A 455358-nucleotide genomic window follows, 5' to 3' on the forward strand; every position below is an offset into this window, starting at 1 on the left:
AACAGAACCCCGCGTTCGGACTCGGCACCTACACCGAACTGCCGTCCTCCAACCCCGCCGTGCTCGCCTACCTCCGCGAGGCACCCTCCATCGAGGGCGACGGGGACGACCTCGTGCTGTGCGTGAACAACTTCTCCCGCTTCGCACAGCCCACCGAACTCGACCTGCGCGCCTACCAAGGACGCCACCCCGTCGAACTCATCGGCGGAGTCCGCTTCCCGGCCATCGGTGAACTGCCCTACCTCCTCACCCTCGCGGGCCACGGCTTCTACTGGTTCCGCCTGCGGAAGGACACCGTGTAAGCCCGGCCCGAACCCCGGGCGGGCCGGTTTCTCCCGGCCCGCCCGGGGCACGCAGACAGGAACACCCCGCCCCCGGGGAAAGGACGCGAGGCCATGTCGGAAGCCGCCACGCACCCCACCGCGCCAAGTCCCGCTCCACCGCCCGCCACGGAGCCCTCCCCCGGGCTGCTCCTCTCCCTGGAGCCATTGCTGCGGGAGTGGCTGCCACGGCAGCGCTGGTTCGCGGGGAAGGGCCGGCCGGTCGCCGGGTTCAGTCTGGTGGCGGCCACCGAGCTGCTGCCCACGGGCACCGCCAAGGCCGGGCTGCTCCACCTGCTCGTCCGCGCCCACCAGCCGCTGGTGCCGTCCCAGGGAGCCCCGGCCCACCCCGGCGACTGCTACCAGTTGCTGCTCGGCGTTCGCGAGACGCTGCCGCCACGGCTGGCGCCCGCGCTGATCGGGCACGTGGCCGAGGGGCCGCTGGCCGGACGCACGATCTACGAGGCGCTGCACGACCCGCGGCTCGCCGGGGTCCTTCTGGAGGCGATGCGGACCGAGGCCCACATCGGCGAGCTGCGCTGCGGACGGGACACCCGGCACGACATCCCCGAGGGCCTGGTGCCCCGCCTGATCACCTCGGAGCAGTCCAACTCCTCCCTCGTCTACGGCGATACGTTCATCCTGAAGCTGTTCCGCCGGATCGTGCCCGGCGACAACCCCGACCTCGAACTGCCGAGGGAGCTGTCCCGCGTCGGCTGCCCCCGGGTGCCGGCGCCGGTGGCCTGGATGGTGGCGGAGCTGGACCGGACCGCCGCCGGCGGCGACGGCCACCACGTCCTGGGCGTCCTCCAGCCGTTCCTGCACGGCGCGGCGGACGGCTGGGAGCTGGCGCTGAGCGTGCTGGCCAAGGGCGAGGACTTCACCGCCGAGGCGCGGGCACTGGGCCGGACGACCGCCGAGGTGCACATGGCGCTGGCGCGGGCCCTGCCCACGGTCACCCTCGGGCGGCCGCAACTGGAGGCGCTCGTCGACGGGATGACCGGGCGCCTGGAGGCCGCCGCCCAGGCCGTCCCCGCGCTACGGCCGTACGTCCCCGGTCTGCGCACGGCCTTCGCGGCGCTCGCCGACCTGGCCGCCGAGGGGCGCACCTGGACCGCCCAGCGCATACACGGCGACCTCCACCTCGGGCAAAGCCTGCGCTCGCCCTCCGGGGAGTGGTCCCTCATAGATTTCGAGGGCGAGCCGTCGAAGCCGCTGGCCGAGCGGCGGTTGCCGCAGCCCGTCGCCCGTGACGTCGCCGGCATGCTCCGCTCCTTCGACTACGCCGCGCACTCCCTCCGGCCCCCGGCCGCCGACTGGGCGACCGTCTGCCGGGCCGCGTACTGCTCCGGGTACGCGGACGTCGCCGGGGCCGACCCGCGTACGGATCCCGTGCTGCTGCGCGCGTACGAGACCGACAAGGCCGTGTACGAGGTCCTCTACGAGGCCCGCCACCGCCCCGACTGGCTACCGGTGCCCCTGGCCGCCGTGCACCGGCTGGCCACGGACCCCAACGCCGACACCCCCTGACACCGCCCCAGCCCAGCCCCTGCCGAGGAGGCAGTACCTGTGACTCCCCGCCCGCCGTCCGACGACAGCACCCAGCCCGCCGGTCCCCCCGTCGAGGGGGCCGCCCCGGTGAAGAAGACGGCCACGAACAACCCGGCCGCGAAGAAAGCCGTGGCGAAGAAGGCGACCGCGAAGAAGACGGCGACGAAGAAGGCGGCGGCAAAGCGAGCGACGAACACGCCGGCCGGCACCACGCGGGCCGCGGCCGCCGAGGAGACACCTCGGGCGGTGAGGACGGCAGGGACGACGCGGAAACCCCGGAAGGCGGCGGGCGTCGAGGCGGCGGAGGTCGAGGCCGCGGCCGAGAAGGCCGGCGAGGGGACACCGGCGGCGAAGCAGTCGATCGAGGTCGATGCGGCCGCCGGGAAGCCCGCGTCGGGGCGTGCTGCCGAGAGCGGGGACGCGACCGTGAAGGCCCCGGCCAAGAAGGCGGCAGCGACGAAAGCCGTGGCGAAGAAGGCGGCGACGAAGAAGGCCGTGGCGAAGAAGGCCGTGGCGAAAAAGGCCGTGGCGAAGAAGACGGCGACGAAGAAGGCCGTGGCGAAGAAGGCCGTGGCGAAAAAGGCCGTGGCGAAGAAGGCTGTCACCGCCAAGGCTGCGACCGCTCGGACCACTGACCCGAAAGCCGCTGTCGCCAAGACCGCCGTGACGAAACCCGCCGCGTCGACGAAGACTGTCGCGAAGTCGGCCGCCTCGAAGAAGGCGGCAGCGGCCAAGGCCGTAGCGGAGAAGGCCGTAGCGGAGAAGGCCGTGACGAAAAAGACGGTGACCGCCGAGGACGCGGCTGCTCGGACCTCGGACGGCGACATCGCTGCCGCTCGGACCACTGACGCCAAGGCCGCTGACGCGGAGACCTCCGTGGCGCAGACCGCACCGGCGAAGTCCGCCGTGTCCGCGAAGCAGGTCACGAAGACCGCCGGCTCGAAGAAGGCCGCCGCCAAGAAACCGGTCGCCAAGCGGGCCGTCGCCAAGACCACCGCGGTGAAGAAGACCGCCGCCGTGAAGAAGACCGCCGCCGCTGTGAAGAAGACCGCCGCCGCCGTGGAGAAGGCCACCGCCAAGAAGGCGGGGGTCAAGAAGCAGGCAGGGGTCAAGAAGCAGGCGGCGACCAAGAAGGCCGCGCCGCCCGAGGACGTCGTCACGACCGAGGCCGCGGCCCGGCGTGCCGTCGCCAGGAAGGCCGTGAAGTCGCCGCGGCAGGCGGAGAGCGCGGTGCTGGTCCCGGCCGGCCCGCCGGACGGAGGGACACCTCCCTCCGCTCCGGTGTCGACCGGATCACCGGCCCCGGAGCCCCTGCTGCCCCAGCAGGCAACCTCCGGTTCACCCGCCCCCGAGCCGGTCGTCCCCCAGCAGGCCGCCGCCGAACCGGTGCTGCCGCAGCCGTCGGTCCCCCGGCAGGAGACCCCCGAGCCGGCCGACGACCCCCACGACGAACCCGCCCTCGCCCACCCCGTCACCTCCCCCGCGATGGACGGCGCCGATCGTGAACGGCTGCTGGCCGGGACCCATCACGCGCCGCACTCCGTGCTGGGCGCGCACCCCGTGCCCGGGGGTGTGGTGTTCCGGGTGTTCAGGCCCTACGCGCTCGGCGTGAGCGTGGTGGTGGACACGCTGCGGGCCGAGCTGCACGACGACGGGGGCGGCTTCTACTCGGCGCTGCTGCCGCTGCGGGAGGTGCCGGCGGCGTACCGGCTGCTGGTGTCGTACGAGGGCGCCGTGCAGGAGACGGAGGACGCGTACCGTTTCCTGCCCGCGATCGGTGAGCTGGACCTGTATCTGATCGGCGAGGGGCGCCACGAGGAGCTGTGGCGGGCGCTCGGCGCCGAGCCGATGACCCACCAGGGCGTGACCGGCACCCGGTTCACCGTGTGGGCACCGAACGCGCGCGGCGTGCGCCTGGCCGGCACCTTCAACTTCTGGGACGCCACGGGGTACCCCATGCGTGCGCTGGGCTCCTCGGGCGTGTGGGAACTGTTCGTGCCGGGGATCGGCGAGGGCGAGCTGTACAAGTTCGAGATCACCCGGCCGGACGGCTCCAAGACGCTGCGGGCCGACCCGATGGCCCGCCGTACGGAGGTCCCGCCGAACACCTCGTCCGTCATCCACGCCTCGCGGTACGAGTGGGGCGACGAGGAGTGGCTCGCCCGGCGCACACAGACCCCCGCGCACGAGGCGCCGTTCTCGGTCTACGAGGTCCATCTTCCGTCCTGGCGGCCGGGCCTGACGTACCGGCAGCTGGCGGAGCAGCTCCCGGCGTACGTCTCCGACCTCGGATTCACCCATGTCGAACTGCTGCCGATCGCCGAGCACCCCTTCGGCGGCTCCTGGGGCTACCAGGTCACCGGCTTCTACGCCCCGACCGCGCGCCTCGGCACCCCCGACGACTTCAAGTACCTGGTCGACGCCCTGCACCGGGCCGGCATCGGTGTGCTGATGGACTGGGTGCCGGCCCACTTCCCGCGTGACGACTGGGCGTTGGCCGAGTTCGACGGACGTCCGCTGTACGAGCACGCGGACCCGAAGCGGGCGGCGCACCCCGACTGGGGCACGCTGGAGTTCGACTACGGCCGCCGCGAGGTGCGCAACTTCCTGGTGGCGAACGCCGTCTACTGGTGCGAGGAGTACCACATCGACGGGCTGCGGGTGGATGCCGTCGCGTCGATGCTGTACCTCGACTACTCGCGCGAGCCGGGCCAGTGGACGCCGAACGAGCACGGCGGCCGGGAGAACCTGGACGCGGTCGCCTTCCTCCAGGAGATGAACGCGACGGTGTACCGGCGGGTGCCGGGCGTCGTGACGATCGCGGAGGAGTCCACGGCCTGGGACGGTGTCACCCGCGCCACCCACCACACCGGCCCCGGCGGCTTCGGCGGTCTCGGTTTCGGCCTGAAGTGGAACATGGGCTGGATGCACGACTCGCTGGACTACATGGCCAAGGACCCCGTCCACCGCAAGCACCACCATCACGAGATGACCTTCTCGATGGTGTACGCGTACAGCGAGAACTACGTCCTGCCGATCTCCCACGACGAGGTCGTGCACGGCAAGGGTTCCCTGGTGTCGAAGATGCCGGGCGACTGGTGGCAGCGGCGGGCGAACCACCGGGCGTACCTGGGCTTCATGTGGGCGCACCCCGGCAAGCAACTCCTTTTCATGGGGCAGGAGTTCGCACAGGGTGCCGAGTGGTCGGAGGCGCACGGGCCCGACTGGTGGCTGCTCGATCCCGCGTACGGTGCCGAGGCCGACCACCGGGGGGTGCGCGACCTCGTCCGCGACCTCAACGCGGAGTACCGCCGGACACCGGCGCTCTGGCAGCAGGACACCCGGCCCGCCGGCTTCTCCTGGATCACGGGTGACTCCGCGGACGACAACGTCCTGGCGTTCCTGCGGTTCGCCGAGGACGGTACGCCCCTGCTGGCCGTCTCCAACTTCAGCCCGGTGGTCCGGGAGGAGTACCGGCTCGGTGTCCCGGAGGACGTCCCGGCCTGGCGCGAGATCCTCAACACGGACGCGGCGGCCTACGGCGGGACGGACGCCACGGCGCCGGCGCCCGTGAAACCCGACCCGCAGCCCTGGCACGCCCGCCCGGCCAGCATCCGCGTCACCCTGCCGCCCCTCTCCACGGTCTGGCTCCGCCCGGCCTGAGTCCGTGCGCGGGTGGTCCTGAGAAGCAGGGGGTGAAGCCTCTGCTTCTCAGGGGCGCGGGGATCCGCGGGGCCGGCCCCCACCGGCCCCGCGGACGAGAGTGAACCCGGGGGCGGTCACCCACCCCTCCGCCCCCGGGACATCATCCGCCGCAACGCCCCCAGCAACCCACTCCCCGCCCGTTCACCCACCCGCTCCGCCGCCGGCTCCACGGACGGCACCACCGCCTCCCCCGACGGCCCCCTCGAAGGGGTCACCGGCGACACCCCGGACGACCCACCCCCGTCCCGCCGCCTCACCGCCCCCCGAGCCGCACTGTGCCCGGCGAGCTCGTACCGCACCGGCAACAACCGCAGCCCCCGCACCACCGGCCCCGACCGCCAGGGCAGCTGGTCCGGCGGCAGGGTCAGCTCCGCCCGAGCGAAGTGATCGAAGACCCGCCCGACCGCGGTGGTCACGATCGTCCCCGCCAACTCCCGTGCGGCGCTGGGACACTGGTGCGGCCCGGCGCCCCACGCCAGATGCGCCCGCGTACTGATCGCGGAGTCGACGAGGTGGGAGGAGCCCACCGCGAGCAGATCCCGGTGCGCGGCCGCCACCGACGGCGACACGATGTCACCCGCCCGGATCCAGTAGTTCCCCAGCCGCACATCACGCGCCGCGAACCGGAAGCACAGGTTGGCCGTCGGCGGATTCACCAGCGCCGCCCGGTTCACCGTCTCCCCGAGCTGCCCGTCGGACAGGCTCCGCCGGACCGTCGCGTTGCCCCGCAGCACCTCCAGCAGCGTGTTGCAGACCATGTTGCCGGTGATGTCGTTCAGGTAGACCGCGTTCATGAACAGCTCACGGCCCAGCTGTTCGTCGCTCAGCGTGGGGTCGGACAGCAGCATGTAGGAGGTCAGGTCCTCCCCGGGCCGTGACCGCCGGTGGGCCGCCAGCCGGGTCATCGCGCCCAGCGCCCGCCCGGTGGCCGGCCCCGCGTCCGGCCCGCCGTCCAGCATCCGCCACAGGTCCATGACCATCTCGTCGCCGAGTTCGACGGGGCAGCCGAACAGCTTGGTCGTGACCATGAGGAGCAGCGGCCGGGTGTACTGGGCCGCGAGATCGGCGAACCCGCTCGTCCCGGACTCGGCCGCGAGCATGGCGATCAGCTCGTCGGCGTACCGTGCGACGGCCGCCCTCAGCTCCCAGCCCTCGGGCGAGTGGCCGTCCTGGAAGGGCCGCATGGCCGAGTGGTGGCTCAGCCGGGCCCGCCGGTGTTCCTCGTCGTCGAAGAACATGGTCTGCCGGACCTCGTACCCGGCCAGGAGCGGCCAGTCCTTCGGCAGCCGCCCCTCCGCCCGCGCCCGCCAGTGCCGGACGTCACGCCGCCAGACGCTTTCGTTGCGCAGGACCTCCAGCACCTCGCGATAGTCGAGAACCAGCCACGCCGGTACCCCCATCAGCCCTACGGGCGCCACGGGACCGTAGGTGCTCCGCAGCCGCTCGTAGACACTGCCCGGGTCCGCGTCGAACTCCGCGGTCAACAGCGGCTCCACGCGCAGCGATTCCAGGCCCGGGCCGCCGGCCGGGGCGGCCGCGAACGGATGTGTTTCCATGACCGACACGCATACCGCATGAACCGTGCACGAGCAGTGACGATGACCATAAATGTTACGGGTTGGTGATCCCTGATGCACTTGTGGTGACGGTGGCGGGAACGCTGTCTGGCGGGTAGCCGCCAGACAGCCCCCACCCGTCGACTTCACGCCACCGTCAGTTCCTCCGCCAGCGCCGCGGGCAGGTCCTCCGCGTGGACGACGCCGAGCGACTGCGTCGCCCGTGTCAGCGCGACGTACAGGTCGCTCGTGCCGAGGCGCGCCGGCTCGACGACGAGGACGGAGTCGAACTCCAGCCCCTTGGCCTGCCGGGGGTCGAGGAGGACGACGGTCCTGGTCAGGTCGGGTTCCGCGCCTGCCGTCACCCCGTCCAGCCGGGCGGCGAGCGCCCGGTGCAGCTCGCGTGGCGCGATCACGGCGAGCCGCCCCTCCGCCGGGGTCAGCTCGGCGGCCGCCTTGGCGACCTCGGCGGGCAGTTCCCCGGCCGCCGCGCGCCGCGCCCAGGGGCGTACGCCCGTGGACCGTACGGAGCTGGGCGGCTCGAAGTCCGGCCGCTCGGCGCGGACGACGCCGGCCGCGACCGCCATGATCTCGGCGGGGGTGCGGTAGTTGACCGCGAGCCGGGTGTGCTCCCAGCGGTCCTGGACGTACGGGGCGAGGATGTCGGCCCAGGAGCCGACGCCCGCGGCCTCCGCGGTCTGGGCCGGGTCGCCGACGAGGGTCATCGAGCGGGTCGGCGAGCGCCGCATCAGCAGCCGCCAGGCCATCGGCGACAGCTCCTGCGCCTCGTCGACGATGATGTGCCCGAACGCCCAGGTCCGGTCGGCCGCCGCCCGCTCGGCGGCGCTGCGGTGGTCGTCCTCCTCGTGCCGCTCCGCGAACCGCTCGGCGTCGATGATGTCGTGCGCGGACAGCACCTCGGAGCCGTCGGGGTCGCTGTCCTCCTTGTCCTCGAACTCGTAGGTCCGCGAGGCGTACGACACCTCCAGCACGCCCTGCGCGAAGGCGATCTGCGTCTCCCGCTCGCGCTCGGCGCGCGCCCGCGCCGACCGGTCGTCCTCACCGAGCAGTTCGGCGGCCTCGTCGAGGAGGGGCACGTCGGCGACGGTCCACGTCCGGGTGACCGGACGGCGTACGGCGTCGGCGTCCTCCGCGGACAGGTACGCGTCGGGCTCGGCGAGGAAGTCGGCGATCAGGCGGCGGGGGGTGATCCGGGGCCACAGCCGGCCGATGGCCGACCAGACCTCGGGGTTCTCGGCGAGTTCGTCACGGATCTGGGTGATGTCGCTCGCGTCGAGGAGGTTGGTGCCGTCGTACGGATCGGTGCCGATGCGTTCGGCGACCATGTCCGTGAGGGTGTTGAGGATGTGGCCCTCGAAGTGCTCGCGGGCCGCGTTGTGCGGGAGTTTCGCCTCGCGGGTGCGCTCGCGGGCGACCCGAACGAGGTCGTCGTCGAGCATGAGGATCTCCCGGTCGTGCTCGATGGCGATCACCGGGTCGGGCAGGGTCTGCCGGTCCCGTACGACGGCCGCGAGCACGTCGGCCATGGAGGCGTCCCCCTTCACGCGGGCCGCCTCGGGGGTGTCGGCCGCGGTCGCCCGTACGCCGGGGAACAATTCGCCGACGGTGGACAGCAGGACGCCCGTCTCGCCCAGCGAGGGGAGCACCTCGCCGATGTAGCCGAGGAAGGCGGGGTTGGGGCCGACGACGAGGACGGCGCGCTTGGCGAGCAGTTCGCGCTGCTCGTAGAGGAGGAAGGCGGCCCGGTGCAGGGCGACGGCGGTCTTGCCCGTACCGGGGCCGCCCTCGACGACCATCACCCCCTGGTGCGGGGCACGGATGACGCGGTCCTGCTCGGCCTGGATGGTCTGCACGATGTCGCCCATGCGGCCGGTGCGGGCGGAGTCGAGGGCGGCGAGCAGGACGGCGTCGCCGGTGGGGTCCTCGTAGCCGGTGCGGGTGGCGTCGCCGAGGTCGAGGATCTCGTCGTGCAGGGCGGTGACCCGGCGGCCCTCGGTGGTGATGTGCCGGCGGCGGCGCAGGCCCATCGGGGTGTGGCCGGTGGCGAGATAGAAGGGGCGCGCGACATCGGCCCGCCAGTCGATCAGGATCGGGGTGCGCTCGGTGTCGTCCTCCCGCAGCCCGATCCGGCCGATGTGGTGGACGTCCCCGTCGGCGAGGTCGAGCCGGCCGAAACAGAGGGAACCGTCCACGGCGTTCAGCGCGGCCAGCAGCCCCGAGCGTTCGGCGACGAGGATGTCCCGCTCCAGCCGGGCCTGCCGGGGGGTGTGACCCTGGGCGAGCGCGTCCGTGACGGACGTCTCGGTCTCACCGCGCAGGGCGTCCACGCGGGCGTACACCCCGTCGATGAATTCCTGCTCGCGCCGCAATTCATCGTGTGAATCATGCGAAAAGCCGGTGTTTGACAATTCCACTCCCGCCCGGATATACTCTGCTCATTGAGCTTCTCTGCGACTCGATTTCATCGAAGTCGCGAACCGTCAAATATACGCAAGGAAATCCCCCGAGCGCAATGCACTCGGGGGATTTCCTGTGTTCGGAGAAAGTTCGGAGCGGGTCCGCCGGAGGCTTCACAGCACGTCGGCGAGTTCCTCCAGCAGCCGCCGCTTCGGCCGCGCGCCGACCATGGCCTTCAGCGGCTCCCCGCCCCGGAACACCATGAACGTCGGCATCGACAGCACCCGGTAGGCGTTGGTGGTCTCCGGATTGGTGTCCACGTCCAGCTGCACCACTTTCAGCCGGCCGCCCTCCTCCTCGGCGAGGGCGGTGAGCACCGGCCCCATCTGCCGGCAGGGCGGACACCAGTCGGCCGTGAACTCCACCAGCACCGGCAGCTCCGCCCCGATCACCTCCGCCTCGAAGTCCGCGTCCGTCACTTCCGCCACACCGGCCGCCCTGATCACAGCTCCCCGCCTCCCAGTTCACATGCCGGCTCCGGACCCCCCGGAGCCTCCGCCTCGGCCGCCAGCCGCTCCCGCGCCCGCTCGGCCCGCGCCAACTGCTCGCCGACCGACGCCCGCACGGCCGCCAGCTCACCGATCAGCGCGTCGAGTTCGTCCAGCTTCCGCCGATACACCGCCAGCGACGCCGGGCACGAGTCGCCCTCCGGGTGCCCGGCCCGCAGACACTCCACGAAGGGCCGCGTCTCCTCCAGGCCGAACCCGAAGTCCTGCAGGACGCGGATCTGCCGCAGCAGCTTCAGGTCGTCCTCGTCGTACGTCCGGTACCCGTTGCCGGCCCGCCGCGCGGGCAGCAGCCCCCGCGCCTCGTAGTACCGCAACGCCCGTGTCGTCGTCCCGGCCCGTTCCGCCAGCTCCCCGATGCGCATGAGAGGACCGTATTCCTTGACCCCGACGTCAAGGAAAGCCCGGGGAAGGCGGGAGGGGACTCAGGAAGGGAGGAAGGAAGGAAGGAACGCCGAAAGCCGAGCGGCCAGGTCTATAGGGGGAGGACCTGGCCGTTCGGTGTTCCGGGGTGCTTGTTCAGTTGTCCTTCGTGGAACCGTACGGCCGGGTCTACGGGGGGAGGACCCGGCCGTACGGGGTTCGCGGGGGCCTTCCCGGAAGGGCCGGCCTCAGCACTGCCGGGGGCGGAGCCTCACGCCTTGGCGAGTTCCTTCTCACCGTCGGGCTCGGCGGCGGCCTCCGGCGCGGGGCCGTGCCCGTCGTCCAGCAGCGTCTTCTCGTCGAAGGGCAGCTGCCCGGCGAGCACCTCGCCCACGCGCTCCTTGTCGATCTCCTTGGTCCAGGTACCGATGAGGACCGTGGCGACCGCGTTGCCGGCGAAGTTGGTGAGGGCGCGGGCCTCGCTCATGAAGCGGTCGATGCCGACGATGAGGCCGATACCGTCCACCAGGGCCGGCTTGTGGGACTGCAGACCGCCCGCGAGGGTCGCCAGACCCGCGCCGGTGACACCGGCCGCGCCCTTGGAGGCCACCAGCAGGAAGAGCAGCAGCGGGATCTGCTCCCCGACCGACATCGGCGTACCCATGGCGTCGGCGATGAACAGGGACGCCATGGTCATGTAGATCATGGTGCCGTCGAGGTTGAAGGAGTAGCCGGTCGGGACGGTGATGCCGACGACGGGCTTGCTGACACCCAGGTGCTCCATCTTCGCGATGAGGCGCGGCAGCGCCGACTCGGAGGAGGAGGTGGACAGGATCAGCAGGAACTCACGGCCCAGGTACTTGAAGAGCGTGAAGATGTTCATGCCCGCGACGACCCGCAGCAGCGCGCCGAGGACGATGAAGACGAAGAGGAAGCAGGTGATGTAGAAGCCCAGCATCAGCACGGCGAGGCTCTTGAGGGCGTCGAGGCCCGCGGAACCGGTCACGGCCGCGATCGCGCCGAAGGCACCGATCGGGGCGGCCCACATCACCATCGCGAGGATGCGGAAGACGAGGCGCTGGATGTGCTCGACACCGCGCAGGATCGGCTGACCGGAGTCACCCATGGCCTGGAGCGCGAAACCGGCGAACAGGGCGACGAGCAGCGTCTGGAGGACCTCGCCGCCGGTGAAGGCGGAGACGATGGTCGTCGGGATGATGCCCAGCAGGAACTCGGTGGTGTCCTTGGCCTCCGCCGACACCTGCGCCTGACCGGTCTCCTTGATCGCGTCGGTGACCGCGAGGCCGGTGCCCGGCTCGACGATGTTGCCGACGACCAGGCCGATGCCGAGGGCGACCAGCGACATCACCGTGAAGTAGGCGAGGGCGATACCGCCGACGGCGCCGACCTTCGCGGCCTTCCGTACGGACCCGATGCCCAGCACGATCGTGCAGAAGATGATCGGCGAGATCATCATCTTGATCAGGTTCACGAAGCCGGTGCCGATGGGCTTCAGCTCGACGGCGAAGTCGGGGGCGATGAGCCCCACGGCGATGCCGAGGGCCACGGCCACGATCACGGCGATGTACAGGTAGTGGGTGCGGTCCCGCTTGGCGGGAGCGGTAGGTGCCGTATGGGTGCTGCTGGCCACGGCTGCCCTCCTCGTCGACGACGTCGTCGGCTCGCTGTTCCGGCGTGCGGCTCACGACCGGGGGAATTCGGGAGACGATCTCCCAGGGTGGGAACCGGCGGGTTCCCGGGTGGGAGACCGGCTCCCGGGTCGGGAGCCGGCGGGCTCCCGGAGCCGGCAGCTGGGGGACTTCCGGCGGCGGTGGGAGCGAGGCTCCCGGGGGGTGTGGGAGCCGGGGCTCCCGGCGGTGGAAGCCGGCGGGCTTCCGGACCGGAAACCGCGAGGTTTCCGGCGGTGGGAGCTGGGGGGGCTCCCTGGGGTGGGAGACGGGCTCCCGGCGGCTCGGGGTTGGAGGTCCCGGTGCGGGAGTCGTACTCCCTGTCGGTGTCCATGTGCTGGACGAGTCGATGCGCCGACTATCCCCCGCCCTGTGAGGGCGGTCACCCTTCCGTTCATTTAGTTCACGCCAACCCGTGCGTGCAGACTGTTGCCATGCGCGTCCCGCACCGCCTCCGCCCCCGCAGCCTGGCCGGCCAGCTCTTCGCCGTGCAGGCGGTGCTCATCGCCGCCCTCCTGGCCGGATACGCGCTGTTCACCTACGTCAGCGACCGCTCGCAGGCGGAGGAGGCGGGGACCCGTCAGGCCCTGGCCGTGGCCGCCACCGTCGCGGACGCCCCGTCGGTCCGGGCGGCGATCCACACGTCCGATCCCACCGAGCGGCTCCAGCCGTACGCCACCGAGGTGCAGCGGCACGCCGGCGTCGACTTCGTGACGATCATGACCCCCGACGGCATCCGCTGGACGCACCCGGACCCCGACCGGATCGGTGAGCACTTCCTCGGCCACATCGAGAAGGCACGGCAGGGCGGTTCGATCACCGAGACCTACACGGGCACCCTCGGCCCGTCGGTCCGCGCGGTCACCCCGATCATGGAGAACGGCAAGGTCATCGGCCTGGTCAGCGCCGGTATCCGGGTCCAGGCGATCAGCGACCGGGTCCAGGAACAGCTCACCGCCCTCGTCGGCGTCGCCTCCGGTGCCCTGGCCCTCGGCGGCATGGGCACCTACGTCGTCAACGCCCGCCTGCGCCGCCACACGCACAACATGAACGCCGCCGAGCTGAGCAACATGCACGACTACCACCAGGCCGCCCTGCACGCCGTGCGCGAGGGCCTGCTGATGCTCGACGGGCAGTACCGGGTGGCGCTCATCAACGACGGCGCCCGGGAGCTGCTGGGGGTGACGGACGACGTGGTGGGCCGCTCGGTGGCGGAGCTGGGCCTGCCGGCCCCGCTGACGGGCGCCCTGCTCTCCTCCGAGCCGCGGGTGGACGAGGTGCTCCTCACCGCCGAACGGGTGCTCGTGGTGAACACCTCCCTGGTGTCGGGCGGTCAGCGCCGGGGCACGGTGGTCACGCTGCGGGACGTGACGGAACTCCAGTCCCTCACGGGCGAACTGAACTCCGAGCGCGGCTTCACGCAGGCGCTGCGCTCCCAGGCGCACGAGGCCGCGAACCGTCTCCACACGGTCGTCTCGCTCATCGAACTGGGCCGCTCCGACGAGGCGATCGACTTCGCGACGGCGGAACTGGAACTGGCGCAGGCCCTCACGGACCAGGTCGTCGCGGCGGTGAGTGAACCGGTCCTCGCCGCCCTGCTGCTGGGCAAGGCGGCCCAGGCGAACGAGCGGGGCGTCGAGCTGGTGGTGTCCGAGGACAGCCGCATCGACGACGGCCTGCTCCCGGAGTCGCTGCCCGCGCGCGACCTGGTGACGGTCCTGGGCAACCTGATCGACAACGCGGTGGACGCGGCGCAGGGTTCGGTGGGGGCGAGGGTGACGGTGACGGCGTACACGGACGAGGCGGACCGGCCGGTGGGCGCGGACGGACCGGCGGACGACCCCGTGCTGGTGCTGAGGGTGTCGGACACGGGCAGCGGCATAAACCCGGCCCACGCGGAGGCCGTGTTCGAGCGCGGCTTCTCCACGAAGCCGGCGGGCCCCGGCGGCCGGGGGCTGGGTCTGGCCCTCGTACGGCAGACCGCGCGCCGCCACGGTGGCACGCTGACCGTGGCGGAGGCGGCCGGGGGCGGGGCCCAGTTCGAGGTGCGGCTGCCGCTGGGCACGGGCGGCGGCGAGCGGCCGGTCCCGGCCATGCGGGACAAGGCTGTCCAGGCCCCTCGGGCCACAGTGGCTGGAGGCGACGACGTATGACCGGTGCCGATCCCATCAGAGTCCTGGTCGTCGAGGACGACCCCGTGGCCGCCGACGCGCACATGATGTACGTCGGCCGTGTCCCCGGCTTCGCGGCGGTCGGCAAGGCCCACACGGGCGCGGAGGCGCGGCGCGCCCTGGAACGCATGCCGGTGGACCTGCTGCTGCTGGACCTCCATCTGCCGGACGTGCACGGTCTGCAGCTGGCGCGCTCCCTGCGCGCGGCGGGGCATCACGCGGACGTGATAGCGGTGACGTCGGCCCGGGACCTGACGGTGGTGCGGGAAGGGGTGTCGCTGGGTGTGGTCCAGTACGTCCTGAAACCGTTCACCTTCGCAACCCTCCGCGACCGTCTCGTCCGCTACGCCGAGTTCCACGCGGCGGCCGGCGAGGCGAGCGGCCAGGACGAGGTGGACCGTGCCCTGGCGACCCTGCGGGCCCCGGGTCCGGCGGCCCTGCCCAAGGGGCTGAGCGCGCCGACCCTGGAGCGGGTGACGGTGGCACTGCGCGACGCGGGCGAGGGCCTGACGGCGGCCCGGGTGGCGGAGGCGGTGGGCATCTCCCGGATCACGGCCCGGCGGTATCTGGAGCACCTGGTGGACGCCGGGCGGGCGGCCCGCAGTCCGCAGTACGGGCAGGTGGGGCGGCCTGAACTGCAGTACCGGTGGGTGAAGGGGTAGCGGCCGCGCGGCGGATCCCGGTGGTCGGTGCACACGCATTGACCTGACTAGACCATTCCTCGTACGGTCACCGGGCACCCACCCAGGCCACAACGACGTAGCCAGCAGGAGGTCGTGCCCGTGCGCCCCACCGCACCCCGCCCCCACCGGTCCCCCCTCCGTCTCCTCCTCACCGCGGCCCTGGCGATCACCGCGCCCGGCGTCCTCACGGCCTGCGGCAGCGGTTCCGGCAGCGACCCGGACACCGTGGAGGTCTCCTACAAACAGTCCACGGACAACCAGGTCCGGGTGATGGACACCTTCCTCGCCGACGTCAGGAAACAGTTCGAGAAGGCGAATCCGGGCAAGAAGGTGAAGCTCGTCCCGATCAAGGCCCCGGACTCGGAGTACTACACCAAGGTCCAGCAGATGCTGCGCTCGCCGAAGACGGCACCGGACCTGGTCTACGAGGACACGTTCCTCATCAACTCGGACATCACCAGCGGTTATCTGAAACCGCTCGACGACTATCTGGCGGACTGGCCGGACTGGGACCAGTTCATCGACACGGCCAGGACCGCGGCGAAGGCCGAGGACGGCAAGACGTACGGCATTCCGGACGGCACGGACACCCGTGGCCTGTGGTTCGACAAGACGATCTTCAAAAAGGCGGGCCTGCCCGCCGACTGGCAGCCGAGGAACTGGGCCGAGATCCTCACAGCGGCCCGCACGATCAAGGACAAGGTCCCCGGCGTCGTCCCCCTGAACGTCTACACGGGCAAACCCGCCGGTGAAGCCGCCACCATGCAGGGCTTCGAGATGCTCCTCTACGGCACGGACGGCGCCACGACCGGTGGCGCGGACCCGCTGTACGACGGGAAGTCGAAGAAGTGGAAGGCCGGCACACGGGGCTTCCGGGACGCCCTCGCCTTCGTGGAGACGGTCTACCGGGAGAAGCTCGGCCCGGAGGTCTCCGACGCCCTCGACCCCAACATCGCGACCCGCGTCCGCGGCGAACTCCTCCCCGAGGGCAGGCTCGGCATCAACCTCGACGGCTCCTGGCTCCCCCAGGACTGGCTGCCCGGCAGCGGCCACGCCTGGCCCCAGTGGTCGCAAAAGCTCGGCCTCGCCCACATGCCCACGCAGAACGGCCGGGCCCCCGGCAAGGTGAGCATGTCCGGCGGCTGGACCTGGGCGATCCCCGCCAAGGCCGGGAACCCCGACCTCGCCTTCGAGTTCGTCAAGACGATGCAGTCGAAGGCGAACGCCCGGAAGTGGTACATCGCCAACTCGGGGATCGCGGTCCGCAAGGACGTCGCCGAGGACCCGGCGTACGCGAAGGCCCAGCCCGGCATCGAGTTCTTCACCGACCTGGTGTCGAGCACGCACTACCGCCCGGCCTACCCGGCGTATCCCAAGGTCTCCGCGGCCATCCAGGAGGCGATGGAGTCCGTGACGACGGGCGACGCGACCGTGTCCGAGGCGGCCGAGAACTACGACGAGGAACTGCGCAGGGCCACGGACGACCAGGTGATCGAGGAATGAGCCCCCGCGCATGAAGGGGCAGGCCGTGGAGGGAGCGCCCCGTCCCGCGGTCCGGGCGCTCTCCCGAGCCCTCCCCCTCGCCCCCGCGACCGTCCTCCTCGTCCTCTTCCTCGCCGGCCCCATCGCCTACTGCGCCTACATCGCCTTCACCGACCTCCAGCTCACCGGCCAGGCCGAGGACTCCTTCGTCGGCTTCGAGAACTTCCGGACGGCGTTCGGCGACGAGGCGTTCCTGAACGCGGTCCGGCTCACCCTGGTCTTCACGGTGGTCTCGGCCCTGCTCGGCCAGAACACCCTCGGCCTGGCCCTGGCCGCCCTGATGCGGCGCGCCTCGAAACCCGTCCGCACCCTGGTCGGCGGCATCGTCGTCACGGCCTGGGTGCTCCCGGAGGTGGTGGCCGGCTTCCTGCTCTACGCCTTCTTCCGCCGCGAGGGGACGCTGAACGCCCTGCTGGACCGGCTCCACCTCCCGCCCCAGAACTGGCTCTACACCCTCCCGATCCTGGCGGTGTCCTTCGCGAACGTGTGGCGGGGCACGGCCTTCTCCATGCTCGTCTACTCGGCGGCCCTGAACGAGATCCCGAAGGAGATCACCGAGGCGGCGGAGGTGGACGGCGCCGGCGGCTGGCGCCGGATGTGGCACATCACGCTCCCGATGATCCGCCGCTCGATCGCCACGAACCTGATGCTCATCACGCTGCAGACGTTGTCGGTCTTCGGCCTGATCTGGGTGATGACGAGAGGCGGCCCGGGGGGAAAGAGCCAGACGCTCCCTCTCTTCATGTACGAGGAGGCGTTCCAGAAGAGCATGATCGGCTACGGCACGGCCGTGGCGCTCCTGCTGCTGGTGGTGGGTTCGCTGTTCTCGGTGATCTATCTGCGGCTGCTGCGGACGGAGGTGTGAGGGTGGTGGCCCCGATGCACCGGACTCCCGTCTCCCGCCGTGCCCTTCGCCACCGCCTGGCCGCCGACGCCGGCCTCCTCGCCGTCGCCGCGGCCTTCGTGCTCCCGCTGGCCTGGGTGATCCTCTCGTCCGTGGATCCGCGGGCGGACCTGACGGTGAGGATCCCGGACGGAGTGACTCTCGACAACTTCGACGCCGTCCTGACCCCGGAGATCACCTTCACACCGCTGCTCAACAGTCTGCTGCTGTGCGGCGGCGGCACGGCGCTGACGGTGGTGTGCGCGGCGCTGGCGGCCTACCCGCTCTCCCGCTTCCGCTCCCGCCTGAACCGTCCCTTCCTCCTGACGATCCTGTTCGCGACGAGCCTGCCGATCACGGCGATCATGGTCCCGGTGTACGCGCTGTTCGTCCAGGTGAACCTGATCGACACCATGCAGGGCACGATCTTCTTCTTCGCGGCGTCCCAACTGCCGTTCGCCATCTGGCTGATGAAGAACTTCATGGACGGCGTGCCGAAGGAGCTGGAGGAGGCGGCGTGGACGGACGGCGCGTCGTCGTTCCAGTCCCTGCTGCGGGTGGTGCTCCCGCTGATGGGGCCGGGCGTCGCCGTGGTGACCGTCTTCTCGTTCGTGATGATGTGGGGGAACTTCTTCGTCCCGTTCATGCTGCTGCTCACCCCGGAACAGATGCCGGCGGCCGTCGGCATCAACGAGTTCTTCGGGAATCGGGGGACGGTGGTCTACGGGCAGTTGGCGGCGTTCTCGGTGATCTACTCGACGCCGGTGATCCTGCTGTACGTGGGCGTGGCCGGGCGGCTGGGCGGCGGGTTCGCGCTGGGCGGGGCGGTCAAGGGGTGAGGGGCCGAGGCGCGTGGGCGAGGCGGTGGGGCCCGGCCGGCTTCCACGGCCGGCCGGCCCGCTTCCTCGTCCCTCACCCCTGCGGCAGCACCCCCGCACGGAACGGCTCCACGCCCACCACCCGCCGCACCCGCACCGGCTCGATCAGGATCATCAGGCGCCGTTCTCCGGGCAGCAGCCACGGATACCGCTCCTCCCCGAGGTACTTCTGGGTGAGCCGGTCCATGGCGCGCAGCGCTTCGTCGCCCTCCACGAACCGCGCCACCCGACCCCGGATCTCGGCCCGGTCGTAGGGGTTCCCGGTGTCGATGTGGGACAGGGAGACACGTGGGTCGCGGCGCAGGTTCTCCTCCTTCACCCGCCCCACGGAGGTGTTGACCATGACGTATTCGGCGTCGCCCACGGCCTCGATGTCCACCCACATGGGTGATGTCTGAGGAGCCCCGTCCGGCCCGACCGTCGCCAAGTGCCAGAAGTTCGGCGCCAGTAGACGCTCGCGTATGTGTCCGTCCAGCTGTGTCATGCGGCCATCCCTACCCCCGTCGCCCTCGCCGAGGCCCCGGAAAGCGGGAGTCACGGACGCCGCACCCGCCGTAGGTTCCCACGATCCGTGATTGTGGCCGAACAGCCCGTAGTCACCACCCTCTCGCGGTCCTACGTTGTGGGCGTGCACCGACGCTCAGCCCATGAACCCGAACGGCCGCTTTCACAGCCGCACCCGGACCTCCGGACGACCGAAGCCCCCACCCCGCCCTTCAATGCCCCCGCCGCCCGCAGCCTCCGTATCGCCCTCGGCATGGGGCCCGAGCACGTCGCGTACGGCATGCGCTCCTCGTACGGGCTCCCCTATGTCACCCCCGACCTGGTCGCCGCCTGGGAACGCGGCGGCGTCCCGCCCACCGGCCCCGAACTCACCGCGCTCGCGGGTGTGTTGTGGTGTTCGACGGCCGAACTCATCGGCACGCCCCGGACCCTGCGCGAGCACCGGACGGCCCGGGGTCTCGCCGCCGAGGACATCGCCCGCGCGGCCGGGCTCGAACTCTCCGCGTATCTGCGGATGGAGGAGAGCGAGGAGTGGCGCGGCACGGACCGCCAGGCGGCCGCCCTCGGGGTCGCGCTCGACCTCACGATCCCCGAACTCGTCATCGCCACGGGGCGCGAGGCCCGCCTCAGGGAACTCCTCCACGCCGCGGTGACCACCCGCTGGCAGGCGCACGTGCGGCCGGCCGTCAAGCTGCTGTCCCTCGACCGGCACCTCGACCGGCACCTCCTGGAGGACGTCCTGCGGGAGATGCACACCGACTACCAGAACCTGATGACCGCCACCCTCACCTGGGCCAACGGCACCGCCGCCACCGACGCGGGCGACGCGGGCCGCGACTACCTGGACGGAATCATCGGCCATTTCTGGGCACTGGTCCGCAGAACCGCGGCCCACTGACCCGGCCGGGACGGTCGGCCGGTCGGCCGGTCTAGAACACCGACTCCGCCTCGTCCATCCGGTCCTTCGGCACCCTCTTCAGCTCGGTCACCGCCTCCGCCAGCGGCACCATGACCACGTCGGTGCCGCGCAGCGCGGTCATCCGGCCGTAGTCGGCGCGGTGCGCGGCCTCGACCGCGTGCCAGCCGAAGCGCGTGGCGAGCACCCTGTCGTACGCGGTCGGGGTGCCGCCCCGCTGGATGTGGCCGAGGATGACGGGCTTGGCCTCCTTGCCGAGGCGCCGCTCCAGCTCGTACGCCAGCGCGGCGCCGATGCCCTGGAAGCGCTCGTGGCCGAACTGGTCGATCGCGCCGTGGCCGTAGTCCATCGAGCCCTCGGCGGGGTGGGCGCCCTCGGCGACACAGATGACCGCGAACTTCTTGCCGCGCGCGAAGCGCTCCTCGACCATCTTCACCAGGTCGGCCGGGTCGAATGCGCGCTCGGGCAGGCAGATGCCGTGCGCACCCGCCGCCATCCCCGACTCCAGCGCGATCCAGCCCGCGTGCCGGCCCATGACCTCGACCACCATCACACGCTGGTGGGACTCGGCGGTCGTCTTCAGGCGGTCCATCGCCTCCGTGGCGACCCCGACCGCCGTGTCGAAGCCGAAGGTGCGGTCCGTCGAGGAGATGTCGTTGTCGATGGTCTTCGGGACGCCGACCACCGGCAGGCCCGCGTCCGACAGCATCCGCGCGGCCGTCAGCGTGCCCTCGCCGCCGATCGGAATCAGTACGTCGATACCGAACCGGTGGGCCATGTCCTGCGCGTTCTCGCAGGCCTCGCGGAGGCGGTCGCGCTGGAGGCGGGAGGAGCCGAGGATGGTGCCGCCGCGGGCGAGGATGCCGCTGACGGACTCCAGGTCGAGGCTGCGGTACCGGCCGTCGAGCAGACCGGCGTAGCCGTCCTCGAAGCCGATGACCTCGTCGCCGTACTGGGCGACCGCTCGGTGCACGACCGACCGGATCACTGCGTTCAGGCCCGGACAGTCGCCGCCTGCGGTGAGAACTCCGATACGCATCGTGCTGGGTCTCCTGATCGTCCTGATCGTCCTGCTCGGTACTGGTACTGATGAGCCAGTCCGATTGTTTCACGGCAACCAGGGGGGCGCCGCGCCCGTCCGCCCCCGCCCGGCACCCTCGTGGGGGCCCCTCCGGGCTGATGGGCGCCTTATCCATGGTCAGGGGTATTGTCAAGAGGGTTTCCGTCCGCCACGGCGGTGATTTTCACCCCTGCCGACCGAACCCCCGCCAACCGCACCACACGTCCTACACGTCCCACATGAAACGGAGAGCACACGTGACGCGCAGCGTGTACGTGACCGGGATCGACCGCGGCGACGGCCGCCAGGTCGTGGAGCTGGGGGTGATGGAGCTTCTGACCCGCCAGGTCGACCGGGTGGGGGTGTTCCGGCCGCTGCTGCACCACGGGCCGGACCGTCTCTTCGATCTGCTGCGCGCACGGTACCGGCTCACCCAGGACCCGGCGACCGTGTACGGCATGGACTACCACGAGGCGTCCACGCTCCAGGCCCAGCACGGCACGGACGAGCTGGTGTCGGCGCTCGTCGACCGGTTCCACGCCGTCGCGCGCGACTTCGACGTCGTCCTCGTCCTCGGTACCGACTTCGCCGACACCCAGTTCCCGGACGAGCTCTCCCTCAACGCCCGGCTCGCCAACGAGTTCGGCGCCTCCGTCATCCCCGTCGTCGGCGGCCGCAAGCAGACGGCCGAGTCCGTGGCCGCCGAGACCCACAACGCGTTCCGCGCGTACGACGGCCTCGGCTGCGACGTGCTCGCCATGGTCGTCAACCGGGTCGCACCCGCCGACCGCGACGACATAGCCGAGCGGCTCGGGGACTCCCGGCTGCCGCTCCCGGCGCCCTGTTACGTCCTGCCCGACGAGCCGGCGCTCTCCGCGCCCACCGTCGCCCAGATCACCCACGCCCTCGGCGGCAAGGTGCTCCTCGGCGACGACGCGGGCCTCGCCCGCGACGCGCTGAACTTCGTCTTCGGCGGGGCCATGCTGCCCAACTTCCTCAACGCCCTGACCCCGGGCTGTCTGGTCGTCACCCCAGGTGACCGCGCGGACCTGGTCGTCGGCGCGCTCGCCGCCCACAGTGCCGGCACCCCGCCGATCGCCGGAGTGCTGCTCACCCTGAACGAGCGGCCCAGCGAAGAGGTCCTGACCCTCGCCGCACGTCTCGCGCCCGGCACCCCCGTGGTCGCCGTCGAGACGGGTTCCTTCCTCACCGCCTCCGAACTCTTCTCCATGGAGGGCAAGTTGAGCGCGGCGACCCCGCGCAAGGCGGAGACCGCGCTCGGCCTGTTCGAGCGGTACGTCGACACCGCCCAGCTGCGGGGCAGGGTCTCCGCGCCGAGCAGTGACCGTGTCACGCCGATGATGTTCGAGCACACCCTCCTCGAACAGGCCCGCTCCTACAAGCGCCGTGTCGTGCTGCCCGAGGGCACCGAGGAGCGCGTGCTGCACGCCGCCGAGGTGCTGCTGCGGCGCGGTGTCTGCGACCTCACCCTGCTCGGCCCCGTCGAGCAGATCCGCAAGAAGGCCGCCGACCTGGGCATCGACCTGGGCGACAGCCAGCTGGTGGACCCGGCGACCTCCACGTGGCGGGACATGTTCGCCGAGAAGTACGCCCAGTTCCGCGCCCACAAGAACATCAGCGTCGAGCTGGCGTACGACGTGGTGTCCGATGTGAACTACTTCGGCACGCTCATGGTCCAGGAGGGGCTCGCCGACGGCATGGTGTCGGGGTCCGTGCACTCCACCGCCGCCACCATCAGGCCCGCCTTCGAGATCATCAAGACCCGGCCGGACGCGGACATCGTCTCGTCCGTCTTCTTCATGTGCCTCGCCGACAAGGTGCTGGTCTACGGGGACTGCGCGGTCAACCCGGACCCGGACGCCGAGCAGCTCGCCGACATCGCCGTCCAGTCGGCCGCCACCGCACGGCAGTTCGGGGTCGACCCGCGGATCGCGATGCTGTCGTACTCCACGGGGACCTCCGGCTCGGGCGCCGACGTCGACAAGGTGCGCCGGGCCACCGAGCTGGTGCGCGCGCGGCGGCCCGATCTGCTGATCGAGGGGCCGATCCAGTACGACGCCGCCGTGGAGCCGAGTGTCGCGGCGACGAAGCTGCCGGACTCCGAGGTCGCGGGCCAGGCGACGGTGCTGGTCTTCCCGGACCTCAACACCGGCAACAACACCTACAAGGCCGTACAGCGGTCGGCGGGCGCGCTCGCGGTGGGGCCGGTGCTGCAGGGGCTGCGCAAGCCGGTCAACGACCTGTCCCGGGGAGCGCTCGTCCAGGACATCGTCACCACGGTCGCCATCACGGCGATCCAGGCCCAGACCTCCGCCGCCCTCGGCGACCCCGGCAAGTGAACCCCGTCAGGAAGCAGACCGTGACCGCCACCCGCGTACTCGTCCTCAACTCCGGCTCCTCGTCGGTGAAGTACCAGCTGCTCGACATGCGCGACCGTGCCCGGCTGGCCGTCGGGCTGGTCGAGCGGATCGGTGAGGAGAACTCCCGGCTGAAGCACACCCCGTTCACCGCCGGCGGCACCTCCCGCGAGCGCACCGGCCCGATCGCCGACCACGAGGCCGCTCTGAAGGCCGTCGCCGAGGAACTGGCGGCGGACGGGCTCGGCCTCGACTCCCCCGAACTGGCCGCCATAGGTCACCGTGTCGTGCACGGCGGGCAGAGCTTCACGCAGCCGACCGTCGTCGACGACACCGTGCTCGCCGAGATCGAGCGCCTGATCCCGGTGGCACCGCTGCACAACCCGGCCAACCTCACCGGCATCCGCACCGCGCGGGCACTGCGCCCCGACCTCCCGCAGGTCGCCGTCTTCGACACCGCGTTCCACACGACGATGCCGGAGTCCGCCGCCCGCTACGCGATCGACGTGGAGACCGCCGACGCGCACCGCATCCGGCGCTACGGCTTCCACGGCACCTCGCACGCCTACGTCTCCCGGGCGACGGCCCAACTGCTGGGCAGGGCACCCGAGGACGTCAACGTGATCGTCCTGCATCTCGGCAACGGGGCGTCCGCCTCGGCGGTCCGGGGCGGGCGGTGCGTGGACACCTCCATGGGGCTCACCCCCTTGGAGGGACTCGTGATGGGTACACGGTCCGGAGACCTGGACCCGGCCGTCATCTTTCATTTGATGCGCGTTGGCGAAATGTCCACGGACGAGATCGACACTCTCCTCAACAAGAAGAGCGGTCTGATCGGACTGTGCGGCGACAACGACATGCGGGAAATACGCCGCCGCGTCGACGAGGGCGACGAGCGGGCGAAGCTGGCCTTCGACATCTACATTCACCGGCTGAAGAAGTACATCGGGGCCTACTGCGCGGTGCTCGGCCGGGTGGACGCGGTCGTCTTCACCGCGGGTGTCGGCGAGAACGCGGCGCCCGTGCGGGAGGCCGCCGTGGCGGGCCTGGAGGGGCTGGGCCTCGCGGTCGACGGCGAACTGAACGCCGTACGCAGCGGTGAGCCCCGGCTGATCTCGCCGGCCGGTGCGCGGGTCGCGGTCGCGGTGGTGCCGACGGACGAGGAACTGGAGATCGCGGCACAAACGTATGCCCTGGTCGCCAAACGAGCGAAGAGGACGCGAGTGAGCGAAGAACAGCCGAGTAATACACGCCGGTAACACGCCTGAGCGCATAGCCGCACATTTGCTATTCCATCAGACGGAATATTCCGCAGCGAAACAAACCGATAGGATCGTCCCATGCGCCGTTCGAAAATCGTCTGTACTCTCGGCCCCGCGGTCGACTCCCACGAGCAACTGGTCGCCCTCATCGAGGCCGGCATGAACGTGGCCCGTTTCAATTTCAGCCACGGCAGTCACGCCGAGCACCAGGGCCGCTACGACCGGGTCCGGGCCGCCTCCGCCGAGACCGGTGTGGCCATCGGTGTCCTCGCCGACCTCCAGGGCCCGAAGATCCGTCTGGAGACCTTCGCCGAGGGCCCGGTGGAGCTGGTGCGCGGTGACGAGTTCACCATCACCGCCGAGGACGTGCCGGGCGACAAGCAGATCTGCGGTACGACGTACAAGGGCCTGCCCGGTGACGTCGCCCCCGGCGACCAGATCCTCATCAACGACGGCAACGTCGAGCTGAAGGTCATCGAGGTCGACGGCCCCCGGGTGCGGACCGAGGTCATCGAGGGCGGTGTCATCTCCGACCACAAGGGCATCAACCTGCCCGGCGCGGCCGTCAACGTGCCCGCGCTGTCCGAGAAGGACGTCGAGGACCTGCGGTTCGCGCTGCGGATGGGCTGCGACCTGGTGGCGCTGTCCTTCGTGCGGGACGCGAGCGACGTGCGGGACGTCCACAAGGTGATGGACGAGGTGGGCCGCCGGGTCCCCGTCATCGCCAAGGTGGAGAAGCCGCAGGCCGTCGAGAACATGGAGGACGTCGTGATGGCGTTCGACGGCGTGATGGTCGCCCGTGGCGACCTGGCCGTCGAGTACCCGCTCGAGAAGGTCCCCATGGTGCAGAAGCGGCTCATCGAGCTGTGCCGCCGCAACGCCAAGCCGGTGATCGTGGCGACCCAGATGATGGAGTCGATGATCACCAACTCCCGCCCCACGCGCGCCGAGGCGTCCGACGTCGCCAACGCGATCCTGGACGGCGCGGACGCGGTCATGCTGTCGGCGGAGTCCAGTGTGGGCGCGTACCCGCTGGAGACGGTCCGCACGATGTCGAAGATCGTGACGGCCGCCGAGCAGGAGCTGCTCTCCAAGGGCCTGCAGCCGCTGGTGCCGGGCAAGAAGCCGCGTACGCAGGGTGGTTCGATCGCCCGTGCCGCCTGCGAGATCGCCGACTTCCTCGGCGGCCGGGCCCTGGTGGCCTTCACGCAGTCCGGTGACACCGCCCGCCGGCTCTCGCGCTACCGCGCCTCCCAGCCGATCGTCGCGTTCACCACCGACGAGTCCACCCGCAACCAGCTGGCGCTCAGCTGGGGTGTCGAGTCGCACGTCGTGCCGTTCGTGAACAGCACCGACGAGATGGTCGACCTGGTGGACCAGGAGATGGTCAAGCTCAAGCGCTTCCAGGAGGGCGACATCGCGGTCATCACCGCCGGCTCGCCCCCCGGCGTCCCGGGCACCACGAACATGGTCCGGGTGCACCACCTGGGCGGCGGCGCCCGCGACTGACGCGGCCGACGGTCGTCCCGAACGCGCCGAGGGCGCCCCCTGGGAACAGGGGGCGCCCTCGGTCTGTGCGGCTCCCGGAAGGGTCCTGTGCGGCGCTCAGCGGGCCGCGGGAGGGGCGGAGTTCACTTGGTGGTGAACTGGTGCAGCCCCGGCACGGTGAGCGTCCCGCCGAACTGGCCCGCCTGGACGACCTTCACCTTGGTGAAGTAGATCAGCGGGATGTTCAGCGGCGGCGGGTGCTTCGGGTCGAAGGTCACCGGGATCAGACCGAGCAGGTTGCCGGAGATGCTCTCGGTGTACATGACCGTCTTGCCGTCGCGGATCGTGGACGTCGTGCCCTTGCCGGCCTGCACGTGGTAGGTCACGCCGGCCTGCTTGTCGTCGACGGTCTGGTGGAGGTCGCCGATGTCGGTGCCGCCGGAGACGACGTACTTCAGCACCTCCTTGACCTTGCCGTCGGCCGTCCTCACCTTGACGATGCCCTGGTAGTCGGCGCCCTTCAGCGTCAGCGAGCTGGCGTTCAGGTACCAGGGCTCGGAGGGCAGCGCGGGGATGCCCTGCTCCACGCCGCTCTCGTCGTCCGTGGCGACGAAGCAGTCGTCGAGGTCCGTGCTCTCGCTCGGGGACGGGCTCGGCGTCGCCTCGGCGTCGTCGGCGGTGTCCTTCGCCGTGTCCTCGGCGTCGGTGGCCTTGTCGTCGGTCTTGTCGTCGGCGGTACCGGTGACGTCCTTGGCGGAGTCCTCGACCTTGTCGGTGACGTCGACGGAACCCTTGCCGTCCTTGCCTGAGTCCGAGCCGGAGTCCTCGTCCTCGTCCGTGCCGCTCTCCACCGCCGAGGGCGACGGGGACGGGCTGGTGGACGTGGACGGGGTGTCGCTCCCCTGCTCCTTGTCGTCCGGCGTGAACAGGTCCTCGAGCGCGCTGCCGAGGTCCTCCAGCACGTTGCCGCCGCTGTCGCTCTCCGAGGCGGTGTCCGACGACGTGTCCGCGGTCGCCTTGTCGGAGGCCGCCTTGTCGGAGGTGTCGGTCGACGCGGAGCCGCCCGTCGTGTCCTTGTCGTCGGAACCTGAATCCGGCGAAGAGGAGTTGTCCGAGGACGTGTCGTCGGAGGCGGAGCCGTCCGAGGCGTCGTCGCCCGCGGGCTTGTCCTCGCCCTTCGGCTCGTCCTTCGTCTCGTCGTCCTTGGCGTCGTCCGAGGAGTCGGCGCTCTCCGTGGCGGAGGCGGACGGAGTCGGGGAGGCGGAGGTGTCCTCGCCTTCCTCGGCGGCCTCCAGGGCCGTCACGCAGTCCTTGTACTCGTCGGCCGTCAGGCTCTTGGACGCGGGGTCCTCGGCGAGGGCCAGCGTGGGTGTGAAGCCCATGCCCATGAGGACCGCCGTAGGCATGGCCGCCAGGGCTATCGCCTTGCCCGCCGGCATGTTCAGCCGGGTGAGAAGGGGCTTCTTGGGTGCCGCGTGCCGCGGTCCGGTTCTCGCACGGGACTCTCCCACCGAAGTCCCGTGGGTCACCTCGTCAGCCGGCACTGTGCCTCCCGTTCGTCCCGTTCGTGGGGGTGGTACCTGACAGGTCGTCGCCCTCGCCGTTCGACGCCCCGCTCATGGAACCCGCGGTCGCGGGCTCCGGGGCGTCGCCCTTGTGCAGGGGGACCGCACCTTGCTGTGCCGTGTTCCCGGCCGCCGTGTCCTGGGGAGCCGCGGCCTGTGCCGGGGTCCGGTAGGTGGACGGCACCGGCGCCTCGTCGTGACCGGGCGCCCAGGCGATGGCCAGCGCACCGCCGATCAGGGCGAGCAGGAAGCCGAAGCCGAAGCCTCCGAGGTTGGAGACGGGGATGGACACGAGCGCCAGGAGGATCGCCGCCGTACCGGCGAAGGTGCGGACGTGCCGCTGGAACCAGAGGCTGACCCCGAGCACCACCAGCAGCACGCCGATGATGAGGGAGCCCGAGCCGCCGGTCGTCGCCATGGCGAGCGTGAGGTGGCCGAGCTGCAGGTTCGCGTACGGGAAGTACATGATCGGGAAGCCGCTGAGCAGTACCAACAGGCCCGCCCAGAAGGGACGACTGCCCCTCCAGTCGCGGAAGCGCCGCCGGAGGACGCGGAGATAGTCTTCGTTCTGCCCCGTTGACTCGGCGCTCATGGACAACAGCTCCCTGGAACAGTGTTGCTGTGACAAGTTCACGTACGCCGAAGCGCGCGTACGGAATTCACGTACGGAATGCGCGTGCGCGGCGGAGCGCACGGCGGGAGGGACGGGCGGGCGAAGAAGCGAGAGGCCCCCTCACCCGCCCAGGGAGTGCCTAGTAGCACTCCACCGTGCCCTTGTGGAGCGACATCTTCAGGTTGCTCAGCTTGAAGGTTCCGGCAGTGGTGGCCCACGCCGTCTGCTTCACGTCGGTCAGCGTGGCCGAGTCGGCCTGCTGGGCGAACCCGTAGGGGTTGGCCTGCTCCGAGCCACCCTTCATGCCAGGACCCTTTTTGGCGTCCTTGGCCGCCACACCGATGTCGATGCCGCGGAAGACGGCATCCGCCGAGAGGTCCTCGACGTCGATGTAGAGGTTCTCGGCCTCGACCTTCTTGCCGCCCGTACCGGCGGTCAGCTTGAGGCTGACGCTACCGAGCAACGGGACGCCCGGGGTGACGACCGACTGGCACATGTTGGTGATCGACGCGGACTTGAACGCCGAAACGGCGACGGGGTGAACCGTCTTCTCGCCCTTGAGGGTGTAGCCCTCGTCGAGCGCTCCGTACTGCGAGAAGCCCGTACCGTCGAGCTGGTCAGCCGTCACCTTGAACGACTGGCCCGACACACTGAACGACGCTGCAAGAGCACCCTGCGCGAGGGCGACACCTATCGCTGCCGTGGCGGCGACGCTGGGCACCATGACCACAGCGAACCGCTTCCATCTGGTCCCGCCACGCACCTGGGACTCCATATTTCCTCCTTCTCGGACGTACATCTCCTGACACCGGCTCGCCCCCATGGGTGGCGGCTCAGCCAGGCAGGGATGGGAGAAGTGCTACGTCCTCGGGAAGGAGAGCGCCTGCGCTCGGCGGCGCGAAAAGCGCCCGAACTCACCGGCGATCACCCCCGAGCGACAACCACTGGTCGCGCCTGACACGCATCACGCACAACCTGCTGGACAGGCTCCACCGTCGGGCGGAGACCCCCCTGTCCAAGAGCAGGCGCCACTGTCGCCCGCTCTACTCGGTGGGGACCCAGAAAACCCGTTGACCCGACTGGTTGGCGGGGTACGGGGAAGGACCGAGCGTCGCCGATCGTGGTGCATTCTCGCCGCCCCCGCAAGGGGGGTCGTTACTGGCTAGTAACGGACGGATAACCGAACAACGACCCATCGGCATCGACCAGCGACCCTGGGTGGCGCCGAGTGAGGCGACACAATGGTTGACAGATGGACAGAGCCCGACAGATCGACGAGATTCTCTTACTGCCAGTAACAGCGGCCGCGTTTACCAAGATTTGGTAAAACGCGGCCGCGGTGTCGCCGTATCGCCAAATCGCGCACTCGCGCACCACCCGTCCCGGCATTCCGGGACCGAGCGGCTCCGGCCCCCCGCCCGGCACGGCCGGCGCCCGGCCGGGGCGGGGGTTCAACAGTGGGTCAGAACAGCGCCCGCGCCAGCGCGCGCCGCGCCGCGGCCACCCGCGGGTCGTCGCCGCCGACCACCTCGAAGAGTTCCAGCAGCCGCGTCCGTACGGCGTCCCGCTCGTCCCCCGCCGTGACCCGCACGGTGTCGATGAGCCGGCCGAACGCGTCCTCCACGTGCCCGCCGACGAGGTCGAGGTCCGCCGCGGCGATCTGCGCCTGCGCGTCGCCCGGGTTCTCGGCGGCCGCCTTGCGCACGTCCTGCGGATCGGCCCCCTGCACGCGCCGCAGCAACTCGGCCTGCGCGAGGCCCAGTTTGGCCTCCGTGTTGCCCGGGTCGTCGCTCAGCACGTTCTTGTACGCCTGCACCGCGCCGCCGAAGTCGCCCGCGTCCAGGGCCTGTACGGCGGCTTCGAGCAGGTGGTCGTAGGGGCCGGCCGGGACCTGCGGGGCCGACTCGACGGGGGCGTCGACCTCGGCGTCGGGGTCCACCACGAGGCCGGTGAGCCCGAAGCGCTGCTCGGCGACCTGCACGAGCTGGTCGAGGGTCTCGCGGATCTGCTGCTCGGGGGCGGCCCCCTGGAAGAGGGGCAGCGCCTGCCCGGCGACTACGGCGAACACGGCCGGGATCCCCTGGATCCCGAACTGCTGCATCAACATCTGGTTGGCGTCGACGTCGATCTTGGCGAGGACGAACTTGCCGGCGTACTCGACGGCCAGCCGCTCCAGCACCGGGCTGAGCTGCTTGCAGGGCTGGCACCACTCGGCCCAGAAGTCGATGACGACGGGCACTTGGGTGGACCGCTGCAGGACCTCGCTCTCGAACCCGGCCTCATCGACGTCGATGACCAGGTCCGCGGGGGAGACCGCTCCTCCCCCGCCCTGCCGTGCCGCTTCGGCGCGCGCCTGCTCCGCCTTCGCCTTGGCCTCCTGGGCCGCCTTCACCGCGGCGAGGTCGACGACTCCGCTCATGGACATGTTCCGTGGCTGCATGAGTACATCCTCCCCCTTCCGAGCACGCGGGTGAAAAGCGTCCCGAGAGCCGGGTGTCCATCACCGGCTTACGCTACGACTCGTAGCGTAACTGCCCCCGACCTCTCCCTGAACCCCTCACTACCCACTCCGCAGTGATCTGCCTCACGCTGCCGCCCAGTATTTCGACAACGGCCGGATATGGTCGGCGGATGCAGAGCCGCACCCCCGCCTCCCGCGCCACGGGCGGCCGCCCGCGCAGCGCCGCCGCGGACGCCGCGATCCTGGCGGCGACCCGGGAGGCACTGGTCGACCTGGGCTGGTCGAAGCTGACGCTGGGCGACGTGGCCACCCGGGCCGGCGTCGCGAAGACAACGCTCTACCGCCGCTGGGCCGGGAAGAACGAACTCGTGGTGGACGCGGTCGCGGAACTCTTCGACGAACTCCGCCTCCCCGACCGGGGCAGCCTGGCGGCCGACATCGAGGGCGTCGTGCTCCAGTTCGCGGCGATCCTGGCCCGGCCGGAGGCCAGGAGCGGCCTGATGGCGGTGATCGCCGAGTCGACCCGCGACGAGGCCCTGCGCGAACGCATCCGCGCGTCCATCGTCGACCGCCAGAAGCGCCTCGTCCTGGAGGGCCGGGCCCGCGCCCAGACCCGCGGCGAACTCCCTCCCGAACCCGATCCCGCCGCCGCCTCCCGCACCGTCGACCTCATCTTCGACGTCGTGGCCGGTGCGGTGGTCCACCGCACCCTGATCAGCTCGGGCTCGGTGGACGAGCCATGGGTACGGGACTTCACCGCCCTGCTGCTGCGGGGGCTCGGCGGGAGCGCGTCGGGCGGAGCGGGCGAAGCCCCTGCTTCCGGGGGCGCGGGGAGCCGCGCGACCGACCCCCACGCACCCGCACCCGGCGCGCACCCCGAGGCGACGGCCCCCTAGAACCCGGCCGGCTCCGTGTACACCCCCCACTCCTCCCGCAGCACCCCGCAGATCTCCCCCAGCGTCGCCTCGGCCCGCACCGCCTCCAGCATCGGCCCGATCATGTCCCCGCCCTCCCGAGCGGCGGCGCCCACCGCACCGAGCCCCGTCCGCACGGCGGCGTCGTCCCGCTCCGCCCTCCGCTCACCCAGCGCCCGGACCTGGTCCCGCTCCACCTCGTGACCGACCCGCAGGATCTCCAGGTCCCCGGTCACGGAGCCGTGGTGGACGTTGACCCCGACGACCCGCTTCTCCCCCTTCTCCAGCGCCTGCTGGTACCGGAAGGCGGACTCCGCGATCTCCCCGGTGAACCATCCGTCCTCGATCCCCCGCAGGATCCCGGACGTCATCGGCCCGATCGGATGCACCCCGTCGGGATGGGCCCGCAGCCCCCGTTCCTCGATCTGACGGAAGATCTTCTCGGCATCGGCCTCGATGCGGTCCGTCAGCTGTTCGACGTACCACGAACCACCCAGCGGATCGGCCACGGCGGCGACGCCGGTCTCCTCCATGAGCACCTGCTGGGTCCTGAGCGCGATCTCCGCGGCCTGCTCGCTCGGGAGCGCCAGCGTCTCGTCGAGGGCGTTGGTGTGCAGGGAGTTGGTGCCGCCGAGCACGGCGGACAGCGCCTCCACCGCCGTACGCACCACGTTGTTGTACGGCTGCTGCGCGGTCAGCGAGACTCCGGCGGTCTGGGTGTGGAACCGCAGCCACTGCGCCTTGTCGGTCCGCGCCCCGTACACGTCGCGCATCCACCGCGCCCAGATCCTCCTGGCCGCACGGAACTTGGCGATCTCCTCGAAGAAGTCGAGGTGGGCGTCGAAGAAGAAGGACAGCCCCGGCGCGAACACGTCCACGTCCAGCCCGCGGCCGAGCCCCAGTTCCACGTACCCGAACCCGTCCGCGAGCGTGTACGCCAGCTCCTGCGCGGCCGTGGCCCCGGCCTCACGGATGTGGTACCCGGAGACGGACAGCGGTTTGTAGGCGGGCATCCCGGCCGCGCAGTACTCCAGGAGGTCGCCGATGAGGCGCAGATGGGGCTCGGCCGGGAAGAGCCACTCCTTCTGCGCGATGTACTCCTTGAAGATGTCGGTCTGGAGCGTGCCGTTGAGGACGGCGGGATCGACGCCCTGCCGCTCGGCGGCGACGAGGTACATGCAGAAGACCGGGACGGCGGGCCCGCTGATCGTCATCGACGTGGTGACGTCCCCGAGCGGGATCCCCCGGAACAGTTCCTCCATGTCCGCGGCGGAGTCGATCGCCACCCCGCAGTGCCCGACCTCACCGAGCGACCGCGGATCGTCCGAGTCCCGCCCCATGAGCGTCGGCATGTCGAACGCGACGGACAGCCCTCCGCCCCCGTTGGCGAGGATCGTCCGGTACCGCTCGTTCGTCCGCTCCGCGTTCCCGAACCCCGCGAACTGGCGGATCGTCCAGGTCCGCCCCCGGTACCCCGTCGGATACAGCCCCCGCGTGAACGGATACTCCCCCGGCCACCCGATCCGCTCGAACCCCTCGTACACATCGCGGCCGCGAGGGCCGTACACAGGCTCCACCGCGTCCCCGGACAGCGTCGTGAAGTCCCCCTCCCGCTTCCGGGCGGAGTCATAACGGGCCTGCCAGCGTCGGCGTCCCTCTGCGATGGCGTCAGCGTCCATGTCCCCAATTTACTAGGACGTCCTAGTATGCGACAGCGACGCAGGACGGGACGCGCGCGCGAGGCGCCGAAAAGCACCCGTTACGCTCGACGCCATGAAGAAGAGCGTCTTGACCCGCTACCGGGTGATGGCCTACGTCACCGCCGTACTGCTGATCCTTCTGACGGCGGGCGTGATCGGGAAGCGTCTGCTGGACCTCGACGGCTTCGACAGCTTCGTCACGGTGGTCGGCTTCGCGCACGGCTGGCTGTACGTGCTGTACCTGGTCTTCGCCTTCGACCTCGGCAGCAAGGCGAAGATGCCGCTCGGACGCCTCGCCTGGGTGCTGCTCGCGGGCACCGTGCCCACGGCCGCCTTCTTCGTCGAACGCCAGGTGAGCCGCGAGGTCGAGCCGCTGATCATCAAGGAAGCGACCCCGGACCCCGCCGCGGCCTGAACCGGCACGGGCCCGAGGGCCGCGGCCGGCGCCGTTCACCTCGTGATGCGGTGGCACTGGCTCGCGCCGGTCCCGCCGCCCCCGGAGTCATCGCCGCGGCGAACACCACCGCGCTCCCGGCAACGACCACACTGCGAGCACACGTACGTACGCCTGGCATGAATGACAAGGAACCGGCCCCGCTGTCGGCAGCGCCGGACTTCGGTCATCCGGATGTCGGTCGAGCGACAGGATGGCAGCGATCACCGCTGGACCAGCCGTCCACACGGCACTTCGGCGGGGAAGCCACCGGCACGCGTCAGGCGGCCGGCGGCCCGGCGACGGACGCCCTCAGTTCTCCTCGAAGTCCCCCGCCGCCACCCGCAGCGGTCGGAGCATCGCGAAGATCTCCGCGCATTCCTCGGCGTCGTAGGTGCCCAGACCGAAGTCCATGGACATCAGGTCGCGGGTGGCGGCGTCGCAGACCTCGCGGCCCTTGTCGGTGATGGAGGCGAGGGTGCCGCGGCCGTCGTTGGGGTTGGGGCGTTTGTCGACGAGGCCGGACCTCACCAGGCGGTCGACGGTGTTGGTCACCGACGTGGGGTGCACCATCAGCCGCTCGCCGATCTTGGACATCGGCAGCTCGCCCTTCTGGGAGAAGGTGAGCAGCACGAGGGCCTCGTAGCGCGCGAACGTCAGCCCGTACGGCTTGACCACGGCGTCGACCTCCGCCAGCAGGATCTGCTGGGCGCGCATGATCGAGGTGATGGCGGCCATGGACGGGACGTTTCCCCAGCGCTGCTTCCAGTGCTCGTCGGCGCGCGAGATGGGGTCGAAGGAGAGGCTGAGCGGCTTCGGCACGGCATCGACCTTACCGGCCGGTCACATGCTGGTCAGCCCCGTCTCGCTTTTCGGTACGCCGGGCCCGCTCACCACCGGCGCCGATCCGCCTCGCCCCGCCGCCGCCCCCGTCGTCACCTCCGCCGCGCGCCCCTCCCGGCCCGCCCGCGTCACTGCGCCGCGGTCCTCCGGAGGTGGTGGCGTACCGCCCGCTGGGCCACGGGCCCGAGGCCGTCGAGCGCGGCCGCGAGCACCGCGAGCTGTTCCAGCGCGCCGAGCGCCGCCTCCGCCCCCTGCGGATCGACCCCCTCGTACAGCTCCAGCCCCACGAACGACGCCGCCACGGCACGCGCCAGCCCGCCCGCGTCCGCGAACTCCCCGAACGGTGAGCCCGCAAGGACCCGCCGCAGCACCCCCTCCACCTCCGTGATCCACAGCTCCAGCCCCGCCGCCGTGGCCGGCGCCAGCCGCGGCTGGGTCTGCGCGCCCGCGAGGAGCTGCCCCAGGACGGCCACATGCCCCTGCGCACGCTCCTCCGCGTGCAGCTCCCGCCCGAAGGCCAGCAGTTCGGCGAGCGAGCCGATCGAAGCCAACCGTTCCCGGTGGCGGGCGACCCGCTGCTCCGCCCCGTACCGGCAGGCCGCCGCGAGGAGTTCGTCCACGGACCCGAAGTGGTAGAAGACGAGCGCCTGGTTCACCCCGGCGGTCGCGGCGATGGTGCGGGCGGACGTCTTGGCGATCCCCTGCTCGACGAGGGTCCGCAGCGCGCCCTCCAGCAGCTTCGCCCGGGTCGCCTCGCTCACGCCCGCGCCTCCTCACGGACCGGCCGCAGCCCCGCCCGGACCCCGCACGCCCGGACGTCCTCGTACGTCGCCGCGAACGAGCCCTCGTAGCCGAAGAGCGGCCCGAAGTGCCGGTTCACCACCCGCACCCGGATCCGGAATCGCCCTGTCCGCTCGTCGAACCGCTCCCGCACCTCCGCCTCGCCGCCGATGAGTTCCGGGACGCGCATGTCGACCGGCCCCTCCCGGAAGCGGTGTTCACCGGAGCGGATCAGCAGCGACCCGTCGGGCTCGGCGCCGAAGTACAGATCACTGGCGAGGTGCTGGTGGGTGCCGAGATAGTCGAGGACACGGTCGCCCTCGGGGCTCAGCACCATCTGGGCGTCGAACCGGCGGGGCCGGCCGGGCAGGTCGAAGGTACGCACGAAGGTCACCGTCTCACGGCCGAAGCGGTCGGCGTACGGCACGTTCTCGATGGTGAAGGGGACGTCCCGCCCCTCGCGCGGGACGAGGATGTTGCGGGTGCCGCCGAGCGCGAGGAACGGCTTCACCAGACGTCGTCCGTGCCAGATCCGGTCCATCACGCCCCGGCCGGTGCACGCCTCCCCGCTCGCCAGCCCCACCGAGAACCGCCGGCGCAGCTCGGGGTGCAGCCGGTCGAAGTCCGCGCCCATGACCGTCCGGAAGATCGAGGACGGAGGAACAGTTCCGTACATGGCGGCTATCCCTTCAGGGTCGCGAGCAGACGCGGCGCACGCGCGCGTGGGGGCGGGGTCCGCAGACAGCGGCGGGCCGACGGGGTCCCGGGCAGGGGCGGCACGAGCAGGGCGGCCAGCACCGCCGACACGGCCAGCACCGGTGTCGCGAACAGCGCCAGGGGGGCGAGGGGGCCGGCCGGGTCCACCAGCGCCCCGTACGCCAGCCCGGCGCAGGCGGCCACGACCGTCAGCGCCCGTACGGCCGCCTCGGCGAGCCAGCGGCGCAGGGCCCGCTCGGGGGTGATGCCCCGCTCCAGCCACAGGCGCAGGCGGTCGAAGGACCAGGCGGTGGCCCAGCCCATGAGCGGGCGGAACAGCAGCCGGTCGGCGAGGGCGCCGGCGCGGCCCCAGCGGGGGCGGTAGTCGTAGCCGGTGAGGAAGCGGACCCCCTCGCCCTCGGGCACGTAACGCCAGTAGCCGCTGCCCTCGGCGATCAGGGAGAGGGGGTGCGGGGAGGAGAACCGCAGCGCCGAGGTCCTGGTGCCGTCCGGCCGCTCCCGCTCACCGGCCGAGACCCCGGTCCCGGCGACCGTCAGACCGGGCAGGACACGGGTGGCGTACCGGAAGTGCTGGGGCTCGCCCTCCGTGCGCGGGAGGTGGCGGATCTCGGTGAAGCGCAGGTCCCAGCGCTGGTGGAGGGCCGGGTCCTGGCTGTGTGCCCACAGCTCGTCCAGATCGGCCCGGACACGTGCCTCTACGTAGAGCCCCATTCGCGTACCCCCAGGTCGGCGACATTTTTGAGCGAGTGCTCAATCCGATGAACAGGACCGTACAGCGTTTTGAGCGATCGCTCAAACAGCAGGCACGCGAAAACCCCGGTCCTTGAATGACCGGGGTTCGACGGCATCGGGCCGGCGCGCGGCAGCGGCAGCGGCAGCGGCAGCGGCAGCGGCAGCGGCAGCGGCAGCGGCAGCGGCAGCGGCAGCGGCTAACGCTCGGCGGACAGGTGGCGCTCCACCCTCTCCACCTTCGACGTGAGGCCGTCGGTCACGCCGGGGCGGATGTCGGCCTTGAGGACGAGCGAGACACGGGGCGCGCGCTTCTCGACGGCGGCCACGGCACGCCGTACGACGTCCATCACCTCGTCCCATTCGCCTTCGACGGAGGTGAACATGGCGTCGGTCCGGTTCGGCAGTCCGGATTCACGGACGACACGGACGGCGTCGGCGACGTACTCGCCCACGTCCTCGCCGACACCCAGCGGGGTCACGGAGAAGGCGACGATCACGCTTTCACGGCTCCCTCGTCCTCGCCGTGCGCGCGGGACGCGAACGCCGCGCCGACCGCGCTCTCGGCCTCCCGGCGGAGCTTGCGGTCGGCGAAGAAGCCGCCGGTGGGCAGGACGGAGAGGGCGAAGTAGAGCGCGGCGGTCCGCAGCGGCCACTTGGTGCGGTTCCAGGCGTCGGCCCAGAAGAGCAGGTACAGCAGGAAGAGGATGGCGTGGACCCAGCCCATCACCGGCACCGCGTTGAACTCGGTGGTGCGCTTGAGCACCGAGCAGACGAGCAGCAGCAGGAAGGAGACCGCCTCGGGGGCGGAGACGAGGCGCAGGCGGCGGAGGGCGGAGGCGGTCTTCATGTCCACGGGTCACCTTCGGTGAGGTCGGCGGGGCGAGTCGTCGCGGTGCCCGGCTGCCCTTGTGAAAGGAAGCACAAGCGACGTCCATTCTGGCATCCGTCAACCTCCCGCTGCCCCCAGGGTCCCTTCGGGGTCGAGATCCTCCTCAAGGGCCTGTCCTGTCCGGGCATCTGCCGGTTACCGTCCTCCCGTGGCAATGTTCCGACTTCAAGGCAGCAAAGTGCTGGCCGTCGACATGACCGGGGACGCCGTGAAGGCGAAGAACGGCTCGATGGTCGCCTACGACGGTCAGATGTCGTTCAAGAAGCTGAGCGGCGGCGGTGAGGGGCTGCGCGGGATGGTGACGCGCCGCCTCACGGGTGAACAGATGACGTTGATGGAGGTGACCGGGCAGGGGACCTGTTGGTTCGCGGACCGGGCTTCCGAGATCAACCTGGTGAATCTTCAGGGGGACAAGCTGTACGTGGAGTCGAGCAATCTGCTCGCGACGGACTCCGGGCTGCGTACGGGCACGAGCTTCACGGGGCTGCGCGGCGCCTCGCAGGGCAACGGCCTGTTCACCACGACCATCGAGGGCCACGGCCAGGCGGCGATCATGTCCGACGGCCCGGCGGTGGTGCTGCGGGTCAGTCACCAGTACCCGCTGACGGTCGACCCGGGGGCGTACATCGCGCACCAGGGCAACCTCCAGCAGTCCTTCCAGTCCGGTGTGACGTTCCGCACGCTCATGGGCGAGGGCGGCGGCGAGGCCTTCCAGATCCGCTTCGAGGGCGACGGACTCGTCTACGTCCAGCCCAGCGAGCGCAACACGGTGGCGGGGGACGTCTGACATGGCCTTCCGTGAGATCAACTCGAAGATGATCGAGGCGACCGTGATGCCGGGCCAGCGGCTGTTCAGCCAGCGCGGCGCGATGCTCGCCTACAAGGGCGAGGTGTCCTTCACCCCCAACGTGCAGGGCGGTCAGGGCGGTATCGCCTCGATGATCGGCCGCCGGGTGGCGGGTGAGGCGACCCCGCTGATGACCGTCGAGGGCAGCGGCACGGTGCTGTTCGGGCACGGCGGCCACCACATCCAGGTGATCAGCCTGACGGGCGAGACCCTGTACGTGGAGGCCGACCGCCTGCTGGCCTTCGACGGCACCCTCCAGCAGGGCACGATGTTCATGGGCTCGCAGGGTGGTGTCATGGGCATGGTGCGGGGCCAGGTGACGGGCCAGGGCCTGTTCACCACCACCCTCAAGGGGCACGGCGCGGTCGCGGTCATGGCGCACGGCGGGGTCATCGAGGTCCCGATCACCCCCCAGCGCCCGGTCCACGTGGACCCGCAGGCGTACGTGGCGCACCACGGTGACGTACGCAACAAGCTCTCCACCGCGCTCGGCTGGCGCGACATGGTGGGCCGGGGCTCCGGCGAGGCGTTCCAGCTGGAGCTGAGCGGCAGTGGTGCGGTGTACGTCCAGGCCTCGGAGGAGAAGCTGTGAGCATGTACGGGGCCCCGGTCGCCGGACCGACCGTCTTCGACCCGATGACGCTGCCGTCCGACGACAACGTCAACAACTACACCTTCTGCGTGGAGCTCAAGGGGAGCCAGTGGTTCCTGCAGAAGGGCAAGATGATCGCCTACTACGGCCAGATGGAGTTCAACGGCATCGGGCACGGCCGTTTCGGCGGTCTCGTCCGTACGTCGTTCCATTCGCCTCTGCACGCGAGCGACTGGGTCGTGGCGGAGGGTTCGGGCAAGATGCTCCTCGCCGACCGGGCCTTCGACGTCAATTCGTATGACTTGGAGGACGGCAACCTGACCATTCGCTCGGGCAACCTCCTTGCTTTTCAGCCAAGTCTCGCGCTGAAGCAGTCGATCGTTCCGGGCTTCCTGACCCTCATCGGAACGGGCAAGTTCGTGGCGGCCTCCAACGGCCCGGTGGTGTTCATGGAACCCCCCATCCGGGTGGACCCGCAGGCCCTGGTCGGGTGGGCCGACTGCCCCTCGCCGTGCCACCACTACGACCACGGCTACATGGCGGGCCTGATGGGCGGCCTACGTGCGATGACGGGCCTCGGCGGCGCCTCCGGCGAGGAGCACCAGTTCGAGTTCGTCGGGGCGGGCACGGTGCTGCTCCAGTCCTCCGAGACCCTCATGGCCGAGCAGGCCACGGGCGTGGTCCCGCACGAGCCGGGCGTACCCGGTGGCGGTGGGGCACCCGGTGCCCACGGACAGCCGATGGGAGCACCGCGCCTTCCCGGACAGCTGGGGGACCTCCAGCGTCGCTTCGGGCTGTGAGCGGTAGTCTGCGGAGTGTGACATCGAACGTGTGCGCGTTGTCATGCTCCACCCCCGTACGACCCGACCTGTCCGTACGACCGGAACCATCCCACCCTCACTAGTTCGCCTTTCAACATTTTAGGTAGACTTCATTCATGGAGACCGAAACGGCCACGCGCTGGCTGACCGATGCCGAGCAGTGCGCCTGGCGCACCCATCTGGACGTCAACAGGCTGCTGACCCACCAGCTCGAAAGGGACCTGCAGCCGTTCGGCCTGACGATGAACGACTACGAGATCCTGGTGAACCTCTCCGAGTCGGAGGGCCGCCGGATGCGGATGAGCGACCTCGCCGCCGCCACCCTCCAGTCCAAGAGCCGCCTCTCGCACCAGATCACCCGCATGGAGAACGCGGACCTGGTGCGCCGGGAGAACTGCGAGTCCGACCGGCGCGGGCTGTTCGCCGTGCTGACGGAGCACGGCCTGGAGACGATGCGGCGGGTGGCGCCGCATCATGTCGCCTCCGTGCGGCGGCACTTCATCGACCTGCTGCCCCAGGAATCGCTGGACGACCTGCACAGGTCGCTGGAGCCGATCGCGGATCACCTGCGGAGCCATCGCGGCAGGCCGTGACCCCGCCGCCCCGGGGGCGGGCCGGGGGACCGGGGATCAGCCGCGACCGCGGGTCCGGCGCGGCTGGTGACGCCACCGCGGCGGAGCCGCGGGTGGCACAGCCCCCCGCCCCGGGATCTCCAGGGGCAGCCGCAGTTCGAACAGGGCTCCCCCGCCGGGCGCGTCCCCGACCGTCAGGGTGCCCGAGTGGCGTACGGCGATGTCCCGGGCGATGGCCAGGCCGAGGCCCGCGCCGCCGTCGTCCCTCGCCCGGGAGTCGTCCAGCCGGACGAAACGCTCGAAGACGCGCTCGCGGTCGGCCTCGGGAACTCCCGCTCCGTCGTCCGTGACCTGGAGGACCGCCCAGCCCGGGACGGTGCTCAGGGTGACGGCGACCCGGTCGCGGGCGTGGCGGCGGGCGTTGTCCAGCAGGTTGCCGAGCACGCGGCGGATCTGGCTGCGCGAGCCGCGCAGTTCCACCGGGCCGCCGTCGCCGTCCAGGGACACGCCCTCCCGGGATGCCACCTCGTCCCGTACGGCGGCCGCCAGGTCGAACCGCGCGTCCGGCGGCGGCCGCTCCCCCGCGTCCAGCCGGGCCAGCAGCAGCAGGTCGGTGGCGAGGGTCTGCAGTCGTACGGTGTCCTCGACCGCCCCCTCCAGGTCCAGCAGCTCCGGGTGGGCCGCGCCCACTTCGAGCTGGGTGCGCAGCGAGGCGATCGGGCTGCGCAGCTCGTGCGAGGCGTCCGCGACGAACGCCCGCTGCCGCTCCACCGAGGTCTCCAGCGCGGCCAGCGTCTCGTTCGTCGTGCGTGCCAGCCGGGCGATCTCGTCGTGCGTGTCCGGCTCGGGGACGCGCCGGGAGAGATCCTCGGAGGCGGTGATGGCGGCCATCTCCGACCGGATGTCCTCGACGGGGCGCAGCGCCCGGCGGGTGACGACGTACGTCACCGCCCCGACCGTCAGCAGCAGCAGCGGCAGCCCGATGAGCATCGTCGTCAGCGCGGTGCCGACGGCGTCCTCCTCGGTGGCGAGCGGGGCGCCCGCGTAGACGGTGAGCGGGGCGCCGGCGGCTGTGACCACGTCGACGGCGGCGAACCGGTAGTCCGCCGTCACCCCCTCGACGGTCGCGGTGCCCTCGCCGTACCACGTCTCGTCGGCGACCTCGCCGGGGCCGAGCGTGCCGTCGTCCTCGGCGTCCTTGTCGCCCTCCGCACGGTCGTCGGCGTCGTCGTTGGTCTCGGAGTTCAGCCGGTCCGAGGCGACGGCCGTCACGTTCATGGCTTCGACGTCCTCGCCGACCGCGACGGGCTTCTCCGCGCGGTCCAGGACCTCGACGGGGTTCTCGTCGCCGTCCGGCAGCCTCAGCTCGTCGTAGGCGAACCCGTTCGCCAGCGCCGAGGCGGCGTTGCGGGCCACGGAGTCGGCCTCCGTGTCCGCCTTGTCCACGAGGGAGAAACGCAGCGAGAGCAGGACGGCTGCGCCCGCCGCGACCACGGCGACAGCGACGACGACGGTCGCGGCGAGGGTGGCGCGGGCCCGCACCGAGCCCAGGCGGCGCTTCACGGGCGGGCCTCCAGTCTGTATCCGGCCCCGCGCACGGTCTTGATGAGCGTGGGGCCGAGCTTGCGGCGCAGGGTGCTGATGTAGACCTCGACTATGTTCGGGTCGCCCTCGTAGGCGAAGTCCCAGACGTGCTCCAGGATGTCGGCCTTGGAGACGACCTCACCAGCTCTCAGCACCAGCTGCTCCAGGACGGAGAACTCCTTGGTGGTCAGGGAGACCTCGTCCTCGGTGAGGAACACGCGGCGGGCGGCGGTGTCGAGTCTCAGCTCGCCGACCTCGTGCACGGGCGAGGCGCCGCCCGAGGCGTTGCGCCGCCGCAGCAGCGCCTTCACCCGGGCCACGAGGACGACGTAGGAGAACGGCTTGGTCAGATAGTCGTCGGCGCCCGTGTCGAGGCCCTCCGCCTCGTCGTACTCGCCGTCCTTCGCCGTGAGCATGAGGATCGGTACGTCGTGGCCGGCGGCGCGCAGGGCGGCGCACACGCGGTAGCCGTTCATGCCGGGCAGCATGATGTCGAGGATCACGAGGTCGTACGCCCCCTCGCTCGCGCGGTGCAGGCCCTCGACGCCGTCGTGGACGACGTCCACGGCGTATCCCTCGGCCGTCAGCCCCTTGGCCAGCGACACCGCGAGCCGCTTCTCATCTTCCACGATCAACAGGCGCATGCGTTCAGCTTGGCAAACCGAACCTGAAGCGGTCTTCAGGGGGCTTCAGGTTCGCTTCAGCGTCGGTCGGCCAGATTGGTTCACGTCGAAAGCAGACGAGGCCGACGAGCCGGACAAGCCCCGCTGCAACCGGCGACATCATCCGTTACTGGTTGCAGCCAGTCGCATCCTGGAGGAAATCCCATGAAGCGCAACATCGTCATCGCCACCGTCACGGCCGTCGCCCTGATCGGCGGCGGCACCGCGACCGCCATCGCGGTCGCGGGTGACGACGAGGCGCCGGCCAAGAAGACCGTGTCGGTGTCGAACGACGACCGCGACGACGACCGCGACGACGCCGACGACACCGCCCAGGACCGGGCCGAGGACAAGGCCGAGGACAAGGCCGCCCGCGACACGGACCAGGACGCCGAGGACAAGGCCGAGAACGCCGCCGAGGCGAAGGCCGGCCAGGTCACGGCCGCCGACGCGATCACGACGGCCCTGAAGCAGAAGGCCGGTACGGCGGTCTCCGCCGACCTCGACGACGAGGGCACGAACCTGGTGTGGGACGTCGACGTCCTGACCGACGGCGGCAAGTGGTTCAGCGTCCAGGTCGACCCCCGCACCGGCAAGGTGCTCGGCTCGCACGCCGACCGGGACGACGACGGGGACGACGCCGCCGAGACCCGGCAGACCCAGGCCGCGCTGAAGGGCAGCTCGGTGACCGCCGCCGAGGCCGCCGAGGCCGCCGCCGCCAAGGGCACGGTGACCTCCGTCGGCCTCGACGAGGAGAGCACGGACAAGGCCTGGGAGGTCGACACCACCGCCGCCGACGGCACCGGCAGCGACTGGAGGGTCGCCCTCGACTCCGGCAAGGTCACCGCCGACCGCACCGAGGACTGACCTTCCGCCCGGGAACACGAGGCTTCACTCTCCCCCCACAGGCAGAGGCATCCGGCGCATGGCACCGGGTGCCTCTGCCGCGTCTCAGGCCGCGGTGCCCGCCCTGGAGAGCCCGAGGCCGACGGCGGTCGCCGCCAGCAGGGCGGCGCAGCCCGCGAGGGCGAAGCCGAGGGCCGGGGAGAAGTGGGCCACCAGGAGGCCCGAGGCGGCCGCGCCCGCCGAGATACCGGCGTTCACGGCCGTGTTGACCCAGGCGCCGGCCTGGGTGCGCGCGGTGGACGGGGCGGAGGCGTCGGCGACGAGGTACGCGGTGGTCAGGGCCGGGGCGACGAAGAGACCGGCGCAGACGACGGCGCCGGTGAGCACGGCCAGGTCCGGGGCGAGCCCGGCACCGGCGAGCGCGAGGCCGAGGCCCGCCGTCAGCAGCGAGAGTCGTACGCGGGCACCGGAGCGCCAGTCGACGGCGCCGTACACCAGGCCGCCCACCGCGCTCCCGGCGGACAGCGCGGCGAAGATCCAGGCCACGACGGTGTCCCCGCGCCCCTGGTGCTCGGCGAAGGCCAGCACCAGCAGGTCGAGCGCGCCGAGCGACAGCCCCACCCCGGCGGCCGCGACGACGGGCGGCACGATGCCGGTCACCGTCCGGGGCCGCCGTTCCCGGGCCCCCTCCTTCGGCGCCGGCGCACGCCCCGGCATACGGGCCACGGCCGGAGAGGTCACGAACCCGGACGTCCCCGCCACGACCAGCAGCGCCCCCACGGCCAGGGCGGCGGCCGGGGCGGCGAACTGCACGATCCCGCCCACCACCAGCGGCCCCGACACGAACAGCAGTTCCTCCGCGACCCCGTCGAGGCTGTACGCGCGCCGCAGCAGCCCCCCGTCCGAGGCGGCGAGTTCGCTCCACACCGTCCGCATCGTCGGCCCGAGCGGCGGCGTACAGGCCCCCGCCGCCACCGCGAGGGTCCCCAGCAGCACCCCTGAGGCTCCCGGCCGCCAACTCGCCCCGGCCAGCGCACCGAGCAGCAGGGCGTACAGCGAGGCCATGGGCAGCAGCGCGCGGCGGGGGCCGTACCGGTCGACGAGCGCCGCCCGCACGGGCGACAGCAGGACACTGGTGGCCCCGAACAGGGCCATCACCGTGCCGGCGACGGCGTACGAGCCCGTCGTCCGGGTCACGGCGAGCAGCACGGCGACGGACACCATGCCGTAGGAGAGCCGGCCGACGAGTACGGCGGCGAAGGTGCGGCGGGCGTACGGGATGCGGAGCACCGAGGCGTACGACGGCCGCGGAATGGTCGCGGACATGCGAAAGGTTCCTCACTCGGAGGCGAAAAGGGGGACACCGATGTCCCGCGCGGCGACGACACGTCGTCCGCGGGAGGGTCCGCCTCTACGCACGGTGGAGGAACATGCGGGCAACCTAGCAGCAGCCCTCTACAGGGCTCCAGGGGATTTCGGGCCGGTGGGGGGCGAGCGGCGGCCGGGGTCAGCCCTGCGTCAGGCCCGTCACCAGTTCGTCCGCCGCCCGGTAGGGGTCCAGCTCACCCGCCACGATCCGCTCGGCGAGAGCCGACAGGCGGCGGTCGCCGTGCAGGTCGCCGATCCGCTCCCGCAGCGCGGTCACCGCGATGGTCTCCACCTCGCGTGCCGCCCGGGCCCGCCGGCGGTCCGCGAGCACCCCTCGCTCGTCCATCCAGGCCCGGTGCTTCTCCAGCGCCTCGACGACCTCGTCGATGCCCTCCGCCCGCGAGGCGACCGTCTTGACGATCGGCGGCCGCCAGTCCCCCGGGGCACGGGACTCGCCGAGGCCCAGCATGTGGTTCAGCTCGCGCGCGGTCGCGTCGGCGCCGTCCCGGTCCGCCTTGTTGACGACGTAGACGTCGCCGATCTCCAGGATTCCGGCCTTGGCCGCCTGGATGCCGTCCCCCATGCCGGGCGCCAGCAGCACCACGGACGTGTCCGCCTGCGAGGCGATCTCCACCTCGGACTGGCCCACGCCGACCGTCTCGACCAGGATCACCTCGCACCCGGCCGCGTCCAGCACCCGGACGGCCTGCGGGGCCGACCAGGCCAGACCACCCAGATGGCCGCGCGTCGCCATCGAACGGATGTACACGCCGGGGTCGGAGGCGTGCTCCGACATCCGGACGCGGTCGCCGAGGAGGGCGCCGCCCGAGAAGGGCGACGAGGGGTCGACGGCGAGCACGCCCACCCTCTTGCCGGCCCGCCGGTACGCGGTCACCAGCGCCGAGGTGGACGTGGACTTGCCGACGCCGGGCGAGCCGGTGAGGCCGACGACGTACGCCCCGCCCGTGAGCGGGGCCAGCTCCGCCATGACCTCACGGAGCTGCGGGGACGCCCCCTCCACCAGGGAGATCAGCCGGGCCACGGCCCGCGGCCGGCCTTCCCTGGCCTGGGCCACCAGGGTGGAGACGTCCTGCATCACAGCTCCGTTCACGAAGAAGGCCCGCCGGGGGACTCAGCCCTTGGGTACCCGCACGACCAGCGCGTCACCCTGCCCGCCGCCGCCGCACAGCGCGGCCGCGCCGACACCGCCGCCGCGCCGCTTCAGCTCCAGGGCCAGATGCAGGACGAGACGGGCGCCGGACATGCCGATGGGGTGCCCGAGGGCGATCGCGCCACCGTTGACGTTCACCTTTTCCGGGGACACGCCGAGGTCCTTCATTGACTGCACGGCGACCGCGGCGAAGGCCTCGTTGATCTCGATCAGGTCGAGATCGGCGACGTCCAGGCCGTCCTTCTTCAGGGCGTGCAGGATCGCGTTCGAGGGCTGCGACTGCAGGGAGTTGTCCGGGCCCGCGACGTTGCCGTGGGCGCCGATCTCGGCCAGCCAGGTGAGGCCCAGCTCCTGTGCCTTCTCCTTGCTCATCACGACCACGGCCGCGGCACCGTCGGAGATCTGCGAGGCGGACCCGGCCGTGATCGTGCCGTCCTTGGCGAAGGCCGGCCGCAGCTTGCCGAGGGACTCGGCGGTCGTCTCGCCGCGGATGCCCTCGTCCTGGCTGAAAATGACCGGCTCGCCCTTGCGCTGCGGGATCTCGACCGGCGTGATCTCCGCCTCGAAGAGGCCGTTCTTCTGGGCGGCGGCGGCCCGCTGGTGGGACTGGGCGGCGATCTCGTCCTGCTCGGGGCGCAGGATGCCGAGGCGCGTGTTGTGCTTCTCGGTGGACTCGCCCATGGCGATGTTCTCGAAGGAGTCCGTGAGCCCGTCGTACGCCATCGCGTCGAGCATCTGGATCGCCCCGTACTTGTAGCCCTCACGGGACTTCGGGAGCAGGTGGGGGGCGTTCGTCATGGACTCCTGGCCGCCGGCCACGATCACGTCGAACTCGCCGGCGCGGATCAGCTGGTCGGCCAGGGCGATGGCGTCGAGGCCCGAGAGACAGACCTTGTTGATCGTCAGCGCGGGCACGTTCATCGGGACGCCCGCCTTGACGGCGGCCTGGCGTGCCGGGATCTGCCCCGCCCCGGCCTGGAGCACCTGGCCCATGATCACGTACTGCACCTGGTCGCCGCCGATGCCCGCGCGCTCCAGGGCGGCCTTGATCGCGAATCCGCCGAGATCGGCTCCGGAGAAGGACTTCAGCGAGCCGAGCAGCCGTCCCATGGGCGTACGGGCGCCCGCGACGATGACCGAGGTCCTGCCGTTCGTTCCAGTCATGAGGTGCGATCCCCTTCCAGCCTGCACGGCCGAGAAGTGAGTGAACGAGGGTTTACTTCGAATGTACTGAGTGGCACTCCGTGCCGTCACCGGGCTGTCGGTGTGATCGCGCGCACGTTGCGTAACCGGCGCCGGGGCGCTGCACTGACATCATGCTGACGCGAATCGACCACATCGGGATCGCCTGTTTCGACCTGGACAGGACCGTCGAGTTCTACCGGGCCACCTACGGCTTCGAGGTGTACCACTCCGAGGTCAACGAGGAGCAGGGCGTGCGCGAGGCCATGCTCAGGATCAACAGCACGGACGACGGCGGTGCCTCCTACCTGCAGCTCCTGGAGCCCACCCGCGAGGACTCCACCGTCGCGAAGTGGCTGGCCAAGAACGGCGAGGGCGTCCACCACATCGCCTTCGGCACGGCGGACGTCGACGGCGAGGCAGCCGCGATCAAGGACAAGGGCGTACGCGTCCTGTACGAGGAGCCGCGAGTCGGCTCCATGGGGTCACGGATCACGTTTCTGCACCCCAAGGATTGCCATGGTGTACTGACAGAACTGGTCACTTCGGCGCCAGTTGAGTCACCTGAGCACTGACCCCCGTACATATGGGCCGGTAGGGTTGGGGTCGGCCGTCGCCTTCGAGGGGGACGGCCCGGGTTCCGCCGCCTTCCGACGAGCGGGATCCAAGGGCACCGCGGCGATCCACCAGCGGCTGTCCGAGGGCCGGGGTCCAGGTTTCGGGGGACGAGGGTGAGGGCGGCAGCCCGTGCTCCGCCGTTGATCTGACACCATTCCCCGGGGGCCCCGTTCGGCGGTTGGACGGAGCTCGTTTGCCAGAGGTTGCGACCAGGGGACGGATGGGACCGCGCAGTGCGGGGCTACGAACGCCAGGAGCGAGAGCCGGCGGCTGACGTCGACCACCTCTCTCGGTTCGAGGCCGAGATGGAGCGGCTGAAGACCGAGCGGGAAAAGGCGATCCAGCACGCCGAGGACCTCGGCTACCAGGTCGAGGTGCTGCGCGCCAAGCTGCACGAGGCGCGCCGCACCCTCATGTCCCGGCCCGCCTACGACACCGGGGGCGACCTCGGGTACCAGGCCGAGCAGATGCTCCGCCAGGCCCAGATGCAGGCCGACCAGCTGCGCACGGACGCCGAGCGCGAGCTGAGCCAGGCCCGGGCGCAGACCCAGCGCATCCTCCAGGAGCACGCCGAGCAGGCCGCGCGCCTCCAGGCGGAGCTGCACCAGGAGGCGGTCACCCGTCGTCAGCAGCTCGACCAGGAACTGTCCGAGCGCCGCCAGACGGTCGAGTCGCACGTCAACGAGAACGTGGCGTGGGCCGAACAGCTGCGCGCCCGCAGCGAGGCCCAGGCCCGCCGGCTCGTCGACGAGTCCCGCGCGGAGGCCGAGCAGGCGCTGGCCGCCGCCCGCGCCGAGGCCGAGCGGCTCGCCACCGAGGCCCGCCAGCGGCTCCAGAGCGACGCCGAGGCCGCCCGCGGCGAGGCCGACCAGATCCTGCGCCGGGCCCGCGCCGAGGCGGAGCGGCTGCTGAACGCGGCCTCCACCCAGGCGCAGGAGGCCACCGAGCACGCCGAGCAGTTGCGCACCTCCACCGCCACCGAGTCGGACTCCGCCCGCCGCCAGGCCTCCGAGCTGAGCCGGACCGCCGAGCAGCGCATGGCGGAGGCCGAGGCGGCCCTGCGCGAGGCCCGCGCCGAGGCCGAGAAGCTGGTGGCGGAGGCGAAGGAGAGCGCGGCCAAGGCCGTCGCCGGCGCCGAGTCGACCAACGAGCAGCGCACCCGGACGGCCAAGGAGCAGGTCGCCCGGCTGGTCGCGGAGGCCACGAAGGAGGCCGAGGCCACCAAGGCGGCCGCCGAGGAGGCCGTCGCCGACGCCAAGGCCCAGGCCGAGAAGATCGTCGCCGAGGCATCCGAGAAGGCCCGCTCGATCACCGCCGAGGAGTCCGCCTCCCAGCTCGCCAAGACGGCCAAGACCGCCGAGGACGTGCTGAACAAGGCGTCCGAGGAGGCCAGGAGCACCACCAAGGCCGCCGTCGAGGAGGCCGAGCGCATCCGCGCGGAGGCCGAGGCCGAGGCGGACCGGCTGCGCGCCGAGGCGCACGACCTCGCCGAACAGCTCAAGGGCACGGCGAAGGACGACACCGAGGAGTACCGCGCCAAGACGGTCGAGCTGCAGGAGGAGGCGCGCCGGCTGCGCGGCGAGGCCGAGCAGCTGCGCTCCGACGCGGTCGCCGAGGGCGAGCGGATCCGCTCCGAGGCCCGGCGCGAGGCCGTCCAGCAGATCGAGGAGGCGGCCAAGACCGCCGAGGAGCTGCTCGCCAAGGCCCGTACGGACGCCGACGAGCTGCGGCAGACGGCCACCGCGGACAGCGAGAAGGTCCGCACCGAGGCCATCGAACGCGCGTCCGCACTGCGCCGCCAGGCCGAGGAGACCCTGGAGCGCACCCGCAAGGAGGCCGAGCGCTATCGCGCCGAGGCCGCCGAGCAGACGGAGGAGCTGAAGGCCGAGGCCGAGCGCGCCGCCGCCGAGCTGCGCGAGGAGACCGAGCGGGCCGTCGAGGCCCGTAAGGCCGAGGCGGCCGAGGAGCTGACCCGGCTGCACACCGAGGCCGAGGGCCGGCTGGCCTCCGCCGAGGAGGCGCTCTCCGACGCCCGCGCCGACGCCGAGCGGATCCGCCGCGAGGCCGGCGAGGAGAGCGACCGGCTGCGTTCCGAGGCCGCCGAGCGCATCCGTACGCTCCAGGCGCAGGCCGAGGCCGAGGCCGAGCGGCTGCGCGACGAGGCCGCGGCCGACGCGTCCGCGTCCCGCGCCGAGGGCGAGTCCGTCGCCGTACGGCTGCGGTCGGAGGCCGCGGCCGAGGCGGAGCGGCTGAAGTCCGAGGCGAAGGACACCGCCGACCGGGTGCGGGCGGAGGCGCAGGCCGCGGCCGAGCGGCTCGCCACGGAGGCCTCGGAGACGCTGGCCGCCGCGCAGGAGGAGGCCGCCCGGCGCCGCCGCGAGGCCGAGGAGCTCCTCGGCGCGGCCCGGCAGGAGGCCGACCAGGAGCGCCGTCGGGCCCGCGAGCAGAGCGAGGAGCTGCTGGCCTCGGCGCGCACCCGCGTGGAGGAGGCCCAGACCGAGGCCGTACGGCTGGTCGAGGAGGCCGAGCGGCGCGCCGGCGAGATGGTGTCGGCGGCCGAGACGCACGCCCAGCAGGTCCGGGAGTCCGTCGCCGGGCTGCACGAGCAGGCCCAGGAGGAGATCGCCGGGCTGCGCAACACGGCCGAGCACGTCGTGGACCGGATGCGCAGGGAGGCGGAGGAGGAGTCGGACCGGGTCCGCGCCGACGCCTACGCCGAGCGGGAGCGGGCCGCCGAGGACGCGAGCCGGGTCCGCCGTGAGGCGCGGGACGAGACGGACGCGGCCAAGGCACTCGCCGAGCGCACGGTCGCGGAGGCCATCGGCGAGGCGGAGCGCATCCGTTCGGAGGCGTCCGAGCACGCCCAGCGGGTCCGTACGGAGGCGTCGGACGCCATCGCGCGGGCCGACCAGGACGCCTCGCGCACCCGCGCGGAGGCCCGCGAAGACGCCAACCGCATGCGGTCGGACGCGGCCACCCAGGCCGACACCCTCATCACCGAGGTGACGGCCGAGGCGGAGCGGCTGACGCGGGAGACCAACGAGGAGGCCGAGCGCGTACGGGCCGAGTCCGTCGCCAAGGCCGACCGGCTGATCGGCGAGGCCACCGACGAGGCCGAGCGGCTGCGGGCCGAGGCCGCCGAGACGGTGGGTTCCGCGCAGCAGCACGCCGAGCGGGTGCGGGCCGACGCCGAGCGCGCGCGGGCCGAGGCCGAGGCGGAGGCCGACCGGCTCATGGCGCACGCCCGCGAGGAGGCCGACAACACGCTCGACGCCGCCCGCAAGGACGCCAACAAGCGGCGCTCCGAGGCCGCCGAGCAGGTCGACACGCTCATCACGGAGACGGCGGCCGAGGCCGACAAGCTGCTCGCCGAGGCGCAGTCGCAGGCCCTGAAGACCACCGCGGACGCCGAGGGGCAGGCCGACTCCATGGTCGGGGCGGCCCGCAAGGAGGCCGACCGGCTGGTCGCCCAGGCGACCGTCGAGGGCAACTCCACGGTGGAGAAGGCCCGTACGGACGCCGACGAGCTGCTGGTCGGGGCGCGCCGGGACGCGACCGCCATAAGGGAGCGGGCCGAGGAGCTGCGGGACCGCATCACCGCCGAGATCGAGGCGCTGCACACGCGGGCCCGCCGTGAGGCCGCCGAGACGATGAAATCGACCGGTGACCGTTGTGACGCGTTGATCAAAGCCGCCGAGGAGCAGTTGGAGAAGGCGACGTCGAAGGCCAAGGAGATCGTTTCCGAGGCCAACTCCGAAGCGGGCAAGGTCCGTATCGCCGCGGTGAAGAAGGCCGAGGGTCTCCTGAAGGAGGCCGAGCAGAAGAAGTCCACGCTCGTCCGTGAGGCCGAGGAGCTGAAGGCCGAGGCGATCCGCGAGGCGCGCCGTACGGTCGAGGAGGGCAAGCGCGAGCTGGAGGTGCTGGTCCGGCGCCGCGAGGACATCAATGCGGAGATCTCCCGTGTCCAGGACGTCCTGGTGGCGTTGGAGTCTTTTGAGGCCCCGTCGGGCGGCAAGGACGGTGGAGTCAAGACGGGTGCCACGGCGGGTGCGACTCGTTCGGGTGGCAAGTCGTCAGACGGCTAGCGGTGCGAGGGCGTTGCGGGTATCTTCCCGCTCCGCCTCTAGCCCTACAGACACCATTTTGTGCTCGTTCTGTGCTTGCCATCTGTGCCGTCTGTGCTTTCAGGGCCTTTACGCAAAGTTTCTGGCAAGTATTCCGATGGTCGGCCACCCAAAAGGGGTGTCATTCTCCAGATCAAACGTGCATCTGCTCGATGACACGCCGCTTCGCCCCCTAGGATTCCACCTATCACCTCACCGGTCTCATTCGACAGGAACCCCATGAGCGACACTTCCCCCTACGGCTTCGAGCTTGTGCGGCGTGGATACGACCGCGCTCAGGTGGACGAACGCATCTCCAAGCTCGTCTCCGACCGTGACTCCGCTCTCGCCCGCATCACCGCTCTGGAGAAGCGCATCGAGGAGCTCCACCTCGAGACGCAGAACGCCCAGGCCGCGGTGACCGACGCCGAGCCGTCCTACGCCGGTCTCGGCGCGCGCGTCGAGAAGATCCTCCGCCTCGCCGAGGAGGAGGCGAAGGACCTGCGCGAGGAGGCCCGTCGCGCCGCCGAGCAGCACCGCGAGCTGGCCGAGTCGGCGGCCCAGCAGGTGCGCAACGACGCGGAGTCCTTCTCCGCGGAGCGCAAGGCCAAGGCCGAGGACGAGGGCGTCCGGATCGTCGAGAAGGCCAAGAGCGACGCGTCGCAGCTGCGCGCCGAGGCGCAGAAGGACGCGCAGTCCAAGCGCGAGGAGGCGGACGCCCTCTTCGAGGAGACCCGCGCCAAGGCCGCGCAGGCCGCCGCCGACTTCGAGACGAACCTCGCCAAGCGCCGCGAGCAGTCCGAGCGGGACCTGGCGTCGCGTCAGCAGAAGGCGGAGAAGCGTCTCGCCGAGATCGAGCACCGCGCGGAGCAGCTCCGCCTGGAGGCCGAGAAGCTGCGCACCGACGCCGAGCGCCGCGCCCGCCAGACGGTGGAGACCGCGCAGCGTCAGGCCGAGGACATCGTCGCGGACGCGAACGCCAAGGCCGACCGGATCCGTTCGGAATCCGAGCGCGAGCTGGCGGCACTCACCAACCGCCGCGACTCGATCAACGCCCAGCTGACGAACGTGCGCGAGATGCTGGCGACCCTCACGGGTGCGGCCGTCGCCGCGGCCGGCACGCCGGTCACCGACGACGAGCCGATCTCCCGCGGGGTCCCGGCACAGCAGTCCCGGTAACCGCGTCTCCTGCCGTCCCACCGGCCGAGGCACCACGGGCCCGCGTCTCCCTTCCGGGGGGGGGCGCGGGCCTTCGGCGTCCCCGTGGCGGAGGCCCTGGCCTTCGCGCCCCTGGAGGGCTTCGCCCCTCCGGTGGCAGGGCCCCCGACCCCGTTCTAGCGTGGCCGCATGATCGAGCTGGACGGGCTGACCAAGCGGTACGGCGAGAAAGTGGCGGTGAACAATCTGACCTTCGCCGTGCGGCCCGGGATGGTGACCGGCTTTCTGGGGCCGAACGGGGCCGGGAAGTCGACGACCATGCGCATGATCCTGGGGCTGGACCGGCCCACCGCGGGGGACGTCCGGATCGACGGCACGCACTACGCCGGCCTGCGGGACCCGCTCACGTACATCGGCGCGCTGCTGGACGCCAAGGCCGTGCACGGCGGCCGCAGTGCCTTCAACCACCTGCTCTGCCTGGCCCAGAGCAACGGGATCCCCCGGGCACGGGTGCACGAGGTGCTGGACACGGTCGGGCTCACCACGGTCGCCGGGAAGAAGGCCAAGGGGTTCTCGCTGGGCATGGGGCAGCGGCTCGGGATCGCCGGTGCGCTCCTCGGCGACCCCCGGATCCTGATGTTCGACGAGCCCGTCAACGGCCTCGATCCCGAGGGCATCCACTGGATCCGGAATCTGATGAAGTCCCTCGCGGCACAGGGACGGACCGTCTTCGTGTCGTCGCATCTGAATGAGCGAGATGGCGCTGACCGCCGACCACCTCGTCGTCATCGGGCAGGGGCGGCTGCTCGCCGACACCTCCATGGCGGAGTTCATCCGGCAGAACTCACGCTCGTACGTACGCATTCGCACACCGCAGCGGGAGCGGCTGCTCGACGTGCTGCACACGGTCGGTGTGAGGGTCGTGGAGAGCGGCGACGGGGCGCTGGAGGTGGACGGCGGGAAACCGGAGGAGATCGGTGAGCTGGCCGCCCAGCACCAGGTCGTGCTGTACGAGCTGAGCCCCCGACAGGCTTCGCTGGAGGAGGCGTTCATGCAGCTGACGGCCGAGTCGGTGGAGTACCACGCGCACGACGGCACCCCGGTGGCGCATCCGGCCCCCGCCCCCGGCTGGGGCGGCTCCGGGAAGCGGGAGGGCTGACGATGGCCGCCACCCAGGTGGTCCGCTCGGAGTGGACCAAGATCCGGTCGGTGGCGTCCACGGTGTGGACGCTGTCGCTGGCCGGGGTCGTCACGATCGCCCTCGGCGTGCTGATCTCGCTGCTGTCGAGGAACGAGTTCGACAACCTGAGCCGCCAGGACCGGTTGTCGTTCGACCCGACGTTCATCAGCTTCGCGGGGATGACCCTCGGACAGCTGGCGATGATCGTGTTCGGGGTGCTGGTGGTGTCGAACGAGTACAGCACCGGCATGATCCGGACCTCGCTGGCCGCCGTGCCGCAGCGCGGCACCTTCCTCTTCGGCAAGATCGCGGTGGCCACCGCCCTCGCCTTCGCGGTGGGGCTCGTGACCAGCTTCGTGACGTTCTTCCTGGGACAGGCGATGCTCGGTCCGTACCGCGCCGAGATCGGTGATCCGGGCGTCCTGCGCGCGGTCCTCGGCGGCGGTCTCTACATGACCCTCATCGCCGTGTTCTCCATGGGGGTGGCGGCGATGCTGCGCAGCCCGATGCTGTCGCTCGGCATCCTGATGCCGTTCTTCTTCCTGATCTCCAACATCCTGGGCAACGTCGACGCCACCGAGAAGGCCGGCCGGTACCTTCCCGACCAGGCCGGCAGCAAGATCATGCAGGTGGTGACCCCCGTGGACGACGACACGCCGTACGGGCCCTGGGGCGGACTCGCCATCATGGCGCTGTGGGTGGCCGCGGCCCTGCTCGGCGGCCTTCTGATGCTGAAGCGGCGCGACGCGTGAGCAGGAGCGTGACCAGCGGTTACGTACATGCCAAGACAACGGGCTCGTGACCTGCGAGGTTTTACCTCCTCTTGGGTGGAACCGTCAGCGCCCCGATAAGCTCCTAATCCTTACGGGGGCGTGCGCCCCGACGTCCTCGGACGTCCTGATCTGTTCGATGGGTGCGGAGAATGATCGAGGCAGTCGGCCTGACGAAGCGCTACGGCGCCAAGACGGCCGTGTACAACCTTTCCTTCCAGGTGCGGCCGGGGGCCGTCACCGGCTTCCTGGGGCCCAACGGCTCCGGGAAGTCGACGACGATGCGCATGATCCTCGGCCTGGACAATCCCACGTCCGGGCAGGTGACGATCGGCGGCTATCCGTACCGCAAGCTACCGAACGCCGCCCGTCAGGTCGGTGCCCTCCTCGACGCCAAGGCGGTGCACGGCGGCCGGCACGCCCGCAACCACCTGCTGTCCCTGGCCCAGCTGTCCGGTATCCCGGCCCGCCGGGTGGACGAGGTGCTGGGCGTCGTCGGCCTCCAGGACGTGGCCAAGAAGCGCTCCAAGGGCTTCTCGCTCGGCATGGGCCAGCGGCTCGGCATCGCCGCCGCGCTGCTGGGCGACCCTCAGGTGCTCCTCTTCGACGAGCCGGTCAACGGCCTCGACCCCGAGGGCATCCTCTGGGTCCGCAACCTGATGAAGGCGCTCGCCGCCGAGGGCCGTACGGTCTTCGTCTCCTCGCACCTCATGAGCGAGATGGCGCTGACCGCCGACCACCTCATCGTGATCGGGCGCGGGCAGCTGCTCTCCGACATGAGCATCAAGGACTTCATCTCGGCGAACTCCGCCGACTTCGCGCGTGTACGGACACCGGACGCCGAGCCGCAGCAGCGCGAGAAGCTGACGGCCGCGCTGACCGAGGCGGGCGGCCAGGTGCTGCCCGAGCAGGACGGGGCACTGCGTGTCATGGGGCTGCCGCTCCCCCGCATCAGCGACCTCGCGCACGGCGCCGACGTACGCCTGTGGGAGCTGTCGCCGCACCAGGCGTCGCTGGAGGAGGCGTACATGCGGATGACGCAGGGCGCCGTCGACTACCGCTCGACGACCGACCAGAAGGCAGGTCTCCAGCAGCCCCTGCCGCCCGGCGCGCAGCCGCCGATGCCGGTGGCCGGACAGGGCCAGCCGGGCTGGTACGCCCCGCCGGCCCCGCAGGCCGGTCAGCCGTACGCGCCGCAGGGTCAGCCCGTGCCGCCCGGGCAGCAGGGTCAGCCGCCGGCCGGTCCCTACGGGGCTCCGGCGCCCGTCGCCCCGGCTCCGGCCCCCGGGCAGCCCCAGCCGAACCCCTACGCCCAGGCCGCGCCGCAGGCCCCCGCGCAGCCCGCCGCCGCGCCGGCCCCGGCCGCCTCCGCCGCGCCCGCCGCCGACCTGACGAAGTCCGAGGACGCCCGATGAGCACCCCCCAGCCACCCCTCGCGCAGCAGCCGCCCGCCCCCCAGTGGCAGGGCGCGCCGGGCACGTCGTACACCTCGCCGATCCCGGTGGTGCGCACGCACCTCGGGCACGCGATCTCCTCCGAGTGGACGAAGATCAAGTCGGTCCGCTCCACGATGTGGACGCTCGGGGTCTTCATCGTCCTGGTGATCGGCCTGGGTCTGCTCTTCGCCCTGATCGCCGCCTCCGCGGACATGAACCTGGAGGGCGAGTCCCCGCTGGGGCTCGGTCTGTTCGGACTGATGATCGGCAGCGTCTGCATCCTCACGCTCGGGGTCCTGACCACCGCCTCCGAGTACGGCACGGGGATGATCCGGACCACGATGACGGCGTGCCCGAGCCGCGGCCGGGTCCTCGCCGCGAAGGCGATCGTGTTCTTCGCCCTCGCCTTCACGGTCACCCTGGTGACCACCGCGTTCGTCGGCTTCGCCCAGGTGGCGATCCTGGAGGACAACGGGGTCACGAGCCCCGACGGTGACGAGTGGTTCAAGGCCACGGTCGGCGTGAGTCTGTTCCTCGCCCTGTTCGGGCTGCTGGCGCTGCTGATGGGCTCGCTGATCCGGCACTCCGCCGGCGCGATCACCCTGATGCTCGGCGTCTTCCTCGCCCCGCTGGTCATCGCGATCTTCATGTTCTCGGAGTCGCTGAAGGACGTTCAGGAGTTCCTGCTGGAGTACTCGATCCCGAGCCAGCTCAGCGTCTTCTACGGCGCGGAGCTCAGCCAGTCCGGCCCGTCCGGATGGGAGCCTCTGTGGATCATGCTCGCGCTGACGGGGGCGGCGTTCGTGGGCGCGTACGCCCTGCTGGAGAAGCGGGACGTCTGACCTTCCGGCCGAGGGAGTGTCAGAACCTCGGCGCGTTACGGGACCGCTGCACCCGCGAGGTGCGGCGGTCCTTCGCGTTCCAGCACGCCTTGTGCCAGTGCCGGCGCTCGTCGACGCCCGAGTGCTCGGGCCAGGCGACGACATGCGGGACCCCCGAGGCGATCATCTGGTCGCAGCCCGGGCAGCGGTAGGTCTTGCCCGCCGCGCTCGCGCCCGCCACATGGCGCACGCTCCACTCCTCGCCCCGCCAGGGCTCGCTGGTCTGCCAGCCGCCGTAACGGTCGGACCGGTCCTCCTCCGCGCTGCGGCCTGACGGACCCGACAGACCCGACGAAGCCTGGTCCTTGGGGCGATTGCGACGCGGGGACACGGGACACCTCACGGGTCTATACAGGGGGCAGGATCGGTGTCCAGCCTACGCGGGCCCGGTGGGGGTATGCGTACGTCACCAAACCCCCCAGATCGCCCTCCGCTCGGCTCATTCTGCAGACAATCCGCAAATCTCGCCGCCAGGCCGTGACTTCGTCACGTGTCACACGGTTATGCCGGTGGGGGAGCTCCCGAGTCGGAGCCGAGGAAGCAGGAAGAGCGATGCACGTAGGAACATTTGTACTGGGCGCCCAGTTCCCCGGCCAGGGCCAGGGGGAGGCGCTCCACCGGGCGGTACGGACCGCGGAAGTGGCCGAGGAGGCCGGGCTGGACGCGGTCTGGCTGGCCGAGCACCATTTCGTGCCGTACGGCACCTGTCCGTCGGCGATCACCCTCGCCGCACTGCTGCTGGGCCGCACCAAGCGGATCCGGGTCGGTACGGCGGTCAGTGTGCTGCCCACCGTCCATCCCGTGGCCCTGGGCGAACAGGCCGCCCTGCTGCACGTGACGTCCGGCGGGCGCTTCTCGCTGGGGGTCGGACGCGGTGGCCCGTGGGTCGACCTGGAGGTGTTCGGCGCCGGACTGGAGGCGTACGAGAAGGGCTTCCCGGAATCACTCGATCTGCTCATGCGCTGGCTGCGCGAGCCCTCGGTGTCGGCGTCGGGGGAACGATTCAGCTTCCGCGAGGTCCCGGTCGTCCCGAGGCCCGCCGAGGACCTGGACGAGACCCCCGGCCCGGAGGTCGTCGTCGCCTGCACGTCGCCGACCAGCGTACGGCTGGCCGCCGAGCGCGGGCTGTCGATGCTGCTCGGCATGCACGTCGGGGACGAGGAGAAGGCCGAGATGGTCGCCCTGTGGCGCAAGCACGCCCGGGCCGCGGGCCGTTCGCCGGAGGAGATCTCCGGCGCGGCCCACGTCTCGGCCGGCGTCTGCCAGATCGCCGACCGGCGCACCGACGCCGTGGAGGCGCTCACCAAGGCGATGCCGGGCTGGCTGAAGCAGGGCCTCGACGCCCATGTGACCGTCGACGGCCGGGCCCGCGCCATGCGGGACCCGTTGGCGTACACCGAACTGCTCTGCGGGCTGCACCCGGTGGGCACCCCCCGGCTGTGCGCCGACCGCCTCGCGGCCACCAGCGAGCGGACGGGCATCTCCCGCTTCGCCCTGCTGGTCGAGGGCTCCGGCGACCTGGCGGCGACGGAGGAGAACGTACGGCGACTCGGTGCCGAGGTGCTGCCTCACCTCGGCTGAGCCACTACGGGGAGCTTGCCGCCCCGGTTACTGATGCACCTCCCGCGGTTGGAGCGGCAAGCCGTGCTGCGTCACGACCTCAGCAGTCCCTGAGTTCCGGAGACTGGTTGAGGAGTTGGCCGCGGATCGAGGTGAAGCGGGCCAGCCTGTCGTCCACGGACGGGTCCAGAGGGAACACCGCCACGCGGTGGCAGTTCTGGAAGGCCAGCCGTACACCGAAATGCCGCTGCAGAGCGCCGCGAATCGCGTCGCTGGCGAGCGCGCGCAGCAGTTGTCCGCGTGCCTGCTCGTCCGGCGGGGGCGTCTGGTTGTCGGCGAACTCTCCGCCGTCGACCTTCAGCTGGGCCACCAGAGAGCTGATCATCTCCCACGCGTAGGGCAGGGAGGTCCGGACGCAGTCGACGAAGGCGGCTTCGTCGACCTCGCCTCGCTCGGCCTGTTCGAGTAGGGCCGGTGAGACGTCGAGCGACATGGGTTCTCCTCTCGCACCCCCACAACAACAGGGGTTGACGGACAGGGTCGGAGAGCGCATGCCGAACACGCAGAGTGCACGGTCCGCGACCTCCAGTTTCTACGGTAAGGAACCGAACGGGGCCGCACCAGGAGATTGCGCGCACCGACACGGCCCGAGACGCACACAATCAGCCAATGCCGAACAGGAGTTGACAGCGGCACATGCCGGAGGACGGCGGAGGCCCACGTGAGGGGCCGAAGGAGGGTGACGCAGGGCGACAGCGACCGAGCGGGACCGGCCTCGAGTCGAACGGCCCCCGGCCCGAGGCACCGGCCGCGCGGTGACCTCCGGGCGGGGCACTCACGGCGGTCGAATCGCGCGCACCCGTCGGCGTCGGATAGCGTTGCCGACCATGCGTCTCGTCATTGCCCGCTGCTCCGTCGACTACGCGGGCCGGCTCACCGCCCATCTCCCCTCGGCTCCCCGCCTGATCCTGGTGAAGGCGGACGGCAGCGTCTCGATCCACGCCGACGACCGGGCCTACAAGCCCCTCAACTGGATGTCGCCGCCCTGCACGCTGAAGGAGGGTTCCGGAGACTCCGAGGGCGTGGCGGGCGTCTGGACCGTCATCAACAAGGCGGGCGAGAAGCTCATCATCACGATGGAGGAGGTCCTCCACGACTCCTCGCACGAACTGGGCGTCGACCCCGGCCTGATCAAGGACGGCGTCGAGGCGCACCTCCAGGAACTCCTCGCCGACCGCATCGAGACCCTCGGCGAGGGCTACACGCTCATCCGCCGCGAGTACATGACGGCCATCGGCCCCGTCGACATCCTGTGCCGGGACGCCGACGGCGCGACCGTCGCGGTCGAGATCAAGCGGCGCGGCGAGATCGACGGGGTGGAGCAACTCACGCGCTACCTGGAGCTGTTGAACCGCGACCCGCATCTCGCGCCGGTCCGCGGCATCTTCGCCGCCCAGGAGATCAAGCCCCAGGCCCGCGTCCTCGCCACCGACCGCGGCATCGGCTGCGCGGTCCTCGACTACGACGCCCTGCGCGGCATCGAGGACGACAAGCTGCGGCTGTTCTGAGCCTGTTCAGCGTCTGACGCATGACCCCGGGAGGGCCGGGTCCGAGGAACGGACCCGGCCCTCCCGCGTCGAACGACGCGTCGAACGGACGGAACGGCGGCTCAGGCCGGTGTCCCGCCCGGTGAGTCGGCGTCGGTCACCGGGGCGGCGGCGCCGGTCGACTCCACAGCCCGGCCGGAGGTGGGCGCACTGGCGCTGTTGGTGTCGTCCGGCGGCGGCGGGTTCTCGCTCCCGCCGCTCGGCGTCGGGGTGGGCGTGGGAGTCGGCGTCGGCGTGGGAGTCGGCGTCGGGGTGGGCGAGCCGGACTCGTCCTCGGACTCCGACGGCGTCGGCTTGGGGGACGACTTCGTCGGGGACGGCGTCGGCCTGCCCGTCGGCCCGTCCGTACCGCTCGGGTCGTCCGACGGCCCCGCGCTGTCCGTGGGCGTCGGGTCGTCCGACGTGCCGTACGTGCCGTCCGGGCCCGGGTCGGTCGGCTCGGGCACGGCACCCGGGGCGTCGCCGTCCCCGCCCGTCTTGGGACGGTCCGCGATGAGCCCGCCGTCGTCGACGCCCGCGCTGGCGGAGGGGTTGACGCCGACCCTCTCCGCCGGGGTGTCGTCCTTGCGGTCGGAGGTCGCGCCGAGGGTCACCACGGTCCCCAGGACAGCGACGAGCAGCGCTCCCGCGCCCGTGGCGAGCAGATTGCGCCGGGCACCGCCGGCGAGGCTCCTGAGGCCGGCGAACCGGTGTGCGGGGGTGGCGCCGCCGGGCCCCTGCGTGACGAGCACGCTGTCGTGGTCCGGCGGGTACGGTGCGGAGCCACCGCCGCCGAGGGCCGCCGCGCCCGTCGCCCCCGGACCGGCCGTGCCGAAGCCCACCGGTGTGTAGGCGGACGGCACGCCCCCGGACAGGGGGGCCGGCTCCTCGTGCCGGACCTCCGGCACCTCCTCCCCCACCGCCGTACGCCCGCCCGGCGGGGTCGCCCCGGAGCGGTCGGCGACCAGGGCGAGGGCCCGGCGGCCGGCGACGGTGCCGCGCTTGTCCGCGAGGACGTTGCGCAGCCCGATGGAGGACTCCAGCTCGGCCCTGGCCCGCTCCAGCTGTCCGGAGCAGAGGGCGAGGACGCCCAGCTCGTGGTGGAAGTAGGCCTGTTCGGCGGTCTCGTCGGCGAGACCGGCGGCCTCGGCACCGGCCCGCAGCGCCCGCTCCCAGGCGCTCCAGCGCTGCCCCGCCGCGAACGCGGGCGCGGCCTGCCGGGCCAGCACCACGGCGGCGCTCTCCTCGCCCTCGCCGGGCGGGGTCGTGGCCGGCGCGAGCGCGACGAGGGCGGCCAGTACGGCGTCCGCCTCGGCCGAGACCCGCTCGGGGGTGACCGAGGGGTGCCCGGCCCACCAGGCGTAGTGCTGGGCGGCGGCCTCGGCGCGGGTCCCGGCGTCATCGGCGTACCCGGCGGCCTCCAGCTGGGTGCGCACCCCGGCGGCGAGCCGGTAGCGGGCACCGACAGGTGTCACCAGGGCGCAGCCGACCAGCTCGCCCAGGGCCGCGTCGGCGTGGGTGTCGCCCACGAGGGCGGGCAGGTGCGCCTGGTGGGGGATCTCGCCGCCGAGCGCGACCGCGAACCGGAGGGTCTCGCGGGCCGAGGAGCCCAGCCGGGACGCGAGCAGCGCGGCGGGGGCCGCTCCCTCGGCGAGGGACGGCAGGGGGATGTCGTGCTCGTCCGCGGCGTCGTAGGGGGCGTCGACGGGCGGCGCCTCCTGGAAGACCCCGAACTCGTCGACGGCGTCCTCGCCGGCCCGCTGCCGGTCCCGCTGCCTGAGCAGCGCCCCGGCCTGGGTGAAGCGCAGCGGCAGCCCCTCAGACTCGAACCAGAGGTCGCCGGCCCAGTTCGACTCGTCCTCGGTGAGCGGCCGCCCGACGACACGCTCCAGGAGCTGCTCGCTGCCGGTCCGGTCGAGACCTCCGAGGACGATCTCCTCCAGGGGCGCGTCGGCGGACGGCAGGGGGATGTCGGGGGTGGCGCCGATCAGGAAGGCGCACTCGGGGGTGGCGTCGAGGAGTTCGTCGAGCGCGATGCCGCCGAACTCCAGGTCGTCCAGGACGACGACCGCGCCGATGTCCCGCACGACGTCGGCGATCTGCGGCCGGGCGGGCCGGAACCCGGATGTGCTGTACACGGCTGCGAACAGTTCGTACAGCAGGTCGTCGACCGTGCGCCGGAAACCGCTCAGCCGGACGACGCCGTCGGGGGCCAGGTCCACGCAGTCCTCGGCGACCGCGTCGAGGAGGGTGGTGCGGCCCGAGCCGGGCGCGCCGGTGAGGCGGACGGAGCGGCCGCGGGCGAGGAGCCGTACGAGCCGCTCCCTCTCCTCGTCGCGCTGGATCAGGGGGAGCCGGGGCAGCGAGGGGCCCGGGGGCACCGGCGGACGGGTGGCGCGGTCGAGGGCGGCGCGCTCGTCGGGCCCGTGTTTGGCGGGCCGACCAGGCAGTTCGCCCGGCGGGCAGTTCTCGATCTCGCTGCCGTCGACGGGGTTGACGGTGAGGAGGAAGTCGCCCGAGACGAGCTGGACGGTGCGGGCGAGTGCCGGAGCGTGCCGGTCGAAGTCCTGCGTCAGGGCGTCACGCGGTGGACGCCTGCTCTGCGCCTGTGCGTCGTCGTGGCCGTACTCTTCGGATCCCCGGCTGTTCGGGTCCATCGGTTCAAGCCCCCCAAAAGCGTCTCGTGTGCTGGAGCCCCTCCCGGCCTGGTCGCACACCGCGCTGTCGCTTCTGGTCCGGAACCCGCTCGAGGGTAGCTGGCAGCGGGCAGCCGAACCCTAAACCTTTGCACAGTATCTACGACAGTCCGGGGTCCCACGCTGTCCGAGACATCACAGTCTCGTGAGGATTGCGCGTGCACCGGCCGAGTGTCCCGCACACACCGAGGCATACGCAGAGATCCGCACACGCGTTCAGACTCTGGGCAACGACTCCAGACCGATACCGCCCTCGATGGCGAGGATGCGGTGCAGCCGGGTGGCCACGAGGAGCCGCTGCATCTGCGGCGGCACGGCGCGCAGCACCAGCCGCCGTCCGCACCGTCCCGCCCGCCGGTGGGCTCCCATGATCACCCCGAGTCCGGTGGCGTCCCAGGAGTCCAGCTCTGACAGGTCGAGCACCAGGTCGCCGGCTCCGTCGTCGACGGCCGAGTGCAGGACCGTACGGGCGTCCGCCGCGCTGCGTACGTCGAGGCGGCCCCCGACGACCAGCTCGGCGTGGTCGCCCCTGATGTACATAAGCGCTCCCCGTGAGTGCGTCTCGTACTCCGTGATGTGGGTGATGCAACGTCTGACGGTGTTTGACACCGCCAGGTTGCCGTCTGTGAGCGAACCGATACCGAATTCACCTCAAGGGGTGAGTCCGGAGAGGCTCATGCGTTCACATGCGTGGGAAGTGCCGCCCGTGACGCGTGGTTCGGCGTCAGTAGGTGTAGAAGCCCTGCCCGCTCTTGCGTCCGATGTCACCGGCGTCCACCATCCGGCGCATCAGCTCCGGAGGAGCGAACTTCTCGTCCTGGGACTCGGTGTAGATGTTGCCCGTGGCGTGCAGCAGGATGTCGACGCCCGTCAGGTCGGCGGTGGCCAGCGGTCCCATCGCGTGGCCGAAGCCCAGCTTGCAGGCGAGGTCGATGTCCTCGGCGGTGGCGACGCCCGACTCGTACAGCTTCGCGGCCTCGACGACGAGGGCGGAGATGAGACGGGTGGTCACGAAGCCGGCGACGTCACGGTTGACGACGATGCAGGTCTTGCCGACCGACTCGGCGAACTCCCGCGCGGTGGCGAGCGTCTCGTCGCTCGTCTTGTAACCGCGCACCAGTTCGCACAGCTGCATCATCGGCACCGGCGAGAAGAAGTGGACGCCGACGACGCGTTCGGGCCGCTCGGTGGCCGCCGCGATCTTCGTGATCGGGATGGCCGAGGTGTTCGAGGCGAGCACGGCGTCCTCGCGGACGACCTTGTCGAGCGCCCGGAAGATCTCGTGCTTGACTTCGAGCTTCTCGAAGACGGCCTCGACGACGATGTCCGCGTCGGCCGCCGCGTCGAGGTCGGTGGTGGCGGTGATCCGCCCCAGCGCCGCCTCGGCGTCCTCGGCGGCCAGCTTGCCCTTGCTCACGAACTTGTCGTACGACGCCGTGATGCTGCCGATGCCACGGTTCAGCGCCTCGTCGGTGACGTCGCGCAGGACGACGTCCCAGCCCGCCTGCGCGGACACCTGGGCGATACCGGACCCCATGAGTCCGGCTCCGATGACGGCGAGCTTCCGTGCCACTGTGCGACTCCCCTGGTACGCGCTGTCGATGGGTTACCTCTCCGGCGGACACTAGCGCTCGTGAGGGGCCGTGTGACCGCTTAGTAACGCGAGTCACGTCTCAAGGGGCGGACATCACACCGGCAGCGCTCACTCCGAGGGTCGTACGGCGTAGTTGAGCGCCTTCTCGCTCAACAGGCCCTCCGTCCCGTCCAGGAGAAGAAGTACCTCTCGGTACACTTCGCCCGGATTGCACCCGTCGAGCATCTCACGCCCGAAGACGGCCGTCACCGTCCGGTGGACCCGGTCGATCTGACCCGCGATCAGGGTGGGCGACGAGTCGTCGGGGGCCTCGCCGGTCTCCTCCCGCAGGGCCGCCTCCAGGTCGTCCGGGACCTCCTGCCGGATGCTCCACGGCCGGGACCGCAGGGCGGGCGCCTCGTGCATGGCCCGCACGAAGCGGTCGTAGCCCTCCGTCAGGCTGTACGGCGTCCTGGTGGCCGTCGGGCTCGCGGGACTCGCCGTGACGGTGGGCACACGAGGCTTCCGGACGGCCGGGGCGTAACTACGCTGGTCGCATGGTCAATCTGACGCGCATCTACACCAGGACCGGCGACAAGGGCACCACCAACCTCGGCGACATGAGCCGGGTGCCCAAGACCGATCCGCGGATCTCGGCGTACGCGGACGCCAACGAGGCCAACGCGGCGATCGGGACGGCGATCGCGCTGGGCGGGCTGGAGGAGGAGATCGTCAAGGTCCTCACCCGTGTCCAGAACGACCTGTTCGACGTGGGCGCCGACCTCTCCACGCCCGTCGTCGAGAACCCCGAGTTCCCGCCGCTGCGCGTCGAGCAGTTCTACGTCGACAGGCTGGAGGCGGACTGCGACCACTTCAACGAGCTGCTGGAGAAGCTCCGCTCCTTCATCCTGCCCGGCGGCACCCCCGGCGCGGCCCTGCTCCACCAGGCGTGCACGGTGGTCCGGCGGGCCGAGCGCTCGACGTGGGCGGCCCTGGAGGCCCACGGCGAGGACATGAACGCCCTCACCGCCACCTACCTCAACCGCCTCTCCGACCTCCTGTTCATCCTGGCGAGGACGGCGAACAAGGAGGCCGGTGACGTGCTGTGGGTGCCGGGCGGGGAGCGGTAGCGGAGCCTAAGGTCTCCCTGTCCCGCGAGAACGCTGGTACACGCCCGTCGCGACGAGGACTGCGCCCACGCACATCATCACCACGCCGACCTTGGTCAGGGTGACGACCGGCACCTCCACGCCGTCCGTGAAGAGCCACAGCACCAGGCCGATCACGAAGGTGCCGGCCCCCTCCCTCAGGTTGCCGCTCGCCCCGGCCGCCGCCCCGCTCATCGTCCGGCCCTCTCCTTCGCCGCGGTGCCCCGGTCCCCGGCCTCCGCCGCGGCCGGGTCCTTCTTCGGCCAGATCGTGTAGGCGAGGGCGACCAGGCCGTGGATGCCCGCGCCCCGCAGGGCGAGCCACTGGAACGACCTCAGCGAATCGACGTTCCCGTCGTCGCCGACGTACCAGACGGCCAGCTGGAGCAGGACCAGCGCCACCCCGGCCGCCACCACCGTCCGCGCCCACAGCTTCCCCTCGTGGCGGGCACGGGCGAGGCCGTACTTCGGGGGCCCCACCGGCTCGGGGCCGCCACCCAGGCGATGCGCCGCCCAGGCGTCCAGCCGGCTGATCATGTAGTGGCCGTAGCCCACGGTGAAGCCGATGTAGAGGGCCGCGACGCCGTGCTCCCAGCTGGGCTCGGCGCCGTTCTTCAGGTCGATCGCGGTCACGACGAACAGCACCAGCTCCAGCACGGGCTCGCAGAGCAGCAGCACGACACTGGTCCGGCGCTTCCTCAGCAGATAGCGGACGGCCAGGGCCAGCGCCAGCAGCACCCAGAAGCCGACCTCACAGGCGATGATCAACGCGACGATCACGACTCGCTCCTCTCGGTCACCCTTCCAGGCTCCCGGCGGGCGGCCGCCGATTCGTCGTCTGCGGTGACGAAGTCGCCGTACATCGAAAGATGCAGTCCAGGACCGTTCGCGGGGATCAGGCACCGGGCACCCGTCCCGTGTTGGATGGGGTCATGGCCGTTCGACCGCCCCGCCCGCACCGCATGGACCTGTCCATCGCCGCCGCCGGACTCCTCGGCGGTCTGCTGCTGTGGAGCCTGGGCCTGACCACGCGGACCGCCCAGGACGGGCTCGTGGTGTTCGAGGACGCCTGGTGGGTACTGCCGCCCCTGGTCGTGACCGCCGGCTGCGAGGCCGTGCGCAGCACGATGCCGCGCACGGCCCTGGTGGTCGGATGGGCCGCCCTGACCGTGGAGACCATGACGCGGGGCAGCCTGCTCACGGTGCTGATGTTCACCGACCTGGTGTACGCGGCCGTGCTGTACGGTCCGCCCGCCACCGCCCGCCGGATCCCCTGGATCGCGGGACTGGTCACCGTGGCCTTCACGGTGGTGCCCCTCGCGGCGTTCCGGAAACCGGACGCCCTGCTGATCGGTCTGGTCGTCGGACTGGTCTCCGTCATGCCCGCCGGCACCGGCTGGATCGTCCGCAACCACCGCGACGCCGCCGAGGCCGCCCGGCTGCGCGCCGAACAGACCGCCCTGCTGGCGGAGATGGACCGCACCCAGGCGGTGGTGTCCGAACGGGCGCGCATGGCACGGGAGTTGCACGACATGGTCGCCAACCACCTCTCGGCGATCGCCATCCACTCCACGGCCGCGCTCTCCCTCGACGACCCGGACACCTCCCGGGAGGCCCTCGGGGTCATCCGACAGAACAGCGTCGAAGGGCTGGCCGAGATGCGCAGGCTGATCGGCATCCTGCGGGACACCGGCGACGACACCGAGCCGTCCGCCGCGCCCACGCTCGACGGGCTCGGCTCCCTCGTCGACGGCGCCCGCACCAACGGGCTCGACGTCACCCTCGACGCCGACCACGGCGACGCCCTCCCCGCCCCCGTCGAACTGGCCGCCTACCGCATCGTCCAGGAATCGCTGACCAACGCCCTCAAGCACGCCTGCCCCGGCCGGGTCGCGGTGGTGCTGCGCCGGGCGGACGGTTCCCTCGGTATCGCCGTGACCAGCCCGTACGGCGACCGCGACCGGCCGGGCGCCCCCGGTTCCGGCGCCGGACTGGTCGGGATGCGGGAGCGGGTCGCCCTGCTGGGCGGCACCTTCGAGGCGGGCCCCGAGGGCACGGCCCACGGCAAGATCTGGAGCGTCCGCGCCACCCTCCCCGTCACCGAAGGAGAACCCGCATGATCCGTGTGCTCGTCGCCGAGGACCAGTCCGCCGTACGGGCCGGGCTGGTCCTCATCCTGCGCAGCGCGCCGGACATCGAGGTGGTCGGTGAGGCGGCGGACGGGGAGCGGGCGGTGGCGCTCGCACGCGAACTGCGGCCGGACCTGGTGCTGATGGACGTGCAGATGCCCCGTCTGGACGGGGTGTCGGCGACCCGCCAGGTCGTCGCCGAGGGCCTGGCCGATGTGCTGGTGCTCACCACGTTCGACCTCGACGAGTACGTCTTCGGGGCGCTGCGGGCCGGCGCCGCCGGGTTCCTGCTGAAGAACACCGAGGCGAGGGACCTCATCGAGGCGGTCCGGGCGGTGGGGCGCGGCGAGGGTCTGATCGCCCCGGCCGTCACCCGGCGGCTGATCGCCGAGTTCGCCGCCAGGCCCGTACGCGAACCCGCGGTCGATCCGGCCGTCCTGGACTCGCTCACCCGGCGTGAGCGGGAGGTGCTGGGCTGCCTGGGCGCGGGGTTGTCGAACGCGGAGATCGCCGGGCGGCTGGACATGGCCGAGGCGACGGTGAAGACGCACGTCAGCCGCCTGCTGGGGAAGCTCGATCTGCGCAGCCGGGTGCAGGCCGCGGTGCTGGCGCAGGAGTTGGGGGTCTGACCTCCCCGGGGTGTCCCGCATGAGCGCACTGGTCCAGACCCATTGACCTATGGTCCAGACCTTTCTATTCTCGCCCCACTGCGCCACGTCATGCTCATGCTCAAGACACCCCACAAGGAGGCGCACATGCGCTTCAGGCACAGAGCCACAGCGGGCCTCGCCGCCCTGCTCCTCCCCCTCGCCGGACTGGCCGGCCTCGCCACGCCCGCGCAGGCGGCCGCCGCGGCGGCATCGGCCACCGCCACCTACGCCAAGCCCCAGGACTGGGGCTCCGGCTTCGAAGGCAAGTGGACCGTCAAGAACACCGGGACGACCACGATCAGCTCCTGGACCGTCGAGTGGGACTTCCCCTCCGGCACGTCCGTCACCTCCGCCTGGGACGCGGACGTCACCTCCTCCGGCACCCACTGGACCGCCAAGAACAAGTCCTGGAACGGCAGCCTCGCCCCGGGCGCCTCCGTCTCCTTCGGTTTCAACGGGAGCGGCTCAGGCTCCCCGGCCAACTGCAAGCTCAACGGCGGGAGTTGCGACGGAGGCCCCTCCGTCCCCGGTGACGCGGCCCCCTCCGCCCCCGGCACCCCGGCCGCCTCGGACGTCACCAACACCTCGGTGAAGCTGAGCTGGAGCGCCGCCACCGACGACAAGGGCGTCAAGAACTACGACGTCCTGCGGGGCGGCACCAAGGTCGCCACCGTCACCGGCACCACCTACACCGACACCGGCCTGAGCGCCGGCACCGACTACTCGTACACCGTCCAGGCCCGCGACACCGCCGACCAGACCGGACCGCTGAGCGGCGCGGCCGCCGTACGGACCACGGGCGGCACGAACCCGAACCCCGGCTCCAAGATCAACCTCGGCTACTTCACCGAGTGGGGCGTCTACGGCCGCAACTACCACGTCAAGAACCTGGTGACCTCGGGCTCGGCATCCAAGATCACTCACATCAACTACGCCTTCGGCAACGTCAAGAACGGCCAGTGCACGGTCGACGACACCTTCGCCGCCTACGACAAGGCGTACACCGCCGACCAGTCCGTCAGCGGCACCGCCGACACCTGGGACCAGCCGCTGCGCGGCAACTTCAACCAGCTCCGCCAGCTGAAGGCCAAGTACCCGCACATCAAGGTGCTGTACTCGTTCGGCGGCTGGACCTACTCCGGCGGATTCGGCCAGGCCGCGCAGAACCCGGCCGCCTTCGCCAAGTCCTGCAAGGCGGTCGTGGAGGATCCGCGCTGGGCCGACGTCTTCGACGGCATCGACATCGACTGGGAGTACCCGAACGCCTGCGGTCTGACGTGTGACACCAGCGGACCGGCGGCCTTCAAGAACCTGATGTCCGCCCTGCGCACCGAGTTCGGTTCGAACTACCTGGTCACCGCCGCGATCACCGCCGACGGCTCCTCCGGCGGCAAGATCGACGCGGCCGACTACGGCGGCGCCGCCACCCATCTGAACTGGTACAACGTGATGACCTACGACTACTTCGGCGCCTTCGACGCGGACGGCCCGACCGCCCCGCACTCGCCGCTCACCTCCTACCCCGGCATCCCGGCGGCGGGCTTCAACTCCGCCGACGCGATCGCCAAGCTGAAGTCGAAGGGCGTCCCCGGCTCGAAGCTGCTGCTCGGCATAGGCTTCTACGGGCGCGGCTGGACCGGTGTCACCCAGTCCGCCCCCGGCGGCACGGCGACCGGCGCGGCACCCGGCACGTACGAGGCCGGTATCGAGGACTACAAGATCCTCAAGAACTCCTGCCCCGCGAACGGCACCGTCGGCGGCACGGCGTACGCGCACTGCGGCAACCAGTGGTGGTCCTACGACACCCCGGCCACGATCGGCTCCAAGATGACCTGGGTCAAGAACCAGGGCCTGGGCGGAGCGTTCTTCTGGGAGTTCAGCGGCGACACCGGCAACGGAGAGCTGGTGGGCGCGATCAGCAACGGGCTCAAGTAGCCGCTACGAACGGCTGGGCCACATTGACGCTCCCCCGGACTTCGTCCGGAGGACCCCGCTCGGCGAGTGAGTGCGGCTACGCCACGTTCACTCGCTGTCCGGGCGGGGCTGCCTCCAGCCACGCGAGGAACCCGGTCAGCGCGTCCTCGCTCATCGCCAGCTCGAGCCGGGTCCCGCGGTGCAGACACGCGAGGATCACGGCGTCGGAGAGGAGCGCCAGCTCCTCCTCGCCCTCGGGGGTGCGGCGCCCGGCCACCTCGATCGCCGAACGCTCCAGGACGCGGCGGGGGCGGATGGAGTACGAGAAGACGCGGTACCACTCGATGCGGTCGCCGTTGTAGCGGGCGACTCCGTAGCCCCAGCCCTTGCCGTTCTCGTCCCCGGGTTTCTCGGGCGCGTTCCAGCGCAGGCTGCAGTCGAAGGTGCCGCCGGAGCGCTGGATGAGGCGCCGGCGCAGTCCGAAGACGAAGAGCCCCACCACCACGAGCGCGATCACCGACCCGCACACAGCCAGAGCGAGGACCATCGACACCGACCTCCTCGTCTCCTAGGTAATGCCACTGCTAGGTAATGGAACGTAAAAAACACCCACATTCGCCTCAGCCGCGGCCGGATCAGGATGAAGTCATCCAGATCCGGCCGCGGCTGAGGTACAGCATCACACGACGTGCGGGCTCAGCGCGCCGCCGCCGTACGCAGTCGTACATCCGCGCGGCGCTCGGCGGCGGCGTCGCCGGCCGCCTTCGCCCGCTCCAGCTCCCGCTCCGCGCTCTGGACGTCGATCTCGTCGGCCAGCTCGGCGACCTCGGCCAGCAGGGACAGCTTGTTGTCCGCGAACGAGATGAAACCGCCGTGCACGGCGACGACGACGGTGCCGCCCTCACTCGTACGGATGGTCACCGGGCCCGACTCCAGCACACCGAGCAGCGGCTGGTGACCGGGCATGACGCCGATGTCGCCGGACGTGGTACGGGCGACGACCAGGGTGGCCTGGCCCGACCAGACCTCTCGGTCGGCCGCGACCAGCGCGACGTGCAGCTCAGCAGCCAAGATGGCTCCTCGGGTCACCACCCGGCGGTTCCGCCGGGTGTTGGGTCAATTCTAGTGGGAGTACAGAGAAGGGCGGGACAGCACCCCAAGAGGTACGGTCTCGCCCCCTCTGCCACGAGTGCCTGACGTCAGCTGACGCCGAGCTCCTTCGCGTTCTTCTTGAGGTCCTCGATACCACCGCAGAGGAAGAACGCCTGCTCCGGGAAGTGGTCGTACTCACCGTCGATGATCGCGTTGAACGCGGTGATCGACTCGTCCAGCGGCACGTCCGACCCGTCGACGCCGGTGAACTGCTTGGCGACGTGGGTGTTCTGGGACAGGAAGCGCTCCACGCGACGGGCGCGGTGGACGGTGAGCTTGTCCTCCTCGCCGAGCTCGTCGATACCGAGGATCGCGATGATGTCCTGGAGGTCCTTGTACTTCTGCAGGACCGTCTTGACGCGCATCGCCGTGTTGTAGTGGTCCGCCGCGATGTAGCGGGGGTCCAGGATGCGGGACGTGGAGTCCAGCGGGTCCACGGCCGGGTAGATGCCCTTCTCGGAGATCGGACGGGAGAGAACCGTCGTCGCGTCGAGGTGGGCGAAGGTGGTGGCCGGGGCCGGGTCGGTCAGGTCGTCCGCGGGGACGTAGATCGCCTGCATCGAGGTGATCGAGTGACCACGGGTCGAGGTGATGCGCTCCTGGAGGAGACCCATCTCGTCGGCCAGGTTCGGCTGGTAACCCACCGCGGAGGGCATACGGCCGAGCAGGGTCGACACCTCGGAACCGGCCTGGGTGAAGCGGAAGATGTTGTCGATGAAGAACAGCACGTCCTGCTTCTGCACATCGCGGAAGTACTCCGCCATGGTCAGACCGGCCAGGGCCACGCGCAGACGGGTGCCCGGGGGCTCGTCCATCTGGCCGAAGACCAGGGCGGTCTTGTCGATGACGCCCGACTCCGCCATCTCCTCGATGAGGTCGTTGCCCTCACGGGTGCGCTCACCGACACCGGCGAACACGGAGACACCGTCGTGGTTGTTGGCAACGCGGTAGATCATCTCCTGGATGAGCACCGTCTTGCCGACGCCGGCACCGCCGAACAGGCCGATCTTTCCACCCTTGACGTACGGGGTGAGAAGGTCGATGACCTTGACGCCGGTCTCGAACATCTCGGTCTTCGACTCGAGCTCGTCGAAGTTCGGGGCCTTGCGGTGGATGGACCAGCGCTCGCCGTCGTACTGCTCGTCGGTGTTCAGCACCTCACCGAGGGTGTTGAACACCTTGCCCTTGGTGAAGTCACCGACCGGGACGGAGATGCCCGTGCCGGTGTCGGTGACCGCGGCCTGGCGGACCAGACCGTCGGTGGGCTGCATCGAGATCGTGCGGACCAGGCCGTCGCCCAGGTGCTGGGCGACCTCCAGGGTCAGCGTCTTCTTCGCGCCGTCCTGGGCCGGGTCGGCCACCTCGACGTGAAGGGCGTTGTAGATCTCCGGCATGGCGTCGACGGGGAATTCCACGTCGACGACCGGGCCGATGACCCGGGCGACGCGGCCCGTGGCAGCGGCCGTCTCAACTGTCGTCGTCATTACCTGTCACTCCCCGCGGTCGCGTCGGCCAGGGCTGCGGAGCCACCGACGATCTCGCTGATTTCCTGGGTGATTTCGGCCTGGCGGGCCGCGTTGGCAAGGCGGGAGAGCGTGTTGATCAAGTCTCCCGCGTTGTCGGTCGCCGACTTCATCGCGCGGCGCGTGGCGGCGTGCTTGGAGGCAGCCGACTGGAGCAGCGCGTTGTAGATACGGCTCTCGACGTAGCGCGGCAGCAGGGCGTCGAGGACGTCCTCCGCCGACGGCTCGAAGTCGTACAGCGGAAGGATCTCGCCCTTCGGCGCCGCCTCCTTCGCCACCTCGTCGAGGCTGAGCGGCAGCAGACGGGCGTCGAGCGCCGTCTGCGTCATCATCGAGACGAACTCGGTGAAGACGATGTGGAGTTCGTCCACGCCGCCGTCAGCCGTGTCCTTCTCGATGGCCTCGATGAGCGGACCCGCGACCTTCTTCGCGTCCGCGTAGGTGGGCTCGTCGGTGAAGCCCGACCACGACTCCACGACCTTGCGCTCGCGGAAGTTGTAGTGGGCCAGACCGCGGCGGCCGACGATGTACGTGTCGACCTCCTTGCCCCCCGCCTGCAGGCGCGCCGTCAGCTGCTCGGCGACCTTGATGGCGTTGGAGTTGAAGGCGCCGGCCAGTCCGCGGTCGCTCGTGAGGAGCAGCACCGCGGAACGGGTCGCCGTCTCCGCCTCCGTGGTCAGCGGGTGCTTGGTGTTCGAACCGGTACCGACCGCCGTGACCGCGCGGGTGAGCTCGGCCGCGTACGGCGCGGAGGCCGCCACCTTGCGCTGCGCCTTGACGACGCGCGAGGCGGCGATCATCTCCATCGCCTTGGTGATCTTCTTGGTCGCGGTGACGGATCGGATGCGACGCTTGTAGACCCGGAGCTGGGCTCCCATGAGTCAGGTCCCTTCCTTACGTCACTTGGAGACGTTGACGGCCGGGGCGTCCTCGCCGAGCAGCTTGCCGTCCGAGGTCTCGAACTGCTTCTTGAACTCGGCGATCGCGTCGGCGACAGCGGTGAGGGTGTCGTCCGACATCTTGCCGCCCTCCTTGATGGAGGTCATGAGGCCCTGCTCCTTGCGGTGCAGGTACTCCAGCAGCTCCTTCTCGAAGCGGCGGACGTCGGCGACGGGGACGTCGTCCATCTTGCCGGTGGTACCGGCCCAGACGGAGACGACCTGGTCCTCGGTCGGCATCGGCTGGTACTGCGGCTGCTTGAGCAGCTCGACCAGACGCTGACCGCGCTCCAGCTGCGACTTCGACGCGGCGTCCAGGTCGGAACCGAAGGCGGCGAACGCCTCCAGCTCACGGTACTGGGCGAGGTCGAGGCGCAGACGGCCGGAGACCTGCTTCATCGCCTTGTGCTGCGCGGAACCACCGACTCGGGAGACGGAGATACCGACGTTCAGCGCGGGGCGCTGACCGGCGTTGAAGAGGTCCGACTCCAGGAAGCACTGGCCGTCGGTGATGGAGATGACGTTGGTCGGGATGAACGCCGAGACGTCGTTGGCCTTCGTCTCGACGATCGGCAGACCGGTCATCGAGCCGGCACCCAGCTCGTCGGAGAGCTTCGCGCAGCGCTCCAGCAGACGGGAGTGCAGGTAGAAGACGTCACCCGGGTAGGCCTCACGGCCCGGCGGGCGGCGCAGCAGCAGCGACACGGCGCGGTAGGCGTCGGCCTGCTTCGAGAGGTCGTCGAAGATGATGAGGACGTGCTTGCCCTCGTACATCCACTGCTGACCGATGGCCGAACCGGTGTACGGCGCCAGGTACTTGAAGCCGGCCGGGTCGGACGCCGGGGCGGCGACGATGGTCGTGTACTCCAGCGCGCCGGCCTCTTCGAGGGCGCCACGCACGGAGGCGATGGTCGAGCCCTTCTGGCCGATGGCGACGTAGACGCAGCGGACCTGCTTGTTCACGTCACCGGAACGCCAGTTGTCGCGCTGGTTGATGATCGTGTCGACGGCCAGGGCGGTCTTGCCCGTCTGGCGGTCGCCGATGATCAGCTGACGCTGGCCGCGGCCGACCGGGGTCATGGCGTCGACGGCCTTGTAGCCGGTCTCCATCGGCTCGTGCACCGACTTACGGGCCATGACACCGGGAGCCTGCAGCTCCAGGGCACGGCGACCGGACGTCTCGATCTCGCCGAGGCCGTCGATCGGGTTGCCGAGCGGGTCGACCACGCGGCCGAGGTAGCCCTCGCCCACGGCGACCGACAGGACCTCACCGGTACGGCTGACCGGCTGGCCCTCCTCGATGCCGCTGAACTCACCGAGGACGATGGCGCCGATCTCGCGCTCTTCCAGGTTGAGCGCGAGGCCGAGGGTGCCGTCCTCGAACTTCAGCAGTTCGTTGGCCATGGCCGAGGGAAGACCCTCGACCTTCGCGATGCCGTCGCCGGCAAGGGTGACCGTACCGACCTCCTCGCGCGAGGCCGCGTCCGGCTGGTACGACTGGACGAAGTTCTCCAGCGCGTCCCGGATCTCCTCCGGCCGGATCGTGAGCTCCGCCATCTGGGTTCCCTGCTCTCCTTGTTGGGCCCGAAGTTTCACTTTGGGGGGATGGGGACTCCCCCCTGAAAGAGGTGAATCCTCTGCACGGCCCAACCGGGCCGCAGACATACGTACGTACTGCTATGAAGTTTGGTGCTAGCTCGCCAGGCGGCGGCCGGCGTCCTCGAGTCGGTCCGCGATCGAGCCGTTGATGAGCTCGTCGCCGACCTGGACCCTGATCCCGCCGAGGACCTCGGGGTCCACGTCCAGGTTGAGGTGCATGGCACGGCCGTAGAGCTTCGCGAGAGCGGCGCCGAGGCGTCGCTTCTGCGCGTCGCTCAGCGGGACCGCCGAGGTGACGACGGCGACCGCGCGGTTGCGGCGCTCCGCGGCGAGCTTGGACAGGGAGTCGAGTCCCGCTTCCAGGCTACGTCCACGCGGCGCTGCCACGAGTCGCGTCACCAGACGCTCGGTGGTGGCCCTGGCGCGGCCGCCGAGCAGGCTGCTCAGCAGCTCGCCCTTGGCCGAGGCGCCCGCGGCGCGGTCGGTCAGCGCGGCCCGCAGCTCGGTGTTCGAGGCGACGATCCGGCCGAACCGGAACAGCTCGTCCTCGACGTCGTCGAGCGCACCCGACTGCTGCGCGGCGGTGAGGTCGGCGACGGCGGCCAGCTGCTCCAGCGCGTCCACCAGGTCGCGGGGCTGCGACCAGCGGGAACGCACCAGACCGGACACCAGGTCGGCCGTGGTCGCGCCGACCTGGCCGCCGAGGATGCGGCCGGCCAGCTCGGCCTTGGCCTCGCCCGCCTGCGCCGGGTCGGTGAGGACCCGACGCAGCGACACCTCACGGTCGAGCAGCGCGGTGACGGCGGCCAGCTCGTCGGCGAGCCGCGCCGCGTCCACGGACGTGGAGTCCGTCAGCGCGTCGAGACGCGTCCGTGCGGCTGCCAGGGCCTCGCGGCTCGCTCCGTTCATCGCGCGGCCTCGGCCTTCTCCTCGAGATCATCGAGGAAACGGTCGATGACACGGCTCTGCCGGGCGTGGTCCTCCAGGGACTCGCCGACGAGCTTGCCGGCCAGGTCGGTGGCGAGCTTGCCCACGTCCTGACGCAGCGCCGAAGAGGCGGCCTTGCGGTCGGCCTCCAGCTGCGAGTGACCGGCGGCGATGATCTCCTCGCGCTGCCGCTGGCCCTCGGCCCGCATCTCGGCGATGAGCGTGGCGCCCTGCTCCTGCGCCTCCTGGCGCAGCCGCGCGGCCTCGTGCCGAGCTTCGGCGAGCTGAGCCTTGTACTGCTCGAGCACGCTCTGGGCCTCGACCTTCATGGCGTCGGCCTCTTCGATACCGCCTTCGATCGCCGCGCGACGCTCTTCCAGAACCTTGTTGATGTTCGGGAGGAGCTTCTTCCAGAAGAAGAAGAACACGATGGCGAAGGCGATGGCGCCCACGAGCAGCTCGGGGCCGGGCGGGATGAGCGGGTTCTGCTCCTCCTCGGCCGCCAGCTGTACCAGGTTGGCGATCACATCAGTGCCTCTCGTTGAAAGGTTCGCTCGTCAGGGCTCGATCATCCGTAGACGAACGGCATGACGATGCCGATGAGGGCGAGCGCCTCACAGAAGGCGAAGCCGAGGATCTGGTTGGCACGGATCAGGCCGGCGGCCTCGGGCTGACGGGCCAGGGCCTGGGTGCCGTTACCGAAGATGATGCCGACGCCGACGCCGGGGCCGATGGCGGCGAGGCCGTAGCCGACAGCACCGATGTTGCCTTCGAGGGCGGCAAGGGTCTCCATGGCAGCCATGCTGATTCTTCCTTCTCTTTCATGGACCGGCGGGGGTTGGCCACCGGACGTTCTGGGGGCTGGTGGCGCGTGACTCAGTGGTGCTCGGCGAGCGCGCCCTGGATGTACGAGCAGGCGAGGAGCACGAAGACGTACGCCTGAACGGCCTGCACGAAGAGCTCGAAGAGGATCATGACGATGGTCATGACGAAGGAGACACCGGCCGCCGGGATCATCCAGCTGTTCAGCAGGTACCAGGAGGCGACGGTGAACATGACCAGCATCAGGTGGCCGGCGAACATGTTGGCGAACAGTCGCACCGCGTGCGTGAACGGGCGGACCAGCAGGTTCGAGAAGAACTCGATGACCATCACGAGGGGCAGCACCGGGCCGAGCGACTTGTCGTAGCCGGTGACGTTCTTGAAGAAGCCGACGAAGCCGTGCTTCTTGAAGGTCAGCGAGACCCAGACCACGTAGACGATGGCGGCCAGGACCATCGGGTAGGCGATGATCGACGACACCGGGAACTGGGCCAGCGGAATCACGGACCAGATGTTCATGACCCAGATGAAGAAGAAGAGCGAGACCATCAGCGGGACGTACTTCTCGCCCTCCTTCCGGCCCAGCGTCTCGTAGACGATGCCGCGGCGTACGAAGTCGTAGCCCGCCTCACCGATCATCTGCAGCTTGCCCGGTACCACCTTGGCCTTGCCGAAGGCGAGGGTGAAGAAGGTGACCACCAGGAGGGTGGTGATGAGCGCGAGCAGCATCACCTTGTTGAACTCGAACCCCCCGACCGTGGCGATCGGCTTGAAGAGGAACGAGTGCAGGCCCGGAGCCGGGAAGCCACAGCCGTTGTCGGACATGATCCGACAGCTCCAGTCAAAGGCGAGCTGGGTCTGGTCAGCACTCACCACGGGCTCCTTCGGCGTGACGCATGGGTACGGCAACCTCGTTGTGTCGGCGCGGCGCACAGCCGCGGGTCGGCACTGGACTGGTGTTACGGATGTGGGGGCGGCTGGGGGGCATCAAGCCTCGCGATTGAGCAGGCGTCAGCTCAGATGCCCGCGCCCGCGATGCCGCAGTTGGCATCGGACGATAGCAGGAGTTCGCACACGCCCTTATCCCGGCCCTACTCCTCACGACGAGTGCCCCGATTTTTCGGGCTTGTTGCCCGTGGACGCATCGGGTTCGACGTAGAGGATCTTGGCCTTCATGTGCGCGCGCGTCTGTGTCGCGATCCACACGAGCGTGGTGGCGACGAGCGTGAACGCGAAAGCCCTGGGATGGAACAGCGTGGTGTTCTTGAACGCGGACAGGAAGATGAACAACAGCAGGATCTGTGCCGCGTAGAGCATCAAGCCCATCATCTGGAACAGATGAGGAAGCGATTTGGCAGTGCGCTGCAGAACGTAGAGCCCGATTCCCATGAAGAGGATCGTGATCACCGCCGCCACGACGGCACCGAGAGCCCCCTTGCCTCCGACGACCACACCGCTGACGACAGCGGCGATCGCGCCGGCGGCTGCCGTGGGTACGGCGGCCTGAAGGAGGGTCCGGACGTCATTGGACGGCATGGCGGCAACTCCGCTTGCTAAGGGGGCAGGGTGTCGTCATGGACGAGCGTAGACCCCGGGGGCGAGCGGAAATCTCACGCCAATGGACCGTCGCATTGCGGTCCTTCGACTCTGTCCCGGGTTCTCGTGAACCGTATCACAAACTATTTGATGAGGTCTTTACCTGAATGCTGTGCCAGGTGTCACACATGAGAGTGAACCTGCCCGTCTGTGCAAAATCACGGCCGACTTGTCTGGTATAAGGCCGTTTTGCACCGTCAGGTTCTTGCATGGCGTCGGCAAAGCGTTAGTCAGATTCTTACCTTGCCGTCAGCGCGACGCCCGGCCCGTGCGCTCGCACGACGGACGGCTGGAGGCCGTGTGCAACCTACGCACACGGCCTCCAGCCGCTTCCCGAGGATCCTCGAAGCACCGCGCCGGCACTCGCGCCGGGCGGTCGCGGCTCAGTGGCGCGCACCCGCCGGACTGCGTTCCGCTTCGTGCTCGTGGGCACGGCCGCCGATCGCCGTCGCACCGTTGAGGGACGGGGTCCAGTCCGCGGCCGGCTCCGGGGCGGTGGCCGGGACGACCTCGCGGCGGCGGTAGCGCGGCGGCACGATGCGTTGCGCCCAGCGCGGGGCGCGCGGGGTGAAGCGCGGCAGCAGCAGGAGGAAGAGACCGACTCCGCTGAGCATGGCGATGGCGAGGACGATCCACATGGACGCCGCGTTCACGGTGTAGGCGAGGGTGCCGAAGGCGATCACCGCCGACCAGAAGTACATGATCAGCACGGCCCGGCTGTGCGAGTGCCCGACCTCCAGCAGCCGGTGGTGCAGATGCCCCCGGTCCGCGGCGAACGGCGACTGACCACGCCAGGTGCGCCGCACGATCGCGAGGATCAGGTCGGCCGCCGGGATCGCGATGATGGTCAGCGGCATCAGCAGCGGGATGTAGACGGGGACCATCGAGTAGACCGTGCTGCGCTCCGAGCCGTACAGGTTCATGAGGTCCGGGTCCACCTGCCCGGTGACCGAGATCGCGCCGGCCGCCAGCACCAGGCCGATCATCATAGAGCCGGAGTCGCCCATGAAGATCCGCGCGGGATGCATGTTGTGCGGCAGGAAGCCCAGGCACATGCCCATCAGGACCGCCGCGAAGAGGGTGGCGGGGGCCGCGGCCTCGATGCCGTAGCTGTACCAGAGGCGGTAGGCGTACATGAAGAACGCGGCGGAGGCGATGCAGACCATGCCGGCCGCGAGACCGTCGAGGCCGTCGACGAAGTTGACCGCGTTGATGGTGATGACGACCAGGGCGACCGTGAGCAGCGTGCCCTGCCACTGGGTCAGCGCGACGATGCCGACACCCGGGACGGGCAGCCAGAGGATCGTCAGACCCTGCATGACCATCACACCGGCGGCGATCATCTGGCCACCGAGCTTGATCAGGGCGTCGATCTCGAACTTGTCGTCCAGGACACCGATGAGCCAGATCAGCGCGGCCCCGGAGAGCAGCGCCCGCGGTTCGTCGGACTTGGCGAAGACCTCGCTGAGGTTGGTCAGATGGTCGGCGACCAGCAGACCGGCGCAGAGTCCGAAGAACATCGCGATGCCACCGAGGCGCGGTGTCGGTTCTCGGTGTACATCACGCGCACGGATCTCCGGCATGGCTCCGGCCACGATCGCGAACTTCCGCACCGGCCCCGTCAGCAGGTACGTCACCGCGGCCGTGATGCAGAGCGTCAGGAGGTATTCACGCACGGGCTTCCCCACAGGTCTCGCTGGCCATCACAGCCCCACACCCTAGCGAGGCGCGCATAAGGTTGAGGACATCCGGGTAGCGACGATGGTTGCACGTGATGCTGTGCCTGGTGGTGCGTCTACCCCACCTCAGCGCGGATACGGCGGAAATCTTCCGGCCAGGTCCCGTACTTCTTCACGCGTCCGCTTGCCGTCCCCGCCGTCCCGCAGGGCCCCCGCGAACAGCACCGCGAGCCGGGCCATCTCCGTCTCGCCCATGCCCTGGGTGGTCAGCGCGGCCGTGCCGAGCCGCAGGCCACGGGCGTCGCCGTGGGGCAGCGCGCAGCAGTCGAGGACCATCCCGGCGGCCGCGAGCCGGCCGCGGGCGGTGCGGCCGTCGACGCCGAGCGGCGCGGGATCGACGGTGAGCAGGTGGGTGTCGGTGCCACCGGTGACGACCCCGAGCCCCTGCTCGGCCAGCCCCCGGGCCAGTACGCGGGCGTTCGCGACCACCTGATGGGCGTACGCGGTGAACGCCGGTGTCGCCGCCTCCCCGAACGCGACGGCCTTCGCGGCGATGGTGTGCATCTGCGCGCCGCCCTGCGTGAACGGGAACACCGCCCGGTCCACCCGTTCGGCCAGCTCGTCCCCGCACAGCAGCATCCCGCCGCGCGGCCCGCGCAGGACCTTGTGCGTGGTGGCGCACACGATGTCGGCGTACGGCACCGGATTGGGCGCCGCTCCCCCGGCGACCAGCCCGATCGGGTGGGCCGCGTCCGCGATGAGATAGGCACCCACCTCGTCGGCGACCTCGCGGAAGAACGCGTAGTCGATGTGGCGGGGGTACGAGATGGATCCGCAGACGATGGCCTTGGGGCGGTGCGTGCGCGCGAGGGTCCGCACCTGTTCGTGGTCGATGAGTCCGGACTCGGCCTCGACCCCGTACCCGACGAAGTCGAACCAGCGGCCGGAGAAGTTCGCGGGCGATCCGTGGGTGAGGTGACCGCCGAAGTGCAGGCCCATCGCGAGCACGGTGTCGCCGGGGCGCAGGAGGGCGGCGTACGCGGCGAGCACGGCCGAAGAGCCCGAGTGGGACTGGACGTTGGCGTGCTCGGCCCCGAACAGCGACCTCGCCCGTTCCACGGCCAGCCGCTCGGCGACGTCCACCATCTCGCAGCCGCCGTGGTACCGGGCCCCCGGATAGCCCTCCGCGTACTTGTTCGCGAGGGATGAGCCGAGGGCGGCCAGCACGGCCGGCGAGGTGAAGTTCTCCGCGGCGACGAGCTGCAGCGTCGTCGCCTGCCGATCCAGCTCACCGAGCAGGATGTCGGCCAGTTCGGGGTCCTGCCGCCGCAGGACATCGGCCTCTAGGACAGGGGTGACCGACATGATGGACTCCGGGGCGTCGACGGTGACGTACGACCAATGTAGGCCCGCCGTCCTGCGGGCGCCCGGTGTCGCCGAAGCTGTCACGCCCGGGCGGGCACCCCGGTGAGCGCGGTCACCACCGGATCCAGTGCCTGGTGTATCTCGTCGCCGACCGAGCGGAAGAACGGCAGGGGCGCCCCGTACGGGTCGTAGACCTCGTCCGCCTCGGCGGTGGGGGCCAGGAGCCACCCGCGTAGAGCGGCCGCGGCACGGACCAGCGCGCGTGCGCGGACGACCATGCCCTCCTCCAGGGAGGGCAGGGTGGTGGGGTCGATGGCGCGGACCAGACGGGTGAACTCCTTCAGGGTGAAGGTGCGCAGCCCGGCGGAGTGCCCCATGGAGATGACCTGGGCCCGGTGGTCCCGGGTGGCCGTCAGCACGAGGTCGGCGCGGATGACGTGCTCGTCGAGCAGTTCACGCCCCGTGAAGCCGGAGGCGTCCGCGCCGAAGTCCGCGAGGACCGCCTCCGCGTTCGCCTCCATGGGCGCCCCCTCGTGCCCCCAGGTCCCCGCGCTCTCGACGACCAGACCGCCCCAGAGCGGGTCCCCGAGCCGGTCCGCCAGGGCATGCCGGGTCAGCCGCTCGGTGATCGGTGAGCGGCACACGTTGCCTGTGCTGACGTGGAGGATGCGGAAGGTGTCCCGCGGCAGCCCCGTGAAGGTCCGCGTCTCTTCCCCGTCCCATATGCCACGCCCCGCGTCAGGGGCCGTCAATTCGCCACCTCGAGGTCGGGTACGACCTTGCGCAGCTCCTCCGCCGACAGGGCGCCCGCGCGCAGCAGGACCGGCACCTTGCCCGTGACGTCGACGATCGAGGACGGCTCGATGCCGGGGGTCGGGCCGCCGTCGAGGTAGACGGAGACGGAGTCGCCCAGCATCGCCTCGGCGGCGTCGCAGTTCTCCGGCGCCGGGTGTCCGGTCAGGTTGGCCGAGGAGACCGCCATGGGACCCACCTCGGTCAGCAGTTCGATGGCGACCGGGTGCAGCGGCATGCGGACGGCGACGGTGCCGCGGGTGTCGCCGAGGTCCCACTGCAGCGACGGCTGGTGCTTGGCGACAAGGGTCAGCGCGCCCGGCCAGAAGGCGTCGACCAGTTCCCAGGCCATCTCGGAGAAGTCCGTGACCAGGCCGTGCAGGGTGTTCGGGGAGCCGATGAGCACGGGCGTGGGCATGCTGCGGCCGCGGCCCTTGGCCTCCAGCAGGTCGGCCACGGCCTCGGAGGTGAAGGCGTCGGCGCCGATGCCGTACACGGTGTCCGTCGGCAGCACCACGAGCTCGCCCCGGCGGACGGCGGACGCGGCCTCGCGCAGACCGGTGGCGCGGTCGGTCGCGTCGTTGGTGTCGTATCGCCGTGCCATCTAGCGGGCCTCCTCGTACACGTACTGCTGCTGGGGGGTTGTCGTGGGGCGCGTGCTCATGCTCGTGCTCATCAGGGCAGCGCCTTGCGGGCGGTCGCGAACCGCGGCCGGTTGTTGAGGTCCGGGTGGTCGGCCGCGTCGGCCCAGCCCCGCTCCTCGGTGAAGATCCAGGGCACCTGGCCGCCCTGGGTGTCGGCGTGCTCGATGACGACGACACCTCCGGGGCGCAGGAGCCGATGCGCCGTGCGTTCGAGGCCGCGGATCAGATCCAGGCCGTCCTCGCCCGAGAACAGGGCGAGTTCGGGATCGTAGTCACGGGCTTCGGGTGCCACGTACTCCCACTCCGTGAGCGGGATGTACGGCGGGTTGGAGACGACCAGGTCGACCTGGCCGTCGAGGTCGCGGAAGGCGTCGAGGGCGTTGCCCTGGCGCAGGTCGACGCGGGAGCCCGCCATGTTCTTGCGGGTCCACTTCAGGGCGTCCTCGGACAGCTCCACGGCGTGCACGCGCGAGCGCGGCACCTCCTGGGCGAGGGCGAGGGCGATGGCGCCGGAGCCGGTGCACAGGTCGACGATGAGCGGCTCGACGACGTCCATCGCACGCACGGCGTCTATGGCCCAGCCGACCACCGACTCGGTCTCCGGCCGGGGCACGAACACCCCTGGCCCGACCTGCAGTTCCAGGTAGCGGAAGTAGGCGCGTCCGGTGATGTGCTGGAGCGGCTCACGCTGCTCGCGCCGGGCGATGACCTCCCAGTACCGGGCGTCGAAGTCGGAGTCCTTGACGGTGTGCAGCTCGCCCCGCTTCACGCCGTGCACGAACGCGGCGAGTTCCTCCGCGTCGTTGCGCGGCGAGGGCACGCCGGCGTCGGCCAGGCGCTGGGTGGCCTGGGCCACTTCCGCGAGCAGCAGGTTCACGCAAGTCCTCCGTCGTACTTCTTCGTGCTCGGGCGTGCCTTACGCGGCCGCCAGCTTCGCGGCCGAGTCCGCGTCGACGCAGGCCTGGATCACCGCGTCGAGTTCGCCGTCCAGGACCTGGTCCAGGTTGTACGACTTGAATCCGACCCGGTGGTCCGAGATGCGGTTCTCCGGGAAGTTGTACGTGCGGATCTTCTCGGAGCGGTCGACGGTGCGGACCTGGCTGCGGCGGGCGTCGGCGGCCTCCCGCTCCGCCTCCTCCTGCGCCGCCGCGAGCAGCCTGGAGCGCAGGATACGCATCGCCTGCTCCTTGTTCTGCAGCTGGCTCTTCTCGTTCTGGCAGGAGGCGACGACTCCGGTGGGGATGTGCGTGATGCGCACGGCGGAGTCGGTGGTGTTGACGGACTGGCCGCCGGGCCCGGAGGAGCGGTAGACGTCGATCCGCAGGTCGTTCGCGTTGATCTCGACGTCGACCTCCTCGGCCTCGGGGGTGACGAGCACACCGGCCGCGGAGGTGTGGATGCGGCCCTGCGACTCGGTCGCGGGCACCCGCTGCACGCGGTGCACCCCGCCCTCGTACTTCAGCCGCGCCCAGACGCCCTGGCCGGGCTCGGTGGCGCCCTGGCCGCCCTTGGTCTTCACGGCGACCTGGACGTCCTTGTAGCCGCCCAGCTCGGACTCGGTGGAGTCGATGATCTCGGTCTTCCAGCCGACGCGCTCGGCGTACCGGAGGTACATGCGCAGGAGGTCACCGGCGAAGAGGGCGGACTCGTCGCCGCCCGCACCGGCCTTGATCTCCAGGATGACGTCCTTGTCGTCGCTGGGGTCGCGCGGGACGAGGAGCAGCCTCAGCTTCTCCGTCAGTACCTCGCGCTGCTTCTCCAGCTCCTTGACCTCGGCGGCGAAGTCCGGGTCGTCCGCGGCGAACTCGCGGGCCGTGTCGATGTCGTCGCCGGTCTGCTTCCAGGTGCGGTACGTGCCGACGATCGGGGTCAGCTCCGCGTAGCGCTTGTTCAGCTTGCGCGCGTTGGCCTGGTCCGCGTGGACCGACGGGTCGGCGAGCTTCTTCTCCAGGTCGGCGTGTTCCCCGACCAGTTCCTCGACCGCCTCGAACATCTCTCCGGCTCCCTGTACGAACGTTGTGAGTGGACCGCTCCCGTGGGCGTCGCCCCTGGGCCGTGCCTGTGCGCTGCACCGCAAAGCGCCGGTCCCGATGCCCCCGGAGGGGCACCGCGGACCGGCGCTGGGGGCTCGCTACTTCTTGGCAGCGGTGGCCTTGCCGAAGCGGGCCTCGAAGCGGGCCACGCGGCCACCGGTGTCGAGGATCTTCTGCTTGCCCGTGTAGAACGGGTGGCACTCGGAGCAGACCTCGGCACGGATGGTGCCGCTCTCGATCGTGCTACGGGTGGTGAACGACGCGCCACAGGTGCAGCTGACCTGCGTCTCGACGTACTCGGGGTGGATGTCGCGCTTCAAGGTGTCTCCTAGGTTCGGGAGGGCGCCGGGTCGCCGCCGCGGGATGCGAGGGCGTGAACCGGAACCGACGTACCAGTCTGCCAGCACTGGTGCCATCTCCCCAAACCAGGGGGTGGGCTCAGGTATTCCCGCCGGGTTCCTGGCACCGCCGTTCCCGGCACGCGCCACGGGTGCCTCACCGGCGGCGTGGGCGGCTGCGGGGCCGTCGTGGCCGGTGGCGCGGTTTCCCGCGCCCCTGATCATCCCCGGCCGGCGGTGACGACGCCCTCGGCGGTGCCGGTCGCCGTGTTCTTCGTGGCCGACTTCGGGATCGGCCTGTCGGCCTTCATGGCCGCCCAGACCTGCTTCGACTTCGCCTTGTCCACCAGGACGCGGTTGGGGTCGTCGGGGTCGTACTGGACCGGCATGGTCACCATCGTCATGTTCTTGGCGCCGATGCCCTTGAGCCCGCTCGCGAAGGAGGCGAGGTCGTTGACGGTGTCGAGGTCGGAATCGGTGGTGACGGCGTCGGCGGCGGAGACGGCGAGGTCGTAGGCCTTCTTCGGGTTGCCGAGGATGCCGACGTCCTTGACCTGCTCGATGAGGGCCTTGACGAACGCCTGCTGGAGCTGGATGCGGCCGAGGTCGGAACCGTCGCCGACCCCGTGCCGGGTACGGACCAGGCCCAGCGCCTGCTTGCCGGTGAGCGTGTGCTCCCCCGCCTTCAGGTTCAGGTGGCTGTCCGGGTCCTTGATGTCCTTGGCCGTGGTGATGTCGACCCCGCCGAGGACGTCGATCAGCTTCTCGAAGCCCGCGAAGTCGACCTCGATGTAGTGGTCCATGCGGATACCGGTCATGGACTCGACGGTCTTGACCGCGCACGCCGCGCCACCCGTGGAGTACGCGGAGTTGAACATCGCGTACGAGGCTGCGGGGTGCGTCCTGCCCTTCGCGTCGGTGCACTCCGGCCGCTCGACGAGGGTGTCGCGGGGTATGGAGACCACGCTGGCCCGCTTGTGGCCCTCGTAGACGTGCACGACCATCGCCGTGTCGGAGCGGGCGCTGCCGTCGTCGACACCGCCGCCGAGCTTCTTGTTGTTGCCCGAGCGGGTGTCGGAGCCGAGGACGAGGATGTCCTGCGAGCCGTTGTCGACGTCGAGGGGCCGGTCGGTGCCGAGGGCCTGGTTGATGTCGACGCTCTTGAGGTTGTTGTTGAGCTTGAAGTACAGGATCCCGATGCCCGTGCCGCCCAGCACGAGCACCCCCGCGGCGGTCCACAGGACGGCGACCGCCGCCCTGCTGTGCCCGCCGCGTGTCCTGCCGCGGCGGCCCCTGCTCGCTCGGTGGCGCGGGCCGGTGGTGCCGGGACTGCCCGGGTTGCCGGTTGCCGGCGTGTTCTCGGCGGACATCTGCTCCTCGGTTCTCTTTCCGGTCGGTTACCCCCTGCGCTCAGGCCCAGGCCTGCCGGGACGGATGTGGCCATACCGCTCCACGGTCACTCCGTTCGGTCAGACGGAGTGATCCGGGAAAGGGTTGCACGACGAACGGTGCCCATCGCGTGGAACGCGATGGGCACCGTTGGTGACCGGTGGGCCCGAGGAGCCGGGCTCACCTGGTGTTTCAGCCGAGCAGGTCGTACTGGGCGTAGCTGCTGCCGACCGAGCCGCGTGTGCCGAAGATCTCGCTCGTGGCCTTGCCGGTGCCCTTGTAGAGGTACATCGTGCCGGCCGGCGTACGGGCCAGAAGGTCCGCCCTGCCGTCGCCGCTCACGTCACCGGGGGTGATGAGCGTGTTGTAGGAGCTCCAGTCCGAGCGGACCTTGATCTTGGTGGCGAAGGCGCCCGTGCCGGACTTGCCGGTGCCCTTGTAGAGGTAGATGTTCGAGCCGGTCTTGGTGCGCGCGATCAGGTCGGCCTTGCCGTCGCCGGTGAAGTCGCCGTGACCGAGCACCGCGTTGTACGAGTTCCAGCCCGTGCTGACCTTGACGCGGGTGCCGAAGGAGCCGGTGCCCTTGCCGGGGTAGATCCACAGGGAGCCCGCCGAGTCGACCGAGAGCAGGTCGGGCAGGGCGTCGCCGGTGACGTCACCGGGGGTGACGATCCGGGTGCGGGTCTTCCAGTCGTCGAAGATCTGCGTGGTCGTCCAGGTCTTGGACGAGGGCACGTACCGCCGCCAGAAGACGTCACCGTCGGAGGAGCGGCGCAGCACGAAGTCCTGGTAGCCGTCCCGGTTCAGGTCGGTCTGCTGGACGAGGTTGTAGCCGGTCCAGCTGCCGTTGGAGCTGAGCGACTGGCGGTCGCCGAGCTTGGAGCCCGTGGAGGCGCGGACGTAGCCCGTGCCGGTCTCCTTGTTGCGCAGGAAGACGTCGGCCTTGCCGTCCCGGGTGATGGCGGCGTCGTCGACGCGCGGGTAGGTCGCACCGACGTACTTGCTGACCTTGGCGAAGACCGGGTAGGCGCCCTGTGCGACGCAGTCGATGACGCCCCACGAGACGACGCCGACGACCTTGTTGTTGACGACGAGCGGGCCGCCCGAGTCGCCGTTGCAGGTGGCGGTGGTCGTGGCGTCGGTGCCGCCGGCGGGCTTGCCCGCGCAGACCATGTGCCCCTTGATGAGGTAGTCGCCCCAGGTGTTCTCGCAGGTGGTGTCGCTGACGATCGGCAGCGTGGCCGTCTTCAGCGTCTGCGAGATGTCGTCGGTCTTGGAGCTGGTGCGGCCCCAGCCGTAGGCCTTGGCCGAGGTGCCGGCCTTGTACGACGCGGTGTCGTCCGACGTCGTCATCTTGATCGGCGTGGCCTTGACCGGCGCCGACAGCGTCAGGACGGCGACGTCGTTGTCGATCGTGTTCTCGTTCCACGAGGAGTGGTTCCACTGGCGCGACAGCGTGCTGCGGGTGCCACCGTGGTAGTCGACGTGGTCGAGGGTGCCGTCGTCGTTGTAGACGGCCGTGGGCAGCTGGTCGGTGCCGGTGATGATCTCGCCGTACTCGACCCAGTTGTAGTAGTCCTTGTCGACGCAGTGCGCGGCGGTGAGGATCTTCGTCGGCGAGACGACCGTGCCGCCGCAGAAGAAGCCGAGGTCCTGGGTCGGGTCGTAGTACCAGAGCTGCGCCATCCACGGCGCCGAGCCGATCGTGGTCGTCGAGCCGCCGATGATCTGGGCGGACTGTTCGAGGCCACCGTCGGAGCTCGCGCTCGACGACGGCTGCCGCTCCGGCAGGTTCGCGTTCGCGGAGTCGTCCGCGGCCATGGCCTTGGCGATCCGCACGTCCAGTGCGTCGGGCGTCGTGCCGGTGTCGGCGGAGACCCCGCTCGCCGACGTCAGCAGCAACGCCCCCGCTATCGCGGTGGCAATGGCTCCGGACAAGGGTCTAGCCACTCGATTCCCCCCTGGGAGTACAACGTTTGTTCAGAGCATGAAGAACGTGATCGTACACGCGTCCGCTACAGAAAACTGGGGCCACCCTCACATGGAGGGTGGCCCCAGTGCTCCGATTTTCGACTAGTCGCCGTTACCGGGCATCGGCGTCGTCTTCTGGATCTGCAGCAGGAACTCGCCGTTCGACTTCGTCTGCTTCATCTTGTCGAGAAGCAGCTCGATCGCCTGCTGGGAGTCGAGCGCGTGCAGCACACGGCGCAGCTTCCAGGTGATGGCGAGCTCGTCGCTGCCGAGCAGGATCTCTTCCTTACGGGTACCGGACGCGTCGACGTCCACCGCCGGGAAGATCCGCTTGTCCGCGAGCTTCCGGTCGAGCTTCAGCTCGGCGTTGCCGGTGCCCTTGAACTCCTCGAAGATGACCTCGTCCATGCGGGACCCGGTGTCCACCAGCGCGGTGGCGAGGATGGTCAGCGAACCGCCGTCCTCGATGTTGCGGGCCGCACCGAAGAAGCGCTTCGGCGGGTACAGGGCGGTCGAGTCGACACCACCGGACAGGATGCGGCCGGAGGCCGGCGCCGCCAGGTTGTAGGCACGGCCCAGACGCGTGATCGAGTCGAGCAGCACGACCACGTCGTGGCCCAGCTCGACGAGCCGCTTGGCCCGCTCGATGGCCAGCTCGGCGACCGTCGTGTGGTCCTCGGCCGGGCGGTCGAAGGTCGAGGAGATGACCTCGCCCTTCACCGACCGCTGCATGTCGGTGACCTCTTCCGGACGCTCGTCGACGAGGACGACCATCAGGTGGCACTCGGGGTTGTTGTGCGTGATCGCGTTGGCGATCGCCTGCATGATCATGGTCTTGCCGGTCTTCGGCGGGGCCACGATCAGACCGCGCTGGCCCTTACCGATCGGCGCGACGAGGTCGATGATGCGGGTGGTGAGCACCCCCGGGTCGGTCTCCAGACGGAGCCGGTCCTGCGGGTAGAGCGGCGTCAGCTTGTTGAACTCCGGGCGGCCACGGCCGTGTTCGGGCGCCATGCCGTTGGTGGAGTCCAGCCGGACCAGCGCGTTGAACTTCTCGCGGCGCTCGCCGTCCTTGGGCTGGCGGACCGCGCCGGTGACGTGGTCACCCTTGCGCAGGCCGTTCTTGCGGACCTGGGCGAGCGACACGTACACGTCGTTCGGGCCCGGCAGGTAGCCGGAGGTACGGATGAACGCGTAGTTGTCGAGGATGTCCAGGATGCCCGCGACGGGGATCAGGACGTCGTCGTCGGCGAGCTGCGGCTCGGGGGCGCCGATCTCGTCACGGCCGCGACGGCCACGACGGTCCCGGTAGCGGCCGCGACGGCCACGGCGTCCGCCGTCGAAGTCGTCGTCGTCCTGCGGGCCGTTGTCACGCTGACGGTCCTGGCGGCCGCCGCCCTGCTGCTGACCCTGCTGCTGACCGCGGTCACGCTGCTGCTGGCCGCCGCCCTGCTGCTCGTCGCCCTTGCCCCGGCGGCCGCGCTCGCCGCGCTCGGTGCGCTCGCCGCGCTCGGTGCGCTCACCGCGGTCACGGCCGCGGTCACGGCGGCCCTGACGGCCCTCGCTCTGGTCACCGGCGTCGGCCTTGGCCTCGGCCTGGGCCGGCGTCTCGGCCTTCGGCTCGCTCTTGGCCTCGGCGGTGACCGTCTCGGGGCTGCCCGCGTCGGCGGTGGCACGGCGCCGGCGGCGCTCGGTGGGCGCCTCGTCGCCGCCGGCCGGCTGGCCGGGGATCTCGATCTGCTGCTGGGCCACGGCCTTGTCGGCCTTCTCGGCGGGCGCCTCGGCCTTCTTGGCGGGGGCTTTCTCGGCCGGGGCGGCGTCGTCGCCCGTGCGCGCCTTGGAGGTGGCGCGGCGCTTCGGCTTGGTCTCGGTGGCCGCCTCGGCCTTGGCCGGGGCGCCTCCTCCCGCCTGCGCGTCCTTGATGACCTCGATCAGCTGGCTCTTGCGCATACGCGCGGTGCCCCTGATGCCGAGGCCGGATGCGACCTGCTGCAGCTCGGCCAGCACCATGCCCTCTAGGCCGGTGCCGCGGCGCCGCCGGGAGCCGGCACCGCTGGCAGGCGCGGCGTCCGTGGCGGGCGCGGCAGCGGTGTCCTCGACACGTGCGCCCATCAGATCGGTGGTGTCGCTCACGAAGGGTCCTTCCCTGGAGCGGACGTCGGCCTTCTGGCTCGGCGACCGTTTGTGCTGTCCGGCTTCGGCCCTGTTCGGGTGGACCGTGCCGGGGCGGTGGTCCGCCAAAGGCGGCGGAGGAGATTTCTGATGATTCGGCGCTTTCCGAGCCGTGGCACTGAGTGTCTGTGTCACGCGGCTCGGCGATGCGCCGGTTCCGGGGCCTGCTCGGCAGACCGCTCAGTGCCTGCGTACGGCGTAGAGCTTGACGTACGAAGCACAGTGCGGCTTGGGAGACTCCCGGAAGAAAGGTTGTCCCTCGCGGGGACGATAAGCACCTCGCCATGGCTGGGGCAGGTGCAGACTTGAGGTTAACACTACCGGATCCAACAAACATTCCCCCTCTCGAAATCCCGCAACCGGACTCCGCTATTCCTCGGCGCTGTCGGCGCCGGGTCCGGTGACGGTGGTGGTGAGCGGCAGGACGCACGCCCCTCGGGCGTCGAGGTCCAGCCGGTTGGCGGCCCAGCCCGCACCCGCGAGATCGGCGACCTTGTCGGCACTGGCGTCGTCGGCCAGGGCCAGGACGGTGGGTCCGGCGCCGGAGATGACCGCGGGGATGCCGTCGGCCCGCAGTCGCTCGACCAGGGCCGTGCTCTCCGGCATGGCGGGCGCCCGGTACTCCTGGTGCAGCCGGTCCTCGGTGGCGGGCAGCAGCAGCTCGGGGCGCCTGGTCAGGGCTTCCACCAGGAGCGCCGCCCGGCCCGCGTTGGTCGCGGCGTCGACGTGCGGGACGGTGCGCGGGAGCAGTCCGCGCGCCGTCTCCGTCAGAACGGGCTTCCCGGGGACGAAAACCACCGGAACGATGGAATCCGCGGGCTCCATCCTGATGGCGCGCGCGGCGCCGCCCTCCATCCAGGAGAGCGTGAAGCCGCCGAGGAGACAGGCCGCGACGTTGTCGGGGTGGCCCTCGATCTCCGTGGCCAGTTCGAGCAGCGCGGCGTCGTCCAGCCGGTTGTCGCCGCCTATGGTCACGGCGCGGGCGGCGACGATGCCGGCACAGATGGCGGCGGAGGAGGAGCCGAGGCCGCGGCCGTGCGGGATGCGGTTGGCGCACACGATCTCGAGGCCCCGGGGCTGTCCGCCCAGCAGGTCGAAGGCGGTGCGCAGGGAGCGTACGAGCAGATGCCGCTCGTCGCGCGGGAGTGTCTCGCTGCCCTCCCCCGCGATGTCGACGTGCAGGCCGGAGTCGGCCACCCGGACGACCACGTCGTCGTAGAGCCCCAGCGACAGGCCCAGGGTGTCGAAGCCCGGGCCGAGGTTGGCGCTGGTGGCGGGGACGCGCACCCGTACGGCGGCGGCGCGGAACGCTGGACCGGCCATCGCTCGATGACTCTCCTTGAGCTGCGGGATTGACGATTGTCGAATGACATTCGATGCGTACGTGAGGACCCTGCGGCCGTTCAGGACGGCGCGGCGCCGCACCCCAGGGGGGCATATGCGGCGGGCGGGTTCACTACAGCCTATCGAAGGAAGGTTCTGTGGCGACATAGGGCGCACAAGAGGCGCACGATGCGTGTCGTAAGCCCCCTGTGCACCCCCTGTCGGGTCCTGCCAGGGTTATCCCCCGGGAATCGCCGTCTACGCGCGACTCCCAGGTCTTTCGAAAGGCTGGCGAGAGGATACGCGAGCGATCGGCGTGCGGTTACGCGAGGCCGAGGCGCTCGGCCGCCGTCGCCGCGTCGACCGGGACGGTGACGGGCTGCGGGGCACCCGCGACGGCCCAGTCGGGGTCCTTGAGGCCGTTGCCGGTGACCGTGCAGACGATGGTCTGGCCCGCGTCGACCTTGCCGTTCTCCGCGGCCTTCAGCAGACCGGCCACCGAGGCGGCGGAGGCGGGCTCCACGAAGACACCCTCCTGCGCGGCCAACAGCCGGTAGGCGCGCAGAATCTCACGGTCCGTCACCTCGTCGATGAGGCCGCCCGACTCGTCCCGCGCGGCCAGGGCGTAGTTCCAGGACGCGGGGTTGCCGATGCGGATCGCGGTGGCGATCGTCGAGGGGTCCTTGACGACCTCGCCGCGCACGATGGGCGCGGAACCGGAAGCCTGGAATCCCCACATGCGCGGGGTCCTGGACGCGATCCCGTCGGCGGCGTACTCGGTGTAGCCCTTCCAGTACGCCGTGATGTTGCCCGCGTTGCCCACCGGCAGGACGTGGATGTCAGGGGCGTCGCCGAGCATGTCCACGATCTCGAACGCGGCGGTCTTCTGGCCCTCGATGCGCACCGGGTTCACCGAATTGACCAGCGCCACCGGGTAGTTGTCGCTCAGTTCACGCGCCAGGGTGAGGCAGTCGTCGAAGTTGCCGTCGACCTGGAGGATCTTCGCGCCGTGCACGAGGGCCTGGCCCATCTTGCCCAGCGCGATCTTCCCGCGCGGGACGAGCACGGCGGAGACCATGCCCGCGCGGACCGCGTAGGCGGCCGCGGAGGCGGAGGTGTTGCCCGTGGAGGCACAGATGACCGCCTTCGCGCCCTCCTCCTTCGCCCGCGTGATGGCCATGGTCATGCCCCGGTCCTTGAAGGACCCGGTCGGGTTGGCACCCTCGACCTTGAGGTGGACCTCGCAGCCCGTGCGCTCGGAGAGCACCTGCGCGGGTACGAGGGGCGTGCCGCCCTCGCGGAGCGTCACGACCGGCGTGCTGTCGGAGACGGGCAGCCGGTCCCGGTACTCCTCGATGATTCCGCGCCACTGGTGAGTCATTGCTGGTTACTCTCCTTCAACCCGCATGATGCTGGCGACACCCCGCACGGTGTCGAGGTTGCGCAGCGCCTCGACGGTCCCGCTGAGGGAGGCGTCCGAGGCGCGATGGGTGACGACGACGAGAGAGGCCTCGCCGCCGCCGTCTTGCCGTCCTTGCTGCCGCACCGTATCGATCGACACACCGTGCTCCGAGAACACGGTCGCCACCTGGGCGAGAACACCCGGTTTGTCGGCGACGTCGAGGCTGATGTGGTAGCGGGTGGTCACGTCGCCCATCGGCGAGACCGGCAGGGCGGCGTACGCCGACTCACCCGGCCCGGTGGCGCCCGCGAGCCGGTTGCGGCACACGGCGACGAGGTCGCCGAGCACGGCGGAGGCGGTGGGGGCACCGCCCGCGCCCGGTCCGTAGAACATCAGCTGACCTGCGGCGTCCGACTCCACGAACACGGCGTTGTAGGCGCCGCGCACGGAGGCGAGGGGGTGGGTCAGCGGGATCATCGCGGGGTGCACGCGCGCCGTGACGGAGCCACCGTCCGCGGCCCGCTCGCAGATGGCGAGCAGTTTGATGGTGCAGCCCATGTTCTTGGCGGAGGCGAAGTCGGCCGAGGTCACCTCGGTCATGCCCTCGCGGTACACGTCGTCGAGCCGCACGCGCGAGTGGAAGGCGATGCCGGCGAGGATCGCGGCCTTGGCGGCGGCGTCGAACCCCTCGACATCGGCGGTCGGGTCGGCTTCGGCATATCCCAGGGCGGTGGCCTCGTCGAGGGCCTCCTGATACCCGGCGCCCGTGGAATCCATCTTGTCGAGGATGAAATTGGTGGTGCCGTTGACGATGCCCATCACCCGGTTGATCTTGTCGCCGGCGAGGGACTCGCGCAGCGGCCGGATCAGCGGGATGGCGCCGGCGACGGCGGCCTCGTAGTAGAGGTCCTTGCCGGCCTCACCGGCCGCGGCGTGCAGCGCGGCACCGTCCTGGGCGAGGAGCGCCTTGTTGGCGGAGACGACGGAGGCTCCGTGCTCGAACGCGGTGGTGATGAGGGTGCGGGCGGGCTCGATACCGCCGATGACCTCGACGACGACGTCGATGTCCCCCCGTTTGACCAGGGCGGTCGCGTCGGTGGTGACGAGCGCCGGGTCGATGCCCGCGCGCACCCGCGAGGGCCGCCGGACCGCCACGCCCGCGAGTTCGACCGGTGCGCCGATACGGGCGGCGAGGTCGTCGGCGTGCGTCGTCATGATGCGCGCCACCTCTGAGCCGACGACCCCACAGCCCAGCAGCGCCACCTTCAGCGGACGCGTACGCATCATCCGACCTCGTTTCCTCACTACCGACATACCGAATACGGTGGAACCAGTCTCACTCACCGGACGGGAGTTTCTATCCTTCGTCCGGATCGTGAGACATCTATTTCATTTTCACCGGGCCGGAAGACGGAGATCTTTCGGCCCGGGTTTGGCGATGTTCTTTTGTTGTGTGGTGCGTGGCGCGGGGTGAAACGCGGCGCGTGATGCGGAGTGCCGTGGCGCTCGGGCGCCGCGGTGCGACGCGGTGCTTTGGTGCGACGCGGTGCGGTGCGGTGCTTTGGTGCGACGCGGTGCGGTGCGGTGCTTTGGTGCGACGCGGTGCGACGCGGTGCTTTGGTGCGACGCGGTGCGGTGCGATGCGGTGTTCGGGTGCTCGGCGCTCGGGGGGTGTGCGCGGGTCGGGTGGGTGCGCGGGTGCGGGTGGGTGCGGGTGCGTGCGCGGGTATCGCCCGCTCCGCGCGCTGATCAGCGGATCACTCGAACCCGCGCGGAACGTACGAACCGCGCACGGATCATGCGAACCGCGCACGGACCGTCCGAACCGCGCGTGGATCATGCGAACCGCGCGTGGTTCACCCGGCCGCGCGTAAATCATCCGACATCGAGACGGAGGAGATCCTCCTCCGTCTCCCGGCGGACGATGACGCGGGCCTGTCCATCATTGACGGCGACGACCGGCGGCCGCAGCACGTGGTTGTAATTGCTCGCCATCGAACGGCAGTACGCGCCGGTCGCCGGAACGGCGATCAGGTCACCCGGTGCCAGGTCCGCCGGCAGGAACGCATCCCGCACCACGATGTCACCGCTCTCGCAGTGCTTGCCGACCACGCGCGCGAGCATCGGCTCGGCCTCGGAGGTGCGCGACACCAGCGCGACGCTGTACTCGGCGTCGTACAGCGCGGTCCGGATGTTGTCGGACATGCCGCCGTCCACGGAGACGTACGTCCGCAGCCCGTCCAGCGGCTTGATGGTGCCGACCTCGTACAGCGTGAACGCGGTGGGCCCGACGATGGCGCGCCCCGGCTCGACGGAGATCCGGGGGGTCCGGAGCTTGGCGGCGTCGCATTCCCGGTTGACGATCTCGGTCAGGGCCTTGGCGATCTCATGGGGCTCGCGGGGGTCGTCGGCACTGGTGTAGGCGATGCCGAGCCCGCCGCCGAGATCGATCTCGGGCAGTTCGACACCGTGCTCGTCACGGATGTCCTTGAGCAGTCCGACGACACGGTGGGCGGCGACCTCGAACCCGGACGTGTCGAAGATCTGGGACCCGATGTGCGAGTGGATCCCGATGAGTTCGAGCCCGTCCAGCTTGAGCGCCCGCCGCACGGCCTCCGCGGCCTGCCCGCCGGCTAGCGGGATCCCGAACTTCTGGTCCTCGTGGGCGGTGGCGATGAACTCGTGCGTGTGAGCCTCGACGCCGACGGTGACGCGGATCTGCACCCGCTGCCGCCGGCCGAGCGACTGGGCGATGTGGGCGACCCGCACGATCTCCTGGAAGGAGTCGAGCACGATACGGCCGACGCCGGCCTCGACGGCACGGTGGATCTCGTCGGTGGACTTGTTGTTGCCGTGGAAGGCGATGCGGTCGGCGGGCATACCGGCGGACAGGGCGGTCGTCAGCTCACCACCCGAGCAGACGTCGAGGTTGAGCCCCTCCTCGTGCAGCCAGCGCACGACGGCCCGGGACAGGAACGCCTTCCCCGCGTAGAACACGTCGGCGTCCTGCCCGAAGGCCGTACGCCAGGCGCGCGCCCGCGCCCGGAAGTCGGCCTCGTCGACGAAGTACGCCGGCGTGCCGAACTCCTCGGCGAGCGCCTTCACATCGATCCCGCCGACGCTGACGACTCCGTCGTCGGCACGGGTGACGGTCTGCGCCCACACCTTCGGGTCCAGCGAGTTCAGATCGGCGGGCGGGGCGGCGTAGTGCCCCTCGGGAAGCACGTCGGCGTGACGGGGACCGGCGGGGTGTGCGGAACGGCTCATATCTGTACGGCTTTCTGTGAACTCCGGCTGCGGGGCGGGGGCTGCCTATCGGGGGCTTGGCCTGAGCCGGCCCTGGACTGGGTCCGGTCTCGGTCCGGGCTGGGTCCGGGCTGGGTCCGGGCTGGGTCCGGGCTGGGTCCGGGCTCGGACCACGGCCTCGTCGGCTCTCGGCCTCTGCTCTCGGCTTGGTGGCTTTTGGCTCCGCGGGCTCGCTCAGAGGTAGTCGGGTGCGTCGATGCCGAGCAGGGACAGGCCGCCGGCCAGCACCGTCCCGGTGGCTTCGGCAAGCGCCAGCCGGGCCCGGTGGGCGGCCGAGGGTTTCTCGTCGCCGCGCGGCAGCACCGTGTGCTGAAAGGCGAGCAGGGCGTCGGCGAGGACGACCAGGTGCCGGGCCAGACGATCGGGAGCACGGAGGGTGGCGGCTCGGGTGAGGGTGGAGGGATAGGTGGTGAGGGCGGTGACGAGGGTGGTGGACGGGTCGGGGGTGCGCTGAGTGGCGGAGGCGTAGAGGTCGGCCGAGGCGCAGGGGGTGCCCAGGGGGCCCGGGGCGGCCGTGAAACCGAGGGCCGCGGCGTTGCGGCTGAGCGCGCGGACTCGGGCGTGGGCGTAACGGACCCGGAAGAGGGGGTTTCCGGCCCGCTGCGCGAGGAGGTCCGCGGTGATCCGGGGGCGGTCGTGGGCGGCCGGGTGCAGGAGGGCCCAGCGGAGGGCGTCGGGGCCGAGGGGGGTGGGGTCCTCGGGAGCGGGGACGGGGCGGAGGTCGATGGGGCTGCCGTCGTCGCCTTGGTCGGCGGCGACGTGCTGGGGCCGGATGTGATCGACCTCGACGCGACCGCCCTGGCTGGCGACGATCCGCACGAGCGCGTCGGCGACGACCTCCGCACGAATGTCGTACGGGATGCGCAGCCGGACGACCTGCCCGGCGAGGGTGTCGCTGTGGCCGTACGGGAGGGAGGTGGAGTCCTGGCCGCCACCCTCCGTGCCGTCCGTTCCGCCCCTGCCTTCCGTGTCCTCCATGCCGTCCCTGCTCTCCCTGCCCTCCGTGCCCAGGATTCGGCGTACGAGCGTGGTGGCGGCGGCCCGGTCGAGATGGATGTTGAGGAACCCGGGCCCGGTGATCTCGACGGCGGCGACGCCTTCGGTGCTGCTGAGATGGGGCCGCAGTATCTCGGCGACCTGCAACGGCGGCCGCCCGGCGGGCCGGGCCAGCTGCAGCGCGATGTTCGTCGCGTAGTCCCCGCTCCCTCCGGGCCCGGGCGGGGTCACCACGGCACGTGCGGGCACGGCGACACTCAGCTCCCCGTCGTCCACAGCACGACGCACCGCGCGCAGCACGGTACGGGAGAGCTCGACGGGGGTCACGGGGACAAGCGTAGGGGAGGAGGGGGGTGGGTATGCGAGCCGGTTTGGCCTGAGGTCCGGGATGTGGACAGGGAGCGGGCGGGAGGCTCAGCGCAGGGACGACGAGAGCGACGCGCCTTGGAAGGGCGGGAGCGCCCCGAGGCTCGGGAGTGTTGAGACACCGGGGTGTCGGGGCGCAAAGGCCCCAGAGGCCCCAGGCGTCCCAGAGGTCCCAGATCAGCCGGAAAGGCCCAGCCTCACGGGGCGGCAGACCGCCAAGAATTCACGCCACGACCCCTCACCCCGAAGTCAGATTCAGGTTCAGGTTCAGGTTCCGCTGCGGCCGGCGCGCTCCGCACACTCGGTGTGCTCGGTCCCGCCGAGCGGGGCGCCGGCGGGGGCGGGGCCGTCGACACCGATCCCGTACGGCACGCCCTCGCCGTCAGTTGAACTCGCTCGCTCCATCAACTGCCGCACGAGGGCGACGAGTTCGGCCGGCTCGAAGGGCTTGGCAAGGAAGGCGTCGACGCCGACGTCGAGCCCCGCCTCGACCTCGTACTGCGAACAGGCACTGACGATGGCGAGCGGAAGGCGTCGCGTCCGGGCGTCACCACGCAGCCGGGCGGCGGTACGGAGACCGTCGAGCCGGGGCATGACCACGTCGAGGGTGATGAGGTCGGGCCGCACCTGATGAACGACATCCAGGCACTCGGCACCATCGGCCGCGGTCACCACCTCGAAGCCCTCCAGCTCGAGATTGACCCTGATCAGCTGCCGGATGACCTTGTTGTCGTCTACAACAAGCACCCGGCCGGACGCGCCTGGCACAACTCGAGAGTAGGTCCGTCCGCACCGCCGCGTCCGGGTTTTCCCCACTTCCACCCCCTGCGGGCGACCTCCCCCAGCTCAACCCCGCCCTCCGCCCACCAGAAACCGTTCATGATCTCCCTCGGAGAGCTGGTAGGGTTCTACCCGTCGCCGCCGAACAAGGCGCCCGACACGCCCCCGTAGCTCAGGGGATAGAGCAACGGCCTCCGGAGCCGTGTGCGCAGGTTCGAATCCTGCCGGGGGCACCTTGTGTGAGGTGTCCAAAGACCCCGTCACCAGCGGAGACGCTGAGGGTGGGGTCTTCGCGTATGTGTGGAGGCGCATGCGGCTCACAGCGGCCCCGTTCGGCTGTCCGGGGAGTGCTGGAAAGCAGCTTGTGGCATCTCCCCCATCTCCCCTGGTCAATCCGGGGTTTCACCCTGCGCTCGTCAGCCCGCGTCCGGCCACTCCTCAGGGGGCACACGTGGTGGCTCCGGGGCGCTTTGCCGGTGCGCTTGCCTTGCGTTTTCCCCTCGCAGGCTGGTCAACCACGGCCATAGATCCGGCAGGGCCTGCTGTGGGCAGGCGAGACGGTGCTCTATGCGGCACCGCTGGAACTGGTCCGGCGGACACACTCCGTAGACCGTCACCCGCCCGTCGGACAGCTCGATCCAGCGGTACTCCGCCGGCACCGTGTGGGCCGGCGGGCGCATATCGGGCTCCAGCAGCACCCAGTCCTGCTCAAGCGTCGCTACCCGATCCTGCAGGAGCCCGCAGTAAGGACACCTGTTCTGACCTCTGCCTATGCGGCGCGGCTTCTCATCCAGAACCCCCATGAGGTGAGGGTCTCTAGGGATTCGGTCAAGGCGTAGAGCGCGAACCGGACGGGACGTCTGGGGTTGCCGTGTGCTGGTGAGACGGGATGCGACGCAGCAGGTGCAGGCAGCATCCAACGGACGACGGTGCGCGGCCGAGATTGGGCGGAATTATCGGTTCCTGCGGCCTAGGGGTCGAGGGCTGGGGGTGATAGCCCCCATGCAGCTGAGCGCTGTTACGCGCTCAGGGGCGGTCCGTCACCCTCACTCTTGCGTCCGGGACGGAGGGGGCGGGGAAGCGGTGGTCGGTGGGGCAGAGATGTGGTCCAGGTTCAGGGGGTGGCTCGTGCTGTCGGTGTTCAGTCTGGCCTGTAGGTCGGTCTGTCTTGCCGCCAGTTGCTCGAGGATCAGGAGTGGGCGGGTGAGAGGGAGTCCTGCCTCGACCTCCTTCTTGCTCCAGTGGCCCAGGAACTCCAGAACCGTGTCGATCAGGCCCAGGGCGGACTGGGCCGTGAGTTCGTCCGCGGGCTTGGCGAAGACACCTTGGTGGAATGCCGCGTTGCGCATGGCGTAGAGCCAGGTGAGCTGGGTGTGGATGGTGTTCTGTTGATCGTGCAGCCACGTCGCGAATTCTGCGGGGTGCGCGAGGCGCCTCTGCCAGGTGGCTACCTGCTCCGCGGCCAGGCCGTCCGTCATGGCGACGAGGGTCGCGAGAGATCTGTTCGCGGACTGGATGTCTGCGGGGGCGCCTTGGGGCGGAGCGAGTACCGCAAACCATTGATTCAGGTGAATTGCGCCATTCGGCCCATTTTCCGGACTGTCGCCTCCGTCTTTGAGGATCACCTTCATCACCGCGTGCAGCAGTCTGTCGGTTTCTCGGGTCAGGTTGTCTTGCGTCGTTCGCGCCTCGTCCGCTTGTGCGAGCAGGGCCGAGTGGCGTGCGGACATCTCCTCGTGGGCCCGGCGGGCCGAGGCGGCCGGTTTGTCCTTCACCTTTTCCATGCTTCGCGTGAGGCGGGCCACTTTGCGCTCGTACTCTCGCTGTTGCCAGGCGGCGTGCCTCACCGTCGCCTGTGTGGAGAGCAGCACCACCTGCCACAGTCCCAGGAGTTGTTGCCGCGCCGCGTGCAGCGCGCAGGCCTTCGCCAGGATGTCGAGTCTGGCGGCCTTCATCCCCACCGACTCGACCGCGCTCCACACCAGGCCCGCGGTCGTCATCGGAGCGTCGACCTGCTGCGCCAGGTGGGCCGCGCGCAGGGCGGGGCCCAGCGAGGCCGGCCAGTGGGTGGTCAGCGGCAGCGCCGCCTTGGTGGTCTTCGATCTCGCGTCGTCGTGGACCACGTGAGCGCTCATGTCGGTGGCGAACAGGAGCGGATGGAGGGACAGGCGGCTCAGCCGCTGGCCCGCCGCGTACTGGTCCAGGACCTCACTCAGCTTTCGCCGTCCTCGACGCAGGGCGGTGTGCGTGTCGGCCGCGCGGACGGGGAGCGTAACCAGCACCGCGGGGCCGTCCAGGCCGGCCGCGATACGGCTGAGGAAACGGCGCCGTGTGTCCTGCCTCTGCGCCTCATGCGGTGGTTCGGCGTCACGGGGCACCGGCTGCTGTCTCGCGCCGGGGAGCAGGGGTTCCAGATTCCTGAGTTCTCGGGTGCCTAGGACCACGAGGCCCACTCTGAAGGGTCGCTCGGCCGGCCAGAGGACCGCCGCGATCTGCTCTGTGGTCGGCGCGTGGGGCGACGTTCTTTTCAGGAGAGCGATCAGGTCGGTCCGCAGGTCGAGTCCGTCTCGTCCGTGCAGGGCGACCGCGACGGCTATCTCGTTGCGGATGGTGACTGCCGCTCCCGGGGACATCCGGGACTCCCATAGGGGGACCAGCCAGTCCCGGATGGATCTCGAAGCCGGCGTGATGAGTCGCCCCAGCCGGGCCGCGTAGTTCCGTTTCACGTGGTCCGGGGTGGAATCGGTGAGCGTCGCCTCCAGCGAGTGCACCAGGCGCCGGGCGGCGCGCAGGTGTTTCGCGTTGTCGGGGACCGTGGCGAAGACCAGGCTGGCGGTGTCCATGTTGACCCGCGCGGGGGCTGTCAGCCGTTTCAGCAGGCGGGTGACCGGTTGTCTCTCGGCCGAGACGTTTCCTTCGAGAGCATGGTGCACACGAATGAGGGTCAGCAGGGCGCTGTTGACGGCGGACACATGCTCGGTCGCGTAGGCACGTGGATCCAGCATCCGCAGGAGACCTTCGAGGAATGCTCGTTGCTGACGCGTGAGAGGCGCTGCACCGAAGGCTTCCACGGCATGCGCGTCCCATACCTTGTAGTGCATCTCCGCAGACTACGCCGCCGCGTCCTCGCCGGGCGGAGCAACTGGCGGGACGAAAGCGGGACTTGCGCGGGGCGGCCGTCCGGCAGGTGCCGTCAGGTGGTGGGGCGGCGGTTGGGCGGGGTGAAGAGGTAGAGGTCGAGGATGGGGGGCATTGGGGCGACACCCGGACCACCGGAGCGGACCCAGGTGACGATGTCCTCGGTGGCCTCGGGGTCGTTGACCAGGCCCAGCCAGACGGGGCGGGCACCGGTGGCGCGGCCTGCCGCGGAGGGTTGGACCACGACGACGTTGGCCTGGTCGCAGGCGTCCAGGCAGGCGGAGACACGGGTGGGGACCGCGGCTCGGAGGCGGGCGGTCTGGCCCTCGTGGTCCACGCCGGGGAGTTTGGGGGTACCGCAGCAGCAGTCCCGGCAGACCGTCACTCGGGAGGGCGCGGAGGGCGCGGAGGGGCGCGGGGACGGGCGGGTGGAAGCGCGTGTGGTGGCGCGGGTGGGCGTGGGCGTCGGGTCCGGGGGCGTCCGCTTCGAGGTCATCACGGCGTCCATGGTGTCGGGACAGTGCGTGTGGGGGGCTTCATGCGGCGGCCTCGGAAGTCGGTGAACTGGTCCTGTCCGTGGGGAGTTTACGTGCCGCCGACCCCCCTCGCCCTCGCCGTCACCAGGGGCTTCGCCCCCACGGAGCGGATCGGGGCGCGGTCGCGCAGGAGGTGGAGCCGGAGCGGGCCGCCGGCGTGCCGGACGGCGTGGGCGACCAGCTCGCCGGCCACCGGTTCGGCGGTGAGGGCCAGATCGCCCAGGTCTCGAATGGCCGCTGCCCGGTGACGGCCTCGCGGGCGAGGGAGACGACGGCCGGTCACTGGGGGGGGGTCGCACGGGGCGGCCAGGTCCGGGCCGGGGGGTGGGTGGGTACGCCTGACGAGGAGGGTCACGCCGTCGGCCGGGCGGGCCGGGAGCGCCGTCGGGGCGGGCGGGCCGCGGGACGCCGTCGGGGCGGGCGGGCCGGGCGGGCCGCGGGACGCCGTCGGGCCGGCGGGCCGGGCGGGCGGGCCGGGCAGGCGGGCCGGGCGGGCCGGGCGGGCCGGGCGGGCCGGGCGGGCCGGGCGGGCCGGGCGGGCCGGGGGCAGGGTGGTGAGGAGCGCCTCGCAGGTGGACTCGGGGCGCGGCAGGTGCGGGCCAGGACCCTGCGGAACTTGTCGAGGCCGTCCGGTGTCGGTGTCGCGGTGCCGGTCCTCGACGAGGCCGCCGATGGCGTCCCAGGAGACCGACGACGGGATCGCTTTCTGGCCCGCGGACGGCCCCACCGCACACCGCCACCGCCCCGCCGTCACAACAATGGGGCGGGCGAAGTGCGATCTTGGCGGGAGTCGGGCGCGAGGGCCTCCGGGAAGTGACTTGTGTCTCACACGGGACGGAGGGGATCGGGCGGGCGCCGACGACAGAGTCGCTGCTGGGAAGCGGTGTCGTCGTTTCGGCGGTGGCAGGAGTTCGGGTGGTGCATACCGGGGAGTCATTTGGGGTGGGAACGGTCCTGGGGTTCCCTTCGTTCTTGACTTGCCCTGCCTCCGTCGGAGCGGTCCCCCGCCGTGCCGACGCGACGCGGAAGGACGACGTGCCCTTTGTTCCCGCTCCCGCTCGACGCGCCGCCCCCCTCGCGGCCCACCCCGTCCCCGGTCACCGACCCCCTCCCCCTGATACCCAGCCCGGCCCGGCCCTCGGACCCCACCCACGTCCCCGGCCGGACCTCGGCATCGGGCCCCGACGCCGTACCCGAGGCGCTCCCGGAGCCTGACCGCGCCGCCTGTCCCGATGCGCTCCCGGAACCCGACTGCGCCGGCCGGGCGGCGGCGTTTCCGCCCGCCAGGCTGCGGGCGCTGCTGCCCGCCTGTTCGGCCGTCAACGCCCGGCGGCTGCGGTTCGCGCTGACGCTGCTGCCGCTCGCGCTGCTGGCGGTCTGGGCGGCGGTCGACTGGCGGACGGTCCATGAAGGGGCCGTACGGCTTGCCTCGGCCAACCCCTGGTGGCTGCTGGCCGGCGCGTTCTTCACGGCCCTGTGCTCGGTGGCCTCCGCCTGCGTACGGCAGGGGGCCGTGCCGGAGCGGCTTCCGCCGGGGCAGCTGCTGGCGACGCAGTTCGCCGCCGGCGCCGCCGGGCACGCCCTGCCGGGGAACATCGGCGCCCACGCGGTCGTCCTGCGTTTTCTGCGGCGCAGGGGCATCCCCCTCGCGCGTGCGACCTCCTCGCTCGCCCTGTACTCGGCGGTCAAGCCGGTGGCCAAGACCCTGGTGATCGTCGCCTTCGTCGTGGCGTTCCCGGGCACGCTCCGTCTGACCGAACTCCTGCCCAAGGGCGAGACCCTCGCCCTGGTCGGCGCGATCACCGGGGTCGGCCTCGCCGCCGTGGTCACGCTGATCACGACCGTACGGCCGTTGCGGCGTCCCCTCATCGGGGGGCTGCGTTCCGCGCTCACCGACACGCGGCTCGTGCACAGCCGTCCCGTCCGCGCCGTCTCCCTGTGGGGCGGGGCCGCCGCCTTCCCGCTCTGTCAGGGGGCCGTGGTCGCCTCGGTCGGTACCTCGCTCGGGCTGCCCGTGTCCTGGACGCAGATGCTCTTCGCGTACCTCGTCGCCAGTACCGCCGCCGGTGCGGTGCCCGCGCCGGGGGGCCTCGGTCCCATGGACGCGGCGCTCGTCTTCGCCCTCGTCGCCTTCGGGGCGCCGGCGAGCCTCGCCACCACCACGGTCATCGGCTATCGCGTCCTCACCGTCTGGCTCCCCCTCCTGCCGGGCACGCTCGTGCTCTCGGCGCTGGTACGGGCGAAGGTGCTCTGAGCCGGGCCGACGGGAGGAGTGGGGTCCTCCGGGCGCGGGGGCCGGGCTGAGGGGCCCGCCGTCCACCGCGCGGAGTGCTTGTGCATGTGCGCGTACCGTCCGGCTCGGAAGTGGTGTTCGTGCCGCGTGGCGCGCGCTCTCCGAAGGGTTCGGCGGCCCGCCCGCCACGGGCACCGGGCGCCGGGCGGGGCAAGGGGGCGCGGGCCGATCAGGCCGAGCGTTTGCGGGCGGTCGTCTTCTTCGCCGGGGTCTTCTTCGCGGTGCTCTTCGCCGCCGTTGCCTTGGCCGAGGCGGACTTCGACACCGAGGGCTTCGCCGTCGTCCCGGACGCAGCCGCCGTCCCGGACGCAGCCGTCGACCTGGACGCCGTCGTCTTCTTGGCCGTCGACTTCTTCGCGGCCGTCTTCTTCGCCGGCGCGGCGGACCTGGTCGTGGACTTCTTCGGGGAGGCGGCCGTGCCACGGGCCGTCGTGGTGGATTTCTTGCCGGCCGGTTGCTTCGGGGTGGGGCGGGACGAGAGGTGGGTGACGTCGGCGACGTCCTCGCCGCGCGACTCCTTGGCCTCGCGGACGCTCTTCTCCAGGGCGGCCATGAGGTCGAGGACCTTGCCGCCCGGGGCCGGGGCGGGAGCGCTGGGCACTTCCTCGCCGGCGGCCTTCGCGGCGACGAGTTCTTCGACGGCCTCGCGGTAGTCGTCGTGCAGGGACGCGAAGTCGACCTCGCCGAGGGTGTCCATGAGGGCGTCCGCGAGGTCGAGTTCCTTGTCGCGGACGGTGACGCTCGTGTCGGGGGCGACCCCGTCCGTCGCACGGATCTCGTCGGGCCAGAGCAGCCCGTGCATGGCGAGGACGTCGTCCACGACCCTCAGCATGCCCAGCCGCTCGCGCCCGCGCAGCGCGAACTTGCAGATGGCGACCTTTCCGCTGCGCTTGAGCGCCTCGCGGAGGAGGGTGTACGGCTTGGCGGCGGGGACACCGTTCGCCGCGAGGTAGTACGCGGCGTCCACCTGCAGCGGGTCGACGCTCTCGGCCGGTACGAAGCCCTCGATCTCGATGGTCTTGGCCGTCGGGATGGGCAGCGACGCGAGATCCTCGTCCGTGATCGGGATCATCGTGCCGTCCGCGTCCTCGTACGCCTTGCCGATCTCGCCCTGCGTCACCTCGCGGTCCTCCAGCTCGCAGACCTTGCGGTAACGAATGCGGCCGCCGTCCTCCAGGTGGACCTGGCGGAAGGAGACGGAATGACTCTCGGTCGCGTTCACCAGCTTGATCGGGATGCTGACCAGGCCGAAGGAGATCGCACCGTTCCAGATGGATCGCACGGGCAGCACGCACCTTTCGGTTCCCTGCTTCCGGTTTGTCCACACCGTAACGCGGACCGATCAGGGGTGCTCGGCGGGCCGGTCAGGATTCGAGAAGCGCGGAGGGGCCGGGCCCGCCTAGCGTGAAACGGGCGGCGCCTCGCGTCCTCCGACCAGCCCGGCCGGTCGAACGCCCGTTTTATCCCGGCCTCACGGAAATGCATCCGGAATACGCACTACCGCACGTACCCTTCCCAGCGGATCGGACCCGGTCGGGCGACGCCGGCGGGACCGCGGGACGCGGCTCCGCACGACAGATGGAGGAACGATGACCAAGGCCACGAGGGCGGGGACGCAGGAGCGGTCTCCCGGGCCGCACGCCGCCGACAGCCATGATCTGATCCGTGTGCACGGGGCGCGGGAGAACAATCTCAAGAACGTCAGCATCGAGATCCCCAAGCGCCGGCTGACGGTGTTCACGGGCGTCTCGGGCTCGGGGAAGAGTTCGCTGGTGTTCGACACGATCGCCGCGGAGTCGCAGCGGCTGATCAACGAGACGTACAGCGCCTTCCTCCAGGGTTTCATGGCGAACCTGGCGCGGCCCGAGGTGGACGTGCTCGACGGGCTGACCACCGCGATCACGGTCGACCAGCAGCGGATGGGGTCCGACCCGCGCTCCACCGTCGGTACCGCCACCGACGCCAACGCGATGCTGCGCATCCTCTTCAGCCGACTCGGCGAGCCGCACATCGGTCCGCCCGGTGCGTTCTCCTTCAATGTCGCCTCGGTCTCGGCGAGCGGCGGGTTCACGGTCGACCGCGGGGCCGACAAGACCAAGACCGAGAAGGTCAGCTTCAGCCGCACCGGCGGCATGTGCACGCACTGCGAGGGCCGGGGCAAGGTCTCCGACATCGACCTTGCCCAGTTGTTCGACGACTCCAAGTCGCTCTCCGAGGACCCGTTCACCATTCCCACCTACACCGGCGACGGCTGGGTGGTACGGGTCATCGCCGAGTCGGGCTTCTTCGACAAGGAGAAGCCGATCCGCGAGTACACCAAGAAGGAGCGGCACGACTTCCTGTACCGCGCGCCGACCAAGGTGAAGATCAACGGCGTCAACCTCACCTACGAGGGGCTGATCCCGAAGCTGCAGAAGAGCTTCCTCGCCAAGGACCGCGAGTCGATGCAGCCGCACATCCGGGCCTTCGTGGACCGGGCGGTCACCTTCACCGAGTGCCCCGACTGCGACGGCACGCGGCTGAGCGAGCTGGCCCGCTCCTCGCGGATCGGCAAGGTCAACATCGCCGACGCCTGCGCGATGGAGATCCGCGACCTGGCGCAATGGGCCCGCGGGATCGAGGACGCGTCGGTGGCTCCGCTGCTCGCGAAGCTCCACTACACCCTCGACTCGTTCGTGGAGATCGGCCTCGGCTACCTCTCGCTCGACCGGGCGTCGGGCACGCTCTCCGGCGGCGAGGCGCAGCGGACCAAGATGATCCGTCACCTCGGCTCCTCGCTCACGGATGTCACGTACGTCTTCGACGAGCCGACGATCGGGCTGCACCCGCACGACATCGAGCGGATGAACAACCTGCTGCTGCGGCTGCGCGACAAGGGCAACACCGTGCTCGTCGTGGAGCACAAGCCGGAGACGATCGCGATCGCCGACCACGTCGTGGACCTCGGTCCCGGCGCCGGCACGGCGGGGGGCACCGTCTGCTACGAGGGGACGCTGGAGGGGCTGCGGGCGAGCGACACCGTCACCGGCCGTCATCTCGGGGACCGGGCCGCCCTGAAGGAGTCGGTGCGCAAGCCCACCGGTGCGCTGGAGATCCGGGGGGCGAACGCGAACAACCTCCGGGACGTCGACGTGGACATCCCGCTCGGCGTGCTCACCGTCGTCACCGGGGTGGCCGGCTCCGGCAAGAGCTCGCTCGTGCACGGTTCGATGGCCCGGCAGGCGGGGGCCGAGGGCGTGGTGGCGATCGACCAGACGGCGATCCGCGGGTCCCGGCGCAGCAATCCGGCGACGTACACCGGTCTGGCGGATCCGATCCGCAAGGCCTTCGCCAAGGCCAACGGGGTGAAGCCGGCGCTGTTCAGCGCCAACTCCGAGGGGGCCTGTCCCACCTGCAACGGTGCCGGCGTCATCTACACCGATCTGGCGATCATGCAGAGCGTCGCCACCACGTGCGAGGAGTGCGAGGGGAAGCGGTTCGAGGCGTCGGTGCTGGAGTACCGCTTCGGCGGGCGGGACATCAGCGAGGTGCTGGCGATGTCGGTGGCCGAGGCGGAGGAGTTCTTCGGCGCCGGTGAGGCGCGCACCCCGGCGGCCCACCGGATCATCGAGCGGATGGCGGACGTGGGGCTCGGCTACCTCACGCTCGGCCAGCCGCTCACCACGCTCTCCGGCGGCGAGCGGCAGCGGCTGAAGCTGGCCACCCACATGGGTGACAAGGGCGGGGTCTACGTTCTCGACGAACCGACCACGGGGCTCCACCTCGCCGACGTGGAGCAGTTGCTGGGGCTGCTCGACCGGCTCGTCGACGCGGGCAAGTCGGTGATCGTCATCGAGCACCACCAGGCGGTCATGGCACACGCCGACTGGATCGTCGACCTCGGCCCCGGCGCCGGCCACGACGGCGGCCGCGTCGTCTTCGAGGGCACCCCGGCCGACCTCGTCGCGGCGCGCTCGACCGTCACCGGCGAACATCTGGCGGCGTACGTGGGCGCCTGACCGCACGCGGCCGGTGGCCACCGCGCTGCCCGGGCCCACCGCCTGCCGGGGTGCCGGAGCGCGGTGGAGTGCCGGAGCGCGGTGGGAGACCGGAGCGCGGTGGGGTGCCGGAGCGCGGTGGGCGCCGGTGGGACGGGTGCGCGGGTGCCCGCCCGCGTACGCGAACACGTCGTACGCCCCTTGGCCCCGCGCGCCGGGAGCGCCGCGTCTCGCCAAGTTCCCGGCGTGCGGAGTCACCGTGCACGGCCCGATGCCCGCACCCGGTAGCCCGGCCACCCACCGACCACCAGTGACCCACTGACCCCGACCCACCGGCCACCGGCCACCACCCGCCCATCCGCCACCGCTTCACCTCATTCACCCCTTTCATCACGCTTCGCCCTGAACCGTGGAATTCTGTTGCCATGACACCGATCACCGAGGTGGAGGGCCGCCGGGTCGTCCTCTCCAATCTGGAGAAGGTTCTCCACCCGGCGACGGGCTTCACCAAGGGTGAGCTGCTCCACTACTACGCCACGGCCGCGGACGCCCTGCTGCCGCATCTGCGCGACCGCCCGGTCTCCTTCCTCCGTTACCCGGACGGTCCGGGCGGACAGGTGTTCTTCACCAAGAACGTGCCGCCGGGCACGCCCGACTGGGTCACCACCGCCGAGGTGCGGCGGATGGAGGGGCCGGCCCGGATGGTGCTGGTGCAGGATCTGGCGAGCCTGATGTGGGCCTCGAACCAGGTCGCCGAGTTCCACACACCGCAGTGGACCGTCGGCTCCGGCGAAGAGGCCGACCGGCTGGTCTTCGACCTGGACCCGGGGGAACCAGCGACGATCGTCGAGTGCTGCGAGGTCGCCCGCTGGCTGCGGGAGCGGCTCGCGGCGGACGGGATCGAGGCGTACGCGAAGACGTCCGGGTCGAAGGGGCTGCATCTGCTGGCGGCGGTGCGCGGGGCGTCCTCGGAGCGGGTGTCGGAGTACGCCAGGGAACTCGCCGTCGAGGCCGAGAAGGCGCTGCCCCGCCTGGTCGTGCACCGGATGAACCGCAGCCTGCGCCCCGGCAAGGTGTTCGTGGACTGGAGTCAGAACGCCGCCCGCAAGACCACGGCCGCGCCGTACACGCTGCGCGCCCGCCCCGAGCCGACCGTCTCCACGCCGGTGACGTGGGCCGAGGTGGAGGAGTGCGCCTCCCCCGCGCACCTGGAGTTCCGCGCCCCGGACATCGCCCCCCGCCTCCGGGCCCACGGCGACCTGCTGGCGCCGCTCCTCGACCCGGAGGCCGCGCACTGCCTGCCGTGACGGTCCACCGGTCTACACGTCTACACGCGGGTCCAGGTCCGCCGGTCCCGTGCCATCGCGTGCAGCCCCTCCACGTCCGCGGGCTTGAGCTGCCCGCCCGCGCGGGCGAGTTGGGCGAGGTCCGTGTCGCACAGGACGCGGACCTCGCGCGGAGGCGTGGTGATGTCGAGGCCGGCCGGCTCGGCGAGGGCGAGCACGGGCCGGACCTCGGCGGTGAGGGCGTAGGAGGCACGGTCGGCTTCGGCGCGGAGTGCGCGCAGCAACGCGCGGGGCTCGTGGCGGCCGACGGCGACCATCGGGTCGGTGACGACGACGCGCTGCCGGCGCGCGTGCAGGGACCGTACGCAGAACAGTCCCCCGGGGCCGATCAGCAGGTGGTGGATGCGGTCGCCGCCGGGCAGCGGCACGGAGTGCAGGGTGTGCCAGCCGGCGCCCTCCAGCCGGTCCAGCGTGTCACCGACCGTCCGCTCGGCGGCCAGGGCGCGGCGGCGCGGGTCGGGGCGCAGCCGGCGCGGAGGGCCGGGGGCGCGGTCGAGGGCGATCAGGAGCGCCTCGCCGGGGCGGTTGGGGGCCAGGTCGTCGTCCGGGTGGAGGCTCAGCCGGGCCAGTTCGGCGGGGGTGGGCACGGGTGGCGGGCCCACGGCTACCGGGCCGGTGACGAAGGGGCCGAGCACGGCCAGCACGTCCTCCCTCAGCTCCTCGCTGAGGAGGTTCACCCGGCCCGCCTCACGGTCGTACCAGGCGACGTTCCTCCCGTCGGTCCGGCACACGTACAAGCGTTCCTGTCCGTGCCGCCAGGTCGGTATGACGCGCAGTCGGCTCATGCACCATCACCCCACGACCATGGGAACAGGCGGGGTGCTCCATCGGCAAGAACCCGGCTACCTTTGGGGTGACGGCCTGTCGTCGGGGGCTTGGGGAGGCGCCGTTGCGGTCGCGCAGGAAGCAACCGGGTGTGCCGGCTCCGGGCGAACCGTGGAGCGAGATCGTGCCCGGGCTGTGGATGGGCGGGCACGAGTTCGCGGGGCGGACCGGCACCGGGGACATCGAGTTCGCGGTCGTACGCGACGAGTTCGATCTGGTGCTGACGCTGCTGCGGCTGCCGGGATACGGGCCGGACGACGGCGTCGAGCACCATGTGTGGCCGATCCCGGACGGGCCGCTGGACGGTACGCAGCTGGCGGGTGTGATGCGGCTGGCGCAGGCGGCGTGCGACGCCTTGGAGGACGGCAAGCAGGTTCTCGTGCGCTGCTACAGCGGGTACAACCGGTCCGGTCTGGTCGTGGCGCACGCGCTGATCCGCGACGGTCACTCCGCCGAGGAGGCGATCCGGCTGATCCGCACCCGCCGTTCACCGTGGGCGCTGCACAACGAGCTGTTCGTGGAGTACCTGCACACGGGACTGGCGACGGTACGGCTGCTGGAGGAGCTGGCCGAGTAGCGGACGGACGCGGCACTCCCGCGCCGACAACGGATATCGGATATCGGATATCGGATATCGGACACGGTACGTCCCGAACGCGGAGGCGGACTCCCGCCCCGAACGCGGACGCGGTACTTCCGCACGAATAGGGTGTACTGGACCGTATCGACGCCCTCAGGAGTCCCGTGTTGCCCAGCCGTCCCGCGCGTGCGGCCGTCCTCGCGTCGGTCGCCGTGGCCGCCGCCCTGCTGCTGGGGGCCTGTGGTGACTCCGGGGGCCTGGTGAGCGCGGGCGCGACGCCCACCGCGAGCGGGCCGACCCGGCTGTGGCCCGGGGAGCCGCCCGCCTCCTCCCCCGCCTACGACTACGGCGAGGCCGAGACGGAGGTCGTCAAGGGGGTCGAGGCTCCCGGCGAGGACATCCGCGAGGTGGATCCGGTGGCGGTCGTACGCGCCGAGATCGCCGCGCATCCCGAGATGTACTCAGGGCCCGACGCGGTCTACGGCGGCACCACCAAGCGCATGGCGGACTGCGACGGGGACGGGGACCGCGCCGAGTGCCCCGTCCTGCGGGCCTACTACCGGGACCTCACCGGCGACGGCCACGACGACCTGGTGCTCGGCTTCCGGCTGCTGCCCGGCAATCAGACGGCGGTGCGGATGTACACGCTCCGGGCGGACCGGCTGGTGCAGGTGCTGGCCGGCGACGACGCGGTGCTCGCGGTCGAGCTGGCCGGACGTACCGTGATCATCCGTTCCCCCGCGGCGATCGTCGGCTACGAGTACCGCACCCAGTGGACCTGGGACGAGGAGCAGCAGGCGATGCTGCTCACCCGCGACGAGATCCTGCGCGTGGGCGGATCGGCCCGCCCGTCCCCCACCGGCGCGGCGACGGCACCGGCCGCCACTGCCCGCCCCTCGTCGTCCGGCGGTCCGCGATGAGCGCGGAGCGGACCACGCGGAAACGATTCGTCCTACGCCGCTGGGCCTCCTCGCTCACCTGGAAGGCGCTGGCCTTCATCACCGTGATGTGCTGCGGGCTCGCGGCGCTGCTCGGCGCCCTGGTGCACGTCTCCGTCACCGACAGGACCGTCAGCGACGCCCGCTCACGGGCGCTCGCCCGCCTCGACGATGCGGCACGGGCGTACGAGGCGGGGAACCGGCTGCCGCGCGACTCCGCTCTCGACGCGCGGGGGCTGCCGGGGCCGCTGCGCGAGCTGGCGGTGAGCGGGCGGCGCGGCACGATGGTCGGGGTCGCCGGCGGGCACCCCGCGATGTGGGCGGCCGCCCCCGCCGACGGCCGCGCCCTGGCCGTGCGGATCGACTACGCGCAGAGCGCGGCCACGATCGAGAACCTCGACCGGGCCATCCTGGGCTCCTCGGCGCTGGCGATCGGGGTGACCCTGGCCGTGGGCGCGCTCGGCGTCACCGGGGTGACCCGGCGGCTGCGCACGACCTCGCAGGTGGCCCGGCGGATCAGCGCGGGCGACCTCGACGCCCGGGTCGACGACCCGCGCACGACGGACCCGGCGCGGTACCGCGACGAGGTGGCCGCCGTGGCCGCCGCGCTGGACACCATGGCGTCCACGCTGCAGCGGAAGCTGATCGGCGAACAACGGTTCACGGCGGATGTCGCGCACGAGCTGCGGACGCCGCTGACCGGGCTGCACGCGGCGGCCGAACTGCTGCCGCCGGGGCGGCCGACGGAGCTGGTGCGCGACCGGGTGGCCGCGCTGCGGACGCTGACCGAGGATCTGCTGGAGATCTCACGGCTGGACGCGGGCGGCGAGCGGCTGGACCTGGACGCGATCCGGCTCGGGGTGCTGGCCGAGCGGGTGGCCGCGCACGCGAGCGGCGACACCGTGGTCCGTGTCGTCGAGGACGCGTGCGTGGAGACGGACCGACGGCGGCTGGAGCGGGTGTTGGGCAACCTCGTGGCCAACGCGCACAAGCACGGGCGGCCTCCGGTGGTGGTGACGGTGGAGGCGACGGCCGAGGGGGCCGCGGTGACCGTGCGGGACCACGGCGACGGGTTCCCGGAGTATCTGGTGGCGGAGGGGCCGCAGCGGTTCCGTACGGAGGGTTCCCGCAAGGGACATGGGCTGGGGCTGACGATCGCGGTGGGGCAGGCGGAGGTGCTGGGGGCGCGGCTGGGGTTCGAGAACGCGGCGGACGGTGGTGCGTCGGCCGTGCTGCGACTGCTGGCCGGCGGGGACTGATCTCATCGGCGCGGCGGAGCCACCCGGGTCCGCACGCGAGGGCGTGCGTTGTGGCCGCGGGCGGCCGGTGGGGTCGGTGGGGGCTGGGGGCTGGTGGGGGCTGGGGGCACATCGGACCCGGCCCCGCTCCCCCGAGAGAACAGCGTTTCCCTGATGGCCCATCGCGAAAGGCGCCCCGCCCGCCCTGCTCCTAACGTGGCGAATAGTCAGACTCGCCCCATTTTCCTGGAGGAGCATCAGATGTCCCTGCGGATTCTGCTCATGCGGTTCGGTATAGCGGCTGCCGGTGGCGCTCTCGTGGCGTTCGCGGCCACGACTCCCGCCGCCGGCGCCGGACAGGAGGACCCCCGCACGAGCAAGCAGATCGTCAAGGGCGAGGTCATCGCCCGTACCGGCCTGATCCTGCGCAGCGCGCCGACCCGCGGCGGCGCGGTCGTCCGGGTCGCGCCCTACGGCGAGATCGTCAAGATCTACTGCCGGGCCGACGGCCAGAGCGTCAACGGCACTCGGCAGTGGTACCTGCTCGTCGACGGCACCTGGGCCTGGGGCTCGGCCCGCTACATCGACGCGTTCAAAACGCCACGCACGTGCGCCTGAGCGACAAGACCCGCAAGGCATCCCATTTAGGTAAGTTCCGGGCATGACCACCAAGGCCGGAACGACCCTGGCGGCGGGTCCCTCGGACCCGTCCCCGCCCGCCGTACGCCTGCTACGGCGCCGAGGCGTCGAGTTCACCCTCACCGTCGTGGCCGTCCTGCTCTCCGTGTCCGGCTACTGCGCCGTCGGTCTGGCGAAGAACGGCACCGTCCCGCCCGGCGCCGGCGACTACGGCGCCGGGCTCGGCGTGCTCGCGCTGCTGACCCATCTGGTGGTGCGGGTGCGGGCGCCGTACGCCGATCCGCTGCTGCTGCCGATCGCGGTGCTCCTCAACGGCCTGGGCCTGGTGCTGATCCACCGGCTGGACCTGGAGACCCCGGCCGACCAGGCGGCGCCCGCGCAGCTGAACTGGTCGACACTGGGGATGGCGCTGTTCATCACGGTCGTGGCCCTGCTGCGCGACCACCGCGTTCTGGCGCGGTACGCGTACGTCTCGGTGGTGACCGCGCTCGCCCTGCTGGCGCTGCCGATCCTCTTCCCGCCGGTCAACGGGGCCCGGATCTGGGTGCGGATCGCGGGGTTCTCCCTCCAGCCGGGCGAGTTCGCGAAGGTGCTGCTCGCGCTGTTCTTCGCCGGCTATCTCGCGGCGAACCGCAACGCGCTGGCGTACGCCGGGCGTCAGATCTGGCGCTTCAAGCGCCTCCAGCTGCCCACCGGGCGGGTCCTCGGCCCGATCGTCACCATCTGGCTGCTGAGCGTCGGCGTGCTGGTCCTCGAACGGGACCTGGGCACCTCACTGCTGTTCTTCGGCCTGTTCGTGATCATGCTGTACGTGGCCACGGGCCGCACCGGCTGGATCGCGGTGGGGCTGCTGCTGGCGGGCGTGGGCGCGGTGGCCGTCGGCTGGCTCGAACCGCACGTGCACAGCCGGGTCGAGGACTGGCTGCACCCCTTCGCGTCGATCGAGGCGGGCCAGGGTGCGGGCCAACTCGCCCAGTCCCTCTTCTCGTTCGCGGCAGGCGGGGTGCTCGGCACCGGCCTCGGCCTCGGCCACTCCGTCCTGATCGGCTTCGCCGCCAAGTCCGACTTCATCCTGGCCACCGCGGGCGAGGAACTGGGACTGGCCGGCCTCGCCGCGATCTTCCTGCTCTACGCCCTGCTGGTGGAGCGCGGCTTCCGCACCGGCCTCGCCCTGCGCGACCCGTTCGGCCGTCTCCTGGCCAGCGGTCTCGCCTCGATCATCGCGCTGCAGGTCTTCGTGATCGCGGGCGGTGTCACCGGCCTCATCCCCCTCACCGGCATGCCGATGCCCTTCCTCGCCCAGGGCGGCTCCTCCGTCGTCACCAACTGGATCATCGTGGCCCTGCTGATCCGGATGAGCGACTCGGCCAGGAGGCAGGCCGACACCGGGCCCGTCCCTCCGAGCCCGAGCGCCGGCCCGGAGGTCCGGAGCGCATGACCACCTACATCCGCCGCGCCGCCGCCCTCTGCGCCCTGCTGCTGGTCGCGCTCCTCGTCAACGCCACCCGCGTCCAGGTCTTCCAGTCCCGGGCCTACGACGACAGTCCCGCCAACCGCCGCCCGGTGATCGCCCGGTGGAGCCAGCCGCGCGGGGACATCGTGGTCGAGGGGCGCCCGGTCACCGGCTCGAAGGACACGGGCGAGCAGCTCCGCTTCGAACGGACGTACAGGGACGGCCCGTTGTACGCGCCGGTCACGGGCTTCGCCTCGCAGGTGTACGGCACGACCTTCCTGGAGGACGCGGAGGACTCCCTCCTGGACGGCAGCGACCCGCTGCTCTCCTTCCTCCCCCTGTGGAACGACATCACCCGCGACCAGAACGCCGGCGGCGAGGTCGTCACCACCCTGCGGGACGCGGCCCAGCGGGCGGCGTACCGCGGACTCGGCGCGCGCCGGGGCGCGGTCGCCGCGCTCGAACCGGCCACCGGGCGCGTCCTGGCACTGGTCTCGCGCCCCTCGTACGACCCCGGAGTGCTCTCCGGCAACGGCCCCGAGGTGACCGCGGCGTGGACACGGCTCAACGGGGACGCGAGCAGGCCGATGCTCAACCGGGCCGTGCGGCAGACCTATCCGCCCGGTTCGACGTTCAAGGTGGTGACGGCCGCCGCCGCGCTGGACACCGGGGTGGTCACGGACGTCGACGCCCCCACCCGCTCCCCCGCCCCGTACACCCTGCCGGGCACCACGACGTCCCTCTCCAACGAGGTCGAGGGCTGCGAGAACGCCTCCCTGCGCTACGCCTTCGAGTGGTCCTGCAACACGGTCTTCGCGAAGCTGGGCGTGGACGTCGGTCTCGGCTCCATGACGGACACGGCACGCGCCTTCGGCTTCGACAACGCGGGCGTGCGCATCCCGTTCCGGGTCGCGCCCAGCAACTTCGACACCGAGATGGACCGGGCCCAGCTCGCGCTCTCCTCCATCGGGCAGTACGACACCCGGGCCACCCCGCTGCAGATGGCCCTCGTCACGGCGGCCGTCGCCAACGGGGGCTCGGTGCCGTCGCCGTACCTCGTCGAGCGCACCACCACGGCGGACGGGCGCACGGTCGCCGGGCCGGGCCCGCGCACCCTCCGGCGCGCGATGGATCCGGGCACCGCGCGGCAGTTGCGGGACCTCATGCGGGGGGTCGTCGAGGACGGCACCGGCGCCAACGCCGCCCTGCGCCGTGCCACCGTCGGCGGCAAGACCGGCACTGCCCAGCACGGCATCGGCAACTCCGGCACCCCCTTCGCCTGGTTCATCGGCTGGGCCCAGTCCGACGACGCGCTCGAACCCGAGGTGGCCGTGGCGGTGGTGGTGGAGGACGCGGAGGCCGTACGGGGGGAGATCAGCGGGGGCGGGGACGCGGCGCCGATCGCGCGGGAGGTGATGCGGGCGGTGCTCGGGGGCTCCGGCTGACGACGGCGACCGACAGCAGCCGACGGCACACGGCGACAAACGGCGACAAACGGCGACGGCAGCCTCTACGGGGACGCCGCAAAGCCGTCGGGGGTGGGGACCGTTCGGGGCCGGGAAAAGGAGTGTGACGGGCAGGGCCGCCCCACCTATCGTGCGCCCATGACGACCGCCCCGTACGAACTCGCCCAGGTCAACATCGCCCGCCTCAAAGCCCCGCTGGACTCACCGCGGTTGAAGGACTTCGTGGACGGGCTCGATCCCGTGAACGCGGTCGCCGACTCCTCCGCCGGCTTCGTCTGGCGCCTGCAGAGCGACTCCGGCAACGCCACGGACGTGCCCGTCCTCGGCGACGAGTGGCTGATCATCAACATGTCGGTGTGGCGGGACACCGACACCCTGACCGCCTTCATGTACCAGGGGCAGCACCGGGAGCTGCTGTCCCGCAGGCGGGAGTGGTTCGAGCAGGTGGCCGAGGCGATGGCCACCCTGTGGTGGGTACCGGCCGGTCACCGCCCCACCGTGGCCGAGGCGGAGGAACGGCTCCTCCACCTCCGCGCCCACGGACCCACGCCGTACGCCTTCACCCTGCGCACGTCGTTCCCGGCCGGACCGGCGGCGCCGCTCCTGCCGGACGCCTCCGTCGGCTGATCCGCCGCGGTCGGCCGATCGGCCGCCGTCGGTCGATCCGCTGCCGCCAGTCGTCCGCTGTCGCCAGTTGATCCCCTGCCGTCAGTTGATCCGCTGCCGGATCTCGGAGCGGACCTTGAGGGTCCGCTCCGCGAAGGCTTCGACGTCCACCTTCGAGGGGTCCTGCCCGACGCTCGCCGCGCTGAGTTCCGCGACGGAGGCACCGGTGTTGCCGTCGGCCCAGGCGCACATCGGGTACGTGATCTCGCTGCCGGACTGCTTCTGGGTGACCACCTGGCAGCTGACGGTGAGGCCCGAGTCGCCGGGGGTGAAGTCCTCGGGCTGCACGACGACCGTGATCGAGTCGACCTCGGCCGCGCCCTTCAGCATGTTGTCGCGGGCGGCGTCGGTGTTCTTGAACCGGCCGTACATGCCCGAGACGATCAGGGCCCCCTGGGCCCCGTCCGCCGCGGTGTACTGCCCGACGGCGGCCTTGACGTCCCGGGCGTCCCAGGCACCCTCCGCCTCCTCGGCCACCTGCTGCCCCGAGGAGTCGGAGAGGTCCTGGGCCAGCTTGTACTCGTCGTCCAGGACGGTCTCGGGCAGCGCCAGCTTGTACTCGGCCTCGGGGAACCCGCTCGTGCTCTGCGTACCGACGACCCACAGCCCCACCGCGACGACCACCATGAGCGCCACGACCCCGCCGACGATCCCGAGGACCAGACCCACACGGCGCTTCGGCGGCGGCGGGGGCTGCCATCCCTGGGGCTGCGGCGGACCGGGCTGCTGCGGCGGGTACGGCTGACCGTACGGCTGCTGACCGTACGGCTGCGGCTGCGGCGGGTACGGCTGGCCGTACGGGCCGGGGTGCTGGGGCTGCTGACCGTACGGCTGGGGCTGCGGCTGGGACTGCGGTGGAGGCATGGACACGCCAGCACGCTACTGCACCTGCCGTCCCGGCGGGGAACCGGCCGCCGTCGCGCACGGGCGGGCCGGCCCGGTCCCGACAAGTGGCGCGCAAAGGATTGACGGCCTTGCTGACAAGTAGTCTCATAAGCGATGACCGCCGGTAACGGTACGAACTTCCGTACGAGGAGCTGCGACAGCCATGACCACGGTGCCCTCGGTGAACACGACGAACCCGGTGTCGGAGGCGGAGGTGCTGCGCGACGCGCTCGGGCTCCTCAAGGACCGGGAACAGGTGGCCGAGCGGCTGCTCGTGTCCTCCGCGAAGCACTCCTTCGACCCGGACAAGGAGCTGGACTGGGACGCCCCCTTCGAGGAGGGGAAGTGGTTCTGGCCGCCGGAGCTGGTGTCCCTGTACGGGACGCCGATGTGGCGGAGGATGTCCGAGGAGCAGCGGATCGCGCTGTCCCAGCACGAGGCGGCGGCGCTGGCCTCCCTCGGCATCTGGTTCGAGATCATCCTCATGCAGCTGCTCGTCCGGCACATCTACGACAAGGCCGCGACCAGCGCGCACGTCCGCTACGCGCTGACGGAGATCGAGGACGAGTGCCGGCACTCGAAGATGTTCGCCCGGCTGATCAGCAAGGGCGGCACCCCGTACTACCCGGTGAGCCGGCTGCACCACAATCTGGGCCGCCTCTTCAAGACGATCTCGACGACCCCGGGGTCCTTCACCTCCACCCTCCTCGGTGAGGAGATCCTCGACTGGATGCAGCGGCTGACCTTCCCGGACGAGCGCGTCCAGCCGCTCGTCCGGGGCGTCACCCGGATCCATGTCGTCGAGGAGGCCCGGCACGTGCGCTACGCCCGCGAGGAGCTACGGCGCCAGATGGTGACCGCTCCGCGGCTGTCCCGGAGCTTCACGCGGGTCACCTCCGGGGAGTTCGCCCGCGTCTTCGCGGTGGCGTTCATCAACCCGGAGGTCTACACGAACGTCGGCCTCGACCGGCGGGAGGCGCTCGCGCAGGTGCGGGCGAGTGCGCATCGGCGGGACATCATGCAGACCGGGGCGAAGCGGTTGACCGACTTCCTGGACGACATCGGGGTCCTCCAGGGGGTGGGGCGGCGGATGTGGCGGTCGTCGGGGTTGCTGGCGTAGCCATTTCCGGACGGGTGCGGCGGGGGTGAGGGTTTCGGTACGTGGGCGGGTGCGGGTGAGCGGGGCTTCTCGCGCAGTTCCCCGCACCCATGAAAGCCCAGGCCCCGCGAGCCTGAAAAGCCCAGGCCCCGCGAGCCTGAAAAGCTCGGGCTGCGGGCCAGAAAGGCTCGCGGCGCAGCCCCTGCTTCTCAGGGGCGCGGGGAACTGCGCGAGAAGCCCCCACCGGTCCCGCACCCGCCCCCGCACCGACCCCCACCCCCTGACGCGAACCGCACGGCACACCCCGCACCCCCGACTACCCTGCGAGGTATGACGTCCGAGGCCCCCACCCGCGCGTACCGTCGGCTCAGCGTGGAAGAGCGGCGCAGCCAGCTGCTGGACGCCGCACTGGAGCTGTTCGCGCGCCACGCGCCGGAGGACGTCTCCCTCGACGACGTGGCGGAGGCGGCCGGTGTCTCCCGCCCCCTCGTCTACCGCTACTTCCCCGGCGGCAAGCAGCAGCTCTACGAGGCGGCCCTGCGTTCGGCCGCCGAGGAGCTGGAGCACTGCTTCGACGAGCCCGCCGAGGGCCCCCTCACCAGCCGCCTGGCCCGCGCCCTCGACCGCTATCTGACCTTCGTGGACGAGCACGACACCGGGTTCAGCGCCCTCCTCCAGGGCGGCAGTGTCGTGGAGACCTCCCGGGCCACGGCCATCGTGGACGGGGTCCGGCGGGCCGCCGCCGACCACATCCTGCGGCATCTGGAGGTGGCCGAACCGGGCCTGCGGCTGCGGATGACCGTCCGGATGTGGATCACCTCCGTGGAGGCCGCCTCCCTCATCTGGCTCGACGAGGGCAAACAGCCGGACGTCGGCGAACTCCGCGACTGGCTCGTGGAGCAGTTCGTCGCCTGCCTCACCGCGACCGCCGGCCGCGACCCCCAGACCGCCACCGCCGTACGGCAGGCCCTGACGGCCGAGACCTCCGCGGGCGCGGTCGGCGCGCTGGCCCGCCGCATCCTCCCCGTCGTCGCCGACGCTGGCCACCTGCTGTGACACTGGTCCGGTGAAGAGCCAAGACACCCCCTTCGTGGGCGGCCCCCTCGACGGGCGCGTCCTGCCCGTGCTGCTGGGCATCACCGGGCACCCCCCGAAGACGTACCGGGTGCCGGTCCCGGGCACGGCGGGCAGCCCGCCGACCGTGCTCGTCTACCGCAGGGTCGACGCCGGCCGGGGCGGCTTCATGCACCAGCTGTGGAAGTACGAGTACGCCCCCGACGCCGATCCGAGCCGCCGCCCCAGGTGGCCCTGGTCCAGGCCGGGCTCTCCGGCTCGGCCGTCCGCCACGCCGCCCGCGCGCCCGCACCCCACCGACGAGTGACACCCGGGCGGCGAACGGTCCACCCGGCGCGCGCCCTCCCCCGGCTCCTCCCATCCTGCCGGTGCGAGGTGGACGGCCCACCTGCGCACGGGAGGTGATGACATGTCAGCAAGGCTGCTGCGTCTGGTCGGCACGGCGACGGTGACGGCGTTCACGGCCGGCGCCCTCCTCACCGCCGCACCCGCTCCGGTCGCGGCGGCGCCGGAACCGCCCGGCGAGCGCCCGGTCGCCGATCTCCTCACCGATCTGCGGCGCCTGTACCGCGAGACCGAGAAGGCCGCCGAGGCGTACACCGCGACCGACCGCGAGCTGACGAAGCAGCGGGCCGTGGTGGCGGGCCTCGACCGGCGGCTCGCGACGGCCCGTCTCGCCCTGCACAACAGCCGGGGCGCGGCCGGCCGACTGGCCCGGCAGCAGTACCAGAACAGCAGCACCGCGCTCTCCCCGTACGTACGGCTGCTGATGACCCGCGACCCGCACCGGGCCCTGGAGCAGGGTCATGTCATCGGACAGGTCGCCCGGGAGCGCGCCGAGACGGTCGAGCGGCTGACCGGCAGCGAACAGGACACCGCCGCCCTCGCCCGCAGGGCCCGCGTGGCCCTCGACCGTCAGCTCACCCTCGCCGAACGGCACAGCAGGGAACGGGACACCGCGTCCGACCGCCTGGACGAGATCGAGGAACTCCTCGCCTCCCTCACCCCGGCCCAACTGGCCGACCTCAGGAAGGCGGAGAAAACCTCCGGCCCCGACGCCCCGAAGCCACCGTCCCCCTAGGTCCTGCTCTCACCTTCCCGGCGTCACCCGCGGACGGGAGCGGGACGGCAGGGCGCAGGGGCGCAGGGGCGCAGGGAGACCGCTATCCCCCGGAGACCTCGGAGAGATACGCCCGGGTCTTCTCCGCCTCGTAGAAGTACCCTTCGAAATCCGCCGGATCGTCGAACCCATTGGCAAAACGATCCGCCACCACCGGCAGCCCCTCGGCCGCACCCACCAGCTCCAGCACATGCTCGGCCGGCGGCGCCAGCATCGTGTTGGTCCACTTGGTGACGGGCCCGGCGACCTGCCAGAACCGCTCGAACGTCCGCCGCATCCACCCCTCGTCGAACTCCCCGTCCCCGTGGTCGAGGATGGCGGCGAGGTAGACGGCCGCGCACTTGGTCGCCGAGTTCGCGCCCTGCCCGGTCAGCGGGTCGTTGGCCACGACGACGTCCCCGGCGCCCAGCACCGGGACGCCACCGGGGAGCCGTGCGACCGGATGCCGGACGACGGGGGTGTAGCGGCCGGTCAGCGCCGCTCCCGCGTCGGTCACCTCGGCCCCGGTGGCACGCGCGTACTCCCAGGGGACGTACCGCTTCATGAGGTCGAGGGTCAGGGCGAGCTGCTCCTCGGCGCCGCGGACGCCGTCGAAGACGTCGAGCGGACCGCCGGGCAGGCCCAGCCAGAACAGGGCGTCGGCCCGGCCGGAGGTGGTGAGGACCGGCTGGACGATGAGTTCGCCGAGGCCGGGCACCAGGTTGCAGCGCGCCGCGTCGAACTCCGGGTGCTCGGGGCGGGGGCGCAGGCCGTGCACGTACACGGCGGCGAGCGCGCGCTGCGGCTCGGAGTGGGGGGAGCGGGCCGCGTCGCGGGCGAACATCCGCACCAGTTCGCCCTTGCCGGCGGTGACGAGCACGAGGTCGTAGGCGCGGGAGAACCAGTCGAGGTCGGAGACCGCGGCGCCGTGGACGACCAGCTGACCGCCGCGCCGGGCGAAGGTCTCCAGCCAGCCGGCCATCTTGACCCGCTGGTCGACGGCCTGCGCGTACCCGCGCAGCCGGCCGACCCAGTCGACGGCGCGCTCACCGTCGGGTCCGGCGACGGAGACGCCGACGCCCTCGATCCTCGGGGCCTGGGACTCCCAGAAGTTCAGGTCGAGGTCGCGCTCGTGGCGCAGTGCCGAGTCGAACATGCACTGGGTGGACATGATCCGGCCGGCGCGTATCTCGTCGGGGGTCCGGTTGGACATCAGGGTGACCTCGTACCCGTGCGACTGGAGGCCGAGGGCCAGCTGCAGCCCGGACTGGCCGGCTCCGACGACGAGAATCTTCCGCATCCGGACAGGTCTCCTGGTTCGTCCGTGGCGTCCCGTGTGTCTCCCTGCGGGAGGGACTACTCGGGGCTGAGGGATATCGCGTGCCCGCACAGCGCCAGCAGGGTCTCCATCGCGGAGGCCCGCTTGCGCGCGTCCATGATCATGACAGGTACGTGCGCGGGCACGGTCAACGCGTCCCGGACGTCCTCGGGTTCGTAGCGCACACTGCCGTCGAAGACGTTGACCGCGACGACGTAGGGCAGTCCGCTGCTCTCGAAGTAGTCGAGCGCGGGGAAGCAGTCGCCGAGGCGGCGGGTGTCGGCGAGGACGACGGCGCCGATCGCGCCGCGCACCATGTCGTCCCACATGAACCAGAACCGCTCCTGGCCGGGCGTGCCGAACAGGTAGAGGACGAGGTCGTCGTCGAGGGTGATGCGGCCGTAGTCCATGGCCACGGTGGTGGTGAGCTTGTCCGGTGTCGCGGAGAGATCGTCCGTGCCGGCGCTGGCCTCGGTCATCAGCGCCTCGGTGCGCAGCGGGGTGATCTCCGAGACCGCGCCGACGAAGGTGGTCTTGCCGACGCCGAAGCCGCCCGCCACCACGATCTTCGTGGCGATGGGGGCCCGGCTGAGGTCGGACTGCCAGGGTTTCAGCTCTTCCTCGGTCTCCGGCCCGACCTCGCTCGCCGCGGTGTCGGCGAGCCGGTCGAGACCGCGGGACGCGGCGCGGGCGTAGCCCCCGGGCGGGGGCGTGACCACGTCGACGCCTGGTGCGCCGCGCCCGGCGCGCACGGCGTCGACCTCGACGCGGGGAGCGTCGGCGTCGACCTCGACGCGGGGGGCGTCGTCGTCGGCGCCCGGGGTGACGCCGACCGGGGCGTCGGGGGTGACGCCGGCCGAGGCGGCGTCAGAGACGGCGGAGTCCACTCAGCACCCTTTCCAGCAGAGCGCGGTCCGGCTGTCCCGGGCCGTGACCTGTTCCGTACACACGGATCTTTCCCTGGTCCGCGAGATCGCTGAGGAGGACGCGGACCACTCCGAGCGGCATCTTCAGCAGCGCGGAGATCTCCGCCACCGTCCGCATACGGCGGCAGAGTTCGACGATGGCCCGCATCTCGGGCATCACCTTGGACTGGGGTGAACCTCCCCCGCCGCCCGGCAGGTGGGCAGGTCCCCCGGCCGGAGCTTCGAGAACGGCGACGAACGTCTCCACGAGCAGGACGTGGCCGAAGCGGGTACGGCCGCCGGTGAGCGAGTAGGGGCGTACGCGGGCGGGTTTGCGGTCGCCGCCCCGCACGGGGAGCTTCACGGACTGCTTCCTCGCGCCCTTCGGCGTGCCCGGCCGCTTCGGCTTGCCGGGTTCGTGGCCGCGCGTCCGGTTCGTTCTCTGGCCCGGCCCGTGCCCCGGTCCCTGGCTCTGGCCGCTGGTCATCGCGGGCTCCCGGCCGCCTCGGTCTCCAGGGACTTGCGGAGTTCGCTGCGGAGTTCCGGGGTGAGGACATGGCCGGCGCGGCCCACGAAGAGCGCCATGTGGTACGCCACCACGCTCATGTCGCAGTCGGGGGCGCCGTGCACGCCGAGCAGCGAGCCGTCGCTGATCGACATCACGAAGAGGCTGCCGGCGTCCATCGCGACCATCGTCTGCTTGACCCCGCCGGACTCCATCAGCTTGGCGGCGCCGACGGTGAGGCTGCCGATGCCGGAGACGATGGTGGCCAGGTCGGCGGCGGAGCCCCGGGGGCTCTGGGTCCGCTCCTGCGGCATCCGGCGGGCCTCGGCGTTTCTGCCGGGGTCGGAGGAGAGCAGCAGCAGGCCGTCGGAGGAGACCACCGCGACCGACAGCAGTCCCGGCACCTCCTCGACGAGGTTGGTCAGGAGCCAGTGCAGGTTGCGGGCTTCACTGCTCAGTCCGAAGGTCATGGGCGCGGTCAACTGCTTTCCTCCTCGGAAGTGCCCCCCGTGGTGTCAACTGCCTCTGTCCGGTACTCACGTGCCGCGGGCATCCGCGTCTCACCCGACTGCTCGGCGATCTCCGCCTCGACGTCGCGGCGCCCCTCCTTGGCGCCCTGGTGGAACCCGCCGAGCCGACGGCGCAGCTCGTCGGCGTTCACACCCCCGGCGCGAGGCGGGGGTGCCGTGGGCGTGGGCGCGGTGATCCTGGGCGTGCGCTTGGGCAGCCCCTTGTCGGTGAGGCGCGGGGTCTCCTCGTTCCCCGGCCCCTCCGTCCCGGCCCGTGACACCTCCGCCGTGCGCGCCGCGTTCCCTTCGTCGGCGGCCCGCTCGTGGGTGTCGGGTTCGATCGTGTACGGATCGTCGGCGTCGGTGTCGTCGACGGCGATGTGGTCGTCGCTCTCCTCGTCGGTGCCCTTCCCCGGGGCCACCGGAGCGAAGAGCTCCATCGTCGTCTCGGACACGGACTCGGCCCCGGTCAGGGGGCCGGCCCCGGGTTCGTCGTCTTCCGGTACGACGTTCCCGGCGGTCTGGGCGGCTTCGGCGGCCGTCCCCACGGCCTCCCTGGCCAGCAGGGCCCCCTCGGCCGCCTCGATCAGCGGGTCGCCGTCGCCCTCGGGCTGGCGTACGGCGACGGAACGGCCGGGCAGGACGTTCGCGTTGGCCTCGGCGTCGGCACCCGGCAGGGAGAGCGAGGGCGTGTGCGGGACCGGGGTGCCCACGGGCACGGCGGGCGCGGGGGCCAGCAGCGCCTTGGGCAGGACGACGACCGCGACGGTGCCGCCCGAGCCGTGCGGCTGGAGCCGTACGGGGGTGCCGAGCCGGTGGGCGAGGCGGGCGACGACGTAGAGGCCGAGTCCGAGGCCCTGGCCGTCCTCCTTCTCGTAGGGCGCCTCGGGGTCGAAGTCGCCGAGGCGGGAGTTGAGCCCGGCGAGCCGGTCGGGGGCGACGCCGATGCCGCCGTCCTGGACGGAGAGGGTGATCTCGCCGTCCTCCGTGGCCCGGCCCGAGACCTCGACGGTCATCTCCGGCGGCGAGAACGACGTGCCGTTCTCCAGGAGTTCGGCGAGGAGGTGGCTGAGGTCGTCGGCGGCGAAACCGGCGACGTGCGCGCCCGGCGGCAGCGCGGCGATGCGGACGCGGTCGTAGCGCTCGATCTCGCTGACCGCGGCGCGGACGACGTCGACGAGCGGGACGGGGCCGGCGTGGTGCTGGACGTGCTCGTGACCGGCCAGGACGAGGAGGTTCTCGCTGTGGCGGCGCATGACGGTCGCGAAGTGGTCGAGCTTGAACAGCGTGGCGAGCCGGTCGGGGTCCTGCTCGCGCTCCTCCAGCGACTCGATGACGGCGAGCTGCCGTTCGACCAGGCCGAGGGAGCGCAGCGCGAGGTTGACGAAGGTCGCGTGGACGCTGTGCTGGACCTTCGTCAGGTGCGCGGTGGCGTCGGCGAGTTCGGCGCGCAGCCGGTCACGGTCGTCGGCCATCGTCTGGCGCTGGCCGATCAGGTGCTTGCGGTCGCCCTCCAGGGGCGCGAGCCGCTCGTGCAGGGCGAGGGCGTGCGCGTGGAGCGCGTTGACGGAGCGTACGACCTGGGCGAACTCGTCGTTGCGACCCGTGAACTTGACCGGCTCCTCGTTCGCCGGGTCTTTGGCGACCCGGGCGGAGCCGATGCGCAGCACCGCGAGCGGGCGGGTGAGGGAGCGGGCCATGCCGGTGGCGACGCCGACGGCGAGGAGCATCAGGGCGCCGAGCACGGCGACCCGGATCTCCAGCGCGGTGACGTCCTCGTCGCGCAGCCGGGCGAGGTCCTTGGTGCGCCGGTCGTACAGGGAGGACTCGGCGCCGCGCATCAGGTCGACCCGGGCGGAGAGCGCCGCGTCGACCTTCTTGGCGTCGGTGTCCGCCTCTCTGTCGGAGAGCGTGGGCTGGTCGGTGAGGTCGGCCAGGTACGTGTCGGCGGCGGCGGCCTCGGGGCCGGTGACCGTGGCGTCGTACGAGGAGCGGCCGGCGGCGGGCGCGGTCTCGCGGAAGTGGGCGAGGGCCGCGTCGGAGCGGACGCGGGCCTGCTGGGCGGCGGCGGTGAGGGCGTCGCGCTGCTTCTCGTCGGCGGCGGAGACACCGGTCGTGGTGGTGGGCAGCCCGGTGGTGGGGTCGATGACCGTCTCGGTGGTCGTCGGCACGCTGAGCGCGGCGACGAGCAGCCCGCGGGCGGCGGCGGCCTGCTGGACGGCGGTGTCGAGTTCGGCGAGCGCGTGGGCGCCGCCGCCGGTGCGGGGCGGCAGCTTCTCGGCCAGTTCCTCGGCGAGGGCGTGGAGTTCGGTGACGACGGCGGTGTACGCCGTGTGCGCTTCCAGCGCGCTGCTCTTCCCGGTGAGCGCCGCCTGCCGTACGGCGGCGATGGACTCGGCGCTGTCGATCGTCTCCCGCATCACCGAGGAGCCGCCGGTGTCCGCGCGCAGCTCCGCGATCTGGGTGTCGACGCGGTCGCCGCGCTGCTTGCTGGGCGCGGCCGACGCGGGCCGGCCGGCGGCGATGTACGCGGTGACCTCGTCGCGCTCGTCGGCCAGCGCGTGCGCGAGGGTGAGCGTCTCCTGGGTCTGCCCGGCGAGGGTGACCAGGCTCTGGGTGTCGCGCAGTTGCTCCGACGCGGCGAGGACGGAGGGCGCTCCGGCACCCGCTATGGCGGCGGCCACGACGGCCACGGCGACGATGAGCCGGTTGCGTACGTGAGCCTTCCGCCCGGTGCCGACGGCCGGGGCCTGCGCCGTCCCCTGCTGGTTCGGGGAGGCCGCGGAGGCCTTCGAGGCTGCCTGCTTGTCTGCGCGCCGAGGCCGCGTCTTCTGCACCGGTGCTCGCATTCCTGACTCGTGTACCCATTGGCCCGGGTGACGATCCGTCAACTCGTCAAATACGGCCGTCCCCCCGGTACGGCTCCCGACCCTCCCAGTGCCGGTGGGCAGCGGTCCCGCATCATCAGTCCCGCCACCCGAAGGAGTGAACATCCCCGGGGAGTTGGCGGGCAAGTTCCCCCGGCTCGTGGCGATGTCCCGCACGTCGGGCCGGTTGGACGTCGGCGACGCGCTTTGACAGTATTCGCCGCCGCGCCTCACCGCTCACGATCATTCCATGCCAAACCCGGCGGCCCCTCGGGAGGGTCCGGGTCCCGCGAGGACCGCGGCCGGCCTTGCACGAATCCCGTGGCGGGCTCGTGCAGACTGGCCGAATGCGCACCGAACTGGTCTCGGAGCCCGGCGACCCCCTCCGCCCCAACGAGGACTTCGCGTCGGTGGCCCTGCCCGCGGGGGGACAGGGCGGCGCCCTCGTCGTCCTCGACGGCGTGACTCCACCGCGCGACGGCTACGGCTGTCGACATTCGGTCGCATGGTTCACTTCCCGCCTCGGCGGCACCCTGACCGAACTGTCCGTTTCGGAGCGGGATTCGCCCTTGTCCGACGTGCTCTCACAGGCCATCTCCCGTACCGCCCGGGCCCATGTCCAAACCTGTGACCTTTCTCACCCGCGAACACCACAGGCCACAGTGGCCCTCGCCCGCTGGTCACCGGCGGCCGTGGAGTACCTGGTGCTGTCGGACTCGGCCCTGCTGCTCGAACGACCGGACGGCACGGTGACGGCCGTCCTGGACGACCGGCTGTCCCTGCTGCCCCCGGCCTCCCGGGCCACGGCCGCGATCGTCGACTCGACCGTGCGCAACCGGGAGGGCGGCTTCTGGACGGCGGCCGCCGATCCGGCGGTGGCGGCCCGGGCGGTGACGGGCACCGTCCCCCGTGCGGAGGTGCGGTCGCTCCTCGCCCTGACGGACGGCGCGAGCCGCTGGGTGGAGACGTTCCGCGAGGGCGACTGGACGGCCTGCCTCACCCTGGTCCGCAAAGTGGGGGCGCACGGCCTGGTGCGGCGCGTGCGGGAGCTCGAATCCACCGATGTGGAACGCGAGTTCCTGGGCCGTGCCAAGCGGCACGACGACGCGAGCGTGGTGTACGTGCGGGAGTGACGCGGTGGGGCCGAGGGCGGGGTGTCCGCGCGGGAGCGAGGGCTGCCCGCGCCGCTCAGCCCTCCACTCCGCGGTTCAACTGGTGCAGCAGCCGTGCCAGTTGGGCCACCTCGTCCCGGTCCCAGCCCGCGAGCTGCCGTACGTAGGCGACCCGGCGGGCGTCCCGGACGGCGCGGAACCGGGCCCGGCCCTCCTCCGTGAGGTGGACGAGCCAGGCGCGACCGTCGGCGGGGTCGGGTTCGCGGGCGATCAGGCCGAGGTGTTCCAGGGCGCGCAGTTGACGGGACATGGTGGCCTTGCCGACTCCGATGTAGGCGGCGAGTTCGGTGGCGCGCAGGCGGTGGGCCTCGTCGAGGCGGGCGAGGAGGCCGTAGGCGGCGGACTCCAGGTCGGGGTGGACGGCACGGGCCATCTCCCCGGACTTGGCGCGGGCGCGCCGCAACAGGACCGTCAACTCCCGCTCCAGCGCCAGGAATGCCTGGTCCATGGCGCCCGCCGGCATACCGGCTCCGAGACCGCCGCCGCCGCCGTCGCCGTTCCCGCCGTCGCCGTTCCCGCCCTCGTCGTGCACGTCAGCGCTCCTGCTTTCCGATTCCGGGTACCTGATGGTTTCCGCCTGCTCCGCGTCCGCGGGCAGCACCGGTCAGTATTTCCCAGGTGGGGGGCGGAGGCGGTGCAGGCCGCCCGCGGGGCCGGTGAGGGCTGGTCGCGCGGTTCCCCGCGGGCCCGGTGCATTCAGGGCCGCGGGGAACCGCGCGAGAGGTCCCTGCCGGTCACGCTGCCACCGGCACCTCCACCGCCGCCGGCGCGAGCGCCAGCTCCAGGACCTGGCGGACATCCGTGACGGCGTGCACGTCGAGCTTCTCCAGCACCTCGGCGGGCACATCATCGAGGTCCGCCTCGTTCCGCTTCGGGATGACGACGGTCGTGACACCGGCCCGGTGCGCGGCGAGCAGCTTCTGCTTCACCCCGCCGATGGGCAGGACCCGGCCCGTCAGCGAGACCTCACCCGTCATGGCCACGTCCGTGCGGACGAGCCTGCCGGACAGGAGCGAGGCGAGGGCCGTCGTCATGGTGACGCCGGCGCTCGGGCCGTCCTTCGGCACCGCGCCCGCCGGGAAGTGGATGTGCACGCCCCGGTCCTTGAGGTCGGCGACGGGCAGCTCCAGCTCCGCGCCGTGCGAGCGGAGGAAGGAGAGGGCGATCTGCGCGGACTCCTTCATCACGTCGCCCAGCTGGCCGGTGAGGGTCAGCCCCGCCGCGCCCGTCTCCGGGTCGGCGAGCGACGCCTCGACGTACAGCACGTCGCCGCCCGCGCCGGTGACGGCGAGCCCGGTCGCGACGCCCGGCACGGCCGTACGCCGCTCCGCCGGGTCCTGCGCCGCCTCGGGCACGTGGTGCGGACGCCCGATGAGCCCGCGCAGGTCCCCGTCGGTGACGGTGAACGGCAGCTCCCGCTGCCCCAGTTCGTGCTGGGCGGCGACCTTGCGCAGCAGCCGCGCGACGGACCTCTCCAGGTTCCGGACGCCCGCCTCGCGCGTGTACTCGCCGGCGAGCTTGCGCAGCGCGCTCTCGTCGAGGACGACCTCGTCGGCGCCGAGCCCGGCCCGGTCCAGCTGACGGGGCAGCAGGTGGTCCCGCGCGATGACGACCTTCTCGTCCTCTGTGTATCCGTCCAGCCGGACCAGCTCCATGCGGTCGAGCAGCGCCTCGGGGATCGCCTCCAGCACGTTGGCCGTGGCCAGGAAGACGACGTCGCTCAGGTCCAGCTCGACCTCCAGGTAGTGGTCCCGGAAGGTGTGGTTCTGCGCGGGGTCGAGGACTTCGAGCAGGGCCGCCGCCGGGTCGCCCCGGAAGTCGGAGCCGACCTTGTCGATCTCGTCGAGCAGGACGACGGGGTTCATGGACCCGGCCTCCTTGATGGCCCGCACGATCCGGCCGGGGAGCGCACCCACGTACGTACGCCGGTGCCCGCGGATCTCCGCCTCGTCCCGTACGCCGCCGAGCGCGACCCGGACGAACTTGCGCCCCATCGCGTGGGCCACGGACTCGCCGAGGCTGGTCTTGCCGACGCCGGGCGGCCCGACGAGCGCGAGCACGGCGCCGCCGCGCCGCCCGCCGACGACGCCCAGTCCCCGGTCCGCACGCCGCTTGCGCACGGCGAGGTACTCGGTGATGCGTTCCTTCACGTCCTCCAGGCCGGCGTGCTCGGCGTCGAGCACCCGCTGGGCGCCCCGGATGTCGTAGGCGTCCTCGGTCCGCTCGTTCCAGGGGAGTTCGAGCACGGTGTCGAGCCAGGTCCTGATCCACCCGCCCTCGGGGGACTGGTCACTCGACCGCTCCAGCTTGTCGACCTCCTTGAGCGCGGCCTCCCGCACGGTCTCCGGCAGATCGGCGGCCTCGACGCGGGCCCGGTAGTCGTCGGACTCCTCACCGTCCTGTTCGCCGTTCAGCTCGCGCAGTTCCTTGCGGACGGCTTCGAGCTGACGCCGCAGCAGGAACTCGCGCTGCTGCTTCTCGACGCCCTCCTGGACGTCCTTGGCGATGGTCTCGGCGACGTCCTGCTCGGCGAGGTGGTCCCGCAGCTGCTGGGTGGCGAGCTTCAGCCGGGCGACGGGGTCGCCGGTCTCCAGGAGCTGGATCTTCTGCTCGGTGGTGAGGAACGGCGAGTACCCGGAGTTGTCGGCGAGGGCGGACACGTCGTCGATCGCCTGTACCCGGTCCACGACCTGCCAGGCGCCGCGCTTGCGCAGCCAGCTGGTGGCGAGGGCCTTGTACTCCTTGGCGAGTTCGGCGACCTGACCGGGCAGCGGCTCCGGCACGCTCTCGTCGACGCTCGTCCCCTCGACCCACAGGGCGGCGCCGGGCCCGGTCGTCCCGGCCCCGATCCGCACCCGGCGCACCGCGCGGATGAGCGCGCCGGGGTCCCCGTCGGCCAGCCGTCCGACCTGCTCGACGGTCCCGAGCACACCCGTGCCCGCGTACGCCCCGTCGATCCGCGGCACCAGCAGCACCTTCGGCTTCCCTGGCTCGGCCCGCGCCGCCGCCTGCGCGGCCTCCACCGCCGCCCGTACATCCGTGTCATTGAGGTCCAGCGGCACCACCATTCCCGGCAGCACGACCTCCCCGTCGAGCGGCAACACGGGCAGGGTGAGCGGTGCGGACGTCGAAGCCATGATCTCTCCCTCGGCAGTCAAGTTGAGCTATGCCGACTCAATGCACATGAGCCGAGGAATGTTCCCCGAGGGGCGCCGCGTTCGCTGTGGGCGATCAACCGGGCGGGAAGAGGGGCGGAACGGGTGCCGTGGAGACGGCGTACGGGGTCGTGCGGGCCAGGGGCGCGACGGTGGCACGGGCGCGCACCCGGGGGACATGCGGCCGGCCTGGCCTGGGGCGAGGCGACGTTGACGCGGGCCGGAGCGACTGCCTCTCGCGAGACGAAAGGGCCTTCAAGCGGGCCGAAGTCGACGGACACCCACGCAGGCCCGACACCTGGCATCCGAGTCGGCCGGGTCGACGAACACCCGCACGAGCCGGAGTTGACGGATGCCCACGCGGGCCGGACCCGGCGAACGTCCACCCGGCCGCGGGGCGGGAACCCCGCTGATCACCAGCCGTCGTGGCGGTCCGCGCCTGCCTCCGGGAGCGCCCGGCGGTCCCGGTCCGCCCGTCGCCGGTGGCGTACGAGCGGCCAGGTCGCCACTCCCATCGTCAGGGACAGCAGGTGACCCCAGTTCGTCACCGGGTCCGTGTAGGCGATCAGGTCGTCCACCAGCATTCCGGCGAACAGCAGCAGGATCGGCCACCGCAGCCACGGCGTCAGCAGCCCCGCCAACGCGCCCACGCACGCCGCCACCCCGAAGCTGATGCCGTAGTCGAGGCGGTGGAGGGAGCTGCCGGGAAGGTGGCCCGCCAGGACGGCGAACCCGACCGGGACCTCCGTGACCAGGGTGGCGAGGACATGGCCCAGCAGAAAGACCCCGGCCGTGCGCCATCCGCCGATCCGGCGCTCCAGTGCGGTCAGTACCAGCAGGAAGGCGAGGGCGTACGGGGACGCGACCCCGCCCGCGACCCACAGCGCGCTCGCGGGCAGCACGAGCACGGGGGCCAGGACCAGGTGTGCCACGTCCGTGCTGGAACTCTGGTGGAGCGCGTGCACCACGGCGGGATCGGCGTACTCGGCCACGACCGAGGTGACGACCAGGACGCAGGCGTAGAAGAAGGTGAAGGGCGTGCCGACGGGGGTGGGGAGCAGGCGCCAGGGGCGCGGGCCCCGGGCGCGCGCGACCGGGGCGGCAACGGATCCTGCGCGCCCCGCGCACTCCCCGTCCCCGTCCGGCACGCGCACGGACGCCGCACCCGGTTGCCGCGGGATGCCGTCGAGGACGGGCCCGGTCACCGACGGCGTCACCCGGGCCCCCGCCGCCCGCGCCCCGGCCTCAAGGCCCTCCAGGCTCTCCACCGGCTCGACCGGCACACCGGACGGTGCCGGCTCGACGGCCCGAGTCGGCTCGACGGGTTCCACGGGCTTCACGGGCTTCACGGCCTGGGCGGCATCCAAAGTGAGGCGCTCCTTCCGTTTCACCCCACCCTCGACGCTCCGATACGCCCCTGTCTGTAACCTCCGCCACCCTCTCCCCGATTCACAGCGACTCGACAGCAGCGACGCCCCCGCGGCAGCTCGCAGGTGCCCCGCCCGCCGCCGTAAAATCGTCGGCCCCCTCGCCCGCGCACAGGTAAGGATGGACGCATGCCCATCACCGACGAACCCGAAGTCATCGACCGGCGCGAGGGCCCCTACGGGGAGGTCGTGCTCCGCAGGCACGGGGAGCTGCTGCAGATCATCGCCAACGGCTGCTTCCTGATGGACACCTCGGACGGCCGCTCGGAACGGCTGCTGGTCGACGCCGCCCTCGACGCGCTGAGCGACCGTTCTCGGCCGAGTGTGCTGATCGGCGGCCTGGGCGTCGGCTTCTCGCTCGCACACGCCGCCGCGGATCCGCGCTGGGGAACGATCACGGTCGTCGAACGCGAACCCTCCGTGATCGAGTGGCACCGCGCGGGCCCGCTGTCCGAGGTGTCCGCGGAGGCGCTGAAGGACTCACGCACGGCCATCGTGGAAGCCGATCTCGTGGCGTACGTCAATGAGACATCCGACACGTTCGACGCACTCTGTCTGGACATCGACAACGGGCCCGACTGGACCGTCTCCGAGACCAACGGAAACCTGTATTCACCTGCTGGATTGGCAAGCTGCGCAAGGGTGTTGAGGCCGGGCGGGGTGCTGGCCGTGTGGTCGGCGCAGCCTTCTCCGGAATTCGAGGAAACCTTGCGGAATGCCGGGTTCCAACGGGTGCGTACCGAAGAGATCGAGGTTGCCCGGGGAGTTCCGGACGTGGTGCACATCGCGATCCGACCTGGATAGCCGCAGTGCGGTGACTGCCCGTACCCTGCTTGCCTGACGCCGATCATTCAAGCGTCAATCGCAGTCATGCGCAGCCATGCGTAGTCAAGGGATCACCCCACGGATTCCGGAAAGCAACACAGGGGCGGGCGATGGAGCAGACACACACCACCCACAGCGGCACCGCAGCGACCCCGGGCGCACAGCGCCGGGTGCTCGTGGTCGAGGACGACCCGACGATCGTCGACGCCATCGCGGCCCGCCTGCGCGCCGAGGGTTTCGTCGTGCAGACCGCGACCGACGGGCCCGCCGCGGTCGACACCGCGGAGGCATGGCAGCCCGACCTGCTGATCCTCGACATCATGCTGCCCGGCTTCGACGGCCTGGAGGTGTGCAGGCGCGTCCAGGCCCAGCGGCCCGTCCCCGTGCTGATGCTCACCGCCCGGGACGACGAGACGGACATGCTGGTCGGGCTCGGCGTCGGCGCCGACGACTACATGACCAAGCCGTTCTCCATGCGGGAACTGGCCGCCCGCGTGCATGTCCTGCTGCGCCGGGTGGAGCGGGCCGCGCTGGCCGCCACCACCCCGCGCTCGGGCATCCTGCGCCTCGGCGAGCTGGAGATCGACCACGCGCAGCGCCGCGTCCGGGTGCGCAGCGAGGACGTGCACCTCACGCCCACCGAGTTCGACCTCCTCGTATGTCTCGCGAACACCCCGCGTGCCGTACTCTCGCGCGAACAGTTGCTCGCCGAGGTGTGGGACTGGGCGGACGCGTCCGGGACGCGGACCGTGGACAGCCACATCAAGGCGCTGCGACGGAAGATCGGCGCGGAGCGGATCCGCACGGTGCACGGCGTGGGGTACGCCCTGGAGACCCCGACTCCCTGATCCCGTGCCGGAGCACCGCGTGCGCGGGCATACCCAGGCACACAGGGACAGAGGGCTGGTGGCGTCATGAGCGGAGTCGGTGACCCGGGGTCACGCAAGGGCGCGGGACCGCTGAGCGGTCTGCGTCCCTTCTCGATCAAGACGAAGCTCGGCGCGCTCGTCGTCATCTCGGTGCTGATCACGACCGGTCTGTCGATGATCGCCGTGCACACCAAGACGGAGCTGCGCTTCATCACGGTGTTCTCGATGATCGCCACACTCCTGATCACGCAGTTCGTCGCGCATTCGCTCACCGCCCCCCTGGACGAGATGAACGCGGTCGCCCGGTCCATCTCCCGCGGCGACTACACCCGCCGGGTCAGCGAGAACCGCCGGGACGAGCTGGGCGACCTCGCCCACACGATCAATCTCATGGCCGACGAGCTGGAGGCACAGGACCGCCAGCGCAAGGAACTCGTGGCGAACGTCTCCCACGAGCTCCGCACGCCCATCGCCGGCCTGCGCGCGGTCCTGGAGAACATCGTCGACGGCGTCACCCAGGCCGACCCCGAGACGATGCGGACGGCCCTGAAGCAGACCGAACGCCTGGGGCGTCTGGTGGAGACCCTGCTCGACCTCTCGCGCCTGGACAACGGCGTGGTCCCGCTGCGCCGCCGCCGCTTCGAGGTCTGGCCGTACCTCTCGGGCGTCCTCAAGGAGGCCCAGATGGTCTCCTCGGCCCGCGGGGGGATCGCCTCAGGCTCCGGCAATCACACCCGCACGGACGTCCATCTGCACCTGGACGTCCATCCGCCGGAGCTGACCGCGAACGCCGACCCGGAACGCATCCACCAGGTCGTCGCCAACCTCATCGACAACGCGGTGAAGCACAGCCCGGCGCACGGCCGCGTCACGGTGAAGGCCCGCCGCGGACCCACCCTCGACTCCCTGGACCTCGAAGTCCTCGACGAGGGCCCGGGCATCCCCGAATCCGAGTGGCACCGTGTCTTCGAACGCTTCAACCGCGGCGCCGTCAGCTCCCCGCACGGCCCCGGCAGCGACGGCGGCACCGGACTGGGCCTCGCCATCGCCCGCTGGGCCGTTGACCTGCACGGCGGCCGCATCGGAGTGGCCGAGTCCCCGAAGGGCTGCCGCATCCGGGTGCTCCTACCGGGAGGAACGGGATGAGAAGGGCAGGAGCGGCGGGGGCGGAAATCCACTGATACCCACATCACGTATGGCTGAATCCCCCCACCATTGCCGAATATCGCTCATCCTCCCGGTGCTTACATCTCCCCCAAGTTGACGTAAAGTTCGAAGCGGAGCCACAAGATCCACGGCAGTTCCGCCCAGCCGGACACGTGTGATCAGGTGCGTTCAGGCAGAGGGCCGCGTGCACATATCCGCAGGCCCCGCCCGAGGCATGCCCGGTGTGCACCCTCCAGCCCCATTCCGGACCGGAACCACGCTTGTTTCCCGCCATTTCCACCCCCGAAACACGCTTTCCGATGTGACTTACGCGACGAAGAGCGGACTCGGCCTGACCTTCCCGGCCACGGGGGCGTAGCCTTGATTCCCGCTGTCCATCACCTTGTGAAGCGGAAGAGGGCGGTTGCCGCCGTGTCGCCACAGTCCCCCAGTAACTCGAGCATCTCGACCGACGCAGACCAAGCGGGTAAGAACCCCGCCGCGGCCTTCGGTCCGAACGAGTGGCTCGTCGACGAGATCTATCAGCAGTACCTCCAGGATCCGAACTCGGTAGACCGAGCCTGGTGGGACTTCTTCGCCGACTACAAGCCGGGCGCAGCTGCCGCCTCGGCTCCGGCGAGCACTGCGGCCGCGGGGGCCGCAGCGACCACCACGCCCGCGGCACCCGCCGCGCCGGCCCAGGCCGCTCCCGCGGCTCCGGCCGCGCCCGCACCGGCGGCCCCGAAGCCCGCCGCCGTTGCGCCACCTGCCGCCGCGAAGCCCGCGGCCGCCGCGCCCGCACCGGCCAAGCCGGCTGCCGCGGCCCCCGCGAAGCAGGCCGCGCCCGCCGAGGGCCCGGAGCTGATCACGCTGCGCGGCCCCGCCGCCGCGGTCGCGAAGAACATGAACGCCTCCCTGGAGCTGCCCACGGCCACGTCCGTGCGCGCGGTCCCGGTGAAGCTGCTGTTCGACAACCGCATCGTCATCAACAACCACCTCAAGCGCGCCCGGGGCGGGAAGATCTCCTTCACGCACCTGATCGGCTACGCGATGGTGCAGGCCATCAAGTCGATGCCGTCGATGAACTGGCACTACGCGGAGAAGGACGGGAAGCCCACCCTCGTCAAGCCGCCGCACGTCAACTTCGGCCTCGCCATCGACCTGGTGAAGCCCAACGGCGACCGCCAGTTGGTCGTCGCGGGCATCAAGAAGGCCGAGACGCTGAACTTCTTCGAGTTCTGGCAGGCCTACGAGGACATCGTCCGCCGCGCACGTGACGGCAAGCTGACGATGGACGACTTCACCGGTGTCACGGTCTCCCTGACCAACCCCGGCGGCCTCGGCACCGTCCACTCGGTCCCGCGTCTGATGCCCGGTCAGTCGGTCATCATGGGCGTCGGATCCATGGACTACCCGGCCGAGTTCCAGGGCACGTCCCAGGACACCCTGAACAAGCTGGGCATCTCGAAGGTCATGACGCTGACCTCGACGTACGACCACCGGGTCATCCAGGGCGCCGCCTCCGGCGAGTTCCTGCGGATCGTCGCCAACTACCTGCTCGGCGAGGGCGGGTTCTACGACGACATCTTCGAGGCCCTGCGCATCCCCTACGAGCCGGTCCGCTGGCTCAAGGACATCGACGCCAGCCACGACGACGACGTCACCAAGGCCGCCCGGGTCTTCGAGCTGATCCACTCCTACCGGGTCCGCGGCCACGTCATGGCCGACACCGACCCGCTGGAGTACCGCCAGCGCAAGCACCCCGACCTGGACATCACCGAGCACGGGCTCACCCTGTGGGACTTGGAGCGCGAGTTCGCGGTCGGCGGCTTCTCGGGCAAGTCCCTGATGAAGCTCCGCGACATCCTCGGCGTCCTGCGCGACTCGTACTGCCGTACGACCGGTGTCGAGTTCATGCACATCCAGGACCCGAAGCAGCGCCGCTGGATCCAGGACCGCATCGAGCGCCCGCACACCAAGCCGGAGCGCGAGGAGCAGCTGCGCATCCTGCGCCGGCTGAACGCGGCGGAGGCCTTCGAGACCTTCCTGCAGACGAAGTACGTCGGCCAGAAGCGCTTCTCGCTCGAAGGCGGCGAGTCGGTCATCCCGCTGCTCGACGCGGTCATCGACTCGGCGGCGGAGTCCCGCCTCGACGAGGTCGTCATCGGCATGGCCCACCGCGGCCGGCTGAACGTCCTCGCGAACATCGTCGGCAAGTCCTACGCGCAGATCTTCCGCGAGTTCGAGGGCAACCTCGACCCGAAGTCGATGCACGGCTCCGGCGACGTGAAGTACCACCTGGGCGCCGAGGGCACCTTCACGGGCCTCGACGGCGAGCAGATCAAGGTCAGCCTGGTCGCGAACCCCTCGCACCTGGAGGCCGTGGACCCGGTCCTGGAGGGCGTCGCCCGCGCCAAGCAGGACATCATCAACAAGGGCGGCACGGACTTCACGGTCCTGCCGGTGGCCCTCCACGGCGACGCGGCCTTCGCGGGCCAGGGCGTGGTGGCCGAGACCCTGAACATGTCGCAGCTGCGCGGCTACCGCACCGGCGGCACGGTCCACATCGTCATCAACAACCAGGTCGGCTTCACCGCGGCTCCCGAGTCGTCGCGTTCCTCGATGTACGCCACCGACGTGGCCCGCATGATCGAGGCCCCGATCTTCCACGTGAACGGCGACGACCCCGAGGCCGTCGTCCGCGTCGCCCGCCTGGCCTTCGAGTTCCGCCAGGCGTTCAACAAGGACGTGGTGATCGACCTCATCTGCTACCGCCGCCGCGGTCACAACGAGTCGGACAACCCGGCCTTCACCCAGCCGCTGATGTACGACCTGATCGACAAGAAGCGCTCGGTGCGCAAGCTCTACACCGAGTCCCTCATCGGTCGCGGCGACATCACCCTGGAAGAGGCCGAGCAGGCGCTGCAGGACTACCAGGGCCAGCTGGAGAAGGTCTTCACGGAGGTCCGCGAGGCCACCTCGCAGCCGGTCTCCGGCGAGGTCCACGACCCGCAGGACGGCTTCCCGGTCGCGGTGAACACCGCGATCACCGCGGAGACCGTCAAGCGCATCGCCGCGTCCCAGGTCAACGTTCCGGACCACATCACCGCCCACCCGCGGCTGCTGCCGCAGCTGCAGCGCCGGGCGGCCATGGTCGAGGACGGCACCATCGACTGGGGCATGGGCGAGACCCTCGCGGTCGGCTCCCTCCTCCTGGAGGGCACGCCGGTCCGTCTGGCGGGCCAGGACTCGCAGCGCGGCACCTTCGGCCAGCGTCACGCGGTGATCATCGACCGTGAGACGGGCGAGGAGTTCACGCCGCTGATGTACCTCTCCGAGGACCAGGCGCGGCTGAACGTCTACAACTCCCTGCTCTCCGAGTACGCGGCGATGGGCTTCGAGTACGGCTACTCGCTCGCCCGTCCCGAGTCCCTGGTGATGTGGGAGGCCCAGTTCGGCGACTTCGTCAACGGCGCCCAGACGGTCGTGGACGAGTTCATCTCGTCGGCGGAGCAGAAGTGGGGCCAGACGTCCGGCGTCACCCTGCTGCTCCCGCACGGCTACGAGGGCCAGGGCCCGGACCACTCGTCCGCCCGCCCGGAGCGCTTCCTCCAGATGTGCGCGCAGAACAACATGACGGTCGCCATGCCGACCTCCCCGTCGAACTACTTCCACCTCCTGCGGTGGCAGGTGCACAACCCGCACCACAAGCCGCTGGTCGTCTTCACCCCGAAGTCGATGCTGCGTCTGAAGGCCGCCGCGTCGAAGGCGGAGGAGTTCACGAGCGGTGAGTTCCGCCCGGTCATCGGCGACAGCTCGGTCGACCCGAACGCGGTCAAGAAGGTCGTCTTCTGCGCCGGCAAGGTCTACTACGACCTGGAGGCCGAGCGTCAGAAGCGCGGCGTCACGGACACGGCGATCATCCGCATCGAGCGGCTCTACCCGCTGCCGGGTGCCGAGGTCCAGGCGGAGGTCAACAAGTACCCGAACGCCGAGAAGTACCTGTGGACCCAGGAGGAGCCCGCGAACCAGGGCGCCTGGCCGTTCATCGCCCTCAACCTGATCGACCACCTCGACCTCGCGGTCGGCGCGGACGTCCCCCACGGCGAGCGGCTGCGGCGCATCTCGCGCCCGCACGGCTCGTCGCCGGCGGTGGGTTCGGCGAAGCGGCACCAGGCCGAGCAGGAGCAGTTGGTGCGTGAGGTGTTCGAGGCGTAACAACGCTCGAAGCACGCACGCAACCGGGCCGCACCCTCTCTCCAGGGGGTGCGGCCCGGCCGTTTCCGCACACTTATCCTTGACCCATGTACTTCACGGACCGTGGCATCGAGGAACTGGAGAAGCGGCGCGGCGAGGAGGAGGTCACCTTCGAGTGGCTGGCCGAGCAACTGCGGACGTTCGTCGATCTGAACCCGGACTTCGAGGTCCCGGTGGAGCGGCTGGCGACCTGGCTGGCGCGGCTGGACGACGAGGACGAGGACGAGTAGCCGTCCCCTTCGGCGCCGGTGGGAGTGATCAGTCGCGCGGGTGGGCCAGGTCGTACAGCAGGCCCACCGCGCCGTGGGCGACGAGGAGGCCGCCCGCGGTCAGCCAGCCGGGGCTCCGGCGGTGCAGGCCCCAGGCCGTGAGCGGTAGTCCCGCGAGGAGCTGGGCGGCGGCCAGGGCACGGGCTCTGGGGGTGCCGGCCCAGGGCAGCCAGGGGCCGAGGCGTCCCCGTTCCAGGGCGTCGAGCTCCGAGCGGACCGCCCCGCGCCAGCCCGTCCACTCGATGCGCTGGACACCGGGCTGGACGCGGGCGACCTCGCGAAGCCGGTCGGCGGGTTCGCCCGGTCCGAGACCGGCGGGGAGTGTCACTCCCGCGCGGGCGAGGACGGCGAGCAGGCCCAGCAGCCGGGAGCGGGCGTCCGCTGCCGGGTCGATGCGTGTGAGGCCGTCCAGGGACTGCGCGTCGAGGACCGGGTCCAGGCCCAGGCGGGCGGCGAACGTGCGCATCGCCTCGTCCTCGCCGACCGGGGTCCCGTTCGCCAGCCACACGTAGCCGACCGTGCGACGGAAGCCCGCGGCGAGGGTGTAGCCGCTGCGGTCCGCGTCCCACCACAGCGCGAGCACGGGCCAGGGGACGCCGACGGCCAGGGCGCTCGCCCAGCCGCTGAGGACGCGGTCGACGGGTTCTCCGCCCTGCAGCCATGGCTTTCCCTCCGGCACGAGCGCGGTCCACTCGGATCCGGCCGGGGTCAGCAGCATGCGCTCGCGGAGCAGTTGGGCGACGGGGGCGACGGAGTCGGGATCCGCCCGGCAGAGCAGGAGCGCGCCGGGGGCGGGGGTGGGCCGGGGGGCGCGGGGCCCCTGGGAGCGTTCCGTCGACATGCACTCCACGCTAGGGCGATTTGCCCTGTATTCACCTGCGGGGTCACCAGAACGGGTGTATTGACTTTCCGTGACCGCGATATATCGTGAATAGCGAGAACACGATAGTGCGTGTGTGGCGTCGCGTTCGCTCTCGGGTTCGTCCCCGGCCTCGGGTCGGGCTCGTCTCGGGCACGTCTCGCGTTCGCCGTCGCCCCCGCCTTCGTCGTCTCTTCCTGTCGGGTCTGCCGAGGAGGTCAGCTCCATGTCCGTGTGGTCCGTCGCCGAGCCGCGGAGGCTCACGTTCGACGAACCGGTGACGGCGCTGCATGTGCGAGTCGTCAACGGAACGGTCAACGTGGTGGGTACCGACGAGAGTTCCGCCCGCCTGGAGGTGTCCGCCGTCGAGGGCCCGCCCCTGACGGTGACACAGAAGGACGGCACCCTGACCGTCGCCTACGACGACCTGCCCTGGAAGGACTTCCTGAAGTGGCTGGACCGGAAGGGCCGGCGCCGCGACGTCCTGGTGTCGCTCACCGTCCCGGCGGCCACCCGTGTCGAGGTGGGCGTGGTCGGCGCCACGGCGGTCGTGTCCGGACTGGCCGGGCGTACGGAGGTGAAGGGCGTCTCGGGCGACACCACCCTGGTCGGCCTGGCGGGCCCGGTGCGCGCCACGACGGTCTCGGGAAACGTGGAGGCGCAGGCCCTCACGGGCGATCTCCGGCTCAGCTCCGTCTCCGGCGACCTGACCGTGATGGAGGGGTCCTGCCCCAGCGTGAAGGCGGACTCCGTGAGCGGCTCCATCATCCTCGACCTCGATCCGACGGGCGGTCCCACGGACGTCGGCCTCACCAGTGTCTCCGGCGAGATCGCCATCCGTCTCCCCCACCCGACCGACGCCGAGGTCGAGGCCAACACCGCCGGCGGCACCATCTCCAACGCCTTCGAGGACCTCCACGTCAGCGGCCCCTGGGGCGCCCACAAGGTCACCGGCCGTCTGGGCGCGGGCAACGGCCGGCTCAGGGCCACCACCGTCACCGGCTCCATAGCCCTCCTCCGCAGGCCGCCGTCGGAGGACGAGCCGTGGGGGCCCGTGAGCGACGACCACGGCGGCCCCCCGCCCGCCGACCGGCCGGAGGGCATGGGCGACCATGCGTCGGACGGCTCTCCCGTCTCGACGGAGCCTCCGCCCGGCCACGCGCCCGCCCCGGCCGACGCCGTGACCGACCGCACGACCGACAAGAAGGTGTTCTGACATGCCTCCCGTCTTCGCCCACGGACGCCTGCGGCTGTACCTGCTGAAGCTGCTGGACGAGGCGCCGCGCCACGGCTACGAGGTGATCCGGCTGCTGGAGGAACGCTTCCAGGGCCTGTACGCCCCCTCGGCCGGCACCGTCTACCCGCGCCTGGCCAAGCTGGAGGCCGAGGGACTGGTCACCCACACCACCGAGGGCGGCCGCAAGGTGTACGCGATCACCGACGCGGGGCGCGCCGAACTGGCCGACCGCAGCGGCGAGCTGGCCGATCTGGAGCTGGAGATCCGCGAGTCGGTGGCGGAGCTGGCCGCCGAGATCCGGGCCGACGTACGGGGCGCGGCGGGCGACCTGCGCCGCGAGATGCGGGCGGCCGCGTCCGAGGCCCGCAAGGGAGGCAGGACGGGTGACGGGGAGCAGGGGGTGCCCGGGGAGTCCGGGGAGTACGCCGACAGCGCGTCCTGGCGTGCCGCCAAGGAGGAGATGCGCCGCGTCAAGCAGGAGTGGAAGGAACAGGCCCGCCGCGCCAAGGACGAGAGCCGACGGGCTCGTGAGGAGGCCCAGCGGGCCCGCCGCCAGGCCAAGGAGGCGCAGGAGCATGCCCGCACCCAGGCCCAGGAGGAGCTGCAGCGCATCGCCAAACGGGTCCAGGACCACGTCCAGGACCACTTCACCCGGGGCGACTGGCCGACGGGCGTACGGGAGGGGCTGACCGAACTGGCCAAGGAGTTCGGCGAGTTCGGGAAGGACTTCGGAAAGGAGTTCGGCAAGGACTTCGGCTTCGGGCGCTCGGGGGCGACCGGCGGCGCCGGCTCCGGGGAGCCCGAGTACTCCGTCACTCCCGAGGAGTTCCCCGCCGGCTACGAGCCCGCCTGGGTGCACGAGGCGCCCACGGGTGAACCGGCCCGCGACCTCGACCGTCTCCTGGACCGCTTCCGCGACGACATCCGCGACGCGGCCCGCGACCACGGCGTGACCGAGGACCAGCTCAGCGATGCCCGCCGCCACCTGTCGACAGCGGCGGCCCACATCGGTGCGGTGCTGCGGGCGCCCAAGGGGTGAGCCGGGGAAGCCCTCGCCCCACCCCCGGCGCTGCTCAGCCCGCCTTGGCCTCCCCGGTCCCGTACAGCACCCGCTCCAGCGCCTCGTACGTCACCCCGTGGTCCGCGAGGACCTCGGCCGGGACGCCGGGGCGGGTGGTGAGGGCGAGGAGGAGGTGTTCGTCGCCGATGTGCCGGTCGCGGTGGGCGTGGGCGGCGCGGAGGGAGCGGGTGAGGACGCCCTTGGCCTCGCGGGTGAAGGGGCGGTGACCGGAGAGGCGCCCCCGGCCGCGTCGGGTGCCCTTCGTGTCCGACTCCAGCGCCCCCACCCCGTGGGCCTCCTCGACACGGGAGACGATCTCGGTGAGGTCGATACCGAGGCCGGAGAGGGCGTCCACGTCGGCGCGGGAGAGCCCACCCCGGCGGCGGGCCTCGGCGAGGTCCCGCTCGACCGATTCCCTGCGGTCGGCGCCGGCGAGTCCCAGCGCGGCGAGGGCGAAGGAGGCACGGGATGCCTCGCGGTCCAGCAGGGAGAGGAGAAGGTGCTCCTCGGTCACCTCCCCCGCCCGGGTGCGTTCGGCGTGGTCCACCGCTCCAAGGACCACGGCACGGGCGTCTTTCGTGAACCGTTCGAACATCAATGCCTCCCGTACTTCTTGTGCACGGCCTGCCTGCTCACTCCGAGTTCCGCGGCGATCTCCTGCCACGACCAGCCCTGATTGCGCGCGCTGCGCACCTGCACCGACTCCAACTGCTCCAGCAGCCTCCGCAGCGCGGCGACGGCCCGCAGCCCGACCCGGGGGTCGCGGTCGCCCGCGCGCTCGGCGAGATCCGTTGCTTCGGTCATGATGTCAACCTACGTTGACACAGGCTGTCACGTCAACCCTGGTTGACACGAGGACGGCCGGCCCGGGAAACCGGGCCGGCCGTCCTCGTGTCGCCAGTGATCGTCAGTGCTCGTCAGTGCTCGTCAGTGCTCGTCGTACTCGTCAGGAGTGCCGGTCAAGGACCGGTCAGCACGATCTTGCCGAACTGGTCGCCCGCCGCCAGGCGTTCGAAGCCCTCGCGGGCGCGGTCCAGGGGCAGCACCTCGTCGATGACGGGACGTACACCGGTAGCGGCGCAGAAGGAGAGGAGGTCCTCCAGTTCGTCCTTGGTGCCCATCGTGGAACCGACGACCTTGAGTTCGAGGAAGAAGATGCGGGTCAGTTCGGCGTGGGAGGGCCGGTCGCCACTGGTGGCGCCCGAGATGACGAGGCTGCCGCCGGGGCGCAGCGACTTCACCGAGTGGGACCAGGTGGCGGCACCGACGGTCTCGATGACCGCGTCGACACGCTGCGGCAGACGGGCCCCCGACTCCAGCGCCTCCACCGCACCCAGTTCCAGGGCCCGCTTGCGCTTGGCCTCGTCCCGGCTGGTGGCGAAGACCCGCAGCCCGGCCGCCTTGCCGAGCACGATCGCGGCGGTGGCGACACCACCGCCGGCGCCCTGCACGAGGACCGAGTCGCCGGGGCGGACGCCCGCGTTGGTGAAGAGCATGCGGTAGGCCGTCAGCCAGGCGGTGGGCAGACAGGCGGCCTCCTCGAAGGAGAGCTCTGCGGGCTTGGGGAGGACGTTCCAGGTGGGGACGGAGACGAGTTCGGCGAAGGTGCCCTGGTAGCGCTCGGTGAGGATCGAGCGGGGCTCCCGGGGGCCGACACCGTGTCCGGTCTGGCCGATCACCGAGTGCAGGACGACCTCGTTGCCGTCCTCGTCGACACCGGCGGCGTCACAGCCGAGGATCATGGGCAGCTTGTCCTCCGCGAGGCCGACCCCGCGCAGGGACCACAGGTCGTGGTGGTTCAGCGAGGCGGCCTTCACCCTCACAGTCGTCCAGCCGGGCCTCGGTTCCGGGGCCGGGCGGTCACCCAACTCCAGTCCGTCGAGCGGTCGATCACGGTCGATACGGGCGGCGTAGGCAGCGAACATGCGCCTGACCATAGGGGTATGCCGGGGGCGATGGAACCGCGGAGCCCTGTGACACGCGTCCCGTCCCCCGGACCTCCGCGTTCGGATCCGGGCCGTCGGGATGCGTTGTCCGGTGCGGGTGAGTGGGCGGCTCGCGCACTTCCCCGCGCCCCTCGAAGCTCAGGCCCTGAGGGCCTGAAAAGCCGGGGCGCGGCCCCTTGAGGAGGGGACGGGTAAGGGCGGCGGGGGCGAAAAGACACCCCCACCACCCCAGGGGGCTCAGCGCCGAGCCACACCCTCCGCCCGAGCCGCCGCGGCGACCGCCGCGGTCACGGCAGGAGCGACTCGCTCGTCGAACGGCGACGGGATGACGTAGTCCGCGGCCAGGTCGTCCCCGACGACCGACGCCAGTGCCTCGGCCGCCGCGATCTTCATCCCCTCGGTGATCCGCGACGCCCGCACCTGGAGGGCCCCCGCGAAGATCCCCGGGAAGGCGAGGACGTTGTTGATCTGGTTCGGGTAGTCGGAGCGCCCGGTGGCGACGACCGCCGCGTACTTGTGGGCGACGTCCGGGTGCACCTCGGGGTTGGGGTTGGCCATGGCGAAGACGAACGCGTTCTCCGCCATCGAGGCCACCGCCTCCTCCGGGACCGTACCGCCGGAGACGCCGATGAAGACGTCCGCGCCCGCGAGGGCGTCCTCCAGGGAGCCCGAGAGTCCGGCCCGGTTGGTGAGTTCGGCCAGTTCCCGCTTGACCGGCGTGAGGTCCTCGCGGTCCGCGGAGACGATGCCCTTGCGGTCGGCGACCGCGACGTCGCCGAGGCCGGCCTCCAGCAGCATCTTGGCGATGGCCACACCGGCCGCGCCCGCACCCGAGATCACGGCCCGCAGATCGCCCAGTCCGCGTCCGGTCAGCTTCGCCGCGTTGCGCAGCGCCGCCAGCGTCACGACCGCCGTGCCGTGCTGGTCGTCGTGGAAGACGGGGATGTCGAGGGCCTCCTGGAGCCGCTTCTCGATCTCGAAGCAGCGGGGCGCGGAGATGTCCTCCAGGTTCACGCCGCCGAAGGAGGGCGCCATCCGGACGACGGTCTCGATGATCTCGTCGACGTCCGTGCAGGCGAGCGCGATCGGCACCGCGTCGACGCCGCCGAACTGCTTGAACAGGATGGCCTTGCCCTCCATCACGGGGAGGGAGGCCTCGGGGCCGATGTCGCCGAGCCCGAGGACCGCCGTACCGTCCGTCACGACGGCGACGACCGACGACTTCCAGGTGTAGTCGTTGACCAGGTCGGGCTGCTCGGCGATGGCGGTGCACACCCGCGCGACGCCGGGCGTGTAGGCGAGGGACAGGTCGTCCTTGTCCCGGATCGGCACGGTGGCCTGCACGGCCATCTTGCCGCCGCGGTGCAGGGCGAAGGCGGGGTCGAAGGAGTCGAGGGAATTGAGAGGCTCCCCGCCGCCCTCCTGACCCGTACTGCCGTCGCCGCTGTCGGTGCGAGGATTGACAATCTCCGCTGCCACTGGTGTTACCCCTTAGGTCTTCATGGTTTGAGGGTGTTCCGCTTCCGGTTCGGGAGCGGGCGGGCACCGCGTAAGTCCCAGGTCACCGATACGTACGGCGACGCATGCGGGCTCAGACGCGACGGGCGCGCCGCACACGCGCCCTGGGCCCCGGATGAGGGGTGTAAGGAACCTTCTTACCGGACGGACGGCGCCGACGACGAGTCCACACGTCTTGATACCTCGAAGGTCACAACCCGAAGGTCATTTAAAGACGATCATGGATTGTTCGACTCATCGACCGAAAACCGGGCAAGTCGGTATACACCACGACAAGTCCCGTACAGCCGTGTGTGCGGGGTTCGCGGTCGACCGCATCCTGAGATGCGCCGAAGATCTTGCGGCCGGAAGGAGGAATTCCCGCACAGGATCCGGTGTGATCACGCGGTCCGCGGCGGTTCGTGGGTCATACGGGGGTCACCCGTTATCCGATTTTGACATGGCCGGTCATCTGATTGCACATGACCGAATGGCAAGATGCCGTAATCACACGAGGTCGCCACACTCGAAGACGCGTGTTAATCGTCGACCTGTCGGCAACTCCACACCACCCCCGCCGGAGGAACCCACCATGACCGCAAGCACCACCTGTCGTACGACCGGCCTGCGTTCCCGTACAGCCGCCGTCGGAGCGATCGCGGTCGCGGGCGCCCTGCTGCTCACCGGCTGCGGTGACCAGACCAAGAGCAAGGACAGCGGTTCGGAGACCGCCTCCACCAGCGGGGCCCCGCTGGCCGGCAAGCTGCCCGCCTCCGTCCGGGACAAGGGCGTGATCAACGTCGGATCGGACATCGCGTACGCCCCGGTGGAGTTCAAGGACGCGTCGGGCAAGGTCGTCGGCCTCGACATCGACATCGCCGCGGCGATGGGCAAGCAGCTCGGCGTGGACTTCAAGTTCCAGAACGCCACCTTCGACACCCTCATCGGTGGTCTGGCGGCCAAGCGGTACGACATCGCCATGTCGGCCATGACCGACACCAAGGACCGCCAGGAGGGCATCGACTCCGACACCGGCAAGAAGGTCGGCGCCGGTGTCGACTTCGTCGACTACTTCACCGCGGGTGTCTCTCTGTACACCAACAAGGGCGACGCCCAGGGCATCAAGACCTGGGACGACCTGTGCGGCAAGACGATCGCCGTCCAGCGCAACACGTTCTCGCACGACCTCGCCAAGGACCAGGCGGCCAAGTGCAAGAAGGACGGTGGCAAGGCCCTCAAGATCGAGGACTTCGCCACCAACCCCGAGGCCGAGACCCGGATGCGCTCCAAGGGCGCGGACGTCGTCTCCGCCGACTTCCCGGTCGCCGCGTACTCGGTGAAGACCTCCGGCGGCGGCAAGTACTTCGAGATCGTCGGCGACCAGGTCGAGGCCGGCCCGTACGGCATCGCCCTCGCCAAGGACAACACCGAGCTGCGCGACGCGCTGCAGGCCGCCGTCCAGGCGATCATCGACAACGGCGAGTACGAGAAGATCATCAAGAAGTGGGGCGTCGAGGACGGCGCCATCACCGAAGCCAAGGTCAACGGCGGCTCTTGATTCTCGGCTCGGTTCTGAAAGGCAAAGGCTCCACCCGTGACTGTTGACGTCAGCAAGACGGACGGTCCCTCGGACACTCCCCCCGCCGGCCCGGAGGCCCTCAAGGCCGTTCCGGTCCGGCACCCGGGGCGCTATGTGTCCGCGGCCATCGCGCTCGCTCTGCTCGGCTCGATCATCTATGCGTTCGCGCAGGCGAAGAAGATCAACTGGGGTGTCATCCCCGACTTCTTCTTCGACGAGCGCATCATCGAAGGCGTTCTGAACACCCTCCTGCTCACCGTGGTGTCCATGGTGATCGGCGTCGTCGGCGGCATCCTGCTCGCCGTGATGCGGCTGTCCAGGAACCCGGTGACCTCGTCCATCGCGTGGTTCTACATCTGGTTCTTCCGTGGTACCCCGGTCCTGGTCCAGCTCTTCGTCTGGTTCAACCTGGGCCTGGTCTTCGAGTACATCAACCTCGGCCCCATCTACAAGGACTACTGGTCCTCGTTCATGACGCCGCTGCTGACGGCTCTGCTCGGCCTCGGTCTCAACGAGGCGGCGTACATGGCGGAGATCTGCCGCGCCGGTCTGCTCTCGGTGGACGAGGGCCAGACCGAGGCGTCGCACGCGCTCGGCATGAGCCACGCCAAGACGCTGCGCCGGATCGTCATCCCGCAGGCGATGCGTGTGATCGTGCCGCCCACGGGCAACGAGGTCATCAACATGCTGAAGACCACGTCGCTCGTCTCGACGGTGCAGTTCGTGGATCTGCTCAAGGCGGCCCAGGACATCGGCCAGAACTCGGGCGCCATCGTGGAGCTGCTGTTCCTCGCCGCCGCCTGGTACCTGGTCCTCACCAGCATCTTCAGCGTCGGGCAGTACTACCTGGAGAGGCATTACGCGAAGGGCTCCTCGCGGTCCCTCCCGCCGACACCGATGCAGCGTCTCAAGGCGGCCGTGCTGCCCACGCGCCGTCCGAAGGGAGTCTCGGCATGACCGCCATGGTGAAGGCCGAGGGCATCCACAAGTCGTTCGGCCCCGTCGAGGTCCTCAAGGGCATCGATCTGGAGGTGCAGACGGGCGAGGTGTTCTGCCTCATCGGCCCGTCCGGCTCCGGCAAGTCGACGTTCCTCAGGTGCATCAACCACCTGGAGAAGATCAACGCCGGCCGGCTGTACGTCGACGGCGAGCTGGTCGGCTACCGCCAGAAGGGCGACAAGCTGTACGAGCTGAAGGACAGCGAGGTCGCGGTCAAGCGCCGTGACATCGGCATGGTCTTCCAGCGCTTCAACCTGTTCCCGCACATGACCGCCACCGAGAACGTCATGGAGGCGCCGGTCCAGGTCAAGGGCGTCAGCAGGGCCCTGGCCCGCGAGCGTGCCCGTGAGCTGCTGGAGCGCGTCGGTCTCGGCGACAAGGCGGGCAACTACCCGTCCCAGCTCTCCGGCGGCCAGCAGCAGCGCGTGGCCATCGCCCGGGCGCTGGCCATGGAGCCGAAGCTGATGCTCTTCGACGAGCCGACCTCGGCGCTCGACCCGGAGCTGGTCGGCGACGTCCTCGACGTCATGCGCGACCTGGCCGAATCCGGTATGACGATGGTCGTCGTCACCCACGAGATGGGCTTCGCCCGCGAGGTCGGCGACAGCCTGGTCTTCATGGACGGCGGTGTGGTGGTCGAGTCCGGCAACCCCCGTGACGTGCTGACCAACCCCCAGGAGGAGCGCACCCAGTCGTTCCTGTCCAAGGTGCTGTAGCACCGGGGGCGCGACGGCGAAGGGGCGGTACGGGATTCCGTGCCGCCCCTTGCTCGTGCACCCGTCCGTGCGGGCGGCGGTCTACTTCACCGCCAGCACCAGCGAGTCGGAGGGCGAGCACCACACCGCGCGGGCCTCGGCGAAGCCCTGCTCGCGCAGGGTGCGGGCATGCCAGTCGACGCTCTGGACGTCACCGTCGGCGTGCTCCCCGTAGATCTCGAAGCGGCGGGCCGTCGGCGCGGCGAGCACGGGGTCCTGGGCGGCGAGCTGCCACCATGCGGCCCAGTCGACGGCGCCGTCCGCCCTGGCTCGTTCCATACCGGCGTGCCGGTGCGCGCGCTCCGCCGCGTTGATCCGGGGCGTCGTCTCGTCGATCATGTGGTCCGCGTTCATGAAGACACCGCCGTCGCGGACGAGTTCCGCGACCTGACCGTAGAGGGCGGCGAGGGATTCGCTGTGCAGCCAGTGCAGGGCCGTGGCCGTCAGGACGGCGTCGTACGAGTCGTACGGCAGCCGGGCCGTCCAGTCGGGGTCGGTGAGGTCGGCGGTGACAAAGGTGACCCGCGGGTCGCCCTCGAAGGTGCCCTCGGCGATGGTGAGGAGCGCGGGGTCGAGGTCCACGCCGGTGCTCACGGCCTTCGGGAACCGCGCGAACAGTCTGGACGTGATGGAACCCGTACCGCAGGCGAGGTCCAGGACGCGGGGCTCGGGTCCGGCGAACGCCTCGACCATGTCCAGCATCACCCGGAACCGCTCCTCACGGTCCGGCAGGTACCACTCCTGCTGCCGGTCCCAGCTCTCCTGCCAGGCATGCCAGTCGGTGCCGGCCGTGGTGGTCATGAGGCCCCTTCCTCCGCGTACCGCGTCTTCCGCCTACTGCGTAATACCCTGTAAGTACGAGCAGCCATTACCTGACCCGCACCACGACAATAGAGCGCCCTCGTAAGGACTACAAGTGGAACTGGCCCATTACTCGGACTACGCCGTACGCCTCGTCAACACCGAGGAGCCGGACCGGGGCAAGGACACGCTCACCTCGGTCGAGGCCGTCCGCGATCTCTTCGGGCCCAGCCGGCAGGCCGCCCGGCGGGCGACGGACGCCGACGTGACCCGGTTCCGGTCCGTACGGGCCCGGCTGCGCTCGGTCTTCGAGGCGGCGAACGGCGGCGACGAGACCCTGGCCGTGGACCTGCTGAACTCGCTGCTGCTGGAGTTCCCGGTGAACCCGCAGATCTCCGGCCACGACTTCCGGGACGACGACGGCCGCCCGCTGTGGCACATGCACCTGGCGGACCACCCCTCCAATGCGACGGCGGGCTACGCGGCGATCGCGGCGATGGGGCTGGCCTTCCACCTCACCGAGTACGGCGTGGACCGGCTCGGCCTGTGCGAGGCGGCGCCCTGCCGCAACGCCTACCTCGACACCTCCACCAACCGCTCCCGGCGCTACTGCTCGGACCGCTGCGCGACCCGCGCCAACGTGGCGGCCTACCGGGCCCGCAAACGTCTGGAGGCCGACCGGTCGCCGAACACGGGCCGGGCGGCCGAGAGCACCCAGCGGGCGAACGCGAACGGCGAGCGCTGACCGTCCGGCCGGGGCCGGTAGCGGAACCGCACCTTGCCGAGGACGAGTTCGTCGGGCACGACCCCGTAGTCGGTGCTGTCCCCGCCGGCGTAGGCGTTGTCCCCGAGCACCCACCAGCCGCCGTCGCGCCGCTCGGCGACCCGCTTCACCACGAGCAGGTCCTGCTGGAAGGGGTGCCGCAGCACCAGGACGTCACCGACCCGGAGGCGGGCTCCGTAGTGGACGAGCAACTGGTCCCCGTGGCGCAGGGTCGGAACCATCGACGGTCCTGTGACCTCGGCCACTCCGAAGGGCAGGAGGGCGCTCCCCCGCTCGCTCTCCTGCGACAGCTCCGGCATCTCCGGCACCTCCCCGTTCCGTTCCTCCACCAGTCCCAGTCTCACCCCGGACTTTTGCCCTAAGCCCATGGGGGCACCCGCGAAAACCACTCTCGCAGGGAGTAATGTCCCACCTGAGAAGACGATCACGAGGAAGGAATGCTCCATGCTTTCCCGCCTGTTTGCCCCCAAGGTCAAGGTCAGCGCCCACTGCGACCTGCCCTGCGGCGTGTACGACCCGGCCCAGGCCCGCATCGAGGCGGAGTCGGTGAAGGCCGTGCAGGACAAGATGGCCGCCAACGACGACCCTCACTTCCAGGCTCGCGCGACCGTCATCAAGGAGCAGCGCGCCGAGCTCGCCAAGCACCACGTCTCGGTGCTGTGGAGCGACTACTTCAAGCCTCCGCACTTCGAGAAGTACCCGGAGCTGCACCAGCTGGTCAACGACGCCCTGAAGGCCCTCTCGGCCGCGAAGGCGTCCACCGACCCGGCGACGGGCCAGAAGGCGCTGGACTACATCGCCCAGATCGACAAGATCTTCTGGGAGACCAAGAAGGCCTGACCCGGCCTCTCTCGACCGCACCCGGTCCGTATGCCGCCGTCCCGCACGGCGGTGTCACGGGCCGGGTGCGGTCGTGTTCCGGGGCCGAGGACCGGACCGCGACGGGCTCCCCGCGCCTGCCGGGCGGGGCGGCTCCACCGGGGCCCCCGGGACGGGCGGTGGCGTGCGCGATGTCGGTGCGGGCCGCGGTGAGTCCGCGGGACCTCCTCGCCCTCCGGGGCGGCACCGCCCCCTCGCGCCTGCGCGCGCTCACGCCCGCAACTCCCCCGTAGCGGCACCCGCGTGGGGAGAGGGTGGCGCCGACCGCTCACCCGAAGGGCCGACGGCACGCGTACGAGGGGGCCGTCGGGCTTCGGCGGTGCGGGGGCCCGAACTGCCGGTCAGCTCGCGTCGGGGCCCGGCCAGACCGCCGAGGCGTCGTCGCGGTCGGGGGCCGGGAGGCGCAGGGGGCGGACGGGGACGGTCCGGGAGCGGTCCCCGGTGACCGCCGTCCAGGGGGCCGGTCCGCCCGTGTAGGAGAGCGTGGTCAGGACGAACACGCCGTCGGCGTAGACCTCGACGTACTCGCCGACGGTCAGGATGCGCAGGGTGGCGGCCGGTTCGGGGAGGACGGTCTCGGCGAGGGGGGTGCCGGCGGCGCCGGTGATCCAGAGGTTCTTGCCGTCGCAGCCGACGGTGAGGGCGGGACTCCCGGCGCGGCCGGGGCCGAAGGAGCCGGTGCGCAGGGTGACTTCGACAGGGTGGCCGCCGACCTCGACATCGCCGACGGCATGCGGGGCGGGGGCGTGCGTCTCCTCGCCGAGCCAGTCGTCCAGGCCCGGCCACCACATCAGCCGGGGGGCCGAACCCTCTTCCGTCACCAGGGACTTGGGCTGGGCGAGCATGCCTCGGCAGGGGTCGCCGGTGTCGGACAGGCCGACGCGGCGGGGGGTGGTGTGCAGCACGACCCGGGAGCCGTCGGGGGCGGCGATGACGCGCGGGGCGTACGCCCCCGTCGGTCCGAGAGCGCCCCGGCGGGTCCACGGGCCGCGCAGGCGCGGGGCCGTCCACGCCTCGAAGCCCCGGGTCGCGCCGATGGAGCCGAGGAGCAGCCAGCTGCCGTCGTCGAGGCGTTCCAGGACCGGGCATTCGAGTTCGTCGACGTCGCCGGGGGAGATCAGCGGCGGGTGGACCGTCCAGTGCTCCAGGTCGCTGGAGGTGGCGAGGGCGACGCAGCCGCTGACCTCCACGGGAAGGGAGGCGTCACTGGCGCAGATCACCATCGCCCAGCCGTCGCCCTCGTCGTCGCGTACGACGAACGGGTCCCGCCAGCCCATGCGGTCGGCGGTGCGGTACCAGCGGGGGTCCGCCTCGACGACGGGTGTCGTGCCGTGGCGCCGCCAGCCCGTGCCGTCCGTGCGGTCGGAGTACGCGAGGCCCACGGACTGCAGCGGCCAGCCCTCCGGCGTCAGTCCGCTCACGCCCGTGTAGAGCATCGCCATGCCGGCGCCGTGGCGGAAGGGGTGCATCGTCCAGACCGCCCGCTGGTCGAAGCGGCCGGGCAGACCGTTGCCGAACGCGGTGCCCTCGGGCCGCCAGCCGACCAGGTCGGCCGAGGTGGCCCGGCCGTAGGAGGTCTCCATCCGCAGATGGTCGAAGTCGGCGGTCCAGGGGCCCTGGAGGTGCAGCACCGCGTAGGTGCCGTCGTCGTCGCGGAGCAGGGCGAAGTCGTTCACGCAGAGGCCGGGCGGGGCGTATCGCATGCGCAGCAGTCCTGTCGCTCACAGCGCCCAAACGTGTGCGCTGACCATGGTTCCGGAAGGTATCGCTTGAGAATCAGTGCAAGTAAAACTGAACGCAAACGCTTGCGCAACAGCGAAGGCGGGTTTACGGTCTCGTCACCCCACAGCCACACCGACGTGAAACCGGCGCGGTACGAGACGCCGACCCACGCCCTACCGATGGGAGAGAACCGCCGTGACGGTCAGCATCACCGATGTCGCCACCGCCGCCGGTGTCTCGGCGTCCACCGTGTCCCGTGCGCTGCGCGGCCGGCCGGGCGTCTCGGACGAGGTGCGCCGGCAGATCACGGCCGTCGCCACGCAGCTCGGCTACACGGCGTCCCGTTCGGCCTCCAGTCTGGCCAGCGGGCGGACCTACACGATCGGGGTCGTCGCCCCGTACATCGGCCGCTGGTTCTTCGGCACCGTGCTGGACGCCGCCGAGCAGGTGTTCAGCGCGGCCGGCTACGACGTGCTGCTCTACAACCTGGGCTCGCCCGAGGCGCGCAAGCGCTTCTTCACCAAGCTGCCGGTGCGCAAGCGGGTCGACGCGGTGCTCTCGCTGCTCATCCCGGACGAGGACGAGTCGGCGGCCCTGCGCTCGCTCGGGGTGCCGCTGACCTCGACGGTCGGGGGCCCCAGGCCCGGCTTCACCGTGGTCGGCATCGACGACCGGGCGGGCGCGGAGAGCGCCGTACGGCATCTGGCGAACCTCGGCCACCGGCGGATCGGCATGATCTCCGGGGACAGCGGTCCACTGCACTGGACCACGCCTCTCGACCGTCGCGCCGCCTATCTGCACGTCCTCGCCGAGGCCGGGATCGAGCACGATCCCGCGCTGGTCGCGGACGGCGACTACACCGTCGACGGCGGTGAGCGGGCGATGACCGAGCTGCTGGCGGCGTCCCGGCCGCCGACCGCCGTGTTCGCCCAGTCCGACGAGATGGCGATGGGCGCGCTGCGCGCGCTCAGGCGGCATCGGCTGCGGGTGCCGGAGGACGTGTCCGTGGTCGGTTTCGACGACCACGAACTCGCCGACGTGGTCGGCCTGACCACCGTCGCCCAGCCCGTCGCCGGCCAGGGCGCGGAGGCGGCCCGGCTGCTGCTGCGGCAGCTGGACGAACCGGAGACCGAGCAGCCCGGCCATGTGCAGATGCCCATCCGGCTGGTCCTGCGCGAGACGACGGCGCCGCCGCGCCCGCGCGGGCCGCAGTGACCTCCCCGTCCGAGCGCGCCGACACCCGCGCCCTCACCTCCCCGTCCCAGGGCGCCGGCGCCCACGCCCCCACCTCCCGGTCCGGGCACGCCGGCGCCCGGCCACCCGAGAGCCCAGCCCCCCGCACGCACCGAGCCACCCGCTCCTCGCACCCTCATCCCGCACGGAGGCACACACCATGACCCCGACCCCCAGCTCGACAGCCAAGAGGTTCAGTCGCACCGCCCGTGCGGGCCTGGCCCTGGCCCTCCCCCTGGCGGCCCTGGCCGCCTGCGGCGGGGGCGGTGGCGGCGACACGTCCGCCGAGGCCGGCAGCGGTGAGGGAACGATCAGCGTCTGGGCCCACCAGGGACAGAAGAGCGAGTCGGAGGCCCTGCAGAACGCGGTGAAGTCGTTCAACTCCTCGCAGGACAAGGTCAAGGTCGAGCTGAAGCTGATACCTGAGACCGACTACACCAAGACGATCACCGCGACGGACGCCGACAAGCTCCCGGACGTCCTGGAGTTCGACGGCCCCACGATGGCCAACTTCGTCTACACCAGGAAACTCGCCCCGATCGACGACTATGTCTCCGCCGGGACCCTCGACAACGCCACCGACGCGAGCAAGGCGCAGGGCGAGATCGACGGCAAGCACTACGGCCTGGGCATGTTCGACTCCGGCCTCGGCATGTACGGCAGCAAGAAGCTGCTGGACGCGGCCGGGGTGACGTACCCGAAGGGTGTGGACGACGCCTGGACGGCGGACGAGTTCGACGCGGCGCTGAAGGCGCTGAAGGCGAAGGACTCCGACGGCAAGGTCCTGGATCTGCAGGAGGGCAACGGGTACGCCACCGAGTGGGGCACCTACGGTTTCGCCCCCGTCGTCTGGTCGGCCGGCGGCTCCCTGCTCAAGGACGGCAAGGCGCAGGGTGCCCTCGACAGCCCGGCCGTGGTCTCGGCCATGAAGACCTTCCAGTCCTGGAAGGGCACAGTCGACCCCAACACCGACGGCAACGCCTTCGCCAAGGGCCGGGTCGCCCTCAGCTGGGTCGGGCACTGGATGTACCCCGCCTACAGCGAGGCGCTCGGCGACGACCTGGTCGTGCTGCCGCTGCCCGACTTCGGCGACGGCCCGAAGACCGGCCAGGGCTCGTGGGCCTGGGGCGTCGGCGCGAACTCCAAGAACGCCAAGGCCGCCGGTGCCTTCCTGGACTTCCTCCTCGACGACACCAACGTCGGCGCGATGACGAAGGCCAACGGGGCCCCGCCCGCCACCAAGTCCGCGCTCGCGTCCAGTGAGCTGTACAAGCAGGGCGGCCCGCTCCAGCTCTTCTCCGACCAGCTCGCCAAGCCCTGCGGCGACATCGACATCAGCAAGTCCTGTGTCGCCGTCACCCGTCCGGTGACCGCCGGATACCCGGTGGTGACCGCGAAGTTCAGCGAGGCCGTCAACTCGATCTACGGGGGCGCCGACCCGAAGGCCGCCCTGTCGAAGGCCGCCCGCGCCATCGACCGTGACTTCTCGGACAACGCCGGTTACGCGATCCCGTAGGCGCGTTCGTGGCCGATCGGGCGCGGGAGCGCCGCGCCCGATCGGCCCCACGCACCCCGTCAGACCCCCAGGACCCATCGGGTTCAGCCGAACCCATCGGCCGGGGCGGGCACACACCTCGTGGCCGCCCGCCCCGCCGGGAAGAGGACCCTCCCGTGAAAACCGTGGAACCCGTGCCCGCGGCGGGCCCAGGCCGGAAGCAGGCCGCGCCCGTCGGCGAACCGGCCCGGCGGCCGCCCCGCCGGAACCGCGAACGGCTGCACGGACTGCTCATGTCCGCCCCCGCCGTCGCCGGACTCATCGCCTTCGTCGGCATCCCCTTCTGCTACGCCGTGGTGCTCTCCTTCTACAACGTGCGCCTCGGCTCCCCGCTGGAACCCACCTTCTTCGGCGTCGAGCAGTACCGGCGGCTGTTCACCGACCCCGACCTGTCCGGCCCGTTCCTGCGGGCACTGCTCAACAACCTGACGTTCGCCGTGGTCGTCGTCCCCCTCCAGACGGGCCTCGCCCTGGGCCTGGCGATCCTGCTGAACCGCAAGCTGAAGGCGATCGGCCTGTTCAGGTCGCTGTTCTTCATGCCGGTCGTCTTCCCGATGGCACTCGTGGCCGTGATCTGGCGGCTGATCCTCGCCCGCAGCGACCAGGGCATGCTCAACTCGGTGCTGGACGCGGTCAGTCTCGGCAACTGGGGCGCGTTCGACTGGCTCGGCGACGGACTGACGGCGATGGCCTCGATCATCGTGCTCTCCGTCTGGCAGGGCGTGGGCTTCCAGATGGTCATCCTGCTCGCCGGCCTCCAGCAGATCCCGGACGAGCGCTACGAGGCCGCCCGGCTCGACCGGGCCTCCACCTGGCAGCAGTTCCGGCACATCACCCTGCCCGGCATCCGCGGCACCCTCGTCTTCGTCGCGATGCTCACCTCGGTGCTGTCGTTCCGGGTCTTCGACCAGGTGTACGTGCTGGTCAAGGGAGGCGGCCTCGACGAGGACGCCGCGCGCACGGTGATGTACCAGGCCGTCACCACGGCCTTCGACCAGAACAACGTCGGCCAGGCGTCCGCGATCACCGTCGTCTTCTTCCTGATCGTCGTCACCCTGACCCTGATCCAGCGCCGTGTCGTCCGGCCCGACAACGAGGACTGAGCATGAGCACGACCATGAGTACGCGCATGCGTCCGCGGACGAGCACGCGCACGGGTGCCGGTCCGTCCCGCACCCGGCTGCGCCGGTTCCTCGACTACACCGTCCTCTCCGTGCTGGCCTTCGTCTTCACGCTGCCGGTGCTCTACCTCCTCCTCGGCAGCCTCAAGCCGTCCGACGAGGTCCTGGACGGCCTGTCCGGCTTCCTCCCCACGCATCTGTCCTTCGACAACTACGCCGCCGTCCTGGACAGCCTGAACTCCGACAGCACCGGTTACTTCTGGCAGTTCATGGGCGTCTCTCTGCTGCTGGCGTTCGTGGTGGTTACCGGCGGCCTCTTCGTCAACTCGATGGCGGCGTACGGGCTCTCGCGGCTGCGCTGGCGGGGCCGGGAGGCCGTCTTCACCCTCGTCCTGCTGCTGATGCTGGTGCCGTTCGAGTCGGTGGCCGTACCGCTGTTCTACCTGTTCAACGACCAGCGGAACACACTCTTCATCCAGGCGCTCCCGTTCGTCGCGAACGCCTTCTCGGTCTACCAGTTCCACACGTTCTTCCGCTCGATCCCGCCGAGCATCGAGGAGGCGGCCCGGCTGGACGGCGCGGGCCCCTGGCGCACCTTCTTCGCGATCATCGTCCCGATGTCGAAGCCGGCGTTCGCGTCGGTCGCGATCCTGACCTTCCTCACCCAGTGGGGCTCGTTCCTGTGGCCCGTGCTGATGGTCTCCGACCCGTCGGTGCGCCCGCTGCCCCTGGAGATGAGCGTCTTCCAGGGCCAGCAGCCCCCGGACTGGGGTCAGATCCTCGCCTTCGGTGTCCTCCTCGTCCTCCCGGTCCTGATCGTCTTCGCCTTCTTCCAGCGATGGTTCGTCCAGGGGGTGGCCAACTCGGCCGTGAAGGGGTGACGGCGGCACCGGCCGCACCTCCCCCGTTGTCGGTGGTCGGTGCGATGCTGTCGTCATGAACCGGGACGATCTGGTGCGGCTGCGGCGGGCGCGGGACCGCATGGACCGTGAGTACGCCGAGCCGCTGGACATGACCGCGCTCGCCCGGACCGCGCTGATGTCCCCCGGGCACTTCCAGCGCAGCTTCCGCGCGGCCTTCGGCGAGACCCCCTACGGCTATCTCATGACCCGCCGCATCGAGCGCGCCAAGGCGTTGCTGCGGCGCGGCGACCTGACGGTGACCGAGGTGTGCGTCGCCGTGGGGTGTTCGTCGCTCGGCTCCTTCAGTTCGCGCTTCACCGAGCTGGTCGGCGAGACACCGAGCGCCTACCGGGCGCGCTCGCACGAGGAGAGCGCGGCGATCCCCGCGTGTGTGGCGAGACGCCTGACCCGCCCGGCCCGGCACCGCGTACGCACGGCGGAGCCGGGTGAAGCGTCCTAGCGTGAGGGCATGGCTACGAAAGATCCGAACGTCACGCCCGCCGCGCACGCACTCCCGGCCCCGGAGGTGAGGCTCGCCCAGTGCTTCCTCGCCGTCGACGACCACGACAAGGCGGTCGCCTTCTACCGGGACGTGCTGGGCATGGAGGTCCGCGGTGACGTGGGCTTCGAGGGCATGCGCTGGGTCACCGTGGGTTCCCCGCTCCAGCCGGACGTCGAGATCGTCCTGGAACCCCCGGCCGCCGACCCCGACATCTCCCCCGCCGACCGCGAGACCATCGCCACGCTGCTGGCCAAGGGCGTCCTGCGCGGCGTCAACTTCACCACCACCGACTGCGACGCCCTCTACGCCCGCGTCGAGGCCTCCGGCGCCGACGTCCTCCAGGAACCCATGGACCAGCCCTACGGCGTCCGCGACTGCGCCTTCCGCGACCCGGCCGGGAACATGCTGCGCTTCATGCAGCGCCGAGGGTAGGCGGCAGACCCTGCGGCGGCCGCCGCAGGGCGGCGCCGGGCGGCGGAACGGCGGAAACCTCGTTGCGCGACGGCGCGGCGCGGGAGACCGTACGACTCGTTCAGCCATGGGGGCCGGACCGTACGAGAGGGAGCGGGGCTGTGGGCGGAGCGGGCGGGAACGGCGACGGCGGCTCGGGCGGAGACGGGGCCGGGGCGGCACCGGGGGCGATCCGGTGGACCTATGCCTTCGTGGACCGGCCGGCGGCCGGGTTCGCGCGGGCGTGTGCCTTCTGGACTGCGGTCACGGCGACCGGGCCGTCCGAGCCCCGGGGCGACCGGGGTGAGTTCGTGACCCTGCTGCCCGGGACCGGCGACGCGTGCGTCAAGGCGCAGGGTGTCGCCTCCGGCGACGGCGGCGCCCACCTGGACCTGGCCGTGGAGGACGTCCCCGCGCTGGTCGACCGGGCGGTCCGGCTCGGCGCCGAGGTGGTCGCCCCGAACGACGGCTGGGCGGTGCTGCGCTCCCCCGCCGGACACCTCTTCTGCGCGGTGCCGTGGCACGGGGAGTCGGTGCGGCCTCCGGTGGTCGACGGGAGCCGCCTGGACCAGGTGTGCCTGGACGTGTCGCCGGACGCGTTCGCAGGGGAGGCCGCCTTCTGGACGGCCCTGTCGGGGTGGGACTCCCACCCGGGCTCCCGTCCGGAGTTCCATGTCGTGCGGCCACCGGCCGGCCTGCCCGTCCGCATCCTCCTCCAGCGTCTCGACGCTCCCCGGCCCGCGTCCGCCCACCTCGACCTCGCCTGCGCCGACATCGGCACCACCCGGGCCCACCACGAGACGCTCGGCGCCACCGTCGTGGCCGAACACCCGCACTGGACGGTGATGCGCGACCCGGCGGGCGGCACGTACTGCCTGACCGGCCGGTCCCCGGAGACGGGCGGACTGCCGCCGGCGGCACGGTGACGCCGTCGCGGTGAGCCGTAGGCGGCCAGGGAGCGGGAAGCGTACGCCTCAGATGTCCCCCGCGCCGTCCAGCACCGGCCGGACGACCACCGGATACTCCGTGAGCCCCTCCGGGCCGGGGCACCGGGCGACCCGGGCCGCGATCTCGGTGGCCCGGTCCAGGCTCGCGCAGTCCAGCAGCCAGTAACCGGCGAGCTGCACCTCGGAGTGCGGGTACGGGTCGTCCGTGATCACCGGCTCGCCGTCGGCGCCGGCCGTCACGAAACGGGTCCGCGCCGGTTCCGCCAGCCCCTGCCCGTCGATCATCTCCCCGGTCCGGGCGAGGTCCTCGTTGATCGCTCCCATGTGGTCGTACATGGCCCGCAGCTGCTCCCCCGTCCAGGCCGGGGAGCCGGCGGACGCCTTGCCGCGCATGCCCTCGTAGTCCGCCTGCGTGCCGAGGACCATCATCAGATACTTCATGCGTCGGCTCCTTGTCCGCCCGGGTCGAGGCCACCCGCAGGACGGCCCGCAGGCAAGACGCCGGAGCAGCCCGGCATGGGGTGACGACCGGACCCGTCAGGTCTTCTCCGGGGTGCGCACCCCGGAGGTCCCGCCCTCCTCGCCCGCCCGCGCGTCGTGACGGTCGTCCACGTCATGATTCCCGTGCGCGCCGTGATACCCGCTCGTGCGCCGGGCCACCGCCCGGGGCTTCTCGGCGGCGGCCTCCTCGGCCTCGACGGCCGCGTCGACGTACGCCGCACACTCGTGATTCCTGCACGGACCCGGACTCCATACGGGTACCCACGCGCCCAGCGTCTTGTGCCGCCGTACGACCGTGGCCACAGGCTGTCCGCAGACCGGGCAGACTTGCTCGTCGATGCCCATGTCCTCAGGGTATGGCCGACGGCGTCGGCCCGCTCCCCGCGTGCACGGACTACCGGCGCCCGGCCACGCGCGGGAGGCGGGGCGGCCGCGCGGCGCCCCTCCGTCAGCGCTTCCTGCTGTACGTGCGCACGACCACCCCGTTGTCGAAGCCGCGCACCTCGTCGAGCGTGAAGTCCGAGACGGCGAAGCCGGAGCCGAACATCGGCATGCCGCTGCCCTGCACCACCGGGTACGTCTTGATGATCAGCTCGTCGATCTCGTCGATCAGCGCTCCCGCGACGGCCGCGCCGCCGCAGAGGTAGATGCCGAGTTCGCCGTCCTCCGCCTTGAGTTCACGGACCTTGCCGACCAGGTCCTCCGAGATGATCTCGACGTGCGGGTCGGGCGACTCCTTCAGCGTGCGCGAGGCCACGTACTCGCGCAGATGGGAGAACGGGCTGGTGATGCCCTCCTTCAGTGCCACCTGGTAGCTGGCGCGGCCCTGGACGATCGTGTCGTACTTCTTGTTCGGCAGGCCGTCCGTGCCGACGAGCCGGCGCACATGGCTCGGGTTGATGTCCGGGTGCTCGGTGGTGAGGTACTCGGCGAAGTCGCCCACCACGAAGCGGTACATGTAGGACGCGTCACCGTCCGGGTCCCCGATGAACCCGTCGATCGAACAGGCGACGGCGTAGGTGAGCTTGCGCAAAACGGTCTCTCTTCCCTCGTCCGACAGGTGGGTCATCGCGTGACCGCTTAACCACTTCAGTTATAGTACTTCAGTCGTAGTGGTTGCAACCGATCGGAACGAGGGAGCCCGGATGGTCAGGAACCCGGAGCGCAGGGGCGCTCTGCTGGACGCGGGGGTGGAGGTGCTGGCGCGGGAGGGGGCACGCGGGCTGACGTTCCGGGCGGTGGACGCCGAGGCCCGGGTGCCGGTGGGCACCGCGTCGAACTACTTCGCCGACCGCGACGCCCTTCTCCATCAGATCGACGCCCGGCTGAAGGAACGTCTGGCGCCCGACCCGGCCGTGGTCGAGGGTCTGCTCGCGTCACCGAAGGACCGGAACCTGGTCACCGCCTTCATGCGCGACCTGCTGGCCCGCGTCACCGGGGACCGCACCGGCTACCTCGCCCACCTCGAACTGCGCCTCGAAGCCACCCGCCGCCCGGCCCTGCACGCCTCGTACTCCGAGTCGGTGCGCGCAGAGCTGGAGTTCGGGATGCGCTTCCACCGCGAGGCCGGTCTGCCCGGCGGCGACGAGACGGTCATGGTCCTCTACCTGGCCATGCAGGGCCTTCTCCTCGAACACCTCACCCTGCCGGAGGTCCTCGACGACGCCCTCCCCGGCGTCACCGCCCCCGAGGGCCTGATGGAACGCCTCGTGGAGACGATCGTCCCCGACCACTGAGCGGCGGCGGCACGAAGAACCGGCGGGCCCCGCACACCGTGGGGATGTGCGGGACCCGCCGGTCGTCCGAAGGCGCCGTCACCACGCCGGGTCAGGTCGACGCGGCGCCGACACCTCCGGAGCATCACCCGGCCTCCGGCCGGTCCCTGGCCCCCGCCTCAGCTGCTGCGCCGCGTCACGAACTCGGCCAGTGCGAGGAGCCCACCGGCCGACTCCGGGTCCGGGACAGCCCGGGACAGCTCCCGGACGGCCCGGGCCATCCGGTCGGCGGCCTCGGTCTGTGCCCATTCACGGCCGCCGGCCCGCTCCACCACGAGCGCCGTGCGCTCCAGGTCTCCTTCCGCGTACGGCAGTGCGTACAGCTCGGCGAGTTCGGTGGCCTCCGGAGTGCCGGAGGCGAGTGCGGCGACCACCGGGAGGGACTTCTTGCGGACCATGAGATCCGCCCCGGCCGGCTTGCCGGTACGGCTCGGGTCCCCCCAGATGCCGATCACGTCGTCGATGAGCTGGAAGGCCAGCCCGGCCTCCCGCCCGAACGCGTCGAGAGCCTCGACGTCCTCCTCGGCGGCGCCCGCGTACAGCGCTCCGATCGCGCAGGCGCAGCCGAGCAGCGCGCCGGTCTTCGCCTCGGCCATGGAGAGCACCTCGTCGAGGGTGACCTCCTGCGGCGGGCGCCCCTCCATCTCGGTGTCCGTGGACTGGCCCGCGCAGAGTTCGACGACACAGGACGCGAGCCGCACGGCGGCCGCGGCCGACGCGGGATGCGGGTCCTCGGCGAGCAGTCGCTGGGCGAGTGCCTGCATCGCGTCCCCGGCGAGGATCGCGTCGGGGACGCCGAACACGGTCCACGCGGTGGCCCGGTGCCGACGCGTGGTGTCCCGGTCCATCACGTCGTCGTGCAGCAGGGTGAAGTTGTGCACCAGTTCCACCGCGGCGGCGGCCCGCACGGCGGCCGACTCGTGCCCCCCGAGCGCCTCCACGGCGGCCAGGACCAGGGCCGGGCGTATCGCCTTGCCCGCGTTCCCGGCGGCCGGGGTGCCGTCCGCGTCCTCCCAGCCGAAGTGGTAGCGCGCGACCCTGCGCATCGAAGGGGGCAAGGACCCCACGGCACGGCGCAGTTCGGGGGCGACGGACACCCGGGCCTGCTCCAGGATCCCGGCCGCCTCCTGTCCTCCGGACGAACTGCCCCCGTCCGCCCGGCCCTCCGCGTCCCGGTCCCCGCCGGAAGGCGCAGTGCTCGCGGGCTCCCCGCCCCCCTCCTGCTCCAGAACTCCCCTCCGCCTCCGGCGCCGGTCTCCCGCGGGCCTCAGCAGTCCCGCCACGGTCAGGACGCCGATCGCATGCGCCCCGGCGGCCGGCTCCGCATCCTCCGCCGGGCGCCCGTCCCCCCGCCGGTCCAGGAGCCTCGACTCCGCGTCCGCCAGGTCCGGGGCGCTCCCGAGGAGTTCGCGCCGTTCCGGACCCTTGCCGCCCGCGGGCCCGCCGTCCGGAATCCCGGCGGCACCCCGTTTCGGCTCCGTCATGAACTCACCCATGGGGTCGCCCCGGAGGACCGACGCACGGGGGCGGTACCGCCCCCGAGGGGCGCATACTCCCGGAGCGCACCCGACCCGACGGGCGGGTGCACGGCATCCGGTCGGCCAGGGTCACCGCCAGCGGCCGATCTCGACGTTCTCCAGAACGCCGAGCGCGTCGGGGACCAGGACCGCGGCCGAGTAGTAGGCCGTCACGAGGTACTTGATGATCGCCTGTTCGTTGATGCCCATGAACCGCACCGACAGGCTGGGCTCGATCTCGTCAGGGATGCTCGCGGCCCGCAGACCGATGACGCCCTGGTCGTCCTCGCCGGTACGCATCGCGATGATCGACGTGGTCCGGGCCTCGGTCACCGGGATCTTGTTGCACGGGTAGATCGGCACACCGCGCCAGGTGGGGATGCGGTTCCCGGCGATGTCGACGGTCTCCGGGACCAGCCCGCGCTTGTTCAGTTCGCGCCCGAACGCGGAGATCGCGCGGGGGTGGGCGAGCAGGAGCTTGGTGCCCCGGCGGCGGCTGAGCAGTTCGTCCAGGTCGTCCGGGCCGGGCACACCGTCGTGCGGCTGGAGCCGCTGGTCGTACTCGCAGTTGTGCAGGAGGCCGAACTCGCGGTTGTTGACCAGCTCGTGCTCCTGGCGCTCCTTCAACGCCTCGACCGTCAGCCGGATCTGCTGCTCGGTCTGGTTCATCGGCTGGTTGTAGAGGTCGGCCACGCGCGTGTGGATGCGCAGGACGGTCTGGGCCACGCTGAGTTCGTACTCGCGCGGCGCGGCCTCGTAGTCGACGAAGGTGTGCGGGATGTCCGGCTCACCGCTGTGGCCGGCGGCGAGGTCGATCTCCTTCTCGCCGTACTTGTTGGTGCGCTGCGACGGGATCGCGCGCAGCTCCTGGAGGTGCTCGCTCAGGGTCTCGGCCCGCTCGGCGAGCTGCTCGACGGCACGCCGCGGCAGGACGAGCACCGTGCACGCGGTGACCGCGCGGGCCGTGTACTCCCAGATCGCCTCGGGGTCGATCAGGGCCTGCTCGCCGAAGTAGGCGCCGTCGGCCAGCACGCCGAGGACCGCGTCGTCGCCGTAGGGGCCCGTGCCGATCTTCTCGACCTTGCCGTGGGCGAGGAGGAACACCTCCTCCGCCTGACTGCCGAATTCGGCCAGGACGTCACCGGGCGCGAACTCCCGCTGTTCGCACCGCTGGGCCAGCTCGCCCAGCACGTCGATGTCCTCGTAGGTCCGCAGGGCCGGCAGCTCGCCCAGCTCCGCGGGGATGACGGCGACCCGGTCGCCGGTCTTCACGAAGGTGACGCGACCGTCGCCGACCGCGTAGGTGAGCCGCCTGTTCACCCGGTACGTGCCACCCTGCACGTTCACCCAGGGAAGGGTGCGCAGCAGCCAGCGCGAGCTGATCTCCTGCATCTGGGGTGTGGACTTCGTGGTGGTGGCCAGGTTCCGGGCAGCGGCCGTGCCGAGACTCTGCTGCGGCTTGTCCTGCTGCGGACGGACCTCTTCGCCTACCGACATACGGATTTCCCCTCCGGGTGTGCACTGATCTCGCGGTCACCGATCTCGCGATCCAGCCTCGCATCACGGAGAGTGTTGGTGCTATTACCCGAAAGAGCGGGAATGGATCTTAGGAGACTGGGCACATCCGTCACCTTTGTCGACCCGCTCGCGCACCAGTCCGAGCTCCGTGTGAATCTGACCGGATCCGCCCGCACGCCCCGCCGACGACTCGCTCGCGCCGCGTGTCAGGGGTACAAGCCTGCGTACGAGGCGGCCACGACCAGCGGCCGTCGCACGGCACGAAGGAGTCGGCCATGGCCCCACCCATGTCCGCGGGCAGGTTTCTCACCGTCCTCAAGAACGAGGGCGTCCGGGTCGTCGAGGTCGGCGACTGGGAGCATCACAACCGCAACCACGTGGGCCCCTGGGGGCCTGTCCACGGCGTGATGATCCACCACACCGTCACCTCCGGCAGCGAGCGCACCGTACGCATCTGCCGCAACGGCTACTCGGGCCTGCCCGGCCCGCTGTGCCACGGCGTCATCACCAAGGACGGCCGTGTCCATCTCGTCGGTTACGGCCGCGCCAACCACGCCGGCCTCGGCGACGACGACGTGCTGCGGGCCGTGATCGCCGAGAGGACGCTCCCGCCGGACAACGAGTCCAACACCGACGGCAACCGCCACTTCTACGGCTTCGAGTGCGAGAACCTGGGCGACGGCCAGGACCCCTGGCCCGAGGCCCAGCTCGACGCCATCGAACGGGTCTCCGCCGCGATCTGCCGCCACCACGGCTGGAACCAGCGGTCCGTCATCGGCCATCTCGAATGGCAGCCCGGCAAGGTCGACCCCCGGGGCTTCACCATGGCCGCCATGAGAAAACGGGTCCGGGACCGCCTGGCGTAACCGCACCGCCCGGCGCTGCCGCGCGAGCACGAGCACGAGCGGCCGCACACCCACCGGTCACGTGTCCGACAATGGACATGTGACCGGCCAGCCCCCCGCCCCCGACCCCGCCACCGTCCTGAACCCCCGGCTGCCCTCCCCCCTCCAGGAGGTCACCGACGAGCGCCTCGCCCGCCACGGCGTCCGGCTGCTCCTCAAGCGGGACGACCTGATCCACCCGCGGCTCGTCGGCAACAAGTGGCGCAAGCTGGCCCCCAGTCTGCGCGCCGCGGCCGGCCGCCCGCTGCTCACCTTCGGCGGCGCCTACTCGAACCACCTGCGCGCCACCGCCGCCGCGGGACACCTTCTGGGCCTGTCCACCATCGGCGTGGTCCGCGGCCAGGAACTGGCCCACCGCCCGCTCAACCCGTCCCTGGCCCGCTGCGCGGCGGACGGCATGCGGCTGCACTTCGTCGACAGATCGACATACCACCACAAGTCCGACCCGGCCACGCTGGCCGCCGTCCTGCGCGCCGTCGGCGCCGGGGACGCGTACGTCGTCCCCGAGGGCGGCAGCAACAGCCTCGCGGTGCGCGGCTGCCAGGACCTCGGGGCGGAACTGCGCGGCCGGGCCGAGGTCGTGGCGATCGCCTGCGGGACCGGCGGCACCCTCGCGGGACTGGCCGCCGGTCTGGCCCCCGACCAGCGCGCTCTCGGGATTCCCGTGCTCAAGGGGGGCTTCCTCGAAGAGGAGATACGGCGGCTGCAGGACCGCGCCTTCGGCGGCCGGCGCGGAGACTGGCGCCTCGACGACCGCTTCCACTTCGGCGGCTACGCACGCACCGCGCCCGAACTGGACGCCTTCGCCCTCGACTTCGAGGCCCGCCACTCCCTGGCCGTGGAGCGTCTCTATGTCGCCAAGTTGCTCTACGGACTTGTCTCCATGGCGGCGGAGGGTGCCTTCGCGCCCGGGACGCGGGTGGCCGCCGTGATCACCGGACGCCCCTTCGAGGAACCCACGCCGTAGGGCGACCGGGACGCCCGGAACCGCCTCAGGACGCCTCCCGGTAGACCGCCGCCTCCTCCAGGTCCAGCCTGCGCAGCAGGGTGCGCAGCATCTCGTCGTCGATGTACCGGCCGTCCCGCAGCTTCACGAAGACCTCGCGCTCGGCGCCGATCATCTCGCGCGAGAGGCGGCTGTAGGTGTCGTCGACGCTCTCCCCGGTCACCGGGTTCACCGCGCCGAGCCGTTCCCAGACGGCGTTGCGGCGTCGTTCCAGGACCGTGTGGAGGCGGTCGACCAGCGGGGGCGGCAGCTCGTTGCGCTCGTTCGTGAGGAGTTCGTCGAGGCGGGCCTCGGCGGCGCGGGACGCCTGGGCCTGCGCGTTGGCCTCGGCGAGCGTCTCGGCCTGCTGGTCGCGTCCCGGCAGCTTCAGTACGCGGATGAGCGGCGGGAGGGTCAGCCCCTGGATGACGAGCGTTCCGATGACCGTCGTGAAGGTCAGGAAGAGGATCAGGTTCCGTTCGGGGAAGTCGTCCCCGCCGTTGACCGTGAGCGGGATCGAGAAGGCGATGGCCAGCGAGACGACCCCCCGCATGCCGGCCCAGGCGATCACGAAGGGCGCCTTCCAGGTGGGGTTGTCCTCCCGCTCCCGGATGCGCCGCGACAGGATGCGGGGCAGGAAGGTGGCCGGATAGACCCACACGAACCGGCTCGCGACCACGACGAGGAAGACGGCCACGGCGTACCAGGATGCGCGGACGCCCTCGTACTCGCCCAGCCCTTCCAGGACGACCGGGAGCTGCAGGCCGATGAGGGCGAACACGGCGGACTCCAGCAGGAAGGCGACCATCTTCCAGACGGCCTCCTCCTGGAGGCGGGTGGCGAAGTCGACCTGCCAGTTGCGGTAGCCGAGGTACAGGCCGACGACGACCACGGCGAGCACCCCGGAGGCGTGCACCCACTCGGCGAGCCCGTAGGCCACGAACGGGATCAGCAGGGAGAGGGTGTTCTGGAGCAGCGCCTCCTTCAGGTGTGTGCGCAGCCAGTGGATCGGCACCATCAGCAGCAGGCCCACCGCGACGCCGCCGACGGCCGCCACCAGGAAGTCGACCGTCCCGCCCGACCAGCTGGCACCCTCGCCGATGGTGGCCGCGAGGGCCACCCGGTAGGCGGTGATCGCGGTGGCGTCGTTCACCAGGGACTCGCCCTGCAGGATCGTGGTGATCCGCGAGGGCAGGCCCACCCGCCGGGCGACCGCCGTCGCCGCGACCGCGTCCGGCGGCGCGACCACCGCGCCGAGCACCAGCGCCGCGGTCAGCGGCATCCCCGGCACGATCAGGTAGGCCGCCCAGCCGACCGCGAGGGTCGCGAAGAGCACGTAGCCGACCGACAGCATCGCCACGGGCCGCAGTTGGGCCCGCAGGTCGAGGTACGAGCTGTCGCCGGCGGCCGTGTACAGCAGCGGGGGCAGGATCAGCGGCAGGACGATCTCGGGGTCGAGTTCGTAGTGCGGCACCCCGGGCAGGTACGACACCGCGAGCCCCGCCGCGACCAGCAGCAGCGGGGCGGGCACCGGCGTGCGCCGGGCGGCACCGGCGACCGTCGCGCTCCCGGCGACCAGCAACAGCAAGGGCAGGAAGTGCATCGCTTGCGCCGCCTTCGTTTCCGCGCGGCGTTCCGCGCACCCGTCGTAACCTGGCAATCATGAAACAGTGCACGCACACGGACGCGCTGCCGCACCCCGAGCCCGATCCCCTGAGCGACACCTGCCCGGAGTGCCTGGCCGCCGGCAGCCATCCGGTGCAGTTGCGGATGTGCCTGGAGTGCGGGCACGTGGGCTGCTGCGACTCCTCCCCGATGAGGCACGCCACCGCGCACCACAAGGAGAGCGGCCATCCCATCATGCGGACGTTCGAGGCGGGCGAGACCTGGCGCTGGTGCTTCGTCGACCATGTACTCGTATGACGGAACCTGTATCGGTATGACCATCGCAGCGGAGATGTCGCACGACGGAACCATGTCACCCCGTGACACGTCGACGTACTCGTGTGACACGGTTCGGCAGTCCGGCGCCTGGGTACGTCAATCCGGCGCGTGCTCTTCCTATTTGAGGCCCGCAGACCTCTAGCCACCGAGCGTATTCATAGGCTTACTATGAGTGACAACATGGGGTGGGGTCCCAGGACCCCGAGGACACGGCGCTCGGTAGCGCGATAGCGTCACCGCTGAACCACGTAGCGCGTTACCCCGGGGGGCGACCCTCGGCCCCCGTAAAAGCTTGTACCACCTTGGAGGTGAGGGTGTCCCAGATCGCAGGCGAGCCCGGGATCCAGGACTTCGTGGAAGTCCGGCTGCCGGCCGCGGGTGCCTACCTGTCGGTGCTGCGTACGGCGACGGCCGGCCTCGCGGCCCGTTTGGACTTCACCCTCGACGAGATCGAGGATTTGCGCATCGCGGTCGACGAGGCCTGCGCGATCCTGCTTCAGCAGGCCGTGCCCGGCTCGGTGCTCAGCTGTGTCTTCCGTCTGGTCGACGATTCACTGGAGGTCACGGTCTCGGCCCCCACCACGGACGGTCACGCCCCCGCGCGCGACACCTTCGCCTGGACCGTGCTGTCGGCCCTGGCGGGCAAGGTCTCCTCCGCGGTGGCCGACGACAAAACCGTTTCGATCAGCCTCTACAAACAGCGCGGCGCGGGACCCGGGCCGGCGTGAGGAACGGGGACGGGCCGGTGCGGGACGAAGAACGCGGCACACGGGAACTTCCCGCGGAGGACGACGGCGGCGGGCCGGCGCATCTGGCGGACGGCGTCGACGGCATCCCCGAGCAGGCCAGGCCGCATCCGGAGGACGAGTCCTCGGCGGCGGCCGGCGCGTCTCGGTGGACGGGGCCGGCCGACGGCGAGGAGCGCGAGGCTCCCTCCGACGGGCAGCGGGATCCGGAAGGTGCCCCGCGGATCACCACGTCCTCGCGAGGGCGGACTGGGGCCTCCCCCGCTCGACCACGGTCGGGAGCTGGGGGAACGGTGACGGCGGGCGGGACTATGAGCGAGCACGAGCGACACGACGAGGCGGCCGCGCAGAACGCGCAGACCGTGCGCAGCACCCAGCACGACCCACAGGACCGCAGCGGGGCGCGAGCCCTGTTCATCGAGCTGCGCGCCCTGCCGGACGGCAGTGTCGAGTACGCGGAGCTGCGCAACCGGCTGGTCCGGATGCATCTGCCGCTCGTGGAGCACCTCGCGCGCCGCTTCCGCAATCGCGGGGAGCCGCTGGACGACCTGACGCAGGTCGCCACCATCGGTCTGATCAAGTCGGTGGACCGCTTCGACCCGGACCGCGGCGTGGAGTTCTCCACGTACGCGACCCCGACGGTCGTCGGCGAGATCAAGCGGCACTTCCGTGACAAGGGCTGGGCAGTGCGGGTGCCGCGCCGGCTGCAGGAGCTGCGCCTCGCGCTGACCACGGCCACGGCCGAGCTGTCCCAGCAGCACGGGCGCTCGCCGACGGTGCACGAGCTGGCCGAGAAACTGGCCATCTCGGAGGAGGAGGTCCTGGAGGGCCTGGAGTCGGCCAACGCGTACTCCACGCTGTCCCTGGACGTCCCCGACACCGACGACGAGTCCCCGGCCGTCGCGGACACTCTCGGCGCCGAGGACGAGGCACTGGAAGGTGTCGAGTACCGGGAGTCCCTCAAGCCTCTCCTGGAGGATCTCCCGCCCCGGGAGAAGCGGATCCTGCTGCTGCGGTTCTTCGGCAACATGACCCAGTCGCAGATCGCCCAGGAGGTCGGCATCTCGCAGATGCACGTCTCACGGCTGCTGGCGCGGACGCTGGCCCAGCTCCGCGAGAAGCTGCTCGTGGAGGAGTAGCTCGCGCTCCTGTCAGGGCCTACCGCTTCGTCTCCTCCGCCCGGCCCGGCCCCTGGATCCCCAGGGCCTGGGCCGTAGCGGGATTGAGCAGCAGGACCAGCGCGGCGACGGCGACCACGGCCAGGACGATGCCCGCCCAGATCGCCACGCTGTCGGCGCGCAGCAGGTTGTAGGCCACCGGCAGCGCCATGATCTGGGTGATGACGGCGGGCCCCCGGCTCCAGCTCCGGCGCAGCAGCAGCCCGCGCGCGGCGATCAGCGGCAGCAGGGCCAGCGCGACGAGGGTGATCCCTCCGGTGACGCCGGTGCTGAAGTCGCCGGAGTCTCCGTCGAGGCCCAGCACGAACATGGCCCCGCCGCCCACCAGCAGGGCCACCCCCTCCAGCACGGCCAGTGCCGCCGCGGCGGTCAGCCGCCCGGGACGGGGCTCGGCGTCGGAGGTGTCCGGCGTGGAGGTCTGCTCAGGGCTCACCCGTGAAGGGTAGCCCTCACCCCGCCACGCGCCCCCACGTGCTCATCGTCACTACCCGATCTCCCCCTTGATCCGCACCTCGGTATGGGCCGGGTACCACCCAGTAGGTACGCTGCAACCCATGCGTGCACTTCTCGTGGTCAATCCGGCGGCAACCACCACAAGCGCACGTACGCGCGATGTCCTGATCCACGCCCTCGCCAGCGAGATGAAGCTGGAGGCGGTCACCACCGAGTACCGCGGCCACGCCCGGGACCTCGCCCGGCAGGCCGCGGAGGGCAAGGGCGACATCGAACTGGTCGTCGCGCTCGGCGGTGACGGCACGGTCAACGAGGTCGTCAACGGCCTGCTGCACCACGGCCCCGATCCCGACCGCCTTCCCCGTCTCGCCGTGGTCCCCGGCGGCTCCACCAATGTCTTCGCCCGGGCGCTGGGACTGCCCAACGACGCCGTGGAGTCGACCGGCGTCCTGCTCGACGCCCTGCGCGAGAGCCGGGAGCGCACGGTCGGCCTGGGCATGGCCTCGGGCACGCCGGGTACGGAGGACGAGGCCGTGCCGTCCCGCTGGTTCACCTTCTGCGCCGGCTTCGGATTCGACGCGGGTGTGATCGGCCGGGTCGAGCAACAACGGGAACGCGGACGGAAATCCACACACGCCCTTTACCTGCGTCAGGCATTTCGGCAGTTCCTGGAAGAGCCGCATCGCAGACTCGGCACGATCACCGTGGAGCGGGCGGGCCAGGAGCCGATTTCCGATCTTGTGCTGTCCATAGTCTGCAACACGTCCCCATGGACGTTTCTGGGTAATCGCCCGGTGTACGCGTCGCCTAAGGCCTCGTTCGATAAAGGCCTCGACGTGCTCGGTCTGAGCCGCATGTCGACGCCCGCGCTCGCCCGATATGGCACACAGTTGCTCACTTCGTCCCCCGAGCGCGGACCCCGCGGGAAGCACGCCACCACCCTGCACGATCTGACCGACTTCACCTTGCATTCGAAGGTCCCCCTCCCCCTTCAGATGGACGGCGACCACCTCGGACTGCGGACGAGCGTGACGTTCACAGGCGTACGCCGTGCACTGCGTGTGATTGTGTGAGCGGAACGGGCAAAAGTCCTTCCACTCGAACGTTTAGGCCAGGGTCCACCCCATGGAAGTACGGCTGTGACACAGTCGACACCGAGGAATCAAAAAAAACTTTCCGGAAGGGGTTGTATCCGCCGCTGAGGTTTGCGAGTCTCTACGTGGCGCTCGGGACAGCCCGCAACACCGGCTCACGCAAGCGCCAGAACCCCTCCTCAATCCACAGGACCACACCAGTCCGTCTGGTGATCGGCCCTTCACTTGTTGAGGGATTCGTGAAAGCGTTCACATTCACAAGCAACGTGCAAGTAATACCAAGGAGAGGTAGCAGCCATGGACTGGCGTCACAACGCCGTTTGCCGCGAGGAAGACCCCGAGCTCTTCTTCCCCATCGGCAACACCGGTCCTGCGCTGCTGCAGATCGAGGAAGCCAAGGCTGTCTGCCGTCGCTGCCCGGTTATCGAGCAGTGTCTGCAGTGGGCGCTTGAGTCCGGCCAGGACTCCGGCGTCTGGGGTGGTCTCAGCGAGGACGAGCGCCGCGCCATGAAGCGCCGCGCCGCCCGCAACCGGGCCCGTCAGGCATCGGCCTGACATCCCACCCAGCAATAGCCTGAGCTTGGCGGCGCGCACAGCGAGTGCGCTTCTCCCGCCCCCGAGCCGCAGCGCGCAGTGCCCCCGGTGCGCTTAACCAGCCACGAGCCCGAGCCCCGGACCACATGATGGTCCGGGGCTCGGTGCTGTTCGCGGTACGACGTCCGTGGTACCGCGACCGCTACGACCGCCGTACGCCGGCTACTTCTGAGCCGGCACGGGGATGTCGAGGATCACCTGGGTGCCGTGCTCCGGGGCCGGGACCATGTCGAACGTGCCGCCCAACTCGCCCTCGACCAGCGTCCGTACGATCTGCAGGCCCAGGTTGCCCGAGCGGTGCGGGTCGAAGCCTTCGGGGAGGCCGACGCCGTCGTCCTGGACGGTGACGAGGAGACGGGTCTCCTTGCTGGTGCCGCCGCGCACGGCCGAGACCTCGACGGTGCCGGTGTCGCCCTCCCGGAAACCGTGTTCGAGGGCGTTCTGCAGGATCTCGGTGAGGACCATCGAGAGCGGGGTCGCGACCTCGGCGTCCAGGATGCCGAAGCGTCCGGTGCGCCGGCCGACGACCTTGCCCGGAGAGATCTCGGCGACCATGGCGAGCACCCGGTCGGCGATCTCGTCGAACTCCACCCGCTCGTCCAGGTTCTGGGACAGCGTCTCATGCACGATCGCGATCGATCCGACCCGTCGTACCGCCTCTTCGAGGGCCTCGCGGCCCCGCTCGGACTCGATGCGCCGGGCCTGGAGGCGCAGCAGTGCGGCGACCGTCTGCAGGTTGTTCTTCACCCGGTGGTGGATCTCCCGGATGGTCGCGTCCTTGGTGATCAACTCGCGCTCGCGCCGCCGCAGTTCCGTCACGTCCCGGAGCAGTACGAGCGAACCGATGCGCGGGCCCTTGGGCTTGAGCGGGATCGCCCGGAACTGGATCACACCGTCGCTGGACTCGATCTCGAACTCGCGCGGCGCCCACCCGCTCGCCACCTTGGCCAGCGCCTCGTCGACCGGGCCCCGGGAGGGGGCGAGTTCGGCGGTGGTGCGGCCGAGATGACAGCCGACGAGGTCGGCGGCGAGGCCGAGGCGGTGGTACGCGGAGAGGGCGTTCGGCGAGGCGTACTGGACGATGCCGTCGGCGTCGAGCCTGATGAGGCCGTCGCCCACGCGCGGTGAGGCGTCCATGTCGACCTGCTGGTCGGGGAACGGGAACGCGCCCGCGGCGATCATCTGGGCCAGGTCGGAGGCGCTCTGGAGGTAGGTCAGCTCCAGCCGGCTCGGGGTCCGCACGGTCAGCAGGTTGGTGTTGCGCGCGATGACGCCGAGCACCCGTCCCTCCCTGCGCACGGGGATCGACTCGACCCGTACGGGCACCTCCTCGCGCCACTCGGGGTCGCCCTCGCGGACGATGCGGCCCTCGTCGTGGGCGGCGTCCAGCAGGGGGCGGCGGCCTCGGGGGACCAGGTGGCCGACCATGTCGTCCTGGTAGGAGGTGGGGCCGGTGTTGGGGCGCATCTGGGCCACGGAGACATAGCGGGTGCCGTCGCGGGTGGGGACCCAGAGGACCAGGTCGGCGAAGGAGAGGTCGGACAGCAGCTGCCACTCCGACACCAGCAGATGCAGCCACTCCAGGTCGGAGTCGCTGAGAGCGGTGTGCTGGCGGACGAGTTCGTTCATGGAGGGCACGTGTGCGAGCGTACCTGGCGGTACGAAGATGACCGGAAAGGACCGGTGGCCGTCACGGCGTCCCCGGGAACACCCGCGGGCCGCGGCGCCTGAGAGGGACCCTCAACCCTCCCGGCACCGCAGCCCGGAGCAACATCGGCCGTGGGGTGTGCGGTCCCGGTCGGCCGAAGGTGAGGATCCGGAGCAGTCAGGGCAGAGAGCGCCGGTTCCTCGGTCCGTCTTCCTGTGCGGGGAAGACGGAGGCTTGTTCTTCGTTCGTGTGCGATCGTCGGCGGCCGGGGCCACTGATCGATCACACGCCCTACCCGCATTGTTGACTAGACCACTGCGTGTGTCCATGCGTTGGCGGATGTTTGTTGTTGTTCCCTTGCCCACCATCCACCGACGAGCCACTCGCAGAGTAGCCCGCTCCGGCCCTTCGGCGGGCGGGAACGCCGGGACGGCCATGGTGACCCGCGCCTCCCCGTTCGCCCCTGTGGGAGCGGGGACCACCCCTGCTAGATTGGTCTACACCACACGAGAGGTACCCGACCCCGCTCCGGGCCGGGAGTTTTCGAGTCCTTCTTTCCAGATCGGCAGGCCCAGCGTGGAAGTTGTCATCGTTCCGGATGCCAAGGCGGGTGGCGAACTCATAGCCGAGGCGATGGCGCAGCTGCTCCGGCGCAAGCCGGACGCGCTGCTCGGGGTGGCCACGGGCTCGACCCCGCTGCCCATCTACACCGCGCTCACGCGGAAGGTGCGCTCCGGTGCCGTCGACGCCTCGCGGGCGCGGGTCGCCCAGCTCGACGAGTACGTGGGGCTGCCGGCCGAGCATCCCGAGTCGTACCGCTCGGTGCTGCGGCGGGAGGTGCTGGAGCCGCTGGGACTGGGTCTGGAGGCGTTCATGGGGCCCGACGGGACCGCCGAGGACGTGGTGGGGGCGTGCGAGGCGTACGACAGGGCGCTGGCCGAGGCGGGCGGTGTGGATCTTCAGCTGCTCGGCATCGGGACGGACGGCCACATCGGTTTCAACGAGCCGTGCTCGTCGCTCGCCTCCCGGACGCGGATCAAGACGCTCACCGAACAGACCCGGATCGACAACGCGCGGTTCTTCGACGGTGACATCGACCAGGTGCCGCACCACGTCATCACCCAGGGCATCGGCACGATCCTGGAGGCCCGGCACCTGGTGCTGCTCGCCACGGGCGAGGGCAAGGCCGACGCCGTCGCGGCGACCGTGGAGGGGCCGGTGGCGGCCGTCTGCCCGGCCTCGGCGCTGCAGCTCCATCGCCACGCGACCGTCGTCGTGGACGAGGGCGCCGCGTCGAAGCTGAAGCTGGCGGACTACTTCCGGTACACGTTCGGCAACAAGCCCGACTGGCAGGGGATCTAGGGCGACGGGGGTATGTGTGGGCGCCACGGCCGGCGATCGAGGGCCGTGGCGCCTTCGTGCGTGGAGCGCTGCGCGTCTTTGGGTGAGCGCTGCGCGCCGCGGGGCGTCGGGCGGGGGCCCGCCACGACGGAGGGGCGGCGGGGCGGGCCGGGGCGGTACCGGCGGCTGCGCGGGTCCGCCGACTCGGCGACTCGGCGGGGTGGGGCCCCCGCCCGACGCCCCGGCGCCCCGGCGGGGTGGGCCCCCGCCCGGCGGCTCGGGGCTGCAGGGCCGCGGGTCCGCCGGCTCGGCGACTCGGTGGGGTAGGCCCCCGCCCGACGCCCCGGCGGCTCTGCGACCCGGCGGCTCGGGGCTGCTGGGCGCATGCCCGCCCGTCACCGCCCCGGCCCTCGGGCGCGCCCCTGCCCTCAGGCGCGCCCCTGCCCTCAGGCGCGCTCCGGCTCCTGGCGGGCGCCGGCGATGACCTCCGCCGCCGCCCTTCCGCAGACCCGCGCCGCGCCGTGGGTCGCGATGTGGAGGGCGCCTCGGGGTGGAGCCTGGGGGATGCCCATCTCCACCACGATCGTGTCGGGACGGGTGGTGAGGAGCACGTCGAGTGCCGCGGTCATCCACGGGTGGCGGTGTTCGTCGCGGACGACGGCGACGACGCGGCGGGTGCCGGCGACCGACAGGGCCGAGGCGCCGGCGCTGTCGCCGGCGAAGGTGCCCGTCTCGGTGCCGGGAAGGAGGCGGGCCAGTTCCGCGCCGACGCCCCAGGGGGTCTCGTCGCCCACGGCGATGTTCGCGACCGGGGCGAAGGCCGCGACGTAGACGGGCTGGGTGGGCGGCTCGTAGGACCTCGCGCGGGTGGTCGTCAGGGCACGGCGGGCGGCCACGAGACCGATCCCCGTGTCGGCGCCGCCGGTCCCGCCAGGGGCCTCGCGCTCGACGCCGCCGTCGCCCGCTCCCCCGGCCGCCGACCGGGTCCACGTCGCCAGGGCCCGGACCCGCCGCGCCGCGTCCGCCAGGCGTTCCTCCGCGAGGTCGCCGTCGCGGACGGCCGTGACGAGGGCGTCGCGCAGGCGGTGGACGGTCTCCTCGTCGGCGAGGCCGCCACCGACGCAGATGGCGTCGGCACCCGCGGCCAGGGCGAGGACACTGCCGCGTTCGATGCCGTAGGTGCCCGCGATGGCCCGCATCTCCATGCCGTCGGTGACGATGAGCCCCTCGTAGCCGAGTTCGCCGCGGAGGAGGTCCGTGAGGATGCGGCGGGAGAGCGTCGCCGGAAGGTCGGGGTCCAGCGCCGGGACCAGGATGTGGGCGCTCATCACCGCGCGCGAACCGGCGGCGATGGCGGCACGGAAGGGGGCCAGGTCCCGGGAGTCCACGAGTGAGCGGTCCGCGTCGATGCGGGGCAGGTGGTGGTGGGAGTCGACGGCGGTGTCGCCGTGGCCGGGGAAGTGCTTGGTGCAGGCGGCGACGCCCGCGTTCTGGAGCCCGGTGACGTAGGCGGCCGTGTGGCGGGCGACCAGGTCGGGGTCGGCGCCGAAGGAGCGGACCCCGATGACCGGGTTGGACGGGTTGGCGTTCACGTCGGCCGAGGGGGCCCAGTTGAGGTTGACGCCGCACTCCGCCAGGCGGCGGCCGAGGGCGAAGGCGACGTCCCTGGTCAGGGCCACGTCGTCGACCGCGCCCAGGGCATGGTTGCCCGGGTAGGAGGAACCGGTGCGCACCTCCAGGCGGGTGACGTCGCCGCCCTCCTCGTCGATCGCGACGAGGACGTCCTCGTGCTCGGCGCGCAGCCGGGCGGTGAGGGCGGCCAGTTGTCCGGGCGAGGTGATGTTGCGGCCGAAGAGGCCGACGGAGGCGAGGCCCTCGCCGAGGCTCCGCAGCAGCCATTCGGGGGCGGTGGTGCCCGTGAAGCCGGGCTGCAGCACCGTCAGCGCGTCCCGCGCGAGGCCGTCCTGTCCGGAGTGTGCACCGGGCGAGCCGGTGGCGAATGTCGTCGGTGACATCAGGGTTGGTTATCCCTTCACGGCGCCCGCGGTGAGGCCCGCGGCCATCTTGCGCTGGACGAGGAGGAAGAGGACGACGATCGGCACGGCCATCATGGTGGAGCCGGCCATCATCGGGGCGTACTCGGTGCCGTGCTTGGTGGTGAAGTTGCCGAGCCAGACGGTCGCGGTCTGGTTCTGCTGGCTCATCAGCATCAGGGCGTAGAGGTACTCGTTCCACGCCTGGATGAAGGCGTAGACCGAGGTCGCCACCATGCCCGGCGCCAGCAGCGGGAACACGACGCGGATGAAGGCGGTGGTGCGGGAGCAGCCGTCGACCATGGCCGCCTCCTCCAGTTCGCGCGGGATGTTGACGATGAAGCCGCGCAGGGTCCACACGGTGAACGGAAGGATGAAGGTCAGATAGGTGATGACCAGGCCGGTCAGGCGGTCGTACTGGCCGAGGTCGTTCAGGAGCAGGAAGACCGGGATGATCATGGCGACCAGTGGGACCATCTGCACCGCCAGGATGCCGACGATGACGACCTTCCGGCCGCGGAAGGCGAAGCGGGAGATGGCCAGGGCGGCCAGCATGCCGACGACGATGCCGATCACGACGACCGTGAGGGAGACGACGAGGCTGCGGCCGACCGGACCCCAGAAGTCGGCGATGTCCAGCGCGCGGCCGAAGTTGGCGAAGGTGAGGGAGGTCGGCAGCAGGCTGGGGTCGGGGTCGATCGCGTCCTTGGCCGGTTTGAACGCCGTGTTCAGCATCCAGTAGACGGGGAAGCCCGCGGTGACGAAGACGAACAGGCCGAGGAGGTTCCAGCCGAGCTTGGACCTCCGGGGACCGGAGACGGTGGCGGTACTCATTCGACCTCTCCGATCTTCAGCATCTGGCGCATGTAGACGCCGATCACGCCGAGCAGCAACAGCACGGTGAGCAGGGCGATCGCGGAGCCCTGCGCGTAGTCGTTGACCACGAACGCCTTGTCGTACGAGTAGGTCGTGAGCAACTGGAACTCGGCCTCCGGGTGGCCGTTGCGCATCACGAAGACCTGGGGGAAGACGCCCATGTCCCAGATGACGGAGAGGGTCGTGAGCATCACGATGATGGGCTTGAGGATGGGGAGGGTGACGTAGCGGAAGACGCCCCAGGCACCGGCTCCGTCGAGGCGGGCGGCCTCCTCCAGCTCCTTGGGGACCTGGGTGAGTCCGGCGCTGAGGGTGATGACGACGAACGGCACCGCGCCCCAGACGACCAGGAGCGTGATGACGGCCAGGCCCTCGGGGCCGCTGGCGAACCAGTTGTGGCCGATCATGTCGACCCCGGGGAGCTTGCTGAGCAGCGCGTTGAAGATGCCGTAGTCGGAGTCGAAGAGCCACTTGAAAACGGTGGTGGCCACGATGATCGGCATGCCCCAGCTCGCCACGAGCGCGATGTTGATGAGCGTCTTCACCCAGCCGGAGACCCGCTGGAGGAGCAGGGCGATCGCCATGCCGATGACCATTGTGAAGACGACGCAGGCGGCGGCGAAGACGATGGTCCGTACGACGACCGCCCAGAACTCGCTGTCTCCCAGCACCGTGGCGAAGTTGTCGAAGCCGACCGACTCCGCCGGCTTGAACCCCCACAGCTGGGACTGGCCGAACTCCTGGAAGGACAGGGTGGCGAGGCGGACGAGTGGGTAGCCGAGGACGACGGCGAGGATCAGCAGGCAGGGGGCCAGGAGGGCCCAGGGGACAGCGGCCCCACCAGCCCGACGTCTGGTCGGACTGCTGGTGACCACCCGCGGAGTCGGCGGCGGCGCCGGCCGCACGGGCGGCACCTTCGCAGGGACAGTCGTGTCTGCGGCACTCATCGCGCGCTCCTAAGCAGATGAAGGAGGGGGCCGGCAGCGAGCGCCCCCGAAGGGGCGCGGGGAACTGCACGACCAGCCACGACGCACGGGCAGCGAGCCAACCACCCGTCGCGGCACTTTCTGTGTCACCCACCGGCCTGCGTCACGCACCGGTCCGTGTCACCCACCGGCCTGCGTCACGCACCGGTCCATGTCACGCACCGGCCTGTGACGCCCCCGGTCGGGCCCGGCGTCGTCCGCCGGACCCGCCCACGGGTCGCCGTCACTCGTTGTTGATGACCTTGTCGATCGCCGCGTCCGCTTCCTTCGCGGCGTCCTCGACCGACTGCTTGCCCGTGCCGATCGACTGCAGCATCTTCTGGAGGATCTGCGCCTTCTCGACCTGGCCCCAGCCGGGAGCCATCGGCACGAACCAGTTGGACTCGGCCGCGGTGGCCGGGACCGCCGTCGCCGGGTCGTCCTTCAGGGTGGCGAGGTCGGTCTTGTTGTTGGGCAGGTTGCCCTTCTCCATCAGGCCCTTCTGGCCGGACGGGCCGGTGAAGGCGTTGATCCACTCGGCGGCGACGGTCTGCGCGTCGGACTTCACCGGGACGGCGAGGTCGGAACCGCCCAGGAAGACGGGGAGGTTCTTGCCGGACGGTCCGGGCATCACGAAGTTCTCGACGTTGCCCTCGAGCTTGCCGGTCTTGTCGTTCTCCTTGGCCGCAGCGGTCGCGCCCTCCCAGGCGGGGGCGAAGATCATGCCGGACTTGCCCTGGCCGTAGACGATGTACCGGTCGGACTCGTCCTTGGTCTTGTCGCCGTGCATGTAGGTGTCGACGACGTTCTTGAACTCGTCGAGGCCCTTGATGGACTCCGGGGAGGAGAGGCTGGCCTGCCACTTGCCACCGGACTCGACGGCTATGGAGCCGCCGGCGTCGTAGACGAAGGACATGGCCGCGTACCAGTCACGGGTGGGCTGGTACCAGGCGCTGAACTTGTCGCCCCGCTTCTTCTGGACCTTGTCGAGGGCGGCCGTGAGCTCGTCGTACGTCTTCGGCGGGGACTTGACGCCCGCGGCGGCGAAGACGTCCTTGCGCCAGTTGGCGACGCGGCCACCGGCGTAGTACGGGACGCCGTAGGTCTTTCCCTCGTAGGTGACGGAGGCCTTGAGGCCGTCCAGCCAGGCGTCGGAGTTGTCGAACTTCGCCTGGTCGAGAGGGGCGAAGGCTCCCTTGACCATGTAGGCGAGCATCTCCGTGTTGCCCATCTCGACCACGTCGGGGGCCTTGTCGGTGGCGAGGACGGCGTCGAGCTTGGCGTTCTTGTCGGGCCAGCCGTAGTACTCGTGCGTGATGGTGATGCCGGGGTGCTTCTTCTCGATCGCCGCGTCGGCGGCCTTGACCAGCTCGGGCCAGTTGTTCTGCGCGTCCACCGTGAGCCAGACCGTCAGCTCCTTGGTGTCCGCCCCGGTGTCCGAGCTCTTCTTCTCGCCGCCCCCGCACGCCGCGATGGAGACCATCATGCCCGCGACACAGATCGCGGTCGTCAGCTTCCTCTTCACGCCACCCTCCTCAGGGATGCCATTGCTCAGGGATGCCACAAACCCCCCTGCTCCCCTCGGTGACAGGACGAACCGCCCCTGGGGTCAGGACCTGGACCAATGGTGTAGACCAGTAGGCGGAGCTTGGCTCAGACCATTCGCTGTGTCAAGAGTGCTCGAACCCCCTCTCACCAGCTGTTATGCGACCTACATATGCAAGAACCTTTATGTAATAAGCCAGCGAAAACAGGACCGCTTGGGCCACACTCTTCGGGTAGACCACTGCACCGCCACGGAGTGGACCAGCGGAGACTCCTTCGTGGACTAGACCAGCGGGGCCCGCAGAGGTATACAGAGGGATCACGCCACGAGAGCCGGGAAGGCGGAGCATGAGCACCGACGTCAGCAGTGCGGAGAACGAGAACGGGGCGACCGTCCGTACCGCACGCGTGCCCAAGTACTACCGCCTGAAGAAGCACCTGCTCGACATGACCGAGACGCTCCCGCCCGGCACGCCGGTCCCGCCGGAGCGCACCCTCGCCGCCGAGTTCGACACCTCGCGCACCACCGTGCGGCAGGCGCTCCAGGAGCTGGTGGTCGAGGGGCGGCTGGAGCGGATCCAGGGCAAGGGCACGTTCGTCGCCAAGCCCAAGGTCTCCCAGGCACTGCAACTCACCTCGTACACCGAGGACATGCGCGCTCAGGGCCTCGAACCCACCTCCCAGCTGCTCGACATCGGCTACATCACCGCCGACGACACGCTCGCGGGGCAGCTCGACATCACCGCCGGCGGCCGGGTCCTGCGCATCGAGCGCCTGCGTATGGCCAACGGCGAGCCGATGGCGATCGAGACGACCCATCTGAGCGCCAAGCGTTTCCCGGCCCTGCGCAGGTCACTGGTCAAGTACACCTCCCTCTACACCGCGCTGGCCGAGGTGTACGACGTCCGGCTCGCCGAGGCCGAGGAGACCATCGAGACCTCGCTGGCCACCCCGCGCGAGGCGGGGCTGCTGGGCACGGACGTGGGCCTGCCGATGCTGATGCTGTCCCGCCACTCGCTGGACCAGGAGGGACAGCCGGTGGAGTGGGTGCGGTCGGTGTACCGGGGCGACAGGTACAAGTTCGTGGCGAGGCTCAAGCGCCCGCAGGACTGATCCACGCGCGACGCCCTCGGCAGCAGCCGCCCGGGGCCTCGGCACCGCGTCACAGGTGGTGCACGCGGTGTGGCGCGACCGGCGCTCCTGTTCTACGGTCCTTGCGTCGCCGCACCGACTCGGGAGGCCCCGCTGTGCGTACGCGCAGGCACGACCCCGGCCCGGCGGTGTCGTGCCCCGCGGGAGTGCGGAGGTCCGCGGACGGATCGCCAGGAAGCGGACCCCTGACAGGAGTTCGTCGGCCGCTGAACACACAACCTCCGCATCCGTTATCCGGACAGGGGGTTCCGGACGACGGAACCCGTCCCTTAGATTTCCTGCGCGTCGAGCACGTGATCAGCGGCGATCCATGGCGTATCAGTGAGGGGACGGAACCGGGACATGTCAGAAGCGCCTGAAGTGAGACCACCGGTGGTGACACCTGTCAGAGTCGTCATCGCCCTGTGCCTGCTCGCCCCGTTCGTGGCGATGCTCTGGGTCGGCTCGTACGCGAAGACGGACCCGACGTTCATCGGAATCCCCTTCTTCTACTGGTACCAGATGGCCTGGGTGCTCATCTCCACCGCGCTCACCGCCACCGCGTACGTCCTGTGGCAGCGTGACCAGCGCGCCCGCAAGGCCCCGGCGCGGAGCGGGGGTGTCGCGAAGTGAAGGACGGCGTGAACGGCGTGGCACTCGCCGTCTTCATCTTCTTCTTCCTGGCCGTCACGGTCATGGGCTTCCTGGCCGCGCGCTGGCGCAAGGCCGAGAACGAGCACAGCCTCGACGAATGGGGCCTCGGCGGCCGATCGTTCGGCACCTGGGTCACCTGGTTCCTGCTCGGCGGCGACCTCTACACGGCGTACACCTTCGTCGCCGTCCCCGCGGCGATCTACGCGGCGGGCGCGGCCGGTTTCTTCGCCGTGCCGTACACGATCCTGATCTACCCGCTGATCTTCACCTTCCTGCCGCGCCTGTGGTCGGTCTCCCACAAGCACGGCTATGTGACGACCTCGGACTTCGTGCGCGGCCGCTTCGGCTCCAAGGGCCTGTCGCTGGCGGTCGCCCTCACCGGCATCCTGGCGACGATGCCGTACATCGCCCTCCAGCTCGTCGGCATCCAGGCCGTGCTGGACGTGATGGGCGTGGGCGGCGGCGAGAACACGAACTGGTTCGTCAAGGACCTGCCGCTGCTGATCGCGTTCGGCGTCCTGGCCGCCTACACCTACTCCTCCGGTCTCCGGGCGCCCGCGCTGATCGCGTTCGTGAAGGACACCCTGATCTACATCGTCATCGCGGTGGCGATCATCTACATCCCGATCAAGCTGGGTGGCTTCGACGACATCTTCGCCAAGGCGGGCGAGGCGTACAGCCAGACCAACCCGGCGACGGACAAACCGCGTGGGGCCCTCGTCCCCGGCGACGCCAACCAGTGGACGTACGCGACGCTGGCCCTCGGCTCGGCGCTGGCCCTCTTCATGTACCCGCACTCGATCACGGCGACGCTGTCGTCCAGGAGCCGCGAGGTCATCCGCCGCAACACCACGATCCTGCCGCTGTACTCGCTGATGCTGGGCCTGCTCGCCCTGCTGGGCTTCATGGCGATCGCGGCCGGCATCCAGGTGCAGAACGGCCAGCTGGCGATCCCGCAGCTGTTCGAGACGATGTTCCCCGACTGGTTCGCGGGCGTCGCCTTCGCGGCCATCGGCATCGGCGCGCTGGTCCCCGCGGCGATCATGTCCATCGCGGCGGCGAACCTCTTCACCCGCAACATCTACAAGGACTTCATCAAGCCGGACGCCACACCCGCGCAGGAGACCAAGGTCTCCAAGCTGGTGTCCCTGCTGGTGAAGGTGGGCGCCCTGGCCTTCGTCCTCACCATGGACAAGACGGTCGCCATCAACTTCCAGCTGCTGGGCGGCATCTGGATCCTCCAGACCTTCCCGGCGCTCGTCGGCGGCCTGTTCACCCGCTGGTGCCACCGCTGGGCCCTGCTCGCGGGCTGGGCCGTCGGCATGGTGTACGGGACGGTCGCCGCGTACGGCGTGGCCTCCCCCACGCAGAAGCACTTCGGCGGCTCCTCCGCGGAGATCCCCGGAATCGGCGAGATCGGCTACATCGGCCTGACCGCCTTCGTCCTCAACGTGGTGGTCACGGTGGTCCTCACCTTCGCCCTGCGGGCGTTCAAGGCCCCCGACGGCATCGACGAGACCAGCCCGGAGGACTACACGGCGGACGCGGGCGACGCGGGCGTCCAGGTGGAACTCCCCCCGGCGACAGCGGGCACCAGCCACTGACGACCACGGGGTTTCGGGCGGGGAGCACGCCGTGGCTCCCCGCCGCGCCCTTTTCGGGCCCGCGGGGCCTGGTCCTTCAGGGGCCCGGGCAACCACGCGAGAACCCCCACGCATCCGCACCGGGGGCGAGAGACACCCGGCTACCCTGACGAGGTGACCGCTCGCGCACCGATCGTCCTGGACAGCGACCCCGGTATCGACGACGCCGTAGCCCTGCAGTACCTCCTGGGCACAGACCTGTGGGACCTCAAGGCCTACACCTCGGTAGGCGGCAACCTCCCCGCCGAGGCGACCTACGCCAACGCCAGAGCCCTCTCCCGAGCCCTCCGCATCGACGGCGACACCCCCGTGCACCGGGGCGCCGGCCGCCCCCTCTCCCGCCTCCCCTACCGAGAGGCGTCCGCGTTCCACGGCCGGGCGGGCCTCGGGAACGAGACCCTGCCCGACTCCACGGCCCCGCACCCGGCGGAGTCCTCCGCACAGGCCCTGCTCCGCCTCTCCCGGGAGTACGAGGGCGAGCTGACGGTGTGCGCCACCGGCCCCCTCACCAACGTCGCCGTCGCACTGCTGGAGGACCCCGGCTTCGCCCGCCGCGTCGGCAGGTTCGTGTTCATGGGCGGCGCCGCCCAGGTGCCGGGGAACATCACCCCGGTCGCCGAGTTCAACATCTGGGCCGACCCCGACGCGGCCGAGGTCGTGCTCTCCTCCGGCATCCCGTTCACCATGGTCGACCTGGACGCCTCGCACCGCTGGCTGTTCCGCCCCGCCGACCTGGCCGCCCTGGAGGCCGCGGGCCCGGGCACGGCCCTCGCCGCCCGGCTGATGCGCACGTACATGGACGCCTACAGCCGCCACGGCGGAGACGGCACCTGCCCGCTGCACGATCCGCTGGCCGTGGGGGTCTGCGGGGACGAGGCGTTCGTCGCGGCCGCCGAGGGCGCCGTCATCGTCGAATGCGCGAGCGAACTCACGCGGGGCCAGACCGTGTTCGTACCGGCCACCGCCCCGCGGGTCCACTACTCCGAGTCCCCCGCCCTGACCGCCCGCCTCCGCGCCACCGGCCGCGTCGCCCTGGGACCGGGAACCCGCGACTTCAGCAAGGACTTCGTGGCGACACTGCCCCGATGGCCGGCGGTGGGCTGACCGGCGCGCCTCACCCCCGAAGAAGGACGAACCGCGGGACGCGACCCAGCGAGCCGCCACGGCCGACGTGCTCGTGACCGCGGCGGACGGGCGGCTCCTCGCCCTCACCCCGATCACCTATGAGTTGACGCTCTTACACCCTGCGAAGCCGAAGGCGACACAACATGTGGGGGTGACACCGCGCCCCGGCACTAGATGTATGCTCATGCTCGCTGTCGCCGCAGGGGAATCCGGCGCGAATCCGGAACTGTCCCGCAACGGTGTACTCGCGTGCGTCCATGCCCTTCCACGCACGCCTGTTCAGTCCGAACACCTGCCGACAGCGCGCCCGGCCGTCCGGTCCGGGTGCCTGACGTCCGGGCCTCGTGGAATGGGCCGGTGGACGCGACGCCCCGTGCGCTCGTGAGCTGCCGCCTGCCCTCCGCCAGGCCCCTTGCCGAGCGAGGGAGAGCCCCACGTGACCATCGCGCCAGCCGACCCGGTTTCAGCCGACCTGGCTTCAGCCGACCCGGCGACGGAGACCGACGGTCCCGGTTCCGCGTTGCTGCGGACCCTGACCGAGCTGACCGTCGACCTCCCCGACGCCGCCCCCGCCCGGGTCGCCGCCGCCGCGCTGCGCGGGCGGTCCTCGCGCGCGGCCTCCGCCGAGATGGTCGCGGAACTGCGCGAACTCGCCACGGAGGCGGCCGCCGGACTGATCTCCGAGGACCCCGCCTACTCGAAGCTGGCCGCCCGCCTGCTGGCCATCGGCATCCGCGCCGAGGCCGCCTCGCAGGGCGTCACGACGTTCACCGAGTCCATCGCCGTGGGCCACCGGGAGGGTCTCGTCGCCGACCGCACCGCGGAGTTCGTCCGCGTGCACGGCGAGCGTCTCGACGCCCTGGTCGACCCGGCCGGCGACGACCGCTTCGGCTACTTCGGCCTGCGCACCCTGTACAGCCGCTATCTGCTCCGGCACCCCCTCACCCGCAAGGTCGTCGAGACGCCCCAGCACTTCATGCTGCGGGTGGCGAGCGGTCTGGCCGAGGACGACACCACGCGCGCCGTGGACGAGGTCGCCGCGCTCTACGGCCTCATGAGCCGCCTCGACTACCTCCCCTCCTCCCCCACGCTCTTCAACTCCGGCACACGCCACCCCCAGATGTCCTCCTGCTACCTCCTCGACTCCCCGCTGGACGAGCTGGACTCCATCTACGACCGCTACCACCAGGTGGCCCGCCTCTCGAAGCACGCCGGCGGCATCGGCCTGTCGTACTCCCGCATCCGCTCGCGCGGATCGCTGATCCGGGGCACCAACGGGCACTCCAACGGCATCGTGCCGTTCCTGAAGACGCTGGACGCCTCGGTCGCCGCCGTGAACCAGGGCGGCCGGCGCAAGGGCGCGGCCGCGGTCTACCTGGAGACCTGGCACTCCGACATCGAGGAGTTCCTGGAGCTGCGCGACAACACCGGTGAGGACGCCCGCCGTACGCACAACCTGAACCTCGCGCACTGGATCCCGGACGAGTTCATGCGCCGGGTGAACGCCGACGAGCAGTGGTCGCTGTTCTCCCCGGCCGACGTGCCCGAGCTGGTCGACCTGTGGGGCGAGGAGTTCGAGGCCGCCTACCGCGAGGCGGAGGCGAACGGCCTGGCGCGGAAGACGATCCCGGCCCGTGATCTGTACGGCCGCATGATGCGCACCCTCGCACAGACCGGCAACGGCTGGATGACCTTCAAGGACGCGGCCAACCGCACGGCCAACCAGACCGCCGAGCCGGGCCACGTCGTCCACTCCTCCAACCTCTGCACGGAGATCCTGGAGGTCACGGACGACGGGGAGACGGCGGTCTGCAACCTGGGTTCGGTGAACCTGGGCGCGTTCGTCGACCGGGCGGCCGCCGACATGGACTGGCAGCGGCTGGACGAGACCGTCCGCACCGCCGTCACCTTCCTCGACCGCGTCGTCGACATCAACTTCTACCCGACCGAGCAGGCGGGCCGCTCCAACGCCAAGTGGCGCCCGGTCGGCCTCGGCGCGATGGGGCTGCAGGACGTCTTCTTCCAGCTGCGCCTGCCCTTCGACTCCCCCGAGGCGAAGGCGCTGTCCACGCGGATCGCCGAGCGGATCATGCTCGCCGCGTACGAGGCGTCCACCGACCTCGCCGAGCGCAACGGCCCGCTGCCTGCCTGGGAGAAGACCCGCACGGCCCGGGGCGTGCTGCACCCGGACCACTACGGCGTCGAGTCGGCCTGGCCGGAGCGCTGGGCGGCCCTGCGCGAGCGCGTCGCGACGACGGGCATGCGCAACTCGCTGCTCCTCGCCATCGCGCCGACGGCCACCATCGCCTCGATCGCCGGTGTGTACGAGTGCATCGAGCCGCAGGTGTCCAACCTGTTCAAGCGCGAGACGCTGTCCGGCGAGTTCCTCCAGGTCAACTCCTACCTGGTGAAGGACCTGAAGGAGCTGGGTGTCTGGGACGCGCGCACCAGGGAGGCGCTGCGCGAGTCGGGCGGTTCGGTGCAGGACTTCGCGTGGATCCCGGCCGACGTCAGGGCGCTGTACCGCACGGCCTGGGAGATCCCGCAGCGCGGCCTGATCGACATGGCCGCCGCCCGCACCCCGTACCTGGACCAGTCGCAGTCGCTGAACCTGTTCCTGGAGACGCCCACCATCGGCAAGCTCTCCTCGATGTACGCGTACGCCTGGAAGTCCGGGCTGAAGACCACCTACTACCTGCGCTCGCGCCCGGCGACCCGCATCGCCCGCGCGGCCCAGGGCCAGACCCGGGCCGAGGCACCGCGGCCCGAGAAGACCGTCCCCCTGCAGCAGGCCACCTCGCAAGAGGCCCTCGCCTGCTCTCTTGAGAACCCCGAGTCCTGCGAGGCCTGCCAATAATGTCCAGCAACCAGAACCTGCTCGACCCCGGCTTCGAGCTGACTCTCCGGCCCATGCGCTACCCGGACTTCTACGAACGCTACCGGGACGCGATCAAGAACACCTGGACCGTCGAGGAGGTCGACCTCCACTCGGACGTCGCCGACCTCGCGAAGCTGTCCGAGGGTGAGCAGCACATGATCGGCCGGCTGGTCGCGTTCTTCGCGACGGGCGACTCGATCGTGGCGAACAACCTCGTGCTCACCCTCTACAAGCACATCAACTCCCCCGAGGCGCGGCTCTACCTGAGCCGCCAGCTCTTCGAGGAGGCCGTGCACGTCCAGTTCTATCTGACGCTGCTGGACACCTACCTGCCGGACCCGGCGGACCGGGCGGCGGCCTTCGCGGCGGTGGAGAACATCCCGTCCATCCGTGAGAAGGCGGAGTTCTGCTTCAAGTGGATGGACTCGGTGGAGAAGCTGGACCGCCTGGAGTCCAAGGCGGACCGCCGGCGCTTCCTGCTCAATCTGATCTGCTTCGCCGCGTGCATCGAGGGGCTGTTCTTCTACGGCGCCTTCGCCTACGTCTACTGGTTCCGCAGCCGGGGGCTGCTGCACGGTCTGGCGACGGGCACCAACTGGGTGTTCCGCGACGAGACCATGCACATGTCCTTCGCGTTCGAGGTGGTGGACACCGTCCGCAAGGAGGAGCCGGAGCTGTTCGACGAACTGCTCCGGCAGCAGGTCACCGACATGCTGAAAGAGGCCGTCGAGGCCGAGCTGCAGTTCGGGCGCGATCTGTGCGGTGACGGCCTGCCGGGCATGAACACCGAGTCGATGCGGCAGTACCTGGAATGTGTCGCCGACCAGCGGCTCACCCGCCTCGGCTTCGCGCCGGTGTACGGCTCGCAGAACCCGTTCTCCTTCATGGAGCTGCAGGGTGTCCAGGAGCTGACCAACTTCTTCGAGCGCCGTCCGTCGGCGTACCAGGTGGCGGTGGAGGGCACCGTCGACCTGGACGAGGATTTCTAGGCCCAGGTCGGAAGCGGACCGCGTCCCCGGCCGGCGTGACCCTCGTGGTCGTCGTCGCGCCGGGGACGTATCAGCGGCACCCGGAGCCGCGATCAGGCGGCGCGGGCGATGTGGTGCGACGCCCGCCGTTCCTGCGCCTGCCTGAGCTGGCGGTCGACGCGCCAGTCGTGCACGATGCCGACGATCGCGGGCAGTGCGACCAGGGCGAGCAGTCCGAGGACGGCCAGTGTTCCGATGAGTCCTTGCAGCTGTGTCGTATCCATGGCTCTACTTTCGCGCCGAACACCGCCGACAAACAGTGGCAGGACTGCCGCACCCCCTCGAATTACTGCCACTTGCGATGCACACTGGCAGCATGCTGAAAAACGTGGCCACCGTCCTCATGGAGGGCGTGCATCCCTTCGAACTGGGTGTCGTCTGCGAGGTCTTCGGCCTCGACCGCAGCGACGACGACCTGCCCGTCTACGACTTCGCGGTCGCCTCGGCGGAGGGTCCGACCCTGCGGACCCCGGCCGGGTTCACGGTCTCCACGCCGTACGGGCTGGACCGGCTCGAAGAGGCCGACCTTGTCGTCGTGCCGGCCGGCGACAGCTATGTGCACCGGACCTACCCGCCGGACCTGCTGGACGCGCTGCGGCGGGCCGCCGACCGGGGCGCCCGGGTGCTGAGCGTGTGCTCGGGGGTGTTCGTGCTCGGCGCGGCCGGGCTGCTGGACGGGCGGCCCTGCGCGGTGCACTGGAAGCACGCGGAGGAGCTGGCCCGGCAGTATCCGCGGGCGGTGGTCGAGCCGGACGTGCTGTACGTGGACGCGGACCCGGTGATCACCTCGGCGGGCACGGCGGCCGGCATCGACGCCTGTCTGCACATCGTCCGCAAGGAGCAGGGCCCGGAGGTCGCCAACAAGATCGCCCGGCGGATGGTGGTGCCGCCGCACCGCGACGGCGGCCAGGCGCAGTACATCGAGCGGCCGCTGCCCCGCTCGCAGTGCGACACGGTGGGCGAGGTGCTCGTCTGGATGGAGCAGCATCTCGACGAGGAGGTCACCGTCGAGCAGCTCGCCGCTCGCGCCCTCATGTCCCCCCGCACGTTCGCCCGCCGCTTCCAGCAGGAGACGGGGACCACGCCGTACCGCTGGATCCTGCGCCAACGGGTGCTGCTGGCCCAGCGGTTGCTGGAGGGGACGGACGAGACGGTGGACGCGATCGCCTGGCGCACCGGCTTCGGCACCGCCGCCGCCCTGCGTCATCAGTTCGTCCGGTCGCTGGGTACGACTCCGCAGACCTACCGCCGGACCTTCCGGGGCCCGGAGGCGGCCTGAGGGGGAGCCCGGCGGGCCCGGGGCGGTGCGGCGGAGGGCTCAGTCGTTGGCGACCACGGGGTAGCGGGGCTCGTTCTCGGCCATCTGCCGCAGGGCGTCCTTGCGGTCGCGCTTGGAGAGGCGGTCGATGTAGAGGTAGCCGTACAGGTGGTCGGTCTCGTGCTGCAGGCAGCGCGCGAAGTAACCGGTGCCGCGCACCTTGATCGGGTTGCCCTTCTCGTCCTGCCCGGTGACCTCGGCGTAGTCGGGACGGGCGAGCGGCATGTAGGCGGTCGGCACCGACAGGCAGCCCTCGTTGCTGTCGTCCAACCGGCGCGTCTCGGCGGGCAGTTCGACCAGCTTGGGGTTGCAGATCACACCGGTGTGCCGCTTGCCCTCGTCGTCCGGGCAGTCGTACACGAACACCTTCAGGTCGACGCCGACCTGGTTCGCGGCCAGGCCCACGCCCTCCGCCGTGCGCTGGCTGGCGAACATGTCGTCCACCAGCTTCGCCAGCTCGTCACCGAACTCCGTGACGTCCTTGCACTCCTTGTGCAGCACCGGGTTCCCGACCACGGTGATCGGCAGCGAGGTGCCGCGCTCACGGTACGCCTGCTCACGCTCCTCGCAGTCCTCCGTGTCGACGACGAACCCCTCGTCGTCGACGGGGAGCACGCCCACGCGCTGCTGATCGGTGTCCTGCTGGGCCATGACAGACGTACGCCTTCCTAGAAAAACAGGGGGTTGTGATGCTGATACAGGGTACGGGGATCGCGCCGCTCAGGGGGCGCCCCGTACGACCGCACCCCGTCAGGGGCGCGGGGAACCGTGCGAGAGACCCCACCGAACCCGCGGCCGAGAACGAACCGCAAACCCCCTAACAAACCTCTTCGAGATCCCGCCAATCACGAGAATCCGGACTGTCGGCCACCCACCCGTCCAGCAACCCCCGAACCAGCGAAGCCGGCGCGGCCACCCCGCACTCCCGCTCCGGCGCCCACAACTGCCCGTCCGTGACATGCCCCAGCGGCCCCGGGTGCCCCGGTTCACTGTGGTCGTGCGGGTCCAGATGCTCCCCGTCACCCTCGTCGGAGGGCATCCGCGACTCCGAACACAGCCGGCACAGCAACCGCACCGACGACGACCAGTCCTCCGCCGCGAACCCGGCGTCCGCCGCGAGCCGCTCCAGCGCGTCCCGGTCCGCCTCGGTCGCGGCCTCCAGCAGCACCACCCAGGTCGGCACGGGGGAGGGCGCCCACAACTCGATCTCGTCGAACACCGGATACGCGTGCCCCGCGGCCGTGGTCCGCTCCCCGTGCGGCACCCCGTCGTGCAGGACGACCTCGCCCCAGCGGCGCCCGGACGACGGCAGCGGAATGGAGAGCACCTCGATCCGGGCGGGGTCGAGCCGCCGCCCCCACACGACCTCGGCCTCGCCCTCCGGCGAGAGCCGTACGGCCGCGCTGCCGAGGTCCATGCCCACGGGCTCGCCGTTGTCGCCGGGACCGCTGGCGGGCTTCGTACGGGACGCGCCCCCGGGCACCCGCAGCCCGTACGCCTGCCAGGCGCGGCGGGCCAGCGGCCAGTCCTGCAGAGCGGTCGCGGCGATGCCCACGTTCCACCAGTCGGGCGCCCCGGTCTCCCGGTCGAGCAGGGCGACGGCCCGCAGACCGGCCGCGCGCGCCTGTTCCCAGTCGTGGCGGAACTTGTGCAGCAGGGCAAGGTTGAACCAGGACTCGGACAGCCAGGGCTCCATGTCCGCGGCACGTGTCAACAGTGCGCCCGCGTCCTCGTACCTACCGTCACCGATCAGCGTGAACGCACGATCGGTGGCCTGCCGCCAAGAGGCGGAGGGCCGATGCCGTCCCTTGCCGAAGATCCTCACGATTCCCGCCTGCCAGTTACGGTTCCCGCCTGTCAGTTCCGTCGGAGTGGGCCGGCCGCCGCCCCCGGTACACCCTCTCCCTCGCATCCAACCACGACCGCGTGGAGGGCCGCTCATTACCCATCGGTTACCCCACTGCGGGCAGGGTCAGACAGTCTCTCGACAGTACCCTCACGAGCGACTCGCCACCTCGGGCCAGTACTCGCGCGGGAGGACGACGGCCGGCACCGCACCGGCGGTCGACGAGACCGTGCCCCCCTCCTCAGTGCGCCACGTCCGCCGCGAGCGCCTTGCCGAGCTGTTCCACGATCGCCGGGGACTCGCGCTGGAAGGCGGCGACGTCGAGGCCGTCGTCGCCCATGACGGTCAGGAGCGTGCGCTCGCCGACGGCGACCACGATGACATGCCCGGAGCCGCACCGGACGACGACCTCGCGGAGCGCGCCGACACCGGACTGGTCGGCCATGCGGCGGCTGACGCCGAGGGTGGCGGCGGCGAGCGCGGCGACGGACTCGGGGTGGACCTTGTCGACGTCGGCGACGACGAGGAGGCCGTCCACGGTGGACAGGACGCTCTCGGCGACGCCCATCACCCGGTCACGCAGCGAGGCCAGGATGCCGGTCAGCGATTCGGTCGATGCGTGTGCGGTCATGGGCACGTGCTCCTTGGTCCAGATGTCTGCGGTGGGTGTGCCGTCCGGGCGGCAGGGATGCCGGGCACCGTGGGCGCCGTACGGGGGTCTCACGGCACCCCTCAGTCGGAGAGGTGCCCGTCGGACTCGGGGAGAGCCCCCAGTCCGCGGCGGACGCGCCGCAGCATGTCGACGGAGGGTTGGTCGGCGAGCAGTTCCTCGGCCGACAGCGTGGACAGGGGCGGGAAGGGCGGCGGCACGGCCGGGCTGTCCGGCGTGCCGTCCCCGGCGTTCACGGGGACCGGCGTGGCACCCCGCACGGGTAACGGGGGTGGCCCGGCGGCACCCCGCACAGGTAACGGGGGTGGCCCGGCGGCACCCCGCACGGGTGACGGCGGCGGTCCCGCGACGGCGCCGCCGGCCCCGGTCTCCTCGGTCGTGGGGAGGGGTGCGGCGGGTGGCCGGGCCCGGGTGGGCGGGGCCGGGCGGTCGACCGCTGCCGCTCCCCGGGCCGGACGCCGTCGGAGGCGGGCGGCCTTGCTGCGTATGCGGCGCTTGCGGGCCGGGTCTCTGTCGGCGCTCACTACCCGTCCTTCGCTCCGAGGTCTCCGATCGGAGAGCCTCCACCGGGCCTGCGTCTGGGCAGGGGGCCGGCTCTCGGGGGTGGCTCCTCGGAGGCCGACTGCCCCTGTGGGATCCGGGGCGCCGTGCTGGGGCGGCCACCGGGCTCGGCCCCGCTCTGCCAGCGGATCGCCTGGAGCGATTCCAGCCGGATGAGGTCCAGCATGACCGCGTAGAGACCACGCCCCCGCGCGAAGGCGATGTCGCGCGGTGTACGGCGGCCGTTCACGCTCTCGAGGAGGTCGCGGTGGCGCCGGGTCAGCCGGCCGTCGTGCTCCGCGTCACCGCGGCCGGTGACCGGTTCGGGCCGGGCGCGGGCCAGGTCGCCCGCGGGGCCCCACAGTGCGGTCAGCAGCGCCGTACGGCGGGTGGTCTCCTCCGCCAGGGGGCGCGGCTCGACACCGGGCCGGACGAGGAGGGCGGGCTGCCGTGCGGTCAGTTCCCAGCCGCCGGGCGCACTGAGCGCCATCGCGAAGGCCCCGTCGAACAGGGCCGCCGTGCAGACGACCTCCAGTTCGGCGGCGCCGATCAGACCGGCGGCCACCAGGTGCGGGCCGAGCCGGTCGGCGTCGGGTTCGGCAGCGCAGGCCGCCAGCCAGGCGTCGTCGTCGATCAGGCCCGAGGAGAGCAGCGCGGACGTCGCGGTCGGCGCGCCCGGTGTCTCGATCGCGCCGATCAGGCCGTCCCGCAGGTGAATCGTGCCACCGGGGGAGCCCGAGACGTGGACCGTGCCGGTACGGCCCTCCTGGTGCAGGGCCTGGAGGAGCGCGGGTACGTTGCGTGCCGAGGGTGATTTCACGCAAGCACCTCTCGGGCCCGGTCGCCGAGGCTGCGCAGCGCCAGGGCCACATTCGCCCGGTCGCGGTCGAGACCGGCCGCCAGCAGCAGCGGATCGCCGGCCGACCGGTCCACCCGGAGCAGCACCTGGTGGCGCCGTCGGCTGGTCATGACCACGCTCTCCAACTCCCCCTCGGCCCCCGCGGCGCCGAGCCGCTCGGAGATGAGGGTGGCGAGATCGGAGCACACCACCCCCGGCCCCGCCGCCGCGGCGTCGCCCGCCGTGGCGTAGGTGAGACCCGTGACCGCGTCGACGAGGGCGACGCCGACGACGCCGGGAGAGTCGAGAAGCCGGTCCAGGGAGGCCTGGAGCGCCGACTTCATTTCCTCAAGTCCCCCCATTCGCCCTCCACGTTCACGCGCCGCGCAGTACTTTGAACGCCAACTTCCGTAACAAGGCCAAAAGTTGATGTTTGTGACCGGTGGGTCACTCGCGTCGATCGTAGTTGTCCGGACAGTGACCGGTCAGCAGCACTGAGGAATTGGGGCAGCAATATGAACATCGAGACGGCGCTCAAGGAAGCCATGACCCTCGACGGTGCGGTCGGCGTCGCGCTGGTCGACTACGAGAGCGGCATGTCGCTCGGCACCCTCGGCGGGGGGCAGCACCTCGACCTGGAGCTGGCGGCGGCCGGCAACACCGAGGTGGTGCGCGCCAAGATGCGCACGCTGGCCTCGCTGGACATGGACGACGTGATCGAGGACATCCTGATCACGCTCGGCAGGCAGTACCACCTGATCCGCCCGCTGACCAGCAGCAAGGGCTCGCTCTTCCTCTACCTGGCACTGGACCGCTCCCGCAGCAACCTGGCGCTGGCCAGGCACGGCCTGAGGCGCATCGAGAGCGGCCTGGAGGTCTGAGCCGTCTCCACCCCACCTCCGACGCGACGACGGAGCCCGGCGCGGGAGGGGCCTCACGGCCCTTCCGCGACGGGCTCCGCCCCGGTGGTTCTCAGCTCTCCTGCGAAGCGGCCGGAGAGGCCGCCGTCACGTCGTGCTCGGGCACGGCCTGTCCCGACCGGATCAGATCGATCCGGCCCATCACCTTGGCCCGCAGGTCGGTCGGCACGTCGTCCTGCCCGCAGCACCGCTTGACCAGCTTCTTCACGGCCTGTTCGAGCCCGTACTTCTCCAGGCAGGGCGAGCACTCCTCGAAGTGGTGCTCGAACTTGGTGCAGTCGGCGTCGGGCATCTCCCGGTCGAGGAACTCGTAGAGATGATCGAGGATTTCGCTGCAATCCGTCTCATGCGGCTCTCCGCAGCTCATGAGCCCGAGCCTTTCGCTTCGTTCGACTCTCCGGCGCCGGCCGGGACGAGCCCGCGGTCGCGGGCGTAGTCCTCGAGCATGCCGCGCAGTTGACGGCGGCCCCGGTGCAGCCGGGACATCACCGTACCGATGGGTGTCCCCATGATGTCGGCGATCTCCTTGTACGCAAAGCCCTCGACATCCGCGAGATAGACGGCGATGCGGAACTCCTCGGGGATCGCCTGCAGCGCAGACTTCACGTCCGAGTCGGGCAGGTGGTCGAGCGCCTGCGACTCGGCCGAACGCAGTCCGGTCGACATGTGCGACTCGGCGCGCGCCAGCTGCCAGTCCTCGATCTCCTCGGCCGCGGAGCGCTGGGGTTCGCGCTGCTTCTTGCGGTACGAGTTGATGAAGGTGTTCGTGAGGATGCGGTACAGCCAGGCCTTCAGGTTGGTGCCCTCACGGAACTGGTGGAAGGACGCGTACGCCTTCGCGTAGGTCTCCTGCACCAGGTCCTCGGCATCGGCCGGGTTGCGCGTCATGCGCAGCGCGGCCGAGTACATCTGGTCGAGGAATTCCAGGGCGTCCCGCTCGAACCGGGCGTTGCGCTCCGCGGCGGTCTCGGTGCCCTCGGGCTGCTCCGCCTGGCCCCGTTCGGTCCCTGCGTCGGTCCCAGTGACCGGACCCACCTCCTCCAGCGTCTGTGCGATACCGAAACCGGTACCACCAGAATCGGAGGATAGACGACGATCCATGCCCGCCGCCGCCCGAACTGGGCCGCTCTTGGCCGCGTGCAGCACCGTCCAGTCCAGGTCAGCGCGGCTGCTGCGGCTCGGGCAGTAGGTCGAACCCATGCGGCGGACTTCCTCTCCTAGGGCGGTCAGCACGGTCTTTCGCACTGTCTGATCCGGACAACCAAGGCCCGCCGCTCCGCATTCCCGCCCACCGCCCGACCGTCATCCGAGTGACGCGATCCACTCCACGACACCGTCGGTGAGCACGGTCAGCGCCTCCTCCTGCCCGAGGGGCGCCCTCTTCGGCACGGCGAAGCCGTGATCGCCGTACGGCACCTCGACGAGCCCGTACGAGCCCTCCGGGAACTCCTCCGGCTTCCCGAACGGATCGTTTCCGCCCTGGACGACGAGCGTGGGCACCCCGGCCCCCAGCAGCTCACCGGCCCGCGACTTCTCCGGCCGCCCCGGCGGATGCAGCGGAAAGCTCAGCGCCAGTACGGCCACCGCGCCCAGCTCCGTCGCCGTACGGCAGGCGACCCGGGCCCCGGCGCTCCGCCCGCCCGCGATCACCGGGAGTCCCGGCGCCGCCAGCGCCCGCCACAGCCCGCGCCAGCCCACGTCCAGCGTCTTCGGCGCGGGCGCGAGCTTCTTGCCGGCGACCCGCCACGGCTGCTCCACCAGGGCGACGCTCACGCCGTGCGCGGGGAGCACGGCGGCGAGGGCCTGGAGATCACGGGCCTCGACACCACCGCCGGCGCCATGGCCGACGGCGAGGACACGTTCCGGCGCCTCGGCCTCGTACCAGCTGACCCGGCCCGGGCCGGCCTCGGTGTCGATCTCTTCCTTCGCTGCTGCCTGGATCTCGGTCACGTCAGAAGAGTGTGCCCTCCTCGGGCCCCTCCAGCTCCTTCAGCAGCTCCGGGCCGTTGTTGCGGACGTTGCTGACCGCGGTGGAGACGGGGTAGGCGCGCATCAGCCCGGCGGGCGGCGGTTCGAGCAGAGCGCGCAGATCGTCCGGATCGGTGCGGGCGGGATCGAGCCACCCGTCCCAGCGGTCGGGCGTGAGCATCAGCGGCATCCGGGGGTGAATATCGGCCAACGCGCGCGGGCCGTCCTGCGGAGCCACGGCCAGCGGGGACGTCTCGGCCTCCGTCGTGATCACCGAGCAGGTCGCCCACCAGGCCCGCGGATGATCGTCCGGCAGCGTCCTGTCCCGCCAGAACTCGTACAGCCCGGCCATCGCGAAGACCGACCCGTCGGCCGGGAGCACGAAGTACGGCTGCTTGCGCGGGCGCTTCTTCCTGCCCTCGACCTCCAGCTCCCGCTCCCCCGCGCCGGTGACCCACTCGAAGTAGCCGTCGGCGGGCAGGATGCAGCGCCGGGTGGTGAAGGCCCGGCGGTACGACGGCTTCTCGTGCACGGTCTCCGCGCGGGCGTTGATCATCCTGGCGGCGCCCTCGGGGCTCTTGGACCAGGACGGGACCAGCCCCCACTTCAGCTTCCGGAGCTGGCGAACCGGCCGCTTGTCGTCGGCGTCCTTCAGAGGGCGGTCGAGCACCGCGTAGACCTCCTTGGTGGGAGCCACGTTGTAATCGGGCTCCAGGGACTCCTCCGGCTCCCACTGCTCGATCTCAAAGACTCCTGCGAGATCCTCGGGCCTACGACTCGACGCATACCGTCCGCACATAGGTGCCACACTGCCAGGCCGACCCGTCACCCGACCACCGCCCCCGCACACGGCGCCCCGCGCCGCCCCCTGTCGATCGCGACCCCGAGGAGCCACAGCAGAACATGGAAAGCACCGCAGTCACCTCGCTGGCGAGTCTGTGGGACGAGATCTTCGGCACCCAGCCCGAACCCGACCTCTGGGTCGTCATAGCCACCGCGGTCGCCGCGCTCGCGGCGATCGTCCCGCACGGCGTCTGGCGCCTCTCACGCAACGCCATCACCATCGCGCACGAGGGCGGCCACGGTCTGGTCGCGCTGCTCACCGGCCGCACCCTGACCGGCATCCGGCTGCATTCCGACACCAGCGGCCTCACGGTGAGTCGGGGCAAACCCACCGGAATCGGCATGATCCTCACCGCCGCCGCCGGCTACACCGCTCCCCCGCTCCTCGGCCTCGGCGGCGCCGCCCTCCTCGGCTCCGGCCGCATCACCCTGCTCCTGTGGCTCGCCACGATCCTGCTGATCGCCATGCTGATCATGATCCGCAACGCCTACGGCGCCCTCACGGTCCTCGTCACCGGCGGCACCTTCGTGGTCGTCTCCTGGCTCGCGGGGCCCCAGGTCCAGGCCGCTTTCGCCTACGCGGTGGTCTGGTTCCTGCTGCTGGGAGGCGTGCGCCCGGCGTTCGAACTCCAGGCCAAGCGCCGCCGGGGCGGGGCCGGCGACTCGGACGCGGACCAGCTCTCCCGCCTGACCCACGTCCCGGCGACGGTGTGGCTGGTGATGTTCCACGTGGTGTCGCTGTGCGCCCTGACGGGGGGCGGCCGCTGGCTGCTGCACCTGTGACTCCGGCGGCCCTTGGAGCGCGGGGATCCGCGCGAGCGGCCACGACGGAGCCGCATCCGAGGGGCGACGCATGTCAACCGGCTGAACCGAGCGGAGGCAACCCCCACTAAAGTGGGCCGCATGGCCCTGAACGCACAGCCCGACCTCTGGCCCGCCCCTCACGCGAGCGGAGCCGTCGACGCGACGGTCCACGTCCCGGGGTCCAAGTCCGTCACCAATCGCGCCCTCGTCCTGGCCGCCCTCGCGAGCGAGCCCGGCTGGCTGCGCCGCCCCCTGCGCTCCCGCGACACCCTCCTGATGGCGGGCGCGCTGCGGGCGATGGGCGTCGGCATCGAGGAGACCGTCTCCTCCAGCTCCTCCGGCGCGGGCGGTTCCGGCGAGGCGTGGCGCGTCCTGCCCACCGGCCTGCACGGCCCGGCCACGGTGGACGTGGGCAACGCCGGCACGGTCATGCGTTTCCTCCCCCCGGTCGCCGCCCTCGCCGACGGCCCCATCCGCTTCGACGGCGACCCGCGGTCGTACGAGCGCCCGCTGCACGGCGTGATCGACGCCCTGCGCGTCCTCGGCGCCCGGATCGACGACGACGGCCGGGGCGCCCTTCCCCTGACGGTCCACGGCAGCGGCGCGCTGGACGGCGGCCCGGTGGCGATCGACGCGTCGTCGTCGTCGCAGTTCGTCTCGGCGCTCCTGCTGTCGGCCCCCCGGTTCAACCAGGGCGTGGAGGTCCGCCACACCGGTTCGACCCTGCCCTCCCTCCCCCACATCCGGATGACCGTCGACATGCTGCGCTCGGTCGGCGCGCAGGTCGACACCCCGGAGTCGGGCGGCGAGCCGAACGTCTGGCGGGTGACGCCGGGCGCGCTGCTCGGCCGCGACCTGACGATCGAGCCCGACCTGTCCAACGCCCAGCCGTTCCTGGCGGCGGCCCTGGTGACCGGCGGCAAGGTCGTCGTCCCGGACTGGCCCGTGCGCACCACCCAGCCCGGCGACCAACTCCGCGAGATCTTCACGGAGATGGGCGGCACCTGCGAACTGACCGAGTACGGCCTGGTGTTCACCGGCTCCGGCGCGATCCACGGCATCGACGTGGACCTGGGCGAGGTCGGGGAGCTGACCCCGGGCATCGCCGCGGTCGCCGCCCTCGCCGACTCCCCCTCGACGCTGCGCGGCGTCGCCCACCTCCGCCTGCACGAGACGGACCGCCTGGCAGCGCTCACCAAGGAGATCAACGAACTCGGCGGCGACGTCACCGAGACCGCCGACGGCCTCCACATCCGCCCCCGCCCCCTGCACGGCGGTGTCTTCCACACGTACGACGACCACCGCATGGCGACGGCCGGTGCGATCATCGGCCTGGCGGTGGAGGGTGTGCGCATCGAGAACGTGGCGACGACCGCCAAGACCCTGCCGGACTTCCCCGACCTGTGGACCGGGATGCTCGGGAAGAACTGACGGGCGGACCGGGATCATGCGCCGTTACGGCAAGCACACCGACGAGGACGACATCCGCAGCCGCCCGAACCGCAAGGGCAACCGTCCCCGTACGCACATCCGTCCGAAGCACGAGGACGCGGCCGAGGGCATGGTCCTCACCGTCGACCGGGGCCGGCTGACCTGCCTGGTCGAGAACCGTGTGGTGATGGCGATGAAGGCCCGGGAACTGGGCCGCAAGGCCGCGGTCGTCGGCGACACCGTCGCCCTCGTCGGCGACCTCTCCGGCAAGAAGGACACCCTGGCCCGGATCGTCCGCATCGCCGCCCGTACGTCGGTACTGCGGCGCACGGCCGACGACGACGACCCCTACGAGCGCGTCGTCGTCGCCAACGCCGACCAACTCGCCATCGTCACGGCCCTCGCCGACCCGGAACCCCGCCCCCGGCTGATCGACCGCTGCCTGGTGGCCGCCTACGACGCCGGCCTCGCCCCTCTCCTCGTCCTGACGAAGTCGGACCTGGCCTCGCCCGACAAACTCCTGGAGCTCTACGGCGAGATCGACCTCCCGTACGTCGTGACGAGCCGCGAGGAACTGGAGTCGGGGGGCGCCGCCGACCGTGTCCGCGTACACCTCGACGGCAAGGTCACCGCGTTCGTCGGCCACTCCGGCGTGGGCAAGACGACCCTGGTGAACGCCCTGGTCCCCGAGGACCGCCGCCGTACGACAGGTCATGTGAACGCGGTGACGGGCCGCGGCCGGCACACCACCACCTCGGCGCTGGCCCTGCCCCTCGCGGACTCGGACGGCGGCTGGGTGGTGGACACCCCGGGCGTCCGGTCGTTCGGGCTGGCCCACATCGACCCCTCCCGGGTCATCAACGCCTTTCCGGACCTGGTGCCGGGCACGGAGGGCTGCCCGCGGGCGTGCGGTCACGACGAGCAGGACTGCGCCCTGGACCAGTGGGTTGCGGACGGACACGCGGACCCGGCCCGCCTCTACTCCCTGCGCAGGCTCCTCGCGACGCGCGAACGGCGGGAAGGCGACTGACCTCCGCGTTGTTTGCGCCCCCGTCCACCCGGTAAGTGCATAATCGCACCAAGTCGGACCCGGAGCGGACGAGATCGGCCGGGAGCCGACCGAGCGGTCACGGAACGCGGGGACACGGGAGGACGAGACATGGCGTGGCTGCTGGTGGTCGTGGCGGGGCTGCTGGAGACCGGGTTCGCCGTCTGTCTGAAGCTCTCGCACGGCTTCACCAGACTCTGGCCCACGGTCGCCTTCTGCGTCTTCGCCCTCGGCAGCTTCGGACTGCTGACCCTCTCCCTGAAGAAGCTCGACGTCGGCCCCGCCTACGCCGTCTGGACGGGCATCGGCGCGGCCGGCACCGCGATCTACGGGATGATCTTCCTCGGCGACCTCGTCTCCACCCTGAAGATCGTCTCGATCAGTCTGGTGATCGTGGGGGTCGTGGGCCTGCAACTGTCCGGATCCGCCCAGTAGTCCGCGGCGCGGCGGGACTGACGCCGTCGCGGCTACAGGTGGTTGAGGGACCGGCTGAGCTGACGGGGCAGCGCGGTCCGCACGAGATCCGTGACCCCGCCCTCCGTCGGGGGCGCCGCCACGCAGGACAGGGCGAGCCGCACGGCGAGTTCGCAGGACCGGGCCAGCTCACCCGGGTCCGGCCGGGGAGCGCCGGGCCCGGACAACGCGGCGACGGCCCGCTCACGCACCAGTGCCACGAAGTCGGCGGGCGCGGGCAGGGGCCCGTCCGCACGGCGCTGGGCGGGCACGAGGGAGGACGAGGGCACCGCCGAGAGCGTCGGCGAGGGCAGCCGCTCGCTCCAGCAGCCGGTGAGCATGGCTCGGACGAGCACGTTGTTCCGGGAGGCCCGCACGGTCCACTCGGCGGTCGCGGCCAGCCGGTCCCGGGTGTCCGCGGCAGCGGCCAGCGCCCGGTCCACGCCCGCCAGATAGCCGTCCGCCTCCCGCCGGACCAGGGCCCTGGCGAGTCCGTCCTTGCTGCCGAACTCGTTGTACAGCGTCTGCCGTGACACTCCGGCCACCGCCGCCACGTCCACCATGCGTACGGCGGACCACGGCCGACGCATCAGCGCCGTGTAAGCGGCGTCCAACAAGGATTCCCGCGCTGCAGGCATCATCGCCTCCCTAAAAGCGAGCGGGCGGCTCTGGCCCTCAGATTTGACGCGCATCAAGTCACTGTCAAGAGTTCGCGGCGGCCCCCGGGGGCGCACACCGGCCGACGCGCGCGGCACGGACCGCCCCACCTCGACGACACCCGCCCCCACCCCCGTCAACGACTTCCCGACGTCTGCCCACGGCCACCGGGGGACATTCACGCCGATCCCCTACGCGCTCACGCTGTCCGCCTCCCCGTCCCCGACGCCGGGCATCGGCCTCCCCACCGCGGCCGCGGGCCGGGTGCCGGCGTGCCGCCGGGGCGTCACCGGTGGGCCCGTCGGCACCGGCCGGGCGCCGTGGGCGCGACCCGCCCGGCGCCCGGCGCCACCCTGCGGGTGCCGGGCGGTCCTGCCGCCCCGCACCCCAGCGCCCCGACCTGCCTCCGGCCCCCTGTAGCCCCGTACCGACCTCGACAGATACCGTTCGCCACATGGCCGACTACCTCGACGACCTCCGCTTCGCCCACGTCCTCGCGGACGCCGCCGACGCGACCACCATGGCCCGCTTCAAGGCCCTCGACCTGAAGGTCGAGACGAAGCCGGACATGACCCCGGTGAGCGAGGCCGACAAGGCGGCCGAGGAACTCATCCGCGGCCAGCTCCAGCGCGCCCGGCCCCGGGACGCCATCCTCGGCGAGGAGTTCGGCCTGGCCGGAACCGGCCCCCGCCGCTGGGTCGTCGACCCGATCGACGGCACCAAGAACTACGTCCGGGGCGTCCCCGTCTGGGCCACCCTGATCTCCCTGATGGAAGCGGGCGAGGGCGGCTACCAGCCCGTCGTGGGCGTCGTCTCCGCCCCCGCCCTGGGCCGCCGCTGGTGGGCGGCGAAGGGCCACGGCGCCTTCACGGGCCGCAGCCTCAGCTCGGCCTCCCGTCTGCACGTCTCCCGCGTCGCGCAGCTGTCGGACGCGTCCTTCGCGTACTCCTCCCTCAGCGGCTGGGAGGAGCGCGGCAGCCTCAACGGCTTCCTGGACCTGACCCGCGAGGTGTGGCGCACGCGCGCGTACGGCGACTTCTGGCCGTACATGATGGTCGCCGAGGGCTCGGTGGACATCTGCGCCGAACCCGAGCTGTCCCTGTGGGACATGTCCGCCAACGCGATCATCGTCACCGAGTCGGGCGGCAGCTTCACCGGCCTCGACGGCCGCCCCGGCCCGCACAGCGGCAACGCGGCGGCGTCGAACGGCCTGCTCCACGACGAGTTGCTGGGCTACCTGAACGAGCGCTACTGACCGCTTCCCCCGTCCCGTCCGCCGCCGGTCGCCGCCGTCCGCCGCGTACGGGACACCGGAGTGATCCCGAGGCGCCCCGAACTGACCACGCACGCCCCCTTGTTGACCTCCGCTTTACCTGCCACATTGAGAGCTCCCCCACTTGTGAACTTGTGCAGTGCTCAATTGGCGCCTCCGGAGCCGGGCCTGAACAATCCGTCACCGGGGTGCCCTAGGAGGTGGCTGAACTCCATGCTCGTCCGCGACGCCATGAGCACAGTGGTCCTCACCATCGGCCCCGATCACACTCTCCGGCAGGCCGCCGCCCTGATGTCGGCCCGCCGGATCGGCGCGGCCGTGGTCCTCGACCCGGACGCCGGCGGACTCGGGATACTGACCGAACGCGACGTCCTCAACTCGGTCGGCCTGGGCCAGAGCCCGGACGCCGAGCGAGCCCATGCCCACACCACCACCGACGTCGTGTTCGCCACGCCGTCCTGGACCCTGGAGGAAGCGGCCCGCGCCATGACCCACGGCGGCTTCCGCCATCTGATCGTCCTCGACGAGGGCGCCCCGATAGGCATCGTCTCGGTCCGCGACATCATCCGCTGCTGGACCCCGGCCCGGCAGCACGTGACGGCCTAGACACCCCGGTCGCACGGTCGGGCCGGGACCTCGAAGGAGAATCCGGCCCGGTCGTTCACATCGAAACCGATCCCATCTTGGATCAATTCCAAGTCAAGCCAGGCTCTAAAATCACACCTGTTCGGGAACTGTTCGCCCAGGCTGTTAGGCTGGCGCCTATGAGTGACCTTCTGGAGCGGCTGCGCGGACGCGGATGGCGCATGACCGCACAGCGGCGCGTCGTGGCCGAGGTGCTCGACGGCGAACACGTCCATCTGACGGCCGACGAGGTGCACACACGCGCTGTCGCCAAGCTGCCGGAGATCTCCCGGGCGACCGTCTACAACACCCTCGGTGAGCTGGTCGTCCTCGGCGAGGTGCTGGAGGTCGCCACGGACCGGCGCGCCAAGCGGTACGACCCCAACGCGCACCGCCCGCACCACCACCTGGTCTGTGCCCGGTGCGGCACGATCCGGGACGTCCACCCCACCGGGAACCCCCTCGCCGATCTCCCCTCCTCCGAGCGCTTCGGCTTCACCGTCTCGGACGTGGAGGTCACCTACCGAGGCGTGTGCCCGACCTGCGCGGCGACGCCATAGCCCCGGCGACGTATAACGACGACGTATAACGAAGCCCCCGGCATCGAACGCTCGGGGGGCACACACCTAGGGCCCGGAACCTGATCGGTTCCGGGCCCTAGGCCTTCAGTAGCGGGGACAGGATTTGAACCTGCGACCTCTGGGTTATGAGCCCAGCGAGCTACCGAGCTGCTCCACCCCGCGTCGGTGAAATGAACACTACGTCAAGCCCATCGACCAGCGCAAATCCATGGAAGAGCCCGCCGGGACCAGCCCCAAGTCCCCGCCCGCGCCCACCCGGTACCGCACCCGCCCGGTACCGCACCCGCCCGGCACCCCACGCCACAGGCCCGGGCTTCGTACACGGCCCGCTGCGAGCGACTACGCCGACAGCTCGTCCCGCAGTGCGTCCCGCAGCCGTGCCGCCCGCTCCCTGACCTCCGCCGGCCCGAGCGCCACGGCCCGATCGGCCCACCGCTTCCCTTCCACCAGCTCGCCCCGACGCGCGTAGACGAGGGCAAGGCGCAAAGCCGCCCGCCCGTGCCCCGCGTCGGCGGCCCGGGCCCACCACAACGCGGCCTCGGGCTCACTCCCCTCACGGGCGAGCAGGAGCCCCAGATTGAATGCCCCGTTCCGCGAGCCGGACTCCGCCGCGGCCCGGTACCACCGAGCCGCCTCGGCCACGTCACCCCGCCCCGCGGCGAGCATCCCGACCCGCACCTGCGCCCGCCGGTGCCCCTGGGACGCGGCCCTCTCGTACCACTCCTCGCACTCGTTCTTCTCCCGAACCGGCTCCCCCAGCTCATGCGCGGGCGCCGGCGGCCGGCGCGCGTCCAGCACGGCAGCCAGCCGGTACGCGGCCTCCGCGCTGCCCCCGCCCGCGGCACACCGCAGATGCCGCTCGGCGGCCCGCTCGTCGCCGTCCCGGAGCCGCGCGATGGCGACCTGGAGCGCCGCCTCGGTGTGGCCCGCGGCGGCCGCCCGCTCGTACCAGACGAGCGCCGTCACGTCGTCGCCCCGCCCGGCGAACAGGATGCCCAGGTTGAAGGCGGCGTCCACGCTGCCGGCCTCCGCGGCCTTGGAGAACCACGGCTCGGCCCCGGCCGCGTCCCCGACCTGCAGCAACAGGATGGCCAGCGCGTTCGCCGCCTCCCGGTGCCCGGCGTACGCGGCTCGCCGGTACCACTGCTCGGCCTGCGCGGTCCGCCCCTGCTCGGCACAGAGCAGCCCGAGGTTGTACGCCCCGTTGACGTCACCCGCGTCCATCGCGGCGCGGTACCACCGCTCGGCGGTCTGCGTCTCGCCTCGCTCGGCGTGCAGCGCGCCCAGCGCGTTCGCCGCGTTGCCGTCGCCGTCCTGGGCGGCCCGCAGCCACCACACGGCCGCGCTCTCCGTGTCGCCCGCGTCCCGCAGCAGGAACCCGAGCGCGCACGCGGCGCGCGGCTCGCCGTCCTTGGCGGAGGTCAGGTACCAGCGGCCGGCCTCCTTGTGCTCACCACGCCGCTCCAGGATCGCCCCGAGGTGCAGCGCGGCCCGCCGGTGCCCGCGCGCGGCGGCCTGGCGGTACCACTGCTCGGCCTCCTCGGCGGCGGCGCCGACACCGTCGCCGGCGCCGGACCCCCCCGCCCGCGCGGTCGCGCGGCCGTCCCGTACGACGGGGCGGCTCTCACGGGCGGTCTCACGGCCCGCGCTCGCGATCTCGAACGCCGCGCGCGCGATTCTGCGCCCCTCGCGCACAGCGGCGCGCTCCTCCTGCTCGGCGAGGTGGTCCAGCGCCCGTGCGAGCCGGTAGGCGGCCTCGCGGTGCCCGCGCTCGGCGGCGACCCGCATCCACCGCTCGGCGGCGGCGTCGCTGCGGTGTTCCAGCAGGTCGGCGAGGGCGTACGCGCCCAGGGCGTGCCCCTGTTCGGCGGACTGGCGCAGCCAGTACTCGGCGGCCGGTTCGTCACCGCGCTCGCGGTGGTGCCGGCCGAGCGCGTGCGCGGCCGCGGCGGAACCGGCGACGGCCGCGACCCGCCACCAGCTGGCGGCCTCGTCGGCGTAACCGCGCTGGTGCAGCAGGACGCCCAGGTTGTTGGCGGCCGCGCGGTCCCCGGCGGCGGTGGCGCCCCGCAGATAGGGCTCGGCCCCGTCGAGGTCTCCTCGGCGCAGCAGCATGGCTCCGACGACGCTCATGGCCTCGGCGTCGCCGGATTCGGCGGCGAGACGCTGACGCGCCTCCTCCACGGCGTCCCCCGTCTCGTCCTCGTCCGCCGTGCGCACGGACTCGACCGACGCGGTGGACTCGGCGGGCACCGCAAAGTCGGCAGGCAGCGCAAAGTCGGCAGGCTGCGCAAACCGCCCTGTCTCCAACAGAGTTGCCTTGTCCCCCATAACGTCCATCGTCGCACCACCTGCAACCTGGGTACACCTGGTATACCGCAGCCATTGAGGTCACTACAGCGTTTTGTCGACTTGCCCACAGAGCGACAAGTCAAACACAGATTGCCCGGCTCCCCCCGACAACACGTCGAAGGCCCGGATCCTTGAGAGGATCCGGGCCTTCAACTTCAGTAGCGGGGACAGGATTTGAACCTGCGACCTCTGGGTTATGAGCCCAGCGAGCTACCGAGCTGCTCCACCCCGCGCCGTTGTGTTGCAACCGTACCACGGTGCGGGGTGGAGCCCTGCATCAGCTTTCTCAGCCGCTTCCGGAGCCTGCGTCGTCGCTCTTGTCGCCGTCGTCGCTCTTGTCGCCGCTGTCGTTCTTGTCGCTGCTCTCACTGCCACTGCCGCCGGTCCCGCCGGCCTTGGCCTGGGCGTCCTCGGCGCGCTTCAGCGCGTCCTCCAGGTCCTGTTGGGCCCGGCCGTACGCCTCCCAGTCGCCGTCCTTGAGTGCCTGCTGGCCCTCGTCGAACGCCTTCTGGGCTTCCTCCAGGGCCTGTTGGACCGTCGGATCACCGGTCTTCGGCGGCTCGTCGGTGCCCTCGTCGCCGTCGTCCGCCGGTGGCTCCGTGGGCGGGCCCTCGGTCTCGAACACCTTGTTGAGCGCGGCGTCGAGGGTGTCCTCGAAGGCCGTGTTGCCGCCGTAGGTGACCAGAACCTTGCGCAGCAGCGGGTACTTGAGTCCGCCGCCTCGCACGTAGACGGGTTCCACGTAGAGCAGTCCCCCGTCGAGCGGGACCGTCAGGAGATTGCCGTACTCGACCTGTGAGTCACCTCTCTTGAGGAGGCTGATCGTCTCGGCGATGTCCTGTTCGGAGTTGAACTGGCTCTGGACCTGTTTCGGTCCGTCGATCGGTTCGCTGGTCGGCAGTTTCAGGATTCTGATCTTGCCGTAGTCCTTGGTGCCCGCCTCGGCGTTGACCGCCACGAAGGCGCTGAGGTTGTCCCGGCCGTTCGGCGTGAGCGTGGTGGTCAGCGAGAACGCCTGTTCCGTCTGGCCCGGCAGCTTCATGCTCAGGTAGTACGGCGGCACCGCGTTGCCCGAGGTGTTGGTCGGGTCGTCCGGGACCTGCCACACCTCACTGCCGCTCAGGAACGTCTCGGCGTCCTTCACGTGGTAGCGGGTCAGCAGCTCGCGCTGGACCTTGAACAGGTCCTGCGGGTACCGCAGATGGGCCTCCAGCGACGTCGAGATCGCCGTCTTCGGCTCCACCGTGTCCGGGAACGCCTTCATCCAGGTCTTCAGGACCGGGTCCTGGGTGTCCCACTGGTAGAGCTTGACCTGACCCGTGTACGCGTCGACGGTCGCCTTCACCGAGTTGCGGATGTAGTTGACCTGGTTCTGCTGGGCCACCACCGCGCGCTGGCTGTTGTCGGCGGTCAGCGAGTCGGCCGTCGTGTCCCCCAGGGTGGTGCGGGAGGCGTACGGGTAGCCGTTGGTGGTCGTGTACGCGTCGACGATCCACTGGATCTTCCCGTCGACGACGGCCGGGTAGGCGTCACCGTCGATGGTCAGCCAGGGGGCGACCGCCTCCACGCGCTCCTTGGGCGTGCGGTTGTACAGGATCCGCGAACCCTCGCCGATGGCACCGGAGTAGAGGATCTGCGGCTCGTTGAACGCCACCGCGTACGCGGCCCGGTTGACCGGGCTGGAGAGGTTGACCCCGCTGCGGCCCTTGTAGCTGGTGGTCTTCTCACCGCTGTCGTCGGAGTAGTCGATCTCCTTCTGGGGACCGCCGACGATCGAGTACTGGGTGGTCTTCTCGCCGTAGTAGACCCGCTGCTGGTACTCGCCCAGGTCGCCCTTGGACGGCAGGTCGGACTCGGTGAACACCGGGCGGCCGCCGGAGGTGGCCTCGGTGCCCTTGGCGGCGACCACGCCGTAGCCGTGGGTGTAGCGGAAGTGGTCGTTGATCCAGTTGTTCTTCGGGATGCCCGCGAGGTTCAGCTCGCGCAGACCGATGACGGTGTCCTGCTCGGCGCCGTCCTCGTTGCTGTACCGGTCGACGTCCAGGTTCGTGGGGAACGCGTAGTAGTTCCTCATCTGCTGGAGCTGCTGGAACGTCGGCGAGACGATGTTCGGGTCGAGCATGCGGATGCTGGCCGTGGTGTCGGCGTCCTTGCGGAGCTTGGCCTTGTCCGTGGTGTCGCTCACACCCGAGTACTCCTCGACGTCGGTCCCGTCGATGCCGTAGGCCTGCCGGGTCGCCGCCAGGTTCTTCTCGACGTACGGCGCCTCCTTGGCCTGCTCGTTCGGCTGGACCTGGAACTTCTGGACGATCGCCGGGTACAGCCCGCCGATGAGGATCGCGGAGAGCACCATCAGGCCGAAGCCGATGACCGGCAGCTGCCAGGTGCGGCGCCAGATGGTGGCGAAGAACAGCAGCGCGCAGATGACGGCGATGCAGAACAGGATCGTCTTGGCCGGCAGGTACGCGTTCGCGTCGACGTACCTGAGGCCCGTCCAGTTGCCGGTCGCCTTGAAGTCGCTGGACTTCACCGCGAGCCCGTACCGGTCGAGCCAGTACGCGACCGCCTTCAGGGCGACGAAGATCCCGAGCAGGACCGAGAGGTGCCCGGTGGCCGCGGCGGTGGCACGCGCGCCCGGGGAGGTGACCCTGAGGCCGCCGTACAGGTAGTGCGTGAGCGCGGCGGCGATCACCGAGAGCACGGCCGCGGCGAAGCCGAAACCGAGCAGGAAGCGGTACCAGGGCAGGTCGAAGGCGTAGAAGGAGACGTCCAGGTCGAACTGGGGGTCCTTCTGTCCGAACGACACCCCGTTGACCCACATCAGCCAGGTGCGCCACTGCCCGGAGGCGGAGGCGCCGGCGATGAGGCCCACCAGGGAGGTGATCCCGAGGAGCAGCCACTTCTTGTAGGGCGCGATGCCCATCCGGTACCGGTCGAGGTTCTGCTGCTCCATCGACATGGCGCTCAGCGGCGGCCGGAGCCGGTGCGCCAGCCAGATGTTGAAGCCGACCGAGGCCGACATCAGCAGACCGAAGACGAAGAAGAGCCCGATCTTCGTCCAGAGCGTGGTGGTGAAGACGGAGGAATACTTCACCGACCGGTACCAGAGCCAGTCCGTCCAGAATCCCGCGAACATGACGAAGACCATGCCGAGGACGGCAAGGACGCCCAACGTCATGAGCAGCGTCCGGACACGTCGGGACGGTCGGCCCACTCTGATCCGCGGCCCCGTCGGGCCTCCGCCGCGGTCCGGCATCTGGAAAGCCAAGGTGCGCACCTCGAAGTTCGCTGTCGATACGTCAGGCCCGCGTCTACGGACCCTCCAGCGGGCCCCGTGATCGCAGGGGCCTCACCTATGCAACTTACTCACGCTTTACTCGGTTCCCGCTTCGGGGGACGAACGAGGCAGGATTGTGACCATGTCCAACACTCCCATGGCAGCGAACCCCCTCACCCGGGCCGTGCTCGAGATCGACGAGTACACCTCGGGCCTCGGCTGGGACCAGCCCGCTCGCCTCTTCGCCCTGGTGGATACCGCGCGTCTGCGGTCCCAGGAACCCGCCCTCGCGGCCCAGCTCGGTCTGCAGGACGAGTCCGAGACCACGGGTCTCACCCCGATCGAGCAGGACGAGATTCCCGCGGGCAAGGCGCTGGACGAGTTCCTCGGCACCATCGCCTGGCCCGACGCGGTGGTCGGCTGCGCGCTGACCGTGGAACGGCTGATGCTGCCGCCGTCCGCCGAGTCGTCCGTCCCCGAGAATCTCGACGAGGCCCGGCTCGCCAAGTGGGTCGCCTCCCACCCGGAGCGCCAGGAGGTCCGTATGACGGTCGCCGTTCTCCGGGACGGCTCCCGCGACTCGGCCCTGCGCCTGCGCGAGAAGGACACCCCGACCGAGGTCCTCACCGGCCCGGAACTGGTGCCCGGCCTGGCGGAGGCCCTGTCCGCGACCTTCGTGGACTGATCTCCCGCCGTACGACGTGGGGGGGGCGCCCCCGGTCCCCGGGAGCGCCCCCCACGCGCGCGTACGTCCGTCGGCGTCGGCCCTCGTGTGCCGTCAGCCCTTCGTGGTGCACTTCAGCAGGTCGGCGGTGTCACCGGCGCGGATGTCCTTCAGGGCGCCCAGCGCGTCCCCGATGGTGCCGACCTTGACGAGGGTGAGTCCGTCGGGGACGTCCCGGGCGGCGGTGGCGCAGTTGTCCTCGGGCGTCAGGAAGTACCGGGCGCCCTTGGCCCGCGCGCCGACCGTCTTCATCTCGATGCCGCCGATGGGGCCGACCTTGCCCTGGTCGTCGATCGTTCCGGTGCCGGCCACGAACGTGCCGCCCGTGAGGCTGCCCGGAGTCAGCTTGTCGTAGATACCGAGGGCGAACATCAGTCCGGCGCTCGGGCCGCCGACGTCGGCGAGCTTGATGTCGATGGTGAACGGGAAGGTGTGGTCGGTTCCGGCCGAGATGCCGACGATCGCCCGCTCCTCGCCCGTGTCGTCGGACTTTCCCGTGGTGATCGTGACCTTCTGGGTCTCGGTCGCCGTCCTGTTCGCCTTCTCGGCGGCGGCCTGGGCCTTTGCGGGCACGATGACGAAGTCCACGTCCTCGCCGGGCTTGTGTCTGGTGACGAGCTTCGCCACGTCCTCGGGCACCTTGACCGCCGTACCGTCGACGGACTTGATCACGTCACCGGCGTGCAGCTCGCCCTCGGCCGGTGAGTCCTTGAGCACCGTGGAGACGATCACCCAGGACCGCACCGGGATGTCCAGTTCCTTCAGGGCCGCGACCTTGGCGCTCTCCTGGGACTGACTGAACTCCTCGGCGTTCTCCTGCGTCGACTGCTCCTTGGTCTTGCCGTCCGGGTAGAGCGTGTCGTGCGGCACGACCTTGTTGTCGTGCGCCAGCCAGCCGTACACGGCCTCGACCAGGTTCATCCGGTAGTCGGCGCTGGTGACGCGGACCGTGGTCATGTTCAGATGGCCGCTCGTCGCGTACGTCCTGCGCCCGGAGATCTGCAGCACCGGCTCACCGTCGTGCTTCCCGAGGGTGTTCACCGTCGGCCCCGGCGACATCTCCGCATAGGGCACGGGAATGATCACACCCGCGCACAGGAGCGCGATCAGCATCAGGGTGGAAGCGAGCATCGTCGCGGTGCGGCGTGGCATGGAACGACAGTACGGGACAGGCATGTCGGCGCACTGTCGGGGCCGTCCGTCCGGGGTGGGGCGGGGCCTAGCCGCCGGAGTGGGACCGTTCCATGGCCTCGCAGAAGCGGGAGTAACCCGCGAGTTCGGTGCCGTCCTCGATGCTCCTGCGGTTCCGGCTGGCCCAGCCGCCCCACAGTCCGGCACCGATCGCGGCCACGAGTGGAATCAGCAACCAGGCGAGCGCCGCCATGCCGGCCTCCCAACCCCTATCAAGCAACCACAACTGACTGATCAGCAGATTATCCGTCCGCTCCGTCAACGCTCGCGCCGGGGGGCGGGTTACGCAACCGGAACGCGCACGGACGCGTTCCGGTCACGGCCCCGGCTACGCGCCGACCCATTCATCGGTGCCGTCGGAGAACTTCTGGTGCTTCCAGATGGGCACTTCGCGCTTCAGGTCGTCGATCAGCTTCCGGCACGCCTCGAAGGCCTCGCCCCGGTGCGGACACGACACGGCGACGACCACCGCCAGGTCTCCGACCTCCAGGTTCCCCACCCGGTGCACGGCCGCGAGGGCTCGCACCGGGTAGTCGGCGACCACCTTCTCCGCGATCCGCCGCATCTCGGCCTCGGCCGTCGGGTGACAGGAATAGCCCAGCTCGTCGACGTCCGCTCCGCCGTCGTGGTTCCGCACGGTCCCCACGAACAGCGCGGTCCCTCCGGCCGCGTCGTCCCCGACCGCCCGGAACACCTCGTCGACGGAGAGTGCCGTCTCTCGAATCCCGATCAGCTTGACGGGCTCCTCGGCCCCCTGCTCACCGGGATGATCATCATTGACTGCCATACCCCCATCGTGCCCCACCCGCCCCCGGCCCGACGAGGCCGAAAAGGCACGTACGCGCGCGGGGCGGCTCGGCGGGACCTACGGGCACGGACACGGGACCTGCAGGCACGGACACATCAGAGCCACCCACCTGTCGTGCCGCCGGGGCGGCGCGGGTGGCGTGTCTGCCCCGGAAGCCGTCCCGGCGTTCGGCCCCGGCCGCCGTCCCGCCGAAGGCCCCTCGGCGAGGGGCACGTCCTCAGCGCCGGCCCCGCGCCTTCCGAGCCCGCCGCACCAGCGCCGCCGTGCCGAGCAACGCGACCGTCGCCCCCGCCGCACCCGCCGCGGTCGCGTCCTTGCGCCCCAGCCGTCGTCCGGCCACGGTGTGCCGCCCGGCGACCTCCTCCAGCAGTTCCGCCAGCACTTCCTCGTTCGTCCACGACGGCCGCCACCCGGCGTCGTGCAGCCGGCTCCCGCTCACGACCCACGGATACATCGTGTAGGCCAGGTCCCCGGCCGGCGACGGCGTCAGGCCGATCCGGTGGAGCCGGGCGGCGGCGCCGAGAGCGACGGCGGACGGCAGCTCCATGCGCCGGATCCCGCTGAGCTCCTCGACCTCCTCCTGCTCCAGCCACCCCTCGCAGCCGACGGCCAGCTCCCCGTCGACCTTCTCCAGCACAGCGTACTCCAGCGCGCTGCACAGATCCTCGACGTGACAGAACTGCCAGGCGGGTCGCGATCCGGCCACCACCAGCAGCCGCGGCGACTCGAAGTACCTGGTCAGGGCCGTGTCCGTGCCTCCGATGAGCGTCGCCGGGCGTACGACGGTGACGTTGAGGCCCGGATGGGCGCGCGGCGCCCGGCGTGCGAGGCGCTCGATCTCCAGCAGGTCGCCGACCCCGGTGGCCTCGGCGGTGGCCCGCAGCTCGGCGTCCTCCGAGAGCGGCAGCTCGTTGTCGGGCAGCGCGCCGTAGACCATCGCCGAGGTGCACAGCACGACCCGGTGCACCCCGGCCGCCGCGGACGCCGTCAGCACGGTCTGCGTCCCGCGCACGTTGTACGCGCTGCGGGCCGCCGCGTCGGTGCCCAGGTCGAGGTCGACCGCCAGGTGCACCACGACGTCCGCCCCGCGCAGCTTCTCGGCGATCGCCGGGTCCCGGACGTCCAGGATGTGCCACTGCGCGGCCGCGCAGTCGCCGCGCCGCTCGTCGATGGCGATGACCTGGCGGATCTCGTCGGACTCGGCGAGCCGCTCGGTGAGCAGCGCTCCGACGCCGGACGCGGCACCGGTGACCGCGACGACGGGCCCGCGCACGGCGGGACTGGTTGAGTGGTTTCGCGCTGCGCGAACCTGTGGATCTGGGGAACTCACCGGGCGTCTCCAGCGGTTGTCTTCAGTACGAACGCGGGCGACGCGTGCGTACCAGGTGGCATCCATCCTGCCGCAGGCCACCGGTCGGCGGAGCACCGAGGCCTTAACCCGCCGTGGTGTCTAGGCTGGGTGGTGTTCGGGCAGCCGTGCCGTCGGAGAAAACCGATGGCCCTATCAGCCGAGGAATCCCGTGAGTGACACCCCATTCGGATTCGGCCTTCCGCCGGAGGAGCCGGACGACGGCGACGAGGGCAAGAAGAAGGACCAGGAGAGCGGTGGTGGTCAGGGACCGGCCAACCCGTTCGGCTTCGGGTTCCCCGGGGCCGGCGGTCCCGGCGCCGACAATCCGTTCGCCGCGATGTTCGGTTCCATGAACCCCACCGACCTGGGCGCCGCCTTCCAGCAGCTGGGCCAGATGCTCTCGTACGAGGGCGGCCCGGTGAACTGGGACATGGCCAAGCAGATCGCCCGCCAGACGGTCGCCCAGGGGACCGCCGACGGCACCAAGGACGCGAGTGTCGGCCCGGCGGAGCGCACCGCCGTCGAGGAGGCCGTCCGCCTGGCCGACCTGTGGCTCGACGACGCGACGTCCCTGCCGTCCGGCGCGGGCTCCGCCGTGGCGTGGAGCCGCGCGGAGTGGGTGGAGGCCACCCTCCCCGCCTGGAAGGAACTCGTCGACCCGGTGGCCGAGCGTGTCGGCGGAGCCATGGGCGACATCCTGCCGGAGGAGATGCAGGCCATGGCCGGCCCGCTGATCGGCATGATGAAGTCGATGGGCGGCGCCATGTTCGGCCAGCAGATCGGGCAGGCCGTGGGCGTGCTCGCGGGCGAGGTCGTCGGCTCCACCGACGTGGGCCTGCCGCTCGGCCCGGCCGGCAAGGCCGCGCTGCTGCCGATCAACGTGGAGGCGTTCGGGAAGGACCTGGGCGTCGGCAAGGACGAGGTGCGCCTCTACCTGGCCCTGCGCGAGGCCGCCCACCAGCGTCTCTTCGCCCACGTGCCCTGGCTGCGCTCGCATCTGTTCGGCGCGGTCGAGGGCTACGCGCGCGGGATCAAGGTCGACACGGCCAAGCTGGAGGACGTGGTCGGCCAGTTCGACCCGCAGAACCCCGAGGAGCTGCAGCAGGCGCTCCAGCAGGGCATGTTCCAGCCGGAGGACACCCCGGCGCAGAAGGCCGCCCTGGCCCGCCTGGAGACCGCTCTGGCGCTGGTGGAGGGCTGGGTGGACGCGGTGGTGCACGCCGCCGCGAAGCCGCGCCTGTCGTCCGCGGACGCGCTGCGCGAGACCCTGCGCCGCCGTCGCGCCACGGGCGGCCCGGCCGAACAGACCTTCGCCACGCTGATCGGTCTGGAGCTGCGCCCCCGCCGTCTGCGCGACGCCTCCCGTCTGTGGGCGTCCCTCACCGACGCGCGCGGTGTCGACGGCCGCGACGCCCTGTGGGCCCACCCCGACATGCTGCCCACCGCCTCCGACCTGGACGACCCCGACGGCTTCGTCCACCGTGAGCAGCTGGACTTCTCCGAGCTGGACAAGATGCTCGGCGAGGCCGCGTCCGGCTCCACCGAGAAGCCGGACCTCAAGAAGAAGGACGACGACACCGAGTGAGCCTGCACGACGACGCGGTCCTCGTACTGAAGAGCTACGAGGACCAGGCCGAGTTGCGCCAGGCGTATCTCGACCACCTCGCGGCCCACCCGGACGGCATGTGGAAGGCGTGCGGCGACGGGCACATCACGGCGAGCGGTCTGGTGATCGATCCCGAGCGCGGCCGGGTGCTGCTCACGCTCCATAGGAAACTGCGCATGTGGCTCCAGATGGGCGGCCACTGCGAGCCCGGGGACAGCACGCTGGCGGGCTCCGCCCTGCGCGAGGCCACGGAGGAGTCCGGCATCGCGGGCCTGACGCTCCTGCCCGGCGGTCCGGTCCGTCTCGACCGCCATCACACCCCGTGTGCCTGGCACCTCGACGTCCAGTACGGCGCCCTCGCCCCGGTCGGCGCCGTCGAGGCGATCAGCGACGAGTCCCTCGACCTGCGCTGGTTCTCCTACGCCGAGGTTCCGACCGTCGCCGACGAGTCGGTCGTACGTCTGCTGGACGCCACACGAGCACGGCTCTGACCTCGCTCTTTGGTGTGACGTCGGTGGGCGGGGGGTGTGCTGCCGACGGGCGGTGGGCAGGCCCCCGCCGGGGGGACGGACACGGTAAGGGGCGTCCGCCAAGCGGACGCCCCTTACCGATGTGCCGACGCGCGTGCCTGCTGATCAGTTGCGGCTGCCCCCGAGGGAGTTGCCGCTCAGACCGCCGCCTCCCATGCCGAACTGCCCGAGCACCCCGGACGTGCGCAGATGCTGCGGCGGCAGCAGCTCGCTCGGCTGCACCAGGACGTGCCCGTGGCCCCCGAAGTGCATCTCCCAGCCCTCACCGGTGGAGCCCCTGCGGCGCCATACCGCGGACGTCGAGGTCGGCGCCTGGAGCTGGGTCCGCAGCGAGGTGGACCAGGCGATGACCGCGTCCGAGTCGACGCAGATGTTCTTCTCGGGCGTCACTTCGAGCGCGAGCGGCGCACCCGAGGTCATCAGGACGACCTTGCCGCCGCCGGACAGCTCCAGGTTGTACGCCCCGGCCGAGGCCACCTCGACGGCGCTGTCCACGGCGACGATGCCGACGTTCAGGGAGCCGTCGAAGGCGAGGACGGCGGAGGAGTCGACGGTGATGCCACGGCCGACCTCCGTGATGTGCAGGTACTGCGCGAAGTTCGCGAGATACACGACCCCGTTGCCCTTGCAGCGCATGAGTTCGAGGCGCTCACCGGTCATCCGCTCGGCGTTGCGCCAGCTGCGGTTTCGGTACTGGCTGTCGAAGTCGACCTGCCCCTCGAAGGCGACCATCGCGCCCTGACGAGCCAGGACGGGACTGCTGCCGATGGTGACATCGGTCTTGAGCAGCTGTGGGTTCTGCAGTGTGTAGCGCTCGGTGTGGTTCACCGGGATGTGCGCGAAGAGCGTGCTGTGCATGGTGTGCTGTTCTCCTCTCGGCCCCGGTCAGCCACGGATCTTGAAACGGTCGCCGGTGTCCTCGCTGGGCTGGACGACCACGAAGCCCCGTCCCTTGAAACCGATCTGGAAGGCCTCGCCGCTGCCCCGGCCGATCAGCGCACCGGCCTTGATGGTGCGGCGGGCCTTCATGTCGAGGCCGTCGGTCCAGGCGATCAGCGCGTCCGGGTCGACGTACGTCTCCCGTTCGGCGCAGTCGAGGGAGATCGGCACGCCCCGGCTGACCAGGGCGACCCATCCGGTGCCGCGGATCACGAGGTTGGTCAGGCCCGAACCGGAGAGCTTGGCGAGGCCCTTGACCGGCTCGATGGTGAGCTGGAGCGAGGCGTCGCAGGCCAGCAATGTGGGGCCGTTGACGGACAGAGCCTCGTTGTTCAGGTGGAGGATGAGGACGTCGCCGCCGTAGTCGGCGAGATACAGGTCGCCGTCGCCCCGGCAGAGCATGAGCTTGCCGCCCTCGCCGCTGACCATCTCCTCCGCGCTGCGCCGCAGCGTGGCGGGCGGGCCGTCGAACTGTACGTAACCGTCGTACGCGATCATCGAGCCGGCCTTGGCCAGGAGATCCTGGCCGGTGACCATGGTGACCTTGAGCGTCTTGGAGCTGTGCACGCTCATGCGGACGCCGGTGGCGGCGGAGCGGTGGGCGTTGAGTGTCTGGAGGTCCATGCTCTGCCTCACACCTCGAAGGGCTGGACGACGACGAAGTTGCCGGGCGCGCCGCGGAACTGGAGGTTGACGGCCTCCTGGGTCTGCCGGGCGTACCCGGAGCGGCGCAGCCTGAGCGAGGTCGTGGTGACGGCCTGCGCGCCGGCGGACCAGGCGATGACGGCGTTGCCGTCGACGTAGGTGGCCGGGCCGACGGGCAGGACGACGGGAACGCCGCGCGTCTTGACGACGACCGCTCCCGTGCCGGAGAAGAGCATGCTGAACAGGCCGCCGCCCGGCAGGCCCGCGCCCTCGATCCGGCGGACCTCCGTGTCCAGGGACTCGTCGAAGGCGAGGACGCCCGGCGCGCTGGTGTAGAGCTGCTCGTTCTCCAGGCGGATGACGAAGAGGCGGCTGCCCTCGTCCGCGAGGAACACCTCACCGTCTCCGGAGCAGCGCATCAGGGCCATGCCCTGGCCGGTCAGCTGGCCCGTCAACTTGCCGAGCAGGCCGGAACCCTTGTGGGCGAAGTCGATGTCGCCCTGGTAGGCAACCATGCTGCCCTGCTTGGCGAGGATGTTGGCGCCCTTGGTGAGCGTCGTCCGCACCAGCTGCGGGTTCTGCTCGGTCCAGCGGTCCCCGACGGGTGCCTCGGAGTACTTCGTCAGGACGACCCGCAGTCCCGCCTCCGGCGGCACCGGCGCGAGCTGCGTGCCACCGCCGAAGGGCTGGGCCTGCCCCGGGAAGGGGCCGGGAGCACCGGGGGGCGTGAACGGTCCGCCCTGCGGGGCGGCGCCGGGGGGTGTGAACGGACCCCCCTGGGGCTGGGCCCCCGGAGGAGTGAACGGACCGCCCTGGGGCGCACCGGGCGGGGTGAACGGGCCGCCCTGCGGTGCCGGGGGCAGAACGCTGCCGCCGGGCGGCGTGTGCAGGGGCGCGGCGATGGTCGGCGCGGCGTGCACGGAGGGGGAGGGCGCCGGGGGCGCGTACCCCTGCGTGGGCACCGGGGCCGGAGCCGCCGGAGAGGCGGGGGCGCCGAACGCGGGCGGCGCGAAGCCGGGGGTGGCACCGGACTGAGGCGGCTGCGGTGCGGCGGCCGGCTCCTCCTCCGCGACCTCGCCACCGAAGTTCTTCAGCAGTGCGTCGAGGCCACCGTCGAAGCCCTGTCCGACGGCCGCGAACCGCCACACGTCCTTCAGGTAGAAGTCACCCAGCATCACGGCACGCTCGGTGGAGAACTCCGAGCCGTCGAACGGGTACCGGGCCACTTCCTCGCCACCCGCGACGATACGGACGTATCCGGGGGCGATCTGCGACATCTGGCCGTTGCCGTCGATGGTCGCCGTGAAGGACAGCTTCTGGATCTGGGGCGGGATCCTGTCCAGGGTGACGCGGAAGGACTCCGTGTCACCGGACTGGGCACCCAGGAGCTGGATCGACTCCTCGGGGGACTTCGGCTGATTGAAGAAGACGAAGTAGCGGTCGTCCGACAGCCGTTCGTCGGCGTCCAGACCGAAGCAGCTGATGTCGAAGGTCAGCCCGGGGCCGGAGATCTGTACGCCTACGTACAGATCCGTACCCGCGGTGAGGTCACTGATCTTGGCCTTGTGGCCGCGTTGGAATTCCCTGGCCATGCGTTACGACCGTCCCCCATCCCGAAAGTGCGTGCGCCTGCGAGTGCGTCGCGTCAGGCTAACCGCAAAGTCGTGAAGCGTACGAGGCTGGTACAGAGCCGGTACAAAAGCGCGACTTCGGTCACCGGTCCCACAAACGCACACACATGCGCGATACCCCTTCCCCGATGCTCACCTTCGGGCCGCTGTGCGCCTACGGAGCACGGGCCGAACCGCGTTCCGCGGGGCGGCCGGAAAGCGGTGTCACTCGTCCGGGGCGACCGGCAGGTGCGGCAGCCGGCCGGCGGCGACCACCCCTTCGAGGTAGCCACGCGCCCGCTCGGTGCGCGGATACGCCTCGAGCAGCTGCCAGAAACGGGGCCCGTGCCCCGGTACGAGCAGGTGCGCGAGTTCATGGAGGAGGACGTAGTCGACGACGTACTCGGGCATTCCCTGCAGCCGGTGCGACAGGCGGATGCTGCCCTCGGCGGGAGTGCAGGAGCCCCAGCGGGTGTTCTGGTTGGTGACCCACCGGACGGAGGCGGGCCGGGCGCGACCACCGAAGTACTGGTCCGAGAGCCGCGCGGCGCGCTCCGTCAGTTCGGCGTCGCCGAGACGCCGTTTGCTTTCCTGCGCCGCCAGCTTGTCGAGCATGACGGTCACCCAGCGTTGCTCCTCGGCCTCGGACATCCGGGCGGGGATGAGCACGACGGTGCGATCGCCCTCGCGGTACGCGGAGACGGTTCTACGCCGTCGCGCGCTCCTGCGGACCTCGATCGCGCTCGCTCGTGAGCCGCTCGGCGGCTGGCTCGTCGTGCTGCGCTGTGGCTTTCCGGCGCGGTGCAGTGGGTCGGCGGGCACGTCCCGACGTTACCCGCTGCACACGGGGGAAGTCCCGCGTCCGGAAGGGTTCGATATCGATCCGCCCTCCGAGCGCCGGATTTGTACTACGGATGCCGTCGCCTGTGGACAACTTTCGACAGGCATCGTCGCGGTCCGTGCATGCTGGCACTCGTCGGCGAACCGTGCACTCGCACCGCCGGCACACAGCGACCTATCCAGGGCTGACGGGGGCCGATCATGCATCCGATGGTGAAGCCCGCGCTCCGGCGCGGCTGGCGGGATCTCAACACCGTGCAGTTCGGTCTGGCACCGGCGCACGCCATGGTGCTGGGCCCGATGGACACGGCGACAGGCAGTTTCCTCTCCCTGCTCGACGGGACACGCGGGCTGCCGCTCCTGCGCGAGGAAGGACGCCGGATGGGGCTGCCGGACGGCCATGTGGACGGCCTGGTGGACCGGCTCACCCGCTCCGGCCTGCTGGACGACGCGACGGGCGGCGGTCCGGCCGCGGACGAGTTGCGTGGCAAACGGGATGTCATGGAGCGGTTGCGTCCCGACGCCGCCGCCCTCTCGCTGATCGCGCCCGAACCTGGCGACGCCCTGAAACGTCTGGCGGCCCGCCGGTCACTGAGAGTGCAGGTACGGGGCGCGGGCAGGGTGGGCGCGACGCTCGCCTCCCTGCTCGCGGCCGCCGGCGTCGGTGAGGTGGACGTGCGCGACCTCGGCCGGGTGGAGCCGTGGGACGTGACACCCGGTGGTCTGCCGGCCGAGTCGATCGGTGAGCGCAGGGACATGGCCGCGCGCCGCGCCGCCCGCCACGCGGCACCCGATCGCCCGCCCCGTCGCCGCCGCGGGGCCCGGCAGCAGGCGAACCCGGCCGAGGACCCACCGACGGACCGTCTGCGCGAGGAGCCGGGCTTCTCACTGGTGGTGCTGGCCCCGCGTGCCGGTGTCGACGTCCACGCTCCGAAGCCCTCGGCCGCCGAACCGCTCATCGCCTCGGGCACGCCGCACCTCTATGCCGGTGTGGTGGAGGGGACCGGCGTGGTCGGCCCGCTGGTCCTGCCCGGCGAGACGGGATGTGCGGGCTGCCTCGACCAGAGCCGTGCCGACCGCGACGAGACCTGGCCACGGCTGGTCGCCCAGTGGCGCTCCGGTCGCCCCCATCAGCTCGAAGCATGTGATGTCACGCTGGCCACGACCGTCGCGGGACTGGCCGCGGGGCACGCGCTCGCGTTCCTCGACGGGCAGCTGCCGTCCAGCGCGGGAGCCCGCTGGGAGGTCTCGGCACCCGGCTTCGACTGGCACCCACGCCCGGTCTGGCCCCACGCCGCGTGCTCCTGCTCAGCCGCCGAAAAAGGCGACGGCGCGAAAGGTAACAAGGAACACACCCCGAAGGAGGGGGAAGCGCGCGCGACAATGGCGGAGCAACAGCGGTCAACGAGGTTGTCCCGCAAGGCACACGCGGCACGGCCTGCTGGGACTTGGAGGGCGCATGTCTGATCTTCCCCGCAAGGCGGTCACCCGGACCGCCAAGCTCGCCGCGCTTCCGCTCGGCATCGCGGGCCGGGCCACCTGGGGACTCGGCAAGCGGATCGTCGGCGAGTCGGCGGAGCTCGTGGGCCGCGAACTCCAGCAGCGCACGGCGGAGCAGCTGTTCAAGGTCCTGGGCGAACTGAAGGGCGGTGCGATGAAGTTCGGGCAGGCCCTGTCCGTGTTCGAGTCGGCGCTCCCCGAGGAGGTCGCGGGCCCCTACCGCGCGGCTCTGACGAAACTCCAGGACGCCGCTCCCCCGATGCCGACCCGCACGGTGCACTCCGTACTGGAGGAACGCATCGGAGAGGACTGGCAGGAGCTGTTCCTGGAGTTCGAGGAGAAGCCGGCCGCCGCGGCCTCGATCGGCCAGGTGCACCGCGCGGTCTGGCACGACGGCCGCGCTGTCGCGGTGAAGGTGCAGTACCCGGGCGCGGGCGAGGCCCTGCTCTCCGACCTCGGCCAGCTCAGCCGGTTCGCGCGCCTGCTGGGCCCGCTGATCCCCGGGATGGACATCAAACCGCTCATCGCGGAGCTACGGGACCGAGTCTCCGAGGAACTCGACTACGGCCTGGAGGCCCAGGCCCAGCAGGCGCACGCGGAGGAATTCGCGGACGACCCGGACGTCGTGGTCCCCGCCGTGGTGCACCAGTGCGACCAGGTGCTGGTGACCGAGTGGATGGAGGGCACCCCTCTCTCCGAGGTGATCACCGACGGCACTCAGGAGCAGCGTGACCGGGCGGGTCAACTGCTGACCCGCTTCCTGTTCTCCGGTCCGGCCCGCACCGGGCTCCTGCACGCCGATCCGCACCCGGGCAACTTCCGCCTCCTGCCGGACGAGAAGCTCGGCTGGCGCCTCGGCGTCCTGGACTTCGGCACGGTGGACCGTCTGCCGGGCGGCCTGCCGGCCACGATCGGCGCGGCCCTTCGGATGACGATCGAGGGCGAGGCGGAAGCCGTCTACGAGATGCTCCGCGCGGAAGGATTCGTCAAGGAGTCGATAGACCTGGACCCGGACGCGGTCCTCGACTATCTGCACCCGATCATCGAACCGGTCCGCGCCGACGAGTTCTCCTTCGCCCGCGGCTGGATGCGCAGTCAGGCCGCCCGCATCGCCGACCCCCGCTCCCCCGCGCATCAGCTGGGCAAGCAGCTGAACCTGCCCCCGTCCTACCTCCTCATCCACCGGGTGACGCTGAGCACCATCGGTGTCCTGTGCCAACTCGGCGCAACGGTCCGCATGCGCGACGAACTGGAGGAGTGGCTGCCCGGTTTCCTGCCCGAAGAGGAGGAGGAAGAGTCGGCCGCGGAGGCGTGACCGGTTCGCGCGGCGACGGCTCGTCGGCTGTCTGCACGATCCCAGCCCCGGGCATGGCCACGGGCGCGGGCAGCGGCATGGGCACGGTCAGGGGCCGGTACGCGGATGCCGTTCCCCGGGCCGGGGAACGGCATCCGGGAACGGCCCGGGGTTCACCACCGGGCCGATTCCAGTCGTCCCTCGATCGCCCGCAGGTTCTCCCGGGTGCAGGTCTCGCAGAAGTAGTGCCGTCGGCCGTGCTCCACGGAACAGATCCACAGGGGCTGAGGGGCTCCGGCGGTGGTGCCGCAGCGGGCGCACACAAGGATGTGGGGTTCTGCGGTCGAGCCGCAGTTGTCGCTGTCTCCGGAAAGACTCGTCACTCGGCGACGATAGCCCCGTGGTCGGCGGATCCGTGGTCACCACGCACCGCGGGGGCCGGCCCGTTAGGACCGGCCCCCGCGGGTACCACTGCTGTCGGTGGTTCTGATGTGCCTGGCCAGGCTGGTTGTGTCGGTTGCCGCGCGGCGGCTACTGCATGACCGCCATGGCGAGCGCACGGCGGGCACGCATCGACGCGCGCTCGGCCCGGCGCTGCATCCGGCGGGCGACCGCCAGGCGCATGGCCCGGCGTTCCTGCTCGGCCTGGTGCAGGCGCTCGTGCATATGCGCACGAGCCAGGGCTTCTGGCATGAGATGCATCTCTCGGGTCCTGTTCTGGCGCGAGGCGTTCGCGCCGGTGGTGGTGAAGTGTGGAGTCGCGGAGCCGGCGGGCTCACTCGCGGACGGCTTCATCGGGGCCTGCTTCTTGGGATCGTGCGTGAGGGGGCGGTCGATGGTTCCGGTGATGTTCATGCTGTGACCGGGTTCTTGCGCGGGCGGCCACGGGGCCGCTTGCGGGCCACGACAACGCCCTGGACGAAGAGCTCGCCACCCCAGACGCCCCAGGGCTCACGCCGCTCCTTGGCGCCGGCGAGGCAGGCCTCCATCAGCGGGCAGGTGCGGCAGAGGGATTTGGCGTACTCGACGTCGGCCGGCGACTCGGCGAAGAAGACCTCCGGGTCGTAGGAGCGGCAGGGTACGGGCACGCCGAGGTTCTCGATGGCGTCGTCGAGCGCGGTGAGCGCGGTGAGCGGGGTCAAGGTGGAGTCCTCCGTGAGGCCGGGCGGGGGGATCGTTTCGGAAGGCGGTACGGACGGGGCGTGCGCTTCGAGTTGCACGGTTCGTCTTCCTCGTCTGGTCGTTCCGGCCTGTTGGCCGGTGGCGGCTGGTACCGGGTTCTTTTCTTGTCCCGAGGCCCCTTCGCTCTGTAGTCCCCGGTCGGGGACAAACAGAAGGGCCGCGGATCCCGGATGGGGTTCCGCGGCCCTGAAGGCGCCGGCCTGATCGTCGATCAGGCTGGATCACTCCAGGGTTCAGGCCCACGGAAGGCCCACATCAGGTGGTGCTGCGTCGTCTGCTTCCGGAATCCGGCACCGGCCGCCGCGAAGGCATAGGCCTGGGCCTGTGCCTCTACTGCTGCTTCCAGTGCCTTGGTCGGTCGCTCGTTGCGCTCACGGACGGGAAGACCCGCCAGAGACACGGAGGGAGCCGGACGGTCGCCAGTGATGGCGGACAGACCGGTACCCAGGTTCGAGACGCCGAGCATGCACAGGGAGACGGCCGAGCGATCGGTCATTTTGACCGTGCTGGTGAAGCTGGTGTTGATGCTGATCACTGGACTCGCCTCCTCTCGGCGTCTATGGGGACCGGCGCAAGCCAATCCGACGGATATGAAGTACACCACGAAACCGGGGCCTTCGAGAAGGCCGCTGCTCTCGTGCCTAAGAACCTATGGGGATTCCCGGGGCATGCGCAAACTATTTTTTCGACGAGTTCGCATCAGTCGTTGCCGTCCTCGCACCCAGGCTCTCGACCTGCGCAGATGTCGAGAACATCGGCCCCGTAGCGCTGCAGCTTGCGGGTGCGCACACCTGGGATGCGACCGAGCTCAACCGGAGTGCTCGGCCCCGCTTCTGCGATCGCCATCAGGGTGCGGTCGGTGAAGACACAGAAGTCCGGTTGGCCGCTGCGCTGCGCCTGGACGGCGCGCCACTCGCGCAGTCGCTCGTACAGGCCCTCGTCCATGTCGGAGGGGCAGTCCTCGCAGCGCATCAGTTTCATGTCGCCGGCGTCCCGGAGGGTGCGCCCGCAGACACGGCAGCGGGCAGGCGTCCGGCTGGTGCGGCGGGCGACCGTCTCGGTGCCGGCGGCCATGCCGGCACCTGCGCGGCCGCCCGCCGAGCCCAGTTCGACGCCCCCGGTGCCCCCGGCACCGGTCCGGCCCGCCCTGGCGGTGGAGCCGGGGCGCAGTCCGTCGAGAAAGCGGCTGGGACGGCGGCTGGGGCGGCCGCCGGGCGCCCTGGACAGGGCCCAGGAGACCGAAAGCTGTTCGCGCGCGCGGGTCACCCCCACATAGAGGAGTCGTCTCTCCTCCTCGATCTGTTCGTCCGTTCTCGCGTAGGTGATCGGCATCATGCCCTCGGCGACACCGACCAGGAAGACGACGTCCCACTCCAGCCCTTTCGCGGAGTGCAGGGAGGCGAGGGTGACTCCCTGGACGGTCGGGGCGTGCTGGGCGTTCGCGCGTTCGTCGAGTTCCGCCACGAGGTCGCCGAGCGTGGCCTCGGGCCTGGCCGCGGCGAAGTCGTGGGCCAGGTTCACCAGGGCCGCCAGCGACTCCCAGCGTTCCCTGACCGCGCCGGACCCCGCGGGCGGTTCGCCGGTCCACCCCTCGCCGGACAGCACGGCCCGTACCTGCGAGGGCAGGTCGACGGCGTCCTCGAGCAGGGTGTCGTTGCCGCCGAAGCGGGCGGCGGCTCTCAGCGCGGCACCCGCCTTGCGTACTTCGGGACGGTCGAAGAAGCGTTCCGCGCCACGCAGCTGGTAGGGCACCCCTGCGTCCGCGAGGGCCTGCTCGTAGGTCTCGGACTGGGAGTTCGTCCGGAACAGGATGGCGATCTCTCCGGCGGGCACACCGGCGGCGACGAGATCCCGGATGCGGCGGGCGGCTCCCTCGGCCTCGGCGGGCTCGTCCGTGTATTCGGTGTAGCGGGGCTCGGGGCCCGGGGGGCGCTGCGAGATCAGTTCGAGGCGATGGTCGGCGGCGCGGCCGCGGGCCTGGGACAGCAGACCGTTGGCGAGGTGGACGACCTGCGGGGTGGAGCGGTAGTCGCGGACCAGCTTGACGACGGTGGCCCCGGGGTGGCGGTGGCGGAAGTCGAGCAGATGGTCGGGAGTTGCGCCGGTGAACGAATAGATCGTCTGGCTGGCGTCGCCCACGACGCACAGGTCGTCCCGGTCGCCGAGCCACAGCTCCAGGAGACGCTGCTGGAGGGGGCTGACGTCCTGGTACTCGTCGACCACGAAGTGCTGGTACTGGGAGCGGACCTGCTCGGCGATGTCCTGGCGGTCCTGGAGGATACCGACCGTGAGCAGGAGGACGTCCTCGAAGTCGATGACGGCCCGCTCGCGCTTCAGCTCCTCGTACGTCGCGTAGATCTGGGCGATCTCCGCCGGGTCCCGGGGGGCGTCGCGGCCCTGCTTGGCGGTCGCGGCGGCGTAGTCGGAGGGCACGGTCCGGGTGACCTTGGACCACTCGATCTCCGCTGCGGCGTCGCGGAGTTCGTTGCGATCGAGACGGATACGGCAGGCGGCTGCCGCGTCCGCGACGAGTTGGATCTTGCGGTCGACGATGCGTGGCATGGCTCCGCCGACGGCCTTCGGCCAGAAGTACTGGAGCTGGCGCAGCGCGGCCGAGTGGAACGTCCGGGCCTGGACTCCGGCGGCGCCGAGCTGGCGGAGGCGGCCGCGCATCTCTCCGGCGGCGCGGTTGGTGAAGGTGACGGCGAGCACGCTGGCGGGCTGGAGCATCCCGGCGCGCACACCGTAGGCGATCCGGTGGGTGATCGCCCGGGTCTTGCCCGTACCGGCGCCCGCCAGCACGCACACCGGGCCGTGCAGGGCCGTCGCCACCGCGCGTTGCTCGGGGTCGAGCCCTTCGAGCACCGCGTCGGCCGAGTCGGGGACCCGCGGGAAGAGGGTGGAGTGCGTTGCTGCTGTCACACGGCCATGCTGCCAGGTCCCCCGAGACGGCTGAGCGAGTTGTCCACAGGCGGGCCCTCGCAGTCGTACTAATTCGGGGGGGGCGCCCTCGCGTCCGATGCGGCGGGCGTCCCTCCGAGGTGCGGCGGACACCGCTGTCGCCGCTGCGGCGGACCTGCCGGCGAAGGTGGTGGACGCCACCCGCGCAAGGGAATGGCGGGCGTGTCGCGTACGTTCCACTCACTGCGAGCAGCACCCCTCAGACCGTGAAGGAGCGCCAGGGACATGCCGGGCACTGTGACGATGTACAGCACCACGTGGTGCGGCTACTGCCGCCGGCTGAAGAGCCAGATGGACCGTGAGGGCATCACGTACGAGGAGATCAACATCGAGCACGACCCGGATTCGGCCGCCTTCGTGGAGAAGGCGAACGGCGGGAACCAGACGGTCCCCACCGTCCTCTTCCCGGACGGCTCGACGCTCACGAACCCCTCGCTCGCTCAGGTCAAGCAGAAGATCGGCGCGTAGCGGCAGCCAAGTCCCGGCCGCCGCGGACGAGTCCGGGCCGCCGCGACCAGGAGTCCTGACCGCCGCGGACGAGTGCTAGCCGATGTGGCTTCGCGTCGGCAGGGGCTTGCCGTACCAGAGTTCGATCAGTCGGGCCGCGATCGAGATGCCGTAAGGAGGCAGGACCTCCCCGGACTCGAACGCGGCCCGCAGCTCTTCCCTGGAGAACCAGCGGGCCTCGTGGATCTCGTCGCCGTCGACGTCCACGGTGGTCGAGGTGGCGCGGGCCATGAAGCCCAGCATGAGGCTGGAGGGGAAGGGCCAGGGCTGACTGGCGACGTACTCGACCTGGCCGACGGTGATGCCGACCTCCTCGTGGACCTCACGCCGTACGGACTGCTCGATCGACTCGCCGGGCTCCACGAAGCCCGCGAGGGTGGAGAAGCGTCCCTCGGGCCAGTGGACCTGGCGGCCGAGGAGGATGCGGTCGTCGTCGTCCGTGACCGCCATGATCACCGCGGGGTCGGTGCGCGGGTAGTGCTCGGCACCGCAGGCCTGGCAGCGGCGGATGTGGCCGGCCGCCGCGATGACCGTGCGCTCGCCGCAACGCGAGCAGAAGCGGTGGGTGCGCTGCCAGTTCTCCAGGCCGACCGCGTGGACCATGAGACCCGTGTCGCGCGGCGACAGGAGCATGCCCGCCTCGCGCAGGCCCGCCGGGCGCGCGGACTGGTCCATGCGGCCGGGGAGCGCGTCCTTCTGGAGTGCGAAATAGCTCACACCGTCGGGGTCGGTGCCCAGGAAGTAGCGGTGCGCCTCGGTGAGCGGAGCCTCGAACGAGGGGGTCATGACGAGTTCGGTGGTGCCGTCCGGGGTCTCGTCGATGAGGACCTGGCCGCCGGAGACCACGAAGCAGCGGGTGGTGGGGTGGCTCCACGCCGCCGCGAGCCAGGCCTCGTCGAGCCGGTGGTGGGCGGCCCGGTCGATGCCGCTGGGGGCGGTGAGCGCGATGGGACGGTCGGCGGTGTGGTCGGTCCAGGTGGTCACGGGTGCTTCCAACTCCCCCGGTGGAACGGTTGATGGGGCGGGCGGTTCGGCGGGGCGGCCGGCGGGTGGGTGGGCTCGGGTGTGCGGAGCCTTCTTCAGTGTCCCTCGCGGGGGCTTCTGGCCAGCTCGCCCCAGAGGTACGCGCTGGTCTCGACGCCTTTGAGGAGCAGATCCAGCTCGACCTTCTCGTTGGGGGCGTGCCAGCCGTCGGAGGGGACGGAGATGCCCAGGAAGAGCACGGGTGCGTCGAGGACCTCCTGGAGGTCGGCGGCGGGGCCGGAGCCGCCCTCGCGCGTGTAGCGGACCGGCTGCTCGAAGGCGCGTCCCATGGCCCGTACCAGCGACCGCAGGGCCGGGTGGTCCAGCGGTGTCAGGCAGGGGCGGGTGGAACCGCTGAAGGTGATCTCGTGGCGGATCCCGGCGGGAACGCGCTCGGCGGCCCAGGCGGTGACGGCCTTGCGGATGTGGTCCGGATCCTGTCCGGCGACCAGGCGGAAGGACAGCTTCACCATGGCCGAGGAGGGGATGACCGTCTTGCTGCCCGCGCCCTGGTAGCCGCCTGCGATGCCGTTGACCTCTGCGGTCGGACGGGCCCAGACGCGTTCCAGGGTGGTGTGTCCGCTTTCGCCGTGCGCTGCCGTGGACCTGGCCGTGCGCAGCCAACGCTCCTCGTCGAAGGGCAGTTCGGCGAAGAGTTCGCGCTCGCGGTCGGTGAGTTCGGTGATGCCGTCGTAGAAGCCGGGGATCGCCACGCGCGCGTGCTCGTCGTGCAGGGCGGCGACGAGGCGCGCGATCTCGGTGGCCGGGTTCGGTACGGCGCCGCCGAAGGAGCCGGAGTGGATGTCCTGGTCGGGGCCGTACAGCTGGATCTCGCACTCGGCGAGGCCGCGCATGCCGGTGCAGACGGTGGGGGTGTCCTCGGCCCACATGCCGGTGTCGGAGACGACGACCGCGTCGGCGGCGAGCCGCACCACGTGTTCCTCGACGAGCGCGCGGAAATGCGGGGAGCCCGATTCCTCCTCGCCCTCGATCAGCATCTTCAGGTGGACGGCGGGGGCGGTCCGGCCGGTGGCGGCGAGATGGGCGCGGACGCCGAGTGTGTGGAAGAACACCTGGCCCTTGTCGTCGGCCGCTCCGCGCGCGTGGAGGCGGTTTCCGCGGATCACCGGTTCGAACGGGTCGGTGTCCCAGCCGTCGGCGAGGACGGCGGGCTGCACGTCGTGGTGTCCGTAGACCAGGACGGTGGGGGCGTCCGGGTCCTCGGCGGGCCATTCCGCGAAGACGGCGGGGGCGCCCGGCGTCTCCCAGACCTCCGCCGTGGGGAAGCCGGTCTCCCGGAGCTTGGCGGCCAGCCAGTCGGCGCTGCGGCGTACGTCCGCCGCGTGCTCCGGCTGCGCCGACACCGACGGGATGCGCAGCCATTCCACGAGGTCGTCGAGGAAGGCGGCACGGTGGTCCTGGATGTACGTACGGACGACGCTGACGTCGCTGTCAACGGGCTGGCTCATGCCTCCGAGCCTATCGGCCCGCACCGACGTGCTCGTCCGGCGGTTCGTCGGTGACCGCCCCGCTTCCGTACGCGGCCGGTTCCGGGCGCCGTGTGCCGGGAACCGGTCCCCCGTCGGCGCCGGGATCCTCCAGGAGCAGCCGTTCCAGCGCGTCCCGGTCGGGCAGGCCCTTCGGCCGTACGACGTCGCCCGAGCGGACGTACAGGAAGGCCGCCGCGACGGATTCCAGGGGCACGCCATGCTGTTCGGCCCAGGCGAGCCGGTAGATGGCGAGCTGGAGCGGGTCGGCGGTGCGGGTGCGGCTGGTCTTCCAGTCGACGATCTCGTACGTCGTCGTCCCGTCACCGTCGCTCCCCCCGTCGCCGTCGCCCAGGCGGTACACGGCGTCGATGCGGCCGCGTACGACACGTCCGGCGATCTCCAGCTGGAAGGGCTCCTCGACGCGATACGGCGTGCGGTGGGCGTAGGGGGTGCGTTCGAAGGCCTCCTTGAGGGCCTCCAGATCCAGTTCGTCGGCGATCTCGGCCTCGCTGCCGGGCAGTTCCCCGGGCTCCAGCATGGGCAGCCGCAGCTCTTCGAAGCGGGCCTCGACCCAGGCGTGGAAGCGGGTGCCGCGACGCGCCGCGGGCTGCGGGGGACGTGGCATGGGGCGTGCGAGCTCCTGTGCGAAGCCGTCCGGATCGGCGGCCAGGCGCATCAGCTGCGCCGCCGTCAGCGACGCGGGCAGGGGTACGTCGGTGACCTTGGCGCGGGCCCGCAGCAGTTCTCCGGTGAGGGCGTCCAGGTCGCGGTCCCAGGAGGCGACGGTACGTGCTTCCTCGGGGCTGAGGCCGGACGCCGCGGGGTGCCTGCGGGCGTGCGGCACCGCCGGCGGTCGCGCTTCCTGTTCCGGGCGCTCCACGCGCGCGTGCACCGCCCGTGCGGGACGGTCCGACGACCAGGAGTCCCAGTCGCCGGTGTCCTCCCCTCCGGGGCCCCCGAAGACGTCCGCCGGTGGTCCGTCGTCCTCGTGGGGCATGCCGTCCGGGTGGGCGTCCTCGTCATGGGGCCCCGGGTAATGGGGCCCCTCGTCATAGGGCTCCTCGTCGTCCGGCGGTGGTGGCCAGTCCGGGTGGTCGGAGGAGGGAGGGTCCGAGACGTGGTCGGTGCCCGGGTGTGTGCCTTCGTGGGACGCGGCCCTCTCCAGGTGGGCCAGTACGGTCGCGGCGGCGGCGCGGCGGCGCAGCAGGGCCGTGTCGTCGAGCGGGAGGGGCCAGGCGTGGTCGGCCGCCGACTGGTGCAGGGCCGGGTTCTCGGCGCCCTCTCCGGGTTCGTCGGCCCAGGCCTCGATCTCGCCGTACCCGGCCGCGCAGTGGTCGTGGAGGGCGGTGAGGAAGTCGGACGGCCCGCGTGGGCGCTTCTGGGACGGGCCCCACCAGTGCCCCGAGCCGAGCAGCAGGGAGCGGGGCCGGGTGAAGGTGACGTAGCCGAGGCGGAGTTCCTCGGTGTGCTGGTGGTCCTTCATGGCCTCCTGGAAGGCCTTCAGTCCACGCGAGTCCCAGGCACCGACGTCGGGAAGGGTGTCGGCGTCGCCGCGCAGCACGTGCGGCAGGACCTTGCCCTGTGCCGTCCACTTCTCTCGGCCCTGTGTGCTGGGGAAGGTGCCGGTGACCAGGCCGGGGACGGCGACGACGTCCCACTCCAGGCCCTTGGACCGGTGGGCGGTGAGCACCTTGACCGTGTTCTCGCCGCCCGGCAGTGCGTTGTCGAGGCCCTTCTCGTACTGGGCGGCCGTGCGCAGGAAGCCGAGGAAGGCGAGGAGGGTGGCCTCGCCGGCGCTGTTGGAGGCGAAGGAGGCGGCGATGTCCAGGAAGTTGGACAGGGTCTCGCGGCGGCGGGCGGCGAGCGCGTGCGGGGACGCGGAGAGTTCCACCTCCAGGCCGGTGACGGTGAGCACCCGGTGGAGGACGTCCATGAGCGGGTCGGCAAGCGAGCGGCGCAGGTCGCGCAGTTCGGTCGCGAGGCGGGCGAAGCGCACGCGCGCGTCCGGCGAGAACGGCAGGCCGTCGTCCTCCCCCTCGGCTTCGAGGGGCAGTTCCAGGAACGTGTCCAGGGCGTCCGCCAGCGAGATCACCTCGGACGGGTCGACGCCCTCGACGGCCGCGGCGAGCCGGCGGTCGGGGTCCTCGTCGCCGTCCACGCGCGCGTGGGCGACGAGCAGCCTGGCCCGGCGGCCGAGGAGGGCGAGGTCGCGCGGGCCGATCCGCCAGCGGGGGCCGGTCAGGAGGCGGACGAGGGAGGCGTTGGCGCCGGGGTCCTGGAGGACCTCGCAGACGGCGACGAGGTCGGCGACCTCGGGGAGGTGGAGCAGTCCGGAGAGGCCGACGACCTCGACCGGGATGTCGCGGGCGACGAGCGCGCCCTGGATCTCGGCGAAGTCGGTGGCGGTGCGGCACAGGACCGCGATCTCGCCGGGTTCCTTGCCGGTGCGCACGAGGTGGGCGATCGAATCGGCGAGCCAGTCGAGTTCCTCGGCGTGCGTGTTCAGCAGGGCGCAGCGGACCACGCCGTCACGTTCGGCGCCGGGGGCGGGCCTCAGGGCCTCCACGCCCGCGTGCATGGCCCGCAGGGGCTCCGCGAGGCCGTTGGCGAGGTCGAGCAGACGGCCGCCGCTGCGGCGGTTCTCACTGAGCGCCTGGCGGGTCGCGCGCCGGCCGTCGGGGTGGGCGAAGTGGTCGGGGAAGTCGTCGAGGTTGGCGACGGAGGCACCGCGCCAGCCGTAGATGGCCTGGCAGGGGTCGCCGACCGCGGTCACGGGGTGGCCGGTGCCGCCGCCGAACAGTCCGGCCAGCAGGACGCGTTGGGCCACCGAGGTGTCCTGGTACTCGTCGAGCAGGACGACCCGGAACTCGTCCCGCAGGAGGCGGCCCACTTCGGGGAGCCCGGCGAGGCGGGCGGACAGGGCGATCTGGTCGCCGAAGTCGAGGAGGTCCCGCTCGCGCTTGGCCGCGCGGTAGCGGACCACCAGGTCGGTGAGTTCGCGTCGGGCCGCGGCCGCCTCGGGGACCTTGCGAAGGTCCGCGTTGGTCAGCTCGACAACCTCCAGTTCGCGCAGCAGTTCGGTGTCGTGGGCGGTCAGGTCCTCGGGCCGCACCAGGTGTTCGGCGAGTTCGGCGTCGAGGGTCAGCAGGTCGCCGACCAGGTCAGGGAAGGAGCGGGTCAGCGCCGGGTACGGGCCCGGCGACTCCCGGAGCACGCGTGCGGCGAGCTGGTAGCGGGTGGCGTCGGCCAGGAGCCGGGAGGTGGGCTCCAGACCGATGCGCAGGCCGTGGTCGGTCAGCAGGCGGCCCGCGAAGGCGTGGTACGTGGAGATGACCGGCTCGCCCGGCGGGTGGTCGGGGTCGATCACGTCCGGGTCGGTGATGCCCGCCCTGACCAGGGCCTTGCGCACGCGCTCGGCGAGTTCGCCCGCCGCCTTGTTGGTGAACGTCAGGCCGAGCACCTGTTCGGGCGCGACCTGTCCGGTGCCGACCAGCCACACCACGCGCGCGGCCATCACCGTGGTCTTGCCCGACCCGGCTCCGGCGACGATCACCTGCGGGGCGGGCGGCGCGATGATGCAGGCCGTCTGTTCCGGGGTGAAGGGGATGCCGAGGAGCTCCTTGAGCTGCTCGGGGTCGCTGATACGGGCGGACATTCCAGAGAGGCTAGCGGGGGCCACTGACAACGGATGCCGGGTCGTCCCGCGGGCGGGCCTCACTCGACCACGTGCCGGCCCTCCGCCCGGGCACTGCACGACGCCCGGAAAGCGCAGTGTGCACAGTGTTGTCCCGCGGTGGGTGAGAAACGTTCGTCCAGGACCTTGCCCGCGGCCGTGGCCAGCAGATCGCCCACCCACTCGCCCTTGAGGGGTTCCTGGGCCTGCACCTTGGGAACGGTCTCGCCGCCGTTCTTCTTGGCGGCGCCCTGCCGCAGCTGGACGAGTTCGGCGCCGCCCGGTTCGGGCCGTACGCCGCCGAAGGGCTCGTCGACGGCTCCCTCGCGGACCGCGAGCTGGTACACGGCGAGCTGGGGGTGGCGGGTGACCTCGCCCGAACTCACGGCCTGCTTGCCCGTCTTGAAGTCGACGACGTACGCGCGACCCTCGGTGTCGGTCTCGACGCGGTCCATGGAGCCGCGGATGCGCACCTCGTAGTCGCCCGCTTCCAGGGTGACGTCGAAGTCGTGCTCGCTGGCCACCGGGGTGCGGCCCGCACGGTCCATGACGTGCCACTTCAGGAAGCGTTCGAGCGCCACGCGCGCGTGCTGCTTCTCCTGCTCCGACTTCCAGGGCGCGTCGAAGGCGAGCGCGTTCCACACGGAGTCGAGGCGCTCCATGAGGACGTCGAGGTCGGCGGGGGTCCGGCCGGAGGCGACCTCGTCGGCGAGGACGTGGACGACGTTGCCGAAGCCCTGGGCGGCGGTCGCGGGCGCGTCCGCCTTCACCTCGCGGCCCAGGAACCACTGCAGGGCACAGGTGTTGGCGAGCTGGTCGAGGGCGCTGCCGGACAGCACGACGGGCTGGTCGCGGTTCCTGAGCGGCACCTTGCTCTCGGTGGGCTCGAACATCCCCCACCAGCGGTAAGGATGCGCCGACGGCACCAGCGGGCGGCCGTCCTCGTCGCTGAGCGCGGCCAGCCTGGCCAGGCGCAGGGCCGCGGCCTCGCGCAGGGGGTCCGACACGCGCGGGTCCACCGTGGTGGCGCGCAGTTCGGCGACGAGGGAGGCGACGGACAGCGGGCGGCGGGGGCGCCCGGTGACGTCCCTGGGCTCGACGCCGAGTTCCGCGAGGAAGCGGGAGGGCTGGTCGCCGTCGTCGGCCGGTGCCTTCACCGCGGTGACGACGAGACGCTCACGCGCGCGCGTGGCGGCCACGTAGAACAGCCGGCGTTCCTCGGCGAGCAGCGCGCCCGGGGTGAGCGGTTCGGCGAGACCGTCGCGGCCGATGCGGTCGGCCTCCAGGAGCGAGCCTCGACGCCGCAGGTCCGGCCACAGGCCCTCCTGGACGCCCGCGACGACGACCAGGCGCCACTGGAGGCCCTTGGAGCGGTGCGCGGTCATCAGGCGTACGGCGTCGGGGCGCACGGCCCGTCCGGTGAGCGTGTCCGCGGCGATGTCCTCGGCCTCGATCTCGGCCAGGAAGTTGAGGGCCCCGAGCCCGCCGGTGCGCTCCTCCGCGCGCGCCGCCGTGGCGAACAGCGCGCACACGGCGTCCAGGTCCCGGTCCGCGTTGCGCCCGGCCGCACCGCCGCGCCGCGCGGCCCGCTCCAGGCGCCTGGGCCACGGGGTGCCGTCCCACAGCTCCCACAACGCCTCTTCGGCGGTGCCGCCGCCCGCGAGGCGCTCCCGGGCCTTCCGCAGCAGCGCGCCCAGGCGTTGCGCCCCCCGCGCGTACACCGGATCGTGCGCCACCAGTCGCTCCGGTTCCGCCAGTGCGCGAGTCAGCAGCTCGTCCGAGGGGGGTGGTACGGGGTTCCCGCCGGCCCGCTCCTCCTCGCGCAGCGCCCGGCCGAGGCGCCGCAGATCGGCGGTGTCCATGCCCGCGAGGGGGGAGGCGAGAAGGGTGAGCGCGGTCTCGGTGTCCAGCCAGGAGGTCCGCCGCGGGCCGGGTTCGCCGGACGGGCCGTCGGACGGGCCTTCGGGTTCACCGGGCGGGCCGTCGGGCTCCTCGACCGGGGCTGCCACGTCCGCCGTCTCCAGCTCCGCCCGCGCGACCGCCCGCAGGGCCGTCAGCAGGGGCTGGACGGCGGGTTCGTGGCGCAGGGGCAGATCGTCGCCGTCGATCTCCAGGGGGACGCCCGCGGCGGTGAGGGCGCGGCGCATCGAGGGGATCGTGCGGGCGCCGGCGCGCACCAGGACGGCCATCTCGCTCCAGGGGACGCCGTCCTCCAGATGGGCCCGCCGCAGGACGTCCGCGATGTTGTCCAGTTCGGTGCCCGGGGTCGGGTACGTGTAGACCTCGACGCGGCCCCCGTCCCGTACGGGCCGGAGCTCGCGATGGGCCCGCACCTTCTCGGCCGGGAGGCGGGTGAGCGGCATCCGCTGGGTGAGGAGCCGGGTGGCGGCCAGCAGCTCCGCGCCCGAGCGGCGGGAGTGCCTGAGGACCGCGACCGGGGCCGGGCGGCCGTCCACGCGCGGGAAGGCCGAGGGAAACTCCAGGATGCCGTTCACGTCGGCGCCCCGGAAGGTGTAGATCGACTGGTCGGGGTCGCCGAACGCCACCAGGGTGCGGCCGCCGCCCGCGAGGGCCCTCAGGAGCCGTACCTGGGCGGGGTCGGTGTCCTGGTACTCGTCGACGTAGACCGCGTCGTACCGGGCGGCCAGCCGCTCGGCGACGCCGGGGCGGCCGGCGAGGAGCACGGCGCGATGGACCAGTTCCGCGTAGTCGAGCACTCCTTGCAGGTCGAGGACGTCGAGGTACTCGGCGAGGAAGGCGGAGGCCGCGATCCAGTCCGGTCGGCCGATGCGCGCGGCGAAGGCCCGCAGGTCCTCGGGGGCCAGGCCCAGTTCGCGGCTCCGGGCGAGGACCGCGCGGACCTCGTCGGCGAACCCGCGCGTGGTCAGGCAGGCGCGCAGCTCGTCCGGCCAGCGCACATGCGCCAGGCCAAGGCGCTCCAGGTCGGGCTGACCCGCGAGCAGTGCGCGCACCGCCACGTCCTGCTCGGGGCCGGACAGCAGCCGCAGGGGCTCGACGAACAGGTCGCTGTCCTGGTGGGCGCGGATCAGGGCGTAGCAGAAGGAGTGGAAGGTGGTGGCCTGCGGGGCGCGCGTGGCGCCCATGCGCAGGGCCATCCGGTCGCGCAGCTCCACCGCGGCCTTACGGCTGAAGGTCAGGACCAGGACGCGCGCGGGGTCGGCTCCCCGGGCGACGCGGGCCGCAACGGACTCGACGAGGGTGGTCGTCTTGCCGGTACCCGGGCCCGCGAGGACGAGCAGAGGGCCGCTCCGGTGGTCAACCACCGCGCGCTGCTCGGCGTCCAGAGGAGGGGGGTTCCTTCGGGCCGGTGGGGTACGCACCAGTCGATAAGCGCCACGGCTCCCCTGTCGCACCTGGGAGTGCGACGGGCGCCTGGTGGAGAAAGAGGAGCTCACGTGGTTCGCCGGTCCTGGTGGGTGTGCGAGATGTCACTGCCGGCGCGGCGCGCCGAAGCCGAGGCGTGGTGGTCGGGGGACGGGTGCGCGGCCCGCCGCTCGGTGAGGGCGGTGGCCGCGGGGTGAGAGGGACACGCGGAGCCGACGCTACGCCGACGGGTGGTACGGAAGCAGGGCTTCCTCTTGTTCCCTCCCGACTCGCGCGACACGTGCGTCCCTCGCCCCACGAACGTACGGCATGCCGCCGGCGTCCCCCGCTTCCCTCGTACGGCGCAAGGGGCGCACCGGAGCCGGCCGGACCCCGACGGTTGTCACATCCGCTCCTCCACGGGCCCACCGCCGTCCCAGCGCGCGCGTCTGATGTCGACGCGCGGCACATGGCCCTCGGCCGCACGGCTCGCCTCGCGCAGGGGCGTGCCCTCCACGCGGTAGCGGTCCAGGGCTCTCAGTTCGTGTCCGGGCAGCAGGACGCCGTCGGAGCGGACGACGCGCCACCAGGCGACCGCGCCTCCGTAGAGGGCCATCACACGGCCCACCTGGCGCGGGCCCCCCTCTCCCAGCCATTCGGCGACGTCCCCGTATGTCATGACACGCCCCGGCGGGATCAGGTCGGTGACCTCGAGGACCCGCTCCGCGTACTCCGGCAGGGCGTCCGCCGGAAGGCTCTCCTCGCTCATCCGCCCCATCCTGCCCCACCCCACCGACAATGGGACAAGGTGGCCGACGCGTGCGTCCCTCGCTCCGGGGGCGGTCTTCGGGCAGACTGTGCGCCCCCGCATTGCACCCTGATGCCCCTGTGTGCCCACCCGGCATGCCACCATCGTGCGGGCGGTGACTGGTGATACGAGACCAAGAAGAGACGATGAAACAGCAGAGCGTGCACCCCGATGACGCGGCGGGCACCTCTGACGCCTCTTCGCGCCCCGACACCGCCGGGGAGGGCGACGAGGGCGCCGAGAACGTCTCGAAGAAGACCCCGGACACCGTCCCGGCCGTGGCCGAAACCGCCTCCACGACGCCACAGGAGGACGGAAAGCGGCAGGTCGGGCCGGACGGTGCGCAAGAGGCTCACGCCGAGGAGGTCGAGGGCGACGAACCGCTGCTCCCCGCGCGTGTGCACCGTCCGTCCGACCTCATGCGGCTGTCGGTCGGCATCCTCGGCATCGTCCTCCTGCTGGCGATCGCCGCGTTCGCCCACGGCACCACCTCCGGGCTCGAACAGGACATCAACAAGGGCACGGGCCAGGCGCCGGATCTGCTGATCAAGCTCGCGGGTCTCGGGTCCAGCATCGCCATCCTGCTGGTACCGGTCGCCTTCGCGATCGAACGCCTGATCAAGCGGGACGGGCTGCGTATCGCCGACGGCGTGCTCGCGGCGGTCCTGGCGCACGGAGTGACGCTGGCCACCGACCTGTGGGTCGCCAGGGGGGCCCCGGACTCGATCCAGGAAGCTCTCACCCAACCCTCACCCGGCGGCATCCACGCGCTCACCGACCCCGTGCACGGCTACCTCGCGCCGGTCATCGCGTACATGACGGCCGTCGGCATGTCCCGCAGACCCCGCTGGCGGGCCGTGCTGTGGATCGTGCTGCTGCTGGACGCCTTCTCGATGCTGGTCACCGGGTACACCACACCGTTCTCGATCATCCTGACGGTGCTCATCGGCTGGACCGTCGCCTACGGAACGCTCTACGCGGTCGGCTCACCGAACGTACGCCCGACCGGCCGCACCCTGATGGCCGGCCTCAGACGGGTCGGCTTCAAACCGGTGAGCGCGGCCCGTGAGGAGGTCCCGGAGACGGCCGAGGGCGGGGACCGGGGCCGCCGGTACTTCGTGACGCTGGAGGACGGCCCACCCCTGGACGTCACCGTCGTCGACCGGGAACAACAGGCACAAGGGTTCTTCTACCGCGTCTGGCGGCGGCTGACGCTGCGCGGCATCACCACCCGCCGCAGCCTCCAGTCACTGCGCCAGGCACTGGAGCAGGAGGCCCTCCTCGCGTACGCGGCCATCGCGGCCGGCGCCAACGCGCCCAAGCTGATCGCGACCTCCGAACTCGGACCGGACGCCGTGATGCTCGTCTACGAGCACACCGGCGGCCGCACCCTGGACTCCCTGGCGGACGACGAGGTCACCGACGCACTGATGTCCGACACCTGGCATCAGGTGAAGGCCCTGCAGTCGCGGCGCATCGCCCACCGCAGGCTCGTGGGTGACGCGATTCTGGTGGATCGTTCCGGCACGGTGATCCTGACCGACCTGCGCGTCGGCGAGATCGCGGCCGGCGACCTCGTGCTGCGCATGGACGTCTCCCAGCTGCTGACGACCCTGGGCCTGCGGGTGGGCGCCGAACGCGCGGTGGCCTCGGCGGTGAGCGTGCTCGGTCCCGACGCCGTGGCCGACTGTCTGCCGTTGCTGCAGCCCATCGCCCTCTCGCGCTCCACGCGCGCGACCCTGCGCAGACTGGCCCGGGAACGGGCCGAACGCGAGCGCGAGGCGGTCCTGGAGGCCTCCCATCTGGCCAAGCAGGCCCGCGCGGAGGAGCACAGCAAGGCGGCCGCCGAACCCGCCAAGGCCGACAAGAAGGCCGTACGAGCCGAGCAGCGAGCGGAGAAGCGGGCGATCGACGAGGCCCTGGAGGAGGCCCGCGAAGAAGACCTGCTCACCCAGATCCGTCACCAGGTGCTGCTGATCAGGCCCCAGGCACCGGTCGAACCGGCCCGGCTGGAGCGGGTCAAGCCCCGCACCCTGATCAGTCTCATCGCCGGCGCGATCGGCGCGTACTTCCTGCTGACCCAGCTGACCCACATCGAGTTCGGGCCGCTCATCGAGAACGCCGAGTGGGGCTGGGTCGCCGCCGCCGTGTTCTTCTCCGCGCTCAGTTACGTCGCGGCGGCCATGAGCCTGCTGGGCTTCGTGCCGGAGCGGGTGCCGTTCCTGCGGACGATCGGGGCCCAGGTCGCCGGCTCGTTCGTCAAGATCGTGGCGCCGGCCGCGGTGGGCGGTGTGGCACTCAACACACGCTTCCTGCAGCGCGCCGGGGTGCGACCCGGTCTCGCGGTGGCGAGTGTCGGCGCGTCCCAGCTCTTCGGCCTGGGCTGCCACATCCTGATGCTGCTCGCCTTCGGCTATCTGACCGGCACGGAGAAGACACCGTCCCTGTCACCGTCCCGCACCGTCATCGCGGGCCTGCTGACGGTCGCGGTGCTCGTGCTCGTGGTCACGTCGATCCCGTTCCTGCGCAAGTTCGTCGTCACGCGCGTGCGCTCGCTCTTCGCCGGTGTCGTACCGCGCATGCTCGACGTGCTGCAGCGGCCGCAGAAGCTGGTGACCGGCATCGGCGGCATGCTGCTTCTCACGGGCTGCTTCGTGATGTGCCTGGACGCCTCGATCCGCGCCTTCGGCAACGAGGACGTATCGATCAGCATCGCCAGCGTCGCCGTCGTCTTCCTCGCGGGCAACGCGCTGGGGTCCGCGGCGCCGACCCCGGGCGGTGTGGGCGCGGTGGAGGCCACCCTGACGGTGGGTCTGATCGCCGTCGGCCTCCCCAAGGAGGTCGCCGCGCCGGCAGTGCTGCTGTTCCGGCTGCTCACCCTGTGGCTGCCGGTGCTTCCCGGATGGCTGGCCTTCAACCAGTTGTCACGGAAGGGCGCGCTCTAGGCAGCCACGGCGCAGGAGGACGCACTCACGCGTGAGGCCCGTCCCCCACTCACCCGGCCCATGCGCGCGTGCGCCACCCGGCCAACGTGCGCGTGACGGCATGTTCGCTCGCACCCGGCCCCCACGCGCGCGACGCCGTTTCGCCTCTCACCCGCACGGCCCGTGCCCCAGGGCGCATCGACCCGGCCGCCTCCACGATGGGTGCATGCCCACCTCGCCCCGCTCCCGTTCCGTCGTCGTGGTCACGGTCGCCGTCCTGCTGTCCCTGGCGGCGTGCGGCGACGACGTCAAGGGGGACGACACGGACCTGAGCGCGCAGAAGCTGAGCTGGAAGGCCTGCGAGGCCCCGTCCGAGTCCGAGGGCGGCGGCACCGCGCCCTCGCCACTGCCCGACGGGGACGAGTGGCAGTGCGCCACCATGAAGGCACCCCTCGACTGGGACGACGCCGACGGCGACACCATCGGCATCGCGCTGATCCGGGCGCGGACCAGCGGCGCGAGGAACAGGCGCATCGGCTCGCTGCTGTTCAACTTCGGCGGCCCCGGCGGCTCGGGCGTCAAGGCACTGCCGGCCTCCGCGCAGGACTACGCGAAACTGCGCACCCGCTACGACCTGGTCAGCTTCGATCCGCGAGGGGTCGGGCGCAGCGCGGGCATCCGGTGCGAGGACGACGAGCAACTCGACGAGTACTTCCAGCAGGACGGGACCCCGGACGACGCCGCCGAACGGACGAAGTTCCTCGACACGACCAAGTCCTTCAACGCCGCCTGCGAGGAGAACTCCGCCAAGGCCCTCCCGCACGTCCGCACCACGGACGCGGCCCGCGACATGGACCTCATGCGCCAGGTCCTCGGTGACGACGAGCTCCACTACTTCGGCATCTCCTACGGCACGGAACTCGGCGGCGTCTACGCCCACCTGTTCCCCCGGACGGTCGGACGCGCGGTGTTCGACGCGGTCGTCGACCCGACGCAGACGGCGGAACAGGGCACGCTCGGGCAGGCCGGAGGCTTTCAGCTGGCACTGGGCAACTACGCCCGGGACTGTGTGTCGAAGGCCGAGGACTGCCCGGTCGGCGACAGCCAACAGGATGTCGAGAACCGGATCACCGGGCTGCTCGACGACCTCGACGCCCGGCCGATCGACGGGATCTTCCCCCGCGACCTCACCCAGACCATCGCCACGAGCGGCATCGCCCAGGCCCTGTACTCCCAGGACCTCTGGCCGTACCTGACTCAGGGTCTCGAACTGGCGTACAGCGGGGACGGCAGCCTGCTGATGTCGCTGTCCGACTCGATGAACGGGCGCAGCGAGAACGGCGAGTACAGCAACCTCACCGCGGCGAACGTCTCCATCAACTGCGCGGACTCCGCGCCGCGCTACACCACCGACGACGTGGAGACGCGGCTGGACGAGTTCCGGGCGGCCTCCCCCGTCTTCGGCGACTGGATGGCCTGGTCCCTGCTCACCTGCACCGACTGGGCCGTCGCCGGCGCGGCCGACCACCCCGAGGTGCGGGCCCCGGGAGCGGCACCGATCCTCGTGATCGGCAACACGGGCGATCCCGCCACTCCGTACGAGGGAGCCCGGAAGATGGTCGAGGCCCTCGGCGCGGGAGTCGGGATCGAGCTGACGTACCGAGGGCAGGGCCATGGTGCGTACAACAGCGGGAACGCCTGCGTCCAGAGGGCCGTGGACGGCTACCTGCTCGAGGGAAAGACGCCGAAAGCAGGCACGGTCTGCTCATGAAGTCACAGGTCAGAACGTTATCCACAGGCGATCTCGGCATTCACGACGGTCCGCATACCATGGCATGACCGCCATTCGGGACATCCGGCGGACGATATCGCTGGAGGGGGAAGCAAGCATGGCGCGCTTTACACGGGGGGCCGCCCTGGCTGCTGCCGTGCTGCTGGTCACCGGGTGCAGCGGCGGCGCGGACGACAGGGCGGGTGACGGAGCGGACGACGGAAAGGCCTCGTCCCCCTCACCGGCACCACCCGCGCCGCCCCAGAAGCTCGACTGGGGTCGCTGCGAGGCGACTTCGGAAGGCCCCGCACCCGGCGGAGACTGGCAGTGCGCGACGCTGAAGGTGCCGCTGGACTACGCGAATCCGGACGACGGGACGATCGGGCTCGCACTGATCCGCAGCAAGGCGACCGGCGATGCCGGTGAACGCCTCGGCTCCCTTCTGTTCAATTTCGGCGGCCCCGGCGGCTCGGGCGTTTCCATGCTGCCGTCGTACGCGGGGCTGACGAGCGAACTGCACGAACGGTACGACCTGGTGAGCTGGGACCCGCGCGGGGTGGCCGGGAGCGAGGGGGTGCGCTGCCGCAGCGACAAGGAGATCCGGGCGAGCGAGTCGGTGGACGCCACTCCCGACGACGCCACCGAGGAGACGGCCTTCTTCCAGGACGCGGCCGACTTCGGCGCGGGATGCGAGAAGGCCGCGGGCAAGCTGCTGTCCCACGTCTCGACCGCCGAGACCGCCCGCGACATGGACCTCATGCGCCGGGTTCTGGGCGACGAGAAGATGCACTATCTCGGTATCTCCTACGGCACCGAACTGGGCGGGGTCTACGCCCACCTGTTCCCCCGGAACGTGGGGCGCCTGGTCCTGGACGCGGTGGTCGACCCGACCGCCGACACGGTGGGCCACGCGAAGAACCAGGCCCTGGGCTTCCAGCGGGCTCTCGACAACTACCTGAAGTCCACCGGCCGGGACCCCGAGGCGGGCACACGGAAGATCGAGAAGCTGCTGGAGCGGATCGACGCGAAGCCACTGGCGACGACGTCCGGCCGCGAACTCACCCAGACACTGGCGACCACCGGTATCGTCCTGCCGCTCTACAGCGAGCGGAGCTGGCCCACGCTGACCAGCGCGCTCGACGCCGCCGAGGACGGCGACGGCACCGAACTGCTCGCGCTGGCCGACGGGTACAACGAACGCGATCCGTCCGGCCGCTACGGCACGACGACCCACTCCCAACGGGTCATATCGTGCTTGGACCAGAAGCAGCGGCCGAGCGTGGAGGAGACGAAGAGGCTGCTGCCCGAATTCCGGGAGATCTCGCCCGTCTTCGGCGAGTTCCTGGGGTGGGACACCGCGGGCTGGTGCCACGACTGGCCGGTGCCGGGCCTGACGGACTCGCCGGAGGTGAGCGCACCGGGGGCCGCGCCCGTCCTCGTGGTGGGGAACACCGGGGACCCGGCGACGCCCTACGAGGGCGCGCGGAAGATGGCCGCGGAACTGGGCGCGGACGTCGGTGTGATGCTCACCTGGAAGGGCGAGGGCCATGGCGCGTACGGCAGCGGCAGCGACTGCGTCGACTCGACGGTGAACGCGTATCTGCTGGACGGGACGGTGCCGAAGGACGGCAAGGTCTGCGCGTAGTCCGGGAGGGCCGCCGCCGCGCCCTGGTACGGGTGGGAGCGGACAGGGGCCCGGCACCCGTGGTGCCGAGCCCCTGCCGGGAAGGTGCGGGTCTAGTAGACCGGCTTGCTCGGCTCGATCTGGTTGACCCAGCCGATCACACCGCCGCCGACGTGGACCGCGTCGGAGAAGCCCGCCGACTTCAGGACGGCGAGGACTTCCGCACTGCGGACACCCGTCTTGCAGTGCAGGACGATCTTCTTGTCCTGCGGAAGTGCCTCCAGGGCGGTGCCCATGAGGAACTCGTTCTTCGGGATCAGCTTGGCGCCCGGGATGGACACGATCTCGTACTCGTTGATCTCGCGGACGTCGATGATCTCGATGTTCTCGCCGTCGTCGATCCACTCCTTGAGCTGCTTGGGAGTGATCGTCGAGCCGGCCGCCGCCTCCTGGGCCTCCTCGGAGACGACGCCACAGAAGGCCTCGTAGTCGATGAGTTCGGTGACGGTGGGGTTCTCGCCGCAGACCGCGCAGTCGGGGTCCTTGCGGACCTTGACCTGGCGGTACTGCATCTCCAGGGCGTCGTAGATCATCAGGCGGCCGACCAGCGGCTCACCCGTGCCGGTGAGGACCTTGATGGCCTCGGTGACCTGGATGGAGCCGATGGAGGCGCACAGCACACCGAGGACACCGCCCTCGGCGCAGGAGGGGACCATGCCCGGCGGCGGCGGCTCGGGGTAGAGGCAGCGGTAGCAGGGGCCGTGCTCGGACCAGAACACGGAGGCCTGGCCGTCGAAGCGGTAGATCGAGCCCCAGACGTACGGCTTGTTCAGCAGCACGGCCGCGTCGTTGACCAGGTAGCGGGTCGCGAAGTTGTCCGTGCCGTCGACGATCAGGTCGTACTGGCTGAAGATGTCCATCACGTTCTCGGCCTCGAGCCGCTCTTCGTGGAGGATCACGTTCACGTACGGGTTGATCCCGAGCACGGAGTCGCGCGCGGACGCGGCCTTGGACCGGCCGATGTCGGCCTGGCTGTGAATGATCTGGCGCTGCAGGTTCGACTCGTCGACCTCGTCGAACTCCACGATGCCGAGCGTGCCGACGCCCGCCGCGGCCAGGTACATCAACGCCGGGGAGCCGAGGCCGCCGGCGCCCACACACAGCACCTTGGCGTTCTTCAGCCGCTTCTGCCCGTCCATCCCGACGTCGGGGATGATCAGGTGGCGGGAGTACCTGCGGACCTCGTCTACGGTGAGCTCGGAAGCGGGCTCGACCAGGGGTGGCAGCGACACGGGGACTCCGTTGGTCGGTCAATCACTACAGTTGTTCTCCCCGTAACACTGCCACGCCCTTTTTCATTCCGAGACACCCGTTCCAACCAGCGAGACGATGTCGTCCCAGTAGCCGGGCATCGTCTCCCAGGGGTCGGTCCGGCCGCCACGGTCCCCGCGGTCGGTGAAGTAGATCGTGGCGGCACCCTGCCAGCGGGCGACGCGCAGTGCCTCGTCGAGGTGTCCGCGCGGGACGCCGTGGACGAAGTGGCAGAAGCGCTCGGGTGGATGGTCGGCGGTCCACTCGGCCGCCTGCGACCAGCGGTAGTCGCTCCAGGGCCCGGAGAAGGTCACCAGTTGGTCGGCGATGTCGACATAGCCGTGGTGCGGGTGGGTGCCGTGACCGAGGACGAGGTGCCCGCCGCCGAGAAGCGCGCGCAGTGCGGTGACCGTGTGCTCGGTGTCGGGCAGGGCGCCGTGCTCCGTGGGGCAGCGGTCCAGGAAGAACCCGTCGATCCGGTACCAGTCGAGATACCGGCGCGCGTCGGAGGCGATGTCGGCGAGGGCGCGCGCGCCATAGGTCAGGTCCAGGTGGCCGAGGACCCGGACGCCCGCGTTCCGCAGCCGCCCGGCGGCTTCGAGGCAGTGCGGGTCGGGGCGGGTGCCGGGGCCGTCGGAGACGTTCAGGACGACCCAGTGCAGAGGGGTGCCGGGACGGGCGAGTTCACCCCATTCCAAGGGGGCGACGAGGGGGTGGGCATAGCCGGGGATGCCGAAGCCGAGGCTCAGGCCGGTGTTCGCGATGGCGGAGGGGGCCGGGGTCAGATACGGCATGCCGCCTCCATCCAGATGTCGGCGAGGGACTCCTCGAGGTTGATCCTGGGCCGCCAGCCGAGGCGGTCCCGGGCGGTGCGGACATCGGCCTGCTGCCAGCTGCCGCACCCGTCCGGGTAGGGGTAGGAGATGGGGGCGGCGTGGTCCGGTTCGGGGCGGGGGTGGCCGATGGTGGGCCTGAGGGGGCCATGCGGAGCGTCGAGTTCGTGGAGGGCGCCGCCGTAGCCGGCCACGCGGGCGAGGACGGCCGCGGCGTCGCGGAGGCGCACGGCGCGGCCCGAGCCGATGTTGATCACCCCCTGGGCGGCGGAGAGCGAGGCGGCGTGGACGGCACGGGCGACGTCGCGGACGTCGACGAAGTCGCGCTGGACGCCGAGACCGCCGAGCTTGAGTTCGCCGTCGCCGGACTGCATGGCGCGGCGCATGGCTTCGGCGAGGCGGCCGAGCGGCGAGCCGGCCGGTGTGCCGGGTCCGGCGGGCGAGAAGACGCGGAGGACCACGGCGTCCAGGCCTGAGCCGAGGACGAGTTCGGTGGCGGCGAGCTTGCTCACGCCGTACGGGCCGCCGGGGCGGGGCACGGCGTCCTCGGCGGTGGAGGACCCGGGCTGGCTGGGCCCGTATTCGGCGCCGCAGCCGAGCTGCACCAGGCGGGCCCCGCAGCCGCTGCGGCGCAGGGCCTCGCAGACGGTGGCGACGGCGACGGTGTTGTGCCGGGTGAGTTCGCGGGCGCCGCCGCGGGTGGCACCGGCGCAGTTGACGACGACTCCGGGATGGACGGCGTCCAGGAAGCGGGTGAGCGCGCCCGGGCTGCCGGTGGCGAGGTCGAACCGTACGTCGGCGTCGTCGCCGCGGCCGAGCGCGGTGAGCTGTACGGCCGGGTCGGCGAGCAGACGCTCGGCGACGAAGCGACCGAGGTATCCGTTGGCTCCGATCAGCAGAACCCTCATCGGGCGGCTCCCGGGGCGGGTTCTCCGGTTCGGGAGGTGATCATCTGGCGTTCTCCTTATGGGGTGGTGCCGTGGGTGATGAGGTGGCCCGCGGTGTCGGCCTCGGGGGACGGGCGCCCGGGACGTGAGCCCCGAGCGTCGGCCGGCCCGGACTTCGCACGGCGACGTGTGGCCGCCGGGCGAAGGGCCGGAGACGGGTCAGGTCGCCCCGGAGGGCAGGAAGTGGGCCGAAGCCCGGGTCAGCGTGCGGGTGGCGTGGACGAGCAGGACGAGCGCGGCGGCGCCGCACACAAGGGCGGGTACGGCCCCGGCCCCCCAGGTGTCCACGACCGCGCGGGCGGGGACGGCCAGGACGGAGCAGCCGGGCAGCCGGCTCGCGAAGACCGTGCCCAGCGCGAGCGCCTCGGCCAGGGCGGCTGCGCGGAGGGCGACGACCGGGGCTTGGGGGGTTCCGTGCGCGATGAGGAGGCGGGCGAGGAGGAGGAGGGCGCCGAGGGCGCCCGCGCCGGCGTAGCCGGAGGGCTCGTGCAGGACCTCGGCGCACAGGGCGAGCAGGGCGGCCAGTGCACAGAGGTGGAGCGCCAACACGCCGAGGATCAGGGGCTTCACGGAGTCGGCGAACTCCGCGAGGCCTCGGCTGGAGGCGAGTTTGCGGCGGGCGCGGGTGGCGAGGAGTTGGGCGCACCACACGGCGGGCGCACAGGACAGACCGAGTGCGAGCACCGGCGCGACGGCCAGGGGCCAGGGCCCGTGGGGACCGTCGTCGAGACCGGCGGCGAACAGGCCGTCGCCGAGGAGCGCGTACGCGACCAGCCAGCAGGTCCACACGCGGGTACGGCCGACCGCGTCCGAGGGTGCGCGCAGGGGACCGCGGTCGAGGGCGAAGCGGAGGGCGAGCGCCACCGCGAGTGCGCCGGCGGCGGCGACCGCGAGACGGGGCCGGCCGTCGGTGAGGCGCACGCCGACGACAGCCGCCGCGCACAGAGCGCCCGGCAGGAGGGCAAGTACAGCCCAGCCACCGCGCGCGCCGGGCGCGCTCGGCGCCGGCTCGCGCTCCGTGGACTCCTCCCCGTCCCGCGGCACACGCGCGTACATCTCTTCGGCGAGGGAGAACACGTCCCGGTGCCGGAAGCGGGCGGCCGTGCGGTCGGTCACCCCGTGTGCCTCCAGCCCGGCGGCGATCTCCAAGGGGTCCACCGCCCGCTCACAGAGGTCCCGGTGCCGGTGCATCAGTGCCTTCACGGGGTCGACGGCGCCGCGTCGGGGCGCGGACGTGGGTACGGTCGCGGAGGGATCGCGGTCGCCAGGTCGGGAGGTCGGATCGAGTGAGGCGACGAGGTCATGGGACGCCTGGAGAGCGGGCGAGGTCATGGCATCCGGTGAAGGGTGCGGACCGGACGAGCCTTTCGCACCGGCCGCACCGGCCGCACCGATCACACCGACCGCACCGGGCTTGACGCCCGAGTGGTCCAACTCTCCGATGCCATCGGCCACATCGAATTCCTCCCGCCCGTCCCGTCCGTCTCGTCCGTCCCGCCCATTCAGTCCCTCTGGTCCGTCCAGCCCCTCTCGCCCCTCCCATTCGTCCAGCCCGCCCAGCCCGTCCAGGCGCAACTCGCTCATCGCGCGCCCTCCCCCGCAGCTACGGGCTCCCCGGCGGTCGTCTGTGGAGACCTCTCCACGGCCGGGACCGCGTCCGCCGCCGAAAGGGAGGACGACGCCGCGGCGGCGGCAGAACCGGATGCGGCGGCGGGCGCAGAGCCGGAGGCGGGAGTCGTGGCAGGTGCCGCTGCCGGGGCCGGGCCCGGCGCACGCCCCTTCGCGAGAGTGGACGGAGAAGCCGGCGCCGAGCCACACGCGGCGCCCGGCGTCGAGTCAGGCGCCCCAGAAGTCGGGGGCGCGACCGTCACCGCCGTCGATGCCGCAGTCGGGGGCGCGACCGTCACCGCCGTCGATGCCGATGCCGATGCCGACGCCGACGCCGCTGCCGCCACCGGTGTCGTCGTCGTGGTCCCCGCCACCGGTGTCGTCGTCGGCACAGGCGTGTCGACGGCCCAGCGCGGCCGTCCCGGGCCGGCCGCTCCGCGACCCGGGCCCCCGGCACCCCCCGCGACCCCAGCGACGCCCGCCACCCCGGCTACCCCGGCCACTCCGGCGACACCGAGGCCGCCCGTCACCAGTCGGGAGTCGGTCCAGCGGCCGGGTACCCGTGCCTCGGCCGGGGCTCCGAAGGGCAGGGGTTCACCGGTGCCGTCGAGGACGACCTTGCGCACCGGGGCCTGGGAGACGACCTCCAGATAGATGCCACGAAATGCCTCGACGTTCTGTTCCACCGTGAAGAGTTCGAGAGCGCGTGCGCGGGCGGCCGCGCCCAGGCGCGCACGGCGCTGGGGTTCCCGCAGCAGAGCCACGCACGCTTCGGCCAGCGCCCGCGGATTGCGCGGAGGGACGACGAGGCCCGTGCCGCCGATGACCTCCACGACCGCGCCCACATCGGTGGAGACCGTCGGCCGGGCACAGAACATGGCCTCGACCAGACTGATCGGAAAGCCCTCGACGACGCTGGACAGCACGACCACCGCACCCGCCGCGTAGGCCTCGGCCACATCGGGAACGGCCGGATCGCCGATCTCCTCGAAGGAGACGGGGTTGTCGCCGACCGCGTGGACGCCGTCCGCCTCGTCGGGAAAGAGCTGCGCGGCCAGGGCTCTGCAGTGCCCCAGATAAGCGGTGGCCTCGGATCCCGTTGCCGCTCCGATGATCCTGAGTCGCGCCTTGGACTCCGCCCGGCGGATCTCGGCGAAGGCGTGCAGCAGTGAGATCAGATCCTTGGCGGGCTCGATGCGGCCGACCCAGACCAGGGTGTACGGATCCGCGTGCTCCGGCGACTCGCCCACATCCGCGAAGCGGGCGGCGTCCATGCCCGGGTAGACCGTCCGGATCCTGGCCCGGTCGGCGCCGCAGCGCTCCTGCCAGCGCCGGGCGTGGGTGTTGCCGGGGGTGAGGCAGGCGGCCTGCCGGTAGACCTCGGCGGTCAGCCGCCGGTGGAAGGCCGCGAGCAGGGCGCGCACCGGCGCTTCCCCCGAAGCCCCGAGGTAGTGGGCCCGCAGCGGCACGCCGTACTCGGTGACCAGGAGCGGCACCCCGTGGAAGTGCCGGGCCAGCAGCCCGGGAAGCGCGGCCGAGCCCCCGGCGGTCGCGTGACACAGGTCGACCGAGCCGAGCCCGTCGTCCTCGTACCAGTCGAGCGAGAGGGGGCGCAGGGCGCGTTCGAGGTGTGCGGCGACCGTCAGCAGATCCGGTACGCGAGCCTCGCGCGCCCCTCGCAGTGCGCCCGGCGCGCGACAAGCGCGCTCCAGCGTGGTCACGGCGATCTCGGAGCGCAGCGCGCCGACCAACCCGCCTTCCTCGCGGGCCAGCTCGGCGAGCCCGTACAACGCATTGCCGAAACGGTCCGCCTCAACGGCCGCCCCACCGCCGGAAGCCTCTGAGCACACCGCGGACACCAGTTCGCCGTAAGCCTCGGCGAACCGCCGCCGTGCCCGGCGCCCATGGGTGACCCCGTCGTCCTCGGCGGTCCACAGGGGCGCCGTACGAACCCGGCTGACCTGGGGCGGCAGCGGGATCCAACCCTCGTCCTCCTGCCGCTCGCTCCGGCTGAGCGCGTAGATGTCGAACTCGTGTCGCGCCAGCCCACGTACGAGTCGGTCGCACCAGAGCCTGGCGTCACCGCTCACATACGGATAGCCACCCTCCGTAAGCAGTCCGATGCGCACGCGTGCACCCCCGATCTCCCGTTTGAGAAGCCGCCGTTCACCCGGCGGCTCGCAGCGGGACGAACGTATGCGGACGAGGCGGGGGTGCGACGGACGGTTGTCCGTCGCACCACCAAAAGGGGTGAACGGGCGTAACTTTCCCTAGCGGTACGCGTTTTGTCGCGCTAAGGGATCATTCGATCACGCTGCGTCAGACGATCTCGGGATCGTCTCGCGTGCTCCGTCAACTACCGGGATAGGGCCAGGGATTGGCTTTGCACGTGATCCCGTCGTACGTCAGGAACTTGCTCTGCTGCTGCATGACGGGGGCGAGTTCGCCGTTCTTGTCGCAGGTCACATGGCTGTAGCCGAGGCGGTGACCGACCTCGTGATTGATCAGCATCTGCCGGTACGCGTGGATCTGGTCGCCGTACGTCTTCGAGCCCTGGGCCCAGCGGTAGGCGTTGATCATCACGCGTTCGGTGGCGGCCGAATCGCAGGACACGTTGTCCACGGTCGTGTCGAGCCCCGACTTGGCGCACCAGGTCGCCGTGGTGCCCGGGCTGGCCAGCGTGATCACGAAGTCGGGCGTGCCCGAGGAGATCCGCTCGAACGTACGGCCGCCGCCATGGGCCCAGCTCCGCTCGTCGTTCAGGGTCTTCTGCACCGCCTCGGCGAACAACTCGGGATCCAGGCCGAGTCCCTTCTCGACGTCGACGCGGTAGCGGTACTTCTGCCCCTTCCCCGGCGCCTTGTCGAAGCCCTTGACCGCCTCGAACTTCCCGCCGCCCTCCAGATCCGCCGCGAGCGTGTACGTCCTGCCCACCTTCTGGTCGTACGACAACGGCGTCGCGCTCGGGCTCGGCGCACCGGACGGTATGGGCCGGTTGTCGCTGCGTGAGGCACCGCGCACCTCGCGTTCGCCGTCGTCGGCGGCCTGCGGCTGCGGAGCGGCGTCGTCCTGTCCGGCGGCCATCTGCCCGCCCACGACGACCACCAGCACGGTCGTGACGGCCGCGGCCGCGATACCGGCGAACGCCCGTCCCTTGCCGCCCTTCGCCGTCTCCGCGGGCTCGGACCCCTCGTGCGAAGGCCGCTCCCCCGGCTCCTGCCGGCCCAGCGGGTTCTCCCGCGTCCCCTCGCGCAGTGGCTTCTCCTGGAGAGCCGTCTCGGTCCGTCCCGCGGCGGCATCCGACGCGGCGCGAGGTGTCCGACCGGGTGCGAAGACGTCGTCGACCTCGTCGAAAGCGTCCAGATATGCCTGGCGGGGGCCACCGGGGGGCATGGTCTCCTGCCGCTGCCGGGGAATGGGGATACGGCGACCGGAACGCTCCGGAGGTTCGCCGTGCGGGGCGCCGGTGGGTGACGCCTCGCCCGGCACACCATACGGGGCCCCCGCGGGAGCCCCGTGCGCCACGCCGTGTCCGGCACCCGTCCGGTGCCCGTCACCACCCAAGTGCCCCCAACCGCCCCCGGCTTCACGCTGCTCAGGGTGCTCACCACGACTCGGCGGATAGCCACGGACGGGAGCGCCACCGGAAAGCCGGGGAAAGCCGTGCGCCGGAGTGCCGTCGGCGAAACGAGGGACGGCGTGCGCCGGAGCACCCTCGGGCAAGCGGGGAAAGCCGTGCGCGGGTGTGCCCTCAGGAAGACGAGCGCCCTGCTGCCCGGGCGCAGGCACACCGCCGGTGAATCTCGGCATCACCTGGCCGCGAGGCAGGCCGTAACCCCCTGGAGGCAACGGACCGGCCGACGGCCGAGCGCCCGCCTGCGCCGCTGTCGTCGGAGCCGGAGCCGGAGCCCCCGCAGCGGGAGCGCTTCCGGCGACAGGAACGGCCGGGCCGTCCGCGCCCCGGACCCCTTGCCCCCCTGCGCCCCCCTGAGTGCCCGATGTGCGTCGCACGGCCGGTGCGCCGTCGCCCGATCCGGCGGAGGTCGCCGCCCGGGTCGTCCTTGTGTCGTTCGTGTCGCCTTTCGGCGCCCGCCCCTTGCGGCTGTGCCGTCCCACGCCGCGCCTCAGCTCCCCCCGCCGGGTGAGCCCGGTGGAGGTCCGTCGGCGACCGATCCGGCGCCGGCGTCCAGCTCCCAGGTCTCCGCCCCCGGACCTGTCGCGTCATAACCCCTCTCCCCCGGGTCCGCCCCGCCACCCGACTCCCCGTGGTCCGCCAGCAGTTCACGGAACGCGGCGGCCACGGCCTCCGGGTACTCCATCATCGCCACGTGCCCCGCGTCCGGCAGACAGACGAGGCGGGAGTCGCGGAAGGCGCGGGCCGCGCGCTGGGCCATGCGGAAGCCGACCAGCTGGTCGCGGCGGCCGTAGACAAGGAGGGTCGGGGCGAGGACGCGCTCCGCCTGGCGCCAGAGCGAGTGCTGCCCGCCCAGGGTGTAGGCGTCCACGAGTCCACGAGCAGAACGCGTCAACGCGTCCCACATGTAAGGGAGTTGGAGGCGCCGCTCCATCTCCTCGACGGCGTTGCGGAAACCCTCGTCCGTGACGCGGCCGGGGTCGCCGTAGCAGAGCGCCGTGACACCGCGTACGCGCTGCTCGGCGGTCCAGCCCTTGGTGAAGCGGGTGAAGAGGGCCGACATGCCCGGCAGCGCGAGCATCGCGGTCGGCACGGCGGTCCGCTGCACGCGCAGTTCGGGCAGGGCGGGCGACACCAGGGTCAGGGTGCGGACGAGATCGGGGCGCAGGGCGGCGACACGGGTCGCGATCGCGCCGCCGAGAGAGTTGCCGAAGAGATGCACGGGGCCGCGCCCGGAGGCGTCGAGGTGACGGATGACCGCGCGCGCGTGCCCCGTGACGGAGTAGTTGCCGTCGTCCGGGGGCGGGGAGTCGCCGAAGCCGGGCAGGTCGATCGCCTCGCCGTCCACGAGCCCGTCCAGCAGTGGCATCAGCGCGGACCAGTTCTGCGAGGAACCGCCCAGGCCGTGCACATACAGAGCGGGCGGCAGCCCCTCGCGCGCCGGCGGCCTCGACCGCACCGCCAGTGTGACCCCCGGCAGCCGGACCGATCTCATCCTCTCGCCGGGCGCCACACGCACGGCACTCGCCTTCGGCGATGCGGTGGCGGTCAGCAGGGACGGCAGCTCGGTCGAAGACATGCGGGCAATGTTACGAGACGATCACGCAGTGACTCATGTGTTCGCCATCACAGGTCCGGACTTAAATTCAGCCATGTGTGCGGGGCACGGCTGCCAGGCGTACGGGGAGAAGGCGAGGAGCCCTGGTCGCCGCCTCGGCGGCGGGCCGTCGCCGGTGCTCAGCGGGCTCCCGGCGAGGGCGCCCGCGATCGCGTAGCGCCACGATCACCCTTCTCCTAGGCTCGTACACAGGGCATCCAGGCTCGCGAACAGGGCACCCGTACGTGACCCGGCCGTCTCAGGGAACGTTCCGACGGCACCGGGGCAGAACCAGGAGCGGTAACAGGGCACAGCAGGAAGGGAACCCACCATGGCCGTCGACCCGAGCGATCCCGACACCTTCACAGAGGAGGACCCCACCGAGCTCGACGACGTCGAGGCCCCGGAGGCCGACGCCGCCGAGCAGCACAAGGACATCGCCCCGCACCGGGACGACCCACTGACCGACGTCGACCCGGGCGCCGCCAACGAGGCCGATCTGGCGGAACAGGCCCGCGTGGTCTCCCTCGACGAGGACGACTACCGGTAACCCGACCCCCACCAGGGACGACGAGAGGTGACGAGAAAGGGCTTCCCCGTGCCCGCCATGCCCCTGTTTGGCGTGGTCCGCGGCACTTTCCCCGCCGTCCGGTCCGTGAAATTCTGCGCTCGCACCGCGCACACCGGGGTTACCGAAAAGTACGATGGCGGCGCGGCGCACACCCGCATGTGGACGATCTTGGGAGGCGGCGTGACAGCCATCGAGCAGACAGAGGCGGCGCGCCCGCGGGGCACACGGCTGCCCCGCCGAGCCCGACGGAACCAGTTGCTGGGCGCCGCCCAGGAAGTCTTCGTGGCCCAGGGCTACCACTCCGCCGCGATGGACGACATCGCCGAGCGCGCCGGAGTCAGCAAGCCGGTGCTCTACCAGCACTTCCCCGGCAAGCTCGACCTCTATCTGGCGCTGCTGGACCAGCACTGCGAGTCCCTCATCCAGGCCGTGCGCGGCGCGCTGGCGTCGACGACCGACAACAAGCAGCGAGTCCGGGCCACGATGGACGCCTACTTCGCGTACGTCGAGGACGAGGGCGGCGCCTTCCGGCTGGTCTTCGAGTCGGACCTGACCAACGAGCCCGCCGTGCGCGAGCGCGTCGACAAGGTCACCAACGAGTGCGCCGAGGCCATCTGCGACGTCATCGCCGAGGACACCGGTCTCTCGCGCGCGGAGTCGATGCTGCTGGCCTCGGGGCTGGGCGGTCTCTCCCAGGTGGTGGCCCGTTCCTGGCTGCACAGCGACCGCAGCGTCCCGCGCGAGCAGGCGGTCCAGCTGCTCGCCTCGCTGGCCTGGCGCGGTATCGCGGGTTTCCCCCTGCACGGCATCGACCAGCACTGATCGCGCCCCCTCGGCACCCCGTCGACCACCGCTGTCGACCACGGCCACCGAGCGTGCCTGTGGAGCACGCCTGCCGAGCATGCCGAGGGGAGCGCCGATCGCGAACGCCGGTCAGGATTCCCGCGTCCTGTTCGCTCCTGGCGTTCTCGGGCGGAGCGTGTACGTCCCCTCACCGGGCTAATGTGTGCTGGGTACGGCGCGGAAGCCCGCGCACTTCACTGACCGTCGGAGGGACATAGCCGTGGAGGTCAAGATCGGCGTGCAGCACGCGCCCCGCGAGATCGTTCTGGAGAGCGGGCAGAGTGCCGAGGAGGTCGAGCGTGCCGTTGCCGAGGCGCTCACCGGCAAGTCGGCGCTGCTGAGCCTCACGGACGAGCACGGCCGCAAGGTGCTGATCCCGGCCGACCGTCTCGCCTACGTCGACATCGGCGAGTCGGCCGTCCGCAAGGTGGGCTTCAGCGCGCTGTAGTCACGAGGCACGGAAGACGTACGGAGGGGCCCGGTGGCGTGAAAACCACCGGGCCCCTCCGTACGTCCACGGCGCATGGTTCCCACCGGCCGAGCCGCGCGCAACCGACACATCCCGCGGACGGGCGATGATTGCGCTCGACGGCGCGGGGGTAGTACCGGCTACGAACGATCTGCCCAGGCCAGGCCGTGCGGGAGGGAACCCGATCATGTTCTTGGAAGCGCTCGGATCCGCACTCCTCGGTTTCGCCCTGGCGTGTGCCGCCGTATACCGCCTGCCCCACCGTCTGCCGTCGCGCGCCCTGGTCCTCCCGACCGGCACCGCGGGCGGCCTCTTCGGCGCGTTCCTGACGCACACGGCGCTGGACTCGGCGAACTATCCGCTGATCCTCACCGGCGCGCTGGTCGTGGCGGCGGCCTCCCTGTCCCTGCTGCTGCGGCCGACGGAACGCTTTCGACACAGCAGCTCGGCGACCGCCTGAGCGGGACGCGTCCCGACCCGAAGGCCCCCTGACAGCGTCGAAGCCGCCCGTCCCGGGGCGTGTGGACCCGCGCGACCGGCCGCGGCCGGGCCCGCACCCCCAGGACGGCACCGCACCTCACGACGACTAGGCGCCCACGTCCACGCGCTCACCCCGACGTGCCTGCACCGACGTGCCTGCACCGACGTGGTCACACCCGCATGCTCACGCGGCCAGGCCCAGCGCGGCCATCCGCTTCGTGTGCGCCTCGGTGATCCGCGAGAACATCCGCCCCACCTCGGCCAGATCGAACCCGTCGGCGACACCGCCCACGAGCATCGTGGACAGGGCGTCCCGGTCCGCCACGACACGCTGCGACTGCGACAGGGCCTCCCCCATCAACCGCCGTGCCCACAGCGCCAGTCGGCCGCCCACGCGCGGGTCCTCGTCGATCGCGGCGCGCACCTTCTCCACGGCGAAGCCGGCGTGCCCCGTGTCGTCGAGCACGGCGAGCACCAGCCCGCGCGTGTCCGAGTCGAGGTGCGCCGCGACCTCCCGGTAGAAGTCGCTGGCGATCGAGTCGCCGACGTACGCCTTGACGAGCCCCTCCAGCCAGTCCGACGGCGCGGTCTGCTTGTGGAAGCCGTCGAGCGCGTCGACGAAGGGCTCCATGGCCCGCGTCGGCTCCTCGCCGATCTCGGTGAGCCGGCCGGCGAGCCGCTCGAAATGGTGGAACTCGGCCGCCGCCATCTTCGCCAGCTCCGCCTTGTCGACGAGGGTCGGCGCCAGCTTCGCGTCCTCCGCGAGCCGTTCGAACGCCGCCAGCTCCCCGTACGCCAGCGCCCCCAGCAGATCCACCACCGCCGCGCGGTACTGCGGGTCGGCGGAGGCCCGGGCCCAGTCCTGGGCGGCGATCCCGGTGACCTCGGCGGTGTCGGCGGCGTCGGCGGACGCGTCGCCGGTGGTGTTCTCAGGCTTGTCAGACGTGGTCATGAAGCGCACAATAGCCCGCTCCGCGCAGGGCGGAAGGGCCCGGCCGATTCGCGTGCCCCTCAGTGTGACAACCACTACGTGACCAAATCGGCCATCGCATATGCGCGATTCCGAGGTATGGTGGTAATGCGCCTGCTGGTACGTCGACGTAGTTCGATCGTTCGACCGTATCTCGACAGGCCGCACGCATGAGGATGCCCGGTCGGTGGCCCGATCGGCTCCGACCCGACAGCCCTTCTTCTCCGTACGGCACATCGCGTACGGCGTCCGGAGGGAACCCCTCAGCGGTATGAGCGCTAGAGCGTCGGCAGTGGTCCCGTGCCACACGGTCCGCCCGTGAGGCGGCCGACGTCCCCGGCACGGTCCGACACGACCCCCGCGCTCGCCTCACACCGCGTACACAGAAGAGGCAGCACCCTGACTACGACTTTCCGAGATCTCGGAATCTTTCCCGAGACCGCCGAGGCGCTTGAGGCCGTCGGCATCATCAACCCCTTCCCCATCCAGGAGATGACGCTCCCGGTCGCCCTCACCGGCACCGACATCATCGGCCAGGCCAAGACCGGCACCGGCAAGACGCTGGGCTTCGGCCTCCCGCTCCTGGAGCGCGTCGTCGTCCCCGCCGACGTCGAGGCCGGCCGCGCCAAGCCCGAGGACCTCGTCGACTCGCCGCAGGCGCTCGTCGTCGTCCCCACGCGCGAGCTGTGCACCCAGGTCACCAACGACCTGCTGACCGCCGGCAAGGTGCGCAACGTGCGCGTCACCGCGATCTACGGCGGCCGCGCCTACGAGCCCCAGGTCGAGGCCCTGAAGAAGGGCGTCGACGTCGTCATCGGCACCCCCGGGCGGCTCCTCGACCTCGCGGGCCAGAAGAAGCTGAACCTGAAGCACGTCAAGTGCCTGGTCCTCGACGAGGCCGACGAGATGCTCGACCTGGGCTTCCTGCCCGACGTCGAGAAGATCATCAACATGCTTCCGGCCCGCCGCCAGACGATGCTGTTCTCGGCGACCATGCCGGGCGCGGTCATCGGCCTGGCCCGCCGGTACATGTCCCAGCCGACCCACATCAGCGCCACGTCGCCGGACGACGAGGGCGCGACGGTCCGGAACACCGCGCAGCACATCTACCGCGCGCACAACATGGACAAGCCCGAGATCGTCTCGCGCATACTGCAGGCCGACGGCCGGGGACTGGTCATGGTCTTCTGCCGTACGAAGCGCACCGCGGCCGATCTCGCCGACCAGCTCAAGCAGCGGGGCTTCGCCTCCGGCGCGGTCCACGGCGACCTCGGCCAGGGCGCCCGCGAGCAGGCCCTGCGTGCCTTCCGCAACGGCAAGGTGGACGTCCTCGTCTGCACCGACGTCGCCGCCCGCGGCATCGACGTCGAGGGAGTCACCCACGTCATCAACTACCAGTCCCCCGAGGACGAGAAGACGTACCTGCACCGCATCGGCCGTACGGGCCGCGCGGGTGCCAAGGGCATCGCGATCACCCTCGTCGACTGGGACGACATCCCGCGCTGGCAGCTCATCAACAAGGCGCTGGACCTCGGGTTCAACGACCCGCCGGAGACGTACTCCACCTCCCCGCACCTCTTCGAGGAGCTGAGCATCCCGGTCGGCACGAAGGGTGTCCTGCCGCGCTCCGAGCGCACCCGGGCCGGCCTGGACGCCGAGGAGCTGGAGGACCTGGGAGAGCCGGGCGGGCGTGGTCCGCGCGGTCGTGGCGGCCGTTCCTCCGCCCCGCCGTCGTCCACCGAGCGCGAGCGCGAGCGCCCGGCGCGTACGCCGCGTCGCCGCCGTCGTACGCGCGGTGGAGCCACCATGGACGGGGCGTCCCCGGAGGCCGCGGCGGTCACGAAGCCGTCGGAGTCCGCAGCGGCGCCGGGTACCGGTTCCGTCGAGGCCGAGGCCGAGGCCGAGAGCCGTACGCCTCGCCGTCGTCGCCGTACCCGTGCCGGGGCGAACCCCGCTGCCGAGGCCGTGGTCGAGACGGTCGGCAGCACGTCGGCCGAGACCGTGACCGAGAGCGTCGCGGACTCGCCCGCCGAGTCGGCCGAGGAGGCGCCCAAGCGGCGCCGCCGCACCCGGAAGTCGGTGGAGGCGACCGAGGCACCCGCCGCCGAGGCCGTGCTCGACACGGCCGAGGGTGTGACCGCCGAGGAGGCACCCGCCAAGCCGCGTCGCCGCACCCGCAAGGCCGTCGCACCCGTCGAGGCCGAGGCTGTCGCCACGGAGACCGCCGCCGAGGAGGCCCCGGCCGCGCCTCGCCGCCGGACCCGCAAGACGGCAGCCACCGTCGCCGAGGCCACGGACAGCGCCGCCGAGGCCGCCCTCGACACCGTCGAGGAGCCCAAGCCGCGCCGCCGCACCCGCAAGACGGCAGCCACCGCCGAGACCGTGGTGGAGGCCGTCGCCGAGGAGGCCGCGCCCGCGCCTCGTCGCCGCACCCGCAAGGCCGTCGCGCCCGCCGAGGCGCCCGCCGCCGAGGCCGCGCTCGACACGGCCGAGGGTGTGACCGCCGAGGAGGCACCCGCCAAGCCTCGCCGCCGCACCCGCAAGGCCGTCGCACCCGTCGAGGCCGAGGCTGTCGCCACGGAGACCGCCGCCGAGGAGGCCCCGGCCGCGCCTCGCCGCCGCACCCGCAAGACGGCAGCCACCGCCGAGGCGGCGGTTCCGGCCCAGCCGACGGAGGAGCAGGCCACGAAGCCGCGTCGTACGCGTAAGGCGGCGGCTTCGGCTGTCGCCGAGGACGCGGGGGTGGCGGCCGAGGCTCCGGCTCCGCGTCGGCGTACGCGCAAGGCCGCGGCCGCCGTCGTGGAGGCCGCGGAGGGCTGAGCCCGTCCGGTCCAGCGAAGGTCCGGTTCCCCTTCCGGGGGGCCGGACCTTCGGCCTTTCCAGGGTTTCCTCGCCCCCGCCGCCCCTGCCCGTCCCCTCCCGGCTGCACTCCTTCGACCCCTTTGCGCGGGCCGACCCTCGTGCGCGGGCCGACCGCCCCCCATGCGCGGGCCCGGTGGGGCTTCTCGCGCAGCTCCCCGCGCGCCGGACAGACGGGCTTCAGGGCCGCGGCCGTCCGCCGAGCCGCTCGGCCGGGAACGCCGGGCCGGCGCGAGCCCCTTCACCGCCGGGCCGTTACGCTCCCCCCATGAGCCGTCCGCCTACCTTCACCCCGCCCGCCGGTGCCCGGGCGTACCGTCTGCGTACCCCTCGGGGGGAGTTCGCCGTGATCGAGGCAGGCGTCGCGGTGAAGGGCACCGTGCTGCTCGTGCCGGGGTTCACGGGGAGCAAGGAGGACTTCATCGCGCTGCACGAGCCGTTGGCGGAGGCCGGGTACCGGTCGGTGGCGGTGGACGGACGCGGGCAGTACGAGAGCCCGGGTGCCGAGGACGACGAAGCGCCGTACGCTCAGGCGGAGTTGGCGAAGGACCTGCTCGCCCAGGCGAAGGCCGTGAGCGACGGCACCCCGCTGCACCTCGTCGGTCACTCGCTCGGCGGCCAGATCTCCCGCGCCGCCCTGCTGCTGGACGCCTCCCCCTTCGCCTCGCTCACCCTGATGGCCTCGGGCCCCGCGCAGATCTCGGCCGACCAGCAGCAGCGCGTGAAGCTGTTGCGGGACGCCCTGACGGTGATGGACATGGAGCAGGTGTGGGACGCCATTCAGGCGATGGACGCGCCGGAGCCGGAGGAGACCGAGACCGGCGCCCTCGACGAAGGGCTGGACGACCGCGCCGACCTGCGGCACCGCTGGCTCGCCACCAGCCCCGCCCAGCTCGTCGCGACGGGGCGCCAGCTCTGCGTGGAGCCCGACCGTGTCGCCGAACTCGCCGCCGTGGACCTGCCCAAGCACGTCCTGTCCGGCGAACGGGACGACACCTGGCCGATCCCGGTCCTCGACGACATGGCCGTGCGGCTGAACGCCCACCGCACCGTCGTCCGGCACGCCGAGCACTCCCCGAACACCGATCAGCCGCAGGCGACGGCGGAGGCCCTCATCGGCTTCTGGGACCGCGTCGCCCGCTGAGCGCCGACACGGGCCCGGGCACCGGCACGCGGCCCGGCCGTACTGCTGGTACTGCCCGTATTCCTAGTACTGCGCCCGGAGATGCTCCCAGAAGCCGTCCCGCAGTGCGCGGCGCAGGTCCGCCTGCCCCCGCAGCGAGTACTGGAGCAGCCCCTCCGCCTCGACGAGCAGGTCCTGGTCGACGGAGCCGGGGAGGTACGGATGGCCGTGGAGCAGCTCCTGGAGCGTCTCCCGGCCCCGGGAGACGAGCCACTTCGCGGCGATCTGGGCGCCGACGAAGCGGACGTCCTCGCGGCTCGGACGGGCGCCGGTGGGCGCGTCGTACGTGGCGGCGGCCCGGCGTGACACGTACGGCTTGAAGAAGTCGAGGTCGAAGGTCCGCTGGCTGTCGACCTCCCAGAGCAGCGGATCGGCCTGGTTGCGGCCCTCCGGCGCCTCGATGCCCCACAGGTGGACCCGCGCCCCGTACCCCTGCGCGGCCTCGACCGCCGAGACCAGGTCCTCGTCGCCGCCGATCAGGGCCGCGTCACTGATCGCCCGGTGCCGGGCCAGTGACTCCAGGTCGGTGCGGATGAGGGAGTCGACGCCCTTCTGCTGGTTGTTGGCGTTGAGGTTGCCCAGCCGCACCTTCACGTCCGGCAGCTCGGCGATCGACTGCTGTTCGGCCGTATGGATGCGCCGGCGCGCCCCGTCGTACCAGTAGACCCGGAGCAGCCGGCTGTCCGCGAAGATCGTGCGTGCCTTGTCGATCAGCGCGTCGATGAGCCCTTCCGCGTCGAGGTCGAAGGACCGCCGGTCCTCCGTCCCCGCGGCGAGGCGCCCCACGGCCGCGTACAGGTACCCGGCATCGACGAAGATCGCGTGCGTCGAGGGTGTCTTCGCCACCTCGGCGAGCATGCGGTGCAGCAGCTCGTTCGTTCGGTCGATGCGGGCGGCGAGCGCCATGAGGTCGTCGTTCATCACGTCCATTGTCCCGGCGGTCACGCTGCGAACACAACCGGTCCCAGTCAGTCTTCCTGCCTGTCGGTAGACATGGACCTCGCACCACTCACCCGCTAGTAATTAGCTTCTCGAAAATTTTCCTTAGCGTAAGGAATGTTTGTAACATGCATACCGTTGAATCCTCATGGAACCCGGGCACCGATGACCCGCGAACCACCACCAGTAATTCTCCTCAGGAGGATGACCGGACGAAGGGAGAAGCCCTTGCGCTTCGAAATCCTGCGACTCGACGATGTCAGCGGCACGCCCGTCGACAGCACCGTCGTGGAAGCCGCCTCCGTCAACCGGATCGTGCAGCAGGCCGCCGCCATCGGGCAGCGCCTCTGGATCCGCCCGGCCGACGTGACCGCCTCGTAACGGGCGGGTCCGTACACACTTCGGAGCCCCGTACGGCATCGATGCCGTACGGGGCTCTGTGACGTCCGGGGGCTCTCGGCGTCCGGGGACGCTCGCCGTCCGGGGCGCCGCGCCGCCGGGGCCGGGGGCGGTGGGCTAGGAGGCCCGGACGACCTGGGTGACCCCGTTGATGATCTGCTGCACGGCGATCGCGGAGAGCATCATGCCCGCGAGCCGGGTCACCAGCACCACACCGCCGTCCTTGATGACCCGGATGATCAGCAGCGAGTACCGCATCGTCAGCCACAGCACGACGTGGATCGCCAGGATCGCCATCCACACCGACACCTGACCGGCCACTCCGTCCGCCTTCTGCACCGCCAGGATCACCGACACGATCGCGCCGGGACCGGCCAGCAGCGGCATGCCCAGCGGGACGAGGGCGACGTTCACGTCCTTCGTCTGCGTCGGCTCGTCCGTCTTGCCGGTCAGGAGATCGAGCGCGATCAGCAGGAGCAGCAGCCCGCCCGCGATCATCAGCGCCGGAACGGACACGTGCAGATAGTCCAGGATCTGGTGGCCGAGCAGCCCGAAGACCGTGATCACACCTCCGGCCACGCAGACGGCCTGGAGGGCCATGCGCTTCTGCGTCCGGGCGGGTCGCCCGGCCGTGAGCCCGAGGAAGATCGGGGTGATCCCGGGAGGATCCATGATCACGAAGAGGGTGAGGAAGAGGGAACCGAAAACGGCGAGATCGAACACAGGGGTGCCTTGAGGGGAGTGAAGAACGGAAGAGGCAGGAGGGAGGACGGCGGAGAGGGCAGCCCAGTGTGGTGGTCGGCCACCACGGTGGGCAATCGTTTCCGCAGAGGAATCCGGGAGGGCCACCCAGGGACACCCGCCGTCGCCCGGCGGGCGGCCGCCGCGAGGCGGACGGAAGGATGACGACGGGGCCTAGCGGGCTCCGCCGGTCCCCGGGACGGGGAACGCCCCGGTGGCCCGGCGCGTGATCTCGCCGTACACCTCGGGGTCGGTCGTGTACTCGCCGAGCACGCAGGTCTTGCGGCTCCCGTGGTAGTCCGAGGACCCGGTGGTGAGCAGCCCCAGTTCCTTCGCCAGCCCCCGCAGCCGCGCCCGGGTCGCCGGGTCGTGCTCCATGTGGTCGACCTCGATGCCGTCCAGTCCGGCGGCGGCCAGCTCGGCGACCGCGGATTCCGGTACGGTCCGGCCGCGCTTGGCGGCGGCGGGGTGGGCGAAGACCGCGACACCACCGGCGCCCTTGACCAGCCGGAGCGCCTCGAAGGGATCCGTCTCGTGCTTCTCGACATGGGCACGGCCGCCGTCGGCGAGCCACTGCTCGGTGAAGGCGTCGTTCACGGTCGGTACGACACCGAGTTCGACCAGGGCCGTGGCCACGTGCGGGCGTCCCACGGAACCGCCGGCGGCGATCCGCGCGACCTGCTCCCAGGTCACCGGCACACCCAGCTCGTTCAGTTTGACGATCATCGCGCGGGCCCGCGGCACGCGGTCGTCCCGGACCAGCTCGCGCTCGGCGAGCAGCTCGGGCTCCTCGGGGTCGAACAGGTAGGCGAGCATGTGCATGCTGACGCCGTCGAGGCGGCAGGACAGCTCGGCGCCGGTGACCAGCGTGAGCCCCTCCGGCAGCGCGGCGATCGCCTCGGCGTGCCCGCGCGTCGTGTCGTGGTCGGTCAGCGCGACGACGTCGAGCCCGGCCGCGCGCGCCTTCCCCACCAGCTCCGCGGGGGTGTCCGTACCGTCGGAGGCCGTGGAGTGGCAGTGCAGATCGATACGCACGACGCGGACTCCAGGCGTGGGGAAACGGAAGCGGACGCTCAAGGATAGCGTTCCTCCCGACCGGTCCTGTCACACCCCAAACCCGGGGTTGCCCCCTACAGGGGCCGTACGGAGGACGGACGGACAGACGCTCCTACGGCTCCAGGATGCGCGGCGAGAGCGCCCCGCACGGGAGCAGTTCCACCTCCGCCCCGGCGTCCCGCAGGTCCGTCAGCACCAGCTCGTCGTACATCAGGAGCCCCGTCTGTTCGGGCCACACGATCGCCCACAGCCACAGTCCGAGCGCCTCCCCCGCGAAGACGGCGCGGTCGTCCGGCGTACCGGTGACATGCCACAGCGGGGTGGGACGCCCGGCGGCGAGCACCTTCGCCTGGGGTGGTTTCTCGACGCTCAGATACGGCCCGGGGTCGGGGCCGTCGATGCCCGCGTACCGCGCGCCGAGGCCGACGCCCAGCTCCTCCGCGATGAGGACGAGCTCTCCGACGCCACCGAGCGGGCCGGGACCCGAACAGGCCACGGCGGTGGCGCGTCCGCCGCTGCGGTCGTCACCGGCGAACGCGGCGCCCGTGAACAGCCAGCCCACGGGCAGCGGCCACGGCATCCAGACGGGCACCTTGGCGCGGTGCACCACGACGCTGAGGGCCTCGACGCTGGGCGGGATCACGGGCTGCAGCGGGTGCACCGTCCCGTGCGCGGCGCACTGCCAGGAGTCGGCAAAGAGGCCGGGAGCCCTGACCCGGCCACCACACTTCGGGCAACTGGGTTCGCCCCTCATAGGGCCCAACGGTCCTCCCCGTGCTTCCTCGCGTCAAGGACGATCACCCGACCGGCGTGTGCGCGTCACATTCCGCACACGACCACCGGTCTCCGGGCGGCGGCCGGTCCGTCGGGCCGGCTGCCGGGATCAACTACCCACATGACCAAGGGAAGCGGCGGTTTTCGGCCACCTGCGGTGCCGCCTCCGGTCACGTATGGCGTGCCGTCCGTCACACGGGGAAGTCGCACCGAACGGTCCGGTCGGCGTCCGGTCGGTCTTCGGTCGGCCTTCGGTCAGTCGAGGGGCACGGAGGTACGGACCGGGTCCCGGAGGTCCGTACCTCGGGCGAGCCAGCGCTCCTGGAGGGCCTGGGCGCCGTGCACCCGCTTCCAGGCCGCCTCGTTGGCGGTCATCGGCAGCAGGGGCAGGAACCGTACGGGGTCGGCGGGCGCGTCGAGTTCGAGGTCCTCGACCAGGCCGCCGGACTCGGCGACGAGCACGGAGGTGAAGGGGGCTCCCGGCCAGAGCGGACCGCCCACGTCGAGAGAGGCGCCGGGCGCCACGATCACCCCTTCGACCTGCGGTGACGCGGCGAGCACGGCGAGCGGGCGGAGCACCTTGTCGGTGTCCGCGACGCCGTTGCGCACGGACAGGACGAGTTCGGCGCGGGGGCCCTTCACCGGGTCGGCGAGGACCGCGGTGGGGTCGGCCATCGGCTGGGCGGACATGCCGAGCGTGGCGTACCGGACGACGTCGCCGTCGGCGAAACGGAGCACCTCGACACGGTCCGTGCCGAGGAAGGTGACCGCGGCGCGCGCGTCCGGTTCGCCCAGCGCGGTGCGCAAACGGGCCTCCACCAACGGAAGAACATCAGCCATGATGCGAGCATAGAACTCGTCAGGAACCGGCAAACGGGCGCCTTGACACCGCAGCCGACTGTTAGTCTGGGCCGCCGGTCGGGACAGCATGCGGGCAGCACGCAGCGGCTTCGCGCTCAAGGCTTCTCATGCCTTCGCGTCCCGGGCCGAAAAGACTGACTCCCCTACGGGGAACCCCGAACGGGGTATGGAACGTCCCTTACGGGGGACCGGCCGGAGGAGGTGGGGCTGCGATGGACCGAAGTCGACCTGGCAGTACCACCCGCTCTTCCGCTCGCCGAGTTCCGTAGCTCCCGTCGTAGCCGTAGTTCTCGCTCCGTCGGCTACCACCCTCGTTTCGCGTCGTGCCGCTCGTCGGTCGTCGCGCATCGGAAGAGCACTTCTTTCCCGTCTTGATCCGAATCGCCGATCGGACGCCTCCCGCTCTCACCGGCCGGGCGTCGCCCGATCTGAATCAAGCGAAGCTGTCACCGCGACGGTGCGGTGCTCCCCGCTTTGTGGACGTGCGAAACATCCGAAGTCAAAACGTCCCCATTCCGGGTAGTTCCAACCGTCGTCGGCGGCCTTTCGTTGCGAAGGAGCCTGCTCATGTCGATGATCCACAACCTGCGTGCCGCGGTCCGCCCGACCCGTCCCTCGCGCCTGTCGCTGCGCAAGGACGGCGGGGTGTACGACGCCACGCGTCCGGCGGAGGCGGCGACGGCCGTCGTGGACTGCGCCGTCTACCGCGACGGGGCGCGCGTCGCCTTCGAGCGCAACCTCACCCCGCACGAGGCGATCCGTCAGGTGCGCCGCGACGGCGGCTTCGTCTGGATCGGCCTGCACGAGCCGTCCGAGGCCGAATTCTCCAATATCGCCGCCGAGTTCGGGCTGCACCCGCTGGCGGTGGAGGACGCGGTGCACGCACACCAGCGGCCGAAGCTGGAGCGCTACGACGACACCCTGTTCACGGTCTTCAAGACCATTCACTACGTCGAGCACGACGAACTCACCGCCACCAGCGAGGTCGTGGAGTCCGGAGAGGTCATGTGCTTCACCGGGCGGGACTTCTTCATCACGGTGCGGCACGGCGGGCAGGGCTCGTTGCGGGCGCTGCGTCACCGGCTGCAGGACGACCCGGAGTTGCTCGGCAAGGGCCCCTCGGCCGTGCTGCACGCCATCGCCGACCATGTCGTCGACGGGTACGTGGCCGTCGCCGACGCCGTGCAGGACGACATCGACGAGGTGGAGACGGAGGTGTTCTCCCCCGGGCGCAAGGGCACCCCCCGGGGCACCGACGCCGGCCGGATCTACCAACTCAAGCGCGAGGTCATGGAGTTCAAGCGCGCGGTGCTGCCGCTGGTGCGGCCCATGCAGCTGCTGAGCGAACGGCCGATGCGGCTGATCGACCCCGACATCCAGAAGTACTTCCGTGACGTCGCCGACCACCTCGCCCGCGTCCAGGAGCAGGTCGTCGGCTTCGACGAACTGCTCAACTCGATCCTCCAGGCGAACCTGGCGCAGGCCTCCGTCGCGCAGAACGAGGACATGCGCAAGATCACGTCGTGGGCGGCCATCATCGCCGTCCCGACGATGGTGTGCGGCGTCTACGGCATGAACTTCGACTACATGCCGGAGACGCACTGGAAGTTCGGCTACCCGGTGGTCCTCGGCGTGACGGTGGCGCTCTGCCTCGGCATCCACCGCACGCTGAAGCGCAACGGCTGGCTGTAGACGGCGCGGGGCTGCGCGGCCGGGCGGGCCGGCGAGTGGGCACCGGGCGGGTGGGCCGGCCGGCTGCGGTGGCGGGGCCGGGGCGTCCGGCGAGGGCACGGTTAGGCTGCCCCCATGACCTCCGACTCCCCGGCCCCCGATGCGCCGACCGTCGCCCCACCGACCGGTGACGCGCTGTTCGATCAGGCCCTCGTCGAAGAGGCCACCAAGAAGTCCGGGCTCGTCTGGGTGCGAGGCGGCGGGGCGCTCCCGGGCCGGGAGGCGCCCTCGCGCGCGCTGTGGCACGTCTGGCACGAGGGGGCGGCGTGTCTGGTGGGTGACGGGCCCGGTGAGCAGCCGTTCCCGGATCTGGTCGACGGGGGTTCGGCCGTGGTGACCGTCCGCAGCAAGGACAAGGGCGGTCGGCTGGTCGGCTGGGCCGCCCGTGTCGTCGAGCTGGCCCCCGGTTCCCCCGCGTGGGAGGCCGCCGTGGCCGAACTCAAGGGCAAGCGCCTCAACGCCCCCGACGGCGAGGCGATGCCGGCCCGCTGGGCCCGTGAGTGCCGGGTGCTCCGCCTGGAGCCGACGGGAACGAACCTGCCGGCACCCGACGGCGACCAGGCGCAGCGCCCGGTACCGACCTCCGCGACGACGCGCCGCCCGATCCCGGCGGCGGTACCCCGCCTGCTCTTCGGCCGCCGCAAGGGAAGCTGAGGCCACGGGCGGGGGTGCGGCTGACCGCCGGGGCGGGTCGGCGGCAGGGCGGTCCGGAGAGGGCAGGGCCCGCCACCGCTCCGTCAACCGGAGAAGGCAAGGCCCGCCACCGACACCCCCGCCGACAACCGGAGCGACCCGCTCCCGGGGCTACGACGTCGGCAGTTGTCGGCCGTAGTCCACGACCGACTTCGCGTCCGGCTCCTCCAGGGTGAAGTCCTTGCCCCAGTCGGTGAGGAGGATGGTCCCGGCGTCGCCCGCGCGGACGAGGCGCAGGGGGTAGGGGGTGCCCTCCAGGGAGACGTCGAGGGTGCCGCCGGAGCCCTTGTCGCCGGTGATGCGGATCGTGCGGGTGCCGGACTGTTCGTGGTGGCCGTCCTTGGACAGCGAGCCGTGCAGGGTGAGCAGGCTGCCGAGGAGGACGTTCTTGTCGGTGAAGCCGCTGAAGCGCTTGTAGGCGGGGTCCCCGGTCGGCACCTTCACGTACATGCCGTCCAGCTTGTCCGCCGCGTCGGTCTCCGACCCATCGTGGTCGCCGCCGTTCTTCCCCGTGTCCTGGTGGTCCCAGAAGTCCTTGTCGGCCTTGAGGAAGAGGTGTTCGCCGACCTTCAGCAGCCGGAACGTGGACCCCTCGGACGTCACCGAACCCGTTCCGCCGTCCTCCTTCAGGCGCATGTCCAGCCGGTAGGTCTTGCCGCTGGTCACCACCGCACCGGACAGCCGGACCGTGTCAGCCGCCGTCGCCGCCGCCCGGGTCGTGCTCTGGATCTTCGCCGGCTCCAGCTTGCCGACCCCGTTCGTGCCCTCGTCGGGGTCCTCGCCGCATCCCGTCAGCCCCAGCCCGCAGGCCACCAGGGTGCAGACGGCGCTCACCAGTGCGGCCCTTCGGGTACGGGGAATCACAGTCACAGGCGATGCACCTCTTCGTGGGGAGTCCAGGCGTACCGCAGAGTACCGGGGCTCCCGGCACACCCAGGAGCCAGTCCGTCCGCACCGCTCACCAGGGCATATCCGATCGGGACGGGCTAGCCTGAAGCCCTCCTCGGCGGACATTCCCCTCGCGACGGGAAGGAAAGGGGCGGCTCATGGCGGCGGTCGCGCCCCGGATCTTCGTCTCCCATCTCTCCGGCGTCGCCGTCTTCGATCCGAACGGCGATCAGGTGGGCCGCGTCCGCGACCTCGTCGCCATCCTGCGGGTGGGCCGGAAGCCACCGCGGCTGCTCGGCCTGGTCGTCGAACTATCCACCCGCCGCCGGATCTTCCTGCCCATGACCCGGGTCACCGGCATCGAGTCCGGCCAGGTCATCACCACCGGGGTGGTGAACGTGCGCCGGTTCGAACAGCGCCCCACCGAGCGGCTCGTCGTCGGGGAACTGCTGGACCGCCGGGTACAGCTCGTGGACACGGGCGAGGAGGTGACGGTCCGCGACATCTCGGTCCAGCAGCTGCCTGCGCGCCGGGACTGGGAGATCGACCGGGTCTTCGTCCGCAAGGGCAAGGGCGGCGCGTTCCGGCGCCACAAGGGCGAGACGCTGACAGTGGAGTGGTCGGCGGTCACCGGGTTCTCGCTGGAGGAGCACGGGCAGGGCGCCGAGAACCTCCTCGCGACCTTCGAGCAGCTCCGCCCGGCCGACCTCGCCAACGTGCTGCACCACCTCTCCCCCAAACGCCGGGCCGAGGTCGCCGCCGCCCTCGACGACGACCGGCTCGCCGACGTCCTGGAGGAACTGCCCGAGGACGACCAGATCGAGATCCTCGGCAAGCTCAAGGAGGAGCGCGCCGCAGACGTCCTGGAGGCCATGGACCCGGACGACGCCGCCGACCTCCTCGCCGAACTCCCGGAGGAGGAGCAGGAGCGTCTGCTGACCCTGATGCAGCCGGAGGACGCGGCGGACGTACGGCGGCTCATGGCGTACGAGGAGAAGACCGCCGGCGGTCTGATGACCACCGAGCCGATCGTGCTGCGCCCGGACGCGACCGTCGCCGACGCGCTCGCACGGGTCCGCAACGCCGACCTGTCCCCCGCGCTGGCCGCTCAGGTGTACGTGTGCCGGCCGCCCGACGAGACCCCGACCGGCAAGTACCTGGGCACGGTCCACTTCCAGCGGCTGCTGCGGGACCCGCCGTACACCCTGGTCAGTTCGATCCTCGACGACGGTCTCCAGCCGCTGGACCCGGAGGCGGCGCTGCGTGCCGTCGCCGGGTTCTTCGCCACGTACGACATGGTCGCGGCGCCCGTGGTGGACGAGAGCGGCTCGCTGCTGGGCGCGGTGACCGTGGACGACGTGCTGGACCACATGCTGCCCGAGGACTGGCGGGAGACGGAGTTCCATCTGCACGAGGACGACTCCGTGACCGTCGCGGAGGAGGAGGCTTCCGATGGCCCCTGACCGGGACGGGCGCGAAGGGCGGCCGGGAGCCCGGGAGAGCCGGCACACGGGGCGTGAGCGGGCGCACTCCGGCGTGGTCGGACGGGAGCGCGCGTCGTCCTCCGCAGGCCCGCAGCGGGAGCGCACGCTCTCCGGGGCCACCGCCCGCCCCCGGACCCGTCTCGACCAGCCGCTGCCGCGCCGGGCCAAATTCCTGCCCGAGTGGGATCCGGAGGCGTTCGGACGGCTCTCGGAGCGGATCGCGCGCTTCCTGGGCACGGGCACGTTCCTCGTCTGGATGACCGTCGTCATCATCCTGTGGGTGGTGTGGAACGTCTCCGCCCCGCGCGACCTGCGCTTCGACAACTATCCCTTCATCTTCCTGACCCTGATGCTCTCGCTGCAGGCCTCGTACGCCGCCCCGCTGATCCTGCTCGCGCAGAACCGCCAGGACGACCGCGACCGGGTCAACCTGGAACAGGACCGCAAGCAGAACGAGCGCTCGATCGCCGACACCGAGTATCTGACCAGGGAGATCGCCGCGCTGCGCATCGGCCTCGGCGAGGTCGCCACCCGCGACTGGCTGCGCTCGGAGCTCCACGACCTGGTCAGGGAGCTGCACGAGCACGACGGGCAGGGGTCGCGCGGGACCCGGACGGTATTCCCGCCGGAACACCCGCGCGGACGTGACAAGGGCGACCGCTGACGGGGCTCCCAGGGGCCCCGCGGGTCGCCGTACCATCGTCCCTATGGCTACGGAAGACGCGGTGCGTGAAGCACTGTCGACGGTGAACGACCCCGAGATCAACCGTCCCATCACCGAACTGGGGATGGTCAAGTCGGTGGAGATCGGTGCGGACGGAGCGGTCGCGGTCGCCGTGTACCTGACGGTCTCCGGCTGCCCCATGCGCGACACGATCACCCAGCGGGTGACGGACGCGGTCGCGGCGGTCGAGGGCGTCACCGGCGTCACCGTCGAGCTGGACGTCATGAGCGACGAGCAGCGCAAGGAACTGGCGGGTGCCCTGCGCGGCGGCCAGGCGGAGCGCGAGGTCCCGTTCGCCAAGCCGGGGTCCCTCACGCGCGTGTACGCCGTCGCCTCCGGCAAGGGCGGTGTCGGCAAGTCCTCGGTGACGGTGAACCTGGCGGCGGCCATGGCCGCCGACGGCCTCAAGGTCGGTGTCGTCGACGCCGACATCTACGGCCACTCCGTGCCCCGCATGCTGGGCGCCGAGGGCCTCCCCACCCAGGTCGAGAACATGATCATGCCGCCGTCCGCGAACGGCGTGAAGGTCATCTCGATCGGCATGTTCACCCCGGGCAACACCCCCGTGGTCTGGCGCGGCCCGATGCTCCACCGCGCGCTCCAGCAGTTCCTCTCGGACGTGTACTGGGGCGACCTGGACGTGCTGCTCCTGGACCTCCCGCCGGGCACCGGCGACATCGCCATCTCGGTGGCCCAGCTGGTCCCGAACGCCGAGATCCTCGTCGTCACCACGCCCCAGCAGGCGGCTGCCGAGGTGGCCGAGCGCGCCGGTTCCATCGCCGTGCAGACCCACCAGAAGATCGTCGGCGTCGTCGAGAACATGGCGGGCCTGCCCTGCCCGCACTGCGACGAGATGGTCGACGTCTTCGGCACCGGCGGCGGCCAGACCGTCGCCGACGGGCTCACCCGCACCACCGGCGCCACCGTCCCGGTCCTCGGCAGCATCCCGATCGACGTCCGCCTGCGCGAGGGCGGCGACGACGGCCGACCGGTCGTCCTCTCCGACCCCGACTCCCCCGCCGGCGCGGCCCTGCGGGCCATCGCGGGCAAGCTGGGCGGCCGTCAGAGGGGCCTGTCGGGCATGAGCCTGGGCATCACCCCGAGGAACAAGTTCTAAGGCGCCTGTCGAGGCCGGGGGGCGCCCCTCAGGGGCGCGGGGAACCGCGCGACACGCCACGGCGCACCCGCAGCCCCCGAACCGCCCGAGCCCTACGGCGATGGAGGGCACCGCAGCACAGCGCAGCGGTGCCCTCCACCCCTATGCGTACGCCTCGATGTCCTTGATCACGGCGAAGCCCAGCCCGTACGCGCTCATCCCTCTCCCGTACGCCCCCACGTGCACGCCCTGCGAGGTCGACCCGGCGAGCACCCAGCCGAACTCGGACTCGCGGTAGTGGAACGGCGTCGGCACCCCGTCCACGGGCAGGGACAGCGTCGACCAGTCCGGCCCGGCCAGGTCGTCCGCGAGGACCCACGCCGTCTCGGTCTGCTGGTCCAGCCAGTCGTCCCGCAGCGAGTGGTCCAGCTGTCCCGGCCAGGTGAAGGACAGCAGCCCCACGCCCGCCAGCCACGCCGCCGAGGAGACCGACGTGGCCTCCAGGACGCCCGTGCCGTCCGCGCTGCGCCGCACGTCGTTCGCGGCGACGGTCACCACGACCGCGAACCGCTCCTTGACCTCGTCGTCCGCCGCGGCGGTGTACTCGTTGCGCACCGAGGGCTCGTCGCCGTGTCCGATCGAACCGTGCTCGACGGCTCCCTCCGCCGACATACCCACCTGCATCAGCCAGCGCGGTCCCGTGAAGGCCTCGTCGAGGCCGTACCAAGGGAAGGGCGCCAGCAGGTAACCATCGACCGTGCGGCGGGCGGAGGGGACCTGTTGTCCGCCCTCCGCGGCCGACGCCTGCGCGCCTACCCGACTCGTCGTCTCCATGCCGGACGCCTCCTAGCTCTCGACGGACCGGAGCGGCCCGCCCCCCACGGGCGTCGTCGCTCGCTCTCCTTACGGTCCGCACAACAACTGGGCAGCATAGCCACAGCTCTCCGAGCAGCAGGGAAAGCGCCCGGCGCGTAGGACGGCGTACGGGCGGCTTCGGTCCGTACGAGGGTGTGCGGCGGTATGAATCGCGTCACGTCGGGGGCACGCCGGCGTCCGGGCGTTCGGCGTGGAAGGGCAGGCCGGAGCCGGTGCGGGCGCTGACGGTGGTGCGGGCGCCGAGCGGCCGGGTGGTACCGGGCGAACGCACAGGTCATACCGGCGAGCGGCTGTGGCCCGTACGGCTCAGGTGGCGTCCAGGTCGTACGGGGGACGCTCGGCCGCCTCGGGCTTCTTCGTCATGTCGATGGTTCCGCCGGACGAGGACGACGCGGAGCCGTCCGAGCCGGAGCCGATGGCGGCGGCGGAGGCGGACGACGACTCGGACTCGCTGCCGTGGACCGCGTCCGTCAGCTCGGCCATCTCCTTCTTCAGGTCGAAGCCGTTGCGGATCTCCTTCAGCCCCAGTTCGTCGTTGTCCAGCTGCTTGCGGATGAACGTCTTGGGGTTGAGGTCCTCGAACTCGAAGTCCTTGAACTCCGGTCCGAGTTCGTTGCGGATGTCCGCCTTGGCGCTGTCCGAGAACTCGCGGATCTTTCGGATCGTCCGCGTGATGTCCTGGATCACCTTCGGGAGCTTGTCCGGACCGAAGACGAGCACGGCGAGGACGACGAGCGTCACCACCTCGAGCGCACCTATGTCATTGAACACCTGAAGCTCCTTGCGATGTCCTCGGTCCCGATCCGCGGGCCTCGGTAGGTCTTCCGTGGTCCGGGCCGGATCCACGGTACCCGGCCATCCCCGCGATCCGGTACCGTCGCACGGCTTCGGACCACGCCCGAGCGACGGGTTTTCCCAGCTGTTTGCCCGGCGGGAGGTTGCGCGGCGCTCCCGCCTGTGAGGTTGCTGTCAGTGCGCGCCCGCCGTCGGGGCCGCCGGCTGACCGTCAGTCGTCACCGGACGAACCCAGCGTGAGCGTGACCGTCCGCTCGTCGCCGTCCCTCAGCAGGGTCAGCTCCAGCCGGTCGCCGGGCCGGTGGGCGCGGACCTTGACGATCAGCTCGTCGCCGGAGTGGACACGCTGGCCGTCGACCGCGGTGATGACGTCGCCCGAGCGGATGCCCGCCCGGTCGGCGGGGCCGCCCGCGGTGACCCCGGCCGCGCCTCCGTCGCCCTTGTCGCCGATACGGGCACCGTCGCCGGAGTAGTCCATGTCGAGGGTGACGCCGATCACGGGGTGGCTCGCCCTGCCGGTGTTGATCAGCTCCTCGGCGACGCGCTTGCCCTGGTTGATGGGTATCGCGAAGCCGAGCCCGATCGAACCGGCCTGGCCGCCGTCGGACTCGGAGCCGCCGCCCGCGGACCGGATGGCGCTGTTGATGCCGATCACCCGGCCCCTGCCGTCGAGGAGCGGCCCCCCGGAGTTGCCGGGGTTGATCGGCGCGTCCGTCTGCAGGGCGTCCACGTACGACACGTCGCTCACGTCGCCGCTCTCGCCCCCGGCCGTGATGGGCCGCTCCTTGGCGCTGATGATGCCGGAGGTGACGGTGTTGGCCAGGTCGAAGGGGGCTCCGATGGCGACCACCGGGTCGCCGACCCGGACCTCCTCGGAGTTGCCCAGGGGCAGCGGCTTGAGGCCGCTGACGCCGGACACCTTGACGACGGCCAGGTCGTAGCCGGTGTCCCGGCCGACGACGGTGGCCTTGGCGGTCTCGCCGCCGCTGAAGGTCACCGATATGTCGCCGTCCGTACCGGCGGGGTCGACGACATGGTTGTTCGTGAGGATGTGTCCCCGCTCGTCGAGCACGAAGCCGGTGCCGGTGCCCTGCGCGCTCGACCCGCTCACATGCAGGGTCACCACGCTGGGCAGCGCGTCGGCGGCGATACCGGCGACACTGCCGGGCGCACGCCCGGTCACGCCGTCGCTGCTCTGCGGCAGTTCGACCGCCCCGACCCCGCCGTTGCGTTCCAGGTACGCGCCCACGGCCCCGCCGACGCCCCCGGCCACGACGGCGATCAGCACGGCCCCGACCAGCAGGCCCCGCCCCCTGCGCCGACGCCGCCGGGTCACGTCGTCCACCGCGCCCCCGTTCTGCTGCAACGACCCCGAGCCCGCCCACGGGTCGTAGTTCCGCCAGGGCCCCTGCGGTTCGGCCGGGAGCGGCCGGGCGGGATCGGCGTAGGCGGCCGGCGCCGGCTGCGACCCTCCCGTGTAGGGCGGCGGCACGGCCTGCGCGGAGTCCCCGAAAGCCGGTGGCGCCGGCTGGGAGGGATACGCGTAGGAGGCCCCCGGGGGCTGGGAGGAGTCGGGGTAGGGCGCCGCGGTGGACCCGGACGCCTGCGCGTACGACGCCGTGGCGGGCAGGGCGGCCTCCGGATGCACGGCCGTACCGGGCGCGGGTGCGTCCGCGCCCGGGACCGTCGGCGCGGGCGGGGGTGTCGCCGAGGGCGCCACCCCCGGCCCGGTGCGTGTCACGGCCGCGGGCGGTGCCGTCTCGCCATGCGTGGGCGTGGGGGCCGCGTGCGCCGGGGTCCCCGTCTCCACGGCGCTCCCGTGGGCGGGAGTCGCCGCCGGGTGCTGGACCGGCGGAGCGGGCGCCCAGGGGCCGGGCTCGCCGTAGGGAGGGGTGCTGTAGGGATCCGGGTCGTGCAGCGGCTCGGGGCGCGCCGAGGGCGTTCCAGGGGCGCTCACGGCACCGGCTTCGCCCTGTTCGCCCTGCTCGCCCGGCACGCGGGCGGCGGCGACAGCGGTGGCGGCCGGCCCGCCTGCACGGGTGGCCGAAGCGCTGTCGGAAGCGGCGGTCCCGAAGTCGTCGGCGGACGGACTCGGCGACTCGCCGGCCGGACCGCTCCCGCTCACGGCAGCCGGTCGCTCCAACTCGAAGTCGCCGTCCGGGTCGTGCCGCCGTCCGGAGGTCGACGGAAAGCGTGACCGGAGCACGGCCCCGGCATCCGGAGTGGCCAGCTCGAAGTCGGAGCCGGAGCCGGAGCCGGAGTCGGGGCCGGAGTGGGAGCCGGAGTCCGTCCCGGTGCCGGCCCCATCGGGATCGGCCACGGTCACCGGCCGCTCCAGCTCGAAGTCACCCTCGGTGTTCTGCTCACGGACCGCGTCCGCGGACGCCCTTCCGGACGAACCAGCGGTCCCCACCGCCCCATCGGCCCTCACGGACCCACCGAGCCCCATTGCGTCGGTGGTCCCCCGCGCCCCGGCGGTCCCCGTGGCGCCGGCCGGCCCCGTGAGCCCGTCGGGCCCCTCGGTTCCGATGTGGTCCCCCGCCGTGTCGGCCCCAGGGCCGTGCGCTCGGGGGCGGCTCCACCACTTCGCCTTCGTGGGCTTCCCCTCGTTCATGTTCTCCCCACACCTAGGGCCCGTCCCAAGGACCGGCCCGCCGCCCACCGTTCACCGAGTTCCGCAGGCCGGGACCGGCCCGAGCGGGACACGGCCCACTCCGGATTCAACCAGGTTCGGGAGCCGGTGGGCAGAACTCGGGGTCAGCGGAGGACAGGAGAGATGGGTGTGGGAGACGAGGCGGGGTCTGGGGCCGTCAGCAGGCCCGGTCCCATCAGCTGGGGCGCCGGGGACCAGTCGGTCAGCTGCAGCTCCAGCGGGGGTGCGGCGGTGAGCGTGCCTATGAGCGGGGACACGGCGGCCGCGTCGACCGGCCCGGGCACCGTCAGCGGGTGTACGGCCCCACGGTCCTGGCCGGCCGGAGCGGGGACCCCGGGCAGCAGGGGCGCGGAGATCTCCGTCGGAGCGACGGGCACCTCGCCCAGGGAAGGCAGGCCCTGCCCGAGCAGCGGCACGACGGTTCCCCGGCGACGCTGCGACTCGGGGGTGGGAACCGTGCTCGCGGCCTGCGTCCGCAGCGGGGTGACATTGCTGCCGGATCCGGGACCGCCGCGGGCGTCGGCCGTCTCGACGGGCGTCACGTTGGTCACACCGCCGAGGGCGATCGCGGCCAGCGACACGGCGCCGGCGGCCACGAAGGCGAACCGCATGCCGCGGGAGGCCGAACGCTCGGACTCCGGCCTGCTCACGGCGTGGATCCGGAAACCGCGGTCGCCCGTGCCCCGGGTGTCGTCGCCGGCCGTGTCCTTCCGGTCCGCCCGGCCGTCCGTTCCCCCGTCGCCGTCAGCGTCACCGTCGTCGGAGAGGCCGCGTCCGCCGCCCAGGAAGCCACCGTCGCCCAGCGTCCCGCGGTCGCCGCCGAGGAAGCCGCGCCCGCTCAGGAAACCGCGGTCACCGAGGAACCCACGGCCGCCGGACAAGCCCCGGCCACCCAGCACTCCACGGCCCTCCGACGGCGTCAGCGCGCCGCCGTGCAGTCCCGACGGGACGTATCCGAAGGAGTCTGCGCCGGTGCCGAAGACGCCGAAGTCGGCGAGGTCACGGGAGTCGGAGGAGCCGGGCAGTGCCGGCCCGCCGACCGCGCGCCCGAGTCTTCCGCCGAAGCCACCGGACAGCGGCGAGCCGCCGTCGTCGTCGCCGCCCGCCGGGAGCATCTGGAGCCGGGCCAGAAAGCTCTCGGAGGGGGGCGGTGGGGCGGCCTCCGCGAAGACGTTCTTCAGGCGGCGCTGCTCGTCCGCCTCCGTCTTGCACTTCGCGCAGGTGGCGAGATGTGCCAGGACGCGGTCACGCGCCTCATGACCGAGCTCTCCGTCGACCAGGGCGGAGAGACGGTCTCCCAGGTGCTGCTCGGCAGACGTAGGACGGGATCCACTCACGCGGGCGCGCCCCCTCCTCCCAGCACGGGCACCCGCGGCACCGTGAACCCGCGGCGCTGCTCGGCCCGGGCCTCCGGGGAGCGGTGTGCCAGGGCCTTGCGGAGCTGTGAGCGGCCGCGGTGGATACGCGAGCGGACCGTGCCGAGCTTGACGCCCAGGGTCGCGGCGATCTCCTCGTACGACAGTCCCTCGATGTCGCACAGGACGACGGCGGCGCGGAACTCGGGCGCCAGGGTGTCGAGGGCCTGCTGGACGTCGGCGTCGAAGTGCGCGTCGTTGAAGATCTGCTGCGGGGTGGGTTCACGGCTGGGCAGGCGCTCGGCGGCGTCGTCCCCGAGGGAGTCGAAGCGGATGCGCTGCTTGCGCCGGACCATGTCCAGGAAGAGGTTGGTGGTGATGCGGTGCAGCCAGCCCTCGAAGGTGCCGGGCGTGTACGTCGACAGGGAGCGGAAGACGCGGACGAAGACCTCCTGCGTGAGGTCCTCGGCGTCGTGCTGGTTGCCGGTCAGACGGTAGGCGAGCCGGTAGACGCGGCCGCTGTGGGTGCTGACGATCTCCTCCCAGGTGGGCGGAGTCCACGCCTGCGCGTGCGCGTCCGTGGTGAAGGTCGCGGTCTGTGCGACGGCGGCGTGGCTGTGGTCAGCGGTGTCGTTCACGGATTTCGGCTTGCCCGCCGATCCGAGAAAGCGCCGTAGCACTCCTCCCCGATCCACAGGCGCGGCCGCACCTCCCCTGTCGGCTCTGGTGGTGTCCAGTGGAGCCCCTACCATAGCCACCTCGCCCGTTAGCTCCGGATAAGCGGTTTTATAGGAAATTGATGTGCGCCGATGTGGCGCATTCGACTGATGCGACCCATATGACTCGGTCAGCACCTGCCCCGAACCGCTCGCCCGCTCGCCGGCCCCGTCCATCCCGTGCCCCCCACGCGGCCCCCGTCACTCACTCATCCCTTTAAACGACCGGTCCCATCAGGAGGTTCCCGACGGCAACGGATACAGTCACGCCCAGGCAACCACGGGGACATAAGGAGAGGGTCATTACCGGCAACCGGCTGACGAGCTGGGCGTTCGCCGACGCCTTTGTCGCCGAGGACGAGGCGCTGCGCTGGGCCCGCGACCGGGCCCGCGAGGCAGGGCTGCGCTCGGTGTCGCCCGGCACGGGCGCCGCGCTGCGGGTGCTCGCCGCCACCGTGGACGCGAAGGCGGTGGCGGAGATCGGGACCGGGACCGGCGTCTCCGGGATCCATCTGCTGCACGGTATGCGGCCGGACGGGGTGCTGACCACCGTGGATCCGGAGCCCGACCACCAGCAGTTCGCCCGGCAGGCGTTCCGCGCGGCCGGTTTCGCCAGCAACCGCGCGCGCTTCATCCCGGGCCACGCGCTGGACGTGCTGCCGCGGCTCGCGGACGCGGGGTACGACCTGGTCTTCTGTGACGGCGACCGGCTGGAGTGCCTCGACTACCTCGCTGAATCGTTGCGGCTTCTGAGACCCGGCGGGCTCGTCGCCTTCGAGGGTGTCTTCGCCAGCGGCCGCACCGTGGACTCGAACCCGCAGCCGACCGAGGTCATACGTCTGCGGGAGCTGCTGCGCACGGTCCGCGAGAGCTCCGAACTCGTGCCGTCCCTGCTCCCGGTGGGCGACGGCCTGCTGTGCGCGGTCAAGCGCTGAGGGACAGCTCCCGGGGCCTGCCCGGCCCCCGCGACACCCCCGGCACGACAGCGCCCCGGCACCGCCGGGTGCGGCGGTGCCGGGGCAACTGAAAGGGTATGGTCGCTACGCGCGTCAGCCGACGACCTTCTTGAGGGCGTCTCCGAGGGCGTCTGCCTCGTCCGGGGTCAGCTCGACGACGAGACGACCGCCGCCTTCGAGCGGAACTCGCATGACGATGCCCCGCCCCTCCTTGGTCACCTCGAGCGGGCCATCGCCCGTCCGCGGCTTCATGGCCGCCATGCTCGTACCCCTTCCTGAAACCAGCTCATCGCCTAAGCCGACGCCCGGGAGGGCAGGCGCGGGCCCACCTGGGGACACGCGACACCGGCATCGAACACATTGCTTCCAGGCCATTATCCCGCATCTCATGACCCGATGACCAACATCGGTCGGCATCGCTTGGGCAACGCGCGCGAGCAAAACCACCCAATTCGGCGGTGTGACTGCGATACTGCGCCACCGCACGGTCCCGGGCCGGTGCTCCGCCATTGGTGATTCTTTGACGCAGGTCACACGTCCGGCCCCCGCCGCCACCCGTGATCTCCGCCATGCTGTGCTGTGACGAGGGCGTACTCACCGGTACGCCGCCTGCCGCGACACCGGAGGGGAACCGCCATGGCCGACACCGTGCTCTACGAGGTGCGCGACGGACTCGCGACGATCACGCTGAACCGCCCCGAGGCGATGAACGCGCTGAACATCGCGGCGAAGGTCGCGCTCCGGGAGGCCGTGGAGGCGGCCGCCGGGGACACGGCGGTGCGGGCGGTGCTGCTGACCGCCGCCGGCGAGCGGGCGTTCTGCGTGGGCCAGGACCTCAAGGAGCACATCGGGCTGCTGGTCGAGGGCTCGGGGGAGGTCATGAGCACGGTCAAGGAGCACTACAACCCGGTGGTGAAGGCCCTCACCGAGATGGCGAAGCCCGTGGTGGCCGGGGTGAACGGGGTGGCCGCAGGCGCCGGCCTGGGCTTCGCGCTCGCGGCGGACTACCGCGTGGTCGCCGAGACGGCCTCCTTCAACACCTCCTTCGCCGGGGTCGCGCTCACCGCCGACTCCGGGGTCTCCTGGACCCTGCCCCGGGTGATCGGCCCCGGTCGCGCCGCCGATCTGCTGCTCTTCCCGCGCAGCATCAAGGCCCAGGAGGCGTACGAGCTGGGGATCGCGAACCGGATCGTTCCGGCGTCCTCGCTGCACACCGCCGCCGAGCAGGTGGCGCGGATGCTGGCCGAGGGGCCGACGGTGGCGTACGCGGCGATCAAGGAGGCGATGGCCTACGGGTTCTCGCACTCGCTGGCCGAGACGCTGGAGAAGGAGGACGAGCTCCAGACCCGGGCCGGGGCCTCGGAGGACCACCAGATCGCGGTGCGGGCGTTCGTGAACAAGGAGGAGCCCAAGTACTTGGGCCGGTGACGGTTCGGGGACGCCGTGCCCCTCAGGGGGCACGCCCGTCAGGGGGCGCTCCTGGCCACGCAGGTCTCCAGGTGGTCGTCGACCAGGCCGCACGCCTGCATCAGGGCGTACGCCGTCGTCGGGCCCACGAAGCGGATGCCTCGTTTCTTCAGGGCCTTGGAGAGGGCCGTGGACTCGGGGGTGACCGCCGGGACGTCCGCGAGGGTGCGCGGGACCGGGCGGTTCGCCGGGTCCGGGGCGTGCGACCAGATCAGCTCGTCCAGCTCGCCGGGGGCCCAGGTGGACAGCTCGCGGGCGTTGGCGACGGTCGCCTCGATCTTGGCGCGGTTGCGGATGATGCCGGGGTCGCCGAGGAGACGCTCCTGGTCGGCTTCGGTGAACACGGCGACCGAGGCGATCTTGAAGTCGGCGAAGGCGGAGCGGAAGCCCTCGCGGCGGCGCAGGATGGTGATCCAGGAGAGGCCGGACTGGAACGCCTCCAGGCAGAGCCGTTCGTACAGCGCGTCGTCGCCGTGGACCGGACGGCCCCACTCCTCGTCGTGGTACGCGATGTAGTCCTCGGTGGACAGGGCCCAGGGGCAGCGCGGCGCGCCGTCGGGGCCCGCCAGGGCGGTGCCGTCGGTCACGGGTGTTCGCCCTCCTCCGGCTTGCGCAGCGAGGTCGCGGACGGCGCGTGGGCGCCGGCGAGGGCGGACTCCAGGTCGGCGATCCGGGCGTCCCGCTCGGCCAGCTCGGCGCTGAGGCGGCCGAGGGCGTCGTCCACGTCCGCCATGCGGTAGCCGCGGACGGCGACCGGGAAGCGGAGCGCCTCGACGTCCGCGCGGTTGACCGGGCGGCCCGCCGGAAGCGGGTCCTGGAGCCGCTCGCCCTCGGCCTCCGGCAGCACCGCGTCGTCGCCGCCGCCCACGACGGCGAGCGTCACCGCGGCGACCACCACGGCGAGCGCGACGACCAGGAACAAGAACATGAACATCGCTGGGTCCCCTCGACTGTGTTCGGCTCCGATCGTGCCATGCGAGTCTGACAGTTAAGGTCGCAGGCGGTTGTGCAAGACCGCCGATCGGCGGGACGTAATGGGAGAGGGCGCGGCGGATGCTCAGGCTGGGCAAGCGGGAATTCGGCCCCCACGAGCCGGTGATCATGGCGATCGTGAACCGGACCCCGGACTCGTTCTACGACCAGGGGGCCACCTTCCAGGACGAGCCGGCGCTCGCGCGCGTGGAGCAGGCGGTCGCCGAGGGCGCGGCCATCATCGACATCGGCGGCGTCAAGGCCGGCCCGGGGGAGGACGTCAGCGCGGCGGAGGAGGCACGGCGGACCGTGGGGTTCGTCGCCGAGGTGCGGCGGCGGTTTCCTGAGGTCGTCATCAGCGTCGACACCTGGCGGCACGACGTCGGTGAGGCCGTGTGCGAGGCCGGGGCGGACGTGCTCAACGACGCGTGGGGCGGGGTCGATCCCCGGCTCGCGGAGGTGGCGGGGCGGTACCGGGTGGGGCTGGTATGTACGCACGCGGGTGGGGCGCAGCCTCGTACGCGGCCGCATCGGGTCGAGTACGACGATGTGATGGCCGACATTCTTCGGGTGACCGTGGGGCTCGCGGAGCGGGCGGTGGCGCTCGGGGTGCCCCGGGAGTCGGTGATGATCGATCCGGGGCACGACTTCGGGAAGAACACGCGGCACAGCCTGGAGGCGACCCGGCGGCTCGGGGAGATGGTCGCGACGGGGTGGCCGGTGCTGGTGTCGTTGTCCAACAAGGACTTCGTGGGCGAGACCCTGGACAGGCCGGTGAAGGAGCGCGTGGTGGGGACGTTGGCCACCACCGCCGTCTCCGCCTGGCTGGGGGCCCAGGTGTACCGGGTGCACGAGGTGGCGGAGACCCGGCAGGTGGTGGACATGGTGGCCTCCATCGCGGGGAATCGGGTGCCTGCCGTTGCCCGGCGGGGGCTCGCCTGACGGCCTTTCTCGCCCCCGCCGCCCCTGCCCGCCCCATCCCGGGGGCTGCGCGTCCCTTCGCCCGTTCAAGACTCGGGGCTCCGCCCCGGACCTCCTTCGAGCGGTTCCCCGCACCCCTGGAGAACGGGGCGCGGAGGCCCCGCGCGTTACCTGCCCGCCTCCTTCGAGACCAACGCCACCGCCTCGTCCACGTCGTCCGTGACGTGGAAGAGGGTCAGGTCCTTTTCCGCCGCCTTGCCCTCGGCGATCAGGGTGTTCCTGAGCCAGTCGATGAGGCCGCCCCAGTAGGACTCTCCGAACAGGACGATGGGGAAGCGGGTGACCTTCTGGGTCTGGACGAGGGTGAGGGCCTCGAACAGTTCGTCGAGGGTGCCGAGGCCGCCGGGGAGGACCACGAAGCCCTGGGCGTACTTGACGAACATCATCTTCCGGACGAAGAAGTAGCGGAAGTTCAGGCCGATGTCGACGTAGGGGTTGAGGCCCTGTTCGAAGGGCAGCTCGATGCCGAGGCCGACGGAGGTGCCGCCCGCTTCGAGGGCGCCCTTGTTGGCCGCCTCCATCGCGCCCGGGCCGCCGCCGGTGATGACGGCGAAGCCGGCCTCCACCAGGCCGCGGCCGAGCCGGACGCCCGCCTCGTACTCCGGTGAGTCGTCCGGGGTGCGGGCGGAGCCGAAGACGCTGATCGCGGGCGGGAGTTCGGCGAGCGTGCCGAAGCCCTCGATGAACTCGGACTGGATGCGCAGGACGCGCCACGGATCCGTGTGGACCCAGTCCGAGGGGCCGCCCGCGTCCAGCAGCCGCTGGTCCGTGGTGCTCGCCTGGACCTGGCCCCGTCTGCGCAGCACCGGGCCCAGTCGCTGCTCCTCGGGTGGCTGCTTCTTGCCCTCGGGGTTGCCGGTCGCCATGTCCGCTCCCTCCGCCGTGCTGGTGGTTCACCTCAGCGTAGATCCATACGGGTTACGGACGGGGGACGTGAGCGTGTCCGCCCGCGATCCGCCGCCCGAGACGCCTCACGCCGTCAGCCAGGACCGCAGGCGCTCCTCGCCCGCCAGGATCAGCGCCGGGTCCACGCGTTCGTCGCGGCGGTGCGCCAGGTGCGGGTTGCCGGGGCCGTAGTTGACGGCGGGGACGCCGAGCGCGCTGAAGCGGGAGACGTCCGTCCAGCCGTACTTGGGCTGGGCCGTGCCGCCGACCGCCTCGATGAAGGCCGCGGCCGCCGGGTGGGACAGGCCGGGCAGCGCGCCGGGGCTGTGGTCGTCGACGGTGAACGCCTCGACCCCGCAGTCGGCGAAGACCTCGCGGACGTGGGCGATGGCCTCCTCCTCGGTGCGGTCGGGCGCGTAGCGGAAGTTGACCGTCACCACGCACGCGTCGGGGATGACGTTGCCGGCGACGCCGCCGGAGATGCCGACCGCGTTGAGGCCCTCGCGGTACTCCAGGCCGTCGATGACCGGGTACCGCGGCTCGTACGACGCCAGCCTCGCCAGGATCGGGGCGGCCGCGTGGATGGCGTTGGAGCCCATCCAGCCGCGGGCGGAGTGGGCGCGCTCGCCCCGGGTCGTCAGCAGGACCCGCAGCGTGCCCTGGCAGCCGCCCTCCACCTCGCCGTTCGTGGGCTCCAGGAGGACCGCGAAGTCGCCCTCCAGCCACTCGGGGTGGGCCTCGGAGACGTGCTTGAGGCCGTTCAGGTCGGCGGCGACCTCCTCGTTGTCGTAGAAGACGAAGGTCAGGTCGCGGTTGGGGGCCGGGACCGTGGCCGCGATGCGCAGCTGGACCGCGACGCCGGACTTCATGTCGCAGGTGCCGCAGCCCCACAGGACGCCGTCCTCGTCCAGGCGGGAGGGGACGTTGTCCGCGATGGGGACCGTGTCGATGTGGCCGGCCAGGATCACGCGCTCCGCGCGGCCCAGGTTCGTCCGGGCGACGACGTTGTTGCCGTACCGGTCGACCGTGAGGTGCGGCAGGGCACGAAGGGCGGTCTCGATCGCGTCCGCGAGGGGCTTCTCGGTACCGCTCTCGGAGGGGAGGTCGACGAGCAGCGCGGTGAGCCGCGCGGCGTCCAGCGTGAGGTCAATGGGGGTCTCGGCCATGTCCCCGACCCTAACGCGCCCCCCGGGGCGGACCGCCCGGCCGAGCGGAACCGGTCACTCTCGCCCCGCTGTTCACATCACTGTTCACAAGACCTGCACGTGTGCCATTACCGTCCAGTACCTTGGACCGCGTGTCGGAGCCGTACCCCTTCCCCCCAGGTCCTCGTCCCCGCCGTCGCGGCCGTCGCGTGCTGCAGTTCATGGCGGCTTTCGTCGTGCTCGCCGCGATCGGGGCGTATCTCACCGTGCAGTATCTGACCGGGGGGAACGGCACACCGCGGTGTGTGGTCGTGTCCGGCAAGGACGACGGACAGTCGTACGACTTCACGCCCGAGCAGGCGGCGAACGCCGCGACGATCTCGGCGGTCGGCACCTCGCGCGAGCTGCCCGAGCGGGCCGTGACGATAGCGCTGGCGACCGCGCTGCAGGAGTCCGGCCTGCGCAACATCGCGCACGGCGACCGGGACTCCCTCGGCCTCTTCCAGCAGCGGCCGTCGCAGGGCTGGGGCACCGAGCAGCAGATCCAGGACCCGGTGTACGCGGCGGGCGAGTTCTACGAGCACCTCGTCAAGGTCGCCGACTACGAGCGGCTGCCGCTGACGGTCGCCGCGCAGAAGGTGCAGCGCAGCGGCTACCCGGAGGCGTACGCCAAGCACGAGCCGGACGCCACGCTGCTCGCCGCCGCGCTGACCGGGCGGTCGGCGGCCTCGCTGACCTGTGAGGGACGCCGGGAGGTGGCCGGTACGGGCACCGGCGCCGGCACCGCCGTCGCGGGCGGCGGACCGGCCGCGGTGCGCGGCGCGCTCGCGCGGGACTTCGGGGACGACGCGTTCGAGTCGGCGGCGGCGGTGGTCGGCTCCGAGGGCGGCGCCTCCGCGCAGGCGAGCCCGTCGCCGAGTCCGAGCGCCTCTCCCGCCGGCCGGACGGTCACCATCCCCCTCACGGACGCCGGTGACGCCGAGCAGGTCCGGCGGCGCGGCTGGGAGCTGGCGCACTGGGCCGTGGCCAACTCCTCCCGTCTGGGCGTCGAGCGCGTCACGTTCGCGGGCCGGGAGTGGGTCGCCGAGGGCCGGGCCGGTGCGTGGCGCAAGGCGGGCGGCTCGGCGGGCGGCTCGGCCGGCTCCGCCGCCGAGGTCCGAATCGTCACTGGACAGTAGGCCGCGAGCCTCACCCGTGCGGGGGACGCGCGGTGCGCGGTGTGGACGGGGTGCGCGGGATGCCGGCTGCTCGCCCCCATGTCGTGGGATGCGTTGGGGCCACAGGGCCGTAAGGATTCGGCAGACTGTCGGACCGGGTGGCGTTTGTCCGACTGAATCCGCATTTGATAATGCGACGCATTGCAAACTCTTTACGTCGGGTCGCCGCAACCTTCAGGGGCTTCGAGCGGTAGTCACTGCGTCCGAGTCCGGAACGGTCAACTCCCGGGCACGGTCGGACACTTCAACGTTCTCTCCCGTCAAAGGAGCACCATGTCCCTCCCCCTGACCCGCCGGATCGCCCGTGCCGCGCTGCTGACCGCAGCGGGAGCGGCCTCCGTGGTCGGTGCGGCCGGCTCCGCGAGTGCGGCGCCCGAACTCCCGGCCACCCCGAACCTCGGCGGCCTGTCCGCCGTGGACGGGGCCAACGCCGGCTCCACCGTGGACGGCGCGACGCAGAACGTCACCGGGGTCGCGAGCGACACCGGCACCAAGGCGGCCAAGCAGACGCTGCCGACCGTGAGCAAGACCGGCGGCAAGGCCGTCAAGACGGCGACGCCCGTCGCGCAGAAGGCGGCCGGGCAGACCGCCGGGTCCGCCGGGACCGTGCTGGGTGACACGACGAAGACCGCGACCAAGGGCGGGCTGCCCACGGGACAGCTGCCGGCCCAGAGCCCGCTCGGCTGACGCCCGGCCGAACCGTCCGAAGGGGCCCGGGGTATCCCGGGCCCCTTCGGGCTGTCCGCGGCCGCGGTGAGGTCATCACGGCCGAGGCCGTGCGGGGCGCGGGCGCTACGCCCCGGCCAGGCGCTCCACCGCCGCCGCCACCCGCTCGTCCGTCGCCGTGAAGGCCACGCGGACGTGATGGTCGCCCGCCGTGCCGTAGAAGTCGCCGGGGGCCACGAGGATGCCGAGGTCGGCCAGGTGGGCCACGGTGGTCCAGCAGGACTCGTCCCGGGTGGCCCAGAGGTAGAGGCTGGCCTCGCTGTGCTCGATACGGAAGCCGTGCGCCCGCAGGGCCCCGCGCAGGGCCTCGCGGCGGGCCGCGTAGCGGGCGCGCTGGTCGTGGACGTGGGTGTCGTCCCCGAGGGCGGCGACGGCGGCGGCCTGGGTCGGGGCCGAGGTCATCATGCCGCCGTGCTTGCGGATCTGCAGGAGCGGGCCGAGGACAGCCGGGTCGCCGGCGAGGAAGGCCGCGCGGTAGCCCGCCAGGTTGGAGCGCTTGGAGAGGGAGTGGACGGCGACGATGCCCTCGTACGAGCCGCCGTTGACGTCCGGGTGGAGGACCGAGACCGGGTCGGCGTCCCAGCCCAGCTCCAGGTAGCACTCGTCGGAGAAGAGCAGGACGCCGTGCTCGCGGGCCCAGGCGACGGTCCGGGTCAGCTCGTCCTTGGAGAGGACCCTGCCGGTGGGGTTGGACGGCGAGTTCAGCCAGAGGAGCTTCAGTCCGGCCGGGTCCAGGGCCGTCGGGTCGTCGTAGACCTCGTGGTCGGCGCGGGCGAGACGGGCGCCCACCTCGTACGTCGGGTAGGCCAGGCGCGGGTACGCGACCCGGTCGCCGGGGCCGAGGCCCAGCTGGGTGGGGAGCCAGGCGACCAGCTCCTTGGAGCCCACGATCGGCAGGACGTGGTGGTGGGTGACGCCGCGGGCGCCGAGACGGCGCTCCAGCCAGCCCGTGATCGCGTCGCGCAGCTCGACGGTGCCCCAGACGGTCGGATAGCCCGGCGAGTCCGCCGCGGCGACCAGCGCCTTCTGGATCAGCTCGGGCACCGGGTCGACCGGCGTCCCGACGGAGAGGTCGACGATGCCACCGGGGTGAGCGGCGGCCGTCGCCTTGTAGGGCTCCAGCCTGTCCCAGGGAAAGGTCGGGAGGCGGTCGCTGACTGCGGACACGGGATCTGACTCACTTTCTCGTACGGCTCGTCCGTACGTTCCCCGGCGGTGGGACGCCCGAGCGGTGGGACGGGCGCGGGCGTACCGCTGCGCGCGTACCGCTCGAACGGCGAAACGCCCCGGCCCCGTACGGCGATCATGGTGATCGGGCCGTACGGGACCGAGGCGGCGCGGATGCGGGGCCGCCGGGGCGTCACCCCGGGGTCCGCGGCGTCGCTCTCAGGCCTGCGGCGGGAGTGCGGCGACGAAGGGGTGGTCGCGCTCGATCAGGCCGAGCTTGCTGGCGCCACCGGGCGAGCCGAGCTCGTCGAAGAACTCGACGTTCGCCTTGTAGTAGTCCTTCCACTCCTCCGGGGTGTCGTCCTCGTAGAAGATCGCCTCGACCGGGCACACCGGCTCGCAGGCACCGCAGTCGACGCATTCATCCGGGTGGATGTAGAGGGACCGCTGGCCCTCGTAGATGCAGTCGACCGGGCACTCCTCGATGCACGCCTTGTCCTTGACGTCGACACAAGGCTGCGCGATGACGTAGGTCACGCTGTCGTTCCTCCTCGATAGGGCGCTGGCGGGCCTCCTCAGGCTCCGCCGCCTGGCGCGCGGGAGCGCGGCGTCGTCGATGCCCGCACCTAGTATCTCCGTTCCTGGGCATGATCCGAACAGGAGGGGTGGACGGACCTGTGGAATTCTCTGCCGGTGGACGTCTCGCGATCCGTGTCTCCGCCGCTGACGTGGGCAAACGCGTATCCGTGCGGCGCATCGTCGACGACGGCGCCGAGGGTGGGAAATTCACCGACACGGTCGGTGTTCTCACATCATGGGACGACGGTGCGCTGCTGATCACCCGGCGGGACGGGGAGCGGGTACGGATCGAGGAGTCCTCGCTGGTGGCCGGGAAGGTGGTCCCCGCCGCGCCCGCCCGCCGGCGCGGACCCGCCGCCTCCTTCGGGGAACTGGCGCGGGTCGCGGCGCGGGCCTGGCAGCCGGTCGAGCGGGAGCCGCTCGGTGAGTGGGAGCTGCGGGCCGCCGCGGGCTTCACCCGGCGAGCCAACTCGGTCCTGCCCCTCGGCGACCCCGGAATGCCTCTGGACGACGCGCTGACGGCCGTACGCCGCTGGTACGCCGCCCGGGGGCTGCCCGCGTTCATCCAGCTGGCCACGGGCGCCGAGGGCACCCACGAGATGCTCTGCGCCGAGGTGGCGGAGCGCGGCTGGGTCGATGTCGTCACCGCCGAGGTGTGGACCGGGGCGCTCGCGCCGGTCGCGGACCAGGAGGCGGGCGGGGTGGAGCTGTCCCGGAGCGCGGACGCGGCCTGGCTCGGCCGCTACCAGCGCAAGGGTCTCGGCGAGGTCGCGCTGCGGGTGCTCGGGAGCGGGCCCTCGGTGTGGTTCGCGACCGTGCCGGGGGCGGAGGGCGCGGGGCCGGCGGCCATCGGGCGGTGCGTCGTGGACGGGCGGTGGGCCGGGTTCTCCGCCGTCGAGGTCGATCCCGCCCAGCGACGGCGGGGGCTCGCGACGAGGGTGATGGCGGCGCTGGCCCAGCGGGCCCTGGACGAGGGCGCCTCGGCGGGCTGGCTGCAGGTGGAGACGGACAACGCGGGGGCGCGGGCGCTGTACGGGGGGATGGGGTTCGCGGCGCATCACGCGTACCACCACTACCGGGAGCCGGAACCCGGTGATGCCGGGCCCGGTGGCGATCCGGGTGCCCGTACGGCCTCCGACACCGCCACCGGCAACGGCTCCGGCTCCGACACCGGCACCGGCCCGGGCCCGGGATCGGCTTCCGCGCCGGACGGATCGCCGTGAGCGGGCACCGGCCGGCCGCGCCGCGTCCTCCGGAGCCGGAGCGGGCCGACGAGGTGCGGCGGCGGTTCGCCGAGGAGGCGCGGGCCGAGCGGCCCGACCTGGCCCTGCTCTGCCTGCTGGTGGGGGCGGCGGGCGACGGGGCGCTCGACGAGGCGGGGCTCGACGCCGCCGGGATCGAGCTCGACCGGCTGGCCGGGCTGATGCCGTACCGGCCCGGTGGGCCGCGCGCGTGGGCGGAGGCGACGGCCGCGCTGCTCGGGGAGCGCTGCGGGTTCCGGGGTTCGGCCGGGGACTACCAGCGGCTGGAGTCGTCGCTGCTGCACCAGGTGCTCGAACGGCGGCGCGGGCTGCCGATCCTGCTGTCGGTGGTGTGGATGGAGGTGGCCCGTAGGGCGGGCGCGCCGGTCCACGGGGTCGCGCTGCCGGGGCACTTCGTGGTGGGGTTCGGGCCGCCCGAGGAGCCGGTGCTCGCCGATCCGTTCGACGGGGGGCGGGTGCTGACCGGGAGCGACGCGGAGCTGCTGGTCGCGGGGGCGACGGGCGCCCCGTTGAATCCCGCGATGCTGACGCCGGCCGACCCGCTGGACGTGGTGGTCCGGGTCCTCAACAACGTGCGCGCGTGGGCGGCGGCCCGGCCCGAGCGGACGGATGTCGCGCTGTGGGCGCTGGAGTTGTCGCTGGCGATGCCCTCGCATCCGGCGCGGCTGCGGTACGAGTGGGCGCGGCTGCTCGTGCAGCGGGGCGAGTACGTGCGGGGCGCCGCCGCGCTGGAGGAGTACGCCGAGGTGGTGGGCGGGGTGGACGAGGGGGCCGCGGAGAAGGTGCGCAGGCAGGCGGGGGCGGCCCGGGCGCTGTTGAACTGAGGGCGCCCGATCGTCGTGGGGTGGTCACAGCCAGCCCTTCTCCCTCGCCGTCCGGACCGCCTCCGTCCTGTTGCGCACCGCCAGTTTCTGGATCGCCGTCGACAGGTGGTTGCGGACCGTGCCCGGGAAGAGGTGGAGGGCCTCGGCCAGCTCCGCGTTCGTGGAGCCGTCGGCCGCCGCGCGCAGGACCTCGCGCTCCCGGTCCGTCAGGGGGTTCGCTCCCCCGGCCAGGGCCGCCGCCGTGAGTGTGGGGACGGGGACGGCACCGGTGGACGACGAGGGGGCACCCGGTGTGTGCCGGGTGCCCCCTGGGCGCTGCTGTCGGACCGGCTAGCTCGGGTCGGTCTCGATGGTGGCCGTGCGGTTCGTCGTGCTCTTCAGGGCCAGGCGGAGGGCGCCGTAGACGTCCTCGACGGTGACCGGGGTCTTCTCGCCGTTGGCCCGGGTGATGAGGACGCCGTCGAAGGTGCCGCCGTACAGCTCCTTGAGGGCCTTCTCGTCGTAGGAGTCGACGAGCTTGCCGTCGACGGCCTTGACGGTGAGGAACTTCCACAGGGAGTTCTGCGGGCTGAGCAGGACGGCGTGCGCGGCGTCCGTCTGGACGGTGACGCTGGCCGACATGGCCGGCCGTGCGAACGCCTTCATGAACCGGTCGACCTCGGCCTTGCCGACGGAGGGCTCCTTCTCCGTGGTCGGCAGCCGCACCGGTGTGGTGCCGCCGGTCTCGACCTGGGTGCGGTACGCCTCCTCGACGGCGGCGGTGGACTCGCCGACGGCGATGCCCTTGCCCGCCTTGCCGTAGACGGCGACGGCCTTGCCGGCCTCGTACTTGACGGTGCCGTCGCTCGCCGAACCGGCGCCGCCGGCCGCGCGCTCCAGGGCGGCCCGCAGCTTCTCCTCGTCGACGGGCATGACGGGTGCGACGACCCGCTGTTGGCCGAAGAGCGAGCCGATCACCGAGACGGGGTTGTAGTCGCTGACGGCGGCGGCGCTGACCGTGGCCTGCTTGTCGAACTGGAGTCCGGCCTGGTCGGGCGTGAGGGAGACCGTCTCGCCGTCGACCGAGAGCTTCAGCGCCTGGGTGGTGCGCTTGCCGAAGGCCGCGTCGAGCTTGTTTACGGCCTCGTCGCGGGTGCCGCCGCCGATGTCGACGCCGAGCACGGTGGTGCCCTTGGGGACGTCGGAGTGGTTCATGAGCAGACCGGCGCCGTAGACGCCGCCGCCGAGGACGACCACGCCGCCGAGGAGCAGCCCGAGCTTGCTGCGGCCCTTCTTCTTGGCCGGCTTGGCGGACTTCGTGTTCTTCGCCGGGGCGGCCTTCTGCTGCGGGCCGGGGTCGGGCAGCTTCGGCGGGGTGTGCCGCACCGCCCCGTCGGTGCCGCCCGCGCCGAACGGCGTGCCCTGGGTGCCGGGGGGCACGACCGGGATGCCACTGGTCAGGGTGTGCCCGGAGGGGTTGTCGACCACGGAGCCGGAGCCGCCGTAGCCCGGCTCGGGGGCCTGGCGCTGGGGGGTGAGGACCGCGGTGTCGTCGCTGATGCCGCCGCCGGGGCGGGCGTAGGCGCCGGAGGCACCGGGCGAGGAGAAGTCGGCGTCGGGGCCGCCGAAGGGGTTGCCCTGGTAGCCGGGGCCACCGGGACCGCCCTGGACGGGCGGCGGGCCGAGCGGGCTGTCGCCGGTGACGGGGCCGCCGGTGGGGCCCGCCGGGCCGGCGGGCCGGCCGCCGTTGTCCGAGAAGTACGGCAGGTCGTCGCGCTCGGGCTTGGTTCCGGCCAGCGCGGCCGAGACGTCGAAGGACCCGGTGCCGCCGCCGTGGCCGGGAGCGACGGGCTGGCCGCCGGTGGCACCGGGCAGGCCGGCACCGTTCGTCCCGCCGGGCCTGGGGCCGGCGGCCGCGCCGGGGCGCGGGCCGGCGGGCTGTCCGCCGCCGGGGCCGCCGGCCAGCGGGCTCGTGCCGCCGGGCCGGGAACCCGTGCCCGGGCCGCCCGGCGCGGCGGTGCCCTGGCCGCCCAGCGGCCCGACGGAGAACCCGGCGCCGTTGGTGCCGCCGGTGCTCGTGCCCTTGGCCGGGGTGGCGCCCTTGCGCGGCGCGAACCAGTCGCTGGTGGGCTTGTCGTCGCCCGGCGCGGCGGGTTCCGGCGCGGGCGCCGGGGTGTCCGTGAACACGGGCATGGCGGTGGTGCCGGTGGTCTCCGACTCGGACCCGGTGTCCTCCGCGGCACCCTCGCCGTCGGCGACCGGCTTGCGGACGACGACCGGCGGGATCGGGCGCGAGCCGGGGATGTTGATCCGGACCCGTGTGGTCAGCGTGGTCTCGGTCCTCGGTCCGTCCGGGCGCTCGGCGGCGGCCGACCGGGCCGCCTCGGCACCGGCCTCGGTGGCCATGGGCGTGCCGTACGGCGGTGTCCCCGACGGGTACGCGGTGCTGCCGCGCCCATTGGCCCCGGAGGACGAAGTGTCAGTTTCACGACTCAAGGCAGGTTCTCCCGGTTTGCTCCGCCGCCCGTCACGACCTCAACTCAGCGGGCAGCTCGGCGGCGCGCACCACCATACTGGCCACTTCCGGCGCGTATCCCACGACCGTGTGGGAAACCCACACCGGACCCGCACCCGCGTACCGCGGCGAAGCGGTGGTCACTTCCCAAGTCGGGCATCGGGCCCGGTCGGTTGCCGCCCCCACCCAAGGGTGGCGCACATCACAGCAACAGCCATGCCACCGAGCAGGAAGAGATAGGAGCCGACTCCCACGCCGAACAGGAAGTCTCCCTCCGGCCGGGTGGACGTCAGCAGGACGACGGAGATCATCCAGCCGGCGGCCGGCGCAACGGCCCCCGCCCGGCCCCCCGTCGCCCGTGAGCTCCCCAGGAAGAGGCCGGCCGCGCCCAGCAACGCGAGCAGCAATCCGCCGGGGAACCAGGCCGCTTGGAGCAGCCCGCCGGCCACCCCCACCACCGCTCCCAGCACGAACAGCCCCAGGTGGGCGGCGGCGCGCGCCGGCGTGGGGAACGTCAACGGCTGGGCGAGCGCGCCGCCTTCTCCGCCCGTCGGCCGGTCCGTCCGCTTCATCGGGGGACCGCCCCTCGGTGGCCGTGCGCGCACACGACGTGTCTGTCATACCCATGCGTACGCATCACAGGGCCGTTCCGTTCTGCCGTTCCTCGAAAGAAATACCGGGAATCCCCTCGAACAAGTCGCTCTCCCGGCTCCCCCCTTCGCGTCTGCCGCGCACCAACTCGTAGTACTCGGTGCTCAGCAGGGGCTGGGCCAGCCCGTTGGAGAGCGCGAAGTACGGTTCGGAGACCTCGATCTGGGTGGCGTGCGCGCGCATCGCGGCGGCCTTCGCCGCCGCGAAGCCGGTGCCGTCGATCTCGGTGGTGACGATGTGGTCGTCCACCACTCCCGGCACATCGGTGACGCTCGCGGCCTGCCGGAACGGCAGCCGTCCGGGCTCGGCGAGGTCCCGGCGGAGCCGGTCGAAGCCCTCCAGGAGCACCCCGCGCGGCACCCGGTTCCAGTACACCTTGTCGATGTCCCAGGGCTCGCCGAGGTCCGGGCGGAAGGCCGGGTCGGCGGCCAGGTCGGCGGCGCGCACGGCGACGCGGTGGGCCTGGATGTGGTCGGGGTGGCCGTACCCGCCGTCGGGGTCGTAGGTGACGAGGACCTGGGGGCGGACGTCACGGATCACCCGGACCAGGTGGGCGGCGGCCTCGTCGACGTCGGCGGACCAGAAGGCGCCGGGGCGCTCGTTCTGTTCGACGCCCATCATCCCGGAGTCGCGGTAGCGGCCGGGGCCGCCGAGGAAGCGGTGGTCGGTGACGCCGAGTTCCTTCATGGCCCGGGCCAGTTCGTCCACCCGGTACGGCCCCAGCGTGTCGTCACGGTCGGGCGCGAGGTGCGCGAGAGAGGGCGGGATGACCTCGCCCTCCTCGCCGAGGGTGCAGGTCACCAGCGTCACCCGCGCTCCCTCGGCCGCGTACCTGGCCATGGTCGCGCCGTTGTTGATCGACTCGTCGTCCGGGTGCGCGTGCACCAGGAGCAGTCGGTGACCGACGCGGGAGAGGGGTTCCTCCGGCCGAGGGCCGGAGGAGGGCAGATCCGTCATGGACCCACCCTACGAGGCGCTCGGACCGGGCCCGTGTCGGGCGCGGTCGTTCACGGGAACGGTCGGCCGCGAGGTTCCGGGGACCCTGGGACGGGCCCGGGCGGAGCCCGGCGGCCGGAGGCTCAGAACTTGATACTGCCGATCATGCCCGCGATGTTGGTCGTCAGCTCGCTGATCGTCGGCGCGATGGTCGAGGACGCGAGGTAGAAGCCGAGCAGGATGCAGATGATCGCGTGTGGTGCCTTCAGCCCTGACTTCTTGATCAGGATGAAGACGATGATCGCCAGCAGCACCACCGCCGAAATCGAGAGTGCCACGGCGGCTCACCTCCAAAAGTTCCCTGGGACCTGGGGAGCGAAGCAGTTGTCGAGGGCTGACGGCGGAGCCGTCGTCAACCGGTGACGTGGGTGACGCAGTTGTGAATCCGTACAGCGGCCAGCAGGTTCATACCCACCCAGCGGTAGTGATCATAACTATCCATACGCGCGCATCGATCGGCGCACGGCCGCACAAGGGGGCGCATGGCCAATATGGTCGGAGCATGACGACCCAGCCCGAGTCCTTTCCTCGCCGACACGCCCGGACACAACGTTTCACCCTGGGCGCGCCGCGGGCGTTCTCCATCGCCCCGGACGGTTCCCGTGTCGTGTTCCTGCGGTCTCCGTCCGGTACCGAGCGGGCCAACAAGCTGTGGGTTCTGGACCTCCCGGGCGGCGACGAACGCGTGGCGGCCGACCCGGGCGCGCTGCTCGCCGGCTCCGCGGAGGAGTTGTCGGCCGAGGAGCGCGCCCGCCGTGAGCGGCTGCGCGAGGGCGGCGCCGGGATCGTCGGCTACGCCACCGACGCGGCCGTGGAGTTGGCCTCCTTCGCCTTGTCCGGGCGGCTTTTCGTGGCCGAGCTGCGGGCCGGCACGGCTCGTGAACTGGCCGTTCCCGGACCGGTGATCGACCCCCGCCCCTCCCCCGACGGCCGGTACGTCGCCTATGCCGCCCGGGGCGCGCTGCGGGTCGTCGGCGTGGAGGGCGGCGACGACGTGGCGCTCACCGAGGAGGAGTCGGAGAACGTCACCCACGGCCTGGCGGAGTTCATCGCGGCGGAGGAGATGGGCCGTTCGCGCGGCTTCTGGTGGTCGCCCGAGTCGGATCGCCTGCTGGTGGCGCGCGTGGACGACACGCCGGTGCGCCGCTGGTGGATCTCGGATCCCGCGCAGCCGGAACGGGACCCGCAGCGGGTGGCGTATCCGGCCGCCGGCACCGCCAACGCGGACGTACGGCTCTTCGTGATCGACCTCTCAGGGACCCGCACGGAGGTCGTGTGGAACCGGGTGCGCTACCCGTATCTGGCGCATGTGCACTGGTCAGCGGCGGGTGCCCCGCTGATGCTGGTGCAGGCGCGGGACCAGCGCAGCCAGTTGTTCCTGGCCGTCGACCCGGACACGGGGGCGACCCGGATGGTGCACGCCGACGAAGATCCACATTGGCTTGATCTTTTCCCCGGGGTGCCCTCGTGGAGTCCGTCGGGGCAGCTCGTGCGTGTCGCGGACGAGGGCGGCGCGCGGGTGCTGGCGGTCGGCGAACGGCCGCTGACGGGACCGCAGCTGCACGTCCGCGCGGTGCTCGACGTGGCCGACGCCGACGTCCTTCTCTCCGCGTCGGCGGGTGCGTCGGCGGCCGATCCGGAGACCGGGGAGATTCACGTCTACCGCGTGAACGAGCTGGGGACGGAGCGCGTCTCGCAGGAGCCGGGCGTGCACTCCGCCGTACGCGCCGGGGGTGTGACCGTGCTGGTGTCGGCCGTTCCGGAGCGGCCGGGCACCCGTGTCCAGGTGCTGCGGGACGGGAAGCAGGTGGCGACCGTGGCGTCCTACGCCGAAGACCCCGGTATGTCCCCGCGCGTGCGCTTCACACAGGGGGGCGCACGCCGCGTACCGTGCGCCCTGCTTATGCCGAAGGACTACGACGGGGTCACCCCCCTGCCGGTGCTCATGGACCCCTACGGCGGTCCGCACGGCCCCCGGGTGCTCGCCGCCCACAACGCCCACCTCACCTCGCAGTGGTTCGCCGACCAGGGTTTCGCGGTGGTGGTCGCCGACGGACGCGGCACCCCCGGCCGCTCCCCCGCCTGGGAGAAGGCGATCGACGGCGACTTCACGCTCTCCCTCGACGACCAGGTGGACGCGCTGCACGACCTGGCGACCGCGCATCCGCTGGACCTGTCGCGGGTGGCGATCCGGGGCTGGTCCTACGGCGGCTGGCTGGCGGCCCTCGCGGTGCTGCGCCGCCCGGACGTGTTCCACGCGGGCATCGCGGGCGCTCCGGTCACCGACTGGCGGCTGTACGACACGCACTACACCGAGCGGTACCTGGGCGATCCGACGGCGGACGCCGCCGCCTACGCGAGGAGTTCACTGATCACGGACGAGGGGCTGTCCGCCCCCGCCGAGCCGCACCGCCCGCTGATGATCGTGCACGGCACCGCCGACGACAACGTGGTCTTCGCCCACGCCCTGCGCCTGTCCTCCGCGCTGCTCGCGGCCGGCCGCCCCCATGAGGTCCTGCCGCTCTCCGGCGTCACCCACATCACCCCCCAGGAACAGGTGGCGGAGAACCTGCTGCTGCTCCAGGTGGACTTCCTGAAGCGTTCGCTGGGACCGGCGTAGGCGCGACGGCCCGGTACGACGGCCGGGCACGGCAACGGGCCGGGGCTACATGGCGAGCCCCGGCCCGTTTACGGCACCCGCACGGCCGTACGCGTAGTAGATTCCCGCGTCCGTATATCGGAACGGGGTCAGTCAAGTTGCCTGCGTGTTAACGCGGTTCGTGGCGATTTGCAGGCTTATTCCGCCCCATTCCCATGATCGTCCGTAGGTTTCTCCACCGGATTCTCCGTCGGCTTCTCCGCCGGCTCCTTCGGCTGTTCCTTCGCCGATTCCTCCGGCGGCACCACCTGCTTCTCCTCCGCGAAATGGCAGGCCGAGTCGTGGGCCGCCGGGCCGCTGGTGAACCGGAACTCGGCCGGGACCGCGAGCAGCGGCACCTCCAGCGCGCACCGCTCGCGGGCCTTCCAGCAGCGTGTGCGGAAACGGCACCCGGACGGGATGTTCGTCGGCGAGGGCACGTCGCCGAAGAGGATGATCCGCTCCCGGTGCTCACGGGCCTCGGGGTCCGGGACGGGCACGGCGGACAGCAGCGCCTGGGTGTAGGGATGCGTCGGGTGGTCGTAGATCTCGGCGTCGCGGCCGATCTCGACGATCCGCCCGAGGTACATCACGCCGACCCGGTCGGAGATGTGCCGCACGATCGACAGGTCGTGCGCGATGAACACGTAACTCAGTCCGAACTCGCCCTGGAGCCGGTCCAGCAGGTTGATGACCTGGGCCTGGACGGAGACGTCGAGGGCGGAGACGGGTTCGTCGGCGACGATGACCTCGGGGCGCAGCGCCAGCCCGCGGGCGATGCCGATGCGCTGGCGCTGGCCGCCGGAGAACTGGTGCGGGTAGCGGTTGATGTACTCGGGGTTGAGGCCGACCACGTCGAGGAGTTCCTGCACCCGGCGCCGGCGGTCGCCCTTGGGCGCGACCTCGGGGTGGATGTCGTACGGCTCCCCGATGATGTCGCCCACGGTCATCCGGGGGTTGAGGGAGGTGTACGGGTCCTGGAACACCATCTGGATGTTGCGGCGGACGGTCTTGAGGGCCTTGCCGGAGAGCTTGGTGACGTCCTCGCCCTTGTAGCGGATCGAGCCGGCGGTCGGCCGTTCCAGGTGGACCAGCATCTTGGCGACGGTGGACTTGCCGCAGCCGGACTCGCCGACGATGCCGAGGGTCTCGCCCCGGCCGAGGGCGAAGTCGACGCCGTCGACCGCCTTCACGGCGCCGGTCTGCTTCTTGAAGAGGATGCCCTGGGTGAGCGGGTAGTGCTTGACCAGGCCGCTGACCTCCAGGATCGGTTCGGCCTCAGCCGTGGTGGTGGTCATCGAGGCACTCCCTCCAGAAGTGGCAGGCGCTCGTCCGGATCCCGTCCGCCGGCTCCACGTCGTACAGCGGGGGTACGTCGGTGCGGCACACGTCGCGGGCCATCGGGCAGCGGGGGTTGAAGGCGCAGCCGGGCGGGATGTTCATCAGGTTGGGCGGCAGGCCCTTGATCGCGTACAGCTCCTGGCCCTTCTGGTCCAGGCGCGGGATGGAGTCGAGCAGGCCCCGGGTGTACGGGTGGGCCGGGGCCTTGTAGATGTCGTGGACCGGGGCCGACTCCACGATGCGGCCCGCGTACATCACGGCGATGCGGTCGGCGACGTCGGCGACGACGCCGAGGTCGTGGGTGATGAGGACGAGTCCCATCCGCAGTTCGCGCTGCAGTTCGGCGAGGAGGTCCATGACCTGGGCCTGGACGGTGACGTCCAGCGCGGTGGTGGGTTCGTCGGCGATGATCAGCGCGGGTTCGAGGGCCAGCGCCATGGCGATCATGATGCGTTGGCGCATACCGCCCGAGAACTGGTGCGGGTAGTCCCGTACGCGTTCCTTGGCGGCCGGGATGCGGACCCGGTCCATCAGCTCCACGGCCCTGGCGCGGGCGTCCTTCTTCGACATGCCCCGGTGGACGACGAACATCTCGCCGAGCTGGTCGCCGACGGAGAGGACGGGGTTGAGGGAGGACAGGGCGTCCTGGAAGATCATCGCCATCTCGGCGCCCCGGATCTTGCGACGCTCGTCCTCCTTGAGCTTCAGCAGGTCCTGGCCCTTGAAGAGGATCTCGCCGCCGGTGATCCTGCCAGGCGGCATGTCGAGGATGCCCATGATCGCCTGCGCGGTGACCGACTTCCCCGACCCGGACTCCCCGAGCACGGCCAGCGTCTGCCCCTCGTCCACCCCGTAGTCGACCCCGTTGACCGCCTTGGCGACCCCGTCCCGCGTCCGGAACTCCACGTGCAGATCACGCACTTCGAGCAGCATGACGACGGTTCACCTCACCTTCGGATCGAGGACGGCGCGCGGGGCGTCGCCGAGCATGATGAACACCGTCACCGTGGCCCCCGGCGCGATGGTCCTGGCCGGCGCGAGGACCCGCCCACGCCCACCGCCGTCCTGGCTCGGCCTCCCCACCCGCGGACCACGCGCCCCCGGCGACATGACCACCGCTCACCTCAGCTTCGGGTCGAGGGCGTCGCGGACCGCGTCGCCGAGCATGATGAACGCCAGGACGGTGATCGCCAGCGCTCCCGAGGGCCACAGCAGCGCGTGGGGGGCGTTGCGGATGTACGGGGAGGCCGCGGAGATGTCGATGCCCCAGGAGACGCTCGGCGGCTTCAGGCCGACGCCCAGGTAGGAGAGCGTCGCCTCCAGGGCGATGTAGGTGCCCAGCGCGATGGTGGCCACGACGATGACCGGGGCGACCGCGTTCGGGGTGATGTGCCGCAGCAGCATGCGGGAGTTGGAGGCGCCCAGGGCGCGGGCGGCCTGGACGTAGTCGTTCTGTTTGGCGGTGATGACCGAGCCGCGGGCGATGCGGGAGATCTGCGGCCAGCCCAGCAGCACCATGAAGCCGATCACCGGCCAGATGGAGTTGCTGGTGACCACGGAGAGCAGCACCAGGCCGCCGAGCACCACCGGGATCGCGAAGAAGACGTCGGTGATCCGGGACAGGAACGAGTCCGAGTATCCGCCGAAGAACCCGGCGAGCCCGCCGAGCACCGACCCGAGCAGCGCGACACCGAGCGTGGCGCAGACGCCGACGGAGATGGAGATCCGCGCCCCGTAGACGGTACGGGTGTACACGTCACAGCCCTGGCCGTCGTACCCGAAGGGGTGGCCGGGCTGCGCCCCCTCCTGCGCCTTGGAGAGGTCGCACTTGAGCGGGTTGCCGGAGGCGATCAGCGACGGCCACAGGGAGATGACGACCAGGAAGAGGATCACCAGCGCCGAGATGATGAAGACGGGGTTGCGGCGCAGGTCGCGCCAGGCGTCGGACCAGAGGCTGCGGGCCTTGTCGTCCGGACCGCCGCCGGCCGGACCGTCGCCCAGTCGTTTCTCCAGGGTCTCTCCCTCGGTGGTGGCCAGGTCCATCGTGCCGTCCTGCCCGGTCGCGGCGATCGCCCCGCCCTCGGGGGCGCGCTGGCCGCCCGACACGTGCGGCTCCTCGGGCAGCGGCTCAGGCATAGCGGATCCTCGGGTCGAGTACGGCGTAGAGGAGGTCGACGAGCAGGTTGGCGAGCAGGAACACCAGGACGAGGACGGTCACGAAGCCGACGACGGTCTGGGTGTTCTGGCGGAGGATGCCCTGGTAGAGCTGGTAGCCGACGCCGTGGATGTTGAAGATCCGCTCGGTGACGATCGCGCCGCCCATGAGGGCCCCGATGTCCGTGCCGATGAAGGTGACCACGGGGATCAGTGAGTTCCGCAGCAGGTGTTTGCGGATCACCCGGTGCCGCGGCAGTCCCTTGGCGACGGCGGTGCGGACGTAGTCGGCGCGGGCGTTCTCCGCGATGGACGTCCGGGTCAGGCGGGTGACGTAGGCGAGGGAGACGGAGGCGAGGACGAGGCCGGGGACGATCAGTTCGTCGAAGGGGGCTTCGGAGGAGACCGACGGACTGATCCAGCCCCACTCCACGCCGAGCAGCAGTTGGATCAGCAGGCCGGTGACGAAGGTGGGGACGGAGATGACGACCAGGGTGACCACGAGCGCCCCGGTGTCGACGGGTCGCCCGCGCCGCAGGCCGGTGACGACACCGAGGGTGATGCCGATGACGATCTCGAAGAGGATCGCGACGATCGTCAGGCGGATGGTGATGGGGAAGGCGGAGGCCATCAGCTCGGTGACCTCCTGCCCGTTGAACGCGGTGCCGAAGTCGCCGGTGAAGACGTTCCCCATGTAGGTCAGGTACTGCTGCCAGACGGGCTTGTCGAGGCCGAACTCCCGGCGCAGCTGGGCGGCCGTCGCCGGATCGCACTCCCGGTCGCCGCAGAGGCCCGCGATGGGGTCGCCCATCACGTTCACCATGAGGAAGATCAGGAGGGTGGCGCCCACGAAGACGGGGATCATCTGGAGCAGGCGCCGGACGACGTACCGTCCCACGGAGGATCAGCCGACCTTGATCTGGTCGTACACCGGCACGCTGAACGGGTTCAGGGAGACGTTCGACAGCCGCGCCGAGTAGCCCGCGCTGCCGTTCTGGTACCAGAGCGGGATGGCGGCCATGTTGTCCCGGACGACCTCCTCGGCCTTCTGGAACGTCTCCACGGCCTTCGCCGTGTCCGACTCGGCGTTCGCCTGGTCGACGAGCTTGTCGAAGTCGGCGTTGGACCACTTGCCGTCGTTGGAGGAGGCGTTGGTGTAGTAGAGCGGCTGCAGGAAGTTCTGGATGAGCGGGTAGTCCATCTGCCAGCCGGCCCGGAACGGGCCGCTCATCTTCCGCTGGGTGATCTGGTTGCGGTAGTCGGCGAAGGTGCCGACCGGGTTGCCGACGCACGCCTTGTCGTTGTCGAGGGCGTTGTTGATGGAGTTGCAGACGGCGTCGACCCACTGCTTGTGGGAGCCGGTGTCCGCGTTGTACGTGATCTTGACCTGGCCGCCGGGGAGACCGCCGCCCTCCTTGATCAGCTTCTTGGCCGCGTCCGCGTCGTACTCGCAGGCGTCCCCGCACAGGCCCTTCTTGTAGCCGCCCTCCTCGCCGAGGACCGGGGAGGTCCAGTCGGTGGCGGGGGTGCGGGTCTTCTGGAAGATGGTGTCGGTGATCTGGTCGCGGTCGATCGCCCGGGACAGGCCCTGGCGGACCTTCTCCGAGCCCTCCTTGTTCCAGTCCGCGTCGTAGAACGGGAAGGACAGGGTCTGGATGATGCCGGCCGGGGTGTTGATGTACCGGTCTCCGAGGTCGGCCTGGACGTTCTTCAGCTGGGCGGCGGGGACGTCGTCGACGAGGTCGAGGTTGCCCGCCATCAGGTCGGTGTAGGCGGTGTTGTTGTCGGTGTAGACCTTCAGGTCCACGCCGCCGTTCTGGGCCTTGTCCTCGCCGGGGTAGTCGTCCCACTTCCGCACCGACAGCTGGGAGCCCTTGGTGTACGAGTCGACGGCGTACGGGCCGTTGCCGACGGGCTTGGCGAGCCAGGCGTCGTGGTCGGTGAAGAACGACTGCGGCAGCGGGGCGTAGGCGTTGTACCCGAGGGTGTCGGGGAAGGTCGAGAACTTCTGGGTGAGCTTGACGGTGAAGGTGTTCTCGTCGGTGACCTTCAGCCCGGAAAGTGTGTCGGCGGTCTGCTTGCTGCCGTCGTCGGGGTGCGTCTTGTCGTAGCCCTGGATGTACTCGAAGAAGTACGCGTTCTTCTGGTTGTTCTTCAGGCTCGCCCCGTAGTTCCAGGCGTCCACGAAGGACTTGGCGGTGACCTTCTCGCCGTTGCTGAAGGTCCAGCCGTCCTTGACCGTGATGGTGAAGTTCTGCGAGTCGGCCGTCTCGATCTTCTCGGCGAGCATGTCCTTCGCCTCACCGGTCTTTGGGTCGTACCGCTTCAGCCCGCGGAAGATCATGTCGAGCACCTTGCCGCCCTGCACCTCGTTGGTGTTGGCCGGCTCCAGCGGGTTCTGCGGGTCGCCCCACGAGGAGCTGAGCACGGCGCCGGAGTCTCCGCTGCCGCTGCTGCCGCCGCCGCTGTCGTCACCGCCGCCGCAGGCGGACGCGGCGAGAGCCACCGCCGCCGCGCCGGCGATCCATCGAGCGTGCGTGGCTCCGCGCATGGGGTGCCTCCTCGTGAGTGATCCGTTACCGGCCAATATCGGCCGGTGCGGGGGAAGGCGCATGTCTGAGGGGGCCGGACGGGGGGGGTGAGGGGCGGGGTGGGATGGGGTGGGGTGGGTGCGGGCCCGGTGGGGGCCGGCCGCACGCTTCCCCGCGGCCTCGAAGGTCAGGCCCCCAGGGTCCTGGCGGTAACACGGTCACCGGCCCGCAGGCGGGCAACGACGCCCCCGCCGCCCCGCACCGAAAAGCCAGGGGCGCGGCCCCGGCTTCTCAGGGGCGCGGGGAACTGCGCGATCAGCCCCCACCGGACCCGCACCCGCCGACGCACCCACAGCCCACCCCGCCCCCTCCCACCCCGACGAAGCGCACCCCCGAGCCCGCCCGAGAAAGCCAGAAAATCCCGAGGGACCGGTAAGAGCGGCCTCCACCCGGTAAGAGCGGGTTCGGCAGTTCCCCTCCCCCCGGTCAAGGCTCCCGGCGACGCATTGACCGGGGCGTGGGCGAGTTGAAGGGTCACGTCATGGGGACCACGCCCGCATCCACGACGGCCACGCCCTTCGAGGCGCCGCCCACCACCCCGCCCCGCACCGCCGGAGGCCACGGAACCAGCTCACCCGGCCGCATCGCCTGGCGCCGCTTCCGCCGGGACCGCGCCGGCACCGTCTCGGCGTACATCGTGCTGCTGTTCTTCGCCGCCTCGATCGCCGCCCCGCTGATCGCCAGGCTCTACGGCAGGAACCCGTACACGACGTACGGCCAGAACCAGCCCGGCCTGCTGAACCAGTTCGGTTTCCCGGTCGCCCCGAACGGCGGGGTCAGCGGCGACTTCTGGTTCGGCATCGAGCCGCAGCTGGGCCGGGACGTCTTCACCCTCCTCCTCTACGGCATCCGCAACTCGCTGCTGATCGCCACGGTGACGACCCTGCTGGTCACCGGGCTCGGCATCGTGGTCGGAGTGACGGCCGGCTATCTCGGCGGCCGCGTCGACGGCCTCGTGGGCCGGATCGTGGACATCCTGCTGGCCTTCCCCTCCACCCTCTTCTTCATCGCCATGTGGCCGGTGCTGATCTCGATCCTGGTCTCACCCGACGAGAACACCCCGACCTGGCTGACGGTCGTGAGCCTGATCTCGGTGATGACCGCGTTCGGCTGGGCCCCGATCGCCCGGCTGCTGCGCGGCGAGGTACTGGCCCTGCGCGAGCGGGAGTTCGTGGAGGCGGCCAAGGTCACCGGGGCCTCGGCGGCCCGGATCGTCTTCCGGGAACTGCTCCCCAACCTGTGGACCCCGGTCCTCATCCAGGCGACCCTCGCACTGCCCATGTACGTCACCACGGAGGCGGCGCTCGCCTTCCTCGGCGTCGGCCTCAGCGACCCCACCCCCGACTGGGGCGTGATGATCCAGCGCGGCGCGCAGGTCTACCAGAGCGACATCACGTACATGCTCTTCCCCGGCCTCTCGATGGTGATCTTCGTGATCGCCTTCAACCTCCTCGGCGACTCGGTCCGCGACGCGCTCGACCCGAAGACCAGACGCTGAGCCCCTCCTCGGAGGCCCCGTCCCACCCCCTCCCCCCTTCTCAAGAAACTCCCTCTCCCTGATTCAGGCAGGACACCCATGTCGATCTCCCGCAGGAACTTCGTCATCGCAAGCTCGGTCGCGACCGCCGGCGGCGCCCTCGTCCTCAGCGCGTGCAGCAGCGGAGGCGGGGGCGGTACGGCGGGCGGCGGCGCGGTCTCCGGCTCCGCCGCCACGTACGCCAAGGTCACCGTGGGCACCGCGGCGGACTCCACCGGCCCCGCGCCCGAGGTCCCGGGCGCGCGCAAGGGCGGCACGATCCGCCCGATCGGCCCGGACGACTTCTCCCACCTGGACCCGCAGCGGATCTACTTCGCCTGGAACTCCACGGTCGCGAACCTCTACGTCCGCTGCCTCACCGGCTACAAGATCGCCTCCAATGGCTCGATGAAGCTCGTCGGTGACCTCGCCACCGACACGGGCACCATGACGGACGGCGGCAGGACCTGGACGTTCACCCTCAAGGACGGCCTGAAGTGGGAGGACGGCAGCGAGCTGACCGTCGACGACGTCCGCCACGGCATCGAGCGCGGCTTCGCGAGCTTCACCACCGAGGGCGCGACCTACGTCCAGACCTGGCTGACCGGCTCGAACGACTTCCGGTCGGTCTACAAGGGCCCGTACGGCGGAAAGCACCTCTCCTCCGTGGTCACGGACACCGCGAAGAAGACCATCACCTTCCATCTGAAGACGGCCCGCCCCGACCTCGACTGGGCGCTGGCGATGCACTCCTACGGTGCCGTGCCGGTCGCGCACGACAGCAAGGAGAAGTACGACAAGGACCCCGTCTCCTGCGGCCCGTACCGCATCAGGCAGCACTCCGTGGACAAGTCCATGACCCTGGTGCGCAACACCCACTGGGACCCGGCGACGGACCCGATCCGCAACGCCTACCCGGACTCCGTCGTCTTCGAGTTCGGCCCCGAGGCCCTGCCGGCCACCGACCGGCTGATCGCCGACTCGGGGACCGACCGGTACGCGGTCATGGCCTACAGCGGGGTGCCGGCCGAGCGCATCCAGAAGGTGATCAGCGACTCCGCCCTGGAGTCCCGCACCATCGACGGCCTGCTGACCGGCCTGTACTACTACGCCATCAACTGCCGCCGCATCAAGGACGTCCGGGTCCGCCAGGCCCTCAACTACGCCTGGCCGCTGGAGCAGATCCGCTCCATCTACGGCGGCCCCTCGGCCGGCGACTACGCGACCACCATCCTCAGCCCGGACATCGCCGGGCGGGTGAAGTTCGACGTCTACGGGAAGCTGAAGAACCCCCGCGGTGACACGGCGAAGGCGAAGTCGCTGCTGAAGGAGGCCGGCAAGCTCGGCCAGAAGATCGTCTACACCTATCCGCAGGGCGGCAACGACGCCTACGAGAAGACCAAGGTCGTCATCGCCAACGCCCTGAAGGAGGCGGGCTTCGACCCGGTGGTCAAGCCCGTGGAGTCGACGAGCTACTACGACCAGGTCGGCCAGATCGACAACCCGTTCGATGTGATGTGGTACGGCTGGTCACCGGACTGGCCCGCCGCCTACACCCTCATCCAGCCGCTCTTCGACGGCACCACCATCGCGAACAACGCCCCCAACGTCTCCCAGCTGAACGTGGGCCGGGTCAACGCGGCCATCAAGAAGGACGCGACCATCACCGACACCACGAAGGAGAACGCGGCCTGGGCGGCGCTGGACAAGTCGATCATGGCGCAGGAGGCGCCGATCATCCCGGAGACCTACCAGCGGCGCTACTACCTGTACGGCTCCAAGGTGGGCGGCGCCCAGTTCGACCCGCTGTTCTCGGCGTTCCTCCTCCACAAGCTGTACGCCAGGGCCTGAACCGGACCGGGACCCGAACCGCCATGCTCCGCTTCGTCGCACGCAGGACACTGAGCGCGCTGCTGATCCTCCTGATCATCAGCGCCATCACCTTCCTCCTCTTCTACGTCGCCCCGCGCGACCCCGCCCGCGCCGCCTGCGGCAAGCTCTGCACCCCGCAGACGCTCGCCCTGGTCCGGCACAACCTCGGTATCGCCGATCCGCTGCCCGTCCAGTACTGGCACTGGCTGGCGGGGGTGTTCACCGGGCGGGACTACGCCGGGCTCGGCCACTGCCCGGCACCCTGCCTCGGCTACTCCTTCACCAACCACGAACCGGTCCTCGGCCTGATCACCGACCGCTTCCCCACCACACTGTCGCTCGCGCTCGGCAGCACGGTCGTGTTCGTCGTCCTCGGCGTGGGCACGGGCATGATCGCGGCGGTGGCGCAGGGCCGCGCCCTGGACAAGATCGCGTCCTCGGCGTCCCTGGTGGGCTCCTCGCTCCAGATCTACATCGTCGGGGTGGTGGCGATGTACTACCTCTCCGACCAGTGGGGTCTGCTGCCCCGTCCCTCGGACGCGGTCGGCTTCACCCAGGACCCGCCGGCCTGGTTCAAGGGGCTTCTCCTCCCCTGGCTGGTCCTCGCGATCATCTTCACCGCGAACTACACGCGGATGACCCGCTCCCAGCTCGTGGAGACCCTCGCCGAGGACTACGTCCGCACGGCCCGCGCCAAGGGCATGTCCCGGTCCACGGTCTTCTTCCGCTACGCCTGGCGCGGCGCCATGGGCCCCATCGTCACCATCCTCGGCCTCGACATCGGCTACCTCCTCGGCGGCGCCATCATCACCGAGGAGACCTTCGGCCTCCACGGCATCGGCGCCCTGTCCATCAAGGCGGTCCGCGACAACGACCTCCCCCTGCTCCTGGGAGTGGTCCTGGTCGCCGCGGCCGCGATCGTGGTCGCGAACATCGTGGTGGACGCGGTGTACGCGCTGATCGATCCGCGGGTACGGCTGGCGTAGGCCCCGGGAAACAGCCCCGCCGCGGAAAGACGAACACGGGAAAAGGGCCCGGGCCCGTACAGAGACGGACCCGGGCCCCTCGCGGCGCGCTCTTCCCGATGAATCCCCCGTTGATCCGTCGATCCGCCAGGAATTCACACCCCCAGCACGACCGATGAATCGGTCACTACGTGAGCCACACCTGAGCTTCAGCCCAACTCCCCCCGCTCCACGCAGAATTCATTTCCCTCGGGGTCGGCCATGAGCACCCAGCCGCCGCCGTCGGGACGGGTGTGGTCGGCGATCACACGGGCGCCCAGCGCGAGCGCACGCTCGACCTCCTCGGCGCGGGTACGGCCGTGGGGCTTGAGGTCGAAGTGGATCCGGTTCTTCGCCGACTTGCCCTCGGGCACCCGGACGAACAGCAACCGCGGCCCACCGGCCGGGTCCGCGATCAGCGCCTCCGGATCACCGGGCTTGTCGTCGTCGGCCAAGGGGCGGCCGAGCAGCTCGCTCCAGAAGAGGGCGACGTCGTAGGGGTCGCCGGTGCAGTCGAAGGTGACGCTGTGGATGGCGGGGTGCGTGGGGCTCAACAGGGGTCTCCGTCACGGGTCGGTGTACGAGCGGCTCGGCAGGCCGAGATCAGCACCCCAGGGTCCCCCCACCGGCCCTGACCCGCCATCGATTTCGCCCAGGGCCCGCCCTCACGCGACCGGCCCCGCCGCCGCCCCCCGCTCACCCGCCCCACCCGCCGTGGGCACCCACGCGAAAGGGCCCGTCGCACGAGGTGACATCCCTCGGCGGAGGGATCGTCACCGTTGTACGACGGGCCCGTGACGGCTCGTTCGGTCAGTCCTTGGCGATCTTCGCCCCGGACTCGTCCGAAGCACTGTCCTCCAGCGCCTTGAGCGCCGGGTCCAGGACGACGTCCTCGGCGCGGGCCTCGGTCGTCGGGTCCTCCGGGAAGTGGCAGGCCGTCAGATGGCCGTCCAGGTTGCCGGAGAGCTGGATCAACGGCGGCTCCTCCGAGGCGCACTTGTCCTGCGCCTTCCAGCAGCGGGTGCGGAAGCGGCAGCCGGACGGCGGCGAGATCGGCGAGGGCACGTCACCGGCGAGCCGGATCCGCTCCTTGGCCTCGACCTCGTCGTCGATCGCGACCTCGGGCACCGCCGAGAGGAGGGCGTGGGTGTACGGGTGGCGGGGCCGGTTGTAGAGCGAGTCACGGTCGGCGACCTCGACGATCTTGCCGAGGTACATCACCGCGACGCGCTTCGAGAAGTGCCGGACGATGGCGAGGTCGTGGGCGATGAACAGGAACGCGATGCCCAGCTCGTCCTGGACCTTCTGGAGCAGGTTGACGACCTGCGCCTGGATCGACACGTCCAGCGCCGAGACCGGCTCGTCCGCCACGATCAGCTTCGGGTTCAGGGCGAGCGCGCGGGCCACCCCGATGCGCTGACGCTGACCGCCGGAGAACTCGTGCGGGAAGCGGTTGTAGTGCTCGGGGTTGAGACCGACCAGCTCCAGCAGCTCGCGGACCTTGTTCTCCCGGCCGCCCTCGGGGTTGATCCCGTTGACCTCCATCGGCGACTTGATGATCGTGCCGACGGTCTGCCGCGGGTTCAGCGAGGAGTAGGGGTCCTGGAAGATCATCTGGATCTCGGACCGCACCGGCGCCAGCTGCTTGCGCGAGGCGTGCGTGATGTCCTGGTCCTTGTAGGTGATCTTCCCGCCGGTGGGCTCCATCAGCTTGGTGATCAGTCGGCCGGTGGTGGACTTGCCGCAGCCCGACTCCCCGACGAGGCCGACGCTCTCGCCGACGCCGACGGTCAGGTCGATACCGTCCACCGCCTGGACGGCCCCGACCTTGCGCTTGATCGGGAAGCCGCCGTAGATGGGGAAGTGCTTCGCCAGGCCCTCGACCCGGAGGAGGGTCTCGGCCGGGGTGTCCTTGGAGCCCTGCTGCGCGGGGAGGGTGAGGTTGTCGCTCATGTCTCGGTTCTCCCTAGCGCAGCCGAGGCTGGATCTTGTCGATGAAGATGGTCTGCTTCTGCTCCGCCGTCAGATGGCAGGCGGAGTCGCGCCCCTGTCCGAGCGCAGGCCGCTCGGTGCTGCACCGGTTGCCGCCGACCTCGCCGGTGAACGCGCAACGCGGGTGGAACGGGCAGCCGGTGGGCGGGTTGAGCAGGCTGGGCGGTGAGCCGGGGATCGGCATGAGCGCCTGGCCGGTGTCGCCGCCGAGACGGGGCATCGAGCTGAGCAGACCCCAGGTGTAGGGGTGCGTGGGGTTGCGCAGCACCTCGCGGACGCTGCCGCGCTCCACGGCCCGGCCCGAGTACATCACCAGCAGGTCGTCGGCCATGTCGGAGATGACGCCGAGGTCGTGCGTGATGAAGATGATCGCGGAGCCGAACTCCTGCTGGAGGTCCTTGAGCAGGTCGAGGATCTGCGCCTGGACGGTCACGTCGAGGGCGGTGGTCGGCTCGTCCGCGATCAGCAGGTCGGGGTCGCAGACCAGGGCCATGGCGATCATGGCGCGCTGGCGCATACCGCCGGAGAACTGGTGCGGGTAGTCGTCCACGCGCGTCTGCGGGTGCGGGATGCCGACCTTGGCCAGCATCTCGATCGTCCGCTGCCGGGCCTCCTTCTTGGAGGCGCCGGTGTGCTTCATGAACGGCTCGGCGATCTGCCGGCCCACCGTGTAGTACGGCGAGAGCGCCGTCAGCGGGTCCTGGAAGATCATCGCCACCTTGTTGCCGCGGAGCTGCTCCAGCTCCTTCTCCTTGGCGGTGACGAGTTCCTTGCCGTCGAGGATGATCTCGCCCTCGACGGTGGTGGTCTTGGGGTTGTGCAGACCGAGGACGGTCAGGTTGGTCACGGACTTGCCGGAGCCCGACTCACCCACGATGCCCAGCGTCTTGCCGCGCTCGACGTCGAAGGAGAGCCCGTCGACGGCCTTGACTATGCCGTCCTCGGTGGAGAACCGCACCCGCAGGTCGCGGACCGAGAGGAAGGCCTCCGGCCCGGTCGGGGCCTTCTCACCTTCGGTCTTGGTCAGAGTGGTCACGGTATTTCTCCTAGCTGAGGCGCACGCGCGGGTCGATGTAGGCGTAGGCGATGTCCACGATGATGTTCAGGATCAGGATGAAGAAGGCCCCGAACAGCATCACGCCCATGGTCAGCGGGATGTCCTTGTCGGTCGAGGACTCGACCGCGAGACGCCCGATGCCGGCCAGGTCGAACGTGAACTCAGTGACCACCGCGCCCGACAGCAGTGCGCTCAGGTCCATGCCGATGATGGTGACGATCGGGATGAGTGAACCACGCCAGGCATAACGGAAGAATACGTAACCCTGCTTCATGCCCTTCGCGCGGGCCGTGCGGACGTGCTCCTCCGACAGCTGCTCGATCATGGTCGAGCGGGCCATACGCGTGTACTGGGCGGTGAAGATCGTGGCCATGACGGCCCAGGGGATCAGCATGCCAAGGGCCCAGCCGACCGGGTCCTCGGTGAACGGGACGTACTTCGGGCTCTCCATCCAGCCGGTGCTGAAGACGAGGATGCCGAGGACGATCGGGCCGAGGAAGTAGATCTGGAACGAGCTGAGCACCATCGAGGCGCCACTGACGATCTTGTCGACGACGGTGCCGCGCTTCCAGGCGGCGAGCAGGCCGGAGCCGAGGCCCAGCACCAGGAAGATCACCAGGCCGCCGATGGTCAGCGACAGCGTGAGCGGGAAACGGTCGACGATGGAGTCCCAGACGAACTCGCCGCTCTGGAAGGACATGCCCAGGCACGGCGCGGGGCAGTGACCCACCGCGAAGTCCCGGCCGACGACGATGCCGGACATGAAGTCCCAGAACTGCGTGGTGATGGGCTTGTCGAGACCGAGGTTCTCTCTGATGACCGCGATGTTCTCGGGGGAGCAGTTCTTGCCGCAGGACAGCTGCGCGAAGTCTTGGGGGATCGTATAGAACAGGAAGAACGTGAAGGCGCCGATCAGGAACATGATGACGACGGCGCCGATCAGCCTGCGGATGAGGAACTGAAGCATGGCGGGTGGATGCTCTCTTCGAAAACGCGGCGGTCGGAGGGGGTGGAACCGACCGCGGGGGTGCGCTCCGCCTGGCGCACACCCCCGCGGATCAGCCGGTTTGACCGGACTGGCCGGACTGACGGATTACGGCTGCTTCAGGAACAGGTCGTTGATGTCGATGTAGCTCGACTCCGTGCTGTACCGGGCACCACCGATGTTCGATCCGAAGAGCTGGATCTGCTTCGAGTAGTAGACCGGGGCGGCCGGGTTGATCTCCTCCACGATGCGGTGGTGAGCCTCTTCCCACGTCTTCGCCGCGGCCTCGGGCTCCTCGGTCAGCGCCTTCTTGATGAGCGCGTCGACCTTGGCGTCCTTGATGTGCGAGTAGTTCGACCCACCGTCGGCGACGAGGGTGCCGTCGTAGACCGGGGTGATGACCGTGGACGGGGAGGACCAGTCCTGGCCCCAGCCGGTCATGTAGAGGTCGAACGGGTTCTTCAGCTTGCCGATCTGCTCGTAGAAGCTGGCCCGGTCGATCTCCTTGGCCTGGACGTCGAAGCCGATCTTGCCCAGCGTGTCCTTGATCAGCAGCATCTGAGCCTGACCACGCGGGGTGTTGGAGTAGGCGTAGGTCAGCTTGGTGCCGTCCTTGACACCCGCCTCCTTCAGCAGCTCCTTGGCCTTCTCCAGGTCACCGTTGGGCTTCTTCAGCTTGCCGAACGGGTCGTAGGACTTGTCGTAGCCCGGCAGGGTCGGCGCCATCAGACCACCGGCGATCTCACCGCCGTAGCGGCCACCGTCGGCCTGGACCATCGCCTGGTTCGGGATCGCGTAGGTGATCGCGTCGCGGACCTTCTTGTCCTTCATGTTGGCGCTGTCGAGGTTGAAGGTCATCTGCCACACGTAGGGCTGGTAGCCCTGGATCGTGCGCTTCTTGGCGCCGGCGTTGCCGATGACCGTCGACAGCTGGGCCGGGTCCACCGAGTCCGTGAACTGGATGGCGTTCTTGGCCTCGCCCTGGTCGGCGATCAGACGCTTGGTCTGGCTGGGCTGGTCGATGGTGGTGGTGAAGTTGTAGCCGTCGACGTACTGGTGGCGCACCGAGTCCGTCTTCGGGTCCCACTGGTCGTTCTTGACCAGGGTCAGCGACTTGCCGGCCTTGTACTCGGAGACCTTGTACGGGCCGAGGGCCGCGGGGGCCTTGTCGTACTTCTCCTTCGTGTCCTGCTTCTCGGGCACGATGGCGTAACCGGCCATGGCGAGGGCCTGCGGGAGGTCCGGGCGCGGCTGGTCGAAGTGGAAGACGACCGTCTTGGCGTCCGGGGTCTCCAGGACGGAGTCCGGCAGGTGCTTGCCCTTGTACGGGCCGTCCGGCAGCGCCTTGCGGTAGTCGGAGCCCGACAGCCAGCTCTGGATGTACGTCGGGCCGTCGAAGATGACCTTGGAGTACTGGCGCTCGATGGTGTGGCGGACGTCGGCCGAGGTGATGGCGTTGCCGTCCTCGTCCTTGATGCCGTCCTTGAGCGTGTACGTCCAGGTCTTGCCGCCGTCGGAGGACTTGCCGGAGTCGGTGGCGATGTCACCGACGACCGTCAGGTTGCCCTTGTCGTCCTCCTGGTAGTTCGTCAGACCGCGGTGGAGCAGGTTGGCGAGCTGACCGGCGTCGGAGACGTAGATCTGACCCGGGTCCATGTGGGTCATGTCCGACTGGGCGTAGACGTTGATGACACCGCCGGGCTTGGCGCCCTTGACCTCTTCGGCGGGACCGGTGGACGCGGCGGCGTCACCGTAGACGACAGGCTTCGACTGCTCGGCGGCGTCGTCCTGGGACTTCGAGGTGTCCTTCGTGTCCGTCTTGCCGTTGTCCGAGCACCCGGTGAGCGCCAGCGAGCCGGCCACGATGGCCACGGCCACGGCGCGCGTGGTGCGGGTTCTGATGGGCTTCATGATGCCTATGCACCTACCTGTCGATTGTTGTCCACGAGTACTGCCTGACGGTCCGGGAAGAACCCGGATCGGGGGTGGCAGTCCCCCCACCCACCAATGGACGATTAGCGTCCGGTCTTGGGGTCGAATGCGTCCCGGACGGAGTCGCCGAGAAGGTTGAAGCAGAGAACGAAGACCACCATCGCCACACCCGGGAAGACCATGAACATCGGGTCCTGGTCGTAGATGTCGGAGCCGATGGCGAACATGCGGCCCCAGTCGGGGGTGGGCTCGACGAAGCCGACACCGACGAAGGAGAGGAAGGCGATGGAGAGGATCGTGCTGGGCAGCATGTACGTGCCCTGCACCAGGATCGGGGTGACGATGTTCGGCAGGATCTCCTTGCGCACGATGCGCCAGGGCGAGGCCCCGGAGACCTTCGCCGCCTCCACGAACTCACGCTCGCGGAGCGAGAGCACGGAGCTGCGGACCAGGCGGGCCAGGCCCATCCAGCCGAGGAACCACATCACCAGGATGATGGCCAGAGCACGCAGATACGTCGGCGTCTCGTCCTTCGGGTCGACGAACAGCGCGGTGACCACGGGCATGAAGGCGATGAAGAACAGCTGCTGCGGGAAACCGAGGAAGAAGTCGGTGACCCGGCCCACCCAGTAGTCGACACGGCCGCCGAAGTAGCCGCCGACCATGCCGATCAGCACGCCGGTGACGACGCTGATCAGGGTGATGAGGACCGCCATGTACAGCGAGGTCCGCATGCCGTAGAGCAGCATCGTGAACACGTCACGGCCGAGCTTCGGCTCGACACCGAACCAGAAGTCGCCCGACATGCCACCGAAGGAACCGGTGGGCATCGCGAAGTCGTCGAGCAGGAAGGGGTAGTCCGGCTCCTGCGCGTACAGCGTGTAGGGGTTCTTGCCGTACAGGCTCGCGATGACCGGCGCGAGCGCGGCGATCGCGAAGAAGAAAATCACTACGCACGCGGAGACGACTCCCGTACGGTCCCGCTTGAACCGTTGCCACATCAACTGGCCGGGGGAACGACCCTCAAGCTTCTTCTCACCCTTGACGGCCTCGGCGGTCGTCTCGAGCTCGGGGTCCAAGGCGACCGCGGACCCGGAGCCCTCGGCCTTGGTTGGACTGGTCATGTCTGTTCTTCCCCCGGGGGGTTGGAGAGTTGAGCGCAGCACAGATACCGGCAGGTTCTGTGGTTTGGGGGAACTTTCGCCAAACGGGTCAACGCGCGTCAAGGGCGGAAGGCATAGGGATCTCCCTACCGTCCATATTTTGAGCAAAAATTGCAAAGATTGACACCTGGTCGCGCTTGACAGCTCACAACAGAAACCGGCGAAACGGACATTCAGGGTACGATTTTTGTTTACATGTCCGAAACTTGATCGCTGCGACACCGATATCCGAACAGCGGTTCACAGCTCTCAGACAGCTGATCGGACATCCGGCGACGAAACCGCCGGCCTCCCCCACAGGCCCTTCACACGCGTCCCGGAAGCCCCAGTATCCCCACGACACCTCCCCGCCGTGCGGGCAGGCCGGAAGCCCGGTTCTCCGGTGGATGGAGAACCGGGGCTTCACAGACGGCAACTGGCGGAACGTCAGCCGTGCTTGGCGCGGCTCGCGGCGCGGGCGCGCTCGCGGGCGTCCAGGTTGACCTTGCGGATGCGCACGGCCTCCGGGGTCACCTCCACGCACTCGTCGTCGCGGCAGAACTCCAGGGACTGCTCCAGGGAGAGCTTGCGCGGCGGGACGATGGCCTCGAACGAGTCGGCCGAGGAGGACCGCATGTTCGTGAGCTTCTTCTCCTTGGTGATGTTCACGTCCATGTCGTCGGAGCGCGAGTTCTCACCGACGATCATGCCCTCGTAGACCTCGGTGCCGGGGTCGGTGAAGAGCACACCGCGCTCCTGGAGGTTCGTCATCGCGAACGCGGTGACGGCGCCGGAGCGGTCGGCGACGAGCGAGCCGTTGTTGCGGGTCGTCAGCGTGCCGAACCACGGCTCGTGGCCCTCGTGGATGGAGTGGGCGATGCCCGTGCCGCGCGTGCCGGTCAGGAACTCCGTACGGAAGCCGATGAGACCGCGGGACGGGACGACGAACTCCATGCGGACCCAGCCGGAGCCGTGGTTCGACATGTTGTCCATCCGGCCCTTGCGGACGCCCATGAGCTGCGTGACGGCGCCCATGTGCTCCTCGGGCACGTCGATCGTCATGCGCTCGACGGGCTCGTAGACCTTGCCGTCGACGATCTTGGTGACCACCTGCGGCTTGCCGATGGTCAGCTCGAAGCCCTCACGGCGCATCTGCTCGACCAGGATGGCCAGCGCCAGTTCGCCACGGCCCTGGACCTCCCAGGCGTCGGGACGCTCGGTGTCGAGGACACGGAGGCTGACGTTACCGACCAGCTCGCGGTCGAGGCGGTCCTTGACCTGGCGGGCGGTGACCTTGCGGTCCTTGACCGCGGCCTTGTTGTCCGCGCCCTTGCCCGTGCCGCCGCGGCCGACCAGCGGCGAGGTGTTCGTACCGATGGTCATGGAGATCGCCGGCTCGTCGACCGTGATCAGCGGCAGCGCGATCGGGTTCTCGGTGTCGGCGAGGGTCTCGCCGATCATGATGTCCGGGATACCGGCGACGGCACAGATGTCACCGGGGCCCGCCACCTCGGCGGGCTTGCGGGTGAGCGCCTCGGTCATCATCAGCTCGGTGATGCGGACGTTGGACATCGTGCCGTCACGCTTGATCCACGTGACGGTCTGGCCCTTGCGCAGCTCGCCCTGCTCGACGCGGAGCAGCGCGATACGGCCGAGGAAGTTGTCGGCGTCCAGGTTGGTGACGTGCGCCTGGAGCGGGGCCTCCTCGTCGTACGACGGGGCCGGGACGTGCGACAGGATCGTGGAGAAGAACGGCTCCAGGCTGTTGCTGTCGGCCGGGACGGTGCCGTCCTCCGGCTTGGTCAGCGAGGCGACACCGTCACGCGCACACGCGTAGACGATGGGGAACTCGATCTGGTCCTCGTCGGCGTCGAGGTCGAGGAAGAGGTCGTAGGTCTCGTTGACCACCTCGTCGATGCGCGAGTCGGCGCGGTCCGTCTTGTTGATGCACAGGATGACCGGCAGGCGCTGCTGGAGCGCCTTGCGGAGCACGAAGCGGGTCTGCGGCAGCGGCCCCTCGGAGGCGTCGACGAGCAGGACCACCGCGTCGACCATCGACAGACCGCGCTCGACCTCGCCGCCGAAGTCGGCGTGGCCGGGGGTGTCGATGATGTTGATGGTGATGACGTCGCCGCCATCCTTCGGGTGGTACTTCACCGCCGTGTTCTTGGCGAGGATCGTGATGCCCTTCTCACGCTCCAGGTCGTTCGAGTCCATCATGCGGTCGTCGAGCGACTCGGCGGCGTGCGCGGCGAAGGCACCGGCCTGCTTGAGCATGGCGTCGACCAGAGTGGTCTTGCCGTGGTCGACGTGGGCGACGATGGCAACGTTGCGGATGTCGTGGCGCGTGGCCATAGTGAGGCGCTTCTCCCGGAGTGTGAGGACGGCCTGCGCCGACATCTGTGCTGACATCTGTCGCGCGGACCCTGCCGGGCTGGACACGCCACGGCCTCACCCCATGGTACGGGGCCGCGGGCACCGAGGCTCCCCGGGCCGCTCTGGCCCAGCTCAGACCGGCTCAGCCCCAGCTCAGGACCGTTGCGCCATGGCTCGGGCCACCCTCCGCCGCCCGCGAACCCGCCGGGCACGGTTCGCCCGCCGCGGCCCGCCCGGCCGCTCCGCCCGCCCCTCCTCGTCCCCTTGCTCGCGCCTCGGCCGCCGCCCGCGTGGGTATGGGGGCGGCGGCCGAGGTCCGTGGGGAATGATCTCCTACGAGGCGGTGGGCCGCGCCGGGCCCTTCGCGCCCTTCTTCAGGAAGCCCATGTCCTCGTAGACCGGGGTCTGGAAGCCGAAGGCTCCCGCGTTCGCGAGGGTGGTGCGGGCGGCGACGAGCTGGGGGCGCTGGTAGAGGGGGATGGACCCGGCGGCGGCCCAGATACGGGCGTCCGCCTTGCGGATCAGCGAGCGGCTCCTGGACTCGTCGAGTGTGGACACGGCCTGGTCGAACAGCTGGTCGACCCGGTCCGTGCCGACGCGGGTGTAGTTCTGCTCGACGTTCAGCGAGCCGTCGGCCGCCGGCACCGGCTTGGCGTAGATCGGCCGGGCGTCGGTGGCGGGGTACGCGGACGTCGGCCAGGAGTACAGCGCGAGGTCGTACTGTCCGTTGGCGATGTGGTCCTTGAAGTAGCTCTCGTCGGCGACCTTCGTGATCTCCGTCCGGATCCCGACGCGCTCCAGCATCACCGCGATCTTCTCGCCGACGGCCCGCAGCGACTCCGTCCCCGGTCCCGACGGCAGCACGAACCGCAGCGTCAGCAGCTTGCCGTTCTTGGCGAGCGGCCCGCGCGCGGCCGCGGCGGGCGCCCGCGTCCCCTGCGGGGCGTAGGCGCCCGGCGCGCCACCCGGCTTGAGCTGCCTGCCGTCCTGGGCGAGGTTCTGGTTCCCGTCGGCGTCGTACGGCTTGTCGTCCCCGCCGACGACGTACGTGCTGTCGTCCCGGTCGGAACCGGGCTTGTCGGAGCCTGCGGCGTCCTTCTTGCCGGTCTTCTCCCTCTCCGCGCCGGCCGCCTTCCTGCTCTCCTGAAGAGGCTGGGGGGGTTCGAGGGGGCCGCCCTGTTCCCAGCCGGCGTCGGCGAGGAGGGCCCGTGCCTCGTCGGCGTCCTGACCGCCGAGGGCGCCGCTGTTGTCGGCGTAGGCGGCCTGGCCGGCGAGGGCGAGGTGGCTGCCGACGGGCTCGGCGGGCAGGCCGAGCGGTTCCAGGACGAGGGCGGCGAGCTTCTCGCGGTCGATCGCGCGGGCCACGGCGCGGCGGACGCGCTCGTCGGCGAGGGGGCCGTCGGAGCCGTTCAGCGCGAGCTGGGTGAAGGCGGGTTCCAGGGACCGGCGGACGGCGAAGCCGCGCAGGGCGGACTGCTGAGCGGTGTACTCGGCGAGCGCCGCGCGCCGCTTCTTGCGTGCGCTGATCTCGTCGTCCGCCGCCTTCTCGTCCGAGCCGTGCGCGACGGCCCAGGACCGCAGCGACTTCGCGGGGGTCAGGCCGGGCCCGGGGCCGTGGGCGCCCTCCCGGCCGAGGGGGGCGCTCTGCGAGAGCGGCGGACCGGCACCCTGTGCCTTCTTCTTCCGGTCACGGGAGGCGAGCATGATCCGCTCGGCCTGCGCGGAGTCGATCTCGGCGATGTCGACCTTGTCCTCGGCCAGCGCCTCGGCCCGGTCGGCACGTGGTACGGCGCGCAGGACCAGCTCGGAGAGCTTGGCGGTCCGCCCCCACCAGCGGGGGTTGCGGACGAGCGTGACCTCGCCGCCCTTGCGGTCGACCTCCTTCAGCGCGAACGGCCCGGCGGTGACCTTGAGCTTCTTGCGGGCGCCGTCGTTGAAGGAGTCGGGGGTGCCCATCACCTGCTTCGGGTACAGCGGCGAGAACAGCGACTTCCAGTCCGCGTACGGGCGGGCGAAGGTGACGCGGACCTCCAGGTCGTTGTCCCCGCGTTCGATCTTCTCGATCCGTTCGTAGCCGGCGTTCCTGGCGGTCCAGTAGGCGGCGTCCTTGCCGGACAGGGCCCGCCACTGCGCGGCGAAGTCGGCGGCGCCGATCTCCCGGCCGTCGCTCCACACCGCCTCCTGGTGGAGCTTGTAGAGGACGACCTGCCGGGGTTCGCGTTCGACGACCTTCGCGGACTCCAGGTAGTCGGTGTTGAGCCGGGGGCGGCCGCTGGCGTCGAGGCGGTACATCGACGGCAGGACGGCGCCGGCGACGCGTGCCGTGGTCGGGTCGGCGTCCGCCTGGAAGGTGTTCAGGGTCTCCGGTACGGCGTCCACGGCCCAGCGCAGGGTGCCGCCGTCGGCGACGAGGTCGCGTGCGGCGGGCGCGATGTCCTGTCCGGCGACGGGTCTGCCCGCCGGGTCCTCCTCGCTGCAGCCGCTCAGCACGGGCACCGTGAGCACGCCTGCGGCCAGGAACGCCAGGGTGCGGCGCAGGGCGCGCGGTCGAACGCGGTCGTGGGGAATCGGCATCACTGCGACCTCCTCGCTCCGCGGTGGGAGAACGGGGACGGGGGCGGCTCTGATCACGTTCGGCGGTATATGGAGCTGATCAGACGGATGCGGCCCACTGAAGAGGACGGGGTTCCCACGGGGGCGGCGACACGACGAGGGGCGTGCCGTAACCCACCCGTTCGGACGCCATGAACTCGTTTCGAGCGCGCCGGAGGCGGGGGGTTCACTTGTTCGGCGGGTGCGCCCCCGGTGGGGCCTCCCGGGCAGTTCCCCGCGGCCCGCGGGGCCCAGATGCGACGGGCACCGCGGGGCCCAGGATGCGACGGCACCCCGGGGCCGGGAAGCGTGGGGCGCAGCCCCTGCTTCTCAGGGGCGCGGGGAACGGCGCGCGAAGCCCCACCGGGCCGCACCCGCCGACGCACCCGCACCCCCCGCGCTCCCCCGGAGCAAAAGAACACCGCACACGGCTTCCCACCGGCCCGTGTGACGCGCGACACTCGCAGGCGCATGAACATTGCCGCCTTGGGGTCACCACCCCCTGAAAGCGAGGGCAAGTCATGTCCGTGCAAGACGACTTGACGGCAGTCCGGCGCTGCCTGGACGAACTGACCAGGTCCGTACGCCGCCTGGAGCAACAACTCGGCGGCAGCGGCCTGGAGATACGCCGCGTCCGCACCGACGCCGACCACCTGCGCGAGAGCGTCGCGCTGCTCGGCGAGGCCGCTCCCGCCCTGACGAAGCCGCGCCGCCCCGACCTGGTCCCCATCCCCGACACCCCGTACGACAGCTCGCTGTGGACGGACTCGGACGACGAGGGCCTCGGCTCCCGCGACCGCCGCGCCCCCTGACCGCCGCAACCGCGACCGACCACCCACGACCCGACCACCCCGGCCCTCACCCACCGACACGCCAAGAACCCGACCGGGAGTCCCCCGTTGGCCACTGGTACGGAACCACCGGCAACAGAACCCCATCCCCGACGCGGCGGCGTACGGACCGGTACGCGCGCCGCGATCTCCGCCCCGCACCTGCGCACCGACCGCTGGTGGCTGGCCCCCGCCGCCACGGCCGCCGGGCTGCTGGCCTTCATCGTGTACTCGACGTGGCGGGCCTTCGCCGACGCGCACTACTACGCGGCCCCGTACGTCTCACCGTTCTACTCGCCCTGTCTGGCGGAACGCTGCGCGCCCATGCGCTCCGGCCCCAACTGGGAGATCCTCGGCGGCTGGTGGGGCATCTCACCGGCGATCATCATCCTGATCTTCCCGCTCGGCTTCCGCCTGACCTGCTACTACTACCGCAAGGCCTACTACCGGGGCTTCTGGGCGTCCCCGCCCGCCTGCGCCGTGGCCGAGCCGCACCAGAAGTACTCGGGCGAGACCCGGTTCCCGCTGATCCTGCAGAACCTCCACCGGTACTTCTTCTACGCGGCCCTGCTGGTCGCCGGAATCCTCACCTACGACACGGTCCTGGCCTTCCGCGACGAGCACTACGAGTGGGGCCACATGGGCCTCGGCACCCTCGTGTTCCTCGCCAACATCGTGCTGATCTGGGCGTACACGCTCTCCTGCCACTCGTGCCGGCACATCGTCGGCGGCAAGCTCAGGCACTTCTCCAAGCATCCCGTGCGCTACCGGATGTGGAGGTGGGTCGGGAAGCTCAACGCCCGCCACATGCAGCTGGCCTGGGCCTCCTTGGTGAGTGTGGCGCTCGCCGACTTCTACGTGTACCTGGTCGCGTCCGGCGTCTTCGACGATCCGGCCCTCTTCTAACAGACAAAAGGTGCTTCTGAATGTCCGTGGTCGAACGACAGGAGTGGGACGTCGTCGTGATCGGCGCCGGCGGGGCCGGGCTGCGCGCCGCGATCGAGGCCCGCGAGCGGGGCGCCCGTACGGCCGTGATCTGCAAGTCCCTGTTCGGCAAGGCGCACACCGTGATGGCGGAGGGCGGCATCGCGGCCGCCATGGGCAACGTCAACTCCGGTGACAACTGGCAGGTCCACTTCCGCGACACCATGCGCGGCGGCAAGTTCCTCAACCAGTGGCGGATGGCCGAGCTGCACGCGCGCGAGGCCCCCGACCGGGTGTGGGAACTGGAGACCTGGGGCGCCCTCTTCGACCGTACGAAGGACGGCCGGATCTCCCAGCGCAACTTCGGCGGCCACGAGTACCCGCGCCTCGCCCACGTCGGCGACCGTACGGGACTGGAGCTGATCCGCACGCTCCAGCAGAAGATCGTCGCGCTCCAGCAGGAGGACCACAAGGAGACCGGCGACTACGAGTCCCGGCTGAAGGTCTTCCAGGAGTGCACGGTCACCCGGGTGCTGAAGGACGAGGGCCGGGTCTGCGGGGTCTTCGGTTACGAGCGCGAATCCGGGCGTTTCTTCGTCCTCGAAGCGCCGGCGGTCGTCATCGCCACCGGAGGCATCGGCAAGTCGTTCAAGGTGACGTCGAACTCGTGGGAGTACACGGGCGACGGCCACGCGCTGGCGCTGCTCGCGGGGGCGCCGCTGCTGAACATGGAGTTCGTGCAGTTCCATCCGACGGGCATGGTCTGGCCGCCTTCGGTGAAGGGCATCCTCGTCACGGAGTCGGTGCGCGGGGACGGCGGCGTCCTGCGCAACTCCGAGGGCAAGCGGTTCATGTTCGACTACATCCCGGACGTGTTCAAGGAGAAGTACGCGGAGTCCGAGGAGGAGGGCGACCGCTGGTACGAGGACCCGGACCACAACCGGCGCCCGCCCGAACTGCTGCCGCGCGACGAGGTGGCGCGGGCCATCAACGCCGAGGTGAAGGCGGGCCGGGGCTCGCCGCACGGCGGGGTCTTCCTGGACGTGTCCACGCGGATGCCGGCGGAGACCATCCGACGCCGGCTGCCGTCGATGTACCACCAGTTCAAGGAGCTGGCGGACGTCGACATCACGGCGGAGGCGATGGAGGTCGGCCCCACCTGCCACTACGTGATGGGCGGGATCGCGGTCGAGTCGGACACGGCGGCGGCCCGCGGGGTGCCGGGCCTGTTCGCGGCCGGTGAGGTGGCCGGCGGGATGCACGGCTCCAACCGGCTGGGCGGCAACTCCCTCTCCGACCTGCTGGTGTTCGGCCGCCGGGCGGGACAGCACGCGGCCGCGTACACGGCGGGACTGAGCGGCGCCCGGCCCCCGGTGCACGACACCGAGGTCGACACGGCCGCCGCCGAGGCACTGCGACCGTTCTCCGCCGAGGGTCCGGAGCCGGGCCTGGAGGCGGGCCGGCCGCCGGAGAACCCGTACACGCTCCACCAGGAACTGCAGCAGACCATGAACGACCTGGTCGGCATCATCCGCCGGGAGGGCGAGATGGAGCAGGCGCTGGAGAAGCTGGCCGACCTGCGGGTGCGGGCGCGCCGGGCGGGTGTGGAGGGGCACCGGCAGTTCAACCCCGGCTGGCACCTCGCCCTCGACCTGCGGAACATGCTGCTGGTCAGCGAGTGTGTCGCGCGGGCCGCGCTGGAGCGTACCGAGTCACGCGGCGGCCACACCCGCGAGGACCGTCCGGCGATGGACCGCGCCTGGCGCCGGATCAATCTGCTGTGCCGGCTGTCGGATCCGACCGGCGGTCCGGAGACCTGGGATCCCGCCGTCGGCCAGATCGCCCTCACCCGGGAGACCACCGAAGCCGTCCGTCCCGACCTGCTCGCCCTCTTCGACAAGGAGGAGCTGGTCAAGTACCTCGCCGAAGAGGAGCTGTACGAGTGAGGAGCTACGACAGCGGCTACGACAGCCACGAGGAGGCGCGGTCATGAGCGGCAGCTACGAGGCCGGCTTCAGGGTGTGGCGCGGAGACGTTCAGGGCGGCGGACTGCAGGACTTCAAGGTCGAGGTGAACGAGGGCGAGGTGGTCCTCGACATCATCCACCGCCTCCAGGCGACCCAGACGCCCGACCTCGCCGTCCGCTGGAACTGCAAGGCGGGCAAGTGCGGTTCGTGTTCCGCCGAGATCAACGGCCGCCCCCGCCTGATGTGCATGACGCGGATGTCGGTGTTCGAGCGGGACGAGACGATCACCGTCACGCCGCTGCGGGCCTTCCCGGTCGTGCGCGACCTGGTCACGGACGTGGGGTTCAACTACGCCAAGGCGCGTGAGGTCCCGGCCTTCGTACCGCCGGAGAAGCTCGGTCCGGGCGAGTACCGCATGATGCAGGAGGACGTGGACCGTCCGCAGGAGTTCCGGAAGTGCATCGAGTGCTTCCTGTGCCAGGACACCTGCCATGTCGTGCGCGACCACGAGGAGAACAAGCCGGCCTTCGCGGGTCCGCGCTTCCTCATGCGTGTCGCGGAACTGGACATGCACCCGCTGGACGCGGCGGAGGACACCGGCCTGGACCGCAAGAGGACGGCCCAGGACGAACACGGTCTCGGCTACTGCAACATCACCAAGTGCTGCACCGAGGTCTGCCCCGAGGGCATCAAGATCACGGACAACGCGCTGATCCCGCTGAAGGAACGTGCCGTGGACCGCAAGTACGACCCGCTGGTGTGGCTGGGGTCGAAGATCAGGAGGCGGTCCTCGACGGGGTGAGGGGAGCGCGCGTCACCACCTGAGCATCACGGTCGCCGCGGGCCCCGCCCGAGCGCCGGTGGCGCCACCGGCATCACCGGCGTCACCGGCGTCACCGGGTGGTGGCACGGCCGGGGCGGGCCGCGAGGGCCCCGCTCCCGATGGTCGTCAGCCTGGCGTGCCGCCTCCTCCTCGCGACGGAGGCGATCAGGGCCGGCCCTCACCACCGCCAGGGGCCTCATCTCCCCCACTCCGCCGCATCCCACTCGCGACCGCGCGAGGAGGGCCATACGCTCCCAAATGTGACGTCGCGTCTGAGAACGAACCGACCGCGGGGCGCCACGTCGCACATAGCCGTGCGCCTGGCACACGCCGTCTTCGGAGGGCTCGCAGCCATGGCCTGGCTTCTGCTGCCCACAGCAACGGAGCCGGCCGAAGGGCAGCCCACGGGCCGCCACGCCGACACGACTCCCGCGGCGGGCGTACGGCCCACCGCCCCGGACCGCGACGAGCCGTTCAGGCCGTCCGCGCGTGGCGTGACGACCGTGGGACACGGTCCCCCCGTGCGTCCGGCCGGTCCGGCCCGGTCCGCGCCCCCGGGCGCCGGCGAGCCCCCGATGAGCCCGGACGACGACAGCGGCCGGTCCGGTGGCCCGGCCGCCGCAGCCCCGCTCGCTCCTCCGGCCGTCGGCGCGCGGCCCGCGGCGCCCTTCGCCGGCGAGGCGCCGGTGGACGAGGAGGCGTCCGGGACGGATCTGATCCTGCCGGTGGCCGCCGCGGGTGCGGCTGTCGCCGTGGCCGCGTACTCGCTCGTACGACGCCGGCGCCGTGCCCGGTCGGGGACGACGCCGGCCGGCGTTTTCGAACCGGTGTCCAGCCCGCTGCCAGACCTCCACCACCGGGCCCTGCGGCTCGTCGTGGAGACCGACGACAGCGTCCGCACCAGCGCCGAGGAACTCCGTTTCGCGGCGGCCCGCCCGGGCCGCGCCGCCGCCGAGCCGTCCTCGGAACGGCCCGGGGACCAGGACGCCGCCGAGCCCCTCACGGACGCTCCGCAGAGCCCCGCCGACGAGAGCGAGCCCCGTCCGCGCCCGGAGGCCGAACCACCGCGGCAGCCGCCCGAGGAGGGGCGCCCCGTCGCGGACGCCGACCCGCACCCCCACGGCCCGGCGGCGGCCGAGTCCGCCCAGCCGCAGTGGGAGCCCGCGATCGCGCTCGACCCGGCCATGGCCTTCGCCGAGACCCCCGCGGGGCGGGACGCGGTGCAGCCGTTCGTGGAGGCGTTGGCGGACGCACGGCGGGAGCTGGTGGGGGCCTGCCGGGCGGGTCTGCGGCTGGAGGAGGAGCGCGGTGCCCTGCCGCCCGACGAGGAACGCGCACTGCTGGAGGAGATCCTCACCCGCTGCACGACCGCACAGCGGCGGCTGGACACGGCGACGCCCGCCTTCGACCAACTCAGGGCTCTGGAGTGGGACATCACCCCCGCCCTGGAGTGCGCGGAGGCCCGCTTCCGCGAGCTGGCCGCCCGTACGGCGGCATCGGCCGGCACTCTCACCGCGCTGCGCGAGGCATACGTCCCGGCCGCCTCGCTCCCCGTCACCGGCCATGTCGAACAGGCCAAGGACCGCCTGGTCTTCGCCACCACCGAGCTGAACCGGGCCCGCCAGGCCGCCTATCCCGGCGACCTGCGGATCGCCGCCGTACACCTGCGGGCCGCCGAGGGCGCGATCGAGCAGGCGGACCTGTTCGTGACCGGGGTGGAGCGGCTCGCCGCCGAGCTGGCGCACGCCGCGGTGACCGCCGCGCAGGGCGCCCGCTCCAGCGGCCCGTACGACGACCCCTTCGACGTCCTCCAGGGCCAGGGCCGCTGGTTCCTCCCGGCCCACAGCGCGGTCGCCGCCGCGGCCGACTTCATCACCACGCACCGGGCGGCGGTGGGGGCGCCTGCCAGGATCAGACTGTCGGAGGCGGAACGGCATCTGACGGGGGCGGTGCCGAAGGATCCGGCCGGGCCGGACGAGGGCGCCGACGCCACCGAGGACGCCCGGCGGGCCCACGCCCTCGCCCAGGAGGCCCGGCACCTCGCCGAGCAGGACGTCCGGGCGTACGGCAACCCGTACGGCGGCCCGGTCGGCGGCGGCCTGGCCGGCGCTCTGCTGGGCGGCATCGTCCTCGGCGGGCCCCCCGACGGGGACGGCCGGGCCGATCTGAGAGGTCCCGCCTGCTACGGCGGAACGGCGACCCGCGCCCGCAGAGCGGCGGGCGGCCAGTTCTGACCAGGGCGAGGACCCCCGGCCCCTCGCCCCTAGAACAGGCTCAGCAACGCCTCCGCCGGATCGGTCAGCCCGTGTTCCCCGCCCGGCAGCGGCAGTTCGAACCACACGGTCTTGCCTCGGGGCGTACGGCGGGACCCCCACGCGGCGGACAGCAGGCCGACGAGCTGCAGCCCGCGCCCGCCCTCGTCGGTGTCACGGGCCCGGCGCCGGCGGGGCTGCACGAGTCCCGCGTCCCACACCTCGCAGACCAGCGTCCTGTCGAGGAGGAGCCGAAGCCGTATCTCCCCTTCGCCGTACCGCAGCGCGTTGGTCACCAGTTCGCTGACCAGCAGTTCCGCCGTGTCGATGAGGGGTTCCAGGTCCCAGGCCTGCAGCCGGCCGCGGGCGTACTCGCGGGCGCGGCCCACGCTGCGCGGCTCACGCGGCAGGGTCCAGTCGCCGACGGAGTCCTCCGGCAGCCCCTGGACACGGGCCATCAGCAGCGCGATGTCGTCCTCGCCGTGGTGGGTGTCGAGGGTGTTGAGGACGTGGTCGCAGACGTCCTCCAGCGACCGGGGCGTGTCGGCGCGCAGCGAGGTGGGCGGCTGGTCGGGGTCCGTGAGCGCGCCGACGAACGCCTGGAGGCCCTCGTCGAGGGGATGGTCACGGGATTCGACCAGTCCATCCGTGTAGAGCGCCAACAGTGCGCCTTCGGGTAGTTCGACCTCCACCTCCTCGAACGGCTCGCCGCCGACGCCCAGCGGCATGCCGGGCGGCACGTCGAGCATCAGCGCGCCCTCGCCGGGCTCGACCAGCACCGGCGGCAGATGACCCGCGTTGGCGAAGGTGCAGCGGCGGGTCACCGAGTCGTAGACGGCGTAGACGCAGGTGGCGAGGTAGACCTCGGAGAGGTCCTTGTCGCGGGGGCGGCTGGAGGAGGTGCGGGAGGCCGACTGGCCGCCGCCGGGGGTGCCGAGGCCACGGGCGATCTCGTCGAGTGCCGAGAGGACCTCGGCGGGTTCGAGGTCCAGCAGAGCCAACGTACGAACGGCCGTACGAAGTTCGCCCATCGCCACCGCGGCCCGCAGTCCGCGGCCCATCACGTCGCCGACGACGAGTGCCGTGCGGTGCCCGGGGAGTTCGATGACGTCGAACCAGTCCCCACCGACCTCGGTGGCCGCGTTGCCCGGCAGATAACGGCAGGCGATGTCGAGCCCGGATGCCTCGGGGTCGCCCGGCGGCAGCAGGGAGCGCTGCAGGATGAGGGCGCGTTCGTGCTCACGGCGGTAGAGGCGCGCGTTGTCGATACAGACGGCGGCGCGTGCGGCCAGCTCGACGGCCAGACCGCGGTCGCGTTCGCCGAACGGCTCGCTGCCCTTGGTACGGGAGAACTGCACGAGTCCGACGACGGTGTCGTGCGCCACCATCGGCACGGCGAGCGTCGACTGGATGAGGTTGCCCTCCTCCGGCACCTCCTGCGGGCGGGCGGTGCGCAGGGCGTCCGCGCAGGGTGAGTTGAACGGGTAGTGGTGGACCGCGCCCACCCGTACGGGGGCGGGACCGCCGACGAAGGGCGCGTCGGAGACGGCGCTGGCGAAGGCGACCCGGCGCAGTTCGGCGCTGCCGTCGGCGAGTCCGGGCGGGGTCTCGTCACCCACCAGGAGGCCCTGGTAGAGGTCGACGGCGGCCAGGTCGCAGAAGCCGGGGACGACGACGTCGAGGAGTTCGCGGGCGGTCGTCTCCAGGTCGAGGGAGTTGCCGATGCGTGAGCCGGCCTCGTTGAGGAGGGCGAGGTTGCGCCGGGCGGCCGCGGCCTCACGGGCGGCGGAGCGACGGGCCGTGATGTCCGTGGCGAGCCAGGCGATGCCGATGGGGCGGCCGGTGCCGCTGTGTACGCGGTAGAGGTTGACGGACCAGTGGCGGCGCTCGTCGGAACCGGGCACGAAGCCCGTGATGTGCATGTCGGTGATCGAGTCGCCGGTCTCCAGGACGCGGCGCAGGGTGGCCTCGACCCGCTCGGCCTCCGGGGACTGCAGATAGTCGTGGACGCCCCGGCCGCGGTGGTCGTCGACGTCGCCGCCGTAGATGGAGGCGAAACGCTGGTTGGCGCGCCGCACCTGAAGATCGGTGTCTATCAGCAGGAAACCGAACGGGGATTGGCCGAAAATCGCCTGCGAAGCGGCAAGGTCGGTCTCTATCCGACGCAGGGTCCGGACGTCCACGACGATGCACACGGCGGCCCGTTCGCCGCCCTCCACGGTGGTGGGCATCACGTAGACCTCGGCGAGCCCCTCCGTCCCGTCGGGACCCGGCACCCGGAAGGGGACCACACCGGTCCACTCCCGGCCGTCGAGGACCTCGGCCATTTTCCGCTGGCCCTCTTCGCGCCGGTCGGGATCGATGAACGCCTCGATGGGGTCCATCCCCACGGCCTGCCCGGCGGATATGCCGAACAACTGCTCGGCGCGCAGGCTCCACTGGTCGACGAGCCCGTCAGGACCGATCGAGAACGAGGCGACCTTGATGTAGTCGTAGATGGAGCCCGGCGCGCTGGTCTGCCACATCGAGTCCCCGGTGCCGTGACCACCCATGACACGCGCGCCGACCTCGGCCCCACCGGACCCGCCGGTGTCACCGGTACGCGCGTCGGACGGTCGCCCCGCACCCGCCCGCTCCCCGGACGGCCGCCTTTCCGGCCCACGATTCCCGGCCACACGGCCCGGATGAGCGTCGCCCGCCTCGTCACGCACGGGCCCGCCGTCGCGCGTGGCTCCGCCCAGGCCGGAATCGTCTGCGGCCTCGGGCCTCGCGCGGTCCGACGGATTCCGGGAACCCGTGGACTTCGTGGCCTTCGCTGGTATCTCGCTCACGCGAACCGTCCCCTCCAGCTCACCGCGTCCGGCTTCGGTCACCAGGGGCGGCTGCCCGCAGTATCCAGCACTACGGCGCCGCGCAACACGGTGTTCACGATCACAGCACGGTCCCGATCATTTTTGGACCGGCCGGAACATAGTCCCAAGTCTTCTAACCAGGCGGTGCCCTCTCGAATCAAAGACTCCAGCCAGCCCTACTGGCTTGAACCAGCCGGTCGCACGCGCGCCCCGGGGAGCCGCCCCTCCCCCGGACCGTACGCCGTGGACTCCCGTCGTGCACCGGGTTCTTCACTCCGTACACCGATGTACACCGATGCACACCGACCGGACCGCTCAGCCGGGAACCGCGAGTTCGAACCAGACCGTCTTGCCCGCTTCCCCGGGGCGGGTACCCCAGGCCCGCGACGAACAGGCCACCAACTGCAGGCCCCGTCCGCTCTCGTCGTCCACATCGGCCGCGCGTTCGCGGGGCGGATCGGGCAGTGGATCGGAAACCTCGACCAGGAGTGCGCCCGCGGGGCCGGAGGGACGCACGAGCCGCACCCCGATGGGTCCCGTCGCGTGCCGCAGCGCATTGGTCACCAACTCGCTCACCAACAGGACGGTGATGTCCCCGAGCGCGTCGAGATCCCATTCGCGCAGCTGCCTCCGCACCACCGCGCGAGCGTCGCGCACCGCCCCCGGCTCCGCGGGAAAGGTCCACTCGGCGCGGCCGTCTCCGCTGTCGATCACGCCGATCACTTCCCAGTCCAGAAGCAGGCCCTGTCCGGTTTCATGGGGTTAAGGGGCACATACCCGATATCCCTCCCGAAGTACCGCGCACGAGGGCGCACTGTGGCACGAACGGCGTAGGGAGCACACCCACGACGGGCCCGCGAGAAGCACGGAGAACCACGCGACCGGCCGCACTGGACCCGCAGCCACGATACTCACCGACGGGGAGGGGCACCCAGGGTCGAAGCGACGGCACTGCCGGAAACGGGGTGGGACGGGACGCACCCGGCCGGGACGCACCGCGGCCATCCCGAGCGGAGCCGCACGACCCGGACCAGGCCAGGCCGGGCCAGGCCAGCCGGAGCAGATCGGCCGATATCGGCATGGACCGATCGACGACGCACGGCACGAGACAAGAAGGCCGCCCGGAGTGGACCTACACGGCGGCGAGGGAGGAAAGTCCGCGCGTCCGACGGGAGGTGGCGAGACAGCGAGGTCCGCGCGACCTACGGAAGGCGGCGCGCCCGACCCGGCGGCGCCCGGCCCCCAGCCCCTGGCGCACGGCTCGCGACGCACGACGCACGACGGGAAACCACCCCGGGGCGGACACCCGACCCGGGCCCCAACGACACACTGCACATCAGGGCCGAGCGCTCAGCCCCCGTCGCCCCAGGCCACCCGCGCCACCTCCATCACGGCCGGCACGTCCTGGTCCAGCCAGTCGACGTCCCACACCTCGTCCAGGGTCAGCCACCGCAGTTCGTCATGGTCCTCCAGCGGGCGGGGCTCGCCGGACAGCAGATGCGCGATCCAGACCCGCAGCACATACCCCGGCCGTACGGTCCATTCGCCGGGCACCCGCTCCGCGGACTTCGCCTCGACGCCCAGCTCCTCACGCAGCTCCCTTACGAGCGCCTGCTCGGGCGACTCGCCGGGCTCCACCTTGCCGCCCGGCAGTTCCCAACGTCCGGCCAGCTCAGGCGGTGCGCTGCGACGTGCGGCGAGCAGTCGCCCGTCGCTCAGCAGAGCGGCTCCCACCACCACGATCGGTTCGGTCATGCGCGGAGCCTACGGGAGCGGACACGGACGCCGGGCGGGGTGAATCAGTTGGTCCCGCCGTGCCCGTTCTGGCCCTGGCCGTTCTGCCCGATACGTTCGACCCAGTAGAGCTGTTTGTGGCCGCGACTGTCGAGACTGTCCGCGATCTGCTGGGCCTCGGCACGCGTCGCGTACCTGCCCACCCGGTAGCGATTGCCGTTGTCGTCCTGCCGTACGACGAGCCAGGGAAGCGTGATCGTGCCGTCGTTCATCGACCCCCACCGCTCCTTCCCGCTCCGGCCCGCCCAGGTCCCGCCCCCGGATGCCGCCGCGCCCCGTCACCTAAGGAAACCGCAATCCGCATATGCCCGAGCGTACGCCTAACCTTCACGCAGCGAATCTGTCTTTTCACAAAGAGGTACGCAACCAGCCAAGGCAAGGCGGTCGCACCCCGTCGAACGCGCCGTCGATCACCACTCGCACGCCCCCCAGCGCTCCGACGAGCAGCGGCCCCGTGCCGTTCGCGTCAAACGGGCCGCTACCGGGCGTCTTCGGGACCCGGCGGCAAGAACGACCGAATTCGAACTACGTTCGGACGGCGCCCCCGAGGCTCCGACAACTCCAACTTCCCACCAGCAAGGACTACTTGACCCATGCCCATGTCACCGTCCCGTACTCGCGGAACGGGCGGCTCTCCCGGACGGGCGACCGCCCGCCCTCACTTCACCGGCAGGTGGTACGCCACCTGGTAGCGGTCCGCCGGGACCACCACGTCCGCCGTCTCCACCGGACGGCCGGAGGCGAAGTAGGTGCGCTGGACGACCAGGACGACATGCCCGGGCACGCCACCGAGAGCGAGCAACTCCTCGGCGAGGCCGGGGCGGGCGCCGACCTCCTCGGTGACGTTGTCGACGACGACGTCGATCGCCGCCATGCGCTCGACGACACCCATGCCCCCGAGAGGGCCCTCCTCTGGAAGCATCACGGGCGTGCGGCCCGTGAGGGCGAGGGGCTCCCAGGAGGTGGAGAGCATCATGATCTCCCCCGCGTCCCGGAACGTGTACCGCGTGCACATCACGCGGTCGCCGACCTGGATCGCGAGCCGCTCGGCGATCGTCCGGCCCACCTCGACCTGCTCGCTGCGCGACTCCCAGGTGCCACGCGCCGCATGGTCGGCCTGCTCCTGCCGGAAGGGTGTGGCGCCGCCCGCGGGCCGGAACCCGGAACGGGCGACCCGGCGCGGCACCGGCCGCTCGCGCACATACGTCCCCGAGCCGGAGCGGCCCTCCACCAGTCCCTCGGCCATGAGCACCTTGCGGGCCTCCAGCGCCACCGTGTCCGACACGCCGTACTCCTCGCGGATACGGGCCTGGGAGGGAAGGCGGGTGTGCGGCGGCAGCGATCCGTTCACGATCTTCCTCCGGAGATCACCCGCGACACGCAAATAGGCCGGCTGCTCACCGAAAGTCACTGGCCACTCCCATCAGGTTGTACAGACAGCAACAGCGTGGCAACCGTGGGTTCGACCATGCAAGCAAAGGCCAGAGAATCACTCGATGTGATGACATGCATGCCGTGAGGGCCCTGTGCAGGCATTTTCTCCCCACTCTGGGGGCGGTCACACCTGCGCGTCGGCCCTGCCCTCGTCGCCGCCCCCGCCGGCGCCTTCACCGTCGTACGCCGGTGCCTCCGTGGCCAGCCCCAGAGCCTCGCGGGCGGTGACCACCTTCGGGCCGTCGGTCAGCCGGTGCGCCTTGTCCCAGTGGTCGGTGAAGCCGTCGGCGTCCCTCGCCCCGTTCGCCGCCTCCCACTCCCGGCGGGCCCGGTCCAAAGCCTCGGTGTAGTCCGCGACCGCCTGCTCGGCGTCGGGCTCCCAGTCGTGGGCGCGCAAGGCCGTCGTCTGCCGCTCCAGGGCCCGGACCACCTGCGACGCCCACGCCTTGTGCCCGGCCAGGTCGTCCTCGACGTACTCCGTGTCGGGCACCCCGTCGAAGGCGTCGTCCAGGATCGCGCCGGCCTTCAGGAAGGCGAACTGGTCGTCGTCGAGGGTCGTCTCGTCCTGCCGCAGCGAGCCGGTCAGACTGCCCTCTGGGTCCGTGTTGCCCAGCATGCAGGTGATCTCGCGGTCGCCGTACCGCCAGCTCTGCCGGGTCGGCGTGAAGTAGTAGACGTCTACGTCGGCCGGAAACGCCCAGGGGTCCATCACGTAGGACTCCGAGCGCGCGTAGCACCGGTCGTCGGCGGCTTCCGCGACCGCGTCGTCGCCCGGGTAGGGGCCGTCCGGCAGCGCGAAGCCGGCGAACACCTCGGCGTCGTGCTCCCCGTCGCACGGCACGACGTCGACGTCGGCCGTGTAGCCCTCCAGAGTGCCGGTCGGTGTGTCGAAGCACTCGCCCGTGGCCACCGAGAAGGTGCCGCCGACGCCGCTCGCCGCGTCACGCAGGCCGTCCCACGCGTCGCGCGCGCCGCCCGTGGTGAACGCGAGCGTCATCAGCAGCGCGCCGATCGTCGAGAGCACGATTCCGGCCACCGCCATGCCCTTGCCGCGCTCCCCCTTCCTACGGATCTGCGCCAGCGCGACGACCCCCAGGAGCAGCCCGACACCCGGCAGGAAGCACAGCACCCCGAGCACGAGCGCGGCGATCGCGAACCCGTTGACGGGCGGGGCGGAAGGCGGCACCGGGTACGCCCGTCCCCATGCCTGACCCCACGCCTGTCCCGGGCCCCGGGGAGGCACCGCGTGCGAGTACGGCTGCCCCGGCGGCGGGACGGGGCCACCGCCCTGAGGTGGCTGGGGGCCGACGGGCGGAGGGGTGGCCACGGGTACAGGTGCTCCTTGCGCCGAGCGGGTGGGAACTGACGTACGACTTGGCGCATGGTAAGCGGCCGACAGGGGTGGGCGACACGGGGGGCGGGGGCGGTACGGGGGGGGCGGGGGCGGTACGGGGGGGGCGGGGGCGGTACCGGGAAGGGACGGAGAGGAGCCGTGACGCCCTGCCCCGGCCGCTGCGGATCACCCGGTGCGCACCCACCGCCGGTCCCGCACCACCATGACGCACCGTCACCGATCGTCCCGGTCACCCCGGCCGACGCCACTACCCTTCGCCCATGACCCCTCTGCCGGATCGCTTCTGCCCGACGGACGGCACACGCGTCCCCGCCGCCTCCCTCGCCTGGTGCTGCCCGGCCTGCCGCGGCCCCCTGGATCTGGACTTCGCGCCCACACCCGCACCGCTCAAGTCCCTGGCCGGCCGCGTGAACTCGCTCTGGCGCTACGCGGAATGCCTCCCCCTGGCCTCCCCCACGGTCTCCCTCGGCGAGGGCCGGACACCGCTCGTCGAGCTGAAGGACGGCATCCGGGCCAAGCTCGACTTCCTGATGCCGACGCTCTCCTTCAAGGACCGGGGCGCGGTGCTCCTGGCCGAACTGGCGCTACGGCTCGGACCCCGCCGGGTGATCGCCGACAGCAGCGGCAACGCGGGTACGGCGGTCGCCGCGTACTGCGCCCGGGCCGCGCTGCCCTGCACGGTGTACATCCCGGCCGGCACGTCGGACAAGAAGCTGGAGCAGATCGGGGCGCACGGCGCGCAGCTCCACATCGTCGACGGCGGCCGCGAGGCCACGGCTCGCGCGGCCCGGGAGGCGGCGGACGCGGACGGCGTCTTCTACGCCTCGCACGTCTACAACCCGTACTTCCTGCACGGCACCAAGACCTACGTCCACGAACTGTGGGAGGACCTCGGCGGCCGGCTCCCCGAGGTGATCGTCGTCCCCGTCGGCAACGGCACGCTGCTGCTGGGCGCGGCCCTCGCCGTGACCGAGCTGCACGCGGCGGGCCTCATCGACCGCCGCCCGGCCCTGTGCGCCGTACAGTCGGCCGCCGTCGCGCCGTTGGCCCACGCCTGGACCGAGGGCGCCGACGACCTGGTCGGGAACACCGCCACGGCTCCCACCCTGGCCGAGGGCATCGCCATCCCCCGCCCGCCCCGGGCCCGCCAGATCCTCCGCGCGGTCCGCGACTCCGGCGGCACGTTCCTCACCGTGACCGAGGACCAGCTCCGCCACGCCCAACGCGACCTGGCCTCCCGCGGCCTGTACGTCGAGTCCACGGGCGTGGCCTGCTGGGCGGCCGTACGGGAGGGGGCGCTGGGGTCGCGCACGGCGGTGGTGCCGCTGTGCGGCGCCGGGTTGAAGACGGGGCTGGCGGAGAGCTGAGGGAGCGAGGGCCCCGCCGCGGCCCGTGGCCGTGGGTCGGGGGGCGGGGGGTCGTGGGGCGGGGGTCAGTAGCAGCCCCCTTCCGGTCCCGAGGGGGCCCCCGATCGCTCCAGCATCGTCACGTCGACTCCGGCGTGCGACAGCACGAGCACGCTCGTCCCGTCCCAGCATCATCCCAGCACGGGAAAGACCAAGGGCCCGACTCCGCAGAGCCGGACCCTGTTTGACCTGCATGTTCACCAGATCAGCGAAGTGGTGATACGTCACCCACTACACATTGAAGCGGAACTCGACGACGTCCCCGTCCTGCATCACGTAGTCCTTGCCCTCCATGCGGGCCTTGCCCTTGGCGCGGGCCTCGGCGACCGAGCCCGTTTCGACGAGGTCGGCGAAGGAGATGACCTCGGCCTTGATGAAGCCCTTCTGGAAGTCGGTGTGGATGACACCGGCGGCCTCGGGGGCGGTGGCGCCCTTCTTGATGGTCCAGGCGCGGGATTCCTTGGGGCCGGCCGTGAGGTAGGTCTGCAGGCCCAGGGTGTCGAAGCCGACGCGGGCGAGGGTGGCCAGGCCCGGCTCCTCGGCGCCGACCGACTCCAGGAGTTCCATGGCGTCCTCGTCGTCCAGCTCGGCGAGGTCCTGCTCCAGCTTGGCGTTGAGGAAGATCGCCTCGGCGGGGGCCACCAGCGCGCGCTGCTCGTTCTTGAAGTCCTCGTCGGTCAGCTCGTCCTCGTCGACGTTGAAGACGTACAGGAACGGCTTGGTGGTGAGCAGGTGCAGGTCGTGGAGGAGCTCCTCGTTGCCGGAGCCCTGCACGATGCCCTGTGAGAAGAGAGTGTCGCCCTTCTCCAGGATCTCCTTGGCGGCCTCGACCGCGGCGACCTTCGGGGCGATGTCCTTCTTGATGCGCGACTCTTTCTGGAGACGCGGCAGGACCTTCTCGATGGTCTGCAGATCGGCGAGGATCAGCTCGGTGTTGATCGTCTCGATGTCGTCCTTGGGCGAGACCTTGCCGTCGACGTGCACGACGTTCTCGTCCTGGAAGGCGCGGATGACCTGGCAGATCGCGTCCGACTCGCGGATGTTCGCGAGGAACTTGTTGCCGAGGCCCTCGCCCTCGCTGGCGCCGCGCACGATGCCCGCGATGTCGACGAAGTCGACGGTCGCCGGGAGGACGCGCTGCGAGCTGAAGATCTCGGCCAGCTTGGTCAGGCGCTCGTCCGGGACGCCCACCACGCCGACGTTCGGCTCGATCGTGGCGAACGGGTAGTTGGCCGCCAGCACGTCGTTCTTGGTCAGGGCGTTGAACAGGGTCGACTTGCCGACGTTGGGCAGACCGACGATTCCGATCGTGAGCGACACGTTTGCGACTTCCCGTACGTAGGAGGGCCAGGCGGCCGGGGGCTGGAGCGGCGTGGCCTGGGGCCTGAGGCCAGTCCGGCGGATCGTGCCCCAGCGGCCGGAGGGCCGGCCGATCCCCCAGTTTACGGCGTGCCGACACCCGGTCCGGCGAGGTATCGAACGCTTGGCCAAGGTCCGCTCAACGGCGTGTCTGTGAACCCATTCGGCACATTAACCGACCTAAGTTGGACGAGTGGAGCAGCAGCAGAGGACGCAGTCCCCGCACACCCCTCGGACCGGGCCGCGACCGGGAGTCCCGCCTCTTCCCCCGCAGGCGGGGAGAGCGGGACGGGTGCCCGGCGCGGGCGTGCCGGCACGTGCTCCGGTCGCGCGCGGGCCCGTACCACCACCGGTCCAAGCCGTGCGGAGCGTCGCACGGGCCGTGCGCCGGATGCCGAATCCACGCCTCACCGACCTGGGCTGCGGGCTGTTCTGCGGGCTGGCGATGTTCGTGCTCGCCGGCCTCGACCGGCTGCTGTTCGGCGCGTCGCCGGTCCTGTACGGGGTGCTGTTCCTGCTGGTCAGCGCGTTGACGGCGGTGTGGGTGCGGCGCGGTGACCTGGCGAGCGCCCCCGTCGTCGTACCGATCGCCTTCGCGGCGGGGCTGCCGCTGCTGGCCGAGGGCGAGGGCGGCCTCGGCGGGCATCTGATGGCCCTGGTCACCGCCCTCGCCATGCAGGCGGGCTGGCTGTACGGCGGCACGCTGGTCGCCGGGGTCATCGTGACCGTGCGCAAGCTCCGGCTGATGGCCCGGCGGGCCACCGAGCGGGAGAGGCAGCGGGGGCGCGAGCGGAACGGCCGGGAGGTCCAGGGCCGGGCGCGGCTCGGGGGGCGGGGCGGGCAGCGCCGGAGCCCGGAAGCGGATGTTCCGCGCCGGACGGCCGGTGTCCGGCCTCGGACCGCGGACGGCCACCGGCCGGTCGGGCCGCGGACTCCGAGGCCCCCGGCCCAGCCGCGCGACACCGTCCCCCGGGGGCGCTAGGGGGTGTCCCGGGGCTCCCGCCAGCGCCCGCCCGGTGCGGCCGCCCTCTCCTAGCCGGCCTTCGCCGCCCGCATCGCCGCGCCCACGATGCCCGCGTTGTTCTGCAGCTGGGCCGGCACGATCTCCGCCCTGATGCCCTCGATGAGGTGCAGGAACTTCGCCGACTTGCGGCTGACGCCGCCGCCGATGATGAACAGTTCGGGCGAGAAGAGCATCTCGACGTGGGCGAGGTACTTGGTGACGCGCTTGGCCCAGTGCTCCCAGGTCAGCTCGTGGTCCTCCTTGGCCTTGGTGGAGGCGCGGGTCTCGGCGTCGTGGCCGTGCAGCTCCAGGTGGCCCAGCTCCGTGTTGGGGACGAGGACGCCGTCGGAGAAGACGGCGCTGCCGATGCCCGTACCGAAGGTGAGCAGGATGACCGTGCCCTGACGGCCGCGCCCGGCACCGAACTGCACCTCGGCCACGCCCGCCGCGTCCGCGTCGTTCACCACGGTCACCGGCAGGCCGCCGATCCGCTCGCTCAGCAGGGCGCGGGCGTCGACGTCGATCCAGCCCTTGTCGACGTTGGCCGCCGTCCGGATCGTGGCGCCGCCGGTGACCACGCCGGGGAAGGTGATGCCGACCGGGCCGGTCCAGCCGAAGTGGTCGACGACCTCCTTGACCCCGTCGGCGACCGCGTCGGGCGTCGCCGGGTGCGGGGTCAGCACCTTGTGTCGCTCGTCCGCCAGGTCGCCCAGGTCCAGGTCCACGGGAGCGCCCTTGATCCCGGAACCACCGATGTCCACGCCGAAGATGTGCATGGCCCTACGTTACGTCGTACGACTGTCAGTCACGTTGCCGAGGTGCCCCGGCCGCCGTCGGGCACCGGATCCTCACGTCCTGGCACGCGTACGGCCCCGGAACCTTCACGTTCCGGGGCCGTACGGCCGGTGCGGGGAGGGTCAGGCGCCCTGTCCGGTGCGCTCGGCGACCAGGGCCGCGGCCTCTTCTCGCAGGTCGCGGCGGAGTTCCTTCGGCAGGGAGAAGGTGATCGACTCCTCGGCCGCCTTGACCAGCTCGACGTCCCCGTAGCCGCGCCGGGAGAGCCATTCGAGGACCTCTTCGACGAGGATCTCCGGCACGGAGGCACCCGAGGTGACGCCGACGGTCTCCACGCCCTCCAGCCAGGCTTCGTCGATCTCGCTCGCGAAGTCCACGAGATACGCCTCGCGGGAGCCGGCGAGCTTGGCGACCTCGACGAGGCGGACCGAGTTGGAGGAGTTGCGGGAGCCGACCACGATGACCAGCTCCGCCTCGGCGCCCATCTGCTTCACGGCGAGCTGGCGGTTCTGGGTGGCGTAGCAGATGTCGTCGCTGGGCGGCGAGACGAGCAGCGGGAACTTCTCCTTGAGCGCGCCGACCGTCTCCATCGTCTCGTCGACGGAGAGGGTGGTCTGGGAGAGCCAGACGATCTTCGACGGGTCGCGGACCTCGACCTTGGCGACGTCCTCGGGGCCGTCGACGAGCTGGATGTGGTCCGGCGCCTCGCCCGACGTGCCGATGACCTCCTCGTGGCCCTCGTGCCCGATCAGGAGGATGTCGAAGTCGTCCTGGGCGTACCGGATCGCTTCCTTGTGGACCTTGGTGACCAGCGGGCAGGTGGCGTCGATGGTGGCGAGCTTGCCGCGCGCGGCCTCGTCGTGGACGGTCGGGGCGACGCCGTGCGCCGAGAACATGACGATGTTCCCCTCGGGAACCTCCTCCGTCTGCTCGACGAAGATGGCGCCCTTCCGCTCCAGCGTCTGCACGACGTACTTGTTGTGGACGATCTCGTGGCGGACGTAGATCGGGGCCCCGTACTGCTCCAGGGCCTTCTCGACGGCGATCACCGCGCGGTCGACACCCGCGCAGTAGCCGCGCGGGGCGGCGAGGAGGACACGGCGGCGGCCAGGCGAAGCGGTCATGTTCTCCATCGTAGGGGGTTCCCTGGCGAGGGCTTCGCCGATGGGGGGCGCGGCCGGGGGCGAGGTGCGGGGTTCGTCGGCGGGTGCGGGTGGTTCGTGGTTGCTCGCGCGGTTCCCCCGCGCCCCTGAGAAGCAGGGGCTGCGGCCCGTGCTTCTCATGCGCGCAGCCCCGCCGCCTTCCAGGCCCGCAGGGCCTGTCCTTCAGGGGCGTGGGGAACCGCGCGAGAAGCCCCACCGGCCCGCGCCCGCCCGCCGACCCACCCGCGCCTCCAAGCCATGAGGCGTCCTTGTCGGCACCCGCCGCTACGCTCGGCCGCATGGCTCTCAACACGTCCGCCGAATCCCCCCTCCCCGTCGGCGAGGTCTCCCGCCTCATCGGCGGCTGGATCGACCGGCTCGGCGCGGTGTGGGTCGAGGGGCAGATCACGCAGTTGTCGCGGCGTCCGGGCGCGGGCGTCGTGTTCCTCACGCTGCGGGACCCCTCGCACGACATCTCCGTGGGCGTGACCTGCTATCGCCAGGTGTTCGACTCCGTGGCCGACGTGGTCGGCGAGGGCGCCCGGGTCGTCGTCCTGGCGAAGCCGGAGTGGTACGCGCCGCGCGGGCAGCTGTCGTTGCGGGCCACGGAGATAAAGCCGGTCGGGGTCGGTGAACTGCTGGCCCGGCTGGAACAGTTGAAGAAGTCGCTGGCCGCGGAGGGGCTGTTCGCGCCGGAGCGGAAGAAGGCGCTGCCCTTTCTGCCGCAGCTGATCGGGCTGGTGTGCGGCCGGGCCTCCGCGGCCGAGCGGGACGTGCTGGAGAACGCCCGGCGGCGCTGGCCGGCCGTCCGCTTCGAGGTGCGCAACGTCGCCGTGCAGGGGGTGCACGCGGTGCCCCAGGTCGTCCGGGCGGTGAAGGAGCTGGACGCGCTGGACGACGTGGACGTCATCGTCGTGGCGCGCGGCGGCGGCAGCGTGGAGGACCTCCTGCCGTTCTCCGACGAGCAGCTCGTACGGGCGGTCGCGTCCTGTCGTACGCCGGTCGTGTCGGCGATCGGGCACGAGCCGGACACCCCGCTGCTGGACTATGTGGCGGACCTGCGCGCGTCCACGCCGACCGACGCGGCCAAGAAGGTCGTGCCGGACGTGGGCGAGGAGTACGAGCGGGTGCGGTGGCTGCGGGACCGGGCGCGCCGCTGTGTGGAGGCGTTCGTGGAGCGGGAGGAGCGGGGGCTCGCGCACGCCCTCGCGCGCCCCTCGATGGAGGATCCGCACCGCATGATCGACGAGCGCGCCGACCACGTGGCCTCGCTGCTCGACCGGGGCCGCCGCTGCCTCGGGCACCATCTGGATCGTGCCGTCTCGGAGTTGACGCACACGCACGCGCGCGTGGTGGCCCTGTCCCCGGCGGCGACGCTCCAGCGGGGGTACGCGGTGCTGCAGAGGGCCGACGGCCATGTGGTGCGCGCACCCGGCGAGGCCGGACCGGAGGAGGCGTTGCGGGCGCGGGTGGCCGAGGGCGAGTTCGTCGTCCGGGTCGACGGAACAGGGACTGTCGGAGGGGACGCATAAGGTGGGCCGCATGACCAGCAACGTGAGCGAGGCCGACGGGACGACCCGGGCGGCCGGGGCCTCCGAGACCGAGCGCGCCCTGGGGTACGAGCAGGCGCGGGACGAGCTGATCGACGTCGTCCGCCGTCTGGAGGCGGGCGGTACGACGCTGGAGGAGTCCCTCGCCCTCTGGGAGCGCGGCGAGGAGCTGGCCAAGGTCTGCCGCCGCTGGCTGGACGGGGCCCGGGAGCGGCTGGACGCCGCGCTCGCGGAGGACGACGGGGGCGACGCGGGGGACGACGGCCGGTCCGGGTGACTCCCGCCCGTGGAGCACGGGCCCCGTTGTTCGTGGAGCATGGGCCCCGTTCGCCGAGGCGTTGTGAAGCAGATCACCACGACACCGTTTTGGTTGAACCTTGAACTTCCTTCGCGTAGGGTCGGGGCCGTACACCACACCTCGCACGAAGGTTGCCTGATGTCCCTCGTTCTCGACCCCGCCGCCCAGGACCTGCTGTTCCGTGAGGCCCACACCGCGAACACGTTCACCGACGAGCCGGTGACCGAGGAGCAGGTGCAGGCGATCTACGACCTGGTCAAGTACGGTCCCACCGCGTTCAACCAGACGCCGCTGCGCATCGTCCTGGTCCGCTCCGCCGAGGCCCGTGAGCGTCTGGTGCCGCACATGGCCGAGGGCAACCAGGCCAAGACGGCCACCGCCCCGCTGGTCGCCATCCTCGCCGCGGACAACGAGTTCCACGAGGAACTGCCGACCCTGTTCCCGGCGTTCCCGCAGGCCAAGGACCTCTTCTTCGCCGAGCGCGCGGCCCGCGAGTCGGCCGCCGGTATGAACGCCGCCCTCCAGGCCGCGTACTTCATCATCGGCGTCCGCGCCGCCGGCCTGGCCGCCGGCCCGATGACCGGCTTCGACTTCGCCGGTGTCCAGAAGGAGTTCCTGGACGACGACCACACCCCGCTGATGGTGGTCAACATCGGCAGGCCCGGCGAGGGCGCGTCCTACCCGCGCTCCCCGCGCCTCGACTTCGACCACGTCGTCACCACGGTCTGAGTCCCGGTACCGCCACGTACGGACGAAGGGCCCCGGCGATTTCGCCGGGGCCCTTCGTCGTGTCCGCGTCCGCCCGCTCTCGGCGGGATCACCCTCCGCGCCGCTCGCGGCGGGTCCACCACCCGCGCCGTCACTCCGTCCGCAGCGCCTCGGCCATCTTCGTCAGCCGGTCGAACGACGCGGAGCCCGTGACCACGGTCGTGGAACCCTCGCCGCGCAGCACGAGGGCGTCGTAGCGCTCACCCTCGTACCGGGTCCAGGTCCGGTCGCCGATCTCCTGCGTGGCGCCGGTCTTCCGCGCGTCCTGGGTGGCGTCCTCGATGAACCGGGAGGGCTTCTCGGCGGACTGTTCGACCGCCACGTACTCGCCGTCGGGGTCGTGGAAGCCGAGGTGCCAGCGGTCCGACTCGTCGCCCCGGAAGCGGACGGAGGTCGCCTTCCAGGTCTGCGGCAGCCCTTCGGGCGCGGCCACCGGGTAGGAGGCCGCACGACGCGCCGTCAGCAGTTCGACGCGGTAGTCGACGCGCTTCGGTTCCCGCTCGGTCTCGTCGTGCGGGATGAAGAGATAGATGACCCATGCCGCCAGCACGATGAGCCCCAGGGAGAGGACCATGTCGCGAACGGTCTGCTTGCCTTTCGTACCTGCCACGTCCTCATCGTCGCAGGTGCACCGGTCCGCTCATCCGTGGGGTCCCCTGCTCATTTTGTCGGACTGACGATAGAGTCGGACCGAACCCTCATCCGGCCGTCGTCGTATCAGAAAGGTGCGCTCCGATGACCGAGAATCATCAGCTGCCGTCCGAACTGGAAGTCCCCTCCGAGGCTCCCGACCGCAACCTCGCCCTGGAACTGGTCCGGGTGACCGAGGCGGCCGCGATGGCGGCGGGCCGCTGGGTCGGCCGCGGAGACAAGAACGGGGCGGACGGAGCCGCCGTGCGCGCCATGCGCACCCTCGTCTCCACCGTGTCGATGAACGGCGTCGTCGTGATCGGGGAGGGCGAGAAGGACGAGGCCCCGATGCTCTTCAACGGCGAGCGCGTCGGTGACGGCACCGGCCCGGAGTGCGACATCGCCGTCGACCCGATCGACGGCACGACGCTCACGGCCAAGGGCATGACCAACGCGATCGCCGTGCTCGCGGCCGCCGACCGGGGCACGATGTTCGACCCCTCGGCCGTCTTCTACATGGACAAGCTGGTCACCGGGCCGGAGGCGGCCGACTTCGTCGACATCGACGCGCCGATCTCCGTGAACATCCGCCGGGTCGCCAAGGCCAAGCGGTCGGCGCCGGACGACGTGACCGTGGTCATCCTGGACCGGCCCCGGCACGAAGGGATCATCAAGGAGATCCGCGAGGCCGGAGCACGGATCAAGCTGATCTCCGACGGTGACGTCGCGGGTTCGATCCTGGCGCTGCGGGAGGGCACCGGTGTCGATCTGCTGCTCGGGGTGGGCGGCACGCCCGAGGGCATCATCTCCGCCTGTGCGGTGAAGTGCCTCGGCGGCACGATCCAGGGCAAGTTGTGGCCGAAGGACGACGCGGAGCGGCAGCGGGCGATCGACGCGGGCCATGACCTCGACCGGGTGCTGACGACCGATGACCTGGTGTCCGGCGAGAACGTGTTCTTCGTGGCGACCGGCATCACGGACGGGGAGCTGCTGCGGGGTGTGCGGTACCGGTCGGAGACGGCGACGACCGACTCGATCGTGATGCGGTCGAAGTCGGGGACGGTGCGGCGGATCGATTCGACGCACCGGCTGAGCAAGCTGCGGGCCTACAGCTCGATCGACTTCGAGAAGGCCAAGTAGCTCCGCCGGTCAGCCGGAGAGGCCGGTCATACCGGGGAGGACCGGTCACGCCGGAGAAGCCGGTCACGCCGGAGAAGCCGGAGAGGACCGGTCACGCCGGCGAGAGGGGAACCTCGGCCGCCTGCCGGGTGCGGGCTGGTCGTGGCCGGTCGCGCGGTTCCCCGGGCCCCTGACGGGGCGGTGTCCCGACGCCGGAAGGGCGCCCTCCTGTGCGGAGAGGGCGCCCTTCCGGCATGTAGGTGCGGGCCGGCGTCAACCGGCCGCGGCTATCGTCCCGTTCGTCCTGGCGGCCTTCTGCAGTTCCACGTCCCGGCGACGCCTGCGGGCCAGGACGACCCGGCGCTCGGCGGCGGTCAGGCCGCCCCAGACTCCGTAGGGCTCGGGTTGCAGGAGTGCGTGTTCCCGGCACTCGACCATGACGGGACAGCGGGCGCAGACGCGCTTGGCGGCTTCCTCGCGGGAGAGCCGGGACGCGGTGGGTTCCTTGGAGGGGGCGAAGAACAGCCCGGCCTCGTCACGCCGGCACACGGCCTCCGTGTGCCACGGGGCGTCCTGGTCCCTGTCTCGCACTGGCACCCGCTGGGGCGGAACAGCAGCGACCTGCAGAGACGAATGCGGCGGATGCAGCACGGTCTACTCCTGACGACGGCTTCGCGAGCGAGAGACGATGCAGCAAGGCCTACCCGCTGTGCGCGGGCCTATGCACTGAGTCCCGATCCGCTGGAATTCGCCGCCCACACCCCACGGCCACAACCGGACCCGCCCCCTCGGGTCATGACCGGGCGAGGCCGAATTCACACACGTCAACGATCCTGGTGCCTGCGCAAATGATCGTCCACCCGGCGGGCGAGATGGTCACCGACCCGGCCGAGGAGGTCGGCGATCATCTTCCCCCGCTTCGGTCTCGCCTCGATGTTCCCGAGGACGGCCAGGCCGTCGACATAGACCACCGGGGCGTCGGTCTCGCCCGAATCCAGCGCGTGCACCTCGAAGTTGCCGAGGATGCCGCCGCCGCTGCCGCGCAGCGAGACGTTCTCCGGGACGCGGACCTCGACGCTGCCGAAGACCGAGACCGCCTTGATCATGACCTGCCGGTGCTCGAATATCGCCTCGCTGAGGTCTATCTCGACACTGCCGAATATCGCGTACGCGTGGATGCGCCGGCCGGCCCGGAAGCGGCCCTTGCGCATCGAGGCGCTGAACACGGCCATCAGGCGGTCGTCGGGGTCGAGGGGGATGGCGCCGGGCGTCGGGCGGTTGGGCACGGAGGAGACCGGCGGCACATACGCGGGCGCCGCCCTGCGGACCGCCTGGCCGGCCGGCAGGTCCCGTACGAAGACGTCCAGCTCGCCCACCGTCCTGGCGGCGAGCACGCCCTCGACCCGCTCGGAGTGCTCATCGGCGGTGAGGCGGCCCTCGGCGAGGGCGTCGCGCAGGAGGTCGGCGATCCGGTCGCGGTCGGCGTCGGATGCGCGCAGCTCGGCGGACGGCAACGGCGGTTGCTGGGTGGGGCGCTTCTGAAGGTCCACGACAGCAGATTACCCACTCGCGATAGATCGCGACCAGGGGTGTGGACAACTCCGGGGCGCCGAACTGAGCCTTACCTCACAAGCCCGCCCTCCCGGCCAGGTTCTACGCTGGTGGACGCTGCCAACGGAGGTCAGCCGCGCTGTTTTGTCGAGTGAGGAATGGGCGACATGCCTGAGTTCGAGTACACCGATCTGCTCCCCATGGGAGAGGACACCACCCCGTACCGGCTGGTGACCTCCGAGGGTGTCTCCACCTTCGAGGCCGACGGACGCACGTTCCTCAAGGTGGAGCCGGAGGCGCTGCGCAAGCTGGCCGCCGAGGCGATCCACGACATCCAGCACTATCTGCGGCCGGCGCACCTCGCGCAGCTCCGCCGGATCATCGACGACCCCGAGGCGTCCGGCAACGACAAGTTCGTCGCCCTGGACCTGCTGAAGAACGCGAACATCGCGGCCGCCGGTGTGCTGCCCATGTGCCAGGACACGGGTACGGCGATCGTCATGGGCAAGCGCGGGCAGAACGTGCTCACCGAGGGCGGGGACGAGCGGGCCCTGTCCCAGGGCATCTACGACGCCTACCTGAACCTGAACCTGCGCTACTCGCAGATGGCTCCGCTCACCATGTGGGAGGAGAAGAACACCGGGTCGAACCTGCCGGCGCAGATCGAGCTGTACGCCACCGACGGCGGCGCCTACAAGTTCCTGTTCATGGCCAAGGGCGGCGGGTCGGCCAACAAGTCGTTCCTGTACCAGGAGACGAAGGCCGTCCTGAACGAGTCCTCCATGATGAAGTTCCTGGAGGAGAAGATCCGTTCGCTGGGTACGGCCGCGTGCCCGCCGTACCACCTGGCGATCGTGGTGGGCGGTACGAGCGCCGAGTACGCGCTGAAGACGGCGAAGTACGCCTCCGCGCACTACCTGGACGAGATCCCGGCCGAGGGGTCGCCGCTCGGGCACGGCTTCCGGGACAAGGAGCTGGAGGAGAAGGTCTTCGAGCTGACGCAGAGGATCGGGATCGGCGCGCAGTTCGGCGGCAAGTACTTCTGCCACGACGTGCGCGTGGTCCGCCTCCCCCGCCACGGCGCGTCCTGCCCGGTGGCCATCGCCGTGTCCTGCTCGGCCGACCGGCAGGCCGTCGCGAAGATCACCGCCGAGGGTGTGTTCCTGGAGCAGCTGGAGACCGACCCGGCGCGGTTCCTGCCGGACACCACGGACGAGCACCTCGACGAGGCCGGCGACGTCGTGAAGATCGACCTCAACCAGCCGATGGACGACATCCTCGCCGAGCTGACGAAGTACCCGGTCAAGACCCGGCTGTCCCTCAGCGGGCCGCTGGTCGTCGCCCGTGACATCGCGCACGCCAAGATCAAGGAGCGGCTCGACGCGGGTGAGGAGATGCCGCAGTACCTGAAGGATCACCCGGTGTACTACGCCGGCCCGGCGAAGACCCCCGAGGGGTACGCCTCCGGCTCCTTCGGTCCGACGACGGCCGGGCGCATGGACTCGTACGTGGAGCAGTTCCAGGCGGCGGGCGGGTCCAAGGTGATGCTGGCCAAGGGCAACCGCTCGCAGCAGGTCACGGACGCGTGCGGCTCGCACGGCGGCTTCTACCTGGGCTCCATCGGCGGCCCCGCGGCCCGCCTCGCCCAGGACTGCATCAAGAAGGTCGAGGTCGTCGAGTACGAGGAGCTCGGCATGGAGGCCGTCTGGAAGATCGAGGTCGAGGACTTCCCGGCGTTCATCGTCGTCGACGACAAGGGCAACGACTTCTTCAAGGACCCGGCCCCGGCCCCGACGTTCACGACGATCCCGGTCCGGGGGCCCGGGCCGGCGTAGTGGAGGACCGGTAGCGGGTCCCGTTCGCCCCGGACGTGGAAACGACCGGGGCGACACCCCCCGCCGGACGGAGCCCGGCGGGAGCACCCGAAGCCCGTGAGGCCCTCCAGGGCCGGACAGCGCGAGGGCGGCCGCCGGACACGGCGTCAAGGGCCACGGCTGCGCCGAGGGCCCTCGCCCACGGCCACGACGATCCCGGGTCCGCGGGCCCGGGCCGGCGTGGGGGCGGATCCGGGGCGATCGGAAGCGGGTGGTTCGGCCCCCGCCGCCCCTGCTCGTTCCCGGCCGCAGGCGCGGCCTTCCCCCCTCCGGCCGGTCCTGGGATGCGCGCTCCCAGGGCGGCCTCGTCGGCTCTCGGGCCGGGCCGGCGTGCGGGTGGACGAGGGCGGACCCCCGTCTACGCCAGCTTCTTCACCTGCGCCTCCACGACCTCCGCCGGGAAATCGAAGTCCTTGCCCGTGGCGGCCGAGGCCAGGTTGAGGGCGGTGACGTAGCCGACGGTGCCGCCCTCGCGGAAGACGACCACCTTCATCGGGATCTTCGTGCCCTCCGCCTCGCTGAGGAAGGTGAGGGCGATCGCCTCGTCGGCTCCCTCGGGCGCGGGGTCCGTGGAGACCTTGGTGACCTCCTGGGCGGTGCCGTCGGCCGTGACCTCGAAGCCGTCCGCGCAGGCCTTGGCCGAGGTGGTGAGGGACTTCATCACGGCCTGGGCGGCCTCGCCGTCGTAGGCGGACAGACGGAGCAGGGTGCGGGTGGCGTCGAGGCCCGAGACGTCACCGCTCTTGGCGGCCTCCGCGGGGTCGATCTTCTTCTGGGTCTCGCGCTGCACGGTCGCGGCCGGTTCGTCCACCACGGAGCCGAGCATGGCGTACGCGACGGGCGCGCACGCGTCGCTGCCGGGCTCGATGTCCTTCCGGTCCACCGTGGCGGTGGGCTCGGTGACCTTGTGCCCCTTGACGTCCCCGTCCTTGAGGACCACCTTCTCCAGGTCCGCGGCGGAGAGGGCCGGCTTCTCGGCGCCCGCTTCGCCCCCTTCTCCGCTCTCACCGGAGTCCGAGCACGCGGCGAGCAGGGTCAGGGACAGGACGGCGACACCGGCCACGCAGGACCGGCGTATGACAGCGCTTCTCAATGCTTGTTCTTTCTGCGATATTTCATCCGACATATCTGACGTTGCATCCGATGTCGCACGCGATGTCACATTCGACATCGCGTTCGACGATCGGCTCGTCGGGCTGACCGTACTGCACGCCACCGGCGTCGACGTGCGGAATGTCACCCTCACCCTCACGGGGTACGGCCGGGAACACCGCGACCGGTCCGGACGCTGTACCCGGCATGAGTGACTACCGCGTCGAACACGACTCCATGGGTGAGGTCCGCGTACCGGCGGACGCCAAGTGGCGGGCCCAGACACAGCGGGCGGTCGAGAACTTCCCGATCTCGGGGCAGCGCATCGAGCGCGCCCACATCGAGGCCCTGGCCCTGATCAAGGGCGCCGCCGCGACGGTCAACGCCGAACTCGGCGTGCTCGACAAGGACATCGCCGAGGCCGTCCGGGAAGCGGCCGGGGAGGTGGCCGAGGGGCGCTGGGACGACCACTTCCCGGTGGACGTGTTCCAGACCGGGTCCGGGACCTCGTCGAACATGAACACCAACGAGGTCATCGCCACGCTGGCGAGCGAGCGGCTCGGCCGGGACGTGCACCCGAACGACCACGTGAACGCCTCGCAGTCGTCCAACGACGTGTTCCCCTCCTCGATCCACATCGCCGCCACCGCCGCCGTCACCCGTGACCTGATCCCGGCCCTTGAGCATCTGGCCGCCGCCCTGGAGCGCAAGTCCGCGGAATTCTCCGACGTGGTGAAGTCCGGTCGTACACACCTCATGGACGCGACACCGGTGACGCTCGGCCAGGAGTTCGGCGGTTACGCGGCCCAGGTGCGGTACGGCGTGGAGCGACTGCGGGCCTCGCTCCCCCGGCTCGCCGAACTCCCGCTGGGCGGTACGGCCGTGGGGACCGGCATCAACACGCCGCCCGGGTTCTCCGCCGCCGTCATCGCGGAGGTCGCGCGGGTCACCGGGCTGCCGCTCACCGAGGCGCGCGACCATTTCGAGGCGCAGGGGGCGCGGGACGGCCTCGTCGAGACGTCCGGGCAGCTCCGTACGGTCGCGGTGTCCCTCACCAAGATCGCCAACGACCTGCGGTGGATGGCGTCGGGGCCGAGGACCGGTCTCGCGGAGATCTCCCTCCCCGACCTCCAGCCCGGGTCCTCGATCATGCCCGGCAAGGTCAACCCGGTGATCCCGGAAGCCGTGCTCATGGTCGCCGCGCAGGTCACGGGCAATGACGTCACGGTCACCACGGCGGGCGCGTCCGGCAACTTCGAGCTGAACGTCATGCTGCCCGTCATCGCCAGGAACGTCCTGGAGTCCGTCCGGCTGCTCGCGAACGTCTCCCGGCTGCTCGCCGACCGGACGGTGGACGGGATCGTCGCCCACCGGGAGCGGGCCCGGGAGTACGCGGAGTCCTCGCCGTCGGTGGTCACCCCGCTGAACAGGTACATCGGGTACGAGGAGGCCGCGAAGGTCGCCAAGAGGGCGCTCGCGGAACGGAAGACCATCCGGGAGACCGTCCTGGAGGGCGGGTACGTGGAGCGGGGTGACCTGACCCGGGAGCAGCTCGACGAGGCACTGGATGTTCTGCGGATGACACGGCCGTGACCGTACGGCGAGTTCCGGCCGTCCCGGGTGTCGCCCGGGTTACCGATTCCCGCCAAGGCGTGAACCGTGGGCGGTACCGCAGCGTCATATGCGCATGACACCTAATATCTGCGCATGGGAGACGACGGAGTGGTGAGACGAATGGAAGCGGGCGGGTCGGCGGCGTTCTGGGAGCCGGGGAGTCAGATCCTGTGGCGTTACCGGGAGAACGGCGGGGACCGCTTCCATATCGCGCGCCCCGTGACGGTCGTACGCGACGACGCCGAGCTGCTGGCCGTGTGGTTGGCGCCGGGCACCGAATGCGTACGGCCCGTGCTGGCGGACGGCACCTCACCGAACTCCGAACCGCTCGCGTCCCGTTACAAGAAGCCGCGCAGCGTGCGGCTCGGCCGCTGGTCCGGCACCGGAGTGCTGAAGCTGGCACGGCCGGGCGAGCCGTGGTCGGTGTGGCTTTTCTGGGAGCAGGGTTGGCGTTTCAAGAACTGGTACGTCAACCTGGAGACGCCGCTGGCCCGTTGGGACGGCGGTGTGGACTCCGAGGACCACTTCCTGGACATCTGCGTCTTCCCGGACCGGTCCTGGACCTGGCTCGACGAGGACGAGTTCGCGCAGGCCCAGCAGGACGGGCTGATGGACGCGTCGGCGGCCGAGCGGGTGCGGGAGGCGGGCCGGTCGGCGGTGGAGGTGATCCGCGCGTGGGGCCCCCCGCTCGCGGACGGCTGGCAGCACTGGCGCCCGAATCCGGCATGGGGAGTACCGTCTCTCCCGGACGACTGGGACCGTACGCCCGCGCACTTGTCCTCATGAGACCCTTGATACGCCCTGGGTCCGCAACCGTAGGATCGTCCTCCGCAAGAGTTCACAGGGGCAACTCCCGCAGTTCGGGCAGGGCTTGACCGTACGTCACCGAGGGGCGGCAAGACGTGATCAAGGGGTACGAGGGTTACACCGGAACGAGCCGGAGACGGCCCGGCGGACGGGCTGTACTGTCGTCCGGCGTGCCCGCCGGTACCGTGTGTGCCACAGGAACTGCCTCTGACCACGCGGGAATTCCGTTCCCAGGACACGTAATCCGGGTATCGGCCTTTCTGCGGGACGAAGTATCGGGTTTGCGGGACGCACTGCGCACACGACGCGCAGTCCCGGACGGATGGATTCGACACGCGTGACGGAGCACCCCACCTCCCACGAGCGCCCTCAGGGCGGCGCCGGCCCCACGGACCCCCGCGGGGCGCTTCTGCGTACCCAGGAGCCGATGCGTACCGCGCCCGCCGCGGCTTTACCCGCTCAGGCACGCATGGGTGACGCGCCGGCCGAGCCGGGCACCGCGGCCCCCTGTGCGAAGAGCGGGCAGGCCCCCTCGGAGCACGCCCAGCCCGCGCTCTCCGAGCATTCCCAGCCCGCGGCCACCGAGCCCGACCCGCACCGCCCGCGGCCCACGCCGGAGACCATCCCGGCGCAGCCCGGCGGTGAGCCGGACCGTTCCGGCGGGACCGTCGGCGCCCTGGAGCGGCGCAGCGGGCAGGGAGTGGCGCCGGGCGCCCCCATGCCCATGCGGCGGGACGGCGACCGGCTGCGGTTCGTCGGCGCCGCGACCCGGCGGATCGCCCGTGGCATAGATCTGGACGAGATCGTGATGGGTCTGTGCCGGGCCACCGTGCCGACGTTCTCGGACGCGATCCTCGTGTATCTGCGCGAGCCGCTGCCGGTCGGTGACGAGCGGCCCACCGGGCCCATGGTGCTGCGGCTGCGCCGCACCGACCGGATCCCCGAGGAGCGGGACACCGAGGGCGGTTTCATGCCCTCGTCGCTCCAGCCGGAGCAGCCCGTCGATCTGGCCGTCGTCACCGCCGAGCAGTGCGAGGTACGGCCCGGCGGGGCGCTGGCCGAGGTGCTGCGGGGGGTGCGCCCCGTCTTCGCGGACGCGCCGGCCGCGCACGACGCGCTGCCCGAACTGCTGGGCCCGGACGCCGAGCTGACGGTGCCGACCGGCCAGCGGGCGATCCTCGCCCCGCTGCGCGGCCGGCGCCGGGTGATCGGCGCGGCGGTCTTCCTGCGCCGCCCCGAGCGGATGGCGTTCGAGCAGGACGATCTGCTGGTCGCCGCCCAGCTCGCCACGCACAGCGCGCTCGGCATCGACAAGGCCGTGCTGTACGGCCGCGAGGCGTACATCGCCGACGAGCTGCAGCGCACGATGCTGCCGGAGGCGCTCCCGAAGTGCACCGGCGTACGGCTCGCGCACCGGTATCTGCCGGCCGCCGAGACCGCGCGGGTCGGCGGTGACTGGTACGACGCGATTCCCCTGCCGGGGAGCCGGGTCGCGCTGGTCGTCGGCGATGTGATGGGTCATTCGATGACCTCCGCCGCGATCATGGGGCAGCTGCGGACCACCGCGCAGACGCTGGCGGGGCTCGATCTGCCGCCGCAGGAGGTGCTGCACCACCTCGACGAGCAGGCGCAGCGGCTCGGCACGGACCGCATGGCGACCTGTCTGTACGCCGTGTACGACCCGGTCTCGCACCGGATCACCATCGCCAACGCGGGGCATCCGCCGCCGGTGCTGCTGCATCTGGGCGGGCGTGCCGAGGTGCTGCGGGTGCCGCCGGGCGCGCCGATCGGTGTGGGCGGTGTGGACTTCGAGGCGGTGGAGCTGGACGCGCCGGCCGGGGGCACGCTGCTGCTGTACACCGACGGGCTCGTGGAGTCCCGGCTGCGGGACGTGTGGACCGGCATAGAGCAGTTGCGGGAGAAGCTGGCCGCGACCGCTCAGTTGACCGGTCCGGACCATCCGCCGCCGCTGGAGGCGCTCTGCGACGAGGTGCTCGACATGCTCGGCCCGGGGGACCGGGACGACGACATCGCGCTGCTCGCCGCGCGGTTCGATGGGATCGCTCCCAGCGATGTCGCGTACTGGTTCCTGGAGCCGGAGGAGATGGCTCCGGGGCGGGCGCGCCGGCTGGCCCGGCACGCGTTGTCCCGCTGGGGGCTCGAGGAGCTGACCGACTCGGTCGAGCTGCTGATCAGCGAGGTCGTGACGAACGCGGTGCGGTACGCGACGCGTCCGGTCACCCTGCGGTTGCTGCGGACCGACGTGCTGCGGTGCGAGGTGACCGACGACGTACCGCAGTTGCCCCGTCTGCGGCAGGCCCGGGCGACGGACGAGGGGGGCCGCGGGCTCTACCTGGTCAACCGGCTGGCGAAGCGGTGGGGAGCCACGCGGCTGAGTGCGGGCAAGGTCGTGTGGTTCGAGCTGAACCACGCGTGAGCGCTCCACGGCCGCGCAGGTCGCGGCCCCGCGCCTCTTGAAGGCACACACGAGCCTCGTGAGGGCACACACGAAAGGGCGCCCGGTGAATTTCACCGGGCGCCCTTTCGTCTGTCACGTGCGCTAGTCGTCCACCTGTGGATCCTTGGGGTCCGGCGGGAACTCGATGCCGCCGTCGTCCGACGGGGTCCCCGACGGGGTCTCCTGCGGGCTCGACTGCGGGGGCGACTCCGAGGGCGACTGCGAGGGCGACTCCGAGGCCGTCGGAGGCTTGGAGGACGTCGGCGGCTCGCTGCTGGGGGTCTCGGACGGGGTCTCGCTCGGGGTCTGCGAGGGGGTCACCGACTCGGTGGGCGCGACCGCGGCACCCTGCTTGGTGTCCAGGTCGAACTTGGTCGTCTTGCCCATCACACCGAAGGTGTAGGTGGCCCAGATCTGGGCGGGGAAGCCACCGCCGTTGACCCGGGGGACGCCGACGGCGTTGTACATCGAGACGTGCTTGCCGTTCTTGCTCATGTCTTCGCCGAAGAGGCCGACGGAGGTCACGAGGTTCGGGGTGTAGCCGGTGAACCAGGCGGAGCGGTTCTCGTCGGAGGTACCCGTCTTGCCGGCGACCTGCTGGCCGTTGCGGGACGGGTTGTCACGGACGGAGGTCTTGGCCGTACCGTCGTCGACCACGCCGGTGAGGACCGAGGTGACCGTGTCGGCGGCCTCGGGGGTGATGACCTGCTCGCCGATCGGGTTGGGGAACTCGACCTCGCCGTCCCGGTGCGTGGCCGAGGCGAGGAGGGTGGGGGTGACCTTCTTGCCGTGGTTGTCGAGCGTGGCGTAGATGCCGGCCATCTCCAGCGGGCTGGCGCCCATGGAGCCCAGGGTCTGGGCGGGGACGGCCTGCATGCCCTCGGTGTCCATGCCGAGCTTCCCGGCGACCTCCATGACCTTCTCCATGCCCACGTCGACGCCCATCTGCGCGAAGACGGAGTTGATGGACTTGTTCATGGCGGTCTGCACGGTCACGTCGCCGTAGTCGACGTTGTCCTCGTTCGGCGGGTTGAAGCCGACCGCGGTGCCGTTGTCCATGACCTTGTGCCGGCTGTCACCGTCGTAGACCGTGCTGGCGGTGATCGGGTCGCCGTCCTGCGTCTCGGCGTTCTCGTCGACTGCCGCGGCGAGGATGACCGGCTTGAAGGTGGAGGCGGGCTGGTAGTCCCGGCGGGTGGCGTTGTTCGTGAAGTGCTTCACGTAGTCGACGCCGCCGTACATGGCGACGATCTTGCCCGTCTTCGGGTCGACCGAGACCGCGCCGGCCTGGATGTACTTGTCGACCTTGCGCTTCTTGGTGTCGAGCTTGCTGGTGAGGCGCTGCTTGACGGCCTTCTCCAGGGCGGCCTGCTTCTTCGGGTTGATGTTGAGCGTGACGTTCCAGCCGCCCAGGTCGATCTTCGTCTTGGCTTCCTCGATGTCGGACGCCCTGTCCTCGGCCACGAGCTGCCTGGCCAGCTGGTTGTTGGCGGCCTCGACCAGGTAGCCGTTCTGGCCGGCCATGCCGGGGGCGGTCAGGGGCGGCTTCAGCTTGGGCATCTTCATGCCCTCGCGCTCCGAGGCCGTCAGCTTCTTCATCTTGACCATGTTGTCCAGGACGTAGTTCCAGCGCGCCGTGACCAGCTTCCGGCCGGTCGGGGTGGCGGTGGCCAGGTCGTACTGGCTGGGGGCCTGGAGCAGCGCGGCGAGGTAGGCGCCCTGCTCGACGCTGAGTTCGTTGGCGTCCTCGCGGAAGTACGCCTGCGCGGCGGCCTGGATGCCCCAGGCGCTGCGGCCGTAGAAGCTGGTGTTGATGTAGCCGGCGAGGATGTAGTCCTTGGTCTTGTTGCGCTCCAGCTTCAGGGAGATGACCAGCTCGTTGAGCTTGCGGGTCACCGTCTGGTCGGACGTCAGGTAGTAGTTCTTGACGTACTGCTGGGTGATCGTCGAGCCGCCCTGCTTGCCCTTGCCGGACAGGGTGTTGATCAGACCGCGGGCCATGCCCTTGAAGTCGACGCCGGGGTCCGAGTAGAAGGTCTTGTTCTCGGCGGCGACGAAGGTCTGCTGGACCTTCTTGGGGACGTCCTTGAGCTCGACGATCTCGCGGTTGGTGTTGCCGGTGCGGGCGAAGATCTTGCCGTTGGAGAACTTGTAGACGTTGCTCTCCTGCGTGGCCTGCGGGTTGCCGTCCTCGGGAACGTCGATCGACAGGTAGAGCGCCACGAAGGCGGCCATGCCGAGCAGGCAGACGCCGAAGAACGTGCCGAGGATCTTCTTCCAGGTGAAGAGGCGCCGCAGGAAGGACTTCTTCTGCTTCTTCTTGCCGCCGCCCTTGGCCGCCGCTCTGGCCGCCGCACGGCCCCCGCCCTCGGGCGGGGATATGACGGCCGTCGTCCCCGCTTCGCCCCCGGACGAGCGCTGGGGCGCCGCGCGGCGACCGCCGCGCTGCCGCGCTCGTCTTTCTTCCGCTCGTCCCATGGCTCCGGTCCGCTCCGACTTCTTCTCGGTCTCATACGTCACTCGGGTGTTGTCAGCTCAGCAAGCTAACACCGAGGACTGTGGCAAGAGGGAGTCGGTCCGCTCTGTGGTGGCGTGACAATGCGCACGCGGGCACGCGGGTCGCAGACCTCATCCCACCGGAACGGACGTTTCAACAGGCCGGATGGTTGCCCCACCAGGCCCACGAGTTGACGCCGCCGTCAGTGACAGAACCGTGACAATCGGCTCTGACCTGCGCCCCCTCTCACCCGGCGATGACCTATACACGGTAGGTATACGTGCGGTGTATACCCACTGTGTACAGTCGTGCTCATGTCCATCGGTCACACTCTCCTGGGACTCCTGGAGTCCGGGCCCCGACACGGTTACGACCTGAAGCGGGCCTTCGACGAGAAGTTCGGTCACGACCGGCCGCTGCACTACGGCCAGGTCTACTCGACGATGTCGCGCCTGCTGAAGAACGGCCTCGTCGAGGTCGACGGCATCGAGCCCGGCGGCGGCCCCGAGCGCAAGCGGTACGCCATCACCGAGGCCGGCATCACGGATGTCCAGCGGTGGCTCGCGACGCCCGAGAAGCCCGAGCCGTATCTGCAGTCGACCCTCTACACGAAGGTCGTCCTCGCCCTGCTCACCGACCGGAACGCGGCCGACATCCTCGACACCCAGCGTTCCGAGCACCTGCGCATGATGCGCATCCTCACCGACCGCAAGCGCAAGGGCGACCTGGCCGATCAGCTGATCTGCGACCACGCCCTGTTCCATCTGGAGGCCGATCTGCGATGGCTGGAGCTGACCGCCGCCCGACTGGGCAAACTGGCCGAGGCGGTGGTCAGCCGATGACCCCCGCCGGCTCCCTGCTCGTCGCGACCGATGTGCGCAAGGCGTACGGGCCGACCAACGCCCTGGACGGCGCCGGGTTCTCCATCCACCCCGGCGAGGTCGTCGCGGTGATGGGCCCCTCCGGCTCCGGCAAGTCGACGCTGCTGCACTGCCTCGCCGGGATCGTGCCGCCCGACTCGGGCTCGATCACGTACAACGGCCGCGAGATGGCCACCATGAACGACACCGAGCGCAGCGCGCTGCGGCGCAGCGAGTTCGGGTTCGTCTTCCAGTTCGGCCAGCTCGTGCCGGAGCTGACGTGTGTGGAGAACGTGGCGCTGCCGCTGCGGCTGAACGGCGGCTCCCGCAAGGAGTCCGAGCGGACCGCCCTCGGCTGGATGGAGCGCCTGGAGGTCGACGACCTCGCCCGCAAGCGTCCCGGTGAGGTCTCCGGCGGTCAGGGCCAGCGGGTCGCGGTGGCGCGCGCACTGGTCACGGGCCCCCGGGTGCTGTTCGCGGACGAGCCCACCGGCGCGCTCGACTCGCTCAACGGCGAGCGCGTGATGGAGCTGCTCACCGAGGCCGCCCGGTCCACCAACGCCGCCGTCGTCCTCGTCACCCACGAGGCGCGGGTGGCCGCGTACTCGGACCGGGAGATCGTCGTACGGGACGGGAAGTCCCGGGACATGGAGCGCGTCGTATGAGCGCCACCGTGCGCCAGTGGTACCGGGACCTGGCCATGGGGGCCCGGTTCGCCTTCACCGGCGGCCGCGAGGGCTGGGTGCGTGCCCTGCTCACCGCCGCCGGCGTCGGACTCGGGGTGGCGCTGCTGCTGCTCACCACCGCGATACCGAACGTCCTGGACACCCGGGGAGCCCGTGAGGACGCCCGGCAGGACCGGGGCATCGGCTACCTGGAGGACAACGTCCGCTCCAAGCCGACCGACAGGACTCTGCTCGTCGGCGACACCGACACCGAGTACCAGCACCAGGAGATCCGGGGACGGCTCCTCGAACAGGAGGGCGCGGACGCGCCGCCGCCGCCGGGACTCACGGAGTTCCCCGCCGCGGGCGAGATGGTCGTCTCCCCGGCCCTCGCCGACCTGCTGAAGTCGGACGCCGGGGAGCTGCTGCGCGACCGGCTGCCGTACCGGACGGCGGGCACCATCGGCGAGACCGGGCTGATCGGCCCCGGGGAACTCGCCTACTACGCCGGGGCCGAGGGACTCGCGAAGCGGCTCGACGGCTCCGTGGTGGCACGGATCGACCGGTTCGGTACGACCGACCAGCCGCAGGAGGAGATGGACCCGATCCTGCTGCTGCTCACGCTGGTCGTCTTCGTGGTGCTGCTGATGCCGGTCGCCGTCTTCATCGCCACGGCCGTACGGTTCGGCGGCGAGCGGCGCGACCGCAGGCTGGCGGCGCTGCGGCTGGTCGGCTCCGACGGGCGGATGACGCGGAGGATCGCGGCGGGCGAGGCGCTCTCGGGTGCCGTGCTGGGGCTGGTCTTCGGTACCTGCTTCTTCCTGCTCGGCCGCGAGGTCGTCGGCTCGATCGAGGTGTTCGACGTCAGTGTGTTCCCGAGCTACCTCGACCCCTCCCCCGGGCTCGCCCTGCTGGTGGCGCTCGCGGTGCCCGCCGCCGCCGTCCTCGTCACCCTGTTCGCGCTGCGCGGTGTCGTCATCGAACCGCTCGGTGTGGTCCGCACGGCCAGGCCCGCGCGCCGCAGGCTCTGGTGGCGGCTGCTGCCGCCGCTCGGCGGTCTCGCCCTGCTCTACCCGATGATCGGCCAGGGCTCGGAGGGCGGGGAGTTCAACGAGTACATGGTGACCGGCGGTGTCGTGCTGCTGCTGTTCGGCATCACCGCGCTGCTTCCGTGGGTGGTCGAGGCGTTCGTGGCCCGGCTGGGCTCCGGCGGCCTGTCCTGGCAACTGGCGGTCCGCAGGCTCCAGCTGAGCAGCGGCTCGGCGGCCCGCATGGTCAACGGCATCGCCGTGGCGGTGGCCGGCGCGATCGCCCTGCAGATGCTGTTCGCCGGCGTCGAGGGCAGGTACACCGAGTCGACCGGCCTGGACGTCAGCCGTACCCAGATGGAGCTGACGCTGCCGGACGACCTGCCCGTGAGCGTCGCCGCCAAGGAGCTGAAGCGGGCCAAGGGGGCCAAGGCGACCGCGGTGCTCTCCAGCGCGGAGGTCTCCCTCACCGCCGAGGACCCCGAGGCATGGATGGGGGTGACCGTCGGCGACTGCGCCGCGCTGCGCGAACTCGCCACGCTCTCCTCGTGCCGGGACGGTGACGTCTTCGTGCTGACGACTCCCGAGAGGGTCAGGGACGCCGACGTGGGGCAGTTCGGTGTCCCGGGCAAGACGCTGTACTTCGACCCGTCCTTCAGCGGGGACGAGCCGGGAGCCGAGATCGCCTGGAAGCTGCCGGCCGAGGTGCCGCAGGTGCCCGAGCGGCCCGACCCGCTGCGGATGGGCATGGAGGGGCTGCTGGCCACCCGCGGTGCCCTGCCCGCGAAGGCCGGGGACGAACTCTCCAGCACCGTCTACGTCCGCACCGATCCCAAGGTCCCGAACGCGCTCGACGAGGTGCGCAACGCCGCCGTCGCGGTCGATCCGCTGATCCGGACCTGGGAATGGGCGTCGACCCGTCGACTGGACCAGTTCACGGACATCCGCACCGGTCTGCTGGTCGGCGCGTCCGCCGTGCTCGTCCTCATCGGCGCGAGTCTCCTGGTCTCCCAGCTGGAGCAGCTGCGCGAACGCAGGAAGCTGCTGTCGGCCCTGGTCGCCTTCGGCACCCGACGCCGCACGCTCGGTCTGTCCGTGCTGTGGCAGACGGCGATCCCGATCACGCTGGGCCTCGTCCTGGCCTCGTCGGTCGGGCTGGCCCTGGGAGCGGTCCTGCTGAAGATGACGGGCTTCCGGGTCGCCGTCGACTGGCCGGGGGTGCTGTCGATGGCGGGCATCGGCGCGGGCGTCGTCCTGCTGGTCACGGCCCTGAGCATGCCGCCGCTGGTGCGGCTCATGCGGCCGGAGGGCCTGCGTACGGAGTAGGCGGTGCCGCGCCGGCCCCGCCGCACCGCCACACTGGACCCCCACCTGCCGCCTGCCCGGAGTGAGGACGCCATGTCGCTCGACACCTTGAGGTCCGCGATCCCGGACTACGCCGGGGATCTGCGGCGGAACCTGGACTCCGTCCTCGGTGGCTCCGGGCTGTCGGCGCAGCGGCTGTGGGGGACGGTGCTGGCCACGGCGATCGCCTCGCGCTCGGCCCCGGTGCTGCGCGAGCTGGCGCCGGAGGCCAGGGCCCGGCTGTCGCCCGAGGCGTACACCGCGGCGAAGTCGGCGGCCGCGGCGATGGCGTTGAGCAACGTCTTCTTCCGTACCCGGCACCTGCTGTCCGACCACGCGTACGGCGAGCTGCGGACCGGGCTGCGGACGAAGGTGATCGGCGACCCGGGGGTGGACCGGGTCGACTACGAGCTGTGGGCGCTCGCCGTGTCCGCGATCAACGCGTGCGGGGCGTGCCTGGACTCGCACGAACAGGCGCTGCGCAAGGCGGGGGTCGGGCGGGAGACCGTGCAGGAGGCGTTCCGGATCGCGTCGGTGATCCAGGCGGTCGGGGTCACGCTGGAGGCGGAGGCGGTGCTCTCCGAGTAGGTGCGGGTGGGGTGGCCTGGAAGCGCCTACGGACAAGGGGGTTCGGTGTCCGGGCGGTTGCGGGCCGGTTGTGGCTGGTCGCGCAGTTTCCCCGCGCCCCTGGGGGGGCAGGGCTGCGCCCTCTGCCCCCCCAGGCCCCGAAATTCGTTCGCAACCCCCTGCTCCCCCTCGGCACAATCCATCTCCATGGCCTCCCTCTCCCCCCACTCCCACCGCTCCTCCCTCTCGTCCCTCTCTTCCCGCAGCTTCGACGACCTCGTCGCCGAAGCCGATGCCGTGCCCACCGACGGGTGGGACTTCTCCTGGTTCGAGGGGCGGGCCACGGAGGCCCGGCCGTCGTGGGGGTATGCGCGGGCGATGGGCGAGCGGCTGGGGCGGGCCTCGGCGGCCCTGGACATCCATACCGGGGGTGGTGAGGTGCTCGCCTCCGCTCCCCGGTTCCCGGCGGTGACCGTGGCCACGGAGGGGTGGCCACCGAACGTCGCCAGGGCCACCGCGCTGCTGCACCCGCGGGGCGCGGTGGTGGTGGCCGTGCCGCAGGACGCGCCGCTGCCGTTCGCGGACGGGGCGTTCGACCTGGTCACCAGCAGGCATCCGGTGCACCCGCACTGGTCGGAGATCACCCGGGTGCTCGCGCCCGGTGGCACGTACTTCGCCCAGCACGTGGGGCCGGCCAGCGTCTTCGAGCTGGTCGAGCACTTCACCGGGCCGCTGTCGGAGGAGGTCCGCCGCGGGCGCCACCCGGACGACGAGCGCGCCGACGCCGAGGCGGCCGGGCTGGAGATCGTGGACCTGCGGGCCGAGCGGACGCGGATGGAGTTCCACGACATCGGCGCGGTCGTGCACTTCCTGAAGAAGGTCGTCTGGATGGTGCCCGGCTTCACCGTCGAGGCGTACCTGCCTCAGCTGCGCTCCCTGCACGAGCGGATCCGGCGGGAGGGCCCCTTCGTCGCGCACAGCGCCCGCCACCTCTTCGAGGCCCGCAAGCCGGCCGGATGAGGCGCGTGCTCAGGCGTGCGGTCCGACCGTGACCTTCCCGATCGCCAACTCGGGCCGTGCCTGCAGCACTTCGCCCACCCGCTCGGCCTGCTCCCCCAACTCCCGCTCCTGCCCCGCGTCCAGCCTCCCGAGCGGTTCCACCGTGACCGTCGTACGCCGTCCCTGGCGGCGCTGGTGCCAGACGCCCGCGACCACGCCGTCGACCAGCAGCAGCGGACGGTTGCCCGCCTGCCCGCGCGCGAGGGCCCGTTCGTACGCCGCCCCGGGGAACAACCGCTCGCGGGGCTGCGCGGCGATGCCGTACGCGTCGAAGTAGGGCAGCAGCCGTACGCCCCGCAGGACTCCGGCAGGGTCCTCGGGGAAGTCGGTGTCGCCCGCCGCCACCCAGGCCGGCTCGCCCTCGAAGTCGACCCGCTCGATCTCGTCGCCGTCATGGGATCGACGCCAGGCCCGGTCGAGGTCGGATCCTGTCCTCTGTCCGGGTGTCCACATCGTTATCGCCGACAGCTTGGCTTCCCCGACCCCTCTCACGTAGGTTCAGACCAAGGGAATTCGCGTGAGCAAAGCTGCGCGGTACGGCGTCGCGCAGTGGAGGGGGCTGCGCGAAGCCGTGCGCTCCACCCTCGTCGTCAAGCGCGCGTTCCGTCCGCGCTTCACCCGTACGGGGACGCCGCGCCCCATCTCCCCGGAAGTCGCACAACGCCACGTAAACCTCACATTCCCTGCGGGAACCTGCCTTTCCCCCTTTGAATCCGCCGGGATTCGGCCATGATCACCCCTTGATCACACCCTGAATGAACGCTTCCGCACTCACCGTCACGCTGTCGTCCGGCTCCGGAGAGTAGTTGTGGCACGCCGATGCACGCAGCATCACTCACGAAGGGTTATGGTGGAAACCCCCCCTCGGGCCGGTCCGTCTCCCCCCCACGGACCGGCCCGTTTTTTCTGCCCGCACGACCTCCCTCCCGAGGGACGCAGTCGCAGGCCGGGCCGCGGCGCTCCCCACGGCAGCGCCCCAAGTCCCTCGGCCCCGGGCCTCCCAAGGCCCCCGGCACCGGTAGGCTTCGGCTCTCCAAGGGGACCGTCACCGCACCGGAGGGGCTGGAACACGTGAACCTGCGCGACACACTGCGCGGCCTGTTGGTCAAGGTCTACGCACGCAGGGTCGAGGGCCACCTCGACCACGCCCAGGTGCCCGAGCACATCGGTGTGATCGTGGACGGCAGCCGGCGCTGGGCGAAGGCGGCGGGCTCCACCACGATGCAGGGCCACCAGGCCGGCGCCCACAAGATCGAGGAATTCCTCGGCTGGTGCACCGAGACGGACGTCAAGGTCGTCACCCTGTGGCTGCTGTCCACCGACAACTTCAACCGGCCCAAGGAAGAGCTCGTCCCGCTCCTCGGCATCATCGAGGACACCGTCCGCTCCCTCGCCGCCGACGGCCGCTGGCGGGTGCACCACGTGGGGGCGCTGGATCTGCTGTCCCCCGGGATGCAGAGCGCGCTCAAGGAGGCCGAGGAGTCCACCGCGGACGTCGACGGGATACTGGTCAACGTCGCCATCGGGTACGGCGGCCGCCAGGAGATCGCGGACGCGGTGCGCTCGATGCTCCTGGAGGCGCACGACAAGGGCACCTCGATGGAGGAGCTGGCCGAGTCCGTCGACATCGACATGATCGGCAGGCACCTCTACACGGTGGACCAGCCCGACCCGGACCTGGTGATCCGTACGAGTGGCGAGCAGCGGCTGTCCGGATTCATGCTCTGGCAGACCGCGCATTCGGAGTACTACTTCTGCGACGTCTTCTGGCCGGCCTTCCGGAAGGTCGACTTCCTGCGCGCCCTGCGCGACTACGCGGTGCGCGGCCGTCGTTTCGGAGGCTGAAACTCCGTATTGCGGATGAGGTGCGCATCTGCGCGTCCGGGACAGAAGTAACGAGGAGTTCACCGGGACGCCGTCGTACCGCTTGGCATGGCGGCGCATGTTCGAGGGCATAAGCCAGTCAGGTCGACACCCGAACCACGGGTGTCGGATCTCAGCGGGCGGCTCGGGGCCGTCCGCCCGGGAGGCCCTTTGCACCAGCCCGATCGTGCGGTCACAGCACGGACGAAGCAGCGGAGGGTCGGTTTCCGGCCCGTGCAACGGCGCCGTCGACCGGCCCAGTTCGAACCCGTCGCTCCCCGACCTCATCCGAGGGGGTACGTCCTTCCGTGGTGACCAGCACAAAGCGCCGTATGCCAGACCGGCGCACCTACGTCCTCGACACCAGCGTCCTGCTGGCCGACCCGAACGCCCTGAGCCGCTTCGACGAGCACGAAGTCGTGCTGCCGATCGTCGTGGTGACGGAGCTGGAGGCAAAGAGGCACCACCCCGAACTCGGCTACTTCGCCCGGCAGGCCCTGCGCCTGCTCGACGAGTTCCGGGTCCGGCACGGCCGCCTCGACGCCCCCATCCCGATCGGGGAGCTCGGCGGGACCGTGAGGGTCGAGCTCAACCACTCGGATCCCAGTGTGCTGCCGAGCGGCTACCGCCTGGGGGACAACGACTCCCGCATCCTCGCGGTCGCCCGCAATCTGCAGGCCGAGGGCTTCGACGTCACCGTGGTGTCGAAAGACCTCCCGCTCAGGATCAAGGCGTCCTCCGTGGGGCTCCTCGCCGAGGAGTACCGCGCGGAGCTGGCCATCACGGACGCCTCCGGGTGGACCGGGATGTCCGAGCTGACCCTGGCCGGTGAACAGGTCGACATCCTCTTCGAGGAAGGGTCGATCTACATTCCCGAGGCGAGCACACTGCCCGTGCACACCGGTCTGACGATCCAGTCGGAACGCGGCAAGGCACTGGGCCGGGTGACGCCCGACGGCAACATCCGCCTCGTGCGGGGCGACCGGGAGGCGTTCGGCATCAAGGGCCGCAGCGCGGAACAGCGCATCGCGCTGGATCTGCTGCTCGACCCGGACGTGGGCATCCTGTCGATGGGCGGCCGGGCCGGCACCGGCAAGTCCGCGCTCGCGCTGTGCGCGGGCCTGGAGGCCGTGCTCGAACGGCGCCAGCACCAGAAGGTGATGGTCTTCCGGCCGCTGTACGCGGTGGGCGGGCAGGAGCTCGGCTATCTGCCCGGCTCCGAGTCCGAGAAGATGAGCCCCTGGGCGCAGGCGGTCTTCGACACGCTCTCCGCCGTCACCAGCCGCGAGGTCATCGAGGAGGTCACCGCACGCGGGATGCTGGAGGTCCTGCCGCTCACGCACATCCGCGGCCGTTCGCTGCACGACGCGTTCGTGATCGTGGACGAGGCGCAGTCGCTGGAGCGGAACGTCCTGCTGACCGTTCTGTCCCGGATCGGGGCGAACTCCCGTGTCGTCTTGACCCATGACGTGGCCCAGCGCGACAACCTGCGCGTCGGCCGCTACGACGGTGTCGTCGCCGTGGTCGAGAAGCTGAAGGGCCACCCGCTCTTCGCCCACGTCACGTTGACGAGATCCGAACGGTCCCAGATCGCGGCCCTTGTGACCGAAATGCTGGAGGACGGGCAGATCTGACGCACCCCGGCCGATATCGACCGATTCAGCCAACTCGGTCCGGCCACCGATCCCTTGGATCCCATGGGCGCCGTCCGGCAAAGGCGATGAGCCTAGCCGGGCGGCGCCTTGGCGCGTGCGGCTTTCCGTGAATCTCCGGCGTCAAACGAGGTGTGAGCTTTCACACTCACCACTGAATTGCCTCCTGGTGTCTGGTTACGGCAGAGTCTCATTCCTGTCAGGCCCCGCATACGACACACCTGTACCCCCAGCGGTACGGCACCACAGCAGCACCAGGTCAACTCCATAGCCTTCGTCGTATGCCGCCCGAGCACCTCGCGGCGCTCCCCGCAAGGGAGTTGCCCACCGGGCCCGCGCCTCCGTGACCCCGCAGTTGGAGGCCAGCGTCAGGGGCACGATTGCGTCCGCCAGGGTCACCGAGGCGGGCGATGCTGGAAGGAAACCGTGTGAGCCGGATTTCGGTCCGGGGATTCGCAGTGGCCTCGGCCACCGCGGTCACCGCAGTCGGCAGTGTCGTCGGAGTTGCCTCGGGCAGCACCGCCCAGACGACCACTGACGACGCCGAGGCGGTCGCGAACGACACCACGTTGCTCGCCGACATACCCGTGGGTCAGCAGGCCCAGGTGCAGACCGCGTCCCTGACTGCTCAGGCCGACGCCCAGGCCATCGCCGCCGACGCGAGCGCCCGCAAGGACGCCGAGGAGACCGCCCGTAAGAAGGCGGCCCAGGACGCGATCGACAAGCAGAAGGCGGCGGAGAAGGCCGAGCAGGAGCGCAAGGCGAAGGAAGCGGCGGCGGCCGAGGTCAAGGCCAAGTCCGCAGCCGCCGGCTCGCTCGGTGACATCCCCACGCAGAGCTCGTACACCGTCGCCGAGATCCAGGCGATGGCGAAGGCCGTCGTGGCCAGCGACCAGTGGACGTGCTTCAGCAACATCGTGAACCACGAGTCCACCTGGAACTACAAGGCCGTCAACCCCTCCTCGGGCGCCTACGGTCTCTTCCAGGCGCTGCCCGGCTCCAAGATGTCGTCCGCCGGTTCCGACTGGCAGACGAACCCGGCCACGCAGATCAAGTGGGGCCTGAACTACATGGAATCGCGCTACGGCAGCCCGTGTGAAGCCTGGACGTTTTGGCAGGCCAACAACTGGTACTAGGCCCGTAGGCCGCCGAGGGCCGATGGCCCGCCGCTCAACCTTCCGAAGCCCTCCACCGTCCTTTGGTGGAGGGCTTCGGCCATGTACGGTCGAATCGCCGAGCGGGATCGCGGCCTCCGGGAGGAGTGATGACCAGCAAGGATGACGGGGGAAGAGGGCGGATGATGTCGCGGGTGCCCGGGTGGCTCGGCCGAGTCGGCACCGGGTTGAGCGGATGGGCCGACCGGCTGGAGCGGCGCCGGGCGGAGATCGAGTCGGAGACGGAGGGCCGGGACGGCGGCCTCGGCGCCCCGGCCGGGCGGCGACGCGACAGCGGGGCGGACGGCGGCGGTGACAGCGGCATCGGCTCCGGTGCGGAGCCTGCCTCCGACGCGGGGTCAGGGGCCGGGTCCGGCTCCGGTCGTTCCGAGGGTGTCGCGGGTGTCCGGACCACGAAGGAGTCCGGGAGCGGGGTCGAGGACGCCACAGACGGTGCGGGCGGGTCGGCGGACTCCCCCGGTCGCCCGCCGGGCCGAACGGCCGCCCCGGTCCTCCCCACCCGGCCCGATCCCGCGTCGGCGGTCCCCTGGGGCATGCGGGTGGCGGCGGAGGCCGGCTGGCGACTGCTCGTCCTCGCCGGCACCGTCTGGGTGCTGATGCGGATCATCAGCTCCGTACAGCTGCTGGTGCTGTCGTTCACCGCCGCACTGCTCATCACCGCGATGCTCCAGCCGGCCGTGGCACGGCTGACCCGGCACGGCGTACCACGCGGCCTGGCCACCGCCCTGACCGCCGCCCTCGGCTTCGTCGTCATCGGACTGATCGGCTGGTTCGTGACCTGGCAGGTCATGGAGAACATCGACGACCTCTCCGACCAGATCCAGGACGGCATCGACGAACTGCAGCGCTGGCTCCTCGACAGCCCGTTCCACGTCACCGAGAACCAGATCAACGACATCGCCAAGAACCTCCGCGAGGCCATCAGCGACAACACGGACACGATCACCTCGGCGGGCCTGGAGGGCGTGACCGTCCTCGTCGAGGCGCTCACCGGCATCCTCCTGACGGTGTTCTCCACGCTCTTCCTCCTGTACGACGGCAAGAGGATCTGGCAGTGGTCCCTGAAGCTGGTGCCCTCGGCGGCCCGGCCGGGTGTCGCCGACGCGGGGCCGCGCGCCTGGCGGACGTTGACGGCGTACGTGCGCGGCACGGTGGTGGTGGCGCTGATCGACGCCATCTTCATCGGCCTGGGGATCTACTTCCTCGATGTGCCGATGGCGGTCCCGCTGGCCGTGTTCATCTTCCTGTTCTCCTTCATCCCGCTGGTGGGTGCGGTCGTCTCCGGTGCGCTGGCCGTGGTCGTGGCGCTGGTGACGCAGGGCGTCTTCACGGCCGTGATGACACTGGTCGTCGTGCTCGCCGTCCAGCAGATCGAGGGGCACGTCCTGCAGCCGTTCATCCTCGGCCGGGCCGTGCGGGTGCACCCCCTGGCCGTCGTGCTGGCGGTCGCCGCCGGCGGCATGATCGCGGGCATCGGGGGCGCGGTGGTGGCCGTGCCGCTGGTCGCCGTCACGAACACGGTGGTGGGATCGCTGCGGGCGTACGCGGAGAGGGCCGGGGGTGGGGGCTGAGGGTTCCCGGCGGTCGGCGGCCGGCAGGCCGGGGGAGGCGAGGCGGCGGGGCCTGGAGCCACTGGGACGGGCCGCGCGGGACGACGACGAGGAGACGGTCAGGGCACTCCTCGACGGCGGAGCCGATGTCAACGGGCGGTCGCCCGGCGGGCTGACCGCGTTGATGCTGGCGGCGGGGGCGGGCGCGTACCGGGCGGTGGACGCGCTGCGGGAGAACGGGGCGTATGTGGCCCTGCGCGACGAACAGGGCCGCAGCGCGCTGGACTTCGCGGAGGAGGGCGCCGCCCGCCATCCCGACGTACCCGGGTATCCGGTGATCGTCACGGATCTGGAGAAGTACTTCGGCAAGCGTGCCGACTTCGCGACGACGATGGAGCGCGCGGTCCGCTTCGGGGACCCCGAGCACGACATCTGGATGCGGATGGGCTGGACCCTGGACACCTGGGCGGACGACGAGACGGTGGCGGGCGCCGAGGTGGCGCTGAACAGCCCCCGGGCCCCCGAGCGCTACTTCGCGGCGCAACTGATGGGCTTCTTCTGCCTCTACAACGCCTCCCTGCGCAACGGCACGCACCGCAAGCGCCAGGCGGCGGCGCTGCTGCGGGCACGGTTGGCCGTCGAGGAGCACCCCGCCGTCCTGGACCTCGTCATCCGGGGCCTGTCGATGCAGTCCGGGTTCACCGACGACGCCCCGGCGATCCTGCGGCACGCCGGTCATCCGCACGCGGACGTCCGCGCGGCGGTCGCCTTCGCGGTCGAAGCCACCACGGAGCCGGAGGATCACGAAGCCCTCCAGGCGCTGCTCACCCTGGCCCGCGATCCGTCCGCCGAGGTCCGCGGCCACGCCGTCGCCCACCTGGCCGGACTCGTCGGCCGGCCGCCCGCCGTCCACACGGCCGTCCACACCGCGCTGCGTCGCGCCCTGTACGACCCGGACCCGTCCGTCGTCCATGACGCGGCCTGCGCGCTGGGGCGGCTCGGGACGGGGCGCCCGCTGCCCTTCCGCGCGGAGCAGATCCTCGTACGGCGCTATCTCGACGCGGGTGAGACCCGGTACTACGCGCGTGCGGCGCAGGTCATCGCGCGGTGGCCGCGGGAGCACTACTGGGACGTACGGGATTCGCTGCCGGACGAGTGACGGGGTCGGGGACGGCGGGCGTCAGCTCTGCCCTGCGTCGGTGCCGCTGTCGCTCTCGTTGTCGCTGTCGCTGTCGGATTCCGTGTCGGTGTTCGCCGAGGTGCGGGGGAAGGAGACCTCGACCCGGCGGTTCTTCTTGCGGCCCTCCTCCGAGGAGTTGTCGGCGATGGGGTAGTCCTCGCTGTAGCCGCGCACCTCGAAGGTGATGTTGCCGCCCAGGTCCCCGGCGAGGAGGTCGTGCACGGCCTCCGCGCGCTTCTTGGAGAGCGTCAGGCCGTGGGCGTACGAGCCGAGGTTGTCCGTGAAGCCGAAGACGCGGACCGTGCGCGCGCTCTGCTTCTTGATCTCCTCCGCGATCGTCTGGATGCGGGAGCGGGCTTGGGGGTTGAGTTTCGCGCTGTTCTTCGGGAAGAGGACCTCCGCCTGCAGCGCGAACGTCACGTTCTCGTTGGTGTCCTCCCGGCGCTCCTCACCGCCGAGGTCCTCCACGACCGACTTGATGTCCAGGACCTTCGCGGGGGCGAGCGTGGCCCCTTGGGCGAGCTTCAGGCCCGGACTGTTCGCGTCGACCTCCGGGGGCGGGGAGGTGGTGACGGTGCCCGGGGGTTCGCTCGGGTCGTCCGCGGCGTGCGCGGGCGTGGCGAGGGAGAGGGCGGCCAGCACGGCCACGGCTCCGGCCAGCACGGCGGTGCGTGGGGTGGTGGCGCGGGGGGTGGGGGCGGTCATCGTCACGTCACTCGCCCTCGGAGAGTTCGATCGTGGCGGGGGGCATGGAGCCGACCTGGAAGTCTACGGAGGTGGTTGCTTCTGGGGGGGCGGGGAACTGGGCGAACCAGTCCGTGGTCGCCCCGGTCGCCACACCGCCGGTGAACTTCGTGCACAGGCAACGCCCTTCCGTGTCACGCAGGACGAGGTATTTCTTCTTGCCCGTCTGATCGATCAGGTTCGCGCCGGCGATCGAGCCGCCGTTCTTGACCAGTTCACTCTCGTCCCCCCGCCAGTCCGCGCCGACCCACGGTTTACCGGTGCCATTGGTCACCGTGCCCTCGACCGTGACGAAGCCGCCGCCGTCGCGGGCCGCAGAGGTGACTTTGAGCGTCAGGCCGCCGGCCTTGACCTCGGCGAGAACCGACTCCGTGGCGGGAGCTTCGGATTCCTGCTTCTCGTCGTCTCCGTCGTCCTTGGACGGCGTCGACGAGGACTTCGTGTCCGACGACTTGTCGTCGTCCCCTCCCCCACCACAGCCGGCCACCGTGAGAACCAGCCCGGTGGCGATCGTCACCGTGGACAGAGCCGTGCGGCCCTTCATGGTGTACCGGAACTTCATGGACACAGCTTCCTCTCACTCGGCCAGACGCACAGAGAACATCACAGACGCGTCGGGAAGGTCGTCCGGATCGAAATTTCCGGGGTCTATGTCCACAGGTTGGCCGTCACAGTCCAGGGTCACGGGCTTCGTGGGGTCCGCGTCCAGCGCGAAATCGCAACGTGGCTGAATGACCGCAGTGGCCGCGGCCGTGGCGGTCATGCTTTCGGTGCCAGGAATGATGGACTCGCCGACGGTGTAGCCGGTCTGGACCTCGACCGTGAAACCCGGAAAACCGTTCACCTCTGTGGATGCGGCACCGCCGAGGACGGTCGACTCGTTCGCGGCTGCTAGTTGCTGCGCAGCTGCCGTGGCTCCTTCGTCGGCGAGTTCTCCAGCGGAGAGGTCCAGCCAGTCCAGCCAGTCGTCGCCCGCCTCGACGGCGTCCCCGAGGTCCAGCAACAGGTCGTCTCGGGCCTGTTGGGCTGCTGCCAACGCCGCGGCGTCTGCTGCGGACTGGGCACCGTTGCGGGCGGACGCCGCCTGGGCGAACGCGAAGAAGGCCAACGCCGTGAAGAGCAGAATTGCCGTCAGCCAGATGTAGATGGGGAGGGTGGACCCCCGGTCGTCGAACGGCCGGAGGCTGGTCAGCCGCCGATGACGTTGCTCACGGCCGTCAGGATGGCGCCCGAGATCAACCCGTCCAACCCCAGCCCGTCGATCATCACGAAGATCCCCGCGACGATGATCATGATGCCCGCGTACTCCACGAACCCCGCGCCCGCGTCCCGCCCCTTCCCGCGCATGCGGGAGACGACGGTGGTCCTCCAGGCCTGGAAACGGTGCTTCACCTTCATGGCGGTTGCCTTCCCGCGCGATGCCGACACCAACCGGATCACCGTACGGGAGACCTCGCGTACCGGGGGTGGGTCCGGGGGCCCAACTTTGCCGGGTGGGTGGGGTCATCGGGGCCACCCCCCGGGGGTCGTGCCCAGCCAGTGGGCTATCGCCTCGCCGCGCGTCGAGCTGTGCAGCTTCGCGAAGATGCGGTTGATGTGGTTCTTGACGGTCTTCTCGCTGATGAAGCAGGTGGCGGCGATCTGGCGGTTGTTCATGCCGGATGCGATGAGGTCCATCACCTCCACCTCCCTTGAACTCAGGCCGAAGGACGGTCGGTTGAACTGTGTCACAGATGATTGCAGATGCGAAGAGTGGTCGTGACTTTCGTGTGAAGGTTCGTAGGAAACGCCGAGCGAGGATGAGACAGTCGTGGAGATGGTCGCACGGCCCTCTCTCATGTCCCGTACCGCCGCGATCAGTTCGGGGGCGGTGAACTCGCCGTGGACCAGGTAGCCGACCGCTCCCCGGCGCAGTGCCTCGGTCACGACCTCGGGTTCCGTGCTGTAGGTCAGCATCATCACGGGGCAGAGCGCGGTGAGTTCGGGGAGTGCGGTGAGGCCGTCCGTGCCGGGCATGCGGACGTCGAGGAGGGCGACGTCCGGCCGGTGGTGGCGGGCTCGGGCCACCGCCTCCTCGCCGTTCACGGCCTGGGCGACCACCTCTATGTCGGGGTGCGCGTCCAGGAGGGCCGTGAGGCCGGCGCGGACCACCGGGTTGTCGTCCGCGACGAGGACGCGCAGGGGCGGGCCGGGGCGTGCCTGCGGCTGGTCAGGCATGTGCGGCCTCCTGTCGGGGGGTCTCGGGGGTGGAGGGTTCGGCGTCCGGGGGTGCGGGGAGCGGGAGGGTCAGGGTCACGGCCGTACCGGTGCTGTCCGAGCCCAGATGCAGAGCGGCGCCCGCGCGCTCCGCGCGTTCCGCCATGCCCAGGAGGCCGAAGTGGCCGGATTCCTGCGCCTCTTCGAGGGTGAGGGCGGGCGGGAGACCCACGCCGTCGTCCTTGATCGTGAGGTGGAGGGTGTCCGGGGTGACCCTCAGGGACACCTCCGCCACCGTCGCGGTTGCGTGGCGGTGGATGTTCTCCAGCGCCTCCGACGTGATCGCCAGGAGGTGGCGGGTCGTTTCCGGCGGGAGCGGCACGGGTGCCTCGCCCGTGTGGGTCAGATGGGTGGGCAGGCCGGAGCGGGACTCGAAGTCCGCCGTCCGGGTGGCCAGTTCGGTGTGCAGGTCCGCGGGTGGGGTCGTCGTCAGGTCGGTGTGGTTGCGGAGGTCCGTCAGGAGGTCGCGGGACTCGGCGGCGGCGCGGCGGGCGGCCGAGGCGACGAGGCCGGCCTGTCGTCGCAGCTGGGCGGGGTCGGGGGCCGGGCGGTCCGCCGAGGTCGCCAGGGCGTCGGCGGCGAGGGCCAGGCCGTGGAGGGTCTTGGCCACCGAGTCGTGGAGTTCGCGGGCCAGGCGGGCGCGTTCCGACTCCACGGCCTCCGCGACGGCCAGGCGGGACGTCGCTTCGGAGAGCGCCTGGGTGGCCGTGCCGAAGCGGAACATCAGGTTGCGCAGGGTGACGCCGATGATCCCGGCCGCGACGCAGAAACCGGCGATGAGGAGGGTGCTGACGCCCGCGCCGGGGTGGTGTTCCCAGGTGCGGTGGACCGTGACGAGGACGGCCAGTTGCAGGCCGGTGAGGACACCGGCGCCGCGCCAGCCGTAGAGGAGGCCGGAGAGGAGGGGGGTGCAGACCGTGGCGTAGGCGAGGGGGGAGGCCGGGGAGGCGGTGAGGAGGAGGACCGCGCCGAAGAGGAGGTCCAGGGCCATGAGGGTGGGGTGGGCGAGGAGGCGGGGGGCGAAGCGGTCCCAGTCCCTGAGCATGGCGTACGAGACGGTGATGCCGAGGACCGCGGCGAGGAGTACGGCGTGGTTCTGGGGGCCGTCCGTGGTGTTGGCCATCGCGAAGGGTGTGCCGATGGTGAGGGTGACCAGGCGGACGGCGAAGGTCTGGCGGGAGAGGGACTGCAGGGCGTTGAGCTGGAGCCGGAGAGTGGCGGGGGGTGTGGCGTCGTCGGCGAGGTAGCCGGTGCCGGGGGTGGCGGCCGGGTGCCGTCGCGCCCACCGGTGTCGTGCCGGCGGCACGATGGCCCGCAGTCGCGTCAGCGTTCGGTGGGGGGTCATCAGCGGCCCAGGATGTCGCCGAAGTCGGTGCCCGAGCCGAGGAACATGCCCGTGGCGATCAGGATCATCGTGGCCGGGAGCATGAAGACCAGGGTGACCAGCGTGGCCTTGGGGATGGTGCGGGCGGCCCGGCGGCGGGCGTTCTGGGCGTCGGTGCGGCGCATGTCGGCGGCGAGCTGGATCAGGGTCTCGGCGATCGGGGAGCCCAGTTCCTCGCCCTGCTGGAGCGCCGAGACGAACTGGGCGACCTGCTCGGAGGAGTTGCGCCGACGAAGTTCGTCGAAGGCCTGGCGGCGGCTGACGCCCATGTCCATCTGGCGCAGCGTGATGCGCAGTTCGTCCGCCCACGGGCCCTCGTACTTCTCGGCGACCCGGTCCAGGGCCTGGCGGAAGCCCAGCCCCGCGGAGACCACGACCGCGAGGACGTCGAGGAAGTCGGGCAGGGTGCGGTCGATGACGTCCTTGCGTTCGCGGACGGCCTGCCAGATGGCCGCGTCGGCGGCCAGCAGCCCGAAGGCGAAGGTGAAGGCGGCGAAGAGGGGGCGGTCGCTGGTCAGGAACACCAGGCCCATGAAGGCGCCGAAGAAGCCGTAGACGGCCCGGCGGGCGGCGTAGCGGTTGAGGGTGAGGCCGCCGGGGTTTCCCGCCATGTCGATACGGCGGCGCTTGGCCTCGACCCGGCGGGGGCCCATGAGGCGCAGGACGAGCGGGGCGAAGCGCATGCCGAGGCGGTCGACGGCCGAGCCGGTCTTCGAGACCCGGGTGGCGCCGACCTCCAGGGCGAGGGCCAGGTCGCTGGGGAGTTTCGCCTCGGCGCGGATCATGCGGATGCCGAGGAGGGCGCCCGCGACGGCGAGGGCCGTCAGGAGCGCCAGGAGCAGGGGGAGCATCGATGTCGTCATGGTCGTGTCACCGCCTCCTGCTCAGACTTCGATCTTGCCGAGGCGGCGGATGACGAAGAAGCCGACCGTGTAGAGGCCGATCGAGATCAGGACCAGGAGCTGGCCGAGGGGGGAGCCGGTCACCCGGGCCAGGGCGCCGTCGTTCGAGGAGTTGATCAGGAGGAGGGAGCCGAGGCCCAGGAGGGGGACGGTGAAGGCGGTCGCGTTGACCTCGGAGAGCATCGTGCGGACCTCGCGCCGGGTCTCCTTGCGGTCCTCCAGGGTCTGGGTCAGGTTGCGCAGCGAACTCACGACCGTGCCGCCCGCCTTGTTGGACAGGACGAGGGTGGTGACGAGGACGATCAGTTCGCGGGAGGGCAGGCGTTCGGCCAGCTCGCCGAGCGCGTCGTCGATCGAGCGGCCGAGCGCCAGCTGGTCGGCCACCCGGGCCAGTTCCTCGCCCGCCGGGGCCTCCAGTTCCTCCGCGGCCATCGCCAGGGCCGTGCGCAGGGCGAGGCCGGCGGCGGTGGCGTTGGCGAGGAGGCGGGCGACGTCGGGGAGCTGGTTGATGAACGCCTCGATGCGTTTCTGACGTTGCCAGTTGAGGAAGATCGCCGCCGCCCACACGCCGATGGCGCCCGCGATCGGGCCGAAGAAGGGGGCCAGGGTGGTGGCCGCGATCAGCCACAGGGCGACGACGACCATGACGACGTACGTGGCGAACTCGCCGGCCGTCAGGTCGAGGCCCGTCGTCGTCAGACGGAGGTGGATCGCCCGGCCCAGGCGGGTGCGGCGCAGTCGGCGGTCGACGGCCGTGAAGCGCCGTACGCGGCCGGACGCCGTACGCGCCGCGCCGCCGCCCTGGCTGCCCGCGAGGCGGTCGGCCAGGGCCTGGCGCTGGGCGCGGCCGGAGACGTACGCGTGCGCGCCCGCGACGGCGAGGGTGCCGCACAGGACGGTGGCGCCGAGGGCCAGCAGGGTGGTGTTGTCCAGGTCCAGGTCCAGGTGTGCCTGGGCCAGGGCTGCCAGGGGCGCCTGCGATGCCTGGAGTTCCTGGAATTCCTGGGCTGCCTGGGCTGCCTGGGCTGTCGCCATGTTCGGTCCTACCTCCTCGGGGCTCTCGGGGCTATCCGATGGCCTGGCGGGTGTTGAGCGGGTCGATGGCCTCGGCCACGCCGTACGCGGGGGGCAGCGGCTCGTTGGCCACGTACAGCTTCTCGGCGACGGGGCGCGGTATCGGCAGGTGCTCGAAGCGGCCGTGGACGACCCGGTCGGCGCCGAGGGGGTCCGGGGCGTAGCGGGAGACCGTGGCGATACGGAACTGTTCGCGGCCGTGCGAGACGAGCAGGGCGATCTCGGTGACCTTGCGGGAGCCGTCGGCGAAGCGGGTGAGCTGGACGACCACGTCCACCGCGGAGTTGATCTGGTCCTTCAGGGCCTCGAAGGGGATGAGGACCTCGGACATCGAGCCGAGGGTCTGCAGCCGCATCAGCGCGTCCTCGGCGGAGTTGGCGTGGACCGTGGCGAGGGAGCCGTCGTGGCCGGTGGACATGGCCTGGAGCATGTCGAGGGTCTCGCCGCCGCGGACCTCGCCGACGATGATGCGGTCGGGGCGCATGCGCAGGGAGTTGCGAACCAGGTCGCGGATGGTGATCTGGCCCTTGCCCTCGATGTTCGGGGGCCTCGACTCCAGGCGGATCACGTGCTCCTGCTGGAGCTGGAGTTCGGCGGAGTCCTCGATGGTGATGATGCGTTCGCGGGGCGGGATCAGGCCGGAGAGGGCGTTGAGGAGCGTGGTCTTTCCGGTGCCGGTACCGCCGCTGACGATCACGTTGAAGCGGGCGCGGACGAAGGCGGCGAGCAGCATCAGCATCTGCTCGTCCAGGGAGCCCAGGTCGATCAGTTCCGGGAGGGTGTACGCGCGGGGGAAGCGGCGGATCGTGAGGGTCGGGCCGGTGAGGGAGAGCGGGGGGATGATCACGTTGACGCGTTCGCCGGTGGGGAGGCGGGCGTCGACCATGGGGTTCGACTCGTCGACCCGCCTGTTCACGGTGGAGACGATGCGTTCGATCGTCTGCATCAGCTGGTCGGTCGAGGCGAAGCGGAGGGGTAGTTGTTCTACGCGGCCGGCTCGTTCGACGAAGATCGAGTCCGGGCCGTTGACCATGATCTCGGTGACGGACGCGTCGGCCAGGAGGGGTTCGAGGACGCCCAGGCCGAGGGCCTCGTCGACGACCCTGCGGATCAGTTGGGCGCGTTCGGCGGAGGAGAGGACCGGGCCCTCTCGGCTGATGATGTGGCCGAGTACGCGTTCCAGGCGGGCGCGGCGGTCGGCGGCGGTGAGGGCCGACATCTCGGCCAGGTCGATCTCTTCGAGGAGCTTGGCGCGGTAGACGGCCACGAGGTGTCCGTCCTCGCGTCCGGTTGCCCCTTCGTCGGGGGTGGCGATACGGGATCGCAGGCTCATCTTCTTGTCAACTCCTCTCGGGGTGGGGGCTGTCGCGGGGTCAGTCGCTGCCGGTGTCGCTGTCGTTGGGCATGGTGGCGCTGCGTTCCACGGTGACCGGGTCGAAGAGGGGGACCACGGAGGGGACGGTGACGGTGACCGTGGCGGTGGTGGTGTCCGTGCCGCCGCCTCCCGGGTCGACCGAGGGGTTCAGCCACGCGCTGGCCGCGGCGGCGCCCGCTGCCGCGCCGGCCCCGGGTTGCAGTGACTCGGCTCTGGCCGCCGCGCGGGCCGCCGAGCCGGCCTGGCTGATGCCGTAGCCGATCAGGCCGAGTTGGATCGCGGCCATGCCTACGAGGAGGAGGATCGGGAGGAAGCCGGCGAACTCCAGGATGGAGGAGCCTCGGTCGTTCCAGCGGTGGGGTGGGCGGCCTTCTGTGGGTGGGGGGTTCGCCTGGGGGCGGTGGGTGGGTCGGGGGCGTGCCGGGGGGTATCCGTCCTCGGAACGGCGCGGAATCGGTCGGCTGGGAGGCGCGGGGCGTTGACGCGCCAACCGCTGCGGGCGGACACCCCCCGGCACGCCCCCTTCTCGCCGTACGCGACCGGCCCCGCGGGGGAGCGCGCCTTCTTCTCGCCGCGGACGGCTGACCCCGCGTGGGGGTACGACCCCGTCTCGCCGCGGACGGCTGACCCCGGGTGGGGGCACGTCCCCGTCTCGCCGTACGTGGTCGGTCCCGTGTGAGGGCACGCCCTCTTCTCGCCGCGGACGGCTGACCCCGAGTGGGGGCGCGTCCCCGTCTCGCCGTGCGTGGTCGGTCCCGTGTGAGGGCACGCCCTCTTCTCGCCGCGGACGGCTGACCCCGGGTGGGGGCACGTCCCCGGGTGGGGGTGCGCCCCCCTCTCGCCGTACGCGGGCGGGGCCGTGTTCAGGGCGGGGGGTGTCGAGCTGTCGTCGGGGGCGGGTGGTTTCGTTCTTCGGGGTCACTGGGGGTCTCCCTCCAGTGCCGCGCCCGCCTCGCCGTTGACGGTCCAGCCCGCGTCGAAGCCGGGGAAGAAGAGGGGGACGTTGGCCTGGACCTCGGCTCGCATGACGGTGCCCGCGGGGGCGCAGTCGATGGCGGTGTCGGCCCAGGCGCCCGGGAGGTTCTGGGTGCCGGCGGCCTCGCAGGCGGCGGCGACGTCGCCGTCGACGGCGTACGCGGCGGTGGCGGCGCGGGCGGCCTCGTCGGCGGCGTTGCCGGCGAGTGTGTAGGTGTAGCCGTAGAGGGCGGCCTGCCAGAGGATCGTCATGGTGATCAGGAGCAGGGGGAACATTCCGGCGAATTCGAGGGTCACCGAGCCCCGGTCGCCGCCCTTGCGCCGCAGGACCAGGGCGCCGCGGTCGGCGGAGGACCTGCGGCGGCGGCCGTGGCCGTGTTCCGGGGCGGCGACCAGTTCCAGTTCTCCGGCGAGGGCCCAGAGGGCCTGTTTGACGACCGAGCGGGCGTCGAGGTCCTGGAGGCGGCCCGCGTCGACGACGGACTGGAGTTCCTTGAAGGCGGCGGGGACGGCGGCGCGGGCCACCTTCGTGCCGGTGACCTTCTCGACCAGGGAGGGCTGGATCTCCGTGGCGCGGGACAGCCGGTTGACGACCGTCAGGGTCTCCTCGGCCTTGCGGATCTGGAGGCGGTCCCAGAGGCGGACCATGCGTTTCGCGGCGCGTACCGCGATCACGTCCGGGGTGACCAGCAGGAGGGCGTGGTCGGCCATCTCCACGGCCGCCGCCGTGGCCGCGGTCACCTGCGAACCGCAGTCGACGATCACCACGTCGTGCCGGGAGCGGAGCGTGGCCACCACCTGGCGGGCCACCCGGTCCGTCACCTCCTCGCCGCGCTCGCCCTCGGCGGGGGCGAGGAGGAGGGCGATGCCGGTGTCGTGGGCGTAGACCGCCTCCTGCAGGACGCGGGGGTTGAGGTCCGTGATGCCGGCCAGGTCGGCGACCGAGCGGCGGAACTGGACGTCCAGGTACGAGGCCACGTCCCCCGACTGGAGGTCGAGGTCGAGGAGGGCGACCGTACGGCCGGACGCGCGGGCGGCGAGCGCGAGGTGCACGGCGGTGACCGTGGCGCCGACTCCGCCCTTGGCGCCGCTGACCGTGACGACGGTGCCGCCGGGGCCGGTGTACAGCTCCGGTGCGGGGCTGCCGAGGTGGCGGCGCATACCGGCCGACCAGGCGGCGGCGGCCTGGACGCGTTCGGCCAGGGCCTCGTAGGAGAGGGGGAGGTTGACGATTCCGCGGGCGCCGGAGTCCATGGCGGCGGTCAGGACGCCGGTGCTGGTGTCGGAGGTGACGAGGACGACGCCGACGGCGGGGAAACGCAGGACGAGATCGCGGACCAGGTCCAACGCCGGTACGGGGCCGATGCGTTCGTGGACGATCACCACTTCGGGCAGTTCGTCCAGCGAGTCGGCGGCGAGCCGCGCCAGGGTGTCCAGCAGGGCCGTGGAGTCGGACACGTGGGGTGCCGGTTCGGCGTCGGCCAGCTGGCCGAGCAGGGTGGTGAGGGCGCGGGCCGAGTCGAGGTCCCCGGCGGCGGGGAGGATGCGGATGGTCATCGGCGGATCCCCGTTCCGTTCGCGGACGTGCGGGGCTCGGCCGCCTCGCACCGGCAGGGTGCGCTCGGCATCCTCGTTCGCCGTGCTCCCAGGAGCATGCCCACCCTCGACACCCTCACCCGCATCGGCGTTCGACGCACCCTCGTTCGAGGCGCCCTCGTGCGGACGTTCCGGACCGACCTCATGGCGGGGCCTCCTACTTGTCCTCGTCGAGGGTGTACGAACGGTCGTCCGGTACGACGACGGTGGCCTCGCCGCCCCCGACGAGGGCGAGCCGGACGTGCTCGGCGAACGACTCGGCGAACGCGACGCGCTGGGCGTCGGCGGTGTCGAGCGCGAAGGTGATCGGGACGGCCTCGGTGGCCGTGCGCCGGCGGTCGCTGCTGGACTGGCCGGATTCGAGAGGGGTCAGCCTGCCCACGTCGATGACCCGTGCGTCGGTGACCATCAGCTTGGACGTGTCCTTCTTGGAGTCGCTGTCCTTCTCCTCGAAGGTGGCGTAGATGTTGACCCGCGACCCCGGGTTGATCTTCCCCGCCACACCGGTCGAGGCGTCGATCAGGATCGCGATCTCCTGCTGTCCGGCTTCGAGTTCCGGCCGGTCGACGATCATGTCCGACTGGAGCAGGGAACCCTTGCGCAGCTGGGTGACGGCGATCTTGCCGCGGATCTCCGACAGTTCGGTGACGGCGGTGCCGGACAGCCACCGCTCGGGCATCGATATCCTCTCGAACTGGTCCGCCGTCAGCTCCTTGTAGGGTGCGATGTCACCCTTGAGCCGGTACGCGGTCACCTCGGGCCCGACCTTCGCGTTCACGTCACGGATCACCGAGAGCACCCCGGCGAAGGCGGCCAGGGCGCACAGGGCCGAGAGGACCAGCAGGACGACGCCGCGGCGCTGGCGTGAGTTCACTACTTCTCACCTCGTGGGGATGTGCCGGGCAGTTGAGCGGGCCTGCCGTCTCCGCCTGCTCGCGGGCTGTGGAGTTGTCGTACGACTGTCATGCGACCCCTCGGGGAAGGGCCGCGCGGGCCTCGTCGGCGGGGGGTTCCGGCTCCCGTAACGGGGCCGCGCAGAATCCGCAGCGGTCGCCGATGAGTTCGAGGCCGCACCAGTGGCACGTCTCGCGGCGTACGGACGACACGAGCTGGTAGAGCACGGAGACGTCCGAGAGCCCGGCGGCGAACTCGACGAGCTTGCCGGTCCCCCACCAGCGCACGGACTCCTCGGGCAGCGGCACCGGCAGGGACCCCTGGACCTGCCAGTCGGGGGCGAGAGTCGCGGTGACCCAGTCGGACGGCGGCTGCGGCCCCTGTGCGACGAGCAGCCGGGTGCCGAACTCGGGCCCGGCGAGGGGCTCCTGACCGGCGGCGTCGAGCCGGACGAGCTGGGGCCGGGGGTTGGCCAGCACGGCGAACCGGGCGCCCGGCAGCCAGGACTTGGCGTGCGACTTCAGCGAGACCGGCACCCGGTCGAGCTTGGCGACGGAGCCGAGGAGGGCGCCGGCGTAGATGTAGTGCGCGAGCAGGCGTACGGAGGAGGCGAGCACTCCCGGGCTGAAGTCGCACGCGGAGAGCTGCCGCAACTGCTGGGCCAGCAGGGCGAGGCCGAGCGGGGGCAGGTCCACGCCGAGCAGGGCGATGCGGTCGCTCTCCAGCACGGAACGGACCGTGTGCAGCCGACGGGTGAGGGCGGACGGGTCGGAGGCCGAGTGCAGGGCGATGACATAGCCGTGCTGCTCGATCAGGGCGTGCATGCCGACCAGAGAGGCTTCGAGGGTCTCCTGCGGCTGGACGACCGCGGGCGGGGTCTGCCGGTCGTGCGAGGGGAGCACCAGGCCGGAACTGGTGACGGCTATCGCGGTCGGCACGCTGCACACCACCCCGTTCGCTGCGGCGGGGTGGTCGCCCACCGCCTCAGCTGGCCCTGTGAGGAACGGCGTTCCGCCCGCCGTCCCTCCTGCGTCCTCTTGCATCAGCACCATATCCACGGCATGGCCAGATCAACACCGAATCCTCTTGATCAACTCACGGAAGGTGCGGGCCGTATCCACACAGAGTGAGACGCATATGCCCCAACTCGGCAGGTGGTGGCGGCGGTTGAGACCCCTCGTACGGGTGAACGGCTTTCGCGCGGGGAGTGTTGACAACCCCATTGGTCTGGACCAGCGTACCGGGCATGTTCAGACACGGAAGACGCATACACATGCGGACAGAAGCGCGGGAGCGGACACGCCTCCGGCCGGGAGCCGTCACCACGGCCCTCGTCACCGCCCTCGCCCTCGGTCTCTCGCTCGTCGGCGCCGGACAGGCGTCCGCCGCCGACATCAACAACGTCAGGAACGCCGGATTCGAGTCGGGGCTCAGCGACTGGAACTGTTCGGCGGGCAGCGGCGCCATCGTCTCCTCCCCCGTGCACGGCGGTACGGCCGCGCTGCGGGCGACCCCGGCCGGGCAGGACAACGCCCGCTGCACCCAGGCCGTGGCCGTCCGGCCCGGCTCGACGTACACACTCAGCGCCTGGGTGCGCGGCGGGTACGCCTACCTGGGCGCGACCGGTACGGGCACGACCGACGTCTCGACGTGGACCCCGGACTCGGCGGCCTGGAAACAGCTGTCGACGACCTTCACCACGGGCCCCTCGACGACCTCGGTGACGGTCCACACGCACGGCTGGTACGGGCAGGCCGCGTACTACGCCGACGACGTGGCCCTCTTCGGCCCCGACGGCGGCGGTGGCGGCGACCAGCCGCCCACCGTCCCGTCGGCCCCGGCCGGGGTGACGGTGTCGGGCTCGACGTCCTCCTCGGTGTCCCTGGCCTGGAACGCGGTCGCGGGCGCCACGGGTTACCACGTCTACCGGGGCGGTACGAAGGTCCGGTCGGTGACCGGCACTTCGGCGACGGTGACGGGGCTCGCGGCCTCCACCTCGTACACCTTCCAGGTCACGGCGGCGAACGCGGCCGGTGAGTCGGCGCGTTCGGCGACGGTGACCGGGACGACGACGGCGACTCCGGGCGGCGGCACGGGCGTCCCGAAGCACGCCGTGACCGGCTACTGGCAGAACTTCGACAACGGGGCCGCCGTCCAGCACCTCTCGGACGTGCAGCCGAGTTACGACATCATCGCCGTGGCCTTCGCGGACGCCACCGCCACCCCGGGCGCGGTGACCTTCGACCTCGACTCGGCCGGGCTCGGCGGCTACACCGTCGACCGGTTCAAGGCGGACGTCCGGGCCAAGCAGGCGGCCGGCAAGAAGGTCGTCGTGTCGGTCGGCGGTGAGCGCGGCACGGTGGCGGTGAACGACTCGGTCTCCGCGACTAACTTCGCGAACTCGGTGTATGAGCTGATGGGGACGTACGGCTTCGACGGCGTCGACATCGACCTGGAGAACGGGCTCAACGCGACCTACATGACACAGGCTCTGCGGACGCTGTCGTCGAAGGCGGGCCCGTCGCTGGTCATCACGATGGCGCCGCAGACCATCGACATGCAGTCGACGTCGAACGCGTACTTCCGGACCGCCCTGAACATCAAGGACATCCTGACCGTCGTCAACATGCAGTACTACAACAGCGGTTCCATGCTGGGCTGCGACGGCAAGGTCTACAGCCAGGGGTCGGTGGACTTCCTCACCGCCCTCGCCTGCATCCAGCTGGAGAACGGTCTCGCACCCTCCCAGGTGGGGCTGGGGCTGCCCGCCTCGACGCGGGGAGCGGGCAGCGGGTACGTGTCGCCGGCCGTGGTGAACGACGCCCTCGACTGTCTGACGCGCGGCACGAACTGCGGCTCCTTCAAGCCGCCGCGGACGTACCCCGACCTGCGGGGCGCGATGACCTGGTCGACCAACTGGGACGCCACGGCGGGCAACGCGTGGTCGAACGCGGTGGGGCCGCACGTGCACGGGCTGCCGTAGGCGACAAGGGTGACCCGCGCCGGTGTGGCGCGGGTCACCGGAACCTCTCCCGCCGCACGGACAGACATGGGTGTGAGGTGGGAGAGGTGCATACGAGATGAGTGACCCAGAGCGGGCACGGGCGGAGGCGGAGTCCTCGGTCCGGGCACGGATCCGGGCGGGCGACCGGGAGACCTTCGCGGAGGTCTACGACGCGTACGCGCGGACCGTCTACAACCACGCCTATCGGCTGACCGGCGACTGGTCGACGGCCGAGGAGGTGATGGCGGACACCTTCCTCGACGCCTGGCGCACCCGGCGGCGACTGGAGCCGGACGGCGGCTCGTTGAAGCCGTGGCTGCTGGGCATGGCGACCAACAAGGCCCGCAACGCCAACCGCGGTCTCAACCGCCGGCTGGCGTTCCTGGCCCGCCGGCCCGCCCCGGCCCCGGTGGCCGACTTCGCCGAGGAGACCGCCGGGCGACTGGACGACGCCCGCCGGCTCGCCGCCGTGCGCCAGGTGTACGGCCGGCTGCGGCGCGGGGAACGGGAGGTGCTGGCGCTGTGCGTGTGGGCCGGCCTCGACTACGGGCAGGCGGCCGAGGCGCTGGGTGTGCCCGTGGGGACCGTGCGGTCGCGGCTCTCACGGGCCCGCGCGCGGCTGGCCCGTCTCACCGACGAGCGGCTGCGCGCGGAACGCGCGGAGGACGGGGAACCGGGGCGCGGTCGCGGAGAGGTACAGAGCGAGGCCGTGTTCGCGGCCCGTCCGCTCAAGGAGATCCAGGAGGGAACCCGATGAACGAGGTGCCGGCCCGACTGCTGCCGCCCCCGCCCGAACGGGACGTCCCGCCTGATCGCCTCGCCCACCACAAGGACCGTTTGATGCGACTCATCGACGACGACCGGGCCACGGCGCCCACCGTTCCCGCCCCGGCGGCCCCCCGCCCCCGCCCGCGGCTGCCCCGCCCGGCGCTGTGGCTGCCCGCCGCCGCGCTGACCCTGGCCGGGGTGCTGACCGCCGGTCTGGTCACGACCACGGACTCCGGCGACGGTCCGCGGCGCTCCGACGGCGGGAGCGCCGTCGTCCTGCTCGACCGGATCGCCGACGTCGCCGCGCGCACGGAGGTCGAGCCGGTCCGCGACGACCAACTGGTCTACGTCAAGAGCCTGACGGCCGGCGCGGAGGCCGTGGAGGACGGCCCGTACAGGCCGGGGAAGCTGCACCGGCGGGAGGTGTGGGTGTCGCAGGAGCCGGGCCCGGTGAAGCAGCTGGCCCTGCACTACGAGGGCGGCGCCTACTCCCCGCTCCGGGAGCTGCTGCCGCCGGGGTCGCCCGGCGTCCCCGCCGGGATCGACCGCCCCACCTACCGGTGGCTGGCTTCCCTGCCCACCGACCCCGACGACCTGCTGGCCGAGCTGTACCGCCTGACCAGGACATGGAAGGGCGAGGAGAAGGCACAGGCCGTCTTCGACAGGATCGGCGGACTGCTCGGGGAGACGGTCATGCCGCCGAGGACCGCCGCCGCGCTCTACGAGGCCGCCGCGAAGATCCCCGGGGTGACCCGCACCGACGACGCGGTCGACCCCGCCGGACGCCACGGGGTCGGCATCCGCCGCGTCGACACACGCGCCAAGTGGGCCACCGAGTGGGTCTTCGACCGGGAGACCCTCGCGTTCCTCGGCGAACGCAGCCGGCTCACGGCGGACGGCCCGATGGGCGCCGAGGGCACGGTCCTGAGCGAGACCGCCGTCCTCGAACGGGCCGTCGTAGACGCGTACCGCGAGCGGCCGGGGTCGTAGGTCATCCCATGGGGCGGTAGTGGCCGAGGACCTGCGCCAGGTGGGCGAACCACTGGTGGAGGCGTTCGCGGGGCCTGGCCTCGACGGAGCACTCGAAGAAGGTGCCGTCGACGTGGATCACGGCGACCATGAGGGCCTTGCCGTTGCCGCTCGCCTTGTAGTGGACGCTGCGGATCTCGGGCCAGGGGAAGTCGACGGAGACGCCGTGGTCCTCGAAGGCGACGCCACCGCCGTCGACGACGACGGAGTTGTGGCGGTCGACGGCCATGAACTCCGGCCCCTGGAACGGCACCTCGCCCGCGGGCGGCTGGGGGTACGGGTGGCCGGGCGGCGTCGGCTGCCCGTACGCCTGGGGCGGCTGCCCGTACGGCTGCTGCGGCTGCCCGTACGGCTGCTGCGGCTGCCCGTAGGGCTGGGGCGGCTGGGCGTAGGGCTGGGGCGGCTGGGCGTAGGGCTGGGGTGGACCGGGCGGCGCGGCGGGGGGCGTGTACGGCGGGGGCGGGGGGCCGAAGCCCGGCCGGTCCCCCGACGCCGTCCACGGCTGCGCCGGCGGTGGTGGTGGCGGCTGGTGACCCTGCTCGGGCTGCTCCATGACTGTTCGTCCCCCTGCCCCGTGCTGATGTTCGTACGGCACCGTATCCCTCACCCACCCGTGAAACATTCCCCGGGGGCCACCGCATCAAGGGAGTGAGAGGCGGCGGAGAGAAGCAGCGGCCCAGGCCCACACGAGCTCGTTCAGGGGGAGCCGGAGATGAGACAAGTCCGCGCGGACGGATACCAGGAGTTCGCGGCGGCGCGCGCGGGGCATCTGTACCGGTCCGCGTGTCTGCTCACCGGCGGGGACACGCATCTCGCCGAGGACCTCGTCCAGGAGACGCTCGGGCGGCTGTACGTGAAATGGGGGCGGGTGCGGCGGGCGGAGAACCCGGCCGGATACGCGCAGACCGTGCTGACCAGGACCTTCCTCGCCCACCGCAGGCGGCGCAGCAGCGGGGAACGGGCCACCGACGTGTTCCCGGACGTGCCCGCCGCACCGGGCTCCGACTCGTCGCTGCGGCTCACCCTCGTCGAGGCGCTGGCACAACTGCCGCCCAAGGACCGGGCGGTGGTCGTCCTGCGGTACTGGGAGGACCGGTCCATCGAGGAGACCGCAACGGCGATGAACACCAGTTCGGCGGCGGTGCGCACCCGGTGCGTCCGCGCCCTCGCCCGGCTGCGCGCCCTGCTCGGGGACACGATCGGTGAGTACGCCACCCCCTGAGCCACCCCGCCGGATGCCGACGGCACGCACACCCACAGTCACACCCCACTCCGAGAAACGGTGGTTCGTCATGCCCCTGGATCAGCACGCAGACCCCTTCGAGGAACGGCTCGGCGACGCCCTGCGCCGGGCCGGCGACGGCTTCGAGTCCGAGGGACACTCCCTGGTCGACGGCGGAGCCGCACGCGGCCGGCGGCGGCTGTTCCGGCGCCGGGCGGCGATGCTGGGCGGCGTCGCCGGGATCGCGCTGGTCGCCGTGGGCGGGGCGGTGCTGCTCCCCGGCACCGGAGGCGGCAGCGGGAAGCAGTCCGTGGCGGCGGAGCGGTCCGGTGAGCCGGACGTCAGGGACGACGACGGCAAGGTGTCCGGCGCCCAGCTCGTCGAGCGGCTCAAGGATCTGCTGCCGGAGGGGAAGTCGAGCGGGGAGTCCGCGCGCGGCACGGGCGCGCAGGCGGGGCCGTACGCACGGGTCGTGTACGACGACGGGGAGGGCGCGTCGGCGGTACAGCTGGCGCTCGGGCGGGTCGACCCCGACAGCGAGCAGGCCCGGCAGCTGACGGCCTGCCCCGACAAGGCGGCCGTCAGGTACGACTCCTGCACGGAGAGCACCCTGTCGGACGGCGCGCGCCTGATGCTCTTCCAGGGGTACGAGTACCCCGACCGCCGCGTGGACACCAAGCACTGGTACGCGCAGCTGGTCGACCCGGACGGGTTCGAGGTGAGCGTCATGGAGTGGAACGCCGAGGCGCAGAAGGACGCGCCGGTCACCCGTGCGGAGCCTCCGCTGCCCATCGCCGCTCTGCGGGCGATCGTGACGGAGCCGCAGTGGCGCGAGGTCGTCGACGCCGTTCCGGAGGACGAGGCGGAGGACGGGGACCGGAAGCCGTCGTCGACGGAGAAGCCCCGGACCGGTCCCGTCGACGCTCCGACGGTGGACGGCCTCGCCATCCGCAAGACGCTCCTCGGGCTGCTCCCGGAGGGGGTCAACACCGTCGAGGAGGGCAATCAGGAGTCGGACTTCGCCCATGTCGTCCTCGACGACGGCAAGGGGCGGAGCCTGGTGCAGATCAATGTGCAGCCGGGGATGGCGGACCTCGCGGACTCGCTGTTCGAGGGGGACGCCGAGACCCTGCCCGACGGCACGAAGGTCGCCGTCCGGCAGGAGCCCGGCGAGAAGGGCGGCGAGGGGGTCGTGATGTGGACCGTGGACACGCTCCGCACCGACGGGCTGCGGGTCGTGATCAGCGCCTTCAACTCCGGCGCCCAGCACACGGCCGCGACCCGCGGGACCCCCGCGCTCACCATGGCGCAGCTGAAGGAGATCGCCACCAGCGGGACCTGGAAGACGATCGGCTAGCCGGTCCCGCCGCTCCTCGCAGCGAGGTCGTCCTCGCAGCGGGTCAGAAGAAGTCCGCCCACGGCTGGTCCCAGATCTGCTTCACGGCCAGGACCAGGAACAGCAGGCCCGCGAGGGCCAGCATCGTGTTGCTGAGGACGCCGTTGCGCCATTCCCTCGGGGTGCGGGAGGAGTTGAGGAGCCACAGGAGGGTGGCGGCGAGGAAGGGGAGGAAGGCCGCGCCGAGGACGCCGTAGAGGATGATCAGGCGGAACGGCTGGCCCTGGAAGAGCAGGACGATGGGCGGGAAGGTCAGCCACAGCAGGTAGGCGCGGAACGGCCAGGACTTCTCGCGCCGGCCGGAGGCGACCTCCTCGCCCGTGACCGCCGCCTTGCGGCGGAAGCGCTCCACGAAGTCGGCGAACATCAGGCTCACGCCGTGCCAGACGCCGATGAGCGAGGTGTACGAGGTGGCGAAGAAGCCGATCAGGAAGAACTTGGCGGTGGCCGTGCCGTACTCGTCGGCCAGGATGTCGCCGAGCTGGATGAGACCCTTGTCGCCGGAGGCGATGGCGATGTTCGCGGAGTGCAGCAGTTCGGCGCCGACGAAGAGCATCGAGATCACGAAGATGCCGGTGGTGATGTACGCGACCCGGTTGTCGAGGCGCATGATCTTCATCCAGCCGGTGTTCGTCCAGCCCTTGGCGTTGACCCAGTAGCCGTACGCGGCGAGCGTGATCGTGCCGCCGACGCCGCCGATCAGACCGAGGGTGTTGAGGATCGAGTCCTTCTCGTCGGGCAGCACGGGCAGGAGCCCGGCGAAGGCGTCCGCGAGGTTGGGGGTGACCCTGATCGCCAGGTAGACGGTGACGACGAACATGACGCCCACGAGGACCGTCATGACCTTCTCGAAGACCTCGTACTTGTTGAACCAGACGAAGACCAGACCGCTCAGACCGCACAGGACGGCCCACCACTTGAGGTCCATGACGTCCGGGAACAGCGCCTGCAGGGGCAGGGCGCTGGAGGACATCGCGGCCGCGCCGTACACGAAGCCCCAGATCACGACGTAGACGACGAAGAACCACGTCGTCCAGCGGCCGAGGCTCGCCCAGCCGTCGAAGAGGGTGCGGCCGGTGGACAGGTGCCAGCGGCCGGCCGCCTCGGCGAGGGAGATCTTGACGAGGCAGCCGATGACGGCCGCCCACAGCAGGGTGTAACCGAAGTTGCTGCCCGCGATCAGTGTCGCGACGAGGTCACCGGCGCCGACACCGGTCGCGGCGACGACGATGCCGGGGCCGATGTACTTCCAACTGGATGCGCGGGGTGGGGGGTTGGGGCCGGATGGTGCGGGGGTGTCAGTGGGGTTTCCCGTGGTGTCCGCCATGCAGGTCAAGAAACCCCAAAGCCCCCGCCCGAACAAGAGGGCCTCCCGAACACCCCCGCCACACCACACGGATCCACACACGACCACGCGGACACACCCCGCCAGGAATCCACAGACAACCCCGCGGGCACGCCCCCCAGAGGCGCGGGGAACTGCGCGGGCACGCCCCCCTCGGGGGCGCAGACAACCACGCGGGCGCGCCCCTTCAGAGGCGCGGGGAACTGCGCGGCCGGCCACGACGAACGCGCGGGCGAACGACGACCCGAGGCCCGCAGACGACCGACCCCGGCGACCGACGACTCCCGCGAGCGACACCCCCGGCGAGGCGAACGACGGCCCCGGCAACCAAAAGCCACCGAGGCCACCGAAGCCGCCGACCCCGGCGGAGCGCTACGGCTGTCGCCGACCGCACCCGTCCGCCCCGCAGGTTCCGAGCTCGAACCACACGGTCTTGCCCGGCCCGTCCTGGTGGCAGCCCCAGCGCCCGGCCAGCGCGTCCACCAGGAACATCCCCCTGCCGCTCTCCGATATCTCCGTCGTCGCCCGGCGCACCCGGGGCGGGCGGCCGTCCGTGTCCGACACCTCGCAGCGCAGCACACCGTGCGCGGCCGACAGAGTCAGCTTCAGCCGGCTCTCCGCGTGCACGAGCGCGTTGGTGACCAGCTCGCTCACCAGCAGCTCCGCCGTGTCGGTCTGGTCGAGCAGTCCCCATCCCTCCAGCTGCCGGCGCACCTGCGCGCGGGCCTGTGCGGCGGCGGTGGGACGGGGGTCGTACTCGACGCTCAAGTGGCCCGCACCCATGGGGGGTTGGGGGTACGAGGCGAAATGGGGGCCGGAATCCGGAAGGAGACCCCCGGAGCGATGCAGCATGTTTCCAGGGTTGCCGCCGTACGTACGCGGCACACGGGGAGGATTACCCGTTTCCGGCCGTGCATATACCTGTTTCCTGCCTGCTTACGTCCACAATCAGGGGATTATGACACCTATTCACCCTTACGCGGTCGTGCGCGGCTTACGCGCCCACCGGCCGCTCCTCCCACTCTTGACCTGGTCATGCCAGACCTCCACCATGAGCGCCACACCCGCACGAGGGCCTGCCGGACGCCCCCAGGTCGTCGCCAGGCCCGAGGCACGTCGCAAGGATCCACCCCCCGCTCCACTCCCCACTTCCGGAGACCCCGGAATTCCTGGAGAACAGAGGAGACTTCATGCGACTCCGCATACGCGGCAGGTCGGCCACCCCCGACGGCACGGGCAGGAGATCGGGCCGCCGCACCGCCGGCCTCGCCACCCTGCTGGCCCTCGCCCTCGCCGCCCCGGTCGCCGCGACGACCACGGACGCGACGGCGACCAGCGCCGAGCGGCCCAGGGCCTCGGCGGACGACATCCGCCAGTACGAGGTCCACATGCACTCGGACAGCAAGTCACGCACGGCGCTGCAACAGGCCGGTGTGACCGTGGACGACGCCGACGACCACTCGGTCTTCGTCTCCGGACGCGCGGACCAGATCAAGAAGCTGAGGCAGCAGGGCTACGAGATCACCAAGCTCGGCGCGGCGCCGGACCGCTCGAACGGCGAGGACGACGTACGGCTCTTCGACTTCCCGTCCGCCGACTCCCGCTACCACAACTACGCGGAGATGACGAACGAGATCAACTCCGTGGTCGCGGCCAACAGTTCGATCGCCAGCCAGCGGGTGATCGGCACGACGTACCAGGGCCGGAACATCGTCGCCATCAAGATCAGCGACAACGTCGGCACGGACGAGGCCGAGCCCGAGGTGCTGTTCACCCACCACCAGCACGCCCGTGAGCACCTCACCGTCGAGATGGCGCTCTATCTGCTCGACGAGCTGACCTCCGACTACGGGACCGACTCCCGGGTCACGAACATGGTGAACAACCGCGAGATCTGGATCATCCCGGACGTCAACCCCGACGGCGGCGAGTACGACGTCGCCACCGGCTCGTACCGCTCGTGGCGCAAGAACCGCCAGCCCAACAGCGGCTCGTCGGCCGTCGGCACCGACCTCAACCGCAACTGGAACTACCGCTGGGGCTGCTGCGGCGGCTCGTCCGGGTCGACGTCCTCGGACACCTACCGGGGTCGGGCCGCCGAGTCGGCGCCCGAGGTGAAGGTCGTCGCCGACTTCGTGCGCGGCCGGGTCGTGGGCGGGGTCCAGCAGATCAAGTCCGCGATCGACTTCCACACCTACAGCGAGCTGGTGCTGTGGCCGTTCGGGTACACGACCGCCAACACGACGACCGGGATGACGACGGACGACCGCAACGCGTTCGCGACGGTCGGCGGGAAGATGGCCACGAGCAACGGGTACACGCCCGAGCAGTCCAGCGACCTCTACATCACGGACGGGTCGATCGACGACTGGCTGTGGGGCAACCAGAAGATCTTCGCCTACACCTTCGAGATGTATCCGGGATCGGCCGGGGGCGGCGGGTTCTACCCGCCCGACGAGGTGATCGCCCGGGAGACCTCGCGCAACCGTGACGCGGTGCTGCAGCTGCTGGAGAACTCGGACTGCATGTACCGGTCGATCGGCAAGGAGGCGCAGTACTGCTAGCCGTGGGCTTCGTTCTGTGAGGGGGAGCCGCGGGACCGCCGAGGTGGCAGGTCCCGCGGCTCTCCGTCGTCCTTACGGGGTGCTGTCCCCGGACTCCGCCTCGTCGGGACCGTGGTCACCCTGGTCGCCGTGGTCACCCTGGTCGCCGTCGTCGAAGTACGCGTCCAGGACCTCGTCGATCTGCTTCTCCCAGACCGCGTGCTCCGACTTGGCCTTGGCCTCGATCTCCAGGAAGTACCAGCGGCGGTCCGGGGTGTGGACCGTGATCGTGAAACGCTTGCCGAAGCGGGGGGACTCCGTCTCGATCGCGCCGATCTCGTCCCAGCCGAAGTCGCACTCCTGGTCGTCCAGACGCAGCCGTACGCCACGGCTGTCGGCGGTGATCCTCGCGCGGCGGTCGGATGCCTCGAAGACGGGGCCGTCGGCCGGCTCGTCCGTGGCTTCCGCGTCGTCCCCGGCGTCTTCCTCGGCCGCGCCGTCGGCCGCTGGTTCCGCTTCCGCGTCGGCGGGCGCCTTGCCGAGGGACGGCTTCGGCGCCTCGGCGGCAGCCGGCTCGTTCCGCTCCGGGGCAGCCTCGTCCGGCTCGACGGGCTCCGTCGGCTTGATGTCCTCCGGCTCCTCCTGCTTCTCCTTCTTCACGGACACCGGTGCCGTGAGTCCGGGGATGTGCGACGGGTCGACCGCGGCGGCGGCCAGGGGCTGGTTGTTCGAACCGATGCGCTGCTCCACAGCGGGCAGTATGGTCGACGATCCTGTGCCGGGGACAGTCGGGCCGGGCATATGTCCGTATCTGGATTTCATGACCCCGCCCCGCCGCCCCGCGTCATCCGGACACGTCCGTACGAACAGGCTCAGTACGGGTCCAGGACCGCCAGGGCGTCGATCTCGATCAGGAGGCCGGCCGGGAGGCCCACGTACACCGTCGTGCGGGCCGCCGGGGCCGCGGTGAGGTGTTCCTCGAAGTACGCGTTGTAGAGCGCGTTCATCTCGGCGAAGTGGTCCACGTCGGTGAGGTAGACGCGGATCATCATCACGTCGTCCCACGTGGCGCCGCCCTCCTCCAGGATCGCCCGGACGTTGGCGAGGGTCTGGAGGGTCTGTTCGCGCAGGGTGGGGCCGGCGGGGGTGGGGGGCTCGCCCTCGACGGCCGGGAGGAAGCCGACCTGGCCCGCTACCTGGAGGATGTTGCCCTTGCGCACGCCGTGGGAGAACTTCGCGGGCGGAGCGGTGTGGGTGGAGGGGGTGAGGGCGACCTTCTCGCTCCCGCCGTTCCCGCCGGCCGCGTCGTTCCTGGCGGTCCTGTCGGTCATACCGTGTCCTTCGCTGGAGTTCTGCCGGAGTACTCGCCGCTGATCGCGTCCGCGGTGCGGCGGACCAGCGGGAGCAGGGTGAGGAGTTCGTCGGCGGTGACGACGACGTTGGGCGCGGAGACCGACATCGCCGCGACGACCCGGCCGTCGACGCCTCGCACGGGTGCGGCGACGCAGTTGATGGACTCCTCGTGGCCACCCAGGTCGGTGGCCCAGCCCTGCTCGCGGACCCGCGCCAGCTCCTGGAGGAAGGCGGGGGCGTCGGGGGTCGAACGGGGCGTGTACAGGGGGTAGTCGAGCCTCTCCGCGAGGGCGCGGCGCTCGGCCTCGGGGAGGTCGGCGAGGAGCAGCTTGGCGACGGCCGCGACCGTGAGGGCGACCGGTTTGCCGATGCGGGAGTACATACGGACCGGGTAGCGGCTCTCCACCTTGTCGATGTAGATGACCTCGTTCTCCTCGTGGACGGCGAGGTGGACGGTGTGGCCGCAGTGCTCGTTGAGGCGGACGAGGTGGGGGTGGGCGATCTCGCGGATGTCGAGGTTCTCGACGGCCTCCTGGGCGAGCGCGAAGAGGCGGGCGCCGAGGCGGTAGCGCTGGTCGGACTGGCGGTAGACGAGGCCGTGTTCGTGCAGGGTCCGCAGGAGGCGCAGGGCCGTGGACTTGTGGACGCCGAGGCGGTCGGCGACCCGGCCGAGGTCGGCGGGCCCCTCGGCGAGCAGCGGCAGGATGCTCAGCGCGCGGTCGACGGTCTGGCTCATGGGGTGCGTGCCTCCTCGGGGTCCTGATCGGCCTGCGTCCAGCCGGGGCCGAGTCGAAGTCTCCCCCACGTGTCGTCGTCCAGGGCCGCCAGACGATCGGCGTGGTCCCGGGACGGTGGGGTGGCGAGGTCGCCGGGGGCGGTGAGGGCGGCGGCGGCCATGAGGTGGCCGTGGCGCAGGCGATCGCGGGCGGGGAGGGCGCGCAGGGCGGCGGAGAGGAAGCCGGCGGCGAAGGCGTCGCCGGCGCCGGTCGCCGCCACGACGTGGACGGTGGGGGCGGGGACGAAGGTGGTCGTGTCCGCGGCCGGCCGGGTGCGCGTCGCCGTGGGGGCGCCCGCGGCCGAGGTGGGGCCGGGGGCGGGCGGGCGCTCGAACAGGGTGGCTCCGTGGGCTCCCTGTTTCACCACCAGGGCGGCGGGCTCCGGGAGGAGGGTGCGGATCGAGGTCGGGCCGCCGGTGACGCCCCAGGCTTCGTGCGCCTCGTCCTCGCCCACGAGGACGAGGTCGGCGGCGCGGGCCAGTTCGAGCAGGACGCGGGGGCCGTCGGAGGTGCGCCACAGGCCCGGGCGGTGGTTGACGTCGAAGGAGATCAGGGGACGGCCGGGGTGCGGGGCCGTCAGGTCGCGCAGCAGGGCCAGGCAGCCGTCGGACAGGGCCGCGGTGATGCCGGAGAGGTGCAGGACGCGTCCGGCGCGTGCCGCCGCTAGGTCCACGGTGGCGGGCGACATCGCCGAGGCGGCCGAACCGGCCCGGTAGTAGGCGACCTCGTGCGCGTCGGTGGCCCGGTCCCCCGCCGTGCGGAAGTACACGCCGGTCGGCCGGGCGGGGTCCCGTCGCACGGAGGTCACGTCCACGCCGTGGCCGCCGATCGTCTCGACCAGATGGTCCCCGAACCCGTCGGCCCCCACCCGGCTCACCCAGCGGACGGTGTGCCCGGCCGCCGCCAGCGCGCACGCGAGGTTGGACTCGGCGCCGCCGACGGCCCGGTCGAAGGAGGGGACGTCGGCGAGGCGCCCGGGGCGGGCCGGAAGAAAGGTGACCATGGACTCGCCGAGCGCGACGACGTCGACGCCGGCGGGAGCGGCGCCGGGGGAACGGAGTCCGTCGGCGGTCACGGTGGTGCGGGCTCCTCGTCGCGTGGGCGGGTGGTTTCGGCACCGTTGACCCGGTGTCGGCTGGGATGTTAGACAGCTGTCAACGGTATGTGCAATGGGCGTTGCATCGAATGCAACGCACCCCGTCAGGGAGGACCCCATGGGCGTCGAGAGTGCCGAAGCGCTGGCCCGGCTGGCCGGCGAACGTGTCGACCACCGCTTCAGGGGCCTCCCGCCGGACGCCGACGGCAGCACCGTGGCCGAGCTGGCGGACCGCCGCCTCAACCTGTTCACCGACGGCTTCACCACGCCCGTGCTCGCCCTGTCCGCCGAGCGCCTGGAGCACAACCTGGCGCTGATGGAGACCTACTCCGCCCGCCACGGCCTCGCCTTCGCCCCGCACGGCAAGACGTCCATGGCACCGCGGCTGTTCTGGCGGCAGATCGAGCACGGCGCCTGGGGCATCACCCTGGCCGTGCCCCATCAGGTGCGGGTGGCGCGGGAGTTCGGGATCGAGCGGGTCTTCCTGGCGAACGAGGTCGTCGACCCGGCCGCCCTGCGGTGGATCGCCGGCGAGCTGGCCGCCGACCCCGCCTTCCGCTTCGTCTGTTACGTCGACTCCGTGCGCGGTGTCGAGCTGATGGACACGGCGCTGCGGGCCGCCGGGACCGCGACCCGCCCGGTCGACGTGGTCGTGGAGCTGGGCGCGGGAGAGGGCGCGCGCACCGGGGTCCGTACGGAGGCGGAGTGCGCGGCCGTCGCGGACGCGGTGGCCGCGGCCGGGACGCTGCGGCTCGTGGGGGTCGCCGGATACGAGGGCGAGGTGCCCCGCGCCGACCCCGAGCGGGTGGGCGCGTGGCTGCGCCGGCTGACCGCGCTGGCCGTCGACTTCGACAAGGCGGGGCGGTTCGCGGGGCTGGACGAGGTCATCGTCAGCGCGGGCGGCAGCGCGTGGTTCGACGCGGTCGCCGAGGTCTTCGCCGAGCTGCCCGAACTGTCCGTGCCCGTACTGAAGTTGCTGCGGTCGGGCGCGTACGTCTCGCACGACGCCGGTCACTACCGGAGGGTGACCCCCTTCAACCGCGTCCCCGAGGAGGGCTCCCTGGAGCCCGCGTTCCGGCTCTGGGCACAGGTCGTCTCCCGTCCCACCCCGGGCCAGGCGTTCGCCAACGCGGGCAAGCGCGACGCCGCGCACGACCTGGACCTGCCGTCCGCCGAGGTGGTGCGGGACGCGGGCACGGGCGCGGTCCGCGACGCCTCCGGGATCACCGTCACGGCGCTGTCCGACCAGCACGCGTGGCTGCGCACCGAGGACGGGGCCGCGCTGGAGGTGGGTGACTGGGTGGGGCTGGGGCTCTCGCATCCCTGCACGTCGTTCGACAAGTGGCAGCTGATCCCGGTGGTGGAGGCGGACGGCACCGTCGTGGACTACGTCCGCACGTTCTTCTGAGCCCGCGGCGACCGCTCCCCGTCCGGCACAGCCCGAGAGGTGACGTACATGGACCTGGTCTTCCGTGACGCCGAGGTCGTCGACGGTTCCGGCGAGCCCTCGTACCGGGCCGACGTGGTCGTGGCGGACGGCAGGATCACCACGATCGTCAAGGAGGCTGCCGCCGCCGGGTGCCAGCGGCCGAGGGCCCGGCGGGAGATCGACGCCGAGGGCCTGGTCCTGACCCCCGGCTTCATCGACATGCACGCCCACAGCGACCTCGCGCTCCTGCGGGACCCCGAGCACACCGCGAAGACGGCGCAGGGGGTGACCCTGGAGGTCCTCGGCCAGGACGGGCTGTCGTACGCGCCGGTCGACGACCGCACCCTCGAAGAGGTCCGCCGCGCGATCACCGGCTGGAACGGCTACGGCGAGGACATCGACTTCACCTGGCGTTCGGTCGGTGAGTACCTGGACCGCCTCGACCACGGCTTCGACGGCGAGGGCATCGCCGTGAACGCCGCGTACCTCGTCCCCCAGGGCACGGTGCGGATGCTCGCCGTGGGCTGGGAGGACCGGGAGGCGACGCCCCGGGAGCTGGACCGGATGCGGGAGGCGGTGGCGGCGGGCCTGCGGGAGGGCGCGGTCGGGATGTCGTCGGGGCTCACCTACACCCCCGGCATGTACGCCGGCGACGCCGAACTCACCGAGCTGTGCCGGGTGGTGGCCTCGTACGGCGGCTACTACTGCCCGCACCACCGCTCCTACGGGGCGGGCGCGCTGCGGGCGTACGGGGAGATGGTCGCCCTGACCCGGGAGGCCGGCTGCGCCCTCCATCTGGCCCACGCCACCATGAACTTCGGCGTGAACGAGGGACGGGCGCCGGAACTCCTCGCGCTCCTCGACGACGCGCTCGCGGCCGGCGCGGACATCACGCTCGACACCTACCCCTACACCCCCGGCTGCACGACGCTCGTGGCGCTGCTGCCGAGCTGGGCGGGCGAGGGCGGCCCGGAGGCGGTGCTCGCGCGGCTGAGGGACGACGGCACGGCCGAACGGGTCCGGTACGACATGGAGGTCGTCGGCGCCGACGGCTGCCACGGCGTGCCCGTCGACTGGGACACGGTCGAGATCTCGGGCGTCACCGACCCGGCGCTGTCGTCGTACGTGGGACGGACGGTCGCGCGGTCGGCCGGGGCGCGCCGCGAGGAGCCCTGGGTGACCGCCCGCCGACTGCTCCTGCAGGACCGGCTCGGCTCCACGGTCCTCCAGCACGTCGGGCACGAGGAGAACGTGCGGGCCGTCATGCGCCACCGTGCGCACACCGGCGGCTCGGACGGCATCCTGCGCGGCGACAAGCCGCATCCGCGCGCGTACGGGACGTTCCCGCACTATCTCGGCCGGTACGTGAGGGAGCTGGGCGTGCTCTCCCTGGAGGAGTGCGTCGCCCACCTCACCTCACGCCCCGCCGCGCGGCTCCGTCTCGCGGACCGGGGACTCGTCCGCGAGGGGTACCGCGCCGACCTGGTGCTGTTCGACCCGGCGACCGTGGCCGCCGGGTCGACGTACGAGGCTCCGCGCACCCTGCCGACCGGCATCCCGTACGTCCTGGTCGACGGCCGTCCCGTCATCGAGGACGGCCGCCGCACGGACGTACTGGCGGGCCGGGCGGTCCGGCGCGGCGCCTGAGGGGTTCCCTACGGCCTGGGAAGGATGCAGCCGCTGCGGGTGAGGTCGAGCTTGTTGTCCACGCCGAAGCAGGCGGGGACGTGCCAGGTCTGCTGCCCGTAGTTGATGCCCGGGCGGACGGTCACGTTGCCGTTCGCGTCGACCTCGCAGGGGTTGTTGTCGGTGCAGCGCCCGCCGTCCTCGTTGCCGGTGTTGTTGACGCCGACGACCTTGCCGGTGGCGTTGTTCAGGACCGGGGAGCCCGAGGTGCCGCCGATGGTCTGGCAGGCGGAGGTGTAACGGATGGAGTCCTTCCAGGTCCAGGCACCCTCCTTCAGGCGGTACGCGTACCCGTCGACGGCGCAGCTGTAGGTCCGCTTCCAGTACCCCGAGACGACGGTGATGGGGGTGCCGACGGCCGGGCGGGCGGTGTCGTAGACGAGGGCGTCGATGCCGTACGTGCTCTTGATCTGCGCGTACGTGGTGGTGAGCTGGTACACCGCCATGTCCGTGTCGGTCATCGTGCCGTACGCGATCTTGCTGGCGCGCAGCGTGCCGACGCGGGTGCCGGCGGAGTTGAGCAGGCCGAAGGTGCGGCTGGAGGCCCGGTCGACGAGGACCTGGCCGGCGGCCGGGAAGCCGGTCTCCAGGCAGTGGCCGTTGGTCATCACCAGCGCCGGGTCGTCGTCCTCGGAGGCGGGCATCCGCACGACCGAGCCGGAACAGTTGCTGAGCGAGACGGTGCCGGCGAAGTTGACGGCCTTGACCGCCGGGGCCGGGGCCGCGAGGTCGGCCACGGCCTTGTTCGCCGTGCCGACGACGGTGCCGACCGCCGACTTCACGGGCGCCGCCGCGGGCTCCGGCGCCGCGATCGCCGGTGCCGCGCCCGCCCCGGTGATCACCAGGGCGAACAGCGCGGCGACGAGAGGCTTTCTCATGTGGGGGTCCCCTCTTGCTACGTGGTGGGCCACGTGGGTGGCTGAAGATCTTTCGGCCACCGCAGTTTGTCATGCGCATTGTGAAGGCCGGGTGATGACCGAGCAAGGAGTTGGTTCCGGCCGCACGATCTTCGGCCAGGGGGCGGGGGATCGCCAGGACGGCACCGGAGGCGGCCGAGGGCGCGACGAGGCGCCCGGTGGACGGAGTGTGGCGGTGCGTCACACGGGCGGGCAGGTCCCACGACCGGGCCTGCGGGCGGCTCCGCATGCCTCGGTGAGGGTTCTCCCCGCCGACCGTGCGCGCGGGGCTCCCGGGCCGAACCCGTGGACGGGCCGCTCGCGTCGGCTACTTGGGGCCCTTCGTGGCCCCTTGGCCCCGGCCCTGCTTGCCGTTCCCGTTGCCCCGGGGGGACGAGGTCGGCGTGACGGCCGACGAGGTGGACGGGGTGGCGGAGGCCGGGGCGGAGGAGGCGGAGCCGGAGGGCTCGGCGGTGGCGGCCGTGGACGGGGTCGTGGAGGCGTCGGGAGAGGGGGTGCCGGAGGCCGCCGGGCCGGTGGTCCCGCCGCCCGACGGGGAGGCCGCCTCCCCGTCGCCGGACCGGGCGCCCCCGGGGCCGGACCCGGTGGGAGCCGGGACACCCGGAGTCTCCTGGCCGTCGGAGCCGAGACCGGCCAGTCCCGCCGCCGCGACACCCATGAGCAGCGCGGCGCCGAGGCCGCCCGCGATCAGCAGGCCGCGCCGCCGGGCCCGACGCCGCCCGCGCGTGGCACGCCGCCCGTCCACGGGCCGCGCCCGGCGCCCGCCCGCGCCCGGGGCACCGGCCCACCCGTCCGCCGCCCGCTCACCGAACTCGTGCGGCTCATGCGGCCCTGCCCCTGCGTCGCCGTACGCCGCATCCTCCCCATACGCCTCGGCCCGGCCGTACGGCACACCCCCCGCAGGCGGCTCCGCCGCTCCGTACGCCACACGTTCGCCGTACGCGGCACCCACCGCCCCGGCACCCTCCGCCGCCGGGCCGCCCGCCTCCGGGCCCGGCCCGTCCGCCACGATCTCGTCCAGCTGAACGGTGTCGTCGTAGGCGTTCTGCCAGCCGTGGGCGGTGGCCGGGTCCCTGAAAGCGTCGTAGGCGGGTGCGGGAAGGGGGTCGCCGACGGGGTGGTACACCCTCGGCGTCTTCCGGGCCTCGGCATCGCCCTCTTCCGGCCCGTACTCGGCCCTGCCCACGCCGTCCACCCCGTTCATCTCGTCGCGCCGCCTTCTTCTCGCGTGTGCCGTACGGCCATGTCCCTGCGGATGCCGGCCACGGGTGGGGGTGCCGACTCTGCCGGCGGATTCTAGATTCCCAGGGGACCCGGAGGACAGTAGAGGGGCAGTTCGGGGCATATGTACCGTCTCGCGTGTCGGAAAACACGACCCGCATCGCGTTACCGGGCCGTAAGCTCACGGCATGCAGGTGATCCAGTCGACGAAGCTCGCCAACGTCTGTTACGAAATCCGGGGCCCGGTGCTCGAGGAAGCGATGCGGCTCGAAGCGGCGGGGCATCGGATCCTCAAGCTGAACACCGGCAATCCGGCGGCGTTCGGTTTCGAGTGCCCGCCCGAGATCCTGGAGGACATCCTCCGCAACGTGTCGTCGGCCCACGGCTACGGCGACGCGAAGGGCCTGCTCGCGGCGCGCCGCGCGGTGGTCATGCACAACCAGACCCTCGGCATCGAGACGGACGTCGAGCACGTCTTCATCGGCAACGGCGTCTCCGAGCTGATCGTGATGGCCATGCAGGGCCTGCTCGACGACGGCGACGAGGTCCTCGTCCCGTCCCCGGACTACCCGCTGTGGACGGCGGCTGTCTCGCTGTCCGGCGGCACGGCCGTGCACTACCGCTGCGACGAGCAGGCCGACTGGATGCCGGACCTCGCGGACGTCGAGCGCAAGGTCACCGACCGCACCAAGGCGATCGTCATCATCAACCCGAACAACCCGACGGGCGCGGTGTACGACGAGGCGATGCTGCGCGGCCTCACGGACATCGCGCGCCGCCACAACCTCCTGGTCTGCTCGGACGAGATCTACGACAAGATCCTCTACGACGACGCCACGCACACCCCGACGGCCTCGGTCGCCCCCGATCTGCTGACCCTCACCTTCAACGGCATGTCGAAGGCGTACCGGGTGGCGGGCTACCGGGTGGGCTGGATGTCGATCTCCGGTCCCCGTGCGCACGCCGACTCCTACATCGAGGGCCTGACGATCCTCGCGAACATGCGGTTGTGCGCGAACATGCCGGGGCAGCACGGCGTGGTCGCCGCGCTCAGCGGACGCCAGACGATCAACGACCTGGTGCTGCCGGGCGGACGGCTCAAGGAGCAGCGGGACGTCGCGTACGAGCTGCTGACGCAGATCCCCGGGGTCACGTGCGTGAAGCCGAAGGGGGCGCTGTACCTCTTCCCGCGCCTCGACCCGAACGTCTTCAAGATCAAGGACGACCGCCGGATGGTCCTCGACCTGCTCCGGCAGGAGAAGATCATGGTGGTGCAGGGCACGGGGTTCAACTGGGCCGAGCCCGACCACTTCCGGGTGGTCACCCTGCCGACGGTGGGCGACCTGCGGTCCGCGATCACGCGGATCGGGAACTTCCTGGACGGATACGGGCAGGCGTAGCGGCGCGGGGGTCGCGGCGCGGGTCGCGCGGCGGCCGGGGTGGCGTGCCAGAGCTTTCGGACCTCACTCAACTTTAGACGAGATCTAAGGTAGAGTGGTCGTCCGAGAGCTTGGAGGCCATCCCATGTACGAGCCGATCCGCACGAAGTCGGTCCACACGATGGCCGGCACGACCTCCTCCGACTTCCCTCACCGTTCGCGTGAGGAGGAGCTGGACATCCAGCTCGCGGGCCACCTGGCGGCGCTGCTGGCGGCCACCGACGAGCTCCGCGCACTGACCCCCTCCGACGACCTCGACACGGCCGCGGAGGCGCTGGCCGCGCGGGTGGCGTGGCTGCGGGGCGGGCCGCCCCCGGTGCGGGCCGCTTCCGGCGGGGGCGAGGCGGACGTGGCCGCGCTCCACCGCCGCGCCCACGCGCTCGCGGGGCGGGCACTGCTCGTCGCGGCGTCGCGGGCGGACACGGGGTCGGCGATTCTGGCGGCCGAGCGAATGGACGCGCACGCGCACGCGGTCGTCCCGCTGAGCGCCTGACACCTCGGGGGTACGGGCACGCCGGGGCCCTGCGGGCCCGAAAGCACGGGGCGCAGCCCCTGCTTTTCAGGGGCGCGGGGAACCGCGCGAGAACCCCCACCGGGCCGACAGCACGGACACACACCCCGACGGCAGCCGTCCGTTGCGTTCCGGGACCACCGCTTCACCCCCCGTTCACCCGGAACGGCGAGGAACGTTGGGTTCCGGGAGCACTCTCCCCATGTGAGACGAATCGCAGGAATCGTCCTCGCGGTCCTACTGATCGGCGGCGTGGTGGCAGCCGTCGTGGCGGGCCGGGACACCGGGGACACGGGCACGGCAACGAAGACCGTGCGAGGAGTGATCGGGTCGGAGAAGGCGGAGTTCTTCGCCGACCCCCAGGTGGTGAAGGCCCTGGCCGCCAAGGGCTACACCGTGAAGACGGAGACGTCGGGATCCTGGGCCATGGACGGCCTGGATCTGAAGGGGTACGACTTCGCGTTCCCGTCCAGCAAGGCACCCGCCGACGAACTGGCCGCCAAGTACAAGGTCCGCGAGCCCCTCCCCCGCCCCTTCTACTCCCCCCTCGTCGTGGTCGCCCACCGGGACGCCGCCGAGGTGCTGCGCGGGAACGGGCTCGCCACGCTCGACAAGGACCGGGGCGTCCTCGACATGGCCGCCTATCTGAAGGCCGCCGAGGAGAGCCGGACGTGGCAGGACCTCAAGGGGTCCGAGCAGTACGGCGAGTTGATGGGGCTGCTCTACATCGCCACCACCGACCCGACCACCTCCAGCTCGGGCGCGCTCTACCTCGCCGCCGCCTCCAACGTCGCCAACGGCGGCCGCGTGGTCGCGAGCAAGGCGGACCTGGACAGGACCGCGCCGCTGATGCAGGAACTGATCAGGGTCCAGGGTGCCCAGCAGCCCAGCACCGACGCCGCGTTCCGTGACTTCGTCAGCGGGGTCGGCAGCCCGCTCGTGCTCGTCTACGAGTCACAGGTGGCCGCCCTGCTCGCCGCGGGCCAGGACATCGACGACCTGGTCGTCCTCTACCCGGACACCACCGTCTTCAGCGACCACACCGTCGTGCCGGTCACCGACGAGGGCCGCGCGCTCGGCGAACTCCTGGGCACCGACCCGGTGTTGCGCGAGCTGGCCGCCCGGCACGGCTTCCGGCCGCAGGGCGCGGCGACCGAGTTCACGTCGGCGATCGCCGGCCACACCACACATCTGATGCAGAGGCTGACCGTCCGGCAGGCGCCCGTGCCCACCTCCGAGGTGCTGCACGAGATGGCGCGCCGGGCCAGGGGCCAGTAGGACGACGGGGGAAGACGACACATGACCATCGAAGACGGCAACGACGACAACACCTTCACCCTCACCCCTCCCGCGCCGGTCGCCGCCGTGCCCCGGGAGAAGGCCGGCGGACTCGTTCCGGTCGAGGAGTCCGTACGGACGGACATGGCCCGCAAGGCCGAGGAGTACGTACGGGGGCTCACCGCCCTCGACGCGCGCTCCCCGGAGTTCGCCGGCCGGGTCGGGGAGATCACCTCGCTCGGCGCGGGCGAGATGCGCGCCGCCGCCGCGCAGTCCAACCGGATGCTGGAGCGCACCGTACGCAGTCTGCCGAGCAAGGGCGGGGACGCGCAGTCGCAGGTCGCGGGCTCGCTCGTCGAACTCCGGCGCGTGGTGGAGGACCTGGACCCGCGCGATCTGCCCGCGAGCAAGGGGCGCAGGTTGCTGTCCCGGCTGCCGGGCGGCAACAGGCTGCGCGACCACGTCGCCAAGTACGCCTCCGCGCAGGGGACGCTGAACAGGATCGTGGGCTCCCTGCGCGGCGGGCAGGACGAACTGCGGCGCGACAGCGCCGCGTTGCAGACCGAACGGGTCCGGCTGTGGGAGACCATGGGCAAGCTCCAGGAGTACGTCGTGCTGACGGAGGCCCTGGACACGGCCGTCGAGGCCCACATCCGGACGCACGTCGACGGGGCCGACCCGCAGCAGGGCGACACCCTGCGCGCCGACGTCCTCTTCCCCGTCCGGCAGAAGCACCAGGACCTGCTCACCCAGCTGGCCGTCTGCGCTCAGGGCTACCTGGCCATGGACGTGGTACGGCGCAACAACGAGGAGCTGATCAAGGGCGTCGACCGGGCCGCCACGACCACGGTCTCGGCACTGCGCATCTCCGTGATGCTCGCCTCCGCCCTCGACAACCAGAAGAAGGTCGTCGAACAGGTCAACGCGTTGCGGGGCACCACCGAGGACCTGATCCGGGGCAACGCCGAGATGCTGGCCACCCAGAGCGGCGAGATCCAGCGCATCGCCGCCGACCCGGCCGTCGGCGCGGAGACCCTCCGCTCGGCCTTTCAGCAGATCTACCGCACCCTCGACGCCATCGACACCTACAAGGCGCAGGCCACGGAGACCATGGCCGCGACCGTCGAGTCCCTGACCTCCGAACTCCAGAACGCGAGCCAGTACCTGGAGCGCAGCCGGAACCAGGGAGCGCTGGAAGGGGGCCTCGGATGAGCACACCGACGAGAGCGGGGACGGGGGCCCGCACGAGAACACGTACGACGGCGGCCGTCGCCGCGGTGACCGCGCTCGTGCTCCTGGCCACCGCCGCCTGCACCGCCGCGGACCGGGCGGGGCCCGGCCCGGCGGAGGCCACCCGGTACGTTCCCGGCACCCTCCGTGTCCTCGCCTCCAGCGAACTCGCCGACATGAAGCCGGTGCTGGAGCGGGTCGAGAAGGACGCCGGCATCAAGGTCCGGCCGACCTACATGGGCACGCTCGACGCGGTGGACCTGCTCGCGCGGCGGGGGGCGAAGGGCTCGTACGACGCCGTCTGGCTCTCCTCCAACGACTACCTGCGGCTCCGCCCGGACGCGGCGAAGCAGATCGTGTCCCAGACGCCGGTGATGTCCAGCCCCGTCGCGATCGGCGTGAGGAACGAGACCGTCGGGAAGCTGGGGTGGAAGCCGGACACCGTCACCTGGTCGGACATCGAGAACGCGGTGGCGGACGGGAAGCTGACGTACGGCATGACCGACCCGTCCCGCTCCAACTCCGGTTTCTCGACGCTGATCTCGGTGGCGTCGGGACTCTCCGGTGCCCAGTCCGCCCTCACGGACGCGGACGTGGCGCGGGCGACGCCCCGGCTGAAGCGGTTCTTCGCGGGGCAGAAGCTGACGTCGGGGTCGTCGGGCTGGCTGGCGACGGCGTACGACCGGCGCGGTGACGTCGACGCGCTCCTCAACTACGAGTCCGTGCTGAAGTCGCGGGCGGACCTGACGGTGATCCGGCCGCGCGACGGGGTCGTCACCGCCGACTACCCGCTGTCCTCGCTCACGTCCACGGGCACGGACGTCCGGGACGACGTCCGCCGGCTCACGGACGCCCTGCGCACGCCGGACGTCCAGCGGCTGATCACCGAGCGGACGCTGCGCCGCCCGGTCGTCGCCTCGGTCCCGCCCGCGGCCGGCCTCGACACCACCCGCCGCCGCGAACTCCCCTTCCCCGGCAGCCGGTCCGTCGCCGACGGCCTTCTCGACGCGTACGAGAACGAACTGCGCCGCCCGTCGCGGACCGTGTACGTCCTGGACACCTCGGGCTCGATGGAGGGCGACCGGCTCGACCGGCTGAAGGCCGCGCTCACCGAGCTGACCGGCGACTTCCGGGACCGGGAGGAGGTCACCCTGATGCCGTTCGGATCGGACGTGAAGAGCGTACGGACGCATGTCGTGCGGCCCGGGGACCCGAAGGCCGGACTCGACGGCATCCGCGCCGACACCCGGAAGCTGTCCGCCGCCGGCGACACCGCCATCTACACCTCGCTGCGGAGGGCGTACGAGCATCTCGGCGCCGTGGACCGGGACACCTTCACCTCGATCGTGCTGATGACGGACGGCGAGAACACCGAGGGCGCGAGCCCGGCCGACTTCGACGACTTCTACGGGCGGCTGCCCGCCGCCGACCGGCGGATCCCCGTCTTCCCGATCCTCTTCGGCGACTCCGACCGGGACGAACTGGAGCACATCGCCGACCTGACCGGCGGCCGCCTCTTCGACGCCCGGCAGGGCTCGCTGGACGGCGCCTTCGAGGAGATCCGTGGCTACCAGTAGATTCATGACGTACGTCGAGTCCCGCAAGAACCTCACCGGCAGCGCCCTCGGGGTCGCCGGGCTCGGACTGACCTTCGCGGGCATCGCGGGACCGTATTGGCCGGTCGTGGTCGTCGGGCTGTACGGCGCGGGCGCGCTGCTGGCCCCGCCGGAGCGCCCCCCGCTGCCGGACTTCCCGGACCCGTCCGCCCAACTCGACGCACTGCGCACCGACTTCGGCACGCTCCGGGAGTATCTGGCGGGCATCGAGCTGCCGCCGGCCGCGTCCGGCCGCCTCACCGAGCTGACCGAACTCCTCACGGCCCTGCTCGACCCCGGCTGGGTCGCCGAGATCCTCGCCCGCGACCCCGAGGGCGTCCACGCCCTCTCCCGGGCCGTACGGCAGGACGTCCCCGAGGCGGTCGACACCTTCGTACGCACCCGCTGGTGGACCCGGCTGACCCCGGGAACGGATCCACCGGAACGCCACCTGGAGCGTCAACTGGGACTGCTGCAGGAGGAGTTGGGGCGTCTCGCGGCGACGCTGCGCGACGCCGAGGCGCGCCGCCAGGAGTCGCACACGCGGTATCTGGAGGACCGGTCGGGGTGAGGGGGTGGGTCGGTCCGTTCTCGAGTGCGGGTCCGGTGGGGCGTCTCGCACCGACGAACCCCACACCACCCCCAACAGCCCACCGCAGCCATCAGCCCAGGTTCGCCAGGATCACGATCAGCAACACCACCCCCATCACCACCGCCAGCACCTTCAACACCGCGTACGAGGACGGCGGCTGATCCGGCGGAGCCACCGGCGGGACCGGCCCCGAAGCGGGGCGGGGCCCGTTGAACACATCGTGACCGGTGACCGCCGCCCGGGTGCACCAGGGACAGGTCGGCAGATGGGAGCCGTACGTGTGCAGGGGCCGCACCGTGCAGGCGCGCACCTCGCCGCGCTCCTTGTCGAGGGCGCGGAGCCACGCCTCGGCCTTCGGCCGGGCGTCCGGGTTCTCCACGCCCGCCCCGAAGGCGGCCTTGGCGAGGGTGAGCAGTTCGGTCGGCAGGACGGAGGGGTCGATCGTGCCGCGCGGGATGGTGACCCGCTCGGGCCGGACGACGTAACTGCAGCTCGCGGCGATGTTGTCCTTGACGGTCGACTCGGAGGCACTCTCGTGCGGGACCCCGCCGAAGGGGTGGTTGCCCGCGGTGAGCAGCTGGTAGACGAGGACGGCGAGGGCGAAGTCGTCGCTCTGCCGGGTCGCGGGACCGCCCGCCTGGCGCTCGGGGGACGAGTAGTCGGTGGTGTGCATCAGGCACGGGAAGAGTTCGCCGGTGACCGGGTCGGTGAAGGCGATCGAGTCGCAGTCGAGGAAGGTGACGAAGCCGTTGGCGTCGACGACGACGTTGCTGCTGGAGAAGTCGCCGATGACGAGGTCGTCGTAGTGCATCCGGGCCGTCATGAAGGCGAGGTTCCAGGCGACGCCCAGCAGGAACCGCCAGTCGGCCCGGTCCGGGAAGAGCCTGAGGCGCTGGACCCGGGTGAACAGTCCGACGAGCTGGACGTGCTGGGGTTCGCCGAACCGCCGCATCGCGTAGCCGAGGAACTCCCCGTTCGTACCCCGGGCGATCGCGGTGGGCCAGGCCAGCTCGGGCGGCTGGCTGGCGTCCGTCGGACGGGCGGCCAGCGGGGACATGGTGAGCATGCGCGCCAGTCGCCGTTCCTGGTCCGGCCCGGGTGTGTCCCGGTAGATCTTGACGACGATCCCGGTGTCCCCCTCCACGGGGAACACCGCCGCCTGCCCGCCGCCCTTCAGCGGCAACTCGGCCAGCGTGACCCGCTTGCCGTCGAGAAAGACCGTGCGGCCGCTCATGGCCGTACCTCCGAGTGTCATTGGGCCGGTCGCCGCCGCGCGGATGCGTCGTCCTGGAGCCGCGACCGGCAGGGTCGTCCGCCGTGCGGAGCGGTCACCGCCGGTTCGTACGGACGGCTCGCAGCAGGGTCTTGTCGTCCGCGTTGAGTGCGGTGAGGCGGTCCGAGCGCAGGAGGGCGGCCAGGTTGGGGTCGCGGTCGTCCTCGGGGGCGGCGTCGAGGGAGCGGAAGACGGCGTCGGCGAACGAGGTGTTCGGTGACGAGGCGCCGTCGGCCGACCGGTTGAGCATGGCCTGGGCCAGCCCGTCCGTGGACAGGAGCACCCCGTCGACGCCGTCGTCCGCGACGCACTCGGTGTGGGTCCAGCGCCCCACGTCCGGCGAGGTCAGGAACACCGTCTCGTTGCTGTACTCGCTCACCGCCGCGGCCTGCGGCAGCAGATGGAACTGCCGCTCCCCGTCCTCCGTCCCGGACCGTACGACGACGAACCCGTCCCCGACGGTGACATGGCCGATCCAGCCCGGGGCGAGCACCACCACCGTGAGCGTCGTGGCGAAGTCCTGCGCGTCGGCCCCGGTCAGGTCGAGGAACTCCTTGCTCACGTCGTGCAGGGCGTCGCGCAGCAGCTCGTGCACGGCCTCGCCCGGCGGCACCTCCACGGCCGCCTCGGCCCGCCGTGCGAAGTGGTCGGTGGCGAGCCGCACCGCGAGCCGCGAGCCCTCCTCCGAACGGGGCCGGCTGCCGGCCCCGTCGGCGACGGCGAGCACGGCGACGGCGGACGTGGCGATGGCGGCGCACGCGTCCTGGCAGGGCAGGCCCTGGCGCCGGTGCCGGTAGCCCTCGACGCTCAGACCGTGGATCCGCCAGGGCGCGGCGGCCATCTCACGCCTCCCAGGCCGGGCGCTGTGTCTTGAACTGGCTGAAGATCTTCTCGAACACCTCGTCCCCCGCCCCCTTCTGCTCGGCGTTGGCGCTGGCGGACATCATCTGGAGCAGTTCCCGGAAGGGGAAACCCTGGAGCCGGGCGTTGAACTTCGGCGCGAACGCCCGCAGCACCTGCTCCCCCCGGTCCGTGATCCCGCCGACGCCGATCGCGTACAGCCGGAACCGGCGGGCGCTCTGCTCCTCGGCGAGGACGGGGACCAACCGGTGCCAGGAGTCGGTGAGATGACCGGTCGGGTCGGTGGGCAGGCCGTCGGTGACGAGACAGATCTGCGGCCGGTAGTACTGCAGCCCCGAGGCCCGCAGTTCGGCCTTGCGGGCGGCGACGATGTGCATCGCCAGCTCCAGCGCCTCGGTCATCAGGGTGACGCCGGCGGCCGTGAGCTGCGGCGCCTGGAAGGCGTGCGCGGGTATGAAGGGGCTCGTGCGGGTGCGCGGGTCGAGGAGCTGGGGTCCGCGCCAGGCGCCGACACCCTGGCCGCCGAAGGTGACGACGGCGACCTCCACGCTGTAGCTGAGGCTGACGTCGTCGTGGAGTTCGCGGGTCCACTCGGCGAGCGCGTTGTTCAGTGTCTGGATCGGCGGGCCGGCCATGGAGCTGGACGTGTCGAGGCAGAGCACGAGCGGCATGCGCTGGGCATTGTTCTCGAACTCGATGTCGGCGTACTCCGCCGGCAGCGTGGGCGGGTATTCGCGGTGCATGGTTCTTCCCCCTGTGCCTGTGTGGTGCTGATGCCTCTGGTGGTGCCGGTGACGCTGGTGGTGCCAGTGACGGTGCCGGTGCCTCTGCTGCTGGTGCGGTGGCTGTGGCTGGTGCGGTGGCTGTGGCTGGTGCGATTGGGTCCGGTGCGGTTCCGGCCGGTGCGGTTCCGGCTGGTGCTCGACGGGCGGTGGAGGCAGGCCGGTGCCGCCGGGGTCACCTGGGCGTGCCCTTCGCGTGCCGGGCGGCGGTGGGCGGGAAGGCGTACAGGACGTCGGAGTCCCGTTCCCGCGCGTCGGTGACGTCGACGAGAGCGCCGGGCGCGGGCGGTGGCCGCCCCGGCTCAGCCCACACGGCCCGGCGCAGCACCCGGTCCAGCTCGACATAGCCCTGCGGGTGGAGTTCGGTCCGTACGACGGCGGTGCGGGAGTGCGCCGGGCGGGGCCCCACCTGACGCCCGTACCGGGTGGCGGGCGCGGCGCGCAGCCGGGTGGTGGCCTCGTCCCCGTCGCCGGCCCCACCGCCACCGCCGAGGACAGCGCCGCCGAGGGCAGCGCCACCGCCGGCCCCCGCACCGCCGCTACCGGCCCCACTGCCGCCACGGGAGCCGTTGCCGCCGCCGAGTCCGCCGCGCGCCGCGTGCGCCGGCGCCGTCCGCGTGGGCCCGCCGGCGGCCCGCCCGGGTGACAGCGCCCGATGGCCCACGGCCACCGGGCCCCTGGACCGCCGGATCACGATCACGAAGGCGAGCAGCAGCAGGGCGAGGAGGAGACACATCCAGAACGCGGTCCAGGTGGCGCTGCTGTACCCGGCGGGTTCGCCGTCGGTGGTGCCGGCCTGGTCGCCGCCCCGCTTGTCGCCTCCCTGCTGGGCGGAGTTGCCCGGCGAGGTCGTGGCGGGTGGCTTCTCCTTGTTCTCCGCCTCGTCGATGGCATCCACATGGGTGCGGACGTCGGCGGCCAGGCCCTCGTCGATCAGCGTTCTGCCGTCCAGGGGGCCGGACTTGTCGTCCTTGCTCTCGATCAGTTCGCACATCAGCGTGCGGTCGACGCAGAGGCCCGCCTCCTTGAGAGCGTTCATCGGGCCGGGTCGCAGCCGGTCGATGCGGGCGTCGGGATGGACGAGCCGCCCCTCGGCCAGGACCAGCAGGGCCGTACCGCCCTCACCGGTGGCCTTGCCTTTCTCCACGCGGACCACGAGCGGGTACCGGTCCCGGCGCAACGTCTCGATGTCCTGGTGCCGGCGTTCCTCGACCTCCTCGTACGCCAGGGGCTCGTCCAGCGTGATCACGACGGGGCCGTCCTTGATCACGCCGGCCCAGCACTGCAGCTGCTCGGTGAGCCGGTCGGCACACGCGTCGGGGACCGCCACGGCCGGACCACCCGGCACGAGCGCGACCAGCGACCCCACCAGCACACCGATGAACGGCGAACGCCTGATCGCACCCATCGCACCAACCCCCCGTGGCCTGAAAGGCACGCCCCCGCGGCCCTGAAAAAGCCCATCCAATAGTGGAGCAGGCGACCGGGCGGCCGGAAGGGTTTGGTGAATTCCGCCGGTGGAGTTTCGGCGAATTTCGTCAACTTACGATCAGTACGCTTTTCACTTCTACAACTTGAACACCTGATGGCAACGACTGAACATCTGTCGCGCCCGCTCCACCCAGTCATTGGCCAGTGCGTCGAAGTCCGCCTGCGTGATGCGACACGTCAGCGGCAGGTCGCACACCCCGGCGAGACAGGGGCGCGGCCCGCGCACGTCCCACACGGAAAGCATGGGGATCAATTGTTCGGTATTCCACGCGTTCGACGCGGCCGCAGCGATGGCGAGCTGGTCCTGCCGAAGGAAATGCCCGTCCGTCGCGAAGGCCACGAGGAGTCTTTTGGTGGTCATGAATCTCACCGTGACGATCCGCCCCGCCTCTTGGAGATCGAATCTCAGGGACACGGAAACGGTGTCGTGGACCGTGTGGTAATTCCGCCGGGCGACCCAGTTCTGCACCAACTGCCGCCAGTGCGTGCCGAGGTCGTATATCTCGCCGTTCACCGAGGGATACGAGTCGCGGCCCACGGAGGAGTCGCTGCTCGGGTAGGAGTCCCGGCCCGGGCGGGAATCCCTGTCCGGGTAGGAGTCAGGCACCGTCACGGACCACCGCCCCGGCGACCATGACGTCGGTCAGACCGGCGTCGAGGAGTGCCTGCGCGTGGAGCAGCAGACAGGAGGGGACGGACTCGCTCGTCGTACGGCGCAGATGACGCTCCTTCAGCTCCTCGTACCGCACCTCGATGGTCCGGGCCACCTGCGGCGGCGGCCACACCTCGGCGCTCGCGTCCTCCTCCACCAGTTCGGCCAGGATCTCCGCGAGCGGCGGCCGGTCCTCGGGCCGCTTGGCCAGGCAGCGGGCGATGAGGGGCCGCAGCCCCGCCGGTACGCCGTCGAGCCGGGGCTCTCCTCGTACGACCTCCACGCGCACGCCTTCGCCGCTGCCGTGCGGCGAGCGGCCGGTGAGCGCGTACACCAGGACGCCGCCGAGCGAGAACACGTCGCTCGGCGGACCGACGCGGGCCCCGCGGATCTGCTCGGGCGACATGAACGGCGGGGTGCCGACGACGACACCGACGCGGGTGAGGCCGGGGGCGCCGTCGACGCGGGAGATGCCGAAGTCGATGACGCGGGGGCCGTCCTGGGCGAGCAGGACATTGGCCGGCTTGAGGTCCCGGTGGACCACATGGGCCGCGTGGATGGCCTGCAGCGCCTCGACGAGTCCGGCGCCGAGCGGGCGGACCTGGGCCTCGGGGAGGGGCCCGTCGGCACGGACGGCTTCCGCGAGGGAGGGGCCGGGGACGTACAGGGTGGCCAGCCAGGGGAGTTCGGCCGTGGGGTCGGCGTCGACGACGGCGGCGGTGTAGGCGCCGCTGACCACGCGGGCGGCGGCGACCTCGCGGGCGAAGCGTTCGCGGAACTCGGGTTCGGCGGCGAGTTCGGGGCGGGCGACCTTGACGGCGACCTCGCGGCCGGCGGGTGAGCGGCCCAGGTAGACCCAGCCCATGCCGCCCGATCCCAGGCGGCCGACTATCTTGTACGGGCCGATCTTCAGGGGGTCACTTACGGGTGTACGCACCCCGCTCACCTCATTTCGGGGTTCGGTGCGGATGTCCCGAGTGTCCCGCGAAATCCGTTGCGCGGCAGTGCTTTTCGCCCCCTCCGCCCCTACCCGTCCCATCCTGAAGGGGCTGCGCCCCTTCGACCCCCGTCCGCGGCCCCGGTGGGGGCTGGTCGCGCGGTTCCCCGCAGCCCCTGAGAAGCAGGGGCTGCGCCCCATGCTTCTCAGGCCCGCAGGGCCAGGGCTTTCAGGTCCGCGGGCCGGTGCTCGTAGGGGCGCGGGGCCTGGTGCTTGTACGGCGCGGGGCCTGGTGCTTTCAGAGGCGCGGGGAACTGCGCGAGAAGCCCCCACCGGAGCCGCACCCGCCGACGAAACCCGCACCCCCGAGCCACTGGGCACCCGAACAACAACCCGGTGCACAGAAAATCCGCGACCGGCCGAGGAGACGTCGCTGGTCAGGGCAACCCATATCCGGCCGGTCGCGGAGCAAAGAGGGGCTCAGCCCAGGCGGCTCACCAGCGCCCGGTACTCGTCCCACAGTTCCTTCGGCGTGTGCTCACCGAAGGTGTTGAGGTGCTCGGGCACGAGCGCCGCCTCCTCCCGCCACACCTCCTTGTCGACGGTCAGCAGGAAGTCGAGGTCGGACGCGGACAGGTCCAGCCCCTCCGTGTCGAGCGCCTCCGGCGTCGGGAGGATGCCGATCGGCGTCTCCACACCCTCCGCCCTGCCGTCCAGCCGGTCCACGATCCACTTCAGGACCCGGCTGTTCTCGCCGAACCCGGGCCAGACGAACTTGCCCGCGTCGTTCTTGCGGAACCAGTTGACGTAGTAGATCTTCGGCAGCTTCGACTGGTCCTTGCCCTTGGCGACATCGACCCAGTGGCCCATGTAGTCGCCCATGTTGTAGCCGCAGAAGGGCAGCATCGCGAACGGGTCGCGGCGCAGTTCGCCGACCTTGCCCTCGGCCGCCGCGGTCTTCTCGGACGCCACGTTCGCGCCCAGGAACACCCCGTGGTTCCAGTCGAAGGACTCCGTCACCAGCGGCACCGCCGTGGCGCGGCGGCCGCCGAAGAGGATCGCCGAGATCGGCACGCCCTTGGGGTCCTCCCACTCGGGCGCGATGATCGGGCACTGCGAAGCCGGCACCGTGAACCGGGCGTTCGGGTGGGCGGCGGGCGCCTCGGCGTCCGGCGTCCAGTCGTTGCCCTTCCAGTCGGTGAGGTGGGCCGGAGTCTCCTCCGTCATCCCCTCCCACCACACGTCGCCGTCGTCGGTGAGCGCCACGTTGGTGAAGACCGAGTTGCCCCACAGCGTCTTCATCGCGTTGGCGTTGGTGTGCTCACCTGTGCCGGGCGCGACGCCGAAGAACCCGGCCTCCGGGTTGATGGCGTAGAGCCGCCCGTCCTCGCCGAACCGCATCCACGCGATGTCGTCGCCGATGGTCTCGACGGTCCAGCCCTTGACGGTGGGCTCCAGCATCGCCAGGTTCGTCTTGCCGCACGCCGACGGGAACGCGGCGGCGACGTACTTCGACTCGCCCTGCGGCGGGGTCAGTTTGAGGATCAGCATGTGCTCGGCCAGCCAGCCCTCGTCACGCGCCATGACCGAGGCGATGCGCAGGGCGTAGCACTTCTTGCCGAGCAGGGCGTTGCCGCCGTACCCGGAGCCGTAGGACCAGATCTCGCGGCTCTCGGGGAAGTGGGAGATGTACTTGGTGCTGTTGCAGGGCCACGGCACATCGGCCTGGCCGGGCTCCAGCGGGGCGCCGAGGGTGTGCACGGCCTTCACGAAGAAGCCCTCGGAGCCCAGCTCGTCCAGCACCGGCTGTCCCATACGGGTCATGGTGCGCATGGAGACTGCGACGTACGCGGAGTCGGTGATCTCGACGCCGAGCGCGGAGAGCGGCGAGCCCAGCGGACCCATGCAGAACGGCACGACGTACATCGTGCGCCCGCGCATCGAGCCGCGGAACAGGCCCTTCTCACCGTTCTCGCCCTGGAAGATCTCCCGCATCTCGGCGGGGGCCTTCCAGTGGTTGGTCGGGCCCGCGTCCTCCTCCTTCTCCGAGCAGATGAACGTACGGTCCTCGACCCGGGCGACATCGGTCGGGTCGGACGCGGCGTAGTAGGAGTTCGGGCGCTTGATCGGGTCCAGCCGGCGGAAGGTGCCCTTCTCGACGAGCTCCCCGCACAGGCGCTCGTACTCGGCCTCGGATCCATCGCACCAGACGACGTTGTCCGGCTCGGTCAGTTCGGCGATCTCGTTCACCCACGCCACGAGTTCTCGGTGGGTGGTCGGGACGGTGGAAGGGGGAGCCGCGATGTCGCGCGCCACGATTGCTCCTAAATGAGGGATTTTGTGTTGGAGGCCCCGTGGGGGCTGCGACCCGGATGCTTCATCAGTGATGCCCTTGGCGCTCATCCGGTGTCGACCGCACTCATTTGATCATCCGACGAGAGCGCCCATATGTCCAGAGGGCCTCACACCTGAGCATCGTGACCATCACCACTCGCCGAACCCTGCTCAAGAGGTTTCCCTGCGTCACCGCCGCTTCACCGCGAGTGCCCGCCGACACGCCCCGGCATCCCCTTCCACGGCTCCGCGTGAGATGATGGCCACTTCCGAGCGTGCGAACAGCTCGCCCGGTCCCGTAAGTTACGGTTCCGTAGGTACGATGCAAGCATGACAGCGTCCGTCCCCGATGCGCACCCGGAGACGCCGGCCGACAGCCGCACGTCCGACGCGCGATCCCTGCCGCACCAGGTCGCCGACCAGATCACCGACGAGATCCACCAGATCGCCGACGAGATCAAGCCCAGACTCCGGGGCTGGCTGCATCTCGGCATGTTCCCGGCCGTCCTCGTCGCAGGACTGGCGCTCACCGCCCTCGCCGACTCCACACGCGGACGCATCGCGTGCGGGATCTTCGCCCTCACGGCCTGTCTGCTGTTCGGCGTGAGCGCGCTGTACCACCGGGGCACCTGGAGCCCGCGGATGGACGGCATCCTGCGCAGGCTGGATCACGCCAACATCTTTCTGATCATCGCGGGCTCCTACACCCCGCTCACGATGCTGCTCCTGCCGGGCGCCAAGGGTCAGTGGCTGCTGTGGGGCATCTGGGGAGCGGCGGTCGCCGGGATCGCCTTCCGCGTCTTCTGGGTCGGCGCCCCGCGCTGGCTCTACACGCCCTGCTACATCGCGATGGGCTGGGCGGCCGTCTTCTTCCTGCCGGACTTCATGCGCACGGGCGGCATCGCCGTCCTCGTCCTGGTGATCGTCGGCGGCCTTCTCTACAGCGTCGGCGGAGTCATCTACGGCCTCAAGCGCCCGGACCCGTCACCGCGCTGGTTCGGCTTCCACGAGGTGTTCCACTCCTTCACCCTCGCCGCGTTCGTCGTGCACTACGTGGGGATCTCGATGGTGGCCTACCAGCACGGCTGACCCTCCCGGACGACCGGACACGCCCACTTCTCGGTGGCCGCGGCTTCACGCCGCGGCCACTTTTGCGTGCCCGCCCACACACCTTCACCTCCATCAATTGACATGAACCATCTTTTGAGAGCTACTCTCATTTCATGGAGACTGTCATCACCTCTTCCCAGGCTCGGCCCGACCCCCGCCGCTGGTGGGCCCTCGGCGCCCTCGTCGCGAGCATGCTGGTGCTCGGGTTCGACATGACGATCCTCAACGTGGCGCTGCCGACCATGGCCGGGCAGCTCGGCGCCACAATCGGTGAGCAACAGTGGATGGCGGACGCGTACGTCGTCGTCTTCGCGGCCCTGATGCTCCCGGCCGGACTCCTCGGCGACCGGTTCGGGCGGCGGCGCATGCTGATCACCGGGCTCGGGATCTTCCTCGCCGGGTCGGTCGTGGGCGCGCTGGCCCAGGACGTGAACGCGGTCGTCGCGGCCCGCGCCGTCATGGGGATCGGTGCCGCGCTGGTCACCCCGCTCGCCCTGTCGGTACTGCCCTCGCTCTTCGCCCCCGACGAGCGCACCAAGGCCGTCGGCATCGTCTCGGCCGGCTCCACGCTCGGCCTGCCGCTCGGCCCGATCATCGGCGGCTGGCTGCTCGACCACTACTGGTGGGGCTCGGTGTTCCTGATCAACATCCCGATGGCGGCGATCGGCATGGCCGCCTGTGTCTTCCTGCTGCCCGAGACCCGGGATCCCGCCTCGCCCAGGGTCGACACCGTCTCCACCGCCCTCACCGCGGCCGGCCTCGGCTCCCTCGTCTACGCGATCATCGAGGCACCCACGCGCGGCTGGACCGACCCGCTGGTCCTGGGCATGTTCGCGGTGTCGGCCGTCCTGATCACCGCGCTCGTACTGCGCGAACGGCGGGCCGTACGCCCCCTGCTCGACATGGGACTGCTCGCCCACCGCGGCTTCCTCTTCAACGCACTCGCCGCGACCCTCGTGATGTTCGTGCTGTCCGGCCTGATGTTCGTCCTGCCGCCGTACCTCCAGGCCGTCCTCGGCAACGACGCCCTGGGCACCGGCGTGCGGCTGCTGCCCCTGATGGGCGGCCTGCTGGTCGGCGCGCGGGTCGCGCAGCCGGTCGTGGAACGCTTCGGGTCCCGGTTCGTGGTCGGTGCGGGCCTGGTGGTGCTGGCGTTCGCCGCGCTCCTCGGCAGCCGTACGACGGTCGGCTCCGGCTACGGGTTCACGGCGCTGTGGCTGTCGTTGGCCGGCGCCGGCTTCGGGCTCTCGGTCGTGCCCGCGATGTCCGGGGCGCTCGGCACCCTGCCCGCCGACCGGGCGGGCAGCGGCTCGGGGCTGCTGATGACCTTGCGTCAGGTGGGCGGGGCGATCGGCATCGCCCTGCTCGGCAGCCTGCTCGCGGGCGTCTTCCGGGACCGGCTCGACACCGCCGGGCTGCCCGCTTCGGCCGCCGAGACGGCCGGGGACTCGGTGGTGGCGGCCCATGTGGTCGCCGAACGGGCGGGCGTGGCCCCTCTTCTCACCTCCGCGAACGCCTCGTACGTCCACGGCATGGGCCTCGTCCTGCTGGTGTGCGGCGTCACGGCCCTGGTCGCCGCGCTGCTGGCCGCCGCTCTCCTGCCGAGCGCGCCGACGGCGAGCGAGGGCGAGAGCACCGGCGTCGGCGAGGACACCGGCCCTGACCTGGCCGACTCACCGGCCGATGCCCGACAATGACCGCATGACGGCCGCACGCCCCAGCACCCCCACCCCCACCGACCGCCCCCCGCTCGGCCTCCGCGAGCGGAAGAAGATCAAGACCCGCGAGGCGATCCGCGCCGCGACCTACGCGCTGGTCGAGGAGCAGGGCTACGACGCCACGACGATCGAGCAGATCGCGGACCGGGCGGAGGTGTCGCCGTCGACCGTCTTCCGCTACTTCCCCACCAAGGAGGACATCGTCCTCACCGACGAGTTCGACCCGCTCCTCCTGGAGGAACTGCGGAACCGGCCGGCGGACGAACCCTGGACGGACAGCATCCGTCACGTGATGCGGGAGGCCGTACGCACGGGGGTCGAGGAGGACGCGGCGGTGGCGCGGCTGCGCACGCACCTGATGGTCCAGGTCCCCGCGGTGCGCTCGCGCATGATGGAGAGCATGTCGGTGACGGGCCGCATGCTCTGCACCGCGATCGGCGAACGCACCGGCCGGGACCCGGACAGCCTGGAGGTACGGGTCTACGCCATGTCCCTGATCGGCGGCCTGCTGGAGACGTCCCTCTACTGGGCGGAGAACGGCCACCGCGACGACTTCTCCGCCCTCGTCGACCGCACCCTGACCACCCTCGACCACGGCCTGCAGCGGGAAAATCCCTGAACCCGCGCCCCTCCCCCGTGCCATCCTGACCAGGTGAAAGCCGCCGAGATCCATATCGAAGTCGCCCCCGAACTGGCCCTGTTCGTCCCGCACGGCCGCCGTGCGGGCGCGACCCCGCTGGCCACGGACGGGGTCTCGACCCTGGGCCACGTGGTCGAGTCCCTCGGCGTCCCGCTGACCGAGGTGGGCGCGCTGGTCGTCGACGGCCGCGAAGTCCCGGCCTCCCACGTCCCGGCACACGGCGAGTCGGTGACCGTACGCCCGGTGGAGCGCCCCCAGCGCGTCCCCGGTGCCCCGCTCCGCTTCCTCCTCGACGTCCACCTCGGCACCCTCGCCCGACGCCTGCGCCTGCTGGGCGTGGACACGGCCTACGAGTCGACGGACATCGGCGACCCCGCCCTGGCCACCCGCTCCGCCACCGAACAGCGGGTCCTGCTCAGCCGCGACCGGGGCCTCCTGCGCCGCCGCGAACTGTGGGCCGGCGCGTACATCTACAGCACGCACCCGGAGGAGCAACTCGCGGACGTACTGGCCCGCTTCGCCCCCGACCTGCACCCCTGGACCCGCTGCACCGCCTGCAACGGCCTGCTCAGACCGGCCACGAAGGAGGAGGTCGCCGACCGTTTGGAGGGCGGCACCCAGAAGTCGTACGACGTCTTCGCCCAGTGCGACGCGTGCGGCCGCGCGTACTGGAAGGGCGCGCACCACGAGCAGTTGGAGGCGATCGTGCGGGAGGCGTTGAGGACGCGTTCGGGGTGAGCGGGGAGGGGGACGTCTGGGTTGCTTCACCTGTCGTGTCCGGTTGTTACGTCCGGTCCTGGGGGCGTGCCCTGCGACTTGTCCGCCTCGGTCCGTCTCCTGACGCGGGCCACTCCCGAAGGGTTCCGTGCCGGTGCTCCAGCGCCAGCGCTTCACCGCGGGCCGTACGGCTGAAGGCCTTCACCTCGATCAAGCGAGGCGGACTCTCGATGTCGTACGGGAGGCCCGAGGTGCGGACGTCCTTCGGATCCCGGCCGGCGGCTCGTTCCAAGGCCATCACGTGCGCGATCGCGGCCTGCTCCGTCTCCTTGTTCCCCACCATGCCCCCTACGGTCGGCAGACCATGCTGCCGTGAGGGCCCTCGGCTTGGGAAGTCGTGGGCAGGCGGGGCCGATTTCGACGCTGACCGGGGTGAACTGGCAGCCTTGATCTGGTGCGCTGTGGAGCGACTCCCGCTCAGGTCCGTCATACCTCCGACTTGATGAGCCGGGCTGTCACCAGGTAGCCCGCGAAGCTGACGTCTGGTTGCCTCGTCGCCCAACCGTTCGCTTCGCTGACGGGCACCAGCATGCTGGTGCCCGAGACCGGGCTCAGAACGTTGGTCGTGCCGTCCGGGGGAATCGCGTAACAGCAGTGGACCTCGGTGATCGTCAGCACCTCCAACGAGGTCGGCGTGCGCTCCCCCTCTTGGCCGTGGTGTTCCTCGCGGAAGTCGATGCCGGTCGCACGTTCGTTGCCGACGACGTCGGCGTAGTCCTCCGGGTTCACCTCCAGCAGGTTCCACGAGACCACGTCCCCCGGCGCGAAGGATTCCCCGCAGCACTGGAACTGCCAGTCATCGACCCAGATCGTCCACGTCATGACGCCATTGTCCGCAGGGACATCCACTCTCACCAGGGCTTATCCGATGTACGAGCCTGCGCCCGATGCGTCGGAGCCGAAGCCGACCACCTCCACGCCGCTCTGCGCCTACCCCTGGACGAGGGCTCGTGCCCCCTCAGTCCACGTGGTCGGTGTGAGGTCTGCCCGGCCTGTCGCCCGGTTCCAGGACCACGAGCTGGCCCATCAGGCCCTGGTCCTCGTGGCTGAGCAGGTGGCAGTGGTACACGTACGGCGTTCGTCGGTCGGTGGGGGCGCGGAAGCGGAGGGCGAGGCGGACGGGGGTGTTCGGTGGGGTGTGGACGGTGTCCTTCCAGCCGCGCAGCGACTGCGGTGGGGGCGTGCCGCCGATGGTCGGGACCTGGAACTGCACGTCGTGGACGTGGAAGTTGTGCGGCACACCGTCCCCCGCGGTGATCTCCCGGATCTCGGTGGTGTCCCTGGTGGCGGCGAAGTCGATGCGGCCCATGTCCATGCCCCGGCCGTTGGTCCGGTTGCCGGCGAGTGCGAAGGTGCGGGTCGCCGCGACGGTGGGTGCGCCCACCGACCACGCACGCGTGTGTCTCGCTGCACCCCCACCGGCCTTGGCCACGCTGCCAATGCCGTCGACCAGAGCGAGCCACGACGTGCCGGGCCGTTACGACGATGCCTGAGCCATCAGCTTGGGAAGCTGCGAGCATTTGTGGTCGGTTAGGGGCGGTGACCTGGGTGAACTGTTGGGTGGTGGCCTCGCCGGGCGGGGCCGCTTTCACCGTGATTCCCCGCTGTTCCCCGCTCGTTCTGGTGCGGTTGTGGTGCGGGTGGGCACAGCTACAGCGACGACCGCTGGGGTGGTGTCGGCCGGGGCTGTCGCCACGGAGTCCGGCGCAAGCGCCTTCGGAAGGTGCCAGTCGGCGAGGGGTCATAACTGGCGTCGTCCCACAGCCTGCGCAGGTGCCTGAACTCGTAGTCGCGGCCAGCCGCTGAGTCCTCACAAGTTTCGGCCCAGAGGCGGTCGAAAGGTGGCCGGCGCATCTGTGAAGAGATGGCGCCGCTCCAGTCACGCCAGGTGTCGTCGGAAACCCAGCCCTGAGCCCGCAAGTCAGCTTCGTCCTCACTGAGACGGAAGTACAGACGGATTGCCATTTCCTCCTGCTCGTTCAGTTCGGGTGTGCCTATGCCGCGAAGGGTTCGGGGCGACAGCTTGTCCAGCAACGACCAGTAGCGAGCAACGTAGAAGTCCTCGACCTGGCGAACGCGCTGCGTCCGCACCTGCCAGATCGCGAGTCCCGAGGCAACCGACGCCGTGACCAGGGTGATCGTAAGTGAGAGCCACTCCATGATCAGGAATTGTGAGGGGTGAAGACCAAATCCACGACGTTGTGACCCTTTCGTGACTGGAGACCAGCCGACGTTCGACACCGGTGCTTCGGACTCGATGCCTCCAACACGCTTTCCAACTATGTTGGTGGGGTGGTGGGCGTCGTTCGAGGGCGTTCACTTGGGTTCATGGGCGGCTGGCCGCCGGTGTGGGGACGGCTCAGGATCCCGCCTGAACGCCCGTAAACGGCGCTGAATGAGCCGAAAATTGAGACGGTCGGTGGGGCCGGACTCTCTAGCATCGTCGCTATTGAAGGGCGAGTCATGGCACTGGTCGGTAAGGGATCACGACGGATCGTTGTCGACGGCACGGTCTACCGCTGGCGGCTGCGAGGCCGGCCTACGTACTGCCAGGGGCTGGCCTGGTCGCCATGTGCGTTCGCGGTGGAGCATGCGAACACCCCGGGGACGACGCTCGTGGTCATCACCGACCAGCCGCATCCGAGCGATTGGATCGGCCGCGAGGCTGAGCCTGTACTGCCGTCCGGTGTCGCCGAGGCTGTTCGGCTTGCCTTGCGTGAGGGTTGGACTCCGACGGCTCCGGGCTCCTCGTTCCACCTCGACCAGTCCACTGGCTTCACGTCCTCGTCCTTAGCGGTGTAAAGAGTGAGCACCGCTTTAGGAGTTCGATCCGGCGCCTCAATGGTCGGCCACTGCGAGGCTTGAGCTAACGCTTACGACTGCCCGGAGTTGTTGACGTCCAACATTGTTGATGTCAGCCCTGGATGTCAGGGAACTCTGCCTGTTTCGGCTACGGGCAGCAGTAGGTGGGCGGCACGGTGGATTCCGGATACCACAGAAGTTCGATCAGAGGGCGAACATAAAACCCGGTAAGGAAGGGAGGCGGCTGCCGTTGTGTACCCGAGGCCGTTGCCTTACAGGCCGTTGACTTATGCGGCGAATGTCAGATGTCTACGGCGCGCGGGTCCACACCGCTGCTGCTTCCCACGGGTCCAGGAATGCACGAGGAACTGCCGTTCGGTCACGCTAGTGTCACACAGATGTCCTGTTACATCACTCCGTCGAGCCGGCATCTGCTGCGGCAGCGAGAGACGCTTACGCACACGGACGTTTCTCAGTTGAGGCCGGCTGTTTTTCGACGGCCAGCTCGGTCGGAGCAATATCGATCACAGCTGCCTGTTACTGATCACTTCAGAAAGCCGCTTTGCTGCTTTTAGAGAGTTCTCTGTCGAGTGCCTCTGGACGAAGCCGAGGAGAATATTTCCAAGCTCTTCACAAGAATATGGATACCCCTGCCCCAGCCTCAGAACATCGCTCGCATCCTCGCCCCACACTAGTGACGCGATGGCCAGGACACGTCCCTGCCCCATGGCTGACTGGACACGGTCGGACCAGGTGTGCGTGCTGAGCGAGACCACTGCGTTGAAGCAGGACCATGCACTCAGCAGACTCATTTCAAGGCACTGTTCCTCCCGTCCCTCGGCGGGCCTGCGGAAGGGCGGGGTTTTTATTCCACATGCCTTAGACGGTACGAACCCGCACAGCCATTCAGCCTGCTCCAAGTACAGCAACGCCAACTGGTGGACCGATTCCACATTTGCGCCAGCCGCCTCCAAAGCTGAGGTGAACGGTTGACCTTCGGCGCCGGACGTTTCCTCTCCCAGGTCGGAAAGAGCTGCCGCCAACTCGAAGAAGTGTGCGTTCTTTTCAGCCGTGAACAGGGCGTCCAAGTCGAAGGTAGCGTCGGACCGGATGGTAGATGACGGAGCATATGCCCGTGCTGCCCGCAGGCGCAGGACGGAGCTCCAATGCCCGGGTGCGGCCTGTGGCAACTCGGCGAGTTCACGGCGTGCTGTCTCCAACAGGCGGCGTTGCGACTCTCCCGGAAAGAGCGTCCACAGGGCATGTCGGAGCAGAGCGTCGGCACGGATACAGATGAGCTCGCCGAGCCTATGCTCAGGAATGTTTTTGCGCTTCGGCTCCGCGGTTTTGGCTGCTTTGTGGAACAGCCCTGCAGCCAGCTCGTCCTTCGCTCTCAGCACGTTGAACTCGGCTACCGGACGCGGTTGCTTACCATTCAGCGAGGCATAGATCCGCTGAAAAGCCTGCACATCGATGCCCCGCCCGGTCGCATCCGCCTCCTCATGAAGGAAACGGTGCTCCAAGGCCCGGTGCATCCTGAACCATGTGATGTCCTGTCCGTAAGACTGCCCGAAGGACGCGATCTTGGCCCGACGCTCGTCGTACGCCAACCGGATCTGCTCTGTGTGGTCGTCGCTTGGTGCATGCTCCAGAGCCCGAGGCCCTGGCAGGGCGAGTGGTGACTCCGCCTCGTGAATCAACTCCAGACCGCGAAGGTTTGCCCAGGCATCGCGGGCATCGGGGTTGGAAGCCGCCCTAACACTAGTGGTCCACTGCTCGAGTGCCGGTCCCGCGCAATGAGTAAGTGCTCCGGTCCAAGATCGCTCACGGATCAACGACACAATTGTCAGCCAACCCCTCAGGATCATCCAATTGGAAGTCTCTGTAATAGCTTGGTCCAGAGCTACTTTAAGGCTTTTCAGGTCGCGCAGCAGCTCGCAGTAGTCACCTTGAACGTCTCGAATCGAGGCAGTGACTGAGATAAAGAAGGCACTGAACGCGAGTTCATCTTTGGCGGTGACGGTTGGGCTGGATCCCACGAACTGGGCAATTTCGTTAAGCGCCGAGAGCCGCTCCTCCGCTGACAGGGCAGTACGGTTTCGCTTGTAAATGTTAACGATCCGCGCAGCGGTCAGCCACCGTACGGATGGCGGAGGCGCCTCCTTGTGGGCTTCACTCTCACTCGTGAATAGTGCGGATAGAAGAGCGCCGAGCACCTTCTCCGCGTCCTCTTCGTGAAGAAGGCGGTCAAGCATGTCTTCAAGCTCGCGCGAAAACGAAAGGTAGCCGGATTCTTGTCCGTGCTGTGACGCCTTGAGCAGGTGCTTTGCCTTCTCCTGCGAACCCCGGCTGATGCGGGCATGCAACAGGCTTAGTCGACGCATCAGATTCAGGAGCCCGTCACCGGGATTTACCTTGAACGACTCCTCCAAGCTGTCCATCAAGGACTGGACGCGTTGTGCGGTGTTTCTGAGTATCTCATCGTCATCAGAAAGGTCAGCAGTCGCCAAGCCCCAACCAGCCAGGGCGAGGATGCGGCTCGTGCGGCCGAATGAATAGTCCTGCACGGATGTGGCGGAGGTAAGGTCCAGCACAAGGGTGCGGAATTCGATGACATCGTCGAGCGCGCCAAGGCTGTTGGCGCATATGGCAGTTAGCCGATCGAGTCGGTTGATGTCCTTGTGACTCATCAACGGTTTACGCAAGACTCCTTCCCAGATCTGCGTAAGCACCTGGGAGAGGTTGTCATGGATCCCTGGCGTTTCGGCTGAGAGCCGGGAGAGGACGTTGAGTTGCGCGATGCCCATCTGGAGCGGGGACAACGGTTCGCGGGTCACCGGGCTTGAGTTCTCGCGCAGTGCGGCGAGTTCGGCTGCGGCGTCATCGAGGTCGACCGGAAGGATGAGTGCCTCATCTGAGCGAGCCAGCAGACTAGCTACGACGATCGATCGAGTGTTGGATCGTTCCGTGCTGGCCGATCTCCCCTTGATTTCGTCCAGCTCGTCGAGCGCCTGCTCCAGCGCCCGCACCATCAAAAATTCGTCTTCTTCTTGCCTGGTGCCGGTGTACTCGTGAATATGATTGAGCAAGTGGGCCGTTGCCTCGCCGATGATCTCATCCACGCGTGTCTCGTCGGGCTCGGGCGCTCCGAGCAGGCCCTCCGGGAGGCGGTTCCTTCCGAACCGGTCACTCGGAGGCAGTTGCAGTCGTCTGTGGATTTCCCTGAACGCCTCTGCCGCAGCTGGGCCGATGACTACATGTGATGACATGTCGTCCGCAACCTCATTGATCACCACGCCCGATTTACGCAACCACGGGATGGCACTCTGTAGGAAGCCGAGTTTCGTGGGCAGGTCGGTCGCCGAGAGGGGTGGTGATCCCAGCTGTGTCCAGGCGAGAAGAAAAGCGAGTGCACCCGGGCCAGCGCTCTCCTCGAGACGGCAACCTGCCTCTATGAGGGCCGGCTCGACCACATAGTGAATGGCGCGCCGTATCTCCTCGGCGAGCATGCCGTTATCCGGTTCCGCGTCACCTACGCTCAGGCGACGGTTCAGATTGGCTACTGCCTGCCGCAGCACCACCGGACGGTGTGCGATGGACTCCTTTTCGAACAATTGAAGTGCGGCCGCCGGGTCGAGGCCCGTTATGCTCCGCTCCTCGAGCAGGAGGCGCAGCAGCTCGGCAGCCTGTTCGGAGTCGAGCGCAGGGACATTCACCACCGCCGACGGGATGAGTTGACCGCCGCCGTCAAGGCTTTCCAGATCTCTAAGGGAGACAACGAGAACGAGTGCATTCCGGAATATCGGATAGTTCAAGAGCCGCTCAAGGTCGTCATAGACCTTCCGATATTCTGAGCGAGTCGCGCGGAAGGTGATGTACAGGACCAGGGGACGGTCGCTGGCGCGCATGTTCAGCTCAGCAACTGCCTGTTCACGGGCCTCCGTGAAATTCTGGTCGTCCAGAGGGACGCTACCGTTCCGGTAGCGGGTGAGCCCCAGTGCGAACTGCAGTGCGCGCAGTGCGGGGACTGGGCTCTTATACCGGATAAGGTCTAGATCGAGTTGCAGCACATAGGGATCCTTGGGCATGGCCGTGCGTGAGCCGTCTGGTGCACTAAGAAACATCTCGACGAGATGCCTCTTACCTACTCCTGGCTCCCCCGTGATCGGCACGACGTTCTGCGGCCTCGACTGAGCCTGGAGCCGGGCAAACTCCGTCGGACGGGGAACTATGGGGTGTGGAGGAGTGTATTCCCACGGCCATTTCAGCCCGCGGGGAGCAACCTTTTTGGTGAGGGGGACGGACTCGGTTGCCTCGACGAGGTGTTCAAGGCTGGATACTGCCGTGCTTGGCGCGGCGTGGTCAGCTTTGACTGATGGTAAGGGCGCCTCTACCAAAGTGGATTTTTCGAATGCCTTATTGGGCAGCCACGGATGATCCGCTACATGACCGTACAGTGTGAGCGGTGTTGGTACCCTTTTTTCCAGGTCGACGAATTTCAATCCATTATTGTGGTTGTCCACCTGCTGTTTCACGGATAGGGCGAGGTCGCTGAGGCTCAAATAGGGATGGCTACGAGGCGCGGGCCGCCTGGCGGCTTCAACGAGCGCGGATGTGAAGAAGCTGGGTCCGTCATCGACGGGCGACTTGGCCTTTAAGCCCTTGTCTGCGGCTACCAGCAGTGTGATTTTCTCGGCCGATTCGCCGGGTTGTTGCAGCATCCGAGGTACGTTTAAGGCGGCCGCCCCCGCGTGGCAACAATCGAGGATGACCATGATGTGGTCGGCCTGCACCTGTGGGTCTTGCAAAATGCTCGCAATGAGACTGAAGGGCAAGCTGCTGTAGCGGTCAGTGATGGAATCCGTAGTGCTCAGCGCGAGGTACAAGCCTTGCCCACTGGGCGGATCAATTGTGTATCCGTGTCCGGAATAATAGACGATCAAAAGGTCGGAAGACTCGTTCGATTCAAGCACGGCATTGCGCAGTGCTCTTCGGACGAGATCAACTGTGAGTGGGCCATTCCGGTCGCTGACGGTGTCGCAATTACGGCTTGGTAGACCCCACTCGTCCAAGAGATCACGCATGGCGTCAAGGCTGTGTGGCACTGAGGGCAGGTCGCTGAGCCCGTCCTTCTTGAAGCCTGCCTGGTAGGTGGAGCACCCGATGAGGACAGCCCGTGATCGCTCCGGATTGAAGGGCGTAGGCTCGCCGGCCATGGCCAAGTCGTTACTCACTTCAGTCCGTGTCGGGCTCCGTGCCCTCCTCTAGGAGGGCAGACAAGGCCTCTAGCGTCTCTCGGTCGAGTTTCGTGGTCGTCACCTGCACGGTGCGCCTGCCGTTGGACACAGTCCACGTGCTGGGTTGGAAGCGCGCTTCCAACCATGCGCCGAACACCGAAAGCGAAGTTTCGATCAACTCCCGGTTCTCGCTGGCGAACGCGATCGCGTCGTGGAGTACGCCCATGTCGCCGGGAGCGCCAGACTTGGCCAGCAGCCGGGGCTTGAGATCGGCCCCGCTCGCATGCCGATTGAGCATCTCCAAGAGGGCGACGACATCGTCGTCAGTGCCCTCTTTGCAGGTCAATGTGAATTGCACAGCAACGCCCCCCCACGGCCCGGATATCCGTAGTAGATCAGCATAGCGGTCGGTCTCCCGGTTGGCACGAATGCGGCTGACGGTAGAGGGGCGGAGTGCGCTGCCAGGGTCGTGATCAAGCCGCGTGTCTGACTGGCCGTTCTCTATCCGGTCGTGCGCTCGGTCTGGTTCGAACGGTGTGCTGGATCGGGTGACTTGTTGGCTGGTGGGGCATAGAGGAAGGGCCTCCTGGTAGCTCGCGGTTGTCGAGTCCAGCGAGAACAAGAGGCCCCGTTGTCGAAGTGTCGCGTGGTCGTGGTTGCCGGGTCCAGTCCGTCCACTCCTGGGTGTGACTGCCTCGCCCATCGGTTCGGGAACGCGGCCGACCGGCCAGGGCGCCGACCCCGGTACGGCTCGGACATGAGCGATACGGAGTGGGCACTGGTGCGGGATCTGCTGCCGGTGCCGGGATGGCTGGCGGGCCGGGGAGGCCGTCCGGAGGGCTACTGCCACCGGCAGGTGATCGACGCGGTGCGCTACCTCGTCGACAACGGCATCAAGTGGCGAGCGATGCCGTCCGACTTCCCGCCCTGGCCGCGCGTTTATGCCTTCCTCGCCCGCTGGCGGGATGTGGGGCTGGTGACCTAGCTGCATGAACGTCTGCGCGAGGCCGTCCGCCTGGCTGAGGGCCGCAGCCCGGAGCCGAGCGCTGGGGTCGTGGACTCGCAGTCGGTGAAGGCGGACGCCACCGTCACCCATGCCTCGCGAGGTTTCGACGCCGGGAAGAAGATCAACGGGCGCAAGCGGCACCTGCTCACCGACACCCTCGGACTGCTTCTGGCCGTGCGGGTCACGCCGGCGTCCACGACCGACCGGGACGCCACCCGCAGCCTGCTACCCGCAGCAAAGGATCACTTTCGGCAGTTGACGCGCATCTGGGCCGACGGCGGTTACACCGGCCACCTCACCGACTGGATCACCCAGCGCCTCGGAGTCATCCTCGACATCGTCCGTCGCAGCGATGACGTCCAAGGTTTCAGGTCCTGCCCCGATGCTGGGTCGTCGAGAGATCCTTCGCCTGGCTCCTGCGCAGCCGGCGCCTGGTCCGTGACTACGAGCGACGCACCGACACCAGCGAAGCCGTCATCCTGTGGTCGATGGCCATGCTCATGAGCCGCCGCCTGGCCGCCCAGCGCCAGCAGCATCCTGCTCCGGCGCGGGCAGCATGAACCTGCCCGGCTTCTCCTCGACCAGCCAGCCCCGTTCCACCAGCCGTTTCAACCGGGCCCTCGCTCCCTCGACACGGGAAGCGGAAGCACTGTCCCAGCCCAGCACCACCGCTGCCCGCCGGGCACCCAGCCCGTCTCCTCCCGCCTCCAGGGCGGCGGCCATCAACGCCTGGTAGTCCACCGACAACGCCTCAACCCCGGCCGCGTCGACCCGGTGAGGCACCGCCCGGCGTGGTCCTACCGGCTTCTTCTGCAACACGACGGCCACGGTGGGCGCATCCTCCTCGGCCAGCGCCTCCAGGTACTGTTCCAGGCCGATCACCCGATGCCGGAACACCTCTTCCGCCGCCGCCAGAGCTGCCCGCAATTGCTCCAGCTCGGCTTCGAGTTCCTTCACCCGCACCGCCGCGGCCTTCTGCCGCGCTTCCAAAACCGCCCGCATCGACGGCATCTGACACCCCCATGACACCTCGGTCAGCAACGGAGCGAGACTTCCATACCAACCGCCATCTCATGCCTGACCAGCAGAAACCGCACTTGGGGTTCGGAAAGAGAACGACCTCTAAAAGCCGTGGAGCCGACCGCCCCAGCCGCGACGTACCCCTTCTCTGGCATCAGGCGGCTGATTGCTGTGCGCGCGGCACGGGCGTCGGCCAGGCTGGAGCGGGACGCAGGCAGGAGCGCAGGCCCGGCCGGGGGCCGGGCCGCGCGGGGAGCGGAGCGAACCCCCTTGAAAGCCACTAGAGAAAGTTGTAACTCAGTCGGACTGCTGGGTCTGTCCGGTCCTGGGAGATGCTTTGAAGCTTCGGTCCCAGCTGATGGTTGACAGTGGCCGTGTCTCGCTTCTCTGGGCACGTCGTTGCAGCGTCTCAGCGACCGTCATTCCGGCCGTTGGCCGACCGCCAAGAGATGCGAGCTCGCTGACAGCAGCTCTGAGTACGGCTCGGCCATGCGCGCTGCGGTGAGGGCCGATTCGAAGAGGGGTGAGTCGGTGAGGGACTGCCCCGTGTGGCGTTCCGTGGCGGCCAGGAGGGACCAGGCGGGGCCTTCGATGCCGTAGACCTCTGCGGAGGTGAACCCGGCCGTGGTCACCTCGTCGAGGAGTTGGGCGCCCGTGTGGAAGTACGCCTTCGTGAACGCCTTCTTTCCGTCGTGGATCTGGGTGGCGAGGATGGTGGAGATGCTGCCTCGCAAAGGCTCCTTGTGGAGGTGGGCGAAGGCGGTGTGTTCGAAGAGGGAGGCGTAGCGGTTGATGCCTGCCGCTGCGAGGAGGCCGCCCGGCTTGAGGACGCGGTGGGCCTCGGCGAGTGCCCGGTCGCGGTCCGTGCGGTCGGGGAGGTGGTAGAGAGGGCCGAGCAACAGGACCACGTCGTACGAGGCGTCCTCGGCCGCGAGGTGGCGGGCGTCGCCCAACTCCGCCGTGGCGCCGACCCCTTCGGCCTGGGCGACGTGGCGAGGGATCGGGTCGACGACGTGGACCTCGTAGCCGTCCGCCACCAGCCAGCGGGCGTGCGCACCCGGGCCGCCGCCCACGTCGAGGATGCGGGCGGGCGGGGGCGGAAGGTGACGGCGCAGCAACTCCTGGGTGCGGATCAGCTCCAGGTGCCCGTCGGCGGTCCTCGACAGCCGGTCGGCCTCGTCGATGGTCTCGGAGTAGAACCTCACGATCTCCGGCGCTACCTCAGGGCTCGTCATACGGGCATTCTGGAGGCGCACCGGTGGACCAGTCCAGTGATCGGAAACGAGACCCATGCCGCAGCTGAAGTACGAGCAGATCGCCGAGGATCTACGCACCCGGGTCGCCAACGGCGAGTTCGGACCGGGCGATCTGCTTCCCTCCGGCCGCGATCTGGCGGAGCAGTGGGACGTGTCGAGAGCCACTGTCGTCAAGGCTTACGACGTGCTGCGCAACGACGGTCTGGTCAGCGCGCGGCAGGGTGCTGGATTCGTCGTCGCCGAGACTCCTGTCGCCCGGCCCGCCGGTGCGCGCCGCGCTGGTTCCACACGGTTGACGGGTGGTGCCCCGTACCGGCGTATCGGCGCCCCCGACCGTACGGTGCCGCCGCCGCACGTGGCGGACGCGCTGGCACTGGAGGCGGGCGAGGAAGCACTGCGGAGGATCCGTCTGGTGCTGCTCGACGACGGCTCGCCCCACACGCTGGTGACTGCCTGGTTCCCGCCCGCCATCGCGGACGCGGCCCCGCGCCTCGCTCTGAAGGGACCCATCGCAGAAGGGACAACGCACTATGTGAGGCGCGCGACAGGGCGCTCGCCCGTGGAAGGGACGGACGTCACGACGGTGCGGCTGGCCGACGGCGAAGAGGCCCTCTTGCTGTAGGTGGAAAGGCCGGCGGCGGTGTCGGTGGTGCTGCATGTGGCGTTCGACCGTGACCGACGTCCGCTCGTCTGCGAAGAGGGCGTGACGGCGTCGCATGTGTTCGAACTGTCCGACAACTACCCGATGCGGTAGGCGAACTGACGTTCCGCTTGACTGGACCGGTCCACCGGTCCAGTCTCTTTTTTGGCGCCGCACATGGAGCCCTCTGCCGCCGTCGAACCGCGCCCGGCAGGGACACAGATGACCCCGGCTGCAGCTCGCCTCGGCACCGGGGCACGGCCGATCCGGCAAGGAGACCGACCATGCACCTTCTCTCACGGGCACTCGTACGGGTGAGGGCGGTGCTCCTCGGGCCGTCCACTCCCGGCTGTGCGACCCACGAAGCACATGCCGCACCGGTTGCCGCGCCGAGCCCGGCCGCCGGCCACCCTTCCCCCGAGATGTGGGCCGCCTTCCTCGCGAGCGCCCGGCGCCGTAGAGCCCGATGTCCTTGGCCACGGGCCGAGTTGCCCGCCATCACTCCCGACGACATCTCCAGCACCCTGGTAGGCGCTTATCTCCTCTCTCCCGAGGCGCACCAACGAGCAAGGCAGGCGCGGCAAACACGGCAGTGGGCGGAGGCTGCCTGATGGCCGACGGACGAGTGCGGGCCGCAGCCCGGCGGGGCGAGATCCCCATGCTGCGCGCCTACAGGATGTGGTTCGAGCACACCCGCAAGTGCGCCGACGGTTGCAGGGGTGCTGCCAAGGTTCAGGAGGGATGCGAGGACGGACGGCGGTTGTGGGGTGCGTATCGCCTCGCGCGCATCGGAAGGACGACCTCATGAGCTGGACCGTGGAACGCTCACCTGGACTCCCCGTACGCCGCACCGCCGACAACCGTCTCGCCGTTCCCCTACGGCTGTCCCGCGACGACGGGCAGGTCAGGGACGCCGAAATGACCCTGACTCCCGCCGAAGCCGAACACCTCCATGCCGCTCTGTGCCGGGCCCTCGACGGGCAGCCCGTGCCACCGGCCGCGCCGGACTGCCGGCAGACCGTGCAGACCTCGCGCGGCACCGCGCACCTCGGGGGCCGCGCGTAGCGCCGTAGGCACGCGGACGCGTCCAGCGGGTAGAGGTCTCCTCAGTCGGCGTGACCGGCATGGGGCCTGCCCGGACCGGCGCCCGGTTCCCTCTGGTCTGCGCGTCGTGGACGTGGAAGTTGTGCGGCACACCGTCCCCCGCGGTGATCTCCCGGATCTCGGTGGTGTCCCTGGTGACGGCGAAGTCGATGCGGGCCGTGTCCATGCCCCGGCCGTTGATCCGGTTGCCGGCGAGTGCGAAGGTGCAGGAGGGTGGCGTCCCCGTTCAGACGGCCACCGGGTGGTCCCAGTCGATGTGGTGCGCAAGGGATTCGTCCGCCGGACGCGTGACCGGGCCGACGGCCGCCGGGTGATCGTCGAGATCGACCGGGATCACGTGGCGAGTTTCGGCGCTCTGTTCGCCGACTTCGTCACCGGCCTGGAGGCGCTGTACGCCGGCTACACCGACGAGCAGCTCGACGTGATCCTCGACTTCCTCCGTCGCTCGGCCGCCGTCCAGCAGCAGGCCACGGGCAAGCTGACCGAGCAGGCCACCCCCCTGACCGGGCAGGCCACCTGACGGTGCCCGCGACCGCCCCCGCCCACGACGAGGCCCCGCACCCGACGGATGTCCGCCGAGTACGGGGCCATGGGCCTCAGGGGGCCGATCCCACCGGCCTCTTCATGGTCAGCGGCGGCGTACGTCCCCCTTCCCGCACGCCACACCGTCCCCGTCCCGGTCCAGCTTCAGCGGATCGTCCCGCCCGTTGACCTTCAGGCGGCCGTAGTCGTTCTTCTTCAGCCACGCGCAGCGGGACGCCGTCGTCTTGTCGGCCTCCGCCGGGAAGGCCGTCGGGACGCAGACGTTCGCCGTGCCGTAGTGGCGGTCGCAGCCCGAGATCGTGGGGCTGACCTTCTTCGACCTGGTCTTCTTCTGCGGGCCCGTGACCTTGCCCTTCGGAGCGTCCGCGAAGTCGTGGACGTGGGCCGAGGGGGCTTCGCCGGAGGCCTGCGCCAAGGCCGACGGGCCCTGGAGGTGGACCCATTCCGCGACCGACGGGACGCCGTTGGCGTCCACCGCGAAGAGCATGTACCAGCCGGGCGGGGCCAGGTTGGGGTTGCTCGTCACGTTGAGGTCGATGTTGTCGCCGTCGACGGACAACGGCAGGTCCACGAACCGCTGGTTCGGGTCCGACGAATGCGTGACCGCCGCGGGGCGGATCAGTTCCGCCTTCGCGATCGGCCGGTCCACCGTGATCCGCTGCGTGTCGCCGTACACCCACTCCTTGTCGATCACCGATGTGATCTTCGGGCGGGGGCCCTTCAGGAGGTACGGCGGGGTGTAGACCGACACGTCGTGGTTCCAGGAGCCGTTGCCCGGGTTGTCACCGGTCGTCATGACGCGGCCGTCGGGGAGCAGGAACGCCGAGGAGTGGTAGCCGCGCTCCTCCGGGTCCGTCGCCACCGGGTCGAACGTGTTGGTCGCCGGGTCGTAGATCGACGTCTCGAACACCGGGTCGGCCCGGTTGTGCAGGGCGCCGCCCGTCTCCAGGACCTTGCCGTCGGGCAGCAGCACCGCGGAGACGTACATCTTGCCCTGGCCGCCCGTCTGGGCGACCTTGCCGTTGCCCAGGTCCACCGTGCCCTGCGGGATCGGCGGGCCCGCGACGTACGCCGGGTTCGCGGCCTTCAGGTCGATGACGTCCGTCAGACGGTTCGCGTCGGGGTTGGACTCGATGTTGCCGCCGCCGAGGGTGAGGACCTTCTGGTCCTGGGCGGGAGGCAGCAGCACGCTCGCGGACTGGTCGCGCTGGTCCTTGTTCTGCAGGCCGGGGACGGACGTGATCGTGTTGGCGCCGTAGTCGTAGATGGCGCTGCCCGTGCCGGGGATGTTGTTGCCGAAGACATGGCTGCCGGAGTAGAAGAGACGGCCGTCCTGCATGAGGATCATCGACGGGTACAGACCCCAGTACGACCAGGTCTGGTTGACCTTCCAGAGTTCGAGCCACTTCTGCTCGGCGTCCGACCACAGCTCGGCCGTCACCGAACCCGTGGAGTCCTCGCGCAGACCGCCGAAGGAGATGACGTCACCGTTGCCGAGGACCGTCGCCGAGGGGTACCAGTGGCCGTCGTTCATGTCGTTGGTCTTGCTGTAGGTCTCGGTGACCGGGTCGAAGACGTACGAGTCCTTGTAGCCCTCGTAGCCGTGACCGCCCGCCACCGGGTACGCCTTGTTGCCGCTCATGACGAGGACACGGCCGTCGTCGAGCTGCACATGGCCCGCGCAGAACATGTCGTCCGGGGTCGGGATCTGCTTGTACGTGCCGTTCTTCGGGTCGTAGACCGCGGACGTGAACGTCCCCGCCTCGAACATCTGCTCGCTGTTGCCGGAGCCGGCGATCAGCAGCACCTTGCCATTGTTGAGGACGACGGAGTGCATGGAGCGGACGGGGTTCTGCGTGGGCAGCACGTCCCAGCGGCCGTTCAGACACTGCTCCGGGGTGCCCGTGCACTGCGGCTCGGGGACCGGGGCGGCGACCTGGTCCATCGTGTAGTCGTCGGTGGTGACGGAACCGGTGCCGTAGACGGAGACGCCCCAGGTGATCCGGTCGGTGCCCGCCGGGATCTCGGGGGTGCGGACCGTCGCCTCGGTCCAGCTCCCGGCCATGTCCAGCGTCTTGAGGTCGGTCCAGTACTGCCAGCCGGCCGTGGTGTCGTGCCGGAACAGGGTGACGGACGTGTCCGGGGTCGTCGACTTGTACCAGAGGGCCAGGTCGTACTGCTTGCCCACCGTGACCGAGGGCGCGCAGGCCGCCGACTCGGTGATGAGGGCCTTGCGGTCGCCGGACACCCGGCGGGTCAGCTCGACCTTCATGGCCTTGGTGCCGGAGTGGGCGCCCGACACCGTGGTGAAGGTGAAGTCGTTGTCACCCCAGCCGGACTTCTCCCAGCAGTACGGCATGCCGTCGGTGCCGGCGGTCTCGAACCCCGGGTTCTGCACGAGGTTGGCGGCGGAGGCGGACTGGGGCGAGACCAGCAGGAGACCGGCGGCCAGTGCCCCGACCCCCAGCAGTGCTGTTCTTCGTCTGACCCTGGGTACGGGACGGGGTCTGCGACGGATCCTGAAGCGGCCCCGCAGGTGGCTCATCGGATGACTCTTCACACGGCTCTCCTTGCCGGCTCGACCTGCTTCTGCTCGCCGTGCTCCCCACGGCGAGACGTCTTTCGCGGCAGATAGACCAGCGCCTCGGTCGCCACGAAGCGCAGCACGAACGTCGTCACCAGGGCGAGCGCGGTCGCGGACAGCGCCCCCATCCCGAACCGGCCGACGAACAGGGCGATCAGCGGGATGCGCAGCACCAGATCGGCGTTGGCGAGCAGCGCGAAGCGCCCGACGCGGTCCCATCCCTTGCGGTGCCTGCGCCGCTCGCGGAAGCACAGGTGCTCGATGAGGATGAAGTTCCAGAGCACCCCGAGCTGGTTGGCGAGGATCTCGGCGGGGAGGTAGTGCATGCCGGCCGAGGTGAGGGCGTGCAGGGCGGCCAGGTTCGGCAGGAAGCCGGTGACGCCGATCAGCCCGAAGACCAGCATGCGGGCCACGGGCGAGGCGGTGCGCAGACCGACGAGGTGACGCAGGAACCGGAAGCCCTCCCGCGCGGTGGACTTGGACTCGCCGGCGTACCGGTCCTGGAAGACGAACGGCACCTCGTTGACCCGGCGCGGGCGGCTGCGCACCGCGAGTTCGAGGAGGATCTTGTAGCCGAGCGGCTGGAGGACGTCGGCGGTGACCGCGCTGCGGCGGATCGCGAAGAAGCCGCTCATCGGGTCGCTGATGCCGTGCAGCCGGCGCGGGAAGAGGGCCTTGGTGAGCCAGGTCGCTCCCCGGGACACGGCCACGCGGTAGCTGCCCGCGAGCCCGGCCCGGCTGCCGCCCTCGATGTACCGGGAGGCGACCACCAGATCCGCCGACGACCGCTCCCCGGTCGCCACCAACTCCGGTACCAGCGACGGCGGATGCTGCAGGTCGCCGTCCATGACGACGATCCAGTCGCAGCCGGCCGCCCTGATGCCCTCGACGACCGCCCCGCCGAGTCCGCCGACCGGTTCGTCACGGTGCAGCACGGTCACGGGGAACGGGCAGTCCTGCGCGGCCCGGTCGATCACCGCGGGGGTGTCGTCGGTGGAGTCGTCCACGAAGACGACCTCGCAGGGCAGCCGGGGCGGCACGGTCTCGGTGATCCGGCGCAGCAACTCGCGTACGTTGGCCGACTCGTTGAAGGTCGGTACGACGATGGTGACGGCGCCGGGCTCGGGGATCTCGACGCCGTGCACGGCCGGGTCCCCCAGTTCCTCGGGGGCCGTGTACTCATAGCTTCCGCTGCTCATCGGTCGCCTCCAGCGGCCTCGGTGTCGCGGACGCGGTCGCTGTCGGGGTCGTCAGCGGCCTCGGTGTCGCGGACGCGGTCGCCGTCCGCCTCCCCGGTCCCGCGTGCGCGATCGTCGCCGCCGGCGGTGTCGATCCTGCGGATCTCGATCCGGTCCTCGCCGGTGCCGAAGGTGGCGATCGGCGTCGAGTTCTCCATGGCGCGCCTGACGTTGGGCAGGTCGACCGCGTCCCGCCGTACGGTCGGGGAGGCGACCACGTAGTCGAGGTCTCGCCAGCCGCGCGGCATCGTCTTCGTCACCGCCGGGTCCAGGTCGGCCTTGTAGAACCAGATGACGCCGAGCCCGGGCTCGTACCCCTCGTGGACGAGGTCGAGCCAGAGCGCGTCGTCCACCAGGACCCGGGCGCCCTCGGGATCGTCGACCTCACGGCCGAGCCACTCGGCGGCCTTCTGGTAGGGCGCGTTGGCGTTGAACGTCATCGCGGTGTGGTTGCCCTCGTACCAGCGGGGGGCCACGTACGCCGTCGCGAGGGCGGCCAGGGCGACGGCGACCGTGTAGCGCGCCCAGGTCAGGGGCCGTATCTCCGCAGCGCCGCGGCCTCTGCGCAGGACGCCGTGGGCGACGCTCGCCGTACCGCCCGCGAGGACGAGCGCGAGGAAGGGCAGGGCCTGCAGGACGTACATCGCGGGCAGATAGCCGGGGCGCAGGGCCATGGCGGCCAGGATCGCGACGGCGAGCGCGGGTCCGGCGAGGGCGCGCGCGGTCACCGACCAGCGCCAGGTGACCAGGAGCAGCAGCGCGCCGGCGAGTCCGCCGAGGGGCAGGACGCGGTCGTAGTACAGCCAGGACTGCAGGACGCCGTACGAGCCCGTGCCCTCGGTGAGGATGAAGCCGGAGCCGGGGCGGCTCATCTGGTAGACGATGCCGTCCCACAGCGAGACATGGCCGGCACCGGGGAACAACTCGCCCTTGAGCAGGGCGAACAGCGGGTACGAGGCGCCGATCAGGAAACAGGCGGTGATCGCGCCGGTGAGGGCGAACTTCCGGGTGTCTCGGTGGCTGTGCCGCCACATGGTGAGCAGCACGGCGGGCAGGACGAGGAGCATCGTCTCCTTGGTGAGCACGGCCGCGGCGGCGGCCAGCCCCGCGCCGAAGTGGTGCCAGAGGTGACGGCTCGGTGAGGCGGCGAGGCAGAACGCCAGCAGCGTCCACATCACCGCGATGTTGTCGAGGAAGATCTCCCGCTGGAGCACCACCGACAGCGGGGACAGCCCGAAGAGGACCATGCCGAGGCCGGCGGCCCAGCGGGGCAGCGAGAGGCGGCGGCCGAGGACGTAGACGAGGACGGCGCTGACGGCGCTGATCCCCAGCATCACCACGCGCATCGAGCCGACGGTCATCGACTCGGGGGCGAGCTGGGCGGGGATCCAGGTCAGGACGGCGAGCTGGATCCAGCCGAGGGGCGGGTGGTCGTACCAGTAGGTGTAGTGGGCGAGTCCCCTGCCTTCCTGCACGGCCCAGGCCTGCGCGAGGTAGGTGCCCTCGTCGTCGCTGAGGGCGGGGTAGTCGGCGATGTTCCACCCCTGCACGATCATGATCGCGACGAGGAGGACACCGCAGAGGATCAGGTCGGGGCGCGAGTCGCGCAGCCGCTTCGGTGCGGGTGGCGGGGGAACGGACGCGGTCGTTCGACCGGTCGAACCGGTGGCGGGCGCAGCTGTCCGCTGCGCGGGGACCTTGACTTCCGTCTTGGTCGCCGCGGGAAGTGTGGAGGTCACGCAGGAACGTCCTCTCGGTTCACGTGCGCGAGATGTGCGCCGACGTGGCTGGTCAGCTCCCAGTCGTTCCGCCCGCGTTGCTCACGCCACACCGCGCGTACGGCTGCGAGGGCAAGGAGCACCTGGTAGAAGGGGCCGCCGATGATCAGCTTGGCGTAGTGGGTGAATCGGACGCGCAGGCCGTACTGCTTGCCGAAGTCGTGCAGTCCGACGATCTCGAACACGAAGGTGACGAGGGCGGTGACGGCGGGCAGGAAGGTGATGAAGGCGACGCCGACGGGGACGTCGAGGAACAGCGCGACGGCCACGTTGAGCGGGATGATCACCCCGGAGACGGCCTGGAGATACGGCGTCATCAGCGTGTAGCGGGCCAGCAACCGCTGCCGGAAGCCGGGCAGTTGCTTCCAGTCCTTCTTCCGGTAGACCTGGAGGAAGCCCTGGTTCCAGCGGGTGCGCTGCTTCATCAGCGACATCAGGCTGCCGGGGGTCTCCTCCCGGGTCACCATGTCGGAGTCGTAGGCGACCACGACCTTCTTGCCGACGCTCGACAGCCGTACGCCCAGGTCGCAGTCCTCGGCGAGGCAGTCGGGGTCCCAGCCGCCGGCTTCCCGCAGCACTCCGGTCCGTACGAAGACGGTGTTGCCGCCGAGCGGGATGAACCCTTTCTGCGCGTGCAGATGCAGCCGCGACCGGAACCAGAAGAAGTACTCCAGGCAGTTGCGCAGGCTGTACCAGCTGGAGTGGAAGTTGATGAGCTGCACCCCGCCCTGCACGACGTCGGCGCCGGTGGTGCGGAAGGCGTGGTCGACGTGGGACAGCAGTTCGGGATGGACCTGGTCCTCGGCGTCGAAGACTCCGACGACGTCGCCACGGCAGTGCGGCAGCGCCGTGTTCATGGCCTTGGGCTTGTTCTTCTTGTCATGGTGATCGACGACGACGCGGACCCGGGGGTCACGCTCCTCGGCCGCCCGGGCCACCGCGGTGGTCTCCGGGTCGTCGTGTCCGACGATCACGATGATCTCGAAGTCGTCGTGGCTCGATTCGAGCAGTCGTTGGATGGTGTGGTCCAGCACGGCCTGTTCATGGCGTGCGGGCAGCAGCAGTGAGAACGAGACATGTTCGTCGCCGTCCGGTCTGCTGAACCGGGTGGAGGCGAGCACTTCGGGCGTGCGCCACGCGTGCATCTGCCACCACAGAGTGAAAGCCGCCATCCAGAAAAGAGCAAGAGAGACGACGGCAATGAGGACATGCGTCAGCAAAAGAGATCCCCCCGGATCCGAATACCCCCTGCCGCGACGGGAGTTACTCCCGTCGCGTCACTGCGAGGAGACTAGGGGGAAACTGTGAACCCGGGGAGCCCTTCCGATAAAAACCGTGTTTCCGTTCGAGGGAACATGTAGTCGGAAGTGTCCGCACACAGTCCCGTATCCCGTCAGTTGTTCGATCTTGTCCCGGTCTCCGACCAGCGAGTTTCAGCCGGTCGACGCCACCCCGAGGACCGTCCGCAACCGGTCGACATCGGTCGTGGGAGCGTCACAGGTGAAATGACGGCAGACATATGCGGCCGGTTCACCACCGACGAGCGGGCGGTCGGCCAGCAGCGGCAGCTCGTCGCTGTCCGGAGCCCCGACGGCGACCACCGCACCCGGTGCGGTCCCCAGCAACGCCGTCCGGTGCAGTTCCCGCCTCGCCGGATGCCCCTGCGGCCCCACGACCGCGACCTCACGCGGGCCGTCGAGCAGCGCCTCGGCGGTCGCCAGGCCCCACCCGATGAACCTCGGCGCACGCGGCCCCAGCGCCTTCACCACACCCAACGCCCGCTCGGCGGCCCTCCGGTGGGGCTCCGAGCCGGTGTGCGCCGCATAACCCAGCAGCGCCCCGGCCGCCGCGCTCCACCCGGACGGCGTGGCGTTGTCGGTCGGGTCCTGCGGCCGCCGGATGAGCTTCTCCGCGTCACTGGCGGTGTCGTACAGCGCCCCCGACTCCTCGTCGACGAACCGCGCGAGCACATGGTCGAGCAGGAACCCCGCGAACTCCAGCCACACCCCCTCCCCCGTGACCGACGCGAGCGCCAGGAACCCCTCCGCGACGTCCGCGTAGTCCTCCAGCACTCCCGCGTTGGCCCCCACCTGCCCGTCCTTGCTGGTCCGCGCGAGCCGCGCCCGCTCGTCCAGGTGCAGACGCACGAGAAGGTCGGCGGCGGCGATCGCGGCGTCCACCAGGTCGGGGCGGTCGAAGTAGGCGCCGGTCTCGGCGAGCGCGGCGACGGCGAGCCCGTTCCAGGCGGCCACCACCTTGTCGTCCCGGCCGGGGGCGGGGCGGCGCGACCGTGCCGCGAGCAGCCGCTCCCGGACCGTCTCGATCTTCTCGGCGTCGAACACGCTCTCGTGCTGCGGGAGTTGCAGCACGGAGGCGCCCTCCTCGAACGTGCCCTCCTCCGTGACCCCGAAGTACCGCGCGGCGAGCCGCGCGTCCTGGGCACCGAGCACCTCGGTCAGCTGCTCGGGCGTCCAGACGTAGTAGGCGCCCTCGACGTGCTTTCCGGAACCGGTGCCGTCGTCGCTGTCGGCGTCCAGCGCGGAGGCGAACCCGCCCTCGTTCGTGCGGAGTTCACGGACCATGAAGTCGGCCGTCTCCAGCGCGACACGCCGGGCCAGCTCGGAGCCGGTGGCCCGCCAGAGATGGGCGTAGACGCGGCAGAGCAGGGCGTTGTCGTAGAGCATCTTCTCGAAGTGGGGTACCAAAGGCCCATCAGCGTCCGCCAGCAGAACGTATCGGTGAAAGCCCCCTCCGACCTGGTCGTACAGGCTCGACCGCGCCATGGCGCCGCACAACCCCTCGGCCATTTCCCGCGCCGCCACGGAACCCGTCCGCGCGTGGTGGCGCAACAGGAATTCGACCACCATCGACGGGGGGAACTTGGTGTTCCCCTTGAACCAGCCGCTCGTGGGGTCGACATCCCGAGTCAGCTGAAGGAGCGCCTGGGACTGGGTCTCCCCGCCGGGCAAGCCGCCAGATCCGCTGCCCAGCGCCCGCTCGGCAAGGTCCCGCGTGATCTTCACCGCCACTTCCGCCACCTCGTGGCGCCGGCTCGACCACGCGTGATGGACGCCTTCGAGCACCTGGCGGAAAGACGGCATGCCCTGCCTTGGCCCGGGCGGGAAGTACGTGCCGAAGTAGAACGGTTCGCCGTCCGGCGTCATGAACACCGACATGGGCCAGCCGCCCTGACCGGTAGCGGCCTGCACGGCCTCCATGTAGACGGCGTCCACGTCGGGACGCTCCTCACGGTCGACCTTGACGCTGACGAAGTGCTCGTTCAGGTACGCGGCGGTGCCCTCGTCCTCGAAGGACTCCTTCGCCATGACGTGACACCAGTGGCAAGCGCTGTATCCCACACTCAGGAAGACGGGAACATCGCGCCGCCGCGCCTCCTCGAAGGCCGCTGGCTCCCACGGCCGCCAGTCGACGGGGTTGTCCGCGTGCTGGAGGAGGTACGGCGATGTGGCGTTCGCGAGTCGGTTGGACATGCTCCCATCCTTACTCACCTCACACGCCCGCGCCCGCGTGCCACGAGGAGGGCACGCGACCGAGCCCTGCCCGGCGCCGCGGTCGGTGGACTGTGGCTGCCCTGTACGCGGCCTCGCCCCAAGCTGGTTGCAGACTCCGTGGCGAGCCGTGCACCCGCAGGCGCAGCCGGACCCATGGGTCGGCATGAACTCGAATGCGCCCGCGCGTGGCACCCCTCGCTGATCCACGCCCTCTCGCCTATGCGCCCCAACCGCTCCACACTGGCCGGAGGCATGCCGTTTCGGCGAAGGGGGACGTGTGATGCGGGACAGCCACCGGGGGGAGGCCGAAGGGCTGTTGGTCCGGGCGGTCGAGGAGGAGGTCCGCAGGTCGGGTGGCCGGACGGACGGGGTGGTGCTCCTGGGCCGTGCCCGCGCCGCGCTGGACACGATGGCGCGCAACGCGGCGGAGGAGTACGAGGCGTACACCCGCGCACTGGACGAGTCGCAGGCCGGCCGGCTCACCTTCGGCCAGCGCTACGCGAAGGAGGGTGCCGGAACTCCCCTGCTGGTCGCGGGCGTCGCCGCCGGCACCGCGGTCGTGGCCGACCTGTCCTTCGGCGTCGACGCCGGCACCGCGGTGAGCACCGGCCTGATCGTCGGCATCGCGAGCGCCGTGGCCACCGTGCTGAAGGTGACCGCCTCCCATGTGCCCGCGGCGCACCACCGCGCGGGTGCCCTCGGCCAGCCCGGCGGCCACGAACAGTTGCGGCTGCAGTGGCTCACGGCGCTGGAGGTGCGCGGGATACGGCCGTTCCTGGACCAGCAGCGCGTGCTCGCCGCGTCCACGCCGAAGAAGAAGGCGCCCCAGCTGCGCGGCGCCGACAAGAGCGCGGCGGCGCGGCGGCGCAATGTGCTGGAGCAGTCGTTCCTGCAGATCCCGGAGGCGGACGACCGGTTCGCGGGGCGGCGCACGGAGATGGGCAGGATCCGGCAGTGGGTGCAGGCGGCCCGCGCCGAGACCGAGACCCGGCCGACGGTCGTCGTGCTGCACGGCGCGCCCGGCTCCGGCCGTACCGCCCTCGCCGTGCGCGCGACCCACGAACTGCGGGACTACTTCCGCGGCGCCTGCGTGGTCGATCTGCGCGCCGACAGCCCGCAGGAGACCCCGCTCTCCACCCGGGACGCGCTGATGCATCTGCTGAACCGTCTCGGCGCCCCCCGCGACCAGCTCCTCTTCCGTGAGCGCACCTCCCAGGACCAGCAGGTCAAACGGCTCAGCGAGCTGTACCACCAGCATCTGACGGCCCTGCCGGTGACGATCGTCCTGGACGACGCCTCCGACCCCGAGCAGGTCCGCGTCCTCGTCCCCGAACGCTCCGACAGCCTCGTGCTGGTCACCGCCCGCTCCGCGCTCGACCTGCCCGCCGACCTGCCCGCCTGGGTCCATCATCTGCCCGTCGAGGCGCTCGACGGTGCGGGCACGCACGAACTGCTCGGCATGGCGGCGCAGGACGCGTCGGCGCTGCGGGCGGGGGCGGAGAACACCCGGGCGTCGGCGGGCACGTCCGCGGGCGCGTCGGGGGGACCGTCGGCCGGCGCGTCCGGGGGATCGCAGGCCGGTGGGTCCGGGGGATCGCTGACAGGCGCGTCGGTGGGATCGCAGGCAGGCGCGTCCGCCGGGGTACCGGCCGCGGGCGCCACGGCGGCGTCCGCCTCCTACGACACCGCGTCCGTCGCCCGGATCCGGCACCTGTGCGGCGGCCTGCCCCTGGCCCTGCGCATCGCCGGTTCGTCGCTGGGCCCGCGCACGCCGGAGCAACTGGCCACGGACCTCGGCGCGTACGGCCCGGTCGAGCCGGTGGAGCGCGCCCTGTGGCTCCGCTACACCGACCAGTCGGACCCCTCCCGGCGGTTACTGCGGCGCCTGGCGCTGGCCGGCCGGGCCTCCCTGGGCGCGGCGGCGGCCGCGTCCCTGCTGGCCACCGACGAGACGGAGGCGACCCGCCACCTCACCGCGCTGGCCCGCGCGGGCCTGATCGACCATGTCCACGGCAACCGCTACCGCCTGCACGACCTGGTCCGCGCCTTCGCTCACGCCCGCCTCCTCGACGAGGAGGAGCCGAGCGAGCGCACGGCGGCGCAGGAACGCCTGATCGTGACCTACGCCGACCTCGCCGACTCCGTCCTGCGGCTGGTCGACGGCAACATGTCGACCCGCTCGGACCGCTTCGGCCAGCACGGCTTCGTCTCCCTGGACGAGGCGCTGCGCTGGCTGGACGACGAGACCAGCTTCATCACCTCCACGCTCCGGCACGCGGAGGGCGTGAACCAGGCGGCGGTCCTCAGTCTCCTCGGCGCCCTGTGCGACTACTGCCTGCTGCGCGGCGACCTCTACCGCCTGGGTGAGCTGAGCGAGCTGGCCCAGTCGGTGGACCAGGGCCTGCTGACCCGCTCGGTGCAGTGGCGTACGGGTATCGCGGCCCGTCAGCTGGGTGAGCTGGACAAGGCCCGTACGACGCTCGCGTCGGTCGTCGGCCTCTACCGGGAGACCAACCACGACGCGGGGGCCGCCCGTGCCCTGTGCTCCCTGGGCATCACCCTGCACCACCAGGGCAATCTGACCGAGGCGGCGGAGAAGCTGCTGGAGGCGCTGCAGCTCCAGTCGGCCCCGCAGCTGGCGGCGGACCGCGCGTGGACGATGCACGCCCTGGCGGCGGTGGAACGGGACCGCTCCCATCTGGCGGACTCCCTGGACCTGCTGACCCGCGCGCTGGTCATCCACCGTCAGCAGGAGTCCCTGCACGGCGAGGGCTGGGCGTACTTCCAGCTGGGCCAACTGCTGCTGCGCATGGGCGAGGTGCCGCGTGCGGAGAGCGAACTGCGCACCGCCCTGGACCTGTTCGGCCGTACCCGCGACACCCGGGGCCAGGCCTGGTCCATGACCCAGCTCGCCCGCGCCCGCCTCGTCGCCGGTGACCCCTCCGCCGCCGTCGACGGTCTCCGCCAGGCTCTCGCCCGCCACCGGGACAACGAGGACGCCCGTGGTGAGGCATGGAGCGGCTACTACCTCGGCCAGGCCCTGGAGGAGACCGGCAACCTCGACCAGGCGGTCCGCGAACTGGAACGCTCGCGCACGATGTTCTCCCGTATGCGGGACGTCTACGGCCTGGCCTGCGCGCGACACCATTCGGCCCGCGTCACCCGCGACCAGCGGGCGGTCCAGACGGGCTCGCTGCGCAACTCCGGCTTCGCCCGCCAGCTCCTCGTCGACGCCCGCGCGGACTTCCAGCGCATCGGGGTCGCCCACGGCGAGGCGTGGACCTGTCTGGAGCTGGCCGTGGTGGACGCGGGCAACGCCCGCACGCCCCAGGCCCTGGACCTCTGCGAGCAGGCGACCCGTCTGTTCACCTCCTACGGCGACCGCCGCGGCGAGGACTGGGCCCGCTTCCTGAAGTGCACCCTGCTGCCGTACGCGGCGCCCGGCGGTGTCGAGATCGGCACCGCCGTCGCCCAGGAGGACCTGGCCCATCTGTCGCGCACCGCCCACCCGCTGCGTGACGAGAAGCTCACCGAGTACATCGAGGCGTACGCGCTGCTGCTCGAACGGGGCGTGAACCTGGAGAGCGGCTGGCGTGCCTGGACCCTCGGCATGGTCCCGAACCGGCACGCGCGGGAGGTGATGGGGGTGCCGGTGACGGGCGGGCACGGGTGAGCGAAGGGCCCGGCCCGGCGGCCGCCACGGCGACGATCGGTGCAGCCACGGCGACGATCGGTACAGCCACGACGACGCCTCGTGCCCCCACGGCGACGCCCAGTGCGGCCATGGCGACGCCCGGTGCCTCGCCGGGGGCGCCGCCGTGTGGCTCCGCGACACCTGAGCGGTGTCACGGAGTCACGCCGTCGGCCGGCGGTCAGCCCTTGGCCGGGGTCGTCCTGCCGCTCGCTTCCGTCGCCGTCTCCTCGACGGAGGCGTCCGGGTCGGGCGACTCCTTGAAGTCGACCTTGCCCATGTGCTTGTTCATGGACTTCATCAGGCCCCAGACGGCCAGAGCCATCACCGCGAAGACGATGAAGCCGAGGACGCCGGGGGTGACCTTGTCCTTGTCCAGCTCCTTGGCGAGGGGGACGAGGTGTGTGACTGCCAGGCTTACGCTCATGCCTGGCATTGTCCCCCAGGGCTAGCGGATGCCCGCAAAGAGGTCGTCCTCGGGGAGCGAGGTGTCCACGAGGGACTTCGCCAGCTCGTACTCCTCGGTGGGCCAGACCGCCTTCTGGATCTCCATCGGCACCCGGAACCAGCCCCCGTCGGGGTCGATCTGGGTGGCGTGGGCGATGAGGGCCTTGTCACGGATCTCGAAGAAGTCGGCGCAGGGGACGTGCGTGGTCAGGGTGCGGTCCTTGTGCTCGGACTCGTCCCAGCGCTTGAGCCAGTCGCCGTACGGGGACTCCATGCCGCGGGCCACGAGGGCGTTGTGCAGCGCCTCGGTGCGGGGGCGGTTGAAGCCCTGGTTGTAGTAGAGCTTCTGCGGCTGGTACGCCGCGCCGTACTCGCCCTCGGGGTACTTCTCGGTGTCCGTCGCGCCCTCGAACGCCACCATCGAGATCTTGTGGGTCATGATGTGGTCGGGGTGCGGGTACCCGCCGTTCTCGTCGTAGGTGGTGATCACCTGGGGACGGAACGCGCGGATCTTCCTGACCAGCTCGCCGGCCGCCTTGTCGACGTCCTCCAGGGCGAAGCAGCCGTCGGGGAGGGGCGGCAGGGGGTCGCCCTCCGGGAGACCGGAGTCGACGAAGCCGAGCCACTCCTGCCCCACGCCGAGGATCTCCCGGGCCTCGTCCATCTCCTTCTTGCGTACCTCGTGAATGTGCTCCTCGATGTACTGGTCGCCCTGCAGTTTCGGATTGAGGATGGAACCGCGCTCCCCGCCCGTGCAGGTCACGACCAGCACGTCCACCCCCTCGGACACATACTTCGCCATGGTGGCCGCACCCTTGCTCGACTCGTCGTCGGGGTGTGCGTGCACGGCCATCAGTCGCAGCTGGTCAGTCAAGACTCATTCCCTCGTCACTCGGCGCCCGGCCTGAACTTCGGTGACTCGGCCCGGCGCGATCCGGTGAGTCCATACTGCCGTCCCGCTCGGACACCCGGTGCGGGGCGGCCGTCAGGCGCTGGGCGGGGGGCTTCTATAGTGACGGCATCGGGGGGCGGGATATTCCCGGTCCGATACGTGGACGCCCCTGCCGGACGGCACGCTTCCGGCCCCTTTCCGAGAGGACGACCATGACGACGGCGAGCACGCGGCTTCCCGAGGGCCGCTACGGCCGCTCCGCGGACGAGCGCGCCGACCGCAGGCTCAAGGTCATCGGCAGCGTCCTCGGCGCCGCCCTGCTCGTCCTCATCGGCTGGTTCGCCTACCACTACGTGGCCGGTAACAGGATCAGCGTCGAGATCTACACCTTCGACACCTCCGCGCACACGGTGAAGGTGCACCTCAAGGGCGACAAGGACGCCGGGGTCGACGGCTACTGCACCGTGCGCTCGCAGGCCGAGGACGGCACCGAGGTCGGCCGCGCCGACTTCCGCTTCGGCGCCGATGTCACGGACATCGACAAGACCGTCACCCTGAGAACGACCTCGCGCGGCACCACGGCCGAACTCCTGGGCTGCCACGCCGGCTGAACCCCGGCCCGTCCCGGGCCCCGGTCCGCCCCGCCTCTCCGAATCGGGGCCGTGACCTGCGCCGACGTAACGCTTGTGGTTTATGTCCTCCCCCTTCGGCCACTGAATTGTTAGGCTCGTGGTTTCGCCCACTCGAGAAGGAACATTCTTCTGTGTAGGGCGATGCTTTGTATTCCCAGTACCTACGAGGAGCACCTGTGACCCAGACCAGCGAGAACGTCACCTGGCTGACCCAGGAGGCGTACAACCAGCTCAGGGCCGAGCTGGACTACCTGTCTGGTCCCGCGCGCACGGAGATCGCCGCCAAGATCGCGGCCGCGCGCGAGGAGGGCGACCTGCGCGAGAACGGCGGGTACCACGCGGCCAAGGAGGAGCAGGGCAAGCAGGAGCTCCGGGTGCGCCAGCTGACCCAGCTCCTGGAGAACGCCAAGGTCGGCGAGGCGCCGGCCTCGGCGGACGGCGCGGTGGCGCCCGGCATGGTCGTGACGATCGCCTTCGACGGCGACGAGGACGACACCGTGACCTTCCTGCTCGCCTCCCGTGAGTACGCCAGCTCCGACATCGAGACCTACTCGCCGCAGTCCCCGCTCGGCTCGGGTGTGACCGGCAAGAAGGTCGGCCAGGACGCGCAGTACGAGCTGCCGAACGGCAAGTTCGCCTCGGTGAAGATCCTCAAGGCCGTGCCCTACCAGAGCTGATCGCACGCCCCCGTTCGGTCCGTGGCCCCCGGCGCTCCTTCGGCGCCGGGGGCCCGGTCGTGCACCGGGCCCTTCGCCGCTCACGCCGACTGAGGCGTCGGCGCCGACGCCTCAGTCGAGGACGATGTAACCCGCCTCGCGGAGAGCGTGGTCGACCTCGGCGCAGTGCGTCGGCCCCCTCGTCTCCAGGTGGAGTTCGACCTCGACCTCCGTGAGCCCGAGCCGGGGGTCGGTGCGCACATGGCTCACGTCGAGGACGTTGGCGTCGACCACCGACAGCACCCCGAGAAGTGTCGCGAGGGCACCGGGGCGGTCGGTCAGACGGAGGCGGACCTGCAGGTAGCGGCCGCCGGCGGCCATGCCGTGCCGCAGGATGCGCTGCATCAGCAGCGGGTCGACGTTGCCGCCGGAGAGCACCGCGACGACCGGGCCCTCGAAGGCCCCCGGGTCGCGCAGCAGGGCGGCGACGGGGCTGGCGCCGGCCGGTTCCACGACCAGCTTGGCCCGCTCCAGGCAGAGCAGCAGGGCGCTGGAGAGGTCGTACTCGGAGACCGTGCGGACCTCGTCGACCAGTTCGGCGACGATGCCGAACGGCACGTCGCCGGGCCGTCCGACCTTGATGCCGTCGGCCATCGTCGCCGGGTTCGCCACGGCCAGCGGCAGCCCGGCGGCCAGCGAGGGCGGGTACGCGGCCGCGCCCTCCGCCTGGACGCCGACGACACGCACGTCCGGGCGCAGCGCCTTCACCGCGACGGCGATGCCCGCCGCGAGCCCGCCGCCGCCGACCCCTACGACGATGGTGCGCACCTCGGGGCACTGCTCCAGGATCTCCAGGCCCACCGTGCCCTGACCCGCGATGACGTCATGGTGATCGAAGGGGTGGATGAACACCGCGCCCGTCTCGGCCGCGTACTCCTGGGCGGCGGTCAGCGTCTCGTCGACCACCGTGCCGTGCAGTCGCACCTCGGCGCCGTACTCCTCGGTCGCGCTGATCTTCGGCAGTGGGGCGCCCTTGGGCATGAAGACCGTGGAGTGGACGCCGAGCAGCGAGGAGGCGAGGGCGACGCCCTGGGCGTGGTTGCCGGCGCTCGCGGCGACGACACCGGCGGCACGTTCCTCGGGCAGCAGGCCCGCGATACGGACGTACGCGCCCCGCAGTTTGAAGGACCCCGTGCGCTGGAGGTTCTCGCACTTGAGGTGCACCGGGGCGCCGACGAGTTGCGTCAGATGCCTGCTGCCCTCCATGGCGGTGACACGTGAAACGCCCGTAAGCATCTTCTGCGCGCCCCGCACGTCGTCGATCGTCACGCGCGGAAAGGAGTCAGCCGTGCTGTAGCTCATGACCACAGTCTCGCAGTTCACAGGGCCCGAACGCGGGTGTGACCAAGGGGCGGGACCGGGTTTCACCGGGGCCCGTACACCCCACGCCCGGTCCGCGTACTCTGTCCCCCAACCCAGCGCCCCACGCATG

Annotated in this window: 400 protein-coding genes, 3 tRNA genes, 4 pseudogenes and 1 riboswitch; of the genes and pseudogenes, 176 read left to right on the forward strand and 231 right to left on the reverse strand. The window is 71.1% G+C overall.

Annotated features, from left to right (window positions below):
- The 3 genes from ACZ6BB_RS09540 to glgB all read left to right on the forward strand — a co-directional run.
- A partial coding sequence (locus ACZ6BB_RS09540; protein WP_471614740.1) for an alpha-glucosidase C-terminal domain-containing protein occupies window positions 1-302 on the forward strand: 302 nt, incomplete at its 5' end.
- Window positions 303-395: 93 nt separating this feature from the next.
- Window positions 396-1850 (forward strand): maltokinase N-terminal cap-like domain-containing protein, encoded by a 1455-nt coding sequence (locus tag ACZ6BB_RS09545; RefSeq protein WP_471614741.1) that lies wholly within the window; start codon window positions 396-398, stop codon window positions 1848-1850.
- A gap of 1038 nt (window positions 1851-2888) precedes the next feature.
- Window positions 2889-5534, forward strand: coding sequence for a 1,4-alpha-glucan branching enzyme (gene glgB / locus ACZ6BB_RS09550; RefSeq protein WP_471615293.1), 2646 nt, complete (start codon window positions 2889-2891; stop codon window positions 5532-5534).
- A gap of 116 nt (window positions 5535-5650) precedes the next feature.
- Here glgB and ACZ6BB_RS09555 read toward each other — a convergent pair whose 3' ends face one another.
- The 5 genes from ACZ6BB_RS09555 to ACZ6BB_RS09575 form a co-directional block, all read right to left on the reverse strand.
- Window positions 5651-7132: a cytochrome P450 gene (locus ACZ6BB_RS09555; RefSeq protein WP_471614742.1), complete on the reverse strand. Its 1482-nt coding sequence runs from the start codon at window positions 7130-7132 to the stop codon at window positions 5651-5653.
- Window positions 7133-7278: 146 nt separating this feature from the next.
- On the reverse strand, window positions 7279-9522 hold the full coding sequence (locus tag ACZ6BB_RS09560; RefSeq protein WP_471614743.1) for a HelD family protein: 2244 nt from the start codon (window positions 9520-9522) through the stop codon (window positions 7279-7281).
- Window positions 9523-9723: 201 nt separating this feature from the next.
- On the reverse strand, window positions 9724-10038 hold the full coding sequence (locus tag ACZ6BB_RS09565) for a thioredoxin family protein (protein WP_471614744.1): 315 nt from the start codon (window positions 10036-10038) through the stop codon (window positions 9724-9726).
- A gap of 14 nt (window positions 10039-10052) precedes the next feature.
- Window positions 10053-10481: a MerR family transcriptional regulator gene (locus ACZ6BB_RS09570; protein WP_471614745.1), complete on the reverse strand. Its 429-nt coding sequence runs from the start codon at window positions 10479-10481 to the stop codon at window positions 10053-10055.
- Window positions 10482-10750: 269 nt separating this feature from the next.
- Window positions 10751-12130, reverse strand: coding sequence for a cation:dicarboxylate symporter family transporter (locus ACZ6BB_RS09575; protein ID WP_471614746.1), 1380 nt, complete (start codon window positions 12128-12130; stop codon window positions 10751-10753).
- 471 nt (window positions 12131-12601) lie between these two features.
- Between ACZ6BB_RS09575 and ACZ6BB_RS09580 the strand changes: the two genes are divergently transcribed.
- The 5 genes from ACZ6BB_RS09580 (at window position 12602) to ACZ6BB_RS09600 (ending at window position 18285) form a co-directional block, all read left to right on the forward strand.
- Window positions 12602-14320, forward strand: coding sequence for an ATP-binding protein (locus ACZ6BB_RS09580; RefSeq protein ID WP_471614747.1), 1719 nt, complete (start codon window positions 12602-12604; stop codon window positions 14318-14320).
- Window positions 14317-15000: a response regulator gene (locus ACZ6BB_RS09585; protein WP_471614748.1), complete on the forward strand. Its 684-nt coding sequence runs from the start codon at window positions 14317-14319 to the stop codon at window positions 14998-15000. The genes ACZ6BB_RS09580 and ACZ6BB_RS09585 overlap by 4 nt, the downstream gene beginning before the upstream one ends.
- Window positions 15001-15114: 114 nt before the next feature.
- Entirely contained in the window at window positions 15115-16524 is a 1410-nt protein-coding gene (locus tag ACZ6BB_RS09590; protein ID WP_471614749.1) for an extracellular solute-binding protein, read from the forward strand.
- Window positions 16525-16534: 10 nt separating this feature from the next.
- Entirely contained in the window at window positions 16535-17428 is an 894-nt protein-coding gene (locus ACZ6BB_RS09595) for a carbohydrate ABC transporter permease (protein WP_471614750.1), read from the forward strand.
- A 14-nt stretch (window positions 17429-17442) separates the two neighbouring features.
- On the forward strand, window positions 17443-18285 hold the full coding sequence (locus ACZ6BB_RS09600) for a carbohydrate ABC transporter permease (protein WP_471614751.1): 843 nt from the start codon (window positions 17443-17445) through the stop codon (window positions 18283-18285).
- Window positions 18286-18358: 73 nt separating this feature from the next.
- Here the strand turns inward: ACZ6BB_RS09600 and ACZ6BB_RS09605 are convergent, their stop codons facing one another.
- Window positions 18359-18808 (reverse strand): PPOX class F420-dependent oxidoreductase, encoded by a 450-nt coding sequence (locus ACZ6BB_RS09605; RefSeq protein ID WP_471614752.1) that lies wholly within the window; start codon window positions 18806-18808, stop codon window positions 18359-18361.
- Between the two features lie 144 nt (window positions 18809-18952).
- On the opposite strand from ACZ6BB_RS09605, the gene ACZ6BB_RS09610 reads away from it, so the two are divergent.
- Window positions 18953-19726 carry a helix-turn-helix domain-containing protein gene (locus ACZ6BB_RS09610; protein WP_471614753.1) on the forward strand — a complete coding sequence of 258 codons (774 nt, stop codon included), beginning with the start codon at window positions 18953-18955 and terminating at the stop codon, window positions 19724-19726.
- A 31-nt stretch (window positions 19727-19757) separates the two neighbouring features.
- Here ACZ6BB_RS09610 and ACZ6BB_RS09615 read toward each other — a convergent pair whose 3' ends face one another.
- Window positions 19758-20783, reverse strand: coding sequence for an ATP-dependent 6-phosphofructokinase (locus ACZ6BB_RS09615; protein ID WP_471614754.1), 1026 nt, complete (start codon window positions 20781-20783; stop codon window positions 19758-19760).
- Between the two features lie 278 nt (window positions 20784-21061).
- Here ACZ6BB_RS09615 and pta point away from each other — a divergent pair, with 278 nt between their 5' ends.
- The 3 genes from pta (at window position 21062) to pyk (ending at window position 25953) form a co-directional block, all read left to right on the forward strand.
- Window positions 21062-23164: a phosphate acetyltransferase gene (pta, locus tag ACZ6BB_RS09620; RefSeq protein ID WP_471614755.1), complete on the forward strand. Its 2103-nt coding sequence runs from the start codon at window positions 21062-21064 to the stop codon at window positions 23162-23164.
- Between the two features lie 20 nt (window positions 23165-23184).
- The gene (locus ACZ6BB_RS09625; RefSeq protein ID WP_471614756.1) at window positions 23185-24441 is read left to right on the forward strand and encodes an acetate kinase; all 1257 of its coding nucleotides are present in this window, start codon (window positions 23185-23187) and stop codon (window positions 24439-24441) included.
- Window positions 24442-24522: 81 nt separating this feature from the next.
- On the forward strand, window positions 24523-25953 hold the full coding sequence (gene pyk, locus ACZ6BB_RS09630; RefSeq protein ID WP_471614757.1) for a pyruvate kinase: 1431 nt from the start codon (window positions 24523-24525) through the stop codon (window positions 25951-25953).
- A 122-nt stretch (window positions 25954-26075) separates the two neighbouring features.
- Here pyk and ACZ6BB_RS09635 read toward each other — a convergent pair whose 3' ends face one another.
- From ACZ6BB_RS09635 to ACZ6BB_RS09650, 4 genes are all read right to left on the reverse strand, one after another.
- On the reverse strand, window positions 26076-27476 hold the full coding sequence (locus ACZ6BB_RS09635; RefSeq protein WP_471614758.1) for a hypothetical protein: 1401 nt from the start codon (window positions 27474-27476) through the stop codon (window positions 26076-26078).
- Window positions 27466-28089: a DUF6114 domain-containing protein gene (locus ACZ6BB_RS09640; RefSeq protein WP_471614759.1), complete on the reverse strand. Its 624-nt coding sequence runs from the start codon at window positions 28087-28089 to the stop codon at window positions 27466-27468. The genes ACZ6BB_RS09635 and ACZ6BB_RS09640 overlap by 11 nt, the downstream gene beginning before the upstream one ends.
- A gap of 160 nt (window positions 28090-28249) precedes the next feature.
- Complete coding sequence (locus ACZ6BB_RS09645) at window positions 28250-28885, reverse strand: DUF6230 family protein (protein WP_471614760.1); 636 nt, start codon at window positions 28883-28885, stop codon at window positions 28250-28252.
- Between the two features lie 687 nt (window positions 28886-29572).
- Window positions 29573-30550, reverse strand: a complete 978-nt coding sequence (locus ACZ6BB_RS09650) for a tetratricopeptide repeat protein (protein WP_471614761.1) — start codon at window positions 30548-30550, stop codon at window positions 29573-29575.
- Between the two features lie 191 nt (window positions 30551-30741).
- On the opposite strand from ACZ6BB_RS09650, the gene ACZ6BB_RS09655 reads away from it, so the two are divergent.
- Window positions 30742-31467, forward strand: coding sequence for a TetR/AcrR family transcriptional regulator (locus ACZ6BB_RS09655; RefSeq protein ID WP_471614762.1), 726 nt, complete (start codon window positions 30742-30744; stop codon window positions 31465-31467).
- Here ACZ6BB_RS09655 and ACZ6BB_RS09660 read toward each other — a convergent pair.
- A complete protein-coding gene (locus ACZ6BB_RS09660; RefSeq protein ID WP_471614763.1) occupies window positions 31464-33164 on the reverse strand; it encodes an acyl-CoA mutase large subunit family protein in 1701 nt (566 codons plus the stop codon). The genes ACZ6BB_RS09655 and ACZ6BB_RS09660 overlap by 4 nt on opposite strands.
- Window positions 33165-33258: 94 nt before the next feature.
- Between ACZ6BB_RS09660 and ACZ6BB_RS09665 the strand changes: the two genes are divergently transcribed.
- A complete protein-coding gene (locus ACZ6BB_RS09665; RefSeq protein ID WP_471614764.1) occupies window positions 33259-33600 on the forward strand; it encodes a DUF3817 domain-containing protein in 342 nt (113 codons plus the stop codon).
- 330 nt (window positions 33601-33930) lie between these two features.
- Here the strand turns inward: ACZ6BB_RS09665 and ACZ6BB_RS09670 are convergent, their stop codons facing one another.
- From ACZ6BB_RS09670 to ACZ6BB_RS09695, 6 genes are all read right to left on the reverse strand, one after another.
- On the reverse strand, window positions 33931-34440 hold the full coding sequence (locus ACZ6BB_RS09670) for a MarR family winged helix-turn-helix transcriptional regulator (protein ID WP_471614765.1): 510 nt from the start codon (window positions 34438-34440) through the stop codon (window positions 33931-33933).
- A gap of 149 nt (window positions 34441-34589) precedes the next feature.
- On the reverse strand, window positions 34590-35222 hold the full coding sequence (locus ACZ6BB_RS09675) for a TetR/AcrR family transcriptional regulator (protein ID WP_471614766.1): 633 nt from the start codon (window positions 35220-35222) through the stop codon (window positions 34590-34592).
- Window positions 35219-35917, reverse strand: a complete 699-nt coding sequence (locus ACZ6BB_RS09680) for a DUF4166 domain-containing protein (RefSeq protein WP_471614767.1) — start codon at window positions 35915-35917, stop codon at window positions 35219-35221. Before ACZ6BB_RS09680 ends, ACZ6BB_RS09675 begins: the two co-directional genes overlap by 4 nt.
- Window positions 35918-35922: 5 nt before the next feature.
- A complete protein-coding gene (locus ACZ6BB_RS09685) occupies window positions 35923-36669 on the reverse strand; it encodes a hypothetical protein (RefSeq protein WP_471614768.1) in 747 nt (248 codons plus the stop codon).
- A 218-nt stretch (window positions 36670-36887) separates the two neighbouring features.
- Window positions 36888-37187: an MTH1187 family thiamine-binding protein gene (locus ACZ6BB_RS09690; protein WP_471614769.1), complete on the reverse strand. Its 300-nt coding sequence runs from the start codon at window positions 37185-37187 to the stop codon at window positions 36888-36890.
- The gene (locus ACZ6BB_RS09695) at window positions 37184-37543 is read right to left on the reverse strand and encodes a DUF3817 domain-containing protein (RefSeq protein WP_471614770.1); all 360 of its coding nucleotides are present in this window, start codon (window positions 37541-37543) and stop codon (window positions 37184-37186) included. Before ACZ6BB_RS09695 ends, ACZ6BB_RS09690 begins: the two co-directional genes overlap by 4 nt.
- A 190-nt stretch (window positions 37544-37733) precedes the next feature.
- On the opposite strand from ACZ6BB_RS09695, the gene ACZ6BB_RS09700 reads away from it, so the two are divergent.
- From ACZ6BB_RS09700 to ACZ6BB_RS09715, 4 genes are all read left to right on the forward strand, one after another.
- Window positions 37734-38366, forward strand: a complete 633-nt coding sequence (locus ACZ6BB_RS09700; protein WP_059083645.1) for an AIM24 family protein — start codon at window positions 37734-37736, stop codon at window positions 38364-38366.
- A gap of 1 nt (window position 38367) precedes the next feature.
- On the forward strand, window positions 38368-39018 hold the full coding sequence (locus ACZ6BB_RS09705; RefSeq protein WP_005480172.1) for an AIM24 family protein: 651 nt from the start codon (window positions 38368-38370) through the stop codon (window positions 39016-39018).
- Window positions 39019-39020: 2 nt separating this feature from the next.
- Window positions 39021-39818: an AIM24 family protein gene (locus tag ACZ6BB_RS09710; RefSeq protein WP_471615294.1), complete on the forward strand. Its 798-nt coding sequence runs from the start codon at window positions 39021-39023 to the stop codon at window positions 39816-39818.
- A gap of 137 nt (window positions 39819-39955) precedes the next feature.
- Window positions 39956-40432 carry a MarR family winged helix-turn-helix transcriptional regulator gene (locus tag ACZ6BB_RS09715; RefSeq protein ID WP_471614771.1) on the forward strand — a complete coding sequence of 159 codons (477 nt, stop codon included), beginning with the start codon at window positions 39956-39958 and terminating at the stop codon, window positions 40430-40432.
- A gap of 36 nt (window positions 40433-40468) precedes the next feature.
- Here the strand turns inward: ACZ6BB_RS09715 and ACZ6BB_RS09720 are convergent, their stop codons facing one another.
- Window positions 40469-41974 carry a sensor histidine kinase gene (locus ACZ6BB_RS09720; protein ID WP_471614772.1) on the reverse strand — a complete coding sequence of 502 codons (1506 nt, stop codon included), beginning with the start codon at window positions 41972-41974 and terminating at the stop codon, window positions 40469-40471.
- Window positions 41971-42639 carry a response regulator transcription factor gene (locus tag ACZ6BB_RS09725; protein WP_471614773.1) on the reverse strand — a complete coding sequence of 223 codons (669 nt, stop codon included), beginning with the start codon at window positions 42637-42639 and terminating at the stop codon, window positions 41971-41973. The genes ACZ6BB_RS09720 and ACZ6BB_RS09725 overlap by 4 nt, the downstream gene beginning before the upstream one ends.
- A 183-nt stretch (window positions 42640-42822) precedes the next feature.
- On the opposite strand from ACZ6BB_RS09725, the gene ACZ6BB_RS09730 reads away from it, so the two are divergent.
- Window positions 42823-43524 carry a PepSY domain-containing protein gene (locus ACZ6BB_RS09730; RefSeq protein ID WP_471614774.1) on the forward strand — a complete coding sequence of 234 codons (702 nt, stop codon included), beginning with the start codon at window positions 42823-42825 and terminating at the stop codon, window positions 43522-43524.
- Window positions 43525-43608: 84 nt separating this feature from the next.
- Here ACZ6BB_RS09730 and ACZ6BB_RS09735 read toward each other — a convergent pair whose 3' ends face one another.
- The 3 genes from ACZ6BB_RS09735 to ACZ6BB_RS09745 form a co-directional block, all read right to left on the reverse strand.
- A complete protein-coding gene (locus tag ACZ6BB_RS09735) occupies window positions 43609-44829 on the reverse strand; it encodes an MFS transporter (RefSeq protein WP_471614775.1) in 1221 nt (406 codons plus the stop codon).
- 181 nt (window positions 44830-45010) lie between these two features.
- Window positions 45011-45967 (reverse strand): methylmalonyl Co-A mutase-associated GTPase MeaB, encoded by a 957-nt coding sequence (meaB, locus tag ACZ6BB_RS09740; RefSeq protein ID WP_471614776.1) that lies wholly within the window; start codon window positions 45965-45967, stop codon window positions 45011-45013.
- Between the two features lie 36 nt (window positions 45968-46003).
- On the reverse strand, window positions 46004-47206 hold the full coding sequence (locus ACZ6BB_RS09745; RefSeq protein ID WP_471614777.1) for an acetyl-CoA C-acetyltransferase: 1203 nt from the start codon (window positions 47204-47206) through the stop codon (window positions 46004-46006).
- 152 nt (window positions 47207-47358) lie between these two features.
- Between ACZ6BB_RS09745 and mce the strand changes: the two genes are divergently transcribed.
- The 7 genes and pseudogenes from mce (at window position 47359) to ACZ6BB_RS09780 (ending at window position 57331) form a co-directional block, all read left to right on the forward strand.
- Complete coding sequence (gene mce, locus ACZ6BB_RS09750) at window positions 47359-47799, forward strand: methylmalonyl-CoA epimerase (RefSeq protein WP_013000629.1); 441 nt, start codon at window positions 47359-47361, stop codon at window positions 47797-47799.
- Between the two features lie 276 nt (window positions 47800-48075).
- A complete protein-coding gene (gene scy / locus ACZ6BB_RS09755) occupies window positions 48076-51927 on the forward strand; it encodes a polarized growth protein Scy (protein WP_471614778.1) in 3852 nt (1283 codons plus the stop codon).
- Between the two features lie 258 nt (window positions 51928-52185).
- Window positions 52186-53124 (forward strand): coiled-coil domain-containing protein, encoded by a 939-nt coding sequence (locus tag ACZ6BB_RS09760; RefSeq protein ID WP_013000631.1) that lies wholly within the window; start codon window positions 52186-52188, stop codon window positions 53122-53124.
- Window positions 53125-53292: 168 nt separating this feature from the next.
- Window positions 53293-54262, forward strand: a pseudogene (locus tag ACZ6BB_RS09765) (ABC transporter ATP-binding protein).
- A 2-nt stretch (window positions 54263-54264) separates the two neighbouring features.
- A complete protein-coding gene (locus ACZ6BB_RS09770) occupies window positions 54265-55035 on the forward strand; it encodes an ABC transporter permease (RefSeq protein ID WP_471614779.1) in 771 nt (256 codons plus the stop codon).
- Window positions 55036-55205: 170 nt separating this feature from the next.
- Window positions 55206-56468, forward strand: a complete 1263-nt coding sequence (locus ACZ6BB_RS09775) for an ABC transporter ATP-binding protein (RefSeq protein ID WP_471614780.1) — start codon at window positions 55206-55208, stop codon at window positions 56466-56468.
- Window positions 56465-57331 (forward strand): ABC-2 transporter permease, encoded by an 867-nt coding sequence (locus tag ACZ6BB_RS09780; protein ID WP_471614781.1) that lies wholly within the window; start codon window positions 56465-56467, stop codon window positions 57329-57331. Before ACZ6BB_RS09775 ends, ACZ6BB_RS09780 begins: the two co-directional genes overlap by 4 nt.
- A gap of 19 nt (window positions 57332-57350) precedes the next feature.
- On the opposite strand, the gene ACZ6BB_RS09785 is transcribed toward ACZ6BB_RS09780, so the two are convergent.
- Window positions 57351-57701, reverse strand: coding sequence for an ATP/GTP-binding protein (locus ACZ6BB_RS09785; protein ID WP_471614782.1), 351 nt, complete (start codon window positions 57699-57701; stop codon window positions 57351-57353).
- Window positions 57702-57922: 221 nt separating this feature from the next.
- Between ACZ6BB_RS09785 and ACZ6BB_RS09790 the strand changes: the two genes are divergently transcribed.
- Window positions 57923-58951 (forward strand): LLM class flavin-dependent oxidoreductase, encoded by a 1029-nt coding sequence (locus ACZ6BB_RS09790; protein WP_471614783.1) that lies wholly within the window; start codon window positions 57923-57925, stop codon window positions 58949-58951.
- Window positions 58952-59030: 79 nt separating this feature from the next.
- On the opposite strand, the gene ACZ6BB_RS09795 is transcribed toward ACZ6BB_RS09790, so the two are convergent.
- A complete protein-coding gene (locus ACZ6BB_RS09795) occupies window positions 59031-59423 on the reverse strand; it encodes an SCO5389 family protein (RefSeq protein ID WP_005480204.1) in 393 nt (130 codons plus the stop codon).
- Window positions 59424-59817: 394 nt separating this feature from the next.
- Here ACZ6BB_RS09795 and nucS point away from each other — a divergent pair, with 394 nt between their 5' ends.
- Window positions 59818-60498 carry an endonuclease NucS gene (gene nucS / locus ACZ6BB_RS09800; protein WP_471614784.1) on the forward strand — a complete coding sequence of 227 codons (681 nt, stop codon included), beginning with the start codon at window positions 59818-59820 and terminating at the stop codon, window positions 60496-60498.
- Between the two features lie 101 nt (window positions 60499-60599).
- On the opposite strand, the gene ACZ6BB_RS09805 is transcribed toward nucS, so the two are convergent.
- The 4 genes from ACZ6BB_RS09805 to ACZ6BB_RS09820 all read right to left on the reverse strand — a co-directional run bounded on the left by ACZ6BB_RS09805 (window position 60600) and on the right by ACZ6BB_RS09820 (window position 65301).
- Window positions 60600-63173: a DNA polymerase III subunit gamma/tau domain-containing protein gene (locus ACZ6BB_RS09805; protein WP_471614785.1), complete on the reverse strand. Its 2574-nt coding sequence runs from the start codon at window positions 63171-63173 to the stop codon at window positions 60600-60602.
- A 255-nt stretch (window positions 63174-63428) separates the two neighbouring features.
- Window positions 63429-63752: an STAS domain-containing protein gene (locus tag ACZ6BB_RS09810; RefSeq protein ID WP_013000642.1), complete on the reverse strand. Its 324-nt coding sequence runs from the start codon at window positions 63750-63752 to the stop codon at window positions 63429-63431.
- 184 nt (window positions 63753-63936) lie between these two features.
- A complete protein-coding gene (locus tag ACZ6BB_RS09815) occupies window positions 63937-64785 on the reverse strand; it encodes a 3-hydroxyacyl-CoA dehydrogenase family protein (protein ID WP_471614786.1) in 849 nt (282 codons plus the stop codon).
- Window positions 64786-64914: 129 nt separating this feature from the next.
- The gene (locus tag ACZ6BB_RS09820) at window positions 64915-65301 is read right to left on the reverse strand and encodes a hypothetical protein (protein WP_471614787.1); all 387 of its coding nucleotides are present in this window, start codon (window positions 65299-65301) and stop codon (window positions 64915-64917) included.
- Window positions 65302-65342: 41 nt separating this feature from the next.
- Here ACZ6BB_RS09820 and ACZ6BB_RS09825 point away from each other — a divergent pair, with 41 nt between their 5' ends.
- Window positions 65343-65915 carry a cob(I)yrinic acid a,c-diamide adenosyltransferase gene (locus ACZ6BB_RS09825; RefSeq protein ID WP_471614788.1) on the forward strand — a complete coding sequence of 191 codons (573 nt, stop codon included), beginning with the start codon at window positions 65343-65345 and terminating at the stop codon, window positions 65913-65915.
- A 6-nt stretch (window positions 65916-65921) separates the two neighbouring features.
- Here the strand turns inward: ACZ6BB_RS09825 and ACZ6BB_RS09830 are convergent, their stop codons facing one another.
- Window positions 65922-66128, reverse strand: a complete 207-nt coding sequence (locus ACZ6BB_RS09830) for a DUF5708 family protein (protein ID WP_471614789.1) — start codon at window positions 66126-66128, stop codon at window positions 65922-65924.
- Entirely contained in the window at window positions 66125-66712 is a 588-nt protein-coding gene (locus ACZ6BB_RS09835) for a hypothetical protein (RefSeq protein WP_471614790.1), read from the reverse strand. Before ACZ6BB_RS09835 ends, ACZ6BB_RS09830 begins: the two co-directional genes overlap by 4 nt.
- A 152-nt stretch (window positions 66713-66864) precedes the next feature.
- Here ACZ6BB_RS09835 and ACZ6BB_RS09840 point away from each other — a divergent pair, with 152 nt between their 5' ends.
- The 3 genes from ACZ6BB_RS09840 (at window position 66865) to ACZ6BB_RS09850 (ending at window position 70646) form a co-directional block, all read left to right on the forward strand.
- The gene (locus ACZ6BB_RS09840; protein ID WP_471614791.1) at window positions 66865-68052 is read left to right on the forward strand and encodes a sensor histidine kinase; all 1188 of its coding nucleotides are present in this window, start codon (window positions 66865-66867) and stop codon (window positions 68050-68052) included.
- Window positions 68049-68690, forward strand: a complete 642-nt coding sequence (locus ACZ6BB_RS09845; RefSeq protein WP_471614792.1) for a response regulator — start codon at window positions 68049-68051, stop codon at window positions 68688-68690. The genes ACZ6BB_RS09840 and ACZ6BB_RS09845 overlap by 4 nt, the downstream gene beginning before the upstream one ends.
- A gap of 126 nt (window positions 68691-68816) precedes the next feature.
- Window positions 68817-70646 carry a glycosyl hydrolase family 18 protein gene (locus ACZ6BB_RS09850; protein WP_471614793.1) on the forward strand — a complete coding sequence of 610 codons (1830 nt, stop codon included), beginning with the start codon at window positions 68817-68819 and terminating at the stop codon, window positions 70644-70646.
- A gap of 76 nt (window positions 70647-70722) precedes the next feature.
- Here the strand turns inward: ACZ6BB_RS09850 and ACZ6BB_RS09855 are convergent, their stop codons facing one another.
- From ACZ6BB_RS09855 to ACZ6BB_RS09980, 26 genes are all read right to left on the reverse strand, one after another.
- Window positions 70723-71172, reverse strand: coding sequence for a DUF2550 domain-containing protein (locus ACZ6BB_RS09855; protein WP_471614794.1), 450 nt, complete (start codon window positions 71170-71172; stop codon window positions 70723-70725).
- A gap of 149 nt (window positions 71173-71321) precedes the next feature.
- Window positions 71322-71696, reverse strand: coding sequence for a F0F1 ATP synthase subunit epsilon (locus ACZ6BB_RS09860; RefSeq protein WP_005480240.1), 375 nt, complete (start codon window positions 71694-71696; stop codon window positions 71322-71324).
- A 128-nt stretch (window positions 71697-71824) separates the two neighbouring features.
- Entirely contained in the window at window positions 71825-73261 is a 1437-nt protein-coding gene (gene atpD, locus ACZ6BB_RS09865) for a F0F1 ATP synthase subunit beta (protein ID WP_390808667.1), read from the reverse strand.
- On the reverse strand, window positions 73261-74178 hold the full coding sequence (locus ACZ6BB_RS09870) for a F0F1 ATP synthase subunit gamma (RefSeq protein ID WP_471614795.1): 918 nt from the start codon (window positions 74176-74178) through the stop codon (window positions 73261-73263). The genes atpD and ACZ6BB_RS09870 overlap by 1 nt, the downstream gene beginning before the upstream one ends.
- Before the next feature lie 21 nt (window positions 74179-74199).
- Window positions 74200-75795 (reverse strand): F0F1 ATP synthase subunit alpha, encoded by a 1596-nt coding sequence (atpA, locus tag ACZ6BB_RS09875; protein ID WP_275456078.1) that lies wholly within the window; start codon window positions 75793-75795, stop codon window positions 74200-74202.
- Between the two features lie 135 nt (window positions 75796-75930).
- Window positions 75931-76746 carry a F0F1 ATP synthase subunit delta gene (locus ACZ6BB_RS09880; protein ID WP_471614796.1) on the reverse strand — a complete coding sequence of 272 codons (816 nt, stop codon included), beginning with the start codon at window positions 76744-76746 and terminating at the stop codon, window positions 75931-75933.
- Window positions 76743-77291 (reverse strand): F0F1 ATP synthase subunit B, encoded by a 549-nt coding sequence (locus tag ACZ6BB_RS09885; RefSeq protein ID WP_318810113.1) that lies wholly within the window; start codon window positions 77289-77291, stop codon window positions 76743-76745. Before ACZ6BB_RS09885 ends, ACZ6BB_RS09880 begins: the two co-directional genes overlap by 4 nt.
- Window positions 77292-77332: 41 nt before the next feature.
- Complete coding sequence (gene atpE, locus ACZ6BB_RS09890; protein WP_037695385.1) at window positions 77333-77566, reverse strand: ATP synthase F0 subunit C; 234 nt, start codon at window positions 77564-77566, stop codon at window positions 77333-77335.
- A gap of 74 nt (window positions 77567-77640) precedes the next feature.
- Window positions 77641-78411 carry a F0F1 ATP synthase subunit A gene (atpB, locus tag ACZ6BB_RS09895; protein WP_471615295.1) on the reverse strand — a complete coding sequence of 257 codons (771 nt, stop codon included), beginning with the start codon at window positions 78409-78411 and terminating at the stop codon, window positions 77641-77643.
- A 273-nt stretch (window positions 78412-78684) separates the two neighbouring features.
- Window positions 78685-79122 carry a hypothetical protein gene (locus tag ACZ6BB_RS09900; protein ID WP_471614797.1) on the reverse strand — a complete coding sequence of 146 codons (438 nt, stop codon included), beginning with the start codon at window positions 79120-79122 and terminating at the stop codon, window positions 78685-78687.
- A gap of 443 nt (window positions 79123-79565) precedes the next feature.
- Window positions 79566-80858, reverse strand: a complete 1293-nt coding sequence (locus ACZ6BB_RS09905; RefSeq protein WP_471614798.1) for an MraY family glycosyltransferase — start codon at window positions 80856-80858, stop codon at window positions 79566-79568.
- Between the two features lie 129 nt (window positions 80859-80987).
- Complete coding sequence (locus tag ACZ6BB_RS09910) at window positions 80988-82226, reverse strand: serine hydroxymethyltransferase (RefSeq protein WP_471615296.1); 1239 nt, start codon at window positions 82224-82226, stop codon at window positions 80988-80990.
- Between the two features lie 80 nt (window positions 82227-82306).
- The gene (locus tag ACZ6BB_RS09915; protein WP_037728589.1) at window positions 82307-82978 is read right to left on the reverse strand and encodes an arsenate reductase/protein-tyrosine-phosphatase family protein; all 672 of its coding nucleotides are present in this window, start codon (window positions 82976-82978) and stop codon (window positions 82307-82309) included.
- Window positions 82975-83622, reverse strand: a complete 648-nt coding sequence (locus ACZ6BB_RS09920; RefSeq protein ID WP_319367896.1) for an L-threonylcarbamoyladenylate synthase — start codon at window positions 83620-83622, stop codon at window positions 82975-82977. The genes ACZ6BB_RS09915 and ACZ6BB_RS09920 overlap by 4 nt, the downstream gene beginning before the upstream one ends.
- Window positions 83623-83693: 71 nt before the next feature.
- Window positions 83694-84539 (reverse strand): peptide chain release factor N(5)-glutamine methyltransferase, encoded by an 846-nt coding sequence (gene prmC / locus ACZ6BB_RS09925; RefSeq protein WP_471614799.1) that lies wholly within the window; start codon window positions 84537-84539, stop codon window positions 83694-83696.
- 39 nt (window positions 84540-84578) lie between these two features.
- Window positions 84579-85655, reverse strand: a complete 1077-nt coding sequence (gene prfA / locus ACZ6BB_RS09930) for a peptide chain release factor 1 (protein WP_471614800.1) — start codon at window positions 85653-85655, stop codon at window positions 84579-84581.
- 138 nt (window positions 85656-85793) lie between these two features.
- Entirely contained in the window at window positions 85794-86015 is a 222-nt protein-coding gene (gene rpmE, locus ACZ6BB_RS09935; protein WP_013000669.1) for a 50S ribosomal protein L31, read from the reverse strand.
- A 239-nt stretch (window positions 86016-86254) separates the two neighbouring features.
- Window positions 86255-87403: an LCP family protein gene (locus ACZ6BB_RS09940; RefSeq protein WP_471614801.1), complete on the reverse strand. Its 1149-nt coding sequence runs from the start codon at window positions 87401-87403 to the stop codon at window positions 86255-86257.
- Between the two features lie 211 nt (window positions 87404-87614).
- A complete protein-coding gene (locus ACZ6BB_RS09945; RefSeq protein ID WP_471615297.1) occupies window positions 87615-89324 on the reverse strand; it encodes a trypsin-like serine protease in 1710 nt (569 codons plus the stop codon).
- A gap of 171 nt (window positions 89325-89495) precedes the next feature.
- Window positions 89496-91526 (reverse strand): transcription termination factor Rho, encoded by a 2031-nt coding sequence (rho, locus tag ACZ6BB_RS09950; RefSeq protein WP_471614802.1) that lies wholly within the window; start codon window positions 91524-91526, stop codon window positions 89496-89498.
- A 408-nt stretch (window positions 91527-91934) separates the two neighbouring features.
- Window positions 91935-92888 (reverse strand): homoserine kinase, encoded by a 954-nt coding sequence (thrB, locus tag ACZ6BB_RS09955; RefSeq protein WP_471614803.1) that lies wholly within the window; start codon window positions 92886-92888, stop codon window positions 91935-91937.
- 322 nt (window positions 92889-93210) lie between these two features.
- The gene (thrC, locus tag ACZ6BB_RS09960) at window positions 93211-94269 is read right to left on the reverse strand and encodes a threonine synthase (protein ID WP_471614804.1); all 1059 of its coding nucleotides are present in this window, start codon (window positions 94267-94269) and stop codon (window positions 93211-93213) included.
- 6 nt (window positions 94270-94275) lie between these two features.
- On the reverse strand, window positions 94276-95574 hold the full coding sequence (locus ACZ6BB_RS09965) for a homoserine dehydrogenase (RefSeq protein ID WP_275460431.1): 1299 nt from the start codon (window positions 95572-95574) through the stop codon (window positions 94276-94278).
- A gap of 591 nt (window positions 95575-96165) precedes the next feature.
- A complete protein-coding gene (lysA, locus tag ACZ6BB_RS09970) occupies window positions 96166-97557 on the reverse strand; it encodes a diaminopimelate decarboxylase (protein ID WP_471614805.1) in 1392 nt (463 codons plus the stop codon).
- 213 nt (window positions 97558-97770) lie between these two features.
- Window positions 97771-98919, reverse strand: a complete 1149-nt coding sequence (gene nrtL, locus ACZ6BB_RS09975; protein WP_471614806.1) for an ArgS-related anticodon-binding protein NrtL — start codon at window positions 98917-98919, stop codon at window positions 97771-97773.
- Between the two features lie 306 nt (window positions 98920-99225).
- Entirely contained in the window at window positions 99226-99774 is a 549-nt protein-coding gene (locus ACZ6BB_RS09980; protein WP_471614807.1) for a response regulator, read from the reverse strand.
- A gap of 125 nt (window positions 99775-99899) precedes the next feature.
- Between ACZ6BB_RS09980 and ACZ6BB_RS09985 the strand changes: the two genes are divergently transcribed.
- Window positions 99900-99971 (forward strand) — tRNA-Arg (locus ACZ6BB_RS09985).
- A 183-nt stretch (window positions 99972-100154) separates the two neighbouring features.
- Here the strand turns inward: ACZ6BB_RS09985 and ACZ6BB_RS09990 are convergent.
- The 4 genes from ACZ6BB_RS09990 to ACZ6BB_RS10005 form a co-directional block, all read right to left on the reverse strand.
- On the reverse strand, window positions 100155-100541 hold the full coding sequence (locus ACZ6BB_RS09990; RefSeq protein WP_471614808.1) for a DUF6083 domain-containing protein: 387 nt from the start codon (window positions 100539-100541) through the stop codon (window positions 100155-100157).
- Window positions 100542-100784: 243 nt separating this feature from the next.
- Window positions 100785-102839, reverse strand: a complete 2055-nt coding sequence (locus tag ACZ6BB_RS09995) for a hypothetical protein (protein WP_471614809.1) — start codon at window positions 102837-102839, stop codon at window positions 100785-100787.
- A gap of 92 nt (window positions 102840-102931) precedes the next feature.
- Window positions 102932-103372 carry a hypothetical protein gene (locus ACZ6BB_RS10000; protein ID WP_471615298.1) on the reverse strand — a complete coding sequence of 147 codons (441 nt, stop codon included), beginning with the start codon at window positions 103370-103372 and terminating at the stop codon, window positions 102932-102934.
- 89 nt (window positions 103373-103461) lie between these two features.
- Window positions 103462-104139: a hypothetical protein gene (locus tag ACZ6BB_RS10005; protein WP_471614810.1), complete on the reverse strand. Its 678-nt coding sequence runs from the start codon at window positions 104137-104139 to the stop codon at window positions 103462-103464.
- A 315-nt stretch (window positions 104140-104454) separates the two neighbouring features.
- On the opposite strand from ACZ6BB_RS10005, the gene ACZ6BB_RS10010 reads away from it, so the two are divergent.
- The gene (locus ACZ6BB_RS10010) at window positions 104455-105666 is read left to right on the forward strand and encodes a lysylphosphatidylglycerol synthase transmembrane domain-containing protein (protein ID WP_471614811.1); all 1212 of its coding nucleotides are present in this window, start codon (window positions 104455-104457) and stop codon (window positions 105664-105666) included.
- Window positions 105667-105874: 208 nt separating this feature from the next.
- On the opposite strand, the gene ku is transcribed toward ACZ6BB_RS10010, so the two are convergent.
- Window positions 105875-106987, reverse strand: coding sequence for a non-homologous end joining protein Ku (gene ku, locus ACZ6BB_RS10015; RefSeq protein WP_471614812.1), 1113 nt, complete (start codon window positions 106985-106987; stop codon window positions 105875-105877).
- 307 nt (window positions 106988-107294) lie between these two features.
- Here ku and ACZ6BB_RS10020 point away from each other — a divergent pair, with 307 nt between their 5' ends.
- Window positions 107295-109703: an ATP-binding cassette domain-containing protein gene (locus tag ACZ6BB_RS10020; protein WP_471614813.1), complete on the forward strand. Its 2409-nt coding sequence runs from the start codon at window positions 107295-107297 to the stop codon at window positions 109701-109703.
- A 404-nt stretch (window positions 109704-110107) separates the two neighbouring features.
- Window positions 110108-110989: a non-homologous end-joining DNA ligase gene (gene ligD, locus ACZ6BB_RS10025; RefSeq protein WP_471614814.1), complete on the forward strand. Its 882-nt coding sequence runs from the start codon at window positions 110108-110110 to the stop codon at window positions 110987-110989.
- Window positions 110990-111009: 20 nt separating this feature from the next.
- On the opposite strand, the gene ACZ6BB_RS10030 is transcribed toward ligD, so the two are convergent.
- Window positions 111010-111813 carry a nuclease-related domain-containing protein gene (locus ACZ6BB_RS10030; RefSeq protein WP_471614815.1) on the reverse strand — a complete coding sequence of 268 codons (804 nt, stop codon included), beginning with the start codon at window positions 111811-111813 and terminating at the stop codon, window positions 111010-111012.
- 104 nt (window positions 111814-111917) lie between these two features.
- Here ACZ6BB_RS10030 and ACZ6BB_RS10035 point away from each other — a divergent pair, with 104 nt between their 5' ends.
- The 7 genes from ACZ6BB_RS10035 to ACZ6BB_RS10065 all read left to right on the forward strand — a co-directional run bounded on the left by ACZ6BB_RS10035 (window position 111918) and on the right by ACZ6BB_RS10065 (window position 118794).
- Window positions 111918-112430, forward strand: a complete 513-nt coding sequence (locus ACZ6BB_RS10035; RefSeq protein ID WP_471614816.1) for a protein-tyrosine phosphatase family protein — start codon at window positions 111918-111920, stop codon at window positions 112428-112430.
- A gap of 167 nt (window positions 112431-112597) precedes the next feature.
- Window positions 112598-113353, forward strand: coding sequence for a hypothetical protein (locus ACZ6BB_RS10040; protein WP_471614817.1), 756 nt, complete (start codon window positions 112598-112600; stop codon window positions 113351-113353).
- The gene (locus ACZ6BB_RS10045) at window positions 113350-114630 is read left to right on the forward strand and encodes an ATP-binding protein (protein ID WP_471614818.1); all 1281 of its coding nucleotides are present in this window, start codon (window positions 113350-113352) and stop codon (window positions 114628-114630) included. Before ACZ6BB_RS10040 ends, ACZ6BB_RS10045 begins: the two co-directional genes overlap by 4 nt.
- 240 nt (window positions 114631-114870) lie before the next feature.
- On the forward strand, window positions 114871-115227 hold the full coding sequence (locus tag ACZ6BB_RS10050) for an SH3 domain-containing protein (protein ID WP_471614819.1): 357 nt from the start codon (window positions 114871-114873) through the stop codon (window positions 115225-115227).
- Window positions 115228-115270: 43 nt separating this feature from the next.
- Complete coding sequence (locus ACZ6BB_RS10055; RefSeq protein ID WP_471614820.1) at window positions 115271-116686, forward strand: FtsW/RodA/SpoVE family cell cycle protein; 1416 nt, start codon at window positions 115271-115273, stop codon at window positions 116684-116686.
- Entirely contained in the window at window positions 116683-118146 is a 1464-nt protein-coding gene (locus ACZ6BB_RS10060; protein ID WP_471614821.1) for a penicillin-binding transpeptidase domain-containing protein, read from the forward strand. Before ACZ6BB_RS10055 ends, ACZ6BB_RS10060 begins: the two co-directional genes overlap by 4 nt.
- A 159-nt stretch (window positions 118147-118305) precedes the next feature.
- The gene (locus ACZ6BB_RS10065; protein WP_471614822.1) at window positions 118306-118794 is read left to right on the forward strand and encodes a DUF3291 domain-containing protein; all 489 of its coding nucleotides are present in this window, start codon (window positions 118306-118308) and stop codon (window positions 118792-118794) included.
- An 81-nt stretch (window positions 118795-118875) separates the two neighbouring features.
- On the opposite strand, the gene ACZ6BB_RS10070 is transcribed toward ACZ6BB_RS10065, so the two are convergent.
- Window positions 118876-119697 carry a hypothetical protein gene (locus ACZ6BB_RS10070; protein WP_471615299.1) on the reverse strand — a complete coding sequence of 274 codons (822 nt, stop codon included), beginning with the start codon at window positions 119695-119697 and terminating at the stop codon, window positions 118876-118878.
- A gap of 184 nt (window positions 119698-119881) precedes the next feature.
- Between ACZ6BB_RS10070 and ACZ6BB_RS10075 the strand changes: the two genes are divergently transcribed.
- The 4 genes from ACZ6BB_RS10075 (at window position 119882) to ACZ6BB_RS10090 (ending at window position 122972) form a co-directional block, all read left to right on the forward strand.
- Window positions 119882-120838, forward strand: a complete 957-nt coding sequence (locus ACZ6BB_RS10075; RefSeq protein WP_471614823.1) for an AurF N-oxygenase family protein — start codon at window positions 119882-119884, stop codon at window positions 120836-120838.
- A gap of 309 nt (window positions 120839-121147) precedes the next feature.
- Window positions 121148-121873: a TetR/AcrR family transcriptional regulator gene (locus tag ACZ6BB_RS10080; protein WP_471614824.1), complete on the forward strand. Its 726-nt coding sequence runs from the start codon at window positions 121148-121150 to the stop codon at window positions 121871-121873.
- Between the two features lie 10 nt (window positions 121874-121883).
- Window positions 121884-122198 carry a hypothetical protein gene (locus tag ACZ6BB_RS10085; protein WP_471614825.1) on the forward strand — a complete coding sequence of 105 codons (315 nt, stop codon included), beginning with the start codon at window positions 121884-121886 and terminating at the stop codon, window positions 122196-122198.
- A 102-nt stretch (window positions 122199-122300) separates the two neighbouring features.
- Window positions 122301-122972 (forward strand): coiled-coil domain-containing protein, encoded by a 672-nt coding sequence (locus ACZ6BB_RS10090; protein ID WP_471614826.1) that lies wholly within the window; start codon window positions 122301-122303, stop codon window positions 122970-122972.
- An 82-nt stretch (window positions 122973-123054) separates the two neighbouring features.
- On the opposite strand, the gene ACZ6BB_RS10095 is transcribed toward ACZ6BB_RS10090, so the two are convergent.
- The 5 genes from ACZ6BB_RS10095 to ACZ6BB_RS10115 form a co-directional block, all read right to left on the reverse strand.
- Window positions 123055-124290, reverse strand: coding sequence for a styrene monooxygenase/indole monooxygenase family protein (locus tag ACZ6BB_RS10095; RefSeq protein ID WP_471614827.1), 1236 nt, complete (start codon window positions 124288-124290; stop codon window positions 123055-123057).
- A 56-nt stretch (window positions 124291-124346) separates the two neighbouring features.
- A complete protein-coding gene (locus ACZ6BB_RS10100; protein ID WP_471615300.1) occupies window positions 124347-124922 on the reverse strand; it encodes a GTP-binding protein in 576 nt (191 codons plus the stop codon).
- Window positions 124923-125175: 253 nt separating this feature from the next.
- Window positions 125176-125700 carry a DUF742 domain-containing protein gene (locus tag ACZ6BB_RS10105; RefSeq protein WP_471614828.1) on the reverse strand — a complete coding sequence of 175 codons (525 nt, stop codon included), beginning with the start codon at window positions 125698-125700 and terminating at the stop codon, window positions 125176-125178.
- On the reverse strand, window positions 125697-126200 hold the full coding sequence (locus tag ACZ6BB_RS10110; RefSeq protein WP_471614829.1) for a roadblock/LC7 domain-containing protein: 504 nt from the start codon (window positions 126198-126200) through the stop codon (window positions 125697-125699). The genes ACZ6BB_RS10105 and ACZ6BB_RS10110 overlap by 4 nt, the downstream gene beginning before the upstream one ends.
- On the reverse strand, window positions 126197-129064 hold the full coding sequence (locus tag ACZ6BB_RS10115) for a sensor histidine kinase (RefSeq protein ID WP_471614830.1): 2868 nt from the start codon (window positions 129062-129064) through the stop codon (window positions 126197-126199). The genes ACZ6BB_RS10110 and ACZ6BB_RS10115 overlap by 4 nt, the downstream gene beginning before the upstream one ends.
- A 377-nt stretch (window positions 129065-129441) precedes the next feature.
- Between ACZ6BB_RS10115 and ACZ6BB_RS10120 the strand changes: the two genes are divergently transcribed.
- Complete coding sequence (locus ACZ6BB_RS10120; protein ID WP_471614831.1) at window positions 129442-130227, forward strand: protein phosphatase 2C domain-containing protein; 786 nt, start codon at window positions 129442-129444, stop codon at window positions 130225-130227.
- Window positions 130228-130282: 55 nt separating this feature from the next.
- Here ACZ6BB_RS10120 and ACZ6BB_RS10125 read toward each other — a convergent pair whose 3' ends face one another.
- The 3 genes from ACZ6BB_RS10125 to ACZ6BB_RS10135 form a co-directional block, all read right to left on the reverse strand.
- Window positions 130283-130798, reverse strand: a complete 516-nt coding sequence (locus ACZ6BB_RS10125) for a MarR family winged helix-turn-helix transcriptional regulator (protein ID WP_471614832.1) — start codon at window positions 130796-130798, stop codon at window positions 130283-130285.
- 202 nt (window positions 130799-131000) lie between these two features.
- A complete protein-coding gene (gene lon / locus ACZ6BB_RS10130) occupies window positions 131001-133403 on the reverse strand; it encodes an endopeptidase La (RefSeq protein WP_471614833.1) in 2403 nt (800 codons plus the stop codon).
- Window positions 133404-133834: 431 nt separating this feature from the next.
- Window positions 133835-134788, reverse strand: a complete 954-nt coding sequence (locus tag ACZ6BB_RS10135; RefSeq protein WP_471614834.1) for a rhomboid-like protein — start codon at window positions 134786-134788, stop codon at window positions 133835-133837.
- A gap of 189 nt (window positions 134789-134977) precedes the next feature.
- Here ACZ6BB_RS10135 and ACZ6BB_RS10140 point away from each other — a divergent pair, with 189 nt between their 5' ends.
- The 5 genes from ACZ6BB_RS10140 (at window position 134978) to ACZ6BB_RS10160 (ending at window position 142175) form a co-directional block, all read left to right on the forward strand.
- Complete coding sequence (locus tag ACZ6BB_RS10140; protein ID WP_471614835.1) at window positions 134978-135652, forward strand: spermine/spermidine synthase domain-containing protein; 675 nt, start codon at window positions 134978-134980, stop codon at window positions 135650-135652.
- A 131-nt stretch (window positions 135653-135783) separates the two neighbouring features.
- The gene (locus ACZ6BB_RS10145) at window positions 135784-136521 is read left to right on the forward strand and encodes a response regulator transcription factor (RefSeq protein ID WP_390807595.1); all 738 of its coding nucleotides are present in this window, start codon (window positions 135784-135786) and stop codon (window positions 136519-136521) included.
- A gap of 66 nt (window positions 136522-136587) precedes the next feature.
- Window positions 136588-137688, forward strand: a complete 1101-nt coding sequence (locus ACZ6BB_RS10150; protein WP_471614836.1) for a sensor histidine kinase — start codon at window positions 136588-136590, stop codon at window positions 137686-137688.
- 432 nt (window positions 137689-138120) lie between these two features.
- Window positions 138121-141906: a multifunctional oxoglutarate decarboxylase/oxoglutarate dehydrogenase thiamine pyrophosphate-binding subunit/dihydrolipoyllysine-residue succinyltransferase subunit gene (locus ACZ6BB_RS10155; RefSeq protein WP_471614837.1), complete on the forward strand. Its 3786-nt coding sequence runs from the start codon at window positions 138121-138123 to the stop codon at window positions 141904-141906.
- A gap of 86 nt (window positions 141907-141992) precedes the next feature.
- Window positions 141993-142175 carry a DUF6104 family protein gene (locus ACZ6BB_RS10160; protein WP_003961784.1) on the forward strand — a complete coding sequence of 61 codons (183 nt, stop codon included), beginning with the start codon at window positions 141993-141995 and terminating at the stop codon, window positions 142173-142175.
- A gap of 28 nt (window positions 142176-142203) precedes the next feature.
- On the opposite strand, the gene ACZ6BB_RS10165 is transcribed toward ACZ6BB_RS10160, so the two are convergent.
- Window positions 142204-143055 carry a hypothetical protein gene (locus ACZ6BB_RS10165; protein WP_471614838.1) on the reverse strand — a complete coding sequence of 284 codons (852 nt, stop codon included), beginning with the start codon at window positions 143053-143055 and terminating at the stop codon, window positions 142204-142206.
- 244 nt (window positions 143056-143299) lie between these two features.
- On the opposite strand from ACZ6BB_RS10165, the gene ACZ6BB_RS10170 reads away from it, so the two are divergent.
- Window positions 143300-144289, forward strand: coding sequence for a DUF4097 family beta strand repeat-containing protein (locus ACZ6BB_RS10170; protein WP_471614839.1), 990 nt, complete (start codon window positions 143300-143302; stop codon window positions 144287-144289).
- 1 nt (window position 144290) lies between these two features.
- Window positions 144291-145349: a PadR family transcriptional regulator gene (locus tag ACZ6BB_RS10175; RefSeq protein ID WP_471614840.1), complete on the forward strand. Its 1059-nt coding sequence runs from the start codon at window positions 144291-144293 to the stop codon at window positions 145347-145349.
- A 34-nt stretch (window positions 145350-145383) separates the two neighbouring features.
- On the opposite strand, the gene ACZ6BB_RS10180 is transcribed toward ACZ6BB_RS10175, so the two are convergent.
- From ACZ6BB_RS10180 to ACZ6BB_RS10195, 4 genes are all read right to left on the reverse strand, one after another.
- A complete protein-coding gene (locus ACZ6BB_RS10180) occupies window positions 145384-145965 on the reverse strand; it encodes a Clp protease N-terminal domain-containing protein (RefSeq protein ID WP_471614841.1) in 582 nt (193 codons plus the stop codon).
- Entirely contained in the window at window positions 145965-146174 is a 210-nt protein-coding gene (locus ACZ6BB_RS10185) for a helix-turn-helix domain-containing protein (protein ID WP_007384656.1), read from the reverse strand. Before ACZ6BB_RS10185 ends, ACZ6BB_RS10180 begins: the two co-directional genes overlap by 1 nt.
- Window positions 146175-146329: 155 nt before the next feature.
- Window positions 146330-147295 (reverse strand): zinc-binding dehydrogenase, encoded by a 966-nt coding sequence (locus ACZ6BB_RS10190; RefSeq protein WP_318810377.1) that lies wholly within the window; start codon window positions 147293-147295, stop codon window positions 146330-146332.
- A gap of 258 nt (window positions 147296-147553) precedes the next feature.
- Complete coding sequence (locus ACZ6BB_RS10195; RefSeq protein WP_013000768.1) at window positions 147554-148795, reverse strand: NAD(P)-dependent malic enzyme; 1242 nt, start codon at window positions 148793-148795, stop codon at window positions 147554-147556.
- A 610-nt stretch (window positions 148796-149405) separates the two neighbouring features.
- Between ACZ6BB_RS10195 and ACZ6BB_RS10200 the strand changes: the two genes are divergently transcribed.
- Genes ACZ6BB_RS10200 through ACZ6BB_RS10210 form a run of 3 tightly spaced genes read left to right on the forward strand, consistent with a single transcriptional unit; the run spans window position 149406 to window position 152107 of the window.
- Window positions 149406-150371 (forward strand): ABC transporter substrate-binding protein, encoded by a 966-nt coding sequence (locus tag ACZ6BB_RS10200; RefSeq protein ID WP_471614842.1) that lies wholly within the window; start codon window positions 149406-149408, stop codon window positions 150369-150371.
- Between the two features lie 36 nt (window positions 150372-150407).
- Entirely contained in the window at window positions 150408-151349 is a 942-nt protein-coding gene (locus ACZ6BB_RS10205) for an amino acid ABC transporter permease (protein WP_471614843.1), read from the forward strand.
- Window positions 151346-152107 (forward strand): amino acid ABC transporter ATP-binding protein, encoded by a 762-nt coding sequence (locus ACZ6BB_RS10210; protein WP_471614844.1) that lies wholly within the window; start codon window positions 151346-151348, stop codon window positions 152105-152107. Before ACZ6BB_RS10205 ends, ACZ6BB_RS10210 begins: the two co-directional genes overlap by 4 nt.
- Window positions 152108-152188: 81 nt before the next feature.
- On the opposite strand, the gene ACZ6BB_RS10215 is transcribed toward ACZ6BB_RS10210, so the two are convergent.
- Entirely contained in the window at window positions 152189-152947 is a 759-nt protein-coding gene (locus tag ACZ6BB_RS10215; RefSeq protein WP_471614845.1) for a class I SAM-dependent methyltransferase, read from the reverse strand.
- A gap of 115 nt (window positions 152948-153062) precedes the next feature.
- Between ACZ6BB_RS10215 and ACZ6BB_RS10220 the strand changes: the two genes are divergently transcribed.
- Complete coding sequence (locus tag ACZ6BB_RS10220) at window positions 153063-153692, forward strand: CGNR zinc finger domain-containing protein (protein ID WP_471614846.1); 630 nt, start codon at window positions 153063-153065, stop codon at window positions 153690-153692.
- Here ACZ6BB_RS10220 and sodX read toward each other — a convergent pair.
- Window positions 153596-154030, reverse strand: a complete 435-nt coding sequence (gene sodX, locus ACZ6BB_RS10225; RefSeq protein ID WP_471615301.1) for a nickel-type superoxide dismutase maturation protease — start codon at window positions 154028-154030, stop codon at window positions 153596-153598. The genes ACZ6BB_RS10220 and sodX overlap by 97 nt on opposite strands.
- Before the next feature lie 145 nt (window positions 154031-154175).
- On the opposite strand from sodX, the gene sodN reads away from it, so the two are divergent.
- Window positions 154176-154571, forward strand: coding sequence for a superoxide dismutase, Ni (gene sodN / locus ACZ6BB_RS10230; protein WP_005480378.1), 396 nt, complete (start codon window positions 154176-154178; stop codon window positions 154569-154571).
- A gap of 380 nt (window positions 154572-154951) precedes the next feature.
- On the opposite strand, the gene ACZ6BB_RS10235 is transcribed toward sodN, so the two are convergent.
- Window positions 154952-156313: a glycoside hydrolase family protein gene (locus ACZ6BB_RS10235; protein WP_471614847.1), complete on the reverse strand. Its 1362-nt coding sequence runs from the start codon at window positions 156311-156313 to the stop codon at window positions 154952-154954.
- Between the two features lie 214 nt (window positions 156314-156527).
- On the opposite strand from ACZ6BB_RS10235, the gene ACZ6BB_RS10240 reads away from it, so the two are divergent.
- The 7 genes from ACZ6BB_RS10240 to ACZ6BB_RS10270 all read left to right on the forward strand — a co-directional run bounded on the left by ACZ6BB_RS10240 (window position 156528) and on the right by ACZ6BB_RS10270 (window position 163021).
- Window positions 156528-157547, forward strand: a complete 1020-nt coding sequence (locus tag ACZ6BB_RS10240) for a LacI family DNA-binding transcriptional regulator (protein ID WP_471614848.1) — start codon at window positions 156528-156530, stop codon at window positions 157545-157547.
- 178 nt (window positions 157548-157725) lie between these two features.
- A complete protein-coding gene (locus ACZ6BB_RS10245; RefSeq protein WP_471614849.1) occupies window positions 157726-159081 on the forward strand; it encodes an ABC transporter substrate-binding protein in 1356 nt (451 codons plus the stop codon).
- A gap of 155 nt (window positions 159082-159236) precedes the next feature.
- Window positions 159237-160223, forward strand: coding sequence for a carbohydrate ABC transporter permease (locus tag ACZ6BB_RS10250; RefSeq protein WP_471614850.1), 987 nt, complete (start codon window positions 159237-159239; stop codon window positions 160221-160223).
- A 2-nt stretch (window positions 160224-160225) separates the two neighbouring features.
- Window positions 160226-161122: a carbohydrate ABC transporter permease gene (locus ACZ6BB_RS10255; protein WP_471614851.1), complete on the forward strand. Its 897-nt coding sequence runs from the start codon at window positions 160226-160228 to the stop codon at window positions 161120-161122.
- Window positions 161123-161177: 55 nt separating this feature from the next.
- Entirely contained in the window at window positions 161178-161603 is a 426-nt protein-coding gene (locus ACZ6BB_RS10260; protein ID WP_471614852.1) for a helix-turn-helix transcriptional regulator, read from the forward strand.
- A gap of 9 nt (window positions 161604-161612) precedes the next feature.
- Window positions 161613-162077: a VOC family protein gene (locus ACZ6BB_RS10265; protein WP_471614853.1), complete on the forward strand. Its 465-nt coding sequence runs from the start codon at window positions 161613-161615 to the stop codon at window positions 162075-162077.
- A 209-nt stretch (window positions 162078-162286) separates the two neighbouring features.
- On the forward strand, window positions 162287-163021 hold the full coding sequence (locus ACZ6BB_RS10270) for a VOC family protein (RefSeq protein WP_471615302.1): 735 nt from the start codon (window positions 162287-162289) through the stop codon (window positions 163019-163021).
- 48 nt (window positions 163022-163069) lie between these two features.
- On the opposite strand, the gene ACZ6BB_RS10275 is transcribed toward ACZ6BB_RS10270, so the two are convergent.
- From ACZ6BB_RS10275 to ACZ6BB_RS10285, 3 genes are all read right to left on the reverse strand, one after another.
- Window positions 163070-163483 carry a YciI family protein gene (locus ACZ6BB_RS10275; protein WP_471614854.1) on the reverse strand — a complete coding sequence of 138 codons (414 nt, stop codon included), beginning with the start codon at window positions 163481-163483 and terminating at the stop codon, window positions 163070-163072.
- Between the two features lie 96 nt (window positions 163484-163579).
- Window positions 163580-163888, reverse strand: a complete 309-nt coding sequence (locus ACZ6BB_RS10280) for a hypothetical protein (RefSeq protein WP_471614855.1) — start codon at window positions 163886-163888, stop codon at window positions 163580-163582.
- Between the two features lie 103 nt (window positions 163889-163991).
- Window positions 163992-164576 (reverse strand): dihydrofolate reductase family protein, encoded by a 585-nt coding sequence (locus ACZ6BB_RS10285; protein WP_471615303.1) that lies wholly within the window; start codon window positions 164574-164576, stop codon window positions 163992-163994.
- Between the two features lie 112 nt (window positions 164577-164688).
- On the opposite strand from ACZ6BB_RS10285, the gene ACZ6BB_RS10290 reads away from it, so the two are divergent.
- Window positions 164689-165279 (forward strand): TetR/AcrR family transcriptional regulator, encoded by a 591-nt coding sequence (locus tag ACZ6BB_RS10290; RefSeq protein ID WP_471614856.1) that lies wholly within the window; start codon window positions 164689-164691, stop codon window positions 165277-165279.
- Window positions 165280-165437: 158 nt separating this feature from the next.
- On the opposite strand, the gene ACZ6BB_RS10295 is transcribed toward ACZ6BB_RS10290, so the two are convergent.
- Together ACZ6BB_RS10295 and ACZ6BB_RS10300 are read right to left on the reverse strand one after the other, a co-directional pair.
- On the reverse strand, window positions 165438-166802 hold the full coding sequence (locus tag ACZ6BB_RS10295; RefSeq protein WP_471614857.1) for a family 2 encapsulin nanocompartment cargo protein polyprenyl transferase: 1365 nt from the start codon (window positions 166800-166802) through the stop codon (window positions 165438-165440).
- A 123-nt stretch (window positions 166803-166925) separates the two neighbouring features.
- Window positions 166926-168332 carry a family 2B encapsulin nanocompartment shell protein gene (locus ACZ6BB_RS10300; RefSeq protein WP_471614858.1) on the reverse strand — a complete coding sequence of 469 codons (1407 nt, stop codon included), beginning with the start codon at window positions 168330-168332 and terminating at the stop codon, window positions 166926-166928.
- 296 nt (window positions 168333-168628) lie between these two features.
- Between ACZ6BB_RS10300 and ACZ6BB_RS10305 the strand changes: the two genes are divergently transcribed.
- Entirely contained in the window at window positions 168629-169219 is a 591-nt protein-coding gene (locus ACZ6BB_RS10305; RefSeq protein WP_471614859.1) for an N-acetylmuramoyl-L-alanine amidase, read from the forward strand.
- A 79-nt stretch (window positions 169220-169298) separates the two neighbouring features.
- Entirely contained in the window at window positions 169299-170225 is a 927-nt protein-coding gene (locus ACZ6BB_RS10310) for a 1-aminocyclopropane-1-carboxylate deaminase/D-cysteine desulfhydrase (RefSeq protein ID WP_471614860.1), read from the forward strand.
- 25 nt (window positions 170226-170250) lie between these two features.
- Here ACZ6BB_RS10310 and ACZ6BB_RS10315 read toward each other — a convergent pair whose 3' ends face one another.
- On the reverse strand, window positions 170251-171846 hold the full coding sequence (locus ACZ6BB_RS10315) for a Na+/H+ antiporter (RefSeq protein WP_471614861.1): 1596 nt from the start codon (window positions 171844-171846) through the stop codon (window positions 170251-170253).
- Window positions 171847-171905: 59 nt separating this feature from the next.
- On the opposite strand from ACZ6BB_RS10315, the gene ACZ6BB_RS10320 reads away from it, so the two are divergent.
- The 3 genes from ACZ6BB_RS10320 to ACZ6BB_RS10330 all read left to right on the forward strand — a co-directional run bounded on the left by ACZ6BB_RS10320 (window position 171906) and on the right by ACZ6BB_RS10330 (window position 174072).
- Window positions 171906-172166, forward strand: coding sequence for a UBP-type zinc finger domain-containing protein (locus tag ACZ6BB_RS10320; protein WP_013000789.1), 261 nt, complete (start codon window positions 171906-171908; stop codon window positions 172164-172166).
- 335 nt (window positions 172167-172501) lie between these two features.
- The gene (locus ACZ6BB_RS10325; RefSeq protein WP_005480408.1) at window positions 172502-172915 is read left to right on the forward strand and encodes an ATP-binding protein; all 414 of its coding nucleotides are present in this window, start codon (window positions 172502-172504) and stop codon (window positions 172913-172915) included.
- A complete protein-coding gene (locus ACZ6BB_RS10330; RefSeq protein WP_471614862.1) occupies window positions 172912-174072 on the forward strand; it encodes an RNA polymerase sigma factor SigF in 1161 nt (386 codons plus the stop codon). The genes ACZ6BB_RS10325 and ACZ6BB_RS10330 overlap by 4 nt, the downstream gene beginning before the upstream one ends.
- 19 nt (window positions 174073-174091) lie before the next feature.
- On the opposite strand, the gene ACZ6BB_RS10335 is transcribed toward ACZ6BB_RS10330, so the two are convergent.
- Complete coding sequence (locus tag ACZ6BB_RS10335) at window positions 174092-174544, reverse strand: hypothetical protein (protein WP_471614863.1); 453 nt, start codon at window positions 174542-174544, stop codon at window positions 174092-174094.
- 121 nt (window positions 174545-174665) lie between these two features.
- Here ACZ6BB_RS10335 and ACZ6BB_RS10340 point away from each other — a divergent pair, with 121 nt between their 5' ends.
- Both ACZ6BB_RS10340 and ACZ6BB_RS10345 read left to right on the forward strand, forming a co-directional pair.
- Complete coding sequence (locus tag ACZ6BB_RS10340; RefSeq protein WP_471615304.1) at window positions 174666-175637, forward strand: diacylglycerol/lipid kinase family protein; 972 nt, start codon at window positions 174666-174668, stop codon at window positions 175635-175637.
- A gap of 318 nt (window positions 175638-175955) precedes the next feature.
- Window positions 175956-176213 carry a WhiB family transcriptional regulator gene (locus ACZ6BB_RS10345; RefSeq protein WP_003992873.1) on the forward strand — a complete coding sequence of 86 codons (258 nt, stop codon included), beginning with the start codon at window positions 175956-175958 and terminating at the stop codon, window positions 176211-176213.
- A gap of 201 nt (window positions 176214-176414) precedes the next feature.
- On the opposite strand, the gene ACZ6BB_RS10350 is transcribed toward ACZ6BB_RS10345, so the two are convergent.
- A complete protein-coding gene (locus tag ACZ6BB_RS10350; RefSeq protein WP_471615305.1) occupies window positions 176415-177881 on the reverse strand; it encodes a sensor histidine kinase in 1467 nt (488 codons plus the stop codon).
- A gap of 595 nt (window positions 177882-178476) precedes the next feature.
- On the opposite strand from ACZ6BB_RS10350, the gene nagB reads away from it, so the two are divergent.
- Window positions 178477-179262 carry a glucosamine-6-phosphate deaminase gene (gene nagB / locus ACZ6BB_RS10355; RefSeq protein ID WP_471614864.1) on the forward strand — a complete coding sequence of 262 codons (786 nt, stop codon included), beginning with the start codon at window positions 178477-178479 and terminating at the stop codon, window positions 179260-179262.
- A gap of 425 nt (window positions 179263-179687) precedes the next feature.
- On the opposite strand, the gene ACZ6BB_RS10360 is transcribed toward nagB, so the two are convergent.
- From ACZ6BB_RS10360 to ACZ6BB_RS10375, 4 genes are all read right to left on the reverse strand, one after another.
- Window positions 179688-181256 carry a glycoside hydrolase family 3 protein gene (locus tag ACZ6BB_RS10360; RefSeq protein ID WP_471614865.1) on the reverse strand — a complete coding sequence of 523 codons (1569 nt, stop codon included), beginning with the start codon at window positions 181254-181256 and terminating at the stop codon, window positions 179688-179690.
- 9 nt (window positions 181257-181265) lie between these two features.
- Window positions 181266-182108 carry a carbohydrate ABC transporter permease gene (locus tag ACZ6BB_RS10365; protein ID WP_471614866.1) on the reverse strand — a complete coding sequence of 281 codons (843 nt, stop codon included), beginning with the start codon at window positions 182106-182108 and terminating at the stop codon, window positions 181266-181268.
- Entirely contained in the window at window positions 182105-183097 is a 993-nt protein-coding gene (locus tag ACZ6BB_RS10370; protein ID WP_471614867.1) for a carbohydrate ABC transporter permease, read from the reverse strand. The genes ACZ6BB_RS10365 and ACZ6BB_RS10370 overlap by 4 nt, the downstream gene beginning before the upstream one ends.
- 262 nt (window positions 183098-183359) lie before the next feature.
- Entirely contained in the window at window positions 183360-184640 is a 1281-nt protein-coding gene (locus ACZ6BB_RS10375; RefSeq protein ID WP_471614868.1) for an extracellular solute-binding protein, read from the reverse strand.
- A 368-nt stretch (window positions 184641-185008) separates the two neighbouring features.
- Between ACZ6BB_RS10375 and ACZ6BB_RS10380 the strand changes: the two genes are divergently transcribed.
- The 6 genes from ACZ6BB_RS10380 to ACZ6BB_RS10405 all read left to right on the forward strand — a co-directional run bounded on the left by ACZ6BB_RS10380 (window position 185009) and on the right by ACZ6BB_RS10405 (window position 193080).
- A complete protein-coding gene (locus tag ACZ6BB_RS10380) occupies window positions 185009-185773 on the forward strand; it encodes a GntR family transcriptional regulator (RefSeq protein ID WP_275456181.1) in 765 nt (254 codons plus the stop codon).
- Window positions 185774-186154: 381 nt separating this feature from the next.
- Entirely contained in the window at window positions 186155-186424 is a 270-nt protein-coding gene (locus ACZ6BB_RS10385) for a DUF3311 domain-containing protein (protein WP_471614869.1), read from the forward strand.
- On the forward strand, window positions 186421-188049 hold the full coding sequence (gene mctP / locus ACZ6BB_RS10390) for a monocarboxylate uptake permease MctP (RefSeq protein WP_471614870.1): 1629 nt from the start codon (window positions 186421-186423) through the stop codon (window positions 188047-188049). Before ACZ6BB_RS10385 ends, mctP begins: the two co-directional genes overlap by 4 nt.
- Before the next feature lie 153 nt (window positions 188050-188202).
- A complete protein-coding gene (locus ACZ6BB_RS10395; RefSeq protein WP_471614871.1) occupies window positions 188203-189192 on the forward strand; it encodes a nucleoside hydrolase in 990 nt (329 codons plus the stop codon).
- Window positions 189193-189391: 199 nt separating this feature from the next.
- A riboswitch (cobalamin riboswitch) is annotated at window positions 189392-189527 on the forward strand.
- 122 nt (window positions 189528-189649) lie between these two features.
- Window positions 189650-192070 (forward strand): ribonucleoside-diphosphate reductase subunit alpha, encoded by a 2421-nt coding sequence (locus ACZ6BB_RS10400; RefSeq protein WP_471614872.1) that lies wholly within the window; start codon window positions 189650-189652, stop codon window positions 192068-192070.
- Window positions 192070-193080 (forward strand): ribonucleotide-diphosphate reductase subunit beta, encoded by a 1011-nt coding sequence (locus tag ACZ6BB_RS10405; protein ID WP_471614873.1) that lies wholly within the window; start codon window positions 192070-192072, stop codon window positions 193078-193080. Before ACZ6BB_RS10400 ends, ACZ6BB_RS10405 begins: the two co-directional genes overlap by 1 nt.
- 92 nt (window positions 193081-193172) lie before the next feature.
- Here ACZ6BB_RS10405 and ACZ6BB_RS10410 read toward each other — a convergent pair whose 3' ends face one another.
- Window positions 193173-193343 (reverse strand): hypothetical protein, encoded by a 171-nt coding sequence (locus ACZ6BB_RS10410; protein WP_471614874.1) that lies wholly within the window; start codon window positions 193341-193343, stop codon window positions 193173-193175.
- Window positions 193344-193435: 92 nt separating this feature from the next.
- On the opposite strand from ACZ6BB_RS10410, the gene ACZ6BB_RS10415 reads away from it, so the two are divergent.
- A complete protein-coding gene (locus ACZ6BB_RS10415; protein ID WP_471614875.1) occupies window positions 193436-194398 on the forward strand; it encodes a GlxA family transcriptional regulator in 963 nt (320 codons plus the stop codon).
- Between the two features lie 39 nt (window positions 194399-194437).
- Here the strand turns inward: ACZ6BB_RS10415 and def are convergent, their stop codons facing one another.
- The 6 genes from def to ACZ6BB_RS10445 form a co-directional block, all read right to left on the reverse strand.
- Complete coding sequence (def, locus tag ACZ6BB_RS10420; protein ID WP_471614876.1) at window positions 194438-195088, reverse strand: peptide deformylase; 651 nt, start codon at window positions 195086-195088, stop codon at window positions 194438-194440.
- A 166-nt stretch (window positions 195089-195254) separates the two neighbouring features.
- Entirely contained in the window at window positions 195255-196262 is a 1008-nt protein-coding gene (locus ACZ6BB_RS10425; protein ID WP_471614877.1) for a tetratricopeptide repeat protein, read from the reverse strand.
- A gap of 262 nt (window positions 196263-196524) precedes the next feature.
- On the reverse strand, window positions 196525-196914 hold the full coding sequence (locus ACZ6BB_RS10430; protein ID WP_471614878.1) for a roadblock/LC7 domain-containing protein: 390 nt from the start codon (window positions 196912-196914) through the stop codon (window positions 196525-196527).
- Window positions 196915-197015: 101 nt separating this feature from the next.
- Complete coding sequence (locus ACZ6BB_RS10435) at window positions 197016-197189, reverse strand: hypothetical protein (RefSeq protein WP_471614879.1); 174 nt, start codon at window positions 197187-197189, stop codon at window positions 197016-197018.
- Window positions 197190-197476: 287 nt separating this feature from the next.
- Entirely contained in the window at window positions 197477-198313 is an 837-nt protein-coding gene (locus ACZ6BB_RS10440; protein WP_471614880.1) for a DUF4388 domain-containing protein, read from the reverse strand.
- Entirely contained in the window at window positions 198310-198651 is a 342-nt protein-coding gene (locus ACZ6BB_RS10445) for a hypothetical protein (protein ID WP_471615306.1), read from the reverse strand. The genes ACZ6BB_RS10440 and ACZ6BB_RS10445 overlap by 4 nt, the downstream gene beginning before the upstream one ends.
- Window positions 198652-198846: 195 nt before the next feature.
- Here ACZ6BB_RS10445 and ACZ6BB_RS10450 point away from each other — a divergent pair, with 195 nt between their 5' ends.
- On the forward strand, window positions 198847-199212 hold the full coding sequence (locus ACZ6BB_RS10450; protein WP_471614881.1) for a hypothetical protein: 366 nt from the start codon (window positions 198847-198849) through the stop codon (window positions 199210-199212).
- A 91-nt stretch (window positions 199213-199303) separates the two neighbouring features.
- Here the strand turns inward: ACZ6BB_RS10450 and rsrA are convergent, their stop codons facing one another.
- From rsrA to ACZ6BB_RS10470, 4 genes are all read right to left on the reverse strand, one after another.
- Complete coding sequence (rsrA, locus tag ACZ6BB_RS10455; RefSeq protein ID WP_471614882.1) at window positions 199304-199618, reverse strand: mycothiol system anti-sigma-R factor; 315 nt, start codon at window positions 199616-199618, stop codon at window positions 199304-199306.
- Window positions 199615-200286, reverse strand: a complete 672-nt coding sequence (sigR, locus tag ACZ6BB_RS10460) for an RNA polymerase sigma factor SigR (protein ID WP_328842130.1) — start codon at window positions 200284-200286, stop codon at window positions 199615-199617. Before sigR ends, rsrA begins: the two co-directional genes overlap by 4 nt.
- Before the next feature lie 267 nt (window positions 200287-200553).
- Window positions 200554-201201 carry an alpha/beta hydrolase family protein gene (locus ACZ6BB_RS10465; RefSeq protein ID WP_471614883.1) on the reverse strand — a complete coding sequence of 216 codons (648 nt, stop codon included), beginning with the start codon at window positions 201199-201201 and terminating at the stop codon, window positions 200554-200556.
- Between the two features lies 1 nt (window position 201202).
- Complete coding sequence (locus ACZ6BB_RS10470) at window positions 201203-202018, reverse strand: SOS response-associated peptidase (protein ID WP_471614884.1); 816 nt, start codon at window positions 202016-202018, stop codon at window positions 201203-201205.
- A gap of 104 nt (window positions 202019-202122) precedes the next feature.
- Here ACZ6BB_RS10470 and ACZ6BB_RS10475 point away from each other — a divergent pair, with 104 nt between their 5' ends.
- From ACZ6BB_RS10475 to ACZ6BB_RS10490, 4 genes are all read left to right on the forward strand, one after another.
- Window positions 202123-202845 carry a M50 family metallopeptidase gene (locus tag ACZ6BB_RS10475; protein WP_471614885.1) on the forward strand — a complete coding sequence of 241 codons (723 nt, stop codon included), beginning with the start codon at window positions 202123-202125 and terminating at the stop codon, window positions 202843-202845.
- 120 nt (window positions 202846-202965) lie between these two features.
- Window positions 202966-204297, forward strand: coding sequence for a 3-phosphoshikimate 1-carboxyvinyltransferase (gene aroA, locus ACZ6BB_RS10480; protein ID WP_471614886.1), 1332 nt, complete (start codon window positions 202966-202968; stop codon window positions 204295-204297).
- Between the two features lie 16 nt (window positions 204298-204313).
- Window positions 204314-205327, forward strand: a complete 1014-nt coding sequence (gene rsgA, locus ACZ6BB_RS10485) for a ribosome small subunit-dependent GTPase A (RefSeq protein WP_471614887.1) — start codon at window positions 204314-204316, stop codon at window positions 205325-205327.
- A 129-nt stretch (window positions 205328-205456) separates the two neighbouring features.
- Window positions 205457-205780, forward strand: a complete 324-nt coding sequence (locus tag ACZ6BB_RS10490; protein ID WP_318811889.1) for a DMT family transporter — start codon at window positions 205457-205459, stop codon at window positions 205778-205780.
- A 32-nt stretch (window positions 205781-205812) separates the two neighbouring features.
- On the opposite strand, the gene ACZ6BB_RS10495 is transcribed toward ACZ6BB_RS10490, so the two are convergent.
- The gene (locus ACZ6BB_RS10495; RefSeq protein ID WP_471614888.1) at window positions 205813-206436 is read right to left on the reverse strand and encodes a TetR/AcrR family transcriptional regulator; all 624 of its coding nucleotides are present in this window, start codon (window positions 206434-206436) and stop codon (window positions 205813-205815) included.
- Between the two features lie 473 nt (window positions 206437-206909).
- Between ACZ6BB_RS10495 and hisN the strand changes: the two genes are divergently transcribed.
- From hisN to ACZ6BB_RS10510, 3 genes are all read left to right on the forward strand, one after another.
- Window positions 206910-207710, forward strand: coding sequence for a histidinol-phosphatase (gene hisN / locus ACZ6BB_RS10500; protein ID WP_383880707.1), 801 nt, complete (start codon window positions 206910-206912; stop codon window positions 207708-207710).
- 231 nt (window positions 207711-207941) lie between these two features.
- Complete coding sequence (locus ACZ6BB_RS10505) at window positions 207942-208334, forward strand: CBS domain-containing protein (protein WP_471614889.1); 393 nt, start codon at window positions 207942-207944, stop codon at window positions 208332-208334.
- 158 nt (window positions 208335-208492) lie between these two features.
- Window positions 208493-208912, forward strand: a complete 420-nt coding sequence (locus tag ACZ6BB_RS10510) for a Fur family transcriptional regulator (protein WP_471614890.1) — start codon at window positions 208493-208495, stop codon at window positions 208910-208912.
- Window positions 208913-209021: 109 nt separating this feature from the next.
- Here ACZ6BB_RS10510 and ACZ6BB_RS10515 read toward each other — a convergent pair.
- The 4 genes from ACZ6BB_RS10515 to ACZ6BB_RS10530 form a co-directional block, all read right to left on the reverse strand.
- Window positions 209022-209095 (reverse strand) — tRNA-Met (locus ACZ6BB_RS10515).
- A 177-nt stretch (window positions 209096-209272) separates the two neighbouring features.
- Window positions 209273-211273, reverse strand: coding sequence for a tetratricopeptide repeat protein (locus ACZ6BB_RS10520; protein WP_471614891.1), 2001 nt, complete (start codon window positions 211271-211273; stop codon window positions 209273-209275).
- A 171-nt stretch (window positions 211274-211444) separates the two neighbouring features.
- Window positions 211445-211518: transfer RNA gene (locus ACZ6BB_RS10525), tRNA-Met, on the reverse strand.
- A 53-nt stretch (window positions 211519-211571) separates the two neighbouring features.
- Window positions 211572-214541, reverse strand: coding sequence for a UPF0182 family membrane protein (locus ACZ6BB_RS10530; protein WP_471615307.1), 2970 nt, complete (start codon window positions 214539-214541; stop codon window positions 211572-211574).
- A gap of 163 nt (window positions 214542-214704) precedes the next feature.
- Between ACZ6BB_RS10530 and ACZ6BB_RS10535 the strand changes: the two genes are divergently transcribed.
- Window positions 214705-215247: a PPA1309 family protein gene (locus tag ACZ6BB_RS10535; protein ID WP_471614892.1), complete on the forward strand. Its 543-nt coding sequence runs from the start codon at window positions 214705-214707 to the stop codon at window positions 215245-215247.
- A gap of 93 nt (window positions 215248-215340) precedes the next feature.
- On the opposite strand, the gene ACZ6BB_RS10540 is transcribed toward ACZ6BB_RS10535, so the two are convergent.
- The 4 genes from ACZ6BB_RS10540 to ACZ6BB_RS10555 form a co-directional block, all read right to left on the reverse strand.
- Window positions 215341-216438, reverse strand: coding sequence for a YlbL family protein (locus tag ACZ6BB_RS10540; RefSeq protein WP_471614893.1), 1098 nt, complete (start codon window positions 216436-216438; stop codon window positions 215341-215343).
- 67 nt (window positions 216439-216505) lie between these two features.
- Window positions 216506-216670, reverse strand: coding sequence for a hypothetical protein (locus ACZ6BB_RS10545; protein ID WP_471614894.1), 165 nt, complete (start codon window positions 216668-216670; stop codon window positions 216506-216508).
- A gap of 135 nt (window positions 216671-216805) precedes the next feature.
- Window positions 216806-217264: a molybdenum cofactor biosynthesis protein MoaE gene (locus ACZ6BB_RS10550; protein ID WP_275456207.1), complete on the reverse strand. Its 459-nt coding sequence runs from the start codon at window positions 217262-217264 to the stop codon at window positions 216806-216808.
- Window positions 217265-217502: 238 nt separating this feature from the next.
- Window positions 217503-218615, reverse strand: coding sequence for an SDR family oxidoreductase (locus ACZ6BB_RS10555; protein WP_471614895.1), 1113 nt, complete (start codon window positions 218613-218615; stop codon window positions 217503-217505).
- Window positions 218616-218805: 190 nt separating this feature from the next.
- Between ACZ6BB_RS10555 and ACZ6BB_RS10560 the strand changes: the two genes are divergently transcribed.
- On the forward strand, window positions 218806-220221 hold the full coding sequence (locus ACZ6BB_RS10560) for a zinc-dependent metalloprotease (RefSeq protein WP_471614896.1): 1416 nt from the start codon (window positions 218806-218808) through the stop codon (window positions 220219-220221).
- Window positions 220218-220733 carry an NUDIX hydrolase gene (locus ACZ6BB_RS10565; protein ID WP_471614897.1) on the forward strand — a complete coding sequence of 172 codons (516 nt, stop codon included), beginning with the start codon at window positions 220218-220220 and terminating at the stop codon, window positions 220731-220733. Before ACZ6BB_RS10560 ends, ACZ6BB_RS10565 begins: the two co-directional genes overlap by 4 nt.
- A gap of 144 nt (window positions 220734-220877) precedes the next feature.
- Here the strand turns inward: ACZ6BB_RS10565 and ACZ6BB_RS10570 are convergent, their stop codons facing one another.
- The 4 genes from ACZ6BB_RS10570 to ACZ6BB_RS10585 all read right to left on the reverse strand — a co-directional run bounded on the left by ACZ6BB_RS10570 (window position 220878) and on the right by ACZ6BB_RS10585 (window position 224788).
- Window positions 220878-221630, reverse strand: a complete 753-nt coding sequence (locus tag ACZ6BB_RS10570) for an AIM24 family protein (protein WP_471614898.1) — start codon at window positions 221628-221630, stop codon at window positions 220878-220880.
- A gap of 27 nt (window positions 221631-221657) precedes the next feature.
- Window positions 221658-222335 carry an AIM24 family protein gene (locus ACZ6BB_RS10575; protein WP_319362763.1) on the reverse strand — a complete coding sequence of 226 codons (678 nt, stop codon included), beginning with the start codon at window positions 222333-222335 and terminating at the stop codon, window positions 221658-221660.
- Window positions 222336-222343: 8 nt separating this feature from the next.
- Window positions 222344-223948, reverse strand: coding sequence for a TerD family protein (locus ACZ6BB_RS10580; protein WP_471614899.1), 1605 nt, complete (start codon window positions 223946-223948; stop codon window positions 222344-222346).
- Between the two features lie 243 nt (window positions 223949-224191).
- Entirely contained in the window at window positions 224192-224788 is a 597-nt protein-coding gene (locus ACZ6BB_RS10585; RefSeq protein ID WP_471614900.1) for a M48 metallopeptidase family protein, read from the reverse strand.
- Window positions 224789-225007: 219 nt separating this feature from the next.
- Here ACZ6BB_RS10585 and ACZ6BB_RS10590 point away from each other — a divergent pair, with 219 nt between their 5' ends.
- Window positions 225008-226273 (forward strand): TOMM precursor leader peptide-binding protein, encoded by a 1266-nt coding sequence (locus ACZ6BB_RS10590; protein ID WP_471614901.1) that lies wholly within the window; start codon window positions 225008-225010, stop codon window positions 226271-226273.
- Entirely contained in the window at window positions 226266-227621 is a 1356-nt protein-coding gene (locus ACZ6BB_RS10595; protein WP_471614902.1) for an ABC1 kinase family protein, read from the forward strand. The genes ACZ6BB_RS10590 and ACZ6BB_RS10595 overlap by 8 nt, the downstream gene beginning before the upstream one ends.
- Window positions 227622-227773: 152 nt before the next feature.
- Here the strand turns inward: ACZ6BB_RS10595 and ACZ6BB_RS10600 are convergent, their stop codons facing one another.
- The 5 genes from ACZ6BB_RS10600 to ACZ6BB_RS10620 all read right to left on the reverse strand — a co-directional run bounded on the left by ACZ6BB_RS10600 (window position 227774) and on the right by ACZ6BB_RS10620 (window position 231704).
- Complete coding sequence (locus ACZ6BB_RS10600) at window positions 227774-227983, reverse strand: hypothetical protein (RefSeq protein ID WP_471614903.1); 210 nt, start codon at window positions 227981-227983, stop codon at window positions 227774-227776.
- A gap of 148 nt (window positions 227984-228131) precedes the next feature.
- A complete protein-coding gene (locus ACZ6BB_RS10605) occupies window positions 228132-228455 on the reverse strand; it encodes a hypothetical protein (protein ID WP_471614904.1) in 324 nt (107 codons plus the stop codon).
- Window positions 228452-228820 carry a WhiB family transcriptional regulator gene (locus ACZ6BB_RS10610; protein WP_005480495.1) on the reverse strand — a complete coding sequence of 123 codons (369 nt, stop codon included), beginning with the start codon at window positions 228818-228820 and terminating at the stop codon, window positions 228452-228454. Before ACZ6BB_RS10610 ends, ACZ6BB_RS10605 begins: the two co-directional genes overlap by 4 nt.
- Window positions 228821-228993: 173 nt before the next feature.
- Window positions 228994-229317, reverse strand: a complete 324-nt coding sequence (locus ACZ6BB_RS10615) for a hypothetical protein (protein ID WP_275456216.1) — start codon at window positions 229315-229317, stop codon at window positions 228994-228996.
- Window positions 229318-229481: 164 nt separating this feature from the next.
- A complete protein-coding gene (locus ACZ6BB_RS10620) occupies window positions 229482-231704 on the reverse strand; it encodes an ATP-dependent DNA helicase UvrD2 (protein ID WP_471614905.1) in 2223 nt (740 codons plus the stop codon).
- 264 nt (window positions 231705-231968) lie between these two features.
- On the opposite strand from ACZ6BB_RS10620, the gene ACZ6BB_RS10625 reads away from it, so the two are divergent.
- Window positions 231969-232211, forward strand: a complete 243-nt coding sequence (locus ACZ6BB_RS10625) for a mycoredoxin (protein WP_383880762.1) — start codon at window positions 231969-231971, stop codon at window positions 232209-232211.
- A 75-nt stretch (window positions 232212-232286) separates the two neighbouring features.
- Here ACZ6BB_RS10625 and nudC read toward each other — a convergent pair whose 3' ends face one another.
- The 5 genes from nudC to ACZ6BB_RS10650 all read right to left on the reverse strand — a co-directional run bounded on the left by nudC (window position 232287) and on the right by ACZ6BB_RS10650 (window position 242529).
- Window positions 232287-233234 carry an NAD(+) diphosphatase gene (gene nudC, locus ACZ6BB_RS10630; protein ID WP_471614906.1) on the reverse strand — a complete coding sequence of 316 codons (948 nt, stop codon included), beginning with the start codon at window positions 233232-233234 and terminating at the stop codon, window positions 232287-232289.
- A 95-nt stretch (window positions 233235-233329) separates the two neighbouring features.
- Entirely contained in the window at window positions 233330-234742 is a 1413-nt protein-coding gene (locus ACZ6BB_RS10635; RefSeq protein WP_471614907.1) for a dipeptidase, read from the reverse strand.
- 10 nt (window positions 234743-234752) lie between these two features.
- On the reverse strand, window positions 234753-238418 hold the full coding sequence (locus ACZ6BB_RS10640) for a UvrD-helicase domain-containing protein (protein ID WP_471614908.1): 3666 nt from the start codon (window positions 238416-238418) through the stop codon (window positions 234753-234755).
- 59 nt (window positions 238419-238477) lie between these two features.
- A complete protein-coding gene (locus tag ACZ6BB_RS10645; RefSeq protein WP_471614909.1) occupies window positions 238478-241852 on the reverse strand; it encodes an ATP-dependent helicase in 3375 nt (1124 codons plus the stop codon).
- Window positions 241853-242163: 311 nt separating this feature from the next.
- Window positions 242164-242529, reverse strand: a complete 366-nt coding sequence (locus ACZ6BB_RS10650; RefSeq protein WP_471614910.1) for an MGMT family protein — start codon at window positions 242527-242529, stop codon at window positions 242164-242166.
- 185 nt (window positions 242530-242714) lie between these two features.
- Here ACZ6BB_RS10650 and ACZ6BB_RS10655 point away from each other — a divergent pair, with 185 nt between their 5' ends.
- The 3 genes from ACZ6BB_RS10655 (at window position 242715) to ACZ6BB_RS10665 (ending at window position 248908) form a co-directional block, all read left to right on the forward strand.
- The gene (locus ACZ6BB_RS10655) at window positions 242715-245513 is read left to right on the forward strand and encodes a lysylphosphatidylglycerol synthase transmembrane domain-containing protein (protein WP_471614911.1); all 2799 of its coding nucleotides are present in this window, start codon (window positions 242715-242717) and stop codon (window positions 245511-245513) included.
- A gap of 205 nt (window positions 245514-245718) precedes the next feature.
- Entirely contained in the window at window positions 245719-247263 is a 1545-nt protein-coding gene (locus ACZ6BB_RS10660) for an alpha/beta fold hydrolase (RefSeq protein ID WP_471614912.1), read from the forward strand.
- 118 nt (window positions 247264-247381) lie between these two features.
- Complete coding sequence (locus ACZ6BB_RS10665; protein WP_471614913.1) at window positions 247382-248908, forward strand: alpha/beta hydrolase; 1527 nt, start codon at window positions 247382-247384, stop codon at window positions 248906-248908.
- A gap of 92 nt (window positions 248909-249000) precedes the next feature.
- On the opposite strand, the gene moeZ is transcribed toward ACZ6BB_RS10665, so the two are convergent.
- The 7 genes from moeZ to ACZ6BB_RS10700 all read right to left on the reverse strand — a co-directional run bounded on the left by moeZ (window position 249001) and on the right by ACZ6BB_RS10700 (window position 258799).
- Entirely contained in the window at window positions 249001-250179 is a 1179-nt protein-coding gene (gene moeZ, locus ACZ6BB_RS10670) for an adenylyltransferase/sulfurtransferase MoeZ (RefSeq protein ID WP_046916944.1), read from the reverse strand.
- Between the two features lie 63 nt (window positions 250180-250242).
- Window positions 250243-250992: a spherulation-specific family 4 protein gene (locus tag ACZ6BB_RS10675; protein WP_471614914.1), complete on the reverse strand. Its 750-nt coding sequence runs from the start codon at window positions 250990-250992 to the stop codon at window positions 250243-250245.
- Window positions 250980-251939: an NAD-dependent epimerase/dehydratase family protein gene (locus ACZ6BB_RS10680; protein ID WP_471614915.1), complete on the reverse strand. Its 960-nt coding sequence runs from the start codon at window positions 251937-251939 to the stop codon at window positions 250980-250982. The genes ACZ6BB_RS10675 and ACZ6BB_RS10680 overlap by 13 nt, the downstream gene beginning before the upstream one ends.
- Window positions 251940-252137: 198 nt before the next feature.
- Window positions 252138-253562: a hypothetical protein gene (locus ACZ6BB_RS10685; protein WP_471614916.1), complete on the reverse strand. Its 1425-nt coding sequence runs from the start codon at window positions 253560-253562 to the stop codon at window positions 252138-252140.
- Window positions 253559-255715: a DUF3492 domain-containing protein gene (locus ACZ6BB_RS10690; RefSeq protein ID WP_471614917.1), complete on the reverse strand. Its 2157-nt coding sequence runs from the start codon at window positions 255713-255715 to the stop codon at window positions 253559-253561. Before ACZ6BB_RS10690 ends, ACZ6BB_RS10685 begins: the two co-directional genes overlap by 4 nt.
- A 223-nt stretch (window positions 255716-255938) precedes the next feature.
- Window positions 255939-257702, reverse strand: coding sequence for a DUF3152 domain-containing protein (locus ACZ6BB_RS10695; RefSeq protein ID WP_471614918.1), 1764 nt, complete (start codon window positions 257700-257702; stop codon window positions 255939-255941).
- An 8-nt stretch (window positions 257703-257710) separates the two neighbouring features.
- Window positions 257711-258799 (reverse strand): alpha/beta fold hydrolase, encoded by a 1089-nt coding sequence (locus tag ACZ6BB_RS10700; protein ID WP_471614919.1) that lies wholly within the window; start codon window positions 258797-258799, stop codon window positions 257711-257713.
- A 349-nt stretch (window positions 258800-259148) separates the two neighbouring features.
- On the opposite strand from ACZ6BB_RS10700, the gene ACZ6BB_RS10705 reads away from it, so the two are divergent.
- The 4 genes from ACZ6BB_RS10705 (at window position 259149) to ACZ6BB_RS10720 (ending at window position 261160) form a co-directional block, all read left to right on the forward strand.
- Window positions 259149-259367 (forward strand): hypothetical protein, encoded by a 219-nt coding sequence (locus ACZ6BB_RS10705; protein ID WP_471614920.1) that lies wholly within the window; start codon window positions 259149-259151, stop codon window positions 259365-259367.
- Window positions 259368-259568: 201 nt separating this feature from the next.
- A complete protein-coding gene (locus tag ACZ6BB_RS10710) occupies window positions 259569-260210 on the forward strand; it encodes a TetR/AcrR family transcriptional regulator (protein ID WP_152171547.1) in 642 nt (213 codons plus the stop codon).
- 241 nt (window positions 260211-260451) lie between these two features.
- Window positions 260452-260679: a DUF3107 domain-containing protein gene (locus ACZ6BB_RS10715; protein ID WP_005480533.1), complete on the forward strand. Its 228-nt coding sequence runs from the start codon at window positions 260452-260454 to the stop codon at window positions 260677-260679.
- Window positions 260680-260887: 208 nt separating this feature from the next.
- Window positions 260888-261160 (forward strand): hypothetical protein, encoded by a 273-nt coding sequence (locus ACZ6BB_RS10720; protein WP_471614921.1) that lies wholly within the window; start codon window positions 260888-260890, stop codon window positions 261158-261160.
- Between the two features lie 204 nt (window positions 261161-261364).
- Here the strand turns inward: ACZ6BB_RS10720 and ACZ6BB_RS10725 are convergent, their stop codons facing one another.
- On the reverse strand, window positions 261365-262141 hold the full coding sequence (locus tag ACZ6BB_RS10725) for a ferritin-like fold-containing protein (protein ID WP_471614922.1): 777 nt from the start codon (window positions 262139-262141) through the stop codon (window positions 261365-261367).
- A gap of 501 nt (window positions 262142-262642) precedes the next feature.
- Between ACZ6BB_RS10725 and ACZ6BB_RS10730 the strand changes: the two genes are divergently transcribed.
- Both ACZ6BB_RS10730 and ACZ6BB_RS10735 read left to right on the forward strand, forming a co-directional pair.
- Entirely contained in the window at window positions 262643-264970 is a 2328-nt protein-coding gene (locus ACZ6BB_RS10730; RefSeq protein WP_471614923.1) for a DEAD/DEAH box helicase, read from the forward strand.
- A gap of 307 nt (window positions 264971-265277) precedes the next feature.
- Window positions 265278-266153: an alpha/beta fold hydrolase gene (locus tag ACZ6BB_RS10735; protein ID WP_471614924.1), complete on the forward strand. Its 876-nt coding sequence runs from the start codon at window positions 265278-265280 to the stop codon at window positions 266151-266153.
- Between the two features lie 63 nt (window positions 266154-266216).
- On the opposite strand, the gene ACZ6BB_RS10740 is transcribed toward ACZ6BB_RS10735, so the two are convergent.
- Window positions 266217-267122, reverse strand: a complete 906-nt coding sequence (locus ACZ6BB_RS10740; protein WP_471615308.1) for an NYN domain-containing protein — start codon at window positions 267120-267122, stop codon at window positions 266217-266219.
- 237 nt (window positions 267123-267359) lie between these two features.
- Between ACZ6BB_RS10740 and ACZ6BB_RS10745 the strand changes: the two genes are divergently transcribed.
- Window positions 267360-267512, forward strand: a complete 153-nt coding sequence (locus ACZ6BB_RS10745; RefSeq protein ID WP_020113966.1) for a hypothetical protein — start codon at window positions 267360-267362, stop codon at window positions 267510-267512.
- A 135-nt stretch (window positions 267513-267647) separates the two neighbouring features.
- Here ACZ6BB_RS10745 and ACZ6BB_RS10750 read toward each other — a convergent pair whose 3' ends face one another.
- The 4 genes from ACZ6BB_RS10750 to ACZ6BB_RS10765 all read right to left on the reverse strand — a co-directional run bounded on the left by ACZ6BB_RS10750 (window position 267648) and on the right by ACZ6BB_RS10765 (window position 270941).
- Window positions 267648-268253: a MarC family protein gene (locus ACZ6BB_RS10750; protein ID WP_013000871.1), complete on the reverse strand. Its 606-nt coding sequence runs from the start codon at window positions 268251-268253 to the stop codon at window positions 267648-267650.
- 192 nt (window positions 268254-268445) lie between these two features.
- Entirely contained in the window at window positions 268446-269306 is an 861-nt protein-coding gene (locus ACZ6BB_RS10755) for a PHP domain-containing protein (protein WP_471614925.1), read from the reverse strand.
- A 133-nt stretch (window positions 269307-269439) separates the two neighbouring features.
- On the reverse strand, window positions 269440-270081 hold the full coding sequence (locus ACZ6BB_RS10760; protein WP_033525501.1) for a DUF6758 family protein: 642 nt from the start codon (window positions 270079-270081) through the stop codon (window positions 269440-269442).
- Between the two features lie 275 nt (window positions 270082-270356).
- Window positions 270357-270941 carry a suppressor of fused domain protein gene (locus tag ACZ6BB_RS10765; protein ID WP_471614926.1) on the reverse strand — a complete coding sequence of 195 codons (585 nt, stop codon included), beginning with the start codon at window positions 270939-270941 and terminating at the stop codon, window positions 270357-270359.
- A 588-nt stretch (window positions 270942-271529) separates the two neighbouring features.
- Between ACZ6BB_RS10765 and ACZ6BB_RS10770 the strand changes: the two genes are divergently transcribed.
- Both ACZ6BB_RS10770 and ACZ6BB_RS10775 read left to right on the forward strand, forming a co-directional pair.
- Window positions 271530-272654 carry a magnesium and cobalt transport protein CorA gene (locus ACZ6BB_RS10770; protein WP_471614927.1) on the forward strand — a complete coding sequence of 375 codons (1125 nt, stop codon included), beginning with the start codon at window positions 271530-271532 and terminating at the stop codon, window positions 272652-272654.
- 114 nt (window positions 272655-272768) lie between these two features.
- Window positions 272769-273347: a hypothetical protein gene (locus ACZ6BB_RS10775; protein ID WP_471614928.1), complete on the forward strand. Its 579-nt coding sequence runs from the start codon at window positions 272769-272771 to the stop codon at window positions 273345-273347.
- Between the two features lie 150 nt (window positions 273348-273497).
- Here the strand turns inward: ACZ6BB_RS10775 and ACZ6BB_RS10780 are convergent, their stop codons facing one another.
- Entirely contained in the window at window positions 273498-274256 is a 759-nt protein-coding gene (locus ACZ6BB_RS10780) for a hypothetical protein (RefSeq protein WP_471614929.1), read from the reverse strand.
- 176 nt (window positions 274257-274432) lie between these two features.
- Between ACZ6BB_RS10780 and ACZ6BB_RS10785 the strand changes: the two genes are divergently transcribed.
- The 3 genes from ACZ6BB_RS10785 to ACZ6BB_RS10795 are packed head-to-tail and all read left to right on the forward strand — an operon-like array spanning window position 274433 to window position 277599.
- Window positions 274433-275737, forward strand: coding sequence for a magnesium transporter MgtE N-terminal domain-containing protein (locus ACZ6BB_RS10785; RefSeq protein WP_471614930.1), 1305 nt, complete (start codon window positions 274433-274435; stop codon window positions 275735-275737).
- Window positions 275727-276422, forward strand: coding sequence for a DUF1003 domain-containing protein (locus tag ACZ6BB_RS10790; protein WP_471614931.1), 696 nt, complete (start codon window positions 275727-275729; stop codon window positions 276420-276422). Before ACZ6BB_RS10785 ends, ACZ6BB_RS10790 begins: the two co-directional genes overlap by 11 nt.
- 43 nt (window positions 276423-276465) lie before the next feature.
- A complete protein-coding gene (locus ACZ6BB_RS10795; RefSeq protein WP_471614932.1) occupies window positions 276466-277599 on the forward strand; it encodes an Mrp/NBP35 family ATP-binding protein in 1134 nt (377 codons plus the stop codon).
- Window positions 277600-277740: 141 nt separating this feature from the next.
- On the opposite strand, the gene ACZ6BB_RS10800 is transcribed toward ACZ6BB_RS10795, so the two are convergent.
- The 5 genes from ACZ6BB_RS10800 to sigE form a co-directional block, all read right to left on the reverse strand.
- Window positions 277741-278412, reverse strand: coding sequence for a hypothetical protein (locus ACZ6BB_RS10800; protein WP_471614933.1), 672 nt, complete (start codon window positions 278410-278412; stop codon window positions 277741-277743).
- Window positions 278413-278760: 348 nt separating this feature from the next.
- Window positions 278761-279225 (reverse strand): sec-independent translocase, encoded by a 465-nt coding sequence (locus ACZ6BB_RS10805; protein ID WP_471614934.1) that lies wholly within the window; start codon window positions 279223-279225, stop codon window positions 278761-278763.
- Window positions 279226-279460: 235 nt separating this feature from the next.
- Window positions 279461-281863, reverse strand: a complete 2403-nt coding sequence (locus ACZ6BB_RS10810; protein WP_471614935.1) for a S1C family serine protease — start codon at window positions 281861-281863, stop codon at window positions 279461-279463.
- A 143-nt stretch (window positions 281864-282006) separates the two neighbouring features.
- Entirely contained in the window at window positions 282007-283239 is a 1233-nt protein-coding gene (locus tag ACZ6BB_RS10815; protein WP_471614936.1) for an anti-sigma factor family protein, read from the reverse strand.
- Window positions 283236-283937: an RNA polymerase sigma factor SigE gene (sigE, locus tag ACZ6BB_RS10820; protein WP_471614937.1), complete on the reverse strand. Its 702-nt coding sequence runs from the start codon at window positions 283935-283937 to the stop codon at window positions 283236-283238. The genes ACZ6BB_RS10815 and sigE overlap by 4 nt, the downstream gene beginning before the upstream one ends.
- A 269-nt stretch (window positions 283938-284206) precedes the next feature.
- Between sigE and ACZ6BB_RS10825 the strand changes: the two genes are divergently transcribed.
- Window positions 284207-284908, forward strand: coding sequence for an O-methyltransferase (locus ACZ6BB_RS10825; protein WP_450939602.1), 702 nt, complete (start codon window positions 284207-284209; stop codon window positions 284906-284908).
- A 114-nt stretch (window positions 284909-285022) separates the two neighbouring features.
- Here the strand turns inward: ACZ6BB_RS10825 and ACZ6BB_RS10830 are convergent, their stop codons facing one another.
- The gene (locus tag ACZ6BB_RS10830) at window positions 285023-285190 is read right to left on the reverse strand and encodes a DUF3117 domain-containing protein (protein WP_003966491.1); all 168 of its coding nucleotides are present in this window, start codon (window positions 285188-285190) and stop codon (window positions 285023-285025) included.
- A gap of 375 nt (window positions 285191-285565) precedes the next feature.
- On the opposite strand from ACZ6BB_RS10830, the gene chcB reads away from it, so the two are divergent.
- On the forward strand, window positions 285566-286357 hold the full coding sequence (chcB, locus tag ACZ6BB_RS10835; RefSeq protein ID WP_471614938.1) for a 2-cyclohexenylcarbonyl CoA isomerase: 792 nt from the start codon (window positions 285566-285568) through the stop codon (window positions 286355-286357).
- Window positions 286358-286395: 38 nt separating this feature from the next.
- On the opposite strand, the gene ACZ6BB_RS10840 is transcribed toward chcB, so the two are convergent.
- Both ACZ6BB_RS10840 and ACZ6BB_RS10845 read right to left on the reverse strand, forming a co-directional pair.
- A complete protein-coding gene (locus ACZ6BB_RS10840; protein WP_471614939.1) occupies window positions 286396-286983 on the reverse strand; it encodes a DNA-3-methyladenine glycosylase I in 588 nt (195 codons plus the stop codon).
- A complete protein-coding gene (locus ACZ6BB_RS10845; RefSeq protein WP_471614940.1) occupies window positions 286980-287330 on the reverse strand; it encodes a DivIVA domain-containing protein in 351 nt (116 codons plus the stop codon). The genes ACZ6BB_RS10840 and ACZ6BB_RS10845 overlap by 4 nt, the downstream gene beginning before the upstream one ends.
- 119 nt (window positions 287331-287449) lie before the next feature.
- Between ACZ6BB_RS10845 and folP the strand changes: the two genes are divergently transcribed.
- Window positions 287450-288310, forward strand: a complete 861-nt coding sequence (gene folP / locus ACZ6BB_RS10850) for a dihydropteroate synthase (protein ID WP_471614941.1) — start codon at window positions 287450-287452, stop codon at window positions 288308-288310.
- Window positions 288311-288456: 146 nt separating this feature from the next.
- Here the strand turns inward: folP and ACZ6BB_RS10855 are convergent, their stop codons facing one another.
- Together ACZ6BB_RS10855 and dapE are read right to left on the reverse strand one after the other, a co-directional pair.
- A complete protein-coding gene (locus ACZ6BB_RS10855) occupies window positions 288457-289215 on the reverse strand; it encodes an LOG family protein (RefSeq protein WP_471614942.1) in 759 nt (252 codons plus the stop codon).
- A 105-nt stretch (window positions 289216-289320) separates the two neighbouring features.
- Window positions 289321-290400 (reverse strand): succinyl-diaminopimelate desuccinylase, encoded by a 1080-nt coding sequence (dapE, locus tag ACZ6BB_RS10860; protein WP_471614943.1) that lies wholly within the window; start codon window positions 290398-290400, stop codon window positions 289321-289323.
- 131 nt (window positions 290401-290531) lie between these two features.
- On the opposite strand from dapE, the gene ACZ6BB_RS10865 reads away from it, so the two are divergent.
- On the forward strand, window positions 290532-291557 hold the full coding sequence (locus ACZ6BB_RS10865) for a VldE C-terminal domain-containing protein (RefSeq protein WP_471614944.1): 1026 nt from the start codon (window positions 290532-290534) through the stop codon (window positions 291555-291557).
- A 312-nt stretch (window positions 291558-291869) separates the two neighbouring features.
- On the forward strand, window positions 291870-292283 hold the full coding sequence (locus tag ACZ6BB_RS10870; protein WP_471614945.1) for an ATP-binding protein: 414 nt from the start codon (window positions 291870-291872) through the stop codon (window positions 292281-292283).
- Window positions 292284-292388: 105 nt separating this feature from the next.
- Here ACZ6BB_RS10870 and ACZ6BB_RS10875 read toward each other — a convergent pair whose 3' ends face one another.
- Together ACZ6BB_RS10875 and fdxA are read right to left on the reverse strand one after the other, a co-directional pair.
- On the reverse strand, window positions 292389-293489 hold the full coding sequence (locus ACZ6BB_RS10875; RefSeq protein WP_471614946.1) for a bifunctional succinyldiaminopimelate transaminase/glutamate-prephenate aminotransferase: 1101 nt from the start codon (window positions 293487-293489) through the stop codon (window positions 292389-292391).
- Window positions 293490-293708: 219 nt separating this feature from the next.
- Window positions 293709-294026, reverse strand: coding sequence for a ferredoxin (fdxA, locus tag ACZ6BB_RS10880; RefSeq protein WP_005480604.1), 318 nt, complete (start codon window positions 294024-294026; stop codon window positions 293709-293711).
- Window positions 294027-294166: 140 nt separating this feature from the next.
- Between fdxA and ACZ6BB_RS10885 the strand changes: the two genes are divergently transcribed.
- Both ACZ6BB_RS10885 and ACZ6BB_RS10890 read left to right on the forward strand, forming a co-directional pair.
- Window positions 294167-295291 (forward strand): GNAT family N-acetyltransferase, encoded by a 1125-nt coding sequence (locus ACZ6BB_RS10885; protein ID WP_471614947.1) that lies wholly within the window; start codon window positions 294167-294169, stop codon window positions 295289-295291.
- On the forward strand, window positions 295288-296154 hold the full coding sequence (locus ACZ6BB_RS10890) for a transglutaminase-like and tetratricopeptide repeat-containing protein (RefSeq protein ID WP_471614948.1): 867 nt from the start codon (window positions 295288-295290) through the stop codon (window positions 296152-296154). The genes ACZ6BB_RS10885 and ACZ6BB_RS10890 overlap by 4 nt, the downstream gene beginning before the upstream one ends.
- 24 nt (window positions 296155-296178) lie before the next feature.
- Here ACZ6BB_RS10890 and ACZ6BB_RS10895 read toward each other — a convergent pair.
- The 5 genes and pseudogenes from ACZ6BB_RS10895 to ACZ6BB_RS10915 all read right to left on the reverse strand — a co-directional run.
- A pseudogene (locus tag ACZ6BB_RS10895) lies at window positions 296179-296406 on the reverse strand (response regulator transcription factor); the annotation flags it as partial.
- Between the two features lie 78 nt (window positions 296407-296484).
- Window positions 296485-298629: a hypothetical protein gene (locus tag ACZ6BB_RS10900; RefSeq protein WP_471614949.1), complete on the reverse strand. Its 2145-nt coding sequence runs from the start codon at window positions 298627-298629 to the stop codon at window positions 296485-296487.
- Window positions 298630-298788: 159 nt separating this feature from the next.
- Entirely contained in the window at window positions 298789-299220 is a 432-nt protein-coding gene (locus ACZ6BB_RS10905) for a DUF6113 family protein (protein ID WP_471614950.1), read from the reverse strand.
- A gap of 64 nt (window positions 299221-299284) precedes the next feature.
- Window positions 299285-300256, reverse strand: a complete 972-nt coding sequence (gene mshB, locus ACZ6BB_RS10910; RefSeq protein ID WP_471614951.1) for an N-acetyl-1-D-myo-inositol-2-amino-2-deoxy-alpha-D-glucopyranoside deacetylase — start codon at window positions 300254-300256, stop codon at window positions 299285-299287.
- Window positions 300257-300378: 122 nt separating this feature from the next.
- Window positions 300379-300573 (reverse strand): hypothetical protein, encoded by a 195-nt coding sequence (locus ACZ6BB_RS10915; RefSeq protein WP_005480627.1) that lies wholly within the window; start codon window positions 300571-300573, stop codon window positions 300379-300381.
- Window positions 300574-300797: 224 nt separating this feature from the next.
- Between ACZ6BB_RS10915 and ACZ6BB_RS10920 the strand changes: the two genes are divergently transcribed.
- Window positions 300798-302915 carry a S9 family peptidase gene (locus ACZ6BB_RS10920; protein WP_471614952.1) on the forward strand — a complete coding sequence of 706 codons (2118 nt, stop codon included), beginning with the start codon at window positions 300798-300800 and terminating at the stop codon, window positions 302913-302915.
- Between the two features lie 176 nt (window positions 302916-303091).
- On the opposite strand, the gene ACZ6BB_RS10925 is transcribed toward ACZ6BB_RS10920, so the two are convergent.
- The 6 genes from ACZ6BB_RS10925 to ACZ6BB_RS10950 are packed head-to-tail and all read right to left on the reverse strand — an operon-like array spanning window position 303092 to window position 308979.
- On the reverse strand, window positions 303092-304231 hold the full coding sequence (locus ACZ6BB_RS10925; RefSeq protein ID WP_471614953.1) for an ABC transporter ATP-binding protein: 1140 nt from the start codon (window positions 304229-304231) through the stop codon (window positions 303092-303094).
- The gene (locus ACZ6BB_RS10930) at window positions 304212-305207 is read right to left on the reverse strand and encodes an ABC transporter ATP-binding protein (RefSeq protein ID WP_013000908.1); all 996 of its coding nucleotides are present in this window, start codon (window positions 305205-305207) and stop codon (window positions 304212-304214) included. Before ACZ6BB_RS10930 ends, ACZ6BB_RS10925 begins: the two co-directional genes overlap by 20 nt.
- A 9-nt stretch (window positions 305208-305216) precedes the next feature.
- On the reverse strand, window positions 305217-305357 hold the full coding sequence (locus ACZ6BB_RS10935) for a hypothetical protein (RefSeq protein WP_471614954.1): 141 nt from the start codon (window positions 305355-305357) through the stop codon (window positions 305217-305219).
- A gap of 36 nt (window positions 305358-305393) precedes the next feature.
- Window positions 305394-306410: an ABC transporter permease gene (locus ACZ6BB_RS10940; protein WP_060883414.1), complete on the reverse strand. Its 1017-nt coding sequence runs from the start codon at window positions 306408-306410 to the stop codon at window positions 305394-305396.
- Window positions 306403-307326, reverse strand: a complete 924-nt coding sequence (locus tag ACZ6BB_RS10945; RefSeq protein WP_471614955.1) for an ABC transporter permease — start codon at window positions 307324-307326, stop codon at window positions 306403-306405. The genes ACZ6BB_RS10940 and ACZ6BB_RS10945 overlap by 8 nt, the downstream gene beginning before the upstream one ends.
- Before the next feature lie 6 nt (window positions 307327-307332).
- Complete coding sequence (locus ACZ6BB_RS10950) at window positions 307333-308979, reverse strand: peptide ABC transporter substrate-binding protein (RefSeq protein ID WP_471614956.1); 1647 nt, start codon at window positions 308977-308979, stop codon at window positions 307333-307335.
- A gap of 521 nt (window positions 308980-309500) precedes the next feature.
- Between ACZ6BB_RS10950 and ACZ6BB_RS10955 the strand changes: the two genes are divergently transcribed.
- The 3 genes from ACZ6BB_RS10955 to ACZ6BB_RS10965 all read left to right on the forward strand — a co-directional run bounded on the left by ACZ6BB_RS10955 (window position 309501) and on the right by ACZ6BB_RS10965 (window position 313393).
- Complete coding sequence (locus tag ACZ6BB_RS10955) at window positions 309501-310517, forward strand: ABC transporter permease (RefSeq protein ID WP_471614957.1); 1017 nt, start codon at window positions 309501-309503, stop codon at window positions 310515-310517.
- Window positions 310518-310595: 78 nt separating this feature from the next.
- Window positions 310596-312386, forward strand: a complete 1791-nt coding sequence (locus ACZ6BB_RS10960; protein WP_471614958.1) for an ABC transporter substrate-binding protein — start codon at window positions 310596-310598, stop codon at window positions 312384-312386.
- Between the two features lie 23 nt (window positions 312387-312409).
- Window positions 312410-313393 carry an ABC transporter permease gene (locus ACZ6BB_RS10965; protein ID WP_471614959.1) on the forward strand — a complete coding sequence of 328 codons (984 nt, stop codon included), beginning with the start codon at window positions 312410-312412 and terminating at the stop codon, window positions 313391-313393.
- A gap of 188 nt (window positions 313394-313581) precedes the next feature.
- Here the strand turns inward: ACZ6BB_RS10965 and ACZ6BB_RS10970 are convergent, their stop codons facing one another.
- The 8 genes from ACZ6BB_RS10970 to ACZ6BB_RS11005 all read right to left on the reverse strand — a co-directional run bounded on the left by ACZ6BB_RS10970 (window position 313582) and on the right by ACZ6BB_RS11005 (window position 325469).
- Window positions 313582-313965, reverse strand: a complete 384-nt coding sequence (locus tag ACZ6BB_RS10970) for a VOC family protein (protein ID WP_471614960.1) — start codon at window positions 313963-313965, stop codon at window positions 313582-313584.
- Between the two features lie 256 nt (window positions 313966-314221).
- Complete coding sequence (locus ACZ6BB_RS10975) at window positions 314222-315364, reverse strand: ABC transporter ATP-binding protein (protein ID WP_471614961.1); 1143 nt, start codon at window positions 315362-315364, stop codon at window positions 314222-314224.
- Window positions 315365-315377: 13 nt separating this feature from the next.
- Window positions 315378-316439 carry an ABC transporter ATP-binding protein gene (locus ACZ6BB_RS10980; protein ID WP_471614962.1) on the reverse strand — a complete coding sequence of 354 codons (1062 nt, stop codon included), beginning with the start codon at window positions 316437-316439 and terminating at the stop codon, window positions 315378-315380.
- 10 nt (window positions 316440-316449) lie between these two features.
- Window positions 316450-317427: an ABC transporter permease gene (locus ACZ6BB_RS10985; protein WP_471614963.1), complete on the reverse strand. Its 978-nt coding sequence runs from the start codon at window positions 317425-317427 to the stop codon at window positions 316450-316452.
- Between the two features lie 126 nt (window positions 317428-317553).
- Window positions 317554-319356 (reverse strand): ABC transporter substrate-binding protein, encoded by a 1803-nt coding sequence (locus tag ACZ6BB_RS10990; protein ID WP_471614964.1) that lies wholly within the window; start codon window positions 319354-319356, stop codon window positions 317554-317556.
- Between the two features lie 104 nt (window positions 319357-319460).
- Window positions 319461-320501, reverse strand: coding sequence for an ABC transporter permease (locus ACZ6BB_RS10995; protein WP_471614965.1), 1041 nt, complete (start codon window positions 320499-320501; stop codon window positions 319461-319463).
- A gap of 465 nt (window positions 320502-320966) precedes the next feature.
- Complete coding sequence (gene typA / locus ACZ6BB_RS11000) at window positions 320967-322874, reverse strand: translational GTPase TypA (protein ID WP_471614966.1); 1908 nt, start codon at window positions 322872-322874, stop codon at window positions 320967-320969.
- A 354-nt stretch (window positions 322875-323228) separates the two neighbouring features.
- The gene (locus ACZ6BB_RS11005) at window positions 323229-325469 is read right to left on the reverse strand and encodes an ABC transporter family substrate-binding protein (protein WP_471614967.1); all 2241 of its coding nucleotides are present in this window, start codon (window positions 325467-325469) and stop codon (window positions 323229-323231) included.
- Between the two features lie 539 nt (window positions 325470-326008).
- Between ACZ6BB_RS11005 and ACZ6BB_RS11010 the strand changes: the two genes are divergently transcribed.
- From ACZ6BB_RS11010 to ACZ6BB_RS11030, 5 genes are all read left to right on the forward strand, one after another.
- Window positions 326009-326299, forward strand: coding sequence for a hypothetical protein (locus tag ACZ6BB_RS11010; protein ID WP_471614968.1), 291 nt, complete (start codon window positions 326009-326011; stop codon window positions 326297-326299).
- Window positions 326300-326386: 87 nt separating this feature from the next.
- The gene (locus ACZ6BB_RS11015) at window positions 326387-327223 is read left to right on the forward strand and encodes a hypothetical protein (RefSeq protein ID WP_471614969.1); all 837 of its coding nucleotides are present in this window, start codon (window positions 326387-326389) and stop codon (window positions 327221-327223) included.
- A gap of 20 nt (window positions 327224-327243) precedes the next feature.
- Entirely contained in the window at window positions 327244-329187 is a 1944-nt protein-coding gene (locus ACZ6BB_RS11020; protein WP_471614970.1) for a fumarate reductase/succinate dehydrogenase flavoprotein subunit, read from the forward strand.
- A gap of 43 nt (window positions 329188-329230) precedes the next feature.
- Window positions 329231-330010 (forward strand): succinate dehydrogenase/fumarate reductase iron-sulfur subunit, encoded by a 780-nt coding sequence (locus ACZ6BB_RS11025; protein ID WP_471614971.1) that lies wholly within the window; start codon window positions 329231-329233, stop codon window positions 330008-330010.
- A 374-nt stretch (window positions 330011-330384) separates the two neighbouring features.
- Window positions 330385-332265, forward strand: a complete 1881-nt coding sequence (locus ACZ6BB_RS11030) for a serine/threonine-protein kinase (protein ID WP_471614972.1) — start codon at window positions 330385-330387, stop codon at window positions 332263-332265.
- A 29-nt stretch (window positions 332266-332294) separates the two neighbouring features.
- On the opposite strand, the gene ACZ6BB_RS11035 is transcribed toward ACZ6BB_RS11030, so the two are convergent.
- The 6 genes from ACZ6BB_RS11035 to ACZ6BB_RS11060 form a co-directional block, all read right to left on the reverse strand.
- Window positions 332295-335114: a SpoIIE family protein phosphatase gene (locus ACZ6BB_RS11035; RefSeq protein ID WP_471614973.1), complete on the reverse strand. Its 2820-nt coding sequence runs from the start codon at window positions 335112-335114 to the stop codon at window positions 332295-332297.
- Window positions 335115-335450: 336 nt separating this feature from the next.
- The gene (locus ACZ6BB_RS11040) at window positions 335451-335858 is read right to left on the reverse strand and encodes an ATP-binding protein (RefSeq protein WP_471614974.1); all 408 of its coding nucleotides are present in this window, start codon (window positions 335856-335858) and stop codon (window positions 335451-335453) included.
- Between the two features lie 627 nt (window positions 335859-336485).
- Window positions 336486-336890, reverse strand: coding sequence for a (deoxy)nucleoside triphosphate pyrophosphohydrolase (locus ACZ6BB_RS11045; protein ID WP_059079252.1), 405 nt, complete (start codon window positions 336888-336890; stop codon window positions 336486-336488).
- A gap of 44 nt (window positions 336891-336934) precedes the next feature.
- Window positions 336935-337141, reverse strand: coding sequence for an SPOR domain-containing protein (locus tag ACZ6BB_RS11050; protein WP_471614975.1), 207 nt, complete (start codon window positions 337139-337141; stop codon window positions 336935-336937).
- 446 nt (window positions 337142-337587) lie between these two features.
- On the reverse strand, window positions 337588-338340 hold the full coding sequence (locus ACZ6BB_RS11055) for a GntR family transcriptional regulator (RefSeq protein WP_471614976.1): 753 nt from the start codon (window positions 338338-338340) through the stop codon (window positions 337588-337590).
- A gap of 147 nt (window positions 338341-338487) precedes the next feature.
- Window positions 338488-339690, reverse strand: coding sequence for a DUF4190 domain-containing protein (locus ACZ6BB_RS11060; RefSeq protein WP_471614977.1), 1203 nt, complete (start codon window positions 339688-339690; stop codon window positions 338488-338490).
- A 287-nt stretch (window positions 339691-339977) separates the two neighbouring features.
- Here ACZ6BB_RS11060 and ACZ6BB_RS11065 point away from each other — a divergent pair, with 287 nt between their 5' ends.
- Entirely contained in the window at window positions 339978-341084 is a 1107-nt protein-coding gene (locus ACZ6BB_RS11065) for a threonine synthase (RefSeq protein WP_471614978.1), read from the forward strand.
- Between the two features lie 270 nt (window positions 341085-341354).
- Here ACZ6BB_RS11065 and ychF read toward each other — a convergent pair whose 3' ends face one another.
- Window positions 341355-342443, reverse strand: a complete 1089-nt coding sequence (gene ychF / locus ACZ6BB_RS11070; protein ID WP_471614979.1) for a redox-regulated ATPase YchF — start codon at window positions 342441-342443, stop codon at window positions 341355-341357.
- Window positions 342444-342873: 430 nt separating this feature from the next.
- On the opposite strand from ychF, the gene ACZ6BB_RS11075 reads away from it, so the two are divergent.
- Window positions 342874-343464 carry a DUF6542 domain-containing protein gene (locus ACZ6BB_RS11075; protein ID WP_471614980.1) on the forward strand — a complete coding sequence of 197 codons (591 nt, stop codon included), beginning with the start codon at window positions 342874-342876 and terminating at the stop codon, window positions 343462-343464.
- 50 nt (window positions 343465-343514) lie between these two features.
- Here ACZ6BB_RS11075 and ppgK read toward each other — a convergent pair whose 3' ends face one another.
- Window positions 343515-344261: a polyphosphate--glucose phosphotransferase gene (gene ppgK, locus ACZ6BB_RS11080; RefSeq protein ID WP_471614981.1), complete on the reverse strand. Its 747-nt coding sequence runs from the start codon at window positions 344259-344261 to the stop codon at window positions 343515-343517.
- 141 nt (window positions 344262-344402) lie between these two features.
- Window positions 344403-345413 carry a 4-hydroxy-3-methylbut-2-enyl diphosphate reductase gene (locus tag ACZ6BB_RS11085; RefSeq protein WP_471614982.1) on the reverse strand — a complete coding sequence of 337 codons (1011 nt, stop codon included), beginning with the start codon at window positions 345411-345413 and terminating at the stop codon, window positions 344403-344405.
- Window positions 345414-345721: 308 nt separating this feature from the next.
- On the opposite strand from ACZ6BB_RS11085, the gene xseA reads away from it, so the two are divergent.
- The 3 genes from xseA (at window position 345722) to ACZ6BB_RS11100 (ending at window position 347999) form a co-directional block, all read left to right on the forward strand.
- Window positions 345722-346954, forward strand: a complete 1233-nt coding sequence (xseA, locus tag ACZ6BB_RS11090) for an exodeoxyribonuclease VII large subunit (RefSeq protein WP_471614983.1) — start codon at window positions 345722-345724, stop codon at window positions 346952-346954.
- A gap of 10 nt (window positions 346955-346964) precedes the next feature.
- Window positions 346965-347249, forward strand: a complete 285-nt coding sequence (locus ACZ6BB_RS11095; protein WP_471614984.1) for an exodeoxyribonuclease VII small subunit — start codon at window positions 346965-346967, stop codon at window positions 347247-347249.
- Between the two features lie 159 nt (window positions 347250-347408).
- Window positions 347409-347999, forward strand: coding sequence for a malonic semialdehyde reductase (locus ACZ6BB_RS11100; protein WP_275456302.1), 591 nt, complete (start codon window positions 347409-347411; stop codon window positions 347997-347999).
- Window positions 348000-348129: 130 nt separating this feature from the next.
- Here the strand turns inward: ACZ6BB_RS11100 and ACZ6BB_RS11105 are convergent, their stop codons facing one another.
- Window positions 348130-348648, reverse strand: a complete 519-nt coding sequence (locus ACZ6BB_RS11105) for a DUF4245 domain-containing protein (protein ID WP_471614985.1) — start codon at window positions 348646-348648, stop codon at window positions 348130-348132.
- 125 nt (window positions 348649-348773) lie between these two features.
- Between ACZ6BB_RS11105 and glpX the strand changes: the two genes are divergently transcribed.
- Window positions 348774-349808, forward strand: a complete 1035-nt coding sequence (glpX, locus tag ACZ6BB_RS11110; protein WP_005480703.1) for a class II fructose-bisphosphatase — start codon at window positions 348774-348776, stop codon at window positions 349806-349808.
- Between the two features lie 252 nt (window positions 349809-350060).
- Here the strand turns inward: glpX and ACZ6BB_RS11115 are convergent, their stop codons facing one another.
- Together ACZ6BB_RS11115 and ACZ6BB_RS11120 are read right to left on the reverse strand one after the other, a co-directional pair.
- The gene (locus tag ACZ6BB_RS11115) at window positions 350061-350438 is read right to left on the reverse strand and encodes a WhiB family transcriptional regulator (RefSeq protein ID WP_319239298.1); all 378 of its coding nucleotides are present in this window, start codon (window positions 350436-350438) and stop codon (window positions 350061-350063) included.
- Window positions 350439-350611: 173 nt separating this feature from the next.
- The gene (locus ACZ6BB_RS11120) at window positions 350612-351337 is read right to left on the reverse strand and encodes a DUF1707 SHOCT-like domain-containing protein (protein WP_471614986.1); all 726 of its coding nucleotides are present in this window, start codon (window positions 351335-351337) and stop codon (window positions 350612-350614) included.
- Between the two features lie 168 nt (window positions 351338-351505).
- On the opposite strand from ACZ6BB_RS11120, the gene ACZ6BB_RS11125 reads away from it, so the two are divergent.
- Entirely contained in the window at window positions 351506-353173 is a 1668-nt protein-coding gene (locus tag ACZ6BB_RS11125) for a fumarate hydratase (RefSeq protein ID WP_471614987.1), read from the forward strand.
- 397 nt (window positions 353174-353570) lie between these two features.
- Here ACZ6BB_RS11125 and ACZ6BB_RS11130 read toward each other — a convergent pair whose 3' ends face one another.
- Window positions 353571-354275, reverse strand: a complete 705-nt coding sequence (locus tag ACZ6BB_RS11130; protein WP_471614988.1) for a hypothetical protein — start codon at window positions 354273-354275, stop codon at window positions 353571-353573.
- Between the two features lie 13 nt (window positions 354276-354288).
- Here ACZ6BB_RS11130 and ACZ6BB_RS11135 point away from each other — a divergent pair, with 13 nt between their 5' ends.
- The 4 genes from ACZ6BB_RS11135 to ACZ6BB_RS11150 all read left to right on the forward strand — a co-directional run bounded on the left by ACZ6BB_RS11135 (window position 354289) and on the right by ACZ6BB_RS11150 (window position 359162).
- Window positions 354289-354519, forward strand: a complete 231-nt coding sequence (locus ACZ6BB_RS11135) for a hypothetical protein (protein ID WP_471614989.1) — start codon at window positions 354289-354291, stop codon at window positions 354517-354519.
- Entirely contained in the window at window positions 354512-355897 is a 1386-nt protein-coding gene (locus ACZ6BB_RS11140) for a class II fumarate hydratase (RefSeq protein ID WP_471614990.1), read from the forward strand. Before ACZ6BB_RS11135 ends, ACZ6BB_RS11140 begins: the two co-directional genes overlap by 8 nt.
- Window positions 355898-356011: 114 nt before the next feature.
- On the forward strand, window positions 356012-356704 hold the full coding sequence (gene fomD / locus ACZ6BB_RS11145) for a cytidylyl-2-hydroxypropylphosphonate hydrolase (RefSeq protein WP_471614991.1): 693 nt from the start codon (window positions 356012-356014) through the stop codon (window positions 356702-356704).
- Window positions 356705-357047: 343 nt separating this feature from the next.
- Window positions 357048-359162, forward strand: coding sequence for a SpoIIE family protein phosphatase (locus tag ACZ6BB_RS11150; protein ID WP_471614992.1), 2115 nt, complete (start codon window positions 357048-357050; stop codon window positions 359160-359162).
- 123 nt (window positions 359163-359285) lie between these two features.
- On the opposite strand, the gene ACZ6BB_RS11155 is transcribed toward ACZ6BB_RS11150, so the two are convergent.
- Entirely contained in the window at window positions 359286-361661 is a 2376-nt protein-coding gene (locus ACZ6BB_RS11155; protein WP_471615309.1) for a transglycosylase domain-containing protein, read from the reverse strand.
- 333 nt (window positions 361662-361994) lie between these two features.
- On the opposite strand from ACZ6BB_RS11155, the gene ACZ6BB_RS11160 reads away from it, so the two are divergent.
- The 5 genes from ACZ6BB_RS11160 to ACZ6BB_RS11180 all read left to right on the forward strand — a co-directional run bounded on the left by ACZ6BB_RS11160 (window position 361995) and on the right by ACZ6BB_RS11180 (window position 367164).
- A complete protein-coding gene (locus ACZ6BB_RS11160) occupies window positions 361995-362522 on the forward strand; it encodes a PadR family transcriptional regulator (protein WP_471614993.1) in 528 nt (175 codons plus the stop codon).
- On the forward strand, window positions 362519-363205 hold the full coding sequence (locus tag ACZ6BB_RS11165; protein ID WP_471614994.1) for an ABC transporter ATP-binding protein: 687 nt from the start codon (window positions 362519-362521) through the stop codon (window positions 363203-363205). The genes ACZ6BB_RS11160 and ACZ6BB_RS11165 overlap by 4 nt, the downstream gene beginning before the upstream one ends.
- On the forward strand, window positions 363202-365559 hold the full coding sequence (locus ACZ6BB_RS11170; protein WP_471614995.1) for an ABC transporter permease: 2358 nt from the start codon (window positions 363202-363204) through the stop codon (window positions 365557-365559). The genes ACZ6BB_RS11165 and ACZ6BB_RS11170 overlap by 4 nt, the downstream gene beginning before the upstream one ends.
- Window positions 365560-365631: 72 nt before the next feature.
- Window positions 365632-366165, forward strand: a complete 534-nt coding sequence (gene ahpD, locus ACZ6BB_RS11175) for an alkylhydroperoxidase, AhpD family (RefSeq protein WP_471614996.1) — start codon at window positions 365632-365634, stop codon at window positions 366163-366165.
- Window positions 366166-366351: 186 nt separating this feature from the next.
- Window positions 366352-367164, forward strand: a complete 813-nt coding sequence (locus ACZ6BB_RS11180) for a class I SAM-dependent methyltransferase (RefSeq protein WP_471614997.1) — start codon at window positions 366352-366354, stop codon at window positions 367162-367164.
- Between the two features lie 9 nt (window positions 367165-367173).
- Here the strand turns inward: ACZ6BB_RS11180 and ACZ6BB_RS11185 are convergent, their stop codons facing one another.
- Complete coding sequence (locus ACZ6BB_RS11185) at window positions 367174-367695, reverse strand: DNA glycosylase AlkZ-like family protein (RefSeq protein ID WP_471614998.1); 522 nt, start codon at window positions 367693-367695, stop codon at window positions 367174-367176.
- A gap of 579 nt (window positions 367696-368274) precedes the next feature.
- On the opposite strand from ACZ6BB_RS11185, the gene ACZ6BB_RS11190 reads away from it, so the two are divergent.
- The 5 genes from ACZ6BB_RS11190 to ACZ6BB_RS11210 all read left to right on the forward strand — a co-directional run bounded on the left by ACZ6BB_RS11190 (window position 368275) and on the right by ACZ6BB_RS11210 (window position 374602).
- The gene (locus tag ACZ6BB_RS11190) at window positions 368275-369048 is read left to right on the forward strand and encodes an isoprenyl transferase (RefSeq protein ID WP_046918613.1); all 774 of its coding nucleotides are present in this window, start codon (window positions 368275-368277) and stop codon (window positions 369046-369048) included.
- A gap of 326 nt (window positions 369049-369374) precedes the next feature.
- Window positions 369375-370700 (forward strand): PhoH family protein, encoded by a 1326-nt coding sequence (locus ACZ6BB_RS11195; protein ID WP_471614999.1) that lies wholly within the window; start codon window positions 369375-369377, stop codon window positions 370698-370700.
- A 446-nt stretch (window positions 370701-371146) separates the two neighbouring features.
- Window positions 371147-371854: an aggregation-promoting factor C-terminal-like domain-containing protein gene (locus ACZ6BB_RS11200; protein WP_471615000.1), complete on the forward strand. Its 708-nt coding sequence runs from the start codon at window positions 371147-371149 to the stop codon at window positions 371852-371854.
- Window positions 371855-372018: 164 nt separating this feature from the next.
- Window positions 372019-373464 carry an AI-2E family transporter gene (locus tag ACZ6BB_RS11205; RefSeq protein ID WP_471615310.1) on the forward strand — a complete coding sequence of 482 codons (1446 nt, stop codon included), beginning with the start codon at window positions 372019-372021 and terminating at the stop codon, window positions 373462-373464.
- Window positions 373454-374602 (forward strand): HEAT repeat domain-containing protein, encoded by a 1149-nt coding sequence (locus tag ACZ6BB_RS11210; RefSeq protein ID WP_471615001.1) that lies wholly within the window; start codon window positions 373454-373456, stop codon window positions 374600-374602. Before ACZ6BB_RS11205 ends, ACZ6BB_RS11210 begins: the two co-directional genes overlap by 11 nt.
- A gap of 21 nt (window positions 374603-374623) precedes the next feature.
- Here the strand turns inward: ACZ6BB_RS11210 and ACZ6BB_RS11215 are convergent, their stop codons facing one another.
- The 13 genes from ACZ6BB_RS11215 to ACZ6BB_RS11275 all read right to left on the reverse strand — a co-directional run bounded on the left by ACZ6BB_RS11215 (window position 374624) and on the right by ACZ6BB_RS11275 (window position 386803).
- Window positions 374624-375334 carry an OmpA family protein gene (locus ACZ6BB_RS11215; protein ID WP_471615002.1) on the reverse strand — a complete coding sequence of 237 codons (711 nt, stop codon included), beginning with the start codon at window positions 375332-375334 and terminating at the stop codon, window positions 374624-374626.
- A gap of 1 nt (window position 375335) precedes the next feature.
- On the reverse strand, window positions 375336-375929 hold the full coding sequence (locus ACZ6BB_RS11220; protein ID WP_471615003.1) for a hypothetical protein: 594 nt from the start codon (window positions 375927-375929) through the stop codon (window positions 375336-375338).
- Window positions 375930-375944: 15 nt separating this feature from the next.
- On the reverse strand, window positions 375945-376559 hold the full coding sequence (locus ACZ6BB_RS11225; protein WP_471615311.1) for a pilus assembly protein TadG-related protein: 615 nt from the start codon (window positions 376557-376559) through the stop codon (window positions 375945-375947).
- The gene (locus ACZ6BB_RS11230) at window positions 376556-376765 is read right to left on the reverse strand and encodes a hypothetical protein (RefSeq protein WP_471615312.1); all 210 of its coding nucleotides are present in this window, start codon (window positions 376763-376765) and stop codon (window positions 376556-376558) included. Before ACZ6BB_RS11230 ends, ACZ6BB_RS11225 begins: the two co-directional genes overlap by 4 nt.
- A 105-nt stretch (window positions 376766-376870) precedes the next feature.
- On the reverse strand, window positions 376871-377584 hold the full coding sequence (locus tag ACZ6BB_RS11235; protein WP_471615004.1) for a response regulator transcription factor: 714 nt from the start codon (window positions 377582-377584) through the stop codon (window positions 376871-376873).
- The gene (locus ACZ6BB_RS11240; protein WP_471615005.1) at window positions 377577-378968 is read right to left on the reverse strand and encodes a sensor histidine kinase; all 1392 of its coding nucleotides are present in this window, start codon (window positions 378966-378968) and stop codon (window positions 377577-377579) included. Before ACZ6BB_RS11240 ends, ACZ6BB_RS11235 begins: the two co-directional genes overlap by 8 nt.
- Window positions 378968-379870 carry a DUF5936 domain-containing protein gene (locus tag ACZ6BB_RS11245; RefSeq protein WP_471615006.1) on the reverse strand — a complete coding sequence of 301 codons (903 nt, stop codon included), beginning with the start codon at window positions 379868-379870 and terminating at the stop codon, window positions 378968-378970. The genes ACZ6BB_RS11240 and ACZ6BB_RS11245 overlap by 1 nt, the downstream gene beginning before the upstream one ends.
- A gap of 21 nt (window positions 379871-379891) precedes the next feature.
- Complete coding sequence (locus ACZ6BB_RS11250; protein ID WP_471615007.1) at window positions 379892-380944, reverse strand: type II secretion system F family protein; 1053 nt, start codon at window positions 380942-380944, stop codon at window positions 379892-379894.
- Window positions 380945-380975: 31 nt separating this feature from the next.
- Window positions 380976-382316, reverse strand: a complete 1341-nt coding sequence (locus ACZ6BB_RS11255; RefSeq protein ID WP_471615008.1) for a CpaF family protein — start codon at window positions 382314-382316, stop codon at window positions 380976-380978.
- A 40-nt stretch (window positions 382317-382356) separates the two neighbouring features.
- Window positions 382357-382689, reverse strand: a complete 333-nt coding sequence (locus ACZ6BB_RS11260) for a TadE/TadG family type IV pilus assembly protein (protein WP_471615313.1) — start codon at window positions 382687-382689, stop codon at window positions 382357-382359.
- Between the two features lie 587 nt (window positions 382690-383276).
- The gene (locus ACZ6BB_RS11265; RefSeq protein WP_471615009.1) at window positions 383277-384890 is read right to left on the reverse strand and encodes an AAA family ATPase; all 1614 of its coding nucleotides are present in this window, start codon (window positions 384888-384890) and stop codon (window positions 383277-383279) included.
- Window positions 384891-385086: 196 nt separating this feature from the next.
- Window positions 385087-385803 carry a Flp pilus assembly protein CpaB gene (gene cpaB, locus ACZ6BB_RS11270; RefSeq protein WP_471615010.1) on the reverse strand — a complete coding sequence of 239 codons (717 nt, stop codon included), beginning with the start codon at window positions 385801-385803 and terminating at the stop codon, window positions 385087-385089.
- Window positions 385804-385891: 88 nt separating this feature from the next.
- The gene (locus ACZ6BB_RS11275; RefSeq protein WP_471615011.1) at window positions 385892-386803 is read right to left on the reverse strand and encodes a hypothetical protein; all 912 of its coding nucleotides are present in this window, start codon (window positions 386801-386803) and stop codon (window positions 385892-385894) included.
- A 293-nt stretch (window positions 386804-387096) separates the two neighbouring features.
- On the opposite strand from ACZ6BB_RS11275, the gene ACZ6BB_RS11280 reads away from it, so the two are divergent.
- The 3 genes from ACZ6BB_RS11280 to ACZ6BB_RS11290 all read left to right on the forward strand — a co-directional run bounded on the left by ACZ6BB_RS11280 (window position 387097) and on the right by ACZ6BB_RS11290 (window position 390585).
- Window positions 387097-388806, forward strand: coding sequence for a chitinase (locus ACZ6BB_RS11280; protein WP_471615012.1), 1710 nt, complete (start codon window positions 387097-387099; stop codon window positions 388804-388806).
- 97 nt (window positions 388807-388903) lie between these two features.
- The gene (locus ACZ6BB_RS11285) at window positions 388904-389584 is read left to right on the forward strand and encodes an RNA polymerase sigma factor (RefSeq protein WP_471615013.1); all 681 of its coding nucleotides are present in this window, start codon (window positions 388904-388906) and stop codon (window positions 389582-389584) included.
- Window positions 389581-390585 carry a CU044_5270 family protein gene (locus ACZ6BB_RS11290; RefSeq protein WP_471615014.1) on the forward strand — a complete coding sequence of 335 codons (1005 nt, stop codon included), beginning with the start codon at window positions 389581-389583 and terminating at the stop codon, window positions 390583-390585. Before ACZ6BB_RS11285 ends, ACZ6BB_RS11290 begins: the two co-directional genes overlap by 4 nt.
- Before the next feature lies 1 nt (window position 390586).
- On the opposite strand, the gene ACZ6BB_RS11295 is transcribed toward ACZ6BB_RS11290, so the two are convergent.
- Window positions 390587-391177 carry a hypothetical protein gene (locus ACZ6BB_RS11295; protein ID WP_471615015.1) on the reverse strand — a complete coding sequence of 197 codons (591 nt, stop codon included), beginning with the start codon at window positions 391175-391177 and terminating at the stop codon, window positions 390587-390589.
- Window positions 391178-391336: 159 nt separating this feature from the next.
- Between ACZ6BB_RS11295 and ACZ6BB_RS11300 the strand changes: the two genes are divergently transcribed.
- The gene (locus tag ACZ6BB_RS11300; protein WP_471615016.1) at window positions 391337-391846 is read left to right on the forward strand and encodes a SigE family RNA polymerase sigma factor; all 510 of its coding nucleotides are present in this window, start codon (window positions 391337-391339) and stop codon (window positions 391844-391846) included.
- A gap of 70 nt (window positions 391847-391916) precedes the next feature.
- Window positions 391917-393203, forward strand: a complete 1287-nt coding sequence (locus ACZ6BB_RS11305; protein ID WP_471615017.1) for a hypothetical protein — start codon at window positions 391917-391919, stop codon at window positions 393201-393203.
- Window positions 393204-393246: 43 nt separating this feature from the next.
- Here ACZ6BB_RS11305 and ACZ6BB_RS11310 read toward each other — a convergent pair whose 3' ends face one another.
- Together ACZ6BB_RS11310 and ACZ6BB_RS11315 are read right to left on the reverse strand one after the other, a co-directional pair.
- Entirely contained in the window at window positions 393247-394569 is a 1323-nt protein-coding gene (locus ACZ6BB_RS11310; protein ID WP_471615018.1) for an Nramp family divalent metal transporter, read from the reverse strand.
- Between the two features lie 390 nt (window positions 394570-394959).
- Window positions 394960-395370 (reverse strand): ATP-binding protein, encoded by a 411-nt coding sequence (locus tag ACZ6BB_RS11315; RefSeq protein ID WP_037727313.1) that lies wholly within the window; start codon window positions 395368-395370, stop codon window positions 394960-394962.
- Between the two features lie 407 nt (window positions 395371-395777).
- Between ACZ6BB_RS11315 and ACZ6BB_RS11320 the strand changes: the two genes are divergently transcribed.
- Complete coding sequence (locus ACZ6BB_RS11320; protein WP_471615019.1) at window positions 395778-397151, forward strand: M14 family metallopeptidase; 1374 nt, start codon at window positions 395778-395780, stop codon at window positions 397149-397151.
- Window positions 397152-397223: 72 nt separating this feature from the next.
- Here ACZ6BB_RS11320 and ACZ6BB_RS11325 read toward each other — a convergent pair whose 3' ends face one another.
- From ACZ6BB_RS11325 to ACZ6BB_RS11340, 4 genes are all read right to left on the reverse strand, one after another.
- Window positions 397224-397931 carry a hypothetical protein gene (locus tag ACZ6BB_RS11325; protein ID WP_471615020.1) on the reverse strand — a complete coding sequence of 236 codons (708 nt, stop codon included), beginning with the start codon at window positions 397929-397931 and terminating at the stop codon, window positions 397224-397226.
- Window positions 397932-398002: 71 nt separating this feature from the next.
- The gene (locus ACZ6BB_RS11330; protein WP_471615021.1) at window positions 398003-398461 is read right to left on the reverse strand and encodes a RidA family protein; all 459 of its coding nucleotides are present in this window, start codon (window positions 398459-398461) and stop codon (window positions 398003-398005) included.
- The gene (locus ACZ6BB_RS11335) at window positions 398458-399219 is read right to left on the reverse strand and encodes an IclR family transcriptional regulator (RefSeq protein WP_471615022.1); all 762 of its coding nucleotides are present in this window, start codon (window positions 399217-399219) and stop codon (window positions 398458-398460) included. Before ACZ6BB_RS11335 ends, ACZ6BB_RS11330 begins: the two co-directional genes overlap by 4 nt.
- Window positions 399216-400334, reverse strand: coding sequence for a sugar kinase (locus ACZ6BB_RS11340; protein WP_471615023.1), 1119 nt, complete (start codon window positions 400332-400334; stop codon window positions 399216-399218). Before ACZ6BB_RS11340 ends, ACZ6BB_RS11335 begins: the two co-directional genes overlap by 4 nt.
- A 139-nt stretch (window positions 400335-400473) precedes the next feature.
- On the opposite strand from ACZ6BB_RS11340, the gene ACZ6BB_RS11345 reads away from it, so the two are divergent.
- Together ACZ6BB_RS11345 and ACZ6BB_RS11350 are read left to right on the forward strand one after the other, a co-directional pair.
- A complete protein-coding gene (locus ACZ6BB_RS11345) occupies window positions 400474-401763 on the forward strand; it encodes an amino acid deaminase (protein ID WP_471615024.1) in 1290 nt (429 codons plus the stop codon).
- A 48-nt stretch (window positions 401764-401811) separates the two neighbouring features.
- Window positions 401812-403431: an N-acyl-D-amino-acid deacylase family protein gene (locus ACZ6BB_RS11350; RefSeq protein WP_471615025.1), complete on the forward strand. Its 1620-nt coding sequence runs from the start codon at window positions 401812-401814 to the stop codon at window positions 403429-403431.
- Window positions 403432-403439: 8 nt separating this feature from the next.
- Here the strand turns inward: ACZ6BB_RS11350 and ACZ6BB_RS11355 are convergent, their stop codons facing one another.
- Window positions 403440-404348 carry a trypsin-like serine peptidase gene (locus tag ACZ6BB_RS11355; RefSeq protein ID WP_471615026.1) on the reverse strand — a complete coding sequence of 303 codons (909 nt, stop codon included), beginning with the start codon at window positions 404346-404348 and terminating at the stop codon, window positions 403440-403442.
- A 346-nt stretch (window positions 404349-404694) separates the two neighbouring features.
- Window positions 404695-405591 carry a hypothetical protein gene (locus ACZ6BB_RS11360; protein ID WP_471615027.1) on the reverse strand — a complete coding sequence of 299 codons (897 nt, stop codon included), beginning with the start codon at window positions 405589-405591 and terminating at the stop codon, window positions 404695-404697.
- 205 nt (window positions 405592-405796) lie between these two features.
- Between ACZ6BB_RS11360 and ACZ6BB_RS11365 the strand changes: the two genes are divergently transcribed.
- The 6 genes from ACZ6BB_RS11365 (at window position 405797) to ACZ6BB_RS11390 (ending at window position 412232) form a co-directional block, all read left to right on the forward strand.
- A complete protein-coding gene (locus ACZ6BB_RS11365) occupies window positions 405797-407008 on the forward strand; it encodes a pyridoxal phosphate-dependent aminotransferase (RefSeq protein ID WP_471615028.1) in 1212 nt (403 codons plus the stop codon).
- A 124-nt stretch (window positions 407009-407132) separates the two neighbouring features.
- Window positions 407133-407540, forward strand: a complete 408-nt coding sequence (locus ACZ6BB_RS11370) for an SCO4983 family protein (RefSeq protein WP_471615029.1) — start codon at window positions 407133-407135, stop codon at window positions 407538-407540.
- A gap of 222 nt (window positions 407541-407762) precedes the next feature.
- Complete coding sequence (locus tag ACZ6BB_RS11375; RefSeq protein WP_471615030.1) at window positions 407763-408836, forward strand: substrate-binding domain-containing protein; 1074 nt, start codon at window positions 407763-407765, stop codon at window positions 408834-408836.
- A 21-nt stretch (window positions 408837-408857) separates the two neighbouring features.
- A complete protein-coding gene (locus tag ACZ6BB_RS11380; protein ID WP_471615031.1) occupies window positions 408858-410048 on the forward strand; it encodes a toxic anion resistance protein in 1191 nt (396 codons plus the stop codon).
- Window positions 410045-411643 (forward strand): substrate-binding and vWA domain-containing protein, encoded by a 1599-nt coding sequence (locus ACZ6BB_RS11385; protein WP_471615032.1) that lies wholly within the window; start codon window positions 410045-410047, stop codon window positions 411641-411643. Before ACZ6BB_RS11380 ends, ACZ6BB_RS11385 begins: the two co-directional genes overlap by 4 nt.
- Before the next feature lie 4 nt (window positions 411644-411647).
- The gene (locus ACZ6BB_RS11390) at window positions 411648-412232 is read left to right on the forward strand and encodes a hypothetical protein (protein WP_471615314.1); all 585 of its coding nucleotides are present in this window, start codon (window positions 411648-411650) and stop codon (window positions 412230-412232) included.
- A gap of 91 nt (window positions 412233-412323) precedes the next feature.
- Here the strand turns inward: ACZ6BB_RS11390 and ACZ6BB_RS11395 are convergent, their stop codons facing one another.
- The 7 genes from ACZ6BB_RS11395 to ACZ6BB_RS11425 form a co-directional block, all read right to left on the reverse strand.
- Complete coding sequence (locus ACZ6BB_RS11395) at window positions 412324-413487, reverse strand: hypothetical protein (RefSeq protein WP_471615033.1); 1164 nt, start codon at window positions 413485-413487, stop codon at window positions 412324-412326.
- 94 nt (window positions 413488-413581) lie between these two features.
- Complete coding sequence (locus ACZ6BB_RS11400) at window positions 413582-414367, reverse strand: PP2C family serine/threonine-protein phosphatase (protein ID WP_471615034.1); 786 nt, start codon at window positions 414365-414367, stop codon at window positions 413582-413584.
- Window position 414368: 1 nt separating this feature from the next.
- Complete coding sequence (locus ACZ6BB_RS11405) at window positions 414369-415130, reverse strand: vWA domain-containing protein (protein ID WP_450939442.1); 762 nt, start codon at window positions 415128-415130, stop codon at window positions 414369-414371.
- Window positions 415131-415344: 214 nt separating this feature from the next.
- Window positions 415345-416577: a hypothetical protein gene (locus tag ACZ6BB_RS11410; protein ID WP_471615035.1), complete on the reverse strand. Its 1233-nt coding sequence runs from the start codon at window positions 416575-416577 to the stop codon at window positions 415345-415347.
- 159 nt (window positions 416578-416736) lie between these two features.
- Window positions 416737-417273: a hypothetical protein gene (locus ACZ6BB_RS11415; protein WP_471615036.1), complete on the reverse strand. Its 537-nt coding sequence runs from the start codon at window positions 417271-417273 to the stop codon at window positions 416737-416739.
- Window positions 417260-418249: a serine/threonine-protein kinase gene (locus tag ACZ6BB_RS11420; RefSeq protein WP_471615037.1), complete on the reverse strand. Its 990-nt coding sequence runs from the start codon at window positions 418247-418249 to the stop codon at window positions 417260-417262. The genes ACZ6BB_RS11415 and ACZ6BB_RS11420 overlap by 14 nt, the downstream gene beginning before the upstream one ends.
- 480 nt (window positions 418250-418729) lie before the next feature.
- Window positions 418730-420565 (reverse strand): phosphoenolpyruvate carboxykinase (GTP), encoded by a 1836-nt coding sequence (locus ACZ6BB_RS11425; RefSeq protein ID WP_471615038.1) that lies wholly within the window; start codon window positions 420563-420565, stop codon window positions 418730-418732.
- Between the two features lie 348 nt (window positions 420566-420913).
- Between ACZ6BB_RS11425 and trhA the strand changes: the two genes are divergently transcribed.
- From trhA to ACZ6BB_RS11445, 4 genes are all read left to right on the forward strand, one after another.
- Window positions 420914-421672: a PAQR family membrane homeostasis protein TrhA gene (gene trhA, locus ACZ6BB_RS11430; protein WP_471615039.1), complete on the forward strand. Its 759-nt coding sequence runs from the start codon at window positions 420914-420916 to the stop codon at window positions 421670-421672.
- A gap of 134 nt (window positions 421673-421806) precedes the next feature.
- Entirely contained in the window at window positions 421807-423390 is a 1584-nt protein-coding gene (locus ACZ6BB_RS11435) for a DHA2 family efflux MFS transporter permease subunit (RefSeq protein ID WP_471615040.1), read from the forward strand.
- 4 nt (window positions 423391-423394) lie between these two features.
- Window positions 423395-424030 carry a TetR/AcrR family transcriptional regulator gene (locus ACZ6BB_RS11440; protein WP_471615041.1) on the forward strand — a complete coding sequence of 212 codons (636 nt, stop codon included), beginning with the start codon at window positions 423395-423397 and terminating at the stop codon, window positions 424028-424030.
- 33 nt (window positions 424031-424063) lie between these two features.
- Entirely contained in the window at window positions 424064-424789 is a 726-nt protein-coding gene (locus tag ACZ6BB_RS11445) for a Mut7-C RNAse domain-containing protein (protein WP_471615042.1), read from the forward strand.
- A gap of 46 nt (window positions 424790-424835) precedes the next feature.
- Here ACZ6BB_RS11445 and ACZ6BB_RS11450 read toward each other — a convergent pair whose 3' ends face one another.
- The 6 genes from ACZ6BB_RS11450 to ACZ6BB_RS11475 all read right to left on the reverse strand — a co-directional run bounded on the left by ACZ6BB_RS11450 (window position 424836) and on the right by ACZ6BB_RS11475 (window position 433225).
- A complete protein-coding gene (locus ACZ6BB_RS11450; RefSeq protein ID WP_471615043.1) occupies window positions 424836-425258 on the reverse strand; it encodes a protein NO VEIN domain-containing protein in 423 nt (140 codons plus the stop codon).
- Window positions 425255-425650, reverse strand: a complete 396-nt coding sequence (locus ACZ6BB_RS11455; protein WP_471615044.1) for a DUF6578 domain-containing protein — start codon at window positions 425648-425650, stop codon at window positions 425255-425257. The genes ACZ6BB_RS11450 and ACZ6BB_RS11455 overlap by 4 nt, the downstream gene beginning before the upstream one ends.
- Window positions 425651-425786: 136 nt before the next feature.
- Complete coding sequence (locus ACZ6BB_RS11460; RefSeq protein ID WP_471615045.1) at window positions 425787-426212, reverse strand: multicopper oxidase domain-containing protein; 426 nt, start codon at window positions 426210-426212, stop codon at window positions 425787-425789.
- Window positions 426213-426478: 266 nt separating this feature from the next.
- On the reverse strand, window positions 426479-426988 hold the full coding sequence (locus tag ACZ6BB_RS11465; RefSeq protein WP_471615046.1) for a hypothetical protein: 510 nt from the start codon (window positions 426986-426988) through the stop codon (window positions 426479-426481).
- A 1166-nt stretch (window positions 426989-428154) separates the two neighbouring features.
- Window positions 428155-432864 (reverse strand): caspase family protein, encoded by a 4710-nt coding sequence (locus ACZ6BB_RS11470; protein WP_471615047.1) that lies wholly within the window; start codon window positions 432862-432864, stop codon window positions 428155-428157.
- Window position 432865: 1 nt separating this feature from the next.
- Window positions 432866-433225 (reverse strand): effector-associated constant component EACC1, encoded by a 360-nt coding sequence (locus ACZ6BB_RS11475; RefSeq protein WP_471615048.1) that lies wholly within the window; start codon window positions 433223-433225, stop codon window positions 432866-432868.
- Window positions 433226-433624: 399 nt separating this feature from the next.
- Here ACZ6BB_RS11475 and ACZ6BB_RS11480 point away from each other — a divergent pair, with 399 nt between their 5' ends.
- The 3 genes and pseudogenes from ACZ6BB_RS11480 to ACZ6BB_RS11490 all read left to right on the forward strand — a co-directional run bounded on the left by ACZ6BB_RS11480 (window position 433625) and on the right by ACZ6BB_RS11490 (window position 434433).
- A complete protein-coding gene (locus ACZ6BB_RS11480; RefSeq protein WP_471615049.1) occupies window positions 433625-433852 on the forward strand; it encodes a transposase in 228 nt (75 codons plus the stop codon).
- An 84-nt stretch (window positions 433853-433936) separates the two neighbouring features.
- Window positions 433937-434125, forward strand: a pseudogene (locus tag ACZ6BB_RS11485) (transposase); the annotation flags it as partial.
- Between the two features lie 164 nt (window positions 434126-434289).
- The gene (locus ACZ6BB_RS11490; protein WP_471615315.1) at window positions 434290-434433 is read left to right on the forward strand and encodes a hypothetical protein; all 144 of its coding nucleotides are present in this window, start codon (window positions 434290-434292) and stop codon (window positions 434431-434433) included.
- Here the strand turns inward: ACZ6BB_RS11490 and ACZ6BB_RS11495 are convergent.
- A complete protein-coding gene (locus ACZ6BB_RS11495) occupies window positions 434372-434875 on the reverse strand; it encodes a hypothetical protein (protein ID WP_471615316.1) in 504 nt (167 codons plus the stop codon). The genes ACZ6BB_RS11490 and ACZ6BB_RS11495 overlap by 62 nt on opposite strands.
- Before the next feature lie 437 nt (window positions 434876-435312).
- On the reverse strand, window positions 435313-436128 hold the full coding sequence (locus ACZ6BB_RS11500) for a class I SAM-dependent methyltransferase (RefSeq protein ID WP_471615050.1): 816 nt from the start codon (window positions 436126-436128) through the stop codon (window positions 435313-435315).
- A 55-nt stretch (window positions 436129-436183) separates the two neighbouring features.
- Here ACZ6BB_RS11500 and ACZ6BB_RS11505 point away from each other — a divergent pair.
- From ACZ6BB_RS11505 to ACZ6BB_RS11515, 3 genes and pseudogenes are all read left to right on the forward strand, one after another.
- Window positions 436184-436903 (forward strand): annotated as a pseudogene (locus tag ACZ6BB_RS11505) (GntR family transcriptional regulator).
- A 690-nt stretch (window positions 436904-437593) separates the two neighbouring features.
- Window positions 437594-437854, forward strand: a complete 261-nt coding sequence (locus tag ACZ6BB_RS11510; protein ID WP_471615051.1) for a hypothetical protein — start codon at window positions 437594-437596, stop codon at window positions 437852-437854.
- Window positions 437855-438134: 280 nt separating this feature from the next.
- Window positions 438135-438413 carry a hypothetical protein gene (locus ACZ6BB_RS11515; protein WP_471615052.1) on the forward strand — a complete coding sequence of 93 codons (279 nt, stop codon included), beginning with the start codon at window positions 438135-438137 and terminating at the stop codon, window positions 438411-438413.
- A gap of 108 nt (window positions 438414-438521) precedes the next feature.
- On the opposite strand, the gene ACZ6BB_RS11520 is transcribed toward ACZ6BB_RS11515, so the two are convergent.
- From ACZ6BB_RS11520 to ACZ6BB_RS11540, 5 genes are all read right to left on the reverse strand, one after another.
- Window positions 438522-440981 (reverse strand): galactose oxidase-like domain-containing protein, encoded by a 2460-nt coding sequence (locus ACZ6BB_RS11520; RefSeq protein WP_471615317.1) that lies wholly within the window; start codon window positions 440979-440981, stop codon window positions 438522-438524.
- Window positions 440982-440992: 11 nt separating this feature from the next.
- Window positions 440993-442219, reverse strand: coding sequence for a glycosyltransferase (locus tag ACZ6BB_RS11525; RefSeq protein ID WP_471615053.1), 1227 nt, complete (start codon window positions 442217-442219; stop codon window positions 440993-440995).
- Window positions 442216-443997: an ArnT family glycosyltransferase gene (locus tag ACZ6BB_RS11530; protein WP_471615054.1), complete on the reverse strand. Its 1782-nt coding sequence runs from the start codon at window positions 443995-443997 to the stop codon at window positions 442216-442218. The genes ACZ6BB_RS11525 and ACZ6BB_RS11530 overlap by 4 nt, the downstream gene beginning before the upstream one ends.
- A complete protein-coding gene (locus ACZ6BB_RS11535; protein WP_471615055.1) occupies window positions 443994-445256 on the reverse strand; it encodes a glycosyltransferase in 1263 nt (420 codons plus the stop codon). The genes ACZ6BB_RS11530 and ACZ6BB_RS11535 overlap by 4 nt, the downstream gene beginning before the upstream one ends.
- 213 nt (window positions 445257-445469) lie before the next feature.
- On the reverse strand, window positions 445470-447527 hold the full coding sequence (locus ACZ6BB_RS11540) for a thioredoxin domain-containing protein (protein WP_471615056.1): 2058 nt from the start codon (window positions 447525-447527) through the stop codon (window positions 445470-445472).
- Window positions 447528-447828: 301 nt separating this feature from the next.
- Here ACZ6BB_RS11540 and ACZ6BB_RS11545 point away from each other — a divergent pair, with 301 nt between their 5' ends.
- A complete protein-coding gene (locus ACZ6BB_RS11545) occupies window positions 447829-451221 on the forward strand; it encodes a tetratricopeptide repeat protein (protein ID WP_471615057.1) in 3393 nt (1130 codons plus the stop codon).
- A gap of 199 nt (window positions 451222-451420) precedes the next feature.
- Here ACZ6BB_RS11545 and ACZ6BB_RS11550 read toward each other — a convergent pair whose 3' ends face one another.
- Together ACZ6BB_RS11550 and mca are read right to left on the reverse strand one after the other, a co-directional pair.
- Window positions 451421-451666: a hypothetical protein gene (locus ACZ6BB_RS11550; RefSeq protein WP_383885472.1), complete on the reverse strand. Its 246-nt coding sequence runs from the start codon at window positions 451664-451666 to the stop codon at window positions 451421-451423.
- A 21-nt stretch (window positions 451667-451687) separates the two neighbouring features.
- Window positions 451688-452539, reverse strand: a complete 852-nt coding sequence (gene mca, locus ACZ6BB_RS11555) for a mycothiol conjugate amidase Mca (RefSeq protein WP_471615318.1) — start codon at window positions 452537-452539, stop codon at window positions 451688-451690.
- A gap of 251 nt (window positions 452540-452790) precedes the next feature.
- Here mca and ACZ6BB_RS11560 point away from each other — a divergent pair, with 251 nt between their 5' ends.
- Complete coding sequence (locus ACZ6BB_RS11560) at window positions 452791-453189, forward strand: DUF4307 domain-containing protein (RefSeq protein ID WP_471615058.1); 399 nt, start codon at window positions 452791-452793, stop codon at window positions 453187-453189.
- A gap of 197 nt (window positions 453190-453386) precedes the next feature.
- The gene (greA, locus tag ACZ6BB_RS11565) at window positions 453387-453887 is read left to right on the forward strand and encodes a transcription elongation factor GreA (protein ID WP_013001180.1); all 501 of its coding nucleotides are present in this window, start codon (window positions 453387-453389) and stop codon (window positions 453885-453887) included.
- Between the two features lie 111 nt (window positions 453888-453998).
- On the opposite strand, the gene ilvA is transcribed toward greA, so the two are convergent.
- A complete protein-coding gene (gene ilvA, locus ACZ6BB_RS11570; RefSeq protein WP_471615059.1) occupies window positions 453999-455228 on the reverse strand; it encodes a threonine ammonia-lyase in 1230 nt (409 codons plus the stop codon).
- Window positions 455229-455358: the final 130 nt, after the last annotated feature.

The sequence above is a fragment of the Streptomyces sp. NPDC041108 genome, from assembly GCF_055592645.1.

Excerpts from the sequence above, each read along its gene's own strand:
- ACZ6BB_RS11435 (WP_471615040.1), top strand. The coding sequence starts at position 421,807 with ATGGAGACTGTCATCACCTCTTCCCAGGCTCGGCCCGACCCCCGCCGC.
- sodX (WP_471615301.1), bottom strand. The coding sequence starts at position 154,030 with ATGCCGGAGCTGTCGCAGGAGAGCGAGCGGGGGAGCGCCCTCCTGCCC.
- ACZ6BB_RS11335 (WP_471615022.1), bottom strand. The coding sequence starts at position 399,219 with ATGAGCCAGACCGTCGACCGCGCGCTGAGCATCCTGCCGCTGCTCGCC.
- ACZ6BB_RS10635 (WP_471614907.1), bottom strand. The coding sequence starts at position 234,742 with ATGAGCCAGCCCGTTGACAGCGACGTCAGCGTCGTCCGTACGTACATC.
- ACZ6BB_RS11290 (WP_471615014.1), top strand. The coding sequence starts at position 389,581 with ATGAACGAGGTGCCGGCCCGACTGCTGCCGCCCCCGCCCGAACGGGAC.
- ACZ6BB_RS10665 (WP_471614913.1), top strand. The coding sequence starts at position 247,382 with ATGGCGCGCTTTACACGGGGGGCCGCCCTGGCTGCTGCCGTGCTGCTG.
- ACZ6BB_RS10905 (WP_471614950.1), bottom strand. The coding sequence starts at position 299,220 with ATGAAGCGGACGGACCGGCCGACGGGCGGAGAAGGCGGCGCGCTCGCC.
- ACZ6BB_RS09685 (WP_471614768.1), bottom strand. The coding sequence starts at position 36,669 with ATGGGGCTCTACGTAGAGGCACGTGTCCGGGCCGATCTGGACGAGCTG.
- ACZ6BB_RS10320 (WP_013000789.1), top strand. The coding sequence starts at position 171,906 with ATGAAACAGTGCACGCACACGGACGCGCTGCCGCACCCCGAGCCCGAT.
- ACZ6BB_RS09845 (WP_471614792.1), top strand. The coding sequence starts at position 68,049 with ATGATCCGTGTGCTCGTCGCCGAGGACCAGTCCGCCGTACGGGCCGGG.
- aroA (WP_471614886.1), top strand. The coding sequence starts at position 202,966 with ATGGCCCTGAACGCACAGCCCGACCTCTGGCCCGCCCCTCACGCGAGC.
- thrC (WP_471614804.1), bottom strand. The coding sequence starts at position 94,269 with ATGACTCACCAGTGGCGCGGAATCATCGAGGAGTACCGGGACCGGCTG.
- ACZ6BB_RS09715 (WP_471614771.1), top strand. The coding sequence starts at position 39,956 with ATGGAGACCGAAACGGCCACGCGCTGGCTGACCGATGCCGAGCAGTGC.
- ACZ6BB_RS09760 (WP_013000631.1), top strand. The coding sequence starts at position 52,186 with ATGAGCGACACTTCCCCCTACGGCTTCGAGCTTGTGCGGCGTGGATAC.
- prfA (WP_471614800.1), bottom strand. The coding sequence starts at position 85,655 with ATGTTCGAGGCGGTCGAGGAACTGGTCGGGGAACACGCCGACCTGGAG.
- ACZ6BB_RS10730 (WP_471614923.1), top strand. The coding sequence starts at position 262,643 with ATGACGCTCCCGGTCGCCCTCACCGGCACCGACATCATCGGCCAGGCC.
- ACZ6BB_RS10200 (WP_471614842.1), top strand. The coding sequence starts at position 149,406 with ATGACCGCAAGCACCACCTGTCGTACGACCGGCCTGCGTTCCCGTACA.
- ACZ6BB_RS10760 (WP_033525501.1), bottom strand. The coding sequence starts at position 270,081 with ATGAGGGGCGAACCCAGTTGCCCGAAGTGTGGTGGCCGGGTCAGGGCT.
- ACZ6BB_RS10830 (WP_003966491.1), bottom strand. The coding sequence starts at position 285,190 with ATGGCGGCCATGAAGCCGCGGACGGGCGATGGCCCGCTCGAGGTGACC.
- ACZ6BB_RS10175 (WP_471614840.1), top strand. The coding sequence starts at position 144,291 with ATGCCTCCCGTCTTCGCCCACGGACGCCTGCGGCTGTACCTGCTGAAG.
- ACZ6BB_RS10260 (WP_471614852.1), top strand. The coding sequence starts at position 161,178 with ATGAACCGGGACGATCTGGTGCGGCTGCGGCGGGCGCGGGACCGCATG.
- ACZ6BB_RS10365 (WP_471614866.1), bottom strand. The coding sequence starts at position 182,108 with ATGAGTACCGCCACCGTCTCCGGTCCCCGGAGGTCCAAGCTCGGCTGG.
- ACZ6BB_RS10490 (WP_318811889.1), top strand. The coding sequence starts at position 205,457 with ATGGCGTGGCTGCTGGTGGTCGTGGCGGGGCTGCTGGAGACCGGGTTC.
- ACZ6BB_RS10705 (WP_471614920.1), top strand. The coding sequence starts at position 259,149 with ATGGCCGTCGACCCGAGCGATCCCGACACCTTCACAGAGGAGGACCCC.
- ACZ6BB_RS10120 (WP_471614831.1), top strand. The coding sequence starts at position 129,442 with ATGCGCACCGAACTGGTCTCGGAGCCCGGCGACCCCCTCCGCCCCAAC.
- ACZ6BB_RS10590 (WP_471614901.1), top strand. The coding sequence starts at position 225,008 with ATGCATCCGATGGTGAAGCCCGCGCTCCGGCGCGGCTGGCGGGATCTC.
- ACZ6BB_RS09660 (WP_471614763.1), bottom strand. The coding sequence starts at position 33,164 with ATGGACGCTGACGCCATCGCAGAGGGACGCCGACGCTGGCAGGCCCGT.
- rsrA (WP_471614882.1), bottom strand. The coding sequence starts at position 199,618 with ATGAGCTGCGGAGAGCCGCATGAGACGGATTGCAGCGAAATCCTCGAT.
- ACZ6BB_RS10345 (WP_003992873.1), top strand. The coding sequence starts at position 175,956 with ATGGACTGGCGTCACAACGCCGTTTGCCGCGAGGAAGACCCCGAGCTC.
- ACZ6BB_RS11075 (WP_471614980.1), top strand. The coding sequence starts at position 342,874 with ATGCCGAATCCACGCCTCACCGACCTGGGCTGCGGGCTGTTCTGCGGG.
- ACZ6BB_RS11380 (WP_471615031.1), top strand. The coding sequence starts at position 408,858 with ATGACCATCGAAGACGGCAACGACGACAACACCTTCACCCTCACCCCT.
- ACZ6BB_RS10640 (WP_471614908.1), bottom strand. The coding sequence starts at position 238,418 with ATGTCCGCCCGTATCAGCGACCCCGAGCAGCTCAAGGAGCTCCTCGGC.
- ACZ6BB_RS09965 (WP_275460431.1), bottom strand. The coding sequence starts at position 95,574 with ATGCGTACGCGTCCGCTGAAGGTGGCGCTGCTGGGCTGTGGGGTCGTC.
- ACZ6BB_RS10145 (WP_390807595.1), top strand. The coding sequence starts at position 135,784 with ATGGAGCAGACACACACCACCCACAGCGGCACCGCAGCGACCCCGGGC.
- ACZ6BB_RS09555 (WP_471614742.1), bottom strand. The coding sequence starts at position 7,132 with ATGGAAACACATCCGTTCGCGGCCGCCCCGGCCGGCGGCCCGGGCCTG.
- ACZ6BB_RS10625 (WP_383880762.1), top strand. The coding sequence starts at position 231,969 with ATGCCGGGCACTGTGACGATGTACAGCACCACGTGGTGCGGCTACTGC.
- ACZ6BB_RS10795 (WP_471614932.1), top strand. The coding sequence starts at position 276,466 with ATGGCTACGGAAGACGCGGTGCGTGAAGCACTGTCGACGGTGAACGAC.
- ACZ6BB_RS11325 (WP_471615020.1), bottom strand. The coding sequence starts at position 397,931 with ATGCCCGGCCCGACTGTCCCCGGCACAGGATCGTCGACCATACTGCCC.
- ACZ6BB_RS10190 (WP_318810377.1), bottom strand. The coding sequence starts at position 147,295 with ATGTTCGCTGCCTACGCCGCCCGTATCGACCGTGATCGACCGCTCGAC.
- ACZ6BB_RS10370 (WP_471614867.1), bottom strand. The coding sequence starts at position 183,097 with ATGAGTGCCGCAGACACGACTGTCCCTGCGAAGGTGCCGCCCGTGCGG.
- ACZ6BB_RS11025 (WP_471614971.1), top strand. The coding sequence starts at position 329,231 with ATGAGCGGCAGCTACGAGGCCGGCTTCAGGGTGTGGCGCGGAGACGTT.
- ACZ6BB_RS11390 (WP_471615314.1), top strand. The coding sequence starts at position 411,648 with ATGACGTACGTCGAGTCCCGCAAGAACCTCACCGGCAGCGCCCTCGGG.
- ACZ6BB_RS11300 (WP_471615016.1), top strand. The coding sequence starts at position 391,337 with ATGAGACAAGTCCGCGCGGACGGATACCAGGAGTTCGCGGCGGCGCGC.
- ACZ6BB_RS10255 (WP_471614851.1), top strand. The coding sequence starts at position 160,226 with ATGAGCACGACCATGAGTACGCGCATGCGTCCGCGGACGAGCACGCGC.
- folP (WP_471614941.1), top strand. The coding sequence starts at position 287,450 with ATGCTCAGGCTGGGCAAGCGGGAATTCGGCCCCCACGAGCCGGTGATC.
- ACZ6BB_RS10530 (WP_471615307.1), bottom strand. The coding sequence starts at position 214,541 with ATGCCGGACCGCGGCGGAGGCCCGACGGGGCCGCGGATCAGAGTGGGC.
- ACZ6BB_RS10095 (WP_471614827.1), bottom strand. The coding sequence starts at position 124,290 with ATGCGGAAGATTCTCGTCGTCGGAGCCGGCCAGTCCGGGCTGCAGCTG.
- ACZ6BB_RS11385 (WP_471615032.1), top strand. The coding sequence starts at position 410,045 with ATGAGCACACCGACGAGAGCGGGGACGGGGGCCCGCACGAGAACACGT.
- ACZ6BB_RS10765 (WP_471614926.1), bottom strand. The coding sequence starts at position 270,941 with ATGGCTGATGTTCTTCCGTTGGTGGAGGCCCGTTTGCGCACCGCGCTG.
- atpB (WP_471615295.1), bottom strand. The coding sequence starts at position 78,411 with ATGTCCGACAACGGCTGTGGCTTCCCGGCTCCGGGCCTGCACTCGTTC.
- ACZ6BB_RS09605 (WP_471614752.1), bottom strand. The coding sequence starts at position 18,808 with ATGACACAGCTGGACGGACACATACGCGAGCGTCTACTGGCGCCGAAC.
- ACZ6BB_RS09665 (WP_471614764.1), top strand. The coding sequence starts at position 33,259 with ATGAAGAAGAGCGTCTTGACCCGCTACCGGGTGATGGCCTACGTCACC.
- ACZ6BB_RS09655 (WP_471614762.1), top strand. The coding sequence starts at position 30,742 with ATGCAGAGCCGCACCCCCGCCTCCCGCGCCACGGGCGGCCGCCCGCGC.
- ACZ6BB_RS11465 (WP_471615046.1), bottom strand. The coding sequence starts at position 426,988 with ATGGAGTGGCTCTCACTTACGATCACCCTGGTCACGGCGTCGGTTGCC.
- ACZ6BB_RS11160 (WP_471614993.1), top strand. The coding sequence starts at position 361,995 with ATGTCCATCGGTCACACTCTCCTGGGACTCCTGGAGTCCGGGCCCCGA.
- mshB (WP_471614951.1), bottom strand. The coding sequence starts at position 300,256 with ATGACGGATCTGCCCTCCTCCGGCCCTCGGCCGGAGGAACCCCTCTCC.
- ACZ6BB_RS10405 (WP_471614873.1), top strand. The coding sequence starts at position 192,070 with ATGTCCAGCAACCAGAACCTGCTCGACCCCGGCTTCGAGCTGACTCTC.
- mca (WP_471615318.1), bottom strand. The coding sequence starts at position 452,539 with ATGGCCGTGCACGCACACCCCGACGACGAGTCGAGCAAGGGTGCGGCC.
- ACZ6BB_RS11310 (WP_471615018.1), bottom strand. The coding sequence starts at position 394,569 with ATGGCGGACACCACGGGAAACCCCACTGACACCCCCGCACCATCCGGC.
- ACZ6BB_RS11100 (WP_275456302.1), top strand. The coding sequence starts at position 347,409 with ATGTCCCTCGTTCTCGACCCCGCCGCCCAGGACCTGCTGTTCCGTGAG.
- ACZ6BB_RS10495 (WP_471614888.1), bottom strand. The coding sequence starts at position 206,436 with ATGCCTGCAGCGCGGGAATCCTTGTTGGACGCCGCTTACACGGCGCTG.
- ACZ6BB_RS11330 (WP_471615021.1), bottom strand. The coding sequence starts at position 398,461 with ATGACCGACAGGACCGCCAGGAACGACGCGGCCGGCGGGAACGGCGGG.
- ACZ6BB_RS09920 (WP_319367896.1), bottom strand. The coding sequence starts at position 83,622 with ATGGCACGGCGATACGACACCAACGACGCGACCGACCGCGCCACCGGT.
- ACZ6BB_RS09810 (WP_013000642.1), bottom strand. The coding sequence starts at position 63,752 with ATGTACATCAGGGGCGACCACGCCGAGCTGGTCGTCGGGGGCCGCCTC.
- ACZ6BB_RS10950 (WP_471614956.1), bottom strand. The coding sequence starts at position 308,979 with ATGCGCGGAGCCACGCACGCTCGATGGATCGCCGGCGCGGCGGCGGTG.
- ACZ6BB_RS10080 (WP_471614824.1), top strand. The coding sequence starts at position 121,148 with ATGACGTCCGAGGCCCCCACCCGCGCGTACCGTCGGCTCAGCGTGGAA.
- ACZ6BB_RS10595 (WP_471614902.1), top strand. The coding sequence starts at position 226,266 with ATGTCTGATCTTCCCCGCAAGGCGGTCACCCGGACCGCCAAGCTCGCC.
- ACZ6BB_RS09870 (WP_471614795.1), bottom strand. The coding sequence starts at position 74,178 with ATGGGAGCCCAGCTCCGGGTCTACAAGCGTCGCATCCGATCCGTCACC.
- ACZ6BB_RS09585 (WP_471614748.1), top strand. The coding sequence starts at position 14,317 with ATGACCGGTGCCGATCCCATCAGAGTCCTGGTCGTCGAGGACGACCCC.
- ACZ6BB_RS10265 (WP_471614853.1), top strand. The coding sequence starts at position 161,613 with ATGGCTACGAAAGATCCGAACGTCACGCCCGCCGCGCACGCACTCCCG.
- ACZ6BB_RS11125 (WP_471614987.1), top strand. The coding sequence starts at position 351,506 with ATGCCTGAGTTCGAGTACACCGATCTGCTCCCCATGGGAGAGGACACC.
- ACZ6BB_RS09580 (WP_471614747.1), top strand. The coding sequence starts at position 12,602 with ATGCGCGTCCCGCACCGCCTCCGCCCCCGCAGCCTGGCCGGCCAGCTC.
- ACZ6BB_RS09745 (WP_471614777.1), bottom strand. The coding sequence starts at position 47,206 with ATGACTGGAACGAACGGCAGGACCTCGGTCATCGTCGCGGGCGCCCGT.
- ACZ6BB_RS10550 (WP_275456207.1), bottom strand. The coding sequence starts at position 217,264 with ATGGCAGTCAATGATGATCATCCCGGTGAGCAGGGGGCCGAGGAGCCC.
- ACZ6BB_RS11245 (WP_471615006.1), bottom strand. The coding sequence starts at position 379,870 with ATGACGACATCGATGCTCCCCCTGCTCCTGGCGCTCCTGACGGCCCTC.
- ACZ6BB_RS10160 (WP_003961784.1), top strand. The coding sequence starts at position 141,993 with ATGTACTTCACGGACCGTGGCATCGAGGAACTGGAGAAGCGGCGCGGC.
- fomD (WP_471614991.1), top strand. The coding sequence starts at position 356,012 with ATGGGAGACGACGGAGTGGTGAGACGAATGGAAGCGGGCGGGTCGGCG.
- hisN (WP_383880707.1), top strand. The coding sequence starts at position 206,910 with ATGGCCGACTACCTCGACGACCTCCGCTTCGCCCACGTCCTCGCGGAC.
- dapE (WP_471614943.1), bottom strand. The coding sequence starts at position 290,400 with ATGGCCGAGACCCCCATTGACCTCACGCTGGACGCCGCGCGGCTCACC.
- ACZ6BB_RS09995 (WP_471614809.1), bottom strand. The coding sequence starts at position 102,839 with ATGCACTACAAGGTATGGGACGCGCATGCCGTGGAAGCCTTCGGTGCA.
- ACZ6BB_RS09840 (WP_471614791.1), top strand. The coding sequence starts at position 66,865 with ATGGCCGTTCGACCGCCCCGCCCGCACCGCATGGACCTGTCCATCGCC.
- ACZ6BB_RS09570 (WP_471614745.1), bottom strand. The coding sequence starts at position 10,481 with ATGCGCATCGGGGAGCTGGCGGAACGGGCCGGGACGACGACACGGGCG.
- ACZ6BB_RS09795 (WP_005480204.1), bottom strand. The coding sequence starts at position 59,423 with ATGTCGCTCGACGTCTCACCGGCCCTACTCGAACAGGCCGAGCGAGGC.
- ACZ6BB_RS11010 (WP_471614968.1), top strand. The coding sequence starts at position 326,009 with ATGTCCGTGCAAGACGACTTGACGGCAGTCCGGCGCTGCCTGGACGAA.
- ACZ6BB_RS11240 (WP_471615005.1), bottom strand. The coding sequence starts at position 378,968 with ATGACCCCCCACCGAACGCTGACGCGACTGCGGGCCATCGTGCCGCCG.
- ACZ6BB_RS10045 (WP_471614818.1), top strand. The coding sequence starts at position 113,350 with ATGAGCGCGGAGCGGACCACGCGGAAACGATTCGTCCTACGCCGCTGG.
- ACZ6BB_RS11045 (WP_059079252.1), bottom strand. The coding sequence starts at position 336,890 with ATGACCGAACCGATCGTGGTGGTGGGAGCCGCTCTGCTGAGCGACGGG.
- ACZ6BB_RS11065 (WP_471614978.1), top strand. The coding sequence starts at position 339,978 with ATGACCCCTCTGCCGGATCGCTTCTGCCCGACGGACGGCACACGCGTC.
- ACZ6BB_RS09545 (WP_471614741.1), top strand. The coding sequence starts at position 396 with ATGTCGGAAGCCGCCACGCACCCCACCGCGCCAAGTCCCGCTCCACCG.
- ACZ6BB_RS10735 (WP_471614924.1), top strand. The coding sequence starts at position 265,278 with ATGAGCCGTCCGCCTACCTTCACCCCGCCCGCCGGTGCCCGGGCGTAC.
- ACZ6BB_RS09770 (WP_471614779.1), top strand. The coding sequence starts at position 54,265 with ATGGCCGCCACCCAGGTGGTCCGCTCGGAGTGGACCAAGATCCGGTCG.
- ACZ6BB_RS10580 (WP_471614899.1), bottom strand. The coding sequence starts at position 223,948 with ATGGCCAGGGAATTCCAACGCGGCCACAAGGCCAAGATCAGTGACCTC.
- ACZ6BB_RS11450 (WP_471615043.1), bottom strand. The coding sequence starts at position 425,258 with ATGACGGACCTGAGCGGGAGTCGCTCCACAGCGCACCAGATCAAGGCT.
- ACZ6BB_RS10775 (WP_471614928.1), top strand. The coding sequence starts at position 272,769 with ATGACCTCCGACTCCCCGGCCCCCGATGCGCCGACCGTCGCCCCACCG.
- ACZ6BB_RS10575 (WP_319362763.1), bottom strand. The coding sequence starts at position 222,335 with ATGGACCTCCAGACACTCAACGCCCACCGCTCCGCCGCCACCGGCGTC.
- ACZ6BB_RS10720 (WP_471614921.1), top strand. The coding sequence starts at position 260,888 with ATGTTCTTGGAAGCGCTCGGATCCGCACTCCTCGGTTTCGCCCTGGCG.
- ACZ6BB_RS10450 (WP_471614881.1), top strand. The coding sequence starts at position 198,847 with ATGAACATCGAGACGGCGCTCAAGGAAGCCATGACCCTCGACGGTGCG.
- ACZ6BB_RS11230 (WP_471615312.1), bottom strand. The coding sequence starts at position 376,765 with ATGAAGGTGAAGCACCGTTTCCAGGCCTGGAGGACCACCGTCGTCTCC.
- ACZ6BB_RS10700 (WP_471614919.1), bottom strand. The coding sequence starts at position 258,799 with ATGTCTTCGACCGAGCTGCCGTCCCTGCTGACCGCCACCGCATCGCCG.
- ACZ6BB_RS10545 (WP_471614894.1), bottom strand. The coding sequence starts at position 216,670 with ATGGCGGCGCTCGCCTGGTTGCTGATTCCACTCGTGGCCGCGATCGGT.
- ACZ6BB_RS11030 (WP_471614972.1), top strand. The coding sequence starts at position 330,385 with ATGGCCTGGCTTCTGCTGCCCACAGCAACGGAGCCGGCCGAAGGGCAG.
- ACZ6BB_RS10185 (WP_007384656.1), bottom strand. The coding sequence starts at position 146,174 with ATGACCGAAGCAACGGATCTCGCCGAGCGCGCGGGCGACCGCGACCCC.
- ACZ6BB_RS11405 (WP_450939442.1), bottom strand. The coding sequence starts at position 415,130 with ATGCACCGCGAATACCCGCCCACGCTGCCGGCGGAGTACGCCGACATC.
- ACZ6BB_RS11265 (WP_471615009.1), bottom strand. The coding sequence starts at position 384,890 with ATGACCATCCGCATCCTCCCCGCCGCCGGGGACCTCGACTCGGCCCGC.
- ACZ6BB_RS10510 (WP_471614890.1), top strand. The coding sequence starts at position 208,493 with ATGAGTGACCTTCTGGAGCGGCTGCGCGGACGCGGATGGCGCATGACC.
- ACZ6BB_RS09700 (WP_059083645.1), top strand. The coding sequence starts at position 37,734 with ATGTTCCGACTTCAAGGCAGCAAAGTGCTGGCCGTCGACATGACCGGG.
- ACZ6BB_RS10955 (WP_471614957.1), top strand. The coding sequence starts at position 309,501 with ATGGGGACCACGCCCGCATCCACGACGGCCACGCCCTTCGAGGCGCCG.
- ACZ6BB_RS10300 (WP_471614858.1), bottom strand. The coding sequence starts at position 168,332 with ATGTCGGTAGGCGAAGAGGTCCGTCCGCAGCAGGACAAGCCGCAGCAG.
- ACZ6BB_RS11320 (WP_471615019.1), top strand. The coding sequence starts at position 395,778 with ATGCGACTCCGCATACGCGGCAGGTCGGCCACCCCCGACGGCACGGGC.
- ACZ6BB_RS10990 (WP_471614964.1), bottom strand. The coding sequence starts at position 319,356 with ATGAAGCCCATCAGAACCCGCACCACGCGCGCCGTGGCCGTGGCCATC.
- ACZ6BB_RS10940 (WP_060883414.1), bottom strand. The coding sequence starts at position 306,410 with ATGCCTGAGCCGCTGCCCGAGGAGCCGCACGTGTCGGGCGGCCAGCGC.
- ACZ6BB_RS11155 (WP_471615309.1), bottom strand. The coding sequence starts at position 361,661 with ATGGGACGAGCGGAAGAAAGACGAGCGCGGCAGCGCGGCGGTCGCCGC.
- ACZ6BB_RS10605 (WP_471614904.1), bottom strand. The coding sequence starts at position 228,455 with ATGAACATCACCGGAACCATCGACCGCCCCCTCACGCACGATCCCAAG.
- ACZ6BB_RS11095 (WP_471614984.1), top strand. The coding sequence starts at position 346,965 with ATGACCAGCAACGTGAGCGAGGCCGACGGGACGACCCGGGCGGCCGGG.
- meaB (WP_471614776.1), bottom strand. The coding sequence starts at position 45,967 with ATGCAGGACGTCTCCACCCTGGTGGCCCAGGCCAGGGAAGGCCGGCCG.
- ACZ6BB_RS11520 (WP_471615317.1), bottom strand. The coding sequence starts at position 440,981 with ATGAGCCACCTGCGGGGCCGCTTCAGGATCCGTCGCAGACCCCGTCCC.
- ACZ6BB_RS10995 (WP_471614965.1), bottom strand. The coding sequence starts at position 320,501 with ATGACCAGTCCAACCAAGGCCGAGGGCTCCGGGTCCGCGGTCGCCTTG.
- ACZ6BB_RS10870 (WP_471614945.1), top strand. The coding sequence starts at position 291,870 with ATGTCCCTCCCCCTGACCCGCCGGATCGCCCGTGCCGCGCTGCTGACC.
- ACZ6BB_RS10150 (WP_471614836.1), top strand. The coding sequence starts at position 136,588 with ATGAGCGGAGTCGGTGACCCGGGGTCACGCAAGGGCGCGGGACCGCTG.
- ACZ6BB_RS10520 (WP_471614891.1), bottom strand. The coding sequence starts at position 211,273 with ATGGACGTTATGGGGGACAAGGCAACTCTGTTGGAGACAGGGCGGTTT.
- ACZ6BB_RS10165 (WP_471614838.1), bottom strand. The coding sequence starts at position 143,055 with ATGTCGACGGAACGCTCCCAGGGGCCCCGCGCCCCCCGGCCCACCCCC.
- atpA (WP_275456078.1), bottom strand. The coding sequence starts at position 75,795 with ATGGCGGAGCTCACGATCCGGCCGGAGGAGATCCGGGACGCGCTGGAG.
- ACZ6BB_RS10475 (WP_471614885.1), top strand. The coding sequence starts at position 202,123 with ATGGAAAGCACCGCAGTCACCTCGCTGGCGAGTCTGTGGGACGAGATC.
- ACZ6BB_RS11370 (WP_471615029.1), top strand. The coding sequence starts at position 407,133 with ATGTACGAGCCGATCCGCACGAAGTCGGTCCACACGATGGCCGGCACG.
- ACZ6BB_RS10275 (WP_471614854.1), bottom strand. The coding sequence starts at position 163,483 with ATGAAGTATCTGATGATGGTCCTCGGCACGCAGGCGGACTACGAGGGC.
- ACZ6BB_RS11525 (WP_471615053.1), bottom strand. The coding sequence starts at position 442,219 with ATGAGCAGCGGAAGCTATGAGTACACGGCCCCCGAGGAACTGGGGGAC.
- ACZ6BB_RS11550 (WP_383885472.1), bottom strand. The coding sequence starts at position 451,666 with ATGAGCGTAAGCCTGGCAGTCACACACCTCGTCCCCCTCGCCAAGGAG.
- ACZ6BB_RS10770 (WP_471614927.1), top strand. The coding sequence starts at position 271,530 with ATGTCGATGATCCACAACCTGCGTGCCGCGGTCCGCCCGACCCGTCCC.
- ACZ6BB_RS10305 (WP_471614859.1), top strand. The coding sequence starts at position 168,629 with ATGGCCCCACCCATGTCCGCGGGCAGGTTTCTCACCGTCCTCAAGAAC.
- ligD (WP_471614814.1), top strand. The coding sequence starts at position 110,108 with ATGACACCGATCACCGAGGTGGAGGGCCGCCGGGTCGTCCTCTCCAAT.
- ACZ6BB_RS11005 (WP_471614967.1), bottom strand. The coding sequence starts at position 325,469 with ATGCCGATTCCCCACGACCGCGTTCGACCGCGCGCCCTGCGCCGCACC.
- ACZ6BB_RS09735 (WP_471614775.1), bottom strand. The coding sequence starts at position 44,829 with ATGTCCGCGACCATTCCGCGGCCGTCGTACGCCTCGGTGCTCCGCATC.
- ACZ6BB_RS10070 (WP_471615299.1), bottom strand. The coding sequence starts at position 119,697 with ATGCCTCCACCGCAGTCCCAGCCGCAGCCCCAGCCGTACGGTCAGCAG.
- ACZ6BB_RS10535 (WP_471614892.1), top strand. The coding sequence starts at position 214,705 with ATGTCCAACACTCCCATGGCAGCGAACCCCCTCACCCGGGCCGTGCTC.
- xseA (WP_471614983.1), top strand. The coding sequence starts at position 345,722 with ATGGCTCTCAACACGTCCGCCGAATCCCCCCTCCCCGTCGGCGAGGTC.
- ACZ6BB_RS10570 (WP_471614898.1), bottom strand. The coding sequence starts at position 221,630 with ATGCACAGCACGCTCTTCGCGCACATCCCGGTGAACCACACCGAGCGC.
- ACZ6BB_RS10680 (WP_471614915.1), bottom strand. The coding sequence starts at position 251,939 with ATGAGGGTTCTGCTGATCGGAGCCAACGGATACCTCGGTCGCTTCGTC.
- ACZ6BB_RS09615 (WP_471614754.1), bottom strand. The coding sequence starts at position 20,783 with ATGCGTATCGGAGTTCTCACCGCAGGCGGCGACTGTCCGGGCCTGAAC.
- ACZ6BB_RS10050 (WP_471614819.1), top strand. The coding sequence starts at position 114,871 with ATGTCCCTGCGGATTCTGCTCATGCGGTTCGGTATAGCGGCTGCCGGT.
- ACZ6BB_RS10170 (WP_471614839.1), top strand. The coding sequence starts at position 143,300 with ATGTCCGTGTGGTCCGTCGCCGAGCCGCGGAGGCTCACGTTCGACGAA.
- ACZ6BB_RS11350 (WP_471615025.1), top strand. The coding sequence starts at position 401,812 with ATGGACCTGGTCTTCCGTGACGCCGAGGTCGTCGACGGTTCCGGCGAG.
- atpD (WP_390808667.1), bottom strand. The coding sequence starts at position 73,261 with ATGACGACGACAGTTGAGACGGCCGCTGCCACGGGCCGCGTCGCCCGG.
- ACZ6BB_RS10505 (WP_471614889.1), top strand. The coding sequence starts at position 207,942 with ATGCTCGTCCGCGACGCCATGAGCACAGTGGTCCTCACCATCGGCCCC.
- ACZ6BB_RS10470 (WP_471614884.1), bottom strand. The coding sequence starts at position 202,018 with ATGTGCGGACGGTATGCGTCGAGTCGTAGGCCCGAGGATCTCGCAGGA.
- ACZ6BB_RS10060 (WP_471614821.1), top strand. The coding sequence starts at position 116,683 with ATGACCACCTACATCCGCCGCGCCGCCGCCCTCTGCGCCCTGCTGCTG.
- ACZ6BB_RS10920 (WP_471614952.1), top strand. The coding sequence starts at position 300,798 with ATGACGACCCAGCCCGAGTCCTTTCCTCGCCGACACGCCCGGACACAA.
- ACZ6BB_RS09910 (WP_471615296.1), bottom strand. The coding sequence starts at position 82,226 with ATGTCGGTCACCCCTGTCCTAGAGGCCGATGTCCTGCGGCGGCAGGAC.
- lon (WP_471614833.1), bottom strand. The coding sequence starts at position 133,403 with ATGGCTTCGACGTCCGCACCGCTCACCCTGCCCGTGTTGCCGCTCGAC.
- ACZ6BB_RS09850 (WP_471614793.1), top strand. The coding sequence starts at position 68,817 with ATGCGCTTCAGGCACAGAGCCACAGCGGGCCTCGCCGCCCTGCTCCTC.
- ACZ6BB_RS11365 (WP_471615028.1), top strand. The coding sequence starts at position 405,797 with ATGCAGGTGATCCAGTCGACGAAGCTCGCCAACGTCTGTTACGAAATC.
- ACZ6BB_RS11345 (WP_471615024.1), top strand. The coding sequence starts at position 400,474 with ATGGGCGTCGAGAGTGCCGAAGCGCTGGCCCGGCTGGCCGGCGAACGT.
- ACZ6BB_RS09595 (WP_471614750.1), top strand. The coding sequence starts at position 16,535 with ATGAAGGGGCAGGCCGTGGAGGGAGCGCCCCGTCCCGCGGTCCGGGCG.
- ACZ6BB_RS09990 (WP_471614808.1), bottom strand. The coding sequence starts at position 100,541 with ATGGGGGTTCTGGATGAGAAGCCGCGCCGCATAGGCAGAGGTCAGAAC.
- ACZ6BB_RS10975 (WP_471614961.1), bottom strand. The coding sequence starts at position 315,364 with ATGAGCGACAACCTCACCCTCCCCGCGCAGCAGGGCTCCAAGGACACC.
- def (WP_471614876.1), bottom strand. The coding sequence starts at position 195,088 with ATGGCCCAGCAGGACACCGATCAGCAGCGCGTGGGCGTGCTCCCCGTC.
- ACZ6BB_RS09640 (WP_471614759.1), bottom strand. The coding sequence starts at position 28,089 with ATGAGCGCCGAGTCAACGGGGCAGAACGAAGACTATCTCCGCGTCCTC.
- ACZ6BB_RS10845 (WP_471614940.1), bottom strand. The coding sequence starts at position 287,330 with ATGTTCATGTTCTTGTTCCTGGTCGTCGCGCTCGCCGTGGTGGTCGCC.
- ACZ6BB_RS10180 (WP_471614841.1), bottom strand. The coding sequence starts at position 145,965 with ATGTTCGAACGGTTCACGAAAGACGCCCGTGCCGTGGTCCTTGGAGCG.
- ACZ6BB_RS09645 (WP_471614760.1), bottom strand. The coding sequence starts at position 28,885 with ATGGAGTCCCAGGTGCGTGGCGGGACCAGATGGAAGCGGTTCGCTGTG.
- glpX (WP_005480703.1), top strand. The coding sequence starts at position 348,774 with ATGACCGAGAATCATCAGCTGCCGTCCGAACTGGAAGTCCCCTCCGAG.
- ACZ6BB_RS10660 (WP_471614912.1), top strand. The coding sequence starts at position 245,719 with ATGCCCACCTCGCCCCGCTCCCGTTCCGTCGTCGTGGTCACGGTCGCC.
- ACZ6BB_RS11020 (WP_471614970.1), top strand. The coding sequence starts at position 327,244 with ATGTCCGTGGTCGAACGACAGGAGTGGGACGTCGTCGTGATCGGCGCC.
- sodN (WP_005480378.1), top strand. The coding sequence starts at position 154,176 with ATGCTTTCCCGCCTGTTTGCCCCCAAGGTCAAGGTCAGCGCCCACTGC.
- ACZ6BB_RS10675 (WP_471614914.1), bottom strand. The coding sequence starts at position 250,992 with ATGCCGTATCTGACCCCGGCCCCCTCCGCCATCGCGAACACCGGCCTG.
- ACZ6BB_RS10415 (WP_471614875.1), top strand. The coding sequence starts at position 193,436 with ATGCTGAAAAACGTGGCCACCGTCCTCATGGAGGGCGTGCATCCCTTC.
- ACZ6BB_RS09780 (WP_471614781.1), top strand. The coding sequence starts at position 56,465 with ATGAGCACCCCCCAGCCACCCCTCGCGCAGCAGCCGCCCGCCCCCCAG.
- ACZ6BB_RS10685 (WP_471614916.1), bottom strand. The coding sequence starts at position 253,562 with ATGAGCGAGTTGCGCCTGGACGGGCTGGGCGGGCTGGACGAATGGGAG.
- ACZ6BB_RS10785 (WP_471614930.1), top strand. The coding sequence starts at position 274,433 with ATGGCGGCGGTCGCGCCCCGGATCTTCGTCTCCCATCTCTCCGGCGTC.
- ACZ6BB_RS10360 (WP_471614865.1), bottom strand. The coding sequence starts at position 181,256 with ATGTCACCGACGACATTCGCCACCGGCTCGCCCGGTGCACACTCCGGA.
- ACZ6BB_RS11235 (WP_471615004.1), bottom strand. The coding sequence starts at position 377,584 with ATGCCTGACCAGCCGCAGGCACGCCCCGGCCCGCCCCTGCGCGTCCTC.
- ACZ6BB_RS11545 (WP_471615057.1), top strand. The coding sequence starts at position 447,829 with ATGCGGGACAGCCACCGGGGGGAGGCCGAAGGGCTGTTGGTCCGGGCG.
- ACZ6BB_RS10985 (WP_471614963.1), bottom strand. The coding sequence starts at position 317,427 with ATGCTTCAGTTCCTCATCCGCAGGCTGATCGGCGCCGTCGTCATCATG.
- ACZ6BB_RS11140 (WP_471614990.1), top strand. The coding sequence starts at position 354,512 with ATGAGTGACTACCGCGTCGAACACGACTCCATGGGTGAGGTCCGCGTA.
- ACZ6BB_RS10380 (WP_275456181.1), top strand. The coding sequence starts at position 185,009 with ATGAGCACCGACGTCAGCAGTGCGGAGAACGAGAACGGGGCGACCGTC.
- ACZ6BB_RS11400 (WP_471615034.1), bottom strand. The coding sequence starts at position 414,367 with ATGGCCGCCGCGCCCTGGCGGATCCACGGTCTGAGCGTCGAGGGCTAC.
- ACZ6BB_RS09880 (WP_471614796.1), bottom strand. The coding sequence starts at position 76,746 with ATGAACGGAGCGAGCCGCGAGGCCCTGGCAGCCGCACGGACGCGTCTC.
- lysA (WP_471614805.1), bottom strand. The coding sequence starts at position 97,557 with ATGAGCCGTTCCGCACACCCCGCCGGTCCCCGTCACGCCGACGTGCTT.
- mce (WP_013000629.1), top strand. The coding sequence starts at position 47,359 with ATGCTGACGCGAATCGACCACATCGGGATCGCCTGTTTCGACCTGGAC.
- ahpD (WP_471614996.1), top strand. The coding sequence starts at position 365,632 with ATGTCGCTCGACACCTTGAGGTCCGCGATCCCGGACTACGCCGGGGAT.
- ACZ6BB_RS10350 (WP_471615305.1), bottom strand. The coding sequence starts at position 177,881 with ATGAACGAACTCGTCCGCCAGCACACCGCTCTCAGCGACTCCGACCTG.
- ACZ6BB_RS10295 (WP_471614857.1), bottom strand. The coding sequence starts at position 166,802 with ATGACGGAGCCGAAACGGGGTGCCGCCGGGATTCCGGACGGCGGGCCC.
- ppgK (WP_471614981.1), bottom strand. The coding sequence starts at position 344,261 with ATGCACATCTTCGGCGTGGACATCGGTGGTTCCGGGATCAAGGGCGCT.
- trhA (WP_471615039.1), top strand. The coding sequence starts at position 420,914 with ATGACAGCGTCCGTCCCCGATGCGCACCCGGAGACGCCGGCCGACAGC.
- nucS (WP_471614784.1), top strand. The coding sequence starts at position 59,818 with ATGCGTCTCGTCATTGCCCGCTGCTCCGTCGACTACGCGGGCCGGCTC.
- atpE (WP_037695385.1), bottom strand. The coding sequence starts at position 77,566 with ATGGCTGCCATGGAGACCCTTGCCGCCCTCGAAGGCAACATCGGTGCT.
- ACZ6BB_RS10790 (WP_471614931.1), top strand. The coding sequence starts at position 275,727 with ATGGCCCCTGACCGGGACGGGCGCGAAGGGCGGCCGGGAGCCCGGGAG.
- ACZ6BB_RS09805 (WP_471614785.1), bottom strand. The coding sequence starts at position 63,173 with ATGGACCCGAACAGCCGGGGATCCGAAGAGTACGGCCACGACGACGCA.
- ACZ6BB_RS11355 (WP_471615026.1), bottom strand. The coding sequence starts at position 404,348 with ATGAGAAAGCCTCTCGTCGCCGCGCTGTTCGCCCTGGTGATCACCGGG.
- ACZ6BB_RS11050 (WP_471614975.1), bottom strand. The coding sequence starts at position 337,141 with ATGAACGACGGCACGATCACGCTTCCCTGGCTCGTCGTACGGCAGGAC.
- ACZ6BB_RS11410 (WP_471615035.1), bottom strand. The coding sequence starts at position 416,577 with ATGGGTGCGATCAGGCGTTCGCCGTTCATCGGTGTGCTGGTGGGGTCG.
- ACZ6BB_RS10410 (WP_471614874.1), bottom strand. The coding sequence starts at position 193,343 with ATGGATACGACACAGCTGCAAGGACTCATCGGAACACTGGCCGTCCTC.
- ACZ6BB_RS09650 (WP_471614761.1), bottom strand. The coding sequence starts at position 30,550 with ATGCAGCCACGGAACATGTCCATGAGCGGAGTCGTCGACCTCGCCGCG.
- ACZ6BB_RS10430 (WP_471614878.1), bottom strand. The coding sequence starts at position 196,914 with ATGACCGCACACGCATCGACCGAATCGCTGACCGGCATCCTGGCCTCG.
- ACZ6BB_RS11205 (WP_471615310.1), top strand. The coding sequence starts at position 372,019 with ATGTCGCGGGTGCCCGGGTGGCTCGGCCGAGTCGGCACCGGGTTGAGC.
- ACZ6BB_RS10965 (WP_471614959.1), top strand. The coding sequence starts at position 312,410 with ATGCTCCGCTTCGTCGCACGCAGGACACTGAGCGCGCTGCTGATCCTC.
- ACZ6BB_RS11285 (WP_471615013.1), top strand. The coding sequence starts at position 388,904 with ATGAGTGACCCAGAGCGGGCACGGGCGGAGGCGGAGTCCTCGGTCCGG.
- ACZ6BB_RS10740 (WP_471615308.1), bottom strand. The coding sequence starts at position 267,122 with ATGGACGTGATGAACGACGACCTCATGGCGCTCGCCGCCCGCATCGAC.
- ACZ6BB_RS10030 (WP_471614815.1), bottom strand. The coding sequence starts at position 111,813 with ATGAGCCGACTGCGCGTCATACCGACCTGGCGGCACGGACAGGAACGC.
- ACZ6BB_RS10065 (WP_471614822.1), top strand. The coding sequence starts at position 118,306 with ATGACGACCGCCCCGTACGAACTCGCCCAGGTCAACATCGCCCGCCTC.
- ACZ6BB_RS11510 (WP_471615051.1), top strand. The coding sequence starts at position 437,594 with ATGAGCTGGACCGTGGAACGCTCACCTGGACTCCCCGTACGCCGCACC.
- pyk (WP_471614757.1), top strand. The coding sequence starts at position 24,523 with ATGCGCCGTTCGAAAATCGTCTGTACTCTCGGCCCCGCGGTCGACTCC.
- ACZ6BB_RS10105 (WP_471614828.1), bottom strand. The coding sequence starts at position 125,700 with ATGACCAGCGGCCAGAGCCAGGGACCGGGGCACGGGCCGGGCCAGAGA.
- ACZ6BB_RS11480 (WP_471615049.1), top strand. The coding sequence starts at position 433,625 with ATGAGCGATACGGAGTGGGCACTGGTGCGGGATCTGCTGCCGGTGCCG.
- ACZ6BB_RS09705 (WP_005480172.1), top strand. The coding sequence starts at position 38,368 with ATGGCCTTCCGTGAGATCAACTCGAAGATGATCGAGGCGACCGTGATG.
- ACZ6BB_RS10235 (WP_471614847.1), bottom strand. The coding sequence starts at position 156,313 with ATGCGATACGCCCCGCCCGGCCTCTGCGTGAACGACTTCGCCCTGCTC.
- ACZ6BB_RS10855 (WP_471614942.1), bottom strand. The coding sequence starts at position 289,215 with ATGGCGACCGGCAACCCCGAGGGCAAGAAGCAGCCACCCGAGGAGCAG.
- ACZ6BB_RS11150 (WP_471614992.1), top strand. The coding sequence starts at position 357,048 with ATGGATTCGACACGCGTGACGGAGCACCCCACCTCCCACGAGCGCCCT.
- ACZ6BB_RS10650 (WP_471614910.1), bottom strand. The coding sequence starts at position 242,529 with ATGAGCGAGGAGAGCCTTCCGGCGGACGCCCTGCCGGAGTACGCGGAG.
- ACZ6BB_RS10000 (WP_471615298.1), bottom strand. The coding sequence starts at position 103,372 with ATGACCTCGAAGCGGACGCCCCCGGACCCGACGCCCACGCCCACCCGC.
- ACZ6BB_RS10385 (WP_471614869.1), top strand. The coding sequence starts at position 186,155 with ATGTCAGAAGCGCCTGAAGTGAGACCACCGGTGGTGACACCTGTCAGA.
- ACZ6BB_RS10540 (WP_471614893.1), bottom strand. The coding sequence starts at position 216,438 with ATGCCACGCCGCACCGCGACGATGCTCGCTTCCACCCTGATGCTGATC.
- ACZ6BB_RS11440 (WP_471615041.1), top strand. The coding sequence starts at position 423,395 with ATGACGGCCGCACGCCCCAGCACCCCCACCCCCACCGACCGCCCCCCG.
- ACZ6BB_RS09790 (WP_471614783.1), top strand. The coding sequence starts at position 57,923 with ATGCACGTAGGAACATTTGTACTGGGCGCCCAGTTCCCCGGCCAGGGC.
- ACZ6BB_RS09710 (WP_471615294.1), top strand. The coding sequence starts at position 39,021 with ATGTACGGGGCCCCGGTCGCCGGACCGACCGTCTTCGACCCGATGACG.
- ACZ6BB_RS11180 (WP_471614997.1), top strand. The coding sequence starts at position 366,352 with ATGGCCTCCCTCTCCCCCCACTCCCACCGCTCCTCCCTCTCGTCCCTC.
- ACZ6BB_RS10340 (WP_471615304.1), top strand. The coding sequence starts at position 174,666 with ATGCGTGCACTTCTCGTGGTCAATCCGGCGGCAACCACCACAAGCGCA.
- ACZ6BB_RS11135 (WP_471614989.1), top strand. The coding sequence starts at position 354,289 with ATGACAGCGCTTCTCAATGCTTGTTCTTTCTGCGATATTTCATCCGAC.
- ACZ6BB_RS11255 (WP_471615008.1), bottom strand. The coding sequence starts at position 382,316 with ATGAGCCTGCGATCCCGTATCGCCACCCCCGACGAAGGGGCAACCGGA.
- ACZ6BB_RS10280 (WP_471614855.1), bottom strand. The coding sequence starts at position 163,888 with ATGGGCATCGACGAGCAAGTCTGCCCGGTCTGCGGACAGCCTGTGGCC.
- ACZ6BB_RS09600 (WP_471614751.1), top strand. The coding sequence starts at position 17,443 with ATGCACCGGACTCCCGTCTCCCGCCGTGCCCTTCGCCACCGCCTGGCC.
- ACZ6BB_RS11220 (WP_471615003.1), bottom strand. The coding sequence starts at position 375,929 with ATGAAGTTCCGGTACACCATGAAGGGCCGCACGGCTCTGTCCACGGTG.
- ACZ6BB_RS11560 (WP_471615058.1), top strand. The coding sequence starts at position 452,791 with ATGACGACGGCGAGCACGCGGCTTCCCGAGGGCCGCTACGGCCGCTCC.
- ACZ6BB_RS10290 (WP_471614856.1), top strand. The coding sequence starts at position 164,689 with ATGGTCAGGAACCCGGAGCGCAGGGGCGCTCTGCTGGACGCGGGGGTG.
- ACZ6BB_RS09775 (WP_471614780.1), top strand. The coding sequence starts at position 55,206 with ATGATCGAGGCAGTCGGCCTGACGAAGCGCTACGGCGCCAAGACGGCC.
- chcB (WP_471614938.1), top strand. The coding sequence starts at position 285,566 with ATGGCCGACACCGTGCTCTACGAGGTGCGCGACGGACTCGCGACGATC.
- ACZ6BB_RS11500 (WP_471615050.1), bottom strand. The coding sequence starts at position 436,128 with ATGACGAGCCCTGAGGTAGCGCCGGAGATCGTGAGGTTCTACTCCGAG.
- ACZ6BB_RS10140 (WP_471614835.1), top strand. The coding sequence starts at position 134,978 with ATGCCCATCACCGACGAACCCGAAGTCATCGACCGGCGCGAGGGCCCC.
- ACZ6BB_RS10245 (WP_471614849.1), top strand. The coding sequence starts at position 157,726 with ATGACCCCGACCCCCAGCTCGACAGCCAAGAGGTTCAGTCGCACCGCC.
- ACZ6BB_RS10315 (WP_471614861.1), bottom strand. The coding sequence starts at position 171,846 with ATGCACTTCCTGCCCTTGCTGTTGCTGGTCGCCGGGAGCGCGACGGTC.
- ACZ6BB_RS09900 (WP_471614797.1), bottom strand. The coding sequence starts at position 79,122 with ATGCCGTCCAATGACGTCCGGACCCTCCTTCAGGCCGCCGTACCCACG.
- ACZ6BB_RS09725 (WP_471614773.1), bottom strand. The coding sequence starts at position 42,639 with ATGCGCCTGTTGATCGTGGAAGATGAGAAGCGGCTCGCGGTGTCGCTG.
- ACZ6BB_RS10210 (WP_471614844.1), top strand. The coding sequence starts at position 151,346 with ATGACCGCCATGGTGAAGGCCGAGGGCATCCACAAGTCGTTCGGCCCC.
- rsgA (WP_471614887.1), top strand. The coding sequence starts at position 204,314 with ATGCGCCGTTACGGCAAGCACACCGACGAGGACGACATCCGCAGCCGC.
- ACZ6BB_RS10800 (WP_471614933.1), bottom strand. The coding sequence starts at position 278,412 with ATGGAGACGACGAGTCGGGTAGGCGCGCAGGCGTCGGCCGCGGAGGGC.
- ACZ6BB_RS11315 (WP_037727313.1), bottom strand. The coding sequence starts at position 395,370 with ATGGGTGCGGGCCACTTGAGCGTCGAGTACGACCCCCGTCCCACCGCC.
- ACZ6BB_RS10090 (WP_471614826.1), top strand. The coding sequence starts at position 122,301 with ATGTCAGCAAGGCTGCTGCGTCTGGTCGGCACGGCGACGGTGACGGCG.
- ACZ6BB_RS11455 (WP_471615044.1), bottom strand. The coding sequence starts at position 425,650 with ATGACGTGGACGATCTGGGTCGATGACTGGCAGTTCCAGTGCTGCGGG.
- ACZ6BB_RS10925 (WP_471614953.1), bottom strand. The coding sequence starts at position 304,231 with ATGACCACCACCACGGCTGAGGCCGAACCGATCCTGGAGGTCAGCGGC.
- ACZ6BB_RS11305 (WP_471615017.1), top strand. The coding sequence starts at position 391,917 with ATGCCCCTGGATCAGCACGCAGACCCCTTCGAGGAACGGCTCGGCGAC.
- ACZ6BB_RS09825 (WP_471614788.1), top strand. The coding sequence starts at position 65,343 with ATGGTCAATCTGACGCGCATCTACACCAGGACCGGCGACAAGGGCACC.
- ilvA (WP_471615059.1), bottom strand. The coding sequence starts at position 455,228 with ATGAGCTACAGCACGGCTGACTCCTTTCCGCGCGTGACGATCGACGAC.
- ACZ6BB_RS11360 (WP_471615027.1), bottom strand. The coding sequence starts at position 405,591 with ATGAACGGGGTGGACGGCGTGGGCAGGGCCGAGTACGGGCCGGAAGAG.
- ACZ6BB_RS11280 (WP_471615012.1), top strand. The coding sequence starts at position 387,097 with ATGCGGACAGAAGCGCGGGAGCGGACACGCCTCCGGCCGGGAGCCGTC.
- ACZ6BB_RS09855 (WP_471614794.1), bottom strand. The coding sequence starts at position 71,172 with ATGGTCCTCGCTCTGGCTGTGTGCGGGTCGGTGATCGCGCTCGTGGTG.
- ACZ6BB_RS10055 (WP_471614820.1), top strand. The coding sequence starts at position 115,271 with ATGACCACCAAGGCCGGAACGACCCTGGCGGCGGGTCCCTCGGACCCG.
- ACZ6BB_RS11295 (WP_471615015.1), bottom strand. The coding sequence starts at position 391,177 with ATGGAGCAGCCCGAGCAGGGTCACCAGCCGCCACCACCACCGCCGGCG.
- ACZ6BB_RS10020 (WP_471614813.1), top strand. The coding sequence starts at position 107,295 with ATGACCAAGGCCACGAGGGCGGGGACGCAGGAGCGGTCTCCCGGGCCG.
- ACZ6BB_RS10960 (WP_471614958.1), top strand. The coding sequence starts at position 310,596 with ATGTCGATCTCCCGCAGGAACTTCGTCATCGCAAGCTCGGTCGCGACC.
- ACZ6BB_RS11250 (WP_471615007.1), bottom strand. The coding sequence starts at position 380,944 with ATGGCGACAGCCCAGGCAGCCCAGGCAGCCCAGGAATTCCAGGAACTC.
- ACZ6BB_RS10075 (WP_471614823.1), top strand. The coding sequence starts at position 119,882 with ATGACCACGGTGCCCTCGGTGAACACGACGAACCCGGTGTCGGAGGCG.
- ACZ6BB_RS11395 (WP_471615033.1), bottom strand. The coding sequence starts at position 413,487 with ATGAGCGGCCGCACGGTCTTTCTCGACGGCAAGCGGGTCACGCTGGCC.
- ACZ6BB_RS10215 (WP_471614845.1), bottom strand. The coding sequence starts at position 152,947 with ATGACCACCACGGCCGGCACCGACTGGCATGCCTGGCAGGAGAGCTGG.
- ACZ6BB_RS11165 (WP_471614994.1), top strand. The coding sequence starts at position 362,519 with ATGACCCCCGCCGGCTCCCTGCTCGTCGCGACCGATGTGCGCAAGGCG.
- ACZ6BB_RS09830 (WP_471614789.1), bottom strand. The coding sequence starts at position 66,128 with ATGAGCGGGGCGGCGGCCGGGGCGAGCGGCAACCTGAGGGAGGGGGCC.
- typA (WP_471614966.1), bottom strand. The coding sequence starts at position 322,874 with ATGGCCACGCGCCACGACATCCGCAACGTTGCCATCGTCGCCCACGTC.
- ACZ6BB_RS10810 (WP_471614935.1), bottom strand. The coding sequence starts at position 281,863 with ATGAACGAGGGGAAGCCCACGAAGGCGAAGTGGTGGAGCCGCCCCCGA.
- thrB (WP_471614803.1), bottom strand. The coding sequence starts at position 92,888 with ATGGCCGGTCCAGCGTTCCGCGCCGCCGCCGTACGGGTGCGCGTCCCC.
- ACZ6BB_RS11085 (WP_471614982.1), bottom strand. The coding sequence starts at position 345,413 with ATGGAGAACATGACCGCTTCGCCTGGCCGCCGCCGTGTCCTCCTCGCC.
- ACZ6BB_RS09940 (WP_471614801.1), bottom strand. The coding sequence starts at position 87,403 with ATGTCCGCCGAGAACACGCCGGCAACCGGCAACCCGGGCAGTCCCGGC.
- ACZ6BB_RS10930 (WP_013000908.1), bottom strand. The coding sequence starts at position 305,207 with ATGCTGCTCGAAGTGCGTGATCTGCACGTGGAGTTCCGGACGCGGGAC.
- ACZ6BB_RS11170 (WP_471614995.1), top strand. The coding sequence starts at position 363,202 with ATGAGCGCCACCGTGCGCCAGTGGTACCGGGACCTGGCCATGGGGGCC.
- ACZ6BB_RS10655 (WP_471614911.1), top strand. The coding sequence starts at position 242,715 with ATGAAACAGCAGAGCGTGCACCCCGATGACGCGGCGGGCACCTCTGAC.
- ACZ6BB_RS11540 (WP_471615056.1), bottom strand. The coding sequence starts at position 447,527 with ATGTCCAACCGACTCGCGAACGCCACATCGCCGTACCTCCTCCAGCAC.
- ACZ6BB_RS11495 (WP_471615316.1), bottom strand. The coding sequence starts at position 434,875 with ATGCGGGCGGTTTTGGAAGCGCGGCAGAAGGCCGCGGCGGTGCGGGTG.
- ACZ6BB_RS09680 (WP_471614767.1), bottom strand. The coding sequence starts at position 35,917 with ATGTACGGAACTGTTCCTCCGTCCTCGATCTTCCGGACGGTCATGGGC.
- ACZ6BB_RS09730 (WP_471614774.1), top strand. The coding sequence starts at position 42,823 with ATGAAGCGCAACATCGTCATCGCCACCGTCACGGCCGTCGCCCTGATC.